At 64.8% G+C, this 461373-nt stretch carries 359 protein-coding genes, 4 tRNA genes, 1 other RNA gene, 2 pseudogenes and 1 riboswitch (2 of these 367 running past the window's edge); of the genes and pseudogenes, 146 read left to right on the top strand and 220 right to left on the bottom strand.

Annotated features, from left to right (window positions below):
• From Spa11_RS05630 to Spa11_RS05575, 12 genes are all read right to left on the bottom strand, one after another.
• Window positions 1-286: the beginning of a S1C family serine protease gene (locus Spa11_RS05630; RefSeq protein ID WP_145109145.1), read on the bottom strand. The gene continues 740 nt to the left of window position 1, outside the view; 286 of the gene's 1026 nt are visible here — the first part of the coding sequence; it begins with the start codon at window positions 284-286; the stop codon falls past the left edge of the window.
• On the bottom strand, window positions 283-1938 hold the full coding sequence (locus Spa11_RS05625) for a S1C family serine protease (RefSeq protein ID WP_145109142.1): 1656 nt from the start codon (window positions 1936-1938) through the stop codon (window positions 283-285). The genes Spa11_RS05630 and Spa11_RS05625 overlap by 4 nt, the downstream gene beginning before the upstream one ends.
• Entirely contained in the window at window positions 1935-3179 is a 1245-nt protein-coding gene (locus Spa11_RS05620; protein WP_145109139.1) for an NPCBM/NEW2 domain-containing protein, read from the bottom strand. The genes Spa11_RS05625 and Spa11_RS05620 overlap by 4 nt, the downstream gene beginning before the upstream one ends.
• A gap of 31 nt (window positions 3180-3210) precedes the next feature.
• The gene (locus Spa11_RS05615; protein WP_145109136.1) at window positions 3211-4302 is read right to left on the bottom strand and encodes a hypothetical protein; all 1092 of its coding nucleotides are present in this window, start codon (window positions 4300-4302) and stop codon (window positions 3211-3213) included.
• Between the two features lie 38 nt (window positions 4303-4340).
• A complete protein-coding gene (locus Spa11_RS22790) occupies window positions 4341-5957 on the bottom strand; it encodes a coiled-coil domain-containing protein (RefSeq protein ID WP_197529770.1) in 1617 nt (538 codons plus the stop codon).
• Between the two features lie 5 nt (window positions 5958-5962).
• A complete protein-coding gene (locus tag Spa11_RS05605; RefSeq protein ID WP_145109133.1) occupies window positions 5963-8143 on the bottom strand; it encodes a hypothetical protein in 2181 nt (726 codons plus the stop codon).
• Between the two features lie 18 nt (window positions 8144-8161).
• Complete coding sequence (locus tag Spa11_RS05600; RefSeq protein WP_145109130.1) at window positions 8162-10456, bottom strand: hypothetical protein; 2295 nt, start codon at window positions 10454-10456, stop codon at window positions 8162-8164.
• Window positions 10453-12630, bottom strand: coding sequence for a BatA domain-containing protein (locus Spa11_RS05595; RefSeq protein WP_197529769.1), 2178 nt, complete (start codon window positions 12628-12630; stop codon window positions 10453-10455). The genes Spa11_RS05600 and Spa11_RS05595 overlap by 4 nt, the downstream gene beginning before the upstream one ends.
• A 130-nt stretch (window positions 12631-12760) precedes the next feature.
• Window positions 12761-13726, bottom strand: coding sequence for a DUF58 domain-containing protein (locus Spa11_RS05590; protein ID WP_145109124.1), 966 nt, complete (start codon window positions 13724-13726; stop codon window positions 12761-12763).
• Window positions 13692-14738: an AAA family ATPase gene (locus Spa11_RS05585; protein ID WP_145109121.1), complete on the bottom strand. Its 1047-nt coding sequence runs from the start codon at window positions 14736-14738 to the stop codon at window positions 13692-13694. Before Spa11_RS05585 ends, Spa11_RS05590 begins: the two co-directional genes overlap by 35 nt.
• Window positions 14739-14909: 171 nt before the next feature.
• A complete protein-coding gene (locus Spa11_RS05580; RefSeq protein WP_145109118.1) occupies window positions 14910-15965 on the bottom strand; it encodes a hypothetical protein in 1056 nt (351 codons plus the stop codon).
• 90 nt (window positions 15966-16055) lie between these two features.
• Window positions 16056-20174 (bottom strand): PQQ-like beta-propeller repeat protein, encoded by a 4119-nt coding sequence (locus Spa11_RS05575; protein WP_197529768.1) that lies wholly within the window; start codon window positions 20172-20174, stop codon window positions 16056-16058.
• 295 nt (window positions 20175-20469) lie between these two features.
• Here Spa11_RS05575 and Spa11_RS05570 point away from each other — a divergent pair, with 295 nt between their 5' ends.
• The 4 genes from Spa11_RS05570 to Spa11_RS05555 all read left to right on the top strand — a co-directional run bounded on the left by Spa11_RS05570 (window position 20470) and on the right by Spa11_RS05555 (window position 23541).
• Window positions 20470-20793 carry an HU family DNA-binding protein gene (locus Spa11_RS05570; protein WP_145109112.1) on the top strand — a complete coding sequence of 108 codons (324 nt, stop codon included), beginning with the start codon at window positions 20470-20472 and terminating at the stop codon, window positions 20791-20793.
• Between the two features lie 210 nt (window positions 20794-21003).
• Complete coding sequence (locus tag Spa11_RS05565; protein WP_145109109.1) at window positions 21004-21465, top strand: tRNA (cytidine(34)-2'-O)-methyltransferase; 462 nt, start codon at window positions 21004-21006, stop codon at window positions 21463-21465.
• Window positions 21466-21616: 151 nt separating this feature from the next.
• Window positions 21617-22498: a UDP-N-acetylmuramate dehydrogenase gene (gene murB / locus Spa11_RS05560; protein WP_145109106.1), complete on the top strand. Its 882-nt coding sequence runs from the start codon at window positions 21617-21619 to the stop codon at window positions 22496-22498.
• Between the two features lie 80 nt (window positions 22499-22578).
• On the top strand, window positions 22579-23541 hold the full coding sequence (locus tag Spa11_RS05555; RefSeq protein WP_145109104.1) for a cell division protein FtsQ/DivIB: 963 nt from the start codon (window positions 22579-22581) through the stop codon (window positions 23539-23541).
• Between the two features lie 149 nt (window positions 23542-23690).
• On the opposite strand, the gene Spa11_RS05550 is transcribed toward Spa11_RS05555, so the two are convergent.
• Window positions 23691-24275: an isochorismatase family protein gene (locus Spa11_RS05550; RefSeq protein WP_145109101.1), complete on the bottom strand. Its 585-nt coding sequence runs from the start codon at window positions 24273-24275 to the stop codon at window positions 23691-23693.
• Between the two features lie 79 nt (window positions 24276-24354).
• On the opposite strand from Spa11_RS05550, the gene Spa11_RS05545 reads away from it, so the two are divergent.
• The 4 genes from Spa11_RS05545 (at window position 24355) to Spa11_RS05530 (ending at window position 27522) form a co-directional block, all read left to right on the top strand.
• Window positions 24355-24537 (top strand): hypothetical protein, encoded by a 183-nt coding sequence (locus Spa11_RS05545; protein WP_145109099.1) that lies wholly within the window; start codon window positions 24355-24357, stop codon window positions 24535-24537.
• A 131-nt stretch (window positions 24538-24668) separates the two neighbouring features.
• Window positions 24669-25220, top strand: coding sequence for an ATP-dependent protease subunit HslV (gene hslV, locus Spa11_RS05540; protein ID WP_145109096.1), 552 nt, complete (start codon window positions 24669-24671; stop codon window positions 25218-25220).
• 24 nt (window positions 25221-25244) lie between these two features.
• On the top strand, window positions 25245-26591 hold the full coding sequence (hslU, locus tag Spa11_RS05535; RefSeq protein ID WP_145109093.1) for an ATP-dependent protease ATPase subunit HslU: 1347 nt from the start codon (window positions 25245-25247) through the stop codon (window positions 26589-26591).
• Window positions 26592-26796: 205 nt separating this feature from the next.
• Complete coding sequence (locus Spa11_RS05530; protein WP_145109091.1) at window positions 26797-27522, top strand: hypothetical protein; 726 nt, start codon at window positions 26797-26799, stop codon at window positions 27520-27522.
• A 47-nt stretch (window positions 27523-27569) separates the two neighbouring features.
• On the opposite strand, the gene tsaE is transcribed toward Spa11_RS05530, so the two are convergent.
• The 4 genes from tsaE to Spa11_RS05510 form a co-directional block, all read right to left on the bottom strand.
• On the bottom strand, window positions 27570-28013 hold the full coding sequence (tsaE, locus tag Spa11_RS05525) for a tRNA (adenosine(37)-N6)-threonylcarbamoyltransferase complex ATPase subunit type 1 TsaE (RefSeq protein ID WP_145109088.1): 444 nt from the start codon (window positions 28011-28013) through the stop codon (window positions 27570-27572).
• Window positions 28010-28924 carry a thiamine-phosphate kinase gene (thiL, locus tag Spa11_RS05520; RefSeq protein WP_145109085.1) on the bottom strand — a complete coding sequence of 305 codons (915 nt, stop codon included), beginning with the start codon at window positions 28922-28924 and terminating at the stop codon, window positions 28010-28012. The genes tsaE and thiL overlap by 4 nt, the downstream gene beginning before the upstream one ends.
• Before the next feature lie 152 nt (window positions 28925-29076).
• Window positions 29077-30462 (bottom strand): trypsin-like peptidase domain-containing protein, encoded by a 1386-nt coding sequence (locus Spa11_RS05515; RefSeq protein WP_231933161.1) that lies wholly within the window; start codon window positions 30460-30462, stop codon window positions 29077-29079.
• A 227-nt stretch (window positions 30463-30689) separates the two neighbouring features.
• A complete protein-coding gene (locus tag Spa11_RS05510; RefSeq protein WP_231933154.1) occupies window positions 30690-31085 on the bottom strand; it encodes a hypothetical protein in 396 nt (131 codons plus the stop codon).
• Window positions 31086-31509: 424 nt separating this feature from the next.
• On the opposite strand from Spa11_RS05510, the gene Spa11_RS05505 reads away from it, so the two are divergent.
• Entirely contained in the window at window positions 31510-31857 is a 348-nt protein-coding gene (locus Spa11_RS05505; RefSeq protein WP_145109079.1) for a helix-turn-helix domain-containing protein, read from the top strand.
• Between the two features lie 13 nt (window positions 31858-31870).
• On the opposite strand, the gene Spa11_RS05500 is transcribed toward Spa11_RS05505, so the two are convergent.
• From Spa11_RS05500 to rho, 10 genes are all read right to left on the bottom strand, one after another.
• Window positions 31871-33121: an outer membrane protein assembly factor BamB family protein gene (locus Spa11_RS05500; protein ID WP_145109076.1), complete on the bottom strand. Its 1251-nt coding sequence runs from the start codon at window positions 33119-33121 to the stop codon at window positions 31871-31873.
• Window positions 33122-33284: 163 nt separating this feature from the next.
• Window positions 33285-33357: transfer RNA gene (locus tag Spa11_RS05495), tRNA-Lys, on the bottom strand.
• Window positions 33358-33439: 82 nt separating this feature from the next.
• On the bottom strand, window positions 33440-39181 hold the full coding sequence (locus Spa11_RS05490; RefSeq protein ID WP_197529767.1) for a protein kinase domain-containing protein: 5742 nt from the start codon (window positions 39179-39181) through the stop codon (window positions 33440-33442).
• 224 nt (window positions 39182-39405) lie between these two features.
• Window positions 39406-41517: a site-2 protease family protein gene (locus tag Spa11_RS05485; protein ID WP_145109070.1), complete on the bottom strand. Its 2112-nt coding sequence runs from the start codon at window positions 41515-41517 to the stop codon at window positions 39406-39408.
• 66 nt (window positions 41518-41583) lie between these two features.
• Window positions 41584-42525, bottom strand: a complete 942-nt coding sequence (locus Spa11_RS05480) for an efflux RND transporter periplasmic adaptor subunit (protein ID WP_197529766.1) — start codon at window positions 42523-42525, stop codon at window positions 41584-41586.
• A complete protein-coding gene (locus tag Spa11_RS05475; RefSeq protein ID WP_145109064.1) occupies window positions 42488-44341 on the bottom strand; it encodes an efflux RND transporter periplasmic adaptor subunit in 1854 nt (617 codons plus the stop codon). Before Spa11_RS05475 ends, Spa11_RS05480 begins: the two co-directional genes overlap by 38 nt.
• A 142-nt stretch (window positions 44342-44483) precedes the next feature.
• Entirely contained in the window at window positions 44484-51071 is a 6588-nt protein-coding gene (locus Spa11_RS05470) for a beta strand repeat-containing protein (RefSeq protein ID WP_145109061.1), read from the bottom strand.
• Window positions 51072-51317: 246 nt separating this feature from the next.
• Window positions 51318-55235 (bottom strand): hypothetical protein, encoded by a 3918-nt coding sequence (locus Spa11_RS05465; protein WP_145109057.1) that lies wholly within the window; start codon window positions 55233-55235, stop codon window positions 51318-51320.
• A 416-nt stretch (window positions 55236-55651) separates the two neighbouring features.
• Window positions 55652-55734 (bottom strand) — tRNA-Ser (locus Spa11_RS05460).
• Window positions 55735-55905: 171 nt separating this feature from the next.
• Window positions 55906-57210 carry a transcription termination factor Rho gene (gene rho / locus Spa11_RS05455; RefSeq protein WP_145116913.1) on the bottom strand — a complete coding sequence of 435 codons (1305 nt, stop codon included), beginning with the start codon at window positions 57208-57210 and terminating at the stop codon, window positions 55906-55908.
• Window positions 57211-58498: 1288 nt separating this feature from the next.
• Between rho and Spa11_RS05450 the strand changes: the two genes are divergently transcribed.
• Window positions 58499-59647 carry a thioredoxin domain-containing protein gene (locus Spa11_RS05450; RefSeq protein ID WP_145109054.1) on the top strand — a complete coding sequence of 383 codons (1149 nt, stop codon included), beginning with the start codon at window positions 58499-58501 and terminating at the stop codon, window positions 59645-59647.
• 75 nt (window positions 59648-59722) lie between these two features.
• Here Spa11_RS05450 and Spa11_RS05445 read toward each other — a convergent pair whose 3' ends face one another.
• Complete coding sequence (locus Spa11_RS05445; RefSeq protein ID WP_197529765.1) at window positions 59723-60397, bottom strand: tetratricopeptide repeat protein; 675 nt, start codon at window positions 60395-60397, stop codon at window positions 59723-59725.
• 239 nt (window positions 60398-60636) lie between these two features.
• On the opposite strand from Spa11_RS05445, the gene Spa11_RS05440 reads away from it, so the two are divergent.
• On the top strand, window positions 60637-61578 hold the full coding sequence (locus Spa11_RS05440) for a hypothetical protein (protein ID WP_145109048.1): 942 nt from the start codon (window positions 60637-60639) through the stop codon (window positions 61576-61578).
• Between the two features lie 71 nt (window positions 61579-61649).
• Here Spa11_RS05440 and Spa11_RS05435 read toward each other — a convergent pair whose 3' ends face one another.
• From Spa11_RS05435 to Spa11_RS05425, 3 genes are all read right to left on the bottom strand, one after another.
• Window positions 61650-62012 (bottom strand): response regulator, encoded by a 363-nt coding sequence (locus tag Spa11_RS05435; protein WP_145109045.1) that lies wholly within the window; start codon window positions 62010-62012, stop codon window positions 61650-61652.
• A gap of 158 nt (window positions 62013-62170) precedes the next feature.
• Window positions 62171-62473, bottom strand: a complete 303-nt coding sequence (locus Spa11_RS05430) for a polyhydroxyalkanoic acid system family protein (RefSeq protein ID WP_145109042.1) — start codon at window positions 62471-62473, stop codon at window positions 62171-62173.
• 52 nt (window positions 62474-62525) lie between these two features.
• Window positions 62526-63332: a (5-formylfuran-3-yl)methyl phosphate synthase gene (locus Spa11_RS05425; RefSeq protein WP_145109039.1), complete on the bottom strand. Its 807-nt coding sequence runs from the start codon at window positions 63330-63332 to the stop codon at window positions 62526-62528.
• Window positions 63333-63493: 161 nt separating this feature from the next.
• Between Spa11_RS05425 and Spa11_RS05420 the strand changes: the two genes are divergently transcribed.
• Entirely contained in the window at window positions 63494-65098 is a 1605-nt protein-coding gene (locus Spa11_RS05420; protein WP_197529764.1) for a sodium:proton antiporter, read from the top strand.
• 164 nt (window positions 65099-65262) lie between these two features.
• Entirely contained in the window at window positions 65263-66468 is a 1206-nt protein-coding gene (locus tag Spa11_RS05415) for a ribonuclease D (RefSeq protein ID WP_145109033.1), read from the top strand.
• A 48-nt stretch (window positions 66469-66516) separates the two neighbouring features.
• On the opposite strand, the gene rfbB is transcribed toward Spa11_RS05415, so the two are convergent.
• Window positions 66517-67602, bottom strand: a complete 1086-nt coding sequence (gene rfbB, locus Spa11_RS05410) for a dTDP-glucose 4,6-dehydratase (protein WP_145109030.1) — start codon at window positions 67600-67602, stop codon at window positions 66517-66519.
• 190 nt (window positions 67603-67792) lie between these two features.
• Here rfbB and Spa11_RS05405 point away from each other — a divergent pair.
• From Spa11_RS05405 to Spa11_RS05385, 5 genes are all read left to right on the top strand, one after another.
• Window positions 67793-67865, top strand: a tRNA-Gly gene (locus Spa11_RS05405).
• Between the two features lie 420 nt (window positions 67866-68285).
• A complete protein-coding gene (tig, locus tag Spa11_RS05400; protein ID WP_145109027.1) occupies window positions 68286-69773 on the top strand; it encodes a trigger factor in 1488 nt (495 codons plus the stop codon).
• A gap of 548 nt (window positions 69774-70321) precedes the next feature.
• The gene (locus Spa11_RS05395) at window positions 70322-70990 is read left to right on the top strand and encodes a ClpP family protease (protein ID WP_261342288.1); all 669 of its coding nucleotides are present in this window, start codon (window positions 70322-70324) and stop codon (window positions 70988-70990) included.
• A gap of 135 nt (window positions 70991-71125) precedes the next feature.
• Window positions 71126-71713, top strand: coding sequence for an ATP-dependent Clp protease proteolytic subunit (locus Spa11_RS05390; RefSeq protein ID WP_145109024.1), 588 nt, complete (start codon window positions 71126-71128; stop codon window positions 71711-71713).
• A gap of 225 nt (window positions 71714-71938) precedes the next feature.
• Window positions 71939-73144: a hypothetical protein gene (locus tag Spa11_RS05385; RefSeq protein ID WP_145109021.1), complete on the top strand. Its 1206-nt coding sequence runs from the start codon at window positions 71939-71941 to the stop codon at window positions 73142-73144.
• 69 nt (window positions 73145-73213) lie between these two features.
• On the opposite strand, the gene Spa11_RS22785 is transcribed toward Spa11_RS05385, so the two are convergent.
• From Spa11_RS22785 to gap, 5 genes are all read right to left on the bottom strand, one after another.
• A complete protein-coding gene (locus Spa11_RS22785) occupies window positions 73214-73993 on the bottom strand; it encodes a spondin domain-containing protein (protein WP_197529763.1) in 780 nt (259 codons plus the stop codon).
• A 239-nt stretch (window positions 73994-74232) separates the two neighbouring features.
• Window positions 74233-74547 (bottom strand): hypothetical protein, encoded by a 315-nt coding sequence (locus Spa11_RS22780; protein ID WP_197529762.1) that lies wholly within the window; start codon window positions 74545-74547, stop codon window positions 74233-74235.
• A complete protein-coding gene (locus Spa11_RS05375) occupies window positions 74547-75137 on the bottom strand; it encodes a sigma-70 family RNA polymerase sigma factor (protein ID WP_145109015.1) in 591 nt (196 codons plus the stop codon). Before Spa11_RS05375 ends, Spa11_RS22780 begins: the two co-directional genes overlap by 1 nt.
• Window positions 75138-75254: 117 nt before the next feature.
• Window positions 75255-75821 carry a hypothetical protein gene (locus Spa11_RS05370; RefSeq protein ID WP_145109012.1) on the bottom strand — a complete coding sequence of 189 codons (567 nt, stop codon included), beginning with the start codon at window positions 75819-75821 and terminating at the stop codon, window positions 75255-75257.
• 184 nt (window positions 75822-76005) lie between these two features.
• Window positions 76006-77025, bottom strand: a complete 1020-nt coding sequence (gap, locus tag Spa11_RS05365) for a type I glyceraldehyde-3-phosphate dehydrogenase (RefSeq protein ID WP_145109009.1) — start codon at window positions 77023-77025, stop codon at window positions 76006-76008.
• A gap of 306 nt (window positions 77026-77331) precedes the next feature.
• Here gap and Spa11_RS05360 point away from each other — a divergent pair, with 306 nt between their 5' ends.
• From Spa11_RS05360 to Spa11_RS05340, 6 genes are all read left to right on the top strand, one after another.
• Window positions 77332-78435 carry an NHL repeat-containing protein gene (locus tag Spa11_RS05360; RefSeq protein ID WP_145109006.1) on the top strand — a complete coding sequence of 368 codons (1104 nt, stop codon included), beginning with the start codon at window positions 77332-77334 and terminating at the stop codon, window positions 78433-78435.
• A gap of 389 nt (window positions 78436-78824) precedes the next feature.
• Window positions 78825-80348: an ATPase domain-containing protein gene (locus Spa11_RS05355; protein WP_145109003.1), complete on the top strand. Its 1524-nt coding sequence runs from the start codon at window positions 78825-78827 to the stop codon at window positions 80346-80348.
• On the top strand, window positions 80341-82323 hold the full coding sequence (locus Spa11_RS05350) for a hybrid sensor histidine kinase/response regulator (protein ID WP_145109000.1): 1983 nt from the start codon (window positions 80341-80343) through the stop codon (window positions 82321-82323). The genes Spa11_RS05355 and Spa11_RS05350 overlap by 8 nt, the downstream gene beginning before the upstream one ends.
• Window positions 82324-82913: 590 nt before the next feature.
• The gene (locus Spa11_RS05345; RefSeq protein ID WP_145108997.1) at window positions 82914-83897 is read left to right on the top strand and encodes a hypothetical protein; all 984 of its coding nucleotides are present in this window, start codon (window positions 82914-82916) and stop codon (window positions 83895-83897) included.
• 2 nt (window positions 83898-83899) lie between these two features.
• Window positions 83900-84058, top strand: a complete 159-nt coding sequence (locus Spa11_RS22775) for a hypothetical protein (RefSeq protein ID WP_197529761.1) — start codon at window positions 83900-83902, stop codon at window positions 84056-84058.
• A 28-nt stretch (window positions 84059-84086) separates the two neighbouring features.
• Entirely contained in the window at window positions 84087-84416 is a 330-nt protein-coding gene (locus Spa11_RS05340; protein ID WP_145108994.1) for a rhodanese-like domain-containing protein, read from the top strand.
• 174 nt (window positions 84417-84590) lie between these two features.
• Here Spa11_RS05340 and Spa11_RS05335 read toward each other — a convergent pair whose 3' ends face one another.
• The 4 genes from Spa11_RS05335 to Spa11_RS05320 form a co-directional block, all read right to left on the bottom strand.
• A complete protein-coding gene (locus Spa11_RS05335; RefSeq protein ID WP_145108991.1) occupies window positions 84591-85031 on the bottom strand; it encodes an ATP-binding protein in 441 nt (146 codons plus the stop codon).
• A gap of 70 nt (window positions 85032-85101) precedes the next feature.
• Window positions 85102-85455 carry an STAS domain-containing protein gene (locus tag Spa11_RS05330; RefSeq protein ID WP_145108988.1) on the bottom strand — a complete coding sequence of 118 codons (354 nt, stop codon included), beginning with the start codon at window positions 85453-85455 and terminating at the stop codon, window positions 85102-85104.
• A 128-nt stretch (window positions 85456-85583) separates the two neighbouring features.
• Window positions 85584-85880 carry a hypothetical protein gene (locus Spa11_RS05325; protein ID WP_145108985.1) on the bottom strand — a complete coding sequence of 99 codons (297 nt, stop codon included), beginning with the start codon at window positions 85878-85880 and terminating at the stop codon, window positions 85584-85586.
• Window positions 85881-86174: 294 nt separating this feature from the next.
• Complete coding sequence (locus Spa11_RS05320) at window positions 86175-93731, bottom strand: GEVED domain-containing protein (protein WP_145108982.1); 7557 nt, start codon at window positions 93729-93731, stop codon at window positions 86175-86177.
• 672 nt (window positions 93732-94403) lie between these two features.
• On the opposite strand from Spa11_RS05320, the gene Spa11_RS05315 reads away from it, so the two are divergent.
• The 5 genes from Spa11_RS05315 (at window position 94404) to Spa11_RS05295 (ending at window position 102214) form a co-directional block, all read left to right on the top strand.
• The gene (locus tag Spa11_RS05315) at window positions 94404-95807 is read left to right on the top strand and encodes a BBP7 family outer membrane beta-barrel protein (protein WP_197529760.1); all 1404 of its coding nucleotides are present in this window, start codon (window positions 94404-94406) and stop codon (window positions 95805-95807) included.
• 235 nt (window positions 95808-96042) lie between these two features.
• Window positions 96043-97389 carry a GTPase HflX gene (hflX, locus tag Spa11_RS05310; RefSeq protein WP_145108976.1) on the top strand — a complete coding sequence of 449 codons (1347 nt, stop codon included), beginning with the start codon at window positions 96043-96045 and terminating at the stop codon, window positions 97387-97389.
• Window positions 97386-98165 (top strand): SDR family NAD(P)-dependent oxidoreductase, encoded by a 780-nt coding sequence (locus Spa11_RS05305; protein WP_145108973.1) that lies wholly within the window; start codon window positions 97386-97388, stop codon window positions 98163-98165. The genes hflX and Spa11_RS05305 overlap by 4 nt, the downstream gene beginning before the upstream one ends.
• A 99-nt stretch (window positions 98166-98264) precedes the next feature.
• A complete protein-coding gene (locus tag Spa11_RS05300) occupies window positions 98265-98981 on the top strand; it encodes an RluA family pseudouridine synthase (RefSeq protein ID WP_197529759.1) in 717 nt (238 codons plus the stop codon).
• A gap of 1832 nt (window positions 98982-100813) precedes the next feature.
• Window positions 100814-102214 (top strand): pyridoxal phosphate-dependent decarboxylase family protein, encoded by a 1401-nt coding sequence (locus Spa11_RS05295; RefSeq protein ID WP_145108967.1) that lies wholly within the window; start codon window positions 100814-100816, stop codon window positions 102212-102214.
• A gap of 115 nt (window positions 102215-102329) precedes the next feature.
• Here the strand turns inward: Spa11_RS05295 and Spa11_RS05290 are convergent, their stop codons facing one another.
• From Spa11_RS05290 to trxA, 3 genes are all read right to left on the bottom strand, one after another.
• Entirely contained in the window at window positions 102330-102941 is a 612-nt protein-coding gene (locus Spa11_RS05290) for a hypothetical protein (protein WP_145108964.1), read from the bottom strand.
• 329 nt (window positions 102942-103270) lie between these two features.
• Window positions 103271-104728 carry a coiled-coil domain-containing protein gene (locus tag Spa11_RS05285; protein ID WP_145108961.1) on the bottom strand — a complete coding sequence of 486 codons (1458 nt, stop codon included), beginning with the start codon at window positions 104726-104728 and terminating at the stop codon, window positions 103271-103273.
• Between the two features lie 337 nt (window positions 104729-105065).
• Window positions 105066-105389, bottom strand: a complete 324-nt coding sequence (trxA, locus tag Spa11_RS05280; protein ID WP_145108958.1) for a thioredoxin — start codon at window positions 105387-105389, stop codon at window positions 105066-105068.
• A gap of 300 nt (window positions 105390-105689) precedes the next feature.
• On the opposite strand from trxA, the gene Spa11_RS05275 reads away from it, so the two are divergent.
• Both Spa11_RS05275 and Spa11_RS05270 read left to right on the top strand, forming a co-directional pair.
• Window positions 105690-106268, top strand: a complete 579-nt coding sequence (locus Spa11_RS05275) for a thioredoxin family protein (RefSeq protein ID WP_145108955.1) — start codon at window positions 105690-105692, stop codon at window positions 106266-106268.
• Window positions 106269-106416: 148 nt separating this feature from the next.
• Entirely contained in the window at window positions 106417-106773 is a 357-nt protein-coding gene (locus tag Spa11_RS05270) for a DMT family protein (protein ID WP_145108953.1), read from the top strand.
• Between the two features lie 128 nt (window positions 106774-106901).
• Here the strand turns inward: Spa11_RS05270 and Spa11_RS05265 are convergent, their stop codons facing one another.
• Window positions 106902-107144, bottom strand: coding sequence for a hypothetical protein (locus Spa11_RS05265; RefSeq protein ID WP_145108950.1), 243 nt, complete (start codon window positions 107142-107144; stop codon window positions 106902-106904).
• 152 nt (window positions 107145-107296) lie between these two features.
• Window positions 107297-107947 carry a PDZ domain-containing protein gene (locus tag Spa11_RS05260; RefSeq protein ID WP_145108947.1) on the bottom strand — a complete coding sequence of 217 codons (651 nt, stop codon included), beginning with the start codon at window positions 107945-107947 and terminating at the stop codon, window positions 107297-107299.
• 315 nt (window positions 107948-108262) lie between these two features.
• On the opposite strand from Spa11_RS05260, the gene Spa11_RS05255 reads away from it, so the two are divergent.
• On the top strand, window positions 108263-109000 hold the full coding sequence (locus Spa11_RS05255; protein ID WP_197529758.1) for a DUF2817 domain-containing protein: 738 nt from the start codon (window positions 108263-108265) through the stop codon (window positions 108998-109000).
• A gap of 157 nt (window positions 109001-109157) precedes the next feature.
• On the opposite strand, the gene Spa11_RS05250 is transcribed toward Spa11_RS05255, so the two are convergent.
• Window positions 109158-109991, bottom strand: a complete 834-nt coding sequence (locus tag Spa11_RS05250) for a class I SAM-dependent methyltransferase (RefSeq protein ID WP_145108941.1) — start codon at window positions 109989-109991, stop codon at window positions 109158-109160.
• 205 nt (window positions 109992-110196) lie between these two features.
• Window positions 110197-110754, bottom strand: coding sequence for a cupin domain-containing protein (locus Spa11_RS05245; RefSeq protein ID WP_145108938.1), 558 nt, complete (start codon window positions 110752-110754; stop codon window positions 110197-110199).
• A 23-nt stretch (window positions 110755-110777) separates the two neighbouring features.
• Here Spa11_RS05245 and Spa11_RS05240 point away from each other — a divergent pair, with 23 nt between their 5' ends.
• The gene (locus Spa11_RS05240; RefSeq protein ID WP_145108935.1) at window positions 110778-111575 is read left to right on the top strand and encodes a TrmH family RNA methyltransferase; all 798 of its coding nucleotides are present in this window, start codon (window positions 110778-110780) and stop codon (window positions 111573-111575) included.
• A 175-nt stretch (window positions 111576-111750) separates the two neighbouring features.
• On the opposite strand, the gene phnD is transcribed toward Spa11_RS05240, so the two are convergent.
• The 3 genes from phnD to Spa11_RS05225 all read right to left on the bottom strand — a co-directional run bounded on the left by phnD (window position 111751) and on the right by Spa11_RS05225 (window position 114520).
• Window positions 111751-112803, bottom strand: a complete 1053-nt coding sequence (gene phnD, locus Spa11_RS05235; RefSeq protein ID WP_145108932.1) for a phosphate/phosphite/phosphonate ABC transporter substrate-binding protein — start codon at window positions 112801-112803, stop codon at window positions 111751-111753.
• Window positions 112804-113036: 233 nt separating this feature from the next.
• Window positions 113037-113897 carry a bifunctional methylenetetrahydrofolate dehydrogenase/methenyltetrahydrofolate cyclohydrolase FolD gene (gene folD, locus Spa11_RS05230; RefSeq protein ID WP_145108930.1) on the bottom strand — a complete coding sequence of 287 codons (861 nt, stop codon included), beginning with the start codon at window positions 113895-113897 and terminating at the stop codon, window positions 113037-113039.
• A 119-nt stretch (window positions 113898-114016) separates the two neighbouring features.
• Window positions 114017-114520 (bottom strand): phosphatidylglycerophosphatase A family protein, encoded by a 504-nt coding sequence (locus Spa11_RS05225; protein WP_197529757.1) that lies wholly within the window; start codon window positions 114518-114520, stop codon window positions 114017-114019.
• 214 nt (window positions 114521-114734) lie between these two features.
• On the opposite strand from Spa11_RS05225, the gene Spa11_RS05220 reads away from it, so the two are divergent.
• Entirely contained in the window at window positions 114735-116519 is a 1785-nt protein-coding gene (locus tag Spa11_RS05220; protein ID WP_145108925.1) for an NADPH-dependent assimilatory sulfite reductase hemoprotein subunit, read from the top strand.
• A gap of 323 nt (window positions 116520-116842) precedes the next feature.
• Here Spa11_RS05220 and Spa11_RS05215 read toward each other — a convergent pair whose 3' ends face one another.
• Window positions 116843-117796, bottom strand: a complete 954-nt coding sequence (locus Spa11_RS05215) for an Lpg1974 family pore-forming outer membrane protein (protein ID WP_145108922.1) — start codon at window positions 117794-117796, stop codon at window positions 116843-116845.
• 727 nt (window positions 117797-118523) lie between these two features.
• Entirely contained in the window at window positions 118524-119987 is a 1464-nt protein-coding gene (locus Spa11_RS05210; protein WP_197529756.1) for an RNA-directed DNA polymerase, read from the bottom strand.
• Window positions 119988-120133: 146 nt separating this feature from the next.
• On the opposite strand from Spa11_RS05210, the gene Spa11_RS05205 reads away from it, so the two are divergent.
• A complete protein-coding gene (locus tag Spa11_RS05205) occupies window positions 120134-120709 on the top strand; it encodes an REP-associated tyrosine transposase (RefSeq protein WP_145108916.1) in 576 nt (191 codons plus the stop codon).
• Between the two features lie 56 nt (window positions 120710-120765).
• Window positions 120766-121485: a peptidoglycan recognition protein family protein gene (locus Spa11_RS05200; RefSeq protein WP_145108913.1), complete on the top strand. Its 720-nt coding sequence runs from the start codon at window positions 120766-120768 to the stop codon at window positions 121483-121485.
• A gap of 170 nt (window positions 121486-121655) precedes the next feature.
• Here the strand turns inward: Spa11_RS05200 and Spa11_RS05195 are convergent, their stop codons facing one another.
• Window positions 121656-122408, bottom strand: a complete 753-nt coding sequence (locus tag Spa11_RS05195) for a hypothetical protein (RefSeq protein ID WP_145108911.1) — start codon at window positions 122406-122408, stop codon at window positions 121656-121658.
• Between the two features lie 319 nt (window positions 122409-122727).
• Between Spa11_RS05195 and lysS the strand changes: the two genes are divergently transcribed.
• From lysS to Spa11_RS05160, 7 genes are all read left to right on the top strand, one after another.
• On the top strand, window positions 122728-124353 hold the full coding sequence (lysS, locus tag Spa11_RS05190) for a lysine--tRNA ligase (protein ID WP_145108908.1): 1626 nt from the start codon (window positions 122728-122730) through the stop codon (window positions 124351-124353).
• 96 nt (window positions 124354-124449) lie between these two features.
• The gene (locus Spa11_RS05185) at window positions 124450-125391 is read left to right on the top strand and encodes a hypothetical protein (RefSeq protein WP_145108905.1); all 942 of its coding nucleotides are present in this window, start codon (window positions 124450-124452) and stop codon (window positions 125389-125391) included.
• A gap of 15 nt (window positions 125392-125406) precedes the next feature.
• The gene (locus Spa11_RS05180) at window positions 125407-125832 is read left to right on the top strand and encodes a DoxX family protein (RefSeq protein ID WP_145108902.1); all 426 of its coding nucleotides are present in this window, start codon (window positions 125407-125409) and stop codon (window positions 125830-125832) included.
• Between the two features lie 165 nt (window positions 125833-125997).
• Entirely contained in the window at window positions 125998-127617 is a 1620-nt protein-coding gene (locus Spa11_RS05175; RefSeq protein ID WP_145108899.1) for an ABC transporter permease, read from the top strand.
• Window positions 127618-127731: 114 nt separating this feature from the next.
• Window positions 127732-128445 carry an ABC transporter ATP-binding protein gene (locus Spa11_RS05170; RefSeq protein WP_231933152.1) on the top strand — a complete coding sequence of 238 codons (714 nt, stop codon included), beginning with the start codon at window positions 127732-127734 and terminating at the stop codon, window positions 128443-128445.
• A gap of 236 nt (window positions 128446-128681) precedes the next feature.
• Entirely contained in the window at window positions 128682-129539 is an 858-nt protein-coding gene (gene ilvE / locus Spa11_RS05165) for a branched-chain-amino-acid transaminase (RefSeq protein WP_145108896.1), read from the top strand.
• 75 nt (window positions 129540-129614) lie between these two features.
• On the top strand, window positions 129615-130766 hold the full coding sequence (locus Spa11_RS05160; RefSeq protein ID WP_145108893.1) for a DmpA family aminopeptidase: 1152 nt from the start codon (window positions 129615-129617) through the stop codon (window positions 130764-130766).
• Window positions 130767-131089: 323 nt separating this feature from the next.
• Here Spa11_RS05160 and Spa11_RS05155 read toward each other — a convergent pair whose 3' ends face one another.
• Together Spa11_RS05155 and Spa11_RS05150 are read right to left on the bottom strand one after the other, a co-directional pair.
• Window positions 131090-131887 (bottom strand): hypothetical protein, encoded by a 798-nt coding sequence (locus Spa11_RS05155; RefSeq protein ID WP_145108890.1) that lies wholly within the window; start codon window positions 131885-131887, stop codon window positions 131090-131092.
• Window positions 131888-132007: 120 nt separating this feature from the next.
• Window positions 132008-132925 (bottom strand): PilZ domain-containing protein, encoded by a 918-nt coding sequence (locus Spa11_RS05150; RefSeq protein WP_145108888.1) that lies wholly within the window; start codon window positions 132923-132925, stop codon window positions 132008-132010.
• Between the two features lie 227 nt (window positions 132926-133152).
• Here Spa11_RS05150 and rnpB point away from each other — a divergent pair.
• An RNA gene (gene rnpB / locus Spa11_RS05145) (RNase P RNA component class A) lies at window positions 133153-133635 on the top strand.
• A gap of 198 nt (window positions 133636-133833) precedes the next feature.
• Here rnpB and Spa11_RS05140 read toward each other — a convergent pair.
• Both Spa11_RS05140 and Spa11_RS05135 read right to left on the bottom strand, forming a co-directional pair.
• Entirely contained in the window at window positions 133834-134499 is a 666-nt protein-coding gene (locus tag Spa11_RS05140) for a hypothetical protein (RefSeq protein WP_145108885.1), read from the bottom strand.
• Between the two features lie 322 nt (window positions 134500-134821).
• Window positions 134822-135745 carry a sugar phosphate isomerase/epimerase family protein gene (locus tag Spa11_RS05135; RefSeq protein WP_145108882.1) on the bottom strand — a complete coding sequence of 308 codons (924 nt, stop codon included), beginning with the start codon at window positions 135743-135745 and terminating at the stop codon, window positions 134822-134824.
• Window positions 135746-136021: 276 nt separating this feature from the next.
• On the opposite strand from Spa11_RS05135, the gene icd reads away from it, so the two are divergent.
• Together icd and Spa11_RS05125 are read left to right on the top strand one after the other, a co-directional pair.
• Window positions 136022-137257, top strand: a complete 1236-nt coding sequence (gene icd, locus Spa11_RS05130) for an NADP-dependent isocitrate dehydrogenase (RefSeq protein ID WP_145108878.1) — start codon at window positions 136022-136024, stop codon at window positions 137255-137257.
• Window positions 137258-137492: 235 nt separating this feature from the next.
• Window positions 137493-138587, top strand: a complete 1095-nt coding sequence (locus Spa11_RS05125; RefSeq protein WP_145108875.1) for a hypothetical protein — start codon at window positions 137493-137495, stop codon at window positions 138585-138587.
• A gap of 670 nt (window positions 138588-139257) precedes the next feature.
• Here Spa11_RS05125 and Spa11_RS05120 read toward each other — a convergent pair.
• On the bottom strand, window positions 139258-140376 hold the full coding sequence (locus tag Spa11_RS05120) for an alpha/beta hydrolase-fold protein (RefSeq protein WP_145108872.1): 1119 nt from the start codon (window positions 140374-140376) through the stop codon (window positions 139258-139260).
• A gap of 347 nt (window positions 140377-140723) precedes the next feature.
• Between Spa11_RS05120 and Spa11_RS05115 the strand changes: the two genes are divergently transcribed.
• Window positions 140724-141047 carry a cupin domain-containing protein gene (locus tag Spa11_RS05115; RefSeq protein WP_145108869.1) on the top strand — a complete coding sequence of 108 codons (324 nt, stop codon included), beginning with the start codon at window positions 140724-140726 and terminating at the stop codon, window positions 141045-141047.
• Window positions 141048-141057: 10 nt separating this feature from the next.
• Here Spa11_RS05115 and Spa11_RS05110 read toward each other — a convergent pair whose 3' ends face one another.
• Window positions 141058-141885, bottom strand: a complete 828-nt coding sequence (locus Spa11_RS05110) for an SdiA-regulated/phytase-like domain-containing protein (protein WP_145108866.1) — start codon at window positions 141883-141885, stop codon at window positions 141058-141060.
• A gap of 727 nt (window positions 141886-142612) precedes the next feature.
• Here Spa11_RS05110 and Spa11_RS05105 point away from each other — a divergent pair.
• Entirely contained in the window at window positions 142613-143077 is a 465-nt protein-coding gene (locus Spa11_RS05105; protein ID WP_145108864.1) for a hypothetical protein, read from the top strand.
• 111 nt (window positions 143078-143188) lie between these two features.
• On the opposite strand, the gene Spa11_RS05100 is transcribed toward Spa11_RS05105, so the two are convergent.
• Together Spa11_RS05100 and Spa11_RS05095 are read right to left on the bottom strand one after the other, a co-directional pair.
• On the bottom strand, window positions 143189-143647 hold the full coding sequence (locus Spa11_RS05100) for a hypothetical protein (RefSeq protein ID WP_145108861.1): 459 nt from the start codon (window positions 143645-143647) through the stop codon (window positions 143189-143191).
• A 97-nt stretch (window positions 143648-143744) separates the two neighbouring features.
• On the bottom strand, window positions 143745-144644 hold the full coding sequence (locus tag Spa11_RS05095; protein WP_145108858.1) for a hypothetical protein: 900 nt from the start codon (window positions 144642-144644) through the stop codon (window positions 143745-143747).
• Window positions 144645-144947: 303 nt separating this feature from the next.
• On the opposite strand from Spa11_RS05095, the gene Spa11_RS05090 reads away from it, so the two are divergent.
• The gene (locus Spa11_RS05090) at window positions 144948-145772 is read left to right on the top strand and encodes an alpha/beta fold hydrolase (RefSeq protein ID WP_145108855.1); all 825 of its coding nucleotides are present in this window, start codon (window positions 144948-144950) and stop codon (window positions 145770-145772) included.
• A 22-nt stretch (window positions 145773-145794) separates the two neighbouring features.
• On the opposite strand, the gene Spa11_RS05085 is transcribed toward Spa11_RS05090, so the two are convergent.
• On the bottom strand, window positions 145795-146736 hold the full coding sequence (locus Spa11_RS05085) for a hypothetical protein (RefSeq protein WP_145108852.1): 942 nt from the start codon (window positions 146734-146736) through the stop codon (window positions 145795-145797).
• A 378-nt stretch (window positions 146737-147114) separates the two neighbouring features.
• Here Spa11_RS05085 and Spa11_RS05080 point away from each other — a divergent pair, with 378 nt between their 5' ends.
• A complete protein-coding gene (locus Spa11_RS05080; protein ID WP_145108849.1) occupies window positions 147115-148215 on the top strand; it encodes a serine hydrolase domain-containing protein in 1101 nt (366 codons plus the stop codon).
• Window positions 148216-148388: 173 nt separating this feature from the next.
• On the opposite strand, the gene Spa11_RS05075 is transcribed toward Spa11_RS05080, so the two are convergent.
• A complete protein-coding gene (locus Spa11_RS05075) occupies window positions 148389-149414 on the bottom strand; it encodes a dockerin type I domain-containing protein (RefSeq protein WP_145108846.1) in 1026 nt (341 codons plus the stop codon).
• Between the two features lie 115 nt (window positions 149415-149529).
• Here Spa11_RS05075 and Spa11_RS05070 point away from each other — a divergent pair, with 115 nt between their 5' ends.
• Entirely contained in the window at window positions 149530-149808 is a 279-nt protein-coding gene (locus Spa11_RS05070) for a hypothetical protein (protein WP_145108843.1), read from the top strand.
• 345 nt (window positions 149809-150153) lie between these two features.
• On the opposite strand, the gene Spa11_RS05065 is transcribed toward Spa11_RS05070, so the two are convergent.
• Window positions 150154-150861 (bottom strand): YoaK family protein, encoded by a 708-nt coding sequence (locus Spa11_RS05065; RefSeq protein WP_145108840.1) that lies wholly within the window; start codon window positions 150859-150861, stop codon window positions 150154-150156.
• Window positions 150862-151526: 665 nt separating this feature from the next.
• Here Spa11_RS05065 and Spa11_RS05060 point away from each other — a divergent pair.
• Window positions 151527-152996, top strand: a complete 1470-nt coding sequence (locus Spa11_RS05060) for a DUF4886 domain-containing protein (RefSeq protein WP_197529754.1) — start codon at window positions 151527-151529, stop codon at window positions 152994-152996.
• A 222-nt stretch (window positions 152997-153218) separates the two neighbouring features.
• Window positions 153219-154049, top strand: a complete 831-nt coding sequence (locus tag Spa11_RS05055) for a transglutaminase-like domain-containing protein (protein WP_145108834.1) — start codon at window positions 153219-153221, stop codon at window positions 154047-154049.
• On the opposite strand, the gene Spa11_RS05050 is transcribed toward Spa11_RS05055, so the two are convergent.
• The 10 genes and pseudogenes from Spa11_RS05050 to Spa11_RS05005 form a co-directional block, all read right to left on the bottom strand.
• Window positions 154046-155290 (bottom strand): peptide-N-glycosidase F-related protein, encoded by a 1245-nt coding sequence (locus tag Spa11_RS05050; RefSeq protein WP_145108831.1) that lies wholly within the window; start codon window positions 155288-155290, stop codon window positions 154046-154048. The genes Spa11_RS05055 and Spa11_RS05050 overlap by 4 nt on opposite strands.
• Before the next feature lie 254 nt (window positions 155291-155544).
• Complete coding sequence (locus Spa11_RS05045) at window positions 155545-156240, bottom strand: DUF421 domain-containing protein (protein ID WP_145108828.1); 696 nt, start codon at window positions 156238-156240, stop codon at window positions 155545-155547.
• Between the two features lie 36 nt (window positions 156241-156276).
• Window positions 156277-157155, bottom strand: coding sequence for a hypothetical protein (locus Spa11_RS05040; RefSeq protein ID WP_145108825.1), 879 nt, complete (start codon window positions 157153-157155; stop codon window positions 156277-156279).
• Between the two features lie 101 nt (window positions 157156-157256).
• Window positions 157257-159143 carry a PAS domain-containing hybrid sensor histidine kinase/response regulator gene (locus Spa11_RS05035; RefSeq protein ID WP_145108822.1) on the bottom strand — a complete coding sequence of 629 codons (1887 nt, stop codon included), beginning with the start codon at window positions 159141-159143 and terminating at the stop codon, window positions 157257-157259.
• Between the two features lie 261 nt (window positions 159144-159404).
• The gene (locus tag Spa11_RS05030) at window positions 159405-159923 is read right to left on the bottom strand and encodes a CBS domain-containing protein (protein WP_145108819.1); all 519 of its coding nucleotides are present in this window, start codon (window positions 159921-159923) and stop codon (window positions 159405-159407) included.
• An 81-nt stretch (window positions 159924-160004) separates the two neighbouring features.
• On the bottom strand, window positions 160005-161030 hold the full coding sequence (locus Spa11_RS05025) for a 2-oxoacid:ferredoxin oxidoreductase subunit beta (RefSeq protein WP_145108816.1): 1026 nt from the start codon (window positions 161028-161030) through the stop codon (window positions 160005-160007).
• Window positions 161031-161099: 69 nt separating this feature from the next.
• Window positions 161100-161330: pseudogene (locus tag Spa11_RS23690) on the bottom strand (four helix bundle protein); the annotation flags it as partial.
• Between the two features lie 209 nt (window positions 161331-161539).
• Window positions 161540-163399 (bottom strand): 2-oxoacid:acceptor oxidoreductase subunit alpha, encoded by a 1860-nt coding sequence (locus tag Spa11_RS05015; RefSeq protein WP_145108813.1) that lies wholly within the window; start codon window positions 163397-163399, stop codon window positions 161540-161542.
• 60 nt (window positions 163400-163459) lie between these two features.
• Window positions 163460-163930: a CBS domain-containing protein gene (locus Spa11_RS05010; RefSeq protein ID WP_145108810.1), complete on the bottom strand. Its 471-nt coding sequence runs from the start codon at window positions 163928-163930 to the stop codon at window positions 163460-163462.
• A gap of 443 nt (window positions 163931-164373) precedes the next feature.
• On the bottom strand, window positions 164374-165255 hold the full coding sequence (locus tag Spa11_RS05005; RefSeq protein ID WP_231933150.1) for a hypothetical protein: 882 nt from the start codon (window positions 165253-165255) through the stop codon (window positions 164374-164376).
• Between the two features lie 168 nt (window positions 165256-165423).
• Here Spa11_RS05005 and ribA point away from each other — a divergent pair, with 168 nt between their 5' ends.
• Entirely contained in the window at window positions 165424-166638 is a 1215-nt protein-coding gene (gene ribA / locus Spa11_RS05000; RefSeq protein WP_145108807.1) for a GTP cyclohydrolase II, read from the top strand.
• A 73-nt stretch (window positions 166639-166711) separates the two neighbouring features.
• On the top strand, window positions 166712-167176 hold the full coding sequence (locus Spa11_RS04995; RefSeq protein WP_145108804.1) for a hypothetical protein: 465 nt from the start codon (window positions 166712-166714) through the stop codon (window positions 167174-167176).
• A gap of 47 nt (window positions 167177-167223) precedes the next feature.
• Here the strand turns inward: Spa11_RS04995 and Spa11_RS04990 are convergent, their stop codons facing one another.
• The 4 genes from Spa11_RS04990 to Spa11_RS04980 all read right to left on the bottom strand — a co-directional run bounded on the left by Spa11_RS04990 (window position 167224) and on the right by Spa11_RS04980 (window position 170954).
• Window positions 167224-168216 carry a hypothetical protein gene (locus tag Spa11_RS04990; protein ID WP_145108801.1) on the bottom strand — a complete coding sequence of 331 codons (993 nt, stop codon included), beginning with the start codon at window positions 168214-168216 and terminating at the stop codon, window positions 167224-167226.
• Between the two features lie 182 nt (window positions 168217-168398).
• Window positions 168399-169478 carry a hypothetical protein gene (locus tag Spa11_RS04985; protein WP_145108798.1) on the bottom strand — a complete coding sequence of 360 codons (1080 nt, stop codon included), beginning with the start codon at window positions 169476-169478 and terminating at the stop codon, window positions 168399-168401.
• Between the two features lie 83 nt (window positions 169479-169561).
• Entirely contained in the window at window positions 169562-169759 is a 198-nt protein-coding gene (locus Spa11_RS23195; RefSeq protein ID WP_231933148.1) for a hypothetical protein, read from the bottom strand.
• A gap of 121 nt (window positions 169760-169880) precedes the next feature.
• The gene (locus Spa11_RS04980) at window positions 169881-170954 is read right to left on the bottom strand and encodes a DUF1570 domain-containing protein (protein ID WP_145108795.1); all 1074 of its coding nucleotides are present in this window, start codon (window positions 170952-170954) and stop codon (window positions 169881-169883) included.
• A gap of 193 nt (window positions 170955-171147) precedes the next feature.
• Between Spa11_RS04980 and Spa11_RS04975 the strand changes: the two genes are divergently transcribed.
• Window positions 171148-172503, top strand: coding sequence for a hypothetical protein (locus Spa11_RS04975; protein WP_145108792.1), 1356 nt, complete (start codon window positions 171148-171150; stop codon window positions 172501-172503).
• Between the two features lie 125 nt (window positions 172504-172628).
• Here Spa11_RS04975 and Spa11_RS04970 read toward each other — a convergent pair whose 3' ends face one another.
• Window positions 172629-173228, bottom strand: a complete 600-nt coding sequence (locus Spa11_RS04970) for a hypothetical protein (protein WP_145108789.1) — start codon at window positions 173226-173228, stop codon at window positions 172629-172631.
• A gap of 264 nt (window positions 173229-173492) precedes the next feature.
• Here Spa11_RS04970 and Spa11_RS04965 point away from each other — a divergent pair, with 264 nt between their 5' ends.
• The 9 genes from Spa11_RS04965 to Spa11_RS04925 all read left to right on the top strand — a co-directional run bounded on the left by Spa11_RS04965 (window position 173493) and on the right by Spa11_RS04925 (window position 185758).
• The gene (locus tag Spa11_RS04965) at window positions 173493-174080 is read left to right on the top strand and encodes a hypothetical protein (RefSeq protein ID WP_145108786.1); all 588 of its coding nucleotides are present in this window, start codon (window positions 173493-173495) and stop codon (window positions 174078-174080) included.
• A 77-nt stretch (window positions 174081-174157) separates the two neighbouring features.
• A complete protein-coding gene (locus Spa11_RS04960; protein WP_231933146.1) occupies window positions 174158-175867 on the top strand; it encodes a flotillin family protein in 1710 nt (569 codons plus the stop codon).
• 563 nt (window positions 175868-176430) lie between these two features.
• Window positions 176431-177672, top strand: a complete 1242-nt coding sequence (locus tag Spa11_RS23190) for a type II secretion system protein GspG (protein WP_145108783.1) — start codon at window positions 176431-176433, stop codon at window positions 177670-177672.
• 439 nt (window positions 177673-178111) lie between these two features.
• Window positions 178112-179896 carry a SulP family inorganic anion transporter gene (locus tag Spa11_RS04950; RefSeq protein WP_145108780.1) on the top strand — a complete coding sequence of 595 codons (1785 nt, stop codon included), beginning with the start codon at window positions 178112-178114 and terminating at the stop codon, window positions 179894-179896.
• 193 nt (window positions 179897-180089) lie between these two features.
• Entirely contained in the window at window positions 180090-181544 is a 1455-nt protein-coding gene (locus tag Spa11_RS04945) for a sulfatase family protein (protein ID WP_231933141.1), read from the top strand.
• 260 nt (window positions 181545-181804) lie between these two features.
• A complete protein-coding gene (locus tag Spa11_RS04940; RefSeq protein WP_197529751.1) occupies window positions 181805-182728 on the top strand; it encodes a DUF4394 domain-containing protein in 924 nt (307 codons plus the stop codon).
• 189 nt (window positions 182729-182917) lie between these two features.
• Window positions 182918-183877 (top strand): 4-hydroxy-tetrahydrodipicolinate synthase, encoded by a 960-nt coding sequence (gene dapA, locus Spa11_RS04935; protein WP_145108770.1) that lies wholly within the window; start codon window positions 182918-182920, stop codon window positions 183875-183877.
• A 125-nt stretch (window positions 183878-184002) separates the two neighbouring features.
• Window positions 184003-184797, top strand: coding sequence for a 2,3,4,5-tetrahydropyridine-2,6-dicarboxylate N-succinyltransferase (locus Spa11_RS04930; protein WP_145108767.1), 795 nt, complete (start codon window positions 184003-184005; stop codon window positions 184795-184797).
• A gap of 151 nt (window positions 184798-184948) precedes the next feature.
• On the top strand, window positions 184949-185758 hold the full coding sequence (locus Spa11_RS04925; RefSeq protein WP_145108764.1) for a dihydrodipicolinate reductase C-terminal domain-containing protein: 810 nt from the start codon (window positions 184949-184951) through the stop codon (window positions 185756-185758).
• Between the two features lie 63 nt (window positions 185759-185821).
• On the opposite strand, the gene Spa11_RS04920 is transcribed toward Spa11_RS04925, so the two are convergent.
• The 4 genes from Spa11_RS04920 to Spa11_RS04905 form a co-directional block, all read right to left on the bottom strand.
• Window positions 185822-186502, bottom strand: coding sequence for a golvesin C-terminal-like domain-containing protein (locus tag Spa11_RS04920; RefSeq protein WP_145108761.1), 681 nt, complete (start codon window positions 186500-186502; stop codon window positions 185822-185824).
• Between the two features lie 615 nt (window positions 186503-187117).
• Window positions 187118-190279 carry an efflux RND transporter permease subunit gene (locus Spa11_RS04915; protein ID WP_145108758.1) on the bottom strand — a complete coding sequence of 1054 codons (3162 nt, stop codon included), beginning with the start codon at window positions 190277-190279 and terminating at the stop codon, window positions 187118-187120.
• Window positions 190276-191685, bottom strand: coding sequence for an efflux RND transporter periplasmic adaptor subunit (locus Spa11_RS04910; RefSeq protein WP_197529750.1), 1410 nt, complete (start codon window positions 191683-191685; stop codon window positions 190276-190278). The genes Spa11_RS04915 and Spa11_RS04910 overlap by 4 nt, the downstream gene beginning before the upstream one ends.
• A 267-nt stretch (window positions 191686-191952) precedes the next feature.
• Window positions 191953-192492, bottom strand: a complete 540-nt coding sequence (locus tag Spa11_RS04905) for a hypothetical protein (RefSeq protein ID WP_145108752.1) — start codon at window positions 192490-192492, stop codon at window positions 191953-191955.
• Window positions 192493-192697: 205 nt separating this feature from the next.
• Here Spa11_RS04905 and Spa11_RS04900 point away from each other — a divergent pair, with 205 nt between their 5' ends.
• The 4 genes from Spa11_RS04900 (at window position 192698) to Spa11_RS04885 (ending at window position 197747) form a co-directional block, all read left to right on the top strand.
• A complete protein-coding gene (locus tag Spa11_RS04900) occupies window positions 192698-193774 on the top strand; it encodes a lipid-binding SYLF domain-containing protein (protein ID WP_145108749.1) in 1077 nt (358 codons plus the stop codon).
• An 849-nt stretch (window positions 193775-194623) separates the two neighbouring features.
• Complete coding sequence (locus Spa11_RS04895) at window positions 194624-195400, top strand: PEP-CTERM sorting domain-containing protein (protein WP_197529749.1); 777 nt, start codon at window positions 194624-194626, stop codon at window positions 195398-195400.
• A 96-nt stretch (window positions 195401-195496) separates the two neighbouring features.
• The gene (locus Spa11_RS04890) at window positions 195497-196810 is read left to right on the top strand and encodes a hypothetical protein (RefSeq protein WP_145108743.1); all 1314 of its coding nucleotides are present in this window, start codon (window positions 195497-195499) and stop codon (window positions 196808-196810) included.
• Window positions 196803-197747: a DUF1559 domain-containing protein gene (locus tag Spa11_RS04885; RefSeq protein ID WP_145108740.1), complete on the top strand. Its 945-nt coding sequence runs from the start codon at window positions 196803-196805 to the stop codon at window positions 197745-197747. The genes Spa11_RS04890 and Spa11_RS04885 overlap by 8 nt, the downstream gene beginning before the upstream one ends.
• Before the next feature lie 291 nt (window positions 197748-198038).
• Here the strand turns inward: Spa11_RS04885 and Spa11_RS04880 are convergent, their stop codons facing one another.
• Window positions 198039-198392, bottom strand: a complete 354-nt coding sequence (locus Spa11_RS04880) for a winged helix-turn-helix transcriptional regulator (protein WP_145108737.1) — start codon at window positions 198390-198392, stop codon at window positions 198039-198041.
• A gap of 122 nt (window positions 198393-198514) precedes the next feature.
• On the opposite strand from Spa11_RS04880, the gene Spa11_RS04875 reads away from it, so the two are divergent.
• From Spa11_RS04875 to Spa11_RS04860, 4 genes are all read left to right on the top strand, one after another.
• Complete coding sequence (locus Spa11_RS04875) at window positions 198515-199297, top strand: SDR family oxidoreductase (RefSeq protein ID WP_145108734.1); 783 nt, start codon at window positions 198515-198517, stop codon at window positions 199295-199297.
• A gap of 74 nt (window positions 199298-199371) precedes the next feature.
• Entirely contained in the window at window positions 199372-199848 is a 477-nt protein-coding gene (locus Spa11_RS04870; protein WP_197529748.1) for an NIPSNAP family protein, read from the top strand.
• A gap of 164 nt (window positions 199849-200012) precedes the next feature.
• On the top strand, window positions 200013-200519 hold the full coding sequence (locus tag Spa11_RS04865) for a hypothetical protein (protein ID WP_145108729.1): 507 nt from the start codon (window positions 200013-200015) through the stop codon (window positions 200517-200519).
• 22 nt (window positions 200520-200541) lie between these two features.
• Window positions 200542-201651 (top strand): potassium channel family protein, encoded by a 1110-nt coding sequence (locus Spa11_RS04860; protein ID WP_145108726.1) that lies wholly within the window; start codon window positions 200542-200544, stop codon window positions 201649-201651.
• Window positions 201652-201692: 41 nt separating this feature from the next.
• Here Spa11_RS04860 and Spa11_RS04855 read toward each other — a convergent pair whose 3' ends face one another.
• Window positions 201693-202052, bottom strand: a complete 360-nt coding sequence (locus Spa11_RS04855) for a hypothetical protein (protein WP_145108723.1) — start codon at window positions 202050-202052, stop codon at window positions 201693-201695.
• A gap of 288 nt (window positions 202053-202340) precedes the next feature.
• On the bottom strand, window positions 202341-202910 hold the full coding sequence (locus tag Spa11_RS04850; RefSeq protein WP_197529747.1) for a hypothetical protein: 570 nt from the start codon (window positions 202908-202910) through the stop codon (window positions 202341-202343).
• 748 nt (window positions 202911-203658) lie between these two features.
• Here Spa11_RS04850 and Spa11_RS04845 point away from each other — a divergent pair.
• The 4 genes and pseudogenes from Spa11_RS04845 (at window position 203659) to Spa11_RS22755 (ending at window position 207826) form a co-directional block, all read left to right on the top strand.
• Window positions 203659-204831 carry a PEP-CTERM sorting domain-containing protein gene (locus tag Spa11_RS04845; RefSeq protein ID WP_145108717.1) on the top strand — a complete coding sequence of 391 codons (1173 nt, stop codon included), beginning with the start codon at window positions 203659-203661 and terminating at the stop codon, window positions 204829-204831.
• Window positions 204832-204926: 95 nt separating this feature from the next.
• The gene (locus tag Spa11_RS04840) at window positions 204927-205565 is read left to right on the top strand and encodes a hypothetical protein (protein WP_145108715.1); all 639 of its coding nucleotides are present in this window, start codon (window positions 204927-204929) and stop codon (window positions 205563-205565) included.
• Between the two features lie 530 nt (window positions 205566-206095).
• Window positions 206096-206713: pseudogene (locus Spa11_RS23565) on the top strand (hypothetical protein); the annotation flags it as partial.
• Between the two features lie 6 nt (window positions 206714-206719).
• Window positions 206720-207826, top strand: coding sequence for a diadenylate cyclase (locus Spa11_RS22755; RefSeq protein WP_197529746.1), 1107 nt, complete (start codon window positions 206720-206722; stop codon window positions 207824-207826).
• 26 nt (window positions 207827-207852) lie between these two features.
• On the opposite strand, the gene recJ is transcribed toward Spa11_RS22755, so the two are convergent.
• From recJ to Spa11_RS04805, 6 genes are all read right to left on the bottom strand, one after another.
• A complete protein-coding gene (recJ, locus tag Spa11_RS04830; protein WP_145108709.1) occupies window positions 207853-209607 on the bottom strand; it encodes a single-stranded-DNA-specific exonuclease RecJ in 1755 nt (584 codons plus the stop codon).
• A 141-nt stretch (window positions 209608-209748) separates the two neighbouring features.
• Window positions 209749-209919, bottom strand: a complete 171-nt coding sequence (gene rpmG / locus Spa11_RS04825; RefSeq protein WP_145108707.1) for a 50S ribosomal protein L33 — start codon at window positions 209917-209919, stop codon at window positions 209749-209751.
• Window positions 209920-210410: 491 nt separating this feature from the next.
• Window positions 210411-210602, bottom strand: a complete 192-nt coding sequence (locus tag Spa11_RS04820) for a hypothetical protein (RefSeq protein ID WP_145108704.1) — start codon at window positions 210600-210602, stop codon at window positions 210411-210413.
• Between the two features lie 53 nt (window positions 210603-210655).
• Window positions 210656-210763: riboswitch (cyclic di-GMP riboswitch) on the bottom strand.
• A 222-nt stretch (window positions 210764-210985) separates the two neighbouring features.
• Window positions 210986-211777 carry an enoyl-CoA hydratase/isomerase family protein gene (locus Spa11_RS04815; protein WP_145108702.1) on the bottom strand — a complete coding sequence of 264 codons (792 nt, stop codon included), beginning with the start codon at window positions 211775-211777 and terminating at the stop codon, window positions 210986-210988.
• A 135-nt stretch (window positions 211778-211912) separates the two neighbouring features.
• Complete coding sequence (locus Spa11_RS04810) at window positions 211913-212815, bottom strand: acyclic terpene utilization AtuA family protein (RefSeq protein WP_145108700.1); 903 nt, start codon at window positions 212813-212815, stop codon at window positions 211913-211915.
• Window positions 212812-213018 (bottom strand): hypothetical protein, encoded by a 207-nt coding sequence (locus Spa11_RS04805; RefSeq protein ID WP_145108697.1) that lies wholly within the window; start codon window positions 213016-213018, stop codon window positions 212812-212814. Before Spa11_RS04805 ends, Spa11_RS04810 begins: the two co-directional genes overlap by 4 nt.
• A gap of 158 nt (window positions 213019-213176) precedes the next feature.
• Here Spa11_RS04805 and Spa11_RS04800 point away from each other — a divergent pair, with 158 nt between their 5' ends.
• Window positions 213177-214628 carry an RNA polymerase sigma factor RpoD/SigA gene (locus Spa11_RS04800; protein ID WP_391503312.1) on the top strand — a complete coding sequence of 484 codons (1452 nt, stop codon included), beginning with the start codon at window positions 213177-213179 and terminating at the stop codon, window positions 214626-214628.
• Between the two features lie 247 nt (window positions 214629-214875).
• On the top strand, window positions 214876-215805 hold the full coding sequence (locus Spa11_RS22750) for a hypothetical protein (RefSeq protein ID WP_197529745.1): 930 nt from the start codon (window positions 214876-214878) through the stop codon (window positions 215803-215805).
• Between the two features lie 142 nt (window positions 215806-215947).
• Here Spa11_RS22750 and Spa11_RS04780 read toward each other — a convergent pair whose 3' ends face one another.
• Together Spa11_RS04780 and Spa11_RS04775 are read right to left on the bottom strand one after the other, a co-directional pair.
• Window positions 215948-219580: an AAA family ATPase gene (locus Spa11_RS04780; protein ID WP_145108685.1), complete on the bottom strand. Its 3633-nt coding sequence runs from the start codon at window positions 219578-219580 to the stop codon at window positions 215948-215950.
• 76 nt (window positions 219581-219656) lie between these two features.
• Entirely contained in the window at window positions 219657-220880 is a 1224-nt protein-coding gene (locus tag Spa11_RS04775; protein WP_145108682.1) for a metallophosphoesterase family protein, read from the bottom strand.
• 230 nt (window positions 220881-221110) lie between these two features.
• Between Spa11_RS04775 and Spa11_RS04770 the strand changes: the two genes are divergently transcribed.
• The gene (locus Spa11_RS04770) at window positions 221111-222085 is read left to right on the top strand and encodes a FliM/FliN family flagellar motor C-terminal domain-containing protein (protein WP_145108679.1); all 975 of its coding nucleotides are present in this window, start codon (window positions 221111-221113) and stop codon (window positions 222083-222085) included.
• Window positions 222086-222498: 413 nt separating this feature from the next.
• Here the strand turns inward: Spa11_RS04770 and Spa11_RS04765 are convergent, their stop codons facing one another.
• Window positions 222499-222798, bottom strand: coding sequence for a hypothetical protein (locus Spa11_RS04765; protein WP_145108676.1), 300 nt, complete (start codon window positions 222796-222798; stop codon window positions 222499-222501).
• On the opposite strand from Spa11_RS04765, the gene Spa11_RS04760 reads away from it, so the two are divergent.
• The 4 genes from Spa11_RS04760 (at window position 222788) to Spa11_RS04745 (ending at window position 228957) form a co-directional block, all read left to right on the top strand.
• Window positions 222788-223378, top strand: a complete 591-nt coding sequence (locus Spa11_RS04760) for a hypothetical protein (protein WP_145108673.1) — start codon at window positions 222788-222790, stop codon at window positions 223376-223378. The genes Spa11_RS04765 and Spa11_RS04760 overlap by 11 nt on opposite strands.
• 712 nt (window positions 223379-224090) lie before the next feature.
• On the top strand, window positions 224091-226469 hold the full coding sequence (locus Spa11_RS04755; RefSeq protein WP_197529744.1) for an outer membrane protein assembly factor BamB family protein: 2379 nt from the start codon (window positions 224091-224093) through the stop codon (window positions 226467-226469).
• 177 nt (window positions 226470-226646) lie between these two features.
• Window positions 226647-228359, top strand: a complete 1713-nt coding sequence (locus tag Spa11_RS04750; RefSeq protein WP_145108667.1) for a PQQ-binding-like beta-propeller repeat protein — start codon at window positions 226647-226649, stop codon at window positions 228357-228359.
• Window positions 228360-228582: 223 nt separating this feature from the next.
• Entirely contained in the window at window positions 228583-228957 is a 375-nt protein-coding gene (locus Spa11_RS04745) for a response regulator (protein ID WP_145108664.1), read from the top strand.
• A 212-nt stretch (window positions 228958-229169) separates the two neighbouring features.
• Here Spa11_RS04745 and Spa11_RS04740 read toward each other — a convergent pair whose 3' ends face one another.
• From Spa11_RS04740 to Spa11_RS04720, 5 genes are all read right to left on the bottom strand, one after another.
• The gene (locus tag Spa11_RS04740; protein ID WP_145108661.1) at window positions 229170-232316 is read right to left on the bottom strand and encodes an efflux RND transporter permease subunit; all 3147 of its coding nucleotides are present in this window, start codon (window positions 232314-232316) and stop codon (window positions 229170-229172) included.
• A 156-nt stretch (window positions 232317-232472) separates the two neighbouring features.
• The gene (locus Spa11_RS04735) at window positions 232473-233864 is read right to left on the bottom strand and encodes an efflux RND transporter periplasmic adaptor subunit (RefSeq protein WP_145108658.1); all 1392 of its coding nucleotides are present in this window, start codon (window positions 233862-233864) and stop codon (window positions 232473-232475) included.
• 75 nt (window positions 233865-233939) lie between these two features.
• Window positions 233940-234707: a TetR/AcrR family transcriptional regulator gene (locus Spa11_RS04730; RefSeq protein ID WP_145108655.1), complete on the bottom strand. Its 768-nt coding sequence runs from the start codon at window positions 234705-234707 to the stop codon at window positions 233940-233942.
• 159 nt (window positions 234708-234866) lie between these two features.
• Window positions 234867-235172 carry a hypothetical protein gene (locus Spa11_RS04725; RefSeq protein WP_145108652.1) on the bottom strand — a complete coding sequence of 102 codons (306 nt, stop codon included), beginning with the start codon at window positions 235170-235172 and terminating at the stop codon, window positions 234867-234869.
• A 133-nt stretch (window positions 235173-235305) separates the two neighbouring features.
• A complete protein-coding gene (locus Spa11_RS04720; protein WP_145108649.1) occupies window positions 235306-235680 on the bottom strand; it encodes a hypothetical protein in 375 nt (124 codons plus the stop codon).
• Between the two features lie 618 nt (window positions 235681-236298).
• Between Spa11_RS04720 and Spa11_RS04715 the strand changes: the two genes are divergently transcribed.
• The 3 genes from Spa11_RS04715 (at window position 236299) to Spa11_RS04705 (ending at window position 238417) form a co-directional block, all read left to right on the top strand.
• Entirely contained in the window at window positions 236299-237243 is a 945-nt protein-coding gene (locus Spa11_RS04715) for an alpha/beta fold hydrolase (protein WP_145108646.1), read from the top strand.
• Window positions 237244-237246: 3 nt separating this feature from the next.
• Complete coding sequence (locus Spa11_RS04710; protein WP_145108643.1) at window positions 237247-237771, top strand: 6-pyruvoyl trahydropterin synthase family protein; 525 nt, start codon at window positions 237247-237249, stop codon at window positions 237769-237771.
• Window positions 237772-237940: 169 nt separating this feature from the next.
• Window positions 237941-238417: a chemotaxis protein CheX gene (locus Spa11_RS04705; protein ID WP_145108641.1), complete on the top strand. Its 477-nt coding sequence runs from the start codon at window positions 237941-237943 to the stop codon at window positions 238415-238417.
• A gap of 124 nt (window positions 238418-238541) precedes the next feature.
• On the opposite strand, the gene Spa11_RS04700 is transcribed toward Spa11_RS04705, so the two are convergent.
• Entirely contained in the window at window positions 238542-239444 is a 903-nt protein-coding gene (locus Spa11_RS04700; protein ID WP_145108638.1) for an aminotransferase class IV, read from the bottom strand.
• A 131-nt stretch (window positions 239445-239575) separates the two neighbouring features.
• Window positions 239576-240322: a sulfotransferase-like domain-containing protein gene (locus tag Spa11_RS04695; protein ID WP_197529743.1), complete on the bottom strand. Its 747-nt coding sequence runs from the start codon at window positions 240320-240322 to the stop codon at window positions 239576-239578.
• Window positions 240323-240438: 116 nt separating this feature from the next.
• Here Spa11_RS04695 and Spa11_RS04690 point away from each other — a divergent pair, with 116 nt between their 5' ends.
• Window positions 240439-241005, top strand: coding sequence for an AAA family ATPase (locus Spa11_RS04690; RefSeq protein WP_391503311.1), 567 nt, complete (start codon window positions 240439-240441; stop codon window positions 241003-241005).
• A gap of 2 nt (window positions 241006-241007) precedes the next feature.
• Here the strand turns inward: Spa11_RS04690 and Spa11_RS04685 are convergent, their stop codons facing one another.
• From Spa11_RS04685 to ispE, 8 genes are all read right to left on the bottom strand, one after another.
• A complete protein-coding gene (locus Spa11_RS04685) occupies window positions 241008-241430 on the bottom strand; it encodes a secondary thiamine-phosphate synthase enzyme YjbQ (RefSeq protein ID WP_145108635.1) in 423 nt (140 codons plus the stop codon).
• 149 nt (window positions 241431-241579) lie between these two features.
• Window positions 241580-244837, bottom strand: coding sequence for a hypothetical protein (locus tag Spa11_RS04680; RefSeq protein ID WP_145108632.1), 3258 nt, complete (start codon window positions 244835-244837; stop codon window positions 241580-241582).
• Between the two features lie 252 nt (window positions 244838-245089).
• Window positions 245090-247048, bottom strand: coding sequence for a redoxin domain-containing protein (locus Spa11_RS04675; protein WP_145108629.1), 1959 nt, complete (start codon window positions 247046-247048; stop codon window positions 245090-245092).
• Window positions 247049-247407: 359 nt separating this feature from the next.
• On the bottom strand, window positions 247408-248730 hold the full coding sequence (locus tag Spa11_RS04670) for an ATP-dependent 6-phosphofructokinase (RefSeq protein ID WP_145108626.1): 1323 nt from the start codon (window positions 248728-248730) through the stop codon (window positions 247408-247410).
• 399 nt (window positions 248731-249129) lie between these two features.
• On the bottom strand, window positions 249130-249417 hold the full coding sequence (locus Spa11_RS04665) for a carbon storage regulator (RefSeq protein ID WP_145108624.1): 288 nt from the start codon (window positions 249415-249417) through the stop codon (window positions 249130-249132).
• A 60-nt stretch (window positions 249418-249477) separates the two neighbouring features.
• Complete coding sequence (locus tag Spa11_RS04660) at window positions 249478-249804, bottom strand: hypothetical protein (RefSeq protein ID WP_145108621.1); 327 nt, start codon at window positions 249802-249804, stop codon at window positions 249478-249480.
• A gap of 353 nt (window positions 249805-250157) precedes the next feature.
• On the bottom strand, window positions 250158-250802 hold the full coding sequence (locus tag Spa11_RS04655) for a SpoVG family protein (RefSeq protein ID WP_145108618.1): 645 nt from the start codon (window positions 250800-250802) through the stop codon (window positions 250158-250160).
• Window positions 250803-250938: 136 nt separating this feature from the next.
• Window positions 250939-251859, bottom strand: coding sequence for a 4-(cytidine 5'-diphospho)-2-C-methyl-D-erythritol kinase (gene ispE / locus Spa11_RS04650; protein WP_145108615.1), 921 nt, complete (start codon window positions 251857-251859; stop codon window positions 250939-250941).
• Between the two features lie 392 nt (window positions 251860-252251).
• Here ispE and Spa11_RS04645 point away from each other — a divergent pair, with 392 nt between their 5' ends.
• Window positions 252252-253262: a DUF368 domain-containing protein gene (locus Spa11_RS04645; RefSeq protein WP_145108612.1), complete on the top strand. Its 1011-nt coding sequence runs from the start codon at window positions 252252-252254 to the stop codon at window positions 253260-253262.
• Between the two features lie 95 nt (window positions 253263-253357).
• Here Spa11_RS04645 and tmk read toward each other — a convergent pair whose 3' ends face one another.
• The 9 genes from tmk to Spa11_RS04600 form a co-directional block, all read right to left on the bottom strand.
• Window positions 253358-253963: a dTMP kinase gene (gene tmk, locus Spa11_RS04640; RefSeq protein ID WP_145108609.1), complete on the bottom strand. Its 606-nt coding sequence runs from the start codon at window positions 253961-253963 to the stop codon at window positions 253358-253360.
• 155 nt (window positions 253964-254118) lie between these two features.
• Window positions 254119-255093, bottom strand: a complete 975-nt coding sequence (locus Spa11_RS04635) for a helix-turn-helix transcriptional regulator (RefSeq protein ID WP_145108607.1) — start codon at window positions 255091-255093, stop codon at window positions 254119-254121.
• Window positions 255020-257458, bottom strand: coding sequence for a TolC family protein (locus tag Spa11_RS04630; protein ID WP_197529741.1), 2439 nt, complete (start codon window positions 257456-257458; stop codon window positions 255020-255022). Before Spa11_RS04630 ends, Spa11_RS04635 begins: the two co-directional genes overlap by 74 nt.
• Before the next feature lie 420 nt (window positions 257459-257878).
• Window positions 257879-258463, bottom strand: a complete 585-nt coding sequence (locus Spa11_RS04625) for a methyltransferase family protein (protein WP_197529740.1) — start codon at window positions 258461-258463, stop codon at window positions 257879-257881.
• Window positions 258464-258612: 149 nt separating this feature from the next.
• Complete coding sequence (locus tag Spa11_RS04620) at window positions 258613-259452, bottom strand: MBL fold metallo-hydrolase (RefSeq protein ID WP_145108598.1); 840 nt, start codon at window positions 259450-259452, stop codon at window positions 258613-258615.
• 168 nt (window positions 259453-259620) lie between these two features.
• Window positions 259621-260391 (bottom strand): segregation and condensation protein A, encoded by a 771-nt coding sequence (locus tag Spa11_RS04615; protein WP_145108595.1) that lies wholly within the window; start codon window positions 260389-260391, stop codon window positions 259621-259623.
• Window positions 260392-260963: 572 nt separating this feature from the next.
• Complete coding sequence (locus Spa11_RS04610) at window positions 260964-261353, bottom strand: hypothetical protein (RefSeq protein ID WP_145108592.1); 390 nt, start codon at window positions 261351-261353, stop codon at window positions 260964-260966.
• 326 nt (window positions 261354-261679) lie between these two features.
• A complete protein-coding gene (locus tag Spa11_RS04605) occupies window positions 261680-262297 on the bottom strand; it encodes a hypothetical protein (protein ID WP_145108589.1) in 618 nt (205 codons plus the stop codon).
• A gap of 204 nt (window positions 262298-262501) precedes the next feature.
• Window positions 262502-263992 carry a hypothetical protein gene (locus Spa11_RS04600; RefSeq protein WP_145108586.1) on the bottom strand — a complete coding sequence of 497 codons (1491 nt, stop codon included), beginning with the start codon at window positions 263990-263992 and terminating at the stop codon, window positions 262502-262504.
• Between the two features lie 208 nt (window positions 263993-264200).
• Between Spa11_RS04600 and Spa11_RS04595 the strand changes: the two genes are divergently transcribed.
• On the top strand, window positions 264201-264707 hold the full coding sequence (locus Spa11_RS04595; protein WP_145108583.1) for a DUF6960 family protein: 507 nt from the start codon (window positions 264201-264203) through the stop codon (window positions 264705-264707).
• A 101-nt stretch (window positions 264708-264808) separates the two neighbouring features.
• Here the strand turns inward: Spa11_RS04595 and Spa11_RS04590 are convergent, their stop codons facing one another.
• Window positions 264809-266218, bottom strand: coding sequence for a sigma-54-dependent transcriptional regulator (locus tag Spa11_RS04590; RefSeq protein WP_145108580.1), 1410 nt, complete (start codon window positions 266216-266218; stop codon window positions 264809-264811).
• A 274-nt stretch (window positions 266219-266492) separates the two neighbouring features.
• On the opposite strand from Spa11_RS04590, the gene Spa11_RS04585 reads away from it, so the two are divergent.
• Together Spa11_RS04585 and Spa11_RS04580 are read left to right on the top strand one after the other, a co-directional pair.
• On the top strand, window positions 266493-268133 hold the full coding sequence (locus tag Spa11_RS04585) for a sulfatase family protein (protein WP_197529738.1): 1641 nt from the start codon (window positions 266493-266495) through the stop codon (window positions 268131-268133).
• Window positions 268134-268416: 283 nt separating this feature from the next.
• Window positions 268417-269409, top strand: coding sequence for a PEP-CTERM sorting domain-containing protein (locus tag Spa11_RS04580; RefSeq protein WP_145108574.1), 993 nt, complete (start codon window positions 268417-268419; stop codon window positions 269407-269409).
• A gap of 96 nt (window positions 269410-269505) precedes the next feature.
• Here Spa11_RS04580 and xerC read toward each other — a convergent pair whose 3' ends face one another.
• From xerC to Spa11_RS04555, 5 genes are all read right to left on the bottom strand, one after another.
• Window positions 269506-270405 (bottom strand): tyrosine recombinase XerC, encoded by a 900-nt coding sequence (gene xerC, locus Spa11_RS04575; protein WP_145108570.1) that lies wholly within the window; start codon window positions 270403-270405, stop codon window positions 269506-269508.
• Between the two features lie 91 nt (window positions 270406-270496).
• Entirely contained in the window at window positions 270497-270742 is a 246-nt protein-coding gene (locus tag Spa11_RS04570) for a hypothetical protein (RefSeq protein ID WP_145108567.1), read from the bottom strand.
• 168 nt (window positions 270743-270910) lie between these two features.
• Window positions 270911-272074: a hypothetical protein gene (locus tag Spa11_RS04565; RefSeq protein WP_145108564.1), complete on the bottom strand. Its 1164-nt coding sequence runs from the start codon at window positions 272072-272074 to the stop codon at window positions 270911-270913.
• Between the two features lie 505 nt (window positions 272075-272579).
• Entirely contained in the window at window positions 272580-273956 is a 1377-nt protein-coding gene (locus Spa11_RS04560) for an arylsulfatase (RefSeq protein WP_145108561.1), read from the bottom strand.
• A 181-nt stretch (window positions 273957-274137) separates the two neighbouring features.
• A complete protein-coding gene (locus tag Spa11_RS04555) occupies window positions 274138-275892 on the bottom strand; it encodes a S1 RNA-binding domain-containing protein (protein WP_145108558.1) in 1755 nt (584 codons plus the stop codon).
• Between the two features lie 406 nt (window positions 275893-276298).
• Between Spa11_RS04555 and nadA the strand changes: the two genes are divergently transcribed.
• Complete coding sequence (gene nadA, locus Spa11_RS04550) at window positions 276299-277462, top strand: quinolinate synthase NadA (RefSeq protein ID WP_145108555.1); 1164 nt, start codon at window positions 276299-276301, stop codon at window positions 277460-277462.
• Window positions 277463-277489: 27 nt separating this feature from the next.
• On the top strand, window positions 277490-277927 hold the full coding sequence (locus Spa11_RS04545; RefSeq protein ID WP_145108552.1) for an aspartyl protease family protein: 438 nt from the start codon (window positions 277490-277492) through the stop codon (window positions 277925-277927).
• Between the two features lie 123 nt (window positions 277928-278050).
• On the opposite strand, the gene Spa11_RS04540 is transcribed toward Spa11_RS04545, so the two are convergent.
• From Spa11_RS04540 to ffh, 8 genes are all read right to left on the bottom strand, one after another.
• Window positions 278051-278377, bottom strand: a complete 327-nt coding sequence (locus Spa11_RS04540; RefSeq protein WP_145108548.1) for a four-helix bundle copper-binding protein — start codon at window positions 278375-278377, stop codon at window positions 278051-278053.
• A 601-nt stretch (window positions 278378-278978) separates the two neighbouring features.
• Window positions 278979-279464, bottom strand: coding sequence for a hypothetical protein (locus tag Spa11_RS04535; protein WP_145108545.1), 486 nt, complete (start codon window positions 279462-279464; stop codon window positions 278979-278981).
• Window positions 279465-280237: 773 nt separating this feature from the next.
• Window positions 280238-280630 carry a YraN family protein gene (locus tag Spa11_RS04530; RefSeq protein WP_145108542.1) on the bottom strand — a complete coding sequence of 131 codons (393 nt, stop codon included), beginning with the start codon at window positions 280628-280630 and terminating at the stop codon, window positions 280238-280240.
• A gap of 233 nt (window positions 280631-280863) precedes the next feature.
• Window positions 280864-281244 (bottom strand): 50S ribosomal protein L19, encoded by a 381-nt coding sequence (rplS, locus tag Spa11_RS04525; protein ID WP_145108539.1) that lies wholly within the window; start codon window positions 281242-281244, stop codon window positions 280864-280866.
• A 390-nt stretch (window positions 281245-281634) separates the two neighbouring features.
• The gene (gene trmD / locus Spa11_RS04520) at window positions 281635-282339 is read right to left on the bottom strand and encodes a tRNA (guanosine(37)-N1)-methyltransferase TrmD (protein WP_145108536.1); all 705 of its coding nucleotides are present in this window, start codon (window positions 282337-282339) and stop codon (window positions 281635-281637) included.
• A gap of 58 nt (window positions 282340-282397) precedes the next feature.
• The gene (gene rpsP / locus Spa11_RS04515) at window positions 282398-282820 is read right to left on the bottom strand and encodes a 30S ribosomal protein S16 (RefSeq protein WP_231933139.1); all 423 of its coding nucleotides are present in this window, start codon (window positions 282818-282820) and stop codon (window positions 282398-282400) included.
• 262 nt (window positions 282821-283082) lie between these two features.
• Window positions 283083-285191: an autotransporter-associated beta strand repeat-containing protein gene (locus tag Spa11_RS04510; RefSeq protein ID WP_145108533.1), complete on the bottom strand. Its 2109-nt coding sequence runs from the start codon at window positions 285189-285191 to the stop codon at window positions 283083-283085.
• A 234-nt stretch (window positions 285192-285425) separates the two neighbouring features.
• Complete coding sequence (ffh, locus tag Spa11_RS04505; RefSeq protein WP_145108530.1) at window positions 285426-286904, bottom strand: signal recognition particle protein; 1479 nt, start codon at window positions 286902-286904, stop codon at window positions 285426-285428.
• 203 nt (window positions 286905-287107) lie between these two features.
• Here ffh and Spa11_RS04500 point away from each other — a divergent pair, with 203 nt between their 5' ends.
• The 3 genes from Spa11_RS04500 (at window position 287108) to Spa11_RS04490 (ending at window position 290587) form a co-directional block, all read left to right on the top strand.
• Window positions 287108-287764, top strand: coding sequence for a basic secretory protein-like protein (locus tag Spa11_RS04500; protein WP_145108527.1), 657 nt, complete (start codon window positions 287108-287110; stop codon window positions 287762-287764).
• 121 nt (window positions 287765-287885) lie between these two features.
• A complete protein-coding gene (locus Spa11_RS04495) occupies window positions 287886-288485 on the top strand; it encodes a DUF4405 domain-containing protein (protein ID WP_197529737.1) in 600 nt (199 codons plus the stop codon).
• Window positions 288486-288760: 275 nt separating this feature from the next.
• Window positions 288761-290587 carry a glycoside hydrolase family 2 protein gene (locus Spa11_RS04490; RefSeq protein WP_145108521.1) on the top strand — a complete coding sequence of 609 codons (1827 nt, stop codon included), beginning with the start codon at window positions 288761-288763 and terminating at the stop codon, window positions 290585-290587.
• Between the two features lie 154 nt (window positions 290588-290741).
• On the opposite strand, the gene Spa11_RS04485 is transcribed toward Spa11_RS04490, so the two are convergent.
• The 3 genes from Spa11_RS04485 to rsfS all read right to left on the bottom strand — a co-directional run bounded on the left by Spa11_RS04485 (window position 290742) and on the right by rsfS (window position 294248).
• On the bottom strand, window positions 290742-291389 hold the full coding sequence (locus Spa11_RS04485; protein ID WP_145108518.1) for a hypothetical protein: 648 nt from the start codon (window positions 291387-291389) through the stop codon (window positions 290742-290744).
• Between the two features lie 152 nt (window positions 291390-291541).
• Window positions 291542-293509 (bottom strand): arginine--tRNA ligase, encoded by a 1968-nt coding sequence (argS, locus tag Spa11_RS04480; RefSeq protein WP_145108515.1) that lies wholly within the window; start codon window positions 293507-293509, stop codon window positions 291542-291544.
• A gap of 292 nt (window positions 293510-293801) precedes the next feature.
• On the bottom strand, window positions 293802-294248 hold the full coding sequence (gene rsfS, locus Spa11_RS04475; protein ID WP_145108512.1) for a ribosome silencing factor: 447 nt from the start codon (window positions 294246-294248) through the stop codon (window positions 293802-293804).
• Between the two features lie 270 nt (window positions 294249-294518).
• On the opposite strand from rsfS, the gene bcp reads away from it, so the two are divergent.
• The 3 genes from bcp to Spa11_RS04460 all read left to right on the top strand — a co-directional run bounded on the left by bcp (window position 294519) and on the right by Spa11_RS04460 (window position 296563).
• Window positions 294519-295016 carry a thioredoxin-dependent thiol peroxidase gene (bcp, locus tag Spa11_RS04470; RefSeq protein ID WP_145108509.1) on the top strand — a complete coding sequence of 166 codons (498 nt, stop codon included), beginning with the start codon at window positions 294519-294521 and terminating at the stop codon, window positions 295014-295016.
• 397 nt (window positions 295017-295413) lie between these two features.
• A complete protein-coding gene (locus tag Spa11_RS04465) occupies window positions 295414-295860 on the top strand; it encodes a hypothetical protein (protein WP_145108506.1) in 447 nt (148 codons plus the stop codon).
• A 364-nt stretch (window positions 295861-296224) separates the two neighbouring features.
• Window positions 296225-296563, top strand: coding sequence for a hypothetical protein (locus Spa11_RS04460; protein ID WP_145108503.1), 339 nt, complete (start codon window positions 296225-296227; stop codon window positions 296561-296563).
• Between the two features lie 45 nt (window positions 296564-296608).
• On the opposite strand, the gene Spa11_RS04455 is transcribed toward Spa11_RS04460, so the two are convergent.
• Together Spa11_RS04455 and Spa11_RS04450 are read right to left on the bottom strand one after the other, a co-directional pair.
• Complete coding sequence (locus tag Spa11_RS04455) at window positions 296609-298477, bottom strand: hypothetical protein (RefSeq protein WP_145108500.1); 1869 nt, start codon at window positions 298475-298477, stop codon at window positions 296609-296611.
• Window positions 298478-298590: 113 nt separating this feature from the next.
• Complete coding sequence (locus Spa11_RS04450; protein WP_145108497.1) at window positions 298591-300273, bottom strand: hypothetical protein; 1683 nt, start codon at window positions 300271-300273, stop codon at window positions 298591-298593.
• A gap of 311 nt (window positions 300274-300584) precedes the next feature.
• Between Spa11_RS04450 and Spa11_RS22740 the strand changes: the two genes are divergently transcribed.
• Complete coding sequence (locus Spa11_RS22740; RefSeq protein WP_197529736.1) at window positions 300585-300749, top strand: hypothetical protein; 165 nt, start codon at window positions 300585-300587, stop codon at window positions 300747-300749.
• Window positions 300750-300804: 55 nt separating this feature from the next.
• Window positions 300805-301380, top strand: a complete 576-nt coding sequence (locus Spa11_RS04445; protein ID WP_145108494.1) for a type 1 glutamine amidotransferase domain-containing protein — start codon at window positions 300805-300807, stop codon at window positions 301378-301380.
• Between the two features lie 151 nt (window positions 301381-301531).
• On the opposite strand, the gene Spa11_RS04440 is transcribed toward Spa11_RS04445, so the two are convergent.
• The 4 genes from Spa11_RS04440 to Spa11_RS04425 form a co-directional block, all read right to left on the bottom strand.
• On the bottom strand, window positions 301532-302626 hold the full coding sequence (locus Spa11_RS04440; RefSeq protein WP_197529735.1) for a redoxin domain-containing protein: 1095 nt from the start codon (window positions 302624-302626) through the stop codon (window positions 301532-301534).
• A 380-nt stretch (window positions 302627-303006) separates the two neighbouring features.
• The gene (locus Spa11_RS04435; protein WP_145108488.1) at window positions 303007-303942 is read right to left on the bottom strand and encodes a hypothetical protein; all 936 of its coding nucleotides are present in this window, start codon (window positions 303940-303942) and stop codon (window positions 303007-303009) included.
• Between the two features lie 6 nt (window positions 303943-303948).
• Window positions 303949-304737: a 3-methyl-2-oxobutanoate hydroxymethyltransferase gene (panB, locus tag Spa11_RS04430; protein ID WP_145108485.1), complete on the bottom strand. Its 789-nt coding sequence runs from the start codon at window positions 304735-304737 to the stop codon at window positions 303949-303951.
• Window positions 304738-304861: 124 nt separating this feature from the next.
• Window positions 304862-305683: a class I SAM-dependent methyltransferase gene (locus Spa11_RS04425; RefSeq protein WP_145108482.1), complete on the bottom strand. Its 822-nt coding sequence runs from the start codon at window positions 305681-305683 to the stop codon at window positions 304862-304864.
• Window positions 305684-305902: 219 nt separating this feature from the next.
• Here Spa11_RS04425 and Spa11_RS04420 point away from each other — a divergent pair, with 219 nt between their 5' ends.
• Complete coding sequence (locus tag Spa11_RS04420; RefSeq protein ID WP_145108479.1) at window positions 305903-306352, top strand: hypothetical protein; 450 nt, start codon at window positions 305903-305905, stop codon at window positions 306350-306352.
• A 119-nt stretch (window positions 306353-306471) separates the two neighbouring features.
• Here Spa11_RS04420 and mutS read toward each other — a convergent pair whose 3' ends face one another.
• The 3 genes from mutS to Spa11_RS04405 all read right to left on the bottom strand — a co-directional run bounded on the left by mutS (window position 306472) and on the right by Spa11_RS04405 (window position 311159).
• The gene (gene mutS, locus Spa11_RS04415; protein ID WP_231933137.1) at window positions 306472-309156 is read right to left on the bottom strand and encodes a DNA mismatch repair protein MutS; all 2685 of its coding nucleotides are present in this window, start codon (window positions 309154-309156) and stop codon (window positions 306472-306474) included.
• 170 nt (window positions 309157-309326) lie between these two features.
• Entirely contained in the window at window positions 309327-310331 is a 1005-nt protein-coding gene (gene fliG, locus Spa11_RS04410) for a flagellar motor switch protein FliG (RefSeq protein WP_231933136.1), read from the bottom strand.
• A 231-nt stretch (window positions 310332-310562) separates the two neighbouring features.
• Window positions 310563-311159, bottom strand: coding sequence for a hypothetical protein (locus Spa11_RS04405; protein WP_145108476.1), 597 nt, complete (start codon window positions 311157-311159; stop codon window positions 310563-310565).
• Window positions 311160-311355: 196 nt separating this feature from the next.
• Between Spa11_RS04405 and Spa11_RS04400 the strand changes: the two genes are divergently transcribed.
• On the top strand, window positions 311356-312228 hold the full coding sequence (locus Spa11_RS04400) for a hypothetical protein (RefSeq protein WP_145108474.1): 873 nt from the start codon (window positions 311356-311358) through the stop codon (window positions 312226-312228).
• Window positions 312229-312365: 137 nt separating this feature from the next.
• On the top strand, window positions 312366-312779 hold the full coding sequence (locus tag Spa11_RS04395; RefSeq protein WP_145108471.1) for a DoxX family protein: 414 nt from the start codon (window positions 312366-312368) through the stop codon (window positions 312777-312779).
• Between the two features lie 123 nt (window positions 312780-312902).
• Here the strand turns inward: Spa11_RS04395 and Spa11_RS04390 are convergent, their stop codons facing one another.
• From Spa11_RS04390 to Spa11_RS04380, 3 genes are all read right to left on the bottom strand, one after another.
• Complete coding sequence (locus Spa11_RS04390) at window positions 312903-313736, bottom strand: FkbM family methyltransferase (protein ID WP_197529734.1); 834 nt, start codon at window positions 313734-313736, stop codon at window positions 312903-312905.
• Between the two features lie 134 nt (window positions 313737-313870).
• A complete protein-coding gene (locus tag Spa11_RS04385) occupies window positions 313871-314161 on the bottom strand; it encodes a hypothetical protein (RefSeq protein ID WP_197529733.1) in 291 nt (96 codons plus the stop codon).
• A 240-nt stretch (window positions 314162-314401) separates the two neighbouring features.
• On the bottom strand, window positions 314402-314632 hold the full coding sequence (locus Spa11_RS04380) for a hypothetical protein (RefSeq protein ID WP_145108463.1): 231 nt from the start codon (window positions 314630-314632) through the stop codon (window positions 314402-314404).
• Window positions 314633-315160: 528 nt separating this feature from the next.
• Between Spa11_RS04380 and Spa11_RS04375 the strand changes: the two genes are divergently transcribed.
• From Spa11_RS04375 to Spa11_RS04350, 5 genes are all read left to right on the top strand, one after another.
• A complete protein-coding gene (locus tag Spa11_RS04375) occupies window positions 315161-315478 on the top strand; it encodes a co-chaperone GroES (RefSeq protein ID WP_145108460.1) in 318 nt (105 codons plus the stop codon).
• Window positions 315479-315567: 89 nt separating this feature from the next.
• On the top strand, window positions 315568-317187 hold the full coding sequence (gene groL, locus Spa11_RS04370) for a chaperonin GroEL (RefSeq protein ID WP_145108457.1): 1620 nt from the start codon (window positions 315568-315570) through the stop codon (window positions 317185-317187).
• Window positions 317188-317340: 153 nt separating this feature from the next.
• Window positions 317341-318180, top strand: coding sequence for a nucleoside 2-deoxyribosyltransferase (locus tag Spa11_RS04365; protein ID WP_145108454.1), 840 nt, complete (start codon window positions 317341-317343; stop codon window positions 318178-318180).
• 741 nt (window positions 318181-318921) lie between these two features.
• Window positions 318922-319794 (top strand): hypothetical protein, encoded by an 873-nt coding sequence (locus Spa11_RS04355; protein ID WP_145108450.1) that lies wholly within the window; start codon window positions 318922-318924, stop codon window positions 319792-319794.
• Between the two features lie 238 nt (window positions 319795-320032).
• On the top strand, window positions 320033-321463 hold the full coding sequence (locus Spa11_RS04350) for a sulfatase family protein (RefSeq protein ID WP_231933134.1): 1431 nt from the start codon (window positions 320033-320035) through the stop codon (window positions 321461-321463).
• Between the two features lie 136 nt (window positions 321464-321599).
• Here the strand turns inward: Spa11_RS04350 and Spa11_RS04345 are convergent, their stop codons facing one another.
• The 3 genes from Spa11_RS04345 to Spa11_RS04335 form a co-directional block, all read right to left on the bottom strand.
• Window positions 321600-322169 (bottom strand): hypothetical protein, encoded by a 570-nt coding sequence (locus Spa11_RS04345; RefSeq protein WP_145108444.1) that lies wholly within the window; start codon window positions 322167-322169, stop codon window positions 321600-321602.
• Window positions 322170-322253: 84 nt separating this feature from the next.
• On the bottom strand, window positions 322254-323315 hold the full coding sequence (locus Spa11_RS04340) for an alpha/beta hydrolase (protein ID WP_145108442.1): 1062 nt from the start codon (window positions 323313-323315) through the stop codon (window positions 322254-322256).
• Window positions 323316-323455: 140 nt separating this feature from the next.
• Window positions 323456-324289 carry a bestrophin family protein gene (locus Spa11_RS04335; RefSeq protein WP_197529732.1) on the bottom strand — a complete coding sequence of 278 codons (834 nt, stop codon included), beginning with the start codon at window positions 324287-324289 and terminating at the stop codon, window positions 323456-323458.
• A 236-nt stretch (window positions 324290-324525) separates the two neighbouring features.
• Here Spa11_RS04335 and Spa11_RS04330 point away from each other — a divergent pair, with 236 nt between their 5' ends.
• Entirely contained in the window at window positions 324526-325272 is a 747-nt protein-coding gene (locus Spa11_RS04330; protein WP_145108436.1) for a flagellin, read from the top strand.
• A gap of 116 nt (window positions 325273-325388) precedes the next feature.
• Here the strand turns inward: Spa11_RS04330 and Spa11_RS04325 are convergent, their stop codons facing one another.
• Complete coding sequence (locus Spa11_RS04325) at window positions 325389-327290, bottom strand: pectinesterase family protein (protein ID WP_197529731.1); 1902 nt, start codon at window positions 327288-327290, stop codon at window positions 325389-325391.
• Window positions 327291-327508: 218 nt separating this feature from the next.
• Window positions 327509-328081, bottom strand: coding sequence for a DUF5698 domain-containing protein (locus Spa11_RS04320; protein ID WP_145108430.1), 573 nt, complete (start codon window positions 328079-328081; stop codon window positions 327509-327511).
• 836 nt (window positions 328082-328917) lie between these two features.
• Between Spa11_RS04320 and Spa11_RS04315 the strand changes: the two genes are divergently transcribed.
• On the top strand, window positions 328918-329622 hold the full coding sequence (locus Spa11_RS04315; RefSeq protein ID WP_145108427.1) for a hypothetical protein: 705 nt from the start codon (window positions 328918-328920) through the stop codon (window positions 329620-329622).
• Between the two features lie 197 nt (window positions 329623-329819).
• Here Spa11_RS04315 and Spa11_RS04310 read toward each other — a convergent pair whose 3' ends face one another.
• Entirely contained in the window at window positions 329820-331097 is a 1278-nt protein-coding gene (locus Spa11_RS04310; protein WP_145108424.1) for a dicarboxylate/amino acid:cation symporter, read from the bottom strand.
• Between the two features lie 213 nt (window positions 331098-331310).
• Here Spa11_RS04310 and Spa11_RS04305 point away from each other — a divergent pair, with 213 nt between their 5' ends.
• The gene (locus tag Spa11_RS04305; protein ID WP_145108421.1) at window positions 331311-332897 is read left to right on the top strand and encodes a glycoside hydrolase family protein; all 1587 of its coding nucleotides are present in this window, start codon (window positions 331311-331313) and stop codon (window positions 332895-332897) included.
• 360 nt (window positions 332898-333257) lie between these two features.
• Here the strand turns inward: Spa11_RS04305 and Spa11_RS04300 are convergent, their stop codons facing one another.
• The 19 genes from Spa11_RS04300 to Spa11_RS04210 all read right to left on the bottom strand — a co-directional run bounded on the left by Spa11_RS04300 (window position 333258) and on the right by Spa11_RS04210 (window position 358908).
• Window positions 333258-333764, bottom strand: coding sequence for a DUF4279 domain-containing protein (locus Spa11_RS04300; RefSeq protein ID WP_145108418.1), 507 nt, complete (start codon window positions 333762-333764; stop codon window positions 333258-333260).
• Window positions 333761-334627 carry a menaquinone biosynthesis family protein gene (locus tag Spa11_RS04295; protein ID WP_145108415.1) on the bottom strand — a complete coding sequence of 289 codons (867 nt, stop codon included), beginning with the start codon at window positions 334625-334627 and terminating at the stop codon, window positions 333761-333763. The genes Spa11_RS04300 and Spa11_RS04295 overlap by 4 nt, the downstream gene beginning before the upstream one ends.
• Before the next feature lie 164 nt (window positions 334628-334791).
• The gene (gene fliS, locus Spa11_RS04290) at window positions 334792-335292 is read right to left on the bottom strand and encodes a flagellar export chaperone FliS (RefSeq protein ID WP_145108412.1); all 501 of its coding nucleotides are present in this window, start codon (window positions 335290-335292) and stop codon (window positions 334792-334794) included.
• A gap of 34 nt (window positions 335293-335326) precedes the next feature.
• Entirely contained in the window at window positions 335327-338413 is a 3087-nt protein-coding gene (gene fliD, locus Spa11_RS04285; RefSeq protein ID WP_145108409.1) for a flagellar filament capping protein FliD, read from the bottom strand.
• A 555-nt stretch (window positions 338414-338968) separates the two neighbouring features.
• On the bottom strand, window positions 338969-342841 hold the full coding sequence (locus tag Spa11_RS04280) for a beta strand repeat-containing protein (protein ID WP_145108406.1): 3873 nt from the start codon (window positions 342839-342841) through the stop codon (window positions 338969-338971).
• A 698-nt stretch (window positions 342842-343539) separates the two neighbouring features.
• The gene (gene csrA, locus Spa11_RS04275) at window positions 343540-343770 is read right to left on the bottom strand and encodes a carbon storage regulator CsrA (protein ID WP_145108402.1); all 231 of its coding nucleotides are present in this window, start codon (window positions 343768-343770) and stop codon (window positions 343540-343542) included.
• A gap of 259 nt (window positions 343771-344029) precedes the next feature.
• A complete protein-coding gene (gene fliW / locus Spa11_RS04270; RefSeq protein WP_145108399.1) occupies window positions 344030-344482 on the bottom strand; it encodes a flagellar assembly protein FliW in 453 nt (150 codons plus the stop codon).
• Window positions 344483-344665: 183 nt separating this feature from the next.
• A complete protein-coding gene (locus Spa11_RS04265) occupies window positions 344666-348313 on the bottom strand; it encodes a flagellin N-terminal helical domain-containing protein (protein ID WP_145108396.1) in 3648 nt (1215 codons plus the stop codon).
• A 33-nt stretch (window positions 348314-348346) separates the two neighbouring features.
• The gene (flgK, locus tag Spa11_RS04260; protein WP_145108393.1) at window positions 348347-350059 is read right to left on the bottom strand and encodes a flagellar hook-associated protein FlgK; all 1713 of its coding nucleotides are present in this window, start codon (window positions 350057-350059) and stop codon (window positions 348347-348349) included.
• 76 nt (window positions 350060-350135) lie between these two features.
• Complete coding sequence (locus Spa11_RS04255) at window positions 350136-350672, bottom strand: flagellar protein FlgN (protein ID WP_197529729.1); 537 nt, start codon at window positions 350670-350672, stop codon at window positions 350136-350138.
• A 46-nt stretch (window positions 350673-350718) separates the two neighbouring features.
• Window positions 350719-351114: a rod-binding protein gene (locus tag Spa11_RS04250; protein WP_145108387.1), complete on the bottom strand. Its 396-nt coding sequence runs from the start codon at window positions 351112-351114 to the stop codon at window positions 350719-350721.
• Window positions 351115-351144: 30 nt separating this feature from the next.
• Window positions 351145-352242, bottom strand: a complete 1098-nt coding sequence (locus Spa11_RS04245; protein WP_145108383.1) for a flagellar basal body P-ring protein FlgI — start codon at window positions 352240-352242, stop codon at window positions 351145-351147.
• Window positions 352243-352296: 54 nt separating this feature from the next.
• A complete protein-coding gene (locus Spa11_RS04240; protein ID WP_145108380.1) occupies window positions 352297-352968 on the bottom strand; it encodes a flagellar basal body L-ring protein FlgH in 672 nt (223 codons plus the stop codon).
• Window positions 352965-354104 (bottom strand): flagellar basal body P-ring formation chaperone FlgA, encoded by a 1140-nt coding sequence (flgA, locus tag Spa11_RS04235; protein ID WP_145108377.1) that lies wholly within the window; start codon window positions 354102-354104, stop codon window positions 352965-352967. The genes Spa11_RS04240 and flgA overlap by 4 nt, the downstream gene beginning before the upstream one ends.
• A 34-nt stretch (window positions 354105-354138) precedes the next feature.
• The gene (flgG, locus tag Spa11_RS04230; protein WP_145108374.1) at window positions 354139-354942 is read right to left on the bottom strand and encodes a flagellar basal-body rod protein FlgG; all 804 of its coding nucleotides are present in this window, start codon (window positions 354940-354942) and stop codon (window positions 354139-354141) included.
• A 113-nt stretch (window positions 354943-355055) separates the two neighbouring features.
• Window positions 355056-355814, bottom strand: coding sequence for a flagellar hook-basal body protein (locus Spa11_RS04225; RefSeq protein ID WP_145108371.1), 759 nt, complete (start codon window positions 355812-355814; stop codon window positions 355056-355058).
• A 207-nt stretch (window positions 355815-356021) separates the two neighbouring features.
• Window positions 356022-356975 carry a hydroxymethylbilane synthase gene (gene hemC, locus Spa11_RS04220; protein WP_145108368.1) on the bottom strand — a complete coding sequence of 318 codons (954 nt, stop codon included), beginning with the start codon at window positions 356973-356975 and terminating at the stop codon, window positions 356022-356024.
• A complete protein-coding gene (locus tag Spa11_RS04215) occupies window positions 356968-358002 on the bottom strand; it encodes a DUF502 domain-containing protein (RefSeq protein ID WP_145108365.1) in 1035 nt (344 codons plus the stop codon). The genes hemC and Spa11_RS04215 overlap by 8 nt, the downstream gene beginning before the upstream one ends.
• Window positions 358003-358161: 159 nt before the next feature.
• Window positions 358162-358908 carry a phosphoribosyltransferase family protein gene (locus Spa11_RS04210; RefSeq protein WP_145108362.1) on the bottom strand — a complete coding sequence of 249 codons (747 nt, stop codon included), beginning with the start codon at window positions 358906-358908 and terminating at the stop codon, window positions 358162-358164.
• 352 nt (window positions 358909-359260) lie between these two features.
• Here Spa11_RS04210 and Spa11_RS04205 point away from each other — a divergent pair, with 352 nt between their 5' ends.
• The gene (locus Spa11_RS04205) at window positions 359261-360397 is read left to right on the top strand and encodes an LptF/LptG family permease (RefSeq protein WP_145108359.1); all 1137 of its coding nucleotides are present in this window, start codon (window positions 359261-359263) and stop codon (window positions 360395-360397) included.
• Window positions 360398-360648: 251 nt separating this feature from the next.
• Here Spa11_RS04205 and Spa11_RS04200 read toward each other — a convergent pair whose 3' ends face one another.
• Window positions 360649-361062, bottom strand: a complete 414-nt coding sequence (locus tag Spa11_RS04200; RefSeq protein WP_145108356.1) for a GlcG/HbpS family heme-binding protein — start codon at window positions 361060-361062, stop codon at window positions 360649-360651.
• 219 nt (window positions 361063-361281) lie between these two features.
• Between Spa11_RS04200 and Spa11_RS04195 the strand changes: the two genes are divergently transcribed.
• Entirely contained in the window at window positions 361282-362529 is a 1248-nt protein-coding gene (locus Spa11_RS04195) for a Y-family DNA polymerase (protein ID WP_145108353.1), read from the top strand.
• 97 nt (window positions 362530-362626) lie between these two features.
• On the opposite strand, the gene Spa11_RS04190 is transcribed toward Spa11_RS04195, so the two are convergent.
• Window positions 362627-363838, bottom strand: a complete 1212-nt coding sequence (locus tag Spa11_RS04190) for a tetratricopeptide repeat protein (protein WP_145108349.1) — start codon at window positions 363836-363838, stop codon at window positions 362627-362629.
• Window positions 363839-363859: 21 nt separating this feature from the next.
• On the bottom strand, window positions 363860-365368 hold the full coding sequence (locus Spa11_RS04185; RefSeq protein WP_145108346.1) for a class II fumarate hydratase: 1509 nt from the start codon (window positions 365366-365368) through the stop codon (window positions 363860-363862).
• 170 nt (window positions 365369-365538) lie between these two features.
• Between Spa11_RS04185 and trpC the strand changes: the two genes are divergently transcribed.
• Both trpC and Spa11_RS04175 read left to right on the top strand, forming a co-directional pair.
• Complete coding sequence (gene trpC, locus Spa11_RS04180; protein ID WP_145108344.1) at window positions 365539-366354, top strand: indole-3-glycerol phosphate synthase TrpC; 816 nt, start codon at window positions 365539-365541, stop codon at window positions 366352-366354.
• 129 nt (window positions 366355-366483) lie between these two features.
• Window positions 366484-367155, top strand: a complete 672-nt coding sequence (locus Spa11_RS04175) for an MOSC domain-containing protein (protein WP_145108341.1) — start codon at window positions 366484-366486, stop codon at window positions 367153-367155.
• On the opposite strand, the gene Spa11_RS04170 is transcribed toward Spa11_RS04175, so the two are convergent.
• The 5 genes from Spa11_RS04170 to glgX form a co-directional block, all read right to left on the bottom strand.
• Window positions 367147-367731 (bottom strand): hypothetical protein, encoded by a 585-nt coding sequence (locus Spa11_RS04170; protein WP_145108338.1) that lies wholly within the window; start codon window positions 367729-367731, stop codon window positions 367147-367149. The two genes, Spa11_RS04175 and Spa11_RS04170, sit on opposite strands and share 9 nt — an antisense overlap.
• Entirely contained in the window at window positions 367724-368284 is a 561-nt protein-coding gene (locus tag Spa11_RS04165; protein ID WP_145108335.1) for a hypothetical protein, read from the bottom strand. The genes Spa11_RS04170 and Spa11_RS04165 overlap by 8 nt, the downstream gene beginning before the upstream one ends.
• A gap of 48 nt (window positions 368285-368332) precedes the next feature.
• Window positions 368333-368905, bottom strand: a complete 573-nt coding sequence (locus Spa11_RS04160; RefSeq protein ID WP_145108332.1) for a tetratricopeptide repeat protein — start codon at window positions 368903-368905, stop codon at window positions 368333-368335.
• A gap of 8 nt (window positions 368906-368913) precedes the next feature.
• Window positions 368914-370164 (bottom strand): precorrin-6y C5,15-methyltransferase (decarboxylating) subunit CbiE, encoded by a 1251-nt coding sequence (gene cbiE, locus Spa11_RS04155; protein WP_145108329.1) that lies wholly within the window; start codon window positions 370162-370164, stop codon window positions 368914-368916.
• 353 nt (window positions 370165-370517) lie between these two features.
• A complete protein-coding gene (glgX, locus tag Spa11_RS04150; RefSeq protein WP_391503323.1) occupies window positions 370518-372590 on the bottom strand; it encodes a glycogen debranching protein GlgX in 2073 nt (690 codons plus the stop codon).
• A 447-nt stretch (window positions 372591-373037) separates the two neighbouring features.
• Here glgX and purM point away from each other — a divergent pair, with 447 nt between their 5' ends.
• Together purM and Spa11_RS04140 are read left to right on the top strand one after the other, a co-directional pair.
• Window positions 373038-374072, top strand: coding sequence for a phosphoribosylformylglycinamidine cyclo-ligase (gene purM, locus Spa11_RS04145; RefSeq protein WP_145108323.1), 1035 nt, complete (start codon window positions 373038-373040; stop codon window positions 374070-374072).
• 209 nt (window positions 374073-374281) lie between these two features.
• A complete protein-coding gene (locus Spa11_RS04140; RefSeq protein WP_145108320.1) occupies window positions 374282-374770 on the top strand; it encodes an ATP-dependent metallopeptidase FtsH/Yme1/Tma family protein in 489 nt (162 codons plus the stop codon).
• A 4-nt stretch (window positions 374771-374774) separates the two neighbouring features.
• On the opposite strand, the gene Spa11_RS04135 is transcribed toward Spa11_RS04140, so the two are convergent.
• From Spa11_RS04135 to Spa11_RS04125, 3 genes are all read right to left on the bottom strand, one after another.
• Window positions 374775-375377, bottom strand: coding sequence for a Uma2 family endonuclease (locus Spa11_RS04135; protein ID WP_197529727.1), 603 nt, complete (start codon window positions 375375-375377; stop codon window positions 374775-374777).
• 149 nt (window positions 375378-375526) lie between these two features.
• Window positions 375527-377512: a protein-disulfide reductase DsbD family protein gene (locus tag Spa11_RS04130; RefSeq protein WP_197529726.1), complete on the bottom strand. Its 1986-nt coding sequence runs from the start codon at window positions 377510-377512 to the stop codon at window positions 375527-375529.
• 203 nt (window positions 377513-377715) lie between these two features.
• A complete protein-coding gene (locus Spa11_RS04125; RefSeq protein ID WP_145108311.1) occupies window positions 377716-378741 on the bottom strand; it encodes an aminoglycoside phosphotransferase family protein in 1026 nt (341 codons plus the stop codon).
• A 142-nt stretch (window positions 378742-378883) separates the two neighbouring features.
• Between Spa11_RS04125 and Spa11_RS04120 the strand changes: the two genes are divergently transcribed.
• The 3 genes from Spa11_RS04120 to Spa11_RS04110 are packed head-to-tail and all read left to right on the top strand — an operon-like array spanning window position 378884 to window position 382535.
• Complete coding sequence (locus tag Spa11_RS04120; RefSeq protein ID WP_145108308.1) at window positions 378884-381769, top strand: zinc-dependent metalloprotease; 2886 nt, start codon at window positions 378884-378886, stop codon at window positions 381767-381769.
• Between the two features lie 44 nt (window positions 381770-381813).
• Complete coding sequence (locus Spa11_RS04115) at window positions 381814-382161, top strand: P-II family nitrogen regulator (RefSeq protein WP_145108305.1); 348 nt, start codon at window positions 381814-381816, stop codon at window positions 382159-382161.
• Window positions 382162-382163: 2 nt separating this feature from the next.
• Window positions 382164-382535, top strand: coding sequence for a hypothetical protein (locus tag Spa11_RS04110; protein ID WP_145108302.1), 372 nt, complete (start codon window positions 382164-382166; stop codon window positions 382533-382535).
• On the opposite strand, the gene Spa11_RS04105 is transcribed toward Spa11_RS04110, so the two are convergent.
• The 8 genes from Spa11_RS04105 to groL (Spa11_RS04070) form a co-directional block, all read right to left on the bottom strand.
• On the bottom strand, window positions 382532-383470 hold the full coding sequence (locus tag Spa11_RS04105) for a hypothetical protein (RefSeq protein WP_145108299.1): 939 nt from the start codon (window positions 383468-383470) through the stop codon (window positions 382532-382534). The genes Spa11_RS04110 and Spa11_RS04105 overlap by 4 nt on opposite strands.
• Window positions 383471-383528: 58 nt before the next feature.
• Window positions 383529-383687, bottom strand: a complete 159-nt coding sequence (locus Spa11_RS04100) for a DNA gyrase inhibitor YacG (protein ID WP_145108296.1) — start codon at window positions 383685-383687, stop codon at window positions 383529-383531.
• A gap of 86 nt (window positions 383688-383773) precedes the next feature.
• Entirely contained in the window at window positions 383774-384106 is a 333-nt protein-coding gene (locus tag Spa11_RS04095) for an FmdB family zinc ribbon protein (protein WP_145108293.1), read from the bottom strand.
• A gap of 280 nt (window positions 384107-384386) precedes the next feature.
• Window positions 384387-384983 (bottom strand): nucleotide exchange factor GrpE, encoded by a 597-nt coding sequence (locus tag Spa11_RS04090; RefSeq protein WP_145108290.1) that lies wholly within the window; start codon window positions 384981-384983, stop codon window positions 384387-384389.
• A 15-nt stretch (window positions 384984-384998) separates the two neighbouring features.
• Complete coding sequence (dnaJ, locus tag Spa11_RS04085) at window positions 384999-386162, bottom strand: molecular chaperone DnaJ (protein WP_145108287.1); 1164 nt, start codon at window positions 386160-386162, stop codon at window positions 384999-385001.
• 208 nt (window positions 386163-386370) lie between these two features.
• Window positions 386371-387990: a chaperonin GroEL gene (groL, locus tag Spa11_RS04080; protein WP_145108284.1), complete on the bottom strand. Its 1620-nt coding sequence runs from the start codon at window positions 387988-387990 to the stop codon at window positions 386371-386373.
• A gap of 141 nt (window positions 387991-388131) precedes the next feature.
• Window positions 388132-388434 carry a co-chaperone GroES gene (groES, locus tag Spa11_RS04075; protein ID WP_145108280.1) on the bottom strand — a complete coding sequence of 101 codons (303 nt, stop codon included), beginning with the start codon at window positions 388432-388434 and terminating at the stop codon, window positions 388132-388134.
• Window positions 388435-388570: 136 nt separating this feature from the next.
• Window positions 388571-390265, bottom strand: coding sequence for a chaperonin GroEL (gene groL / locus Spa11_RS04070; RefSeq protein WP_197529725.1), 1695 nt, complete (start codon window positions 390263-390265; stop codon window positions 388571-388573).
• A 564-nt stretch (window positions 390266-390829) separates the two neighbouring features.
• Between groL (Spa11_RS04070) and Spa11_RS04065 the strand changes: the two genes are divergently transcribed.
• A complete protein-coding gene (locus Spa11_RS04065; protein ID WP_197529724.1) occupies window positions 390830-393178 on the top strand; it encodes a tetratricopeptide repeat protein in 2349 nt (782 codons plus the stop codon).
• 290 nt (window positions 393179-393468) lie between these two features.
• On the opposite strand, the gene Spa11_RS04060 is transcribed toward Spa11_RS04065, so the two are convergent.
• Together Spa11_RS04060 and Spa11_RS04055 are read right to left on the bottom strand one after the other, a co-directional pair.
• Window positions 393469-394485 carry an acyl-CoA desaturase gene (locus tag Spa11_RS04060; RefSeq protein ID WP_145108274.1) on the bottom strand — a complete coding sequence of 339 codons (1017 nt, stop codon included), beginning with the start codon at window positions 394483-394485 and terminating at the stop codon, window positions 393469-393471.
• Window positions 394486-394759: 274 nt separating this feature from the next.
• Window positions 394760-397657: a hypothetical protein gene (locus Spa11_RS04055; protein WP_197529723.1), complete on the bottom strand. Its 2898-nt coding sequence runs from the start codon at window positions 397655-397657 to the stop codon at window positions 394760-394762.
• A gap of 288 nt (window positions 397658-397945) precedes the next feature.
• Between Spa11_RS04055 and Spa11_RS04050 the strand changes: the two genes are divergently transcribed.
• From Spa11_RS04050 to Spa11_RS04025, 6 genes are all read left to right on the top strand, one after another.
• Window positions 397946-399631 carry a CTP synthase gene (locus Spa11_RS04050; protein ID WP_145108268.1) on the top strand — a complete coding sequence of 562 codons (1686 nt, stop codon included), beginning with the start codon at window positions 397946-397948 and terminating at the stop codon, window positions 399629-399631.
• A 24-nt stretch (window positions 399632-399655) separates the two neighbouring features.
• Complete coding sequence (locus Spa11_RS04045) at window positions 399656-400069, top strand: DUF1844 domain-containing protein (RefSeq protein ID WP_145108265.1); 414 nt, start codon at window positions 399656-399658, stop codon at window positions 400067-400069.
• A gap of 193 nt (window positions 400070-400262) precedes the next feature.
• Window positions 400263-400769, top strand: a complete 507-nt coding sequence (locus Spa11_RS04040; RefSeq protein WP_197529722.1) for an RNA polymerase sigma factor — start codon at window positions 400263-400265, stop codon at window positions 400767-400769.
• Complete coding sequence (locus Spa11_RS04035; protein WP_145108259.1) at window positions 400709-401314, top strand: hypothetical protein; 606 nt, start codon at window positions 400709-400711, stop codon at window positions 401312-401314. Before Spa11_RS04040 ends, Spa11_RS04035 begins: the two co-directional genes overlap by 61 nt.
• A 20-nt stretch (window positions 401315-401334) precedes the next feature.
• Window positions 401335-402894, top strand: a complete 1560-nt coding sequence (locus tag Spa11_RS04030) for a hypothetical protein (RefSeq protein ID WP_145108256.1) — start codon at window positions 401335-401337, stop codon at window positions 402892-402894.
• Window positions 402895-403006: 112 nt separating this feature from the next.
• Entirely contained in the window at window positions 403007-404599 is a 1593-nt protein-coding gene (locus tag Spa11_RS04025; protein ID WP_197529721.1) for a DUF1559 family PulG-like putative transporter, read from the top strand.
• Between the two features lie 338 nt (window positions 404600-404937).
• On the opposite strand, the gene Spa11_RS04015 is transcribed toward Spa11_RS04025, so the two are convergent.
• The 3 genes from Spa11_RS04015 to Spa11_RS04005 form a co-directional block, all read right to left on the bottom strand.
• Complete coding sequence (locus Spa11_RS04015; RefSeq protein WP_145108250.1) at window positions 404938-405420, bottom strand: division/cell wall cluster transcriptional repressor MraZ; 483 nt, start codon at window positions 405418-405420, stop codon at window positions 404938-404940.
• A 295-nt stretch (window positions 405421-405715) separates the two neighbouring features.
• On the bottom strand, window positions 405716-406144 hold the full coding sequence (locus tag Spa11_RS04010) for a hypothetical protein (RefSeq protein WP_145108247.1): 429 nt from the start codon (window positions 406142-406144) through the stop codon (window positions 405716-405718).
• 74 nt (window positions 406145-406218) lie between these two features.
• Window positions 406219-408519, bottom strand: a complete 2301-nt coding sequence (locus Spa11_RS04005) for a COG1361 family protein (RefSeq protein WP_145108244.1) — start codon at window positions 408517-408519, stop codon at window positions 406219-406221.
• Window positions 408520-408895: 376 nt separating this feature from the next.
• On the opposite strand from Spa11_RS04005, the gene Spa11_RS04000 reads away from it, so the two are divergent.
• The 3 genes from Spa11_RS04000 to Spa11_RS22735 all read left to right on the top strand — a co-directional run bounded on the left by Spa11_RS04000 (window position 408896) and on the right by Spa11_RS22735 (window position 414348).
• On the top strand, window positions 408896-410491 hold the full coding sequence (locus Spa11_RS04000; protein WP_145108241.1) for a DUF1598 domain-containing protein: 1596 nt from the start codon (window positions 408896-408898) through the stop codon (window positions 410489-410491).
• Window positions 410492-410664: 173 nt separating this feature from the next.
• Window positions 410665-412221, top strand: coding sequence for a FecR family protein (locus tag Spa11_RS03995; RefSeq protein ID WP_145108238.1), 1557 nt, complete (start codon window positions 410665-410667; stop codon window positions 412219-412221).
• Between the two features lie 315 nt (window positions 412222-412536).
• Window positions 412537-414348: a family 43 glycosylhydrolase gene (locus Spa11_RS22735; protein ID WP_197529719.1), complete on the top strand. Its 1812-nt coding sequence runs from the start codon at window positions 412537-412539 to the stop codon at window positions 414346-414348.
• Window positions 414349-414377: 29 nt separating this feature from the next.
• Here the strand turns inward: Spa11_RS22735 and Spa11_RS03985 are convergent, their stop codons facing one another.
• From Spa11_RS03985 to Spa11_RS03970, 4 genes are all read right to left on the bottom strand, one after another.
• Window positions 414378-415961, bottom strand: a complete 1584-nt coding sequence (locus tag Spa11_RS03985) for an alkaline phosphatase D family protein (RefSeq protein ID WP_145108235.1) — start codon at window positions 415959-415961, stop codon at window positions 414378-414380.
• 213 nt (window positions 415962-416174) lie between these two features.
• The gene (locus tag Spa11_RS03980; RefSeq protein ID WP_145108232.1) at window positions 416175-417542 is read right to left on the bottom strand and encodes a glycerate kinase type-2 family protein; all 1368 of its coding nucleotides are present in this window, start codon (window positions 417540-417542) and stop codon (window positions 416175-416177) included.
• Between the two features lie 9 nt (window positions 417543-417551).
• Entirely contained in the window at window positions 417552-418058 is a 507-nt protein-coding gene (rpiB, locus tag Spa11_RS03975) for a ribose 5-phosphate isomerase B (protein WP_145108229.1), read from the bottom strand.
• Between the two features lie 110 nt (window positions 418059-418168).
• The gene (locus tag Spa11_RS03970; protein WP_145108226.1) at window positions 418169-419314 is read right to left on the bottom strand and encodes an L-threonylcarbamoyladenylate synthase; all 1146 of its coding nucleotides are present in this window, start codon (window positions 419312-419314) and stop codon (window positions 418169-418171) included.
• A 385-nt stretch (window positions 419315-419699) separates the two neighbouring features.
• Here Spa11_RS03970 and Spa11_RS03965 point away from each other — a divergent pair, with 385 nt between their 5' ends.
• The 8 genes from Spa11_RS03965 to Spa11_RS03930 all read left to right on the top strand — a co-directional run bounded on the left by Spa11_RS03965 (window position 419700) and on the right by Spa11_RS03930 (window position 428221).
• Window positions 419700-420716 (top strand): AAA family ATPase, encoded by a 1017-nt coding sequence (locus tag Spa11_RS03965; RefSeq protein WP_145108224.1) that lies wholly within the window; start codon window positions 419700-419702, stop codon window positions 420714-420716.
• Window positions 420717-421128: 412 nt separating this feature from the next.
• Window positions 421129-421887 carry a DUF695 domain-containing protein gene (locus Spa11_RS03960; RefSeq protein WP_145108222.1) on the top strand — a complete coding sequence of 253 codons (759 nt, stop codon included), beginning with the start codon at window positions 421129-421131 and terminating at the stop codon, window positions 421885-421887.
• A 128-nt stretch (window positions 421888-422015) separates the two neighbouring features.
• Window positions 422016-422894 (top strand): DUF58 domain-containing protein, encoded by an 879-nt coding sequence (locus Spa11_RS03955; protein ID WP_145108220.1) that lies wholly within the window; start codon window positions 422016-422018, stop codon window positions 422892-422894.
• A 226-nt stretch (window positions 422895-423120) separates the two neighbouring features.
• Window positions 423121-425259 (top strand): vWA domain-containing protein, encoded by a 2139-nt coding sequence (locus Spa11_RS03950; RefSeq protein WP_145108218.1) that lies wholly within the window; start codon window positions 423121-423123, stop codon window positions 425257-425259.
• Between the two features lie 360 nt (window positions 425260-425619).
• Complete coding sequence (locus Spa11_RS03945; RefSeq protein WP_145108216.1) at window positions 425620-426975, top strand: Gfo/Idh/MocA family protein; 1356 nt, start codon at window positions 425620-425622, stop codon at window positions 426973-426975.
• Window positions 426976-427158: 183 nt separating this feature from the next.
• Window positions 427159-427240, top strand: a tRNA-Leu gene (locus tag Spa11_RS03940).
• A gap of 66 nt (window positions 427241-427306) precedes the next feature.
• A complete protein-coding gene (locus Spa11_RS03935; protein WP_145108214.1) occupies window positions 427307-427711 on the top strand; it encodes a hypothetical protein in 405 nt (134 codons plus the stop codon).
• A gap of 120 nt (window positions 427712-427831) precedes the next feature.
• Window positions 427832-428221 (top strand): hypothetical protein, encoded by a 390-nt coding sequence (locus Spa11_RS03930; protein WP_145108212.1) that lies wholly within the window; start codon window positions 427832-427834, stop codon window positions 428219-428221.
• Window positions 428222-428396: 175 nt separating this feature from the next.
• Here the strand turns inward: Spa11_RS03930 and Spa11_RS03925 are convergent, their stop codons facing one another.
• The 4 genes from Spa11_RS03925 to Spa11_RS03910 all read right to left on the bottom strand — a co-directional run bounded on the left by Spa11_RS03925 (window position 428397) and on the right by Spa11_RS03910 (window position 431447).
• A complete protein-coding gene (locus Spa11_RS03925) occupies window positions 428397-429203 on the bottom strand; it encodes a creatininase family protein (RefSeq protein ID WP_197529718.1) in 807 nt (268 codons plus the stop codon).
• A 63-nt stretch (window positions 429204-429266) separates the two neighbouring features.
• Window positions 429267-429629, bottom strand: coding sequence for an SPW repeat domain-containing protein (locus tag Spa11_RS03920; protein ID WP_145108208.1), 363 nt, complete (start codon window positions 429627-429629; stop codon window positions 429267-429269).
• Window positions 429630-429633: 4 nt separating this feature from the next.
• Window positions 429634-430305, bottom strand: coding sequence for a vitamin K epoxide reductase family protein (locus tag Spa11_RS03915; protein WP_145108206.1), 672 nt, complete (start codon window positions 430303-430305; stop codon window positions 429634-429636).
• Window positions 430302-431447: an NAD-dependent epimerase/dehydratase family protein gene (locus Spa11_RS03910; RefSeq protein WP_145108204.1), complete on the bottom strand. Its 1146-nt coding sequence runs from the start codon at window positions 431445-431447 to the stop codon at window positions 430302-430304. Before Spa11_RS03910 ends, Spa11_RS03915 begins: the two co-directional genes overlap by 4 nt.
• Window positions 431448-431588: 141 nt before the next feature.
• Between Spa11_RS03910 and Spa11_RS03905 the strand changes: the two genes are divergently transcribed.
• Entirely contained in the window at window positions 431589-433829 is a 2241-nt protein-coding gene (locus Spa11_RS03905) for a penicillin acylase family protein (RefSeq protein WP_145108202.1), read from the top strand.
• Window positions 433830-433856: 27 nt separating this feature from the next.
• Here Spa11_RS03905 and Spa11_RS03900 read toward each other — a convergent pair whose 3' ends face one another.
• From Spa11_RS03900 to katG, 3 genes are all read right to left on the bottom strand, one after another.
• Window positions 433857-434441: a hypothetical protein gene (locus Spa11_RS03900; protein WP_145108200.1), complete on the bottom strand. Its 585-nt coding sequence runs from the start codon at window positions 434439-434441 to the stop codon at window positions 433857-433859.
• Window positions 434431-438450, bottom strand: coding sequence for a chemotaxis protein CheB (locus tag Spa11_RS03895; RefSeq protein ID WP_145108198.1), 4020 nt, complete (start codon window positions 438448-438450; stop codon window positions 434431-434433). The genes Spa11_RS03900 and Spa11_RS03895 overlap by 11 nt, the downstream gene beginning before the upstream one ends.
• A gap of 412 nt (window positions 438451-438862) precedes the next feature.
• The gene (gene katG, locus Spa11_RS03890; RefSeq protein WP_391503304.1) at window positions 438863-441184 is read right to left on the bottom strand and encodes a catalase/peroxidase HPI; all 2322 of its coding nucleotides are present in this window, start codon (window positions 441182-441184) and stop codon (window positions 438863-438865) included.
• A gap of 179 nt (window positions 441185-441363) precedes the next feature.
• Here katG and Spa11_RS03885 point away from each other — a divergent pair, with 179 nt between their 5' ends.
• From Spa11_RS03885 to Spa11_RS03875, 3 genes are all read left to right on the top strand, one after another.
• Window positions 441364-442275 (top strand): LysR family transcriptional regulator, encoded by a 912-nt coding sequence (locus Spa11_RS03885; RefSeq protein ID WP_145108194.1) that lies wholly within the window; start codon window positions 441364-441366, stop codon window positions 442273-442275.
• Window positions 442276-442381: 106 nt separating this feature from the next.
• Complete coding sequence (locus tag Spa11_RS03880) at window positions 442382-443926, top strand: DUF5722 domain-containing protein (protein ID WP_145108192.1); 1545 nt, start codon at window positions 442382-442384, stop codon at window positions 443924-443926.
• A 280-nt stretch (window positions 443927-444206) separates the two neighbouring features.
• Window positions 444207-446474 (top strand): methyltransferase domain-containing protein, encoded by a 2268-nt coding sequence (locus tag Spa11_RS03875; RefSeq protein ID WP_145108188.1) that lies wholly within the window; start codon window positions 444207-444209, stop codon window positions 446472-446474.
• Between the two features lie 39 nt (window positions 446475-446513).
• On the opposite strand, the gene Spa11_RS03870 is transcribed toward Spa11_RS03875, so the two are convergent.
• From Spa11_RS03870 to Spa11_RS03850, 5 genes are all read right to left on the bottom strand, one after another.
• Complete coding sequence (locus Spa11_RS03870; RefSeq protein WP_145108180.1) at window positions 446514-446957, bottom strand: carboxypeptidase-like regulatory domain-containing protein; 444 nt, start codon at window positions 446955-446957, stop codon at window positions 446514-446516.
• Between the two features lie 31 nt (window positions 446958-446988).
• Window positions 446989-448044, bottom strand: coding sequence for a DUF1559 domain-containing protein (locus Spa11_RS03865; protein WP_145108176.1), 1056 nt, complete (start codon window positions 448042-448044; stop codon window positions 446989-446991).
• 63 nt (window positions 448045-448107) lie between these two features.
• Complete coding sequence (locus tag Spa11_RS03860; RefSeq protein ID WP_145108173.1) at window positions 448108-449199, bottom strand: zinc-dependent alcohol dehydrogenase family protein; 1092 nt, start codon at window positions 449197-449199, stop codon at window positions 448108-448110.
• A 94-nt stretch (window positions 449200-449293) separates the two neighbouring features.
• Entirely contained in the window at window positions 449294-449710 is a 417-nt protein-coding gene (locus Spa11_RS03855; RefSeq protein ID WP_145108167.1) for a bifunctional nuclease family protein, read from the bottom strand.
• Between the two features lie 247 nt (window positions 449711-449957).
• Window positions 449958-451397 carry an SLC13 family permease gene (locus Spa11_RS03850; RefSeq protein WP_145108160.1) on the bottom strand — a complete coding sequence of 480 codons (1440 nt, stop codon included), beginning with the start codon at window positions 451395-451397 and terminating at the stop codon, window positions 449958-449960.
• Window positions 451398-451584: 187 nt separating this feature from the next.
• Between Spa11_RS03850 and Spa11_RS03845 the strand changes: the two genes are divergently transcribed.
• Window positions 451585-452859 carry a PQQ-binding-like beta-propeller repeat protein gene (locus Spa11_RS03845; RefSeq protein ID WP_145108156.1) on the top strand — a complete coding sequence of 425 codons (1275 nt, stop codon included), beginning with the start codon at window positions 451585-451587 and terminating at the stop codon, window positions 452857-452859.
• A 91-nt stretch (window positions 452860-452950) separates the two neighbouring features.
• Here the strand turns inward: Spa11_RS03845 and Spa11_RS03840 are convergent, their stop codons facing one another.
• From Spa11_RS03840 to Spa11_RS03830, 3 genes are all read right to left on the bottom strand, one after another.
• Complete coding sequence (locus Spa11_RS03840) at window positions 452951-454285, bottom strand: hemolysin family protein (RefSeq protein WP_197529717.1); 1335 nt, start codon at window positions 454283-454285, stop codon at window positions 452951-452953.
• Between the two features lie 138 nt (window positions 454286-454423).
• Window positions 454424-456799 carry an arylsulfatase gene (locus Spa11_RS03835; RefSeq protein WP_197529716.1) on the bottom strand — a complete coding sequence of 792 codons (2376 nt, stop codon included), beginning with the start codon at window positions 456797-456799 and terminating at the stop codon, window positions 454424-454426.
• Window positions 456800-456904: 105 nt separating this feature from the next.
• Window positions 456905-458266 carry an alpha-L-fucosidase gene (locus tag Spa11_RS03830; RefSeq protein WP_145108148.1) on the bottom strand — a complete coding sequence of 454 codons (1362 nt, stop codon included), beginning with the start codon at window positions 458264-458266 and terminating at the stop codon, window positions 456905-456907.
• A 133-nt stretch (window positions 458267-458399) separates the two neighbouring features.
• On the opposite strand from Spa11_RS03830, the gene Spa11_RS03825 reads away from it, so the two are divergent.
• Window positions 458400-459173 carry a magnesium transporter CorA family protein gene (locus Spa11_RS03825; RefSeq protein ID WP_145108140.1) on the top strand — a complete coding sequence of 258 codons (774 nt, stop codon included), beginning with the start codon at window positions 458400-458402 and terminating at the stop codon, window positions 459171-459173.
• A 74-nt stretch (window positions 459174-459247) separates the two neighbouring features.
• Here the strand turns inward: Spa11_RS03825 and Spa11_RS03820 are convergent, their stop codons facing one another.
• The 3 genes from Spa11_RS03820 to Spa11_RS03810 all read right to left on the bottom strand — a co-directional run.
• A complete protein-coding gene (locus Spa11_RS03820) occupies window positions 459248-459448 on the bottom strand; it encodes a hypothetical protein (protein ID WP_145108135.1) in 201 nt (66 codons plus the stop codon).
• Window positions 459445-460998 carry a dockerin type I domain-containing protein gene (locus Spa11_RS03815; protein ID WP_145108127.1) on the bottom strand — a complete coding sequence of 518 codons (1554 nt, stop codon included), beginning with the start codon at window positions 460996-460998 and terminating at the stop codon, window positions 459445-459447. The genes Spa11_RS03820 and Spa11_RS03815 overlap by 4 nt, the downstream gene beginning before the upstream one ends.
• A 94-nt stretch (window positions 460999-461092) precedes the next feature.
• Window positions 461093-461373, bottom strand: the 3' portion of a protein-coding gene (locus Spa11_RS03810; protein WP_145108119.1) for a putative ATP-dependent zinc protease. Its footprint extends 253 nt past the window's final position; only the last 281 of its 534 coding nucleotides appear in the window; its start codon lies beyond the right edge, outside the window; it ends in the stop codon at window positions 461093-461095.

Raw genomic sequence — 461373 nt, 5'->3', positions numbered from 1 at the left:
TCGCCGCGTCGCGGCCGACGAGACGCCCCTCGTAGCGTTCACCATAGGCGTCCACGATCGACACCGTGACGCCATCCAGCGCCGCGCTATCGACCGTCACCACCAGCGCGGGCTCGCCTTCGACGTAGAATCCCGACTGATACCCTTCCAGGCCAGCGATCTGGCCGGCGCCGTACAGCTTCGCGACCGCGAGCTGCGCCGCCGCGACAGGATCGACTTGACGCTCGGCGGCGACAAGCGGCGAAGCGATTGACAAGAGAACGATAGCGATCTGCATTCCGTTCATTGGCGTTCCTCGTCGCTGGTCGCAGAGCCGACAAGCTCGGCGATCGTCCGATCGCCATAACGGATGCTCAGCTCCCTAGGCAATGCAATCGCGTCGCTATCGCCCGCGCCGAACTCGATGCGGACGGCGTCTTCGGCGGCGTCGCGCGAGGCTTCGATCCCCAAGGCCGCGCCGCTGGTCGCGTCGAAGTAGACCTCGACCCGCAGGCCGCGGTGGTTCGCTACGAGGACGTCGTGAGCCCCCTCGCCGGCCCGCCAGGGCAATCGACCGAAGGCTTCAACTTCGTCGAGCACGCCGGCTTCGCCCGCCACAAGTCGACTCCAAACCCACAGCGCGCCGAGCATCGCCGGCGCTTCGGGCGGCGCCGCTTGTGAAGCGAGCTCACGGGTCGCGTCGCAGCGGTACTCGCCCGACTTCGATAGCCAGGCGGCGCCACTCGTCGAAACTTCGAGTGTGACGACTTCGTCTTTGTCACTCTCGTAGGCCCTGCGACGAACGGGTGCCGCGTCCCCGCTGTCGCACAGCGCGAGCAAGCGATCCGTCTCCCGCTGCGTCGCGGCGAAGTTCGAGTAACCAGGCTTCGCTTCGTACAAACCTTTCGGTAGGTCGACCGGCGCCGCGGGCGATTCGGGTTGGTCGCCCTCAACGACTTGCTCGAGTTCACCCGGCGAATGCAGCGCCCCGAGACGCACCGAGCGGCGATCGAGGCGACCGTCTCGCCGGTAAACCAACTCCGCACGCCAACCCGCCGGCAACACGCCGATCGCGTTCAAGAACGCGTTGGCGGTCGGCGTGTCGCGGCCATCGAGCGAGACGAGCTCGTCGCCCGGACGCAAGCCCCGGCGGTAGGCGTCGCTGGAACGTTCGATCGCCCGCACGATCGCCTGCGGCCCGCTCCGCGTGACGACCGTGGCGCCGAGCGTGGCGTGATCGACGATGCGGCCCGTCTTCAGGTGCGACACGAACCGCATCACTTGGTTGATCGAGACCGCGTAACCAACGCCCACATTGACGCGGCCGCGTTTCTCGAACGAGCCACGACCATTGATGCCGATGAGCCGCCCCGCGCCGTCGAACAGCGGGCCGCCCGAGTTACCCGGGTTGATCGCGGCGTCGGTCTGTAGGCAGTCGGCGTACTCGAGGATCGAACCGGCGGGGAACTGGTAGCGATGAACGCCCGAGATCACGCCCACGGTGATCGTCGGCGTAAAGTCCTCGGCGACGAGGAACGGGTTGCCAGCCACGATCGCCGTGTCCGCTACCCGCACGAGGTCGCTGTCGCCGATCTCCGCCGCGGGGAACGGACCGTCGCCAAGCAGCTGCACCAGTGCGATGTCGCCGGTTGGATCGAGCCCGAGCAGCACCGCTTCGTGTAGTGAGCCGTCGCTCATGCCGACGAGCATCTGCGCGCCGCAGGGGGCGGTGACGTGGAAGTTCGTGACCACGAGGCCGTCGCCCGAGATCACGACCCCGGAGCCGCCGTTCGTGCCGGTTGATTCGAAGATCGCCACGGTCGAGCGGCTGAGCTTCTCGATCACGGCGATGCGGGCTTCTTCGGCGGCGATGACCTCGGGCGCTAGCACGAGCGGAGCCTGCGCCAAAGCGGCGCCGGCGAGCGACAGCAACAGGGCGATGGCGAGGCCGTGGCTCATCGGATCACCCTCAGGTCACAGAAGTTGACGAAGTCGCCCGCATCGAGGTTGTCGCCATAATCGACTTGGAGGGTCAGCGTCTTCGCCGTGACGAGCGGCTGGTCGATGACCGCCGGCGCCGACCCACCATCGACGGCGCCGGACCACAGCGTCTTGCCATCGGCGACGATCCGCACCTCGGCCGACCCCGCGAGCGCCGCGTCAGGGTCGAGCCCGACAACGCCCCGCAACCGCTGCGCGCTACTCGGCAGTTCCAAGCGTAGCTCACCGCGACTCCGCAGGGCGACGCCGCGGCCGAACTGCCGCTCTACCGATAGCTCCGGCCAAGCGCCCGGCGCCCGGCGATCGGGGTAACGCAGCGCCAGCGGGCCGCCGAGCAGCGATCGATTGAACGTGTAGCCTTTTGTCGGCGCGGCTTCTTCTTGGAAGTACGCGACGTATTCGTCGCCGAGCACCTTCAATTCATCGACCGAGACGACGCGTCCGCCCGACAGGTCGATCGAGGCGACCGCCTCAATGGGCGCCGATCCATGCGGCAGACGTAGCATCCCGTCGCGATAGGCGACCTCTTCGGCGGCGATCAGCCCGCCATCGGTCAGCGTCACAACCACCGGCCGCTCACGCTCTTGCCTATCGTTGGCGCGATAGAAGCGGATGGCGCCGATCCGCGACCAAGCGGCGTGGACCGGTTCGGCGCCGTCGTCGGCCTCCAGCGCGAAGCGGACCCCTTCGCGACTCAACTCGATAACCACGCCCTCTACCGGGGCGTAGCCCCCGTCGCGACGCTTGACGACAAGCACGTCGCTCGCGCCGCCGCCGTTGGCAAGTTCTAGCGCGTCGCTGCCGCCGAGACGCCACGATGCGATGCTCGCCACCGGCGCATCGATTCGCGCTTCGCCCCTCAAGGAAAACCGTACGGTCTCGCCATCGAACTCAACGCCGATGTAAGCGAACCCCGAACCGTCAACGAGTTCCACTTTGCCAACGGCGGCTTCACTCGAGGGCGATTGCGGCGACTCCTCGAAGACAACCTTGAGCACGTCGCGGCTGGCGAGCTGCGAGCCGCCGTTCTCCGCTAGGCGGACGCCGCGCGAGTCGAGCGACTCGAGCCGGCCCACCACCTCGTCGCCGGTTGTTTCGATCGTCACCAGCGGGGCCGCCGACGCCGGTCCCATCACCGCAGCGATCGCGCAGACCGAGAGCCAAACGAGCGCGGCGCGGCGGCGGGTCGGCGTCGGCATGGAGCGGAGACGGGGCGAGAGGGAAGGCGGGTCAGGGCTGATCGGCGGTGGGGGCGTCCGCCTCTTCCGTGGCGTCGGCTTCGGACGCCAGCGTGCGGAAGTAGTCCTCGATCAGCCCGCGATAGTGCGGCGGGAAGTCGCGCGTGATCGCTTGAGTGAGTCGTTCGCGTTCGGCCGGCGGTAACGAGCCCCAGGCGTCGCCCGCCACGAGGCGTTTGCGGTCCACCTCGCCGGGGCCCTTCAGCTCGCTGGGCAGGCTCTCCTCGGCCGCTTCGCCCGGTTCGGCGCCGCTGCCGCCCTGCGACGCGGCCGCCATCTGTTGCTGCTGTTTGCGTTGCTCTTCGAGTTTCTTGATCAACTCATCGAGCTCGTCGAGGATCTGCTGTTGACGCTCTTGGGTCGTCTCGCCCGGCTCTTCGAGCGCCAGACGCCGCTGCACGTCTTTCATGCGGCGGGCGACGGTCGGCAGCGGTTCTTGTTTCCCTTTCATTTCGCGCCCGAGCGCCGCCACGACCCAGTCGCGCGCCGGCCCCAGCGAATCGAGTTCGTCGCCCGGCAACCGCTTAAGCGACTCGGCCGCTTGTTCGTCGTCGATCGTCATCCGGCCAGCGACGGCCCTCAGGTAATCGAGCAGCGCGGGCGAGTAGACCTCGTCGGCATCGAGGCCCTCGGTCCAAGCGAGGCACGCGTCGTAACGTTCGGCGCCGGCGAGTTGGTCAGCGATCGCTAGGAGGAGCGACGGTGCGGCGTCGCCCAGCGACTTCTTCAGCCACTCCGGCGGCGTGTCGTCGGGCTCCGATACGATCGACGCCAGTTGCCCGTCGGCGATCGCGACGATCCGCACCAACTCAACGCTGAGCCGCGACGGCTGCGGCGTCTCACCGATCGCCTCGGCCCACTGCTGTGCGAGCGCTGGCCCGCCCGGCTGACGCTCAAGCCATCCGCTGACCGCCTCGACCGCCGTGGCGTACGGCGGCGTCTCTTGCCACGGCGTGGCCGACTGATCGAGGTCCGCCGCGTTCGCGCCGGCATGGACGAGCAGGGCAGCGGCCAGCGGGAGTCCCGCGAGGATGCCCCAGCGTGGGCGGTGGGTGACTGCGTCCTGCTTGACGGGCGTTTCCATACCTTCCACTATCGCCCGATGACGCAAACGCCGCAACGTCACGGCGCCCCGCCGGCGACGGCTTCGGCGGCGGCGGCCAGCTTCCGCTGATCGTCCGCCAGCCCGGCCAGCCGCTCCGACACTTCGTCCGCCGGGGCCTCTCCCGACTCCCTAGCGGCCCGCCAGACCTCCGTCTGCCGCATCAGGCGGGCCTGGAGCGATCGGATCATCCGCAGCTCGGCTAGCTTCGAGACGAGGCCCTGGTCGCCCCCCTGGGGGCTCTGGGGGGCGCCCTGAGGGGGCTGCTGCTGTTTCTTCTCCAGGTCGTCGAGCGATTCGTCCACCGCGGCGATCATCTCCGCTAGGGCGTCGACGACCATCTGCTCGATCGCTAGCGTCGTGCTATCGACCTGAGCCTCCCGCAGCCGCTCCTCCGCCGAGCGGATGTCGTCGAGGGCTTGGGTGAGGGCGTCGTCGAAGACCCGCGACGTGCCGTCCGCCCGCACCACCCGCAAGGCCTGGTCCGCCAGGGCGCCGACTTCCCCCTGCCGGCCGGCCAGCTTCGCCGCTGCCAGCTGCCCGGCCCGGGAGGTCGCTTCGGCGGGATCGTCGCCAATCGCCTGGAGGCGGCTCTCGGTGTCTCCAACCAGCCCCGTCTGGGCCTCGTGCATGCGGCGGAACCGCTCGGCGAGCGACGCTAGCTTCCGCTGCTGCTCTTCTTCGCGGAGTTGCTTGAGCCGCTCCTCGGCCTCACGCTGGGCCGCTTCGAGCTCGCGCTGGGCCTCAAGCTGCTCCTCGGTAGCCGATTGGTCCTGCTTGCCGAGCTTCTGCTGCGCGCCGCGCATCGCCTCCCCGGCCGACTCGATCCGGCCGGCGATCGAAGGGCTCTCCTCGCCCGCCTCGCCCTTGCCGTTCTCGGGCTCAGCTTCTCCGGGCTCACCTTCTCCGGGTTGGCCTTCTCCGGGTTGGCCCTCCTTCGGCTTGCCATCGGAGTCGCCGCTCTTCCCCACTGATTCCTTGCCGCGGCCGCTGAGGCGGTCGGTCTCTTCGGCCGGCTCCCGCAATCGCTCGATACGGTCGGCGAGTTCCTCCTGGCGCTCTTCGAGCTCCGCGATCTCACCGCGCTCGGTTCGGCTGCGGATCGCGCGCTGCTCACGGAGCGACGCCCTGATCTCGCGCCGCAGCATCTCTAGCCGCTTCCGTTCCTCTTCGAGTCGCGCCGCGTTCGGGTCGGCCATCACCAGCCGGAGCAGCTCTTCGAGTTGCGTCGCCAGTTCGGTCTGATCACGTCTCGCCGAGGCGTAGCGCTCCTGCTCTAGCAGCACGACCACCTTGTCGAACCGCTCGCCGATCCCTAGCGACCGCGCCTCGCCAATCGCGGTGCGGATCTGGTCGGCCCGCGCGGCGTCGGTCTCCTCGACCGCGTCGGCGATCCGCAGCGCAAGGGTCTCGAGCCGGTCGTAAGCAATCCCCACCTGCCGTTGATCCGTCGCCACCTCCGCCGCGCCGCTAATTGCTAAAGAGACGAAGAGAACTACGAAGGCGCCGAGGGCACGAAGAAAAGGCCCACGTATCGCACGAATCGACACGAATGGATCGATGGAACTCGTGTCGATTTGTGCGATACGCGGGCTCCGCATTTCTTCTGTTGTGTCCTTCGTGCCTTCGTGGGTCATGTTTCTCAATCAAACAGCGACCGCGCGCTGTCGCTCTCTTGACGGGCCGTCTTCTCGTTGACGCGTTGTTGCTCGCGGATCAGGCCGCGGAGCATCGACACTACCTCATTGTACGTCTGCTGCGTGTCGAGGCTCGACAGCACCCGCTCGAGTTCTCCCTTCGCCGTCTGAACACCGGCAAGGGCCGCGGCGAGCGAGTCGGCGTCGGGCGAGGAACGGATCGCGTCGGCGGCGGCCCTCAGGTGCCGATCCTCGATCGCCCGCAGCGGCTGCACGACGCGGCGTTGGAGCCGATCGATCAGGTCGGGCTGCTCCAGGCGGTTGTTCACCACTTGCCGACGGAGGCCATCGGCGCGCGTCGCGGCGTCGGCGATCCCGTCCGACACCTTGCGGACGTCCAGCAGCCGCTCCGCCGACCAGCGGCGCAGGTCGCTAGCCTCTTCGGCGACGGCTTCCTCGGGTTCAGCCCGTCGCCGGCTTTCCAGATCGACCTCGTACTCGAGCCGTTCGACGTCGGTCCGCAGCGCTTCGAGCGACGCCCGCAGGTCGCGCTGCGCGTCGCTGAGCCGGGCGAGCAACTCGGCCGGAGTGACGACCTCGATCTCGATCGAACGGCTCTCCGACCGCGGCCGCTCCGCCAGGTCGTAGCGATCGGTAGCCGTCGCGACGAGCCCGACACGGTCGCCCGGCTGGAGGACCAGTCGCTGAGCCGGGTCGGCCGAGCGGAGCGACAGCAGGTCGGCCTCGCCGCGGACCGTTCTCGGCAACACGGTTGGCGGCTCGACCGGCACGGCGGTCGTCGCCTCATCGCGCCGCAGCTCGAGCCGCACGTCCGCGACGCCGTGGTCGTCTTCCAGCCGCACCCGCACCGGGAGCCGGGCGTCGCGCGTGACGGCGCGGCCGACGCCGTCGAGCGTGAGGATCACCGAGGGCGACGAGTCCTTGGCGACCTCGATCGGCAACTCAATCGGCTCCGACACCAGCCCGTCCGCGGCCGTCGCGACGATCGACACCGCGAGCGACTGGCCGAGCGGCGGCGTCGCGATCGAGACCCGTTCGCCGTCGTCGTCTAGTTGAGCCGTCAGCTCCTGCGGCGTTTGGTTGTCAGCGCCGCGGCAGGTCGCTTGAACGGAGGCGAGCCTTTTCGACGCGCCGGCGTTGATCGTCGCCACGCCCCCTTCGGGGAGCGGCCGCAGGGTAGTCGCTTGGCTCGAAGTGGGCGGCGCGTCGAGATACGCGGGCGGTTCCAAACGCACCGTGAGGTTAGTGAGTTGCGGACGGTCCGCCGCGACGAGGCGCACCCGGAGGCGTCCGTCGCCGCCGCGGATCGTCAGCGCCACATCGCTATCGACGCGCTCGACGCGGCGCCGATATCGCTGCTGGATCGTGCGGTCCCGCACCGGGGCGCCGACGCGCGTCAGTGTCGTGAGCGTCTGCCGCCCGCCCCGCCGACCGCCGCGGGCCCACAGCGTCTCGGGGGGAGCGTCGGCGCCATCGACTTTGGCGATCACCTCAAACTCCGCCGGCTCGCCGCGGGCGACGACCTTTGTCCATTCCCCCGTCGGCTTGTCGTGCGAGAACCCCTCCGCGATGAGCTCGACCCGTCGTGGCCACGTCGCCTCGGACAACGCGACCCGCTGCACGAAGCTCGTCGCCATATCGGGACGCGCTACGGCGATTAGCAGCGCGATCACTGCGCCGGCGATCGCAAACCAAGTCACCGCCGACGAAGCCGGCGGGCTCACCAGCGCCACGTCACCCAACGTTCGGGCGGCCGCGTCGGCGTCTTGGATCGTCGACTCGCACAGCACCGAGTGGTGGCGCTCGTGGCGCCGCACGTCGAGCGCCGTTGCGATCAGGTCGGCCTCGCGCGGGTGCTTGCGATGCAGCAGCGTGACCACTTCGCGATCGGTGATCAAACGCGTCAGCCTCGGCGCGGCGACAGCGACCAGCCAACCCAGACCTAGCGCGAGCAGCGTCATCTCGACCGCCAGGCGGACGTTCGCCGAGGGCTCCATCCAGCGGTCGGCGATCAGAAACAGCCACCCCAACAGCACGAGCGCAGCCAGCACCAGCCAGCCGATGCGACCGGAGATGGCGCCGTGCAGCTCGTTGCGCAGCCGCACCAACAGCGCGTCAACGGCGGCGCCGGGGGGGCGTTCGGGGATAGGCGGTTCGTTAGTCAAAGCAATCCGGCTCGTGTCTCAGGCGAGGCGCCACGCGCGCCGCAGCAACCACTCTAACAGCAACGCGCCCGCCATCACGCCGAGCGACCACCGGCTCAAACGCTCGGCGAACCCTTCGTCGGGCGGGCCGAGGTCGATCGTCGTCTCCGCCAGCGACGGCGTCGCTTCGATGATCTCGGCGAGCGCCGCGCTCGCCTGCGGGTCCGCCAGATCGACGTAGCGCCCGCCGCTCTGCTCGGCGAGGTCGCGCAGCAGCGCAACGTTCTGCACCCGGGTCTCGTTCTCCAACGCCGGCAACGACGCCTCGGCGGTCGCGGTCAGCCGCTCGCCGCCGGCGACCTCGAGCGTCGCCGTCCAGCGGCCGGTGTCGCTCGCCTTGACGGTCGCGGCGTAAACGCCCGGCTGGCCTTCCACGGGCACAAGTGTGACCTCGCTCGGCGCCCCCGCGGCGCCGGCGACGCGCGCCGTCGGCGTGATCGCGACGGACGGGTCGCGGGCGACGTAACGCAGCGTCATCAACTCTCCCAAGTCGTAGCGGCGACGATCGAACAGCAAGCTCCCCTCCGCGGCGGCGCCCAGCAGCCGCCCCTGCGTGAGGCTCCGCAGCCAGCCGACGTACAGCTCGGTGAACAACTCGGGCGCCACGGTCCGCAGCCGCCACGTCTCGGGCGAGGCGAGGTAATCGACGCGGCCGGCGCCGTAGAGCTGCTCAACCAACAGCGGCGATTGCGTCGCCCCTTCGCCGAGCGTCGCCAACACCGCGGCGCCGGGCTTGGGCTCGGCCGGCAAGGTCGTCGCGTAAAAGCCATCGAGCGTGCGCCAGACGCTGGTCGTCCGGTCGCCGGCGAGGCGGAGATTGAGCCAGTCGAGCGACTCGCCCGCGGTCGAAAGCACCACGGGCCGCGCGTCCCGAACCGCGGCGGCGGTTGAACCCATCGCCAGGGGATCATCGCGGAGCGTCACGGGAAGCAGCGTCCTTAGCGGCGCCTCGAGCCCGGCGCGCACCGCGCCCGGGGTCGAGACGTTGCCGGCGACAAACGCCAGGCCGCCGCCCCGGCTCGAGACCCATTCGGCGAGCGCCGCGGTCGTTGACGCGTCCACTTGGCGCCAGTCGAAGTCGATCGCCACCAGCACGTCGTAAGCCTCCCACTCGTCCGCCGTTGCGGGGAGCGACGTGAGCACCTTGCCGGCATCCTGCGTCACGGCGCCGGCGGCCGATTGCAACAGCACGTCGCAGGCGAACTGCTCGTCGCGGTGGAGCTGATCGCGTAAGAAGTGGTAGTCCCGCGCCGGGCCGCCCGCGGCGAGCAGCACGCGCGTCGGCTCGTCGACGAACTCAATCCGCGTCGAGAGCACGTTGTCCGACTCGTCGGCGTCGCGGCCAGCAGGCTGGAGCGTGGCGACGAGCTCGTACGCGCCGGGTGACGGTCCTTCGAGGTCGGCGCTCGCGCCGGTGAGTCCGCCGCCCTCGGGGCTTGGCGTCTCGATGCGTTCCTCACTCGCTGCCGCGCCCGCGGCGCCTTGCGCGTCGATTGGCCGGAGCACGAGCGAGACGCGGTGCGCTTCGCTACCCAGCGACGCGGCGCCGTTGGCGGCGACCGTCACGCTTACCCGGAAGTTGTCGCCCGTCGCGGCCCGTGTCGGCGCGGCGAGGTCGCGTAGGCTGACGGTCGGCGGCTCGCGCAGCGGACCAACGCCCAGGGCATAGATCGGCACGCCGCGCGACTTGGCCGCGTCGGCGGCGTCGAGCGGATCGGGACCCGCGTTCCAACCGCCGTCGCTGGCGATCACTAGCGCCGCCAGCGGCGTCGCCGCGTGGTCCGCCAGCACCCGCTCGACCGCCGAGCCGAGCCGCGTGGCGCCGGCGGCTTCGGACGTTTCTTCCACAGCGTCAACGTACTCGAGCGCCACGTCGAAACCCGCGCGTCGCACGAGGTGACTCGCGGCGAGCCCCGCCGCCAACTCCTCGACGCCCGGCGTGGCAGCTGCTGCGCGTGTCGCCGCGGCACCCGTCTCGTCGGTTGCGGGCAGCTCCATGCTCGCGCTGCGATCGACCAGCACGACGACCCGCGACGGGACTTCTTGTTCGCTCAGCGGCCGGCGTTCGACCCCTGCAATCACGAGGCCGACCGCCGCGATGGCGAGGAGTCGCAGCCCGAGCAGCGTCACCCAACCCCGCGGGGCCATCCGCCGTTCACGCCAACCGCACACCGCCGCCAGCGCGACGGCGCCGATCAAGAGCGCGGCCAGCGCCACCGTCCATCCCGACGATTCGGACAGCGCGCTGTAGCCGGCGGCGTCGTAGACGGTCATATCGCCCCCTTTGGCGCGGCGCCGGTGGAAGCCGATCCAACGTAGCTATTGCGGTACGCCAGCAGCCGCTCGCCGGCGAGCGTCGCCAGCAGCACCGCGGCGGCGAAGTAGAGCGGCGTGCGGCTGGCGGGAGTCGGCGCGTCGCGGAACATCTCGCCCGCCCGACCGACCCGCGCGACGCTCCCCCAGCGGTCACTCAGCACGGCAAGCGACGGCGATCGCAGGTCGCTCTCGTCGGGATGGACCCGCGCCGCGAAGGGCCGCTCTTCGACGCCCCCCAGCACCCGGCGATAGGCGCCAGGTCGCGAAGGCGTCAGCGGCGCGGCCTGCCCGAGCGGCGTCGCCTCAACGAGGTCGCCGCCCGCCACCCAACTCACCAGCGACGATCGCGGCGGGGCCTCGCCCTTCGCCGTCACGATCGCTTCCGCCAGCGGCCGCAGCCGCTCTTGCGAGAGCCAGCCGACCACGTCGTTCGCCATCACCGGGAAGATCGGCAGCGTCGCCAGGTTGCTCCAAGGTTCGCTGCCGCCCGACCCGGTCGCCGTGGTCGTCAGCAAAGCAACAACGCGCCCGGCTCCGAAACGGTTCTCCAGCAGCAGCGGCTCGCCGTCGACTCGTTTCAGTAAGACTTCGTATCCCGACTCGGCGCTCGTCGCGACGTTGCGCACGGTCGGTGACTCATCGCTCGTCGCCAATCGCCGCTGCGCCACGAGGCGGACGAGCGGCAGGAAACCGTTCTGCTTGCCGGCGAGCACGCGCACCGCGGGATGGTCGGCGGCTTCGAGCGCCGGCTGCCCCGGCGCGACGACGGGCCCCGAGATCGCCGGCCCCAGCCGCCAGGGCGTCAACGCGTTCTCGCCCGCCAGCACGCCGGCGACGCGTTGGTTGAACCACGCCGCGTCCGTCCGTGGCCCGATCACCATCCACACGCCGCCGCCATCGGCGACGTAGTCGCGCAACCGCTGCGTTTGCAGTTCGCTGAGCCGCTCGGCATCCAGCAGCACCACCGCGGCGGCGTCGGCGAGACGCTCCTCGCTGAGGCCTTCAACGCGGCGTGGCGCCCAGCCGCTCCGCGTCGAGCCGACCGGCCGCAGCGCCGCCGCGAACACGCGCGACTCAACGCCCGACTCGCTGTCGTCCACCAGCAGCACCGGCTGCGACGCGGGCACTTCGACGAAGAGCCAGCCCTCGTCGTCCGCCGGCAGCGCGTCGGTCGGCAACGTCGCATCAACCGTGTGCAGGCCGACGCCCTGGAACGTGACGGGCGACTCGACGGTGCGGCGTTCGCCAGCGGTGAAGGGCCCCACCTGCACGGCGGTCAGTGGCTGACCGTTGCGACGCAGCGTCAACGCGACCGCGGGCGCCGGCACGTCGCTGTGGTTCACCACCTCCACCACCAGCCGCGTTTCGACGCCCGCCGCGAGCGGCCCCGGCGCGAGGGTCACCGACTCGACCGCCAAGTTCGCGCCACCGGCGTCGTTGCAAGCCGCCAGGACCACGCCGTCCGCCATCTCGCCGAGCCGGTCCACCAGAGGCGCCCAGTCGCCATCGGCGGCGTGCGAGCGCTCGGCGAAATCGGAAAAGACGTACGCGTACGTGCGATCGCCCGACGGCGCCGCTTCGCAGAGACGGGCGACATCTTCCATTCCGGCGGTCGGCAAAGCCTGTGCATGCGTCGGCCGCCACGCCGCCGGGTCGCTCGCGGCGTCGGCGCCAACGACCTTGGCGACGTCACCGCCGACAAACGTATCGACGTAGCGAACGACCATCAGCTCATCGCCGCTCTGCCGGGCCGCGTCGGCGAGCCGATCGATCGCGGCGATCGCTTCGTCCCACGCCGCGCCCCCCGGGCCACGCCGCTGCATGCTGCACGTGTCGTCGAGCAGCACGACGTGTCGGGCCCGATCGGCGCCGAAGAACCCCCGCAGCAGGTCGAGCGTCTTGGGGCTCGCCGCCAACACGCCAACGAGGGCAATGGCGGCGACGCGCGCGGCGAGCAACAGCCACTCGCTGAGCTGCACCCACGTGCGGTTCTTGCGATCGCTCTGCAGCAAGAAGTCCATCGCCGCCCACTCCACCCGCCGCCGGCGCCGCCGGTTCAGCAAGTGAATGACGATCGGCAGGCACGCCAACAGCGCGCCCGCGATAGCCAGCGATGGATAGGTAAACGTCACGCGATGGTTTGTTCGTTTGCTTTTCTTATCCCCCTCCTCCTTCAGGAGGAGGGGTTAGGGGAGGAGGCGAAGTTGGTACCCGCTTCACCCCCTCCCCTAGCCCCTCCCCCGTGCCGGGGGAGGGGAATTTTTATCGTCTCCGCGGCCCGCGCATCCGGCTCGACAGTAGCGCCACCAGCACCGCGTCGAGCGGTTGGCTGGTGCGGATCAGCCGGTAGTCGGCGCCGTGCCGCGCGCAGGCGGTCTCGGCCGTGTCGAGGTGGCGTTGCAGCGCTTCAAGGTACTCCTTGCGCAGCGCCCGCGGGTTGGCGTCGAGTTCGACTCCGCCCTCCAACGCGACGAAGCGCGTGGCGCCGTCGAGCGGGAAGTCGACCTCGTCGTCCGACAGCAGCTGCATGACGACCACGTCGATCCCTTTCGACCGCAGCAGCCCGAGCCCCGCGTCGAGGCCCTCGAGCGGGCAGAGCAGGTCCGACAACAGCACGACGACGCCGCGCCGCGGGATCGTGTCCGCTGTTGATCGCAAGAGCCCCGACAGGTCGGTCTTCGATCCTTCGCCGGGCTTTTCGAGCGACGCGGTAAGCAAGTCCGAGATCGCCGCCACTTGGATGCGGCCCATGCGGTGCGGCGTCTCTTCGATCACGTCGCCGGCGAACGCGCGGCACGCCACCGCGTCGTGCTGCGCGGTGAGCAAGTAAGCGAGCACGCACGCCGCGGTGGCGGCGTACTCGTGCTTGCTCATCGCGTCATGCGAACCCTTGAACGCCATACTCGCCGACGTGTCCACCAGCAGCGTCGCGCGGAGGTTGGTCTCTTCCTCGTACTGCTTGACGAACAGCCGGTCCTGCCGGCCCCACGCCTTCCAATCGACGTGCCGCAGGTCGTCGCCGGCCGTGTACTGGCGGTGCTCACGGAACTCGAGCGAACGCCCCAAGAAAGGGCTGCTGTGCCGGCCGTTGAGGAAGCCGTCCACGACCCGCGCCGCGCGGACCTCAAGCCGGCCGAGGCGTTTGATCACCTCGGGGAGCGAGTGCTGCTGGGACGACGCTCGCGCGCCGCCGTTAGCCGGCGAGGACGCCGCGGAACCGGGGGTCATCCCTGAGGCTCTCGTCACGGGTTGGCGTGGCGGTCAAGAGGCCGTCGATCACGTCGTCGGCGGTGAGCCCCTCGCTCTCGGTCTGGAAATTGAGCAGCAGCCGGTGCCGCAGCACGGGCTTGGCGAGCGCCTGCAGGTCGTCCATCGCCACGCACGGCCGGCCCGCCATCAGCGCCCGCGCCTTCGCGCCGAGGATCAAGAACTGCACGGCCCGTGGCCCGGCGCCCCACGCTAGCCGGCTGGCGACGTCGGCAGCGGCGTCGGGCTCGCCGACGCGCGAGCCGCGCACCAGCGCGACCGCGTAACGCACTAGGTCGTCGCCGATCGGGGCCGTGCGCACCAGCTTCTGCAGCGCGACAATCTCTTCGACGCCGGAGACCGCCTCGATCTCGGCCGACTCGCCGGCGGTGGTGCGGCGGGCGACCTCCATCTCTTCCTCGAAGGTCGGGTAGCGGACCATCGCCTTGAACATGAAGCGGTCTTGCTGCGCCTCGGGAAGGGGGTAGGTTCCCTCTTGCTCGATCGGGTTTTGCGTCGCGAGCACGAAGAAGGGGTGCCCGATCTCACGCCGAATGCGGCCCACCGTGACATGCCGCTCCTGCATCGCCTCGAGCAGAGCGGACTGCGTCTTCGGCGGCGTGCGGTTGATCTCGTCGGCGAGGATCACGTGCGAGAAGATCGGCCCCGCGATGAACCGCAGGTCGCGGCGCCCCGTGGCGCGGTCCTCTTCGATAATCTCGGTGCCGATGATGTCGGCCGGCATCAGGTCGGGCGTGAACTGGATGCGGCTGTAAGTGAGGCCGAGCGTCTTCGACAGCGAGCTCACCAGCAACGTCTTCGCCAACCCCGGCGCGCCTTCCAGCAAACAATGCCCGCGGCAGAAGACCGAGATCAACAACAGGTCGATCACTTCCTCTTGCCCCACGATCACCTTGGCGAGCTGCTCGCGGATCTTGTCCGCGGTCTGACGGAGCCGCTCCGAGTCGGCGAGCGATGGATCGTCGTGGGTCATTCGTATCTCAGATCGAAAAACGATTGGTTTCTGTGATCTTAGGGAGCCGGAACGCGTTAGCGCCCGCAGTGAGCCCGGGTGCTCGTTTGCCATCCGTGTCCCCGCTGCGACTCCGGGCGCTGACGCGTTCCGGCTCCTTGTCTCTTCGATGGTTTCAACTCAACAACTACCTCACCGCTGGTAAATCGGCAAACACGCTTCATCCAGCTGCAGCATGATCAAGTTGAGCGCGGTGGTGTACACCGGTCCGATGTAACCCTGGTTCCAGCGGTAGCCGGGGCCGAGAGGCGTCTCGACGGGCGTCGCGTCGGCGATCAGCTTGGCGTACGTGCCGCGGCGGTACTCGTCCCACGTTTCGCCCCCTTCACGGTACTGCACCTGCGAGTAGTAGAAATTGGCGTAGTGCCAGTGTCCCTGCGCGCCGGCGTCGTCGCCCACCAGGCGCTGACGGCAGTACTCCTTCATCCGCGGCACGAAGCCGTCGTCGTAGCTCCCCGCCTCGTACAAGCAGGCGATCGCCGCGGCCGTGATCGCGGGGCGGCCGTTGCCGCCTTTCGTGCTGTACTGCACTCCGCCATCAGCCATCGTGCAGCCGTGGATGTAACCGACCGCGCTGTCGATGATCTTTTTCGGCACCGGGATGCCCGCGTTCCGACAGCCACGCAGCCCCTGCACCTGGGTGACGGTCGTCGAGCCCTCGTCGAAGCCGTTGCCGTCCTTCGCCGAGACGTAGCCCCAACCACCGGCGGCGGTCTGCGCTTGCCCCGTGAACTGCACGGCGGCGGTCAGCACCCGCACCAGCTCTTCGCGGCGGCGGGCGTCCTCTTCCTCGCCGAGCACCTGCGACAAGAACAACATCCCAAAGCCGTGGCCGTAGGTGTAACGGTCGTCACGGAGCGGGTCGCCGATTAGGCCGTTGGGCTGGGCCTGGGCGAGCAGGTAATCGACCGCGCGGCGTAGCTCGGGGGCGTAGCGGCCGCCGCTGGGGGTCGAGCCCTCCGAGAGCATCGCGATGCCCGCGAGGGCCGTCATCGCCGCCGGATAACGCCCGCCGGCGTCCCACGAGCCCAGCCGGCTCTGCGTCGAAGCGAGCCAGCGCAGCCCGCCGTCGGTGACGCGGTCCGTGTCGGCGGCATCCGCCGGCCCGGCCACCACGGCGCTCATCCAAACGACCAGCGCAGCGGCGAGGCCAGCGAGCGTAAAACGGCGGACGGATGGCTTCCCCATAGTACCTCTCATTTTAACCGATCCAGTGGCCAAAACCTCGCACAATCAGCCACGACGCCGGATTCGGCATTCGCCTTTCCGCCCCGTGCCTCAATCGTCGTCCCCTTCCCAGAACGAGTTGAACAGCCGCTCGACACCGCGGCCGATGTCGTCGGGTCCGTTGAGCCGCGACGCTTCGGGATCCTCGACGCTAGCGACCATCCGCGGCCGCGGCGGCGCCGGCAGGTCGGTGGTCTCGAGCGTCACCCACGCGCGCCCGGCGCGCACCAGCAGGCTTTCGCGCTCGCCGCGTTCGTAGACCGCCCAGAGGGCGCTGTCGCCCTCCTGCTCGTCGCCGACGGGGATCACGTGGTTGCGGAAGACCGTGGCGCCCGTCGTCAGGTCGAGCAGCGTCAGCGCGATCTGGGCTTCCGAAGGCTCGCTGCCCGCTTCCGCAGCGCGTTTGCGGGCCAGCAACACCAGCGGCGCGTCGCTCGCGGCCGTTTCGACGAGGGCCATCCCGTCAACGATCACCGGCCCGCCCCACGGGGACTCGCCGGTCCGTGGGTCGAGGCAGTGCAGCTCACCCGTCAGCAACGGGTCGTCGCCCACCGGCAGCGCGCCCCGCACCCGGTCCACTACCGGGTTCGAGCGATCGACCTCCACAAGCAGCCACCCGCCGCGCTCGTGCAGGCGCACCGAGCGGACCAAGGAGGACTCTTCGCTCACTAGTTTCGTTTGCCAACGCTGCTTCGCCGTGGCGATATCGACGACGGTCAGTTGACGGTCCTCGTCGAAGAAGACCGCGGCGCCATCATGGAGCAAGAAGCGAGTCTTCAGGTCGACGGCCATCTCCCATACCGCGTCCGTCGATTCGTCCGACGCAACTGGAACGATACGCAGTCGCCGCTTCCCCGCCGCGCGCTCTTCAACTAGCAGCTTGTCGCCGGCAACGCCGCGCCAACGTTGCGGCGTGGGGGGACGCCACACGCCCCGTTGCTGGCCACTCCAGGCCGATAGCCGGACGCCCTCGCGCTCGTTGCCGACAACAAACACTTCGTCGCCGACCGTGAGCGCCCGCAACGATCCGCCGAGCGACGCCGCGTCTCGCCGCCACACGAGCTCGCCGGTCGCCAAGTTGCGGCAGCGGAGGCTCGACCCCGCTACCGAGATCACCCCCCACGGCCCGATCGCAACGGGCGCCTCGGACTGATCGAAAGCGCCGATCGCGGCGGGCCAGTCGGAGGGGCTTTGGTTGACCGTCTCCCAGACGATTCCGCGATCGACGTGGCACGTGAAGTATCCCGAATCGATCTTCAGGGCAAGCCAATCGCCCGACTCACTGTCGCGCCACGACCGGCCACCCGGCGCGCCGACGGCGCCGATCGTGTCGGGGCCCGGTGACCAGGGCTCGCCGGGGATGGCTTCGGCGAACACACGCTCACCGCGTCCGCTGGTCGCCACCAACCGCCAATCGCCGCCACGCGACTCGTAGAGCCATCTCAAATCGCCTCGCCGCTCGCCGACAAAGGAGACCGACCTCGTCCTCGAACTGCGGTCCTGACGCATCCGCATGCCGCCGCGGCCACGGGTTGTCGTCACGGGTTCGGCCTCGATAGCCGCCGCCACTTGGAACTTCGTCCATGGTGAGTTGGTGACCGGCTGCGTGTCAGACGGGGGCGCAGTGACCGATGGCGCCGTCCCACTCGTGCCCGCCAGCCGCGCCACCATTTCCGACGAAGCACCGGCCTGGGCTGCGCTGTTGGCGGCCAGACGCGACGCCACGACGTGCAGGCCGGTCTCGGGTTGCAAGAGCACCCGCCCCGCACGGCCCGCGGCAATCCCCTCGGCCTCGGCGAACGCCGCATGCGAATCGCCCCGCGCGAGCGCCGCGTTCATTCGCAGCGTCGCCGCGTAAGCCGCCGCACGGCGGCCCGCGACGAGTTGTGATAACTCCTCGCCGGCGGCTTCCGCCGCCGCCGCATCGTCCGCTGCGGTGCGCACCAGGGCGACGGCGTACAGCTCGGCGAGCCGGCGGTCGTCCGGTCGCGACCGCACCGCGTCGCGTAAGTCGTCCAGCGTGGGGAGTGCTGCCTCACCGCTCGCCAGGTCGTCAACAACGCGCTGTTCTAGCGCCGACATCGACGCCGGTTGCGGGAAGCTTTCCAGCGTCGTCACCGACCGCGAAAGGATCGCCTCGCCGTGATAGAGCAGGTTGCCAAGTCGCGGCGCCTCGACGAGCGGGTTGAGGTCGAGGTTCTCGACACGCCACTCGGGCTTCGATTCGACGTTACCGATGTCGAGGGTCGCCAATCCGCCCGAACTCAGTGGCAGCACGAGCGAGCCGCCTACCATCAGCGGCTCGCCGGCGGGCGCCTCGTCGTTCGGCAAGTTCACTCGCCAGAGTCGTTCGCCGTCAGCGACTCGCCACGCCGACACCCGGCTCGACTCCACCGCGAGCGCCGCGCCATCGATGACGCCGCCCAAGAGCACGGCGTCGGGCGTCTCTTGGCGCCAGACGAGCTCGCCGGTCGCGGAATCGAAGGCCTGCAGCGACGGCAAGGCGGGCGAAGCGACCAGCAATCGGCCCTCGTGCTCCACCATTCGGCAGTGGCGCCAACCGGCGGCGCCGTCCGCCCACGTCTCGGGGTCGCGGAACGCCCCCCAGCCCATCTGCTGTGTGGGACGGGCGTCCTCTTCGTCGATCGCCAAGTAACGGACCCACTCCAGCCGTCGCCGCAGCGGGTCCACCGCTGCCACCGCGCCGCGGCCCGTTGGGCAGTAGACCAATTCGTCACCCAATGTCGGCGACACGGCGATCGCTGTCGCCTGCGCCGCCGGCGGCCGTTGGCATTGCACCAGCGGCTGGCTCCAGAGCACCGCGCCCGTCTCGGCGTCGGCCTCGATGAGCCGCACCACCTGTTCCGACTCGGCTAGGACGTACAACCGCCCATCGACGATCGCCGGCGCGCCGAGGAACCGCGTCCCCGGGGCGACGCCATTCGCATCGGCGCCGTCGATACGCCAGCGGAGCTTCCCCGACGAGGCGATCTCGTAGGCCGCCAAACAGTTTGCCGGCAGCGGCGGGTCGTCGCCCGAGAACAGTGTGTCGCCGAACCTGCGCCGCAACAGCGCGTTGCGGTCGAACTCGGACGACGAACTCGGAGTGACAGCGAACACCAGCCGTGTGTCGGTCGAGACGCCGCGCGCCGTCTCGACGTTCCGCCACGCCAGCGGATCGATCGGGTAGAGGACCTCCCACAACCGGCGGCCGGTCTGCGCCGAGAACGCCACGAGCCGATCCTTCGCATCGGTGACGATGACGCCACCGACGGCGACGGTCTCATGCCGAGCGCCAAGCAGGTCGCCCTCGGATTCGTCGTCGAGGTCTTCCTCGTCGCCAACCAACGCGCGCCAGTTTCGCCACGGCGCCGGCGGCTCGCCCGGCGCAGTAGCGAGTCGCTTCGCATCACCGCCCGCCGAAAGCCACGCCTGCGGCGCGCTGCGGGCGGCGATCGCCGCCGCTTCGCCAGCGGTGGCGTCGATCCACTCGGCGGCGCGCTCGTCGGCTGGCTGTTCGATGGCGCCACGCTCGCCGAGACGCAAGCGGCTCACCGTCTCCGCGGCAGCGAGTTGCTGGGCTTTCTCTCGATCGCCTTCTAGTCGTGAGAGCAACGCCGCCCGCCGCAACGCCACCGCCGCGCTGGCGTATGAGCCCGCGTCGGTCTCGGCTCGTGCGAGGGCTTCGAGCGACGCGACGCCGAACAGCTCCGGCGGATAGCCTGCAACAATCCGGCGCCAGTCATGCGTCGAAGTCGCCCCCTCTGCCGCGCGGCGGTACTCCCCTTGGAGAACCGACCGCAGCACCGCGAGGTCGCTCGGCCCCGCCCGCATCACGGCGCCGAGCAGCCGGCGTTTGAGGCTCTCGCCGTCGCTGCCGAGATGGTCGGTCTCGTCCGCCAGTTGCTCGGCCACAAGCGGCGCCGCTTCGCCAAAACGGCCGCTCTTGAGCAGCTCTTCGGTCAGTTCGACACGCCGCTCTTTCTCCCGATCGACCGGGGGCTGGAGACCGAAATAAAGGCGGCTGAAGGCCGCCGGATCGGTCTCGGCAGGGGTTTCCGCCCCTTCGGCGACAAAAATCCCGGAAAAAACCGCGTACGCCGCGAGGCCGGCGCAGAAAGCCCTTGCAGAGCAGGGAAAACGCGACGCGAAGCGTTTCTTGGAGACCATACAAGCTCGCTTTAAGGTCTTTTCCATTCAGCACTTACAGCATAGCAAGCTTTGCCGAAAACGGCTGCCGCTTTTGTCCGCGGGCGCCCTTCGCAAGGTGGGGTCGGCAAAGGGCGATCATCGCGAACGAGCGGTATTTCCCGGAGATAACGCGTTTTTCCGGCTTGTAGACGCACGAGTTGGATCGTTTTAATCACGCCGGTCGAGCCGCAGGCCCGACCTAGCTATCACCCATCAGTGTCCCGCTAGGCTTTCGCCAAGTGGGCTAATCGTTACGACCGGAGGATACCCCCTTATGGCGAAAGCCGCCCCCAAAGCGCCCACCAAGACCGAAATCTACGCCGGCATCGCCGAGGCCACAGGCCTGACGAAGAAGCAAGTCGGCGAGGTTTTCGACGCGCTCGACGCTCAGATCCAGAAGGCCCTCACCGGCCGTGGCGCCCCGAAGATGTTCTCCCTCCCCGGCCTTGCCAAGATCACTCTGCAGCACAAGCCGGCCACCAAGGAGCGTGAAGGCATCAACCCGTTCACCGGCGAGCCCACGACCATCAAGGCCAAGCCGGCCCGCACGGTCGTTAAGGTCCGTCCGCTGAAGAAGCTGAAGGACATGGTCGCCTGAGTTCGGTAATACCGACTCACGCCAAACCAGACAGGCGAAATGGCGGGCCGGAAAACGGCCCGCCATTTTTCTTTGAATGAAGGAAGGGGCTGAGGGGCTAAAGAATTATGGGGCTAAGGGAAGGACGGGGGAACGCTTGCGCGTCCCCTCAGCCCCTAGCTCCTTAGCCCCTCAGCCCCTTCCTTCATTGATCATTGGTCATTCGCAGCCATGCCTCCTCTCCACATCGTTCTCTACCAACCCGAGATCCCCTACAACACAGGGAGCGTGGGTCGCACATGCGTGGCGCTCGGCGCGAAGCTGTGGCTCGTGCGGCCGCTGGGGTTTCAGATTGATGATCGTCAACTCCGCCGTGCGGGGCTCGATTACTGGCGGCGCCTCGATTGGGAAGTCGTTGACGACTGGGACGACCTCACCCGCAAGCTTCCCTCCGAGCGGCTCTGGTACTTCACCAAACGCGGCGACAGCGGCTTTTACGAAGCGCAGTTCGAACGCGGCGACGCACTGGTGTTCGGCAGCGAATCGGCGGGCCTACCGCCGAGTCTGCTCGAAGGCGCCGAAGGCCGCCGGCTGCGGATCCCGACGAGCGAGAACGTGCGGAGCCTCAACCTTTCGGTGAGCGTAGCGCTGGCGGGGTTCGAGGCGTTCCGACAGATGGGGGCTCTGCCGTGAGTTCTGAACGTGTAAGCGTCCGGAGTGAGCGTCAGCGATAGCGTCACGGAGAACGCCCGCCTTCCGCTCCAGAAGCAATTCGCCTTGAATACACGCAGCGCCGGCCCCGTGCCGCGTCACCGCAACGACCTCCCCCCAACGACAGAGTCCCATGGCCGCCCTCAACGCCGGTCTCGAATCGATCTTCACCCCCGCGGCGCCGCTAGCGGACCGCACCTGGCTGCGCGTCGGCGGCCCAGCGGAGTGGCTCGTGCGACCCACGAGCGTCGAAGAGCTGCAAACCGTTGTCGGCCGCTGTCGCGACGCCTCGGCCCCGGCGCGCGTGCTCGGCGGTGGCTCGAACGTCCTAGTGCGGGATGAGGGCGTCAAAGGCGTCGTCCTGCAACTCGACCACGAGGCCTTCGGCGGCGTCCGCATCGACGGCACGAAGGCGATCGTCGGCGGCGGGGCGTCGCTCGCCTCGGCGATTAACGAGACCGTGCGCGGGGGATTAGCCGGACTAGACACCTTGGTCGGCATCCCCGGCACGATCGGCGCCGCACTGCACCACAACGCCGGCGGCCGCGGCGGCGACATCGGCCAGTGGGTCGTCGAGGCGACCGTCCTCACCCGCAGCGGTCAGACCATCACCCGTCGCCAAGAGGACATGGTCTTTGGCTACCGTGAAAGCAGCCTCGACGAGTTGGCGATCGTCGAAGCAGTGTTCGAGCTCGACTCCTCCGACCCGTCGGAGCTCACCAAGCGGATGCAAAAGCAGTGGATCGTCAGCAAGGCGGCCCAACCGATGAGCCACGAACGCCGCGGGCAGATCTTCCTCAACCCCCGCGGCATGAGCGCCGGCATGTTGATCGATCAAGCGGGCCTCAAGGGCGCGTCGGTCGGCGGCGCCACCGTTAGTGACAAGCACGCCAACTTCTTCGTTGCTAGCGACGGCGCTACGGCGGCCGACCTGCTCAAGCTAGCGGACCTTGTTCGATCGCGGGTCGATGAGCGGATGGGGATCGAGCTAGAGCTGGCGATCGAGATTTGGTAACGGACAGCGTCGCGATGCGCGCTATTGCAAGGCGCCTCGTGCTAGCTTGCCGTGAACCGCGTCCCACGGAGGGGACCGCCGTGCCTGATCCGAACTCTGCGCCATCGCGTCCAACCCCATCTCGTCCGGCTGCCGACCCGCTCTGGAAACTCCAGGGCCGCCGCGGCTTGCTCGTTTCGTTCGCGGTTCTCGCCATCTTCGGACTCGCCGCTCGTGGCGTGTGGGAGGTCTCCCGCTCGCAGGTCGCCCACAGCCCGCAATACGTGCTGACGCCCTCCAGCGTAACGATCACACCGCCGCCCGCCTGGGTCGGTAGCGAAGTCACCTCCGAGGTCTTCCGCGTCAAAGGGCTCGAAGGCCTGTTCTCGGTGCTCGATGGCCCCGACAGCCTCGACAAGCCGCTCGCCGCCGCCTACGCGTCGCACCCCTGGGTCCGCAGCGTCGGCGCGATCATCAAGACGCCGCCCAACCGCGTCGCGATTACGCTCGAGTACCGCCGACCGCTGGCGGCGGTGTCGGTGGGCGGCGACCTCGTCCCGGTCGACATCGACGGCGCCATCTTGCCGACGCGCGACCTGTCGGCCGACTCGCTACGCTACCTACCGCGGATCGAGCTCGTGGACCCCGTCGTCCAGCCCCCCGCCGTCGGCGATTTGTGGCGTGAGCCGCGGCTTGCCGGGGCGTTGTCGCTGGTGCAGGCATTCGGGCCCGCTTGGAACGAATTGAATCTGTTCCTCGTACGGATCGACCGCTCCCCCGACGTCCGTGCCGGTCAGCGATTCTGGAGCTACAGCGTTGTCTCCACGGGCAACACCGTCGTCGTCTGGGGCGCGGCGCCCGGCTTCGCGCCGCCCGACGAAGCCTCTTTCGAACGCAAGCTCGGAAGCCTCCGCCGCGCGGTCGCCCAGCACGGCCCGCTCGACTCCGTCGCCAAGAGCCCCGCTCTGATCGACGTCCGCGAAGGAGGAACGGCCTACCCGCGCGTCGTAATGAAAGAAGGCAACCGCATCGCCGCGAAGGACGACGAAGCCGAAGTGAAGTAATTCAACTGTAGGAGGCGTCTCCGACGCCGATAACGCGTTCCAAGCCGCACAACATGGCTGCGCGTTAAATGCTTCCCTCCGGCTCGCCGGTCTCTTGCCGCTGCGAACCTTCCATTGATGGTGCGCGTAATCGGCGTCGGAGACGCCTCCTACAGATCTGGTTGCTTCTCCTTCGTCAGCGCACTGATCGTCCGAAACGCCGGGTCGGTCGAAGTCTCGCACCATTCGCACAGTACGGCCTCCGTTGTAGCGAGCGTCACGCCCGACGCGTCGAGCCGCCGTAGCGCTGTTTTGTGATCCACCGTGAACCGCGAGCCAACCGCATCCACCACCACCTTTGGCTCGAACCCCGCCGACAACAGATCGAGCGCCGTCTGGGCGATGCAGACGTGGGTCTCGAATCCGACGAGCACGACATGGCGGACGCCCGCGTCCTGCCACGCTTGAACGAGTTGCTCGCACGCGGCGCAGCTGAACGCCGCCTTCGGGTGGGGCGTCGGCAGACGCTCGGCGAGCACCGGCGCCGTCGGCCCCAGCTTTGCCGGGACGTGCTCCGTCACGGCCGTCCGCACCTCAAGCGCCTTCGCGCCATCGATCAGCCGCCGGGCGTTCCAGACCACCCGTGAGCCCTCGGGCTGCACCGGGAGCAGCCGCTCCTGGATGTCCACCACCAAGAGGGCCGATTCGGCGCGATCCATCAACAGGGGACTGCGTGCCAATCGCTCAGTAGACATCGTCTCGCTTCCTTCACCGTCGAACTACAATTGAGAGCATTCCATCTTATCGCTCCTCCCGCGTCGCGTCGTCCCAGCCGTGTCCAAAGACAAAACTCTCTGCGACTGGTCGAAGAAAGACTTCCGTGAGAAGTGGGACGAGCTACGCGCCCTGGTCGAGTGCCCCCGCTACGCCTGCACCAAATGCGGCCGCGCGGCGGCGAAGAAGTCCGTGCTGTGCAAGCCGAAGACGCTTGACGCACCGGAAGATTCCGACAAGTGAAACGCCGGCAAGCCGGGAGCATTAGCGACCGGAGTTGAAGCGGATACGCGGGTTCCCTCCGGTCGCTGACGCTCCCGGCTCGCCATTTGCGCCCCTGGGCAATCCGCCGCTAGCCGCGGACAATTGGGCACATGGCTCACCCCCGCATCCGATCGACCACCATCCTCACCGTCCGCAAGGACGGCGTCGTCGCTATGGGCGGCGACGGCCAAGTCAGCCTTGGCGACACCGTCATGAAATCCGACGCCAAGAAGGTGCGGCTCCTGGGCGACGGCCGGGTGATGACCGGCTTCGCTGGTTCGGCGGCGGACGCCTTCGCGTTGTTGGAGCGGTTCGAGGCGAAGCTCAAGGACCACCCGCAAAACATGCCCCGCGCCGCCACCGAGTTGGCGAAGGACTGGCGGATGGACCGCGCGCTGCGGCGGCTGGAGGCGCTGATCGCCGTCGCCGACGCCAAGGACACGCTGCTCATTTCCGGCAACGGCGATGTTATCCAACCCTCCGACGGCATCCTCGGCATCGGCTCGGGCGGCAACTACGCCACCGCCGCGGCGCGGGCGCTGGCGAGACACTCGTCGCTGTCGGCGGAAGAGATCGTTCGGGCGGCGTTGGGGATTGCGGCGGACATTTGTGTGTACAGCAACCAAAACATTGTTGTGGAAACGATTGGCGCGAAGAATTAGCCAAACTCAACCTGAAGCCTGCCCGTGCGTGAGCTGACCCCGAAAAAAATCGTCGCCGAACTCGACCGCTACATTGTCGGCCAAGCCGACGCCAAGCGCGCCGTGGCGATCGCGATCCGCAACCGTTGGCGCCGCCGGCAGCTCACCGACGAGCTGCGTAAAGAGGTGTCGCCCAAGAACATCCTCATGATCGGCCCAACGGGCGTCGGCAAGACCGAGATCGCCCGCCGGCTGGCGACGCTCACCGGCGCGCCGTTCATCAAGATCGAGGCCACCAAGTACACCGAGGTCGGATACTACGGCCGCGACGTCGAGAGCATGGTCCGCGAACTCGTCGAGAACGCGATCGGCCTCGTGCGTGAGAAGATGCGGGCAAGCGTCGAAGAAGAGGCCAAGCGCCGCACCGACGAGCGACTGCTCGACAAGCTCGCCCCGACGCCGAACTCGTTCGACGCGGGCGCCGGGGTCGATGACTCCGCCGAGCGGCACGAGCGCACGCGCGAAAAAATGCGCGCGATGCTCGTCGCCGGCGAACTGGAGGACAAGACCGTCGAGATCGCCATCGAAAAGAAAGCGGCCGCGATGATGATCCCCGGCATGGGCGGCCCCGGCGGCGGCGATATGGACATGGACGTGCAGGGGATGATCGAGAAGATGCTCCCCAAGCAGGTCTCCCGACGCCGCATGTCGGTCGCCGACGCCCGCGGCGTGCTCTTCGAGCAAGAGTGTGAACGGCTCATCGACAGCGAGAAGGTCAACGCCGAGGCGGTTGAGCTCGCCGAAGAGTCGGGCGTCATCTTCCTCGATGAGATCGACAAGGTTGTCGCCACCGAAGGGGGCAAGGGCGCCGACGTATCTCGACAAGGCGTGCAGCGCGACCTGCTGCCGATCGTCGAAGGGACGACCGTCCAGACGCGTTACGGCTACGTCCGCACCGATCACATCCTCTTCATCGCCGCCGGCGCGTTCCACAAGACACGGCCCAGTGACCTGATGCCCGAGTTGCAAGGCCGGTTCCCGATCCGCGTCGAGCTCGACGATCTCACGAAAGAGGACTTTGTCAGGATCCTCACCGAGCCCCGCGGTTCGCTCACCAAACAGTACGCGGCGCTAATGGAGACCGAAGGCGTTAAAATCGATTTCACCGCCGACGCGATCGACGCCCTCGCCGAGTACGCGTTCTCCGTGAACCAATCGACGCAAAACATCGGCGCCCGCCGGCTCTACACGATCATGGAGCGGATGCTCGAGGAACTGTCGTTCGAGGCCGCCGACATGAATGGCGCCTCGGTGCCGGTCAACGCCGCGTACGTCCGGCAGCGACTAGAGGAAGTGACCCAAGACGAGGACCTCAGCCGTTACATCCTGTAGTCGTAGCCTCCTTGCAAGTTCTGATTATGAGGGTGGCGCCGACTTGGCGACGCGGGGCCTACCGCCAGAGGGGGCGAATCGCGAGACTTCGTTGAGCAAACCCGGCTCGCTTGGTCACAATAGCCGGGCGGCCCGTCACAAGAGTCGGGCGGACCGCAGAGCAAAATACTCATCCGAATACCGACGCGACCCACGAGTGCATGCCGTGAGCCTGCCCCTCCGAGCCGAGAATAACCCGAAGTTCTACAGCCGCTTCAAGTGGCTGGGGCTCGGCGCGATCGCCTTCATGCTCTACTGCCTTTACGACGGGTACATCAATTACCCGGCGCAGATGGAGCGTGGCCACGCTTTGATGGCGATTGCCGAGGACGTGCTTCCGGGCGAAAAAATTCAAGAGATTAATCAAGCCGGGCATGGGCCGCACGACGCCTATCTGCTCATCAAGAAGCAGATGCCCGACTATCCCGAGCTGAAAGAGGCTTGGGAATCGAAGGTGGCCGCCGAAGGTTGGCCAAAGATCCCGCCGAAGAAGCTCCGCACCGAGGGCGACATCCTCGGCCAGTATGTGATGGCGGTCATCGCCTTAGCCGGCGGCGTCTGGTTCCTCACAACGGTGCTCCGCACCACCGGCCGCTGGTTCGAGCTCAACGAGAACGGCATCACCACACGCTGGGGTGAGTCCTTCTCGCTCGACCAAGTGACGGCGATCGACAAGAAACAGTGGCGTGACAAGGGCATCGCCCGCGTCCGCTACCAGACGCCCAGCGGCCGGCAAAAGACCTTCGTCGTAGACAACTACAAGTACCACAAGAAGACGACCGACGCGATCATGCGTCAGATCGAACTCGGCGCCGGCCACGACAAGATCGTCAACGGCAAGCCCGAGCCGGAGTTGAACGCGACGACGGAGGAGCCGGTAGCCGACGCCTGAAACTGATCCCCCTCCCTTTCAGGGAGGGGGATAAGACTCGCGGTAGATTAAATCGTGAGGCCGTCGATCGTGACGCGCCGCCCGGTCCCCTCCAGCACTTCGATCTGCACCGTCACCGTCCCCGGCGGTAGGCAGTCGGCGAAGCGGTCGCCCCATTCGACGAACGTCAGTCCCGCGCCCGCGGCGCCAAGTCCGGCGAAGTACTCCTCGACGCCCAACTCGATGAACTCGTCCTCGTCTTTGAGGCGGTAGGCGTCGAAGTGATAGATCGGCGTCCGGCCCGTGCGGTACTCGTTGACCAGCACGAACGTCGGGCTCGTGACGTCTTCACGCACGCCCAGTTCCGCCGCGACGGCCTGCACCAGCCGCGTCTTCCCGGCGCCGAGCTGCCCAATCAAGGCGATCACCGCCGGCGGCTGCAAGGTGTTGGCGAGCTTGGCGCCGAGGGCCGCCATCTCGGTTTCGTCGGCAATTTCAATGATCTGCGTCATTGGTGCTGATAGCCCTTCGCATCGAGTGGCGTCGCTGTTCCGTCGGCGTAACGAAGCGAGACGCCGGAACCGGCCATAGTCTCACCGATGCGGGTCAGCCCGCAAGCGACCGGCATCTCAGCGAGCAGCCGCTTGGCGTCGTCCGGTGCGGCGGCGATAAGGAGTTCAAAATCCTCACCGTCGGACAACGCATGATCGAGCGCCGCCTCGCCCGTCATCTTCGCCGCATTCGAGATCGGAATGGCATCGGCATCGACGAGGGCAGCCACGCCGCTTGCCTCGCACAGCCTTGTGAGGTCGAGCGACAATCCGTCGCTAAGGTCCATCAGCGCGCGAAGTGGCGCCGCAGCGTGCAGTGTCAGCGCCTCGTGCACACGGGGTGTGAAGTCGAACTGCTTCGCTGACAGGCTGCCGCCCAAGTCGCCGGTCACGAGCAGCACGTCGCCCGGTCGCGCGCCGTCGCGCCGAACCACCCCGCGCTCGGTTGGCTCACCGAATGCCGTCACGTTGATGACAAGCGGGCCGCTATGCACGTTCGTGTCGCCGCCGATGATGGGGCATCCGAACTCTTTGGCGAGCGGCGCCATCCCTTCGACGAGCCGCATGGCGAGCTGCTGCGTCGTTACTCCCCCGACCCCGCCGCGCGGTAGCGCGAGACTCACAAGGCAACCCACGGGCCGCGCCGCCATCGCCGCCAAGTCGCTGAGATTCACGCCGAGCGACTTGCGGCCGATACGCTCGATGGCGTGCTGCGAGGTGTCGAAGTGGACGCCGTCGATCAATAGGTCGGCGGTCGCCACGAGTTGCGACCCGCCGAGAGCGACAACCGCCGCGTCGTCACCGACGCCGATCTGCCCCTCGCTAAGGGCGGGCAGTCGTTCGTGCAACCAGCGGACGAATTCAAGTTCCATGCCCCAATCGTAGGGTCCGCTGTGCGGACCGCAGAGGGGGGACAAAGCCCACGATCTCGGGATCGGTACCAGGTTCACTCATCGCGACCACGATTCGCCTTGGCGAAAAATCGTTCGTGCCGCCGAATCAAACGTACGGTCCACAGCGGACCCTACCGGCGCGTCGCATCGACCTTCATCGCTCCGTACAGCGTCTCCTCGCCGCGGAGGATGTAGAACTTCACCTCGCCGAGCGTCGGCAGCGCTTCGTTGCTGACGATGTAGCGGATGTCTTCGTCCGAAGCGGTCTCCCACTTGTGCATCCCGACGAGGATGTCGCCCGCACGGATCCCCTTGGCGGCGGCGGGACCGTCACCGCGGACATCGACCACCCGCATGCCGCCGCGGTAGCGACTGCCGCGGGACTCGAAGGTCGCCTTCGGTTCCACGTCGAGCTTCATGCCCAGGACCTGCCACGCCGGGTCGGCAGTCGCCGCAGCCGGCGCCGTGGTCGAGGCGAGGCTGGCCGCCACGTCACGGGCCGGCGAAGAACCGCGGCGAGCAACGGTGAGCTGCACGTTCATCGGCTGGCCGCCCCGACGCACTTCCATCGCCACCCGCTCTCCCACTCCGCGCCCGAGCACGGCGCGTTCGACGTCGAGCGCGCGAGCCACGTTAACATCGCCGAGGCGTGTGATCACGTCGCCGGGACGCAGGCCGACCTGCGCGGCGGGGCTGCCGGGAACAACACGCCGCACGATGGTGCTCGCGCCATCACGGGTCGTGCCGACCTCGATGCCGTGCCACTTATTCTCAAGCTTCTCGACGCTCATCAAGTCCGCCGCGACTTGCAGCGCCTGATCGACCGGGATCGCGAAGCCGATCCCCTGGGCGCCGGCGCGGACGGCCACGTTGAGGCCGATCATCTTGCCTTCGATCGACAGCAGCGGGCCGCCCGAGTTGCCCGGGTTGATGCTCGCGTCGGTCTGGATCAGATCGTCGTAGGCCTGCGTGTCGCTGACCTGCACGTCGCGGCCCAGGGCGGAGATGATCCCCCGCGTCACCGTGTGCTCGTAGCCATAGGCGTTGCCGACGGCGATGACGGGCTCGCCGGTCATCAGGTCCATCGACGTGCCGACGACGATCGTTGGCAGTGAACGCCCGACGTTGACCTTGATCACCGCCAGGTCCGTGCGCTTGTCGTGGGCGATGACGCGGGCGACGTCGGCCGTGCCGTCGTCGAGCGTGACGCGGATCTGGCGGACGCCGTCCACAACGTGGAAATTCGTGAGGATGTAACCTCGCTCGTCAACGACGACGCCCGTGCCCATGCCGTTGACCTGGCGCGTCGCGCCGGCAGGTCCCTTCTCGTCGGGGACCGTTTTCTGGCCCTGGATGTTGACGACCGCCGGCCGCACCGCTTGCACGGCGCGGACGATTGGCGTCATCCGCAGCGGCGAAATCTCGGCGCCGGCAGGGGCAACTGCCAGCAGTGTCGCGACGGCCAGGGGGACAGCCCTACACAGCAAACGGCGACGGAAGTGCTCGACGATGGGCATAAGGTGCAGGGCGGGCGGGAGCTGAGCGGGCGGCCGGGTACGCTGCCGCATGCCGCGCGGCGCCCCCTACAACCGGCCGATCCATACGGTCGGCACGATCGTCGATCGGCCCTCCGCACATCCGTCTCCAGCCGCAGATTCGGCCCCCCTCACAAACACCCTAGATTGACACGCATCCGACAGCGGCTTTTGCGTTCGGCCCAAATCGCCCTTAAGTGCCGCCCCAGCTACGGGCCGCCCTGCGGGGCGAAGACCGGCCGCACCGGGGCCGGGAAGAACCGACCGGGCGGCGGCGCGTCGAGCGGCACCGCCGGCGGCAGGTCGCCGTGGGGCGCCCTGGCGTGCGGCTGGTAGCCCGCTTGGTTCCAATCGTCGTCCCAGCACTCAGGACCCGTCTGGCAGGCCGTAGGAGCCCCGCCTGAGCCTCCGCCACAACAAGTGCAGCCTCCACGCTGGGCGTCCGCAGGGACCACAGGAGGGCCTGCTAGAGGCCATTCCCGGTGGAGGTAGTCCACCACGTCCCGCGTCACCGACGGCTCAGCGTGCTGGCACGGAGGGGCCACGCACCCGCTCGCAAGCAGGGCCGCCGCCGCCACGGTCATTGTGCCGCTTCGCCGCATCATGGACGCCACGCCAGGACAAGACGCCGCCGGACGCTCCGACGGCTCCCAGGTGGTATCGACCAGATCGGCCGTCACCTTCGGCAAAATCGGCAGGGTTTGCGCAGCTTACCAAGGCGGTGTTGTGATATAATGCTACACTCAATCCAAGAGATCATGCACAGAGCAATGCATGCCGTATTACTTCTTCCACTGGACCTCAGAAGCCATAGAGCATGTTGGCGAGCACGACGTTAGCCCAGCAGAGTTTGAGGCAATCGTCATGCAACCCGAGAGTCGTGGCGTTAGCCGATCGACCGGGAGACATATTGCGTTTGGATACACGCCTGAAGGTAGGTTCCTTGCCTGTGTGTTCGAACAAGACAAAGAGGATGTCTTTCCCATCACTGCGTATGATGTTCAAGAGTAACCATCATCGGGCATTCCAATGACTAAGCGCGTAGCCATTCGAAAAACTCCGACGCCCGAGCAGGAGGCTCATATCGCCGCAGCGATTGCAGAAGAGAAGCTGTTTGCTGAGGAAACCAAAGCGCAATGCCGTGAGGTTCTAGCAGAGTTGCGTGCGATGCGTTCAACCGTAGACACGCTGCGAGCTGAGCGTGAGCGACAAGGACTAAGCCTTGCCGAGGTTGAGTCGCGCACGGGCATGACGCGTTCGGCAATCAGCAAGTTAGAGAATCACCACGTTAAGAACCCGACCCTCTTGACGCTCCTCCGTTACGCGTCCGCGTTGGGAATGCAATTTCAAGTTAACGTTACCAAAGCCGATCGGTGACAACCGCGGCGGCTCAATCCCCGATCGCCGCCAGATACTCCTGCCGCTTGCCGCCCTCCGTCTTCGCGTAGCGGTGATAGAGACGCCCCGCCGACGGCGTCGTTGTCGCAAACGCCGAATCGCCGAGTTGGTTCTGCGCGACGCGGACGAATCGCTCGGGGTTCGCCTCGTAGACGTGCGTCGTTCCCGATTCGTTCGTGGCGTAGATCGTCTTGCCGACCAGCAGCGGCGACGCGCTGAACTTGCCGCCCAACCGCTCGCGCCACATCTCCTTGCCATCGCTGCCGCGCCAGCAGAAGGCGATACCGCGGTCCGCGGTCGCGTAGACGTAGCCGTCCACCACCAGCAGCGATTGCTCGTAGTTGCGGATTTTGTTCCGCCACACGACCTCATGGTCGCCGTCGAGCTTCACCGCCAGCGTGAACGCATCGGGAAAGCCGCCGCTGGCGAACGCGAGGCCTAGCTTCTCGTCCCAAACCATCGTGCCGCACGTCGCCTCGGTGGACTCGTCTTCGAGCGACCACAGCACCTTGCCGCTCACCGGCTCGTATGAGACGAGTCTTTTGGCGCCGCTCATCAGCAGTTGCGACTTCCCACCAACGGGCGTGACCGATGGCGACGACCACGACAGGTTTTCCGATCGAGGCGCCGTCCAGAACCGCTTGCCGGTCTTCGGGTCCAGACCGTAGATGCCACTATCCGGGCCGTCGTACTCCGACGCCACGACCAGCGTTCCGTCCACTAGTCTTGGCGAGGACCCAAAGCCGAACTGATACGCTTTTGGATCGAATCCGCCGACGCGTTCTTGCCACAACCTCTCGCCTTGGAGGTCGTAGGCCGTGACGACCGCCGCGTCATCATTGTAGAACAAGGCGAAGACGCGCTCGCCATCCGACGCCACCGTCGAGGTAGCGTGCGAATTGCTAGGGTGAATCTGTGCGGGGAGTCCCCCCTCGTGCGTGAGGACCTCGCGCAGCAGTTCGCCCGATTCTTTGCCGTAGATAAGCAGGCTCTGCGTCTGCGCGTCGGCGTCGGCCGTGATCAGATAAATCCGATCGCCCACGATCGTCGGCGACGAGTGCCCGTGCCCGGGGACCGGCGTCTTCCACGCCAAGCCGGCTTCCTCCGACCACTCGGTCGGCGCCGTCGCGCCCTCGGCGGCATGGTTGTCACCCGTCGGCCCGCGCCATTGCAACCAGTCCTGAGCCTGAGCGGCCGAAGCCGCCGCGAGAAGGACCATCGGCGCCAAAAAGTACCGCATCATCGTCGCTCCGGGGGGTGGAAATCCGCAGGAGCGTTGTACGCCGCCAAGCCATTCCCGGCCAGCGTCAGCCCCGCCAATCCCCCGGCGGGCCCTCAGAACAGCGTGCTGACTCACCAACCACCAAATTGGCGCCGGCACGCGGGGTCCAGCAACAAGAGGCAAGTGAACCTGGCGGGGCTCGAACCCACGACCCACGGATTAAAAGTCCGTTGCTCTACCAACTGAGCTACAGGTTCCAACCGATCGAAGGACAGCAGTTTAGGCGAAGGGTTCGCCGCCGTCACCCGGGGGCGGGCGGAAAGTGTGCGGCCGGACCGACTAGATCCGCCGCACGATCACCCGGCCCGACGCGTCGCCGCTCACCACCGACACGCCCTCGGGCGTAGGCTGCGCGTCGATCCGCACGACGCGGTCGTTGTGGCCGACGAACGTCAGCAGCGTGCGCGACGACACCACGGGTCCGCCCTTGTCGTCGAGTTCCAGCAGCACGACGCGGCCGCTCTGGACGCCTACCAATAGTCGGTCGCCGTCGGGCGTGTACGCGGCCGAGGTGACGTCGGTCACGTCGAGAGACGCTAGCCGCCAGCCGCCATCGCGTTCGGTCGCGACCCAAGCGTCGCCCGTCGCCGTCACGACGACAAAGGCGGCGCCGTCCGGTCGAGCGGCGATCGCTGCCGGAGCGGCGGGCAAGCCGAGGTCCTGCGCTGAATCCCCATCGACAGACGCCACGACGACCCGGTCGGGCAGCCCGATCATCGCCACGCCCGCCGCCGTGGCGAGGGCGCGGCACTCGCCCCGCAGGCCGCTAGCGACTTCGGCGACGATGCGTTGGGCGTCCGCCTCCCAGCGATCGACCCTCGTCAGGCCGTTCGCCTGTTGCGTCGCCACCAGCCAGTCACCCCCGTCGCCAATCTGGCACGCCGCGGCGAGCCGGCCCGGCAACCCCATCGCGCGTTGGTCGCTCAGCTCACCGCTGGCGTTCCAGGTGTCGAGCAGACCGCCCGCCGTCATCGCGGCAAGCGAACTGTCGGCCGAGTCGGCAACGATCGCCACCGGCGCCGACCGGGATTCAACGCGCGTCGCCACGTCGTGACGCCCGCCCGTGATCGGCCGCCACTCGACGACGCCCCCGCCCCATGCTAGCCAGCCATCGTCTTTCACAGCGACTCTCGACAACCGTTGCGACGACTCGGCTCTCGCTGTTGGCGTCCAGCCGCCCGCCTCATCGCGTCGCTGAGATTCAAGGACCACCTCGGCGCCGTCGCGCTTAGCGACGACAACGTCGCCCGTGGCATGATCGATCGAGGCGTCGAGCGCGTCGGGCAGCTCGCCGATCACGTGCAGGTCGTCACCCAGCAAAAACGGCGTCACCAGGCCGTTGGCGTGCCGCTGCAGCGCGAGCAACCGCCCCCTCGGAGCGGTAGACAGCCTCACGACCGGGGCGACGTTGGACTTCGTCTCGTCGCGCAGACGCGTCGTCACCGCGTCGCCGCCCGCGACGGGCCATGCCGCGATCATGCCGTTGTTGTCGCCCGAGTACAGCCGTTGCGACGCGACGTCATACGCCAGCGAGCGGATCGGGCGCCAGTGCGGCCGCAGCGAGGAGCGGACCAGCTCGACACGGCCCGCCGACTCGCTCCACAAGAATACCTGCCCATCACGCAAACCGACGGCGACCGTCGCGTCGTGCGGAGCGCCCAGTGGCAACGGTTCAATCGCTGACACCCGCGCCCGCTCCGTCCACAACGGCGTCACGTCGGGCGTGTCGAGATCGTAGGCCAACGCCACCGCCTGCTTGTCGCTGGCGTCGAGCAGACGGCCCGAGCAGGCCGCCAAAAGCACACGCCGTTCCGTGTCGCACGCCACAACGAGGCGCTCGCCGAGGTCGATTGAGCGGCGGAGCAAGCCGTCTTCCCCGCCCCAAACACAAGCTCGGTTGGCGGTGACCCGTCGTGGGTTGCCTTCCGCGTCGATGGCGAGGCGTTCTTCCGACGCGACGGTGAGGATGACCGGGTCGTCCCCACCCAACCGCCACGCCTGCATGCCACGATTGTCGGCGTGCCCCGCGAACAGCGTCGTCCGTTCATCGGGCTTGGTGACGTCGGCCCACTGGTGGACGAACCCCGCGGCGTCGGCGACGGCGAGCCGCTCGGCGTCGGCGTCGAACGACACGGCCGCCACCGCCGCGTTGTCGGGCGCCTCGAGGGCCAACTGCTCGAGCGGCGCCGCGATCTCCCAACGCAAGACGCGGCCCTTCTCGTCGGCGCTATAGGCGAAGCCCTCGGGCCCAACGGCAAGCGACGTGATCGGCGCGTTGTGGTACCGCCGCTCGACTTTGAACCCCGTTTCCCGCGACGCGCTCGGTGACCCTTGCACCAGCAGCGTGTCGCCGCCCGCGGAGAGCACCAACTTGCCCCCGTCCGCGTACGTGACCTGGCTCACTGCCGACGTGTGCAGCGCACGGAGCCGCGTCGGCCGGGCGTCGAGATAGTCCGAGCCGTCGATGCGTGGCGCTGGGTCGGGCCGTCGCAGTGCGGTCATTGCGTCGATGACGCCGGCCTCTTGTGGCGGCCACCAACCGGCGATCTCGTAGACCGTGCCGTCCGAGCAACCAAAGACCAGCCGGCCGTCGGCGTCGTCGGCCATCGCCGCCGCGGTGACATAGGCGTTGCTCGACTCGGACGCCTCGTGCGAGTACGTCTCGCGCTCGTCGAGCGTCTGGCCGTCGCGCGAACGGTACAACACGACGCGGCCCTTCTCATCAGCGGCAAACCGCTGCGTGCCATCCGGCGAAAAGCCGACCGCCGTGATCGCGCCGTCGTTGAAGACCGGGTCTTCAACGACGCGCGTCAATTCGCCATCGACGAACGACCAGCGGCTTACCACTGAATCCCTATCGCCGACGAGCAACTCCGCCTTGGTCGGGTGGAACGCCACGCTCGTCGCTTGGCCGATGTCCGCAGCCTCTATCACCTGCTTCGCGGTGAGGTCGACCAGACGCAGCCCTTCGCCAACGAGCGCCACGTACCGCCCTTGTGGATCGACCACAACGGCAGCCGCAGCGCCGGGAACGGCGAAACGGTCCGCGGGCTCTTTCGCGCCGTCGCGATAGACCGCGAGTTCGACGCCGCCTTGCGGGCGGTTAGCCGCCGTGACGAACACGGCGCCGTCGGCCGAAGCCGCCGCGAACGTCTCCTTCTTTTCGGCGCCGGCCGCGACCAGCTCCTCGGCTTCCGATCGCCAATCAACGGTCCGCTTCAACGAGACCCACTCGACGTCCTGCGTCCGCTCGGGCGGGATCGCGTCCTCGGCCTTCTGCATCTCCAGCCACGCGGCGTAGGCGCCGTCGTCGGCGAGCGTCGCGCGAATTTTGCCGAGGGCGGCGTAGTAGCTCTGCTCGGCGGCCTCCCGCTGGGCGACAACCGCCTCGTCCTTCGCAAGCTTGGCGTCGTCCTTGGCGACCGCCGCCTCTTCCAAAGCCGCCTGGGCGTCTTGCTTAGCGATCAACGCCTCCCCTTTCGCCGCCTCGGCTTCGTCAATCGCCGTTGCCGCTTCCCCTTTCGCGATGATCGCCTCGCTCTTCGCGGTCTCGGCCTCTCGCTTTGCCGTACTGGCGACGAGCTCCGCCGCCTTAGCCTCTTCGACTGTTTTCGCCAGCAGGTCGGTCTGCGTCGTCAGCTGGTTGGCGAGGCTAATCGCGTCCTGCTTCAAGACGATGCTGTAGCCGATAAACCCCAACGCCACCATCAGCGACGCCGCCGTCGCGTACTGCAATGTCTTGAACCAAGCGAGCCGCGACCGCCGAGATTCCTGGTCCTTGAGAACTTGCCCACGGAGCTCGGCGTCCGCTTCGTTCTCCTCGTCCAGGTGCGACAGCGCCAGGTCGTAGTCGCCGTTCTGGTACGCCGCCTCGGCGAAGTTCCGCAGCGTCCGCTTCAGCCGCCGGCGGGCCTTGTTGTTCTCATTCCATAGCTCCAGCGCGTTCTGGTAACCGTGCTGGGCGCGCGAGTAGCAAGCGTAGACCTCGGTCGCACTCGCGCCGGGGGACTCGAGCAGCGTCTCCGCCGCGCGCAGCTCTTGCGACGCCCGCTTCGCGATCTTGATGCTCTGCGCGTGCGCCTGATAGGACTTGATCGCGTCGATGAACTCGAGCGCCGACGCATGCCGGTTCTCGGGGTCGGTCGCCATCGCCTTGTACGCGATATCGAGCAGCTCGCTCGAACGCTTCACCTTGACGATCTCGTTCTTCGCCGCCGCGCGGAGGCACTCGAACGTCGTCTTGCCGCGGTGCGGCGCCCGACCCGTCACGATCTTGAAGAGCAGCGCGCCCAGCAGGTAAACGTCGCAGTACTTGCCGGCGGGGATCCGGCGCCGCGACGACTCCACCCGCTTGCCGACGACGCGGCCCTTGGCGTAATCGAGGTACTCCAGCGCCGTCTCGGGAGGCATGTAGATCGGCGTGCCCGCGGGCTGGATCTCGGCGCCCTCTTCGAGCCGCGCCGCCAGCCCCCAGTCCATCACCAGCACCTCGCCGAACGCCCCGAGGCGCACGTTGCCCGGCTTGAGGTCGCGGTGGATCACGTTCTTGGAGTGCGCGAACGCGATCGCCTGCGCGACCTGGATCAGGATCGACAGGTTCTCTTCTTCGCTGAGCGACTTGACCGAGTCCTCCCAGTCCTGCCCCTCGACGAACTTCATCGCGTAGAACGGCAGGCCGTCCGACGCCAGGCCCAGGTCGTGAACCGGCGCGATGTTCGGGTGCTCGAGCTGGCCGGTGATCACCGCTTCGCTGATGAACTTGTTGCAGTCCGAGACGCTGGCGCCGAGCTCCGACTTGATCTGCTTGATCGCGACGAGCCGGTTCAGCGACTGCTGCCGCGCCTTGTAGACGACGCCCATGCCGCCCTTGCCCGCCTCGCCCTCGATGGCGTAGTCGATCACCAGCGGGTCTGTCGCGCTGGTGTCGGCGAGCTCGAACGCCCGCAGCCGCACCGACTCGTCGCCAACGATCTGCGACTCGCCCGGTTTGAGCATCCGCGTGCCCTGGCCACGCTCTAGCGGGCCGCGCGGGATCGTGCCGCCGCTCGACAGCCCGGTGATGTCGAGCGGCTCGGGCGTCGGAACGCGGTCGCTGCGACGCTCGGAGTCGAACGCCAGCGTCGCGGAGTCGCGGTCCGACTGCGAACCCTCGGCGTGCGTGCTGGGCGACTCGGTGCGGTCGCCCTGAGCCGAATCCCGCGCCGCCCCCTCACGCCCTGAACCCTCATCAGAGCCCGCATCGCTCGACTTGCCGAGGCTCGAGTCCGAAACGCCCTTATCACTGTCGGCGGCAATCGTGGCGTCGTTAGGTTGCTGACGCTGCTGGGGCTTGCCCCCGATCATCGGCGGAACGCCAAGGATCTGCGTCGGCTCTGGTTCGCTATCCGAGTCACTCGGCGGAACGATCTGCCGTGGCGCCAAGTTCGGCTTGCCGTCGAACGCCATCGTCATGTCGGCGCCCGCCAGGCCGCCATCGACATCGGACTCTTCCGACTCGATGCGTGCGAAGCGCCCGAAGTCGACTGTCGCGTCGAGGCTCTCGCCCGGGCTGCGGCCGTCCATATCGAAAGCGTCGCTCTCGTCGTCGTCACCACCGAGCAGGATCAGGTCCTCGGAGTCCTCCTCGTTGCGTTGACGCTCCCCGAAGGCCATCGTCACGTCGTTGTCGTTGTCGGCATTGTCCTCATCGAGGCTGTCGAACTCGTCGTGCGAGGGCTCGCCGTCCGCCGCCTGCATCGTCGCGTCCGTATCGTCCCGCGACGACGGCGGCTCGATCGATATCGACTCGCTGTCCGCGAAACCCGAAGCGGCAAAGCTTGAACCGCCCGCGCCCGAGCCAACCCCCGAGCCCTCTCCCGAGTCGGGCCGCATTGTCGAATCCGCCGGCGCGCCGCCCAAGCTCGACAGCCCCCCCAACTCCAGCGAGTCGGCGAGCGGCCCGCCACACGCAGGGCAGAACAAGTCGCCGGTCCCCTTGAGCGTCTCCGACGTGATCTCGGCGCTACAGTGCGGACACTTCATGATCGTGGAGTCCTCGGGCGAGGTCTGCCGAGTGGAAACGGATCGGAACTCTTGGGTGCGGAAGCCGTGTCGTTCCCCTCCCACTTCGGGAGGGGGGCGAAGCGTCTTGCTTCGCTCGGCTTGACACCAGCGCAGCGTCATCCAGGCCCCTCATTTTAATCGAATCCGCGGCAAACCCCTCACGGGAATAGCCACTATTCCAGCCCATTTAGCGAGCTGCGGGGCTAACCGAACCGCACCAGCCGGCGGAGCCAGCGGTACGCCCACCCACCGAGCGTCTCCCGACCGGTCACCACCCGCGCCTGGCCGATCGCCCCGGCTTGGAGCTCCGGCGGCGAGGCGTCCAGCAGCCCGACGCTGACCCGATACACGGCGCCCTTCTGCAGCGGCGACCGCAGCGATTTCTCCAGCAGCCGCTCCTGGTCTCCGATCGCCTCGTCGGCCGCGGCGAGCGCGACCCCTTCGACTCGGCCCGCCAGCACCGCCGCCGGCGCCCGGTCGAGGGCGATTCGTACCGGGTCCCCCACCCGCACGAGGCCGCTATCGTCCTCGCTTAGGAGCAGCACAACACGCAAGCCGTCCCCCGCGACGCGACAGACCGTTTCGCCCGAGTCGAGCCAGCACCCGCCGTTCGGCGGATCAAGCGGCGCGCCGCTCCAAGTCGGCAGGTCGCCCGTCTTGGTTTCGCTGGCGTTGTCGGCGGCGAGCTTGACCGGTGGATCAACACGGCCGGCGATCGGCGCCCGCAGGCGGCGGCGTTCGGTCAGCTCGTCGTGCGAACGCAGCTGTCGGCGGACCTCGGCGAGCGTCGGCTCCAGCCGAGCGATCTCCGCCAGCAGCTTGGCGTCGCGTTGCGAACGTGTCTGCAGGCCAGCGATCTCGACAGCGGTCTCCGCTTCGCGCTGCAGCAGTTCGAGTCGCCGGAGGTCGGCGCTGGTGTCTTCGATCTCGGCAATCAGTTGGCCCGCCTCGACCACTTCGCCGTAACGCACCTGCGGCCGCAACACCCCAGGGCTCCGCGCGACGACATCCGCGAACACGGCGTTCTCAACACGGCACGTGCTGTAGAGCGTCTGATCGATCGGCCACGACGCAACGCCGTAGAACACCAGCGCCGTCAGCGCGGCAACAACGCCAAAGCGCACGAAGCCGCCCGGCGAGCGCCCGCCAGCCGTCCGCGGCACGAGTCCGCCAAACCAGCGCACGCCAACCAACGCCAAACCACCCATCGACAACGCCACGAGCAAGTCCCCCACGGCGCGAAAGCCCGCCGCCGAGAGGGCGTGGTGCAGCCCCCACAGGATCAACGCCAAGATGAACCAGCCGTAAACGATCGACGCCATCCCATATGCCGCCAACGCTCCGGGCGAAGCGTCGAGCGGTTCGGGCTCGCTACGATCGCCGCGCACCCAGCGCCGCAGCGGACCCCACAACGCCTCACGGCTCTGGGCGTGCAGGTTGGCGACGCCCCAGGCGTCGGCGAGCAGGTAGTAGCCGTCATAACGCATCAGCGGGTTGAGGTTCACGAGCAGCGTCGAGACCGACGCGACCACCACCACGTACAGGCTCAGCGCCCGCAGCGGCCCCGGCGCGAGCACTAGCCACGCGGCGCCGGCCGCGACGGCGAGCATCAACTCGAAGTACACGCCGCCGAGCGCGACGGTCGCGCGTCGCCAGCGGCTACTCAGCGACCAGGCGTCGGACACGTCGCAATACAGGCACGGCAAGAACGCCAGCAGCAGCACGCCCACTTCGTGGCACTCGGCGCCCATCCGCCGGCAAGCAATCGCGTGCCCCAGTTCGTGCCACGCCTTCACCACAACCACGGCCAGCACCGCCATCAGGGCGTGCATCGGGCTGAACAGATCGAGCATCCGCCGCAGTTCAATCGTCAGTTCCTCGGCCCTGCCAAGCAACCCCATACCGACGACCAGCGTCGCCACCAGCAGCGTCACGGCGAACGCCCTGCCGAACAGCAGCGACCCAAGCGGCCGCAGCACGCCGAGCAGCGGCGTCGGATCAACACCCGGCAAGCGGATCGCCAGCGGGCTCATCAGCGTCGCGTACCAAGGCGCTTTGCCCGATGGCTTGCGCGGCTCGGTCGCGGCGTCCGACAACAACAGCGAGCAGTCGTAGAGCGACGCGCAGAAGCCGAGCACCTGCTCGCCCGTCGCGCGCTCGTTGGGGAACTGCCGCTGGAACCGCCGCGTCAGCTCGGCCACCGTCATCGGGTCGCGCAGCGTGCGGAGCAAGAAGCCTTCACGGTCGCCGAGCCGGAAGTACTCCAGCGACAAGGGGTCTTTGACCACCGTCGCGTCGCCGCTGGCGCTGAGCATCAAATCGCGCCGGGCTCGCAGACGGCCTCGCGTCAACCAACTGGCTTGGCTCACGGCACGCTCACTTCAGTTCGCGAAGTAAGCCGCCGGCTGCACGGGCGCGTCGCCCGCGGCGGCGTCGAGGATCATCACCCGCGCCGTCAGGCCCGGCCGCAGCCGCATCGCGCTGTTATCGACTTCGGCCCAGAACCGCACCTTGGCGTCCACGGGCTCAGCCTCGGGGCTCACGAACACGACGCGGCCTTCGGCTTTGATCGTCTCGCCGCTGGGCAGCAGGGCCTCGACAACGACGGGACGGTTCACCAACCCGGCGAGCGCGTCGTCGATGCCCACAAAGCCCTCGACGCGCAACTGATCCACCCGCACCAGCCGCGCGATCGGCTCGCCCGCATCGACCCACTCACCCGCCTCGCAGAACAGCTCGGCGACAACGCCGCCGATCGGCGAGGTGACCCGCATTTTCTCGACCTGGTGCTGCGCAAGCCGCAGGTCGGCCTCGATACGGCCCAGCTTCGCGGCCAGCAGATCGCGTTCGAAATTAGCGAACTCGATCTCGAGCTCCGACTTCTCCATCGTCAACCGCAACCGCTCGACCTCTTTGGTCGAGACCGTGTTGGGCAGCTCGGCGTTGATCGACGTGGCCCGCTTCAGCTCGGCCTCGGCGACTTTGTTCTCTTTCGCGGCGAGGCGGACGCGGACGTCGCTCTCCGACTCGCTCCGCGCGATCGCCAGGTCTTGCTCGATCACTTCGGCCGACAGCTGCTGCTCGCGCGCGTCGACCTCGCCGATCGTCGCGCCTTGTTCGAGCCGCATCCCCTCATGCACGACGAGCTCGCGCAGCACGCCGGCCTCGGGCGCTGGAACTTTGACTGTCTCGCTCACCGTCAGGATCGACGACGCGACCTCGATCGTCTCGGCGAGCGTTACCGCGGGACACCACGCCAGCAGCATCGCCCCGAGCAGGAGCAACTCAGAACCAGCGGCGGCGGATCGCGTCGATCGCTTCATGCAGCCAGACATAGGCGAGGGAGTGGGTGCCGCAATCGATCTTAGCCGAGACCCCCAGCCCACTGCGAGGATTCGCCACGGCTGCGTCGGCGGGGTCCGCTACGACCCGCACAACCGGACTCCCCTCCTCGTCGGTCTGGGTGGCGTCGGCAATCGCCGTCACCACGGCCGTGTGCGTCTGGGCGGGGTCCGAACGGACCACGTACTCGACCCGCAGCGGCTCGCCCGTCGCTTGGGCCCGCAGCAGTGGCCCGACGCGGTGGTCGGGCGCCTCTAGCTCTAGCCGCCAGTGGCCGTCCGCCGCCACCTCCAGCAGCCGCTGCCCCCGCCGCACCGGCCGGTCGGCGAGGTAATCCTCCGGTCGCCAGCTGACGACATCACCTTTGATCGGGCTGGTGACGAGGAGCTTCGCCGCCTCCGCCTCGAGCAGCTCCCGCTGCTTCTGCTGATGGCTGAGCCGCTCGCGCAACGCCGCCGCGCGGCTGGCGATCGTCGTCGCGTCCTCCCGGTCCTCGCCGCGGCCGGGGAGTGACGCGCGGAGCTTCTCGGTCTCCAGGGAAGCGATCTCCGATTGCGTCGCCGCGATCGCCTCGGCGACCTCTTCCTGCTTCAGTTGCAGGTCGGGCGATTCGAGCCGCACCAGCGGCTGCCCCCGGCTCACTTGGTCGGCTTGCTTGACGAGTACCTCACGAACGACGCCATCGAGCGGCGCGAAGACACGCGCCTGGTCCACCGGCTCGAAGCGCCCATCCACTTGCAGCCACAACGTCGCCGGCGTCACTAGCGCGAACACAACCGCCGCCAACAACAGCCCGACAACCGCCAGCGCTGTCGCTGTGCGGCTCAGCGGCGCCCAGCCCCAACCACCCGAGCGGTCTCGCATCGCCGCGACGCCCATGTGCCGTGCGAGCGCCGCCAGCATCGCGTCGCCTTCATTATCGACCGCCCCGTCGAACCATTCGGCGAGCATCGCCAGCCGCGGCGCGTCGTCCTGTGAATCCCCGTCGGCGGGGGCGACGCACGGCAGCACCCGCAACGCGCGGACGCCCGAGGCCTCGCAGTAGCGATCGACTTCGTCGGCGATCGGAGGCGACAACGGTCGGCCGTCCTCGCTGGGGTAGCGAAGCGGCTCGCCGCCACGCAGCGCCGCGTTGGCGATCCGCTCGATCGCGCGGGCCGCGTCGCTGCGTCGACTCACCTGTGCGACGCCGCTCACCGTGACGATCCGCCACCCGCCCGCGGTCGGCGTCAGCACCGACAACCGGTCGCATCCGGCCGCCAAACGCCCCTGCTCCGCCGCCTCGTGCGCGATCGGCCGGAGGCCCCGCTTCGAGTGGAGCCGCACCAGCAGCTTCTCGATCCGCGCCAACCGCGTCTGGGCTCTCTGCACACGGCCCGACTCGCAACGCAACTCGTAACGTCCCGCGATCTCCGCGACCGCGGCGGCCAGCTCGATGCTGCGCTCGGGCGTCGCCGCGCTGTCGCCCAGCCGGAAGGCGATCACGCCCACCGGGCCGCTCGCCGATTCGACAGGCACAGCGACCACCGGCTCGCCGTCGAGCCCCGGCACGACGCGCGGCATGCCGTCGAGGCGGACCCGCTGAACCCTGTCGGCTTCGACCAGCGGGCCCGTCAGGTTCCAACGCTGCGGCCGATGATCCACGGCGCCCGCGGACGCGACATACTCGGCCGCGTCGGCGCCAATCGCCATCGACGCAGCGGGCAGTAACTGGCGGTAGAACGCCGCAGCATCGTCAGTCGCCGCCGTCGTGGCGAGGCGGTCGAGGTCGTCCAAGAATGCGTCGACATCCGTCATCGACTGTTTGCCTTCAATGCGTGCCCTGAGGGGCAGTCAATTGTGGGAGGGGTCTCCAGACCCCGATGACGCGCACCATGCCGTTTCGGAATGGAGACCGCAATCGGGGTCTGGAGACCCCTCCTACAGTTTGACCCCGGCCCTACTCACCGCCCCGGCGGCGCCGTTGCCGCTTCACACGGGTGAACGCCACACCGTCAGCGTCTAGTGTAAACGGTCCAGCGTCATTAAGGCGACGCCGCCAGACGCCGACCGCCGCCATCGCCGCCAGCGCCGTGTGGCGTGCGTCCACCGGGGCCGACTCCAGCTCCAAGAGCCCCAGCGGCGCCCCCTGCGGAGCGACCACAGCCGGCGTCTCAACCGGCCCGTTCACCGCGGGCGTCGCAGGACGAGCTTCTTCGGCGGGTAAGTCGGCTTCCTCGGCAGGCCCTTCGGCAGCAGGTCCGTCAGTTGTAGGAACAGCGGAGGGCTTCGTCGCCATTCCGTCGTCGGCTTCCGCATCGTCCCCCTTTACCCATTCCTCCAACAGCTGCTCGCTGCGTAGCGTCACCACCTTGATGACGTACCGGCCCTCCGAGTACGGGCCCTCGTCGATCTTGTCGCGGATCTCGCGCAGGAAGTCGCCCTCGGCGTCCTCGTGAATCCGCGGCCATTTCTCGCCGGGGATATCGACGACCCACTCCCCCTGTTCATCGACACGGCCGTACCACACTTCCTCGGTGGTTGAAACCGAAACGGCGCGGCCCTCGTCGAGCGTCGTCTGCTGCGTCACTTGCGTCGGCTCGGAACGCGGCAACGTCACGCTCACCGGCTCGTATTGCTGCGGCAGGTCGGGCTCGGAGATGATGAAGTAACCCGGCGGCGGCAGCGTGATGATCCGCGGCGCGATCGAGAAGCTCACGCTGTTGAGGTTCCGCGCGCCCCCTTGGTCGAAGAGGTTGATCGCCGCGTCGTTGAACACCCGCACCGTCGTCGGCAGTCGGTTCTGCGCCGGGTTGTTCGGGACGAACGCCTCGTCGTAGTTCTGTGTGATCGTCGCCACGCGGCTGGCGCCAGCGAGCGTCTGGTACTGGTAGCCCGTGACGGAGGGGTCGGCGACGTTCGCCTCGATCGTCTCGACGGGCGTCTGCACGACATCCGCATAGGGCCGCGATCCAGGCACGTCCGTCGAGCCCACCGTGTTGGTCGGCAGGTTCGGGCCGGGCGCGAGACGGACGTTGGCGTTGCTGTACTGGCGGATGTCGGCCGTGTCGGCCCACTCGACTTCCACGAGCAGGTTGTCCTCGCCGCGCGACCCCAGGGCCATCGTGATCCGTTGCTCGAAGTTCTGGTCCGCGCGCACCAGGCCACTCGTCGCGGCGTTTCCTTCTTCGGTCGAAGGGTCGAGGATCGCCCGCGGCCCGAAGCCATTCGGGTCATCGGAGTTGACGTTCGTGACGGTCCCCGTCCGGCTCACGAGCCGCGTTGTCCGCAGGCCCGTGGCGAGGTTGTCGGGGTCCTCGGTGTCGATCCGCAGCGTGCCGGCCGCGATCGCCGTGAAGACGCCGCCCGCCATCTGCACCGCGATGCCGTCGAGTTCGTCGCCCCCTTCGCGGTTGCGGTTGGTGAAGAACAGATCGCCGCCAGCCGTCGTTGCGAGGAACGCATTGCCGCCGTCCTCGACCGCCACGCCGCGGGCCTCGGCCGCATCAACGTCGCGCCGCGCGTCGGTGTTCGGATCGTGAACGTCGCCGACGTTGGCGTCACCGCTGACGACGACGATCATCGTGTAGAGGTCATCGATCGTGCGGGTCTGCCCGCCGTCCTCGAGCAAGTGATCGACGACGTAATCACCATTCGGCAGGCGGACCGCTTCGGAGAGCCGCGCGTTCTCACCGCCCGTCAGCAGCACGTCCTCAAAGCCCTCGTCGCCAGAGCGCGCGGGCATATCAGGCCGCACGCCCGTCAGCGGGTCGTCCGCCTCGACGATCACCGGCGCGAAGGCCGGGCTCGTTGGCGACGGGATATCAGAGCCGGCGAACTTACCGCCCACTGTGCCGCCGCCCACCAGCGGCTGGCTCAACGCCACTGAGCCGCCCGACTTGATCTGCAAGTTCGGGTCCGTGCCCGTGCTGGTCAGCTCGACCAAGCGCAGCAGCACCGCGCCGTTGTCCGACGCGACCGAGATCTTGTCCGCCGCGAGCGCCTTCGGCGCCGCGGTCGTCACCTGTGTAACGTGCCCCGTCGCGGCGAGGTAGAACGTGCCGGCGAACTGCGAGTAGTTGTCGAGGTTCGACAGCGGCGCGTCGCCCGTGCGGACGTTGACGCCCGAGTCGGCGTGGATCGAGACGTTCTCCGCCTGCACCGCCAGGTACTGCGCGTCGCTGAACAGCTGGGGGTTGTTCCCATCGCCATCGGCCATGCTGAACGCCGCCGCGCCCGCGCCGAGCGTCACGTCGTTCTCGCCGTTGAGGCCGGCCTTCAGCTTGGCGGTCTGCGTCACCTCGACCGAGGTCGCCGCGACGATTTCGCCCGTCGTGACGCTGTCCGTATCCGTGATGAAGCCCGCCGACAACAGCTCGAGGTCCTGCGCCGTGCTCAAGCCGCCGAGCACGGTGTCGTTGTCTTCCGCCAATCGGACCATGCCCCCCTGCGCGCTAAAGCCGAGCGTGCCGGCCGTAAACAACGCGGCCGCCGGGGCGCCGGTCGCGGGGACGACGCCAACGTCGATCCCCTTCGGGCTTCCTGCGGGGACTTGGTTCACGATAAAGTTGGCGTGCCCACCGACCACCAACTCGTTCGCGGCATCGCCGTCGGCAAGCACAATCGCCGCCGGGCCCGCAACGCTGGCGATCGTGCTGACGGTGAACTTCGCGTCGCCAGCAATCAGGACTTTGGCGTCCGCCGCGTCGGTGATCGCGCCGGCGGAGTTAAGGTCGAGTGAGGCCGCCACACTGCGGTTCATCGATGCGTCGGGACGGATCAGGCCGACCGCCAAACCGCCCCAGTCGGCGAGGTGCGTCGCGCTGTCCTCGGCGATGCGAACGGCGCCCCCCGCATTGAAACGCAACGAACCGGCGACGAACTCCGCCAATCCGATGCCCCCCCCGACATCAACGCCAAACGCAGCATCGACCACGAAGGTCGCGACCCCGCCGACGCGGAGCGCGTTGCTGACGCCTCCGTCGGCGAGTTGGATCAATGGGCTTCCAATCGAGGGACCTATCGCTCGGAAACCGGCGTCGCCCGAGACTTCGACGACCGCGTTAGACTCGTCGGCAATCCAGTACGAGACGAGGTCAAGTGTGCCGGCCCGATTCGAGACCACAGAGCTCGGGAAAAGCGGTGATTCGGCGCCGGTCGCCCAACTACCGATCATCGTGCCGTAGTTTTCGGAGTAGGTCGCCCCACCAAGATTGATAGCCGTGTCTTCCACAAGCCGCACCGCGCCTTCGGGCGCCCAGAAGCGGACGCTCCCCGCGATGAACTCTGCATTCGCCATACCGCCGGTAGGCGTGACGCCGACATCGATCCGTTGCCCCGAAGCCGCCGTCGAAACCAGCGTCAACAGGCCATCGACCATCAGCTTGTTGTCGGCCCCGCCATCGGCGAGCGTGATCGACTCGGCGGCGACGAACGTGGCCGTTGCACCACTATAGCCGTAAACGCGTTCCGAACCGTTCCATCCCGTAGCGAAGACGACGGCGCCGTCGGCGTCGGTGATGCCGCCGGCGCTTGATAGTTCGATAACCCGCGCCTCGGTCACCGTCCGCGGCCTGACGATGAGCGGCGACACCGGAGTCGTCCTCCAATCTACCAAGTGCGTGCCGTCGTCCTCGGCGATCTGGACGACGCCGTTCGGCGCGGAGAAACGGAGGCCGCCGGCTTGGAAGACGGCGGCAGAGGGGGCGCCATCCTCCGTCGCACCAACTCGCAGAGCGCCAAAATAGTTGCCGGTGACAAACGTCGCCACGCCGCCGACCGTCAGAGAATTGGAGCCGCCTGGGTTGTCGGCATCGGCCAACACGATGCTCTGGCTAGCGACAAAGGTCGCATCACCTGTCACATTGACCACGGCGTTGGCTTCGTCCGCTATGACGACGGCAGAGAGCTCAAGGTTCTCAGCGACGCTCGCTGTCGGCGTCGGAATTGGGATCGACGGCGCAATCGAATCCGCCGCCCAATCGGCGAGCAGCATGTTGCCGTGCAGAGCGTTGATGCTACCGGCCTGGGCGATCCGAACGTCCCCACCGACCGACACGAAGCGAATCGACCCCGCATGGAAGAACGCCGCGGCGGGCGCACCTGTGCCGCCAACCCCGACCGAGATGCCGTCACCATCGGTAGAGATGAAAGTCGCGACGCCTGAGACAGTTATTCGATTCTCAAACGTGTCGCTATCCGCCAGAACGATCTGGTCCTTTGCAACAAAAGTCGCATCGCCCGCCACGCGCACCGCGGCATTGGGCTCGTCGACGATCGTTCCAAAAGAGAACAGTTCAAGGTTTCCCGCGACGCTGATCGTCGGCGTTGGCAGAGGGATCGACGGAGCGATCGTGTCTGACGCCCAGCCAGCGAGAACCGTGCTGCTGTCCTCCGCGATCCGCACATCACCGCCCACCGACACGAAGCGGATCGACCCGGCTTCGAACCAGGCAACGGCCGCCGAACCAGCCGCGCCTACCCCGACCGAGATGTCGTCGCCATCGGTCGAAATGAAAGTGGCGACGCCTGAGACCCTCAGTCGATTGTAAAACGTGTCAAACGGATCAAAAAGATCGCTGTCGGCAAGAACAATCTCATCCTTGGCGACAAAGGTCGCGCTGCCGACATTGATAGAGGAGTCTGCCTCATCCGTAATCGAACCCGCCGAGGTGAGCTCGAGCGCAAGGGCGCTGGGAGCGCTAGGGATCGGGTAGAATAGGTAGGGGAAACCCGTCGGCCCCGGCGTCGTCGACCAGCCCACCAACACCGTGCTGCTGTCCTCGGCGATACGGACGGCCCCGCGTTCCGAGCTAAATCGCAGCGTGCCCGCATTGAACGTCGCCGCCGCCGCGGCGCCCGCCGAAGTCACGCCGACGTCGATGCCCGCCGCATCGGGATTCTGAACGAAAGTCGCGAGGCCATCGACCGACAAGGTATTCGCCGCGCCGCCATCGGCCAGCACCATCGTCGTGTCAGAGTAGAACGCCGCGTCGCCGCTGATCCGCACCACCGCGTCCGCATCGTCGCTGATCATCCCCAGCCTTGATTGCAGCTCGAGCGTGTGAGCGACACTGGCGTCAACCCAATCACCCGCTCCCCACCCTGCGAGCACCGCGTCGCTGTCCTCGGCGATGCGCACGGTCGCATCGGGCGCGTAGAAACGCAGCGACCCGGCGTTGAAGCCTCCCGCGAATCGGCCGTTCGAACCAACACCGACATCGATTCCCTTCGGACCACGAAATCCTTCAACCGGCGTCGTCGGCTGTTCAACGATGAATGTGGCGACGCCGCCGATCGTTCGGCGGGTGATGCCGCCTGCCGATGGACTGCTAAGAATGATCGCCTGCACGAGCGGACCATCGGCGATCATCGCCGTCTCGGTGACGACGAACGACGCGTCACCCTGCACTGTTATCGGCTCGAAGACAGCGGTAGTGATCTGCCCACCCGATTCGATCTGCAGCGTATACGCCTCGATACTGCCCAGCACCGTCGTCGGCCCACTGTCGCCCGCGGTCGCGTCCTCGTGGATGATCACGTTCGCGCCGTACGCGTTGACCGAGCCGAACTCCGCCACGCCCCCGACGCCGACGTAGATGTCGTGCGTCCCCTCGGGCTCCGCCGCGTCGAACGTCGCCACGCCGCCAATCACCAGCCGGTCGCCCGTCTCGTTCGCCAGCTCGATCCCCCCCTGCCCCGTCTGGCCGAGCGTGTCGCGCCACGCCGTGTAGTCGGCCGCGTCCACGCGCCCATCGCCGTTGGCGTCGCCGTGGTACTTCGTGGCGCCGCTCGTCATGCCATAGTTCTTCGCCCAGTGCTCGGTGCGGTCCACGTCATCAACAATGCCGTCGCCGTTGAAGTCGCCAGCGGGGCTCGCGGCGCGCGAGGTGAAGGTCGCGTTGCCGCTGATGAGGATCTCGCTGCCGGACACGTCGGTGATCGAGCCGCCGATCGAGACGATGTTCAGGTCGCCCGACACGTTGAGGCTCGACAGCACCGTGCCGCTCGGCGCGACGATCAGTTGGAACCCGTCCGTCGGCGCCGTCACCAGCGCGAAGGGCTGCTCTTGACCGACCGAGGTCACGCCGTCGAGCGTCACCGGCCCCGACAGGCCGGAGAAGTCTGCGTCGCCCAGCCGCACGTCCAACTGATGGCCGAGGCTACCCTCGATCGTCAGGCCGTCCTCGAGTCCTTCGAGCAACGCACGATCGATCGATAGCGTGTCGCCATCGATCGTCACTCCCTCGGGGAGCTGGTTGGGCTCGTGCTGCTCCCAACCATTGCCGCTAGTGAACAGGTAGTCGTCCCCGTCCTGCTGGACCGCCAGGGTGTCGCCCCCGGCGTCGTCGAACCCGCTGAGCACCAACCCCGTCGCGGTCAGCGAGAAGTCGGCGCTGAGCACCCGCCGCCGCTCCAACCGCATCACCCGTAATGGCCGCGGGCCCATTGGCCGACGGGGCGGTGCGGCGAACAACCCCTCAACGGCGTCTTGCCAATCCTCGTGGGCGCGCGAGAGCAGCCGCCGGACGACTCGAAATGGATGCATAGGGGCGCCTAAGTGCTGGGCCTAACTCGACGGCGCCGCCCCTGACGACACCGGCGCCCTCCCGATCAAGGCGGAGGAGCCGCCGGTGCAGACCGCTAGCGGCCGCCGCGCGGAGTTTGCGGATACCGTCGTGATAGTCACGACCGCCCGACCTGTCAAACTAAACGCTTGCCAGCAATAGATTTATGGCGTTTTCGGCGGGCGAAGACACCCTATCTCGCCGCGCCCGCTTTTTAGCCGCGCCCGTCAGGAAGCGGATCGGCTAAACCCTTTTTGACGGCATCCACCAATGATCGCCGCCAAGACCGCCAACCCAACGCCTCCCGGCTCCGGCACGGCCTGCGCCAGCGCCGCTTCGATCGAAGCCCCGTAGTGGGCCATCCACACGGCATGGTCTTCGTCATCGACGACCCCGTCCCCATTCCCATCCGCCCCGGCGTAAGCCGCCACGTTCGACCCAACGGCGTCCCGCCAAACGGTGTAGTCCGCCGCATCGACGAGCCCGTCGCCGTTGTAGTCGCCGATGAGCGCGACCGACGCGACGGTAAGGGCGATGTCGTTCCCCGTCCCGGCGGCGTAGTCGAGCGCGAACGAGTAACGCAGCGATTCGTAATCCGCCACCAAGGCGTCATCGTTGGCGAATGTGCCGCTAATCGCGTTGGAGTTCCTACTGTCAACAATCAAGAACGAGTCGCCAACCGTCGCGGCGTAGCCGAGCACGAGATTCAGTTGTGACTCGGCGCCAAGCGTCACGCCGTTGTTGACGACGAGTTGGTCAAAGCCCACGCCCGCGGCGCCGCTGCCGCCGAGCAGCTCGATCTCTAGGGCGCCGTCCGCCAGGTCGTAGAAGCCGTTGATAGTTGTGACACCGGCCGAGTTGCCTGGCGCAAGAACGCCGCCGTTCTGCGTGAGCCCGGCGCCAACTTGGTAAGTTCCGACGCCTTCGAGTCGGCCGCCGTTGAAGTTGAAGGCAGCGGCGGCGACAGAGCCTGATCGAATCCTCCCCCTATGCAACCGAAGCGCGCCACCTTTATCGAGAGTAACCGTAGCCGGTCCACCTGATTGGGCAATCGTGAGGTCGCGAGCTATGGCGGGCGCCCCAACGACAACTTCGCCTCCGCTGGAAATTAACATCGATCCAGCTCCAAAACGTCCGACATGGATTTCGTTCGCAACTCTCAGTTGCGAGCCGGCACCTGTGACGACGACAGCGCCGTTCGATCCAGTCCATTGGCCAATGATAGCGACCGAGCTTGCGACGACTCCCCCATCTTGAATCGTAAGTGCTCCGCTTCCGTACCGACCCACGCTCAGATCGGCGCTATTAATCCACGACGAGCCTTGGCCTGCCACAGTCGCTTCGCCCTGTGAGCCCTTTTCATCCCCAAGTAGTCCCGCTGAACTACTGACGCGAGCCCCGTTCTCGATGCTGAGCGACCCACTCCCGTATCGCCCGACCCGAAGATTGCCTTCGACTCCCCATGCGGAACCGACATCGCTAACTGTAGCCGTTCCTTGCGAATCAGTGTGATAACCCAAAATTCCTTCCGTAGAAGACATCACAACCCCGTTGGCGATGGCAAAGGACCCGACGCCCCGGTAACCGGCGCCGAGAACGGCGTTGGATTGCTCGGTCATGTCGAGGTGAATCGTAATGTCTTGCCCCGGCCGATTGCTGAGATGGATCTGCTGTTGCAGCGATGACGGCGAGTCAAATGTGAGGGCAACGTCAGAAAGGATCTTCTGCGTGTAGATCGTTCCAACACCGTCGAGTTGATCACTACCTGCGACGAGACCCGTGGTTGAGAGCACACCATTGTCGAAGAGGATACGACCAACTGCGCTCGTCTCCGATCCCACGACAGTATCTTTTCCTACCTCTAACGTGCCGTGATCGGCGATTCGGAGCGTCCCAGCCCCACCGACTCCCACAGTCAAGCCATCAATATTGCGCCAGATTGACCCGACGCCAGTTACCGTAGCTTCGCTTACAGCAAGGCTGTGGTTCGCGATGAACGCTGTCGTGGTTGTCAGTGAAGCGCCTGCTTCAATGGTGAGCGTCGCCTTACCGATAGCCCCGACGTACAGATTGCCTGGCGCATTCCACGCCGACCCCGACCCTGAAATGAGGACGCTGCTAACGGAGCCACTACTGCTCGCAATTGTGCCTCCTGCACTATTCACGACGGCGCCTCTTAGGACGTTCAGAGTGCCTTTGCCTCTTTCGCCTATCTTGAGAAAGCCATCGCTGTTCCAGACGGAGCCCGCGTCTGCGACCGTTACAGAAAACGAACCGTCCTGCCAAGTAGCTATATTAGCTGCACCGGTGGTCACCGCCGCCCCGTCTTCGATCGTCAGCCAGCCAGCGAAACCATTGAGTGAGCCGTTGCATGTCCAAGACGATCCTGCCCCCGCAACCGACACTGAACCTCTAACACGGGCCGAAGCGTTGCTTGCCGTAGCACCCTCCGTAATGCTGAGGTAGCCGGCACCATTGTTCCCTAAATAGAGCGTCGCAGAATTGCTCCATACAGTGGTCGGACCGCTTACATTCACCGTCCCACTGGAAAAGTCGTATCCAACATACAGCTCGCTATACGCATCGCTCACCGTAGCGCCATCTGAAATATTGAGTATACCTTCACCCCGATATCCGACGATTAGAACGCCCTCGGTAATGTTCCATCTCGAGTTCGCTCCACTAACGCTAACGGTCCCCTTGGAGTAATAGTCGTTCGCGACGCAACCACGTTCATTGATGACCACGCCGCCGTCCTGAATGTTAAGTGTGCCAGTTCCACCACGTCCAATGTAAATGCTGTTGGTCATCTGCCAATTGGAGCCGCTGCCGGCAACGGTCACGATCCCGCTTGATCCGCTGCTACGTCCGATGTCCGTCGTGCGACTACGCAGGGTGGCGCCGTCAAGGACATTCAGCGCACCCTGGCCTGCACTCCCAACAGTAATGCCCATCTGGATATCCCAGGTGGTCCCAGCGCCGCTCAGCGTGGCGACGCCGTTTGCATCCGCCAAATGCCCCAAAGAGACATCACGGCTCATCGCCGAGGCCCCATTCTCGATCGACAAGGAGCCCTCACCACCATAACCGATATAGGATGGACCGCCTTCCCAGCGTGAACCGGCTCCTGACACCGTCAAAGTTCCTGTCGATCCCAAGTACCTTCCTAAATAAACAGTCTCATCGCTCTGCACCAATCCACCGTCACTGATGTCGAGTATCCCAACGCCTTCGAGCCCGACTTGTAAGAACCCAGAGCGCCATGTAGTGCTCGGACCTGAGACGGTGGCAGTCCCATTCGATCCAAAGCGTGACCCGAGGGTGCCAGAATACGACTGAACAGACCTACCGTCAGCGATGGTTAAGCTTCCTATGCCATTGTACCCGGCGCCGAGCGCCCCATAGTCTTCGTCGGTCATATCCAGATGGAGCGTGACGTGCTGACCGGCACGGCTATCGAAGAGATACTGCTGTTGAAGGCCTAATTGTGCATCAAAGATAAGGTCGAAGTCCGGGACAAGCCCTCTGGTGTAAATCTCACCAATCCCTTCAAGCTGCTCACTTCCTCCACTGAAGCTAGTCGTCCGAAGGACACCATTATTAAAGACAATAGTTCCGAGAGCTGCAAAGGTTCCACCGGTGATTTCGACAATACCGCCATCTTCAATCGTAAGCATCCCGTGCGCCGAGTCTCCCACGACCAAGCTATACCCTAGAAGCCTCGAATCTGTACCGGAAACAACTACTGCTCCACTACTTCCCTCACGAGCGGCAATCGAGATCTGGCCCGATTCGACCCTGCCGCCATTCTGAATGCTCAGTGCTCCATTGCCGTGAAAGCCTATGTACAGCGGTCCAGTGTTCCAGATTGAGCCGGCGCCATCGACGGTCGCTGATCCGACAACTTCCGATGAGCCGACTCCTCCAATGTAGGACCATTGCGAGCTAACACTGGCTCCTGAATCGAAGACGACACCACCGTCTTCGGTTCGGCCGATATAGACATTCGTCGACGAAGTCCAAGTCGCCGGGTCCGACGGATCAACCTGCCCCGTCGTCGTCACCGCCGCCAACGAGACGCTCCCCGCAAGCCACGCGCTGGCCAGGGCAAAGCAGACCGCTAGGAACAGGTTTCGTCGTCTCATCACGTCGTTACGCCCGCCGAAAAGTAGTTTCCAACCGCCTCAATTCGATCGCCGCCATCGTACCCGCGATTTCGTCAGCGGCGGCAAATCGATTCTGTTCTCTGTCCCAAAATCTCAGCGCTGAACGCCGAAGCGTAGAGGTTTCGCCCCCATCCAGCACGTTCTCTGGCGAGCCCACGGCGCGAGTCGTGGGAGGGAAGCGGGCACCAGACTCCCTCCCACGACTCGCGTCGTAGGCTCACAGCGGCCGAGGGTGCAGGCGCTCGCTCAATCCCCAACTCGTGAGCGTGTATTTTAAAGGATCGCGCGGCCATTTCCGAATACAAAACGCCACGTAAAATCACGCCCCAAACGACCCCCCAGAACGAACCAAGGGCGGCCCCTCTCGGGACCGCCCTTGCGTCGTTTCAATTCAGCGGAGGGCACGGGACTCGAACCCGCAACCGGTTGCCCGGCACCTGAATTCCAATCAGGCCGCTAGCCAATTCGCCTACCCTCCGGTTTCTGAACGGTCTCAGTCTGGCTACGCCAGAACTTCGCCACGCCTTGTGCAAGCTGCCGCTTGCGGTCTCCGCCTAGACCCCGCCACGCCTTGTGCGAGTTCACGCTCGCATACCCATCATAAGCGTGGCGACATCTCGGCGTCAGCCGAGTGGAGACCGCCAAAAAGTTAGTCCATCGCTCGCGCCGCTTGGATCATATCGATGAACTCGGCGTTGCTCTTGAGCTTTGCCAGTTTCGTCGTCAATTGTTCCATCGCGTCGATCGGGTGCATGCTGCTTAGCGTGCGGCGGAGCATCGTCGCGGCGTGCAGCATCTCGGGCGTGAGCAGCTTCTCTTCGCGACGCGTGCCGGATTGCTCCAGGTCGATCGCCGGCCAGATGCGGCGGTCGGACAAGCGGCGGTCGAGCACCACCTCCATGTTGCCGGTGCCCTTGAACTCCTGGAAGATCAGGTCGTCCATCCGGCTGCCGGTGTCGATCAGTGCGGTGCCGACAACGGTGAGCGAGCCCCCCTCTTCGAACGCGCGGGCGGTTGCGAAGAGCTTCTTGGGGATGTCCATCGCCTTGATGTCGACGCCGCCCGACATCGTGCGGCCCGTGTTGCCGACCCACTTATTGAACGCCCGCGCTAGGCGCGTGATCGAGTCCATGAGCAGGAACACGTCCTTGCCCATCTCGGTGAGGCGCTTGCAGCGCTCGATGGTGAGCTGAGCGAGGCGGACGTGCGATTCGACGTCGCAGTCGAGGCTGCTCGCGAGCACCTCGCCATTCACGCTACGCCGCATGTCGGTGACTTCTTCGGGCCGCTCGTCGATGAGCAACACGATGAGATTCACGTACGGGTAGTTCTCGGCGATCGCGTTGGAGATGTGCTGCGTGAGCACCGTCTTGCCCGTCCGCGGCGGTGCGACCAACAGCGCACGCTGGCCCTTTCCGAGCGGGCAGAGGAGGTCCATCACCCGCGTCGTCAGCGGCTCGGGGCCCGTCTCGAGACGGTACCACTCTTGCGGAGTGATCGCGGTGAGGCTGTCGAACGGCTTGATCGCTAGGTACTTGTCGGGCTCGAGGCCTTCGACATCGAGCAGCTCGCGCATCCGCGGGCCCTGGTCGCGCCTCTGCTGCTGCACCATGCCGCTAAGCATGATGCCTTCGCGGAGGCCGTACTTCTCGATAATCGTCCCGGGAACGAAGGGGTCCGTCCGCTCGCGGACGAAGTTCGTCGAGGGGTCGCGGAGGAAACCGTACCCGTTGGGATGCATCTCGAGGACGCCCGACGCGGGAACCAGGTCGGCGGAGACGTCGAAGTCGCCTTCCTTGTCGCCCTGCTGATCGTAACCGCCAGGCCCGCGACGCCGCTGGTTGTTGCGGTTGCGGAAGTTGCCGCGACCGCCCTGGCCGCCGCCTTGATTGTTGTTTTGGTTATTGCGTCCGCGGAACCTTCCGCCAGAACGCTGCTGCTTCTTACCGGCCATCGCCATAGGGGGAAAACGCTTCGTGAAGTGCGCCCGTCGCGCGATCCGGCCCCCCAGGGGCCTCCGTCGTCGGACAGGGCGTCGGTGAATTCGACGTAACTACTTACTAAATGCTGTGCAGTGTGGGGGAGATCGCGGCCGAACGCGGCCCGCGTGTCAGAAAGAGGTTTCTTGTTAAAGACTGAGGGACGAATTCTTTTTTCGCCGACAGGAGGCATCTCAACCGCGCTCTACTAGCGCCGCCGAGTGTCTTGTGATCAGCGTCGTCCCAGCGGCTTCCTGTGCTGGCGATCGTGGGCGGCTCCGAAAGAGGCGTTCCCGCGATGCTTCAGGGGGTGGAGGAATAGTCCAACCAAATAGGAGTGAGCATCATGCCCGCTCCTGCTACGCAACGGATGGCCTGAGGGATCGGCTCTCCGCAAGTTATTGCCCGCCGCGTCCCGAGGAACCACGCCGAACAAGACATCGAAGAAAACCAACCGGACCCGTCGAGCCGACCTACGCTTGGCCAACGTCTGCCACGCCGTGACGGCCGCCTTATTGGCGGCAACCATTGCGATGCTGCTTTGTTAGCCGAATGCCTCGGTTGCGACAAGCGTCTGCCAATCGTCAGCTACCAGTCGCCAGCCAAATGTCGCCACCTAAAGGGCCTGGAGTCCAGGCCGATCCGTCGAAGGAATCCAACAGCAGGGCAAAGCACGACACCCACCGGCGTTGGAGCGAAGCCTACGCCTCGCAGCCGGGGCGAAAGGCCCTCGACGGGCAGCAACGCACGAGTCGGCTAGGCCCACAAATCCAGTTTTCGACGCTTTGAACTCACAAAAGGCCCACGGTGGGCCCCTAGCGGGCAGAGCAAAGACGCACGAAAGCGTGGAGCGGAGCGACTCGCCAGCGGCACTGCCAAACTGCCGTGGACCTGTCACAACGGGGGCTTCGTCCTAGCGAACCTTCTAAGCAAACGGGCTCAGGAACGCTAGCTTCCGGCAGCCGAATACGATGGCGGAGCGGAAGCACTCGGGACGTGCTACTAGCGGGAGTATTCCCCGCGATTTCGGGCGTGTCAAGCGCACTCACCACCGGTTTTTCCAGAAGCCCCCCTAAACCGCTGCCCCGTCGTGATAGCTGGATCATTCGGAAAATCCGGAAAATCCCTTAGGAAACGCACAGATGGCGTCGCCTCTTGGGCCGATGAACAGACCAGGCGCGGATCGGCTCAGGCCGGCCAATTTGGCGTCCGCCGCCAAGCGCCCAACCTCAATCAAGCTTGCCCGACGAAGGGTTATACGCCATGCGTGCTAGGGGAACTCGTTCATCGCTCGTCCTGTGGCTGCTCGCCGTCTGCGTGTCGCCGGTCCTGGCGCAATCGGAGGGGATGGCTTGGCGCACCGACTTCCAAGCCGCCCGCGCCGAAGCGCAAAAGACGGGCAAGCTATTGCTCGTTCACTTCTGGACCGAGAGTTGCGGACCTTGCAAGCTGCTCGAAACGCGGGTCTTCGCGCAGCCGCAAGTCGCCATAGCGGTTGCGAATGAGTACGTCCCCGTCAAGGTGAACGCGAACGAGTCGCCCGAGATTGCTCAGGCCTATGGCGTGACGCGAGTCCCCACGGACGTGGTCGTCACCGCCCAAGGCCAGCTCGTCCACTCCTTCGTCAGCCCCTCGACTCCGATGGAGTATGTCGGCGTGACGTCGCAAGTGGCCCGCGCCTACCGCACCCAAGCCGGCAGCGCGTACGCAGCAGCGGCCGCCGCGGCTCCAGCCCCTGGTTCGACGTACGCTAGTAACAACGCGTCGACGCCAACGGCGCCGGCGCAGCCGCAAGGCGCTCCGTCGGCGGACAACCTGTACGCAGCGAGCAACCCTTACGCCGCCCAGCCGCAAGCGATGGCGCCTGCCGAAGCGACCGCTCAGCAACAGGCCGCTCCGCAGCAGCAGTTGAACCCCGCGGCGATGGCGGCTCAGGCGCCGCCGCAACCGCCGATTCAGCCGCAGACGCCGACCCAATCGCCGCAATCGCAACAGCAGCCGGTAGTCGCCAGCGCGACGCCGCAGTTGCCGCCGGGGAGCCCCGCGTTGGGCTTCGAGGGTTTCTGCCCTGTGACGATGAAGAACGAGTGGCGTTGGGCGAAGGGCGACATCCGCTGGGGCGCTATCCACCACGGCCGTACCTACTTGTTCGCCAGCCAAGAGGCGCAGAAGGCGTTCCTTGCCAACCCCGACGCGTTCAGCCCGGTCCTCTCGGGCAGCGACCCCGTCGCGGCTGTGGACAAGCAACAGAGCGTCCCCGGCGTGCGTGAGTTCGCCGTCGAATACGAGGGCCGCTTCTACCTCTTCGCGAATGAGCAATCGCTCGAGAAGTTCTGGAGCAATCCGACGGCTTACGCCCAGGGCGCCCAGCGCGTCGCCGCGATGCCCGCCAGCAGCTCGTTCATCCGCTGAGCTCGATGAACCACCCGACGAATTATCGACGGGCGCCGTCGGCGCTAGCCGCGGGTAGCGCCACGGACGACATCGCTACTCCGCATCGCTCTCGTCGCGTATCGATCGCTGGAGCTTGATCACCTGGGCGCGGACGTCTTCCAAGCCCGGGTTGAGACGGAGCGCTCGGCGGAACGAGTCGAGCGCCGCCACGGGGTTGTCCTGGAACAAGTACGACTGCCCGATGCCCGTCGCCGCGGCAAAGTGGTACGGATTGATCTCCAACGCCTGATGGCAGTTGCGGATCGCGGCCTCGTACTGGGCGAGATTGTAATGCGCAGCGCCGCGTTGGCGCCACGCCTCGGCGATCCACGGCGACTCGTGGATCAACTCGGTCGCCATCTGGATGGCGTCGTCGTAACGCTTGGTCTGATTGAGCCGGATCACACAACGCAGCGTGAGCCGCTGCTCGCGACTCCCGACGCGGACCCAGAGGTCCTGGATCGCGTTCTCGGCGATCGTGCGGACGCCGCGGTCACGGTCGGTCAGCGCCCGGCCGACAACGGCGTTCGAGTTGTAGTCGCCCATGAAGCCCAGCGCGAGCACCGCCGCGCGGCGCCCCGAGCGGTCGGACATCTGGGCGAGACGCTCGAGCGTCGGGCACGTGTAGTGCCTCGCGACGTCGCGGATAAAGGTCGCCGAGTCTTGATCGCTCAGGTACCGCGCGTAAGCGGCGACGATCAGCGGCGGTTGAAGTGATCGATCTTCCACGGTCGGGGTCTTCCAAAACGCCCCCGAGCGTTCCAGTGCTCGAAAGCCGTTGTTAGGTTGTTCCGGCCACGTTCCGTGCCACTGCATCACAGCAAAGAGCCGCAGCGGCAAGCCGAATCGCGCCGCGTTACGCCCGGTGGCGTGACGTGGCCCGTTGTCCCGAGTTTAATCAGGACGGCGAACGGCTCAATCAAAAAGCCGACGCGGCGATAAAGGCGCCCGACTCGATGAGATTTTGCTTGACAACGTCCCGAGCGAGACGCTACGCCGCCGCCTTTTTCTGCGCGGCGGTGGCGGGCATTGCTTGCGGACAAGACGCGTCGGAAAAACTGCTCCTCGATTTGGCGGCGCCTATTTCAGCGCAATGGCGCAACGCACCGGGTCGGCAAGCCCTTGAGCGGCTCGCCGCCGAAACCGAAGTAGCGATCTGGATCGACCGTCGTGTTGACGTTCGCAAAGAACTCACACTCGACGCGTCAAGCACAACGATGGCGGCCTTGATCGACTACGCAGCCTCATCACTCGACTTGGGCGCCGCGGCGATCGGTGAGGTTGTCTACGTAGGTCCCAAAGACGCCGCAGCGGCGTTACCGACACTGGCGGCACAGTGGCGTCGTGGCGCGTCGTCGGCGTTGCGGAAACGAGCGCCGCTCAGATGGCCCCGGCTAAGCGAGCCGCGTAAGCTCGCCGAAGCAATCGCCTCGTCAACCGGCTATCGCATCGAGAACCCCGCTGCGATCCCGCACGACCTCTGGCCCGCGGGCGAAACGCCGCCACTAGCAGTCGGCGATCAGTTGACGCTGCTGTGCCTGGGTTTCGATTTGAAGTGGACCGTCGCCGACAAGGCGAAGAAGACGATTCGATTTGAATCGATCGCCAATTTGCCGACGGGAGAATCCGTGACACTCAGCGCGCTTATCGGCTCAACGCCGGCGCCTCTAGGTGAAAAGCGATACACCCTCCGAATCGTTGAGCAACCAATCGGCCTCGTCCTGCAGCAGTTGGCTAAGCAAATCGGTCGTGAATTAGATGCGCCAGTTGAGATCAGCACCCTCGATCAGCGCGTTAGCTTCGTGGTCCAGAAGGCAACGCTCGAAGAGTTGTTCGAAGCGGCGGGTAAAGCCGCCAAGCTCGATGTCAGCGTGACCAGTTCGGCCATTGTTGTCCGCCCGCTGCCATGATGAAAAGAAACGGGCCGCCCCCGCGATCGCGGTGACGGCCCGTGATGAAAATGTGGTGTTCGCGAGGCGGCTCAGCAGCCGTGCTTCTCGAGCTTCTCACGGAGCGTGTCGGCCGTGAACGGCTTGACCAAGTAGTCCGAGACACCCGCTTGGATCGCTTCCAGCACGCGCGACTTCTCGGCCTCGGTCGTCACCATAATGATGGTGACGTCGGTGTCTTGCTTGCGGATCTCCTGGATCACTTCTAGGCCGTTCTTACGCGGCATGTTCCAGTCGGTGAGGACGAGGTCGAACTGACCCGGCTGGAAGAGGTTGATCGCCTCTTCACCGTCCGAGGCCTCGATCGCGGAAGGGATGCCAACGGCACTGAGCGAGCGGAGGATGATCTTCCGCATCGTGCTTGAATCGTCGGCGACTAGAACACGGGCGCTCATCGTAGTTGGCTCCTCGGGAATCATCATCGCGGCGCGTCCGGCCGCAACGAACGTGGCTCGTCGAGGGCTGATTCCACCCCGACGGCACGCAGAAACCTAGGTCGCCCCGATGAGGCGTCAAAGCTGCCTGTGACTAAAAGTTCCGAATGCGCAGCGGCTTACCGCAACAACCGTTGAAGCTGACCTTCGATCGCTGAGGCGATCTGTCCTTTGAACATCGCCGCTGCAAACGGCACGTCCCCGTCAACCCGCACAGCCGAGTCCTCGACCGTCATCGTGCCGGTGATTTTGAGCCCGAGTGTCTTGAACCCAAAGTGCATCTGGTTCTCTTCCCAACGCTGCTCGACATCCTTGATCTTGTCGGCGTTCTGCTCCTGCACCTTGGCGGAGAAGAACTGCAGCTTCTCTATCGCCGCTTCTCGGCCGAGGGGGTTGGGCACAGAGACATTGAACTTCGGCATCAGAATCCCGCGTGGCTTGAGGACAGGTAGAACCGACAGCGAATGTTCGCCGTCAACCGCCGCGACGGCAAGCGCTAAGACGCTTCGCCAGCGCCCGCACACGGCCCGTATCGATGGCGCCCGACCTGCCGCCTAGACACGCGGCGCCGCGTACGCCGACGAGCGTCGGGTCATAGGACGCGGCCTCCTCGATCCGGTCGATGGTGAGGGACCCTGCCAGGACGACGAACAGCCCCTGCGAAACCGCCTCGGCAACGAGCGATCTCAACCGGTCTGATTCGAGCAGGTCGAGCGCGCAGACGCCCCCCTTAGACCAAGTGTCCACCACAAACCCGCGGCAACCAATTTTCTCGGCTTGCGTGAGGACTTCCTCGGGAGTCGGCGCACCGGCGGATCGCCAATCGGCGTACGCCACCAGAGCGCCCGCCGTGAACTTGGGCAGACGCGACGCCCACCGTTCCGAAGGTTCTCGCCATGGCCCCTTCGCGCCGCCGGCCATGCCGAGTTTGCCGATTGCAATTCCGCTGGGGAGTTGCTCGACGGGAAACCGATCGGAGATATCGCCCATCGCCGCCGTCACCAAGGCGGCGTCCCCAACGGCCCGGACTACCGCCGCAATCGATTCGATTGAGGCGCTGCCGAGCGGCCCCGCAGTCGGCTCTTTGACGTCGATCACGTTTGCGCCCCCGGTTAGGGCGGCCTCCGCTTCCTCGGCGTCGCGAACGCTCACCAGCAATCCTGGCCCGGCGCCGCCAAGGCGTTCGGTTGGGTCGATCCTGCGGATGGCGCCGGTTGCATTCATTGGTCGATTCACGAGTTTGCCGATGGCCGCAGCGGCGTCACGCAGGCTGAGGGGCACGTTCTAGGTTTCTCTGTCGTGGAACGACAACAGCTATTCACTCGCCGGCGCTTTGCGTCAAGAATCCGGACTCCCACCAAATGAGTTCCCACTCGCCCGCCTCGCCCAGCCCAAGACCGTTGATCGGGGCCATGTTAGCCGACCGTCCGGAGAAAGGCGCCATGAGCTCGCATTCGCACGCTCCGCCGAGTTCGCGCCCCGTGATCGGCGCCATCCTCGCAATCGCGTTGGCCTACGCCGGCGCGCTGGTGCTGGGACTGCCCCAGCGTGGCACCGAGCTGGTGACGGCCTCGCTTGCCGCCCACCACGCCGATGGCCACGCCGACAGCCACGGAGCTGGGCACGACGCGGGCCATGCCGGTGACGCCCCTCCCGCCACGCCATTAGTCACCACGCCGACCACGCCTCCGGTCTGGACGGTGACGCCCTTCGTGCTGCTGCTACTAGGGATCGCGGTCTTCCCACTCATCCCGGCGACGGCGCATTGGTGGGAATCGAACTTGAGCCGTTTCCAAGTCGCCGCCGGCCTCGGGCTGCTGACGCTGCTGTACTACGGCCTACTGCACAACGCGCCGCTTGAGAGCCACTGGCCAGCGCACAGCGTCGTCATGCCATCGGAAAGTGGGTTCGACGCAGGGTTCGTCCGCACCGTCATGCAGAATGCGATCCTCGGCGAGTTCGTCCCCTTCATCATCCTGTTATTCAGCCTCTACACGATCAGCGGCGGCATCCGCATCACCGGTGACTTGCAAGCCAACCCGCTCACCAACGGCGGCTTCATGTTAGTTGGCGGCTTGATGGCGAGCTTCATCGGCACCACCGGCGCCGCGATGGTGTTAATCCGACCGCTGCTAGAGACCAACCAAGAACGCAAGAATGTCGTCCATACGGTCGTCTTCTTCATCTTCATCGTCTGCAACTGCGGCGGCTGTCTGTTGCCGATCGGCGACCCTCCGCTGTTCTTGGGCTACCTGCGCGGCGTTGATTTCTTCTGGACGCTGAATCTCTGGCAGCCATGGGTGCTGACGAACTTCCTCTTGATACTCGCCTACCTGTTGCTCGATGAGTTCTACTTCTACCCCCGTGAGACCGAGGCGGACATCAGCCGCGACCTGCGGAACATCCGCTCGCTGCGTTTCCAGGGGGTCTCGCTGAACGGCCCGCTGCTGCTGGGCGTTGTGGCCGCGGTCGCGCTCCTCGACCCCACCAAGACCATTCCCGGCACTGACTGGCACCCGTGGATCTACCTACGAGAGGTCATCCTGCTTGGGCTGGTTGGACTTTCGGTCGCGCTCGGGAGCGCGACCGTCCGTGAGAAGAATCGGTTCAACTATCACGCCATCCTCGAAGTAGCGGCGCTTTTCTCGGGCATCTTCCTCTGCATGCAACCGGCCCTGCAGATCCTCAGCGAACAAGGACCGTCGCTCGGCATCACGTCACCGATGGCGTTCTTCTGGGTCACTGGCGGCCTCTCGAGCGTGCTGGACAACGCGCCGACCTATGTCGTGTTCTTCGAGACGGCCAAGACGCTCCCCGCCGACGGCGCGAACGTCATCGCCGGCATCGCCGAGCCGCGGCTGGTGGCGATCAGCCTCGGCGCTGTGTTCATGGGAGCGTTGACTTACATCGGCAACGGCCCGAACTTCATGGTCCGGGCGATCGCCGAGTCCGCCGGAGTGCGGATGCCGAGCTTCTTCGGCTACATGCTCTACAGCTGCACCCTGCTGCTGCCGATCCTGGCGTTCACCGCTTGGTGCACCTTCTAGGCGTCCGCTAGGTCCGCTTATAACGATTCCAACGCCGGCCGGCGGGGTTCGACCCCGCCGGCCGACGCCGTTTCAGAAAGCGACCTGTCGCGCCGCTGCGGGGCGGTGTAGGCTTTGTCGCTTAGCTAGCTTCTACGACTTCCGACGAACGAACCGCGACCGCTGTGTCCCACGAGACAATCCTTTCCGCCGCCGCCCTCGCGGACCTCTGCGACCGGCTCAGGGGCTCGACACGGATCGGTTTTGACACCGAGTTTGTTTCAGAAGACACCTTCCGACCCGAATTGTGCCTCGTGCAAGTGGTGGCCGAAGGCGGCCCCGCGGGCCCGATATTGGCGGTCATTGACCCCCAGCCGATCGGCGACCTGACGGAGTTCTGGAAGCTCTTGGCGGACGGCCCGCACGTCACGATCGCCCATGCGGCGCGCGAAGAAATCAACTTCTGCGTTCACGCGATCGACCGTCCGCCGGCTAACCTGTTCGACACGCAGCTCGCCGCCGCGTTCTGCAGCCCCGAGTACCCGGCCGCTTACAGCTCGGTTGTTCAGCGAATCCTCAACAAGCGTCCCAACAAGGGCGAGCAACGCACCGACTGGCGCCGCCGGCCGCTGACCGACGCCCAAATCGATTACGCCCTGGAGGACGTGCGGTACCTGTTCGCCTTGCACGACAAGATCCTCGGCAAGATCGACAAGCTCGGCCGCCGTTCTTGGCTCGACGCCGAGACGGAGGGCTTCGTCACCGAAGTCATGGACGCCCGCAACCGCCAGCGATGGCGCAAGGTGTCGGGCTCGGGCGGCCTGCCGGTCCGCTGCTTGGCGATCGTCCGCGAGTTGTGGCTCTGGCGTCAGGCCGAGGCCGAACGCCGCGACCTGCCGCCCAAGCGCATCCTCCGCGATGACCTGATCGTCGAGCTGGCGAAGAAGAAGACCGACCGCGAAGACAAGATCCGCGCCGTCCGCGGCATGCTCCACGGGCAACTCAAGCGGGCGATCCCCGACATCGCCGCCGCCATCCACCGCGGCCTCGAGGCCCCGACCGACGGCCTCCTGGGTTCACGCCGCAAGCCGCCACCGCCGCAGCTCAACCTGCTGGGGCAGTTCCTCGCACCGGCGATCAACAGCCTCTGCAACCGGTCGGAGATCGCGACGGCCCTGGCCTGCACGGCGACCGACATCCGCGAGCTGATCAGCTTCCGCCTCGGCTTCGGCACCGAAGACGATGAGCCGCCGGCGCTCGCCGAAGGCTGGCGTGCCGAGCTGATCGGCAACCTGATTGACGATTTGCTGTCGGGCAAGAAGTCGATCCGCATCGGCGACCCGCGTAGCGAACAGCCGCTAGAGTTCGACGCGATCGAACCTGCGAGTTAACGCCGCTAAGCCGCAAGCGGCTGGTCCCCAACGAACGCCGCTTACGGCTTAGCGGCCCCCTTCCGCCACTGCCACCCATGCGGAATTCTCCGCGTACCACCGCACGGTCTGACGAATACCGTCAGTCAGTTCGATAGTCGGCCCCCAACCAAGCTCCTCCCGCGCCCGCGACGAATCGAGCGCATACCGTCGGTCATGCCCCGGTCGGTCGCTGACGTTCGTGATCAATTGGCGACGCTCGGCGCCATCGCTCTGGAGCTCACCCACCGCATCGGCGATCGCCTCGACGATCCGCCGGTTGGGCCACTCGTCGGTATCACTCGGACTCGCCGCTGCGCTGAGGTGGTACGTCTCGCCAACTTCGCCACGCTCGGCGATCGCCTCGAAGCCCGCGGCGCAGTCCTCGACGTGCAACCAGTCACGCACTTGCAAGCCGTCGCCGTAGAGCGGGATCGGCTCGCCGCGCAGCGCCCGCAGCGTCGCCAGCGGGATCAGCTTCTCCGGGAACTGCCGCGGGCCGTAGTTGTTCGTGGGGCAGGCGATGACCGACGCCAAGCCGTACGTCCGGCCGAACGACCGCACCAGATGGTCCGCCGCCGCTTTGCTGGCGGAATAGGGCGAACTCGGGTTGTAGGGCGTACTGGCGCCAGCGAAATCGCCCGCGTTGATCGGGCCGTAGACCTCATCCGTCGAGGTGTGAACCAACAGCAGACGCTCGGCGGCAGAAGCGTCGATCCGTGTTTGCTCGTCGCGGTAGTCGAGCCACGCCCGCAGCACCGAGGCGGTCCCTTCGACGTTGGTCCGCACGAACGTCGCCGGTTCGGCGATCGACCGATCGACGTGCGACTCCGCCGCGAGGTGCACCAGCACGTCGGGCCGGAAACGGCGGATCGCGTCGCTGAGCCGTGCCGTGTCGAGCACGTCGCCGTGGACGAACCCGTAGCGCGGGTTCGCCTCCAATTCGGCGACCGATTCGCGGAGCCCCGCGTAGGTGAGGGCGTCGTAGTTCAGGACCCGTGTCACGGGCCGCGTCAGCAACCGCCGTAGGACGGCGCTGCCGATGAACCCCGCCCCGCCGGTGACAAGCACCCGCTCGAGCGGCCGCGGCGACGGTGGGAGGGCGACAGGCGTCACGCCTCTATCCTAAACCGTGGCGGACTTGGCGAGCGGAACGAGCCGCCCCGATAGCTCCTCAACTCGGGTCAGATTAGGGCGGTTATACGGGCATTTCCCTCGGTTTGGGCCTCGCCGCGAACCCCGCTTGATCGGTTTCGGTCTGACGCTATACTTCGTGATTCAGTGACGGCCCGAGGGCCTTCGCTATGCGGCTGTAGCTCAGTTGGTAGAGCATCACGTTGCCAACGTGATTGTCGTCGGTTCGAGTCCGATCAGCCGCTCTGCGTTTCAGGGTTGTTTAGCTTGGCTCCGCCAGGACATCACTGCCCTGTAAGTCTTTCCGGTCTTGGCTTGCTATCGCCAAGACCTCGCCACGCAGGCCCTCTGTCCTGCTTAGTTGGCTTTCTGATTTGTGACGTAGGTGAGCCGGTAGCGTCTGCGACCGGAGTGCCCCTGGCGCCCGGTAACCAACGCCCGCCCACCATCGCCGTAGCCTCTCCCAACCCCAACAACCGCCCCTGCCCCACCCCCGGGCGCTGTCGCTGACGGCTCGCCTTGGAGACGCCCCTTCTCTAACCTCGGCCCTCCGCGGTATCTTACCGGGCTTCGGTCACGGCTAGCGTGGCTGAACGATCCACTGGGACCCTCGTTGGCGGCAGCCGCGAGTCCCCCCTGCAACTCAACGACCCGACGCGAGAGCCATGGCGGCAGAAGAACTGGAAGACGACAACACGACAGCCGTTGTTGAGGGTGAGGGCGCCGAGGGTGAAGAGCCCCAGAAGCTGTCGCTCGACGTCAACATCGCCAAGCCCAGCGCTTGCGAGCGGCGGATCACCGTCACGGTTTCGCGCGAAGACATTGACCGCTACATGGACAATGCCTTCAGCGAACTGATGCCCAGCGCCAGCGTGCCGGGCTTCCGGGTCGGCCGCGCGCCGCGGAAGATCGTGGTCCAGAAGTTCAAGGACCAGATCGCCGACCAGGTGAAGGGCTCGCTCCTGATGGACAGCCTCGGTCAGGTCGCCGAGGACGAGAAGTTCGCCGCGATCAGCGAGCCGGACCTCGACCTCGAAGCCGTCGAGATCCCCGACGAAGGCCCGCTGACGTTCGAGTTCAGCATCGAGGTCCGCCCCGAGTTCGACCTCCCCAAGTGGAAGGGTCTCAAGCTCAAGCAGCCCGTCCACAAGTTCGGCCCCGAGGACATCGATAGCCAGATCGAGCAGATGCTCGCCAAGTACGGACAGCTCGTCCCCAAGGACGGCGCCGCCGAGGAAGGCGACTATCTGGTGATCACGCTCCGTGGCCTCGCTGACGGCAAGGAAATCTCCAAGGACGAAGAACGCGTCGTCCGTCTCCGCAAGACGCTCAGCTTCGTCGATGGCCGCGTCGAAGACTTCCTCGCCCTGGCCAAGGGGGCGAAGGAAGGCGACAAGCTCACCGCCGAGGTGAAGCTCTCCGGCAGCGCCCCCAACGAAGAGCTGCGCGGCAAGCCGGTCACGCTCGAGATCGAGGTGCTCGAAGTCAAGCAGCTCCGCCTCCCGGAACTCGACGAGGATTTCCTCGCCGAAATCGGCGGCTTCAAGACCGAGGGCGACTTCCGCGACGCGGTCCAGAAGGACCTCGAGCGTCAGCTCGAGTACGAGCAACAGAAGGCCGCCCGCGCCCAGATCAGCGAAATGCTGACCGAGTCGGCCGACTGGGACCTCCCGCCGGGCCTGCTCAAGCGTCAGAGCGTCCGCGAGTTGGAGCGTGCCGTCATGGAGCTGCGTCGCAGCGGCTTCAGCGAAGGCGAGATCCGCGCCCGTGAGAACGAGCTGCGTCAGAACAGCACCGCCGGCACCGCCGCGGCCCTCAAGGAGCACTTCATCCTCGAGCGGATCGCCGAAGAGGAGAACCTTGACGTCGATCAAGGCGACTTCGACCGCGAGATCTTCCTGATCTCGATGCAGTCGGGCGAGTCGCCCCGCCGCGTCCGGGCGCAGCTCGAGAAGCGGGGGTTGATGGACGTGCTCCGCAACCAGATTATCGAGCGGAAGGTGATGGAGCTCGTGAAGTCCGAGGCCAAGTTCGAGGACCAAGAGTTCACGCCCTCCAAGCCGACGGTCGAGGGCGTCTCGTTCGCTGTCGGCGGGTCGGATGGCGACATCCCCGCAGTGGTTGAGGACGAGGAAGACGATTCAGAGGGCTGATATTTAGCGAATGACCAATGACCAAGCCCCAATGACCAATGGGGGTTTGAGAATGGCGTTACACGGGAGAAATAGCTTTCGACGATTCGTCTGATCCCCTTGAAGTTCGCATATCGGAATTGCTTTGGAGCTGGGCTTCAGGGTCTGATAGTGAGCGACAGCAGATTACTCGCGATCAAGGCAAACTCGCCGGGATCATTGAGTTTTATCTCTGCGGGGTGCTTCGGAAGGTCGGTTACACGCATTCGCGAAACATCTGGTGCGACGGCGTCTGCGATCTGTCTGTGGAAAGCATCTCCGATGGTTCCTTCCGAATAGAAGCCGCAGCCTACTGCCCCAGCGAACTGGCTCCGGTAGAACTAGAGTTTTACTACACTCGATCGAATCAAGACCAAGCTGACCGAGTCGTTGTGCGATACGGCGACTCGCGACCTCCAGGCAAGACCCCGCGTCCCATACTGCGTCGGCGTATCCGACCTACGAGCAATGAGGATTGGTTAGTTGCAGTCGAGCTAACCAACACCTCATCCGAATAAAAGGAGTTACTCATGAGCGATCACCGCTCTTACATGGATGGGCCGTTCGCGGCGGCTGCCCGTCCCTTTGATTCAAGTCCGGTCGATCCGCGGGCCGCGCGTGACTACCAGCGTCAGCGTCAGATGACGCTCGGCGACTTGCTGCTCGAGAACCGTGTGATCTTCCTCCAGGGGGCGATCTACGACGGCAACGCCAACGAGTTGGTGATGAAGCTGCTGTACTTGCAGAGCGAGAACCGCCGCAAGGACATCCACTTCTACATCAACTCACCGGGCGGCAGCGTCACCTCGACGCTCGCCATCTATGACACCATGCAGATGATCACCTGCCCGGTGGCCACCTACTGCGTGGGCCTCGCCGCGTCGGGCGGCAGCGTGCTGCTCGCCGGCGGTGAGAAGGGCAAGCGCTACGCCCTCAAGCACTCCAAGGTCATGATCCACCAGCCGCACGGCGGCGTTGGCGGCCAAGTCTCGGACATCGAGATCCAGGCCAACGAGATCATCAAGACCCGCCACACGCTCAACGAGATCCTCGCCAGCCACACCGGCAAGACGACCGACGAGATCCTCAAGGCGTGCGACCGCGACCACTACTTGACCGCCGAAGAAGCTAAGACCTTCGGCTTGGTCGACGACATCCTTACGAAGCCGCCCGGCAGCGAAGACGACGACAACGAGTGAGAATGACGAAATCCGAATGACGAATGACGAACGATAGCCCGTTCTCTTCGTCATTCGTGCTTCGACATTCGTCATTAAGACGCGGTCAATAGCGTCGTTAGTAATAAGACTCACCCCGCTCGAACGGATTCCCCCATGCCCCTCATTCCTTACGTCATCGAGAAGAGCGGCCGCGAAGAGCGGGCGATGGATATCTACAGTCGGCTGCTGGTCGACCGGATCATCATCCTCGGCTCGGGCATCAACGACGAGGTGGCGAACAACGTCGTCGCCCAGATGTTGTTCTTGCAGTCGGACGACCCCAAGAGCGACATCCACCTCTACATCAACTCGCCCGGCGGCAGCGTCACGGCCGGCATGGCGATCTACGACACAATGCAGTTCGTCACCTGCGACGTGGCGACCTACTGCCTCGGTCAGTGCGCCAGCATGGGCGCCGTGCTATTGGCCGCTGGCGCCGCTGGCAAGCGGCACGCCCTGCCCAATAGCCGCGTGATGATCCACCAGCCGCTCGCCGGCATGGAAGGCACCGCCGAGGACATCCTCATCCACGCAACCGAGTACAAGAAGACCAAGGACAAGCTCAACGCGATCCTCGCCAAGCACACCGGCCAGACGCTCGAGCAGCTCCAGAAAGACACCGACCGAGACAACTTCATGTCCGCCAGCGAGGCGCTGGAGTATCACCTGGTCGATAAGATGATCGAGAGCATGCACGCGTAAGGGCGTGCGTGAGGGCGATCGCAAAGCGATCAATGGCGAGCCGGCGACGTTAGTCGTCGGTGGGAAGCAAGTACCAACTTCCCACCGACGACTAACGTCGCCGGCTCGCCGCTTTTTGGTGGTGCGTTCTTCGTGGCGTCACCCGCGGCTAGCGCCGACGGCTCACGGGGCGCGGGCGCCCGCCGGCGTTGACGTAGATCGTCGCGTCTTCTAATTACCGCCCGCATGGAAACCCTGCGGGCAATCTCTGCGCGGACCGCTGCTAGCAGGCTTATCGTCTGCCTGCTGCCCGCTGCCTGCTGCCTGCTCCTTTCCGGTTGCCAGAATGGCCGCCGCATGCAGGCCGACCTGTACCAGCGCGAGCTGCGGCTGCAAGAGGACGAGATCTACCGCCTCGAGGACTACATCGAGGAGTACCAGGGGATCATCGCCGGCTACCGTTGTGAGATCGACGACCTGAAGCGCGAGCTGGCCGCCGCCCCTTCGAAGCGTGCGACCAGCTCAACGACGACTCGCTCGGACAGCGTTCAGCTCTCGCCCCGAGAAGACGACGAAACATCGCTGCTGACGACGCCCGAGCCAACCGACTTTGACTCGCCGGATGCGGAGCCTCTGCCACCTGGCGACGAGGCGCCGGTGTTTCAACCGGGCGGCGCCAGCGACGCGGCGCCGCCGGGCGAGTCGCTCGACGAGGCCCCGCCGTTCGAGGGCGCCAGTCGGAGCCGCGACCGCGTCTCGCAAGTGGCCGAGACGCCGCGCGAGCCCGCGCTGCTGCAACCGATCTCGGCGACGCTCCCGACCAAGCGGCTCAACAGCGAGGTCCCTCCGAACCCCTACCCCAATGCCGTCGCCAGAAAGGCGCCCGCGGTCGAACCCGAGCCCGAGGTCGTCGGCGACCCGACGATCCAAGTCGCCGCCGAAGCGACCGGCGACGCCTCGCCAACGATCTCGGTGGTTGTCGAGTCACAAGAAGCCGACGCGTTGCGGCGTTTCGATGGCGCCGTGTCGGTGATGCTTACCGACCCGGCCGATGCCGGCCTTTCGAAACGCGTCGCGCGTTGGGATTTCACCCCGGCCGAGGTCCGCGAAGCGATCGGAAGCGATACGTCCAACCTGCGGCTCACGATCGCCCTGCCCGCCGCGACGCCGACCGATCGGCCGCTACGGCTGTGGGTGCGGATGGTGGATCGCAGCGGCCAGCGCAAGCTACAAGCCACCAGCGTGCGGTTCCTCGCCGAGCCGTTGCGGTTGATCGAGAATGAGTCGCTCGCCGACGCCGGTTCGATGCACCGCTTGCCAGCGACCGAGGACGGCCGGTCGGGTGACGCGGTAGTCCGGTCCGAGAACAACGGCTGGCGGACGCCCGATCGCAACGCCGCAGAACGCCACATGGATGCGGCCGTGACGCCCGCTTCTTACGAGGCTTGGTGAAACGAAGAAGGCCGTGGCGCGATGCACGCCACGGCCTCTTTCAGGATTCCCCGATCACTCTTCTGGCGGTTACCGCCTCAGGCACGCAGTGAGCGCTAGAAGCGCCGCGAGGGCCGCGGTCGACGGTTCTGGCACCACCTCGAAGGCGAAGGAGATAATCGGCGTGTCGGCGTTGAATGATGACGCGTAGACATAGCCAGGTCCTGTGGTCTGGCCTTGATAGAAATCAAAGCCGTTGGCGAAGTCGGCGGCGGTGACGACGCCGCCTTCATCGGCGCCGTCGGCGGCGGACTGACCCGCAATGAAGGCCGAGCCAAATAGGCCGTTCACTTCGCTACCGGCGTCCCAGAGGCGGTCGGCGGTCAGCGTAAAGCCTCCAGCGATGAACGCGCCGCCCGCGTCGAAGAGTTGGATCGCGGTCGGGCTGTCATTGCCGATGAATGTGTCGTTGCTGGGAACGAACATCGAGAGATAACTGAAGTAGCGGTTGGCCATGGGATCCAGCCCCGAGAGCACCACCGATTGGCTCGCGCCGGGCAAGAGCGGACCGAAGCCGCCACCGGCGTTCTGCGTCGGCGCAGCGATGGCCGTGGGCTGCTGGGCGAGTATCTCCGTAATGAGCGTCGCGCCGGTAGCGCCGAGCTCCGCGACATCCTCGACGCCGGGGCTAGCCGCCGATCCGCTGTTGAACTGATCGACGGCGCCGCTGTGCGCCGAAGTGATGATCGGTGAGAACGCGCTGCTAGTAGGACCCAGCAGATTCGTTACCGTTACGCGGACATCGACGGCCATGGCTTGCGTCGAAAGCGATAAGAGAGAAAGGATCGCAAAGGTTGAGTATCGATTCATCGTAGGACTCTCGTTCGGTAGAGATTCGTTACACATCGAGCGGCGTCCTGCAGGTACGCAACCCTTACGGCGACCTCCCCACCCTCGGCGCGCATCGAGGTTGATTCGTGAGTCGTAGCGGTCGTCGGTCGCCGGCGTCAGAGGCCGGCGCTGGGAAGTTGGTCGCTTGGCGACGGCGACGGCTACAAAGATTCCTCCAAGAATCTCCGAAGCCCGCAGCCCGCAGCCTCCGGCCGCGATCAAGCCTGCTCCGAATCCCGAGCGGCGGCCAGCGATTGGCGGATGCGTTCCGCGGCTTCGGGGCTGAGTGGTGGCGCGGTGGTCTCGTTGACTTCCGCTACGCGGACCTTGTCGGGCGCTGAAGTCAGCAGGCGCCGCAACCAACGCATCTGTTTGGCCTCGCGCCGACATGGACCGCACGACAACCTGTGGAGGCGAGCTGCCCACCAGCGGTCGCGCCCTACCGGGCCGTCCCATTCGTCTGACTCGGTCTGCGAGGCGTCGTCACAACGCGCGAAGAGCAGCAGCCGCCAGCCCCGCAGCGGAGATCGCATCAGAGTCTCTTCGCCTCGTCGCCGCCAAACCAGCGCATCTCAAGACAACGACGCAGCAGTTGCCTCGCGCGGTGCAGGCGGACTGAGAGGTTCTTCCGGCTGATCCCCTCCGAGCCGCAGATGTCTTCGGGGCTCTCATCCGCGAAGGTACGAAGTCGGAACGCCCTAGCAAGATGGTCGGGGAGATCACCGGTGCAACTGTGAACGACACTCCAGAACTCCACCTGTTCGACCTCAGGCTGGGGAGGAACGGCTGTCTTGCCGGACGCCGCGGCGCTTCGGTTTAGCGTCGAGCGGCGACCCTGTTTGCGGAAGTAGTCCGCGATCCGTCGCTTTAGAATCGCCACCAGCCAGGTCGGCGGCGTGCAATCACCGGAGTAGCGGGCCCGACTTTGCCAGGCGGCTAAGAGCGTCTCTTGGACGAGATCCTCCGCCGCGTCGGCGTCGCCGACACGCAGCATCGCGAAGCGAAAAAGCATGTCGCCATAACGATCGACCCAAGTCTCGGGGTCGCCCAGCTGGCCGACAATAGTCGACTCGTCCGCCTTCAGTGGTTTGTCGCGGTCGCAGAGAGGCTCGGCGGGAGGCATAGCGGCACCGGGCTGACCTGAGGGAGGATATCCCTCAAGCTAATCTTGAACGTGCGTACAAACCGTTAGCCGACACACACCCCGGCATTCGCGGCGCCGTGCACGGCCCACGAGGCGTCAATCGACGGGGGGCAACGGTGAAGGCTCCTGGCGAGGCTCTTCGACGGAGGCTTCTTCTTCGATGGTCGCCGGTTGGACCCCTTTGCCGATCTGGTACGCCGCCAAGCACCCGATCACGAGACAAGCCACATCGGCGGGGACGTAGGGCTCGCGTTCCGTCGCACGGAACGGCGCGCCTAGCGCGATGCCGTCCGACATCCGGGACCGGTCGTCGATAGCGACATCGGACCCCTCGGCTGCCGGGTCACCCGCGGGGGCGTCGGCGTCGGCGTCGCGGCTAGCAACGGCAGTCGGGATTGCCGCCTTCGCATCGACTTGGGCCCGGAACCACTGGGTCTGGAGGAACGGCCCAAGGATCGCCGCGGCGGCGGTCGCCATCGCGGCGAGCGCGCCCTTGGCGTAGATGGGCCCGCCCTGCCCTGTGACGGCCCGCATCAGCACGCCCGCCAAGACGCCGGCTACCAAGGCTCCAAGATAGGCGAAGTTGTTGAAGGCGAGCCCGATCGCCGCTACGACGGCTGTTCCGGCGATCAAACCTAAAAGCGCACCGACGGCCATACGCATCGCAGGTCTCGAAGTTAGAGAAGAGGGCGCCCCGAATGACGCTGTTTGAGCCGTGTGGCTCTCTACCGTTGTAATCTCGCAACGCGCACGGCGTTAGACGAAAACGAACGACCGTCGCAAAAAAACCGGGGCCGCGACGCGTTTGCGTCACGGCCCCGGCGTCAGATTCTTAAAGAGCGTTCGCTTACAGCTTGCCGATCTTCGAGATCAGGTCGACGGTGCGGCAGCTGTATCCCCACTCGTTGTCGTACCAGCTGACGACCTTGATCAGGCTGTCGCCGATCGACGTGGTCCACGGGCCGACGAAGATCGAGCTGTGGGGGTCGCCGATGATGTCGGTCGAGACAATCGGGTCCTCGGTGTAGGCGAGGATGCCCTTGAGCGGCCCCTCGGCCGCTGCCTTGATGGCGGCGTTCACCTCGGCGGGGCTCGCCTTCTTGGCGAGATTGACCGTCAGATCGACTACCGAGCCGGTGACCACCGGGACCCGCAGGGCGTACCCGGTGAGCTTGCCTTGCAGCTCGGGGATCACCAAGCCGACGGCCTTCGCGGCGCCGGTGCTGGTGGGGATGATGTTCATCGCTGCGGCGCGGGCCCGATAGGGGTCAGCGTGCGGCAGGTCCTGAACGTTCTGGTCGTTGGTGTAGGCGTGGATCGTCGTCATCAAGCCGTCCTTGATGCCGAAGGTCTCGTGCAACACCTTGGCGACCGGCGCCAGGCAGTTGGTCGTGCAGCTCGCGTTGGAGATGCACTTGAGGTCGGCGGTAAGCTTGTCGTCGTTGACGCCCAGGACGCACGTCAGGTCGGCGCCGTCCTTCGCGGGGGCTGAGAGGACGACACGCTTGGCGCCGGCTTCGAGGTGGCTGTCGTAGCCCGGCTTGCCATTAGCGGCGCGGCCGGAGAAGACGCCGGTCGACTCGACGACCACGTCCACGCCCAGCTCGCCCCAGGGGGCTTCGGCCGGGTTGCGGATCGCCAGCGCCTTGATCTTCTTGCCGTTGACGATGAGGTGCTCGTCGTCGTGCGACACGGTGCCGGGGAAGCGGCGGTGCGTGCTGTCGTACTTCAGCAGCGTCGCCAGCATGCCGTTGTCGGTCAGGTCATTGATGGCGACGACCTCGAACTCGTCCGGACGGGCGGCAAGGCCGCGGAAGGTCAAACGGCCGATGCGTCCGAAACCGTTGATGGCGACTTTAATGGCCACGGTCTTGTCTCTCCTGGCAATACGTCTTCTAGTGGGACCGGTCGCCCGCCCCGCGCCCCTGCTGAGGGGCTGGGCAGCAACCGGCTCAAGGCTTCCAACAAGCCTTGTTAAACCGGTAGGGCAGGCCTCGCCTGCCTGAGTCACGTTGGACTTGAACTCTGGCAGGCGAGGCCTGCCCTACAAACCACAAGCTGAGCCGGTAGTTATAGTGCTGCCGAGCAAGGCTCACAACCACCGCCCTCGAGGCCCCGCAGGAGGCCCTCAGAGGCCCTCTGGCGGCGTCCTTCCCTTGTCCGACCCAAACTCATGTCACGCCCAAACATCGCTCTAGCGGCCCTCCTAGCAGCCCCAATGGCCCTCTACGCCCACCCCGGCCACGACCACCGCGATCACTTGGTCGCCGCCGAGAAAAACCCCTCTACGGAGGGGGCTTCCGAGACGCCCGATGAGAACGCCGTCACCGGCTCCGGCGATCTGCGGTTCCGCTACCGGTCCGACCTCAGCGAACTCCCGGAGGAGATCGCCAAGGGGATCAAGAAAGCCCACGGCGGTTTCGCCAAGACGCCTGACGGGGACATCTATTTCGGCCTCGAAGGGACCGGCCTCGTCCGCCTTTCAGCCGACCTGAAGACGAAGACTCTCGTCTCCGACTCGGACGACATGAAGGGCGGCGCACTTCACAACACAACCTACGTCAAGAAGGACGGCGACCTGCTGATCCTCCCCGACCCGGCTCGCGGCCGCGTCTATGCCGTGACGCTTGAGGGCAAGACGGTCGCGACCATCGGCCGTCCCGCGGTGAACGACTACTACAAGAACGCCGACAACGCCTACCGTCCCACCGACGCCGACCTGGCGACCGATAACGTCCTCTACATCTGCGACGGCTACTCGCCCGGCAAGTACGTCCTCACCGCGGACCTCGAGGGAGAGAAGTTCTTCGACCGCTACTACGGCGGCCCCGTCGAGGGCAATGGCCGACAAGAGGGCAAGTACTCGACGAACCACGGCGTCACGTTCGACCCCAACGACGCCACGCTGCTGATCGCCGACCGCGAACGCCAGTGGATTCAGCGGATGACGCTCACGGGCGATTTCGTCGAGGGCTTCGACACGGCCGGCGGCGACGTCTGCGACATCGACTTCGTCGATTGGAACGGCGAGCGTCTGATGGTCGCTGGCTGCCTCAAGAGCGGCGCCCCCAGTCAGCCTGGCGCCGAGCCGGGATTCGTCGCGATCCTCCGCGACGGCAAGGTGGTCTCGACGCTCAAGCCAAAGGTAGATCTGGGCATCGAGGAGTTCCAGCACATCCACAACGCCGCTGGAGTGGTAGTGGACGGCAAGCTCTACGTCCTCTGCTACGGCTGGAACCCGGGGTGCTTCGCGGTGCTAGAGCATATCGTCGAGTGAGCCCCCCTCCTGAGCCGTCGGCGCTAGCCGCGGCCAGCGCCTCGAACGACCCACCACTCCAAGTGACCGGGAGCGGGAACGCGTCAGCGCCCGGAGTGCGGGAGGTGCACACTCGCTTGGCGTGCGTCCGCTTCGCTCCGACGACTTGCGTCGTCGGCTCGCCAACGCGTCACTCCCGTGACGGTCGGGCCGTGGCGGGCTGCTGTCACGGCCACTGCCACCGGCTGGTTGCGCAACGACCAAGCGAGTTTTTTAAGAACCAACTTCTTCTGCCGTCGTCCTTTATTACGCCTTCGGCACGTCTCTAGCTAAGCATTCTAGGAGTAGAATCAGCAACCCTCGGCCCGAGGGCGGCATCTGCCGCTTCCTTCAATGTAAGGCGCCGCGCGATGGTAAAGCCCACCGTTGACATCAGCTCTGGAAACGAGACGCTCGACGCGATTCTCGGCGGGGGGCTCACCGCCAACCGTATCTACTTGCTCGATGGCCACCCGGGCGCCGGTAAGACAACCCTCGGCTTGCAGTTTCTATTGGAGGGCGTCCGGCTCGGGGAGAAAGGCCTCTACGTTTCGCTCTCCGAGACGAAGGACGAGCTCTACGGCATCGCGGAGTCGCACGGCTGGGACCTCAGCGAGATCGATATCTACGAACTGGTCGACACCACGAACTCTCTCGACGCGGAATCGCAGTACACCATCTTCCAACCCTCGGAAGTGGAACTCGGCGAGACGACGCGGCGCATGCTCGAGCGTGTCGAAGCGCAGAACCCACGGCGCGTGGTGATCGATTCCCTCTCCGAGTTGCGGCTGCTGGCCCAAAACCCGTTGCGCTACCGGCGACAGATTCTGGCGCTGAAGCAGTTCTTTGTCGGCCGCGACTGCACGGCCATCTTCCTCGACGACAAGACCTCGAGCGACAACGACCTGCAGCTGCAAAGCCTCGCCCACGGCGTCGTGAGCCTCGACCGCAACCCGTCGGAGTTCGGCGACGAACGGCGGCGGCTGCGGATCGTCAAGTTCCGCGGCAGGCATTTCGTCAGCGGCTGGCACGACTTCGACATCGAGCGGGGCGGCGTCCAGATCTATCCGCGCATCGAGGCCGCTTACCATGAGCTTTCGTGGGCGAAGAAGTCGCGCGTACTCAGTGGGAACGAGTCGCTCGACGCCCTGCTGGGCGAGGGCGTCGCGCCGGGGACAAGCACCCTGATGCTCGGCCCGGCAGGCGTCGGTAAATCCTCGTGTTCGACGCTCTTCGCCGTTACCGCTTGCAAGCGCGGCGAGCGGGCCGTCATCTTCGTCTTCGACGAGAGTAAGGAGACGCTGCGGATGCGGTCCGCGGGACTCGGCATGGACTTGGAAGAGTTCGAGAAGTCCGGGCTGCTCGAGATCCACTCGGTGAATCCCGGCGACGTCTCGCCCGGTCGATTCGCCTACCTGGTCCGCCAAGCCGTCCAGCCCCGCGAAGACGGCGCGCGGGTGTCGGTGGTCGTCATCGACAGCCTGAACGGGTACCTCAGCGCGATGCCCGAGGAGCGCTTCTTGCAGATTCAGATGCACGAGTTGCTCCACTACTTGGGCAGTTGCGGCATCTCGACGTTCCTCATTGTCGCGCAACACGGCATGCTCGGCGCCTCGATGAAGACGCCGGTTGACGCCAGTTATCTCGCCGACACGGTGATCCTCTTCCGCTACTTCGAGGCGGCGGGTGAAATCCGCCAAGCGATCTCGGTCGTCAAGAAGCGCGACGGCACGCACGAGCGTTCGATACGTGAACTCCATATGGGGGATGGCAAGATACGCGTCGGTGAACCGCTCCGCGCCTTCCATGGCGTTCTGGCCGGCACGCCAACGTACAAAGGAGACATAAACGAACTCATCGACCGAGGCAGCGCCACTCGGGGCAGCAATGTCTAACCTGAAGCCCGCCATCGGGTCCCAACGCGTCCTGCTCCTTCTCCCCACGGCGAAGGACGCCGAGATCACCGTCCGTCTGTTTGACGAGAACGGCTTCGAATCGCACATCTGCCACAACCTCGATGAGTTGTGTGAAGAGGTCCATCTCGGCGCCGGAGCCGTCGTCATCGCCGAAGAACGGTTGCTCGACGACGCCGACGGGCTCGTTGAACGGATGCTGCGGGAGCAGGCGGCGTGGTCCGATTTGCCAGTGATCATCCTCACGCTCCCGAGCGAGATCAATCTGCGCGCGCTGGATGGGTGGCATCAGTCGGCCAACGTCACGCTGGTGAGACGCCCGCTGCAGATCGCATTGTTCCTCAGCGTCATCCGCTCGCGGCTCAGCGACCGCCTCCGGCAGTACACGGTGCGCGACCTTGTCGAGACGCTCGACAAGCGGGGGCGGGAGTTTCGGCAGCTCGCCGACTCGATGCCGCAAATGGTGTTCGCCGCCGACCGCCGCGGGAGGTTGGAATATCTAAATCACCGGGCTAGCGCTTACCTCGGCGTTAGCTTGGAAGAGGCCCGGCGCCTCCAGTGGACCGAAGCCATCCATCCCGATGACGCCGATGACGCCCAAGCAAAATGGCGGCGATCGATCGACGGCGGCGTCACGTTTCAATGCGAGGTCCGTGTGCGCGACGTCCGCACGAATCGGTACCGCTGGCACTTGGCCCGTGCGTTACCGATCTATGACGAGACCGGCGTGATCGCTCGCTGGTTCGGGACGGGCACCGATATCCACCAACAGAAGCTCACCGAGCAGAAACTCAGCGCGGCGCTAGAGCGCGCCGCCGCAGCCGGCGCCGCCAAGAGCGAGTTCGTGGCCAACATGAGCCACGAGATCCGCACGCCGATGACGTCGATCCTGGGCTACGCCGAGCTGCTCGAAGAGAAAGAACAGGACCCCGAGAAGCTCCAGTTCCTCTCGATCATCCGCCAGAACGGCGCGTTCCTGCTGGAGATCATCAACGACATCCTCGACCTCTCGAAGATCGAAGCGGGCAAGCTCGAAATCACCCCCGAGCGTTTTGAGCTCGCCACCTTCGTGCACGAGATTCACTCCCTGATGCAGGTCCGCGCCGCGGAGAGCGGCGTCCGCTTCGGCGTCGAGTTCGAGGGCCCCGTGCCGGAAACGCTCCGCAGCGACCCCAAGCGGCTCCGGCAGGTGCTGGTGAATCTCGTCGGCAATGCTCTGAAGTTCACGAAGGACGGCGCCGTTCGATTGGTCGTGAGCCACCGCGGCAACCAAGTCGTCTTCGACGTGATCGACACCGGCATCGGCATGACCGAGGAACAGGTCGCCCAACTCTTCCAGCCGTTCCACCAGGCCGACGCGTCGGTCACGCGGCGCTTCGGGGGCACGGGCCTTGGCCTCGCCATCAGCCATCGCTTGGCCTTGATGCTCGGCGGCGAGATCTCTGTCGTCAGCGAGGCGGGCGCTGGCAGCACCTTCACGCTCAAGCTCGACGCCGGCCCTTCGCCGATGCGGTCGGCTATCCCGGGACCGACCGATAACGGCGACCAGCCGTCGGTGCGTCTGAAGAAGGCTTGCCGGTTGCTCGTCGTCGACGACCGCCGCGACATCCGCTTCCTGGCGGGTCGCATCCTCTCCGGCGCCGGCGCCGAGGTCGAGTACGCCGAGAACGGCTACGAGGCCGTCCAGCTGGTCGAGAGCCAACTGGCGACGCAAACGCAGCCCGACCTGGTGCTGCTCGACATGCAGATGCCGACGATGGATGGCTACCAAGCCGCGGCCGAACTTCGCTCGATGGGCTACAAGAAGCCGATCATCGCCCTCACTGCCGACGCCATGCAAGGTGACATGGACCGCTGCCTGAGCAGCGGCTGCAACGCCTATCTGAGCAAGCCGATCGAGACAGAGAAGATGCTGCGGATGATCAACGAGCACCTGTCGCCCAACGGCAACGCTTGATGAGCCGTGGGCGCTAGCCGCGGGTGGCGTCAAAGGAAAGCGTCCCGCTAGCAAACGTCTGAGCCGCGGGCGGTAGCCCTCGGAGCCGCAGGACCAATAGCGTAGCAACATCCCCTCCGCGACAACTTCGACGGCTATCATCCACGGCTCAGACGCAAGGGACTGGGTGCTTCTTCGTGCGCCTCGAACCCTCCTCTCTCGGGTTAGTCGAAAGCGCCAGTTGGTGCTAGTGAATCGGCAGCGGGCACTCGGCGGCCGTTCTGGTTGGTTGGCGCCCCAGCTGGGCAACGTGTCGCCACCTCGCGTCGCAACCTTGTCTCGTGAATTTATTCATCTCACTTTCACAAGGTCGCGCATCCCCTACTTGTGCAGGAAGAAACGCGCACGAGGGGGCAAAGATGGACAACCAATTGCTTGACGAAACGCCTGCGCGGGCGCGGGCTTTGCACGAGGCGAGTCTCGTCTTGCGGGAGAGTAGCGGCACAAGCCGTGGCGGATGTTCTCTCCCCCTCTTGATCGAGCGAGTCCTTCGCCGATTGTTAACGAACCCCGAAATGGAGTTTAGAATGCTGACACGAATTGCACTAACTATGGCAGCCGGTTTGATCCTGCCAGCCGCTGTCGGGGCCGGCCCTCTTAATCCGAAAGTCGTATCGGCCGACGCGAAGTGGGTCGCTCACGTCGATTTCGCCGCCCTGAATGACACGAAGGCCGTGCGCGAGGTCCGCGACATTTGGCCCAAGAAGACCGAGAAGGCCCGCGAATGGATGCAGGAAAACTACGGCATTGATACGCGGGAGGACTTCGAGAGCGCCACGGCCTACGGCAGCAGTTACGGCAAAGACGACTGCGTCGTCGTCCTGAAGTCCAACTACAGCGAGGACAAAGTTCATTCGCGGATCGAATCCCAGGAAGACGTCAAAACGACCGAGTGGCGCGGCCACAAGATCTACACGTGTCAGGCGTCCAAGATGAAGTCGAAGCACCATAAGGCGGATTCGAACGACGAGAAGAAGGACGCTTCGTCCAGCAATCACAAATCCGACAGCAAGTGGGCGGATAAGTCCGACCGTGTCGCTTGGGTGCTGGTCGACGATGAGACGATCGTCTATTCCAAATCGGTGCGGAGCCTCAAAGACGCCGTCGAAACGCTCGAAGGCCATGCCGAATCGCTCGAAGGTAAAGAGTCGGAACTGACCGCCGACATCCCCGACAACGCTGTCGTGTACGCCGCAGCGGTTGAACTCGATTCGATCTCGCACGAAGGGGCCATGTTCCCGCTGCTCCGGCAGCACAAGCGGGCCTGCTACGCCCTCGGCGAGAAGGATGGCGAGCTGTTCGATGAATTGAAGCTCGTCGCCCGCAACGAGAAGGTCGCCGAGAAAATGGAGAAGGTCGTCGAAGGTTACGCGGCCGCGATGAAAGTGATGTTCATCGACTCCGAGCCGATGAGCAAGATGCTTGAGAACGTGGAGATCGAACAGGACAACGCGACCGTCAAGACGTGCTGGAACGGCGATGTCGATCGCTTCGCCGAGGCGTTGAAGGACTGCAAGAAGAATATGAAGCGTTGAAGGTGAACCTTACCTTGACGAATCATGCGGCGCCGTCGGATTGTCCGACGGCGCCGCTTCTCTTGATGGCGTTGCGTCGTTCCGCCGACGGCTACGGAATGTCGTTTGCACAATTGCTAGCGATATCCGCGTTGGCGTTCCTCGCTGACCAAATGGACTAAGACCGGACTCTAACGGTAGGAGAAGAAGATGCAGTCGATCTCAGCACTGAAACTCGCCGAAATGAAGCAGACCAACCAGGACTTCTTGCTGGTGAATACACTTCCCAGCAAGCATTTCGACTCGACCAAGATCGAAGGGGCGGTGAACATCCCCCAGGACCAGAGTGACTTCGCCCAACGTGTCGAAGAGGAGGCCAGCGGCAAATCGCAGCAGGTCGTTGTCTACTGCGCAAGCTCGTCGTGCGACTCCTCGGAGAAGGCTGCCAAGAAGCTCGAAGACGCCGGCTTCACGCAAGTCATTGACTTTACTGACGGCGCTAAGGGGTGGCAGGAGCTACAAACGATGAGCAAGCGCTGATGCGACGCCCTGCGGCCTCCGATCGGCGTGTGCGGCGGTGACCAATGCAACGCACAACTCGCTACAACCATGCGATGACGGACGCGACGGTCGCGGTTGTCACGATGGGATAGCGAGGTCGAACGCTAAGTTGGTGAGTTTTCCTTAGCGTCACCCGCGGCTAGCGCCGACGGCTCATTCGTCGTCGATCGGCGGGCGGTAGCCGCGGCGGGTGGCGACGGTGATACGGTTGCCGCGATCGTTGAACTCGACCTTCTCCATGTAGGCGTCGATCAACGCCATGCCGCGGCCGCCGAAGCACTCGAGGTTCTCGTCGGCCGTGCAATCGGCGACGTCGTCGGGGCAGAAGCCCTCGCCCTCGTCTTCGACGCTGAGCCAGAAGCGGTCGCCACTAAGCTTGCAGGCGGCGTGGACCTGCTTCGACTCGTCGTTGTGGTTGCCGTGGCGGATGGCGTTGGTGAGCGTCTCTTCGAGCGTCATCTGCACGCCGAACGAGTCGCGGCCCGTCCACCCGAGGGCCTCGGCTTGGGCGAGCACCTCTTCGAGAAACGGCAGGTGCGCGCCGAGCTTGCTCGGGATCGTCATCTCGCCGGTCCAGTCCCACTGTGCGGTCACAGAGCCGCCTCACGCTGGTGTGGGAGGGCGGCGATCGTTCCGGAGATCGCCGCGACCTCTGGAGTAGGGATCAGAGCACCGCCAGGGCGTCGGCCTCGTCGTCCTTGATCGTGAACAGCTTCGTCAGCTTGGTGATCGCGAAGACCTCGTAGATCTCCGGACGGATGTTGGTGAGGATCAGCTTCACCTTCTTGGCCCGCACCTTCTTCTCGAAGCTGATCAGCTTGCCCAGGGCTGCGCTGGAGAGGAACTCGACGGCGCCGAAGTTCAGGACGATCTTCTGGCGGTCTTCCTTCTCCACCAGATTGGCCAGCTCTTGGCCAAGTTCCTGGATCGACAGGTCGTCGATAATCTTCGAGTCGTTGAAGGTCACGACGGTGACGTCGCCGGACTGGGCGAGGGCGATCCGTTGGGGCGTGCTCATTCGGGGGGTGCTCGGTTCGGCCCGCGGGCCAGGGGGAATCGTCGCTATGAACGCTGGGCGTCTGGCCGATGCTACCGCCCGGCCGCCGAGTGTCAACCTCCGCCGGGCGCCGACGCCGCCGGGCGGCGTCACCCGCCCCCGGGCTTCGACATCGTCATGCTGTGGAAGAACAGCACGGCGCCGACCGACAGCAGGCACCAGCCGAGCCAGTCCGGTGGGGACAGGACCTTCGCGGGGAGGTTCGCCGGCAGCTGGGGCGTCTCGCCCGCCATGGCGCCGACGGGGTCGGCCGAGGCCATTGCCCGCTGCGCGAGGAACCGGGTGGTCTCGCCGCTGAGGACGTACGAGCTGACCATCCTCAGCTGCATGCCCAAGAGCATGAGGAAGATGGCGATGAAGAAAAACTGGTTGCGGTTGAGCTCCATTGCGGGCGTTCCTTCGGCGACAACCCTCAGTCGGGGTACGGCCTTCTCGGCGGGCCAATGGCAGCGGCGACTTCACCGCCTCTCTAGCAGGTGATCGGCCATCGCGCGGCGCGGTCCGCAGCACTCTGCCGGAGACGCTGGGTTTGTGGGTGGCGCCGTTTGTGACGGGGGCAGGCGGGCCCACCTGCGGCCGGCCTCTAGGCAACAGGCCTGCGTCAAAAGCCGACGGCCCCTGCCGCGTGGTGCGGAGGGGCCGTCGGGTTCGTTATCAAATTCTAACGATCGAGACGTTGCTCAGAAGGCGAACGCCGTGGCGAAAGCTTCCTCGAACTCCTCGGCCTCTTCCTGCTCGGCCTCTTCGAACGAGTACTCGGTCGGAGTCGCCTCGTCGTCGGCGGCCGACCCGAGTGCCCATTGCAGCAGGGCGGCGTCGATGGCGTCGCCATCATCGGCCGCCTCCTCCTCGACCGCCAGAGACTCGTCGAGGATCGACGTGACCTGCGGGCTGGCGAGGAACATCGGGGCGAAGGCGTCGGCGTCGAACATTGCCGGCGCGAGGACGTCTTCGACGATGGGCATCGTCACTAGGGCCGGCGCGCCGCTCTGGGAGTTGCCGAGGTAGACGTACTCATCGGGATCGGCCGGGGGCGCCACGATCAGGGCGGGCGACGCCTGACCCACGCCATCGAAGGCGTCACGCCAGACTGAGTAATCGGCCGCGTTGACGACGCCGTCGCCATTCCCGTCGGCGCCGAGGTTGGACGTCGAGCCGTAGGTCGAACGCCATGTGTCCCGGTCGGCGAGCGACACGACCCCGTCACCGTTGTAGTCGCCATCCTGGAAGCCGATGGTATCACCAAGGACCCGCGACAGGCGGTAATCCTCCACCTCACCGGTGCTCGCCAAGCCGGTGTAGCCGGTGATTCCCTGGCCCCAGCGGAAGCGGGCCGCGTAGCTGGTCGCGGTCGGGTCGATCTCGATCTCGGTGGGAACGCCGTCCACCATGGTGGTGGAGACCACCAAGCGAGTCGTCGATCCCGACGTCAGTGCCTGGCCCAGGACGGGCGTGATCCGCTCGCCGATGTCGTCCCAGTCGCCGTCGTTGTTGAAGTCGATCCAGGCGTGCAGGCGGTCGTTGGCGCTGCCCGTAGCGGTGACGTCGATGAGCACGTCGGAGCCGGCGACGATGTCGCTCGCCATCACCACGCCGTCTTCGTCGTCCGGCGAGAAGAGGGTGTCGTCCGCCTGGGCGTTGAACGACTCGAGTGAGCCCGGGTCAGCGTCCGGACCGATCGCGCCGAGGCGAGAGCCAGCGACGATCGTGTGACGGGCGCCGTTGTCGGAGAGTCGCGTCGGGTAGTTCAGTTCGCCCTCGACGATCAGGTCGCCGTAATCGAACGTAAAGGTCGGAACCGCGTCGTGCACGCCGAAGTTACCGACGGTCGCGAACTCGCCGCTAATCACGGTGACGTTCCGACCGACGCCGCCTGCCGGCGAAGTCTGCGAAACGAACTGTTGCGAGCCCAGGTTGATACGAACCTGATACTGCCCGACGGAAGTCAGCGGCACCGTGTAGGCGCCCTGCGCGTCGGTGGTCGTGGTCTGGACGATCGTCTCGAACGAGCCGTTGTTGTCGGCGTCGCGGAGCACTTCCACGACGACGTTGGCCAAGCCGCCCTCGTTGCCGTCGCGGACGCCATCGTTGTCGAGGTCGTCGAAGACCATGCCCGACAGGCCCTGCGGCGCGCCGACGAGGAAGTTCGACGTCACCGGGGTGCTCGGTGCGATCGTTTGGTTGAAGATGCCTCCAATCGGCACCAGCGGGCCAAGCCCGGTCGGAACGGTCGAGGTGTCTAGACGGAGCGTGACGTTGACCGAGGAGGTGCTGTTAATCTCCAGCCGGTAGCCGCCGCTGGCGTTGGTGATCGCCCGAGGCTCGTCGGCGTCGAGGACGCCGTCGAGGTCACGGTCGAAGAAGACCCGCACGCCGGGAACCGCCGCGTCGCTCGACTCGAAGACGCCATCGCCGTCGAGGTCATTCCGGACAGCGCCCGAGATCACAATCGGGGCGGTGGCTGCGAACAGGTAGTCCTCAACCTCGCCCGAGTTGGCGACGCCGGAGTAACCCAATCCGGCCGAACCCCAGCGGAATCGAGCCGCATAGAAGGTCGCCGAGGTATCGACGTCCGCCGGCGTTTGCACCGTGAACCGGCGGAACTGCGGGTTCAGCGGGTCGAGCACCTGCATATCTTCAACGTTGTTGAAGATCTTCTCGCCCGCGTCGTCCCAATCGCCGTCGTTGTTGAAGTCGAACCATGCGTTGAGGACGCCGCCGGCGCCGAACGCCATGATGTCGAACTGGATCGTGCTGTTCGGCAGGACCGTAGCGGTGACCAGCCGGACGCCGTCTTCATCATCGACACCGTTGAAGTCGTCGCCCAGGCCGTCGATGGCCGGGTTGCGGACCGCGCTCTGGAAGCCGTCGCTATCGACGTCGTTGGCCATGCCGAGGCGGACGCCCGGGATCACGACGTGGCGGGCGCCGTTGTCGGAGAGCAGCGTTGGGTAGTTACTGTTGCCGTCAACGTAGAGGTCGCCGAAGTCAAAGATCCGGCCGTCGTAGACGCCGAACTGACTCGACAGGGTCGATTGCTGACCGGCGACCAACGTGACGGCGATGCCGGCGCCACTTGCCGGCGCCGTCTGGATTAGCTGCGACGACGGCAGCGCGAGGCGAATCATGTAGTCGCCGGTGGCGCTGGTCTCGATTAGGAACGTGCCGTCGGGACGCACGGTCGCGGAGGGCTCGCTCGGGTCGTAGGCGCCGTTGCCGTTCAGGTCGACGTAGGCCGAGATGAAGACGTCTTGGCCATCGACCTGTACTGAGTCGGTGAAGGCGCCCTCGCCGGCGTCGCGGACGCCGTTCTGGTTGGCGTCTTCGAAGACCGAGCCGACCGCGATGGCGGGCTCGCCGATTCCCAAGCGGAGCGTAAAGTCGACATCGACCGCTTGCCCTGGCGCGACGTTAAGCGACTGGAACCCGCTGACCGGATCCTGGGCCACGAGGCCGGCGGGGATGGTCGAGTCGACGATGCCTATCGACACCGATTCGGGCGAAAGCAGACCCGAAATGACGAACGAATAATTGCCGGTCGCGTCGGTGACGGCGGAGAGCTCTTCGGGGTCGAAGGTCCCGTTCTCGTTGGCGTCGTAGAAGACCGTGACGCCGGCGGCGGACTCGTCGATGCCGGGCTGCTGCGTGCCGTCGCCATTGCGGTCACGGAAGACCGTTCCCGAGACAGGCACGTTGGTCAATGCCGGGTCGATCTCGAGCAGGAAGTTGACGTTGGTGACCTTGGAGGTCTCGCCGAAATTCCGGTTCTCCGAAGAGAACATCTGCACCGTGTAGGTGTTGCTCGAGCCAAAGGCAACGGTGCTTCCGTGGGAAGACGCGTCGGGCGTGTTGAAGTAGCCCTCGCCGCCGTTGGTGATGATCCGTTCGGTGTCTTCACCGCCAATCGAAATGTCGTAGTCGTACGTGATGCCGCCGTACGTGACGAACCAAGTGTCGTAGACCGCTTGCCAGACATTGAGGGCGAACTGGAACTCCTCGGGGGTGTCAAAGTCCGCCTCGAGAGGCTTCACCGGCGGGGCCGGCGTAGCATCGACGTCGAAGTAGTAGTTACCGTCGGCGCCGGTGTAGAAGTTTTGCACCTCGCCAGTCGCCTCCCGCGAGCTGACAACGTTGCCGTCGAGATCGAACGTAGTGACGTACTGGGTCGCCTGGACCAGCACGCCCGCGGCGAAGTTCTCCTGGCCGTAGTCGAAGTTGCGGTAGACCAGCGGGTTAGCCAGGTCGGTGTTGGGAACCTCGCCGTAGAAGCCTAGAGCGGTGGCGTTACGGATCGCTGCGGAGTCGCCCGTGAAGTAATCGACGGACGACTCGTTGATCGCCCCTAGGACGAAGAGGTCCGGGTCTCCTTCCGTCAATCGGAAGAAGTTCTGCAGCGGCTCGAACAACTCGTTTAGCACGGTGTCGTCGGTCGTGCGGCTACCGAGGTATGTATTCTTGTTGATGACGGGGTAGTACAGCTCTTCACCCGTGTCAGGCGCGACAGTCTTATAGATCCCGTCGAGGCTGAAGCGACCGTCTTCCGGTGCGTTCGGATTCGTGTAGGTAACCGAATCGTTCGGGTCGTCGAGGATGAAGGTCTGGGTACGAGTCTGGAGATTGCCCGCGCCGTCGATGTACTCAACTTCGAAGACGCCGAACTCGATGTAGCGGTTGAAGTTGAAGTTCTCGTCGTTGTTGGTCCCTTGAATCCCTTGCTTGTTGTCGTCGACGCCGACCTTACCCTGGATGCGGTTTCCGGTGGCCTTGGTGCCGTGGACGACGATCTCGAGGTTTCCGCCGAGCGTGACCTCGCCGAAGCCGTGATTCTCGAGGATGAGCGTCCAACCGTCGGTAGGTGACACGCCACCGTTCGGCGGGGCCTCGATGGACTGGGCCTGCGAGCTGAAGAGCTCACCCCAGTGACGGTTGGTGGTCCAAGTCCAGCCGACGCCGTTGCCGATCGCGTCCGGGCTATCGACGCCGGCGATCTGGTTGGGAACCGAGTCGTTGATGAAGTCGCCGGCGGCGTTAAGGTCGGTCCCTCCCTCGAATCCCTTGAGCGCTTCTTCCGCAGGCGTGAAGCGGCCCTGCTGACCCTGCGGGTCTTGCGGAGCGAGCGCCGGACCGGCGGGGGGACGGAACGCGTTGAGCTCGGTCACCGTGCCGTCAGGGGCGCGGAGCGCCATTCGAAGGTGATCGACGTCGCCCACCGCGATGTTGGTCGTGAGTTCAAGCCACTCGACCGATACGTAATCCTCGAAAAGCGACGGATCAAAGTTGAAGGGAATCTCTGTGACGCCGCGGTTGCTGTTGATCGGGTCGTCGAGATTGAAGAAGGGCGCCTCGGTGATGACTTCACCGACGACGTTGTCATCAGCGTCGGTGATCTCCTCGGTTCCGATCGTCCGGAAGAACTCTTGATAATACCCGGCGTTAATATTCGCAGTCGGAGCGATGCCGCCGGTTACCGTCTGGATGACGGCGCCGTTGGGCAGAGTGATGTTGACGGCGGGTTGGACGCGAAGGGTCCCTGTGCCCCGGAGGATACCGGTCGTGATGGTGACCGATTCGTCCGCATAGAGGTCGTAGGTGTCCCAAGCCTTCGCCATCTCGACGGCGAGACCGGCATCGAGGACGCCGTGTCCGTACGAGAGGTCTTCTAGGTTGTAGCCGTAACCCTGACTGACCGTGTAACCAGCCCCATTCTCGAACTGCAGCTGGGTAATCAATCCTGGGCTGACGATCGGATTCACCAGACCGCCGAGGCCGGCGCGGGCGCCGTCGCCGATAAGGCCCGGCTGGAAAAGTACGATCGGATTGGGCGCCTGCGTGTTCGAGCCGACGATCTGCACCTCCGACGGCGCCAGATTCAGCCCGTTGAGCGGATTGAAGGCCGGGGCGAATTGAAGAATCCGGAAGCCGAATTCTTCATCTACGGCGAGCCGATTCTCATCGTCCAGAGCCTGGGCCTGGGGCCGGAACAAGTTGCCGTTCGGGTCGTAGAGCAGGCCGATCACCACCTGTTCGTACGCGGGAAGCTGCGGATCTTCTTCTTCACCCTCTTCCGGCTCCGGCGGCTCTGGTGGGAGCACAAAGCGCTCGGTCTTGATAACAATGGGACGGACCGCGACGTCTTCCAGCGCCAGGATGGGCCTCGTGTCAGGCGGTTCGGTCGGGGGCGCGTCGGTCGGCAATCCCGTAGCGGGGTCGATCCGGATCGCAAACCGGACATTGTCAGGATCACCAGGAATCGCTTCGAAGGCGTTCAGTTCGACAAAGGTTTGCTCTGTAACGCCTTCAGCGGAGCCATCCGGTTCAATAGGTACCAGAACCCTCAGTCCGAGAAGCTGCTGAGGGTCTGTGATGTCGATTGGGTCGCCGTTCTCATCGACCGGGTATAGATTTGAGGTCGGACCTTCGGGATCGGCCGGGTCAACGTTGAGAACGACTTCGTACGCTTCTCCGGTCGTCGGGTTGACGATCGCGAGCCCGAGCAGATCGCCATCGTTGTCCGCGAAGCGCGGGATAGTGTAACCGAATTCATCGAGCAGCGGCTCGCCGTTCGGGCCGAAGAAAACGGCCGGCTCGCCGGTGATTTCGTCGATAGCCGGGAGGGGGGCGTATACAAACGGCACGCCAAGATCGATCGATGCGTTCTCATTGCCTGGCAGGAAGAACCCCCGTTCGAGGACGTAGTCCTGAGTCAGTGGGTTGTACTCGCTGTTGGGGAGAATGGCGGCTTCGATGTCCTCTTCGCCGTCACCGTCGGTGTCGAGGGCATATTGCGCGTACTGGGGAAGCTCGACCTCGAAGTCGCCTAAGAAACCCTGCATCTGATTGACGATCCAGCTCTCGTTGAACTGATCGTTCTGCCGGGCCGACATCATCAAGATCTGCTGAACGTCTCGGTAAGAGAGGTTCGGGTTCGCCTCGAGCATCAGCCCCACAACCGCCGCCACCTGAGCCGCAGCCGCCTCGGTGCCGCTAGCGCCCGACGTGTAGTTGGTGTTGCTGAAGTAGTCGCCGTCGTACTCGAAGTTAAACAGCGGGCCGACGTTCGCGCCCCCCTCGCCGGTGATGTCGGTCGTGACGATGCCCGAATTGAGATTCGGGTTGGTCGAGATGTCCTGGCGGAAATTGCCCGACGGCGCCACCAGCAGCACGTTCGAGCCACCCTCGCTGTACCAGCTGATAACGCCGGTTTGAGGGTTCTCGTACTGGCCGTTGTAGTCAACCGCGCCAACAGCGATCGTGTAGATGCTATTGGCGAGCCGGTCGTACTGGCTGCTGGCGACATCGCCCTGGACCTCGAAGGGGGGGGTCGCGTTGATACGTCCGCCATCGTTGCCAGCCGGAACGACGTGGATGCTACCCAGCGCCTGGATCTCGTCCGGCGTCATCTGGCCGTCACCGTTGGTGTCGATCCAGGTCGCTCGTCCATTCCGAGCCGTATCGATGATCGCTTCGAGGATCGAGATCTCCGTCCCGGTCAACTCCGAAAGTTCGGTCGGCAGGTCAAGAGCGACCCGCGGCGAGTTAGGATTAATGTTCCAACGACCGGTGTGCAGAAACACGTCGGTAACGAGCGACGGGTCTTGCGTAAAGCCGTCGATGTTCCCGTCTCCGTTCAAATCGACGCCGACCAGGGCGCCACCGAGGAGCGAGTCGGGGATGCCGTCGCCGTTGCCATCCTGGATGAACCCAGACTGGAAGCGGAAGGCGGCGTTGATCGCGTCAATCGTCGCCTGGTCCTCGGCGCCCAATCCGGCCACCAGACGGATCGGGAACAGGTCGGCGCCGTGCGCAATGCCGACGATACCGGTCTCGTTGTCCTGCGCGGCGATGATGCCTGCCAAAGCAGTGCCGAGGAAGTCCGAAATATCGTTGAACGCGGGTGACCCGTCGCCGTCCAGCAGGTCGAGATTGGTGGTCAGACCCGAAAGCACGTAGGCCGCTGCGAGGTCCTCGTGACTCAGGTCGAAGCCGCCATCGATGACCGCGATCTGAACGCCGGCGCCGGTGACGCCTTGGGCCCAGGCCTTCAAGACATTGATATCCTCACCGGCGACCGCAACCGTCTGCTGGAACGTCGGCGATGTCGGATCGAACTCAGTCAGCTGACCATTGGCGAACAAGTACCACTGGTTAGCGAAGTACTCATTCGTCCCCGGCGTCGCCGTCATCATCTCGCGGCCTTCGAGCCTTTCCAGGTCGCGGCGACGCGGGGCCTTCCGCACGGCGCTCGAGCGGCTGGCGAAAAGGCGGGAGAATGCGTTGCTGCCAGACCGGCGAGTGGGGCGGTTCTTGCGCACTTCGAGCTTTCCTGCTAATTCAATGGGGGCGAAACCTGCGAGCGATCGCAGAGGCGCGTAGCGACTACTCAATGAAGTCGCTTCGCCTGCCGTGGTGTCGATTATTCCGGTAGGAGTGACTCTTCCGAGACGCGCCGGCGGACGCCTGTGGTGGCGTCAAGCGCGCGGATTGTCTCAATCTCTAAGGGTCGAGGCGGCCGGCATGCTGTCACGCGGAAAACCCAAAATCAGCGCAGACCGCCTCTCTTGACAGTGACCCTCAGGCTAATCACCGGCTTCGGGAGCGTCAAACTCTTGACGCAGAAAGACTTTAGATGCCCCAGAAGGGGGTCCGGAAAGGCGGCCCGGGGCGTCTGGAGAAACTTTGCCGCCTATGCCGAATCGACTGGTTCGTCCGTCGGCGCCGTTCCGATAGACAATCACGAACGAACCGCCTGTGCGGCTTCAGCAGGGATTTGCCGGGGGACCCGCCAGCGCGGGAAGAAGGCAGTTCCCGGGGGCTGAGGGACGGCGGGACTCGCAAAAACATCCGCAGCGTCTGCCGCTGCGACACCGTTTCGGGGGGGAGCGATGAGGACACTTCGTGCGGCCGCTACGATGGCGGCCTTTGGCCTGGCGACCGTGGCGACGGCCCAAGGGCCGCTGGCCCAGCCCGGGTTCGTGGCGGGAGGCCCCGGGGCCCTCGCCGGGGCGGGGCACGCGTCGTTTGGCGCCCCAGTCGCCAGCCCGGACGCATTCGTGGACGCTCACGGCGCCCCGCTGGTCATGCCGGCTCAGTACGCCGCACCGGTCGTCGGCGCCGGCTACTGTGGCGGGGGTGGCGGCTACGGCGGCGACTGCTACGGTGGCGGGGCCGGCTGCTATGGCGGTGGTGGTGGCGGCGGAGGCTACGGCGGCGACGCCCCCTGGGGCGGCTACATGAATACCGAGCAGTGCGGACCGCACTTCTTCGATTTCTCCGCCGAGTACCTCCATTACACCCGCGACAAGTCGTCCTTCCGGGAGTCGACAGTCTACTCGACCAACGGCTTCGCCAACGACGACAACACGATCATCACCACGCCTTTCAATGATCAGTTCGTCGCGTTGCGGGGCAGCGATGTCGGCAGCGACGACGGCAACGGCTATCGGCTGACCGGTCGATTCGACGTCGGCGCCCTGAGCCTGGTCGAGTTCACCTACAGCGGCATGTACTGGGACGACGACGCCGTCGCCAACCAGCAGGGCGCCACTCAGCTCTTCTCGGTCTTCAGCCTCTACGGCGCCGGCACCAACGGCAACTGGGATCAGAACGGCACCGCCGGCGCCCCAACGGGCGCCGACTTTGCGGCGACCGACAACGCCATGCAGCACCGCCTCCAGTACGAGAGCGAACTGCACAGCACCGAGGCGTCGTTCCGCCGTTACTGGGTAGGCTTCAACCCGCGGGTCAGCGGCACGCTGCTGATCGGTTTCCGCTACACCAACCTGCAAGAGGCGATGGCTTTCTCGTCCTTCGCCGACGCCGGGTCCCCGGTCACCCGAGAGTCGATCACCATCGGCGCCGACGCCGACAACGACCTCGCCGGCGTCCAAGTGGGTGGCGACGTGTGGATCACCGTGTTCCAGGGCTTCCGCATCGGCAACGAGACGAAGGTCGGCCTCTACAACAACGACTACAAGGTCCGCAACTCGGTTGCGGCCTCGGACGCCAGCCTGAACAACGTCCAGACGCAGCTGTCTGGCGACCAGGCCTCGTTCTTGGGCGAGGTGAAGTTCATGGCGGTCGCCGACCTGACGCCGAGCTGGTCGCTCAAAGCGGGCTACGAGTTGCTGTTCATCAGTGACTTGGCCCTGGCCGGCGACAGCCTCGCCACGGCCCAACCGTACGGTGACATCAACAACATCAGCCAAGGCTTGGCGACCGCCCTGCCGGCGGGCGTGGGCCCGGCGGCCGGCGCCACCGCCGACGGCGAGGCGTTCTTCCACGGCTTCACGCTCGGAGCCGAGTACGTCTGGTGACGCGAACCCCAGTCGGGCATGCGAACCCAAGCCGTCACAATCCGGTCTAACGTCACGCCGCTCTGGGGGTCCGCCCCCAGAGCGGCGTTTTTTCGTCATTTTTGCCCGACCTAGAGTTTTTCAATCCGCGTAGGCAATTCAGCGGGCCCGTTTATACTAGTGGTGAGCCGGTGACCGCTCCTTTGCTGCTGTCTCAGTGCTGTCACCTTCACACCATGGAGCCTTCCGCCACTTAATGGATATCGATCGCAAAGAGAGCGTCGACAGTGAGTCGGCGATCCTCGTTGGCGTCCAACTCGCCGACACCCCCCCTCTCTCCGAAGAACCTCTTGAAGAGCTTGCCGGCCTCGTCGAGTCCGCCGGCGCCGACGTTGTCGGCCGCTTGTTCCAACGCCGTGGCGCCCCCGCGCCGGCGACCTACCTCGGCAAAGGCAAGCTCGACCAGCTCAAGCAGCTCGTCGAAGCCACCGAGGCCGACGTCATCGTCTTCGATAACGACCTCTCGCCCGCTCAGGTCCGAAACCTCGAAGAAGCCACCGGCGCCAAGGTGCTCGACCGCACCGAGCTGATCCTCGACATCTTCAGCACCCGCGCGCAGACGCATGAGGCCCGCCTCGCGGTGGAGCTCGCGCAGCTCGAGTACTCGCTGCCCCGGCTCAAGCGGATGTGGACTCACTTGTCGCGCCTGAAGATGGGCGTCGGCATGCGTGGCCCGGGTGAGAAGCAGCTCGAGACCGACCGCCGCCTCGTCGAGAAGCGGATCAGCGACCTCAAGCGTGACCTCGACAAGGTGCTCCATCGCAAGGAGCGCGAAGTCGCCGCGCGTGGCGATCACATGACGGTCTCGCTCGTCGGCTACACCAACGCCGGCAAGAGCACGCTGCTGAACCGCCTCACCGACGCGTCGGTCTACGCCAAGGACCAGCTGTTCGCCACGCTCGACACCCGCACACGCCAATGGCGCCTGCCGGGCTGGGGACCGGTGCTGCTCAGCGACACGGTCGGTTTCATCCGCGAACTGCCCCACCGCTTGATCGCGAGCTTCAAGGCGACGCTCGAAGAGGCCCGCCAAGCCGACCTCCTGCTCCACGTCGCCGACGCCAGCAGCCCCTCGGCCGAGGACCAGATCCGCGCCGTCTACCTGGTGCTCAAGGAACTCGGCATCGAGGAGAAGGACACGCTGCTGGTGCTCAACAAGGCCGACCAGGCCGACGAGGCGCACCTCACGTATCTCGAGAGCCACTACCCCGGCGCGATCCGCATCAGCGCTTTCACCGGCGAGGGCCTCGACCAACTGGCGATGGCCGTCAGCGACGCGCTGAGCCGTGAGTTCGTCGAGGCCGATGTCGTCACGTCCGTGGGCAACGGCCGGTTGCTGGCCTATCTCGCCAAGCACGGCGAGATCCTCAGCCGCACGTTCACCGACGATAGCGTGACGATCCACTGCCGCGTCCCGCGGAAGTACATGGGTCGCGTCTCGCCCGACGAGGCCGAGATCCGTCCGCGTAGCGGTTCGCCCGCCGTGGTCAATCTCACGAACGTGGGCGCGACCGACGGCGCCGCGATGGGCGACGTCGCTTGAGTAAGCTCCAAGGCCAGCGCGCCATCGTCACCGGCGCCTCGGGCGGCGTCGGCCGCGCGCTCGCGGTGCGGCTCGCCAAGGCCGGCGTGAGCAGCGTACTCGTCGCGCGCCGCGAAGAACCGCTCTTTGAATCGGTCCGCCTCGTCGAAGCGGCCGGTGGTCGGGCGATCCCTATCGTCGGCGACGTCACGTCGGTCGAGACGCGCGCCCGCGCCCTCGACGCCGCGCGCGACCAGCTCGGTGGCCTCGACATCGTCATCAACAACGCCGGCGTCGGCGCGCACGGGCGCTTCCACGAGTCGAACCCCGAGAGCCTGCGGGCGATCTTCGAGCTCAACGTCTTCGCCGCCGCCGACCTGACGCGCGAAGCGATCCCGCTTCTTCGACAAAGCCCGGCGGCGTGCGTCGCCAACGTCGGCTCGGTCCTCGCCTGGCGCGGCGTGCCGCAAACGGCCGAGTACTGCGCGAGCAAGTTCGCCCTCCGCGGCCTCAGCGAGTCGATCCGCCCCGAGCTACGCAAGCTCGGCGTCCACGTCCTCCACGCGTCGCCCTCCACGATCGCCACCGACTTCCGCGACAACCTCGTCGAACGCCGCAATGAACTCGCCTGGAGCGGCCGCCGCGGCGTCGCGCCTGAAAAAGTCGCCGACCGCATCGTCCAAGGCATCGAGCGCCGCCAGAACGAAGTCGCAATCCTCTGGGAAGACTGGTGGATCGTGAGAGGCGCGAGGTTCGTGCCGTGGCTGTTTGATTGGGCGCTGAGACGCCACGGCTGAGGAGGAGATGATAGAGGACAGATGATAGAGAGGGTGGGCGGTCGCTATGCGACCGAAGGCACTTCTATCATCTATCCTCTGCCATCTATCATCTCCCGGATGCTTTCCATCCTCTACCACGACGGCCCCGTCCTCGTCCTCAACAAGCCGCCGGGCCTGCTCACCCAGGCGCCCGTGGGGATCGACTCGCTTGAGATTTGGGTCCGCAACTTCTACCGCGAGCGCGAGCAGATCGAGGGCAACTTTTATGTCGGCATCATCCATCGGCTCGACCGCCCCGTGACGGGCGCCATCGCCTTCGGTCGCAACCTCCGCGCGACGCAGCGCCTCGCCAAGCAGTTCCAAGAGCGTACCGTTGGCAAGACGTACTGGGCCGTCGTTGAAGGCAACGTCATCGACGACGAAGGCACCTGGCGCGATCATCTGCACAAGCGTCACGGCATGGCCCAGGCGATCGTCGTCCCCGAAGACGACCCCCGCGGCAAGCACGCCGTGCTGCACTATCGAGTGAGAGGGCGCGTCAGCGGCGGCCGTGGTGATAAGACGTGGCTAGAGATCACGCTCGAAACAGGCCGCACCCACCAGATCCGTGTCCAAGCCGCCAGCCGCGGCCACGCCGTCCTCGGCGATGCGCAATACGGCGCCACGGCTCCCTTCGGTATTCAACACGAAGACGAACGCGACCGCCAAATCGCCCTCCACGCCCGCAGCCTCTCGTTCCGCCACCCGATGCGCGAAGAGTCGGTAGAAGTCACCGCGCCGCTCAACGAAGCGTGGCAAGCGCCGGAGCTGCTGGACCTCGCCATCGACGCATAACGGCGAGCCCCCGATGCCCCTTTCAATAGCAAACAGGTCGGGGGTGTGAAGCGGGTACCAGCCCAACACCCCCGATTAACATCGGGGGCTCGCCATCCAACGCACTGCAGCGCAAAAAAGCGTGCCTGGGGTCGAAGGCGCTAGACGAAGCCCCAACGTGTACCGACTAGACGCTGTGCTGGTGATTCGCTGAGGGCTTCGCTACGCGGCGACCTCGGCCACCCTCTCTGTAGGTCAGGCTGTGCCTGACGTGGTAACCTCTTCGAGTTGGCGAGGCGTCAGGCACAGCCTGACCTACGAGACGACACCCCAATCGAGGGGTTCGGACCGCCCCGAACCGGTTCGGCCAGGCGACGCGCGCCAGAGGCCCAGGAAGGCCCCTAGCGTCCACGCTAGGGAGCTGTTGGCGGGAGAGCGTGGGTGAACACACGGACACGTCCGAGTGGCCGGAAGGGCCCTCTGTGGCTCACTAAACGGGTGTTCACGTTTTCCCCGCGAAATCGAGGGGTAGCGCCACCCTCCCCCTCCGCTGATGTGGCTGGGGTCGCCGGCGCTAGCCGGAGCCCCCAGCGGCCGAGCAAGGGACGCCGCCTTGGTGATTCGCTGAGGGCTTCGCTGAGGGCTTCGCTACGCTGCGGAGCGACCACCCCTTCTGTAGGTCAGGCTGTGCCTGACGTGGTTACCTCATCGAGTTGGAGAGGCGTCAGGCACAGCCTGACCTACGGGACTCATCCCCATTGGGTGTGAGCAGTCACCCGTCACTTCTCAAGCGTCACACTCCCACCTGTCAAGCGGCCTAAACACAAGTCCGCCACGTACTTTTGCCTCTGAGAAGACATCCTTTACTCGTTCACTCGCCAAGAGCAGTGCGCTTCCCCCTGGGACAAAGAAGTCACTTCCGTCCCATGAGGTTTCCTTGAAGTATAGTCCTCGCAACATCGGGACATACCTTCCCGGTAGAATTTCCTTATCAAACTTTTCTGATCGGCTGTCATCAGGTGGACCACAACGTCCAGCACCCTGAAGAAGGTAATAAGGAGGAAGCAACTCGCCAAACTTGCCGGTCACTTTGACAGGGACTGCGCTCCATCCAGTCAAGCCTGCGTTATCCAGAAGCTCAATTAGCCGCTCAGCATAGAGCGCAAAAAGATTACCGCACCCCGTCCAAATCACATCTTCCGCTTTGCTCGCCCCCATGTACCATCGCCCTTAAAGGGGTTTCCGCGGTTGCGACTCTGCTCTAAGGATTTGATAAGCACTCTCGCCTCGATCGAGATTCACATGAACTCGAAACCCATTCTCAGTGCCACCTTCTACTAAGCCGTATAGATGCGAAAACCCCGGGAACTGCTTAGAATTTGATCTTGAACCAATAGACATCTGCAAGAAATCTCGCTTTGTAAAGAATCTGATCTACCGCAGGCTCCGTCCCGGCACGATCGTGTTTGTCAAAAAATGCTTGCCACATTTTATTATATTGACATGCACTCGTGCCGTGATCATTTTTTCCCACCACGCGGGTGGCCCCGACAGTCGTGAGCGAACCGCTCACCACCTAGCTTGATCCACCCAAACGATTGTCGGGGTGCGCAGCACAAGAGGTGTTGCGGCGTCGATTGTCTCTTGTTGCTTCGCAACCCCGACAATCGTTCGGCTATTGACTGCCAGGAAGCGGCGTCGCCCGCTCACGACTGTCGGGCCCACCCTCGCGGCGCCTTTGACCCGCCCCGCTCCCACGACTAACGTCGTGGGCTCGCCTTTTTTTGAGCGAGTCCCCCTTCCGTCCGTGGTGAATCGGCGTGCCCAGCGATCTGTCTCCTGTCCGTAACGCAATGACCCGCGACTTCGCGGACGCGCGCCTTTTCGCCGACGCGCAGCGTTACGCGCTCGAATACCTTGCTGCCAGCGGCGAACGGAGTGTTTTCCCAACGCCCGAAGCGATCGCCGCTCTCAGCGCCTTCGATGAAACTCTGCCGGATGGGACGGGCGACGCTCACGACGTCCTCGCCATGCTGCACCGCATTGGTTCGCCGGCGACGGTGAACCAGATCGGCGGGCGCTACTTCGGCTTCGTCAACGGCAGCGTCGTGCCGGTCGCGCTGGCGGCGAAGCAGATGGCTTCGGCATGGGACCAGAACGCCGCGACTTACGCGTCTTCGCCGCTCTGCTCGCGGCTCGAAGGGGTCGTGGAGGGCTGGCTGCGGGAGTTGTTTGGGTTGCCTGCCGAGACCGTTGCGGGCTTCGTCAGCGGCTCGTCGATCGCCACGTTCAGCGGGCTCGCGGCGGCGCGGTACCGCTTACTCGAACGGCTCGGCTGGGACGTCAACGAGCGGGGCCTGCGCGAGTCCCCTCCGCTACGGATCGTCACCGGCGATCAAGCGCACGCGTCGGTCGCCAAGGCGATCAACCTGCTCGGCTTCGGCCAGGCGTGCGTCGAGCGTGTCCCCACCGACGACCAGGGCCGTCTGCGAATCGATCGGCTGCCATCGCTCGACGACCGCACGATCCTGATCTTGCAAGCGGGCAACGTCTGCACCGGTTCGTTCGACCCGATCGCCGCGGCGGTCGCCCGCGCGCGAGAGGCGTCGGCGTGGACGCACGTCGATGGCGCCTTCGGGCTGTGGGCCGCGGCGTCGCCACGGCTCGCCGATTTAACGAAGGGCATCGAGCACGCCCACTCGCTCTCCGCCGACGCCCACAAGACGCTCAACACGCCGTACGACAACGGCGTCGTGCTGTGCCGCGACCGTGAGGCGCTGGCCGAAGCGATGAAGTTCGCCGGCGCCTATTTGCCCACCAACGAGCATCGCAACGGCATGGCGTACACCCCCGAGATGAGCCGCCGCTCGCGCGTCGTCGAGCTGTGGGCGACGATGCGTTACCTCGGTCGCCAAGGCATGGACGACCTCGTCGGGGGTTTGCATGAGCGGGCCGTGCAGTTTGGCGAAGAGCTCACCGCCGCAGGCTTCCGCGTCCTCAACGACGTGGTGTTCAACCAAGTCCTCGTCGCCTGCGATGACGACTCAACAACGACGGCCACGCTCGCCGCCGTGCAATCCTCCGGCGTCTGCTGGTGCGGCGGGACGACCTGGGAAGGCCGCCCCGCGATCCGCATCAGCGTGTCGTCGTGGGTGACGACCGCGGAGGACGTGACGCGCTGCGTCGCGGCTTTCAAAGCCGCCCGCGCTTTATCCCCCTCCCCTAACCCCTCCCTAAAAGAGGGAGGGGGATAAAAACAAAATTGTAGGAGGCGTCTCCAGACGCCGTTTACGGTATCCATTCCGAAACGGGATGGTGCACGTAATCGGCGTCTGGAGACGCCTCCCACAGACGATTCGATATTGGCGATTAGGTGCGGACCTCAGCCGCGCGCTCTTCAACTCGCTCAACGCGGCGGCCCTTCGTCGCCTGCAGCTCGATCCGCTGGCCCCACAGATAGAAGATCAACCCGAGCACCACGCCGACGCCTGCCGACGACAGGACCGAGAACGAGCTCTGCGTGAACGTCGAGTTCTGCGTCGCCGCTTGCGTTGTGAGCACGAGGCCCACGAGGCTGACGATGAGGCCGACCGCGTCCGAAAGGATTTCGCTGAGGCTAAAGCCTCCTCGCGTGAGCACCACGAGCTTGCCGAGCGTCAGTTGCAGCGCGAAGCTGACGACGCCGACCGTCATGATGCAGAACGCGACCCAGTGGAACGCGGGGAACGAGAAGGCCTCGGCCAGCTGGTAGATCGGCGCGAGGACGCCGCCGGCGATCTCTTGCGCCTGGGCGTTCTGGTCGATCGCGGCGGCCGCCGCCGTGGCGGTGTCCTGAGCGCTCTGTAGCGTCTGCTGCGCCTTGCCGTTGAGGTCGCCCGCGTCTCCGCCGGTAGTAGCCGCCTCCTGCGCCCAAGCCGGCGTGAGCATCACAAGGCTCGCCAAGCCCAACATCACAGACTGCCGAAGACTGGCCGACATCATCTTAAAACTCCTGCTTGAGAGACCCGCTGAAAAGCGAAACCATGCAGGCACTTCGCCAGAGGCGCGGTCATCTTGGCAACAATTCACGCAACAAATCGCAACAAAATGCGGAACTACAGCGGAAAGTCTCGCGCAGAGACGCGGAGACGCAGAGTAAGAAAGATGGTGAGGGCAATGTCTCACGCAAAGGCGCGAAGACGCAAAGGTTTTTAACTCTTCTTCTTTGCGTCTTCGCGCCTTTGCGTGAGGCTTACATCGGCACCTCCGCGTCTCTGCGTCTCTGCGTCTCTGCGTGAGACTCGACGGCAAGATGACGAAAGCAAGAACGCCTAGGCCGCGCGGTGGATTTTGAGCTCCGGCCCGCGGATCTCCGCTAGTAGGTTGCGGACCTGGTCGCGGTACTCTTGGCGCTCGGCGGCCCAGCGGGCTTCGAGCTTCTCGAACTCGCGCTGCTGGCGGTCGAGTTCATGCTCGCGGCCTTCGAGCCGGTCGGCGGCGTCGCCGAACTCTTCGTGGCGGCGGTTGGCCCACTCGGTGAGCGCCAGCCGCTGTTGCTCCAGCCGCTTGAACTCGGCGTCGAGCTGCTTGGCAGCGTCGCGAAGGGCGCCCCGCTCATTGGCGATGTGCTCAAGCGTGTGGCCGTAGTGGTCGGCGAGCTGCGCGCGGACGCGGGCGATCGAGCGGGTGAGCGTCGCCGGCGCGAGGACGCCCGTCAGCTGCGCCCAGGTTTCTTCCGTAGCGAGCCGCATCTCGAGCACTTCACGTTGCGTGTTCTCGAGCTCGGTCTGCAAACGGCGGAGCGACTCGGCGCGGCGGTCGAGCTCGACCTCGCGGCGTTCGACGCGTTCGGCCGAGGCCTTCGCCTCGACGCGCCAGGCGTCGCGGTCGGCGCCGATCGCGGTGCGGTCGCGGTCGCTGCGGAGGCGGATCTCGGCCTCGCGCTTCTCGACGTCGGCTAATCGCCGGGCGAGCGCCGCGCGCTCGTCGGCGAGCAGGCGTTCGGCGATCGCCAGGTTGGCGTCGCGCTCGGCGGCGGCGGCGAGTTGCTCTTCGAGCTCGGCGACGCGGCGTTCGGTGGCGTCGAGCCGCTCGAAACGCTTGACCGCGGTTTCGATCTCTTTGTGCCGAAGGGCGAGGCGGTGCTCACGTTCATTGAGCGATTGCTCGGCCTCTTTGCGGGCCTCTTCGAGCTGGCTCAGCTCGGCGCGGCGTAACTCAAGCTCGGCGGCGTTCCGCTGGTTCTCACGATCCTTGTCGGCCAACTGCGTGGCGATGGCGTCGAACTCCTTCGAGCGGCCGTCGATCTCCTTGCGCTGCCGGTCGAGGCTGTCCAGCTTCTCGGCGAAGCCGGCTTTCGCGCGGGCGAGCGAAGACACCTCGTGGTCGAGGTTCGCTTCGCGGGTGTCGAGTTCCTTCTCGCGCGCCTCGAGTTGGGCGAGCAGCTTCGGGTCGGCGGTCGGTCGTTGGAGCGTCGCCTCGCGGGCTTCGAGCGCGGCGCGATCGGCTTCGAGGTCATTGCGGGCGGCGGCGACCCGGGCTTCGAAATCGGCCTCTTGGGCGTCGAGCTGCGCGGCGCGGGCCTGCAGCTCGCGGCTGCGCGACTGGAGCCACTGGGCGAGCTGCCCGGCGTGCCCCTCGGCCGCCGGGGCCGAGGCGAGCGACGGCGCGGCCGTCGTCAGCGCCGGCGCGGCTTCGAGCCGGACCACCGACTCCGAGAGCGGCGCCCGGCTCGCGGCGGGGCGCCCGGTGTGGGCCGAGTCGATGCGGGCGTGCTTGGGATCGCTCATCGCGGGCGTCTTCGGTAGCTGGTAATGCTAGCTGGCAAAGGCCGTACAACCGGTACAGTCTTCCATCGTTCGTATCGGCCCGCGACGAGGGGGACTTGAGGCCTCGCGCAGAGACGCGGAGAGCAAGCGAATGTCCAATGACCAAGCCCCAATGACCAATGCGGAGATCAGCGGTCAGGGACCAGCTCCAGATGCAAGTCGTCCTGATTACTGACTTCTGACCCCTGATTACCTCATTGGTCATTGGGGCTTGGTCATTGGTCATTCCAAAAAAAACGAAGGCGACGGACCAATTGTCCGTCGCCCTCGGCGTTGTTTCAGTTGTCAGATGCCCGCTTCAGTCCTTGGCGGAGTTGATCGCTTCTTGCAGGCGGTTCTTGGCTTGGATGCCGACGAAGCGGTCGACCACCTCGCCGCCCTTGAAGACCATCAGCGTGGGGATGCTGCTGACGCCGTACGTCTGGGCGGCGCCGGGAGCGTCGTCGACGTTGAGCTTCGCGACCTTCGCGCTGCCCGAGTTCTCGCCAGCAAGCTCTTCGATCAGCGGGGCGATCTGGCGGCACGGGCCGCACCACGGGGCCCAGAAGTCGAGCAGCACCGGGACTTCGCTCATCAGGACTTCTTGTTCGAAGTTGCCGTCGGTGATTTCAAGAACGCCCATGGGGACCTCTGCTGGGGGTTGAGCGAAGGCGTCCCTTGCTTGGAACAACCATCTCTCGGCTTGCGATATTGGATTGTAAGTCAGCGGCCACCGTGGGCCGCGGGGGTTTCGACCTAAACGTCTGCGCCGCGTGATTTTAGGGCGATCTGCCCAGGTGTCAACGCTGCGCCCGAAGGCCGCGGGGTGGGAGCGTTGCCCGAGCGGCCCGGCCGCGGTCTACTCGGGAGAGGCGTCGCGCCCGAGCCGTAGCAGGGACGAACGCGGCGAACGCATGCCCCTTAAGACGCAGGAGACCTCACGATGGTTCGTACGCCCAGCACGATGCTCCCCCTCGGCACGCCGGCCCCGGACTTCGCGTTGCCGGACGTGGACGGCAAAACCGTCAAGCCCGGCGACTTCTCCGATTCGAAGGGCCTGTTGGTGGTGTTCATGTGCAACCACTGCCCCTTCGTGATTCACCTGGCCGAGGCCCTCGCCGCCTTCGGGGTGGAGTACCAGGAGAAAGGCTTGGCGATGGTCGGGATCAGTTCCAACGACGTGGACAACTACCCGGCCGACTCGCCTGACAAGATGGCCCTCGAGGCCGAGGCTCGGGGCTACACGTTCCCTTACCTCTACGACGCGACGCAGGACGTGGCGAAGGCGTACCGCGCGGCATGCACGCCCGACTTCTTCTTGTTCGACGCGGACCACAAGCTGGTCTACCGCGGGCAGTTCGACAGCAGCCGTCCTGACAGCGGCGTGGCGCCCACGGGCGAAGACCTCCGCGCCGCGTGCGACGCGGTGCTCGCCGGCGAGAAGCCCAGCGACAAGCAGCTGCCCTCGATCGGCTGCAACATCAAATGGAAGCCGGGGGCGGAGCCGGATTATTTTAACTGATGCGACTAGCGACTTGCATGTGAATGGATTCCTGTGAGAGGGGTCTGCAGACCCCCGATGACGGCATCCATTCCGAATACGGCATGGGGCGCGTCATCGGGGGTCTGGAGACCCCTCCCACAGAATCTGCGATTCCATTCGACCAGATATGCCCGCGATCCCGACGACGATCTTGCTGCTGACGCTGTCGAACGTCTTCATGACCTTCGCTTGGTACGCTCACCTCAAGGACCTCAGCGGCAAGCCTTGGGTTGTTGCGGCGATTGCGAGTTGGGCGATTGCATTCTTCGAGTACCTGCTGCAGGTGCCGGCGAACCGCATCGGCTACACCAGGCTCGACCTGGGGCAACTCAAACTGCTGCAAGAGGTGATCGCGCTGTCGGTGTTCGTGCCGTTCGCCGTCTTCTACATGAAGGCGTCGCTGCGGTGGGACCACCTATGGGCCGCGTTGTGCATCGTCGGGGCGGTCTACTTTGTGTTCCGCACGCCGGCGACAGCGGGTTGACGTTCAAAGGCGAGCCGTAAGCGTCAGCGCCCGGAGTTGCGTCACGGTGGATTCTCTCGGCAGCTCAACTCCGGGCGCCTACGCTTACGGCTCGCCCTCTCTTACGCGCCGCTGACCGAAACTCAAGCTCAGCGCTCGCAGCTGGCGAGCGTGACGCGATTCGCATCGCTCTGTTGACGGACGATGCGGTAGATGACCCGAGACTTCGGGATCGGCACGGGACGGCTCCTCGGCGCCACAACGGGCTCCGAAATCGAAACGGCGGCGTCCTGACGCGGGGCCATTTCACCGCCGCCCGCCAGCGTTGCGACGAGGACCAGTGTGGCTAGGCAACCGACGAGGGCGACGATGCTTAGGATGCGACCGGTCATGGTTGTGACTCCGTCAGAGGGATGGCGGCGTTGGGAAAGTCCGTCCCATCGCCGCTAAGGGTTACAACGACGGGCGTGGAGTTGGCGCGCGCCTCGGATTAAAAAAAAGACCGCCCCAGGGGTCCTGGGGCGGTCGGCTCGATGGCTCGGGCTCAGAAGGAATGGGCCGGGGCCGTCACGCTGCTGGCGACCGGGGCCGCGACGGTCGGGGCGGGAGACCCCGACGAGATCGGCCGAACGCTGACGGCGACAACCCGCCCGCTACGGACGTTCACCACCGTCAGTTGCACCAGCTGCGCCGGTGGGGCGACGAATGTCTGCGCCGTCGTCGGCGAGGCGCCGCCGAAGCCAACGGCCGATTGCAAGAGCTGGACGCCGTGCTCGTTGCTGTAAGCGTTCTGCAAATCGACGCCGCCGGCCCGCAGCAGCACATCGCCGGTTTCCAAGCCCGCCTGAGCCGCCGGGCTGCCCGGTGTGACGCTGGCTACTTGCAAGCCTCGGCCATAAGCCGTGTTGGCGATTTGGAGGCTCATGCCGAAGTAGTAGGCCCGCGGCCCGGCGATCGGCTGGTAACCGGGATTGCCGATCACGGTCGGCGCCGGCTTGTAGCTGGGATAAGAGATTGGCTGGGTGTAGGTCGGAGCGGGTTGCTCCCAGCCTGGGCCGGGCTGGGGGTAAGGGTGCGGCTGCGGATAGGGGTGGGGCTGGGGAGCTGGTTTCCATCCGCAGTGGCCTCCGGCCAGGGCGACCTGGGGGGCGATGACAATGGCGAGGGCGGCGGTCAGCACGGCGAGGCGGGACATCGAAGGCTCCAAGGCAGGAGTGAGAGCGGGAGGGAACCGAACGGATTCGCCAGGCCTTCTGGTCCGGCGTGGCTGCTCCCCTCTCCAAGCTCATCGCATGCCAGCAACGCGTCTGACGAGTGCTAAGCCAAACGATCACAAATACTTAGAGCAAATACCAAGTCCAGCGACTGATTCGGAACTGCGCACACAGGAAATCAAAACGACTTCCAGCACCACCAGTAAGATGTCTAAATGAATCCGGTGTCTTCTGCGCGAATCTGGTAATGGGATGCGGGCGACGATCGGAGTAGCGTGGTTTCTATGAGCAACACCATGAAGCGTCGCCAGACCGCGGTCTCTCTCCTGGTCTGCGTTGCGTCCGCCCTGACGGCGCCCTCACGGAGCGAAGAGGTCACCCTCGGCCAGAGCGTTGAGGGGCGGCCGCTCACAGCACGTGTCCACGGGCCCGAGGATGCCCCAGAAACGCTTCTAATCGTCGCCAGCATCCATGGGACCGAACCCGCCGGCACGCCCCTTGTGGAGCGTCTGGAGGCCTGGATGAAGGGGCACCCAAAAGAGTGGGGTGGCAAGCGGATCGTCATCGTCCCCGTGGCGAACCCCGACGGCTACGCCAAGCGGGAGCGGTTCAACGTCCACGGCGTTGACCTCAACCGCAACTTCCCCGCCGACAACCGGACCGAGCACACCACGCACGGCGACGCGCCGCTGTCGGAGCCCGAGTCGCGGGCGTTGATGCGGGCCCTGCGGACCTACAACCCGTCGCGGGTGGTGAGCCTGCACCAGCCGATCGACTGCATCGACTACGACGGCCCCGGCGAGGCGCTCGCCCAGGCGATGTCCGACGCCATCGACGGCCGGCTGCCCGTGAAGAAACTCGGCGGCCGCCCCGGCTCGATGGGCTCGTATGTAGGCGAGACGCTCGGCAAGCCGATCATCACCGTCGAGTTCCCGAGATACGCCGAGAAGCGTTCGACTGACGAGCTGTGGGACGACTACGGCGCGGCGCTCGTGGCCTTCATCCGCGGCGTGCCTGACAATCAACAGGATTGAGCGAACGCGATTGTAGGAGGGGTCTCCAGACCCCGATTACGGTATCTATTCCGAATACGGCATGGTGCCCGTCATCGGCGTCTGGAGACGCCTCCCACAACTGGGCCTCCCACAATTGGGCCTCCCACAATTGGGCCTCCAACTGGGCTTCACGGACTCAAGCAGCGGGGCGCAGCACCACGTACATGTTGTCGCCCAAGAGCGGGGCGCTGCGGTGATCGACCTTGTAGCCCGCTTCTTCGGCCAAGAGGCGGAGCGTTTGCGGCGTGAAGTAGTTGACGTGGTCGGGGAAGCGGAAGCCGCACCAACGCTTGCCGCGGAGGCGACGGTTGAGCGACGCGTAGTTGGGCACCTTGATGATCGCGGCGCCGCTTGTTGAAAGCTTTGGCCGTAACGCGACGAGCAGCTCCAGCGGCTTGGTGTCGTGTTCGAGGAAGCTGATCAGCGTCGCCACGTCGATCGAGCGATCGTCAACTTTGTCGAGCCCTTCCAGCGCCGGGGCGGCGATGACTTCGCCCGACCACGGTGAAAAGCGCTCGGTGGCAGCCTTCGCCAATTGGGTCGAGAGCTCGAGCCCGATCGGTTTGACCGTCCGGCCCGAGGCGGTGAAGCGTTCGCAGCAGTCCGCCGCGATCAAGCCGCTCCCGCAACCGACGTCGAGCAGACGCAGTGGCGTCTCTCTCGAACGCTTGGCGACGGCCCGCGCTGCGAGTTGGTAGGCCTGATTGCGGCGCGGCGAGATCACACGGCGGACCCGCTTTACCGCGTCCGAGAGGCGCGAGAAGATTGGCTCCTCGGTCTGCCGTCGCTCACGCTCGGCGACGATCGTCTTCTCCCAGGGGAAGTCGTCGCGCAGTTCGTCGTAGGCCGGCGGGTTCTCCATGTAGATGAAGTCCGTCTCCAGGCAACGCACCAAGCGGAAGCCGTGACGCTCGTAGGGCGTCGGTTCGGTTTCGGTCGGGCGACCGAGGAGGGGGCAGATGGCTGACATCGCAGGGTCCCTGACGAAGCGTGGAGCGGTTGGGCCGGCAAATTAGGGAACCCCTCCCGGGGCGGGAATGCCAGTTGGGTTGAGCAACCCCTCCGCGACGGGAGATCGGAACGCGCTGCGGAACCGGGGGCTAAGGCCCCGCGGCTGATGAGCCGCTGCTAGCAACAATCGGCCGGCACGCCTTAGCGTCCGGTTCTCCGGCGTCTCAGCCGCGTGGCGCGAGGCGCTCGACCTCCGCAGCGTGCTCGGGAAAACGAGCTGCTAGCTCCGCTACCTCGGCGGGCGTCGCGACGTGAAAGTCGGCGAAGTCGAAACCCGGCGCCACCAGGCAGCTCAGCAGGGCCCAGCCGGGCCCGGCGCCGTCTTCCAAGCGGCATCCCTGCCAGACGCCCCCCGGCACGACCGCTTGTGGACGCTGGCCGGCGGCGAAATCGACTCCCAGCGTGATCGGCTCGGCAGGCCCCTTCGGCGGCAGCCGCAGCATCCGCACTGGCGCCCCGCCGTGCCAGAGGAAGACCTCGTCGCTCGGCAGGATGTGCCAGGCGGAGGGCGACGCGGGCGTCACCAGGAAGTAAATTGCGGTGAGGGCGTTGCGCTCGCCGTCGTACTCGGACCCCATCGACCCGGCGGGCAACCGTCGCGGCGACCGGAAGGTCTCACGGTAGAAGCCCCCTTCCTCGGGCAGGGGCTCGAGGCCCAACAGCTCGATCAGCTCGTTCGCCGTCAGTCGGCCGCGGTCGTTGTTCACGTCGTCATTCGCCATCGCCCTGCTCTCCTTTCAATCGCATGTCGCTGCGGATTACCAGCCGTCACAACCCGCGATTGAAGCAGGCCGCGCAGCTCCGGGACAGCCGCCACCGCCGCGCGACGGGCCGGCTGCTGGTGGATGGCGCGCGGGAAACGCTGCGCGCCCTCACCGCCGGCGTCACACCGATCGAAGCGTTTGTCGATGAAGCCTCGATCGGTGAACGCACCGCCGTGGCATTGGCGGAACTCGAACGACGCGGCGTCACGGTCTTTCCCGTGGCGAGCGACGCGTTCGCCAAACTCGCCTACGGCGACCGCGCCGACGGCGTGGTGCTCGTCGCCGAGCACCCGGTGCGCGGACTCGCCGATCTAACGTTGCCGCCCGCGCCACTGATCGCGGTGATCGAAGCGGTCGAGAAGCCCGGCAACCTCGGCGCGATCCTCCGCACCGCCGACGGCGCGGGCGTGGACGCCGTGATCGTCGCCGACCCGCGCGTCGATCTCTTCAATCCGAATGCAATTCGTTCGAGCGTCGGCGCCGTCTTCCGCAAAGAGATCGCCATCGCCACGGCCGCCGAGGCGCGGCAGTGGCTTCAAGACCGACGCTTAACCCTCTTCGCCACACGGCCCGAAGCGACAATCACTTATAGCGACGCCGATTTCACCCAGGGCTGCGCGATCGTCCTGGGCAGCGAAGCCGACGGCCTGTCGCCCGAGTGGGACGCGATCGCCACGGGCGTGTCGCTGCCGATGCTCGGCGTCGCGGACAGCCTCAACGTGTCAGCCGCGGCAGCGGTGCTGCTGTACGAAGCGCGGCGACAACGCGGCACGCGATGAAACCAATACTCCTTACTGCTCTACTCGCTCCTGAGAGCCAAGTAGAGATCACCACGACGGACACGAAGAGCACGACGGCCTATCTTCGGGACCAACGATGCCACGCAAACAGCTCGTCGTGCTCTTCGTGTCCGTCGTGGTGAAATATCTGTTCTACAAGAGGTAGAAATGCCACCTACGACTTCGGCTTCACCGCGGAATTGATCCGGCGGATGTTCGCCCAGTCGTTCTTGTAGTTCACCGGCACGAAGCGTGACGCGCCCGAGGGGCCGTACTTGCCGGCGACGCTGGTGCCTTCCCAGTTGAACTCGAGCAGCGCCCTGGTGATCTGCTCGCGCAACTCGGGCGACAGGTTGTGGGCGTAACCGATCGCTGCGGGCGGGAACCGCTCGGACTCGTAGATCACTTTGAAGTCGGCGTCGGAGACCTCGCCGTCGTCGATCATCTTGGCCAACAGGTCGCTCGCCACCGGGACGGCGTCGTGCTCGCCGGCGATGAGCTCCTTGACGGACGTATCGTGGCTGAACGTGAAGCCCCACTTGTAGTCGCGCTCGGGGAGCAGGTTCTCGTCGTTCATCAGGTAATCGACCGCCGCCTTGCAGCCGGAGTTCGAATCCGGCGTCGTGAAGGCGATCTCTTTGCCCTTGAGGTCCTTCGGCTCGGCCACGCCGTCCTTGCTGCGGGCGAGCAGCTTCATCGTGTAGCCGAACGAACCGTCTTCGCGGCCGAGCGTGCAGATCGGGTGGAAGCCGGCGACCTCGACGGCCATCGGCACCGAGCCCGTGTTAAGTCCGACGATGTGCAACTCGCCCGACGCGAGCGCGGCGATCTGCTCGTTGGTGGACTTGTAGTGCTTGTACTCGACCGGCAGCCCCGTCGCTTCGCCGAGGGCTTTCACGAGGTCGTCCCACGTCGCCGCTTCGGCTTCCGATTCTTCCGCGGGTCCGACGTACGAGAAGACCAGCTTCTCCGGCTTCACGGTGGCGTCGTCTTCGGGGAAGTCGGTCAGCAGGTCGCCGTCGGCGTCCTTGAAGGCGACGGGTTGGGTCGCCTTGATCGACTCCGGCTTGAACTTAAGCAGCTTCTCGAGCATGTCCGCTTCGAACTGCGCCTGCGCCGTCTTCTCGTAGCTGGGCAGCATGTACTGCACGGCCAGCGCCACCGCGATCACTGGCACGAGGACCATCAGCAAACGCGAAACTGAGAACGCATCGGTCGGCTGGGACATCGTGGGGCTCGGACTAGTGCGGGCGGAGAGAGGTGGAGCGGCAGCAGGTGTAGGATATCACCCCCCCCGGGGCGTGCAACTTTGCCGCAAGACCAGTAGTGGTTTGTTGAGGAGGGGCTAAGGGGCTGAGGAACTGAGGGGCTGAGGAAAAGGACGGAGGAACGCTTGCGCGTTCCCTCAGCCCCTTAGCTCCTCAGCCCCTCCTCAACAAACTGACCCACTACCACAAGACCTTACGAGGCCTCGGCGGCCGTCAGGGTGTTGTGCAACAGCATCGCCACGGTCATCGGGCCAACGCCCCCCGGCACGGGCGTGATCCAGCCGGCGACCTCCGCGGCGGGAGCGTAGTCCACGTCGCCGACAAGGCCGCCCCCCTCCGAGTCAGGCAAACGGTTGATGCCCACGTCGATCACCGCGGCGCCGGGCTTGATCCAGTCGCCGCCGACCATCCGAGGCCGTCCAACCGCCGCCACGACGATGTCCGCGGTCCGGCAGACCGCCGCCAGGTCGGGAGTCCGGCTGTGGGCAAGCGTCACGGTGCAGTCCCAGCCCTTCTGGGCCAAGAGAATCGCCATCGGCTTGCCGACGATGTCGCTGCGGCCGATCACGACGGCGTGCTTGCCGGCCGTCTCGACGCCGCTACGGCGGAGCAGTTGCAGCACCCCGTGCGGCGTGCACGGCAAGAACCGCGGCTGCCCCTGCACCATCAGGCCGACGTTCTCGGGGTGGAAGGCGTCGACGTCTTTGGCGGGGCTGATCGCGCGCAACACACGATCGGCGTTGATCTGCGGCGGCAGCGGCAGCTGCACGAGGATGCCGTGGACCGCGTCATCGGAGTTCAACTCGGCGACCACGGCGAGCAGCTCCGCCTCGGTCGTCTCGGCCGACAGCCGCAGCAACCGGCTGGCGATGCCCGCCTTGCCGCAGGCGTTCTCTTTGTTGCGGACGTAGACCTGGCTCGCCGGATCGGCGCCAACGAGCACCGCCGCCAAACATGGCGTCGCGCCGCCGGCGGCGATGTGCTTCGCCACGGCGTCGGCGACCTCGGCGCGGATGTCCAGGGCGATTTGTTTGCCGTCGATGATCTGAGCCATGGAACTTTGTCGTCTGATATTCGTATCGAAGTGACTGGCGAGCCGGCGACGCGAGTCGTCGGAGTTTTCACCGCTTCCCACCGACGACTAACGTCGCCGGCTCGCCTTTGTTTCTTTCTTCAACCGGCCCCCAACCACGTCCATAGCAGCAGATAGCAGGCGCCCGCATAGACCGACGCGGCGATGTCGTCGGCCATCACGCCCCAGCCCGCCGGCAGGCGTTCTAGCTGGTTGCAGGGCCATGGCTTCGTGATATCGAACGCCCGGTGCAGCGCGAACCCGGCCGCCCACCACCAGCCGGTCGCCTCCGGCGCGAACGCCAGCACCACCGGGACGGTCGTATACTCGTCGTAGGTGATCGGCTGCGGGTCCTTCTCGCTCGCCACGATCCCGAGAGCGACCAACTGCCGCGCCGCCCGAGTGCACAGCGGCCCGCCGATCACCAGCAGCAGCACGAGAATCCCCCACTGCAGCGGGCGCCCCGGCGCCTGCGAAACGGCCCACCACAACGGCAGCCCCCACAACGACCCCACCGTCCCCGGCGACAGCGGCATCGTCGCCGTCAGCCCAAACCCTGTTGCAATCCAGGCGGTAAAAGCGTTGGCGGGCGTCGGGCGAGGCATGGGGGGCAATGTAGCGGGAAACGGCCGCGAATGCCGGGGCCCCTTGCTGACGCGAAAGTGGGAAGTGGGAAAAGCCCAAGCTTGCCAGTCCTTCCAACTTCCCACTTCCGACATCCAACTTCCGCCCCCCTATCCCGTGTAGTCCCCGCCACGCCGCTCCGATATGCTTGGGGATTCCCCCCCTGCCGTCAGAGTCACCGCAAACCGCCTAGAGATGAGCGACAGCACTTCCACCGCCGCATCCGCTACCCCCTCGGCTGAAGAGGCCGAAGTCAAGCTCTCCGCCAATGAGGGCCTGAAGGAGGGCAGCGAGTACCTGCGCGGCTCGATCCGGGAAGAACTGGCCAACGACGCCCCCAACTTCACCGGCGACGCCACCCAGCTGCTCAAGCACCACGGCACCTACGAGCAGGACGACCGTGACCGCCGCAAGGAGGCCAAGGCCGAGGGCGTGCCGGGCGGCAAGTACTTCTCGATGATGGTCCGCACCGTCATCCCCGGCGGCAAGATCAGCAGCGAGCAGATGCTCGCGCAGCTCGACCTCTGCGAGGACGTCGCCGAAGGCAACCTGCGGCTCACCACCCGCCAGACCATCCAGGTCCACGGCGTCCCCAAGAAGAACCTGCACCACTACATCCACAAGGTCAACGAGATCGGCCTCACGACGATCGCGGCCTGCGGCGACGTGTGCCGCAACATGATGTGCTCGCCCGTGCCGCTGAAGAACGCGGTCTACGACGGCATGCAGGACCTCACCGACCGGCTGCTGCACCACTTCAAGCCGCGCAGCGGCGCCTACGCCGAGATGTGGGTCATCGACAACGAGTCGGGCGAGAAGACCAGCGTCGCCGGCGGGCCGCCGACAAAGGTCGGTCACAACGCCGAGGGCCTCGAGCCGATCTACGGCAAGACTTACCTGCCGCGCAAGTTCAAGATGGGCGTCGGCCTTCCCGAGGACAACAACGCCGACGTCTATACGCAAGACATCGGCTTCCTGGCGATTACCGAAGGCCAAGGTTCTGATCGCCGCATCGTCGGCTACAACATCGTGGTCGGCGGCGGCATGGGCCGCACGCCCAGCGCCGCGAAGACCTTCCCCGCCGTCGGCCAGCCGCTGTGCTACGCGCCGATCGGTGAAGAGATCGCCGTCGCCGAGGCCGTTGTGAAAGTCCAGCGTGACTTCGGCGACCGCAGCGACCGCAAGACCGCGCGGCTCAAGTACCTCGTCGCCAACTGGGGCATCGCCCGCTTCAAAGAGAAGGTCGAGGAGTACGTCGGCCGCGACCTGGCGCCGCCGAAGCTCGTCGTCGTCAGCGGACAGAACGACGGCATGGGCTGGCACGAACAGGGCGACGGCCTCTGGTACTACGGCCTCAACATCGAGAACGGCCGCGTCAAGGACGAGGGCGATTACCGCCTTAAGTCCGCGCTCCGCGAAATCTGCACGACGATGGCCCCGCCGCTGCGGATCACCGGCCACCAGAGCCTGATCTTCTGCGACATCCCCGACGGCGATCAGGCGAAGCTCGAGTCGATCCTCAAGTCGCACGGCGTGCCGCTCAGCGACTCGTTCTCCAACGCCCGCCGCTGGAGCATGGCCTGCGTCGCGTTGCCGACCTGTGGACTCGCCGTCACCGAGAGCGAGCGCATCCTGCCGAGCCTCATGACGCAGATCGAAGCCGAGCTCGCCAAGCACGGCCTCCAGGACGAGACCTTCACCACCCGCATGACCGGCTGCCCCAACGGCTGCGCCCGGCCTTACAACGCGGAGATCGGTCTGGTGGGCCGCGCGAAGGAGAAGTACACGATGTTCCTCGGCGGCGCCCTCCGCGGCGATCGGCTCAACTGGATCTACAAAGACATGGTCCACGCCGACGACGTCGCGCCCGAACTCGGCAAGGTCTTCGGCTACTTCAAAGCCAACCGCACCGCAGGCGAAACCCTCGGCGACTTCTGCGACCGCGTCGGCAAAGAAGCCGTGCTGGCGGCGTGCGAGTAGCGTCGGCTTGTCCTCCGATCCCCGATCCCCGAGTCGCAGGCGAGGCCTATAGCGTACTTTATTTCGCCGTAGCGTCTCGCGCAGAGACGCGGAGACGCCGAGGGGAGGCAGCGAAGACTCACGCCAAGGCGCCAAGCCGCAAAGAACGTGCTGCTGTTTGATCGTTTGTGGCTGCGCTCATTTCTCAACGACTTTGTCTTTGCGCCTTCGCGCCTTGGCGTGAGTCTTGAAAGCATCCAACTCTGCGTCTCTGCGCGAGACTTCCCACGTTGCTCCGTGGATCAGAGCGAGGCTAGAAACGCTACGGCTAAGTGAAGCACGCTCTAGTACTCGTAGCCCGCCTGCAGGGTGAAGCCGCTGAAGCCAACATCGCTCCCACCTACAAAACTGGAAGCGAAGTTGTCTGGCGCGGTCGTGAAAGGGCTAAAGGCCGAGCTGAAGTTGTACCAATTCTGCCATTCGTAACCCGCCCGCAATGAGACGCGACCGGAGTACTTGAACTGGTAGGCGTACTGGTACCCGAGGGCCAATTCGAGCATGCCAACGCTGCTGTCCCGCAAAACCCCTTCGGAGGCGCCGTTGCGTACGTACTTGTCGTCTTGAATGATCGCGCCGCGTGTCCGTGCGAAGAGAGAGCTAGAGCGACTGATTTCGCGGACAGCTTCCACGGCGGCCACGCCACCAAACCCATGCAGACGGTTTAGCCGTATGTCGGATGGAATGGGATCGTCCATTCGCTCTTCGAAGTGGGCGTATCGCAAACCGGCGCTGCATTCCAGGGCCCAGTCGTTGTTGATTTTAAATCGATCGTACACCTCAAAGTCGATCGTGTAGGTGTCGACCGAATGTTGCACGCCGGTTTCGGGGAAAATCGGCTTGCCGGATTCGTCGAACTCGAAATAGCGGACCCGGGCGCCGAGACCTGAGGCGGTCTGGTAGCCGAGTGTCAACCGAGGCACGGCCGAGTAGTTGTACTCGATGTCGTCGGTAGTCGCCGGTGGCACGTTGCTGAACGCGCCGGCGCGGACACCGTCGGTTCGGAAGAACTTGAAGAAGAGAAGCTCGGCCTCGAAGGCCACCGCGTCGCTACGGCGGCACGCGTCTCCGTAGACGCCACAGGCCTGCTCGAACGAGGCTCCGTCGATCACTTCGAGCGCAGCGCCTACCTCGGGCGCCGCGACGGCGATATCTCCACTCGTATCGACCGCCAGAGTTTCGGCCGAAGCCGTTCCGGTAAGCGCAGCCAGCAGGAGCGCTCTCCAATAGCGACGACGCATGTGAATCACCTCCGTGTAAAGGAAACCGCCACGGCCACCTTCGCCGCCTTGGACACCTCAGTGTCTCTCCCTCCTGGAGGCGCACTCGTCGTTGAGGGCCATCGGCATTGGCCGACAGCCTGTCCGCATGTTTTGGCGCCCGTAATACTTAAGGCGAATGTTCGTCGTGTCCGCTAAATCCGGCGGAATCGTATCGACCGTTTCCAACGACCATTCACACGCCGGACTCAGCCGGCCTGTCCGCCTGCCGGGGGCGAGCGACCTCACGGGTAGTCCGAGGCCACCCGCCGGAGCCATCCGTGAAGTAGCGGAACGGCTGCACGGCGAACCCGACGCGAAAGTCGAACTCGTCGTAACCAGCGACCTCCCCCTTCGCCGGGGCTTAGCCACCCCCCATTCGGGCCCCATGCCCTGAGGCTCCTAGGAAGCCGTTTACGGCGTTCGGCGCGGCGGGTGAGGTTGAGTCGCCTCCCCCTCTACGAAGCCCCGTACGGGGCCTCCAGGGGGCTCTAAACGCCTGTTCAGGCCGCCTGCCCTGGGGCGACGTCCAGTCGCTACTCCAGATGGGGCGGGCTGGGGTCGTAGGCGCTAGCCGGAGCCCCCAGCAGAAGTGGAGTGGACGCAGCGGAAGGGACAGCGTGCTAGTGATTCGCTGGGGGCTCCGGCTAAGGCCTGCGACCCCAGCCACCCTTTCATTTACCACCGGCGGCTGACGTAACCCTGACAATTAGTAATCAAAGAAGACGTCAACTTCTTCTGGCTTAATCTCAACGGCTAGTTGATTTATCACTGAGGCATCTACGATGCTCTCGTTATCAATAACCGATTTCAATCTTCTAGCTGTGATCCAGCTGCTATCCCACGGATTTGCCTCCTCAGCATTTGCAGCCTTGCACAGTCGCTCTGAGCTACCAAGGTCGATCTGTAACGGAATGGCCATTCTCTGCAACCAAATGTCGAGATAGCCGGTATTAGGGACGGTTCGGAATCGATTGGCGACCCTTTCCAGCAAATGAGCTGCCCTATCCATGGGAAGTCGGCAAATAAGGCGACTGACTACGGCAGCAGCAAGCGAGTAAATCTTTGGATTGTTGACGGCAATGTCGGTTGCTATTGCAACCATAGGGTGGATATCGGCTTCACGAAGAGTCGCTTTTGAGAGCATATCGTGCATCTCTGTCATCCCGCGCGTTAAACTTCCCGAATTTGGGTGTTCAAGCGCAAAGTGATGCAATAATAACAGTTGCTTTTGCATCGAGTGGGGGCCGCTTGGTTGAGACAGCCAAGCAATCTTATCTCTTTTGACCGAATCGCGGACAACTGCTCGTGATATGGCAGTCTTTGACGCATTAAGGGACCAACCTAGCTTGGCAAGGACTTCAACTATATATCGAAGGACGCTTTCTAGTGTTTTAGAGTCATGAGCAAATATCCGGTAGTCGTCACGATAGCGAAGTATGTGCACACTGTTACTTAGGGAGCGAATTCGCCGCGAGATTATTGAGTCAGCGTAGCCCAACACGATTTCCGCGACAAAATCCATGAGCGTAGATCCTTGGGGTATACCATTTGTCTGGCCACGTCGCATATCTTGAATAGCAGCATCGATCTTATTGCCAAGCAGTGCATTTCCCCCGGAGCTGGCATGATTGCGTTTTGCCACAGATCGGCCGTTCACGGCCCATGCAATCGAATGGGTATAAATTGAGCCGTAGCAGTTCGAGATGTCCGCGTGCGCCATAACATCAAATTCCAACGATAGCTCTAATGACCTTTGCTCTATCCCCTGCCACCAGGTGAATATCTGTGACGCCTTGTCTTTTCCACTGGAGCTGCTTTCTCTCGGTATGCTCCAACACTCCATACGTGAATCGCTCTGAAACCTTGCGAACCGCCGCTTAAGCGATTGCCAAGCCGCAGGTTCGGTTATCAGTTGGACTAGGTGTGCATATAGAACAGGGTGAATGATTTCAAATGGGCGCCATGCAAATCGTCCGTCTTTGTTGCTCAGCAGTAAATGGCTAGTGTCGCGGTTGCGAACATCCTTTGCCGCCCAAGGCCGTTGCGACAAAGTGCCCAGTTCTGCGTCAACACTAGATAGTATTGAGTCACAGTTGAAGTACGGCGGCAGGTCAAAGTTGCAATAGCTGCTATGCTTGAGGAAGAAGGCTTTCGCCTCAGCGTCCGACATACCTAGAACAGTTTTTGACATACCAATACAATGCGTAGTTGAATGCGACGTAGCCTACGAGTTCAGCAGTATTGTCTGCGGGCGATCGCTTGCAAACACCAGCAAAGTAGGTCAGGCTGTGCCTGACGCCCCACCGTCCTAGTCCGATGCCCAACTACCGTCGAGCCAAGGTGCATGGTGGCACTTACTTTTTCACCGTGGTCACTCACGGCCGCGCTCCCTTGTTGGCGAGTAACGACGCGATCGAAACCCTTGGCGACTGCTTTCGAGAATGCCAAGAGCGATCGCCCTTCGCTGTCGATGCGATTGTCGTTCTCCCCAATCACCTACATGCCATTTGGTCGCTGCCGTCTGATGACGCTGACTACTCATCGCGTTGGGCTTGGATCAAGAAAGAGTTTACGAAACGGCGACTCGCCGCCGGCGCCCAAGAACGGAGCATCTCGTTGGCCCGCCATAATGAACGGCGGCGTGGCGTGTGGCAGCCGCGGTTCTGGGAGCATGTGATCGAAGATACGGACGACTTCGATCGCCACTTCGACTACCTCCACTTCAATCCGGTGAAGCACGGGCTTGTCGCTTGCCCGCACGAGTGGCAGGCTTCTTCTTTCCACCGCTGGGTTCGGAAGGGCGTTTATGATCGCGAGTGGGCTTGCGGTGGTTATGATGGGGTGGCTCGGCGGCTTGCTGGGATGTCGGAGACGACTGGCGAAGTTGATTGAGTTGGTGGGGCGTCAGGCACAGCCTGACCTACGAAATGCATCCCTGAGTTATTGCCGTGAAACGACTCCTGCTTGCCGCCTTTGCCGTCCTCCTTACCCTCCCCGCCCTCGCTGCGGAGCGTGTCGCCGTGCCGCGGCCGGCGAACTTTGTTACGGCTGAGGAGTGGGGGTCGAAGCCCGATCCGTTGCCCGACTCGCGGCGGCATACGCCGCGGTTTGTGACGTTGCATCACGCCGGCGTTACCTGGACCACCGACCGCGACCCCGTGACGTTCATCCGCAACATGCAGGCGTGGGGGAAGCGGCGGCCGGAGATCGAGCAGCCGCCGCGCGACACCTTCTGGGCCGACCTGCCCTACCACTTCTTGATCGCGCCCGACGGCCGCATCTTCGAGGGCCGGCCGCTCGAGTACGAGCCCGAGTCGAACACCAAGTACGACCTCGCCGGCCACCTCGGCGTCGAGATGATGGGCAACTTCGAAGAGCAGCGGCCGAGCCCCGCGCAGGTCGAGTCGGCCGTGCGGTTGGCAGCGTGGCTGGTGTCGAAGTACGACCTACCGCTGGAGGCGATCAGCACGCACGCCAAGGTCGCGAAGAACCAGACGACGTGCCCGGGCCGCGACTTCAACCGCTACTGCCAGGGCGACCCGTGGCCGTTCCGCACGTGGGTCGAACAAGTGCTGCACGGCGAGGAGCCGGCGATTGAGTTGGGCGAGCCGCTGGAGGGCGGGCCGACGGTGTTGATTACGGAGACGTTGCCCGTCGCGAAACCGTAACGCGGTGGGGATAATTTTGTGGAAGAGGTCTCCGAAGATGTGGGAGGGGTCTCCAGACCCCGATTACGCGCCCCATGCCGTTTCGTGATGGTGAGCGTAATCGGCGTCTGGAGACGCCTCCCACAGGGCCATGGATGGCCCACATAGGGTCATGAATGCCGCGGAGGCGATTACGGTTGTGGCGTCGTTGTCTCGCCGCGTAATAACAACTCGCCCGGCCTGACATCGACGCCGGTCAAGCGTAGCGCCTTGTCGCGGCCCGCTTCCAGTCGGTCGAGATCGACGATGACGGCCGCTTTGGCGTCGGACTGTGAGAGGCGGATGGGGCTCATGTTCGGCAGCGGCGATTGGCGGAGCAGGCCCATCACCAAGTCGAGCGAGAGCGACAGCCGGCCGATCTTCGCCGACTCGATCTCCAGTGCGAGTTCGTCCGTCTCGGTGACCAGCGGCCGCAGCGCCACGGTGATCACGCCCTCGACGCCGGTCGCCTCGCTGCGGGCGGCGAAGACGGCGAGGCCCTCTTCGAGGATCACCCGCGGCGCCACCAGGCCCGCTTGTTGGAAGCCGGGGAAGTCGCGTTCCAAGCGGAGGGCCAGCCAGGCGTTGATCTGGTCGGCCGTGACGCGGGTCTTCCACTCGGGGAGGGCTTGCGTGTCGCTGACGAGCGTGGAGAGCTGGCTCTCGAACTCGCGGCGCTGGGTTTCGGCCCGCAGCGGATCGATGGCGACAACCGCCTCGTACTCCGGCACCGCGGCGGTCGCCGACTTGTAGAGCCCAAAGGCGACCCCTGCGGCGACCGACGCCATGATCCCCAGCGAGGCCAGGACGATCAGCGCCAGCCGCCGAAAGCGGGTCGCCGTCCGCGCGCCGCGTTCGTGGGCGGCGGCATCGGATGGAGAGGCGGAGTTGGCGGGCTCGGTCATGGGCGGCGAATCGTAGGGTTACCCGTCAACTTGGTCAAAGGAAGGGGGCCACAAAAAGGCACAAAGAGCACAAAGTAGCGCCGTCCACTAAAGAGACAAGCGGCGTGAAATCAACGAGGGATTCGCGATGGATCTTGTCATTCGTGGGCTCAGCACCCTCTTACTTTGTGCCTTTTGTGCCTCTTTGTGGCTAGCCTTCTGCCAGCGGAGGCGTTGACCACTCCAGGGGGCGGGCGAGACAATCTGGCCCTTTGACCCAGACCGTTGACGTTCTGCCGGCGTCGCCGGTTCTGCTAGCACGACCTTTATTCTAGACACGATGTCCGAATCGCAAGTTAACCAGGGTCAATCGGCTGACCTGACCGACCCCGTTGCCGCCCGCCGTCAGAAGCTCGAGGCGCTCGCCGCGATGGGGATCGACCCCTGGGGCCAGCGGATCGACGACCACACGCCCATCGCCGAGGTCCGCGCCCAGGCCGGCGCCGTGAAGTACCGCTGGGCGAATGGCAAGGAGCTCGACCTGCCGGAGTTCGTCGAGGGTTTTGACTTCCGTGCTTGGAAGACGGCGCAGGACGCCGAACACGGTAGCGGCGAGAAGGGCGAGATCGTTGGCCCCACGTTCCGCGTCGCCGGCCGCGTCGTGTTGTTCCGCACGGCGGGGAAGCTCGTCTTCGTCACGCTGCGCGACCAGACGGGCGACCTGCAGCTAATGATCGGCAAGGCCCAGGTCGGCGAGTCGTGGGACCTGATCGACAAGATCGACCTCGGCGACATCATCGCTTGCGACGGCACGCTGGTCCGCACCAACACGGGCGAGCTGTCGATCGCCGCGACCGGCCTGACGTTCCTCACCAAGAGCCTGCTGCCGCCGCCCGACAAGCACCACGGCCTCACCGACCCCGAGGCGAAGCAGCGGATGCGGTACGTCGATATGGCGTACAACGACGGCGTGATGCCGCGGTTCCTCGCGCGCAGCTTGATCGTGCGGAGCATCCGCACTTCATTAGCGGAACGTCGCTTCGTCGAGGCCGAGGGCCCGACGCTGCACGCCATCGCCGGCGGCGCCGCGGCCCGGCCGTTTACGACCCACCACAACGCGCTCGACATCGACCTCTTCCTGCGCATCGCGCTCGAGCTGCACCTCAAGCGGCTGATGGTCGGCGGCATCGAGCGCGTTTATGAGATGGGCCGTGTGTATCGCAACGAGGGGATCTCGCCGCGGCACAACCCCGAGTTCACGATGATCGAGCTGTACCAGGCGTACGGCGACTACAACTCGATGATGGACCTCACCGAGGCCCTGATTATCGAGGCGATCGATCGTCTGCGCGAGGCGGGTTACGCGCCGGAGGGATATGTCTTGCCGTGGGGCGACGACACCATCGACTTCACGCCGCCGTTCAAGCGCCGCACGTACGACGACCTGTTCCGTGAGTACGCCGGCTGCGACCCCAACGACGAAGCAGCCGTCGCCGCGAAGGCGAAATCGATGGGCTTTGCCGTCGTCGATGAGCAAGGCGCGCCGCGGCACGCCGACGTCATCAAGAGCGAAGTCTTTGAGGAGACCGTCGAAGAGGCGCTCGTCGGGCCGATCTTCGTCACCGACTACCCGGCGAGCCTCTGCCCGCTCACCAAGCGGAAGACGGGCGCCCCGAATGTCGCCGAGCGGTTCGAGCTGTTCATCAAAGGGATGGAGCTGGCGAACGCCTACACCGAGCTGAACGATCCCGACCTGCAAGAAGAGCTGTTCAAGAGCCAGCTCGCCGGCCTCGACGAGGCCGAGTCGATGGCGAAGATGGACGACGACTTCGTGCGGGCGTTGCGTTACGGCATGCCCCCCGCGGGCGGCCTGGGCATCGGCATCGACCGCCTGGTGATGCTGCTCACCAACAGCAAGACGATTCGTGATGTGATCCTGTTCCCGCTGCTGAGGCCGGAGCGGTGAGGGCCGGGCTGATCGCTCGACGTCCAGCTTTAGACTCGGCGAGATCGTTCGGATAGAATCTGCCTCAGCAATCCGATGCCGACGGAGGATTTTACGATGCGCAGCTTTTCACTCGGCGTGTGGTTCATAGCCATGACGGGGTTGTTCGCCGCGCCGGCCGCAGCAGTCGTTATCGATGACTTTGACGAGGGGCCCTATTCGCTGACGTTAGCAAACCGGGTCTACGGCAACGACCAAACCCAATCGGGCCTCCATCCGGCAAGCACGATCGGCGGAACGCGATCGTTGCTTAATCCATGGGCCTTCTACCCCGGAGAGGTCACGCCACCGATGCCGACTCAACTCGGCGTCGATGCAGAACTCGGCGCTTTTTACGCCCTAACCTACCCAGGCTCGTACAACTACTTTTCCCTCGAATGGGGCTCCGATAATTCGCCGCTGAACGCTGATTTGGCGGCCGATGGCGCAGACCGCTTTCGGGTTCGGTTATCGGATGAAATAGCGACACGAGATCAAACTCTTTATCTAACTCTCCAGGTTGAATCGGTTGTCGATAACGTCAGCCGATTCGCGCAACGTTCTATCGGCGTTCAACGTTTTCTGACCATACCGGCGGGAGGGGTCTTCGAGATGCCGTTCGACGCGTTTACACAGACGCCCGGATTTTTTGAGAACGTCCAGAGTGTCAAACTTGCGGCGTCGCGTTATCAGGGGAACTTCTCAATCGATGTCATCGAGACCGCAGCGGCGCCATCGGCAGGCGACTTGAATCGCGACGGGCTCGTCGATGAGGACGACCTCGCGTACCTGCACGACAGTTATCATGGCATTCGAACGTCGGGGAATGTTGTCGGCGGCTTTACCTATCACACCGCGGACGCAAATACCGATGGCTACATCGACGCCGCCGACTACACCTTCTGGCGAGACGCCTTCGACGCGCAACCGTCTACTCTGGCGACGCCCGAACCCTCGGCGGTCGCACTGGCAGCGATCGGCGCCGGGCTCTTAACAGGTCTACGGCCAAGCCGAAGCTAATCAAGGACGATTCAAATGAAGAACTACGACGACCTCGGCAAGCTGATCCTCCGCGTCACGGTGGGTGGGCTGATGCTGTTTCACGGCGTCGCCAAGCTGCAAACGGGCATCGGCGGCATCTCTGGCATGCTGGCCGCGAAGGGGCTGCCGACCTTCTTGGCTTACGGCGTCTACGTCGGTGAAATCGTCGCGCCCTTGCTGCTGATCGCCGGCCTGTTCACTCGCCCCGCGGCATTGGTGTTCGTCTTCAACATGATCGTGGCGGTCGCGCTCGCGCACCCGGGCGACCTCTTCAAGATCGGCGAACACGGCGGCTGGGCGCTCGAACTGCAAGGGTTCTACATCCTCACAGCGCTAGTCGTGGCGCTGATTGGCCCTGGCGCGTGGTCGCTTGATGCGAAGCGTCAGAAGAAGGCATGGTGGCAATTCTGGTCGAAGTAGCTAGCGGCGATAGCATTCGCATCTCGGTCTAGCGTCCACTCTTCTCGGTCTAGCGTCATAGCGGCGGGTGCTGGTACGGTCCGCGGCTCGCCCCCCACCGCGTCGGCACGACGCGACTCGCGGGGCGTTACAGCCCCCTGCCGACCGCCCACCGCCCACTCCCTCATGTACAAGCTCGTCCTCTGCCTCCGCTACCTGCGGACGCGCTGGATCGCCCTGGCTTCGATCATCAGCGTCACGCTCGGCGTGGCCACCATGATCGTCGTTAATAGTGTCATGGCGGGCTTCACGCACGAGATGCGCGACCGCATCCACGGCATCCTCTCCGACGTGGTGTTCGAGGCCCGCAGCCTCGACGGCGCTCCAGACGCCGAGAAGCATATGGAGCTGATCCGCGCGCAGGCCGGCGACCTCATCGACGGCATGAGCCCCACGGCTCAGGTCCCTGCGATGCTCGGCTTCACTGTCAGCGGGCAACGCGTCAACCGCCAGGTAATGCTCATCGGCATCGACCCTGAGAGCTACGGCAAGATCAGCGACTTCGGGCGCTACCTCCAGCACCCGGCCAACCGCGGCCAGCTAAACTTTGACCTCCGCGAAGGGGGTTACGACACCGCCGACCCCCAAGCCGAAGACCCCGCGAAAGCCGCGCCGCGGCCGATGATGGAAACGGCGGGCTGGGAGCACCGGCGACGCAAGGCGTTTTGGACGCAGCGTGAAGCGGAGCTCGCTGCACGAGTTGCGAAGTCGGAAGTGGGAAGTGATCAGAAGTTGGAAGTGGGAAGTGGGAAGTCGGAAGCTACCGAGGCAACCGCGACATCAACGGAATCCGCAATCCCCAATCCCCAATCCGCCGTTTCCGCAGACCCCTTTGCTCAAGCCGAGGCAACAAGCGGCGACGCCGGCAAGACCTTCGACCCCTCGACCGAACAACACCCGGGCCTCGTTCTCGGCATGGCGCTCGGAAGCTTCCGCGACGCCACCGGCGAGGATCGCTTCTTGGTGCTGCCAGGCGATGACGTTGAAGTTACCTACCCGATGTCTACGACGCCCCCTAAGCCGGGGAATGCGTTCTTCACCGTGGTCGATTTCTACGAATCGAAGATGAGCGAGTACGACTCATCGTTCGTGTTCGTCCCGCTCGAAGTGCTGCAAGACAAGCGTGGCATGATCGACCCATCGACGGGCGTCGCCAACTTCAACTCGATCCAGATCCGCTGCAAACCGGGCGTCGATCCGAACGTGGTCCGCGACCGCTTGCAAGAAGTCTTCGATCCACGGGCGTATGTTGTGAGCACCTGGATGGACAAGCAGGGCGCGTTGCTCGCTGCTGTGCAGATGGAGACCGCCGTGCTTAATGTGCTGCTGTTTATGATCATTGCCGTGGCGGGCTTCGGCATCCTGGCGATCTTCTACATGATTGTCGTCGAGAAGACCCGCGACATCGGCATTCTCAAGAGCCTCGGCGCCAGCGCCAGCGGCGTCATGGGAATCTTCCTCGGCTACGGCCTGACGCTTGGCATCGTTGGCGCCGGCGCAGGGATGATCGGCGGCCTTGTCTTCGTGGCTTACATCAATGAGATCGCCGACGTCCTCGCCTGGGTTACCGGCACGCCCGTGTTCGACCCTGCCGTCTACTACTTCGCCAAGATTCCCACGATCGTCCACCCGCAAACCGTGGCCTGGATCGTCGCCGGCGCGATGGCTATCGCGGTGCTCGCCAGCGTGCTGCCCGCGCGACGCGCCGCGGCGCTGCATCCGGTTGAGGCGTTGCGGTGGGAATGATGTGAAAGGGGAAAGTCGAAAGGGGAATGCGGAAAGAACTAAGCCGTAACGAATCGAGATAGAGCTGTGATTGATCATTCCGCATTCCGCATTCCGAATTCCCCTTTAGCGCCCGTGGTCCTCTCCGCGCGCGGCGTCACCAAGACTTACCGCAAGGGCGCCGTTGCGGTGCCCGTGTTGCGGGGGGCGGACATCGAGGTGCGCGAGGGTGAGATGCTCGCTATCGTCGGGCAGTCGGGGAGCGGGAAGAGCACGCTGCTGCATGTGCTCGGGACGCTGGATCGGCCCGACGCGGGCGAGGTGGTTTATCAAGGCGAGCGGATCGACGCGCTCAGCCGCAAACGGCGAGATGCGTTCCGCAACACCGAGCTGGGGATGATTTTTCAGTCGTATCACCTTCTGCCAGAACTCTCGGCGCTAGAGAACGTGCTAGCGCCAGCGCTGATCCGATACGACATGTTTGATTACTTCGCCAAGCGGCGCCAACTGCGCGAGCGCGCCGCGGCGCTGCTTGAGCGCGTTGGTCTCGGCCATCGCCTCACCCACAAGCCGCGCGAGCTGTCGGGTGGCGAGATGCAGCGGACCGCGATCGCCCGGGCGTTGATGAACGAGCCCAGCTTACTGCTGGCGGACGAGCCTACCGGCAACCTCGACCCCACCAGCGGCGAGGGGGTCCTCGAACTTCTCCGTGGCCTGAACCAAACCGACGGCTTGACGGTCGTTATGGTCACCCACGACCGCAGCATCGCCGCCCTGGCGGACCGGACCGTCACCCTGGTGGAAGGCCGCGTCGCCGACGAAGAGGCGGGCCTACGCGTCCAGGGCTAAGCCAGCGTCTCGATGGACGGCGAGCCGGAACCCGCTCGCGCCTGGGGTTGCGCCAGATACTCGATTTGGCGAGCGTTTCCCCGCTTCCGCTCCGGGCGCTGACTCGTTCCGGCTCACTTTCTATCGCTTTGGGATCGCTCCGCCCCCCGTAGCCCCCGCTGTGCCCGCCCTAACCGGCTGGTTAGAATGCCGGGCTTCCCTCAAGCCTCCCGACCCAAGCCTCACCCCCTCTTCACATGTCCCGCATCGTTTGGATCAACGGCGAACTGGTTCCCGCTGAGCAGGCGACCGTCAGCGTCTTCGACCACGGCCTGCTGTACGGCGACGGCGTCTTTGAGGGGATGCGGATTTACAGCAACAAAGTGTTCCGGCTTAAGGAACACCTCGAACGACTCTACGAATCGGCCAAGGCGATCTGCCTGAACATTCCGATGCCATTCGAGGCGCTCGTGGACGCCACGAACCTGACCGTTAAAGAGAACGGTCTCGAGGACGGATACATCCGCCTCTTGGTCACGCGTGGTAGCGGCACGCTGGGTCTCGACCCCAATCGTTGCGGCAACCCTCAGGTGATCATCATCGTCGATAAGATCATGCTCTACCCGACCGAGCTCTACGAGAACGGTCTGGAGATCATCACGTCGAGCGTGATTCGCAATCACCCAGCCGCGCTGAGCCCCCGGATCAAGTCGCTCAACTATCTCAACAATATCCTCGCCAAGCTCGAAGGCCTGCAGGCCGGCTGCGTCGAGGCGCTGATGCTCAACCACAAGGGCGAGGTCGCCGAGTGTACCGGCGACAACATCTTCGTGGTGAAGAAGAGCGAGCTGTACACGCCACCGCTCGACGCCGGCATCCTGGCGGGCATCACCCGCGAAGTCGTCCTAGAGATCGCCGACGAAGACGGCATCCCCACCTGGGAAGCCTCGCTCACCAAGCACGACGTCTACGTCGCCGACGAGGTCTTCCTCACCGGTAGCGCCGCCGAAGTGATCCCCGTCGTGAAGGTCGACAGCCGCAAAATCGGCGACGGCCGACCAGGTCCCATCACGAAGCGGCTGAACGAACTCTTCAAGGCTGCTGTGCGCAAATGAGGCCCTGCGCAAAAGAATGAGTGCGGCTGGCTATGCTAGGGAGACTTCGATGACTCTCCAGCCCGCGAGCCTTGGATGTTCCGCCATTACGCCGCTGCCTTTCTTGCCGCTTGTTTCGTAGCGACCACCGTACAGTCCGAACCCGCGCGGCCGCGGTTGCGTGATTTGGGCGTCGAGGTCGGCGTCTTCGCGCCGGGCCCGCTCAACGCAATCACCGATGTCGCGGGCGTACGGGTCGGGCACGACACGCTCATTGAAGGCGACCGGCTTCGCACGGGCGCCACGGCGATCGTGCCGCACGAAGGCGATCTGTTCCAAGAGAAGGTCCCGGCGGCGGTGGTTGTCGGCAATGGCTTCGGCAAGCTCGTTGGCTCGACGCAGGTCAACGAACTGGGCCAGCTCGAAACGCCGATCCTGCTGACCAACACGCTCAACGTCTGGGAAGCCGCCGCGACGCTCGCCGAGGAAGCGCTCGCGGCGCCGGGCAATGAAGCGGTGCGTTCGGTGAACCCCGTCGTCGGTGAGACGAACGACGGTTACCTTAACGACATCCGCAGCCGGGCGTTGAAGCCTGAACACTTCCGCGCCGCATTGTCAGGCGCCGAGTCTGGGCCTGTCGAAGAGGGCTCGGTCGGCGCCGGGACCGGCACCCGTACGATGGGCTACAAGGGTGGCATAGGCACGTCCTCACGCAAGTTGCCCCATTCATTGGGAGGAGGCTACACGGTCGGCGTGCTCACGCAGACGAACTTCAGCGGCCTGCTGACGGTCGCCGGGGCGCCGGTGTGGCGTGACTTTGGACCCAAGCCGTACCCGGAGCACGACCTGTCGTCGAAGGACGGCTCGTGCATGATCGTCGTCGCTACCGACGCGCCGATCGACGCCCGCCAGCTCAAGCGGCTCGCACTCCGCGCGCTCGTCGGCATGGGCCGCACCGGCGCCGACTTCTCGAACGGCAGCGGCGACTACGTGATTGCGTTCTCGACGAGTGAACTCGTGCGAATCCAAGCTGATCAATCGGAACAAACCATTCCGCGGCTGAGCGAAGCGAGCTTGACGCCGCTGTTCGACGCCGTCGCCGAGGCGACCGAAGAGGCGATCCTCAACGCGATCCTCCGCGCAACGACGGTGCAGGGTCGCGACGGGAACGTCAGCGAAGCGATCCCGATAGAGCGGCTCAAGGATTCGCTGCGACGCTACGGCGCCATCTCGAGCGACGACGAGTAGCCAATCTCCGAATCTAGCCTTCTCCATTCTGCCGTTGAGTCTCGCGCAGAGACGCGAAGGCGCAGAGGGGAGGCAATTAAGACTCACGCAAAGCCGCCAAGGCGCACAGAAAAAGTCTTTTCGGAATAGGCTCGGCTGCAATCGATCGCGCAGGAGCGCGTCCTTTGCGGCTTAGCGCCTTTGCGTGAGACTTACAGACATCCAGATCTGCGTCTCCGCGTCTCTGCGCGAGACCTCCCGACTTTTTTTCTCCGTACCCTTGCGGCTTTGTGCGCGTCATCGGGGTCAGGAGACCCCTCCCACAGATTTAGTCGCTTCGCGTACTAGTGGCTCGCCTTGTCGACGGCCTCGGCCATCCGCTGATTCGCGAACTTGCTGAACTCTGTGTTCTCGACCTCAACGTACTCGGCGACCCAGCGGTTGGCCTCTTCGATGCGGTTGCGATCTTCGCGCGAGAGGATCCAAGTGACGAGGTGCTCGGCGCGTAGCTCGGGCTCGCCTTCGATCGGGCCCTCGTAGAGCTCGACCTCGATCGGCACCACGTCGTGGTTGGCGAGCGACTCGTTGACCCGCATCCGCGGCCCTGGAGGCAAGCCCGCTTCGAGCAGCGTGTGCAACTGGGCGTAGGCGTCGAGGAACGCCCGCAACTCCTTCATCGCCTCGCGGCTGGCGACGGGCATCGTCACCAAGCGGTAAGACATCTGCTTGCTCGTCATCCGCAATTCGCCGGTGTCGGCGTCGAACGCCTCGTCGAACGCCGGGTCGCCGGTGAAGCGGAGGAACGGGTCTTTGTGAACCGCGGCCCAACGCCGAAGCTTGGTCGTCACCACCGCGACGCGATCGCCACCAATCTCGGAGCGGTACTGCCGCTGCGAGTCGAGAAGGACGAACCGCCCCGGCTTGTCTGCCGCGCCGGGCCGGAAGATCGTGACGCGATGGGCTTCGTCCCGGAAGTCGTACGCGGCGCCGCCGGTAAACAGCGTAACGCTCTGGCTTGCCGGCTCCTCCTCGCCCTTGGCGTAAACGCGCGTCTCGATGCGGAAGTCGGCGGCGAAGCATGTCGTCGCCACGCCGTCGGAAAACAGCCCGACGGACAATAGCAGAGCTAGCAAATAGCGCATGGCGGGCGCCTAGGTTCGAGGACGGTTCTTCAAGCGCCGGGACCTTAGCAAGGTCCCCTGCGGCGGTGAAGATCATCGCGACCAAACTGTCACGCTAGCAGTGACAATTAGCCTTCTCTCTTAGAGGAATCGCACGCCGATTTCATAGAAGCGCCCGATTGTCTCGCAGCGCACTACCTCGGCCTCGACCGTCACCGTCCTCTCGGCCACCGTGGCGCAGCGCCACTGCATCGCGTGCCAATGGCCCGACACGGGCCTCGTGTGCGCGAGCCGGGCCCCTGTGAGTGATAGGTCTCCGACGACCACCGCGAAGGGATCGCCACACGCCTTGCCGAATTCGTCGAGCGGGATCGCCGACGCCGTGAGGCAGACGCTTTCCCTCGCGCTGCGACGCCGATTGGCGCCGCCCTCTTCGCCGCCGCTACGTTCTTGACGGGCGCGCGCGGCGCCGTTGGCGATCGCCTCGCGGAAGCTGCTCGGCATCCCCAAGGAATCGAAGGGGTCGCCGATCCTCCGCAGCACCGCTGCCGATCGCTCGATTAGGCTCTGCTCAATCGTCTCGAGCAACTTGCCGAGTGGGACGTCGCGTTGGCGGAGGATTGCTTCTTGCCTCCAGGACTCGATCTCAAGCAGCGACGACGCTTTGACGCCAATCGACTCCGCATCAATCGGATCGGTGACGATCTCGTCCACGCCGTAGGCTAAGAGCGACTTGACCATCTCGCCGGCGCCGGCGCTGACGATCGCCATGATCTTGGCGCGGCGGCGGTACGCGAAGGCGTCGCCGGCAACCGACACTTGCTCGGCCCTGGCGTCCCGCAAGTCGATCAGGATCAGGTCGTAACAACCCCCTTGGAGTCGTGCCCGTGCTCCGGTGGGCCGGCAGACGGAGTCACAGCGGAACCCCAGACGCTCCATCCCGCGGCAGATCAGCTTGCCCTGCAAGCTATCGCTGGCGTAGACCAACGCGCGATAGGTAGCGGCCTCATCCGACGGAGGTTGTGACGCTTCGACACCGACTGTCGATGACGGGGGCATTCGGTTGACCGTTCAACGCGATAGGTGGTGACCGCAGTACAAACTAGGACATCCGCATTGGCATGCCCGCCAACCTGCCTCATACCGCAACATGGACTGCGCCCAGCCGGGTGGCGCCGGCGGCATGACCGGCAGGACCGCTCCAACGGGCAGCGATCCTTGGGGGGATTCTTCCTATAGGAGTAAGTCCCCCTCCTCGACTTCTTGGTAGACTTACGCGTCTCCCCCAAGAGGACCGGGCGACCGCCGGCTCTGGACTCCGTTAACTCGGCAGGCCAAAGCGGGAGGAAAGTCCGGGCGTCACAGGACAGGGTGGTGGGTAACGCCCACCGGCCGCAAGGCCAGGGAAAGTGCAACAGAGAGTAGACCGCCGATGGGGGGGAAGCGGTTAGCGGTTAGCAGTTAGTCGTTAGCTGTCGGCATCGCCGACGATCCTTTAGCTAACCACTATCGACTAATCGCTAACCGCTTCTCCCCACAGGCAAGGGTGAAACGGTGCGGTAAGAGCGCACCAGCGGGCGGGGTGACTCGCTCGGCTTGGTAAACCCCACCCGACGCAAGGCCAAACAGGGAGGATGAGCTTGTCCGGCTCGCTACCACTCCCGGGTGGGCCGCTCGAGGCGGCGGGCAACCGCCGTCCTAGATGAATGGTCGCCGCCAATGTCGCAAGACATTGGAGACAAGACCCGGCTTACAGGTCCTCTTGGGGGGGCTTTTTTATTAAGTGGGCAGTCGGCAGTGCGCAGTAAGGTGACCCTCTCCCCCGAGAACGCCTACCTCCTTCTTGCCCACTGCCGACCGCCCATTGCCAACTAACGAAAAACCGCCCCGGCTATTCCTAACCGGGGCGGCGTACGTCAGTCGAATTGGTGGCCCGGCCGGGGCGCCAAGTCTCAGTAGCCCGACCCTCAGAAGCCCGACTTGAAGGGGCTGTCGCTGGGGACCGTGCTGCCATTGCTTCCGCTGTTGGCCACGGGGTTGGTCGGAGCGCCGGTCAGCGACGGGGTCGTCGTGTTGCGACGCTTCGGCAAAGCGGTCTGATCGGCAGGGATCATGTCCTGCTCGATCATCTGCAGCAGCTTCGAGATGCAGAGCTTGTTCATGCTGGTACGCAGGTCGTGAGCCTCCGTCCGCAGGTACTCGTGCATGCTCTTCGGGAGACGGACCGTGATCACACGGGTCGGCTCGCTCTCGCTGTCGGCGGTCGCTTTGTTCTCACGGAGCTTCACCAGCAGCTTCTGGATCTGGGCGAACTCTTCCGAACGCTCGAAAGCGGTCAGGTCGTCGAAGTTCGGGAACGTCCGACGGACAACGCCGTCGATGCCCATCACTTCGCGGAAGAAGGTCACCCAATCGGGCGACTGCTGGCACAGGCGCTCGGCGACCTGCAGCAGCTGCTGGTACTGGGGGTTGGTTTCGGTGGACTGGGTTTCAGCGGACTGGCCATTCGTGGCGGCAGGGGACTCGGTCAGCACGGCGTGCGTCTCCATCCGGTTCGTGCGGGGCGGCGGCGGGGCCAACTCCAGCCCCGTCTCGCAAGCATTCTCCGACGCCAGCAAACGCCACGCTGGCATCCCCTACGGCGCCAGCACTTGCAGCGAATCGGCCTAGCTGCCTATTTCCCAACAGGCCGTGCTCAACAACCGCGCACGACTTTCGTGCACAAAGCTTAGGCACGGCCCTTTGTCCCGCCCTGTGGGGTGTCCAGTCGGAAACCTCGGAAAGTCTTTAGCGAAAAACCCCGCTTCGGGAGCGAAATCCGTCCTTTCGTAGCAAGAAGGGCTGGCGGCGCAGAAAAAACTCCGGGCGCTGACGCTGACGGCTCGCCACAGTTGGTCGGCGAGCCGTCAGCCTCAGCGCCCGGAGCGGATGTCCGAACGGTCGTTGCTAGCAACCCTAGGCCGCGTCGCGGATCTTCTCCAAGAGGGCCTTCGTCCGCTTGATCCCCTCGTACTCGCCGACCGCGCTCCCCTCGTACTCGATCCCCACCCAGCCGCTGTAGCCGTGGTTCAGGACGATCTTCATGACGCGGTAGTAGTCGGTCTCGATGGCGTCGCCGTCTTCGTTGAAGTCGTAGCTCTTCGCCGACACCGCCTTGGCGAACGGCATCAGCTCTTCCATCCCCTGGTAGCGGTCGTACCACACGGCCTCGGGGGTCCCGCGGCCGGAGATGCAGAAGTTGCCGAAGTCCGGCAGCGTCCCGACGTTCGGCCGGCCCACCCGCTTCATGACCCCCGCCAGCCAGGCGCCGTTGCTCGACAGGCCGCCGTGGTTCTCCACCAGGACGTTCAGGCCGTACTGGTCGGCGATCTCGCCCAGCCGCCCCAGCCCGTCCGCCGCCAGGGCTAGCTGCTCGGCGTAGCTCCCGCTCGATTGGGCGTTCACCCGGATGGCGTGGCAGCCGAGCTCCTTGGCCGCTTCGAGCCACTTCTTGTGGTTGTCGATCGCCTGGGTCCGCTTGGCGTCGTCCGCGTCGCCCAGGGCGCCCTCGGAATCGACCATGATCAGGACGCTCTCGACCCCCGCGTCGGCGGCCGCCTGCTTCACCTTGCCGACGTACTCCGACCCGGCCTGCTTGTCCTCCCACAGCTGGCTGACGTACTCGATCCCGTTGATACCGAACTCCTCCTTCGAGACCCGGGCGAAATCGAGGTTCTTCAGCTCTCCGCCGCGGATCGCCTTGTGCAGCGACCACTCGGCCAGCGAAATCCGGTACGGCACGACCTTCTTCTCCCCAGCAAACGCCCAGCGGGGCACGGTAGCCATCGCAGCGGCAGTAGCGGCGGCGGTCTGAAGAAACTGACGACGGGCAAGCGACATGGGAGAGGCCTCGGGGGTGTTCGTTCCGGGAAGAGGGGGCGTGGGACTATCTTGGCCCGTCGGGGCCGCGGTTTCAATGAATGACCCGAGGGGAATGACGAAGCACGAATGACGAACCTGTCGGAGGGGTCGGGCCGGCGCCGGCAGGTTCGTCATTCGTCATTCGGATTTCGTCATTCCCTTTATCTGGGGCCGTTGACCCCCCGCGCCGGCCTACCGAGAATCGCACCCTTACCGATCAATTCACCCCACCGCCGCCCTCCCCGGAGCCCCCACATGTCCGCCGCCCCGATCACGATGACCGCCGGCAAGCTCAACGTGCCCGACGAGCCCATCGTGCCCTTCATCGAGGGTGACGGCACCGGCCCCGATATCTGGCGCGCCAGCCAGCTCGTCTTCGACGCGGCGGTCGAGAAGGCCTATGGCGGCAAGAAGAAGATCGCCTGGAAGGAGGTCCTCGCCGGCCAGAAGTCGTTCGACAAGACCGGCTCGTGGCTGCCGGACGAGACCCTCGACGCCTTCCGCACCTATCTGGTCGGCATCAAGGGCCCGCTGACCACGCCCGTCGGCGGCGGCATCCGCTCGATCAACGTCGCCCTGCGGCAGATCCTCGACCTCTACACCTGCCTGCGTCCCGTCCAGTACTTCACCGGCGTCCCGTCGCCCGTGAAGCAGCCGGAGCTGACCGACATGGTCATCTTCCGCGAAAACACCGAGGACATTTACGCCGGCATCGAGTTCGAGCACGGCACGGACGATTGCAACAAGTTCAAGAAGCTCTTCTCCGAGGCCTTCCCCGAGCGCTGGAAGAAGGTCCGCTTCCCCGAAACGGTCGGCCTGGGCGTCAAGCCCGTCAGCCAGGAAGGGACGCACCGCCTGGTGAAGGCCGCGATCCAGTACGCGATCGACAACGACCGCGACTCGGTGACCCTTGTTCACAAGGGGAACATCATGAAGTTCACCGAGGGCGCCTTCTGCAACTGGGGTTATGAAACGGCCGTCAAGGAGTTCGGCGCCAAGCCGCTCGACGGCGGCCCGTGGCACGTGTTCAAGTCGCCCAACGGTGGCAAGGACATTGTCATCAAGGACGTCATCGCCGACGCGATGCTCCAGCAGATCCTCACCCGCCCGGCCGAGTACAGCGTGATCGCCACGCTGAACCTCAACGGCGACTATATCTCCGACGCCCTGGCGGCCTGTGTCGGCGGCATCGGCATCGCCCCCGGCGGCAACATCAACTACGACACCGGCCACGCCATCTTCGAGGCCACCCACGGCACGGCGCCCAAGTACGCCGACCAGGACAAGGTGAACCCGGGCAGCGTGATCCTGTCGGGCGAAATGATGTTCCGCCACCTCGGCTGGACCGAAGCGGCCGACCTGATCGTGAAGGGCCTCAACGGCGCGATCGCCGCGAAGACGGTGACCTACGACTTCGAACGCCTGATGGACGGCGCAACACTGGTGAAGTGCAGCGAGTTCGGCAAGGCAATTGTGAAGCACATGGGCTGACGCTAGAGGCTAGATGGCAGAGGCGAGAGGCTAGGGAAAGCTTCTGCCGCCGAGCCGCGATCGTCAGAGAGCGACCGAAAACGACGACTCCGTGATTGGGCCTTTTAGGCCCAATCACGGAGTTTTGCGATCTGACGTAGCGTTCTAGCCCAGGCTACAACGCGGAAGCTGCCTGCAGCTGCATTCGATTCGTCCGGACCCCTGCTGCTGCAACGCTTTAGCAATAACTATCCCCGTGACAAAAATACTCAAAGTGCTCACTGACATAGATTCAGAGACCGTACAAAGCAGCTTCAGTTACGAAGCATGGGAGGGATCGCATTGGGTGTTCTGCATGCTATGCGCGCTAGTGCTTATTTCGGCTGGAATGGCACTGATCTGGATCGGCGGAGCGGCTTTATATTCAATTACGACCAGGAGCACTGCAGCAGGCATCAAGGACAGTAAAGTCACGTTGGCTGACACATCTATCCACTCTCAGACCGCCGCGATACCCGCCGTCCCTACCCCCGCTCTCAGCAACGATCATTTAGCGACGCAGCAGTCTGAGCCCATAAGAATGATCGGCGGTTCGCTATTCCCTAGAGGACACAACGTTGTTCGACCAGGAGATCGTTTGAGCTTGGCTCATGAACACTACCAGCTCTCATGGAGTGGTGAACGCAACCGTAGCTTTTACGCGGATGTTGCCAACAAAAATGTAGAACCCTTCGGTGACATACTAATTTACCATTATCATGAGAACGGAGAAAAGGATTCGGTACAAGCTATAGAATTTCGTGGAGGAACCCTATCCCCGCCGTCGCTTCGCCAAACGGTTTCGGATCATTTGGAAGAGTTGCTGCCTGCAAAGGATCTGATCTTCAATGACCCTCGTTTAGCCATGTGGGATACAGGAGAATTCATTGCACTAGTGCGACCTGATAGTTACGCCATAATTTCCAGGGAATCTCCACTGCCAATCGATTTATCCGACATCCTGCGAAGCCCTGAAGATCGGAGTTTAGTACATCGACTAAATGGGAGAAGAGTGCTTTGTTCGGCGCCCCTCCATAACATGAAGGGCGATTTTACGACGACATCGATAGATAGCGTATCCGATAAGACCACGGGCAATGATATAGGAAATGCATATCTCCTAGCTACGACAGCTATCCTAAACAATGAGATTGAAGTCGTACTCGAAGAATACATCCCATTACACGGACTTGACACCATCCAACTTGAAGGCGTTCTGCACGTACTAGACCAAGACGGCGACTCAAGGATACAGCTGCTAGAAGCAAAGGCTATTCTTCCGCCATCAACTGGCATCGCGATTCAAAAATAAATTAGATGTACTGTCAGAGTCTGCGGCGGGTGGCACTGACGTGCTTTTGATTGGGTGGCCGGGTGCCATGCTCACACCCGATAGGGGATGAGCATGGGAATTGGAGTGGACCGTCGACCTTGGTTCGCATGCCCCTCCGCTTTGCATGTGGGCATGGCGCCCGCCAAGTGCCTGTGGCGATCGAAAGGGTGGCTGGAGTCGCAGGCCTTTGCCGGAGCCCTCAGCGAATCACCGACGCGGCGCCCGTTTGAGAGCCCCGGAGGGGCGGCAGCGCGTAGCCAGGGGCGCGAGCCCCTGGAACACGCACGCAAGCACTCACGAAGCCCCGGAGGGGCGACAGCGGGCATCGACGCCGGGCCTGCTGTCGCCCCTCCGGGGCTTCGTGTGTTTGGATTCGCGACTGTCCCAGGGGCTTGCGCCCCTGGCTACGCGCTGCCGCCCCTCCGGGGCTTTGTCGCTGGGCGGGCGCACCTTCGAGCCCTCAGGTGGGCCTTCGATTTCCCGGGGAAAACTTGAACGCCCGCTAAGGCGTCCGTGAGGGGCGCGCCTAAGCGTCCAGGCGTGTCCAACTCTACCCCAAGGGACCCCTCGCCCGACGCGACAGGCGGCGTCCTAGGGCCCTTCCTGAGCGTGTGACGGGAGGCCCCGGGGGCTGACTGAGAGGGCCGCCTCAATCGCGGAACAGCAGCGGGGCGAGCTCATACAAACTCCGCCGCCAGCTCTGGAACTCGTGGCCCGTGTCGGGCGACACGTACGCTGTGCTCGGCACGCCCGCCGCCACTAGCGCCTCGTGGTTGGCGTTGATCCGGTCCGGGTACTCGCGGCCGCCGCAACTGGTGAAGACCAACTTGACGCGGTCGCGGAAGCCTTCGGTCTTCTCGACGTCTTCGGGCGTGATCACCCCGCCGCTAAAGAGGCCGATGTGCGAGAACTTGTCGAGGTTGCGGAGCGTGACCAGACGGGTCTCCATGCCGCCCATCGACAGCCCCGCCATCGCCCGGTGTGGCTGGTCGGAGAGCGTGCGGAAGTGCTCGTCGATGTAGGGGACGAGCTCATCGACAAGCACCTTCTCGAACGCGTCGATCTTGAACTCGCGCAGCTGGCCCCAGCGGACCTCGTTGGTCATGCCGTAGGTCATCACCACGAGGAACGGGCGCGCCCTGCCCGCGGCGATCAGGTTGTCGAGGATCAGGTGCGCGCGGCCTTGGTTGGTCCAGGCGGTCTCGTCCTCGCCCCAGCCGTGCTGCAGGTAGAGCACGGGGTAACGCTCGTCGGAGTCGGCGTCGTAACCCGGCGGCGTGTAGACGAACGCGCGGCGGACCGAATCGGTGCTCGGCGACGGGAACAGCACCTGCTGAACGCGGCCGTGCGGCGTTGGCTTGAGGGCGTAGAAGTCCTCGTCATGCGCGGGGATTTCGATGCCGCTCTCCCAGCGGACCGAGCCGTAGAAGTTCAGCGCGCCGGGGTCGTTGAACGTCCCGCCATCGACGATGGCGTGGTAGTAGTGGAAGCCCTCGTCCTCCGGCCTGGCGGTGGTCCCCACCCAGGCGCCGTCGTCCCCTTTCTCGAGCACCGTCCCCTCGCGACCGCCGAGCGTGACGCGGACGCTCTGGGCCTCGGGCGCCTCGATCCGGAAGCGGGCATAGCCCTGCGAGTTGACCTGGGGATACTCCCGGCCCGGCTGGTTCAGCGATGAGGGCTTGAAATCTTCGGCGATCGACGCTCCGTCCTCGGCGAGGAGGGGCGAAGCGACCGCCACGAGGGCGACGGCGAACAAAACAAGTTTCATGGCGATTGAATAAGTCGAGAGGAGAGAGAAGACGAGCAGGCGATAGCGTACACGATTCGCCCGATGTGAAGGATAAGCCCTTGTGAAGGGAAGAAGATTAACCACAAAGGAACGAAGGAACGACGGCCGTTCGTAGGGGGTGGCAGCCTTACTCTTCGCAGTAACCATCCGAGTGGTTGGCGCCTTTTCCTTTGTTACCTTCGTTCCTTTGTGGTGAAAATCCTTTGTAGGCGGCAGGCAGATTGCCACGGCATCCGCGCTTGCTGGGCCGCGAGAAAGCCTACAATCGGGGTCGTGACGCTAACGACCTCCTCAGCCGGCGCCTCCTCAACACCAAGGCATTCACGATGGCCATTCCGCACGCCGCTCCCGGTCAGACAATCGACGTCCGCCCCTTGGGGCCGGCCCTGGCGGGGACGAAGACCTCGGCCCTGCTGAAGACCGACTCGCTCGAAGTGATCCGGCTGGTGGTCCCGGCCGGCAAAAAGATCCCGTCGCACAAGGTGGCCGGCGAGATCACGGTGCAGTGCCTCGAAGGCCGCGTCGCGTTCACAGCGCTGGGCGAGACGCACGAGCTCCAGGCCGGCCAGATGCTCTACCTCCCCGGCGGCGCCGACCACGCCCTCGAAGGCCTCGAAGACGCCTCGGTGCTGGTGACCATCCTCAGCTGACCCCGCCGTGCTAATGTCGAAACGTTGCAAGACTCACCAACGTCAGCAGCGCCAGGGCGACGGAAGAGGGCTCGGGAATCAGTGCGTAGGTGTATAGATCGCCCCCTTGGCTCGTCAGTCGGAGAGTCTTGGAAGGAGCGTCGTAGTGAATCCCCAACCCGTTATCACGGACGCCAGGAAGGGAACTTGGAAAGGCGTCGGTGAGGAGCTGCCCCCGCAGGGTCCCGTCCATTGAAAACTCAAAAAGGTCGTCGCTATTCGTAAACACGAAGAGCCCATTCGTGTCGGGATCAACCGCGACACTCTGCAATTCGTCGTTCGTTGGAAGCAGGCTCCTGGCGTCGAACGAGAAGAGCAACTCACCCGAGAAGGACCACTTCTCGACGCTCCCCTCAAACCGGGTTAACCAAAGGGTTGAGTCGCGATCGTCGATGTCCATCCCCTCGGTCGCCGGCGCCCCCGTGCGGATCCGACCCGTGACGGCGCCATCGGGATTGACGAAGCGAACGATTCCCGTGTCCTGATCGAGGACGACCAATTGATTGAGAGCGGAGCTGTAAGCGAGCCCGCGGAGGTCGCCCACTCCAGAGATCGACGTCTCGCCGAGAAATCCAAAACTCGCATCGTAGGTAGACCACGCGCCCGTCAGCGTTTGGGCGACGTGCCAAGTGGAGCCGTCGAAATCGAGATCGTGGCTGCCAGTGTTGAGAAGAGTCTCGTCGACTTTGAGAAGGTAGCGCCCGTTGACACTCAAGGCATAAGCGTTGCACTGGAGTATCGAGAGCAACGCGAAGACGGACGCAACCGCCAATGCGGAGAGCGAGCGTGGCGAGTGCATTAGCAACTCCGGCGGAGGATTAAAAACACAAAGGTGGCTCGCAGCACTGGCAGACCCGCATGTTAATTCAAAAGGCCGAACACTTTTTGTAGAATCTTTCGAACGACATAAGTCAGAGGCCGTGCGCCACAGCTGGCTCGCCCAGCAGTGGCACACCTTTCTTCCGTCGGGTCTCTAGTGTTGAAGTGGCCCCGGCGACGGGCCGTCGTATCCTTCGTGCCCGTCGTGGTTCCTCCTCCCGACGTGAGCAAGAGGCCTGACCCCCAAAGTAGGGGCGCCTCGTTTGCCTCTGCATTTATCGGGGAAAACGTGAACACCCGCACAGAGGCCCATAGAGGGCCCATTTGGGCGACCTAGCGTGTCCATGTGTCCACCCCACGGCTTCTCGCCAACATGGCCGTAACGTGGACGCTAGGGCCCTTCCTGGGCCTCTGGCGCGCGGGGTGTGGCGGGGCCGGTTCAAGCCGGCTCAAAACCCCTCCTTCGGGGGGGTAGGTTGATCGGGCCGCTTCGTTGCCAGGGCTCGGTTTCTCCGCGGGCTACATCGATCGAGTCACCGACGAGGGCGCCTATGCCCTGTCGAGGGCTATCGGCGTCTTCCTGGGCGCTATGTTGATGGTGCTTTACTTGATCCGTGTAACGAATTAAGAAGGCGATTGAAACCGACAACCTGGAATTAAATCCCTCCAGCGTTGATACATTCTCACCACACGCCCCTTACCGCCGCATGATCCTCAAGGCCCTCCGCATCATCGGCGCGGTCCTTGCCGCGATTGTCGTCGCCATGGTGCTGTTGATTGCGGTGGAGCTCTTCAGCGCGATCGTGCATCCCTTCCCGCCCGACTTTGCGGGAACCGAAGCCGCCATGTGCGAGCATGTGGCCCGCTACCCACAATGGGTCCTTGCGGCGATTGTGCCGATGTGGGCGGCTACGGCGTGGGTGAGCACGTGGCTGGCGGGGTGGCTTGGCGGCCGCGGACCGGCGATGGGTGTCGCCGTCCTACTGATGGCGGCCGTGCTCTGCAATCTGTCGATGCTCCCCTACCCGCTCTGGTTTAAGACCGTGCAGCCGATCGCGATCGTGATCGCCCTGGTGTATGCGTACCGCCTTTCAACGCCCCGCTCGTTGAATGCAACACAACAAGCGGCAACCATTGAAGGTGGCATCAAAGACAGCGAAAGAACGGACTAACCGCCGTAGGAATCGAAGACAGGAGCCATCGATAGCGCGTTTTCTATCGCGCCCAACTCTGTTACCGGCCTGCTGGTCTACCTCCGCGTCCCAGCGGTTGCTTCGAGTCCATCAGACGCCTGCCGGCTGCCGCGGCGTGGGGCTTTGGTGCGGTTTGATGGCCGGGGTGGGGATCGCCATCGAGTCGCCGCGGAGCTCGAGCAGGGCTTGGCGTTCTTGGTCGATCTCGTACATCGTGCGGAACCCCAAGCGGCGCAGCACCGGCAGCGGCGGGCACCAGCCCTGCACGGCGTGCTGGAGCAGGAAGCCCGTCACCGCCAGCGGCAGGAAGGCCCAGCGGCGGTCCTTGGTGACGGCTAGCAGGCTGCCGGTGAACGCCAGCGTGGCGGCGTTGGCTTCGAGCGTCCGCTCGATGTCCCACTCGTGGTCCAATTCCGCCAAGCGCTGATCGATCTCCGCGGCCGATGCGTGCCGTAAGTCACGGACGCGCTGCTCGGCCTGCTGGCGGATTGATCGGTTGACGCTCTGACAGGTGTGCTCCGGCACACGCTCGCTGCTCGACGGGATCATGATTGCCTCGGTTGGTGTCGCGGTTGGGTGACAAACCCTCCGCCACACCGAGATGCAAACCCCGCGCCGCAGCGCTCCATCGAATCCGTCAACCCAATCAATCGGCGAAGAGGCCGGTGGCGTACCAGATGCCGTTGCCGCCGCGTTGGATGTCGTACGCGTAGGCGCGGTGGGGGCGGCTGACGCCGCGCCAGTGGCCCGACGAGTGGCGCCAGGCGTCGACGCAATCGACGACCGAGTCCATCAACGTCTGGCCGGGCCAGCTCTCAGCGCAAACCTCGGTGACGCTGCTGCCGGCGGCGCCGCTGAGGCGTTGGAAGCGGCGGCCGAAGTTCTGGTGGCCCTGCTGGCGTACCCGGGCCTGGTAGGCGGCCTGCTCGTTGGCGCCCGACGCTAGCGCGTTATGAAAGCGCCCGCCGGTGCTCTGTGGCGCCTCGGGGTGCATCCGGACGGCCCACACAAGCGACCGCTGCGTGAGCGTCCCGGCGGGCAGGTCGAGCGCCGTCGCCAAGCCCCGCGGGCTCCAGTGGTAGTACTTGCCGCCGGCGAACGGCAACGCCGTCACCGCATGGCCGTAGTAGGGCGCGTCCTCGTTTGCGAGGTCGACGATCGCGAACCCCGCCCCGCCGCGCAGCTCGCTGAGCGCGGCGAAGTCGGCGAGCCGGCGTGGCTTGCCATCAACGTCGATCGTCGTGTCGACGTCGGCGCGGAGCAGCGTCATCTCGCCGAGCTTCTCGCGCGCCGGCGCGTTGGATTGCAGGTAGGTTTCAACCGACTCTTGCGTCGCGGTTGTGCTCGGCGACGTGAGATACACAACAAGCATCTGGTCGTGCTCGTCTGCTTCCCGATAGGCCGTGTAATAGTCGGTGTGCCATGTGAGGCCGGCGGCTTCGACCGTCGAGCTTTCAGCCGGGCTTTCAACCGGGGCCGTTTCTTCTGCGCGACTTTGAGTTGCAACAAGCAGCAAGACACACAGCGACACGTAGCGAGCAAACATCCAATCAGCCTCCGCAGGTGGGGGACTCGGCGCATCAGCGTTGCGGCGCGGGACCGCGGGCCGAGTCGTACATTAGGTAGGGCCGCCCGCAAGGAGGGGCGGTGGGGTGTTCCGGGAAGCGTCCCACCCTAGCCCGCCGGCCGCGGCGATGGGACCCGCCGACAGAGCTAGAAACCCGCGCATTTGCGCGGAACGTGAATTGCACCACCGAATCGGGCGACTCTCGCCCAGCGCTAGACGCGGGAATACGATTGCCCGCGGCTGGCCGCAACGGCGCCCATTCAATTCACAGGAGCTTCAGCGATGGCCTTCCTCACCACCCGCGACGACGTGAGCCTTTACTACAAGGACTGGGGGAGCGGCACACCGGTCGTGTTCAGCCACGGCTGGCCGCTGACGGCGGACGCTTGGGAAGCGCAGATGTTCTTCCTGGCGTCGAACGGTTGCCGCTGCGTGGCTCACGACCGCCGTGGGCACGGCCGCTCGAGCCAGCCGTGGCACGGCAACGACATGGATGCGTACGCCGACGACTTGGCCGAGCTGCTCAAGGCGCTCGACCTCCGCGACGTGGTGCTCGTGGGCCATTCGACGGGCGGCGGCGAGGTCGCGCGTTACATCGGCCGGCACGGCACGGAGCGCGTCGCCAAGGCGGTGCTCGTCGGCGCGGTTCCGCCGCTCATGGTGAAGACCGACGCCAACCCCGGCGGACTGCCGATGAGCGTCTTCGACGGATTCCGTGAGCAGTACTTGGCGGACCGCGCGCAGTTCTTCCTCGACGTGGCGAGTGGGCCGTTCTATGGCTTCAACCGTCCCGGCGCCAAGGTGTCGGAGGGGCTGATCCGTTCGTGGTGGACGCAGGGCATGATGTCCGGCCACAAGAACGCGTACGACTGCATCGCGGCGTTCTCGGAGACCGACTTCACCGAGGACCTCAAGAAGTTCGACGTGCCCACGCTGATCGTCCACGGCGACGACGACCAGATCGTGCCGATCGACAATTCGGCGCTGTTGTCGGCCAAGCTTGTGAAGGACGCGACGCTCAAGGTCTATCCGGGCGGGACGCACGCCCTCGCCGACACGAGCAAGGACGAGCTGAACGAAGACTTGCTTGCGTTCATCCGTTCGTAACGCGGTGTTTCATGGCTACGGCTCATCCACGCGATCGCCGCGGGCTGCCGCCTGCAGCTACGGCGAACGTTAGCGCGACCAGCGCCAACGTTGTTGGCTCGGGGACGCGGGTGATGATGAAGTACTGGTTGCCCGCGAAGTTGTTGAGATCGATCTGACCGACCGTGCCATTGAAGCCGCCGGCTCCATCGCCGCCAATGTTGATCTGTGGCGCCGGCAGCGTGCCGAGGAACTGGTTCGACAGGTAGTCGTGGTTCGAGCCGTTGATCATCGCCGTGATCTTGATGTCGGCCGGATTGGGGTTGCCCAACGCTGAGAGCGGGATGCCCAACTCGATGCCGGTCGTGACCGCTACAGCCGCCATGAGGTCGGCCGCGTCACTCCCACCCATCACGCCGGCGGTGTTGCTGTTGTCGAACGCCACGCCGATCCCCGCGCCGGGCAACGCGTTGGCGTTCGCGCCCGTAAGCGACGCGCCGAACGCCGGGCCCGAGGTCTCGAACGCCCCCGCGTCGCCGCCGACAACCGTGTAGTCAATGTCGAACCGGTCGCCGCCGCTGTTGCCATTCCGCAAGATCAGCAGGTAGTCGGCCGCGAAGCCCGAATCGAACGTGAAGCCGGCGTACTTGCCGGCCCAGCCATCGTTGCTCGGGTTGTTGCCGCCGAAGTCGGTGTTGTTCGTAATGACGTTCTCACCACCGGGGACCGCGTCGATAAAGATATTGAGCTTATTGAAGTTGTTCTCGAGATTGCCGGTGAGCATTAGGTAGAGCACGCCGCTGTCGATGTAACCCCAGGCCGCGTCGAGTTCCGAACCGCCGCCCGGGTTGCCGTCGCCGAATTGCGTCTGGACCCCTTGCACCGACAGCAGGGGATAGCTGCCGTCACGCACGCCGTCGAGGATCGGCGCCGCGGAGGCTTGAGCCGCCAATATTGCAACGAGGGAAAGAAGAAGAAGTCTCATCGGGGATTCTCCGGGAAGGGCAGCGGGGACGTTTCAAGAAACTCGCGCCAACATCGGCAAGCCAACACCACCAGTCCGTGGCGCCGCGCCACGTTCTCTTCCCGATTAGGGCCATCCCGATACAGGGGTTTTTCAGACGAGGTCCGGGCCGCGGCTGAGCGGGGCCCGAGCCGCATTGTAGTCGCCGCAGGAGTCGAAAGGAGTCTGGATCGGGGCAGAATGTCTCCGCCCCTCGGGGTGCATCCGCGAATCGTCGTCCCGCCCGACAGGCCGCCGCGCCCTTTGCGCGAAAATAGAACGGAATCGCGGGAGTCTTCCGGGTTGCTCCCGACGCGGCAGTCGGTCTGATAGGGCTTTCCTCCCGTGGTGAAACGCCCCATGAAACAACCGATAACTTGCGGCCTGACAGCCCTCCTGCTCGCCTTGCCCTGCCTGCCGATGAACGCCGCCGCGCCGGTCCCGCCCGAATGCATCGAAGCCCTGTTGCCCCCGCATGTCGGGGCGGCCGTTCTTGCCGTCGACAACGGCGAGGTGGTCTTCGAACACTGTTGGGGCGTACGGCGATTGGGAAGCGAAGAGCCCGTCACGCCAACCACGACCTTCCGCATGGCGTCGATCTCCAAGCAAGTCACCGCCACCGCGGTGCTGACGCTCGTCGATCGCGGCGCACTAGCGCTCGATGACCCGCTCGCCAAGTTCTTTGCCGACGCGCCCGCTTACTGGAACGAGATCACGCTGCACCACTTGCTAACGCACACGTCGGGCCTGCCCGGCTACGAGGGCCTTGTGCCGCAGGGGACGACACTGCAGATCTCCGATTACAACGTCCTGGCGATGCTCCTCGAGACCGACGAGCCCAAGTTCTCGCCGGGGTCGGAGTGGGAGTACTCGAATTCGGCCTACGTGATGCTAGCGCTCGTCGTCGAGCAAGTCGCCAAGACGCCTTACCATGAGTACCTCCGCGCCGAGGTGCTCCAGCCGCTGGGCATGACGGGCTCGATCAACTTCCTCCGCGGCGTGAACGCCCCGCCCGAGCGCGCCTTCGGCCACGCCATGAAGCGGGGCGGCGTCTGGGAAGTCGCCGACCAGAGCGTCACCAGCGCGACGCGCGGAGACGGCTCGGTCTACTCGTCGTTGCGTGATCTGCGGCTTTGGTCAGAAACACTCGGCAATGGCAAGGGCGTGCTCAGCGACACGACCGCCGCCGCGATGGCGTCACCGCAGTTCAAGACCACGCGCGACACGGCAACGAATGATGGGACCAGTCACTACGGCTACGGCCTCTTCATCGACGCCCACCGCGGCCAGCGCCGTCTCTGGCACAGCGGCTCGACCCGCGGCTTCTCGCTGATGCTCCATCGCTTCCCCGAACGCAAGGCGACGGTGGTGATCCTGCTGAACGCCTCACCGCGGGGGGAAGAGATGAAAGCGGAGTATACGGATGCGGTGGTGGATCGGTTGTTGTTTGGGGAGGAGTGACGCTAAGAGAAAGGGATGCCTCCTCCGCCCCGACTGACCTATAGGACAACTCGACAAGAAGAACGAACAGGAGAACGGTGGCGAAGCGGTCACCCTGCTTGCAGTCGATAGCGACGCTACGTCCAGTCAGCGATCGTTGGCCCGTCGCTCTGAGCACCGACGTCTAAGCGCGTTCAACGCGACTTACGCCGCCCTCGACGGATCGAAAGCACCAGGGCCGGCAACACCGACCAAAGCGTAGCAGGTTCGGGCGCCGGCAAGGATCTTCTGCTGGCGTACGCATCACGCCACACGGTGTAGTCAGCCGCATCAATCACGCCATCGGCGTTGCCGTCGGCGACATGGCCCGGGATGAGGCCTGTCTCGCTTCCCATTCCGTAAGAGGTATGAAGCACGGCTAGGTCAGCTGAATCGATAACCCCATTCCCGTCGTAGTCTCCATCCAGAGCGGGCAGGTACTCAAATTGGAACGACTCGAAGACGATTCCCCCGCCGAGTCCAATGTTTGCGAAACTGACGCTAACCCCGTCCACATCGGCCGAACTGAGATCGAAGGACGGCGCAGGTCGGTCGCTCTGAGCCTTACTGAATGGAAGGACGACCGAATAGACTCCGGCTTCAATCGCAAGAGTCTTCCGGAGCGATATAAATTGCTGCTGGTAGCGGTTGGGGAGGTACGAGGGGACGGTATTCCTTACAAACGAAACATACACCTCGGGGACTCGTACGGGCGGTTCGTACCAGGCGTTCGGTTCGCCCGGGTCGAACTCCAGCAACTCAACCCGTACCGCGTTGTAGCCAGAGAGATCGAGGTCCAGCGAGTTCCCGTCGATGTCGCCATAGACATTCCCATACCGAAATGCCGGCCCTTCGCAGAAGAGCGATTCGGGAGTTCCTCCCGCCAGAAATGTCCCACCCTCTGGGTCGTGCACGATCGGCATCGGACCCACGCTGCCACCAAACCCAAAGCACGCGCGGAAGTCGATGCTGCGGGCGCCTCCCAGTACGTTCTCAGGCGTCAGGCCGACTTCGGTTTGGTGGAGACTGTCCCCGTAGCCTGGAGCCGGCAATTGCACATTCAAGCCGGCGCCCGAGGCGAAGTCGTCGATAACCAATGCCTCCACACCTTGCACTGGAGAAACGACGGTCGACAAGACCGAGAAGAGAAGCCACGCTCGTGTCATGACGCGGAATTTCATGTCTAGAGTATAGTTATCCGGTCTCGCCGGGACGATAGTGTAAAGTTGTCGGTCGGTGAGCGACATTGTTCAAGGCTTCGCGACCCCCCCCAACGAGTCAGCTTAACGCCCTCGTATGTCGATGACTCCATTCGACGCCGGCTGCTTGACGGTCGTAATGCTGGGGGGCGTATTCGCCTTCGCCACAGGTTTGAGCATCGCGTTGCAAGGCAAGGCGCCTCAGCGACTGCAGCACGCTAGTGTTGAGGATCCAACCGGTGTGGCGTGGATCTTGGTTCTGCCAATTGCATTCCTGGAAGAGTTTCCGAAAGCGAGCCTCTTCATGCGTCGCCTTTTCCTGGGCGGTCTGTTGGCGGCGGCAGTAGCGGGAATTGCTTCGTTGGTGGCTGCGTGAGATAAGCCTGATGGTTCAAGGCGCAGCGAAGCCCTATAGCGGATTTTATTTTGTCGTAGCGTCTCGCGCGGAGACGCAGAGGGCAGGCAGCGAAGACTCACGCCAAGCCGCCAAGACGCAAAGACAAAGTGGTTGAGAAATGAGCGTAGCCGCAAACGATCGCACAGCAACGCGTTCTTTGCGGCTTAGCGCCTTTGCGTGAGTCTTGAAGGCATCCAACTCTGCGTCTCTGCGCGAGGCTTCCCCACGTTGCTCCGTGGATCAGAGCGAGGCTAGAAACGCTACGGCCAAGTGAAGCACGCTCTAGCGAGTTGGCCGCGGGTGCTTAGTGGAATGAGGCGTACCTCACTCCTCGATCGCATCCATCGCCTGGCTCGATCGGCCTCGCTCCCGTGGGAGCAGCACTCCGTGCTTCCAGATCGACCACCCGATACCCGCGATCAGGTAGGCCGCCCCGGCGATCGCGACGGTGTCCCATCCCGATTTCTGCGACACCACGGCGCACGCGCCACCCAGGCAGAAAGAGAGGATGATCAGTAGCGGCACCGCGATCTTCCACGTGGGGATCCCGTGTCCGCGGGCCTTCATGCCGAGGTTGACGCCGAAGTCGGTGAACATCCCGGTCAGGTGGGTCGTTCGCAGCACAATCCCGCGGTAATGGTTCGCCATCGCGTTTTGCAGCCCGCACCCGAAGCCCGCAAGCCCGATGCTCACCAGCGGCGATCGGGTCACCAAGCAGGCGGCCGCTAAGAAGAGGGCGCCGATGCCCGTGACCGTCCGGCCGTACGGACGCGACAGGTCGAGCGTCGGGTGGTGGATCAAGAACCCGGCCGTCACGGCGCCGCAAAAGAAGAACCCCGCCGCTGCCGCGACGCGATAGGCCTCCGCCAGCGTCTCGGGCGACCAACTCGCGATGTCGATCGTCAGTTTGGCGATATCGCCGGTGAGGTGACTGACCGAGGTCCCCGTGTGCAGGACGAATCCCGTGTTGGCGAAGGAGGCCCCGAAAGCCAGCGCGCAGCCCCCCGCGATAACAACTCGATTGGAATGCATGGCGTAAAGGATCAATCGGTAAACGGAGCCGCGCTGACGGCGAGAGCGCTTAGTGTACCGGAGGTGGAGGCGGACGCCCCTGTGATGTCAGCCCGGTTCCTCAACACCCGCACGGAGGCCCCTAGGGGGCCGCTGGACGCGTCCGTTGGGGGATCGACGACTAACCCACCTCGACGCGTCCAGCGTCCTCCTACGGGCCTTCTGAGGGGCCTGCTGACCCTGCCCCGATGGCCGGCCGGCTGGCCAGAACCGCCGGCAGAGGACGCGTCAACCTCAGCCCCGTCACCCGATCTCACTTTCGCGCAGCGGAAAGCTGGTTTAATACTTGAACTACGACTTTTTTCAAAAAAGTTCGGGTTTATCTTGGGGCCGCTCTAAGCCGATTTCTGGCAGGCTAGCGGGCGGTCGCCGCAACGACTCGGTTCGGTCGGTAACCTCGGTTTCTCAGCAGTTTTTGGGCGATTGGGCGCGCGGGTCTGGCCATACGATGACGGTAAGGCGCCGCCGAGGGAACGCTCGTGTCGCCCCCTCCCGCAGGCCCGCGGTCGCCTCCGCACCGCTCGACGCGCTCTGCGGCGTGGTTAGACTGCGGCCAACTCATCACCGGCCCGCCTCTGTCTCGTGGGCCTCCATCCGAATCGGACTGCTTGCTAATGGAGTCACCCGTGTCTGTATCCCTACGTAGCTGCGCGCGCTCACTGCTCGCCTTGCTCTTCACCGCTGCCACCTCGGTCGTCGCCGTCGCGGACGACCCACTCAACCTGCTGTTCGTCGGCAATAGCTTCACCGCGGGCGGCCCGATCGCCCACCTCGTCCGCGACCTCGCCACCGACGCCGGGTGGGCGACCCCCAACGTCCAGTACGTCGCGCCCGGCGGGCAGTCGCTCGGCTTCCACCTCACCAATCCCGATACGCTCAACGCCATCGATGCGGGGAACTGGGACTTCGTCGTCCTGCAAGAGTTCTCAACCGGACCGACCGACAACGCGGGCGACCCGGCCGCTTTCAAGAGCAACGCCACGGCGCTGTACGACCGCGTCAAACTCGGCAGCCCCGACGCCCAGGTCGTGCTCTACGAGACTTGGGCCCGCGAGGCGAGCCACTCGCTTTACCCGGGGACGTTCGCCAACCCGGCGGAGATGCAAGCGCAGCTGCGGACCCACTACAACGACGCGGCCGACAACTACATCCCCGCCAACGCGACCGCGGCCGTAACGACCGATGTCTCGGTGGCGCCCGTCGGCGACGCTTGGGAGAACTACCTCAACTCGGGCGGCACGATCCGCTTGCACGCCAACGACGACTACCACGCCGGCCCGAATGGCCAGTACCTGTCCTCGTCCGTCCTTTACTCGACGATCTATGGGCGTTCCGTCGCGGGCCGTGGCGGCCTGCTGGCGAGTCCTGCCGACGCCGCGGTGCTCCAGACCTTCGCTGACGCCACGACCGGCATGACGATCCCCGGCGGGCCCGACGGCGTCGAGCTTGGGCCGCTTACGGCCGGCGAATCGCTCTTCATCGACTTCGGCGGCGACACGCGCACCACGCCGGGCAACTGGAACAACTTCACCGCGTTCCTGACCGGCAGCAGCCTTGTCAACGTGATCGATGACTCCGGCGCGACAACGACCATCGACGTCACGCTTACGGACGGCTTCTCGGGCGTCAACTCAGCGGGCAACGCGACCAACACGCTGGGCTACCCCACCACTGCCACAAGCGACAGCTTCTACACGGGCTCGTTCGACGGCCACACCGCTGCGCTGGAGAATCGCGCCCAGGTGACGTTATCCGGTCTCGACCCAGCGCTCGACTATGACTTGGCGTTGTTCAGTTCGCGGACGGGGACCGACGGCGGCATCGGCCGGCTGTCGCGATACACCGTCGATGGCCAGGTGATCGAGTCCGACGTGTCGGACAACACCAGCAACGAGTTGGTGTTCAGCGGCGTTTCCCCTGCGCTGGACGGCACGCTGACGCTCGACGTGGAGGTTAGCCCCAACGGGACGGGCCGGTTCGCGTATCTCGGTCAGCTCAAGCTAACGGCCCTGGCGATCCCCGAGCCTTCCTCGGCGCTGCTGCTAGGCGTCGGCGGGCTGGCCTGGGTCGGCAGCCGGCAACGCCGCGCCTGCTAAACCCTGTTGCGACAGCCGCTCGCTCACAAGGCAGGCGGCTGTCGCACCTTTTGAGGGGCAAGTGGCTCACGTCAACGGACAGCAAGGCCGAACCGAATTGCCTTCCGACGCCTAGCGGCGCTCCTGCCGGGTGAAACCTGCTAGGATGACGCGCAGCCCTCGCCGATTGGCGTCTCTGGGGCGAGCCGTTCCCTCCTTGGCGGAGAGTAGCAGACCTCAGGTATGATGATCCGCGCGGGCTATGAAGTGGCCTTTGAGTTCACGAACCCGACTACGGTGCTGTTGATGCCGTATGTGCATCCGTCGCGAGCCCCGTCGATCCGGCGCTTTGAAGGGCTAAACTCGACGCCGGCTGGCCCCATCCACTCTTACATCGACGCTTACGGCAACCTTTGTGGGCGGACCAGCGTCCCCGCGGGATACGTCTCGTTCCGCACCGACGCCTACCTCGTCGATGACGGTCGCCTCGATGTCCAGGCGTGGGACGCGTTGCAACACCAAGTGTGCGACCTGCCAGACGAAACGCTGCACTTCTTGCTCGCCAGCCGTTACTGCGAAGTGGACAGCGAGCTCCGCGACATCGCTTGGTCGCTGTTCGGGCATCTGCCGGCCGGTTGGCCCCTGGTGCAGGCGGTCTCTGACTGGGTTCATAACCATATCCGCTTCGACTATCAGCAGGCCCGCGCGAACCGGACCGCGGTTGAGGTCTATCACGAGCAAGTCGGCGTCTGCCGCGACTACACGCACTTGGCGATCACCTTCTGCCGATCGCTGAACATCCCCGCGAGGTACTGCACTGGCTACCTGGGCGAGATCGGCGTCCCCAAGAAGCCCGACCCGATGGACTTCAGCGCATGGATGGAGGTCTATCTCGGCGGGCAGTGGCGCACACTCGACCCCCGCAACAACGAGCCCCGTATCGGCCGCATCCTCATGGCCCGCGGCCGCGACGCCGCCGACGTCGCGTTGACGACAACGTTCGGGATCAACCAACTCCGGTCCTTTGAAGTTTGGACCGACGAAGTCGTTGAGAGCGACGCGCGACCGACCTAGCGCCGCCTGTATCCAAGAGCAGCGAGCGCCAGCAGAGTGATCGTCGCCGGCTCGGGGACGGCCGTGCTGAACGGGCCCGATCCCCGACCGTAGTTCGTCGCCCAGATGCCCCGGTCGATGAGGTTGACGCGGCCGTCATTGTTGGCGTCGGCGGCGAGCGCCAGGCCCGTGCGGTTGTACTGGTCACGCCACACCGTGTAATCGGCGGCGTCCACGGCGCCGTCGCGATTGAAGTCACCGGTCAGTTCGGGCGGATCGACCAACGTCCCCGACAGGTAGCCCGACACACGCCAGTAGCTGTTGATGTCGACGTCCTCGATCACCAGCCGCACCTGGTGGCGGTTGGCGGCCGTGAGGTACTCCGTGACGTCGAGGACATACGGGTGGACCTCGTCGCCGGGGACCCAGCCGGATCGAGGAAAGTCGCTCGACCATTGATCGATCGGATACGGGTCATTGGTGTCGCCATCACCATTGCCGTCCCATCGGCCCGAGGTGGGATTCACGCTGCGGAAGTTGCGGCCGTCGGTCCGCCAGGGGATGCCGGTCCAGACGAGCTGGTTATCGACGTAGAGCGAATGCCGCCGTTGGTTGAACTCGTCGCTGTTGCTGGTCTGCGTGTGATGGTGACCCGACGCGAAGTAAGTGAGCTTCACGTCCTTGAGGTTGTTCGGCGTGATGACGGTGTAGTTTCTGGTGAGGTCGCCGGAATCATGCCAGCCGAGGCCGGATTCGTTGGGGATTGCCGGCAGTGCCCAGTCGGGGTTCGCCTTTGGTTGAACGCCCTGCTGCACATTGAGAGACGCGTTGAGCCGCCAGGCGTCGATGACCCACGTGTCGATGTGGGCCTCGACCGTGACGGTTTTGCCGCTGAGCATCGCGGCTAGGTTCGACACGTCCTGGCTGTGGGTCGTCGTCCCGTTAAAGCCGGTGACGAACTTGCCGAGCTGCACCTGCTTGCTGTCGGGCAAGATCAGATGGATGCTGCCGGCGCGGTCCCACGGGTCCTGGTCGCCGAGGAGGCCCCAATTGAAGGTCAGCTTGTCGTTGGCGCCGAACTCCGGGAACGTGACCGTACTCCGGATCTCCCGGCTCTGACCGTCGCCGAAGCCGATGCGCGAGTTGGAGAAGATGCTGTAGTCCTGCGCCGCAACCGGCGACGACAGCACGGCCAAGGCAAGCAGCACCAGCGTCCGCCGCCAACGCGCCTTCGGCTGCGCAGAGAAGATCGAATCGTTCACGTCCCGCCTCGAGATGTGGCCCAGCGGTCGCCCCGCGGCCTGTTCGCCGGGATGCTCCGATGGGCCTGTGCCTGCTCTTGTTCCCCGTCTGCCTCAGAAGGGGGCCGCTACGAACGCGGCGATAAGCGGCAACGAAACGCGACCGCGCACGATGCCTCCGGGATATATGCGTCGAAGCCCCCTGATTTTAACAAGAAAACGGCTAGAAAGGCCGGAAAACACTGCCTCCTATCGGATACCGCCCTGCGGACCGATCACGGGGCAAGTACCTCGGTCCATTCGGCTTCACCGCAGTTCTCACAGACGCCTGACGACGACCTAGCCGCGCCGCAGGTAGCGCAGCACTGCGGATCGTCGCCGCGCGGCCCGGCGGGGGTCTCGTGGCCCACGTCGCCGCCATTGGAGCCATCGGGAAGGATTGGCAATCCCGGCCGGGGCTGCTCATAGCGGAGCACGCTGAGTTTGCCGGATGGCTCGAGATACGCAAACTCGACCTCGCCGAGCTGCCGCACGCCCTCGGCGCGGAGCGCCTCGCACAGCTCGTCGTGCGACAACTGCTCGCGGTGCAGGTTGGCCATGTGGATCACGCCGCCGCGGACGAGCAGCCGCGGTGTGCTTTCGATCACGCGCTCGACTGTCTTGTTCCGCTCGGTCATCCACGACAAGCCGCGCTGCATGCCCACGACAATTGCGATCACAAGCATCGTGTGCACCAGCGGCACGTCGTCGTAGAACATCGGGTCGCCGACCGCCGAGCCGAGCGCGACGATGATCGCAAACTCGAACGGCGTCAGGCTCCCCATGCCGCGCTTGCCCATCCACCGCAGCAGGACCAGCGTGTAAGCGAAGATCACGAACGTCCGCAGCGCCACCTCGAAGAGGAACCACGGCGGCTTGTCGCCGAAGCAGATGCGGACGAGGTCGAACGTGTAGGGCTCGAGGGGCGTCATCGGACCGGCCGCGTGGCGTGATGGAGAGGCTCCATCCTACCGCAACTCGCTGGGCAATACCGGGCCCATCACTGGCGCGGGCGGCGGTTCGGCGGCCTCGATCTGGCTGGCCTGGTAGCGGCCGACGACATGGCCCACCGCCACCCCGCTGAGCGACGCCAGAGCGTTGGCCTGTGGGATGAAGGCGACGGCCTGCCCGCCTAGCTCGAGGCCCAGCTGCGGCGCCAGGACCCGGCGGGCCTCGGCCTGCTCGTCGACCGTCCCGTTTTTATCGACATACTCGAAGACAGCCTGCTTCGCACGGGCCTCGTGGACGATCCCCACCAGCGGAAGCATCTGGATTGCCGAGTAGAAACCTGGGTGAGACAGGTTGCGAATCTCGTCGGCGTGGGCCGCCTGCTCGAGCGCGAGCGCGGGCACGTCCGAGTAGACGTGCACCGTGTCGGTGTACGGGTTGTACCAGTCGCGTCCGAACAGGCGACCCGGCAGGACCGAGTACCCCAGCGTGTAAGCGGCGCCGACCGTCGCCCTCCAGCCGAGACCGACGCGGTCGTTCTTGACCAGCCGCTTCCACTCGCCGATCGGGTCGTACTGGTTGACGCGCACCATGACGCCCTCGACCTTCTTGTCCGACAGGAACGCGCGGGTCTTATCGACCGTGGCGGCCGAAACATCGTGGTTGTCGGCGCGCGAGTCGAGCAGCAGCAGCTTGCTGGGCACGCCGATGATCCAGCCGACGCCGTCGAGCATCCTATTGGGCTCGCCGCGCTCGATATCAATCATGCCCTCCAGCGAGGCGCCCAGTGGCGCGCTGAACTGAATGTCGCCCGTCGTCTCCGACGTAATCTCCGGCGCCTCTTGCGCGTCCGCGGCCGAGACGAGGGCGAGTAACGCGACGAGTCCGAGGGCGATCATGGTTCTCTCCGTCATGGGTGGGCGGAGAGTAGCGGCATGGTCGCTGTCGAGCCAACGGTAATCCCGCACAGCCGTGTTGCGCAAGCCACCGAAGGGCGCCGCTAGCTACGCAGGCGCTGCTGCGTGCTGACGATGATCCGTTCGAGGTCCGCGACGCTGGCGGGCTTCACGAGGTGCTCGTCGAACCCGGCTTCGAGGGCCCGGCGGCGGTCGTCGGGTTGGCCATAGCCAGTCAGCGCAACGAGATAAACGCCGGGGCAGGACGGGACCTCGCGGATCTGCTCGGCGAGGCGATAGCCATCCAGCCCCGGGAGACCGATGTCCAGTATCGCCAAGTGGGGGCAATCTTGGAGCACCCTGGCGAGAGCCGAGACACCGTCGTGGGCGACGTCAATCTCATGGTCGCCAAGCTTTGCCAGGAGTTTGCTAAGCATCCAGGTGGCGCCGACGTTGTCGTCAACAACGAGGACCTTCAAGGCCTGTTCGACCTCCGCGTCGCATTCGGAGAGGGGCGCCACGGAGGCTGCCTCCTTCGTCTCAACCATCGGCAGCCCAACAGTGAACGTGGCGCCCGCTCCGAGGCCCTCGCTCGTAACCGTCACACGTCCACCATGCAGTTCGACTAGTTGTTGCACCACCGTCAGCCCGATGCCGAGCCCACCCTGAGAGCGGTCGATCGATCGCGTCGCCTGCGTGAAGAGCTCAAACACCCTCGGCAACAATTCGGCCTCGATACCGACGCCGTTATCTTGCACCCGGATTGACGCCATTCCAGATGAAGCAGCGAGCGAAAGCTCGATGCTCGCCCCATGGTCGGAGTACTTTGAAGCATTGTTCAGCAGATTACCCACCACCTGCGACAACCGAACCGCGTCGCCGTCACACCAGACCGGCTCATTGGGCAGAGACACCCGCAGATCTTGTCCACGGGCGACGAGGGTGTGCCGGACCGTTTCAACCGCCCGTGACAACAATTGCTTCAAGTCGATGTGAGTACGCCGGAGTTCCACCTTCCCGCGCATGATCCGCGAGACATCCATCAGGTCGTCAACCAGCCGCACCATCTGCTCGACTTGGTGCTGGATGACCTCGAGGTCTTCCGTTTCGGCGCGACCGTCGCGGGCGATCAGGTCGAGGCCATGCCGGATCGGCGCGAGCGGGTTTCGCAACTCGTGAGCGAGCATGGCGAGAAACTCGTTCTTGCGATCGTCGGCGTCGCGTAGAGCCTGCTCCGCTTCGCGCTGCGCGGTCACGTCGGTGTTGGTGCCGAACCAGCGGAGGATCGCTCCGGACTCGTCACGGATGGGCTGAGCCCGCGACAAAAACCAGCGGTACTCCCCCTCCTTGCTGCGGAGCGGAAAGGTGTCTTCCCAAACTTCTCCGGTCGCGATCGCGCGTTGGAACTTGTCAACGACCCGATCGACGTGATCGGGATGGTGCACCAGCTTCCACCCCCACCCCGCCATGGTCTCGAAGTTTGTCCCGGTGTAGTCGTACCAGCGGCGGTTGTACCAGAAGAGCCCGCCGCCAGGCTCCGCCATCCACGCGAGCTGTGAGATGTTGTCGGCTAGCGTACGGAAACGCTCCTCGCTCTCGCTGACCGCCAGCTCGGCGCGACGGCGTTCGGTGATGTCGCGGATGATGTTCGAGGCGCCGACGACTTTGCCCGTGTCGTCGTAGAGCGGCGAGATCGTCAGCGACACGTCGATCGGCGTCCCGTCGATGTTCTGTCGCCGTGTCTCGTAGTGCTTGATTTGCTCGCCGCGCTGCAGCCGGGCGATGATGAGTCGCTCTTCCGCGATCAGGTCGGGCGGGATGATCCGCGACACGTTCGAGCCGATCATCGCCTCGGCCGAAACGCCGAAAAGCTCCGCCGCGGCGGGGTTCCAACTCTGGATCACCCCGTCGAGCGACTTGGTCAGGATCGCGTCGCTGGAAGACTCGATGATCGTCTGCGCGAGCCGGTGATCGATCGCGTTATCGGGCATACCGGTTCGCAGCCGCGCTGCGGAAGGCGTCGAAGCATTCCTGGTACGGCTCTCCTCCCTGCGAAAAGCCTAGGACCGCAATTGTAATCCAAACGGCGGTCTGGATAGGGGGACCCCGAGGCAAACGGGGAAACCCGCGGCGTGGGTGATCGATCTTCGATCAATGCCTCGGCGGCGCGCTCCGGGAGCGAACGGCTCCCTTTGACCCACCTAAAGAGCAAGGCAGGTTCAAGCCGCTGACCACTGTCCGCGCAGCGGACCCTACGCCGGCTGGTTGTGCTCGGTCAGGTACCGCAGGATGTCGCGGATGCTTATGACGCTCACCGCGCGGTCGCCGTCCATCACCGGCAGGTGGCGGTAGCCGCCGAGGTCCATCTTGTGCATCGCGTACGCAACCTTCGCGTCCGCCGCGACGACGGCCGGGTTGGGCGTCATGTACTTCACGAGCGGCTTGTCATGCAGGTCGACGCCTTGCGGGCCGAGCCGCATCAACGCGTCGCGCTCGCTGAAGATCCCCGCCAGCGCCCCGTCGACGACGATCAGCACGCAGCCGACGCCGCCCTCGACCATTGCCCGCAGGGCTTGGCCAACCGTCGCGTCGGGCCCCAGCTCGATCGGCTTGTGCGACGGCAGGTCACGCACCAAGTCGCGCAGCAGCTTCGCCTCGACGCTGCTCGCCGGCAGACGGATGAACTGGTCCGTCAACGGCTGCTCACAAACGTCGCACTGATCGATCCCTTCGATCAGGTCGTCGGCGCCGCAGTAGGGGCAAACAAGCATGAGGAAGACCTGAGGCTTGAGGGGTTAGGCTTGAGGGAGATGATTCGGAGCCCTGAACGTTCAGGACTCACGCCTCAGGCCTCACCCGACGGTCCACGTCTCGCCCGAGCCGTAGAGCCGGTCGAGGTCGCCTTCGCCTTGCTCCTTGGTCGCCAGCGTGATTTGGTCGTTAACCAGCTCGTCGTAGCGCGGGGCGTCGACGCTGCGGAACACGCCGATCGGCTCGGGGAAGCCGTCCTCGTAACGCATGCGGCTGAGCAAGTAGGCGAGGCTCGGCTCGGCCGCCTTCTCGTCGTGGAACAAGAGGTCGTCCTCGGTGATCCCCTTGCCGAGTTGAACCACTTCGGGCTCCAGGCCGTTGAGACGGATGCCCTTATCGCGGTCCTTGCCGAAGATCAGCGGCTTGCCGTGCTCAAGCTCGAGCGTCGTGTCGGCCTTGGTGTCGCGGTCCTTAGCGTAGTCCCAGGCGCCGTCGTTGAAGACGTTGCAGTTTTGGTAGACCTCAATGAACGAGGTGCCCGAGTGCGCCGCGGCGCGTTTGAGGGTGGCGCCCAGGTGCTTGATGTTGGTGTCGATCGACCGCGCGACGAACGTCGCCTCGGCGCCGATCGCGATCGACAACGGGTGGAGCGGGTTGTCGATCACGCCCATTGGCGTGCTCTTGGTGCGCTGGCCCAGCCGCGACGTGGGCGAGTACTGGCCCTTGGTGAGGCCGTAGATACGGTTGTTGAACAGGACGATGTTGAGGTCCATGTTCCGCCGGATGCAGTGCATCAGGTGGTTACCGCCGATCGACAGGCCGTCGCCGTCGCCGGTGATGACCCACACCATCAGGTCGGGGCGCACCGTCTTCAGGCCCGAAGCCACGGCGGGCGCCCGCCCGTGGATCGTGTGCAGGCCGTACGTGTTCATGTAGTACGGGAACCGGCTGGAGCAGCCGATGCCGGAGATGAACACGATCTTCTCGCGCGGGACGCCCAGCGTGGGCATCACCTTCTTCATCTGCGCGAGGATCGAATAGTCACCGCAACCAGGACACCAACGGACGTCCTGATCGCTGGCGAAATCTTTGTCGGTGAGGACGGGGAGGGATAGTTCGACGGACATGGCGGGGGAGATGATAGATGGCAGATGATAGATGGCAGATGATCGATATCAGCTGCGGCTATCGAATGCTCAAGGTTGCTCTAACGTTCTTCTTAGTGACTTTTTTAGGCCGCGAAGCATGCGGCCTTCTTCTTCGATTAAGCGTAGCAGAGTGTGGGCGTCGTCTTGCGTGAGGTATTGGAGTCGAATAGCAAGCCGTAAGAAGGTCTCTGTTTCACACAACGAACCGACAGCGATGGAAAGATGTCTTAGGTAATCTCTGGCGGAATCACGGCCATTCCCGTCGGCAATGTTAGCGGGAACCGACGCTGCCTAACGTCGAACTTAGCTTGTGAGTCCGTAGGTTTCTTCTCGTGGAAACGACTTCGACAACTGATAAACGTGCTCAGTGATGTCCATCCCAAGCTGCCAGACTTTCAAATCGCGATGGCTCTGAACCTTGTCACGCATCGCACCGTCACTCCAGCTGGCGCTTCGTTCCTAACATTTATCATCTGCCATCTAGCCTCTCAGCCAGCTATCTCCCCAATCCGTGTCACCAACTCCGCTACCGTGAACGGCCGGCCTTGGATCTTGTTGAAGCCGATGGCGTCGACCAGGTACTCGTCACGCAGCAGCGTGCGGAGCTGGCCCGAGTTGAGCTCGGGGACGAGCACCTTCTTGTAACGCGACATCAGTTCGCCAAGGTTCTTCGGGAACGGGTTGAGGTAGCGGATGTGGGCGTGGGCCACGCTCTTGCCCTGCTTGCGGGCCAGCCGTGTCGCCGAGGTGCACGAGCCGTAGGTGCCGCCCCAGCTGACGACGAGGAGGTCGCCCGAGTCGGGGCCATCGACGGTCTGGTCGGGGATGTCCTCGGCGATGTTCGCGACCTTAGCGGCCCGGGTGTCCACCATGTGCTGGTGGTTCGCCGGGTCGTAGCTGACGTTGCCCGTGCGGTCCTGTTTCTCCAGGCCGCCGAGGCGGTGCTCCAGGCCTGGCGTGCCGGGGATCGCCCACGGCCGCGCCAAGCGCTCGTCGCGGGTGTACGGCAGGTAGTTCTCCGAGCCGTCGGTCGCCTCGGGGTGGCCGACGGGGATCTTTGCCAGGTCGGCGAAGCTGGGGATCCGCCACGGCTCCGAGCCGTTGGCGATGTAGCCGTCGGTGAGCAGCATGACCGGCGTCATGTAGCGGACCGCCAAGCGCCACGCCTCTTGGGCGACGTCGAAGCAATCCCCCGGCGAGCGGGCGGCGATCACCGGCATCGGGCACTCGCCGTTTCGGCCGTACATCGCTTGGTAGAGGTCCGATTGCTCGGTCTTGGTGGGGAGGCCCGTCGAGGGGCCGCCACGCTGAACGTTGATGATGACCATCGGCAGCTCCATGATCACCGCCAGGCCGAACGCCTCGCCCTTCAGGGCGATGCCCGGGCCGCTCGACGCCGTGATCGCCATCGCACCGCCGAACGCGGCGCCGATCGTTGCGGTCATCGCGGCGATCTCGTCCTCGGCTTGGAACGTGACGATGTCGTAGTTCTTGTGCTTGCAGAGCTCGTGGAGGATGTCGCTCGCCGGCGTGATCGGGTACGCGCCGAGGAACAGCCGCTTCTCCGACAGCTTCGCGGCGGTCATCAGGCCCCACGACAGGGCTGTATTGCCCATGATGCTACGGTACTTGCCGGGCTTTAGTTCCGCCTTAGGGACGTGGAACTGCGTGTCAAAGGCCTCGACCGTCTCGCCGTAGTTGTAGCCCGCCATCAACGCGGCGCGGTTGGCGCCGGCGATTTCGGGCTTCTTGCCGAACTTCGCCTCGATGAACCGCAGCGTCGGCTCCAGCGGGCGGCCGTAGACCCAGAAGATCAGGCCCATGGCGAAGAAGTTGCGGCAGCGGTCGGCTTCCTTGACGCCCATCCCGAACTCCTTGACGGCGTCGCGGGTGAGCTTGGTCATATCGACCTTGTAGACCTTGTACTTCTGCTCCAGCTGGTGGAGGGCGACTTCCTCGATCGGGTTCCCTTCGAGGCCGGCCAGCTCGAGGCCCTTCTTGTCGAAGGCGCTCTCGTTGACGATCAGGATGCCGCCGTCGCGGAGGTCGCCGATGTTGGTGACGAACGCCGCGGGATTCATCGCCACCAGCGCGTCGACGACGTCGCCGGGGGTATAGATCTCGCTGCTGGAGAAGTGGACCTGGAAGCCCGAGACGCCCGCCTTGGTGCCGCGGGGGGCGCGGATCTCGGCCGGAAAGTCCGGGAAGGTCGCCACGTCGTTGCCCACCAGGGCCGACGTGGTGGTGAACTGCGTTCCAGCGAGCTGCATGCCGTCGCCCGAGTCGCCGCAGAAGCGGACGGTGGCTTCGATGAGTTCTTCGACGGGCTTCTCAGCAACGGTAGACATGATTGGTGATCAACAGAAACAAGGTGAAGTCGGCCCGTTGAGGCGAACCGTCGAGGCGTGCTACGCGCCTTCGCGTTCCGCGGTCGCCCGCGATGACTTCGGAGAAAGGTTGTAAATCGTGTTCGGGAAGTGCTCGACGAGGTACCGCATGACGCCCCGCACATCGACCATGCCGGTGGCTTCGGTCGGATGGATCGAGCTGACGATCGGCAGGTGCCGGTAGCCGCCCTCCGCCATGCGAGCGATCGCCTCGCCGAGAGTGTCGCTGTCGGTGACCGTAGCGGGGTCGCCGGACATCACCGTGCCAATCGGCTGCGACAAGTCGGCTTTGTCGGCCAACAGCCGCAGCACGTCGCGCTCGGTGAAGACGCCCACGAGTCGGTCGCTCTCGCACACCAGGATGGCGGCGACCTTCTGGTTCTGCATGAGCACGATCGCATCGGCGACCGTCATGGCAGGTTCAACCGCTACCGGACCTTCGGGGTAAACCGACCGGATGGTCTCGGATTGCAGACTCAGCTTGAAGTCCACGGTGGGGAAGCGGCAGAAGCGTCTGGCGACAGGCAGCAGGCCTGGCGTCGGCGACAGTGGGTCAAAAAAGGGGGGGAGCGTTTCCGGTGGCGAATCTTAGCGGGACCGTACCGGATTCGGGGCAACACGAGCCTCCGAAGGCCCTCTCCCCAAGCTTCCAAAGTCGGTCGCGGCGACACGGCCCAATCGCAATTGCGATGGCCCGCTTGCGCCGGCTGTAACGTCTAAAGATACCAGCCTAGGCGACGCTGGAGAACCGCAGTAAATGCAGAAAAGGATCGTATTCACGCAGGAAACGCTGTCCCGTCGTGAGATTGCTCACGCCAATGCTGGGGGGACGACCCTCCGGGCTCGGCTTCCTGACGGGCGCGGCTCCAACGAGCCGAACCACTTCCAATCCTTTTTTGAGCCGCGCCCGTCAGGGAGCCGAGCCCGAAACATAGCTACGGCGCCGCGGGCGGCTTCTCGTAGAACTTGGAGAGGTCGAATCCGCCCCGCTGCTCTTCCTCCAAGAGCTTGATCCGCTTCTCCATCTGCTCCAGCCGCCGGGCCATCGCCGGGATGGGGTTCTCCTCTTCAGTTGCCCGATGGGTCCGCGGCGGCTCGGGATACCCTAGCTGGCGGTGTAGTGAGTTGAACAGGTAAGCCGGGTCCTTCTTGCGGTTCGCCAAAGCGATCCGGCCTTCCTGGTCCCCGAACAGCGGGCTGGCGCTGGCCCCGCCCCGCTTCGCGGCGTGTTCGCTCTGGACGTAAATCAGGTCGGCGATGTCGATAATCCCTACCTGGTGACGGATTCCTAAGATCCATGTTTTCCACTCGGCTGGATACGACGGGTCGCCCGCCACCGCGGTTAGTCCTTTGTCGTAGCCCAGCCGATTACGGCAGAGGACCTCGAACTGGTAGAGGAACAGCCCCTGAATGGTTGGCGCCCGCTTCGAGCCCACGAATGTCCCGGATCGGTACAGGGCCTCCCGGGAGAGAATGTCGAGCCCAACCCGCAGGTCGAAACGGCCCCGCTCGTTCTCCCCCTCGCCGACGATATAGGCCTGCAAGGGCGTGAAGTAGTGGCCCAGCTTGGCCATCGCCGTCGCCATCACGCCCGCGTGCCGCAATTCTGAAAGCAGAAAGTCGATCGCCATCGGCAGCTTGGTCGTGGCGAGCACCTCCTCCCGCGCCGAGGCGAGGACCTCTTGCGCGGGGGCGTTCTCGGCAAGCCGTTCGGCCAGCATCCCAAAGAAGTGGGCCTGCTCGATGTACTCCTCGATCCCTAGAGGAGCAACGGGGCCCAAGGGCGCGACGGGACTGACGACTAACGATTCAGCCATTTACTGGAAGACCTTAGCCGAGGGCGGCAGCCCGCGGCCCCACGCACGCTCCGCCGCGGGCTGCCGCCGGCGGCTGGGGTCAGAAGGCCCCCGACGCCTATACTACGTCATTGCGCTGGTTTCCTTTAGCCGTCCGTTACGACCGCCTCTCCTTACCCGTCCGTTCCCGTGCCGCACCGTTTCTCCAGTATTGAACAAGCCGTCGAAGCGATCACCGCCGGACGGGTCGTCATCGTCGTGGACGCCGAGGACCGCGAAAACGAGGGGGACTTCATCGCCGCCGGCGAGAAGGCGACCGCCGAAACGGTCAACTTCATGATCACCCACGGCCGCGGCCAGCTCTGCACGCCGATCCTTCCCGACGTTGCTCAGCGGCTGCGGCTGCCGCTGATGGTGGACGACGAGCTCAACACGGCGCCGCTTCGCACCAACTACACCGTCTCGGTCGATCATTGCACGGCGAAGACCGGCATCACCGCCGAGGAGCGGGCCACCGTCGTCCGCGCCCTGTGCGATGACCACGCCAAGCCCACCGACTTCGTCCGGCCCGGGCACATGTTCCCGCTCATCGCCAAAGAGGGCGGCGTCCTCCGCCGCGCGGGTCACACCGAAGCAGCCGTCGATCTAGCACGGATGGCGGGTCTCAAGCCGGCTGGCTTGTTGTGCGAGATCCTCAACGACTCCGGCGACCGCGCCGGCCGCGATGAGATGCACGCCCTCGCCGAACGGTTCGACCTGCCGATCATTACGATCGAGGACCTCATCGCCTACCGCCGCGTGCGTGAGAAGCTGGTTGAGCGCACCGCCGAGGCCGCGCTCCCCACGAAGCACGGCGTCGCCAAGATCATCGTCTACGGCGTCAAGTACGAAGCGATGGAGCCCGTCGCGATCGTCTTCGGCGACACGGCAGGCGCCGAGGCCCCGCTCGTCCGTCTGCACAGCAGTTGCTTCACGGGCGACGTGCTCGGCTCGCTGCGCTGCGACTGCGGCGACCAATTGCAGATGGCCCTCGCGCAGATCGGCGCCGATGGCGTCGGCGCGGTGGTCTACCTGCCGCAAGAAGGCCGCGGCATTGGCCTAGCGGCGAAGATCAAGGCCTACGCACTGCAAGACGAGGGGCTCGACACGGTCGAAGCGAACCTCGCCCTCGGCTTCAAGGTCGACTCGCGCGACTACGGCGTCGGCATCCAGATCCTCAAGGACCTCGGCATGTCGAAGATCCGCCTGCTCACGAACAACCCCAAGAAGCTCGACGCCGTCGTCTACGGCGGCTTTGACCTGGAGGTCGTGGACCAAGTCCCGCTCGCCGCCCCGGTAAACGAAACCAACGCGTCGTACCTCGCCACAAAGCGCGACAAGATGGGTCACACGCTTCCGCAGTGACGTGAATGCGGATTGCGGAATTCGGATTGCGGAATGACAGCGAGTCGCATCGTGTCAATGCGGAGGAATGTCGATGCTTGAATTACACGCCAACGTTTACGCGATTCCTGAAGGATCAATCAATGGGCCCGAAGTCGCTCTCCGTGGGTTGAATCTACCAACACTCCGCAGCACATCCGGCGGACCGCCCGCGTTCCTAGTAACGCTGCCCGTCAGCTTCGAACAGATGCAGGCCTCGCTGCTCGAACTGGAGCGCAGTGATTGCGAGCCCGACGGCTACTTCCTCATCACCGGCCACGAAGAGGGCGTCTTCTGGCGCCTCAACGGCCACATGCACGAGTACGACGGCCAGATGCACCGCGTCGAGCTCCACGGCGAATGCCCCACCGCGACGCTCGACAGCGTGTTACGCACGATGGGCTGGCCCGCTGTCGAGCTCGTCTTCGAGCTCGTGAAAGAGGGGGTCACACTGCGTGAAGCAGCGTTTCGCACGTGGGCTGACACAACCCGCATCGAAGCGACGCGACTCGCTCAATGAATAAGTGTTGTCATCGCATCGTGTCGATACGGAGACACAATTGTCACTCACCACTGATACCCCACCCGCAAACTCAATCCATCCAAGTAAACCTTCGACATCAGGTTCGAGTCCCACCACTGTGATTCGTACATGATACGCCCAACGAGATCGCCGCCCCAGCATTGACGGCGCATCTCGAGGCCAAATCCCGCTTCAAGGATCGACAGCGTGCCGTCGGCGACCTGCTGACCGGCGGCGTTTTCGACGTTGCCTCCCATGATCGAACCACGGCCAAAGCCGACGGCTGCGAACTGCGTCTTTGGCGAACGCCAGAACGGACGGTGGAGCGTCGCCGCGAGCCCCAGGCCACCGGCGTTGAGTTGCATCTCCGGGTCGATGCCAAACTGATAATTGAGCATCCCGGCGCGCGGGCCGACGCCGAGCACGATGCTGCTGTCGCCGATCCACACCCGCTGCGTGAGATCGAAGTCGAACTGAAAAGTCGTCAGGTTGGCGAGGCCTAGCTGGTTAGGACTGGTCGCCGTCTCGACGTACTCCAGGTCATTGAAATCAACGCCGCCGACGCGTAGTTCCATACCTCCTCCGTGGGAGCTCTCATGGCCGACGGTCAGCCGCACTCCTGCTGCAGCGTCGGTGTCACCATCGTGGTAGAAGGTCCGCGTTCCGCCCGCCCAATAGGGCTCGTAGATCAGCAGATCGACTGCCGCTGACCAGCCGGTGAACTGAGATTGTCGACACGCCACGCATGGCGTGTCGCAGTGCCCCTCGGTCGGACAGCCGTAGCCGATCGGGACCACCAGCCCGTTGGCGAAGAGTTGTTGCTCGGCAGCGACCGGATCATCTTCGGGCGCTGCGAAGACCGCTGCAGGATGCGCAGGCTGCATAGCGCCGGGGGGCACAATCAACATACCGTCTTCGGTGAGCGTTGCCCCCGGTTCGAACGGGCGCCCCTGATCGAAGGGTTGGGCGCCGCTGGCCATCGTCGCGAGGCAAGCAGCGACAATGGCCAGTAAGCCAGCGCGAGGGGCAATAATCATCGGCGAAAATTCTGCTAGCGACAAACGGCCCCCCGACCGGAACGCGTCGTAGCAAATTGGCAGTCCGCGCGGCGATAGAAGAAGTCTGTTGCTAGCAGTGTTCGCCGCTCGGTCTCCCAAAAAATACACGAGTCGCGGCGCCTACACGTCCAAGCGGCGCCGCGACCCGTGGGGAGAGTATTTCACTTCATCGCCGCCGCGGGACGCGTGGCGACGCTGTCGTCTTCGGCCGCTTCGGATTGGGCCTTGGCCAAAGCCTCGGACCGCCGTTGTCCAAGCTCCTTCAGCACCATCCGCAGCTCGGCGCCCGCGAGGCTCTTGACGGTAGCTTGCTCGATCATCGGTTCAATCACCGTCGCCAGACGCTTGAGCGACGGGCTGAGCAGCGTCAGGTCGGCGACGAGTCGCTGGGCCCGCTCGAAGACAACTCGCGCCTGCTGCAAGTCGTCTTGGAGGCCGACGATCAGGTCGAACGTATCGAAGGCGGCTGGCAAGTCGTCGGTCTTGGCGATGACCACGTCTTTGAGCCGGATCAGCTCGTCGAGCCGGGTCTGCGACGCGGCGACCGCCAGCAGCGGCGAGTTCAATCGCGACTCCATTCGCAACAGCCCCTCGAGCGCCGCGTTCGCCGAAGCGACGCCGGCCGTCCGAGAAGCGATCGTCTGCTGCATATCGACGAGCTTGTCCACACTCCGCAGCGACGCTTCGGTGAGCCCTTGCGCCTCGCCGAGCCGCGACGAGAGCCGTTCGACCTCGGTTACCGCCGGCGCGAGGCGGCCCGCGCGGTCGATCGCATTCTGCAGGTCGTCCGCCACTGGCTGGAGCATCACGAGCGTCTGGTTCGTGGCGTCGAGCAGGCGGGCCTGCTCACGGGCGCGATCCGAAATCACTTCGAGCCGGTCGAGCTTGGCGATCGCATGCTCGGCGTCGGCGAGGCCGCGCGTCATCTTGCGGTCGAGCATTGCGAAACGCTCCAGCGACCGCTCTGCCGCTGTGATTAGCGACTCTTGCTGCGTCAGCTCGGCCAAGAGCCCCGTCGCCTGCCGCGCGACGGGCCCCTTCGACTTCAGCTCGGCGATCGTCGCCTCGAGCCGCGCGACCTGTCGCTGCATGCGGTCGAGGTCGGCCGACATCGGCTTCACGACGGCGGCTTGCAGAAACAAGAGCGGCGTCGCCAGCGCCACCGCCAGAGGCGCCCATAGGGCCGCGTAGCTGAGAGGTCGACTAGCGACTGACGTATCGTTAACGATAGAAGCGGCCACGGTTGATCTCCGTATCGGGGGCCTCGCGGTGAGGTCTTGGTCGGCCGCCACCGACCGGCAAAGGTTCCGTGCCTTGCCTGACGCTAGCTATCGGCGGACTTCTCCCAGTCCTCCAAGTCGAAGAGCACGCTTTCACCGCTTTCACTGCCGTCGCCGCCCCCAGCGGGCCCCACGACAGCAACGACCGTCACCAGCCGGACGACAAGAACCCGCAGGGCGGGGGGAGCGCGGATTGCGGATTCGGAATGAGCCGTCGGCGCTAGCCGCGGGTGGCGCCACAAACCGCACACCCACTCGTGTTGATCTGAGCCGTGGGCGGTAGCCCTCAGTGGAAGTCGGGTGCCAACTCCACCGAGGGCTAGCGCCCGCGGCTCAGACGCCAACTGCTGGTTCGCCGAACCTTCAGCGCAAACCCTTCATGAAACTCATGAAGTGCGAGTCGAGCAGTTCGAGGTCCTCGCCGAAGACGCGGCGGAAGTCGGCGACGCGATCGGCGGCGGCGTACTTGGAGAACAGGGGCCGGTCAGCGGTGAGCGTCAGGTAATCGGCGTACTGCTGCGGGCGGGTCTCGCTGAGGAAGAACGTCAACGCCCAGGCTTCGGCGTAAGCGTGGATCGGCATCCGCTCGAACGCTTGGTCCGAAGCGATGTAGGTCTCGAGATTCCCTAGCGGCAGGTTCGGGACGACGCTGTTCGTGAAGTCGTACAGCCGGCCGTAGTTGACTCGGCTGTCGCCCCGGTCGTAGCTGCGGGCGTCGTGGACGCCGCGGGCCTCGAACATCATGGCGAGCCCCTCGCTGACCCACCGCGGGCCCGAAGCGAAGCGGGTGTGGACGCCCACGTTGTAGGCGGTCTGGTGCGTCGCCTCGTGGATAACGGTCGAAGCCGTCTCGTCCCAGCGATCGTCGCCGCCGGCCGAGCTCTGGTCGTAGAGATAGACGCGGTTGGTGCGGGGCTCGTAGTGCCCCAGCGCCCCGCTCGGCGCGCCGGACGACGATTTTGACACGTAGCGCTCGTACTCGCTGCGATTGCCGAACACGATCGCCACCAGTGGGTAGGGCGGCTCCTCGGGCTGGAAGCCGCGCACGCGGAAGTAGCGGACAAACGAACGGTAAAGGTCTTCGAAACGGTTGGCCCATTCGGCGTGCTCGCCGCGTGGGTGGGCGACGAGGTAATGGCCCGTCGAGGTGTAGTCGAACCGGCTGCCGAACTCTCCGTAGAGCCGCTGCCGCATCTCTTCGCTCGTGTAGCCTTGAAAGGCGGGCGCCGTGCGGCGGGCCTGCTTTGCATGGCTGGGGGCGAACTCGTGCAGCTGGCCGTCGCGGGACAGGAGGACCATCGTGGCGTCGGTCCAAGTGAGCGGCCGGCCCTCCAGCAGCGTGCCGCCCACGGTCGCCTGGAACATGAAGTCCGCCGCCGACGCCAGGCCGGCGGCCGACAACGCCGTGAGCAGAGCAAGAGTGATGAGCGGACGCATCGGGAGGTCGATCAAGCGGGGCGGCGTCGGCGAGCCGCCCGCAGCGGCCCCCTATCGGCAAACCTACGCCGCCACGGCCACGCCAGCCGGGGAGGCCGGCCAAGACCCCGCGGGCCTTCCGTGCTTAGAATCGTCAAAACCGCCGCCACCCTTCCGCCGCTACTCGCCGCTGCCGTGCCGGAGACGACGACCCATGCGACTCTTCTTGATCGGCCTCGCTCTCGCCCCGTTCGCATTGCTCCTGGCCGCGCCCGCCTTCGCCGACGAGTTCGACGACGACGTGCTTGTGCAACTCGAAGAGTTGGGCTCAGCCAATGCCGTCGACCGCCGAGCGGCCGAGGCGGCGCTGGTCGAGCTCGCAGGCGAAGCCCCGGACAACGCCGAACGCGTCCTCGCCCAGCTGCCCGCGGCGAATGCCTCGATCCCCGCCGAAGTCCTAGCGGCGATCGAGCGCGTGCGGATCCGTATCCAACGCGACGTCGCCCGCCGCGCGACGGCGGCGTCGACCGTGACGATCGAAGCCATCCAGCAGCCAATCGGCGAGGTCCTAGAAGAGTTCACTCGCCAGACCGGCGCCAAGTTCCATGACCAGCGCGAAGCTTTCGGCAACAATGCCCCGCCGATCCTGGTGACGCTTTCGCTCACGGAAGAGCCCTTCTGGCAAGCGATCGACAAGCTGCTCGACGAGGCGGATCTCTCCGTTTATCCCTACGGCGAAGAGGGGGAGGTGACGCTCGTCCCGCGCGAGGAGGGCACCCGCCTACGCAGCCGCGGCGCCGTCTACGCGGGGCCGTTCCGTTTCGAGCCCCTCAGCCTCGCAGCGACGCGCGGCTTACGCGATGATTCGGCTTCGCGGCTCGATCTGGTGATCGAGGCGGCATGGGAGCCGCGGCTGCGGCCGATCGCGATCGTGCAGGCGCTGCGTGACGTGACCGTCACCGGTTCGGACGGCAAGCCGCTATTGCCGCGGATGCCCGACCAGACGATCGCGATGGAAGCCAGCCCCGGCGAGCAGGCACTGACGCTGACGCTTTCGATGCAGCTCCCCGGGCGCGACGTCAGGCGGATCGAGAGCGTCGCCGGCCAACTCACCGCGATGATCCCCGCCACGCGCCGCGAGTTCCGCTTCGAAAAAATCGGCGCCGCAAAGTTTCCCATCGTTCAGACCTTCGGCGGCGCCGCGGTAACGGTCACACGTTTCCGGAAGGCGAATGACATCTGGGAGCTGCACATGCGGTTACGGCTCGACAATGCGGGCGACTCGCTCGCCTCGCACCGCGGCTGGGTCTTTCAGAACCCGTCGTACCTTCTCGACGCCGAAGGCAAACGCTACGACCAAGTCGGCTTCGAAACCACGATGCAGAGCCAGAACGAAGTGGGTTTGGCGTACCTGTTCGACCTCGGCGACGGCGAGTTATTCGATGACGAGCCCGCCGACGACAAAGAGCCGAAATTGAATCCTGAAGTACTCACCTGGGTCTATGAAACACCGACGGGCGTTTACACCGCGCCGATCTCGTGGAAGCTCGGGCCGCTGGAGCTGCCGTAGCAGAGGAACTACGACGAGCGAACCATCCCTTTGCTTCTGAGCCGTGGGCGGAAGCCCTCGGTGGGGAGTAGGTACCCGACGCCCACCGAGGGCTACCGCCCACGGCTCAGACGTCTTGGTGGTAGTTACCCCAACTCCACAATCGGCAGCCCTCCCGCGCGCAGGTCGTCGAGCATCGCCGCCACCTGCGCCGGGTCACTAGGGTCGAACTTGCGGACCGTCGCGGCAACTTGGTCCGCCATGGCTCGTCGGCCTTGTTTTTCGAGGCACCAGGCTAAGCCGCGAGCGGCTTCGTGCCAGGCGGCGTTCGACGGTTCGGCGCCGAGGAGCGGGCCGGGGCAGCTGGCCGCCGTCAGCGCCTTCTCACCGAGTTGGAACGCGTACCCGAAGTGCCCCCGCGCGAGCTCGATGTCGGCGGGCTTTGTCTCGTCGGTCTCGAGCGCGATCTGGCCGAGCAGCACGTGGGCTTCGAGCAGTTCGGGGCAGGTCGACAGCAGGAAACGCAACTCGTCGGTGGCGATCTCGAGCTCGCCGTGCTCGAGCATCTCGTGGACCTCGGCGATGTCGTCCGACATCTCTTCAGCGCTCGGCGGCGGGACGAGGGCCCAACCGCGGTCGCCGTCAAGCTTCCGTAGTTTTAGCGCCGAGCCGCCTCCGCCGCCGCCCTTGGAGCGGTAGCCGGACTTCTTGCCGCGGTACGGTTTGGAGGGGCGGCGCTTGGCCATCGGGGCTCGGTAGATGGTTGCTCTGATCGGGTCGCACGGGTCGCAGCGGACAGAGCGTACCGGCCAGCGGGCCGCGGCGGGAGCGGCGCCGGGGGTGGAAGAGCTAAGTTTCTTTGACGGGGGACCCCAGAAGGGGGACAATCCGCGCCGCTGCGGGCTTTTCCGGAGCCAATCGCGGCAAGATCGCTCCTCCTCCGACGAAACACTGCCGACAACCGCCCGGCGTGGCGCGGACCCGTTAGTCTCCCCGGCGAGGCCCGTCCGATGAACCTCGAAAGCCTGTTCCTCTACTTCGCGATCGGCGGAGGCGTCGTGCTGCTGTGGCAGCTCGTGATGATGATCTTTGGGGGCGACGATGGCGGCTTCGACGACGCGCCGGGAATCGATCCGGGGGGCGACGACGCCGGCGTCTCGGACGCGTCGGGCTTCTGGTTCTTCGAGATGATTTCGCTACGGACGCTCGCCGCCGCGGCGACGTTCTTCGGCCTCGTCGGCGGCGCGGCGAACGCGACCGGCGCTTCGGCGGGCGTATCGCTCGCGCTGGCGGGCCTCGCTGGTTACGGCGCCATGTACGCCGTTTACTGGGCCTTCAAGCAAATCTTCCGCTTCGAAACGCAAGGCAACGAAGACGTTTACAACGCGATCGGCCAGACGGCCGAGGTGTATATCCCGATTGCCGAGTCCAACCGCCGAGCGGGAAAGGTCCAGCTCACGATGCAGGGCCGCACGGTTGAATACCAAGCACTGACGGACTCCGACCACCCGCTCGCCACGGGCTCCAAGGTGTTGGTGATGGACGTGGTTTCCAACGACACCGTCAAAGTCGCGCCGCTACGGATCAACGCGCCATAGGAAACTCCAATCGCGCCCGAAGACAATCTTAAATTAATCAACCGCAAAGAATTGCCCACAAGTTAAGGAACAACCCCATGGCGCTCGCTAACCTCTCGCTCACGATGCCCCCGATTGCGGCGATGAATTTTCCGCCTGGCGTTTGGGCCCTTGGAATCATCCTGGCGGGCGTAGCTATACTGGTAGCGCTCTTCGCCTTCATCAAAGCGACGTTGAAGCGCTGCAGCTCGAACCAGGTGCTCGTCAAGTACGGCATGTTCGTCGGCGGCGGGAAGACCGCCAAGACGATCCACGGCGGCGCTACCTATGTGATCCCCTTCGTGCAGGGCTTCCGCTACCTGAGCCTCGAGCCGATCCAGATCGAGATCCCGCTCCGCGGCGCGCTGTCGGGCGAGAACATCCGCGTCAACGTGCCGAGCGTCTTCACCGTCGCCATCGGCACCCAGCCGGAGGTGATGAGCAACGCCTCGATCCGCCTGTTAGACCTGGGCACGAACGAGATCCGCAAACAGGCCGAAGAAATCATCTTCGGTCAATTGCGGCAAGTGATCGCGTCGATGCGGATCGAGGACATCAACCGCGACCGTGACACCTTCCTTCAGCACATTCAAAACTCGGTCGAGCCCGAGCTGAAGAAGATTGGCCTCGTGCTGATCAACGTCAACATCACCGACATCACCGACGAGTCGGGCTACATCGACGCCATCGGTCAGAAGGCCGCCAGCGAAGCGATCCAGCAGGCGCGTGGCGACGTCGCCGACGAGTTGCGGAAGGGTGAGATCCGCGTCGCCGACGCCGAGCGTGAGAAGGCCGTGAAGGTCGCCGACGCCACGAAGCTGCGCGAGATCGGCACCCGTGAGGCCGAGCGCGAGCAGGCGGTGCGTCTCGCCGAGTTGCTCAAAGAGCAGACCGTCGGTGAGAAGGCCGCCGAACGTGACCGGGCGATCGAGGTCGCCATGATGCTCAAGGAGCAGACGGTCGGCGAGCAGACGGCCGAATTCGAGCGCGAAGTCCAAGTTAAAGAAGCCGAGCGGCAGAAGCGTATCGCCATGGCCGAAGCGGACGCCACCGCAGTCGATGGTGAGAATATCGCCGCCGCAAGGGTCGCCAAGTCGCAAGCCGAGTTGCTCGTCCAAAGGGCCGAGGCCTACCACCGCGGTGAAGCAGCGAAGCGTGAAGCGGAAGCCTCGGTTATCGAGGTGCAGAACCGCGCGATGGCCAAGGCCGCTCTCGCGGAGGCCGAACGCGTCGAGGCCGAGAAGCGCGCCGAGTACGAAGCGGTCGCCAAGGCCGAGAAGGCGCGGCTTATCGTCCAGGCCGAAGCCGAGGCCGAGCGGATCAAGCTCGAAGCCAACGCCAACGCCGCGGCGGTCTACGCGAAGCTCGAAGCGGAGGCCCGCGGCCAGTACGAGATCCTCGCCAAGAAGGGCGAGGGCCTCAAGCAGATCGTCGCCGCGTGCGGCGGCGCCCGCGAAGCGTTCCAGCTGATGATGCTCGAGCACCTCGACACGCTGGCCGAGACCTCCGCCAAGGCGATCTCGAACATCAAGTTCGACAAGGTCGTCGTCTGGGAGAACGGCTCCGGCAAAGACGGCCGCTCGAACACGGCCGACTTCCTGCAAGGCATGACGGGGACGCTCCCCCCGATGATGCAGGTGCTCCGCGACGTCGGCGGCATCGAGGTGCCCGAAAGCCTCGCGCGTTTCATGGGCGGCGACAGCAAAGAGAAAGAGCCGGTCGCCCCAACGCCGAAGGCCGAAGCCAACGGCGCCACGAGCGAGAACTAGCCACAAAATCGACGGCGAGGCTCGCGACGTTAGTCGTCGGTGGGAAGCGGGTCTTAGCTTCCCACCCACGATTAACATCGTGGGCTCGCCGCTATCGATCCGCCCCGCTTCGCAGCGTGAACACAACGTTCACGCTGCGGGCGGTTGTGGTTAGAATGCGGCGATGGAGACCGACAGCAACAGTGCCGGCGTCCACCGAAACCTAACCGGTTGGTGGTGGACGACTCTTGCCATCATCACCTGGCTCACAGCCTGCAACTCGGGAACCGCGAACGAACCTCCGAAGCCAATCGAAGTCTCGGTAGAGACCACGTTTATCACCGAACCGATCGCGTCCGATGGCTTGCCCGATTACGCCGGAGCTGTCCTCAATCGCTTGGGCCGTGACGTTAAACCCGAAGACAACGGCGCCGTCATTCTTTGGCGTGCCGTTGGCGTCGATCTGCTGAACTTCCAAGAGAAGGCTTTGCTCTTCACCGAACTAAGGTGCGACTTACCACGGGGCCGCGACTCCCTCAAGCCTCTGCCCACACTTAGATCGTTGGGCCACGGTGCACTCAGTGATGCTCGGGCGGGACAAGTCTTTGGTTCCCGGCCTTGGAGAGGAAGCGATTTTCCCGGAACTCTCGGAATGGCTGGAGGCCAACCAAGCAGGCTTAAACCTACTCCGATCCGTTGTGAAGTGCGATCGCTACTACAACCCCTCACCAAGCTTACTCAGCAAGCCGCCTCATCCACTGCTGAATACCAACCTCTGTGGCGTTCTTGCGATGCGGCGCGCCGTCATGTGTTTAACTGTTGAGGCCGCATGTCACGAGACTGTTGTAGGAACCGCTAACGCCAATGTAGAGAGCATCCGCAAATTAGCAGAATTCTCGCTCGATGACTTTTCCGCTATTTCGACGCTTGAGGGATTCCGATACCTGCAAGCTGCAGATCGGCTAGAGCTACTAACGTTTCAGGATGCTACCGATGGTAAAGATGCTTCCAAAGTGGTGGCAATGCTACAAGCTAGAGCTGACCGCCCTGTCATGTGGGCGCCGCAATTCACTCTCGACGAAACTCTCTTGATGCTAGACACAGTCGTACGAGAGTTTTCTGAGCGACCGACGCCGGGTAAGCTTCGACCTGAAGGAGACATGCATCGCCGTGGAGACGTGCATGAACTGTGGTTGGAAGGCTTCTTCGACGCAAACCAAACACTGAGAGTAACTGTAAGCTACTGGAATAGGCTCAAAGAAATTGCATCCATTCCGGATTCGGTTGCGCGAAGAGTGGCATATTCAAATTTCGTAGAAGATCTCAGAAGAATCGATCATGCAGCTTTGAAAGCGAAGTCATTGCAAGAAGGTCACGCACCAGCGATCGCTAACGGAGAAGTCGTAGGCGCGATTTTTGTAGCGAATCTTTTCCCGGACGCGGGAGCTGTCTTTGACGCTGCCGATTCGACTATCGCGAGGCAACGCCTCACCCTCCTCGCCGCTGCCCTCAAGCTCCATCAACTCCGCCACGGCGAGTACCCCGACGCGCTCGACGCCCTCGCGCCCGATCCACTCGCCGAGATCCCGCTCGACCCGTTCACCAACGAGCCGTTTGTCTACGAGCGGCGCGACGAGGGTTTTGCGATCTGGAGCCTCGGCCGCAACGGCGTCGATGACGGCGGCAGCGATCAATCGGGCGAGTTCGTCGATGGCGAGTACGCGCCGATCGATTGGACCGGCGAGCGCCCCAAGCCCAACGGGCCCGATGATGTTGTGGTGCGGCTTCCGGCGCCGACGCTGGAGTTGCCGGGCGCTGGTAGGTAAGTGGGGTGGGTAATTGCTCGTGGCGCGGTCCGAGGGCTACCGCCCACGGCTCAGACGCCTCGTGGGGTTTCGAGCGCCGTTGGGTCTGAGCCTCGGGCGCTAGCCCGGGGAGTGAATCGGGGCGCCGCTCGCCTCATCCCCTACGATTTCGCCCCCTTTTCTCGCCGCCGCTCTAGCCGTGACGGCGACGTTAGGCTAGGGTTGTCGCATCGAAACGAAGAAAGCTGTCCCGCCAAAGCCTCCCTCCCTGCCTCGAATGCCCGCACGACTTCCTTAACGAAGCCGCTTTCTCTTGGCGTTCCCCCCCTCTCGGCCCTCCCGGCCGATGACCCTGTCCGCGCGCAGCGTCTCGTCGCTCGACGGACCCCCTCCCCTTCGGCGTGCTAGCCCAATCAAGGCGGCCGGTGCGCTCCCGCCCCGCAAGAAGTACGGAATCACGATGCTCAATCTGTTTGCCCTCCGCGAACGCAACATCAAGAACGATGTCCTCTCCGGCGTCACGGTCGCCCTGGCGCTGGTGCCCGAAGCGGTCGCCTTCGCGTTCCTGGCCGGGGTGTCGCCGGTCGTCGGCCTTTACTCGGCGTTCTTCCTCGGCCTGCTGACGGCGGTGTTCGGCGGCCGGCCCGGCATGATCTCCGGCGCCACCGGCGCGATGGCCGTCGTCATCGTGACGCTCGTCGCGAAGTACGGCGTCGAGTACCTGTTCCCCACGGTGATGCTCTGCGGCCTGATGCAGGTGCTGGTGGGCATGGGTCGGCTGGGGATGCTCATCCGCATGGTGCCGCACTCGGTGGTGCTCGGCTTTGTGAACGGCCTCGCGATCGTGATCTTCATGGCGCAGCTCGGCAGTTTTCAGACAATCGACGACGCGGGCCGACTCACTTACATGCAGGGGCCGGCACTGGCGATCATGGGCGGCCTCGTGCTGCTGACGATGGCGATCATCTGGCTGTTGCCCAAGCTCACCCGCGCGGTCCCGTCGTCGCTGGTGGCGATCGTGACGGTGACGTTGATCGCGTCGGTCTGTAACCAGACGCTCGACAAGGGGCTGGCGGCCGAGAACCAATCGAAGGTCGTGCTGACCGTCGGCGACATGCTCTATACCAAAGCGAAAGCCCAGGCCGCCGCCACGGCGATCGGCGCGCCGGCCGATGGCCACGGCGCCGTCGCGACCGAACTCGACGACGCCTCGATCGCCGCGGCGCAGGAGTCCATGGCGGCGATCGACCCCGCTTCGGTGAGCCTCGCGGCCGGCCTGCCACTGCCGTTCTTTATGGAGTCGGTGCTGCCGCCGCTGACGCTCACGACGCTATGGATCATCCTGCCGTACGCGGTGGTTCTGGCGGCGGTGGGTTTGATCGAATCGCTGATGACGCTGACGCTCGTCGATGAGATCACCGAGACCCGCGGCAGCGGCAACCAAGAGTGCGTCGGGCAGGGCGTCGCCAACCTCGTCTGCGGCTTCTTTGGCGGCATGGGTGGTTGCGCGATGATCGGCCAGTCGCTGATCAATGTGAACTCCGGCGGCCGCGGCCGGCTGTCGGGCATCGTCGCCGCGGTGTGTCTGTTGGCGTTCGTGCTGTTCCTCGCGCCGTGGATCGAGCTGATCCCGATGGCCGCGTTGGTGGGCGTCATGTTCATGGTCGTCATCGGCACGTTCGAGTGGGCCAGCCTGAAGATGATGCGCAAGGTGCCCGTGAGCGATTACCTCGTGATGCTGCTCGTCGCCGGCTACACGGCCGTCATGCACGACCTGGCGACGGCGGTGGTGCTCGGCGTGATCGCTTCGGCGCTGGTGTTCGCCTGGCAGCACGCCAAGCACATCGGCGTCGACATCAAGCACAACGAGTTCGGCAGCAAGATCTATCAGCTCCACGGTCCGCTCTTCTTCGCGTCGGCGACCTCGTTCAAGGAGCTATTCGACCCGGCGAGCGATCCCGACGATGTGGTGATCGACTTCTACTACACCCGGGTCTACGACCAGTCGGGCCTGGAGGCGATCAGCGCGCTAGCGGATAAGTACCAGCAGCACGGCAAACGCCTGCACCTGACGCACCTTAGCGCCGAGTGCCGTAAGTTGCTGAAGCGCGCTGGCGACCTCGTCGAGGTCAATGTGTCCGAGGACCCGCAGTACCACGTGACGACCGAGCGGATCAGCCCACTGCTGACGATCACGGGGCAGGCGCCAGCGGACGAGGAGCCGAACTACGCGTTGAACGCATAGGGCTATGCCCACCGAGGGCTTGCGCCCACGGCTCAGACGCGGCGAGATGGCGACGTGCTGTTTCGTCTGAGCCCCGGGTGCTAACCCGGGGTGGCAATCGATCTCCGCTACCGTAATGCTAATCCTTAGCGCGAGGGTTCTTGTCCATCGACACGGAACGCCGCCACCTTTTCTTCTTCTTCGAGATTCGATCGTGACGACGCTAATCCGAACGGCCTGCCTTGTGCTGGCTGCCGCGTTGTTGCCTGCCGTGACCGCTCAAGCGACGTCGGCTCGGGCCACGCCCAATGTCGTGGTGATCTTCATCGACGACATGGGTTACGCGGATATCGGGCCGTTTGGCTGCGAGTCGTACCCGACGCCGCATCTCGACCGCATGGCCGCCGAGGGGCGGGTCTTTACCGACTTCCATGCCGCGACGGCCGTCTGTAGCGCGTCGCGCGCGGCGCTGATGACAGGGTGCTACCCAAGCCGCGTAAGCATCCAAGGCGCGCTGTCGCCCGGCGCCCGGCACGGGCTGCACCCCCACGAGACAACGATCGCCGAGGTCTGTAAGTCGCGGGGCTACGCCACCGCGTGCTTCGGCAAGTGGCACCTCGGCCACCTGCCAGAGTTCTTGCCGACCCGCCAGGGCTTCGATGAGTATTTTGGCCTGCCGTACTCCAACGACATGTGGCCCTACCCGCCGGGGCGGGAGGACCTCGAGCACGGCAGGCGGGGCAACTACCCACCGCTGCCGCTCTATAAGGGCGAGCGGATCGTCAATGTGAATCTCACGCCCGCCGATCAAGCCCTGCTGACGACGCAGTACACCGAGCGCGCCGTCGACTTCATCGACCGCCACGCCGGCAAGCAGCCGTTCTTCTTGTACGTGCCGCACACGATGGTGCACGTGCCGCTCTACGTGTCAGAGAAGTTCGCCGGCAAGAGCGGCGCCGGCCTCTACGGCGACGTGGTGATGGAGCTCGATTGGTCGGTCGGCGAAATCCTCGCCGCGCTCGAGCGCGGCGGCGTCGGCGACGACACGCTGGTGGTGTTCACTTCTGACAACGGCCCGTGGATCAACTTCGGCGAGCACGCCGGCTCGGCCGGTCCGCTGCGCGAAGGCAAGGGGACCATGTGGGAGGGCGGCTACCGCGAGCCCTGCGTGATGCGCTGGCCGGCGCGTATCCCCGCGGGGACGCGGTGCGACGAGTTCGCCACGACGATGGACCTCTTGCCGACGATCGCCGGCATGATCGGCGCCGAGCTGCCCGAGCGCAAGATCGACGGCAAGGACATCCTCCCCGTGATGACCGGCGACGCGCCGTCGCCACACGAGGTCTTCTACTGCTACTACGACCGCCAGCTGCGCGCGGTGCGTGACGCACGCTGGAAGCTCGTGTTGCCGCACCAGTACCGGACCCTCGCCGGCCGTTCCGGCGGCAAGGACGGCTTCCCGGTCGAGTACGAGCAGTCCCGCGCGGGACTCGAGTTGTACGACCTCAAGAACGACGTCGGCGAGACGACCAATGTCGCCGCCGAACACCCGGAAATCGTCGCGCGCCTACAAGGACACGCCGAACAGGCGCGGAGGGAGTTGGGCGACGAACTGACGAAGCGCAAAGGGAGCAACGTGCGACCGTCGGGCCGCGCAGCACGGTCGTAGTTCGAGGGGTCCCCTCCGATCAACTAGGGGGAAGAGCGACCACCCCATGATGGCAGTCGAGAGACGATTTCTTGCTTGTTGCGCAAGCAAGCAGGTCGCCCGCGAGTCAATCGCCGGTGTGGTTTAGGGGTTTCGCGCCGAGTTTTCGCGTTTCTGTTGCCGAAGCCAATCTGCCACTTCGTGAAGCCCGTACGGTGTGAGGGTCGGCAATCCTGCACGGCTCCGTCTCTCCCCTCCCGACACTCTGAATGGAACAGCTCATGACTCGGTTTTTCTTTGGTGGCGTCCGCCTCGCTTTGTGTTTGATGGCCACCCATTTCGTTGCCTCTTCTGCCCAGGCGGAAACCCTCTACGGGATTTCGAGTTTTGTCTCGGGACAAGACAATCAGCTCTACACGATCGACAGCGACTCTCGCTCGGTAACCTCGAATGTCGTGATCCAGCGGCCCGCCGGTATCGATCCGTTGGAGCCGTTCTCGTTGCGTAGCATCGACGTCCGTCCTTCAACGGGCGAGTTGTACGGCATCGGCTTCAACGACAACCAGCTCTACACGATCAATACGACCAGCGGCGCCCTGACGCCGATCGGTGCGCCGTTGCCAGTCTCCGGAGCCATCGACTTTAACCCGACCGTGGACTTGGTTCGGCTCATCGGCCGAGGAAGCAACACCAACTACCGAATCAGCCCGGTCGACGGCTCGGTGGTCAGCCTCGATGGTTTGCCCACCTTCGACGCGGGCGACGCCAACTTTGGCGACACCCCCGACATCCGCACGATCGGTTACACCAACAGCGTCGCCGGGGCGACCAGCACCACGCTCTACGATTTGGATGTTGTCAACGACATCCTGGCGACCCAAACCCCCGCCAACATGGGCAATCTCCAGACCGTGGGACCGCTTGGCGTCAACCTCGCCAGTGGGTTCCTCGGTAGTGGGTTTGCCGGATTCGACATCAGCGGGGCGACCGGAACCGCCTACCTGACGAGCGCCAACCCGAACCAGGCGACGAGTCTGTACATGGTTGACTTGGGAACGGGCGCTGCATCGCTGCAGGGAACGGTCTCGGGGCTCATCGGCCAAGGCGTGATTGCCGATATCGCGGTCGCAGCGGTACCGGAGCCGACCTCGGCGTTGCTCGCCGCAGGCGGTCTGGCCCTGCTTGGAGTCCGTAAGCGCCGCTGAACTATCGCTCGGGTGTGACAGCTCTCCGGTGTCCGAAGCCCCCGCCGTGCCCTGCACGGCGGGGGCTTTTTCGTGCGGGACTATTGGCGACCCCGTAGGCCGATTCCAGCCGCCGTGTTAAACTGCTCGGCTTCGCGCAGGTGGCTCGTCGTCGTGCGCAGCAACGCTCCCGCTCCCCCGCTTCCCGCCATGATCACGCCCGACCAGCTCCGCGGCGCCCACGTCGCCCTTCTCACCCCGATGAAGCCGGTCGGCTCGCTGATGGGGATCGACTTCCACCGCGTCTACAAGCTGATCGACTCGGTCCTCGAAGCGGGCGTTAGCGGCGTCCTCTTCGCCGGCACCACGGGGCAGTCCGCCATGCTCAGCCACGACGAGCAGGTCGACCTCTGCACCCGCGGCATCGAGTACGCCCGCGCGAAGGCGGCCCAGCAGGGACGCAGCGTCACGTGCCTCGCCAGCGCGGGCTCGAACTCGACCGACGAGGCCCTGCACCTCAGCGAGCGGATCACCAAGGCGATCCACCCCGACGCGCTGCTGCACGTCACGGGCTATTACAACAACCCGCCGCAAGAAGGCCTGCGGGCGCACTTCGAGGCGGTCGGCGACCTGGCCGAACGGCTCGACACCTCGATCATCCTCTACAACATCCCCGGGCGCACCGGCAGCCGTATCGAGGCCGAGACGATGATCCGCCTCGCCGAGCACCCGGCGATCGCCGCGGTGAAGGACGCGACGGGCGACCTGGCGATGCTCGAGAAGGTCCGCGCGGCGACCGACCCCGAGACCTTCTCGCTGATGTCGGGTGAAGACCACTTGGTGGTCGAGGTGATGCGTCGCGGCGGCGTCGGCGTGATCAGCGCGTCGGCCAACCGCTGGCCGCGCGAGTTCCAACGCATCACCGAGCTGGCGGCCGCCGGCGAATGGGACGCGGCGGAAGAATTGCAGAAGGCGCTGCAGCCGTGCATCGACGCGGTCTTCTGCGTGAAGAACCCGATCCCGCTGCACCACATGCTCCGCGCCGGCCTGCGGATGCCGCTGGTGACGGTCGATCAGCTCGACGCCCCGAACCGCGAAAAGGCCCTGGCGACGATCAAGGCGGCCGAAGCGATCGCCGAGTTCCCGCACCTCGAAGCGGCCGCTGTCTGAATTTACGAATTGGACGCGGATGCACGGGGATATAAAGGATTAACGCGGATACGCCCGTAACTTAAATCCTTTCCGATCTCTTCAATCCGCGTCAATCCGCGTCCCATTCTTTTTTTGATTGATAGATGGACATCCAAACGTTAGCTGCGCGCGTCGACGAAATTTGGGCCGGTGAGGAAGCGGCTGACGCGCGCGAGCTCGTGAAGCAAGCGCTGGACCTCTTGAACTCGGGCGCGATCCGTGTCGCCGAGAGGGTTGGCGGTGAGTGGACGGTCAACGAGTGGGTCAAGAAGGCGGTGCTGTTGCACTTCCGTTACTCGGACAACCGCGAGATGACCGCCGGGCCGATCGAGTGGTTCGACAAGGTCGCGCTAAAGACCAATTGGCGTGAGGCGAAGGTCCGCAGCGTGCCGACGGCGATCGCCCGCTACGGGTCATTCATCGAAGAGGGCGCGGTGCTGATGCCGTGCTACATCAACATCGGCGCGCGGGTCGGCGCGGGGACGATGATCGACACGTGGAGCACCGTCGGCAGCTGCGCGCAGGTGGGAAAGAACTGCCACATCTCGGGCGGCGTCGGCATCGGCGGCGTGCTCGAGCCGCTCCAAGCGAGCCCCGTCATCATCGAGGACGACGTCTTCTTCGGCGCCCGCGGCGAAGCGGCCGAGGGCGTCATCATCGAAGAGGGCGCGGTCCTAGCGATGGGCTGCTACGTCGCCGGCTCGACGAAGATCTACAGCGTCCCCGAAGGCCGCGAGTTGCCGCCGGGCCGCATCCCCGCGCGGAGCGTCTGCGTCCCCGGCGCCCTGGCGTCGCGCGACGGCTCGCACCAGACGTACGCGATCATCATCAAGAAGTACCGCGACGAACGCACCGACGCGCGCACGGCGCTAACGTCGATCCTCCGCGAAGGCATCTAGCCGAAGCAAATGACCAATGACCAAGCCCCAATGACTAATGAAGTAGCGAAACACATTGGTCATTGCGGCTTGGTCATTGGTCATTAGTTTTCTCAGTGCGTCCTCCGTGTCCTCAGTGCCTCCGTGGTAAACCAAAGAGAAGCAAAGCCCGATGGCGACTCCGATCTTCATGGCTGGCCTTCCCGGCAAGATGGCGGCGGAGACCGCGGCGCTAGTCGCAGCTTCGGACGACTTCGAGCTCTTCGATATTGGCCTGTCGAGTCCCGTTCATGAGGGCAAGACGATTGCGATCGGCGATCGGAAGATCGGCCTCGTGGCGAGTGATTCGCTCGCCGCTGTCGCGTTGCCGGCGGACACGCTGGCGGTCGATTACACGACTCCCGACGCGGCTCTTGATAATGTCCGCTGGTATGTCGAGAACGACGTGCCGTTTGTGATGGGCACCACGAGCTTCGATCTTGATGAAGCGAAGCGCCTCGTGGCGGCGTCGGGCGTGTCGGCGGTGATCGCCCCGAACATGGCGGTTCCGATTGTGCTGATGCAGGCCGCCGCGCGGTGGCTGGCGGCGGAGTTCCCCGGCGCGCTCGCCGGCGCGGAACTCAAGGTCGTCGAGAGCCATCAGGCGAACAAGCGTGACACCAGCGGCACGGCGAAGGCGCTCGTGGCGTCGGCCAATGGCCTCGGTGTGCCGTTCCCCGTCGACGACATCGAGAAGGTCCGTGACCCCGCACGACAACAGAGCGAGGTCGGCGTGCCCGCCGAGCACCTCGCCGGCCACGCCTTCCACCGCTACGAACTGTCCGCCGCCGCGGGCACCGTCCAGCTCGTGCTCGAACACAACGTCCTCGGCCGTCGCGTCTATGCGGAAGGGACCCTCGCGGCGCTAAGGTTCTTGCAGCAGAGGCTCGCCGCGGGCTCGCGTGGCGAGGTGTTGACGATGGAGGACGTGCTGCGGGGTTGAAGCAAAAAAGCGGCGCCGGTCGTTGGGGACCGGCGCCGCTCCATTAGAAAAAAGATAGCGCTCTCAGTGAGTGCGCCCGCGAAGGCCAAGCAGCCCGATTGCAGCCCCGAACGTTAGAGCGACCGAGGTGGGCTCGGGCACTCGCTCGAACATTGCCGCGGAGGCACGCATCGAGACAAACGTGTTCGATCCAGCAGTCTGTGCGAGCGTGTAGACGACACCAGCGGATAGGTTGGCCTCACCGAGCAGGATCCACTCGCCGCCGGTGTTATTCTGGTCGAGGGACACCGAAAACAGATCCCCGCCAACCTCCGAGAGCGTGAACGTGGTGTCGCCACCGGAAACGTTTGTCGTCTCTGGCCAAGTTGCGTAGACACGGTATGCCCCGGACACGCCGCCTGTTAGGCCGAAAGCGAAATCGCCATCATCGTTGAGCGCCGTGCCCGTTGCGAGGGCAAGGTTATCGGCGTCGACGCCGGGTGCGTACCGATAGAGGTAGGTGTCGGGGTCATTCACTCCGTCGCCACCGAAGATGCTATCGCCCCCCGTCAGGCCAACGGTCGGCGATGCGATGCTCGAGCTGGCAGTTGTTGTGTCGCCACCGAAACTGAAATTTGGGCTGGGAGTGAATGGGCCATCATCCGCCCCATCGGTGTCGATCTCGATGAGAAAAGCAGCATTCGCCACGTTTGGCCCCGCCATAATGGCGAGGCAAAGGGAGACGGCGATCGGTGTCCACTTCATGAGTCACTCCTCAAGTGTATGGCTTAGAGATAAGGCGACGCCCGCTTCATGATCCTTTCTGAGACTAGCCAACCTTCGGGAGAGGATCAACAAAAGTTGATCCACGCCTGTGAGATGCTATCCGTCGCAATGAATTCGCTGCCGACACGACGGACCTGGTTGGACCTACCAAGTTCAGCCTTACGGCTCTTCACCGAAAGCCTCTTTCTCAAAGGGGTAATCGAGGGACGCCGCCCTCCGGCGAGCCACCCCTACGCCGAGGCGCCAAATGTAAGACGGCCCTATCAGCGGGCCCCAGCGTTCGAACTGGCGGACGTGAAATTGCTTGTGCGCGTGCGCAATTGCGAGAGCCGGTTCGAAATGGCCAATGACCGACTGCCGATAAGGTGGCGGCACAGCACACGCCTAGCTGCGAGTAAGGCGATTCGTCTTCGAAGCCGCCAGAACGTCCCGTACGTGAGGGATCGCCAGGGTCATCTCTACGAGCGGAAGAAGGTGGTCGAGGTCAAGACTCTCTTGGGAGTCGTGTCTGCCACTACCGACAGGGAGCATGAGAGCCGACGACTCACGTCGCCGGCTCACCGTTGTTCGAATCCGCAGAGTTACCTGCCGCTTCTACGCCGTGCGTTCCGCCTTCTTGCGTCCAAAAACGCCGCGGAGCAGGACGTAGAACACGGGCGTCAAGAACAGGCCCATGATCGTCACGCCGAGCATGCCGCTGAACACGGCGGTGCCCAGCGCGCGGCGCATCTCAAAGCCGGCGCCGGTGGCGATCAACAGGGGGATCACGCCGAGGACGAAGGAGAACGCCGTCATCAGGATTGCCCGCAGCCGCAGGCGGCAGGCTTCGACGGCGGCCTCGAAGCGCGTCTTGCCCTGGTCCTCGAGCGCCTTGGCGAACTCGACGATCAGGATCGCGTTCTTGCACGCCAGGGCGATCAGCACCACGAAACCAATCTGCGTGAGGATGTTGTTGTCCATGCCGCGGAACCAGACGCCGCCGATCGCGAACAGCAGACAGAGCGGAACGATCAGGATAATCGCCAGCGGTAGTACCCAGCTCTCGTACTGGGCCGCGAGCGTGAGGAACACGAACACCACACACAGCGGGAAGATCAAGAGCGCCGTGTTGCCGGCCGCCTTCTCTTGGTACGCCAGATCGGTCCACTCGTAATCGAAGCCTTGCGGCAGCGTCGTCGCGGCGATGCGCTCGAACGCGGCGATCGACTGCCCCGTGCTCGTGCCGGGGAGCGTCACACCGTTTACGTCGGCCGAGGGGAAGAGGTTGTAACGGACGATGCGGTCGGGTCCGATGCGTTCTTTCATCGTGAGGATCGTCCCCAGCGGCACGATCGCGCCCGACGCGCTGCGGGTCCGCAGGCGGAGCACGTCGCTGAGCTCGTCGCGGTACTCAGCGTCGGCCTGGGCCGTGACGCGGTAGGTGCGGCCCAGGTAGTTGAAGTCGTTGACGTACAACGAACCCAAGTACACCTGCAGCGTGTCGAAGACGTTCTGCATCGGCACGTCGAGCTGTTGGGCGCGGGTGCGGTCGATGTCGGCGTACAGCTGGGGCGTGTCGGCGCGGTAAAACGAGAAGGCGGCCGCGATGCCCGTCGCGGGGCCGGCCTCTTGCATCGCGGCGCCGACGAACGCGTTGGTCGTATCGCCGAGGGCTTGGTACCCGGCGCCGCCGCGGTCCTGGACGTACAGCTTGACGCCGCCTGCGTTGCCGATGCCACGCACCGGCGGCGGGGCGAGCACACGGATGTCGGCCTCTTGGATCTGGCTCAGCTTGGCCTGGAGTTCCTGCTGCAGGACGTTGATCTCGCGGCCACGCTCGGCGCGCGTGCCGGCGTCTTCGAGCGCGGTGAAACACGCGGCGACGTTGGTGGCGTTCGTCCGCGTTGCGCCGGAGAAGCCCGCAAACGCCACGGCGTTGTTGATGCCGTCGATATCCAAGGCGATCTCGCTGACGCGGCGCACAATTTCGTCCGTGCGGGTAAGCGACGCGCTGTCGGGGAGCTGGATCGTGACGATCAGGTAGCCCTGGTCTTGCTCGGGGATGAAGCCCGTCGGCACCAGATCGAAGCTGTACCGTGTCGCCACCAGGAGGCCGCCGTAAATAATCAGCATGACGAGGCCCATGCGGACAAACCGCCTCACGGTCCCCGCATAGAGGTTGCTGCCGAAGTCGAAGACGCGATTGAACGGCCGGAAGAACCAGCCGAACAAGAGGTCCATGCCGCGGGTGAAGAGGCCGGGCTTGGCGTCGGACGGTTGCAAGAGCAACGCGCACATGGCCGGCGTCAGCGTCAGCGAGACGAAGGCGCTGATGACGGTCGCCACGGCGATCGTCACGGCGAACTGCCGATAGAACTGTCCGCTGATGCCCGCCATGAAGGCCGTCGGCACGAAGACCGCCACGAGCACCAGCGCCGACGCGATGAGCGCTGAGCCGACCTCGGTCATCGCGGTGCGCGTCGCCTCGCGCGGGCTCATCCCTTCGTGGATCAACCGCTCGACGTTCTCAACCACGACGATGGCGTCGTCCACGACGATGCCGATCGCCAGCACGAGGCCGAACAACGACAGACTGTTAAGGCTAAAGCCCAGGCCGCTCATGATCGCGAAGGTGCCGATCAGCGAAATCGGGATCGCCACCACGGGGATGAGGGTCGCCTGCCAACGCTGCAAGAAGATGAACACCGTCAGCACCACGAGGATGGTCGCTTCGATCAGCGTACGGAACACCTCCTCGATCGACTCCTCGACGAACCGCGTCGGGTTGTAGGCGATGCGGTACTCCAGACCGTCGGGGAAGTTTTTCGACAGCTCCTTCACGGTCTTCTCGACCTCGTGGGCCGTGTCGACGCCGTTCGTGCCCGGGCGGGCGAACACCAGCAGGGCCACGGCGTTGTTGCCGTCGAGGTAGCTGTTGACCGAGTAGTCCTGAGCGCCCAATTCAATCCGCGCCACGTCCGACAGCCGCGTCAGGCGTCCCTCGGCGCCGCGCTTGATGACGATTTGGGCGAACTCCTCCGCGGTGCGCAAGCGACCCTGACTCGAGATCGTTAGCTGAAAATCGGTCGGCTCGGGGAGCGGCGTCTGGCCGATCTTGCCGGCGGCGACCTGGACGTTCTGCTCGCGCAACGCCGCGACCACGTCGCCCGCCGTCAGGTCGAGCGACGCCAAGTGCTCGGGGTCGAGCCACACCCGCATCGAGTACTCCGAGCCGCCGAAGACGCGCAGCTCGCCGACGCCGTTGATGCGCGACAATGCGTCGCGGATCTGCAAGTAGGCGTAGTTCGAGATGTAGACCTGGTCGCGCGAGCGGTCCGGCGAGATCAGGTGGACCACCATCAGCATCTCGGGCGAGCTCTTCTGCGTCACCACGCCGCCGCGGCGCACCTCTTCCGGCAGACGCGGCAGCGCGCGGTCCACCCGGTTCTGTACGAGCACCTGGGCCTGGTCGACATCGGTGCCGAGCTCGAACGTGATCGTCAGCGACATCGTGCCGTCGGGAGTCGATTGCGACTCCATGTAGAGCATCCGCTCAACGCCGTTGACCTCTTGCTCGATCGGCGTGGCGACGGTCTCGGCGACGGTCTCCGCCGTGGCGCCCGGGTAGGTCGTCGTGACGACAACCGTCGGCAGCGCGATCTCCGGGTATTGCGACACCGGGAGCGTGTAGTAGCTGATCGCGCCCACGAGGACGATCGCGACCGACAGCACCGTCGCGAAGATCGGCCTGTCGATAAAGAAGTGAGCGAACTTCATCGTGCCTTCGCCCCCTTCTGAGCGCGTGTCAGCGCCGCGTCGGGGGTGGTGTTGATCGGAGTCATCGCCGGCCGCAGCCACTCCTCGGGCGCCACGGGCTCGTAGGTGTCGGGCAGGCCGAGGTCGTCGCCCGCGACAATCTCCTCGACGGTCACTTTCACTTCGGCGCCGGGACGGCAACGCTGCAGGCCTTTGACGACCACGCTCTCCGACCCGTCGAGGCCGCCGGTGATAACGCGCAGGTCTTTCGAGATCGCGCCGGTCGTGACGGGGCGGCGCTCGAGCTTGTCGCCTTCGCCGACGATGTAGACGAACTTCGCCGCTTGGTCGGTCGCGACCGCCGAATCGGGGATCAACACCCGCGGGCCGGGCTCGCTGCCGGGGATCTGCAAGCGAACGAACACGCCGGGCACGAGCTCTTCATCGGTGTTGGCGAAGATAGCCCGCGCCCGCATCGAGCCCGTAGCCCGATCGACGCGATTATCGACGAAGTCGATGTAGCCCTTGTGCGGATAACCCTCCTCATCGATCAGCGCCATGTAGGCGGGCGTCTTCACGTCGCGCGAGCTCTTGCGCTGGGTGGTCTGGTCCAGGCGGATGTACTTGAGCAATGCCTGCTCGTTGCAATCGAAGTAGACGTGGATCGGGTCCATCGAGACGATCGTCGTCAGCGGCATCGCGCCGAGTCCGCCCGTTACGAGGTTTCCCTTGGTGATCATCCGTCGGCTCACCCGCCCGCGGATCGGCGCGGTGATGCGGCAGTAGCCGAGGTCGAGCTCCGCTGCGGTGAGGGCCGCTTCGGCCGTGGCGATCGAGGCGACCGCGGCGTTGACGGCGGCCTTAGCGGATTCGATCGCCGCGTCGGCGGCGGCGGCGTCGGCCTCGGCCTGACGCGCCGCGGCGACGTACTCGTCGTAGGCGTCTTCGCTGATCGCGCCGCGCGGGACGAGCGGCTTCGCCCGGTTGAGCTGCGTTTGTGCGAGTTCCAGTCGGGCCGAGACTTGCTGGCGGCCGGCTTCGGCCTCACGGACCTGGGCTTCGGCTTGGCGGTGGCGAGAGTGGGCCTCTTCGAGCAAGGCCTTTGCCTGATCGACCGCCGCCTGGTACGGCCGCTGGTCGATGACGAACAGCAGCTGCCCCTCGTCAACGAACTGGCCCTCTTCGAAGTGATACGACTCGAGGTAGCCGCTCACCCGGGCGCGGACCTCAACCTCGTCCACGGGCGCCAGACGGCCCGTGTAGGGGTCCCAGTCGAGTGTCGAGAGAACCAGCGGCTTGGCGACGGTAACCTCGACGGGGGCGTTGGCGTTCGCTTGCGGGCCCCCGGGGGGCTTGGAACCGCACCCAACGGCCAGCACAGCCGCCGCGACCGCCAGCGGCCCGGCCAAACGGATCGGAAGAGTCACTACGTCTCTCAACCAGGGAGGAAGAAATCAGACGGCGAGGCGCAGGTCGCGCCGTTGGTGGGAAGCCGCCAGGAGCCGTTACCTGCTACAAACCGGGGACTTTTGATGGTTTGCAAAAAGTGACGATGCGTCACATTCTACCTGCCGATCGTCGGCTGACCACCTCTGGGGATGACAGCGCCCAGAGAAACTAGGTGATCTAAAAAAAGGTTGCGGCCGGCCGCGATGGGACTTGCGAAGTCCGCTTAGTGAATGCGAAGAAGCCGTTTAACCCTCGAGCCAATTCGCTACGGCATCCCGTAGCTTCTCGATCCGCTGGACATTGCCGTTCTGTGTCTCGTCGAGCGTGATCGCGCGGCGGGGGCGGCTGACGAGCAAGCGGAGTTTGACAACGGTCGCGTCGAAACGGGCGCCGTCCCCCACTTCCGGGCGGGCCTCCTCGGTCGCGGTCATCTCGAGGCGGGCGATGTTCTCGAGGCGGAAGCGGCACGGCCTGCCCGCGTCGATGATCGGCGAGCGGACGCTGTAGACGCCCTGGCCGGTGGCCCGGTCGAGCACCAGCGATAGACGGCCAACGGCGAGCGTCACGGCGCCGGCCCAGAACAGCAGCTGCCCAATCCCCAAGCCCAGGGCGAGCGGCATATGGCCCCAGGCGAGGCCCTTTGACGCGTCATAGAGGGCGAAGGCGAAGTAACCAATCGCTGCGGTGAGCGCCAAACCAATCGCTGTCAACGCCATCACGGCCAGCCGCCCGCCGGGCGTGCCGCGAAGGACAAGACGCTCGGCGGTGCTTTCGACAAGATTCATACGAGGGGGCGTGAGACTGGCGACGTGTTTTCTTATTCGCTTCGCAGCCGGTGATCTTGGTAGGGCCCTCGCAAGTACGGCGCGGCTTCTATAACGCTATCACGCCATCCGCTATCCAGTCCGCGCTGATCTTGCCCAGTTGCGGCGTCGGGGTCTAGCTTGAAGGCATCCGATCCTACACCTTGCCTCCCTTCTCTCGATTCCAATGTTCACTCCCTTGCCCCGCCTTGTCGCCGTCCTCGCAGCGGCGGTCTTTTGCACGACGCCGTTGGCCCTTGGCCAAGTCGCCGCTCCGCCCGTGACAGCGGCGCCGGTGGTCGTGTCGCAGGAGCAGCGACTGGTGAACGACGCCTCCACCGTCTTCGACGAGATGCTCGCTATCCCCGCCGAGGGGATCCCGCGGTCGATGCTCGCCGGCGCCGAAGCGGTGGCCATCATCCCGCGCGTCGTGAAGGGCGGCTTCATCGTCGGCGCGCGGTTCGGCCGAGGGGTCGTCGTCGCGCGCGACGCGCAGGGCGTCTGGCACACGCCGATGTTCCTCACGATCACCGGCGGCAACATCGGCTGGCAAGCGGGCGTCCAGGCGACAGACCTCGTGCTCGTTTACCGTTCGCGCCGCAGCGTCGATTCGCTGATGAGTGGCAAGCTCACCATCGGCGCCGATGTCGCCGCCGCGGCCGGGCCCGTTGGCCGGCAGGCGTCGGCAAGCACCGACGCCACGTTGACCGCCGAGGTCTATTCGTACTCGCGCAGCCGCGGCTTGTTCGCCGGCGTCGCGCTCGACGGGTCGGTGCTGAAGATCGACCACGCCGCGACCGACGCCTACTACCGCCCCGCGGGCGGCGCGCCGGTGGTCCCGGTCGAAGCCCAGCAGCTCACCGCCAAGATCGTCGCCTCGACAACGCCACCAGTGGGGACGGCGGCCGCGCCAGAGCCATCAGCCGCTGCGAGCGCCTTCGCGCCGCCCACTTCTCCGCAAGAAGAGGAGGCGATCCGCGACCAACTCGCCGACTTCGCGCCGCGACTCTACCGGCTACTTGATCCGGCGTGGCAATCTTACCTGTCGCTTCCTGCGTCGATCTTCCAAGAGTCGGGCCACCCCAGCCCCGAAGAGATCGCCGCCGCCGCCGCGCGATTTCAAGCGGTCGCGACCGACCCGCGCTACACCAACCTCGCGGCACTCCCCGAGTTCCAAACAACGCGCGGCCTCGTGCTGCACTACGCGCAGCTGTTGCAAGACACACCGCGGACCTTGAAGCTCCCACCGCCGCCGGAGCAGTAGCAGCGAACGACAAACCTATGTTACACGTCTGAACCGTTGGCGCTACGTTGGCACTAGTGTTCCGAGTTGAAAGTTCGTTCGAAAATTGGGCGGCTTAGAATGAAGCATGGATCACAGATTTCACCACGACGGGCACAAAGAATACGACGGCCTGCTCGCCGAGGCGTTGTTGAATCAAGAGGCAATCCGTCGTGCTCTTCGTGCCCGTCGTGGTTCCCCTACTTAGCATCCGAATAACGGCAAGCACTCAAATGGGAAAGAACTCTTGACTTAGCACGCTAGCCCTCGGAGTGAAACAGGTACCCGGAGCCCACCGAGGGCTCGCGCCCACGGCTAAGACTTCTACTGACGAAGTAACTACAACGTCGACTCGGACAGTTTTGATTTTTCGGCTGAGCCCTCTTGCTCTCAATCGGCAAGCTGTTAATCTCTTCGTTGAGACGCAATCGCAATTAGCCACTGGCTAGTGCACTGGTTGTTGTCTCTCTCGCAAGCAGCCCGCCACGAGGCCTCTGCCTCTTAGCCAGCCCCTTGTTCAGGCCGCCTCACTGAGTGGGCGCGCCGGGTTTCTCGGCAGGGTTGTGTATCGATCCCTCGTTGGTAGCCCGCGCACGCCTCCACGCGCGCGTGGAATTGTCTTTCTAGGCGACCTCGGACCGCACCACTTGTTCGCTGAACGATGCGCGACGCATCGCCAGGATCGAGGACTGCGCGTTCTTCACTCGCAGCGCATCGCCATCGGTTTGGCCAAGCCGAAGGTCCGCGCTGGCCGTGGGCTCTTGCCCGTTCCTTCACGCGCCGTGGCGGCATTGTTGTGGCCGCGGCATGGTATCACCCATTGAGAGTCTGATGAAAGTTACACGTTGGATTTACACGGCGCTCGTTGCGGCCGCGGCTCTATCCCCGTCGGTTTCACTGGCGGCCTTTGTCAGCCCGAACTTGCCCGGCAACGCCGACTACGACGGCTGGGACGACCTCACCGCCGCGGCCAACCCCGGCTACAACGGCTTTCCGGGGACGGGCGCTTGGCCGGCGCCGATCGGCTCGAACGCGGCCGGCTCGGGCGACGCGTTCCTGGAGAAGGTCGCCAACGGCACAGGTGGCGGCCCCTACCCGGCGGGCGGCAGCATGTACTACGGCGGCTTCAGCGGCGACATCAACAACGACGGCGGCACGCTCGCCGTCGGCGATGCGACGCCGGTCGCCGGTCTGGCGAACATCGTCTTCCAGATCGAGATGGGCGAGGCGTGGACCTACGCCTTCAAGGACAACGTCCTGCCGACGCTGAATTACAACGGCGGCGCGCAAGCCCTCGCCGCCACCACCAGCGGCGTCATCGAGAAGCTCTTCAACGGCACGGTCGCGATGCCGACCGGCGAAGAAGACGTTTTCATCAACACGTACCTGTTGCAATGGGACGTGTCGTCGCTGGGGCCGATCACCGACTTCGAGGTGACCTTCACCGGCGTGCAGCACGGCCAGCTTTACGGCTTGCAGCTCGATCAGAGCGACGCCTACCAGGTCGTTGACGCCGACTTCATCACCGCGGTCCCCGAGCCGAGCACGCTCGTCTTTGGAGTTATCGGCGCGGCCTTGCTGGCCACCGGCCGCCGGCGCCGCGGCTGATCGTTCTTGACCGCTCTTAACCGGAAAGGAGGGCGGGCCGGTCCGCGGAGGGGTGGCGACCGGCTCGCCCCTTACTTGCTCCCAATCAACCAAACGATGAACAACCACACCAACCCACATCGCTACGCCGTGCTGCGGCTCGCACTCACCATCACAGCGCTCGCGTCCGCCTTAGCCGACGCCGTCGCCTCGACGCCAGCGCCGATCGTCTACGCCACGGACGATCCTGAGATCGAGATGTTCTTCTACCCGGCGAGCACCGCGAACGGGCTCGGCTCGGTCCGCGACCGCGGGGCGACGTTCTCCTGGTTCTCGCCGCAACCGGGCTTTCCCGACATCACCGGCAGCGGCGTCGATCCGGGCCGTCGCGGCTCGTTCATCGTGGCGGGCGACACGTCGGCGACGATCCCTACGGGGCTCGACCCCAGCCGCTACCAGATCGAGTCCGTCACGGTGACGCTGACGATGCTCGGCAGCATCGGTGAGACGCCAGGCGGCCCCTACGACGGCACGCCCGACAACACGTTCGACGTCCTCAGCGGCGCCGACGCCGACCCCGGTCGGCCGGTCGAGATGTGGGGCGTCGACTTCGGCGGCGACTACGAGACCTTTGGTTTCGACGGCGAGACCGACCCCAAGTACTTCAACTCAGGCGATCGCCGTTGGCCCGTCTCGGGTGGGTTCGTGAACGGCCCCTACGAGGTTTATCCCACCGACCCAATAGGCGCCGACGTCTCGAACAACATGTTCGAGGGCGGCTACAGCGCCACGGCGCCGAACAACGAGAACGCGATCTTCAATCCCACGCCGTTCGCCGTCGGCAAGGTCTACGATGACGTCGGCGTCGAGTACGCGCCGGGCGCGCACGTCACGCAAGGGGACCTGTTCGAGTTCGATGTCGATCTCGCGCTGCCCGGCGTCGCCGAGTACGTGCAGTCGTCGCTGAGGGAGGGCGGCATTGGCTTCTTCTTCTCGTCACTGCACGAGCCCAACGGCCATGACGGCGATGTCTACTACCCCGACTTCTATCTCGACAACGTCAGCAGCGGCCCCAACCCCAACGGCGATGGCCCGACGATCGAAGTCGTCGTCACGATCCTCGACGAATCGCTTGTCGTCGGCGACTTCAACCACGACGGCGCCGTCGATGAGCTGGACTACAACGAGTGGAGCGCTGCCTATGGTTCCGCCGTGACGGCCGGAAGCGGCGCCGACGGCAACGGCGACGGCTTCATCGACGCGGCCGACTACACCGTCTGGCGTGAGGCGTTCTCGCTGGCGGCCGCGATCGCGGTCCCCGAGCCCGGTGGCTCGGCGATGGCGGGCATACTTGCCGTGACGGCGGCGTTCTTCGGCTGGATGCGCTGGCACGTCGGCCCGCTGCTGCCGGACGAGGGCGCCGATGACTGACGCCAATCGACGGCCACGACCCCTAGCGGGTTTCACATTGATCGAACTACTGGTGGTGATCGCGATCGTCGGAACCCTGGTCGCGATGCTGCTGCCTGCCGTGCAGTCGGCGCGCGAGGCGGGGCGGCGCACGCAGTGTGCGAACCACCTCAAGCAGATTGGCCTGGCGGTCCACAACTTCGCCAACACGCTACAGACGCTGCCGCCGCCCAAAGCGCTCGGCCACGAAGACGGCGCGGGCCTCGTGTCCAACGGCGCCGCCGATCAGTACCGGCAGCTCGGCAGCACGTTCTTACTGCTGCTCCCGTATCTCGAAGAGCAATCGCTCTACGACACGGGCGACCCCACCAAGGATACGATCGACCCGGTCAACCTGCCGATCACCAGGGCCGAGTTGCCGGCTTACTTGTGCCCGTCGATGGCGTTGCCGCGGAGCGTGCCGATGCCCGATTGCGGCGAGCGGCTCGGCCCGGGCAGCTACCTGATCACGTCGCGCGTCAACTACGGGCAGTACTCGAGGCTCGACGGCGCGTTCCGCAACCCGCCTTCACGGAGGGGGAAGCGTTACTCGTGCAACTGGAGCCAGATCACCGACGGCGCAACCCACACCACGTTCGCCGGCGAGACCGACTACGGATTTAGGAGTTACCTCTGGGACGCCGGCTGCGACGCCGACGGGTCGTCCAAGTGGGGCGACCACGCCTGGGCGGAGGGCTATTGGTTCTACGCCTGGGGTCACACCAACCGTGACAACTCCTACAACTTCAACGACGACCGCGCGGAGTGGCAATCGAACTACACCGCCACGTTCCGCAGCGACCACCCCGGCGGGGTGCAGTTCGTGTTCCTCGACGGCTCGGTCCGGTTCCTCGAAGACACGATCGAACCCAAAGCCCTCGCCGCGATAATCACCCGAGCCGGCGCCGAACTTCCTTAAGCCAACCACCGGTACCCGTCTGAGCCGTGGATTGTAGTGTCCCGAGTAATAAGTTCTTTTCCGTTTAGAGTGCTTGCGGCTATTCGAATGCGGAAGTTGTGGGAACCACGACGGTCACGAAGAGCACGGCGGATTGCCTCTTGATTCAACGACGCCTCGGCGAGCAGGCCGTCGTGTTCTTTGTGCCCGTCGTGGTGAAATCTCTGATCCAGTCTCATCCAACAAACCGCCCCAATCTGGTAAAGAACTTCTAACTCGGGACACTAGCGCCCTCAGCTCAGAAGTACTCCGTCACTTTTTCTTACTCTTGCCGTACCAACGTTCGGCGATGCGGTCGAGTTCGACCATGACACCGTCCAATTCAAGGACCTTCTCGGTAATCGAGTAAGTCACTTGCGGCGGGACGGTCGGCTCGTAGTGCCGCAGCAGCCAGCCTTCGGCCTCGAGCCGGCGGAGGCGTTCGGTCAGGGTCTTGGTCGAGATCTTGCCGAGGCGTCGCTTGAGTTCTCCAAAGCGTTTGGGCCCCTCCATGTGGAGGCGGTGCAGCAGCAAGAGCGTCCACGGGCTGGCCACGATCGACATCAGCCGCTGGAGGGGCTCGTGATCGTTGTCGTCGTTATCGACGAGCGGTTTGCGTTTCGCCATCTCGCTAGCCTCCACTGGTTTCTCTCGGTAAAGCAACTGACTTTCAGGAACCTACTTTACCAGGAAAAGCGAGGCGCCTAAAGTTCCGGAGTCGCCCCATTCCCACACCTGGAGACCCGGTCTTGAGTCACTACCTACAGCTGGCCGGCCGCCGCGCGGTCGTCACCGCGGGGAGCAAAGGCGTCGGCCGCGCGGTTGTTGAGACGCTGCATCAGGCCGGCGCCCAGGTTGTGACTTGTTCGCGGACGGCTCCCGAGCGGCTCCCCGACGGCATCCATTTCGTCGAAGCGGACCTTGGCGCCCCCGAGGGTTGCCACAAGTTGGCGGCGGCCGCGACCGACCTGCTGGGCGGCGTGGACATTTTGGTCAGCGTGCTCGGCGGCTCGAACGCCCCGGCGGGCGGCTTCGCCGCGCTCGACGACGAGCAGTGGCGGCGTGAGCTGGACCTCAACCTGATGCCGGCCGTGCGGCTCGACCGCGCGTTGTTGCCGGGCATGATCGAGCGCGGGTCGGGCGTTGTCATCCACGTGACGTCGATCCAGCGATTGCTTCCCCTGCCGGAGTCAACCACCGCGTACGCGGCCGCGAAGGCGGCCCTATCCACTTACAGCAAGAGCTTGTCGAAAGAAGTCTCTCCCAAAGGCGTGCGTGTGGTCCGCGTCTCGCCCGGCTGGGTCGAGACCGAGGCCTCGGTCGCTCTCGCCGAACGCGTCGCCGAAGGCGCGGGCGTCGATTACGAGGGGGGGAAGCAAATCATCATGCAGTCGCTCGGTGGAATCCCGTTAGGCCGCCCCGCCAAGCCGACCGAGGTAGCCTACCTCATCGCCTTTCTCTCCTCGCCACTCGCCGGATCGATCACCGGCGCGGAGTACGTGATTGACGGCGGGACCACCCCCACCGCGTAATGAAATCGGCGGTCGCCGAAAGACGATGCGTGTTCTTACTGAAAACGAACCCTCACCTCTCCAAGGACGACACGATGCTCTTTTCGATCTCACGCCTAGTAACACAACGCGCCTTGCTTCTGGCGATGCTCGCCGCCCCGGCGGCAGCGTTCGCTCAAGAGCCGCAGGAATCAGCCCCGGCGGCCGCCATCGCCGGCCCCTCCGACACGACGCCCGAGACTTCCCCGAGAGTTTTCGAGCTGCGTGTCTACACGGCAGCCCCCGGCAAGATGGAATCGCTCAATCGACGTTTTCGCGATCACACGCTCAAATTCTTCGAGAAGCACGGGATCACGAGCATCGGCTATTGGACCTCTGAGGCGGAACCCAATCGCCTCTACTACCTGGTCGCCTACCCCGATCGCGCGAGCCGCGAACAGCGGCTCGTAAAGGGGGTCGCCAAGGACCGCGACTTCTTGCAAGTCGTCGCTGATTCAGAGAAAGACGGCAAGCTCACGGTGGAGATCGAATCGGTGATCCTGAACCCGACCGATTACTCCCCGATGAAGTAGCTTCGGCGCGAGACCTCGGTGGGAAGAGGGTATCCGCTGCCCACCGAGGGCTGCCGCCCACGGCTCAGGCGTAGCGGATTGGTCGGCGTTGTTGGGGCCGCATGCGCCGGTTGGTGACCTATGCTTTCCCGACGGTTCCTCTCCTCGTGAGATCGGGGTTCGCTATGCTGCGCCGGCCGGTGTTCCTTATTGTTTGCCTCTCGGTAGCGTTCTTTGGGGCCGTCGCGGCGGGGGTTGGCTACTACCTCGCCGAAAAATCGCAACGGCTTGCCGAGCAGGGCGTCGCCACGGTTGGCGTCGTGACGAGGCTCTCCTCGCATCAATCGGGGTCGGGCACGTCGCGGTCGATGGTCTACCGTGTTTTTCTCCAAGTCGATGATCCCGCCGGGCCGCTCACCCTGTCGGACGACCTCGTCGGTGAGGATTGGCGCCGGCTGGCCGAGGGTGACCCGCTCGGCGTCGTCTATGTCCCCGGAATTGATGGCGACTGCCAAGTCGGCGACATGGCTGCCCTGGCCGCGACTCTTGAGCGGGCGCGCCTCGCGACGTTGCTCGGCGGCGTGGTCACGGGCGTCAGCCTCGCCGCGGCCGTCTGGGTCGCCGCTACCCGCCACGGCCGCTCGGCCCTCGCCGTCGCCCGGGCTTGGGAGCAATCCGGCTGCCCCGCCTGACCTGGTTCGATTACACTGACCCGTGTCCAGGCGGACGCACTACTTCGGCGCCCCCGGTCCGGCCTTGCACACGCCGCTCAACCGCCTCCTGACGACGATCGCCATCTTTGCGGCGACTTGTGTGCTCGTTGGCGTCGTCTACGCGTCCCACGGCTGGGAGCCGGCCGACGCGGTTTACATGGTCGTCATCACGGCCTTCGGTGTCGGTTACGGCGAGGTCCGGCCGATCGACACGCTCACGCTCCGCGCCGCGACGATGCTGCTGATCATCGTCTCTTACGGCTGCGTCATCTCTATCGCGGGAGGGTTTGTTCAAATGGTGATGGAAGGAGAGATCGTCCGCGTCCTCAACCGCCGACGCATGACCCGCGGCATCGACGAGCTCCGCGGGCACACCATCCTCTGCGGCTACGGCCGCGCGGGGCGGATCTTGGCGAGTGAGCTCAAGGCGGCGGGCTCGGCGTTTGTCGTCGTCGATCAGAACGTCGAGAAGCTCAACGAGGCCGAGGCCGCCGGTATGCTGATTCTCGAAGGGAACGCCATCGACGAAGAAGTCCTGCTCCGCGCCGGCGTCGAGCGTGCCCGGGTGCTGGCGACGGTGCTGCCGGACGACGCCGCCAACGTCTTCATCACGCTCACCGCCCGGGAGCTCAACGCCGACGTCGAGATCATCGCCCGCGCCGAGCATCCTTCGACCGAGAAGAAGCTCTTGCGGAGCGGCGCCGACCGCGTCGTGTTGCCGGCCGTCATCGGCGGGCAACGCATGGCGCAGCTGATCACGCGCCCCGGCGCCGAGCAGATGCTCGCCGACATCGAGGGCCATGCCGACCTGCAGCACGAGCTCGACGCCATCGGCCTCAAGCTCGACGAGCTACGCGTCACGGCCGGCTCGCCGCTCGACGGCCACCGCATCGAAGACATCGTCCTCAAAGGGAACCGCAGCTTCCTGATCGTCGCGGTCCGCCGCGCCACGGGCAAGGTGCTGGTCGACCCGCCTTGCGACTGCCCCCTGTCGGGCGGCGACGCGGTGATCGTGCTGGGCCACATCGGCGAGCTGCCGCAGCTCGAGAAGCGTTACTCGGCCCCCAAAGAGATGCTCTACCGCGGCGTCAAAATGCAGGTCGCCGACTAGCGCGGCAGAGCAGGGACGAAGACCCTCGGCCTCGCCACCGGTCATGTCCCATCGATCGGATAGCCGGCGGCGGCGCAGGCTTCGATAACGGCGCGGCAACGGAACGTCTTGAAGACGAGCCGCTGGTGGAACGCGCCGCAATCGTGTTCGATACAGACGCCGCCGGGGGCGATCCAGCCGACCAGCGGCGCCCGCCACAGCCGCACGGCCCGCACCGCATCGCGGGGGAGGGCCTTCTCACGACGGTAGCGGAAGACGAGCCGGCCGGGCGTGACCGTCAGGCGGTAGAGGGGCGTGTTGTACGCCCCCTCGCAGAGCTGCCCCACGAAACTGGGGGCGTCGGGGTTGCGACCGTCAGGGCTGAAAGCGGCGGCGGCGGTAGGGGAGTCGGACTCGGGCATAGGGGGATTCTAACCCACCGAAAACGGCGCCCTGCCCCGCCCGAACGAGCCCCCGCCATGCGGCCCGCGCAACAGGCCCAGGAAGGGCCCTAGCGTCCACGCTACGGCGATGTTGACGCGAACCCGTGGGTGAACACCCAGACACGCCCGATCGCCCAGAAGGGGCCTCTATGGCCCTCTACGCGGGTGTTTGCGTATTGCCCGAGAAATGCCGGGCGAAACGCCGCCGCTCGGTGCAAGAAAGAGTCGAGCCAGTCGTGGCGCCCAACTAGGGGCAAAGCGCCCCGCTTATTCCTCGCCGTCTTCACGCGCGGGCCGACGCATGCCAAGCATGCCCACGCTACCGAGCACGGACCAGACCGCCAAAGCACCTGCCTCGGGAACGGCGGAGATGCTGACGTTGTCGAGTTCGATGCGGGTTCCGACGCTAGGGTTAGTTTCATCTAGCTGGAAACTAATAAAGCCGTTACCTGGACCGCTCTGTAGGCCGGGAAGCAACAACGTGATGTTGTAGGCGATTGTCGAATTGAAAGTTGCGGCCGAACTAAACTCCGTCAGAAGCGTTTGGACACTCCCTCCCAAGTAATCGAACGACACCGAAAAAGTGTCGGGCAGTGTCGGAGGATTCACCTGCCACTCGTAATCGAACGAAATCTTGACCGCGGTCGTGCCGGCCGGGATGTCAAAGAACTGGGATAGAATGGCGGTTCCTGGCGTTCCAGGTTGACCAATGCGAGCCGTCCCTGCGACCGGAACAACATCGGTGCCCGTCGCGTTGACTTGCCAGCCAGTGAGATCGGTGTCGAACGTGCCGTTGGTCACAAGCGAGGCCCGCGCTTCGACAGCGACAAGAGCCACTGTCGCGACGCTAAGCAGCGATAGCTTTGTGATCATTCAAAATTCTCTTCGTGCAGCAGGAGCCGAATTGGGTAATCCAGGATTTGGCAACGCGCCAACGATCCAAGTCGAGTCATCTATAAAGCCGAGTCATCCAGACCTCAAGGTCGCCACCGAGAAGCCGGATGGCACCCTTGCCCAACTTGAGAACTTAGCCACACCTCGAAGGGGATCAAGAACTATTCGCGGAAAAACCGCTTTTTTAGGAAGAACTGCCACTTACGTCTGGGACCCCGCAGGACATCGCGGAGGCCTCTGCGTCCTGTGCACGTGAAGTGAGAGTCCGCAAGAGCAGTTCACCGCCGACTCTTCTCTACGATGCACGGACCGGCGTTCAGTAGCCTTGGGATGGGGGATCTTCTCTTCGCTTCGAGTAGGGCCCTAGCGTCCACGCTACCGCGATGTTGACGCGACCCCGCGGGTGAACACCCGGACACGCCCGATCGCCCAGAAGGGGCCTCTATGGCCCTCTACGCGGGTGTTTGCGTATTGCCCGAGAAATGCCGGGCGAAACGCCGCCGCCCCAATGCCATGCCCCCGGGGGGTCTGGTGGGCTCCAGGGGCGCGCAGGCCCGAAGTCGCTTCCCACGATCGGCTCGGCTAGATTGAGACGCTGCGGGCGCGACAATCGCGACGCCCGCCGCCAACGCCGCTTGCCTTCTGACGCTACCTCTCCGCGACACCCTGATCCCCGCTTCGAGAAACGCTAATGCGACACCTGCTACCGGCCCTCACTTGGTTGCTCCTCATCGCAAGCGCTAGCCCCGCGGCCATCGTTCAGTACGCGGCGCCGGGGGGGAGCTTCGACGCCACCACCATCGCGGCCAACGCTGCCGCCAGCCCGCTCAACACAACCGGCTCAGCAGCCGGTTTGCAGGCCGGTGCGGTGCTCCCCGACACGGTGTTCTTGCAACAGTCCATCACGTCTCCCGACGCCGCTTCGGCGGTGCTGAACGATCAGTACTTCCAGTTCAGCGTGACCCCCGACCCGGGTTACAAGTTCAACTTTACGGGCCTCACGTTCGACGCCGCCCGCGGTGGCGCGAGCACGCCCCGGGGCTGGGTCCTCCGTTCGAGCCTCGACGGATTCGGCGCCGACATCGACACGGAGGTGGTTCCCACCGCCACGCCGAACCTCACGAACTATTCCGTAGCGCTTGCCGGGGCGATATTCAGCGATGTGCTCGCCGAGACCACCTTCCGGCTCTACAGCTTCGCGCCCTCGCCGAGCGTGGGCATGTTCTATGACAACCTCACGCTCAACGGCTCGGTGCTCCCCGCCAACGCGCTGGTGAAGTACAGCGCGCCGGGCGGCTCGTTCGCTCCGACCGAAGTCAGCGGCAACCTCACCGCTTCCGACCTCAACGCCAACGACTCGGGCGCTGGCTTGCAGCCCGGCGCGGTGTTCCCCGACACGGTGTTCCTGCAGCAGAACATCACGTCGCCCGATCCGGCATCTGCGGTGCTCAACAATCAGTACTTCGAGTTCAGCGTGGCCGCCGAAGCCGGTTTCACGATGGACCTGACGAGCCTCACGTTCGACGTCGCCCGCGGTGGCGCGAGCGCGCCCCGCGGCTGGGTTCTCCGCTCGAGCGTCGACGGTTACGCCACCGACATCGCCACGGAAGTCGTCGCCACGACGCAGCCGAACCTCTCCAGCTTCAACGTCGATCTGTTAACCGCGTCCTACCAAGACCTCACCGACGCAACCTTCCGGGTGTATGGCTACGGCCCCTCGACGAGCATCGGGTTGTTCTTCGACAACCTCGTCCTCAACGGCAGCGTCCAAGCCATTCCCGAACCCACGACATTAGCCGCCCTGGGCGCCGGCCTCCCGCTGCTGCTCCTCCGCCGGAGCCGTGCACCCGCGGGCCTCTCTTGAGCTGGCGGCCGATCCCGATACGGTTAGGTCTCATCGACACGGCCCGAGCGGTGCGTTCCCTGCCGGCCTCTCCACTCACTTGGCGCTGGCGACCTATGATCCCGATCTATGAACAAGTCGAGGGTGACGAAATCGGGCATCGGGTCAACTCGTTCCTCCGCCGCTTCGACGAGCTTTGCGCCCCCGCAACCGAAACAGAGTCGATCGAAGCGGGACCTATCGAAGCGGGCGACACTAACGAAGGGCGGGCCGTCGCCTTTGCGTTCTTCTTTTATGACTCCATGAACCGGGGCCTGCGCCAGATCATGGGCGACGAAGGCGTCGTCGATCGGCTCGAACGCCTGGCCGCCGGGGCCCTGCATCTCTTTTACCTGCACGCCAGCAAACCCAAGTCGATCCAGCGCTTCAACACCGAGTTCCTGACCGCTCTCGGCGCCGAAGCAGCGGTGCAGCTCCCCTGCGTCGTCTTCTTCCGCTACCAACAAACGGCATATCACGGGCAGCAGGCGGAAGACCAACCGGCAATCCGTGACGTCGCGATCGCCCAAATCGACAACGCCAACCTTGCGCACGGCTTCAAAGAACTCTACGGGGCGATCACCCACTACAAGGCGCACGAACCGAATCCAGCGCCCGAGTTGTATCGCCACCTGAAGTGGATCGAACCCACCGGCCCGGCCGACTCGCTGGAAATGGTGCGTGCCGGATTGCGCCGGACGCTGGATCAGCTGTGAGCAGGACGGGCGGCGAACGGGCGCCCGAAAAAGCCAACGCCAGCAACAAGAGCCCCGGAGGGGCGGCAGCGCGTAGCCAGGGGCGCAAGCCCCTGGAGAGTCGCGATCAAATACACAAAGCCCCGGAGGGGCGACGGCGCCGTCGCCAAAAAGCCTGCTGTCGCCCCTCCGGGGCTCGTACGTAATTGCAGCCGCATTCCAGGGGCTCGCGCCCCTGGCTACGCGCTTTCGCCCCTCCGGGGCTTTCTCCATTAGGGAGCGATCCTTTCCAATGCCGCATGGTTGGGGCCGCAGCGCAGCGAAGGCCCCAGCGAAGCGGAGAAAAGCTCGACTTCCTGAGCAGCGATAGGCGGCGTCCCCTCGCCAAACGCTGGGGGTTACGACGATCACCCTCGTCCCCAGCCACCCGCCGACGACGACATTCGTGGACAATCAAACGGACTATCGATCAAATCAAAGAATCGTCTGGCCGCATCGCCGTATACTCAGACTGAGAGAGATAAATAGTGCCTTACGTGCTTGAGTACTTTATGTGGCCGTATCAAGAGCATTTTCAAGTCTCAGTCGCAATAGAATTGCGCAGCCTCATCCACTCACTCGACCCCAGTATTGAATGCCGGGCATTCTTAGTCGGATTTCTGGCTGACGACCGTCCAAACAGGCATCCAATATGTGTTGCTCCAGACGATTGTGTCGTTCGTCCTGAGCAACTCGCGCCCATCCCAGAGCTGGCTCGAAGACTTGGGAAGTACGACCCATCGATCCACGGAGTGCACAGTTTAGAAAAGGCTCAAGAGGGTCTGGTTCGCAGCATTGAAGCTGATGGCTGGCGATCCGCGATCATATCAACCTTGGAATCGTTACCTGAGAACACATGGGCAACCTATGCGTCATGGCCAGTAATGATCGACGGCTATCAAGTATTCACGATTGCGCAAATCGACAAGGCGCGTCTAAAGCAATATTATTCACTTACCAACGACCGCGCCCCTCACGACGACGACCAACCATTCAAGGTGATGCGGTCTCTCCTAGAATCTTGCCTGCAATCTTTCTTAAGTCGATGCCTGCATGCACTAGAACGCCCAAACCCGGGAGATGGTTTTGGGATAACAGGCAACATAGATGACATCATCAGGGAAGGCGGGCGGCAGATGATGGATGTTACCACAATCGCTGGTGGTGCATTCGACGCATATCGCACTCAGTATGAGATCCACAATCGCATATCTTCCTTGCTATATGAAGGATCTGAGGGCCTTGGTTCGATCATCTATTCGAACCCTTCGCATCCGCACATTAAAATTGACATCGAGTTCTGCAACTCTATACCACTATCCAACCATACTGCAGTCCGCAAGTCGCTTGAGCTTACGAGCAATACCACTTCTTTGCTGTGCGACGGTCACGAAGTGTACGGAATAGGGAGGTTAGACGGCGACTACGACGAAGGGATGGAGAACGCATTCTTGGTCCGCTACATGCGAAGATTCTGCTGGCAGCTTGAACACGCTAGCAAGACTCTAATGTACGTTGAGCATGGAAATCCATTACTGAGAAAGACAGACTTTCCTAGCGATTTACTCCGGGATCATCTTTCTAGAGTATTCGGCAGCTTACCAGCCCAACATATCAATCACCTTGTTTCGGTATCGAAGGCGTTAGACGAGCAGCGGCATGGTGCATTGCTCATAATCGCTGAGGACGCGAGTTCGGAAGCGGAGAGGCTGGAGCAACAAGGCTACCCAGTCACTCCATTCCCCTTAACAGAAGAGCTCCTACGCACGACAAGCAAAGTTGATGGAGCACTCATTATTGGCACGGACGCACTCTGTTATGCTATCGGAACCATTCTAGATGGCATGGCCCACAGAAGCTGCACGGCATCACGTGGAGCGCGGTACAACTCGGCCATTAGATACGTCCATGGGAAAGCGGGCAGGTTAGCAATTGTAAAGTCTGAAGATGGGATGGTTGACATACTCCCAAAACTGCCGCCTCGTATAAAGAGAGCGGACCTAGACGATCGAATCGCTAAGCTTAGGCAGTTTACCACGTCCGTTGAATACGTCGATCGGAAAGATTTTTATCACGTTATGAACTGGCTTGACGGTCATAGAAATTACTTATCTCCTGACCTTTGCTCCGAAGTAAACGACTTGTGGCCAAAGGCTGAGGCAAAACTCGAGAAGCAGGAGTGGCTAAGGGGATTCGGTAGATTTAACGCCGACCCAGATTACAGCGAAGAGCGTCTTAAGTAGAGCTACGCTGAAAGCTGAACGCTCGCTCACCGCGGCGTCGCTTTCCAATCCGCCAGGTGCATCTCCACCGACCGATAACCCCGGAACGTATTGATCACCGGCCGGAACGCGATCTCGATCGGGCCGTCGAGCCTCAACAGCTCTTCTTCGCGGTCGCCGGCGCCGAACGCCACCGCGCGCAGTTTGACGCCCGCTTGTTCGAGATCGACCGACAAGTGACGCCCCGCGCCGCCCATGCGGCGCGGTGGGCCGGCGAGGCGGACGCCGGTGGCGCACAGCGTCGGCCGCAGGTTGCCGTGGCCGAAGGGGGCGAGGCGTTCGATCTGCGTGACGATCTGGTGCGTCAGCGACGACAGGGGCGCCTCGGCGTCGATCGCTAGTTCGAGCAGCGCGCCGTTGTCGCCGAGGCGTTCGGCGGCGTGCGCGCAGAAGGCTTCGCGGAAGGCGTCGAGGTGCGGTTCGTCGACACGCAGGCCGGCGGCTGCGGCGTGGCCGCCGTGGCTGATGAGGTGGGCGCCGGCGGCTTCGAAGGCGGCGGCCAAATCAAAACCCGGCACGCTGCGGCCCGAGCCGATCGCCGGCTTCGCGCCGAGCTTGTCGAGCGACGCCACCACCACCGGCTTGCCGTACTGCTCGGCGAGCTTGCCGGCGACGATGCCGATGACGCCCGGGTGCCAGTCGCGGTCGGCGAGCACCAGGGCTGGGTCCGAGTCGGGGCAGAAGCGGTCCTTCGCCTGCTTGCGCGCGGCGAGCAGCACCGAGCGTTCGACCGTCTTGCGCGTCTCGTTCAGCTCATCGACGTACTTGGCGAGCTCCGCCGCACGGGCCGGGTCGTCGGTCGTCAGCAGCTCGACGCCCAGCTCCGCCTGCCCGAGCCGGCCCGCCGCGTTGAGCCGCGGGGCGATTGAGAAGCCGAGGTCTTCGCCGTCCAGTTCGGGCTTCTTAGTCAGCTGCGCGACTTCTTCGAGCGCCCGGAAGCCGGCGACCGGCGAGTGCCGCAAGGCGGCGAGCCCGTGCCGGACGAGGATGCGGTTCTCATCGATCAGCGGCACGACGTCGGCGACGGTGCCGATCGCGGCGAGGCCGGTGGTTTGCAGCAGGAACCGCCGCATGGGCTCGCTGACACGTTTGGCGTCGCTGGCGCGTTGACACAGCGCCCAGGCGAGCTTGAACGCCACCGCGGCGCCGCAGAGACCGAAGAACGGGTAACGGCCCCCGTCCTCGGTGGGCAGCTGCGGATGGACGATCGCCGCCGCGTCGGGCAGCCGGTCGGCCATCAAGTGATGGTCGGTGATGACGAGGCGCAGGCCGAGCTCGCGCGCGGTGGCCGCTTCGGTGAGGCTGGCGACGCCGCAGTCGACCGTGACGACGGTGCGGACCCCCTCGTGGGCCAGCGTGCGGAGCGCCTCGCAGTTGAGGCCGTAGCCCTCTTCGATGCGGTGCGGCACATAGAACCGAGCCTGGGCGCCGAGCAGGCGCAAGCACCGCAGCAGGATCGCGGCGGAGGTCATGCCGTCCGCGTCGTAGTCGCCGTAGACGACGATCTTCTCGCCGTCGCGCATCGCGCGGCCGATCTCGTCGGCGGCGCGGTTGACTCCCGGCAGCAGCTCCGGGTCACGCAGGCCGGTGAGCTTGGGCTCCAAGAACTCCCGCGCCTCGGCGGGATCGAAGATGCCGCGGGCGGCGAGCAGCTGAGCGACAACCGGCGGCAGCCCGGCGGAGCGCTGCAGCTCGGCAATCCGGGCCGGGTCGTGCGTCGCGATTCGCCAAAGGCGTGGCATGCCGTCCCTGCAAAGTGGGAAGTGGGAAGTTGGAAGTTGGATATGAACCAGCGAACCGGCTCCCACTTCCTACTTCCCACTTCCGACTTCGAGCCGTTGAACGGGTCCGCCCTCCAGACCCGTAGCGCGCCCCGTGGGCGCTTACTTCTTCTTCTCAACGTGCAGCGTGTGGCGGCGCAGCTTGGGGCAGAAGCGCTTGAGCTTCAGCTTCTCCCCGCCGGGCTTGCGGCGGATGGTGTAGTTGTACATGCCGGTCTCCTCGCAGACGAGGAACACGGTCTCGACCTTCTTCTTACGCTTGCCGCTGGCCATCGCCGCACTCGCAGGGATTTTTTGAGGGGATGCTTCGGGGAGCGGCGCCGCCCTGCTGGTGCAGGAGAGGCCACCGCGTCACAGCCCAGCCGGGCCGCTCCGGACAGGGGCGCCTTCCGAGAAGGCGTCGTCCGGGGCCACAGCCGAGTCCCGTAGGTTATCGCCCCCGGGCCGGGCGGAAAAGGTCCGATTCGCCGAAGAAGGGCCCGGCGAGAGTTTATTGGCCGTCCTAAGGCCAAATCAGACCGCAGAATTGGAGTAGCGAGGGAGAGGACCCGCCGGGCGTCCGGCTTTTTGGGGGACACCTTAGCCCGACGGGCCTCTCCCGTTGCTGCTAGCCGGCCGGGGCTGCGTGCTGGCAGCGGCCGCCATTTGGGAACGTCTGGGAACGTCTGAGCCGGGGGCGCGAGCCCTCGGTGGGAAGCGGGTACCCGGCGCTCACCGAGGGCTCGCGCCCCCGGCTCAGACGCAACGATCAATCGCAGGGCGGTCTAGTCCCGTGGCGACGATTTGGTCGCGGGGGCGGGCGCCGTGGAGATCGCGGGGCCGCTCGATGGCGCCGGGACGGCCTGCGACTCGCGCGGGCGCCGGGTGTTGGTCAGGGCCAGCAGCCGGGCGTCGGACGCGATGGCGTACGGCCGGGACCAAGGCGAGAAGACCGAGGTCGGTGCGAGAGTGTGCATCGGATCGTTCCCGTGGCGAGGAGGCCCGGGAAACCGCGCGACGACTGCGAGCGTACGGCGGCCTGGCGATCTACGATGCGCGTCGCCCCATCGAGAAGGGCGGACGATCGAGACCCATGGCTTTGCGTCCCCGTCTCACGACGGGTTTGCCTTTTTCGACACGCCAGCGATCGGCCGAGAAGTTTCCGGCGGAGCTGGCGGCCGATCCCGCATTGGGGTGCGGGGGGCGCCTGTGGTAGTAGAAGAGACGTGGTGAAGGGTGAGGAGAGCGCGGGCCCGATGACCCGGCACTCAAGGAATAGGTCGCGATTCGGGGGGTGGCAAACCGCTGGCGGGAAATTGTTGGGAATTCTTTTGGGGCGGCCGTGGTTGGAACTCCCAACTCACGGCCACTCCGGCTCACGCCCTTCGCGCTCCGCCGCGATCCCTTCCTTCGCGCTGTCGGTGGTCCGCGACGTGGCGCTGGCCGCCGCGCCGTTGGTGAGCAGCGTGCCGAGCTGTTCGCCGACGATTTCATAAAGCAGCCGCTTGGTGAGCTGCACGGCCTGCGGCGCCGCCGCGGCGCACTCATTGCCAAGCTCGAACGCCCGGGCCCACAAGAGGTCGGGCGGCACGAGCTCGTGATAGAGGCCGATGCGATGGGCTTCGGCGGCGGCGATCGTCGTGGCGGTCACTAGCAGCCGCGCAGCGACGCCCGCCCCCGCGCGGTGCGCAAGCAGCGGCCCGGCCACGCCAGCGACCGAGCCGCGGCGGGGCTCGGGGAAGCCGAACGTCGCCTGGCCCGAAGCGACCACCGCGTCGCAGCCGAGCACCAGCCCCGCGCCGCCGGCAGCGGCGGGGCCATTCACCGCGGCGATCAACGGCTTGGGCAACTCGAGCATCGCCACGAGCAGGTCGCGGTACTCCTCGGCCTCTTCGCCGTAGCGAGCGAGGTCGGCAATGAGGTCGCCACTATCGCCGAGCTCGGCGGGGTCGCGACCGGTGCAGAACGTCTCCCCAGCGCCGGTGAGGATCACCGCGCGGACGCGTTTTTCCAGATGCAGGTCGCTGAGCGCCTGGCGCAGCTCGGACATCATGGCCCGCGTTAGGGCGTTGCCGTAGTCGGGCCGGTTGAGCAGCACCGTGGCGACGGGGCCATCGATGCGAAGCTCCACGGCGTCGCTGGGCATGATCATGGGGGAGGGACGAGGGGTTAGGGGCGGGGGACGAGGGGAGCGAAGGGCGGGCGTTGCCTCGATTTTACGCCACCTGCGAGTTTACGCTCTGTGCGAGCCCCGTGGCGTCAGCCCGGGGAGGGTAGCGCGAACCGGCTAACCTTCCAGCCATTCCGCTGCGGGGCGGAGGTCGTAACCGAACTCAAGCAACTCGGCGGGAATAGCGAACCGGCTTTCTTCGAACTTCCAAACGACCTGATCGTACAGCGGATGTCGCAACGTGCCCGCAGGCGCGGCAAGTGTGATACGTCTTGCGATCTCGAAGAGCGACCAATCATCTTCGGCTGACACAATCGTCAGCAGTCGCGCATCGGTTGTTTGCTCAAGCGTGCATCTAGCTCGAACGTCTTCTGGTAATCGATTTTCGAACCAATCGGCGTTCACCTCCAAAGGAAGCACAACCCTTAGTTCTACGCCAGTGCTGAACTTCAGCAGAACGTCCCCCGTCGGCTGCTCCGCGACCGGCAACCCCATTTCAGCAGCGGCAAGGGCGGCAGATACCGCATCGGGCGTGACAAATCTCGCGATGACCACTCTAGCGCCTGCGACGAATGCTTTAGCGACGACAGCGGGACCGGCAGGCGCCCATGCAGTGTGTGGCCATTCGTCTTCATGCAAAGGCAGCCCGCTAGAAGCGTTGCGAAATTCGCAGCCCGCCACCATCAATTCTTCGAGGCGGTCCCAAAGGTTTTCGCCGTGGACGGTGGCGATCATCGGTCCTCCGCCCTCGGGATGAACGGAAAACTTCTCCGCCAGCGCCGCAGCAGGAAGGTGAGGGGGAAGCTCGCCGCAAGCAATCACTAACCGCAACCGTTCCTGAAGGTAAAGCCTCGGACCGAACGCAACGCCAACCTGCCGGATTTTGTAGAGGGCGACATCCTGCGAATCCTCCCGGAGGTCGAGATAGGCCGCGTCCACCGACTCGTCGGTCGGATCGAGGACACCCCCTGCGGACGCCCCAGCGGCAAGCAGTGCGGCGTCGGCTAGCGGGGTGGTCATCGGGCGTACAGCGGGTGGCGGGTGTTGACGGTTTGCAACATCGGGGGCCGTTTTCGCCGCTTTTCCGCGACGTCGGCGTCTTCGGCGACTCCCAAACCAAACTGTAGCGGCATGCGTAAGTCCTTGGTAGCAAGGAGGTTGTTGAAGCGTTGCGGCTCGCCGCCGCGGGCCTTGGCCTGCCGCGTGCTTCTTCGGGGCGTCACAGCACTGGCCCGTCCGACGGACAGGCCCCCTCGTCAACGCCTCTTCACCGCGAGTGTTTGCCGTGCCCCGCACCCAGCGTCCTCAACGGAAGTCGGCCAAAGCCGCCCCCCCCAAGTCCCTCGCCAAGCCCCTCGCCAAACGCCCTATGGATGACGACGTGAAACGTAACGGCTCAACCATCGCCTCGGGCAGCGAGCACGAGGACGATCCGGGCGAGTCGCACGTCGATGATCCGGTGCGGATGTACCTGATGCAGATGGGCGAGATCCCGATGCTCAATCGGGACGAAGAGGTCTCGTCGGCCAAGTCGATCGAGAAGACCCGCACGTCGTTCCGTCGCACCCTGCTGTGCAACGACTTCATCCTCCGCGGCGCGATCGACCTCTTGGAGAAGGTCCACCGCAAAGAGCTGCGTCTCGACCGGACGATCGAGATCTCGGTCACCAACACGGTCGAGAAGAAGCGGGTCATGCAGCGGCTCGCCCCGAACTTGGCGACCGTCAACGCCCTGATGGAGAAGAACCCGGGCGACTTCCTCGTGGCGGTCGATTCGCGTCGTCCGCAGAAAGAGCGTGTCGCCGCTTGGCGCCGGCTCATCATCCGTCGCAACAAGATCATCCGCCTGGTCGAGGAGCTCAATCTGCGTCTCCAGCGGCTGCTGCCGCTGATGGACCAGCTGCACGAGATCGGCCACCGCATGGCGACCATCAAGCAGCAACTGGCCGAGCCGGAGAAGCTGCTCGACGAGACCCACGCCGAAGAGCTGCGGCATGAGCTACGCTACCTGATGCGGGTGACCCAGGAGAGCCCGCAGACGCTGGCCCACCTGGTCGCCCGCACCAAGGAGCGCCGCGAGCGCTACGACGCGGCGAAGCGTCGCCTGTCGGCCGCCAATCTGCGGCTAGTGGTGTCGATCGCCAAGCGTTACCGCAACCGTGGCCTGTCGTTCCTCGACCTGATCCAGGAAGGCAACACGGGCCTGATGCGGGCGGTCGACAAGTTCGAGCACGCCCGCGGCTACAAGTTCAGCACCTACGCGACGTGGTGGATCCGCCAAGCGATCACCCGAGCGATCGCCGACCAGAGCCGCACCATTCGGCTTCCGGTTCACATGATTGATACGATGAGCAAGGTCCGCTCGGCGACCGCGCAGTTCGTGCAGCTCCACGGCCGCGAGCCGTCGGCCGAGGAGATCGCCGACATGCTCAAGATGACCCTCGACGACGCCGCCTGCATCCTCAAGATGACCCGCCAGCCGTTGTCGCTCGACCAGCCGGTCGGTGACGCCGAGGACAACTACTTCGGCGAGTTCCTCGAAGAGCACCGCGACGACGACCCGCTTTACGACGCCAATCAAGAGATGCTCAAGGAGCGGCTCGACGACGTGATGAGCGAGCTGACCTACCGCGAACGGGAGATCATCAAGCTGCGTTACGGCCTCACGGACGGCTACAGCTATACCCTGGAAGAGGTGGGCAAGATCTTCTCGGTGACCCGCGAACGGGTCCGCCAGATCGAGTCGAAGGCCGTCCGCAAGCTCCAGCAGCCGTACCGCAGCCGCTCGCTAGCGAGCTTCCTCGACGGGGTCGAGATCCCGGTGGAGATGTGAATTTCGCAGGAAACGAGCCGCTCCGAGGCGCCTCAGCCGTGGGCGGTAGCCCTCGGTGCGAAGCGGGCGCTAGGGTTCCACCGGGGCTTCCGCCCGCGGCTGAGACCCGAAGGAATTGGTGCTCCTCGCCTTTTTCCCGCGTTGCTTGGAACCAGCCACCTCGGTGGTTAACCTAGAGAAGCCGGAGAAGGTGCGCCCCGGGGGCCACCACTCCCTAATTGCGAATCCCTGCTAACGGAACCGATCGATGAGCCTTCGCGCCTGCTTGTACCTCCTGATGGCCGCCAGCGTGCTGGCCGTGTCGGCTTGGACCAACGCTGCGGAGCCCGCGGTAACGGTCGCTGACGATGCCGCGGTCGAAACGCCCGCCGAAACCCAGGCCGATGAGCCCGAGGCCGGCGAAGCACCCGCCGATGCATCGAGCGAGCCGATCGGCCTGTTCGACGCGATGGAGAAAGACCTCGTTGAGGTGACGTTCGTCGCAAAGAACGACGAGCAAGGCCGTGTGATTGTCGCGAACAAGACCGACCAGCCGGTCAACTTCCGCATGCCGAACGCCTTCGTTGGCGTGCCGGTTCTCGCTCAGTTCGGTGGCGGCGCTGGCGGCGGCGGGCTGGGCGGCGGTGGTGGTGGAACCCAAGCGGTTGGCGGCGGCGGTGGCGGCTTGGGCGGCGGTGGCATGGGTGGCGGCGGCATGGGCGGCGGCGCCTTCAGCGTCGCGCCCGAGAAGGCCGCTAAGATCAACGTCCCGCTGGTCTGCCTCGAGCATGGCAAGCGCATCCCCTCATCGAAGAAGCCCTACAAGATCGTCCCGGCAGAAGACGAACTGTCCTCGAAGCCCGAGGTCATCGAACTGCTCACCGCACTGGGTCGCGGCCAGCTGAACCGTGACGCCGCCCAAGCGGCCGTCTGGCACTCCACCGACGACATGAGCTGGCAAGAACTTGCCGCCAAGCTCGACGGCACCGAGCGCAGCACGGTCCGCAACGCGTACTTCACCGCCGCCGAGATCCAAGCGGCGATCGCCTACCACAGCGAAGCGGTCCGCCTCGCCGCGGTGAAGGCCGCCGAGCGCGCCGACTCCGAAGGCGACGACAGCGAGAAGAGCATGTCGGACGAGGCGATGAGCGACCGCCGTTCGTACGACGAAGCGGGTGAAGTCGTCAGCGAGGGCTGAGAGCGAAGGCGAGCCCACGACTTCAGGGCGAGCCCACGATGTTAATCGTGGGTGGAACCCGGCCAGAGCTCAAGATCGAATGCGCTTCACACCGACGACTAACGTCGCCGGCTCGCCGTCGCAATAACTGCGACGCCCAGTCTCAAGTCTCGGCCCACGCTTCCCGCGCTTCGTCGAGCCACGACGAGCTCATTGGCGTTTCGGGGTCGATGTCGTACCCACTGGACGACGGTGGGCCGTAGGTGAAATAGCCGTTGTCGCTCGGGCGTTCGTCGGCTTCGTAGACCGCGCGGTACGGCGCTTCGTTGTGGGCATCGGCGTACTCACGCCGTTCGCCGTACGCCACCGCTGCGGCGGGCGCGCCGTACTCGACGCCGCCGTTCTCGGCATAGGTGTAGGCCCGTTCGGGAAGGATCGCGATAGCGGGCGCCGCGTACGCCGGCTGCGGTTCCTCGTCCTCTTCGACCTCTTCGTCGACCGGCTCGACGACTTGCTCCACGAAGCGCCGCGTCTCGACGACCGGCGCCAGCGGCAGGTACTCGGCGTCGACGAACGACGGTTGCTCGACGTCTTCCTGGACGGCGGGTTCTTCGATCTCTATGGCCTCTTCAACCTCGGACTCGTCGAAAACTTCTTCGACGACCGGCTCGGCGACAACGACCGCCTCGATCTCTTCCTCGACTTCTTCTTCGTAACGGCTCGGCAGACGGCGCACGTCGGCGCCGAGGTCGTTGAACATCCGCCGCACGTGTTCGTGGCAGGTGAACAGCAGCACTTGGTGGCCGTCCTTCGCAAAGTCGCTGAGCACACTCGCCGCGATGCGGGCTCGGGTGTCGTCGAAGTTCACGAGCACGTCGTCGAGGATCATCGGCAGCGACACGCCGCGGCGGGCGAAGGTCGCCACCAGCGCCATCCGCACGCCGAGGAACAGCTGCTCGCGCGTGCCGCGGCTGAGGCTCTCGACCGGCAGCGACTCGCCGTCGGCCGTATCGACCATCAGCACGTCGTCCGCCAGCGGCGTCCAGACGCGCGGGTAACGGCCGCGGGTGAGCTGCTCCAGGTAGCGTGACGCCTCTTGCAAGGTCTCGGGCTGGCGGTGCTGCTCGTAGTCGGTGCGGATCAGGTCGAGCATCGCGCCGATCGCCGCCCGCTCGCGCCAGCGCTGCTTGGCGGCGTCGATCTGGGCCTCGACGAGGTCGAGCTCGACCTGCTTGTCGGCGAGCGACGTGTCCTCGACCATCGCCTGCCGCTCCTTGGTGAGCGTCGCCTTGCGAACGGCCAATTCACGGAGCTGCTTCTCGAGCGCGTCGTGTTCGGCGGTCAGCTCGGCCCAGGCGCCGTCGAGCCGCAGGACGCCTTCGCGGTTCATCAGTTCGACGAAGTCGGCCTCGGTCCCGTAGGCGCCGATCGCCGCGGCGATCTCGCGCGTCAGCCTGCCGCGGGTCTCGTCGAGCTTGGCGGCCGTCTCGATGTCGGCGACCAGTTGGCGGAAAGCCTGCTCGTCCTCGACGCGGGCCATCGTGAACAGCGCGTGCAGGTCCGACTCGACGCGCTCGGCCAGCGCGGCGTGCTTCCGTTCTTTCTCACGCAGCTCCTTCGAGCGCTCGCGGAGCTTCTTGCGGTGGTCGATGCGGGTCTGTTGCAAACGGCGTTCGCTCAGCAGGTGGTCGAGCTGGTCCGGCAGCTCGGCGTCTTCGAGGACGAGGTTCGCTTCTTCGGCCAGTGCGACGATCCGCTTGCCGAGCTTCTCGTGCTCACGCTCGCAACGCTCGATCTCTTCTTGCTTGACCTCGGCCTTACTGCGGAGCTCGAACAACGCGCGGTACTGGCCGGCGAGTTTCTCGATCTCGCTGGCGGTCGTCTCGTCGGGGAGGCCCACCGTCTTGAGCGCGACGCGCCACTCCTTCTCGGCCTTGGCGAGGTCTTCCTTCGCCGAGCGATAGAACTCCTCAGCGCTGGCGGTCCGCTGATTCGCCTTGCGGCGCTCGGCCTCGACCGGCAGCATCCGCTCGAGCTCTTCGAGGTGCTTCTCGGCGTGCTGCAAGCGGACGACGACCGAGCCCTCCTTGAGCGGCAGGTCCTCGTCGAGCACGTCCTGCTCGGTGAGCGTGGCCTGGACTTCGCGCTTCGCCGCGTCGAGCTGTTGGCGACACGTGTCGAGCTGCGTCGCCTGGGCGTCTTCGAGCAGGTAACGCACGAACCAACAGCCGCCCGCCGCGAGCAGCGCGGGCAATCCCGCCTTGGCGATCCAGCTCGTGTCGGCCGGCGCGACCCAACCCCAGAAGACCACCACGACCGCCGCTGCGAACGCCGCGGTCAGTAGCAGAAACAACTCGATCGGCAGCACCTGGCGCTCGATGAGCCGGGCCTCTTGGTCTTCGAGGTCGGCGACGGTGCGCCGCGATTGTTCGACCTTCTGCTCGGCCTTGAGGCGGCGGCGTAGGGTCGCCACCAGTTCGCCGGCGTCTTCGATGTTGCTCGGCAGGCCGAGCTTCTCACTCGACGTGAGCGCGCCCTCGAGCTGCGCGTCGTAGTTGCGTTCGTGGCCACGGAGCGCGTCGAGCTCCTTCTTGGCGTCGGCGACCAGCTTCTCGGCGTCGCGGACTGACTCAATGATCGGCTTCAAAGTCTCGAGCGTGTCGTCATCAAGCTCCGGCGCAGCTTCGGGCGATGGCTTGTGCCGCCAGAGCTTGGCGAGGCGCGCCGTCTCCGATTCGACGCGGGCGTCGAGGCGTTCGACCTCTTCGCCCAACTCTGCGCCCTGGCGTTCGAGCGCGTCGAGCCAGTCGGTCTGTTCCGCTAGCGCGTCGAGCCGGCAGCAACTGCGCATCAGCGCCTCGTTGACGCCCAGCTCCTTCATCTCTTTGTGCAGCTCGCGTCGCTGGCCGCGGAGCGTGTGCCGCTGGCGGGCGTGGTCCTGGGCCTTCTCGTTGAGCTCGTCGAGCTTCACCAGCGGCTTATCGCCGAGGTCCGGCAGTCCGTCGTACTGGCGGCGCTGCTCGATGACGCGCTCGCGCTCGGTCCACAGCGGCTTGAGGCCCAGCGCGATCTCGATGCGGCGGGCCTTCTTCTCGGTCTCTTTTAGTTCGGCTTGGAGTTGCTTGGATTGCGACTCGACCTCGTCGATCTCAACCGCCAGCTTGCTCCACCGCCGCGAGTCGATCGCCAGCTGCTCGATCTCGACCTGCAGCTTGTCGCGTTTCCCGAGCAGGTCGCCGATCACCGACGATTCACCCGCCGGCGCGATCAGTTGCTTGCGGCTGGTGCGCAAGCCCTGGATCACGTCGTACAGCGAGACGCGGTCGAGGCCCGACGTGAGCCGATAGATCCACCGCGCCGCCTCGGCGCCCTCGAGCGCGCCGAGCTCGTTGATCTCGTCGAGGCCGATCGCGAAGACGTTGCAGTACGTCCGCTCGTCGACCGACTCCAGCGCGTCGCGTAGCAGGCGGTCGCCCTGGGCTTCGCCGTCGGGGAGGTTGATGGTCACGCGGCCGCGGTCGTCGTCGCCGCGCTCGACGTAGCGCACGACATCGAACGGACCGTCGTCGGTGATTAGCCCCAGCGAACCGCCGGGACGCCCGCCGTTGCGCGGCGGCAGGTAACGCTCGCGGCGTTCCTTGGTGACGCCATACAGCATGGCCCGCAGGAAGTGCATCAGCGTGGTCTTGCCCGCCTCGTTCGGCCCGTACAGGACCGTGATCGAAGGGGACAACTCACGCAGCCGCAGTTCGTTCCAAACGCCAAAGCCGTCGACGTGGAGTTCGGTGAGTTTCATGACAGGGGTGAGGCTTGAGGCGTGAGGCTGGAGGGTTGCGCTGCGAGACCTTTCCTCGGGTCTCACCACTCAAGCCTCAGGCCTCTTCTGTCATCAACGCCACGCCGAGCTTGGCGGCGTCGTTGAACAGATCGACCCGTTGGGTCGCGGTTTGTGTTTGGCCCATCGACGCCAGCGACGGGTCGGGGAGCGGCTTGGGGAGCATCTCGCTGAGGTCGAGCACGAAGGCCTCGTTGCTGCGCATCACGTCCACCTGACGCAGCAGGTCACCGAGGATCGTCTCTTGGTCGAGTTGTTCGTGCGGCGGCTCGTAGCGAGAACGGCACGTCACCGCGTACGTCCAGCAGAGCGGCTTCTCGCGCCCTGCGTGCTTCTGCAAGTCGGCGAGCAACTCGCCGCACAAGCCATCGGCGCGGAGCTGCGCGACGATCGGGCCAACGCCCTCGAGCCGCCAGGCGACGAGTTGGTGGACGCCCTGCGCGCGGCCGCGGAGCTTGTCGAGGCGTTCTCTTAGGCGAGCCTTCAACTGATCGCCGGTGACGCCGGCGGTGAACTCGACCGTCTCGTCGTTCCAACGCACCACGTCGGCAGCGACGAAGCGCGTCTTGGCTTTGCCCGACTCGTCGACTTGCACCACGGTGCAGCCCGAGGGGCCTTGGTCCGCGGGGCAGCGTCCCTGCGGCGAGCCCGCGTAGTGCGCGACGCCGGGCTCGTGATCCACCGTCGCGCGACGCGAACGCCCGCCGAGCGCCATGTAGTCGACTCGGTCGCCCTCTTTGCCCGGCGCGTCGCTCGTGCCATAGGCGACGCCCACCGTGAAGCGCCCGTGCGCGTCGCGGCGGAAGCCGCTGGCGTCGACCTCACGGTCGGCCGGCTTGCTGACGCCTTGGACGACGGCGATGACTGAATTGCCACGCTTGAGTTCGTGCGACTCGACGCGCCCTATCGGGAAGACCGTGACGTTGTCCGGCAGGCGCTCGGTGCGGGGCCAGGCGTCGGGCGGGTCGAGTTCGCCGCCGGACCAGAAAACGCGCGTCCCGCGCTTCTCGAGCCGGGCGAACTGATTGAGCAAGAACGACACGACACGCGGCGACGCGCGGCGGGCGTCGAGCACGTCGCCGGCGAGCACCAGCGCGTCCGCTTCTTCGGCGAGCGTCGTCTCGAAGACGCGCTCGGCCGCTTCGAGCGGGGCGTCGCGCAGCAGCGCGCGTAGTTCTGGCGGGGCGTCCGTCAATCCGTAGAGCGGACGGTCCAAGCGCAAGTCGCTCGCATGAACGAGCCGCACCGGCTGCGTAGCCATCGAACGCCTCCCTGCGTGGCAAGATGATGGTAGGGGTCTGGCGGCCCGGCCCGCCGGGTCCGCCCAGTCGCCAAAATCTACCCAAAATCCGGCGGCCCACCAACTTCAGATGCGCGCAACGCTCGCTGAAGCCGAGATTTCTGCGACGACGCCTAGCTTGGCAAAGTTTGCCGGTTACGTCGCCGATAACGACAAGGAGACTATCCGCCTCCCTTAGCTAGCGTTGCGCCGTGGCCTTCCTGACGCCCGAACTCGCCGCCCAAGTCGTCACCGCAACGACGACCAACGCCGAAGAAGCCTCCGGCGCTCTGAGCCGCGCTTTCGACGGCGAGTTCGTCGTCAAGGCGGGGGAGCCGGCGCCGTTTGATCCGTCGACGGCGGGGCTCAGCGGCGGCGGCTTGGTCTTCGCTTTCAAGTTCGGTGACGAGCAGATGCTAGCGGTGCTGCCGGCTGGCACAGGGGGCGCCCCGCATCGGATGGTCCCCGAGTGGACCAAGGCGCCCGATCCCACGGGGGAGAGCAAGCTCAGCACGCTCGGCCAAGAGCTGAGCATGCTGTTCCTGCCCGACTCGCTGATGGCGGACGCGTTCGAGGGGCGCTGGGTCGATGACCTGGCGGCCGCCGTAAGGCACGCCGAGCCCGCCGCCGACGCGACGGCCGCACCAATCGAGATCGCCCAGGGCGAGTCGCTCGCCGCGCTGACGCTCGTGTGGCCGGTCGCCAACGCCGACGCTGCGTTTGCCGCGGCAGCGGCCGAGCCAGCGTTGGAGACGGCTGCTCCTGAGGGTCCGGCCGCTGCAGACGCCCCGGCGGCGCCGGCAGCCTCGGCAAGTCAGCCGCTTGGTATCGCCGCCACGCCCGAAGAGGACAAGTCGCAGTCGAAAGTGCTGCGTTGGAAGAAGCCAGCGCCGCGTGATTTACGGGACCTGCCGCCGAACGTGCTGTCGGCGTTGCGGGTTATGGTGCCGGTGTCGGTCCATCTGGCGGGAAAGAAGATCAAGCTAGCGGAAGTCATCGACCTGGGGCCGGGCTCGATCATTACCTTCGACAAGGCGTGCGACGCGCCGCTTGAGGTATCGATCGGCGGCCGTCCCGTCGCAACCGGCGAAGCGGTCAAGGTCGGCGAGCGCTTCGGCGTCCGTGTGCAGAAGATGATCCTCCCCGAGGAGCACTTCCGCACGATGCTACCAGCGAAGAAGGCGTGACACACGCCGGTGTTGGCGCTCCGTAGCGACGACGCCGCCGCGGTTGATCGGAGCCGTGGGCGACAGCCCGCGGAGGAATCCGGGCGCCCATCTCACTCCCAGGGCTGCGCCCCCCCGGCTCAGTCGGGTACCGATTGTGTGTTTGGCGCCGAGAACCTGGACGTGCGTTCAGAGGCTCGTAGAGGGGTCGTAGAGGCCTTTCGAGGGGTCGCTAAAGGTTTACCAAGGCCCCCCTCTTCGACGCCGTAGATGGTCCGTTAGGGCCCTTCTCGAAGGCGCCACCCCAATGGGGGAGGTTCCGTACTTTGGGGACGACCCACCAAAAAAAGAACCGGCCCGCACGAGTCGCCCCGTGCGGGCCGGTGTCATTCGCAGCCAAGTTGCCTCAGCTTTAACTTCGTCGAGCGAGGTGCTCAGCGAGCGAAGCTGACGCGGACGACGTCACGCTGACGGCCGATCGCGGCGTTGGGGTCCGCCATCGGAGCCGGCGGCATCGGAGCGGCGTCGTCAGCAGCGGCCGGGGCCGGAGCCGGGGCCGAGGCCGGAGCCGAGTAAGCCGGAGCACCGCCACATCCACAGGCCGGGGCGCCGCAAGCGGGCTCGGCACAGCAGCTGGGGTCAGCACAGCAGCTCGGATCGGCACAGCACGACGGCTCACAGCTGTCGCAGCAACCACGGTGGCACTTCAGGCCGCCGAAGAGCTTGTCGAGCAAGCAAGGCTTCTTGCAGCAAGGCGAGCAGCAGTCCGCAGCACAGCAGCTGGGGTCAGCGGCACAGCACGACGGCTCGCAGCAACCGTTGCCACAGCAATCCGAAGCACAGCAGCTCGGATCGGCACAGCACGACGGCTCACAGCTGTCGCAGCAACCACGGTGGCACTTCAGGCCGCCGAAGAGCTTGTCGAGCAAGCAAGGCTTCTTGCAGCAAGGCGAGCAGCAGTCCGCAGCACAGCAGCTGGGGTCAGCGGCACAGCACGACGGCTCGCAGCAACCGTTGCCACAGCAATCCGAAGCACAGCAGCTCGGATCGGCACAGCACGACGGCTCACAGCTGTCGCAGCAACCACGGTGGCACTTCAGGCCGCCGAAGAGCTTGTCGAGCAAGCAAGGCTTCTTGCAGCACGAATCACAGCACGTCGCATCGCCGCAGCAATCCGAAGCACAGCAGCTCGGATCGGCACAGCACGACGGCTCGTCACAGCAACCACTGTCACAGCAGCAGCTCGGATCGCAGGCGTCCGAGCAACACGCGGAACCGCATCCGCATCCGAGCTTGTCCAGCAGGCCACCGTAGCTTTGGCCAACAAACGACATGCTCAGAAGCAGGGCTCCTAGCAACTGAAACTTCATTGAGGACTCTCCTAACTCTTCTGCGGGATCCAACCCAGCGAGGGCTAGTCGGTCACCCGGCCGACTTCCGGCAACGCGCGACGCCGCTCCTCAGCGGCAGACTCTTCGCGTGCTGCCCGACAATGCGGGCCGGCTGCGTCAGCCGAGGGAACGGCACATATAAGTGCCGGGAGTCCGTCGGGGCCGACTCGACCGTGTGAGGTGGGATCCAGCGGGGGGGGTGCGTCGCCGCCAGTCGAGCCACTCCTTGACTCGAATCAGTTGGGCCAGCGATGCGACGCATGCGAGGCCTTGATCGCGGGAGACCAAGGCGTTGCAGCCGTACCTATCGGCGGCCTTGGAAAGCCCCCTTGAGATGCCGCAAGCGTTTCCCAGCAAATGGTTTACATCAACTGTTGCGGGGTATTTTCCGTTGGCGGAAGGGGTTCCGTGTATACCGGTTGTGAGGGCGATGCATCTCACCGTATCGGTAAGGTCAGCCAAGCCCGGCGCATGGCCCGGGTACTTGGTCCCTGGTATTCTTCGTAGACCGGGCGGCTTCGCCGCCTATGCTAACTCATTCACTAGACACGGGTTGAGGCGCCGCGACCGGGGCGCCCGGATCCTCCCGCCAGGATGGCATGCCCGCACGCCTTGCCGATCCCGCAAAGATTGACATGCCCACTTGCTCAGTACCTCGCTTAGCCACGACCCGTTGGCGAAGTGTCCGCTCGATTCTCGCAATTGCGCTGGCAATCACCGGGTTCGCCTTAACCGCTACCGCTGCCGACTGGCCAAACTGGCGAGGCCCGACCTATGACGGCGTCTCGACGGAGACCGGCCTGGTCGAAAAGTGGAACCCCGAGGGGGGAGAAGGGAGCAACCTCCTCTGGAAGCGCGACGACCTCGGCTCACGATCGACGCCGATCGTGATGAACGGCAAGCTCTACGTGCTCACCCGCGATCAGCCAGGGACGGAGAACGAAGGCGAGAAAGTCGTCTGCGTTGACGCCAGCAGCGGTAAGACGATCTGGGAGCACCGGTTCAACGTCTATCTATCCGACGTGCCCGACACGCGCGTCGCTTGGTCGAGCGTCGTGGGCGACCCCGAGACCGGCCGCGTCTACGCCCAAGGCGTGTGCGGCTACTTCTGTTGCCTCGATGGCGACTCGGGCAAGCTCGTCTGGGAGCACAGCCTCCACGAAGAACTGGGCCTGCTCTCGACCTACGGCGGGCGGACCAACTTCCCGATCATCCACGAGGACACCGTCATCCTCAACGCGGTGGTGATTGGTTGGGGCGACACGCCCAAGTGGGGCCTGATGGCCAAACCGGCCCACCGCTTTATGGGCTTCGACAAGGCGACCGGCGAGTTGCGTTGGCTGAGCGGCACGACGCTCATCCCCGACGACACGACCTATAGCTCCCCTGCTTTGGCGACGCTCGCTGGGCATCGGGCGATGGTCTTCGGCTCGGGCGACGGCATGGTCTGGGCCATGCAGGCCGGCACCGGCAAGCCCCTCTGGAAGTTCCCGCTCTCACGCCGCGGCATGAACCTGTCGCCGGTCGTCGGCCCCGACGGCCGCGTCTACACCGGCCACAGCGAAGAGAACATGGTCGGCAACACCATGGGCGCTGTGGTGGCGCTCGACGGCACGATGGTCGGCGCCGAAGAGCCCAACGACCTCAGCGGCAAAGAGCTTTGGATCAAGTACCAAGAGATGGTCGGCAAGAGCTCTCCGGTGCTCGTTGACGGCCGTCTCTATGCCGTTTCCGACACAGCCAAGATGCACGTCTACAACGCCGCCACCGGCGAGATCCTCAACCGCCGGCCCGCACGTCTCGGCCGTGTGATGCGCGGCAGCCTGCTCTACGCCGACGGCCGCATCTATGCGTGCAGCGAAGGCGGGGAGTGGTCCGTTTGGAAGCCCACCGAGGAAGGCGTCGAGAAAGTTGATAGCGTCTCGCTTCACGGCGAACAGGTCGACGCCTCGCCGATCGTCGCGGGTGGTCGCATCTACCTGACCACCGGCGCGGCCATGTACTGCATCGGCAACGAAGAGTCTGTCAAAGCCAACAGCGACCATAAGGCCGCGACGCCCGAGCCCCCGCCGCTGACCGATAAACGCGTCGCGCAAGTGCAAATCGTCCCGTGGGACGTGCTCCTCGCCCCAGGTGAAGAGCAGAAGTACAAGGTGCGGCTCTACAACGCTAAAGGCCAGTTCCTCCGCGAAGCGGCGCCCAACAAGGTGTCGTTCGGTGTCTCTGGACCCGGCAACATCTCGAAGGAAGGCGTCTACAAAGCGCCCGCCACCGAAAAATCCGATACGGCCCTGGTCCTCTGCGAGATCGAAGGCATCTCGGCCGAGGGCCGCGTGCGGGTGATCCCGCCGCTGCCGTGGAGCTACGACTTCGAGGACGGCGCCGAGGACGTGCCGCTCACCTGGGTGGGCGGCCGGGTGCGATATGTGCTCCGCAAGTCGGACGACGGCAACCATTACATCGCCAAGCCCACCGAGCTCCCCACCCGCCCCGGCGCGCCGACGACGAAGCTCGGTACGCGGAGCCAGATGTGGATGGGTTCGCCCAAACTGTCGAACTACACGGTCCAAGCCGACGTTCAACTACAAGAAGGGGTCAGCGGCGAGTCCACCGGCGGCGGCCGCGTCCCCGAAGGCCCCCCCGCCGCCGCCTCGGCGGTGAAGCTCCCGTCCGTGGGGCTGATCAACAGCGGCTATACGTTCTCGCTGTTCGGCCCCAACCAGGAAGCGAGGATCTACAGCTGGGGCGTGGACAACAAACGCACCAAAGCCGCCGAGGCGATGGAGCTGACGTCGGGTGTCTGGTACAGCATGAAGCTCAAAGTCACGCCCAACGCCGAGAAGAAGGTCGCCATCGTCCAGGCCAAGGTCTGGCCTCGCGACTCCGCCGAACCGGCCGAGTGGACCCTCGAGTTCGAGGACGAGGCCCCGCAGCTGCAGGGCAGCCCCGGCCTCTTCGGCGACGCCAAAGAAGCCGAGTTCTTCGTCGACAATTTAACGGTGACGCCGAACTAACAGTCGACTCAAGCCGCAATTAGTTAACCACAGAGCCACAGAGGGAGGTTTGTAGGAGGCGTCTCCAGACGCCGATACGGTGTCCATTCCGAATCGGCTTGGTGCGCGTAATCGGCGTCTGGAGACGCCTCCTACAAGACGACATCGTCTGTGGTTAAGTCTCATAAGAGAAGAGCTATGAAGTCGTTGAACTTGCTGTGCGTGTTTTCGCTTGTCGGCGCTAGTACGCTTTCATTCGCCGCCGACTCGGTTCCTGCTCCAACGAAGGAGTGGAACCAGTGGGGCGGCAGCAGCGTCCGCAACAACGTCCCGGTGGGGACCGATATCCCCACCGAGTGGAACGTCGGTGAGTTCGACTTCAAGACCGGCGAGTGGGACTCGGAGACCGCCGAAAACGTGAAGTGGGTCGCCAGGCTCGGCTCGCAGACCTACGGCAACTGCGTCATCGCCGACGGTAAGGCCTTCGTCGGCACCAACAACTCCGGCGGCTGGCTCGAGCGCTACCCGTCGAACGTCGATCTCGGCTGCCTCCTTTGCTTCGACATCGAGGACGGCAAGTTCCTCTGGCAGCACTCGTCCGAGAAGCTCAAGACGGGCCGCGTCCACGACTGGCCGCTGCAAGGCATCTGCACCGCGCCGCTAGTCGAGGGCAAGAAGTTGTGGTTCGTCACCAGCCGCGGCGAGGTCCGCTGCCTCGATACCGAAGGCTTCCATGATGGTGAGAACGACGGCCCCATCACCGACGAGCAGCACACCGCCGAGAACGAAGCCGACGTCGTCTGGGTCTTCGACATGATGCGCGAGCTGGGCGTCTCGCAGCACAACATGTGCTCGTGCAGCCTCACCGCGGTCGGCGACATCCTGCTAGTGGTCACCGGCAATGGCGTCGACGAGTCGCACCTCAACCTGCCCTCGCCCAACGCGCCGAGCTTCATCGCCATCGATAAGAACTCGGGCAAGCTGCTCTGGTCGGATGACTCGCCCGGCGACGCCATCCTCCACGGCCAGTGGTCAAGCCCCGCGTACGCCGAGATCGAGATGCCCGACGGCACGATGCAGCCGCAGGCGATCTTCGCGGGCGGCGACGGCTGGCTCTACGGCTTCGATCCCAAGGGGGACGGCGAGGGCGGTTCGAAGCTCCTCTGGAAGTTCGACGCCAACCCTAAGGAGTCGTTCTACGTCGTCAACTCCAGCGCCACCCGCAACCACCTGATCGCCACGCCCGTTGTCTACAAGAACCGCGTCTACATCGGCGTCGGCGAGGACCCCGAGCACGGCGAAGGCGTCGGCCACCTGTGGTGCATCGACCCGACCGGTTCGGGCGACGTCTCCCCCGAGTTGGCGTTCAACTCCGAGGACCCCGACGAGCCCATCGCCCCCAAGCGGCTCCAGGCCGTCGTCCCCGAAGAGGGCGACTTCGCCCGGCCCAACCCCAACTCGAAGGTCATCTGGCACTACAGCGAGCTCGACGACAACGGCGACGGCGAGATCGACCCGTTCCTCGAGACGATGCACCGCACGATCGGCTCGGTCGCCATCAAGGACGACGTCTTGTACGTCGCCGACTTCAGCGGCATCTTCCACTGCCTCGACGCGATGGCGACCGGCGAGCCGAAGGTCCACTGGAGCTACGACATGTACGCCGCGGCCTGGGGCTCGCCGCTGATCGTTGACGACAAGGTCTACATCGGCGACGAGGACGGCGACATCGCCATCTTCAATCACTCGGCCGACCCCAACGAGGCGATGGTCGAAGACGGCGGCGAGATGATGCCCGCCCACGGCGAGATCAACATGGGCAACAGCGTCTACTCCACGCCCGTCGTCGCCGACAATGTGCTGTACATCAGCAACCGCACGCACTTGTTTGCGATCGAGAAGAAAGAATAACCACGGAGGCACGGAGGAAAGCGCAGAGGGCCCTCTCCGCGAGTCGGAAGTGAATTTTGTGGGAGGGGTCTCCAGACCCCGATTACGCGCACCATGCCGTGTTCGGCCAATCGAACGAAATCGTCGGGAGGCGCCTCCTACATCGCATTGGATTGTTTCCCTCGGCGTCTTCTCTGCGCCCTCGGTGGCTCTGTGGTGAACCCTTTAAGTCTGTGGTGAACTTATGAAGAAGGTACTCAGCGTCGGTCAGTGCGGACCCGATCACTCCGGGATTGTCGCGTTCCTCAAGCGGAACTTCGGCGAGGTGGCGATCGATACGGCCAAGCTCCCCGGCGACACGATGACGAAGCTGCGCACGAGCGGCTACGACCTAGTGCTGGTGAACCGCAAGCTCGACGAGGACTACTCGGACGGCCTGGAGATCATCAAGGCGATCAAGGCCGACCCGGCCCTGCAAGAGACGCCGGTAATGCTCGTCACCAACTACGCCGACCACCAAAACACGGCCGTCGCCGCCGGCGCGCTTCGCGGCTTCGGCAAGCTCGAGTTCAACCAGCCCGAGACGGTCGAACGCGTCCGCGCGGTGCTGGGCGAGTAGTCTCGCGCAGAGACGCGGAGGGGTCAACGGATTAAGTCTCGCGCAAAGGCGCTAAGACGCGAAGGCTTCGAAGAATAGCCCCACGCCGCTTCCGAAGCAATCGCGACCATCGCCCTTCTTATGATTCTTCCTTCTTTGCGACTTCGCGCCTTTGCGTGAGGCATAGGAGTTTCCCCTTAGTTACTCTGCGTCTCCGCGTCTCTGCGCGAGTCCTACCCTGCCGACAACAGCGCCGTCTGCTCGGCTTCGATCTCGATCGCGTCCGCGTCGGGGACCGCCTGGCAGCGTGGGCACATCAGCAGCGTGTAGGCCGAGGGGGCGAAGATCAGCGCCAGCAGGGTCGCTCCGCCGACGCCGCCGGCGATCGTGATCGCCATCGGGGGCCAGAAGCCGCCGCCGCCGAGGATCAGCGGCAGGAAGCCGGCGATCGTGGTGAAGGTCGTCGCCAGGACATGGCGGCTCGATCGCGCCACGACGTCGACGATTGCGTCCACGTCGCCGGTCCGCGCCCGCGCGTCCTCCCGCAGCGCGGCGAGCACGACGATCGTGTCGTTGATGCCGACGCCGATGAGCCCCATCGTGCCGATGATCGCGGTGAAGCCAAACGGATAACCAGCGATCGACAACGACCCGAGGGCGAGTCCCACCGACAGCGCCGCGACGGCGCCGATGATCACCGCCATGCGGAAGCTGCTGAACGACAGCACGAGCGTCGCCGCCATCAGCACCATCAGCACCGCGACGTTCGACATCAGGTTGCCGACGGCGTCGTTGCGTTTGGCGCCCTCGCCGCCCCACTCGAGCCGATAGCCCTGCGGCAACTCGAAGTCGGACTCCGCCAGCCGCCGTTCGAACCGCGCCTGCACCTCCGCGGGGAGCAGGCCGGCGGCGATGTAGGCCTTCACCTCGTTGATCCGTTCGGAATTGAAATGCGGTATCGCCGACCGCTCCGACTCCAGACGCAGCGACGCCAACGCCGAAAGCGGCGTGCGGACCGCATCGCCCGTCGCACTGCGACCCACGAGGTCCGCGGCCGCGACACGACCCGTCTCGCTGCGATCGGCGCCGGCGACGCGCACCCGCACGGGCAGGCTCTCCGTCCCTTCGAGCACCAGGCCGCCGACGGCGCCTTCGAGCGTCGCGTCGAGCTGTCGCGCGACCGATTGGTTATCGAGCCCCGCCAGCCGCGCCGACGCCTCGTCGACCTCGACGGCCAGCTTCGGCAGCGACTCCGAGAGGTCGGACTGCGTCAACACAATACCCGGCGTCTCGCTCATCACGCGCCGCACCTGCCGCCCCAGAGCCTCGAGCTCGTCGAGGTCGGGCCCAAACAGCCGCGCCTCGATCGGCGCGTCGAACGGCGGGCCCTGTTCGAGTTGCTTGGCGAGGAAGCGACCGGCGGGGAGCTTAGCGTTCAACTCCTGCTGCACCTCACGCACCAGCGCGAAGTAGTCCTCGCTCGAATCGATCTGCACAATCGCCTGTGCGTACTGCGGCACGGCGGCGCGGTTGGCGAGCATGTTGTAGTAGAACGTCGGCGCGCTCTCGCCGAGGAACCAATCGACCGACTCCACCCGCGGGTGGGCGAGCAACACTTCCCGGGCCTCGATGGCGAGGCGACGCGTGGCGTCGATCGACGCGCCGGCCGGCAAGTCGAGCTGCACTTGGAATTGATCACGCTCGGCGGGCGGAAAGAACTGCTCGGTCAACGAACGCGCCAAGACAAACCCGACGATCGGCGGCGCCATCGCCAGTCCGATCCCCAGCGCGGGCCGGCGATACAAGAACTCGAGCACGACGCGGTATCCGCTCGTGAGCCGGTCCGATCGCAAACCGGTCGCCCACCACGGCAGCCGCTCCCGCTCGGCCTGCGGCGCGAAGATCGCCGCCACCGCGGGCGTCACCGTCAGAGCCAGCACGAACGACGAGGTCACAGCGAGCATCACGCTGATCGCTATCGCGCCGACGAACTCGCCCGCCGGGCCGGGCATTAGCGCGATCGGGGCAAACGACAAACACGTCGTCAGCGTCGAGCCAAACAGGGGCCCCGCCAAGTGGCGGACCGCGTCAGAGACCGCGCCGCCGGGGGACTCGCCTTGGTGGATGCGGACGGCGACCTCGTCGACGACGACGATGGCGTTATCGATTAGCAGCCCCAGCGCAATGATCAGCCCCGTCACCGACATCTGGTGGATCGGGATCTCCAGCCACCGCATCCCGGCAAGCACCATCAACGCCGCCAACGGCAGCGCCGAACCAACCACCAGCGCGTTCCGCCAGCCCATCATCAGCCACACCACAACCATCACCGCCGCGGCGCCCGCCACGAGGTTCCCCATCAGCGTCGCGAGCCGCGACTTCACGTAGCCACTCTGTTCGAAGACCCGCTTCAAACCAACGGCCGGCGGCAGCTCTTGCTCGAACGCCCGGATCGACTCGTCGGCGGCGACGAACCAGTGGTCGATCCGCTGGTCGCTGCGGACCAGCACGCCGATCGTCACCGCCGGTTTGCCATCGACCAGCGCCGCGCGGCGTGGCGGGTTCGCGATCCCTTTCCTCACGTCGGCCACGGCGCCGAGCGTGATGACGCGTCCGGCGTCGTCGCCGTCGCTGGCGCCATAGCGGATCGGCGTCGCGGCGATGCGTTGGACGGTGTCGAGTTCCGACGCGACCTCGATCACCAGTGAGCCACCGGCGGCGCGCACCTGCCCGGCGGCGACCTTCGCGTCGCTCGCCGCCAGCTGCCGCGCCACGTCGTCGGCCGAGAGGCCGAGCATCGCCAGCCGGGCGGCGTCAATCTCGACGGTGATCTCTTCGTCGGGATCGCCGAACGTATCGACCTCGCGCGTCCCCGGCACGGCAAGCATCCGCCGCTCAAGCTCCTCGGCCAGCCGCCGCAGCACGGCGTAATTCACGTCGGTCGGCGCGTCCCACCGCAGCGCGAGGATCGACGCATAAGCCGTCACTTCGAGCAGATCGAATCGCGGCTTGGACGCTTCGGGAGGGAGCTGCGCCTCGGCGTCGTCGATCTTGTTGCGGACCCGCGACCAGACCTCGTCGGCCTGGTACACGTCGTCGCGCAGCTCGATGATCGTCGTCGCCACACCCGCCCGCGCGGTGGTGCGGACCTCCTTGATCTCGGGGACCTCGCGCAGCTCTTCCTCGATCGGCTCGACCACCAGCGCCTCGACGCGCTCGGGCGTTGCGCCGGGGAGCAGCGTGTTGACGATCGCCGCCCGTTGCGTCAGCACCGGGTCCTCCAACCGCGGCAACACCATCAGCGACGACAAGCCAGCGACGATCACTAGCGTGATCGACAGCACGAGTAGCCGGCGGTTGTCGTAGAGGAGGCGAGACATGGGGAGTGGCTGGTAGGGGATAGACCGATAGTCCGTTAGGAGCAGTTTGTTCCCCCTCGCTTTCAGGGAGGCCCTTCCTTGGGTACGCGGGGGAGGGTGAGACGTCTCAAGCTGCAAGACTCATTGAGTACCGCTGCGAAATGCCTTCCTCGGTACTCAATGCGGCAAGGCGATCGACGCCGCAGAACCTCCCCCCGCGTACCCAAGGAAGGGCCTCCCTGAAAGGGAGGGGGACTTTTCGCTCGCACTGCTTTGCTCAACCGAACGCTTAGCCGACTTCACTCCATTCATTTCCGCCGCAACGCGTTGCCCCGCGACGACACGATGCGCCCCTTCGACGATCACCGCTTCACCGGGTTGTAGCGCGCCGCGGACGAACGAGCGATCGCCCGCGTTCTCGATCACCTCGACCGCGCGTTGCGCCGCTTTACCGTCCTCCACTACGAGCACCGACCAGAGACCGCGGCGGTCGGGGCTCAGCGCTTGGGTGGGAACCCAGTAGCCGCTCATCGCCACCGGCTCGGCGACGCCCAGCCGCACGACTTCGCCCGCGACAAGTCCTCCTGACGTCGGGCCCGCTGCGTCATCAATCCGCAACACGACGTTCTGCGTCCGTGTCTGCGCGTCGAGCTCGGGACGGACCGATTGCACAACGGCGGCGTAGTCGCGGCCATCGATGCGGAGGCTCGTGTTGTCGCCGACTGCAAAACTCCTCGCCGAAGCGGGCGGCACGCCGACCCAAGCCTCCAGCGCGCCGGTTTCGATCAGTTCAACCACCGGCGCCCCAGCGGCGATGACGGTCCCTTCGTCGATTTTTCGCCGGGCGATGCAGCCGTCGTACGGCGCTAGCAACACCGAGTCGTCGAGTTCATGCAGGATGTCGGCCAGGCTCGCCTCGAGCGCCGCGACCTGCGCCTCTTGCGCGTCGACGCGTTCTCGCCGCGTGCCGGCCTCGAGCTCGTCGAGGTTCTTCTGCGCGACCTCGGTGCGCGCTGCGGCGGCGCGGTAGTCGTACATCGCCAGTTCGTACTCTTCGCGGCTCACCGCGCTGCTGGCGACCAGTTGCTCGCGACGCTTCATCGTCTTCTCCGCCACGTCGCGTTGCGCGGCGAGGTTCTCGACCTCGGCGCGAGCGGCGGCGATCGTCTGCGGCCGCGGCCCTGCCTTGAGCTCACTCAGCACTGCGCTCGCCTGGGCGAGGTCGGCCTCGGCCTTCGCCCGCCGGGCGTCGAGCCGCCGCGTGTCGAGCCGCGCCAGGAGTTGGCCTTTGGCGACAGCGTCCCCTTCATCGACGACAAGCTCAACGACCTTGCCGGCGCGCTCGAACGACAACGTGCTCCGCCGCTTGGCGACGAGCGTGCCGGTGTAGACGCGCTCGCGGAGGTACGAGTCCACCAGTTCCGCCCTCATGGCGCCTACCGGCGTCACCGATGGCGACGGCGACTCGCTCGCCGCGGCCCGATCGTTCCGTGTCGCCAAGGTCGCGGCGCCGGCCGCAATGACCACCACAAGAACGCCAATACCCGTCGCTATCCAACGATTGGTCATTTTATGACGATGCGTCAACTGATAGGCCGACAAAAAGCCGCAGGAGTTGTCCGAGCGGCCTACGGCGCGGGCTAGTTAGGTCGCGAATTGGTCGTGCCGGAACATCTCGGCTTTGACGCGGTCCATGTGGGCCGAGTAATCGTAGTCGCTCGACAACGGCCGCCAGCCGTAGCCGTCGAGCATCCGGTGCTGGTTGGTGCGGAGCGAGCGGATCGGGTTGTCGATGCCGATCTCGCCCAGCGTGTCGCTGCTATGGGTGATGATCTGAGAGCCAAGGTAAATCGACCAGAGGCCGAAGACAATTTCCTCGGGCCGTACCCCCTCGGGGAGGGAGAGGTCTCCGGTGGCGACACCGTGATGGACTACCTCGACGACGGTCGACATGCAGAGCTTCTCGCAGCTCTGCATCAGCTCGCGGCGCTCGGGCGAGGTCTTCTCCCAGATCGACGCGGCGCGGACGATCTGCTCCACCTTGAAGTGGTAGGGGAAATGCTCGACGAAGGCCTCGGCAGCGGCGCCGAGGGTCGCGAGCCGCACCCGGTCGGGCGCTTGGATCGCCGCCGCCACCTTGAACATCCGCTGGCGGGTGTCGAGGGCGTCGTTCACCAAGGCCAGCAGGATCTCTTCCTTATTACGGAAGTGCTGGTAGATCGTCCCCTTGGAGTACTCGATCTGGGCCGCGATGCGGTCCATGTTGAGTCCCAGGTAGCCCCCTTCGAGGATCTGATCGCGGGCGACCGCCAGGATCTGGGCCTCGCGGAGCCGGATCTCACGCTGCTTGCGCGACTCGCCCGGGCGGGGCGCGTCGTCGAGCTGGGTCGGCGTTGGAAAGGGGATGGTCATCGTTTTTTGACTCTGCGTCAAGTTTATGACGCTTCGTCAAACGAGTCCAGGCCGAAAGCGCAAGATGCAGCAATGTGCCGGCGGGGAAAATGTCCAAAGACCAAGCCCCAATGACCAATTGAGAGCTACCGCTCCGCGGCATTGGTCTTTCGTTCCGGTTCAGGCGTCCTTGATGATCTCTTTGACCGGCTGCACAAAGTGGGGGCTCTTGCCCTTGGCGGTCAGCTCTTCGGCCTTCTTCTCGGCCTCTTTCTTCTGGCTGTAGTCGTAGAGGGCGACCCGCTTGAGCGACTGGTTGAAGACGCCCCAGAAGGCCTTTAGACGCACCTCGGCCGCAGCCTTGGAGCGGGTGGTCTTCTTCTTGGCCGTCTTCGCCACTTTCTTCTTGGGAGCGGCGGCTTCCATCGCCTCGGCGGCTTCGGCTTCGGCGCGGAGATTCTGACGGCTGACGACTTTACGAGCCATGAACGGCCTCTGACGGACGGACCGGGAAGGGACTACCTGAGAGCGTCACACGACGCCGAGCCAAGTAGCTTAACACGCCAGCCGCCGCCCTCCTACCGGGGGCGTCCGCGCGCCCATATTCGGCGGGTATGGCTCAGGTTGTCCCGGAATCGGGGTCGGCCTCGATCTTGATACGCATCTTGGCGGCGACCCGATCCAGACCGGCTTGGAAGTAGATGATCGGCCGCTTGCTCTGATCCCCCGATGGGGCGTGGCTGCGGGCCCAGAAGAACATCCGGTTGACGATCTTCTCTGGGAGTTCACCGCGGTTGACCGTATCGATGACGGCGTCGATGTACGCCAGCTCCGCGGGCCGGCGGGCACGGAGGCCCAGCGTGAGCCTCTCACGCAGCGTAGGCTCGCGTTTATCGAACGTCTGGGCAAATGCCTGGGGTATCCCTAGGATCGCGACAGAGGCCGCCAGGAGGCCTCTGACGACGGCCCTGCGGCTGGCTGATGGTTTCGACATCGCGTGGCCTCCAAGAGGCGTGACAGGAGCGGTAGTCTGCTGCCGCGTTTAGCAGATCGCCGGGCCGAGGCCAACGCCGAACTTCGCCCCCGGTCGGTCCCTGCCCATCGGGCCGCCAGACGGCCGTTTTGGGTCCCAACACGCCCTTCCGCGGGCTATGCTTAGGCTGTAGGCTCCGTCCCCTGGATGTGTCGCCGAACGGGGTGAACAAAAGGCCCAATTCGACGTAACGACAGGCGGCGTCCTTTCCGATACCTACCTGCGAACAACCTACGGCGCCTGCGGCGACAACGCCCAACACGACGCTGATTTACCGCTCAAGCTTTCGACCAACATTCCGCCGGGAGGACCTAAAAAATCGATTGGCCCGAGCCGATCCATGGCAGCGCGCAGCGCTGTCCGGTACGCGCCTGTCTTCGAGTGACTCCACTCCGACGCAATCGGTCGAAAGTTTGTTCTAAGGAAGCCGTGGCGGGATTACCCGCCGCGGCTTTCTTTTTTGGCGAAGGGCTGAGATCGGGAAACTTACGGAAGGGCCCTGTTGGGGATGGTGGGGGATGGGGGGATGGTGGAAGCTTAGGGGCGACGCCGTCTCACTACGCAACCGACCACCTGCCGATGCCCGCTAGCTCCAAGACCAACGACGCCAAGTGGCGGAGTGAATACCCGTTCTCTTCTCACTGGATGAATCTACCCGACGGTCAGCTGCACTACGTTGACGAGGGGCCGCGCAGTGGCGAAACGCTGCTCTTTGTCCACGGCAACCCGACGTGGTCGTTCCATTGGCGGCGTTTGATCACGGCGCTGAGCCCGACGCGCCGCTGCGTGGCGATCGACCATCTGGGCTGCGGTCTCAGCGATAAGCCTCACGTCGGCTACCGACTCGCCGATCGCATCCGGCACTTGGGTCGGCTCGTTGACGAACTCGACCTGCGTCAGGTCACGCTTGTCGCACAGGACTGGGGCGGCGCGATTGGCCTAGGCGCGATGCTCGACCGGCAGGAGCGGCTCGATCGGGTGCTGCTTTACAACACCGGCGCGTGGCCGCCCGACTCGATCCCTGCGCGGATCAACGTTTGCAAGACGCCGCTCTTGGGCAAGCTCGCGCTGCAAGGGGGCAACCTGTTCTCGCTCACGGCGCTGCGGATGACGATGGCGCGGCGGAAGCTCGACGCAATCGCCGAGGCCGGTTACCTCGCGCCGTACAACAACTGGGCCAACCGCCGCGCAGTGTACGAGTTCGTCGCCGACATCCCACGGACGCCCGACCACCCAACGTGGCGGACGCTGAAGTCCATCGACGAGCGGCTGCCGCAACTCGCAAGGCTGCCGATCCGGCTGGTGTGGGGGATGCAAGACTGGTGCTTCACGCCGGCGTGCCTCGAACGGTTTCAGCGCTACTGGCCAGAGGCCGAGGCGTTTCGGCTAGAGGACGTGGGGCATTGGGTGCCGGAGGACGCGCCTGAAGAGGCGTTGCGGCTGTTGGCGGAGTTTGTTGGCGGCGCGACCGCGGTCGGGGACGCCGCGGCTCATTCGACGCACGTTGTGCGCGAAGGGGTTTGAGCGATGTCCGATAGCCGAGAGCCGACACCCTCGTACGCCATCCGCCTCGACAAGGCCGAGTTCACCTTCTGCGCGGCGCACTTCATCACTTATGCCGGCGATGTTTGCGAACCGCTGCATGGTCACAACTACCGCGTCGCCGTCGAGGCCGAGGGGCCGCTCGACGAGAACTCGTACGTGCTCGACTTCATCGCGACGCGCGACTCGCTCGCAGCGATTACGCGCGGGCTCGACCACCGGATGCTGCTGCCGACCGAGCACCCGCTGATCCGCGTCGAAGAGACCACCGGACCGCTCGGCGGCGCCGAAATGGTCGTCACGTTCCGTGACCGCCGCTGGGTCTTTCCGCATTCCGACTGCGTGCTGCTGCCGCTTGCGAACACGACGGCCGAACTGCTCGCCCGCTGGATCGGCGAGCAATTGCTCGCAGCCCTCGCCCAACGCGGCGAACCAACACCGGCGCGGCTGGTTATTGAGGTCGATGAGTGCGACGGGCAGGTCGGCTTTTGCCGGTTGGAAGGGTTGTAGCGGCGATTGCGTGTAGGGCGGCCGTGAGCCGGGCGGATACCCGCCAAATCCGAACATCTCTACGCGGTTGGGCGATGCGCTGGGCCCGACGACCTACGTTTGCCCTGAGAGGCGAGAGGTCTTTGCGCCTCTCGGAATCCCCTGGCCACCTCGATCAAGGCGCGTCACGATGCGAGTCGAACACATCAACCCGTTCCTCAAGGCGGTCACCAACACGTTCGCCACAATGCTGGCGGCGGACTGCCATCGCGGCGACCTGACGCTCGGCGACCCCAAGCAACGGATGTTCCCGATCAGCGGCCTCATCGGCCTCTCGGGCAAGGCCCACGGCATGGTCGTGATCAACCTCTCGACCGAGGTGGCGCTGAAGGCCGCGTCGGCGATGCTGATGGAAGAGATGACCGAGATCAACGACGACGTCGTCGACGCCGTTGGCGAGTTGGCGAACGTCATCGCCGGCCAGGCAAAGACCGACCTCGAGCAGTTCGACCTCTCGGTGAGTCTGCCGAACGTGATCATCGGCGAAGGCCACGAAATCCGCTTCCCCTCCTCGACGCCGCCGCTCGTGGTGCCGTTCAAGACCGACTTCGGCCCGATGCGGCTAGAAGTAGGCTTCGAGCCCGCGCCGGAACTAGCTAGCGTCTAATCCGCCCCAAGTCAGTTAACCACAGAGCCACGAAGAATACAGAGGAAGGCACAGAGGGGTTTCTCTATGCGTCGCTCTGTGTCCTCCGTGGCTCTGTGGTTAATTTTTCTCTGGCGACGGCATCTCAATCGACGACGCGCGTGCCTTCGGTCGCGGTCAGCGCGGCGAACAAATCATTGAGCTTCGCCGTCATCGGCCGCTGCGATTCGGCGCCGATCGTGCGGCCGTCGATCTCCACGACTGGCGCGATCTCTCCCATTGTGCCCGTGCAAAAGCACTCCTCGGCGCGATACGCCTCGGGAAGTGAAACGTCACGCACCTCGTGCTGAATGTCGTTGGCTTTACAAAGGTCGAGCACGGTCTGACGGGTGATCCCCTCGGGACACGCAACGGTCCGCGGCGTCGTAACGACGCCGTCGATGACAAGGAACAGGTGCGTTGCGTTCGTCTCGGCGATGAAGCCGCGCCCATCAAGCATCACCGCGTCGTCAGCGCCCGCGCGCGTGGCCTCGATCTTGGCGAGGATCGAGTTGAGCAGGTTGTTGTGGTGGATCTTCGGATCAAGCACGTCCGGCGACGCGCGGCGGTAGGAAGTCGTCGCCAGCCGCAGCCCCGTCTTGTCGTAGACGGGCCGCTTGAACTCCGCCAGGACGATCAACGTCGGGCCCGACTGGTTAAGCCGCGGGTCCATGCCGCTGGTGATCTTCACGCCGCGCGTCAGCGTCAAACGGAGGTGCACACCGTCACGCATCCCGTTGGCGGCGAGCGTCTGGCGGATCGCGTCGGTGATCGCTTCTTCGGTCGGGATCTCAGCAAACGCCAACGCCATCGCCGAGTGCCGTAGCCGCCGCAGGTGCTCGGTCAACTTGAAGATGCGCCCGTCGTAGAGCCGCAGCCCCTCCCACACCGCGTCGCCCCCCTGCACGACCGAGTCGAACGGGCTGACACCGGCCTCGTCCCGATGCGAGAGCTTGCCGTTGATCCAAATCTTGAGGTCGCGGTTACGCTCGTCGAACTTCTGCAGCATGACGCTTGGATTGATAAAGGTTTCACCGCAACGGGCACGAAGGACACGACGGCCTGATGCCGGTGCGTCGTTATCGCGCGAGGCCGGTCGTCGTGCTCGTCGTGTCCGTCGTGGTGCTCATTTTCAGGAACTCACTTCAAGCGATGTTGCGCCAGCTCTTCGTACAGTGGCAGGCATGCTTCTAGCACCGGGCGCAAGTTGTCCGGCACGTCGTCGAACTCTTCCCGCGGCGGGCCGAAGCCGGTGGTCTGCTCGACCTTCTTGTACCAGAAGGGCGCCCATGCGCCGTCGGTCTCCCGGAGGCCCGGCGGCCAGCTCAGCATCGCGTCGTCGTACGCCACCCCGATGCGCTCACACAGTTGCTTCAGCACGCCCGGCGGGTCGCGAAGCACGTCGCACGAGTCGATCACCGCGGGCGTGCGGCCGGTGCGTTGCCGTTCCCGGCGGAACAACTCGACCTGCTGGGGCAAGCCGATGTCCTCGGGCCGCGGGTCGGGGAAGAACTCGGTCATCGAAACCAGCACCGCCGCCGGCCGGCGGATCAAGAAACAGTTCGTGAGCCCATCCACCCAGTCGCGCTCGACCTGCGGCAACAGGTGATGCGCCATGTGCTTCTGATACCACACCCGCTTGCCGCCGGGCACAGGCCCCGTCAGCCAATCGGCCACGCGCCGCCAATCGGCGTCGTGAGCGGCGAGCGTCTCGTCGTAGCCCGGGTGCCGTCGATCGGCTGTCTCCCGCAAGTAGTGGGCATACAACGGCTCGTCGGTGACAAACGCGTCGGAACGCGCCCCCCAAGACCGCATCAAAGTCGTCGATAGATTCCGCGGCCCCGACCACATCGCGATACGGACGCCGGTAGGTTGACTTGCCTTCATGGGGGAAGTCTCGTCACCACGAGCCTACGGCACAAGCCCGCCAGCTTAACTCCTAGTTCGCACTCCCCCAGACCCAAAAGGCCTGAGCCGTTACACTCGATAACATAACATCGGTTGTGGATAGCAGCGTGCATAGCGAGTCTATAATAGACCTCTTGGGTAGCCGTATCGCCGTCGTCGGAGCGCCTGGCGCGGGAAAGAGCACCTTAGCGCAGCGGCTCGCGGAGAGACTCGACGCGAAACACATTGATCTCGACGCTCTCCACTTCTTACCGGGATGGAGACTACGGCCCGAGGAAGACGTGCGAACCGATGTCGGCCAAGCGGTCGCGGCTGAGCGTTGGGTCGCCTGCGGCAACTGGCGCAACGTCCGTGACTTGGTTTGGGGCCGCGCCACGTCCATCGTCTGGCTCGATTACTCGCTAGCCGTTTGCTTCAGGCGATTGCTGAAACGAACGGTGCGGCGTTGCTGGTGCGGCGAAGAGTTTCACAACGGCAATCGCGAAGACTTCGCCACTCAGTTCTTCTCAAGAGACTCCCTGCTACTCTACCTCTTGCGTGAGCACCGCCGCCGGCGAGAAGACATCGGCTCGGCTATCGACGATCCGGCGTGGCGAAGCCTTACGGTTCGGCGATTGAAGAGGCCGTGTGAGCTGAAGCTAGTGTTGTCGCAAAGCAAGTGATACTACTCGCCGATGATCTTCACCAGCACCCGCTTCTTGCGGCGGCCGTCGAACTCGCCGTAGAAAACCTGCTCCCAGGGGCCAAAGTCGAGCTTGCCTTCGGTGATTGCGACAACCACCTCGCGTCCCATGATCTGTCGCTTGTGATGAGCGTCGGCGTTGTCCTCCCCCGTGCGGTTGTGGTGGTACCGCTGCGGCGACGCGTCGAACGGAGCCAGTTCTTCTAGCCACTTCTTGTAGTCGCGGTGCAGACCCGGCTCGTCGTCGTTGATGAAGACCGAGGCCGTGATGTGCATCGCGTTCACAAGCACCAACCCCTCCTGCACACCGCTCTCACGGACGCAGGACTCGACCTCGGGCGTGATGTTCTGAAACGCCATTCGCTCTGGCAGGTTGAACCAGAGCTCTTTGCGATAGGACTTCAAGGCTTGCCTCGCGACTCGACTCGGTTGATATCAGCGATCGCAACGAGAAAAATAGTTTCTCACGGCGAGCTGAGCCCGTCTACCGCGCAACGCCATCGTCGCACGCACCACCTGCTGAGTCCGATGACTTCGACACGACCGCGGCGCCGTTAGAGCGCTGAGCCGAGACCACTGCCAAGAGCACGATCGAGAGCGGCAGCGGCGAGCGCCTCGTCAAGCGGCGTGGCGTCGGATTCCGAACTCAGCCAGTCACCCGAATACCAGAAGGCTTCGTCGGCCTCCGACAATCCGTTCCCTGCTTGTTGATTGGGCAAAAGCAAAAGAGCTTCAGTGCGCGAAGTCGAACCAGCAGAAACCTTAGCACCTGGCGTGAACACCTTCGGGTGGTTCGTCGACGCGGACGATGTGGAGAACAGCGCGAACTTCGGCGCCGCCGTAGGGCTTAGAGTCTCCGATCGCTCAACCGTCGGCGCGACGACGCCTTCTTTAGCGACGACGCCATCGCTAGCCGCAAGGGCGGGTTCTCCGAAGTAATCCTCGCGTAACGAGTCGAACGTCGCATAGGTCGCGCCGTAATTGTCGATCCAGTACTGCAGGTCGGCGCGTTCGATGAACCCGTTGCCGTCCGCGTCGGCGCCGGTCCCCGGGACGACTTGCAGCGCCGTCAAGTCACGCCACACGGTGTAGTCCGCAGCGTTGACGACCCCATCGCTATTCAGGTCGGCGGCAAGGCCCGATCCCGTCTGGCCGTACTGCGCCACCCAAATCAAGCGATCATCTTCGTTGATCAGGCCATCGGAGTTGATGTCGCCAAGCCGCCCGGGCGTCGCGTCGTAGAGGGTGTCTCGCCAGACGGTATAGTCAGCGGCGTCGACGACGCCGTCACGGTTGAAGTCACCGGGCGAGGCGAACGACTCGAAGATCGCCTTGTCGTAGAGACCCGACGCCATCCATTCCAGCCGTTGGGACGGGTCCCACGCCGAATCATCGAACGTGACGAGGATCGGATCGATTGCCGCGATGACATCGCCCGTCCGATCAGCCCACTGGAAATTGTCGAGGTCCAATTCCCCAACGGCGGCGACCTGCCGAGAGACGGCGGTGTCGCCAGAGATGACGAAGTTGACGCTGAGCTCCTCGTCGTACGAGAGAACCAGCTCAAACCAGTCCCCACGCTGTAAGTGCTCCCTCGTGGCTGAGGAAAGGAGCATGCTCGATTGCAGGACGCCATCCTGATACATATCGACATAAACGCGAACGCCGTATCGAAATTGCTGTAGGGTGACCTCAATGGCGTCGCCGTCTTCTCCCACGAGCGACGCGATCGGCATCCGCTGCTCGCTGCTCAGCGGCGCGATGTGTGGCCAGTGCGCTACGATGCCCACCGACCACGCTTCGCCGAGGTCCGGTAGCGCCATCGACTCCAGTTCATCCGAACCTGAGGCTTGCGGCGCAAGCGGATAGGTCGGGGCGACGCCTTCGCCAAAGTAAGGAGCTGCAACAAGGAACCTAGCGCCAGGCGTCCGGTAGTACGTCCTGAGTTCGGCGGCGAATCTCCCTTCCAACTCGTCATCGATCCCGGTCGAAACGCCCGTCGATATCCATTGGGTGTTGCTGTTGACCTCGAAGTACTTCAAATCGCTGAACGCCGAAACGCCCGCTGACGAATCAACGCCGCCCTGGTTGGCGCCGAAGCTTGCGGCCTGCGATCCCAGGTTGGCGACCCACATCTCCACGACATGCGGGTCGGCGGTGTGCGAGGTCTCGCCCGGCGGCTGCAACCAGAGGCTGCCGAGCTCATGGTTGGTTCCGTTGACGACGACTTCATAGACGGGCGCCGAGGACTCGAATGGCGGCGCTGGCGCCTGCAACTCAAGTGCTTCGAGGGTGTCTTGATAGCGCCAAGCGCCCTCCGAGTAAACGACCCGTCGTACCGAATTAGAAGCGTGCGGATCGCGGCGCCACTCCGGATCGAGAGCGATCTCGTTGACGCCCCCCGGCGCGATCTGCAAGGGTCGCAACTCCGTCGAGGTAGGCGTATCAGCCAACCAGAACTTGCTATCGGAGAACGCAAGGAGCCGATCGCCGTACAGCCAAATCGAAGCCTTCTTGTTGTTCGGGGGGCGATTGAAGTCGATCCATTGCTCGCCATCGGGCGAATAGTAGTAGTTGTTATCGTCTACCGCGCCCGCAACGTATCCCACGCCCTGCACCCATTGGAGATGCAGGACTGGAATCCCCCCATAGACACCACCCGGAGTGCCGATCTCCGGCTGATAGATTTTCGCGTCGATGGTCAGCCGGTCGGTGAGTTCGGACATGGCGCCAAACGACAGCACATGATCGGGAGTCTCGTCACCAGACGTCAGGTGCTCTCCGGGGACCGGTGATGGCGCCGCCGCGACTGGCTGAGGCGCCAACTTGTAACTCACGCCTGAAGCGTCATAGCCACCGTAGACCGTCGCCGATTCAATCGGCGCCGTCTCATAGTTCTCTAAGTCGAACTTGTGGAACATCGTCCTGGCCCGGTAACCGACGTCCCCCCAATGTGAGATCAACCCGCCGGTAGTCACCGCCGCCGTGTGAGCGTGCAACCCGCCACTGTCCTCGGGGATCCACTCGCTGTAGACGAGTCGATTGGGGCTGATGACCCAATGGTCCGACCCTTCCGGTCGATCGGCGCGGAACAGCCCGATCTGCCCTCCCTTGGGGTTTCCTGATTTGAAGAAGTAATCGGCCCACGGGAACCAAGCCGCGGTTGAGTCCTCGATCCCATCCACCGGGAATGGATTCATGAACGACCAGGGCTGCAACCGGTCCATCCCTACTGATTCCTCGATGACGGGGACACCGTACCCCCCACCCGCTACCGGGATCCGTTCGAACGTCGCACCGTAATCCTGCGTGGCGAAGAAATCGACTCCGACTTTCTGGTAGACGCCATCCACCAGTACCGATCGAGACGTAGCGATCACCACCAAACCATGATGGATGATCGCCGCACGAGGAGAGAACCGCTCGCCGGCGATCGTTCCCCGCATCAGGTCGCCGCTCCAATACTGCACGACGTTGGCGACCTCTAAATCATCGCCGCGAAAGAAATACAGGCGGTTGTAGGTCTGCTCGTGATAGAGCAGCATCGGTGTCTGTCCGTCGTGGTCCCATCCTGCGCCGATGACGGACCGCAAGCCCGTATCGAGCAGTTCGACCGGCGCTTCGGTCCACTGCACCGGGGGCGCGTAGTCGATCGACTCACCAAATCGGCGCTCATCGACGCCGACCGCCTGCCCCTGACCATTGATGGTCGCGATGTCGCGAGAGAACTCGGTCGGCAGCGTCGAAATCACGGCCCCGTCGTAGAGCGTGAACATCGCGTCGCCGACCGCCGTGTCCGGCGCGGCGAACATGCAGCGGGTCTCCAGCGTCTCGATACGCCCCCTTCGGCGCAGACGTGGAGCGGGGCCTGAACGCATATGATACCAAAACCTAGGAGAAAAACGCCGCGCCGGGCGATCGGCGTAGCCGGGCCGACCCGCCGCCGAGCAGTTCGCTCGGGAGCCTCCAAGCTATTTCTCCCCCGAAAGCCCGTCAAATGACCCGCTAGCCGATCCTGAAGAAAGCGTCAGAATCCGCAGAACCGGGGTCCAATCGCCCCTGGCTTACCCAAGCGCGTCGCGCAGGGCCACCTCGAAGACCTCCTTCCCGGACAGCCCCCCGTCCCCGTTCAGGTCGTAACGGTCAAACGCAAAGCCCGCGGGCAGCTCCTCACGCGTCAGCTTGCCGTCGCCATCGCCTTGGTTTTTATCGTGTTTCTCGAACAGCCGTTGCGTGAACGCCAGGGTCTCCATCCGGACCCCCTCTCGGCCGCCCTCGATGTGGTCCTCGGGTCGGAGGCTGCCAACCGGCGCCGCGACCTCGAAGAACCCGATCATCATCTCCTCGAACGACTGATCGCCCCAACGCACCGTCGCGGTCGGGTCGGGGTTCGCCGGGTTCCCCGCCGAGTTGTCGAACGTCGCCTCGCAGTCGATCCGGTACCCCTCAGGAATCGCGATCGGCTCAGCAAACTCGTACGACGTCTGCCAATTGAAGTCGTAACGCGGCACGTTGAGCAGCACGCTCTCGGCGCCTTCGGGTTGCGAGCTTGTTACGAGGAACGACTTGCCGCGGAAGTGCATGTGCGGCGACACGCTGATTAACTGGGCGTTCGCCGGGAAACGGTCGCGCGACGCGCTGACGTGATAGTCCGGGTCGCCCGGTGGGATCTCGAACCGGTGGTTCGCGGCTTCGAGCGTTACGACCTCTTCTTTCACCGTATTCGGATCAGCGAAGACGAGCCCCATCCGCGTGCGGTCCTCGGCTTCGACGCCCGTCGGCGTGTAGTGCATCTGGAAGATGAATTTCGATCCCGCCGGCACGCGCCGCGCGCGGCCTTCGGCGAGGACCATCGAGCTCTGCCCCGGCACGTACGCGCCCATCCAACCGAGCCCTTCATTTGCTTCACTAGCGGGAGGGCTCACGAACACGATGACGTGGTGAACCACCGACGCCTCACCCGGTACGATGTCGGCGGCCTGCACCCACTTGTCTTCGGTGAAGCCCGGATCGACGACGAAGTACTGGTAGTCGATCACCCCCTGCGCGGCGACGCGGAACGGCTCGTCCCGCATCGCGACGACCATGTCGGGCTCGCGTGGCAGCCGCCAGCCTGCGACGAACGCCCGCGGCTCGGGGAGCTTGGCGAGGTCGCCCGCCGGGGCGCCGGCCTTGGCCCAATCGTAGAACGTCTGCTTCTCGGCGTCGCTCAGCCGTCGGGCGTTGGCGAACTCGCCGTGCTCCGGGTCCGCGTGCCACGGCGGCATCCGCTGGTCGCGGACCACTTCGGCGATCATGTCGGCCCAGCCGGCAACCTCGTCGTAATCCCGCAGTGCGAACGGCGCAATCTCGCCCGCGCGGTGGCACTCGACGCAGTGCTTCTCGAGCAACGGCGCCACGTGCTCGCTGTAAGTCACGTTGGCGTCGGCGTCCGCTTCGCGCGGCAAGCCGATCACGCAGCCCACGGCCCGCGTCTCGGGCGTCGCGACCTCTTCGCCGGCAAGCACCGCGTCAATCGCTTCGCGAACGAAGCTGCGCGTCGGCGCCTTCCGCACCACACCCACGTCGTACTGGTCGTCGATCCGCCCTTGATACCGCACGACGCGTTGGCGATCGAGCACAAACGCCTCCGGAGTCCGCGTCGCGCCGAAGCTCTTGACGGCTTCCGCTTGGTTGTCCTTCAGCAACGGGAACTCGATCCCATGCTTGCGTCCGTAGGCGGCTAGCTCCGTCAGCGAGTCCTGGCGATTGGCGTTGATCCCGATCACCGCCACATTGCGGTCCGCATAGGCCTTCGCCAGGCTTACCAGCCGCGGCCCGTAAAGCTTCGCCAGCGGGCACTCGACCCCCAAGAAGACAACGACCACTGCGTCGGCGTCCCGGTAGTCCGAGAGCGAGCGCTGCGCGCCGTACGAATCGGTCAACGTAAAATCCCCGACGACGATGCCCACCGCGGCGTCGGCGATCGCCGTGGCGCCTAGGACGCAAGCGATGACAGCGGCAGGGATGCGAGAGATCACCATAGGTCTCGGAAGCTCAAGTCAAAAACACGAAGACACACCAACGTCAGCTAGACGATCGCCGATCGCGATAGGTTTCAGAAATCGCAACCATGGAACGAATCCATCGAGCAGTGAGCCGGAAGACCCGTATTTTATCGCATTAGGTGGCCAAAACCGAGCACAAACCACCAACCGCCAAGGTATTAATCACCGCCAAAAAAGCTCCTAAAGGAAAACCCAATGACCAAACCACAATGACCAATGAAATGCTGCCGCACGATCATTCCTTCCGACCCCCCCGTCTCTAACCCTTTCTTCATTGGTCATTGGGGCTTGGTCATTGCGCATTGCGATTCTCCGCGCCTCCGCGGTCCGCCCAACTACCACCGCATCTGCCCCGTGATCGATTGCACGGCGCTCCACAGCTCGCTTTCTGGCGCCATGTGGCGGGGCTTGCCGACCGACGCCGCCAACGGGACGTGCACGATGCGGCCGTTCCAGTAGCCGACGAAGAGGTCGGTCTTTCCCGCCATCGCCGCGTGCGCCGCCTGGCGCGCGAAGCGCTCGGTGAGCAGGCTGTCGGTCGCGTTCGCTTGAACGCTGCGTATGTAGTAGCTGGGATCGAAGTACTTCATGCCCACCGGCTTACCGATGCCGTCGAAGTAGCTGGAGATACGCTCCTTGAGCAGCAGGCCGATATCCCCTAGCCGGCGATTACCCGAGGCGTCGACCGCTGTCGGGTCGAGCCCATCCATGAGTCCCTGACCAGCGCCCTCGGCGACAACGATCACCGCGTGGCCGCGTGCCTCGAGCCGGCGTTCGAGCTTGGCGAGAAAGCCACGCGGCCCTTCGAGTTCGAAGGGATGCTCGGGCACCAAGCAGAAGTTGACCTCGCCGCTAGCGACGGTCGCTCCCGCGGCGATGAAGCCCGCGTTGCGGCCCATCAACTTCACGAGGCCCACGCCGCGCGGAACGCTCTTCGCCTCGACGTGCGCGCGGTCGATGACGCGTTCGGCCTCGGTCACCGCCGACACGAAGCCAAACGTCTGGAAGCAGTAGAGGATGTCGTTGTCGATCGTCTTGGGGATGCCGACAATAGCGAGATCGACGCCGCGGCGGGCGGCCTCCTTGGCGATCGCATGAGCGCCGCGCTGAGTGCCGTCACCGCCGACAGGGAAGAACAAGTTGACGCCCAACTGCACGAGCGTCTCGACCATCACGGCTGGGTCTTGATGCCCGCGGGACGTGCCAAGCATCGTGCCGCCCTGGTGGTGGATCGCCTCGACCCAGTCGGCGGTCAGCTCCATCGGCGGCTGCGGCGCCTCGGGCGTCAGGCCCAGGTAACCGTTGCGGACGCCATAGACGGTCGGCACGCCGTACCCGTCACGCAGCGCGAAATAGAGGTGGCGAATAACGTTGTTCAGACCCGGGCAGAGCCCGCCACAAGTGACAACGGCGGCCTTCGACTTGCGCGGATCGAAATAAACGTGCTCGCGCGGCCCCGCCTTCTCAAACATCAAAGGCGCAGCTGCCAGCGGCTTGGCATCCGTCGCCGCTGACCCCAGCGCCGAGGGCTCCGCGCCCTCGACGCTGTCAACTTCAAGAAGCACGCGGGCGTTGTCCGGCGTGAACAAGCGGTGCTCAACGGGCGACGGGACGCGGCGCTCACCGAGCGTCGTCACACGCAAATCGTCTTGCGTCATCGGTAACCATCACAGGGATCGAGGGGGCGTCGCGACACGCTGCCAGCGCTGCGTCCCTGTGATTGTCACTCGTAATCGTCGCCGCGTCTGCCCGGCTAAATCCCACCCGGCTTCGGTCCGACAATCGGCCCAATACCAGCTTCGCCCGGAGGGGGTGTAGCGAAGCGGATCGATCGTGCCGTCGTCGGCGCCCTGTGGGGCTCGCGAGTGGTTCGGCGCCCGCGCGATTGGCACGCTGCTAAGTCGCCCGAAACTCTCCTGTCCTCGCGAGCCGCCATCTCCTGCGCGTCTCGATTTCGCATTCCGTAGGGGTAGCTCCGTAGGGCAGGCCTCGCCTGCCGCAGCGCTTTTGACGGCGCCAGGCAGGCGTGGCCTGCCCTACGGCAACAGCCGCTCGACTTAAGCCGACTGCTTGAGCCCGGCGCTGATCCCAACGGTGGCCGGCGCCGCCTCGGCGGCTACCCGGCCGGCGCAGGCCCCGGTACACCGCTCTTCGGCCTTTCCTTCACAACGGGGAGCGGCGCCCGGCGCCACGTCCCACGCCTCGAGTTCGTCACGAAGCACCAGCACGTCGCTGGGGGCCTCGATGCCGACGCGGACCTTATCGCCCGCGATTTTTACGACTGTAACAACGATCGAGTCACCGACTCGGATCCGTTGGGCTTCTTTCCGTGAAAGCACGAGCATGAACGTCCTGTACCTCCGTGCAAAAGACAATCCGCCAAAGGGGAAGTGTCTCTATGTATACTAATCGGGATGGGGGCAGTCAATCATTTTTTCGGCGCCCTCGGCGCCGACAGCGGGTCGGGTTGTCAGGAACCGTTCCCCCCGGGAGTCGTAGCACCACAGGGTGTTCGTGGCAGCGTCCCAGACGGCTGTGAGCAGCACTTCGCGGGGGCCTCGTAACGCGAAATGCAGTCCGCAAACCTCGTCGCCTCGTCGGATCGGAGCCATGTGCAGCTGAGCCGCATCGCAGCGGAGCCGCCCCTTGGCGGAGAGCGTCGCCCGAGCAAATTCGGCGACCTCAGCGGCGTTAAAATCGACCGACGACGCCTCGATGGCGCACGCTTCCACTATCACCTCCATGCGGTTGGTCTGAGTTGCTTCGCAGCCCAGTTGCTTAGCAGCGCAGTTGCTTAGCAGAACACGCGCACCCAGGGCATCCAGGCCCAATCAAGTGCGAGCAGCGGCGGAGGGCGTCGTCGCGTCAGCCGCGAAACTTGCCGCCAGCAGAGAAGTCTATCGGGCCGCGAAGGGGCGGGCCTTAAGCAGTCTGGGCAAAATAGATAGCCTGGCGACACTAGTAGGAGTTTGGCGCCACCTGACGTATGAGACCGCTTACGCTTGTGAGGCTTGAGGATTGGTTGGCAAACCAAGCACGGCCCGCGGCGCATCCCTCAGGCCTCACAAGCGCAGCGGTCTCAGCCCTAGAAGATCCCTGCCCCGAAGCCGCCCGTGCCGTTGCCGCGACGCTCGGTGGGCTCGTCGAGGTAGGCGTTGCTGCGGGTGTCTCCCGGCGCAATGTGCGGCCGGCCCACTCCCGTACGGGCCGGATCGCCCTGTGGCGGGTGGTGTGGCTTGTTCGACGCCGCGGTGCGGTGGCTCTCGTCGAAGCGGCGGATCGGGGCCTCCGTCTCGTCCGCGTCGACGAAGTCACCGGCGTCGTACTCGTCGTAACGCGAGACGTAGTCGGGCGACTTGGCCCGCTCGACCTCTTGGTGGTACTCCTCGACGACGTGGTTCTGGATCATCTCCCGACAGGAGGAGTTGATCGGGTGCGCGATGTCGGCGTAGAGCTTGGTGCGGCCGTCGGCGTCTTTAATGACCCGGCTCTCATTGAGCCGCCCGCCACACTGGTTGCAGTAGTGCGCGCGGAGGTGGTTCTTCATGCCGCACTTGCCGCAGTGAGCGGTGAGCTTGCGGCTGGGCATGGCGACGAACAAGCCGCTTGTGCCCTCGATGATCTTAAGATCGCGGACGACAAAGCAGTCGTCGAAGGTGATCGAGCAGAACGCGCGGAGGCGTTCGCCCGGTTCATCCATCAACTTGATGCGTACCTCGGTGATGTGCACAGCCGTCGCTCCTGGTTTGCTGCCCCAGCGCTAACTATTTCGCTGCCGGCCGCACGATCTTGCTGCCCCCGCGGGTGGGGAGCCGGACAAGTGTTGCCGGAGTTACATGTGTTGTTCGTGTCGCCTGCGGTAAATGTCAGCCAATTGTGGTGGCAAGGGTTTGCCCAACACACAGCGCCCGCAATCTCTCCGCAGCCCGACGCGCCTGCCCCATCGTCGGAAACAGCCCGAAGTAAGCCGAACCGCTCCCCGAAAGCTGATGAGCCGCACAACCGCACCGATCGAAGGCCGACCGGACCCTGTCGAGCCACGGCGCGAGCCGCACCGCAGCGTGCTGCAGACCGTTGGTCATCCAGGCCGCCATCCGGCGCCAGTCTCCAACGGCAAGGGCCGCGGCGACGCTCTGCGTCCGGTCGGGGTCGTCGGCGGGCGCGTAGTCGGCTGGCTGGCATGCCTGGTAAACCGCCGCGGTCGCTAGGCCGACGTCGGGCTTCACCACGACGACGGGCATGCCCGCTGAGAACGGCGTGGGTTGAATCCGCTCACCCCGTCCGGTCGCCAACGCGGCGCGCCACGAGCGATCTCCGATCGCACCGACAAAAAACGGGACATCGCTTCCGAGCCGCGAGCCTATCTCTATTTTACGTTCCTGCGACCAATCGAGTTCCCACACCCGGGCCGCGGCCAGCAGGGCGGCTGCCGCGTCGCTCGACCCCCCGCCGAGGCCGGCTTGATTGGGAATCCGCTTCACCAGCCGCACGTCGGCGCCGCGATCGACGCCCGCCTCGTCTCTAAGCAACTCTAGCGCACGCACCACGAGGTTGCGGCCGTCGGTCGGCACGCCGGCAGTGTGGCGGGGGTGGCCGAGGACTTCCAGGCGGATCGGTTCGCCCTGGCCGGTCGCTGTTATCTCGAGAGTATCGCGGAGGCCAATCGTTGCCATCAGCGTCCGCAGCTGGTGGAAGCCGTCGCTCCCCCTGCCCAGGACCTCCAGGCAGAGATTCAGCTTCGCCGGCGCGTCGAGGCGGCAGGTGAGGCCATGGGGCGATGGTCGCATCGGACGTCTCCAGCTAGACAAGAGAAACGTCGTCCCCTCTCCGAAGGGGATGGCGGCAAAACACGCAGCAGCAGCTCGATCTCCTCAATCGTTCTGAAAATGCCAGCGGACGGCGATTTCGTGCAAAAACCCAACCCCGCTGTCGCCCTTTGGACCCGATTGGCCCCGACGCTGTCAACGGAGTTTGTCAAGCGTTCTGCTGGACTGTACGAATCTCTGCTGCTGGCGTCAATTCACACCAGGCAGTCCGGGTAATCCGGTTAAACCCAACGACCCGCAGCCGGATTCGCAGTGACACACGGTTGTCAGACCCGCCCCCGAGACGCAGTGTACGCTATCCACAGAGCTGTTCCCGGCCATCCCGACCTCCCCCCGCCCCTATCTGACGCGCTGTGTCCCACCCCCATCCGGAGCCCCCTCGCTCCAATTCCCCCGGCACGCTCCTCCGCACGGTCGGCGTCGGCGTCGCCATGGGCTCAGCCGACATCATCCCGGGCGTTTCTGGCGGCACCGTGGCCCTGATCCTGGGCGTCTACGAGCGGTTGCTGAGCGCCCTGTCGCGTTTCGACAGTCAGTTTGTCCGATACGTCCTCAGCGGAAAGCTAAGCGAAGCCTGGCGTCATATCGACGCCTGGTTCCTCTTCGCGTTGGCGGCTGGCGTAGGCACAGGCGTGAAGGGCCTCGCTGGTGTGATGACGTACCTGCTCACCGAGCAAGCGACCTACACCTACTCAGCGTTTTTCGGCCTGATACTGGCGTCGGGCTGGCTCGTCGCGCGACTGGCGAAACCGGACACTCCGGTTGCCGGCGCCCGCTGCGTCGCGATTGGGCTGATGGCAATGATCTTCGCCGTCTGGCTCATGAGCCAGGGCCAAATGACGCCCTTCTCGGGTTTGCCTTACACCTTCGCCTGCGGCGTGATCGCGATCTGCGCGATGATCCTGCCGGGCATCAGCGGCGCCTACCTCCTGTTGATCCTCGGCAAGTACGAAGAGATGTCCGGCATCTTGCACCGCGCGCCGTCGCTATCCGGCTATGAATGGGCGTCGCTCGGCGTCTTCCTGACGGGTTGTCTCGTCGGCATCCTCTCGATGAGCCGTGTGCTGAAGTGGCTGCTCGCGCGGTACTGGTCCTCGACGATGTCGGCGCTAGCGGGTTTCATGATCGGCTCGCTATACCGCGTCTGGCCGTTCCAAAGGGACACGACTCCTGACGTGGGAGAATTCAAGCTCAAGCTCTTCCAGCCGATGTTGCCCGACTCGTTCGACAGTACAGCGATGTCGTGCCTGGCGATCGGCGTGTTCTGCTTTGCCGCGGTCTTCGTGATCGACTGGCTGGGACGGCGCGTTAGCGAAACCACCCCAGAAGAGGTGGCCGAGACGCTCGAAGACGAAGTGAACTGAACCCCACGATAGAAGGCGAGCCGGCGACGTAAGTCGTCGGTGGGAAGCGGGTACTCGGGTTCCACCGACGACTTACGTCGCCGGCTCGCCTTCTATCAAAGGTCCAGAGCCACTGCGCTGCGGATCGACTCGTGGATCGCTTCGATCGACTGTGTTGCGTCGATCACCGAGACGCATTGCGGGTCGAGCTCCGCTTCGGCGAGGAAGCCCGCGCGCAACCGCCGGCGGTACTCGGCGCCGCGGCTCTCCATGCGGTCGGGCTCGCGGCCACGGCGCTGGTCGGCGGCTTCGGGATCGAGATCGAGGAGGAAAACGCGGTCGGGCATGACGCCATCGGTCGCCACGGCGCCAACCATGGCGACGGCTTCGCGCGGCAAGCCGCCGGCGTGAGCTTGATAGACCAGATTCGCCATCAGGAAACGGTCCGACACCACCACCGCGCCGCCCGCCAGCGCGGGACGGATCACGTCCTCCATCAACTGCGCCCGCGCGGCCATGTACATCAGCATCTCGGCCCGCGGGCCGATGGGGCGGTCCTCGCCGCTGTGCAGCAGCAGCTCACGGAGCGTTTCGCCCAGCGGCGTGCTCCCCGGGTCGCGGCACGTCACGACGCGATGGCCCTCGCCCTCAAGCCACTCCACCAGCAGCCGCATCTGCGTGCTCTTGCCGACGCCGTCGATGCCGTCCAGGGAGAGGAACATGGGGGCGTTATAAGGCGCGAAGCGGCGGGACGCGATAGGTCACGCACCTCCCGTTTGTGGGAGGCGTCTCCAGACGCCGATCACGGTGTCTATCCCGAAACGGCGTGGTGCGCGTCATCGGGGTCTGGAGACCCCTCCCACATGAGCTTGGCGCCTCACACCACCCCATACCGCTCCGCCGCCGCGCGGTGCCGCCGCGCCACCTCGCGCCGCAGGCGTTCGGGCTTCAGCACCTCGACCTGATCGCCGTAGCCCAGCACCCACCAGACGATCTCACGTATCCCCGACACGGTGACGTGGTAGTCGAGCGAACCGTCGTCGCGGAACTCGCAGCGCTGTGTCGGGTGCCAGAGCACCTCGGCCACATTTCGACTGACGACCGCCGAGAAACGCAGGTGCACTTCGCTGTCGGGGCCGTCGTCGGGGATCAGCCGCCAGGCGTTCCGCAGGTGCTTCTTGACGCTGAAGGACGGGGGCCGCTTGAACGACGCGCCCGTCGGCTCGACGGCTTTGACACGGCCGATGTTGAACGTCCGGACCTCGTCGTGACGTGACGAGCGACCGATCACATACCAGCTGCGTTCTTGGAACAGCAAGTGATACGGGTCGAGGTCGGTCTCGATCTCACGGAACTCGGTCCGACAGTCGTACCGTATACGGACGGCTTGCTGGTCCACACTCGCCCGCAACAGGGCGCGGTAGACATCCCCTTTGTCCGCCAGCGGGTTTACCGGCGGCGGGCGGAGGTCGATCGCTTCGGCGACCTCACTGAGTCTCTCCCGCATCGAGGACGGCAAGCTCGCCTCGATTTTCTCAGCCGCGCCGATGGCGGCGGCGAACAGCGTATCGCGCTCCAGCTCCCCCACGCGCCCCGCCAGCAAGACGACCGACAACGCCTCTTCGAGCGTCAAGTTGGTCGGCGGCAAAAAGTGAGCTGCGTCGATCCGGTAGCGCTGCGCGTCGGCGTCGTACTCGATCGGGACCCCCGCTTCGCGGAGCGACTCGATATCGCGGAACACCGTGCGTCTGCTGACGCCGCACGCCTCGGCGAGGCCGTCAGCGTCCCCCCCCTGCCCCGACTGGAGCCTCTGCAGGAGGTCGATGAGTCGTGTAATGCGCTTGACGTTCATTCTTCTCGGTCACGGCGCCGTACGCATGGACAACGCCCGACGATGTTCCTTCGGACCGGCCTTCGGCCTGGGCCGAAGCCATCTGAACGTTGCTGCGTGGCGTGGCGATCGGTTGGGGTCGGTGGTTTTCAGTCGTCGGATTGATTTCGTATCCCGTCGCCATGCCGGCGACGACCGCCTGACCGCCTGGAGCCGAGAACAACGAGCCGCCCGCCTGGGGCGCCGATGTCTCCATCACCGCCCCCATCGAGTCCATCGGCTCGGCAGGGACCGGTTCGAGAGGCTCTCCGTCTTGCGGGGACGCCATCTCGGGGGCCATCTGCTCGTACGGCACGCCGTCGATGATCACGCCGTCGCCGTACACGCCGCTCGCCGAATCGGTCTGCTGAGCGTGCGGGCCGCGGCTCATCACGTTCGGGCGTGTGTAACCATAATCAAGGTACAGGCTCGCGTCACGTTGACGGGCCCGACGCATCGCGTCGAAGTACGCCTTGCCGGGCCACGGGCCCTCGGCCAAGTAGACGCCGTTGTAGTCGAGCAGCGAGCCCTTGCGGTAATGGACGTCCGTAATCGCCAGGTTGTAATCGACCAGGCTCCGGTAGTAGGCCGTCTCCGCGTCGCTGCGACGCCGCTGGGCGTCGAGCAACAGGTCGAGCGTTACCCGGTTTGCCTTATACGAAGTTTCAACCGCTTCGACTTCGCGTTGCGCAGCGGCGCGGCGGTTGAAGTTCGTTTCCGTGAGGCTGTAATTCAGGTCGAGGTCACGAACCGCGTCGCCCAATTGGTGCGAAACCTCTAGCTCCAAGTCCTGGAGCAGGGCCCGCTCACGAGCGAGCAGCAACTGGTGGTGCCGGACGGTGGACATCTGCTGGCGGAAGCCGATTGGGAGGCTGAACCGCAGGCCCATCTCCCACTCCTGGAAATTGCCGTCGGTCAGGACGTTGAACGCTCCGACGCCCGGTGAGAACGGCGTCGCTGCGCCCTGGTCGTCGCCGAACAGATCGTCGCCACCACCGTTCCAACGGTAGGTGCCAAAGGCGTCCAAACGCGGGAGCAGGTGGTTACGGGCGGCGATCAGCTCGAGCTCACGCTGCTTGATCGACCACTTCTGCTTGCGGACCTCGACGCGGCGGGTCAGACCCTCGCTGTGGACCGCGGTCCAGTCGAACGCCACTTGGGCGGTCGTCGGCTCGTCAGCCGGGCGGATGAGGCGGCCGTCGGTGTGGCTGAGGCCCATGATGTAACGCATCCGGTTCTCGGCCGTGTAAAGCGAGGAGAGCCCCTGCTCGACTTGAGCCTTGAACTGGAAGTACTGGGCGCGGGCCTGAGCCTCGCGGTCGGCCGAGCCGCCCCGGGCGCCCTGGCGGGCCAAGGCGGCGACCGTCTTCCAAGTCTGCAGCGCGCTGTCGCGGCCGATCTTGCGGGCCTCGAGGTCGCGGTACGTGAAGTAGAGGTTCCAGTAAGCCTGCTCGACGTCCCGCATCAGGTTGCGGGCCGCGCCCTCGAAGTCAGCAAGCGACTGGTCGGTGCGGATCCGGGCGAGCATCACACCATCGAACGGGTTCACGCCATTCTGAGCGTACTGCTCGAACGCGAACGGGCCCGCGATGCGGTTGTACTGAGCGCCGGCGCCTTGCAACAACGGCTGGCTGACGAAGGTCTCGAAGTTGGTGCCCCACTGCGAGAAGGCGGGGGCGTTCTGCAGAATGAGGTTGTTGTTGGCGTCGTAGGTCGTGTTGTTGCGGAACGCGAACTGAGTACCAGCGGCGGACGTCTTACTAACGCCCACGTTGAAGTTCGCCGCGTCCTGCTGGAACGCCCGCGACTGGAACGCCGACGCGAAGCCGCCGACGTTCACCGGGCGGTCGTTCTTCTGCCACGAGATCGCCGAGTCGAGCTGCGCGTCGAAGGCCGAGAGCGCGGCCTCGGTCCCCGTGCCGTTGAACTGCGAACCGGACGCGGTTCCCGTCGCGGATTCAACGAGAGCCGGATCGTAGGTCGTCGCGACCGAGACGCTGTTGATCAAGTTGCGCGAGATGGTCTCGGGCGCTTGCTCCTGAACCACCGCGCCGAGCTGGCGCATCACCTGGCTGTTGGTGAGCGTGATCCGCGTCGCTTCTTCAAGCGACAGATCCCAGACCTCGTAGTTCTCCGAGTGTCGCACCGTGAGGGGCGCCATTGCCGACGTGACCTCGTCGAGCGAGGGCTCTTCCACGTCCGGGTACTCGATCTGAGTCGCTACGTCCACGTAGTGGCTCAGGTCGCCGTCCTCCATGAAGTAGAACGGCTGCGTCGGAGCGCAACCGGTCAGCGCCGTGATACCGGCGAGGAGGACGCAGAAGAAGTGGCGGGCTTGCCGATCCATGGCGGGCTCTTCGTGGATTGGTTCGTCACACGCCGTCGCCGACGCTGCTGGCCTTCCGAGGCCCGCAACGTCAACGCACTCAACCGACGCGTGCTTGGTCCCGTTCACTCGCTGCGAGCGATCCGGGCTTTCCCCCCAAAACACGATCTCAGGCTCAAGGCGTTTCCGCTGGCGCCGCGCCCCCAAAACGCGACCGCCCACCCCGAGCCGGAGCATTCAGCAGAACTGACATCGTCCGCACAACCGTTACGGCTTAACAAAAACGGGGATGTTCTCGCGCCGGCTCTGCTAGCGACGCCTTCGTTCTCGCGCAGAGACGCGGAGTCGCAGAGAGGTTTAAAGCGAGCCGGCCACGCAAGTGGTCGGAGGACTCACGCAAAAGGCGCAAGCCGCCAAGAAGCGAAACTGACACTAGGCCAGTCACCAAACATAGGGGATCAGGCGAGCGGTGCGTCGCTGGTACTCCGTGAACTCCTCACCGAACCACGCCGCTAGCGACTTCTCCTCAATACAGATCCGCCACCAAAGAGCTGGCGCCCCGATACCGAGTCCAATACCCAGGGCGCCCAGACTGCCGAAACCGAGCGGCATGCCCACGTAAAGCAGGAGCGTCGCCAGGTAGATCGGGTGGCGCATCCACGCAAAGAGCCCCGTCGTGACCAAGCGGTGCCCTTGAGTGGTCTGAACGTAGCCGCTGAAGTGACGTCTCATCGCATAACGAGTCGCCAGCCGCAGCCCGAAGCCAACCAGCGTCAACGCCACGCCGACCCACCGAAGCCACCTCCACTCGACTCCAAGCGTCGTCCATTGAAGCACGCCCGCGTCGAGCCACCCGAAACCGAAGCAGCCGTACAACGCGACCAGCAGCGGCGTCAGCGCCGCTAGCTGCCGGTCCGGCGCGTCGGGCTGCCGGACGCCGAGTAGCTGCACCCCTCCCTCAGCGATCGCCCAGAGAGCGAAGGACCACGCCGTAACCGCCGCCGGCGTTAGCGGGAGGATGTTCACGTGATACCTCGGTCCGTGCCGAGGCCGATGGTTACGAATGACCAATGACCGCGCCCCAATGACCAATGGCAGGAAGGGCTAGGGACATACTCGTGCGGCAGCACTGCATTGGTCATTGGGAGCTTGGTCATTGGGGCTTCATTCCTCCGCTACAACCACAGATGCAAGCGATCGCCCAGCATGTCGGGTAGCTTTTCCTTCACCATCTTCTCCGCTTGCCGCGCGTGATACCGCGTGCTCAGGTGCGCCGCGATCACCAGCTCGTTCTCGAACAGCGCGGCGCGCTCGACCCAGTCGTCCAAGTGCATGTGCCCGTGCTTGTGGATTTTTTCTTTGCGGTGCTCGGGCGAGACGAACGTCATCTCGGCAATCAGAATCTTCGCCTTGTACATGTCGGGCGAGTCGTCGAGGCCCTTGGGCGACGTGTCGCCGAGGTAGCCGACGATCGGCGTGCGGACCTCGGCGCTGACTTCGATACCGGACAGGCGGATGTCGCGGATCTGGGTCCCTTCGAGGCCCTCGTACTCTGGCTTGAGCTTCTTGCGGCGGTCCCAAACGATGTAGCCCACCGACGGCACCGTGTGGACCGTGGGCGTCACCGTGACAATCAGCTCGCGCGACAGCTGGATCTCTTCGCCGGGCGTGACGCCGATCAGCTCGCACGGCAGCCGGCCGCGGTCAAGCCGTTGCATCGCGGCTAGCAAGGATTTGACGTTCTCAAGGATCTCGGCCGGGACGTAGATGACGGGCGGGTCCATCTTCATCATCCGCCGCCGCGCCACGTACACCGGCAGCGCCGCGATGTGGTCGAGGTGTCCGTGCGAGACGAACCATGTCTCGGTCCCCATGAAGCTCCAGGGCTGCAAGCCGAGGTCGAAGCCGAGGCTCAACTCCGGCAGCCGCCAGTAGCTCTGGACCGCGGCGCGGCTGTAGCCCTCGATGGTGAGGTCGCCGTGCTTGAGCGTTTTGACGGGGGCGTTGTTGGGCAAAGCTGGGGAGTGTGGCGAGATGGGGGAGCGTGTCGTGGCGCGCCGTGGGCTGCCGCCTACGGCTGCGACCCGACGGATGGCTGACCGTCTTCGTGGGTTCTTTGCGGGGGGCGGAAGACCACGGAGAATCCGCGATTATCGCCCCAATCCCCGCCGCGAGAAACCCGCCTAAGACATCAAAGACACGTCCAGCGGCGCCGGCCCCGCTTCCAGCGTGATGGCGCCGTAGCGCTCCGGCTGATGGGCAAGGGCGTGGCGGTAGCGGATCAGCTCCAGCATCGCCAGGAAGACACCCACGAGAGTCGATTTATGGACCGGTCCCTCGGGGAAGAGGTCCTCGAACGGCACCGTCCCGTCGGCCGCCCGCAGCAAAGCGTCGATCCGCACCATGTGCTTGTGGATCGGCGTCTCGTCGTAGTAGATCGTCTCAGGGAGCTTGGCCGGCGCGAGACGGTCGCGCATCACCCGAGCAAAGGCGCTGACGAGGTCCCAGAGCTCGACCCCTTCGATCGGCTGCTCGGCGGGGTCCACCTCCGTCCGCGGCGGGGCGACCGTGCGGGTGTAGCGCCTCGACCAGTCGAGCCGCAGCGTTTCGAGCTTCGCGGCCGCGTCGCGGTACTCCTTGAACTCTAGCAGCCGCTGCACGAGGTCGCCGGGGGACTCGATCGCTTCGTCGTCGAGCGGCTGCCCCTCGGCCGCCTCCTCCGCGGAGGGAAGAACGCTCCGCGACTTGATCTCCAAGAGCAGGCTGGCGACATCGAGAAAGTCGCCTACCGCATTGGGGTCGAGCCGCTCGATCACCGCTACGTAATCGAGGTACTGCTGCGTCACCACTGCCAACGGCAACTCGGCGACCGGCAGCTCTTCCTTCTTAACGAGATAGAGCAGCAGGTCGAGCGGCCCGTGATAGGCGTCGAGATGGACCTCGAAAGCTTGCATCGCCGGCGCCGGGATGGGGCGGAAGGAACCGGCAGAGCCTAGCGGCGTTGGTGCCAAAGCCACAAGACGCCATCGCTAAAAAGGCGAGCCGGGAGCGTCACAGGATTATGCAAGGGCTAGCAGTGAGAAGTGGGCTCGGTAGTTCAATCGAGGAAGCGTTAGCGCCCTTGATCCCCCTCCACCGCCTTCGGGTGAGGCCGCTTATTCCGGTAAACGGGGGGAGGGGGTGCGCCCGGTACTCGCTTCAGCACCCTCCCCCCGTTTACCAGAGAAAGCGGCCTCCCTCTGAAGAAGCAGGGGGACACAACGCGCTAACGCTTCTTCTACTGCCCAACCTTGTACTGCTAGCCGTTGCATAATCCTGGTCAGCGACCGGAGGGCGTCGGATACACACTCAATTTCCGTGCTCCCGCTTCACTCCGGTCGCTCACACTCCCGGCTCACCTAACCACTGACCCGTGCGCAAAAAAAGAACCCGCCATCCTCGCTGAGGATGGCGGGTTCTTCGTGATGCAATCTCAGAGTTGTCGCGTCAGCTGAATTGCTGAATCGACGTTCCTGCTAAGCAGGACTCAGCCGCAGCAAGGAGCCGGAGCGGCACAGCAATGCTTGGCGGCGTGCTTGGCCTTCATGCGAGCGAAGAAGCCGCAGCGCTTGGGCTTGCAGCAGGGGTCGCACGGGTCGCAGCAGGTCGGGGCCGGCTCGCAGCAAGGAGCGGGCTCACAAGCCGGGGCGCAAGGGGCCGGCTCTTCGCAGACCGGGGCGGGCTCGCAAACGGGAGCGGGCTCGCAGCAAGGGGCGGGCTCTTCGCAGCAGACCGGAGCGGCCTCGCAGCAGGTCGGCTCACAAGCCGAGGCACAGCCGCGGTTCTTGTGGCAGCCACCGAACAGACCGGCCTCAGCCTGGACGCCAGCCGACAGGACGACGGCCATAGCAACAGCGAAAGCGAAAACGTTCTTCATCTCTGGTTTCTCCCAGCATCGGGTCTTGCCGCCTGGCGCCGGTCCCGGGGGGACACTGCAACAGCGCCGCTGACGACCGCCGTCGGCGTCACGCAATCCGATGCGTGAACCCCTCGGGCATGTAAGGGTCACCGCCGCCAACGCGGCGGGGCGCCAGACCGACTGGGGTGTCTACGGCGACATTGCCGATTACAACAACCTTGCGGTCCGGGGCGCTGAAGTTAGCAAGACCGGGGGGGCTGTAAAGGGGCCGATCCGGGAAAGTCGATAAAATCGACCCCCGGTGCGGCGGGTTGTCGCAGGAAACCGCGGAAAAACGCGGGTCTCTAACGGATTTCGCCCGTAGACGGCGCGTTCGCGGTCCGCGGGACCTCTGCCTTAGCGGGGTCCGCCCCTTCGACAAATTGGGGGCTTGACGCGGCTTGGAGGTCTTCCTCGAAGCTGACCACGGTGGCCGAGCCGTCGCCGGTGTCGCAGGCCAGACCGCAGACGCGCCAGCCGCTCTCTTCGAGCTTCAGCAGGCAACACAACTCCTGCGACGCGGAGGCGCCACGCTCGGTGACGAGGCACTGCGCAGCGGCCTCGGCTTCACTCAGCAGACGCACCTCACCGACGACGAGTTGCTCGACGTCCATCCCCATCGGTGTGAGCGCGCTGGGGTCCGCCTGACAACGCTCGGTCGCCTTCGCGGTAAGCAGTGTCATGGCGCTACCCGTGTCGCCCGCCAGGATCGCCCGCATAAAAGTCTCGGCCGATGAACCGATCGCCTTCGCGACCGCCGGGTCCAGCGGCGGCGCCTGCTGGACGACTCCGGTCGCCGGCTGGAAGGTTCCGGCGGGCTGCGCCTTCTTCGTCATCGCCGGTTGCCCGGGCTCGGACTGTGAACAGCCCGAAGCGACTACCAAACCCAACACCGACAGACTCACCAGGCAAACGCAGCGCACGGCACAGGCCTCCTAGCCACGACGTGAAATACTTCGCCGCGGGACAAGCGGCCGGCGCGGAGAGTGGCATAGCGCTAGATTACGGTCAACGCCGGTTGCAAAGGGCGGTCAGCCATCAGCCATCAGCGGTCAGCTTTCTTGAGAATCGACTCCGTCGATATCTTGCAGCTGAATGCTGATAGCTGAACGCCGATCGCAACAGCGTCAGCTCGCCGCCAGCCCCCGATCCACCGACGCCTGCTCACGGGCATAGACCGCTAGCACCGCCTCGAACGTCTGCGGTTCGATCTTCCACGCCGGATCGCTGTCGGGGTGCTGATTGCAGTGCGTCGAGATCAGCCGGAATAAGAACTTGAACAGGTGCCTCGGCGTCCGCAGTGAGCGAAGAGCCTCGCTGAGTCGCGAGTCGCTCACCGCAGGGTCGATCAAATCGCGCAGCATCGGCGGCGGGTCCTGCTCGGTGCAAGCGGCGAGTCGGGCGTTCGCCAAGTCCGACAGGGCTTCTGCCGTCCAGTCGAGCGACGGGATGACGTTCTGCTTGTCGAGCCGGGCCCGCTGGTGGAAATCTCGGTCTTCGCGGTTCAGATAATCGAGCACCTCGGCCGGAAGCAGCAGCTTGAACCCAAGGCCCGGCTGGCGGAGGAACTTGTTGTCGAGCATCGACCAGACGAAGTCGCGCATCGCCTCGACACGACCGCCTAACAGGTGCGGCTCGTCAACGCGGTCCACCAGCACCATGACGCCGCCGTAGCCGAGCGAGCGGAGCACGCCCTGGAGCTTGCCGAGCAGCTCATATCGGTCGTCAGTGCGCCGCTTATCAGGCAGGGGTTGGTTCTCGAGGTCCTCAGTGCGGACCCGCATCAAGAGTCCGGCGAGGGTCCCGCGGTCGCGTCGCAAGACACGAACGTTGCTGGCGACTTTCCACGCACGACGGTGACGGCTGAACCACTTTACCACCCAAGGCGCCCAGCCGGCGGCGATCGCCACGTACGTCCACGGCCAGGCCAGCCAGGACTTGATGTGATACCAGTCCCAGTAGTGGAACAGCACGATAGCGCCAAGGATCGCGGCGGTGATGGCGACGCCAATCCAGAACCAGCCCGACGCCAGCCAAGTGGGATAACCCACCACGCTCGCCAGTCGCTTCCAACGCTGGCTCTGGGGCTCGGCGGTCGAGTCGTCGTAGCACGCTGCCAGCAGCATGAGGTCGCGGCGCTGCGCCGCGTCGAGGTTCTTGAGGCTGCGGCGGTCGAGGCGAGTCTTGTCGAGCAGTCGATCCACGAGGTCCGTGATGGCGATCGACAACACGCCGTCCATGTGGTCCCACAGTTTCCACTCTTCGAGCACACGATGCGCGTCGCGACCCTTGCGAGCGGGCAAACGATCGGCGAAGCGATCGAGCAGCGGGTTGAAGTCGTCGTACTCGATGACCCAGACGCGGTCCTCGGGCTTCGCCGTCTCGTTGTGCTTGCCGACGGCTTGGACAATCTGCAACCGCATCGCCGTCTTGCCGGCGCCCTTCTCTCCAAAGACCAGCGAGGTCGCCGGGTCGTTGGGGCTGCCGTAGACCTTGTCCCAAGCCGGGTGGCGCACTTCGCGGCAACGCGACTTGAAGACCTGGTCGGTCTGCGCGTCTTCCTCCGCAAACGGGTTGCGGGTGACGCCGTAGTGGTTGAAGAAGTCGTCGGTACGCATAGCCGTAAGCGGGAGTCGGTGCGGGACGCGATGCTATTTCGCAACAAAGGGTACGTCACAGAGAGCGCCAAGGGACGGCCCCCACCTCGAAACGCCTCAGCCGCGGGCGGCAGCCCACGGAGAACCCTGCGCAGGGGCTCCGTGGGCTGCCGCCCGCGGCTGAGCTCCAAATCGATGGAAAGCCCGCCATTTGCGGTATAATCGAAGCATGTCGCACGAGCTGCCCCCCCTGCCGCCAATCAAGACCGACCCCAAGTACGGCTACTTCCCCTGGTGGCCGCAGGACGGGGACGACTGGGTGCATCCCGAGGACGTGGCGACGGCCCGGTCGATGATCCCCAGCCCCCGCATCTGGCGCCGCGACGGCGAGCGTGGGGACTATGTCGTCCTCTACTACGGCGACTTGTCGATCCGGGTGAAACCCTCCCTGTGGCGTGAGGCGCCTTACGAGGGGATCGATCTCGGCGACTGGGTCGAGGTCCGCGCCCGCGGCATGACTAATGAGCCGCACGTCGGCCAGGTACGCGACATTCACTGGGACGAGCACGCGGGCGTCGTCCGCTACTGGCTCCGCCTCGCCGATGGCACGCCGCTAGAGCGGAGCTACGAAGCCCACGACTTCAAGCCGATGGAGCCGCCCGTCATCCGCGAAGAAATCCGTCGCGAACCGCCGTCGGATGATGGGTCGGTTCCCGACCTCGATCCACCAATCTAACCGCATGGGTGAGCGGCATGGCGCTAGCCACCGGTGAACCACCCGACGACAACCCATCACACCATCGGCGGCTAGCGCCGTGCCGCTCACACGGGGCGTCACTAACTCCCCACCGGCGCCCGGTCCTCGAGCCCCAGCCGCTTCATCTTCTTATAAAGCGTCGTGCGGTTGATGCCGAGTTGGTCGGCGGTTTCGTTGCGGTTCCATTGGTTCAGCTCGAGCACCTCGAGGATGATCGCCCGCTCGGGGCCTTCGAGGGCTTCCTTGAGCGTCTGGCCCGCGTAGCTCGTCGAGCCGCCCAACGCGACGCCCGGCAGACGCATCTCCGGAGGCAGGTCGTGCAGCGTGATCGCAGCGCCGCGGCTTAGCAGCACGCAGCGCTCGACGACGTTCTGCAACTCGCGGACGTTGCCCGGCCAGTTGTAGCGCTGCATCGCGGCGATGGCGTCGTCGCTGAACCCCGTGACGTTCGGGCGGTTGGCGTCCTCGCGGACCTCTTCGAGGAACTTCTGGGCGAGCAGCGGGATGTCGCTTGAACGCCCCCGCAACGGCGGCAGTTCGAGATTGATAACATTGATGCGGTAGTAGAGGTCCTGGCGGAACGTGCCGTCGGCGACGTTCTTCGCCAAGTCTTCGTTGGTGGCGAGCACCACCCGCACGTCAACGCGGTGCGTCTCGCTGCCGCCGACGGCCTCGAAGGCCAGTTCTTGTAGCACGCGTAACAGCTTGACCTGCATCGCCGGCGTGGCGGTGCCGATCTCGTCGAGGAAGATCGTTCCGCCATCCGCCTGGAGGAATTTGCCAACTTTGTTGCTCACCGCGCCGGTGAACGCGCCGGCGACGTGGCCGAACAGCTCGCTCTCTAGCAGGTTCTCCGGCAGCGCGCCGCAGGCCACTTCAACGAACGGCCCGGTCCTGCGGTCGCTGCGGGTATGGATCGCGCGGGCGATGAGGCTCTTACCGGTGCCGCTCTCGCCGGTGACGAGCACCGTAGCGCGGGTGTCGGCGACGCTCTCGATCACGTCGAACACACGCATCATCCGCATGTCGGCGCCGATGATGTGGCCCATGCCGTGTTTGCGGTCGAGCTTCTGCCGCAGCTCGGTGTTCTCGGCGAGCACCTTGCGCTGCCCGAGGGCGCGCTCGATCGCCATCAGCAGCTCGTCGTCGATGAGCGGCTTGGTGAGATAGTCGAAGGCGCCGGCGCGGATCGCATCGATCGCTGAGTCGGCCGTGCCGTATCCCGTCAGCAAGATGACCTGCATGCCGGGGCGACGGCGCAGCGCTTGCTCAAGCACGTCGAAGCCGTCGCCATCCTGCAAGCGAATGTCGCACAACAACAGGTCGTAGCCCTTCGCCGTGAAGCGCTCGATCGCCTCGGCTTGACCGGTCGCGGTTTCAACGGCGTAACCCTGGTCACGCAGCCAATCGGCCATCGACTCCAGCACCTGCCGGTCATCATCGACCAAGAGGAGTGAAGCGATATCGGGCGTGTTGCGGCCGGCGGACATGGACGTGGCGCCTGAGGTTTTGGCACGGGAGTTGGTGTCGCCAAAAACCTACGTCACAGCCGGGGTGAGTCAAAAAGACACGACGCCCGAATCGATCGTTTCGATTGTGCGGCGGAACGATCCCTCTCCCATCTGTTATCATGAGCGCCTAGGCAACCCGATCCCTCGTCCTCGATAGATTTTGTAGAGCGAATCGATGTTTAGGATGGCTGTAGCGATCTTGACGAATGCGTCTGTTACCCCACGAGGGCGCTTAACTCGCGGCATACACAAGTTGATCTCACGTTCGCCGATTCGTCCCGGCGGTATCGCTCGGCTGCTAGCGCTGGCGGCTTTGCTTGTCGGCGCCGCCGTCGAGGCGGCGCGGCCGCGGCCGAATATTGTCCTTTGCTTCGCCGACGACCTGGGACGCCATGGCAGCGTCTATGCCGATCCCGAGCGGCCGTCGGCAAACGATGTGGTCCACACGCCGAACCTCGACCGCATCGCCAGAGAAGGCGTGCTGTTCGATTGCGCGCTGGTGAGCGCGCCAAGCTGCACGCCGTCGCGTGCGTCGCTCCTCTCCGGGCGGCACTTCTTCCGCAACGGCAGCCACTCGCAGCTCCATCACCCCTGGGCGCCGGGCTTCGATGATCCCTGGGACAACGTCCGTGGTTTCCCACTCACCTTAGCGGACAACGGCTATCACATCGGTTGGACGTACAAGTTACACGTCTATGCCGATCGCATGGGTGGCGCCGACCGCAACTACCAGTCCGCGGGAAGGAGATTCAACTCTTACTCGCAGGTCGTCTCCAAGTCCGTCGACCCACTGGAGGCGAAAGGCGAGCTGCTCGACGAGGTGCGCCAGAACTTCACCTCGTTCCTAGCGGATCGTGATGAGGATCAGCCGTACTTCTATTGGTTCAATCCCACGAACACGCACCGGCCTTGGACGCGGGGTTCAGGCAAGCGGCTATGGGGGATCGATCCCGATTCCTTGGCCGGCAAGCTGCCCGCCTTTTTGCCCGATAATGAGACGGTTCGCGAGGACTTCGCCGACTACCTCGGCGAAGCGCAGGCCTTCGACGCCGCCGTCGGCGTGCTGATCAAAGAACTCGCGCAGCGCGGCGAACTCGACAACACGATCTTCATTGTCAGCGGCGATCACGGCGCGCCGGGATTCCCGCGCGGCAAGTGCAACGTCTACGACTTCGGCTCGCAGGCGCCGCTGGCGATCCGCTGGCCGGGGCGTCTCGCGGCCGGCAATCGTATCGAGGCGCCCGTGAGCCTGATCGACCTCGCCCCAACGCTGCTCGATGCGGTCGGCATCAACGCCGTCGAAGCGATGGACGGCGAGAGCTTGCTCCCCGTGATCCGCGCCGACGAGCCCGAAGACGAAGCGACGCTGCGCGGCTGGGCGATCATTGGCCGCGAGAACCACGTGCGTGACGCTCGACCCGCGGGCCTCCCCTACCCCATCCGCGCGATCCGCACCCGCGACTGGCTCTACATCCACAACTTTGCACCGGACCGCTGGCCAGTCGCCGAGCCGCCACTCGCCGCGCCGCTGGTGAAAGGCATGCGACGGCAAGGCGGCAGATGGGTCCGCCCCACTGACATGGACGGCAGCCCGACCTTCACGTGGTTCATCGGTAATGAGAACGCGGCCGACATCGCCGACGCGTGGCGGCTGGGTTTTGCGCGTCGGCCTACCGAGGAGCTGTACGCGGTCACCGAAGACCCCGACCAGATGCACAACCTGGCGGACGACCCGGCGCATCGCGAAACCCTCGAAGCGCTCCGAGACCAACTCTTCGACGAGCTGCGGCGCGGGGAGGACCCACGAGTCGTCGGCGAAGGGGAGGCTTTCGACGAACCGCCCTACGCGCCGGACGACCCCGACCTCGGACGCGTCGCGAAACCGACGACTTGAGCGCAGGCTGCCACGTCGAATCGACGAATCTACGCCAGGGTTGACCCCGCGCCGGCATCTACCTCGACTCGACTGGCTATAGACCCACGTAACTTGGGGTTCACTGATCAGAAGTTGTACAAGCGGCGCCAATAGACTCTTTCTATCCGCCGGAAGTCGTCCAATCTTGACGGCTCCCTCTTACAAACAGCGGGGGAGGAATTAAGATGCGCGCGCCACGCTACGCGTGACGCCGCACCGGCGTTCAAGTCGGCGGCAGGCCCTCTTCTCTGGTGATCAGCTAATGAAAGCAACCCTCTTGCGCGCCCATGTGTGGGGCGCGCTCTCCCTGGCGGCATCTCTTGGGGTCGTCACACCGACTCTAGCGCGGCTCGGCAGCTTCGTCCCCGCCGACGGTTACGACGTACAATCTGGCGATATCCGCGGCGACGTTTCCTACTACAACTCTGGCGCCTATGGAGCCAACGCTGGCGGCGGCGCTGGCCCGACCACGATAGTGGCCGACTCTGGCTTGTGGAAAGTGATAGGCCCTGCCGGCGGTTACTTCGCCAATTCTGTCGACCGGGCGGCTTTCGTAGCGCAGGGTATTCCCTATTCGGCGGGCTTCGCCAACGCTATTGGCGCGTATGCGGTCGGCGGACACTTCGGCGGACGCACTGACAACTTCAACTTGGCGTTGCGGAACGACACGCCACTTGGCACCGGACCCATGGTGCACGAGTACTCGCTGGACCAATACGACATGGGCGTGACGCCGGCGAGCGTCACGTCGGGCCCGCTGTCGATGGGCTTCTACTTCTGCCCGAACCCCGGCGACACCTTCAACCCGGGCCCCGATGGCTCTGCGGGGGACAAGTTCACGCTGTCGCTCGTTGATAGCGTCGGCAACATCGGCCTGCAGTGGGGCTACTTGCGTGACAACTCGGTCGTGTGGCGCGTCAGCCCCAGCAACCTTTGGACTGCGACATCTTTCATCGCGGACCAGACCAATTGGGACGGGCTCAAGATCGATCTCGACCTGACTAGCGACACGTTTGGCATCGATTACTACGACGTCTCGACGAACACGTGGTCGAATCTCGTTCCGGCTGGCACCGCGATGGGGCAGGCGATGGGCGATTTCACGACGCTGCGTTGGCAGCTCGAGGATGGACTCAACGCGGGTCCCTTACTGGGCAAGAACTTCTTTGACGACTTCAGCTTCTCGGCAGTTCCCGAGCCGTCGACGGCGCTCTTGGCGGCGTTGGCTCTTGTTGCCGTGCGACTCCGGCGTTGAAACGCCGCGTCTGACCCAACACTAGCGCCTGCAACTCAAGCAAAGTAAGCAAGGGTTGTCGGCGCTAGCTTGGGCCTTTGTTGCCCGCCAACCGACTCACCCCGCCCGCGGGTGAGCCTTCTCGTACGCCTCGCGCAGCTTCGTGTTGCTGACGTGCGTGTACACCTGCGTCGTGACGAGGCTTGAATGACCTAGCAACTCTTGCACGCTGCGGATGTCGGCGCCGCGGTCGAGCAGGTGCGTCGCGAAGCTGTGCCGCAGCGTGTGCGGCGAGGTCTTCGGGTCGAGGCCCGCGACCACCAAGTGCTTCTCGAGCATCCGCGCGACACTGCGTGTCGTCAGCCGGCGACCGAACTTGTTCGTGAAGACGGGCGCCTCGTCTCCCTTCGCTTCGTTGGGCGCGAGCTTGCGATCGGCGCGCCACGCCTGAAGCGCTCGACTCGCGAACGAGCCGAGGGGCGAGAGGCGTTCCTTGCGTCCTTTGCCGCGGACGTGCAGCAGACCCTGCGCGATGTCGACGTCGCCGTCGTTGAGCCCCACGAGCTCGCTGACGCGGAGGCCCGCCGAATAGAGCGTCTCGAGGATCGCCCGGTCGCGACGGCCGGCGGCGGTGTTCGCGGGCGGCGTCGCTAACAGCCGCGAGATCTCGTCGCCGGTGAGGAAGTGCGGGAGCTTCCGCGACTTCCTGGGGTTCTGCAGCGCGTCAGCGGGGCTCGTCTGAATCCAGCCCTCGGCGCGGGCGAACTTGAAGAACGACCGCACCGACGACATCCGCCGCGCGATCGAGCTCTTCGCGTAACCCGCTTCGCCGAGGGCGGCGACATAGCCCCGCAGGTCGCTGACGGTGATGCCGTCCGGGTCGGGCGTGCGGCCTGCTTCGTCCTCGAGGTACTCCGCCAGGGCCGAGAGGTCCTCGCGGTACGCCTTCACCGTGTGCTCGGACGCGCCGCGCTCACGCTCGAGGCGTCGCAGGAACTGTCCGAGATGACGACGCATGTGACTTCACTACGAGCCCCCGATGTTAATCGGGGGAGTTGAATCACGCCTCGACCCTCCCCCGATTGACATCGGGGGCTCGCCTATAACCTCAAAGCTCGCCTTTCGGCAACGCCGCGCGGCGTGCAATGCGGTCGTTGATAGCAGTGTGCTTCTTCGCTTCGTTGCGGATCCGTCGGCTGAGGACCGCGGCGTCGTACCACGTGAAGCTCAGCTCGGGGTTCGACGCTTGCCGGCCCAAGGCGCGGAGCGCCTCGGCCTGCTGCGAATCGCTGTAGAGGAACAGGTAACGTTCCTTGCCCTTCACGAGGGCCAGTACATTGACGTCATCATTCACGGCGGGTCGCCTCCGTGCGGCGCGTGCGGGGGGAGCAGCGGGGGGGTGGGAGACAGCGAGAGGGTTTGCGACTCGGCGGTCAGGGCCCACATCCGTTGGGCCGCCGCTCAATGCCGCTGTCGTTGCGAGCCTGAAATCGCAACGACAACTCTCACTGCCGTTGGGGGTCTATCGGCCGTCGGACCAACGACGCACCACTCGCGTTTCATCACCGCCGCCGCGCGCCGAGAGCATTTCCACCAAGTGTTGGTGGCAGCAGAAGCGGATGAAGTCCTCGCTGCGCGTGAGATAGGACTGCCAGCCCCCGAAGCGCGCGTCGTCCCTGAAATCGACATAACTGGCAAGCGCGGTAGTAAACTCGGGGTCGTTGCCCCGGAAGACCCGCGTGTGCGTCATAACCGGACCGGGGTTCGCGGTGGCGACAGGCCGCACGGGCGACGGCCCCGGCGGCGTGAAACCGCGCGCGTCGGGCCAATCCGGTGGCGTCATGACGAACGAATCACTCGCAACGGAGGCGCCGCTCGCAGCGCCTGACGCGGTTGCGCCGCCCGCTGGCGCCTCGTAGGCAGCGTTCTGCAGCGGCTGACCTGCGCCGGCGTCAACGCCTCCTTCGCCACGAGGAACCGGCAGTGGTTCGGCTTCTTCGATCTCGACCTCCGAGGCGTCGTCTTCATCGAACGGGTCCATCGGTGGGATCGTGTTCGGATCGACCGGCTTGATAACCGGCGCCGACGGCGCTCCATCGGTTGCTGGCGCTACCGTCGGTGATTGCGTGTCGAGCTGCGCCCGCGCCAGCGCCATCTCCGCCTCGAACACGAGTCGATCGGGGATGAACTCTTCTTGCGCCGTGCCCCACGGCAGGCCGTAGCCCGCGGGGATCTCGTGGAAGCCGGCGTTGGCGGCGTACCACTCGACACGCACGCCGCATCGCGGCGGGTAGTAAGGCGAGTAGTCGGTCACCGTGCCGATCACGACCGCATCGACGCCGAGCTTCTGTGCGAGCCAACGCGCCTGGTTCACCGCGTTCTCGGGCGGGTCGAACGTGACGTTCTGCTGGCGCATCGCCGCTTCGACCGCCGCGACCGGGACGACCTCGAAGCCGGGGATGCCCTGCAGCTCGGCGTAATAGGCTTCGGCGAATTGCCGGCCGTCGACCGTCGGCTCGGTGCTCTGATTGAAGAACGGCACCACCGCCACGCGGCTGAGCTGCGGGAACGGGTTGTGGACAACCGGCTGGTGCGAGATTTCAGGCAGCACCAGCGAGCACCCGCTCGCTAAGAAGACGAGCGGCGCGAAGGCCAGCAGCAGGAGATTTTGGGGGCCGCGGTTCATGCGTCCGTGCGTCGCAACGCCAGCAGGCCCCCCTGCTAGCACCAGGCGCATGTGCGCCTACCTCGTGGGCATCGTCACAACCGGCGCCGTCGCTTTAATCGGAATCGCCGGAATGTCTCACACAGAGACCCGGAGGAAACGGCGAGCCGGCCACGCAAGTGGTTGGAGGAATCACGCAAAGCCGCCAAGGCGCGAAGGAGCAACTGGCGAGCCGGGAGCGTCAGCGACCGGAGTGACGCGGGTACACGGGTCCAACTCCGGTCACCGATGAGCGGCGAGATTTCCATTGACCAGCTACAAAGAACCGGACGCTAAGGCGTGCCGGCTGATCTTGCCAGCTAGCACTCAGTAGCCGCGGGGCCTTAGCCCCCGGTTCGAATAGCGATGGCTTGGTGCAACATGACGTAAACGACTTCGATCGCGTTGTGCAAAAATCATCGTGAGCGGCCCGAGGATGCCGGGTACCAACTTCCCTCCGGTCGCTCACGCTCCCGGCTCGCCTTTGCTATCGCTTCGCTGTTCCGAATCCGTAACTTGGCGCTGGCCTGTGGGCTTCGGCCATCAACTGCACCAGCTCCGCCAGTATCGCTGGCTCTGACTCGGCGAGATTCGTTGTCTCACCGGGGTCATTGTCGAGGTTGTAGAGCTCGGGCGCGGCGTGTGGGTTCTTGTTGGCGCCGAGCCGGACGGCTTTCCACGGGCCGCGGCGGACGGCTTGCTTGCCGCCCTGTTCGTGGAACTCCCAGTAAAGGTATGCGTGCTGCTGTTGCTCGCCAGCGCCGGTGAGCGTGGGCGCCAGCGAGACGCCGTCGAGACCGCCGGGCGTTGTATCGCCAGCGAGCTCGCAGAACGTCGGCAGCCAGTCCCAGCCGGCTGAGAGGATGTCGCTTTCGACGCCAGCAGCGACATGCCCTGGCCAAGAGACAATCGTCGGCGCGCGGACGCCCCCTTCGTAGAGGTCGCGCTTGTGGCCGCGCAGCGGGCCGTTGGAGTCAAAGAACTCCGGGTCGTGCCCGCCTTCGCGGTGCGGACCGTTATCGCTGGTGAAGACCACGATCGTGTTGTCGTCGATGCCCAGCTCTCCCAGCAGATCGACGAGCCGACCGACGTCGCCATCGAGCCGTCGGACCATAGCGGGGAACGAGGCGATCGGGTTCACCACTTCGGCGCCGGCGTACTTTCCGACGTTGTTCTCGAACTGTGCGAACTCTTGGCGGAACGGCGCGCGGTCTTCCTCGGGCGCCTCCATCGCCGCGTGCGGCAGCGTCACCGGCAGGAAGCAGAAGAAGGGGCCGTCTTGGTGATCGCGGATGAAATCGAGAGCGCGATCGAAGATCAGGTCGTGCGTGTAGACATCGGATTCGATGTCGATGCGCCGGTCGCCGTCCCATAGGTAGTCGGTGTAGTAGCGGTGGGCGTGGCGCTGGCAGTTGTAGCCGAAGAACTCGTCGAAGCCGCTGCGGAGCGGGTCGCTCTCGGAGCCGGGATAGCCGAGGCCCCACTTACCGAACGCGCCGGTGGCGTAGCCCGCCCGCTTCAGCAGGTCGGCCATCGTCACGGCATCGCCGGGCATCGGCTCTTGGCCCTCGGGCTGACGCTCGCGGTTCCCACGCACGGCGCAGTGTCCCGTGTGCAGCCCCGTCATCAGCGCGCAACGCGACGGCGCGCACACGGTGCTCCCCGCGTAGTGCTGCGTCAACTTCATGCCACGCGCGGCGAGCTCGTCGAGCCGCGGCGTCGTGAACCGCTGCTGGCCAAAACAGCTGAGGTCGCCATAACCGAGGTCGTCCGCCAAGACGAACACGATGTTCGGCAGGCGGTCAGCAGCGACGTTGATGGAGGCGAAGGAGCAGAACAGCAGCGCGAGAGCGAGAAGTCGCATTCGAACGTGACGTTAGAGAAGAGGCGAGCCGGGAGCGTCAGCGACCGGAGCGAAGCGGGTACCTGGCGTCCTCCGGTCGCTGACGCTCCCGGCTCGCCGGAAAACACCGACGACTCACGTCGTGGGCTCGCCGTCGCCTGTTGGCTCTCCGCGTCTCCGCGTCTCCGCGCGAATCCTCAGCTCACCACTTGAGGCCGAACTGTTCGCCGCCCGTGGGCGTGCCGATGCCGCCCTTGAGGTTCTTGAACTTCTTGCGTTCGGGCTTGGGGGCTTCGGGCTCGTTGGCTTCCGCATCGCGGGCCGCGGACTCGGGCTTCGCAGGGGCGGCCATCAGGGCCTTCACTGAGAGGGCGATGCGTTGCTTGCCGCGATCGACCGACAGGACCTTCGCCTCGACCTCTTGGCCCTCTTTGAGCACGTCGGTAACGCGGTGGACGCGTTTGTAGTCGAGCTCCGAGACGTGGATCATCCCCTCGACGCCGGCCTTGAGCCGCACAAAGGCGCCGAAGTCCATCGTCTTGGTGACCTTGCCCTTCACCGTCGAGCCAACCGGGAACTCCGCCTCGGCCGAGTCCCAGGGGTTGGCGGCCGTCTCGCGGTAGGACAACGCGATCTTGCCGGTCTCGGGGTCGATCTTCTCGACCTTCACCTTGACGGCTTGGCCCTCGCTGAGGACCTCGCGCGGGTGGCCGATACGGTCCCACGACAGCTTCGAGACGTGGATCAGTCCATCGACGCCGCCGAGATCGACGAACGCGCCGAAGTCGCGCAGCGAGCGGACGACGCCGTCGCGCAGCTGCCCCGGCGCCAGCTCCGCTAGCAGCTTGTCCTTCTGCTCGGCCCGCTCGCGCTCCATCACGGCGCGATGGCTGAGGATCACGTTCTTGCGGGCGCGGTTGGCCTCGGTGATGACGGCGGTGAGGCGCTGGCCGACATACTCTTCGATGTTCTCGACGCGGTAGATCGAGATCTGTCCGGTCGGCATAAAGCCGCGGATGCCGGCGACCTTGCACTCGAGGCCGCCCTTGTTCTTGCCGGTGATCGTCACCTCGACGATCTTGCCCGCCTCGACCTCGTCCCAGTTGCCGATGTCTTGTGGAGCGCTCGGCAGGGATAGCTCGTACGTCCCTTCGTCGGAGTCGTAGCTGATGACGAGGACTTCGATCTCGTCCCCTTCGATCGGCAGATGCGAAACGTCGGTGGCTTCCGCCTCGGCCGTTTCCGGCTTGCCTTCGCTCGCTTGGAGCGCCGCGTCCGACGCCGGCGCGGTGGCGGCAGCGGCGGCTTGCGAGGGCTTCGCCTCGAATTGCTTCAGCGGCACGGCGCCTTGCAGGTGTTGGCCCAGTTCGACGAACACCGTGTCGCCCGTGATGCGGGTGATCTTCGCCTTGTGCTTGGAGCCCTCGGGGAGCTCTTGCGGCGCGGCGGCGGTCTCGGAGTCGAGGACCTGATCGACCGACGTCCCCTCCATCAGCGAGGCCAGCTCGGCTTCTTCTTCGGCCGTCGGAGCGGAGCGGACGTTCGGCGGCGGGTAGTGCTTGCCCGACGACTTGGGCTGAGGCTCGCCTTCCGTCACCCGGTTCACCGGATTGGGACGCAGGTCGGCGGCGGGCGCCTCGGCGTCGGCCTCGGTGCGCTGCGTGCCGACACGGAGTCGCTCGCTGGGCCGCTCGCCCGTCGCCACGTCGCCCTTCACTACGTCGCCCGTTGAGACGTCGCCGGTCGTTGGACTCTCGGCTTGTTCGGGAACGGCTTGGGCCGTGTCGCCGCTCGTGGCGGCGATCTCTTCCACTTGCGCCGTTGCAACGTCGGGACCGACGGGCGGCGTCTCGGCGACTGCCGGTGGCGTCTCGCGGGCAGGGGCGACATCCGTGACGGGGTCCTGGCTTTGCGTCGCTTCTTGCGACGACGGCGCCACGCTGGTCTCGTTGTTCATCCCGCTCGCAGCCTCGAACAGTTCGGACGCGTCGTCGAAGACGCGCCCCGCTAGTAAACCGAGCGACCGCCCGATCGCGGCCCTCTATAGCCCGGGAGTGTACCCGGGGCCGATAGGCGCATGCAACTTGCCGCTAGCGGAGTTCCGGCATTTAATCGGGACGCCTTTCGCCTAGTCTGTGTGGCTTACGCTAGGTGTCAGGGGTCAGGGGTCAGGGATCCGTCGCCAGGAGGATTGGCGGCGAGCCGGGAGCGTCAGCGACCGGAGTGCTGCGGGTTCCAACCACAGGTCGCTGACGCTCCCGGCTCGCCTGCCCTCCGAATTAACTGACGACTGACCCCTGGCTACTGGACCTGCCTACAATCGGGTCTCGGATATCCGACTCTCTCGCTCCCCTGCTCTCTCCATGACCACCGCCGTAACCGCTGTTCAGCCCCCGCTCGACGGCGTTAAGCCTTACAAATCGCTCTCGAACGACGAGCTGCACGCCCGCATCCAGGCGGTGCGGGACGAGTTGGGGCCGCGGCTGCTGATCCTCGGGCACCACTACCAGCAGGACGAGGTGATCGACCTGGCCGACCTGCGGGGGGACAGCTACCAGCTCAGCCAGATGGCCGCCGACAGCTCCGACTGCCGGATGATCGCCTTCTGCGGCGTCCACTTCATGGCCGAAACGGCCGACATCCTCGCCAACCGGCCCGAGAAGCTCGCCGAGCGTGGCGGCCGTCGCGTCACCGTCACCCTCCCCGACCTGGCGGCGGGCTGTTCGATGGCCGACATGGCCGCGATCGACCAGATCGAGGACGCCTGGGACCAGCTCTCCGAGGTCATCGACACCACGCGGCTGATCCCCGTCACCTACATCAACTCGGCCGCGAGCCTCAAAGCCTTCGTCGGCCGCCACGGCGGCATCGTCTGCACGAGCTCGAATGCGAAGGCCGCCATCGAGTGGGCCTTCAACAAGTCCAACGGCGGCAAGGGGGGGGATCGCGTCATGTTCTTCCCCGACCAGCACCTCGGCCGCAACACGGCGCGTGGTATGGGCGTCAGTAATGCCGTCATGCCGGTCTGGAACCCGCACGAGCCCGAACTCGGCGGCAACACCGAAGAGGCGATCACCGCGTCGAAGGTGATCCTCTGGCGCGGCCACTGCAGCGTCCACCAGATGTTCAAGCCCGAGCACGTCGAGCTGTTCCGCAAGAACCACCCGGGCATCAAGATCCTCGTCCACCCCGAGTGCCCGCAGGACGTGTTCGACCTCGCCGACGAGTACGGCAGCACCGGCGCGATCATCAAGGCGGTCCGCGAAGCGGCGCCGGGATCGAAGTGGGCGATCGGCACCGAGCTGCACCTGGTGAACCGCCTCAAGCAAGAACACCCCGAGCAAGAGATCCACTTCCTCTCGCCGGTAGTCTGCATGTGCGCGACGATGTACCGCATCGACCTGGCGCACCTCTGCTGGACCTTAGAAAACTTCGCCGCCGGCACCCCGATCAACACGATCGAAGTCGATGAAGAGACCGCGAAGTGGAGTCTGATCGCGCTCGAGCGTATGCTGGAAGTAAAGTAACCCCCCACCCACGACGGAGCGATCGCCATGTCTGAGACCGCCGAGATGGGGCGCGTCCTTGTCACCGCGAAGATTGAAAACCTCTCCGACCTGCACATGGTCGAGGCCGGGCAACTTTCTCCCGACCAAGTCCGCACGGTGGTGATCGACGACGCGCTGGTGGATACGGGAGCAACTCGACTGGCGATACCGGCTAACCTCGTTGCGCAGTTGGGTCTCACCGAGCATCGAAGCGCCACGACAATGACTGCCGCAGGAAAGAGCGTTGTCCGCCTGTTCAGCGCCGTACGACTAACGATCAATGGACGTGATTGCCCGATCGACGTGACCGAATTGCCGGAAGGCTGCCCCGTGCTGATCGGTCAGGTTCCGCTTGAGTTGATGGATTGGGTGATCGACATGCGAAACCAAAAACTCATCGGCAACCCCGCGCACGGCGGGCAGTGGATGCAAGAGATGTATTGAGTCGTGGCGAGCCGGCCACGTTAGTGGTCGGTGTTGCGGCTCTTCCGATATCAACATCCGATCGACAAGAACGAAATCGAGCGAGCGCCCAACGACGCCCGCTCGATCGTCGTCCAACCTGCCTCAAGCGGCAACAGCCTGGCACGTGTCCGCGCAGTGGCGGCAGCTCTTGGCGCATTGTTGGCAATGCTTGTGCTTGTGAGCGCTGCACTGCTCGGCGCAGTACTGGCACACCTCCGAGCAAAGCTGACAGAGCGCCGCGGCGTGCTCGCCGCCGATCGCCATCACTTCGACGCACGCCCGACAGATCGCGGCGCATTCGAGACAGCACTTGGGGCAATCGTTCGTCGTCTCCTCGCCGATCATCTCCGCCGCACACGCCAAACAATCGGCGAGGCAGTCGTTACAGGCGTTGATGCATTCTTTGTAGTTCGCGGTCGCGGTCGCCATCGGGTCCTCCTTGGGGTGAAGTTGAGGGGGTTCCGTGTGAACCAACGCCAACGGCGGCAACGTCCATGCCAAGCCGCCGCCGACCCGAACTCACGGCAACGGAAAGCATAAGAAGGGCGGCAGGCTGGTGATCGCGAAGCCGGAACTGCCAAATCCCGCAAAAACCCCACCAAAGAGGGGCCCCCGCGACCTCCAACCTCCTGTCGCCAGACCGAGGTCACAGGACCCTTCTAGAACGCTCCAGGATGCACGAGGCAGCGTCCAAATCCCTCCCAGCGCCCAAAGGTCCACCTCGCGCCAATAACGCGCCAAATGGCCTCCTAGCGGCTCTAGCGACGAGGCCCCCTTTTCCCGGTTTTTGCCGTACTTTCCCGTTGCTCTTGGCCACAGGACTCGACGGGGTCCTGGGCGGTTCGACTGGGTTTCGGAAAGGAGATCGGTGGGTTGGTAAGAGAGCGACGGAGCTACCGCTGGTTCGAGAGCATCGGCAGCAGCGAAGACCGCCGCCCTTAATGGTGTGGCCGGGGTCGCAGCGTAGCGGAGCCCCCGGAGCCTCATGACCCCGGCCACCCGCCGCTTCCGAATTTGGATGACACTGTCATCAATCTGATGAGTTGGCCCAAATCTGGATTGCGAGCGCGACGGAAAGCAAAGGCCCGGCAAAAAGCATTGCAATACTAAACAGATCGGCAGGCGTTGTTGACTGTCCGTAGAGCTTCACCCCGCCCTCCTCAGGCAGGAAGTCAGCGAACAAGAGTACATACGCTGACGCTGAAATCGTCACCATCGACGAAGCAATGACGCATCCAGAGAAAACCCAACCTTGCCACAGATAAACAGTACTTCGAGTGTTACGCCAACCCGATCTCGACAAATTGAACGCGGTAAACACAACTGCATTGGCCAAGTAGCTACACGCAAAATACAACAGTGCAACCAAGTAACTAACTGCTTGGGCATCCTCTCGGGGGAAGATCGCCCCGAAAACGAGCGCGCCTGTCGATAGCAAAGTAGCAAACGCCACCGCTATCGTACCCACTGCCTTGTAAGGCCGCTCGTTTACACGTCTGCTATACCAAGCGGTCATACAACTACTGAGGCAATGCTACTCTAACAGCTTCCAACACATCTACCGCCTTTTCATCACCTGCATCAACCTCGACTATCCTACCCCCAGCCTGCCGTGCGAAAAGTCGAGACTCGACAGAGACAGCAATGCTGTCCGTTTCCAAGTTCGCTGCTCGCACTACGTGTTGATAGAACTTGTCACCGTCGTTCTCTCTAATCACGATTTGTAAAGAGTTGGGTTCGACTACAGGAACCGACTCTACAGAACCTATCACCTCAAGTCGTGACATAATAGCCCGGCGCAGTGAGTCTGCGTTTACTCCCGCCGTAACAGACTGGATTTTCTTCGCGTCAAACACATCAGCCGCACGTCCAACTCGAACTGCGCTAACAGTAGATTGGGTATTTCTATAGGGAGCAAATGGCTGGCCATCCACTGTCGCTAGATCATTTGCATAGGCTTGCTTGCTCCCGAAGCGCCCAGCATCAACGTAAACCGGGACTGGCACCGGTACACGAACGGGTACGTAAACGGTGGGTGGCGACACTATTTTAGGCTGCATCAGCCGGCACCCCGCAAACTGAATTAACAGTATGCTGGCTAGAAATATGCCGAGTCGCATAGGGCCCTCCTTGCTGGCCTACGATTTCCTCCCAAGCAAATACGCGCCGCAAGGATTGCTTACTGTCTGGCGTCCGCGGGATTAGCCGTTCAAAGAAAGTCGGAGTTCTGCGTCATTACGTCCGAATGGAACGTCTAGAGCGATTATTCAGATGCTTCGATACCGGCGTTCAAAACGCCCCTTCGATATGCACCACCTTCACCGGCCGCTTCGCTTCCACCGGCCAGACGATCCCCACCACGTCGAAGCGTAGCGGGTGGTCTTCCAGGTCGTGTGTGCGGAGGAACGACCACGCGGCGCGGGTGAGGCGACGCTGCTTCTCTGGCGTGACGGCTTCGGCGGGGGCGCCGGCGTGTTCGTTGCGGCGTGTTTTGACTTCGACGAAGACCAGCCGCCGTTCGGGCGTCCGCTCGTCGATTGTCACGAGGTCGAACTCGCCAAAGCGGTTGCGTTCGCCGGCGAGCAGCACGCGGTGGCCCTTACGCCGCAAGAGGCGGGCGGCGAAGCGCTCGCCGCGCTGACCGAGAGGTATCGGGCGTTGAAGAGATTGGAACCAACTCATGGTTCCACAGTTGAACCACAAAGGAACGAAGGAACAAAGGAAAACTTCGTTCCTTCGTTCCTTGGTGGTTCGCTTCGTTGGGAGCGGGTACCCGGGGCGCCCCCCTCCCCCCGTTTCCCAAAGAAAAAGGCCTCCCCACAAGAGAGGAGGGGGAAAAAGAAAAAAACGATCAGCTTTCAGCCCGAGGGCCAAAAGCTGATCGCTGAATGCTGACCGCTAAGCCGCGAGCGGCTTTAGCCCTTGGCGCCCTTGGCGATGTCGCGGCGGCGTTCGCGGAGGCGGGTCGCCTTGCCGACGCGGTCGCGCAGGTAGTAGAGCTTCGCGCGGCGGACGACGGCCGAGCGGGTCACTTCGACCTTGGCGATCTTCGGCGAGTGGATCGGGAACTTGCGCTCGACGCCCTCGTTGTTGACGATCCGACGGACCGTGAACATCTCCTTGACGCCGGCGCCGCTGCGGGCGATCACCACGCCGGAGAAGACCTGGATGCGTTCCTTGTTGCCTTCCAGGATCCGGGTGTGCACATCGACGGTGTCGCCGACTTCAAACTGCGGCACGTCCGCGGACTTGAGGGAGGTCTTTTCGACGATGTCGAGGAGCGGGTGGGCGGACATGGCTTTGCTTGGTGGATAGGGTAGTTTTTTTACTTAAGCGAAGTTGCGGCGATTCGTGGCTAACTTTCGCGAAATGTCGAAGTGTCGTGATTCATGTTCGCTCGCGGTGGTGAATCTGCCGCGGTGTTGCTTAAATCGCTTATTGCAGTGTTCGCATTCGTGATAAGACCAAGCGTCAGGAGCACGTTCTCCATCGACCTCAATGGTGGCCCTTACGAAGTTCACCATCTTCAGCCGCTTTTGACCACATGCAGGACAGATGCCTCGTCGAATCCTGAGCCAGTAGCCCACGGCTAGATAGAGAAACACCGGGACGGCGACGACTGAAATACAGATGAGCACTCCTAGCATAGGTTTGCTCATGCTATCTCAACCTTCTCTTACTCGGATCTAGCCGCAGCTACTCTCTCCTCGTCTCTTGTTCGTTCTAGCTTTCGCATCCCGTTCGCGCCAGGCGGCGATCTCGGGGTGGTTTCCGCTCAGCAGCACCTCGGGAACCTCGAGGCCGCGGTACTCACGGGGTCGCGTGTACTGGGCGTATTCGAGGGTCCGGCCGGCGCGGCTGAACGAGTCTTCTTGGCTGCTGGTTTCGTCGCCGAGGACGCCCGGCACCAGCCGGACGACCGCGTCGATGATCGTCATCGAGGCGACCTCGCCCCCGTTGAGGACGTAATCGCCGATCGACACCTCTTCGGGCTGCAACAGGTCCACGACGCGTTGGTCGAAGCCCTCGTAGCGGCCGCACAGCATCACGATTCGCTTGGAAGTCGCCAGGTCTTCGACAAACGGCTGGTCGAGCCGGCGGCCTTGAGGGGTCATCAGCAAGAGGCGACCCGGTCCGCATTGAGAACCTGGTGCGCCATCGATCGCTTGGACCGCCTCGACCGCCTCGACCACGGGGCCGGGCATCAGCAGCATGCCGGGGCCGCCGCCGAAGGGTTTGTCGTCAACTTGTCGGTGCTTCCCCGTGGCCCAGTCCCGCACGTTGTGCAGGTGGACCGATGTCAGGCCGCGGTCGATCGCCAGCTTGAGCAGGCTTTGCGTCAAGTACCCGGAGAAGATCTCCGGGAAGAGCGTCAGCACGTCGAAACGCATGGCGCTGTCCGTTCGCTAAGCCTCAAGCGGCTGCGGAGGCCGCGACTTCAATAGTAGCTCACTCAGCGGCGGCGGGTTCGGCGGGCGCCTCTTCGGCGGCCGGGGCCTCGGCGCTCGCCTCTTCCGCGGCGGGCTCGTCGGCCTTGGGCTTGGAGGCCGGCTCGCCCGCGTCGGGGATCGTGTAAGGCATCGAAAGCTTCTCCACGGCCGCCCTCTGGGCGTCGACGTGGGTGCCGTTGGTGCCGTACTTCTTGAGTAGGATGGCGACCTTCTCCGACGGCAGCGCGCCGACGCTCAGCCAGTGATCGACGCGCTCGTTCTTGAGCACGACGCGGGCGTCGGCGTCGGGGACCATTGGGTCGTAGGTGCCGAGCTCTTCGAGAACGCGACCGTCACGGGGAGCCCGCTTGTCGGTGGCGCAGATACGGAAGAAGTGCCGGTGGGCGCGGCCCATCTTCTTCATGCGGATAACGACTGCCACGTTCGCTTTTCTCCTGCGGGGCCACGGGCGGGGGGAGCGTGGTTCGCTCGCTGCCCTGCGGTGCCATTACTGGGGCCAAGGGGTGTTCTGGGAATCCGCAAGTATGGCGATCCCGGGGGGGATCGCACAACCCCTGTTGAGCTTGAAGCTAGCGGGGGTTTTCCCGGGGCCAAAGTATCGGGCGAGTCGGGAGCGTCGGCGACCGGAGGAACCCTGGTACCCGCCGCCCTCCGGTCGCTGACGCTCCCGGCTCGCCTACAGCTCAGATCGTGCACTCAACTGCGCGGGGCCGGTGAGCGACGCAGACGGCCGCCAGGGCCGCCAGGGCCGCGGCGGCGGGCTCGGGGATGGCGGAGGCGGGCACAGCAGCCGTCGCCCCGTAGTTGGCCGCCCAGCGGTCGTACTGGGCCGAGCCGACGACGCCCCCCTCGAGGACGCCATCCACGTCGTTCGGCAGCATGCCGACGGGTTGGCCGAAGTTATCCCGCCAGACCGTGTAGTCGGCGGCGTCGACCGAGCCGTCGTCGTTGAAGTCGCCCGGCAGCACGGCGGACTCGAAGTCCGAGAGCCGCAGCTCGCCGGCCGCGGTATCGACCGTGACGACGTACGACCCAAGGCCGTCAACCGTCGCCAGACGGGCGCCGCTGGCGATGTTCGAGAACGACCCCGAGAGCGCTCCGGCAGTGAGCACCGTCAGCTCCGCCAACGGATCGGCGGGAAACGCGGCCAGCGCCAGGGACAACTGCCCATCGAGTGACACGTCGCCGGCAACGCTGAGCAGATCGTGCGAGGAAGAACCGATCTCGATCTCCAGGCGACCGCCCCTCTGCAAGCTGAGTGAAGCCGCCGATAGTGAGCCGATACCCCCGAGCCCCGGCGCAATGACGCCCAAGTTCTGAGCGGTGACGGCGCCGACCGAGCCGGTCCCGCCTAACTCGGCGAGCGAGACGGTGACCGCTCCGGCGCTGCCGCTCACCAGCAGCGTCCCGCTGGTGACCACATAGGGTCCCGTCGAAGTGTTATTGCGTGACAGCGTCGTGACTCCCGGGCCGGTGTGGCGGAACGTCAGCGATCCAGCGACGAGCGTGTCGAAGTCAAGCGAGCCGGAGTGGTTGACCTCGAGCGTCGCCGAGCCGTTTACCACGTCTCCGTTAAGGCCAACCGCGTCGCCACCGGCGCCGATCTGTAGCACGCCATCGATGACGCGCGTGGCGCCGCTGTAAGCGGCGACGGCGGGGTTGGTGAAGATCGTGCGACCCGCGCCGCGTTTAGCGACTGACGCTCCGGTCAGCTGCGGCGCGGTGAGCGAGTCGTCAATCACGCCGTTGACGACCGTTCGGCCGACGCCGTCGAACGTCCATTCGCGGACATCGGTCGTGCTAGAGGCGTAGATCGGACCGTTGAACGTGAGGGTTGTGCTCGCGCTCATCTGGTTGATGACACTGCGACCGTTGGACTGGAACACCGTGCCGTCGAGCACGATGGCGTTGGACCCCGAGAAGACCACGTCGCGGGCGATCTGAATCTCGTTGGCGAGGTTTCGTGTCCCCTTGCCGTCGGCGCTGCGGATCACCTTTAGTTCGTTGCCGCCGCTGATGACGATCCGGCCCAGGCCCAGTGACGTGTCGGTGTGGATGGTGTGCGTCGAGCCCACGTTGGGGTCGTTGTCGCCGAGTTGGGTGACGCCGGTGTTGGTGTTCGGAGCGACGTGGTCGAAGTCGCCACGGGCGAAGATGACGCGTCCTCCCGGGGCGGCGCCGTCGGAGATCGAGCCGTTGAGCACCACCTGCGAGACGCCGCCGTTGACGAAGCGGAGGTCGCCCGGCGCGCCAGGCGTGTCGGAGAGGAGCACCGGGCCGTTGATGCTGAGGGTGCGGTCGGTGTTGTTGGTGACGGTGCGTTGGAAGGCGTCGGGGCTGCCGTTGATAAGGTCACCGTCGAGCACGAGCGAAGAGGTGGCGTTGGTGAGCTCGAGTGAACCGTCGAGCAACAGATCGACCGTCAAGCGATTGCTGCTAAAGACGCCGCCGGCGGGCTCGATCCGATTGGCCGTGAGCGTTGCGCCACCCGAGCCCGCGATGACGGTTTCGCCGACGCTGCTAGAGCCCATCCGTAACACGTCGAGGGCGACGCTCGTCGCGCCAAGGTCCATCGTGTTGGCCGTGGCCCAGGACCCCGTGATGGTGGCGCTGTCGCGCGTGCCGGGCTGGGGCGCCTCGCCGGGCCACGCGCTGAACGAGCCGCTGCCGCCGGACCAGTTGGAAGGATTCGTCCACGCCGGCGCGCCGGCGGGCCCGACGAAAATGAAGGTCTCCTGGGCGTCGGCGGCTAGCGGGCAGAGCAGCAACGTGGCAAGCGCGACGGTGCGCATCGGGGGACTCTCCGGGAGATGAGACGCAAGACAAGCACGACGTCATCGTTAGGTGATGACGCTGGTCTCTGCACCCTATCAACCGCTCGCTTAGAGCGGGGTGATGGTGTCGCAAAACGGGGGCGTTTAGCGACTCACACGACGGGCGTCGTGAGCACTCCCATGACCGCGATGGACTTGCTCAGCTGGTCGCACGACCTACGTCGTGGGCCAGCCGAGAGCCGCCGCGCGACGCTATTTCTTTCGCTGCTTCTTGAGCTGCTTGAGCCGTTTCTGGCGTTCCTTCTGAGCCAGGGCTTTGTCCTTGGTGGACAGACGCTTACCGGTCGATTGCTTCTTCTTGCCCATCATGCCCCCGCCGCCGCCCGCCATCTGGGCTTGGACCTCGCGCATCATCTTCATCCGGTCGCCGACGCCCTTGCCGGCCATCATCGTCATGATCGGGGCGATCGTGTCGAACTGCTTCACGAGGTCGTTCACCGCCGAGGGCTCGACCCCGGCGCCGGCGGCGATGCGGCGGCGGCGGCTCTGGTCGATCACCTTCGGCTTGCGGCGCTCGGCCATGGTCATCGAGTGGATGATGCCTTGCAGCCGGCGGAGGTCCCCTTCGGCGTCTAGGTCGTCGAGCTGGCCGAGCATCGAGCCCATGCCGGGGATCATCCCCAGGACCTTCTTCAGCGGACCCAGCCGCTTGATCTGCTGCATCTGCTTCAAGAAATCGTCGAGCGTGAACTCGCCCTTGGCGAGCTGCTCTTCGAGCCGCTTGGCCTCGTCCTCGTCGAACTCCTGCTGCGCCTTCTCGACGAGCGACATGATGTCGCCCTGGCCGAGGATGCGGCCCGCCATCCGCTCCGGGTGGAACGGTTCGAGGTTCTCGAGGTGCTCGCCCGTTCCCATGAACTTCAGCGGGACGCCCGTGACCTCTTTGACGCTGATCGCCGCGCCGCCACGGGCGTCGCCGTCGAGCTTCGTCATGATGACGCCGTCGAGCTCAAGCGCTTCGTTGAACGCTTTGGCGCTGTTGACGGCGTCTTGGCCCGTCATGCCGTCCACGACTAGGTAAACCTGATCGGGGTGGCAACGCTGGTCGATCTGCCGCAGCTGCTGCATCAACTCGTCGTCGATGTGCAGCCGGCCCGCCGTGTCGAGGATCACCACGTCCGCCTCGAGCTTCTTGGCGCGCTCGACGGCGTTGGCGGTGACTTTGACCGGGTCCTGCGTCGTGCGGTCGCTGTAAACCGGGATATCGAGCTGCTCGCCGAGGACGTGCAGCTGGTCGATCGCCGCGGGACGCTGGAGGTCGGCGGCCACCAGGAGGGGCCGCCGGCCGTTCTCCTTGAGCATCTTGCCAAGCTTGCCGCAGGTCGTGGTCTTGCCCGAGCCCTGCAGGCCGCACATCATCAGGACCGTGACCTCGCCCTTCCCCTTCAGGTGGAGCGAGTGGTCCACCGGGCCCATCAGGTTCACTAGTTCCTGATAGATGATGCCCATCACCTGTTCGTTGGGCCGCAGCGACGACAGGACCTTTTCGCCGAGCGATTGCTCGCTGACCCGCTTCATGAAGGCGCCGACTACGTCGTAGCTGACGTCGGCCTCCAGCAGGGCCTTCTCGACGAGCTTCAGCCCCTCCCGCATGTTCGACTCGGTCAGCTTCCCCTGACCGCGGAGCGTCTTGAACGCGGCGCCGAGGTTTTCTTGGAGGGCGTCGAACATGTGTCCTGGGAAGGGTTTGTGGCGATCGGAGCAGGTCGTAACAACGGATCGGGCGAACCCGATAGTCTACGGCCCGCGCCGCTGGGGGGGCAACCAGTGGGCATTTCACCCCGAGAAGCGAGAAGAAGTGGGTTAACCCTTCGGCTTCCCGCGGTATTTAGGGAAGCAAGTTCTCACTCGCTCCCCGCAACTCCCGAGCCTCCATGCGCCTCCACGCCCCATCTGTGATCGCCGCGGCAGCAATAAACCTCCTCGCCGTCGGCGCCTCGATTTCGATTGCCGCCGACTTCGAGATCACCGTCAACGCCGCCGAGACGCCGCACCTCAAGGAGTGGGCCGAGGAGTCGAAAGAACTGCTGCTGAAGTGGAAGCCGCGGCTGGTGAACCTGCTGTCGTCGCCGGGGTTCGAGGCGCCCACCTCGGCGGAGATCGTCATGCGGAAGACCGACGAAGGCGTCGCCGGCACCGCCAACGGCAAGATCTACGTCTCGTCGCACTGGATCGAGAAGCACCCCGAGGACATCGGCCTGATGGTCCACGAGTTGGTCCACGTGATCCAGGATTACCCGAACGGGGCCGAGTTCTGGATTTGCGAGGGGATTGCCGACTACATCCGCTGGGCCATTTATGAAGGGAAGGAGCAGGACTGGTTCCAGCGGCCCAAGGAAGAAGGCGGCTACAAGCAGGGCTACCGCGTGGCCGGCGGCTTCCTGCTGTGGATCGAGTCGAACGACGGCCCGGGAATCGTCAACAAGCTCAACCGCGCTCTCCGCGAAGGTGAGTACAAGCCCGAGCTATTCGAGGAAGCGACCGGCAAGACTCTCGACGAGCTGTGGGACGCCTACACGGCCGAGGGCTGATCCGGATCGGGCTTGAGCCGCGTCCGTTTGCCACATGGACGCCGACCTACGGCGCGAGAGGATAGGGGCTGACGGGCCGCATGCCGTCGGCTCGTCCTACCTCGCCCGGGAGGCTCGAGCCATGAAGCGCACGAACGTCAACGCGGTGGTCGATGCCCTTGCAGCCGTCGAAGCGATGGTGCTGCTCTCGACGGGGCTGCTGATCTGGTGGCGTTTGCCGCCCGGCACAGGCCATTCAACAACCGTATGGTCACTCGACCGTCATCAATGGGGCGACCTCCACGCCTGGGTCGCGATGGCGATGGTCGTGACCCTCCTTGTGCATCTCGCGCTGCACTGGAAGTGGATCGTCTGCGTCCTCTCCGGGCAGGACACGGCGACAAAGCGACGCCGTCAGTTGGCCGGACTCGTCACGCTTGGCGCCGTGTTGTTCGCCGCAGCGTCGCCGTTCATCGCGCCCATCGAGGTCCGGCAGCAGGCGGCCCGGGGACACGGGCCGCAGGCCGAGTCGGCGCTATCCGTTGATCACGAAGCGGGGCGCCTTTCACTCAATGGGCGGATGACCGTCGGCGAGGCGGCCGGGGTTCTCGGCAAGAGTTTTGTCGATTTAGAGGCTCAGATCGGCCTGCCTGGCGGGGTGAGTGAGGAGGAGCGGCTCGGCCCCCTCGCCCGGGAGTTGGGAATCTCGATGGCGGAGCTGCGCGAGCGGCTAGCCCAGTAGGGCCCCTTGAAGGTCAACTACCCCCCCCGACGCGGGGAGCGGGGTTAAACTGCTGGATCGGGTCGGCTCCCGTTTCGGCGGCGTCGAGGACCGCAATCCGTTACGAGCCATGACCTTCCGCGCTCTAATCCCGAATTGCGTAACGGATCTGGAGTTTTTTCTGAAAAAATCCGCTCCGATTCGGGATTAAGTTAGAGGCCCCGCGCTGCCATCTAAAGTTACAACTCTGCCGGCTCTCGAGCCGCTTCTCTGCTAACTCTCCTTCGATCGACCGCATGTTTAAGCAAGCTCTCGCTGTTGCTCTGTGTCTCTTCCCCGCCGCCGCTTCGCTGGCCGATGAGCCGCGGCGTGAACCGATGACGACCACCTGGGGCGACAAGGTCACTGCCGACAACGTCTGGCAGGAGTACCCCCGCCCGCAACTCGAGCGGAGCGACTGGACCAACCTCAACGGCAAGTGGTCCTACGCCGTCACGCCGAGCGAGTCGGTCACCACGCCAGAAGAGTGGGACGGCGAGATCCTGGTGCCGTTCTGCCTTGAGTCGCACCTCGGTGGCGTGAAGCGTGAGCTGCAGAGCGACGAGGCCCTGTGGTACCGCCGGACGTTCGACGCCAAGAAGACCGGGGGCAAGCGCACGCTGCTCAACTTCGAAGCCGTCGACTACGCCTGCCAGGTGTGGGTTAACGGCAAGTCGGTCGGCACGCACCGCGGCGGCAACACGCCGTTCTGGTTCGACGTGACCGATGCTTTGAAGTACGGCGAGAACGAATTGACGGTCCGCGTCATTGACGCCACCGAGGACTGGCAGCTCCGCGGCAAGCAAGTCCGCCGTCCCAACGGCATCTGGTACACACGCGTCTCGGGCATCTGGCAGACGGTATGGCTCGAAGAAGTCGACGAGGCTTGGATCGCCGACCTCGACATGACGACCGACGCCGACGAGGGCACGATCAAGATCAAGGCCGATGTCGAAGGCGACGACGACTACAAGTTCACCGCGCGCGTGCTGGAGGACGGGAAGGAAGTCGTTGCGAACACGGCAAGCGGCGACGAAGTCACGCTGACCGTCCCCGACGCCAAGCTCTGGTCGCCGAAGAGCCCGCACCTCTACGAACTTGAGTTGACGCTCACGACGCCCGATGGCGACGTCATCGACAAGGTGAAGTCCTACGCCGGTATTCGCTCGGTAGGCACGACCAAGGACAAGGACGGCCACCTCGTCCTCACGCTCAACGGCGAGCCGATCTTCCACTGGGGCCCGCTCGACCAGGGCTGGTGGCCGGACGGCTTGCTGACGCCCCCTTCGGACGAGGCGATGCTCTCCGACGTGGAGTACCTCCGCGACGCGGGTTTCAACATGATCCGCAAGCACATCAAGGTCGAGCCGCGCCGCTACTACTACCACTGCGACCGCCTCGGCATGATGCTCTGGCAGGACCAAGTGAGCGGCGGCCCGAGCCCCAAGTGGACGCGCCTCGCGCCGGACCCCGAGGACGCCAACTGGCCGGACGCGCGCCACGATCAGTGGATGCTTGAGCTCGAGCGCATGATCGACGAGCTCGACAGCCACCCGTCGATCGTCGTCTGGGTGCCGTTCAACGAAGCCTGGGGCCAGCACCGCACCGTCGAGGTCGGCGAGTGGCTCGTGAAGCGCGACCCGTCGCGGATCGTCAACGTCGCCAGCGGCGGCAACTTCTGGCCCGCCGGTCACATCGTTGACCACCACGCCTACCCGCACCCCGACTTCCCGTTTAACCGCGGCAAAGAGGGTCGCTTCGATGGCTTTGTGAAGGTCGTCGGCGAGTTCGGCGGCCACGGCTTCCCCGTCGAGGGTCACCTCTGGCGCCCGGGCAGCCACAACTGGGGCTACGGCGGTCTGCCTAAGGACGAGGCCGAGTACCTCGACCGTTACCGCGAGTCGCTCCGCAAGCTAGGCGAACTCCGCAGCAAGGGCATCGCCGCGGGCGTTTACACGCAAACGACCGACGTCGAAGGCGAGATCAACGGCCTGCTGACGTACGACCGCCGCGTCACCAAGATCCCGGCGAAGGAACTGGCGGAGATCGCCGAAGGGTCGCTCTTCAGCAAAGAGAAAGAATGAGCCGTCGGCGCTAGCCGCGGGTAGCACGATGATACGGCTTGCGTTGCAAACGCTCACACCGCAAGAACCGGGGGCTAAGGCCCCGCGGCTGATGGGTTAACCGCCATCATCAGCCGGCACGGCTTAGCGTCCGGTTCTTCGCGGCACGTCGCGCTCACGCCGCCGCGCGAACATCGCTGAGCAGCAGCTCCAACCGCCGCTTGCTCTTCCCCCAATCGATCCACTGCCCCTCAATCAGGGTGGCGGCGTCGATCCGAGCGCCGCGAGCGTCACGACGCACCGCAACAATCATCTTCCCGCCGAGCGCCCACACGTCCGATGGCAGCGTCGCGGTGATGGTGCAACCATCGTCGTGCTGCTCGACGCCAAGCACCTCCTGCCCGCGCCGCGCCAGCGAGCACAGCACCCGCACGATCGCCTCGCCCACGGGAGTGGCGACCGTATCGCTACGCTCCTTCCCGGTCTTCACGCCCCACGAGGCATAAAGCGGCTGGACAACGCCAGCCAGCTTCTCCATCGGCACGCCGGGCGTCAGGTTCTCCGCCAGCGAAAGAATCTGCTCCCCGCTGAGCCCCTTCTTGGCCTGAGCCGCTGCCTGCGCAACGCGCTGCTTCACCTCCGGGACGCTAGCAATCACTTCGTAGCTGATGGCGCTCCGCCAATCGACATCGAGGAACTCGACTTCGGCGACTTCCGCCCCAAACCGGAGCGAATGCCCACAGCCAGAGCAGAAGTTGCCCTGCGCGCGGCGCCCGCAGTGCGAGCAGAAGTGGATGGCGTCGCTAGCGTCTTGGCGTTCCATGCCGAAACCTCGATTTGAGAGGGCGTCCCATAATCGATATCGGCAACCGGAGCCTTCGGCCGTGCGTGCCGGTCCCAAGAATGGAAACGCAATGGGCGTGAAGAGCACCAGAGACGTCTAACCGCCGACGACACTCGCTGCGAGCCGGTCGATTACATCCGTTCGACGACGCGGATCCCCAGCAGCGCGAGCCCCGTCTCCAGTGTCCGCGCCACAAGGTCGCACAGCAGCAGCCGGCTCTTCTTGGTCGCTTCGTCCTCGGCCTTCAGCACGGGGCATTGCTCGAAGAACTCCGCGAAGCGGCCGGCGACGTCGAACAGGTAGCCCGTCAGGTAGTGGGGGCGGTACTCGGCAGCGACGCGTTCGAGGGCTTCGCTGAACCGTAGCAACTCGATGCCCAACGCGCGCTCGGCGGGTTCGGTCAGTCTTAGCTCCGCGTCGGAAGACCGGAGGGCGGTAGGATCGATGCCGCTCTTACCAAAGATGCTCTTCACACGCGCGACGCTGTACTGCATGTACGCGGCCGTGTTGCCGGTCATCGCGAGCATCTTGTCGTAGCTGAAGACGTAGTCGCTGGTGCGGTTGTGGGCGAGGTCGGCGTACTTGATGGCGCCGATGCCGATCCGCTCGGCGACCTCAGCACGCTCAGCGTCGGTCTCGAGGATGCTGCTCTTGTCGGCAATCGCGCGGGCGCACTCGACGGCCTCATCAAGGAGGCCCATCAACCCGACGGCCGAGCCGCTGCGCGTCTTGTAGGGCCTGCCGTCTTCGCCGAGCACGGTGCCGAACGACACGTGCGTCAGCTCTTGGTCGTAGCCCCACAGCCTGGCGGCGGCGACGAGTTGCTCGAAGTGGAGCGACTGACGGTGATCAACGACGTACAGCACCGCGTCGGGCGCCCACTCCTTGGCGCGATACTCGATCGTCGCCAGGTCGGTCGTCGCGTAAAGGAAGGCGCCATCCTTCTTCTGCACGATTAAGGGCGCCTCGTAGCCCTCAAGGAAGACGCACTGCGCGCCGTCCGACTCGCGGGCGAGACCCTTCGCTTTGAGATCATCGACAACAGGCGCCAAGCGGTCGTGATAAAAGCTCTCGCCGAGCGTGTGGTCGAACGACACGCCGAGGCGGTCGTAAGTCAGTTGCAACTCGGCGAGACACGCCGGCAGGAACCTCTCCCAGAGACCGACGTTCTCCGCGTCACCGGAGTGCAGCTTCGCCGTCTCCGCCAGCGCCGACGCACCGATCGCCGGGTGCTCGCTGCTGAGCTTCGAGAGAACCGGGTCGGCCTCGAACGCGGCGACCTTCGCCTCGGTGGCTTCGATCTCTTTCCGCAGCTCGACAACGGCGCCTTCCGCCTGACGCAGCTTCTTGGCGATCGCCTTGTCCTCCTTGGCGTCGCCGCTCGGTCCTGCGGCCTTGAGGTCCTCGACCCGCTCTTCGGCCGCTGCGAGCTTCTCAGCCAGCGTCGGCAACGTCTCGGCGACCGTGGCTTGGTAGTCGCCGATCTGATTCACAAGCTTGTAGAGCCGGCCCAGCTCCGCGACGGGCGCCGCTGCGAGCGCGACCTCGTCGCGGAAGTTTTTGTAGCCGTAGATGATCATGCCAAACTGGGTGCCCCAGTCGCCGATGTGGTTGTCGGTGATCACCTCGTTGCCCAGGTAACGCAGGACGTTCGTCAGCGCGTCGCCGATGACGGTCGAGCGGATGTGCCCGACGTGCATCGGCTTAGCGACGTTGGGGCTCGAGTAGTCGATGACGTACTTGCGCGGCGTCGCCGTGGGCGCAACGCCGAGGTGCTCGTCGGTCAACGCGGCGGTTAGCTGTTTGGTCAGCCACGCGTCCTGGAGTCGCAGGTTGATAAACCCCGGGCCGGCGATCTCGGGCGGCTCGCACATCGCGGCGAAGCCGTCTTGCTCGCTCAGCCGCTGGACGATCTGGGCAGCCACGTCGCGCGGCGCCTTGCCGAGCTGCTTCCCCAGGGGCATCGCGCAGTTGGCTTGGTAGTCGCCGAACTTTGGGTCCTGGCTCGGGAGGACCATCTCGGACAGCTTGGCAGGGTCTTCGGCGAGGCCAGAGAGAGCGGCAGTAAATCGGCGGCGGAGCTCAGCGAGGGCGTTCATGCCAAGAGAATGGCTGGGGGGCTGCTGGGCTGCAAGGCGGGCAGGTCTCGCGCAGAGACGCGGAGACGCAGAGGGGTGTGCGGGTGGACTCACGCAAAGGCGCAAAGGAGCGAAGCTGATGTCGCTCCTACAAGGAATGTGGGAGGGGTCTCCAGACCCCGATTACGGTGTCCACACCGCAACGGCATGGTGCGCGTAATCGGCGTCTGGAGACGCCTCCTACAATTTGCCTTACTATGCGCGAGACATAACGGCCCAGGACTCTGCGTCTGGAGCGTCTCTGCGCGACACCTTAAGCCTCTGGCGCGGGATCCGACGGCAGCGGGACTTTGACTGCGTCGGTCCACAGGTCCTCCAGCGCGTAGAAATCGCGCGTTTCGGCGTCGAACAGGTGCACGACGATCGAGCCGTAGTCCAGCAGGATCCAGCGGCTCTCGGCGTAGCCTTCGATCCCCATCCGGGGTTCGCCAAGGTCGTCCTCGAGGCAGTGATCGATCTCTTCGCTGATCGCGTGCAGCTGCCGACGGTTGGTGCCGGTGGCGATGACGAAGTAGTCGAAGACCGGCGTGACTTCGCGCAGGTCGAGGACCGTGATGTTCTCACCGCGGTTGTCGGCGGCGATCCGCGCGGCGGCCAGCGCCAGCTGGAGGCTGGTGGCCTCTCCCCGCTTGATGGCGGAGGCGTCGGTCGCGGTTTCGGTCTCGTGGGTGATCGCAGGCTCCAGAAGGCTAGCAGGCATGGGTGACGATTCTCCTCGTCGGTAGTTGATTGTAATCGACCCTTCGCCAAGGGGCGACGCCCTGGCGCCGGGCCTTTTGACCCCGGAGTTGCCCTCCGGAGCGCATGATCGGACCGAGGCAGGCGGTAGGTCGACAGCGGATTGGCCCCGGGTGGCCCTCTAGCCCTGATTTCCTACACTCTTCGCGCAGGGCTCGGCGGTTCTTCACGGGACGGCCGCGGCTCGCCGCGATTTCCCGTTCCGTTGAGCCCTCAAAGCCCCGCCCGAGACATGGCAACCGAAGACGCCCCCACCTGGATCGAAGCCGGCGCCAAAGCGCCCGCCTTCACCCTGACAGCCGACGACGGCCAGAAGGTTCGGCTCTCCGACCTCAAAGGCCGGCCAGTGGTGCTTTATTTTTACCCCGCGGACGACACCCCTGGCTGCACCAAGGAGGCCTGCGCGTTCCGCGACGCCCAGGCGAAGCTCGCGGGGAGCGAGGCGGTGGTCCTCGGCGTCAGCCCCGACGATGTCGCCAGCCACGAGAAGTTCCGCGACAAGTACTCGCTCAACTTCCCGCTCCTTGCCGACCCCGACCACAAGGTGGCCGACAAGTACGGCGCCTGGCGTGAGAAAAACATGTACGGCAAGAAGTCGATGGGCATCCAGCGGAGCACATTCCTGATCGACGCCGATGGCAAAGTAGCGAAGGTGTGGAAGCGCGTCAGCGTCGACGGCCACGACGAGCAAGTGCTCAATGCGCTAGCGGAGCTGAAGGCCAACTCCTGAGAAAACTTTCGGCGGAACAGGTTTTTGGCGTCACAAAGGTTGCTCCAGAGGTTCACGACGCCTCGTGAACAGCTCGTCGCGACCTTCGTGCCCGTCGTGGTGAGATGCCTTGTATTGCAGCTAGCAACCGGCTGAGACTGCGCGAAACCATGCACGGTTGGCTGCGTCTCGATGGGTTCCACCCGATGGCGGGGGCATCCGCCCTTTTTTTCGGTAAACCCCCGGGTGAAATGCACTAGCGAGCCGGCGCCGCGACGAAATAATCTTTAGGAACCGACTCGATCTGCACCTCGTCTGAAATCTTCCTGCTTGTCACCCGCGGCCGGCTGGCGGAACGGCTGCCGCGACGCTTTCGCCCCAGGCGAAGGGCTTGTCGCCTGCTCTTCGGAGATGCGCGATGGAATGCGATCACGTCTTTGTCGTCCTGACGGCGGGCCCCTTCCCAGCGGGCCGTCCGAGCGACGCCGCCGTCAATCGCCACCTGATGGCCTGCGCGGAGTGCCGCCGCATCGCCGAGGCGCTACGGCCGTACGACGAGCAGACGCACGAGGCGCTGACCGCACGGGAGCGAGCGGCTTTGCCACGCTACCGGGGCGTGAGTCGGCCGGTGACGACCATGGCGGCCGTGTCGCCCAACGGCGTGGCGATGGCGGGAAACCCCGGCCGCCCCGCGGCTAGCGACTGGCGGCGGCAGTTCTCCGTTGGAGGCGTCGAGTCACAAGTCGCATCGTTCCTCCTGGCGCCGCGCCCACGGACGGCCACCATGGCCGAAGCCCTTTCGATGCTCGCGACCCTCGCCATCGCAGCAGCGGCCTTCTGGTGCCTGGGGATGCTGGCTCTCTGAGCGGGGCTCAAAATCCGGACGCCTCGGTCTGCCGGACGGCGCCATACATCAGCCGCGGAGCCGCCGCCTTGGGCTTTAGCGATACAATCGGCGATCCCCGCACGGGGTCCGGTTAGTCCGGCGGCGCCGGCAAGAGAAATCTCAACTTCCGGCCGCTAGCCCCGCTAGTTGCGAATCCGCGACGTACTTTTCAGATGGCGGACGCCTCGGCCCGCTCCTCGTCTAAGCCCACTCTGCATTGGCTCCGCGGCTGAACCGTCGGCGCCGAATTCCGGTCTCGGAGGGTCCCGATCCCATGGGTGACTGCGCGCCTCAAATTGACGCTCCCCCCGAAGCTTTCAGGCAACAGGCGGAATGCGAACTCTTGGGAACCTGCGCCCACGAGAGGCGGGGCGCCGATCGTCGTGAGTTCAGTTACCGCTTGGCGTTGACGCCGATCAACGAGGCGACGGGCAAACCGGCAGCGGACGCAGAACCCACTTACGTTGTCGGCCGCGATGTAAGCGCGCGGGGCATCGGGCTGGAGCACACCGAGGCCCTCCCCTACCGCCGCGTGCGGATGCGGGCGGCCGACCCGCGTCTCGAAGAAATCGGGCTAGGCGGGCTACAGATCGATGTGACGCTCCGCTGGTGTCGTTTCGTCGGCCCCGGGCGATACGAGAGCGGCGGACGAGTGACGCGCAGCAACTTGCCGCTTGGATAGCTGTGGACGGCGCCGCCCGTTAAATAACCTACAGGAGACCTCTCATCATTCCGCTCGCCACCCCACCACAACCCAGCCATCGTGGATCTCGATCCCCTCCATGTGAAGGTTCTCCACCGGGCCTTCGCGCTTCGTGAGATCGATCGGATCGATGTCCACGGTCTGCGGGATACGATTGCCCTTGTTGATGGCGTCCGAGAGGTTGGTGCGTAGCCCGACCTCGGAGCTCGAGAGCTGCCCGCCCGACGCGGGGTCGAAACGCGTCGGCAGGACGTCCACGTCCCCCTGGCGGACGAGCTGCCAACGGCCCTCGACCTGTTGCGGTTCGAAGACCGCCACGAGGTCCCAGTTGTCATAGCTCTTGTCTTCGACGCGGATCTGCTCGGTGTGGATGATCGCTTTGATCCTCCCCTCGTGCAGTTCGACCGAGATCGGCCGGTCGGCCCGCAGCCGCATCGACCAAGCCTGGAACTCCTCGCCCTCGGCGGGCTGGTCGGCCTTCAGTTCGAGCCACGAGGGCGTGACGATGTTGATCCGCGTCGGCTCCTCAACCGATTCGCGCCGCAACGTCGCGCCGCCGAGGTAGGAATCCAGGAGGTTGTTGATCGCGGTCTGGTGCAGCCGCGCGCTGATCGGCGCGGGCAGCGGCGCCGGCGGCTCGCCCCAGGCGGCCAATTGGCTCTCGCCGGCCATCACGGCGTCGAGCGTCAGCGAGTGCGATGTCGTGTGGTAAACGATGCTCCGTGGCGTGGCCCGGCGCTGGCGGAGTTGGCGGGTGACGCGGGCGTCGTAGTCGCCGCGGGCCTCCGTGATGCGCAGGCCGAGCTCTTCGTTGAGCCGGTTCCTGACACGGACCTCGGCGTGGTCTGAAGCGATCGCATCGGCGCGGGCCTTCTGCTCTGCAACACGCTGGCGGGCGATCCGCTCGATCAATCGGCTGCCGAGCCCGCCGCCGATCTTCGAGACGCCTTGCGTCCTGGTGCGGGTCGTCGCGTTGGCGCTCGCCGGCGAGAGGTCGAAACGCTCGTCGCTGAGCGTCACGAGCTTCGACGCCGCAAACGTTGTGGTCCCCACGCTGCGGATCTGCACCGGGCCGTTGACGCCCACCGTGTTGGAGCGGGTCGAACCCGTCAGAGTGAACAACAGTCGCGCGCGGCCGTCAGATGGAAGCGTCGAGACACTCACCACGCCGTTCGTCAGACCCGTGCCGCGGATGCTGGTGCCGAGGATGCAATCGGTGAGCGGTCCGCAATCGTTGATCGCGCGGCCGGCGAGTTTGTTGAGCGTCGGCGTGTCGACCTCGACGTAGGCGTTCGGCGCGCCGAACTCGCCCCGCACCTGCGCCGCGAGCGAATCGTCCCTATCGAGCGAATCGAGCCCGGCGAGCAGCGCCAGCCGGCGTTCGACCTCGTGGCTGCCGCGGGCCGACTTCAGCGCCGCCTCGTCGGCGAGCCGTTCGGCGACGCCATCGACGGTCGCCTCGAAGGACTGCTTCTGCCGCTCGGCCGGCGCCGGGGCGAACGACGCCACGACGATGTAGTCCTCCAGTGCATCGGCGACCGCCTGGAGCTCCGGCCGGTCGAGACCGTCCGCGCCCGAGCCGAGCCGGCGGAGCGTCTCCCGCGCGGCGGCCAGGTCTGGCTCGGCGTCGGGGGCGAGTTGCTTCTGCACGCCCTCCCACGCCAGGAACGACAGCCAGCGGCGGCCGAACTCCGATTCGGGGTTCACCAGTCGCTCGACGGCGTAGACCTGCTCCGCGAGCCGGCCACGCGACGCGGCCAAGTCCTCGGCCGTGAGCGGCTGGAACGAAGACTTGGCCGCGTCGGCGAGCGACCGATAGTCTTGAGCGAGCGAAACCGTGGCGGGGGCGATAACGACGCTTAGGGCGAGCGTCAGATTGCGGATCAGGAACATCAGGAAGGCCTGGGGGATTAACGCTAGCGGGCCGGCCCCTGCTGGGCAGCCATCTGGGCAATCTAGGCTGGCAAGGGGCGTGCCGTCCAGGAAGCTAGCAAACCGAAACGAGCTCAAAGCTTGTCCCGCAGGCCGCGGAAGTACTCCTCGGCGTGCTCGCGGCGTGACTTCGGGAGCCGCTCGCTGGTGAGTGGGTCGGCCGGCTGAGCGTCGGAAGCGTTGAGCGGCGTCTTGATCGACTCGACGACGTCCCCCTTCACCGTCGGGCCATCGACGAGGCCACCGAACGTGCTCGAGCCGCGGCCCACGTCTTGGCGGACCTGGGTGTCGCGGTAGGAGACGTTGTCTTTCTCGGTGTTGCGCGAGCCATCGCCGCGTCCCCGGCCCATTCCGCGGCCATTCGCGCCGGGCTGGTTCTGGCCTTGGCCCTCCTGCCCCATCCCGGGCTGATTGCCCGCCATTTGGCCGGCTTGGTCGCCGGGCTTGTCGCCCGCTTCCATTCCCATCGCTTCTTTGGCGCCCATGATGTCGGCCATCGCAGCGTCGAGCATCCGCATCTCCTGATCCTCGCGCGCCATCTGGTCCATCTGCTGGGCCATCTGCTGCATCGCGTTGGCAGCCTGCTGCGGATCGCCCGCTTCCATCGCCTCTTTCGCCTGCTGCATCTGCTGCGCTAGCTGCTGCAAGCGTTCCATCTGCGGCTGCTTCATGCCGAGCTGGTCGAGCTTCTGCTGGAGCTTGCCGGCCTGGTTGAGGTCGCCCTGTCGCTGGGCCTCGGCGAGCTGCCGCTCAAGGTCCTGCTTCTGCTGTTGGTGCTGTTGAGTCGCCTCGCCCAGTTGCTGCTGCATCTTGCCGAGCTGCGCGGCGAGTTGGTCCTTTTTCTCCTGCGGGAGGTCCCCGCCTGCGAGCTGCTCGCGGACCTTGGCGATCTCGTCCATCGCTTTCTGCCAATCGCCCTGCTTCATGGCGTCGGCGGCCTTGTCGGCGGGGCCCTTACCAATGTCTTTCATGCGGTTGAGCTGGTTGCGCAGCTCGTCGCCCCCACCGAGCTTGTCGCGTCGCTCGGCGAGTTCTCGTGACAGGTCGTTGAGCTTGACGGCCGCCTTGGCGGGGTCCTTGGCTTCTTTCTTCGCCAGCTCGGCCGTCCCCTCTTCGACCTTCTTGAGCAGCGCCGAGGCGTCGGCGAGCCCCTTCTCCTCGGCCTCCTGGCGGCGCTTCGCCAGCTGCTTGCGGGCCTCCTCGGCGGCCTTCTTCGCCTCGTCGGCCGCGACCTGCTCGGTTGGCGACGGCTCGACGGTCGCCTGCGCTGTGCGGTTCCCGACCAGCGTCGCGATCAGCAGCGCGGCCAGCGCCGGGGCGAGCGGCCGCCAAACGCCCCGGTCGAGCCCCAGCTTGAACCGCTCGGCGACCTCGACCTTCGCGATCGCCCGCCGGGCGTCGCGCAGCAGCGCGGCGCCAGCGGGCGTGGCCAAGTCCTCTTCGCTGAGCGTCAGGCTGCTGGCGATCCGCTCGCGGAGGTTGTAACGCTGGTCGATCTCGACCGCCGCCTCGACCCGCGTCTTGCGACGCAAGGCTGTCCAGACGCTCGCCGCCACAACGCCCGCCAGCACCGCTCCGGCAAGCCAGAGCGTGGCCCAACTCGCGGGCAGGTTCGGCAGTACGACCACCTTGGGCGCCAGAATCGCCACGAAAGCGACACCGAACGCGATCGTCAGGCAGAGCGCGAGACGCCCCGCCCATTGCCGGAGCACCAACCGCTGCCGGGCCGCGTCAACGCTTTGCTCGATCTCGTCCACCCACCCCACCTCCTAAACCGAACCGACTCCCCACAATGCGAGCATTATAAGCGATCGCTCGAACCGGCAGAAATCGTTTTAGCCACTACTTTGCTCAATCTGAGTATTGATTGGCCCACGGCCTCAATGGTCGCGTTGCGCCCAGACTGTCAGCGGAAGCAGCGGCGTCACCCCAGCTGGCGCACGGCCAGTCGTCGTCTCGTCGTAGGCATGGCGATTGCACCAGCAGTGTTGCAAGCGATGCCGCCCGGCTGCCGCGTCTAGCGAACGCGGACCCACGGCGGCGTTCACCCCTCGTCAGGAGTGCGACCATGTCCAAGCCCCTCGTTGGCGACGCTTACCAGTGCAGCCATTGCAAGATGCAGATCGAAATCAAAACGCCCTGCCACTGCGAAACCGGTGAGCCGACCTTCACCTGCTGTGGTCAGCCGATGGAGAAGCTGAAGCCCGCGACGGTCAACGTCGAGCACGGTTAACCACGAGCGGGCGATCAATAAACAAACGACAACACCAACAACCGAGCGATAACAAATGAACAAGTACGACGCCGATCAACTCAAAGGGAAGAAGGTCGCGGTGCTCGCCACCGACGGCTTCGAGCAGGACGAGCTTACCCAACCCCGCGACGCCGTCATCGACTCGGGCGGTGAAGCCTTCGTCGTCTCGCTCGAGATGGGCGAGATCCAAGGCAAGCATCACGATCAACTCGGCGACAAGATCCCCGTCGATCGCATCGTTAGCGAATCGAGCGCCGACGAGTTCGACGCCTTGATCTTGCCCGGCGGTCTCAAGAACCCCGACACCCTGCGCCAAGACGCCGACGCCGTGCGTTTCGTCACCGAGTTCTTCAAGCAGCACAAGCCGGTCGCCGCGATCTGCCACGGGCCGTGGCTGCTCGTCGAGGCCGACGTGGTCGAAGGCCGCAAGGTGACTTCCTACCCAAGCGTCAGGACTGACCTCATCAACGCCGGCGCGAACTGGGTCGATGAAGAGTGCGTCTGCGACGAGGGCCTCGTCACCAGCCGCACGCCCGCCGACCTCAACGCCTTCTGCGCGAAGCTCGTCGATGAGATCGCCGAGGGCAAGCACGCCGGGCAGACGGCGTGAGTCGATGCAACTTGGATTAACAACCGAAGCGGGCGGGAACGATGTCGTTCCCGCCCGCTTCGTTATTGGATGGCCCCATAAAAGAGGTCCCATGCGCCGTGTCGGTGTCTCGTCACATCCCCCCTCGCTTTCAGGGAGGGGGACAAGCGCGCTACGACTTCTCTTCAGGCCCCGCTTCCGCCAGCGCCACCTCGACCATCTCTTCGATCGACTTGTCCCCCGTCGCGCCTTGCCAGTTCAGCTCGCCCATCCACCACGAGCGGATGTAACCGTTCTTGTCGACGACATACACGGTCGGCCACATCGTGTTGCCCCACGCCGCCCAGTTCTTGCTCTCCAGGTCCACGAGGATCGGGAACTCGAGTCCACGTTCGGCGGCCGCCGCCTTCACCAGCTTGGGGTCGCGTTCGCTCGAAGTCTCCGGCGTTTGGATGCCAATCAGCACCACGCCCTTCTCCGCCAGTTCGTCGTGCCAACGCTTGTAGATGTCGAAGTTCGCATGGCAGTTGTGGCACTGGAACGCGTAGAAGTGGACCAGCACCACCTTTCCACGGAACGACTTGAGCGTCAGCGGCTTCGAGTTGATCCAGTCGTCTACGCGCACGAACTCCGGCGCAAGCGGATAAATACGCGTGAGCTTCGACGTGTCGAATGGTTCGCCGAGCAGCTTCCACATCGCCTCGTGTTGCTGAGGCGTCAGCGCCTCAGCGAGCGCCGCTTGTTCCGCCGCGACGGTTTCCTTGAGACGTGTCTGTATTTCCTCGGTCGGCGATCCGCTTTGCTGTGCCTGCCGCAACTCTTCCTGGACCGCTTCGGTGGCTTGGGCCCGCGTCAGAAAGCCGTTGATTTGCTCGGGCGATAACTCAAGTCGCTTGCCCATCGCTTCGCGGAGCATCGCGCGCACGCCCTGCGCCTGGCACTCGAGTTGATGGAGCCGGCGCGCTTGCTGCTTGGAAAGGTTCGCGACGACCCATTGTCGGACCTGCTCCTCGAGGCCGGCGACCGTCGTCCGCATCTCGTCGGGCGACAAGTTCCGCGACGGCAGCCAAACCGCGTCCAACTTCGTGAGCAGTTTTTCAAGCGCCGCTTGCTTGCCGGGCGTGAGCTTGAGCTCGGCCTGCACCTCGGGCGTATGCACCAGCTGCAACAGCCGTTGCGGCAGGAGCTTCTCGGTGTCGGCTACTTGAGCAAAGGCGAACGCCGGCGCTAGGGCCGAGAACAGCAGAGCGCAGAGTTGAGCCCGCATGGCATTATCCCGAGGTAGACACAGAGGATTCGGCACAGGAAGCGTTCGATTATTGCCAAACTCGCCACGCCGCCAAGCAATCGGCGCCGCAGCACGAGGATAATCGCCGACTAGGTGCGACCGCTTACCGTCGCCGAAGCCGTAGTCGACCGACCCTGGCGGAGGGATCGCCACCCCGCTGCGGTGTGGGAGGTACGCAAACGGCGCCCGTAGCTTTGACGCAACGCCGGCGGGGACTATCGCTAGAAGGAGCCGCGCGAGCGACGCGCCCGATGCGCCGAGCCCCGCCATTCGTCCGTCGTCGTCACTGTCCCCCAGATCGAGACGACGCCGGCAAGTGGTTGGGGCGTCTTGATGACTTGCGAAGTCTCAAAGCAGACCTACCGTCTCGATGTTAAGAATTCTTCCAGTCGATCTACTGTGTTGAAAACATGGGAAGGAGTCAGCTCTAGTATTGCGGCTACTATCCACTCCGTGATACGGATCAACATAACTGCGTGCTCGCGTGCTCGCTCCGTATCTGGCAATCTGCCGAAATGGACGAGTCGGTTTCTGACTGAGGCCAGTTCATTTACTCGCCTCTTTTCCGAATCCGTTAACGAAGAACGCAACGCATAACGCACGAGCAAAAACGCTACCTTTTCTGAAGCGCTGCACTTCCTAATCGCATCCGAACTCATCCAAGAACGGTTGTCCAACGCAAAAAGCATTTCTAGAAGTGTCCAGCATTGGACAAAAGCCGAATTGATCGTGCGTTGCTGGAAGGCCCAATATGCAGAAATGAGCGGATAGCCACAGTCGTATCGATCTCTCCAGTCTTGCCTTCGAATCACCTTCATAGCAGTTCCAACTGCTTTTTCGAGGCTGACATCTCCGCACCATTTATGCCCCGGCTGCGGCGACTCTGCCGTCTCGTACTTTGCTGAACAACGAATGGTCCCACCCCAAGGCCATTCCCTGGAGTCTTGGAGGATTACATGGTCAGGATTCTCAACGATGGCTTTGTCAGCTGCAAAGACACAGCGTGATGAGAACAGAGACAACAGGACGCAAATGTCATCGATCGAATCGATAACTTGGTCCCACGGCAACGCGGATGGCATTTTGTCACCGACTAGCGTCGCCGTCGCTGTTATCGCATGCGTTCCTGTATTCCTAGTCACACGATGTTCGTCGGTCGTGATATCCACCAAGTGCTGCAAAGACTTTAGCCGATCGACGTATTCTGGCACTTTCTGGATGGAATAAGACTCGACTACCATCGTGTCACGATGGCTTGGGAAATCGAGGTTGAATATGCACAATTGCTCAGTCATTCAGAATCACTTAAACGCCTCGCCCGGCCCCGGAAACTCCCCCCCGCGCACGTCCTTCGCAAACGCCGCGGTCGCTTCCTTGATCGTCTCGCCGACTTTCGCGTAGCTCCGCACGAAACGTGGGACGTAACCCGTCGTCATGCCGAGCACGTCGTGGATCACGAGGACTTGGCCGTCGCAGTCGGGGCCGGCGCCGATGCCAATGGTGGGGATCGGGACCGCGGCGGTGATCGACTTGGCGATCTCGCTCGGCACGCACTCGATCACCATGCCGTACGCGCCGGCTTCGCTGGCGGCGCGGGCGTCGGCGAGCAGGCGTTGTTCGTCTCGCTGCACCTTGTAGCCGCCTAATTGGTGGACGCTCTGCGGACGCAGGCCGACGTGGGCCATCACGGGGATGCCCGCCGTCACCAGGGCGTGGATCGTGTCGGCCTGGGCCTCCCCCCCTTCGAGCTTGACGCTCTGGCAGCCCGTCTCCTTGAGGATCCGCGCGGCCGCGTCGATCGCGGCGCCCGTGTCGTAGTGGTTGATCGGGAACGGCAGGTCGACCACCGTCAGCGCCTTGGTGACCGCGCGGCCGACCATCTCGGCGTGGTAGATCATCTGATCGAGCGTGACGCCCAGCGTGCTGCCGCGTCCCTGCACGACCATGCCGAGGCTGTCGCCGATGAGAATGGCGTCGACGCCAGCCTCATCGATGAGCTGCGCCGTCGTGTAGTCGTACGCGGTAAGAACGACCAGCTTCTCGGCGGCGCCCTTCCGGGCGGTGAACTGCGGGGCGGTGATCTGAGTCATGGGGCCTATTGTCAGCTCGGCTCTTAGTGAAATCAAAGGGGAAACAAAAGACTTGAACCACAAAGGAACGAAGGAACAAAGAAGGACTTCGCATCAAGCCTTTGTTCCTTCGTTCCTTTGTGGTTCATTCCTTCTGACAAACAATGATCCACCCGTTCGTCCGTAGCGATGGGAACAACCAAGGCCGTGGGAGCGCGTGGCGTCGGGCGACGTCGAGAGAGAGCCAGCGCAGCACCTTGAGGTTCGCTTCGCAGAGGTCTCGCCGCAACTCGCGCTCGCGGAAGACGTGCAGGAAGAAGTTGGGAACGCCGCGGTACGGATAAGTCTTGTCGCCCGTTTCGTAGCCGCCCTTCCCGACGGCGCCCTTCGCCAAACTACGCAGCGCCCACCAGGGGCCGCCGGGGTCGCGCAAGTTGAACCAGAAGTTGTGGACGTGCAGCACGAGCTTGCCGTCCGGCTTCAGGATACGCCGCATGTGCCGCAGCGCGGTGAGGCGGTGCTCGCGGCCGCGGATCATGCCCAGGGTGCTGAACAGGCACATGGCGTGGTCGGCCGATTCATCGGCGACGAGGTCCGGAGTCATCTCGACGAGGTTCGCGCAGACACACTCGACCGGCAGCGATTCGGCATCGGCCTTCGCGCGCACCACGTCGAGCATCGCGTCGGAGAGGTCGATCGCCAGGCCCCGCCAGCCACGACGCACGAGCGGCAGCAGCGCCCGGCCGCTGCCGCAACCGAGGTCGGCGATTACTCCACTGCTAGAAACTCCCCCAACTAACGTTGGGGGCTCGCCAAAGGTCTCTGCGAGTACGCTCTCTTCGAACGCAAAGAGGGGGTTATCGGCGTGGTAGGCGTCGTAGTCATCGGCGATCGACCGCAGCTGCGTGTAGTCCCACGCGCCACGCGGCACGCCGGGGGGGAGTCGCCAATCGGGAAGCCGCTGCATAAGGCCCAGTAGCGTAACGGCGGCGAGCCGGGGACGTTAGTCCTCGGAGGGTTGTGGTGAATAGTCTGGTAAGCGAACCCCGCTGCACTCCGGGGGCTGACGCCACCCGGCTCGCCGTCTTCGGCAAGCTAGGCCGGTTGTAGGGCCGCGTTGACCCGGAGAGACCGGCGGCGTCCAATAGGAGGTGTTCGGTATCCCGTACTGCGATCGAGGTTTCAGATGCTGAAGGCCGCCCTCCTGCTGCTTGCGATCCCCGCCGTCATCCTCTCGGCGGATCACAAGGCCATGACCCAAGTGGCCGTGGGGGACGCCTTCCCCTCTCTCGAAGGCGTCGCCGACAACCAAGGCGCCAAAGCGACCGTCATCGGAGTCCCCGGCGGGCCGGAGTGGATGAACGAGATGTTCACCGGCGATATCAAGGACGACTTCGCGCCAAAGTACGCTGACGCGGGCGTCAAGTTCGTGACGCTCGCCGGCCCACGGCTGGGCGACAAAGTCGCGTCGCTCTCGATCGACCCGACGAAGCTCAACAACACCCTCGGCGAAGGCCGCGGCCCCCGCGTCTACGTCCTCGACGCAGACGGCAAGGTGGCGTGGTTCGACATCGAGTACTCGCTATCGACCCACCGCGAGTTGCACGCGGCGCTCGATGAGCTGACCGGCAAGTGAGAAGAATTGGCCGCGGATTTAAAGGGATCGAAATGGGTTATCGCGGATCCTTTTCTTAGAAGAGATCCGCGTTCATCCTTTGTAATCCGCGTCATCCGCGTCCCATTCTTAGAAGTGGCTTAGCGCTCAGCGAGCAGACGTTGCCGCCACGTGCGAAGGCGCTCGAAAGCGTCCATCGGCGCCAACCGATCGATATCGAGCGCGCGGATCTCATCGAGTAGCGGATGATCCGCGGTTTCGAACAGCGTCATCTGGATGCCAACGGCGCTGCGCGAACTGTCGGCTATCGGCTGTCGGCTGTCGGCTTTTTGAGCTTCGAGCTCTTCTAGGATGGCGGCAGCGCGTTCGTTGACGCTGCGTGGGACGCCGGCGAGTTGGGCGACGTGGATGCCGTAGCTCTTGTCCGCCGGGCCTTCGACGATCTGGTGCAGGAAGACCACGCGGCCGTCGTGCTCGCGGACCGCGACGCTGAGGTTCCCCACGCCCGGCAGGCGGCCGGCGAGCTGCGTCAGCTCGTGGTAGTGCGTGGCGAACAGCGTCCGGCAACCGACCACGTCGTGCAGGTGCTCGACGATCGCCCAAGCGATCGACAGGCCATCGTAAGTGCTCGTGCCGCGACCGATCTCGTCGAGGATCACCAGCGACCGCGGCGTCGCTGTGTTGAGGATGCGCGCGGTCTCGGTCATCTCGACCATGAAGGTACTCTGCCCGCGCGACACATCGTCGCTGGCGCCAACGCGCGCAAACAACCGATCCGCCACACCGATGGTCGCCTTCGTCGCCGGCACAAAGCTACCGATCTGCGCAAGCAGCGTGATCAACGCCGTCTGCCGGATGTAGGTGCTCTTGCCGGCCATGTTGGGGCCGGTAAGGAGCAAGAGGGACGAGGGGCTAGGGACGGGGGACGAGGGCTGCCGTTCTTCCCCCGTCCCTCGTCCCTCGTCCCTCGTCCCCGCGCAGCGCACCCCGTTCGGCACGAATGTTCCCTCCGGCTCGGTCAGGTCCAGCACCGGGTGGCGGCCGGCTACGATCTCGAGCACCGGCCTATCGACGACTTCGGGGCGGCAGTAACCGCGCGAACGGGCGAGCTCGGCGAGGCTCGCTAACGCGTCGATCTCGGCGAGCGCCTCGGCGGTGGCGAGCAGGCGCTTGCCCGCGTCGGCGGTCGCTTCGCGCAGTTGTGAGAAGAGGTCGTACTCGAGCGTGAACGCGCGGTCCTCGGCGGTGAGGACCTTTTCTTCGTACTCCTTCAGCTCGGACGTGATGTAGCGCTCGGCGTTCTTGAGCGTCTGTTTGCGGATGAACTCCGCGGGGACCTTGCCTTGGTGGGCGTGCGTGACTTCGAGGTAGTAGCCGAAGACCTTGTTGAAGCCGACCTTGATCGACGGGATGTCGGACTCGGCGGCGATCTTCGCCTGATAAGCCGCCATCCATTGCTTGCCGCCCGCCATCAGCTCGCGGCACTCGTCGAGGTCGGCCGAGTAGCCTTCGCGGATGAAGCCCCCCTCGCGCGGCGAGAGCGGGCAGTCGTCCACCAGCGCCGCCGTCAGTTGCTCACGCAGATCGCCGCAGAGGTCGATGCGTTCTTCGAGCCGTTGCAATCGCTCGCTCTTGCGACCGGCGAGCTTTGCTTTGAGGCGTGGCAACGCGCCGAGCGTGCGGCCGACGCTCGCCAAGTCGCGCGGACTCGCTCTGCCAGTCGTTGCGCGGGCGACGAGACGGTGCAAGTCGTACACGCCGCGTAGCTCTTCGCGGAGCGTTGACGTGAGCGATGCGTTCTCCACCAGTTCGGCGACGGCGCTCTGTCGGTGCGTGATCGCATCAACGCTCGTCAACGGTCGCCGTAGCCAGTCGGCCAACAACCGCGCGCCGGCGCCGGTCACGGTGCGGTCGATCACGCCGAGGAGCGCGCCGTCGCGCCGGCCGTCGCGCAGCGTGTGCGTCACCTCGAGGCTGCGCCATGTGGCGGCGTCGATCTGCAGCGACGAGTCGGCTTGGAACGGCTTCAAGCGATCGACGTGGGCGAGCGACGCCTTTTGCGTCTCGTACAGGTACCCAAGGATCGCCCCCGCTGCCGACAGCGCCAACGCGTCGGCGTGCGACGACGAATCGAATCCAAAGCCTTCGAGTGACTGGGTCCCAAAGTGTTTGCGGAGCGACTCCATCGCCATCTGCACGCCGAAGGACCACGTCGGCCGGCGCGTGATGGCGGCGCGGTCGGACGCCTCGGGCGGCAACAGGGCGTCGCTACCCTCGGCGACGAGACACTCGGCCGGTTCGAGGCGCGACAGTTCGTCGGCGAGGCGGCGTTCGTCGATCGCAGTGGCGGTGAACTCGCCCGTCGAGACTTCGATCCACGCCAAGCCGACAAGCGGCCGGTGATTGCCCTTCGGCGCTTGGCCGTCGAACGCGACGGCGGCGAGGTAATTGCTCGCCTGCGGATCGAGGAGCTGGTCATCAATGACGGTGCCGGCGGAGACGATCCGCGTCACTTCACGACGGACGATCCCTTTTGCCTCGGCAGGGCTCTCCATCTGATCGCACACCGCCGCCCGCCGGCCGCAACGCAGAATCTTCGCCAGATAGGCGTCGAGCTGGTGGTGCGGGAACCCCGCCATCGGCACGGCCTTCGCGCCCTTGTCTTTGTCGCGCGTCGTGACGGTGATGCCCAGCAGCCGCGCCGCTTCCTTCGCGTCCTCGTAGAACAGCTCGTAAAAGTCCCCCATGCGGAACAAGAGCAACGCGTCCCCCGAGACCGCCTTGGCCTCGTGGTACTGCTGCATCATGGGGGAGAGTTGCGACATTGAGGTGTGCGACTTGAGGACTCGGCTGGTGAAGCGAAAAGCTTGGCGCACCAGCCCTCAAGTCTCAAGCCTACTCGCGCAGCGAGCAGGCCTCGCTGCACTCGCGGCGCTGGCGCTGAGGACTCCCCAAGAAGCCCTCGTCCCCCGCCCCTAACCCCTCGTCCCTCCCGCTACTGCACCAACTGCTCTTCTTCGCCCGACGCGTTGAGCTCAATCACGCCAGAGTCTTCGAGGCCGCGGACGATGTCGACAATCTTCTGCTGTACCTCTTCGACCGCGGAGACCTTCACCGCGCCGAGGAACTCCATCTCTTCGCGGAGCATGTCGCCGGCGCGTTGAGAGATGTTGCTGAGGATCTTGTCCTTCAGCTCGGGACTCGCGCCCTTCAGCGCCAGCGCCCACTGCGAGGTCTCGACCGACTTGAGGACCTGCTGGATGTCCTTCTGGCCGAGCTTGCCGATGTCGTCGAAGACGAACATCAGGTGGCGGATCTCTTCCACTAGGTCGGGATCGTCGGTCGCGATGCCGTCGAGCAGCGAACGCTCGGTCGCGCGGTCGATAACGTTGAGCATCGCGGCCACCGCCTCGACGCCGCCGGCGACCTGGAAGCTCTGGCTCATAACGCTCGACATGCGGCGTTCGAGCCCCGACTCAACTTCGCGGACGATCTCGGGATTGGTCTGCCCCATCGTTGCCATCCGGCGTACGACAGCGAGCTGGCGGTCCGGAGGCAAGCCGCCGAGGATCGCCGCACTGAACGACGCCGGCAGGTGCGCCAGGATCAGGGCGATCGTTTGAGGATGCTCATCGACGAGGTAGGTCGCGATGTTCTGTGTATCGACGTTCCGCAAGAAGCCGAACGGCAGCGCTTCGATCGACTGGCGGAGCTTGTCGATGGTGTCGGTGGCTTCATGGCCGAGCGCGCCTTTGACGAGCTTCTTGGCGAACTCGAGGCCGCCGCCGTCGCCATTGACGGGGTTGGTTTCGGCAAACTCACGGATCGCCTCTTCTTGCTCCTCGACGCTGACGCGTTCGAGCCGGGCGATCTCGATCGACACCTGCTCGATCTCGCGCGGTGAGAAGCGCTTCATCACCTCCGACGCCTGCTCCTCGGGCAGGCTCATCAGCACGACGGCGGCCTTGTGCAGGCCGGTGGGGGTGGTGATTGCAGGCACTTGGCAGACCTCGACAAGTCGCGGCGAAAACTCCGGCGCTTCGTCGAGATTGATCGACTAAAACGCCCGCGGCGCCTGAGAGAATCTGCCGGTTAGGCAAAAGGAACCGCTGCTAGCACGGCGATGGTGGTTCCAAGAGGATTCACCACAAAGGAACGAAGGAACAAAGAGATTTTGCTGAAGGCAATCGTGCGCTCTGCTTCCGTCGTTCCTTTGTTCCTTTGTGGTTAACTACTTTGAATCAGATTCACTGCCGGCTTCGGCGGCCCAGCGCGCGGTGACGTTTTGGGTGTGGCGGACTTGGCAGCGGATGCGGGCCGTGACCACGGTGCTGGGGCGGTGCGTGGGGGGCGTCAGCACGGACTCGTCGCCCCAGTAGCGGCACGCCAGGTCCCAGCGCTCTTCGTCCGCGACCCAGCGCCAGCGGAGGCCGTCGTCGTCGCGGTAGGTGCGGCCGTCGCAGAGCACCGCAGCGATCTTGTCGATGGCGACGGCGACCGCCGCCGGGTCGGCGACAACTTCACCGCCGCTGAGGACCAGTTGCTCGGCGGCTGCACTAGCAGCGGCGACAACTTCCGGCGTTGGCGGCTCTCCGACCCGCAGCTGCGTGTAGTCGCGGCAGCAGTCGTAGACCGCCTCGTGGCAAGAGACGCGGATGCCGTACCAGGCGTCGCCGCGCAGGACGTGGAGGTAGCGCGACTCGCTGTGCGGAGACAGTTCGAGGACGCATTCGAGCCCCGCCGCCGCGGCGGCCGCCTGGCCAGCTTGGGCGACGAGGAGCGTCGCTTCGTCGGGGCCCGCAGGGCTCGGTGTTTCAGGAGCGTTCACCCTCCAAGAATACCCGGCCCACAGCGAAGTCCAACGGGCGGGCCGGCTTCGTCTGCCAATCGTCGGCGCCGCGGGTTAGAATGCGGTCTGCCGCGACGCGGCTCCTAGGACCTCACTTTCGGCGGAGAGCAATACCTTGCGACGCATTGGCCTCGTGTCTGGACTTCTCGCATTAGCCCTTTGGTCGAGTGTCGCCGTGGCGCAAGACCCGGTCGACGAGGTGCTTGACGTTCCAACGTCAGAGTCGCAAGAAGCAACCTCCGAAGCCGAGGAACCCGCTGCGGAGACCGAAGAGCCCATGGTGGACGGGGAGGCGGCGACGCCCGAAGAGCCCGTAGAAGACGCCGCCGAAGCCGAAACAGAGATGGCGGAAGAACCCGCGGCGATCGAGCCCGAAGAGCCGGCCCCGCTCGATGAGAGCGAACCCGCGGTTGAGGAAGCCGTCGAAGAACTCGAAGACGAAGCCGCGGATGGCGCGGAGGTCGCCGAAGACGAGGCGATGGAAGACGAGGCGATGGAAGAAGCCGAGGCCGAGGAGCCCGAAGCCGCCGCGACCGATTGGGGCGGGATCATCGAGCGCGCCCCGGCGTTCTTCGCCAAGACGCACCACGCCGTGGTCCACCTGCCGATTGCGCTGTGGGTGTTCGGCGCGTTGTTCGTCGTGATCGGCGTCGTGATTCCGTCGTGGCGGACGCAGATCCCGCTGGCGTGCCTTGTCGGCGGCGCGCTGACGTCGGTGGCGGCGGTCGCCAGCGGCTGGTGGTACGCCGAGTTCGACTACGGCGCGCCGTGGGCGTGGGGCGATGGCTTCGGCGACTGGTCCGAGCACCTCGTGCGGCACCGCTGGTACGGCTTCGGCCTCGCCGCCGCGTCGATCGTGCTGTCGATCATCGCCCTAATCAGCCAAGCGCGGCAGAGCAAGGGACTCGGCGCGTTCTGGCGGTTGGGGCTGATCGGCCTAGCACTGGCCGTCGCCTGGGAAGGCCACCTCGGCGGCGAGATGATCCACGGCGAAGGCTTCATGGAAGAGGCGTTCCAAGAGTGGGTCAGCCCCGCCGCAGAAGAGTGATCTCACAGCTCACGAGTGAACCACAAAGGAACTAAGGAACCAAGGCTGTATCTCCGAAGGCTTCCTTTGTTCACTTCGTTCCTTTGTGGTTCTTATTCTTTTGCGGTTCAGTCCAGTCAAACCATCGCGGCACTGCCATGACCCAACCTTCCAAAGCCTCCTTCATCGCCGGTTGGGTGTTGAGTGTGTTACTCACCGTGTTTCTCTGCGGTCTGAGCGCGTCGGGTAAGTTCATGGACTTCCCTAACAAGGCCGAGATCATGGGAAAGTTCGGCTATCCCGACGACGTGATGAAGTGGATCGGCATGGTCGAGATCGCGGTAACCATCCTGTTCCTCATCCCGCAAACGGCGTTCATCGGCGCCATCTTGCTCACCGCCTACCTCGGCGGCGCGACCGCGACGCACGTGCGTATCGAAGACCCCTTCTACATGCCGATCATCATGGGCGTCGTCGTGTGGATCGCGCTGGGGCTGCGCAAGCCCGATGTCTTCCAGCTCGCCTTCGGCTACGACAAGTGCGTCGCCGATCCGCAAGCGAAAGACGTTTGAGGAAAAATTGCACCACGACGGACACGACGAGCACGACGAACGTTCTCAGGGACAATATCAGTCCGACAAACAAGCCGTCGTGTTCTTCGTGTCCGTCGTGGTGAATCCCTTAAACACAATAGATTAGGCAGCCAGCGCGACGCCCTTCTTCGGCGCGGCGAGGATGTCGCAGTGGTCGACGGCGCAGAGGTCATCTTCGCTGACTTTCCGACCGCGGAAGCCGCCGTCATCGGACACGAGGTGAACGTCGTAGCCCATCGCGACGAGGAAGGCGTGTAGGTCGCGGCGTCGCTCGGAGGGTGAGTGCTTGAAGACCTCGCAGTGGAGGTACGGACGTTTCTTGCGGATGAGGTCGGCGATCGATTCGAGCACTTCCAGGTCGTGACCCTCGGTGTCGGTCTTCACAAACCGCAAGCGGTCGATCCGGTCGGCAAAGTCGCGGTGCAAGAGTTCGTTGAGATTGAGCCCCTGCACTTCGAGCGTCAGCATCCGCCGACGGCGTAGCCACGACTGGTCGGCGGCGTCGCCGCCGTTGCAGAATCCGGGGTCGCCATAGCTGAAAGTGAACGCGCCGTCCTCGGGCGTTGCGGCAGCCATTACGGGGACGATGTTGGCGATCTTGCGATTGAGGTCGGCGTTCGCCTGCAGCGTCGGGAAGACGTAGCGGTTGGGCTCCATTGCGAGCACACACCCCTCAACGCCGGCGGCGATACCCAGCGGCAGGCTGGTGTCGCCGCTGTGTGCGCCGACATCGATACAGAAGTCGCCTGGGCGCACGAACTGTCGGTGCTCGGCGATGAGAGCCGCAGTCACCTCACAGCGATAAGCTTTCGGGTGCAGCCACTGCGCGTAGGAAACGACGCCATCAGGACCAAGGTCCGCGGTGCGGACGTCGTAGCCGTACGTACGCGGGCTCGGTTTCAGTCCGAAGAGGTAAACGAACTCGCGTAACTTCACGGCAGGCGCCTCGCAGCGGGGTCGGGCTTTACGGTGCAAGAGAGGAAGAACCCTACTCTTTCTGCCGTGTTTGGCCCTAGACCGATTCGAGACGCCCGCCCATTGAAGCTAGGCAATCTGGTGAGCGCCGGGAGTTACCAGCCAATCGAGACGCCGACCCCTGGCGCGCCGATCACGACACCACCGCGGCCGCCGTAGTAGCCACCGTAGCGACCGCCGTAATATCCACGACTGTAGCCACGATAGCCGGAGCGATAAGCGCGCGGCCTGTAGTAGGCGCGGCCGCGGGCGTAAGGGGTGTAGTAGCCACGGACGGGACCGCGATAGAAGCCGCGTCGGGCTTGGGCGTCGCCGGCGGTGATGAACAGCATGGCGACAGCGCCGAGGGCGGTGGCGGCGAGGGACAATCCACGTTTGCGGAGCATGTTGCTTCTCCTCTCGATAGCTAGCAGGGATTAGGACGGCCGGCCACTTTCTTCGGTCGGCCAGTTAGCTGTGCGGAGCCGATGCTTGTGCGCACTTGTACGGAGGCAGCGGGACGAATTAGTCGTCGAATCACCACCGACCCTTACCAATGCACGCCGCGTGCCAAACGGGCCGGGCCGCCCCGGTTATCCCCGGGACGGCCCGTGCTAGCCATCGTTATCGAAACGGGCTGATTAACTTCACCAGCCGACAAAGACACCAACCCCCGGAGCGGCGACGCGGACCCGACCAGCGCCGACGCGGACGCCGACAAACGGTGTGTTGACCACCACCGGTCGGCGCCCATACACGGCCGGCGCCCTGCGAATCACGGGACGATAGCGACGGGCTTCAGCCGACTCCGGCAGGGCAAAACCGATCGCTAGGAGAGCCAGGAGGGCGGCTCCAGGGCGTTTGTTAGTCGAGATCATTTGGGAGCCTTGTGGGGTCGTTGCAGGCGGTTAGAGAGCGGTAGCTGGCCTTCCCGTGCCGCGTTGGCACACAGCCGGAAGGTTAGCTTGCATCGATCGTGTACGCGAACAGGAGGTGGTCGATACGCGACCACCCCGACGGCCGGCGTAGCGAATCGCACCCCCTCGTCCACGACAACCCCCTCCGAGGGGTGGTGTCTTGCGAGTCCGCATTACGGGGCTCGCGACGGGGCCGCCAAACTGGCAGGCGATTCTCAACTCTCAGGAGGAGAACGCTGGCATTTGGCCAGAATGACAGGCCGATCTCGGAGCACGAGACTATACCTATCGCCGTAAGATGCCTGCTAGAAAGCACTTACAAGCTTCCACAGGCATTGGCGCCCGACTTGCTTTCTAGCGTTCCGACTGCGTCACCGTTGCGCCGTGATGCGGGCTGTCGAGGCTGTCTTTACCGGGTTGGCGATACGTCTCCACCCGATCGTTCATCCATAAGTCACATCTTCCACCCTAGTCGTGAGGAGTTCGCCGATGGCGACCGCTGCCAAAAAGAAGTCAAAGGTCAAGCTCGAGCCGATGGGCGACAAGGTCGTCGTCGAGCGCGTCGAATCGTCCGACAAGACCGCCGGCGGCATCTTTCTGCCCGACTCGTCGAAGGAAAAGCCCAACCGCGGCAAGATCGTCGCCGTCGGTCCCGGCAAGCTGCTCGATGACGGCAAGCGCGGCCCCCTGCAGGTGAAGGTCGGCGACGAGGTCCTCTTCACGACCTACGCCCCCGAAACCATCGAGATCGACGACGAGGAGTTCCTCCTCATGAGCGAGAGCGACATCCTCGCCGTGGTTGAGTGAGCTCTTTGAGTGATCTCCCCATTTAGCCCCCGTCAATGACGGGGGGCTAAATGCGTCCCCAATACCAACCCGCACACAGGAGTTATCCCATGGCGAAAATGATCGCCTTCGATCAAGAAGCCCGCGACGCGATGCGTCGTGGCGTGCAGAAGCTGGCCCGCGCCGTGAAGGTCACCCTCGGCCCCAAGGGTCGCAACGTCATCCTCCAGAAGTCGTTCGGCTCGCCGACCGTCACCAAGGACGGCGTCTCGGTCGCCAAGGAGATCGAGCTGGAAGACACCTACGAGAACATGGGCGCGCAGATGGTGAAGGAGGTCGCGGCCAAGACCTCCGACATCGCCGGCGACGGCACCACCACCGCCACCGTGCTCGCCGAGGCGATCTTCAACGAGGGCCTCAAGGCCGTCGTCGCCGGCGTCAACCCGGTGCAGATGAAGCAGGGCATCGAGCGGGCGGTTGAGGACATCACCGCCGAACTCAAGAAGATGTCGATCAAGGTCAAGTCGACCCAAGAGATGGCCCAGGTCGGCACCGTCGCTTCGAACGGCGACACCGAGATCGGCGAGATGCTCTCCAAGGCGATGGAGAAGGTCGGCAAGGACGGCGTCATCACCGTCGACGAAGGCAAGTCGCTCGCCACCGAAGTCGAGTGGGTCGAGGGCATGCAGTTCGACCGCGGCTACCTCTCGCCGTACTTCGTCACCGACCAGCAGCTGATGGAGTGCGTCCTCGAGGACTGCTACATCCTGGTCCACGAGAAGAAGATCTCGAGCATCAAGGACCTGATCCCAGTCCTCGAGGCCGTCGTCAACTCGGGCAAGCCGCTCTTGATCGTTGCCGAGGACATCGAGGGCGAGGCGCTCGCGACCCTCGTCATCAACAAACTGCGTGGCACGTTCAACGTCGCCGCGGTGAAGGCCCCGGGCTTCGGCGATCGTCGCAAGGCGATGCTCGAAGACATCGCGATCCTCACCGGCGGCCAGGCGATCTTCGAAGACCTCGGCATCAAGCTCGACTCGATCGGCCTCGCCGAGCTGGGTCGCGCCAAGAAGGTCATCATCTCGAAGGACAACACGACCGTCATCGAGGGCGCCGGCAAGTCGAGCGACATCAAGGGCCGCATCGATCAGATCCGCCGCGAGATCGAGAACACCACCAGCGACTACGACCGTGAGAAGCTCGAAGAGCGGCTCGCGAAGCTGTCGGGCGGCGTGGCGAAGGTCAACGTTGGCGCCGCGACCGAGAGCGAGATGAAGGAGAAGAAGGCCCGCGTCGAAGACGCCCTGCACGCGACGCGTGCGGCCGTCGAAGAGGGCATCCTCCCCGGCGGCGGCGTCGCCCTGGTCCGCTGCTCGGCCAAGGTCAAGCCGACCGGTCTGTCGCATGACCAAGAGGTCGGCTACCAGATCGTCGTCCGCGCTTCGCAGGCGCCTCTCAAGGCGATCGCCACGAACGCCGGCAAGGACGGCGGAGTGGTCTGCGAGAAGGTCGCCGACATGAAGGGTGGCGAAGGCTACAACGCCGCGACCGACAAGTACGAGGACCTCGTGAAGACGGGCGTCATCGACCCGGTAAAGGTGACCCGCACAGCGCTACAAAACGCCGCGAGCGTCGCCACGTTGTTGCTCACGTCCGACGCGCTGATCGCCGAGGCCCCCAAGAAGGGCAAGGGCGGCGCGGCGGCTCCGGGCATGGACGACATGTATTGAGACCGGGCCTGACGGACTCGACAGGGGTCAGGGGTCAGGAGTCAGGCGTCAGGGATCAGCAAACGACGAAGCCGCCGGCGAAAGCCGGCGGCTTTTTTTGTATCCTTCGCTTAGCTTACCCCTGCCTCGCCCTATCACTGGAATAAAGCCATCTTGGATACCACAAGCACAGGTCCAAAGCCCTTTTGCTTTGTGCTGATGCCGTTTAGTTCCGACTTCGATGATGTCTATCATATCGGCATCAAAGAGTCTTGCGAGAAGGCCGGGGCATACTGCGAGCGAGTAGACGAGCAGATATTTCACGAGCGTATCCTTGATCGCATCTACAATCAGATCGCAAAAGCAGACATGATCATTGCCGACATGTCCGGACGAAATGCAAATGTCTTTTACGAGGTAGGGTACGCACATGCCCTCAACAAACCAACCATACTTCTGACAAAAGATGCGGCGGACATCCCCTTTGATCTCAAGCACTTCCCACACATCGTCTATGGAGAACAGCTGACCGTTCTCCGGCAGAACCTTGCGACAAAAATCGCTTGGTTTATTGAGAACCCACTCGCTACAAATCCGAAGCAAACTGTTGAGATCGAGCTTTACCAAGACGGTGTAGATGTATCTTCTGGCAAAGCATCGTGCTCCCCGAAGCCTGGATACTACCCATGGCCCGAGCTAACACTTGCCAATCGATCGTTTCGCACATTCGAGCCTGGTGAACTACGACTAGCAGTAGTCACCCGCTCCGGCGAGTTCCCATATTGCGAATTGCCCACGGGGCAGATGCAGAATATGGATACGTGCCGCATGCCAGATGGTGGCTATTTCCATATGCTGCCCGTATTCGACACCCTCTTCCCTCAAGCCTTTACTTCTTGCGAGTTTGGACTTCGATATAGCAATGACCAGAGCAAAGGTTCAACGTCTATCACACTTCGTGTATTCACTAATTTCGGAACCCGTGACTACGACCTAGCTATTCAGCTTTCGTAGGGTCGCGTTTAAGGGACTTACGTCGATTGCGACTTGGACAAGACTTCGTACGCCCCGCCCCGCCCGTCTAGTGGCCTTGGACACCGCCCTCTCGGAGCGGAGTCAGGAATTCGACTCCCCTACGGGGTACTTCACCCGTCTCCGGAAACTGGGGATTGGTGTAATCGGCAATACAATCGATTCTGAAACCGTTAGTCGGGGTTCAAGTACCTAATCCCCAGCCCGGCACATTCGCATTCCGGCGCTTTCGCCCAGTCGGTGTTACCGCAATGGTCAAATCCTGTCGCCTTCACTCGCAATCCCGCTCAGCGCAGCAGTCAGTTAGCCCCGGCAGGGGCGGCAGCGCGTAGCCAGGGGCGCGAGCCCCTGGGAACCCTCGTCCATCGGACAGAGCCCCGGAGGGGCGACAGCAACTCGACTCGCCACGTTGCTGTCGCCCCTCCGGGGCTTCTCACTTTTAGCGCTCGTTCCCAGGGGCTTGCGCCCCTGGCTACGCGCTTTCGCCCCTCCGGGGCTTTGGTCTCTGCGCGGATAACTCGCTCTCGCCCGCGCAATCGCTACGACCGCGACAACCGCTACATCTTCACACACAACTTCGATTGGGCCCCCTCCTTTTCGTTGTCAGAGGGGGCTGCCCGATTAGCGTGGAGATTGTTGTTTGGGGCGACCGCCTACCCTCGACGGGGCGTCCTTCCTCTGGCGGTTGCCGATCCTTTCTCCCTCAGCTGTGAGTTGCACCTAATGAAGCTTTCTGTCTCGCGTTTTCTCGCCGGTGTTGCGGCGGCGTTGGGTTACGTCGTCCTTGCTGCTGGCGCTTCGGCGGCGACGGTTGTCGTCAACGGCTTCGAATCCCCGGTAGCCATGCCGGTCGCCGGCGCGTGGTACGCCGCCGACATCCGTGATGGCGGGACCGCCTCGGTGGTCGATCTCACCGGCATGGGCGGCGACCTCGAGTCGAACCAGCCCCTCCCCAATGGCGCCGCGATGCTGACCACCGGCATGGCGAACAACGACAAGGCCGAGGTCGCGACCTACGCCGACTACGGCGACGCGACAACCGTGCTCAACACGGCGCTCTTCGGCTTCGACTACTACAAGCAAACCGTCGCCGGCGGCAACGCGTTCGCGGCCCCTTCGTTCAAGATCGGCATCCTGGCGCAGGGCGGCACGGGTGACAACTACGGCCAACTGGTCTTCGAGCCGAACTGGAACCAGCCCGGCGGCGGTTCGCAGGCCCCCCCCGCCGACGCTTGGCAGTCGGTGAGCATCGACGCGAACACGGGCGCCGGCGCCGACCCCTCGGGCGGTTGGTTCTGGACGGGCGGCTTTGAGCTGCCGAACGGCGCTGGCGGCCCGCCGATCCGTTCGCTCGCCGAATGGGCGACCGCCTTCGCCACGGCCGACCCGACGGACTTCGCCAACGCCCGTGTCGTGAGCCTCGCGATGGGCGTCGGCACCTACAACCAGGGCCAGATCGGCTACTTCGACAACGTCAGCATCGACATCCCCGGCGGACTTGCAACGACGTTCGACTTCCAGGCGATCCCCGAGCCGACGAGCGCCGTGCTCGCCGCCGCCGGTTGCCTGCTGACCGGGATGCGGCGTCGCAAGTAAGCGAAGGCCGTTCGGTTAGCTAACCCCAAACTTCGGAAGCCGCCGGCAATGCGCCGGCGGCTTCTATTATTTGATGGGATGGCGAGGCGCCGCGCGTGGTGAGAGATCTCGCTGAGGCAGGCGGGTTTTGACTCAGATTTAGCCAGCGCCTGTGGTTTAATGGGTGAATCCTTCGCTTCTCTCCACCCTCACTCGAACCGTCTCCTTCGAAGCTATGCTTTTCCGCTTGCACCCCGCCATGGACATAACGCTCCGGTCGCTGGCGGTAGTTTTCTTGATCGCCGTCGCCTCCGTCGCGGCCTCTGCCGCGGAGCCCGCGCGGCCGCCGATCGTGGTGTTCCTTTCGGACGACCACACGCTGCTCGATTCGTCGGTCTACGGATCGACGGAGATCAGCACACCGAACATGGAGCGGCTGGCGGCGGCGGGGATGACGTTCGATCGGGCGTTCGTCGCGTCGCCCGCTTGTGCGCCGAGCCGCGCGGCGTTGCTCACGGGGCTGATGCCCGCACGGAATGGCGCCGAGCCGAACCACTCGCGGCCGCGGAAGGACATCAAGCGGCTGCCGGCTTACTTCCAGCAGCTGGGCTACGAGGTCGTTTCGTTCGGCAAGGTCGCTCACTACAACCAGGTGCTCGAGTACGGCTTCGATGTCGCCGAGTTCTTTAACTACCACGAAGACAAGTGCGTCGCCGAGGCAGTGAAGTGGCTCGAGGCCCGCGACAGCGACAAGCCGCTCTGCCTGTTTGTCGGCACGAACTGGCCGCACGTGCCGTGGCCGAAGGAATCCGAGTTCAAGCCGCAAGACACGCAGGTCCCCGACTGGCACGTCGAAACGCCGAAGACCCGCCAGGCCCGTGCGAAGTACCTGCAAGCCGTCCGCCGGATGGACAACGACCTCGGCACGGTCTACGACACGGCGTTGGCGAAGCTGGGCGACGACACGCTGTTCGTCCACACCAGCGACCACGGCGCGCAGTGGCCGTTCGGCAAGTGGACGCTCTACGACGACGGCATCCGCACGCCGCTGATCGTGTCGTGGAAGGGACGCATCGCCGAGGGCGTACGGACGGACGCGATGGTCTCGTGGGTCGATATCCTGCCAACGCTGATCGAAGCGGCCGGCGGCGAGGCGCCCGGAGACGAGACAGCGCAACGGCTCGACGGCGAGTCGTTCCTCCCCGTGCTGAAGGGCGAGACCGATACCCATCGCGACATGATCTTCACCACGCACAGCGGCGACGGCAACTTCAATGTCTACCCGTCGCGCAGCGTGCGCGACGAGCGTTACAAGCTGATCTTCAATCTCCACCCCGAGTTCCGCTTCCAATCGCACGTGACGCTCGTCGAAAAGGACGGCGGCTACTGGCGCAGCTGGGTCAACAAGGCCGAGCGCGGCGACGAGGACGCGGCCGAGAAGGTCCGCCGTTATCAGGAGCGTCCGGCCGTCGAGTTCTACGACGTGGAGAAGGACCCGCACGAACGGACCAACCTCGCCGACGATGCCGAACACGCCGACCGTGTCGCGGCGATGCAAGCCAAGCTCGAAGCGTGGATGGAGAGCCAGGGCGATCAGCGTAGGGTCTACGGCAAGCCCAACCTGCTTTCCGAACCCGCTGGACAGCCCAATCTACCCAAGCGTAAAGCGGCCAACCGGCCAGCTGCTTAAGCTTTGTAGGAGGCGCCTCCGACGCCGATTTTGCGCACCATGCCGTTTCGGAATGGATGCCGTAATCGGCGTCGGAGACGCCTCCTACAAAGAAGCTCTAATCGCGGCCGGCGACGCGCTTTAGTTCGACAACCCACTAGGGGGTCTCTCGCAAGTACGCCTCGACGTGCTTGCGGCGGCTGAAGTAGTACCAGGCGTTGACGCCCTGGGCCGCGACGCTCAGCGCGATGACCAAGCCATAGAACATCACAACGCGCGGGCGTAGAAACGCCTCGAACTCTTCGCCCGAGCCCAGCAGCTCGCGTAATTCGGGGTTCGCTTGGATCTCCGCAGCGATCGCGCTGCCGCCAAACAAGGTCGTGAGGATCTGCCACACGCAGTAGCCGCTCACCAGCGCGAGCAGACCTAGTTGATTCCAACCCAGCAGCGCGGGCGCCAGCGGGTCGAACTGCAGCAAGCGGCTGCGGCCGCGCAACTCGTTCCAAGCGAGGGCGCCCAATCCGGCCGCGATCACCAGGCCAACGAGGCTGCCGATCGCGAAGGGCGCCGACAAGACGGCCAGGATCGCCATCGACCAGCCGTTGAAGGCGGCGACCGTGGCGGCGCGGCGGATCTTCTTAGCGCGACGCCCGGCTTCCTCGAGCTCGTGACGCTGCGCAGGCGTCAGCGCGGCGACGGGCTCGGCGGCGCTGTTGGCAATGGCCATCGGTGCTCCAGGGGCGATTGTTCCGACAATTGCCACAAGTCTAGGCCACGCAGTCGTCTTGCGGCGCCATCAAAACCGGCGCCCTCAATGCAATTGGCCGTCAATCCGCCTGGTTGCCGAAGTCATGAGGGCGGCTATCGCCATCAAAACTCCCGCCGAGGGTTCCGGAACGGTTTGCAACTGGGCGGAGAGGAAGTCGATCGCAGCGAGCGTGTAAGGTTGGAAGAGCGGTCCGCCGTGACCTTCTCCGACAACCCGATGGAACTCGTGCTCGACTCCGGCAATTCTCAACGCCTGGTCGAGCCGTACGCTCTGCAGGATTGGAACGCTGCTGTCCTGGTCGCCATGGGCGATAAAGATCGGCGCGTCGTCGGCGGTGACGTGCTCGATGGGATTCATCAAACGCACTAGCGAAGCCTTCTCGGGGAAGGGCGTGGCAGGGTTGAACAGGTTGTCGCGGAGGACGCCGATGCCTTCGCCCGGCCCGTCGAATCCAATCAAACGCGACTCTGGCGAATTGGGGGCGTCGTGGTCGATTCCGCTTCCCGGCGGCGTGCGAACATCCGCGTTCATCTGCAACAGGTCCGTCGGGCCGAAGTAGTTTACCGCCGCTTGAATGACGCTGGAGTGATCAAGGTTGCCACCGATATCCCCCTCGGCATCGGCGACGCCGCCGCTCGTCGCCAAGAGGGCCGTCAGGTGACCGCCGGCGGAGCTCCCCCACGCGGCGAAGGCGTCGGGGTCGAGGTTGTATTCTTCGGCGTTAGCGCGCAAGTATCGCACTGCCCCCTTCACGTCGTGAATCTGCGCCGGCGCGATCGCCTCGCCGCTCAGTCGGTATTCGACCGACGCCACCGCAAAGCCGCGGTCGAGCAACTGCTTCAAACCGATCGGCGGAGCGTTGTAGCTTCCCCCCATCCACGCGCCGCCGTGGATCCACACGACGAGAGGCGTTGGGTCGCTCGCTTGCGGGAGCCACAGGTCAATATGCAGCGCCCGCCTGCCACCGTCATCCGGCTCGATGGCGCCATACACAACGTCGTTATGGGTTGGCGCTAGCGGTTGTGATGAAGAGAGTGTCGCAGAAACAACGAGGTTCACGAAAACCAGTGAAGCAGCAAAGAGCGTCGAAAAGCGGCAATCCATAAGAGTTGGTCCTCGATTGGCTAGAACCGGTGATGCCTCGGCCCATCAGCATAACCCCAGCCACGGCTCGCGGCGCCGCCGGTTCGCCGGATTCTAAACAGGCAGCCGCGCGCACGCGTCTGCGTCGGCAGCGATCCCGGCTATTGCTTGTCGCTGAGAACCTCTCCCGCCGTGCGGTGGATCGTCGCGCAGAGGCCGTCGAGGTCGAGGTCGTCTTCGTCGTGGCCGAAGGGCTCTTCGACGTGCTCGGCGACGACTTCTAACCCGATCATGAAGTACGCGATCACCACGACCATCGGCGCCGCCCACCATTCGAGAGTCACGGCCATCTCCCACGGCAAGATCAACAGGAACAACACGATACACTGCCGCGCGAACCGGCGGTACGAACGCGTCATGCGGGTGCCGAGGATCCGTTCGCAGGCGCCGCAGATCTCGAGGAGCTTCGTCGCTTCGGCGTCGAGGACCCGCAGGTCCATGCCGTCGATGTGGCCTTCGCGGCGCCACGCGGTGAATCGCTCGTAGAGCCGCTTGACGATAGCGCTGGGCTTGTGGGCGAAGTCCTTGAACTCGTCAGGCACGTCATCGGATTCCACACTGCGGAGCCGATCACGCAAGGCGTAGGGGAAGACGAGGACGAGCTGACCGGCCGCTTCGATCTCCTCTCTCGGCGCCGTCGCGGGGATCGTGACGATCTTCACCGCCAAGTTGCGCGACGCATTCACGAGGCCGCCCCAGAGGATGCGAGCCTCCCACCAGCGGGCGTACGCGGCGTTGGTGCGGAAGACCAAGAGCAGACCCAGCACGAGCGACAGGGTCGTGTGGAAGTTCGGAGTTCGGCCGCTGAACCGCGGAGCGATGAGCAGCTCGAGCCAAACACAGACGGCCGCGTAAACGCCCGCCAACGCCGCCAGCACGGCGATGTGCCGAAGGGTGCGGCTGAACAAGATGCGTTGTATTTTCTGTCGGACCATTGGCGGGGCGGCGGGGCTTCTCAAGAGAGGATTCATGAAGCTACGGGCTGTCGCGTTTCGATGGAATAGCCCAACCGTCCGACGGCGCCGTCGCTATAGCTACTCCAGCCGTCGCGACTACACCGCGCCGACGGCGCCATTTGGACCGGCCAGTCGCCGACGCACGTCGGTCGGGCGATTGGCCGACGTATCCTTCCGATGCGGCGTGTTCCTTCCCTTGGTCCGGCGGTGCGCGGATGCTCTCGGTCTCGCCTAGCGCCGGTCTCTCGACTTCGCTGATGCATCAGCGGCGGCGGAACATGAACCAGATGTCGGTGTCGCTCGAGCGTCTATCGACCGGCAAGCGGATCAACCACGCCAAAGACGACCCGGCCGGGCTGATCGCGGCGGAGCAACTCCGCGGCGAGATCACCGACAAGAAGGCGTTGCTCAAAGTCAGTCAGTACGAGCAGTTCGCGTTCTGGGAACGCGAATCACGGCTGTCACTCGTGCAGCGCGGCCTCAACGACCTCGGCGGCGCCGTCATCGAGTCGGCCGGGACCTTGGCCAACGAGTTGCAGAGGCAAGCGCTGCAACAATCCGCGGAGGCGACGATTAACTCCTTCAATCGCTTGGCGCCCGGCGTGGCGCTGGGCGGGCTTTACGAGCTTGCCAATGGGGGCGCCGCTAATCTCGTCGATGGCGATTCACTGCTCGCGCAGCAGATCATCGACGACGCCAACCGCAGCACGCTGATAGGTCGGGCCACGGTGGCGGCGGACGCGCGCTACAGCGACTACGAGCAGCGGCTGCTCGAGGATCAGATCGTTATCGCGACCGAGACGCTGAGCATGGTCGAGGACGCCGACTTCGCCGCAGAGGCGTCCAGCCTCCTGCAGGGCCAAGTGCTGGCCCAAGCGTCGAACGCAGCGCTGCAATACGCGCAGCAGTCGCACGCTGAGGCGATCAGCGAGTTGCTCGACCGGATTGATCTGAAGCGGTAGCAAAGTTGTAGGAGGGGTCTCTAGACCCCGATTACGGTCTCGATTCTGATTCGGCGTGGTGCGCGTCATCGGGGTCGGGAGACCCCTCCCACCTTCGCGTTCAGCGACTACGGACCTTAGAGTTTGTCCACCAGGACATAGCTCTTCAGCGTCGAGCCTTGCTCAACGAGGTCATTGAGCACCATCGCAGCTAATCTGCGTGCGCCGCTGGGGCTGAAGTGCGTGGTGTCGCCGGCGGTTTGTAGCGAGTCGCTCGACGATTGGCCGAGGCCGTCGAACAGGCGGAGCGTCAACGCGCTGAGGTCCACCAGCGCGACGCCCTCTTCGGCAGCGACAGCGCGGGTGGCTTCCGCGTAGGGCTCGTTCCCGGGGTCGGCGACCGATCGGCCGTTGCCGTCGAACTGGCGTCGCTGCGGCGGCGTGAGGAGGATCGGCGTTGCGCCCGCTTGCTTGGCTTCGGCGATGTAGCGGCGGAGGTTGTCGCGGAACTCGCCGGCGGGGTCGGTCTCACGGCCGGGGCCCTTGCCGAGGTTGTCGTTGTGCCCGAACTGGATGAAGACCACGTCGGGCTCCTTGCCCTCGGCTGCGAGTTGCTTTAGCGCGCCGTCCCAGAGGCCCTCGTTGCGGAAGCTCTTCGAGCTGCGGCCGTTCTTGGCGGCGTTAACGACGGTGACGCGATCGTCCACCAATCCACGCAGCCCCCAGGCCCAGCCTTGCAGCGGGCTGTTGGCGGCGTAGTCCGCGACCGTCGAATCGCCAATCGCCAACCACGTCACCGCGCGTCGCGCCGTCGCCTTCGGCAGCGCTGTCGATCGCAAATATCGCGTCTCCAACGTCGCTAGCGCGCCGTAAGCCGATTCCGGTGTCGTGGGCTCGAGTTGCTCGGGCGTCGAATCGGCGGCGCCACCGGTAAATGCCAATCGCCGCGTGCCGTCCCCTTCCGCATACGCAGCAACGCTGCCATCGGCACGAACGACCTTCAGCGACTTCGCGCCGGCGACGGGTTCGCTCATCTGGAGGTAGACGCGATCATCCTCCGTTTGCACCTCGACGACGGTCGGCGCCGCCGTGCTTTCGGGGTCCCACTTGCCGTCGAATGTCCAGGCAGGCGTGATCTCGTCGGGCGTTGGCGCGCTGGCGGCCTCGTCGAGGTTGTCGGCGTGCCACGCGTAGTCGCCGCCGTCGCGGTGGCAGTCGTGGAAGTACTTGCGCTCGTAGAGGGCGTGCTCCGCTTGCGGGACGGTCGAGAGGTCCTTCACGACGCCGATCGGCTTGTCCGCCATCCGCTCGGAGAATTGGCAGCCCAGCAGGTAGAACTGCGAAGGGTAATGGTTGCGGCCGAGCCAGAAGTTCTCAACGCCGTCGAACTTGCAGTCGCGGAGCACGAACTTCATCCGCTCGGGGTCCATGTGCCCGTCGTGCCAGATGGCGGCCGTATCGCGGACCTCGTAGAACGTCGAGTCGCGGACGAAGCACCAGCCACGGGGACAGAGGAAATCAACCTCGCCGCGGAAGTGGCAGCGTGTGTGGTAGTACATGCCGTGGGCCGTGTTCCACAGCGACACCGTGTCGCCGACGCCGTTGAACGTGCAGTCGGCGAGGATCGTCCGCTGGGGTTGGCCATAAACGGCGAAGGCATGGACACCGGGACCGGATGTGTTCTCCACGGTGAGGTTTTCGATGACGCCATCCTCGCCGAACAGGTTCAGCACTCCGGGCCCGATGCGGTCATAGCGCCGGTCGTACTCGGGCCGCGGGAAGTTCTTGCGGATGATAACGCCTTCGCGGCTCTCGCCGCGCAACGTGACGCGGTTCTGATCGATGCGGATGCGCTCGTCGTAGACGCCGTTGGGAACGAGGACGACGACGCGCTGGAGGTTGTCCGCGGGGATGGTGTCGATCGCTTCTTGGATCGATCCGGTAACCGTGACGGTGCGGATCGCGTCGGAGGCGATGGCGTTGACATATGCCAACAAGAGAACTGGAACGACAGCGAAAACAGCTAAGCGATGAGGCATGATGGCGCCACGTGAACTGTGGGAGGCGTCTCCAGACGCCGATTGCGGATCGCCAGCTGTATTCGGTGTGGGGCGCGTCATCGGGGTCTGGAGACCCGTCCCACAAGGAGGCGTAGGCGACGAAAAGGACCTTACTGTTTTATAGCTCGACGCGCTCGACGCCTACGACCATTTGCAATCAACGCGCCCCAACGTGCAAAGGTCGCCGCGGATCGGCTTCACTTCTTCTTCATCACCGCGCGCCAACCAGTGGGGGCGGGCGTCGGTTGGGAGAGCACCCAGTTGGAGTCGCGGAGCGGGTCCACGGCGTAATAGAGGTCGGGGTCTACCTCTCGTGCTACGGTGATCAGCCGACGCACCTGTCGTCGCCGCGCGGCGACGTACAGCAGCGTGACGGCGTGCTGCTCGTCGCTCCCCTCGAAGGTGAGCACCCGGGGGCAGTGTTTGCGGAGGGCGTCGGCGAGGTCGTCGCCGGCGTCGTGCGAGACGATCCGTAGGATGACGCTCCCCATCGCCAACCGACGCTCAAGTGCGATGCCGACGCCGTTGCCGCAGGCAAAGCCGCCGGCGTACGCCAGCAGCAGCCAGGGGTTGCCCGACGCCTTCTGGAAGACTTCCGAAACGGTCGTGATCCAGATCAGCACTTCGACAAAGCCGAGCGCCACCGACATCGTGATCCGCCCCTGCACGACGGCGAGCGTCCGGCACGTGCCCATCGACACGTCGGCGATCCGGAACAGGAAGATGAGGAGCGCGAGACCCCAGACAGGGAGCGAATCAAGAAACGGCATCGATACAACCAGACGGCGGATCAGGGGCAACCACCATCATCCCCGACATCCCCAACCGGCGTCACCCCCGGAAACGCGACGCCGGAGTCAGCGCCCCCTCGGTACCCGTCAGAGCCGTGGGCGATGCCCTCGGAGCGGACTACGAGTCCGCTGCTCTCCGAGGGCTACCCAGGATTATGCAAGCGCTAGCAGCGTGAGGTCGGATCGGTGGCCAAATCCAAGAAGCGTTAGCGCCTTGTGTCCCCCTCCACCGCCTTCGGGGGAGGCCGCTTTATCGAGGAAACGGGGGGAGGGGGTGGAACCCTGGTACCCGCTTCAGCACCCTCCCCCCGTTTACGAGAGAAAGAGGCCTCCCTCTGAAGAAGGAGGGGGACACAACGCGCTAACGCTTCTTCTACTGCCCAACTTTGAACTGCTAGCCCTTGCATAATCCTGTACCGCCCACGGCTCAGGCATTCCGCAGGGGGCGGCCGGGCCAGTGGCGTGGACATGCGTCCAGAAGCCGCTGAGACGCCGTCTGCGAGGCTTTTGCGCTCGTCTTGGACATCGGGCCCACCTCCGTGCGACAACGCCGTAGATTGCGTCCTGGGGGCTCCTGCGATGGCGGCGCCGGAACCGTTAGTTTTCAGCGGCAGAAGCCCCAACGCGCCTTCCGTGCGCAATCGCAGCATGGGAAGACGGAATCACGGAACTCAACTAGTTGACCACGGGGACAGCCGGCAACTAGGGTTCAATTGGGTCGGCCCCGCGCCACCCGCCTACTCATCGGCAAGCGGCCCGATCGCGGCTGCTAGCAGCGCCTCCGGGCGTGTCAGTCACCTGTGGAGATGCGTCTAATGATTCTCACACACGCTCGGCTCCTCTTCTCTCTGATCTTGGCGTTGGGCCTCTTGGCCCTGCCGGCCTCGGCGGCTGTCACCTACACCTTCGACACCGATACTGGGGGCGGCGCCTACACGACTTGCTGCGGCGGCAACGGCGTCTCGGCCGCCCACGACGGCGTCGGCGCCGTCACTCTCACCGCCGGCGGTGGCTGGTCGGGACAAGTCGCCGAATGGACCCTCTGGGACAACTCGGCTAGCGACATGCCGTCGGACGCCTCGGTGATGGCGGAGATCAATTCGATCTTGAACAACGGCGGCAGCGTCTCATTCGACGTCACCGTCAACGCCGATGACCAAGTGCTCGCCGCCACGCCGGGTTGGTTCGAGGTGGTCTTCACGTCGAACTCCGACGGCGGCGGCTTCCACACCGAAACCAGCAGCGTCACGTTGCCAACCACCCCCGGCGCCTCGGCGACCACGACCGTCACGTTCCCGATCGTCGCGGGCGCGGGGACCAGCAACGACGGCGTCGCCGAGTGGACGCTCGCCGACACTTACCGCACCTTCTTCATCGGCCTCAACAACGACGCCGCGGGCGTAACGACCGCCGTGGTGCACGTCGATAACATCACGTTCGCCTCGGCGATTCCCGAGCCGGGCTGCCTGATGCTCGCCGCCGGCGGTGCGCTGTCGCTGTTAGTCACACGGCGCCGTTAGTCGAACGGCGATGATCCATCGCTGTGGGAGGGGTCTCCAGACCCCGATTACGCGCACCATGCAGTGTTCAGCCAAGTAACCGTAATCGGCGTCGGAGACGCCTCCTTGCAGCGATAGATGGACCAGGAGAGCAGAAGAACCGGACGCTAAGGCGTGCCGGCTGATCTTGGTGGCTAGCACGCATTAGCCGCGGGGCCTTAGCCCCCGGTTCTGTTGCCCTCATCCGCTTGTATCGAAGTCGCTTGTATCGTCGGCGGCGTGGGTCCGTCGAGCAGGCAGGCGACGTTCACGTCGCCAAGCACGTTGATCGTGGTCCGACAGCGGTCGAGGAACCAGTCCACGGTGAGCAGCAGGGCGATGTAGCTGACCGGCAGGCCCACGGCGCTGAAGACGAGCGTCATCGTCACGAGGCCCGCCTCGGGGATGCCCGCGGCGCCAACCGAGGCGATGATCGACGTCAACACGACGATCAGCTGTTGCGAGAGCGTCAGGTCCTGGCCGATCAGCTGCGCGACGAACAGCGCCGCCATCGCTTCGTAGAGGGCGGTGCCATCGTTGTTGAAGTTGGCGCCGACCAGCGCGCCCATGCTGGCGGACTCTTCGCGGAGGCCGACGTTGTCCTTGAGGCAGGCGTAAGTGACCGGCATCGTCGCGGTCGAGCTGTCGGTGCTGAACGCCATCACCAGCGCGTCGCGCACGCCGCGGAGCACGTCCAGCGGGCGGGCCCAGCTAAAAAGCTTGATCCTGGTGAAGTACCAGACCGACTGGATCAGCAGCGCCAAGCATACGGCCAGCACAAAGGCGCCCATCGCTGCGAACGGAGCGAAGCCCTCGACGCCGATCACCTTGGCGACGATCGCCCAGACGCCGAGCGGAACGAGTTGGATGATCCAGTGCAGCATCTTGAGCAGCACGGCGTAAGCGACCTCGACGAAGTCACGGACGTTCGCCAGCGGCCGGTCCTTCTCCGAACGCAGCGCAATGCCGAACGCCACGGCGATGATGATCACGCCGATAATGTTCTGCTTGTCGCCGAGCGGGCCGAGGATCGACTTGGGGACGTTCTGCACGAGCAGGTCGACCGGGTCGGGCCCTTCGTGCCCCGCGCCGGCGCCAGCTTCCGCCGGCGGGTCGAGCTTCGACCACTCGCCCGGCCGCATCACGTTGGCGACGGTGAGGCCGACGACGATCGCGACCGTCGTGTTGAGGATTAGCAGCCAGAAGAGCCGAGCCGCGAGTCGGCCGCGGACCTCCGTCGTCATCAGGACGTGCGTCACCGCCACCAAGATCAGCGGCGGGGCCAGGGCGCCGAGCAATTGGAGGATCACCTTGCTAGGGATCTCGAGCACTTCGGCCCGGTTGCCGAGGACGAGCCCCGTCATCACGCCAACCACCATGGCGAGGAGGATCCGCCAATAGAGCGGGATCGCGTTCCAACGGCCCAAGAGGCCGGCGGGCTTCGTGGCGTTGCTCATGGGGGCCTCTTCGTTGGAATCGGGAGGATCTTGGTGAGTTTATCGCCGAATTCTCATGCGCCGGTCATCCCCGGTCCTTCGCCAGCCAACCCCAGTCCTTCGTCAGGAAACCCCGACTCTTCATCAGGAAACCCAGTGGCGATCGATTCAACACGCCACGCGGCCTAAAATGCGAGACCCTCTGACAACCGTATCCTTTCTCAGCAACGCCGCGTGTACACCGAATCCGAAGGAAGCCGCAAAGCGATCGGCGACGTCGATGTCCTCTACCACGACGGCCTCTACCACCTGTTCCACCTGGTGCTGCCGAATCACGACTTCATCGCCCATGCGGTGAGCACGGACGCGATCCACTGGCGGCGGGTGAACAACGCGCTGTTCATTGGCGACCCCGGCTCGTGGGACGATCTGATGCTGTGGACGATGGCGGTGTCGCCCGACCCGCATCGACCCGGGCAATGGCGGATGTTCTACACCGGCCTGTCACGCCGCGAGCAAGGACGCCTCCAGCGGATCGGCATGGCGGTCAGCGAGGACCTCTTCCATTGGCGCAAGACCTCGGTGAACTGGACGGATCACCGCGGTCCAAACGATCCCGAACGGGTCCGCCAAGCGCGCGAGGTTGCGGGTCGACAGGTCTCGGGCGATCGTCAGGCGCCCCTCGATGCGTCGAGCGACATGCCGCTGGAGGCCGCCGCCGAGTTCTACGAGGCGTCGCTCGACGAGGGGCGCGAGTGGGTCAGCTTCCGCGATCCCTACTACTACCGCGAAGGGGGCCGGGGATGGCTGATCATGGCGGCTCGCACCAAGGAGGGCCCGGTGGTCCGCCGTGGTTGCGTCGGCGTCTTTGAAGAAATAGAGCCCGACCGCTTCGAGCCGCGTCCCCCGCTGCATCATCCCGGTCTGTACGACGACATCGAGGTGCCCAACCTGATCCGGTTCAACGATGAGTACTACCTGATCGGGAGCCTTCGCGAAGACGCCAAGATCCGTTACTGGCACACCGACCGCATCGGTTCCCCGTGGCGGAGCTATTACGACAACGTGCTGCTCGCCCAAGGCAACTACGCGGCCCGGCTCTGCCAAGACTCGCAGAGCTGGTTGATCTGGAACTTCTACTCACTCGACGCGCACGACCGGACCACGCGCAACGTGATGCCGCCCCCCAAGCGGATGGTCCGCACGGCCGATGGGATGCTCCGCGCCAAGTCGTTTGAGGGCTTCGACCGCTTCCTCGACGAGTCGATCGACACCCGTTGCGTTTGGCCGCTCCGCGAAGGGCCCAGCAAGAAGACCTGCTCGGTTGACGACGGCCGGATCACGCTCGGCTGCGAGGCGGGGTTCGAGGCGTTCGTCTTCGACGGCCCCATCGCCTCGGCCCGGTTCCGTGCGAAGATCGAACTCCAAGGTCTGGGCAAGTGCGGGCTGGTTTTCCACGTCGATCGCGAAACCCACGACGGCTACTACCTGTCGCTCGACCTCTTAAAAGGCCTCGCCCAGCTCCGCGCCTGGCGGACCGGCCCGCCCGGCAGCGGCGAGCACATGATGCAGTTCCGCAGCCTCCAAGGGGGCAACTGGCGCAGCGAGACCCCCGGCCAGGCCGAGGTGCAATTGATCACCTTTGGCGACTACCTGGAGTTCTCGGTCGACGGCCGCGTGATCCTCTCGCTCGCCGACACGACCTTCAAAGAGGGCCTCATGGGCGTCTACCTCGAGTCAGCCCGGATGCACCTCAGCGACGTCGAGCTCCGCCGGATGAAGCCCCCGGGGCAATCGTCGTCACACCTAGTGGAGGGCTGAAGCCGGAAGGGGGAGCGGCATGGCGCTAGCCACCGGTGAACTGCCAGGTGACAAACCCCTACCAGCACCGGCGGCTAGCGCCGTTCCGCTCACGGGGCTCATCGCTTATAGCCCCGCCCCTGTTTGTAGTTGGTAGGGTGCGATGCAGCGTAGCGGAATCGCACCTCTCCGCCTCGCCTTACTCAACGCAGTGAGCCTTCCGCTGCAAACCGGGGAGGTGCGATTCCATCGCACCCTACGTGCTGTCGTGAGCTGAAGACGTTGCTTACGAATTGGCTTGATATGAACGACTGTCGCACGTCGCATAGCGACAGGAGGCGATCGTCGCCGTATCACCTCCTGTGCTGCGCACCCCGACAGTCACGGCCTACTTTGCTGCGTCACATCCTCAACTAGCTGGGTGACGCTCTCGTTGCCGTAGTAATCAAGCCGCAGCGCAATTCCCAATTGGCCAAGCTCAGCAAGTAATGTGGCGGGGAACTCATCGTCGCAGAGTCGGTTCGAGAAGATTCCAACAAACAAGCTAATCCGGGCTCCTTCCATGGAGAGCTTCGCAAACGGATCCGAGTTTGCCTTAAGCCGCGAAACTAGTGCTTGGACTGATTCGGATAGCGACGCGTCTGGGACTGTTGGCATCGGCGCCGACCAATAGTGGCTCGGCCACACACCTTCTCGCACTTCACCCCTCCGATTGACACGACGCTCACCGCGGCTGTGTGACGACCTGGGTTCGATGCCCACCAGGCTCGTCACTGCCTCTGGAGGAAAGCTGCCACCCTCCACATGTAGCGAGAAACAGTACTCATAGTCATTCAATCCTCGAACGCAGCGTGAGCGCCCCGGTTGGCTTGGCGGATGAGCGCTCATCGCCCCACGAACTCCGGCGTCACCAGCTTCGGCAGCACGCCCGCCTTGTAACCGCGTTCCAGGAACAACCGCACCGACTCGCGGCCTTTGTCGCCGAAGTCGCGGGTCCAGTCGTTGACGTACATGCCGACGAACTTGTCCGCCTTCGCGTTGTCGAGGTCGCGGCCATACTGCAAGGCGTAGTCGAGCGCGGGTTGGCGGTGATCGAGGCCGTAGTTGATCGACTGGGCGAGCAGCTTCTCGACTTCGATGATCGTCTCGTGGCCGAGGTTCTTGCGGATCGCGTTCGCGCCGAGCGGCAGCGGCAGGCCGCCGGTCTCCGCGCCCCACCAGACGCCGAGGTCGACGATCAGCTGCAGGTTCTGATCGCCGTAGGTGAGCTGGCCTTCATGGATCAAGAGGCCCGCGTCGAGGGGCTGGCCCTCGTACTCGCCGGCGACGACGGCGGGGATGATCTGGTCGAACGGCACGAGGACGTGCTCGAAGTCCTGCCCCAAGAAGAGCCGCAAGGCGAGCGTCGCGCTGGTAAGCTTGCCGGGGATGGCGATCCGCTTCCCCTTCAGCTGCTCAACCGAATACTTTTCCTTGGCGACGACCATCGGGCCGTAACCGTCCCCCATGCTCGCGCCACAGTTGCACAGCAGGTACTGGTCCTGCAAGTACGCGTAGGCGTGGATGCTAACGGCGGTCAGCTCGAGCTCGCCCGAGAACGCCCGCTGGTTTAGCGTCTCGATGTCCACCAGCTCGTGCGTGAACTGGTAATCGCCGGTGGGAAGGAGGTCCTTCGCCAGGGCGTAGAACATGAAGGCGTCGTCGGGGTCGGGAGAGTGGCCGACCCGGATGAGCTGCTTGGTAGCTGGCATAGAGGCTAGAGGTTGGATGCTAGAGGCCAAAAAACTGAAACTAGTCGCTGTCGCGTCACCGGGGACGCCACGGAGTGAAAACCGTAGACCGCTGCGGAAATTCACCCCAGCGATCGACTTCCCACTAGTTTCTAGCCTCTAGCCTCTCGCCTCTAGCCCCTCCCCTAGGCCTCAAACGACAGCCCGCCGACCGGGATATCCGCCATGGCGTTGCCGCCCAGGTGGGGCTTCGGCGAGGGGGTTTTCTTGACGGCGGCGGCGGGGGCCTCGGTCTTCGCTTCGGCCGTCGTGTCCGCGGCGAGCTTGTCGACCGCTTGGCGCCAGGTCTCGCGCTGGAACTCCAGCACCCGCAGGGCCTCGGCCATCATCTGCTTGTCGCCATTGACGTAGACGCTCATCAGCCGCATGTAGACGAACGTGTAGAGGCTGGCGAGCTTCTCGTTGAGGTCGTCCTCGCTGTGGCGGACGCCGGCGAGCAGTTCCTCGACGATGTCCATCGTCCGCATCAACGGCGTGTGGTACGCCAGCTCCTCGCCGCGGAGCACGCCCTTCTCCGCCTCACGGGCGAAGCGCAGGGCGCCGTCGAGCAGCATCATGTGCAGCTGGGCGGAGTTGGCGGTCTGGACGCGGGCTTCCAGGTACTCGCGGTTCTTGTCGGTCGTCATGACGCGGCGGGTCGGGGGCTAGGAGGCGTAGCGATTAGCTATTGCGGTAAGACTGGATAGAGATCGGCTGGATGCCGCTAACGGTGTCGAGATTGGCCTGCATCATCGCGATGACTTCTTCGAGTTTATAGAACTCGGTGAGCATGCGCTCGCGTTGACGGGTGAGCGTCTCGTCGAACCGCGTGATACGGTCGTTGTTGGCGTCGATGGTGTTCGTGAGCGAGATCGACCGCGCCGAGAGCAGTGAGTTCTCGTCGCCGGCGAGCCGGTCGGTCGCTTCCTTGAACTTGGCGGCGACGCCGTTCTTGTCGTCGCGGAACATCCGCTCCACCGCGCCGCGGTCCGAGGCGAGGGCCTCGTCAAACTTCGCTTGGTTGAGTGAGAGCTTCCCTTTGTCATCGAGGCTGACGCCGATCGATTCGAGCGACGTGAAGTTCGAACCGGTCGTGAACCTCCCCGAGACGATCCGCGACAGTTCCGAGTCGACCCGGACGGCCTCGTTGCTGCCGAACAGGATGCCTGTGGTCAACGAGTCGGGGTCGAAGTCGGTGACCGCGGCGAGGGCGTCACGGATCGAATTGTACGACGTGATGAAGTCTTGGACCGCGTTCCTGAGCGGCGTGTCGTTCTGCGCGACGTCGAGGCGCACCGGCTCGCCGGTCGCTTGTTTGACGTTGATGTTGAGGCCGGAGACGACGTTGTTGAACGCCCCGTCTTTGCTGGTCACGGTCACGCCGCCACCGCCGCCCTGGCCGAAGCTGGCGACCGCGTCCGCGGCCCGGCTCGACTCGGTGAACCCCATATTGGAGCCGGAGCTGGTGACGACGATCTCGTTGGCCGCGCCCGTCTTCGCCGAGGCGATCGAGAGTCGATACCCAACGCCGTCGAACACGACCGACGCGTTGAAGCCGCCGCCGAAGTCGTTGATCTTCTTGGCGAGCAGCTGGATGGGCGTCCCGTCCTCGAAGAGGCCGACGCCGTTGATGGACTGCTTGCCGGACGCCGTCGTGCTGACGGCGCGGGTCAGCCGCAGGTCTTCCGCCGACGACCCGGTGATGTCGTTGAACGCCAGCGTCCCGCTGCCGTCCGCCGTGTCGTTGACTTGGATGCCGGTGCCGGCCGTGTTGATCTCCGCCGAGACGCCCACGCCGGCGCCGTTGATCGCGTCGATGACGTCTTGGACGGTAACGGCCGCCGACAGGTCGATCGTCGCCGAGGCGCCGCTCGTATCGGTGATCTGCATGATCCCGCGCTGGACGCCTGACCCGTTGTTGACCGAGGTCAGCAGTGTCTCGCCGGCCGACGACTCGATCGACTCCAGGTCGATGCTGAGGCGGCCGGTGCCGTCGATCGTCTGGCGGCCTTGGCTGTCGGTCGTTGAAGAGTCGCCCAACAGACGCAGCTGACTGGCGGTCGTGCCGCTACCGAAATCGACGACGCTGAGCTTCTCCGTTCCGCCGGCGTCGTCGGTGAGGAGGATGCCGTCGCCGGCCTCGTTGAGGCTCGCGGTGACCTCGACCGCCGAAGCGTTGATACGGTCGATCACGTCGCCAAGCGTCGGGTTATCGACGCCGTTGAAGCGGAGGTCGACCGTCGAGGTCTTTCCATCCGAATCGGTGATGCGGACCTGTCCACGGGAGATGCCCTGCCCGCCGCGGAGCGTGCTGAGCTGGGTCTGGCGGCCGACGGATTGGCGGTTGAGCGTGCCGGTGTCGAACGACCCGGTCGCCTGCTCGCCGAGCAGGCCAAGGTCGGCGGCCGTTGTGGTGTCGCCTGCCTCGGCGATCACGAGCGCGCCCGAGCCCCCGCTTGTGTCGGTGAGCAGGATGCCCGTGCCGTTGTCGTTGACGCGCGCCGCGACGCCGATCGCCTCGCCGGCCGTGTTGAGCGCCGCGATGACGTCGTTGAGCGTCTCGGCCGCGGAGAGATCGACTTCGACCGACGGGTCGCCGGCGCGGTTGGTGATCGAGATCGATCCCGCGTCGACGCCTTGCCCGCCGTTGAGGCCGTCGAGCAGGACGCTCTGCAGGCCCGAGACGAGCCGCTTGCCGGTGACGACGCCATCGACCGCCGCTGAGTCGATGCCGAGGTCGTCGGCCGACGAACCCTCGACGAGGAACGTCTCGTCCCCTTCGGTGTGGTCCGTGACAACGATCCGATTGCCGTCGCCGGCGATGCTGATCGAGACCTTCCCGGCAAGGTCTTCATGATCGTTGACCGCCGAGATGATGTCGCCAAGCGACGCCGCGCTGGACAGATTGATGCTGGCGATCGTGCCGTCGGCGAGCGAGATCTTGAGGTCCGCGATGTCTTCGGACTCATTGACCGCGATGCCGAGGCCGTCGTTGAGCGATGCGAGCTTCGTCGAGTTCGAGAGGCCGAAGATGTCGCCGCCCGTCAGCTTGCTATCGACCGTCGTCGCGCCGGCGCCGAGCAGGCCGAGGCTCGCCGCGGTCGTGCCGGCGCCGACCTCACGGACGCGGAGCGTCCCGGTCTCGCCGGTGTTGTCGGTGAGGACAAGCCGGTCCCCTTCGACCGACGCGGTGACATCGACGCCGTCGCTGGTGTTGATTGCGTAGAGGACTTCGTCGATCGAGGTCGCCGCGCGGAGGTCGATCGTCGCGGTTTCGCCGGCGCGATCGGTGATCTTGATCGACCCCGCCTGGAAACCGGTCCCGCCGTTGATTTGGGTGAGGGCGACCCCCTTGTTGACGCGTCCGCCGAACTGCAGCTCGAGTTCGCCCGTCCCCAGCGCCGAACCGAGCCCGCCGAGGCTGCCGCTAACGATCTGGTGCGCCGACGCCGCCCGCAGGGGCGTCAACTGGTACGAGCCAACCGCGGGCGTCGCGCCGGCGGCGACGCTGACGCTGACGGCGTTGGCGTTGCTGGAGGTCGCTGTGCGGGTGCCGTAGATGCTCTGGCGATCGAGCGCCGTCGTATCGAACTGCAAGCTGAGGACCAGCGACGACAACTGGTCGAGTGCGGACTGCTGCGACTTCAGGCTATCGGTGCGGCTCTGCAGCGTCGCCCGCGGCCGGGCGGCGACCTGCATGAGCTGATTCACGGTATCCTCGATCGGGATACCGGAAATCAATCCGACGCTGGAGGAAATCGCTGACATGCGTAGGGGGCTGGCGGAAGGGATTGCGCCCGCGGCGCCAGAAAGGGTAGGTCACCCCCGGGGCGCAGCCTCTCTCCAACGGTATCGGTCAGGCAGACTCTTCCGCTTGAGTCAGGCGGGGGTTAGCCGGTCGATTGCGGCCGTCACCGATGAGGTTCGCGGAGCGACGGGCCAGCCGCCGCCAGCCGATGCCATGAACATGCGTCCATATCCACATAAAGGGCCCTTGCGGGCCCTCGTAGCGGTGGCCTCAGGGTTTACCCAGGCCCCCGCGTCCGACCCCTGAAACGGGCTCTCAGCGGCTCTCTGAGCACGCTTCGCTAAACCGTGGCGTCTGAGCCGTGGTCGAGGTGGAAGTCGGGTACCCGGAGTCCACCGAGGGCTACCGCCCACGGCTCAGACGGTCGCGGATGGGGGCCGGCGCCCGCGGCTAGCGCCGACGGCTCATGAGGGGGGTGGCCCAACAAAAAAAGCCGGCCCGACCCACGGGGGGGTCGGACCGGCTCGTTGTTACTCTGCTACTGCGTTTCCCTCTTAGTAAGAGGCCGCTGACGTTTAGCCGAGGAGCGACAGAACGTTCTGCGGGTTCTGGTTGGCGATGCCCAACACCCGGGTGCCCGACTGCACGAGGATCTGCGAACGGGTGAGGTTCGCGGTCTCTTCGGCGAAGTCGGCGTCGCGGATCGAGCTCTCGGCCTCGGTCAGGTTCGCCAGCGTGTCGTTGAGGGCGTTCTTGTTCGTCTCCAGCGACGTCCGCTGGAAGGCGCCCAGACGACCACGGAGCGAGGTCACCTGGTTGATCGACTCTTCGACGATCGCGGCGGCCTTGGTCGGGTCGGTCGCAAGGTCGGCCGACTCGCCCTGACCGAGCTGGTACAGCAGGCCGCTCACGCCACCGAGGGCGGACGTGTTGACGCTGCCGATGCCCAGACGGACCTGCTGGTTCGTCACGACATCCGGACCGAGCTGGAAGTTGGCGCCGCCACCGGTGATGGTGAACGACGACGTCCCTTCAAAGCCCGCCTCGACCGTGGTCGAAAGTTCGAGTGTCGAGGTGTTGATCGACAGCTTGTTGCCGTTGCCATTGGCCGCGACGCCGTTGACCGTGGCCTCGATGTCGGTGCCCGTCTCAAGGGTCTTGACGTTGCCCAAGCCGGTCTTGAACGTGCCGTCCGCGTCCTCGCTGATAACGTCGAGGCCGACAACCCCCTTCGAGCCGTAGGTGGTCGAAGTGAGGATTAGCGTCGACTCGCCGGTCAGATCGTCCGTCGTATACGAGGCCTCGACGCCGGTCGAGTCCTGGGTCAGGTTGATCTGCTCCACGATCGAGTCGATCGTCGTACCGGCCTTGAGGTTCAGCACCTCGGCGCCGGTGCCGCCGGTCAACTCGAGGACCGCGTCGGCCAGAATGCCGCCCGTCTGCGTGGCGCCGTTGTTGGCCTGGGCGAGCTGCGGGCTGGTCGAGGAGCCCCCGTTGTAGACGCCGGTGCCGGCGGAATCATCGCTCAACGCGGCCGTGAAGCCATCGAGCTGCGAGTTCAGCGTGCTGACGATCGTCGAGAGGTTGACGTCCGAGTCGTCGTCCACGGCGATCGTGATCGTCGTGCCGTCGTCGGTGACCGAGACCGCCCCGGCGCCGAGGTCCTGGCTGTCGTCGAAGACGATCGTCCGGTTAGCGGCTTCGCCGTTCTCGTCGGCCGTGATTGTGATCACGTCGTCGCCTTCGGGCGTGCCGCCGGTCAGCTGGACGTTGGTCGTGATCAGCTCGCTCGGGTCGGAGACCGAACCGCTGCCGGTGAACGTCGCGGTAACGCCGTCGATGCCGGCGGTGATGTCCGAGGCAATCGTGCTCAGCGCCACGGGGGCCTGATCATCGATCGTCACGACGTAGCCGTTGGTGGCGTCGCCGGTGATGTTGGTCGAACCGCTGAGCACCGTCCCGAACTGGAAGGTGACATCGGCGGCCGCGCCACCATCAACACCGCTCAGCGAGATCGTCTGGTTTGACGTCGTGCCGTCGTCCGAACCGGCGACGTTGATCACTCCCGAAGGAGCGGCGCCGGCCGGGGCGGTCGAGGGGTTGAAGATGTCGCCCGCGCCGCCGCTGAACGTGACGCTGTCCAGTTCTCCGATCGCTGCGGCTAGGTCGTTGGCGAGGTTCGACAGGTTCGTCGTGCCGTCATTGGCGAGAGTCACGACGTAACCCTGGCTGGCGCTGCCCGACAACCCGAACACCGTCGAGTCTCCGCCATCGAAGTCCGTGATCGAACCCGTAGCAGCGGTCTGGAAGGTGATGTCGAAATCGTTTCCAGCGCCGGCGACCGTGTTGAACGTGAAGCTCTCGGTCCGCGTGGTGGCGTCAACGCCGCCCGCTAGCGCGATCGTGCCGGCGGCCGAATCGTCGGCCGCTTGGAGCACTGCCGCGGTATTGGCCGCACCGGCAGCGGCGGTGAAGTCCGAGCCGGCATTGATCGCCGAGACCAAGTCCGCAACCGTGGCGGTCCCTTCGGCCTGCGTCAGGCTGACGGTCAGGACGTTCGTCCCGGCGTCGTAAGCCGATCCCGCTGTCGCCGCGCCGAACGAATAGGCGATGGTCGCAGCGGAGTTGCCCTCGATGCCAGCGGCAGCGCCGCTGGCCGAGGCGGTGAGCTCGATCGTGCTATCCGGAGTCAGGCTCAGGTCGAAGTTGGCGTTGAGGTCGTCGTCCGGAACCGTGCCGGCCGGGTCGAACGTCGCCGAGCCGTCGGCGCCGCCGAGGTCGGCCTGGAAGTCCGAGCCGGCGTTGATGGCGTCAACGAGCTCTTGCAACGTCACGTTGCGGTCGGCGCCGCCGACGTTCACCGTCAGGGCGTTGCCGGCGACCGAGGTGCCGAGCGGGCCGCCGAAGGCGATGGTCAGCGAATCGATCGCGCTGGCGTCGGTGCCGTCGATCAGAGCCGTCAGGTTGATCGACTCGTTCTGGCCGGTAACGGTCGGGGCGCCGGCGACGGTGGCGCCAGTGAACGTGCCGTTGACGGCGCCGAGGTCGAACTCGGCCGCGAGCTCACCTGCGGTCAACCCCGCTGCATCGACGCTGAAGTCGGTGCCCGCATTGATCGCTGTGACGATGTCGCCAACCGTCGCCGGGGCGCTGGTCAAGTCCGCCGCGGTCGTGATGGTCAAGACACCGGTGCCAGTGTTGAAGCTGGTGCCGTTTACGCCGTTCGAGACGATCTCGATAGCCGAGATCTCCGCATTGCCAGTTCCAGCGCCGGCATCGCCGTCGTTCAGCGCCTGGAGCGTCAACTCAAGCCCGCCGCCTTCGAGCGCGAACGTCGCGGCGTCGCCTTCGGATGCCGTGAACGTGTTGGCGCCGTCGGCCGAGGCCGCGGTGAAGTCGGTGCCCGCATTGATCGCCGTGACCACGTCGGCGATTGTCGCCGCGCTAGCGAGCGCCTGCACATTGACCGTCAAGACACCCGACCCAGCGTCGTACGACGACGTGTCGGCGCCCTGGCCGTAATTGATTTGCAGGACCGCTGCGTCGTTGCCGTCAGCGCCATCGGCGTTACCGCCGTCGGCTGCCACGAGGTCAATCGTGTTGCCGCCGATCGACAGCTCTCCCGTCGCCTTGCTGTTCAGTTCGAACACGGCGTTGGCTTCGGTCTCGATGCTCAGCGTGCCCGTGACCTGGGTCTCGAGAACAGCGGTGCCGGTGGCCGAGGTGCTGGCGACATCCTGGACGGTGAAGTTGCCCGAGCCAGTGCCGGCGACATCGGCGCTGCCCGCGAGTTCGAAGTCAACCTCGGCGGTGCCGGGGGCGCTGCTGGTGAAGCTGAGCGAGCCGTTGGCCTTGGCGCCTTCGACGCCGGCGGTGATGCCACCGATCTCGACCGACGCCTTCGTCGCGGCGCGGGTCACGTTGATGTCAACGTTGACTTCGCCGGCGGCGCCGAGGTTGGCTTGGTTGATTTGCAGAGCCGACAGCTTGCTGAAGTCCGTGCCGGCCGAGGTCTGGAAGTCGAGCGAGCCGTCGAGCAGGCGGCGGCCCTGGAACGTCGTCGTCTGGGCGATCCGGTTGAGCGCCTTCAGCGACGAGTCGATCTGCAGCTGGTTCGCCGCGATCTGGTCGTCCGACAGGGCGCCCGAGTTGGCCGACTCGGTCACCAGGCCGCGGATGTCATTCAGCAGCGAGCTGACCTGGCCGAGGGCCGAGTCCGCCGTGGCGATGACCTGGTTGGCGCGGTCGGTGTTGGTGATCGCCTTCTTGATGGAGGTGATGTCGCTGCGGAGATTCTCGCTCGCGATCAAACCGGCCGGGTCGTCCTTGCCGGTGTTGATACGCAGACCGGTCGACAACCGCGTCAGCGATTGCGACAGGCTGGCGTTCGCACGGTTCAGGTTATTCCGACCGATGAGCGAACCGACGTTCGTGTTAATGCGTGTCATCTAACTTAACCCCTTAGTGTTTTTATCAGCGGGTTTGGGTTGGCGCGTGTCTGCTCCGCTCGTGGGGCGGAGTCTCGCGCCGGGTCGGGACGGGAACCCCATGGCTCCGATCGCCGTCGCGGTGTGGCGTCCTTGGTGCGGACTCTCGTGACGGCCGGTCGTGAGCCTCAGGGGTCGTGCGTCCACGCCCCCAACACACACACTCTTGCCTAGCGAGCGATCCTCTTTGTGTTTCCATGACCACGTTGCCCGTTGCCGGACCACAGGCCTACGCGAACGTATCGTCCGCTATCGGGGCGCGCCTGAGCGGGAAGCACACTTTCCCGAGGCTGCGGGACGCCGCCCTCCGCTACGAGCGGCACAACCGTCAACACCCGCCCGCTTTGCCCAAATTTCAAGGTAAAAACCGCAAGCGGATTGCTTGATCCCGAAGCGCGCGTAGGGGTTGGAATCGGCGTCCAACCGTGGAGTCATGGTCCCTACCGCAGCGCGGACAACGGCGAAGAGACGCCGGCCTGGAATCCCGAACTCAACCCGAAAGACTGCCAGCCAAGCCTGCTGACAAATGTCCAAAAACTAAAACCACAGAGCCACTGAGAACACGGAGCGACGCACAGAGAAATCGATCCTCTGTGCCTTCCTCAGTGCCCTCGGTGGCTCTGTGGTTAACTTGCGGACAGCAGGCAGAAAGCCACTGCTCAAGAGCCGGCGTTTTCGCCGCCCGCTTGGCGGGCTTGCTCGGTGCTGATCTCACTGGCGCGGCGGTTTTCGCGCTGGATCGCCTCGTACACCTCGCGGCGGTGCACCGGGATCTCGACCGGCGCGTCGATGCCCAGCCGCACCTTGTCGCCACGGACATCAACGACCGTGATCACGACGTTGTCGCCGATGATGATGCTCTCGTCGCGTTGGCGTGACAGTACCAACATGGGCTTGACCCTGGTTGAGGCGAGCGCGCTCGGCGACGCGGGCTGGTGGGGCGAGAACGGCGACCACGCGGCGCCGTAACTATCCAGATAGGGCTGCTACCTGGCTTCGGTAATTGCTATCGGCCTGCCGCTAGCGGATCGTTCAGAGACCGCCTGGGAGAGCCGGTTAATTCGTTTACCCCGCTGGCGACGGGGCTCATTGAGCGAGTCGCGCCGGCACAACCGGCACAGCCCGCTCCCCTCAGTCCGATCGACCCCGTTAGGCCGATCGACGCAGTTGCGCCGGTCCGCCGAGCCAGTGCTGGACGGGATGGTCGTCCTTGGCGACGACCTGACGGCCGCGGCGCGTCTCGAGGCAGACCAGGATCGGCGCCTTGAGGTTCAGCGAGAGGGCCGCTCCTTGGCCTTCGACGCCGTGGCTGCTCACCGCCACGACCACCTGCGGAGTGACGCCCTCGGGCGCCTCCAGCGGCGAGAGGTCGCGGGCCGACAGCCGCACCTTGTAGTCCGGCACGTAGCGGCGGGGGCTGACGACCGCCAACGCCAGGTCGGCGCGCTCGGTCGATTGCAACCAGCCGAGGCCGGGGTTCTCGCCGTCAGCGAGCACTACCCACTTCGTCCAAGGCTCCAGACCGATCAGGCCGAGCGGGAACTCCAGCACGTCGGATGGTTGGACCTCAACCGCGCCGAATCGCGTTGTGTTGATCTGCATGGTCGCCCTCCTTGGCGCACGGGGCCCCTCACGTTGAGCGGCTTGGTTCTACCCTGGTAGGATCGGCCAACGGAGTTGCAGCAGTTAAGCCAAATCCACCGATTGGGGCACTACGGAGGGGCCAGGGGCGGGGGGCTAGGGACGAGGGAGTCATGCCCGAGCCGCGACCCCAGCCTCTAGCCTCTAAATAAAATCAAGGATTGTCATGTTGAGCAGCGTGCCGGCCGTCTGGAGCGACGCCTGCAAGGCGTACTGCTTCAGCATGTACTCGGAGATGACTTCCGCCATGTCGGCGTCGATCTCGTTGGAGAGCGCTGTCTCGAGCGTTACCGACTCGTCTTCGAGCCGTTGCTCGACGGAGTCGAGCGTCCTCGACCTGACGCCGACCTCGGCCCGGGCGAAAGAGACCCTGTCGAGGTCTTCATCGAGCTGATTGGTCGCACGGCCCAGCGCTTCGGAGTTGCTCGCCTCGAGCGCCTCCCGCATCCGCAGCAAGGTGGTGAAAACGCTCTGGACTTCGAGCGGCTTGCGGTCGGTGGAGGCGATCGTGGTCGCTTCGACCATGACGGTGGTTTCGCCTTCGGCGAGGAACCCCAGCCGCTCGGCGACGTTGCCGGTGAGCGTGATCGAGTCGTTGTCGCGGCCTCCGGCTGTCGGCGCAGCGATGTTCAGCTCGGTCGGCGAGACGTCAGCGACGGTGACGGTCGCCGTCCCACTCGACGAAACCGTGAACGGAACGGCGGTGACGCCGCTTAGCGCGGCCTCGATGCTGGCGGCGATCGCGTCGGACGTCGTGTCGGCGCCCTGCAGGTCGACGGTGATCGTGTTCGAGTCGGGGTCGAACGTCGTCGAAAGCGGGCCCGAACCGGCGCCGTCCGTCGAGTCCATAAAGACGACGTCGAACGGCACGCTGCTGGCGTCGTCGATTGTCGCCGTTTCGATCGTGACCGTATCGCCCAGCAGCGGGAAGTCCTTCGAGACGGAGCTTGTCAGCTCCGCCGGCGAGACATCGGCAAGCGTTACCGCCGCCGTGCCGCTCGACGCGACGGTGTAGGGAACCGCCGTGACGCCGCTTAGCGCGTTCTCGATACTGGTTGCGATCGCGTCGGTCGTCGTGTCCTGACCCTGCAGGTCGACGGTAATCGTGTTCGTGCCGGAGTCGAACGTCGTCGAGAGCGGGCCCGTTCCGGCGCCGGCGGTCGAGTCACTGATGACGATGCTGAACGGCACCGTGTCTTCGTCACCGGCCGCCGCCGTGGCTACCGTAAGCGTATCGGCCAGCAGCGCGTAGTCTTTCGAGACGGTGCTCGGCGTCGGCGTCGGTGAGACGTCGGCAAGAGTCACCGCCGTCGAACCGCTCGACGTGACATTGAAGGGGACTTCTGTCACGCCGCTCAGCGCGGCCTCGATGCTGGCGGCGATCGCGTCGGTCGTCGTGTCGACGCCTTGCAAGTCCACGGTGATGGTGTTCGTGTCGGCGTCGAACGTCGTTTCGAGCGGCCCCGTGCCCGCTCCGGCGGTCGAATCGCGGACGACGACGCTGAAGGGGAGGTTCCCTTCGGACCCCGGTGTGGCCGCCGCGATGGTGATCGTGTCGCCGAGAAGGTTGAAGTCGCTCGACGCGGTGGTCGCCAAGTGGCTCGCATCGGCGCCGCCGATCGTCGCGGCGGGTTGCTGGGCGACCGGCGCCGTGATCGGGTCCGTTCCGCTCGACTCGACGGTGAAGCCCGGCAGCTGGGCTTGAATCGCTGCGGCGATGTCAGCTGTCGTTGCCGTTGTGACAGCAGCGAGATCGACCACGATGGCGTCGTCGGTGACCGTCGCGGTGATCGGTCCGGGGACCCCGCTATCCACGATCTCAACCGTGAAGGGGCGGTTTCCGCCCGGGCCCGTCGCGTTAGCCGTGATGCTGACCGTGTCCGGAGTTGTTCCCAACGAGAACGAACCTGTCGCCGCCGCGGCGGGTTGGTCGGGGTCGGTGACCGTGAGCACCAGCCCGTTGCCCGTTTCCGCCAGCGACCCGACGACGGCGCCCCCCGTGGCGTCCGAGATCCGCTGGATCAGGTCGCCAACCGTCGTCAGGCCGAGAGGATCGATGTCGTAGACATTCGTGACGCCGTCCTCCGTCACCGTGATCTGGAACTTGTTCTGCGCGAGCGTCTCTGCGTCGTTGTCGCCGGGGATAATGACGCCAACCCCGTGATTGAAGTCCGCCAGCCGCGCGTCCTCGGTGTAGGTGCGGATGCCGAGCTGTGTGGCGGTCGTTCCACCGTTCTCGCCGATCGAGAAGTCCGCGCCGCTGCGGCGAGTGCGGACGTCGATGCCGTCCCGCGCCGAATTGATCGTCGCCGCTAGCCCGTACTGCGGATTGTTGAGCACGTTCAACAAGTCTTCGACGGTCTCCACCGACGAGGTGTCGATCGTGTAGGTGTCTGCCCCATTGGTGACAAGCAGGCCGGAGTCGAGGTCGAGCTGTCCATCCACGCCGCCCGCGATCGCGACGCCAAGGTCGGCGCCCGCCAGGACCGTCCCGCCGCCACGCGATGTGGGCGTCGTTTGGTCACGATAGTCCAACTCCGCCGTAAACGGCGGGTCCGGCATCGAGTTGATGGCGTTCCTAACGCCCACTGCCGTTGTGACGCCCGGCGATACGTGCACCGTTAGGGTGTTTGTCATGGCGTCGTAATCGGCCGTCTCTAGTCCGGCTGAGCCATCGTTGGCGTAGTTGACCGTGACGCCGTTGTACTCGGAGCCGTTGCGGTTGGCGGTCAACACGATGTCGTTGTCGACGCCGCCGGACACGATCCTGCCCCGCGCTTTCGAGCCGAAGAGGTCGTTGAGGTCGGTCGCGGAGCTGATCGTGGGGTCGAGATCGGAACCCGCAACGCTCGCCTGCGGGGCGCCGGTTTGGAGGATGCCTAGTTCCTTGGCGGTCTTTCCGACGCCCACCTCGTTGATCGTGATTCCGCCTCCGGTCACGTCGATACGGAGCCCGTCGCCGTCAACCGCCACGACGATGTCCGATCCTTCCGGCGCGCCGGCCTCGACGAGCCGCGCGACGTCGTCGATTGTTTCGGCCTGCGAGAGGTCGATGATCGAACTCGTCGCCGACGACGTGCCAAGCGTCGGCACGAAGCGTATCTCGATCGATCCGCCGGGCGTCACGCCGACGCCGCTATTCAACTGATCGAGTCGCGTCTCCCGGGTGAGGGCCGCATTGAGGTCCGAATTGCCGCGGATGTCGTCAGAGAGTCCTCCGAAGACGTCGTTGCCCGAAGTGCCCGTGTTGAACAGTTGCCCGATGTCGATGAACGTTTGAGGGCTCGACTCGTCGCCAAGATACTCGACGTAACCCTCAGAGGTCTCGCGGTAGGCGATGCTTGATCGTTCCGCCCCACCGAGCAAGTAATTGGTCGACAGGGTCGAATTGCCGACACGGACCAGCTGGTCCATCAGCTCATTGATCTGATCGATGACGGCTTGCCGGTCCTCGTCGGATGACAGGCTGTCGAGGGCTCCAAGGGCGGAGGCCTTCAGTTCGTTGAGGCCCTGGTTGACCTCGTTGAGCGCCGAGTCCGTCGTCGCCAACGCCGTTCGCGCGCCCTGGAGGTTCGTCAGCGACTGGTCCTTCCGCTCGATGGTCCGCTGCAGCGCCATCGCCCGCTGGGCCGAGGCCGCGTCGTCGCTCGGCAGGAAGATACGATAGCCGGTGCTGAGTTGGTTCTGCAGCCGGAACAGCTCGAGTTGATCGTTCTGGACCTGGGACGTGAGCCGACCGCGCGTCATCGCGTCGGTCACACGGGTCGTCGAGATGGGCTGAATCGAGGCCACGATCGCACTATTACCTGGAGAGTTACGTGGCGTTTAGAGATTAACGAGGGTGTCGAGCATTTCTTGGATCGTCGAGATCACCCGGGCGGTCGCCTGGTAGATCCGCTGGAGCGAGATCATCTCGATCGCCTCTTCGTCAATGTTGACTCCGCTAACCGCCTGGAATTCGTTGGCGAGCGTCGCCTCGAACACGCCGAGTCCGTCGGCCACCGAACCGGCGACGGTCGAGTTCTGCGCGAGTTCGTTCACAACTTGGTCGTAGCGCTCGGTGATCGAGGCGCCGTCCAGCGAGTCGAGCGGCTTATCGATCAGGCTCGCCAGGGCCGTCGCGTTGCGTGTGGTGCCGCCCGGGCCGTCGAGGCTGAGCGCCAGCTTGTCGGCGTTCCGGATGCCACTGAGCTCTTGATTGACCGACATGTCAATCGAGCCCGACCCTGTAAAGAACGTGTTCAGGCCGATCGAGGCGAGAAACCCACTGGTGTCTTTGGCGAAGGTGAAGCTGACCTCGTCGCTCTGCCCCTCGATGATGAGGCGGCCCTCTGAATTCACCGAGGCGTTGAGGCCCTCGACCGCGTTGATCTGGGCCGCGATGTTCGCGAGCGTCGATTTCAATTCGCTGCCGTCTTCACGCAGGTTGATCCGAATCGTGGAGTTCGCGACCGGTGCGTCGCCGTTCTCCACTGCAATCTCGAACGACCCGTGCTTCGGAGCGAACGCCAAGCCCGCCGCGTCGAGCGCAAGGGAAGCGTCATCGACGTTCTCCACGCTGGTGAGCGTCTTGAATCCCTCGAGTCCCTGCCCCTGTGAGTAAGCGAGGTTGAACTCGTGGATCATCGTCGCGGCGAAGTCGTTGAGGCTCTCACGAAACCCGTCAACGATCACGTCACGGGCGGCCGAGAGACCCTGGATCCGACCGCTGCGGATATCGAGTTCTTTTCCCGTATCGACGAAGATCAGCTGCGACTGAGCCTCTTCCGCGACGCCCGAGGTCTCAAGCGCTACGTCGCGACGCTGGCCTTCGAAGACAAGAAACTCGCCGCCGACAGCGATGCTCAGGCCGCCGCTCGGCTGTTCGACAACGGTCGCCGAGACGAGTTCGGTCAGCTTGTTGACGGCCTGTTGTCGCGTTGAACGGAGCGCGCCGGCGTCGCTCTTGCCGGCTGAACCGCCTTCGACCTGCGTAATTTGGACGTTGAGTTTGGCGATCTGCTCGGTCAGTTGATTGATCTGACCAACCGACTGCGTGATCTGCGTGTCGTAGCTGTCGCGGAGGTCTTTCGCGCGGTTCTCGATGCGGCGGATTTCGTCGGCGAGTTGCGAGCCCTCTAGCACCGCCAGGTTGCGGACGCTCATCGCGTCGCCGGCCGTCGGGTTGACGGTGTCCTCGATGCTGCCGAAGAACTCGGTCAGCGCCGTGCTGAGGTCGGAGTCGGAAAGCTCGCCAAGGAGCTGTTCGAGCCCCTTGTACGCGTTGTTCTGGATGTCGGCGCTGACGCGGTCGCTCGAAGCGTTGCGTAACTGGTCGGCAAGAAAGTTGTCGGTGACCTGGGTGATGCTATCAACCATCACCCCCAGGCCGATATTCAGACTCCCCAGCCGCTGGATCGGGGCGGGGGTGAAGTTGGCCTTCTCGCGAATAAATCCGGGGGTGTTCGCGTTAGCGATGTTGTTGCTCACCACTTGCAGGCCAATCTGCATGGCCTGAAGCGTGTTGCTCGACGTCTGTAACGTACCGAACAGGGACATAGTCGCGTATCAGCAGGTCCTTATGGCGCTTGGGGGGTTCGTGTTGAAGTTCGCGGCGGTTGCTAGCGGCGCCGGCTCAGGCGGCGCGGTCCATCAGCACCCCACCGGCCCGAGATTGACCGTTCTTCTCGTAGGTCGGCGCTTTTTGACCACCGGTAGCGACTATCTCTATCAATTGTGACAGATGTAGGAGCGTCCTCTGGACCAACACCCAGTTGGCGAGGCTTTGATGCTGAAGAAGTCGCGCCCGTGCCTGCGCCTCGCGGACCTTAGGCCGTAACGACTTGCGTGCTGCGTCGGGCATCGCGTCGGCGAGCGAACGCAGGTCGCTCTTCGGCAACCCGCGCTCGGCGGCCGCGGCGAGCAAGCCCTGCCGGCGTTGATGGCACTCCATGAGCCGCGCGGCGAGGCTCTCCTCCTCGGGTTGGATCGAGGCGAGCCCTTCGCGGTCGCCGCTCACCAGCAGGTCGCGCTTACGACTCAGCACGTCCAGCAGCGCGGTTTGCGTCTCGCTCAGGTCCGAGAGCAACTGCCCGAGCGGGCCCTCCCAACCGTCCGCCGTCGCCGGCAGGTTGGCAGGGTCAAAAGGCGGCGTATCTGGAGTGAGCGTCATCGCTAGGTCTGTCGCTGGTTGCTTGTTAGTTTCCAACATGCTCGTCTCACCGCCTCCTCAGGGCGCCCAGGTCCGCGAGGCCCGACGACGGCTTTTCCACCGCGAGCAGCTTTGCCTCGTCCGGGAACTGTTGGGCGAACATGCCCTCGGCGAACGGATTGTTCTCCGAACTTGCCAGGTCCTGGGCCCGTTGCATGTCGAGCCGGGACTGGAACTGGTCTTCCGCCATCCCGCCGTGGAAGTAGGCGGGCTTGCCGACGCTCTGCCGCATCGCCTTAAACATCTCGCCATAGAACGACTCGCCGACGAATTGCGAGAACGCCTTCTTCAAGTCGCGCGCCTTCTCGACGTCGGTCTCGCCGCCGTTGGCATTGGCGAGCTGTGACGGCAGGTTTGCCGGCTTCGAGGCGCTTAACGCACCGAGTGAAACGGACTGGATCATTGGCGAATCTCCGCAGCGATCAGCGGGGTATCAAAGGATGACGAGCTTCGCGTGCAGCAGGCCGAGGTCGTTGATGCCTCGGATGATCTCGATCACGTCGTTGGCCGGCACCCGCAGGTTCGCCAGCGCCGCGACGAGCTTCTCGAGCTTCGGACGAGACGTATCGCCGGGAGTGACCGCCAGGAAGCTGTTCGCCGCCTGTGCTTCGACGACGAGGTTGCGATGCGTGTAGACGACGTCGCCAATCTCGACATTGCCACTGATAACGATGCTGCCTGTCCGGGTGTTGCAGACGACCCGCGCCTCGGGCGCCGCGTCGTAAAGATCAGCGTTGAGCAACTCTGAGACGAAGGCGACCGGGTCGGTCGCGAATTTCGTCGGGACCTTGACGCGGATGTTCGCCGCGTCGATCGGGCGAACGAACCGCTCACGGACCTCTTCGTACTCGATCGGTTCGTCGAGGAAGTCTTCCATGTAGAGGTTGCCAACCTTGTCCGCCACCGACTCCGCGACGCTGAAGCTCGCGTGGTGCGGGTCGAGGACGACCGTCACCCAGCCGTCTTCCGAGACGAATGGGGTGTGGTGGTCGCGGACCATCTGGCAGCCGTGGTGAATCGTCGCGACAGTCGGCGTCGTCGGGTCGTTCACCTGCAAGAGGCCTTCGCAGAGAGCGAAGACCGACGGGTCTTGCGTATTCGGCCCTTGCAAAGCAGCGGTGATCAGCTGGCCGCCGACGAGGCTCTTGCCGTTCAGCGCCGCGACAGTGCAGTCCAGACGCTCGCCGCTGCGGACGCCCGTGGCGGGGATCGTCGCGGTCACCGTCACCAGCGAGACATTCTTGATGTTCCGCAACGCCTGCTGAGCCTCCTGGTCGAAGCGTCCGGTGGACGTAACGGGGTTCCCCATCAACTCGAGCGCACGGCTCAGGGCGCGCATCGTTGCCGGGTCGTTGGCTTCACCGGTGCCGTTGAGACCGACCACTAAGCCGATGCCACGCAACACGTTCTCTTCTTGCCCTTTCAGGCGGGCGATGTTAGCGAGCTTCGTCTTGCCCTGCGCGTAGGCGTCGCCCGAGGGAGCGACGATCGCAAGAGCCGTGACAAGGGCGATGGCGAAATAGTGATTCATATCAAAGACCCAAGACGACTTGGCAGCTAACAAGGACAGCCATCGCAACACCGCTCAGAAAGGCTTGTATTTGCCGTACCAACGGCCGAGCCAGCCGCGGGCGTATCCGTCGTGGATCATGCCCTTCTCGTACTTGTGAATCCGCTTGTTGGCGATCGACGAATCCCGCACGACACGGTCAGGACCGATCGCCTCGCGCGGGACGGTGCCGGAGATGTAGACCATCCACACCTCTTCGTTGATGCGGATCTCCGACGTCCCATCGATCACCAGGTTCCCGTTCGGCTGGATGTCGACAACCGTGGCGGCCATCGTGAACGTCACGGCCTCGGACTGGTCCATGTCGTTCTGCGTCCGCATCTGGCTATTGAGCGTGCCGGAAATCGTCGGGGAGCCGTCGTTCTGCGGGGCGGGCTTGATGCTCTTGCCGTCGAACCGCAACCAGTTCGTCAACGCCGCGCTGTACGATCCGGTGCGGCGGGTCTGGCTGTTACCGTCGGTCTCAGTGACTGCCCGGTAGTCAACCAGCACCTGGATGATGCTCTGCACCTCCAACGGGCGGGTCATCGCCTCTGGCGGGAGCGTCTGATAGATGAACGAACTGTTGGTGAGGTTGGGCGTTGCGGCATTGGTGGGCGCCGCCGTGAAGGCGAGGCTCCCTTCCTGCGACCGGGCGACTCCCGAGCAGCAAGCGACGATGGACAGCGTCATTAAGAAGCGATTCATTGCAGACCTCCTAGCTGGACAGGTCCGCCAGCGAGCACCGACAGCCGACGCGGCCCGACGACACGCGCCGCGAACCGCTCGTCGCCGTCGATCGTCTTGACGACGATCAGGTCGCCCGTGCGGCCGTCCTGGGTGGCGTTCATGTGCATCGTGACCATAACGCCGCCGCCGCCACTGACGACTTTGACGACGTCGTTCTTGCGGACCATCAACGGCGGAGCCGTGTTAAGATCGGAGTAGACTTCACCGACGCGGATCGGTCGCGTGGTCTCTTTGCTGATCGCCTCTTCGAGTGACGCGAAGCCAACGGCGCCGCTCCTACCAATCTCCTCGAGCGGCGTCGGCTCGAGCCGCACCGCCGAGGCCGTCACTAATGCGCCGCGCGAGAGAGGCGTCGTCGCCACCGCCCGCATCGGTTGTTCGACCAGATCGGCGAGAATGAGATACGGCTCATCGGCCAGCCCCTCGGCTGGCCAGACCTTGCACTGCAAGGGCCCGGCCTGCGGACCACTGGTGGAAGCGATCGCTGCCGTCAGCGGCTGACCGATCTTCTCGAGCAGTTCGTTCACCGTCGTCGAAGTCACCTCGACGCTCCGCACCGCTAGTCGCGGCTCGCCCGCTTGACGGCGGCCATCCAGCGTCTGCTGAATCGCCGCCTTGATCGCGTCTTCAACGGTCTTCGATTGGCGGGGGCTCGCCTGACGGATCACATCGGTCGCCGTCATGGGAACAGCGGCGCCCGTGCGAACACGGAAAGCCATCGAGCTGTCGCCAAGAGGCGCCGGCGCCGCGCTCGTTGCTGCGTCGCCGAAAGCCGGGGCAGACTTGCCAAGGGGTGTCGTCACTTGGATGCGGTAGGCGCCGCGGAACTCGTGACGGCCGGGATCAACTCCCTGGGCCTTCAGCAAGTCACGCACCGCGCCGGCGGACAGGTGCTGCGAGGTTCCCGGGGCGGGGCTCGGCATCAGAGGCGCCTCGGCGAGCACCTCGGCGCCCACGCCACGAATCGTCGCGACGTCGCCCAACCTCACTAGCACGCCCGGTACGGCCGCCGCCTCTTCGCGAAGCGTAATGTCCGCCGCCGTCGCGGTGAGCGACGCGGCGAAGGTGATCAGGATGACGAGGGCGAAACGCATGACGTTGTAACGGGGTAGCTAACCTAAAGCGGTACTAACGACGCAGATTGGAGATAAGCTGCATGATCTCGTCACCGGCGCGGATCATCTGCGAGTTGAGTTCGAAACTCCGCTGCGTGTTGATCAGGTCGATCAGCTCGGTCGTGGGTTCGACGTTGGACGCTTCCAAGAAGCCCTGCTGCAAAGTGCCGACGCCCTGCTGGCCCGGCGTTTGATTGCTGTTGGCGTTGCCAGAGGCCGGCGTCGGGGCGAACAGGTTGTCGCCCATCTTCAACAGGCCATCGGGATTGACGAAGGTGGCGAGCGTGATCGTTCCGGCTTGGGCGTACTGCTCAACACCGGCCTCGGAGTAACGAACTTCGCCAGTAGGGTCGATCACGACCGAAGTCGCTTCCTGCGGGATCGTCACCGGCGGGTTGAGCAGGTAGCCCAGCGTCGCGGAGCCAAGGACGAGTTGGCCGTTGGCGTTAACGTTGAGGTTGCCAGCGCGGGTGTAGAGGGTCTGTCCATTAGGGCCCGTGACCTCGAAGAACCCGTTGCCCTCAATGGCGATGTCGAGCTGGTTGCCCGTGTTCTGCATCGCCCCTTGGTTGAAGTCGGCTTGGGTGCTCGAGACACGGACGCCGAGACCCACATCGACTCCTGTCGCCGTGATATTGCCGTCGGTGTCTTGCGAACCGGGGAGGCGGTACTGCCGATAAAGCAGGTCTTCGAAGTTGGCGCGGTCCCGCTTGAAGGCGGTCGTGTTGTTGTTCGCCAGATTATTGGCGATCACGTCCAGCTTCGTCTCCATCGCCTGCATGCCGGTGGCGGCGGTGTAGAGAGATTGGAAGGACATTGTGGTGGAGGGGTTAGGGGCTAGGGACGGGGGACGAGGGAGTTTGGCGGGGACGTTTGAGCGTGGGGTTGAATCCCTCGTCCCCCGTCCCTAACCCCTCGTCCCTGTCGGCGTTAGCCGACGAGCAATCGCCCAATCAGGCTGCCCGTCGCGGTGTCTTGGTGGCGGATCATCTGCGTGTTCGCTTCGAACGCGCGGTTGGTCTCGATCAGTTGCAGCATCTGCTGCGTAGAGTTGGCGCCGGACATCTCGAGGAAACCTTGAGCAACCTCACGCTGCCCCGCGGGGACGGGGAACACTTCCTCGCGTGACTTGAAAAGGTTGCCGCCGATCTTGTCGAGGTGGTCGGTCGAAGCGGGCTTGACGAGCGCCATGGGAATCAACTCGCCTTCCTGCTCGACGTAACCATCGGCGGTGATGGCGTACTGCTGAGTCGGATCGAGCAGGATCGGCCCGCCGCCCGCGGACAGGACCGGACGGCCCGAGTCGGCCATCACCAGGCGATTCAGCTGGTCGACGCGGAACGTCCCCGCGCGGGTCAACAGCGGCTGCTCGCCCTCGTCGGGCTGAACGGCGAAGAAACCCTCGCCGAGGATCGCCACATCGCCGTCATTGCCGGTGCGCTGGAGCTTGCCCGGGGCAAACGACGTGCGGGTTTCGATCGTCTTAACGCCGCCGCCGATGTCGGCGAGGCCCTTCATGCCGGGGCGGGCGTCGCCATTCTGAATGGCTTCGGCGTAGCGGGCCTGGAAGATCGCCACGTCCGGCTTGAAGCCGACCGTGTTGACGTTGGCCATGTTGTTCGAGACGACCTCGAGCCGTTGCGATTGGGCGCGGGCCCCTTCGGCGGAGAGGTACATGCCGTACGACATGATGATTGGCTTGTGCTAGCAGGATTGCCCCCCTGCTGGCGAGCAACCCTTAAGCACATGCGGCGCCAATGGGCCGTGCCGCTTGAATCCCGGTGTTTAAGCCGATCGCTCTTCGGCACGAACGGCCGATCGGCGGAATCTGCCGGAAGAAGAGCGGCAGTTGGCGCCGCTAAGCCGCGAGCGGCGGGATAACGTGCCGCTGGCGGCTTAGCGGTCGCGTAGCAGCGCCGCCGCCCCGCGCGCTAACAACTCATCAGCCACCGTCACGCCAAGCGTCGTAGCATCCGCTAGCGTGCTGACGGAGAACGACGACTCCGCGTCGAGCCGCTCCACTCCGTCCTCGCTCAACACGACGACCGAAAGCCGCAACTCGCTAGCATCCCAGCGCCCCCAGGCGCCTAGGGCGGCAAGGCAGCCCCCTTCAAGCCGCGCCAGCGCCGCGCGCTCTGCGGCGATGGCGGCGTGCGTCCCGAAGTCGTCGAGAGGCCGTAGCGCCGCTAGCGTTTGTTCATCGTCCGAGCGGCACTCGATCCCCAGCGCCCCTTGCCCCGGCGCCGGAAGCAGCTCGCTCGGCGGGATGCGTCCGGCAAGGCGGTCGTTCCAGCCGAGCCGCGTCAGGCCCGCTTCCGCTAGCAGGATGGCGTCGTGCTCGCTGTCGTCGAGCTTCCGCAAGCGCGTGTCGAGGTTGCCACGGAGGTCGCCGATCACCAGGTCGGGCCGGCGGTTGAGCAACTGCGCGCGGCGGCGGAAGCTACCGGTGCCAACGCGTGCGCCTTGCGGCAATTCATCGATCGTCGTCGCCAGGTGCGACACGAGCACATCGCCAATCGGCGCGCGCTGGGGAACCGCCCCCACCTTGAGTCCATCGACGGGCGTCGTCGGCAGGTCCTTGAGGCTGTGGACCGCGAGGTCGATCGAACCATCGAGCAACGCGCGTTGCAACTCCTTCGTGAAGGCGCCCTGCCCGCCAACGCCGCTTCCTTCAACAATCGCGCTGATCGGCCCCGACTGCTGAACGTCGCCGCGGGTACGGACCTCGATAATCTCTACCGGCTGACCGAGCGCCCGCAATCGATCCGCGACCCAATCCGCCTGCCACCGCGCGAGTTGGCTGCCGCGGGTTCCCAGGCGCAACGGTCGACAGCTGCTCGGCTCAATCATCTTCGTCCTTGTGGAGATCGGCTTCGACGGGCCCCGAGCCAACCGCGCCGTGCGGGTGAGCCATCCCCTTCAGCGGCGGGTTGCCCATCGCTAAACCGTACGCGGACGTGTCCGGCGGCGCGCCATCGACTCCGCGGCGATCGTTGATTGCTCGCGTGATCTGATGCGGCGGTACGACGACGCCACAACTGAAGATGAACTGCAGGGCTTGGTCCATCGTCAGGTTCATGTCGATCGTCTCGCTCTTCTTCACCGTGATGGTGAAGCCCGTGAAGGGCATCGGCGAGGTCGGGATCAACACGCTCATCACCGGCTCGTTCGCGGCTGCCTCAATGTCGAGCATGCTCTCACCGGTTGCAAACGCGATCGACCAAATCCCCTGTCGCGGGTACTCCACAGCGACGATCCTCGAGATGTCGAGGTCCGGCTCGGTGAACGCGAAGTCGGTCACCTGCTTGACCGAGGTGTAGACATTACTCACTAGCGGGACGCGGGTGATCAGCGACTCGAACTGGTGGTGGAAGAACCTTCCGATCCCCGCAGCCAGGAACTTGCCGACCGCGTACAGCAGGAGCAAGAAGACCAGCAGAAAGATTGGCACCACGATCCACGGCACCAACCACACGTCATTCACGTAGCGACGCACCCAGTCGCGCGCCGTGGCGGGCACGGCTTCGCTCTTGCGGAGCCGCTTTTCGACTTCCGTGTAGACCCGATCTGAAATGTAAAGCTCATCGGGCGCGCGGTGGAATACCTTCCCCTTCGCATCCACGGCGGTCTCGCCGGGATTCGCTTCACCAAATTCCTCGGGACGCCGGATGTCCGAGACGTACTCGACCAGCACGTAGCGAGTCGCGTCCTCCAAGGGCGTCAGCACGTAGCGCGAAACGGTGCCGCCCACCCAAATGAAGATCACCACCGTCAGCAGCGGCGGCAGCACGACGCCCAGACCGCGCAGCACGGCGCGGCGGAAGGGGTCGAGCGACCGGCTGGGCGGCTCGGGGGTGACGGTCGGCGGGGTCGCCATTGCGGCTATCGCGGTGGGAGGGGGCGAGCAGCGGGTTGGGGCAGCCGGCGCAACCGGACAAGGTTGCCCAGACTCCCGAAGCTAGCATTCTTCGGAATCGACCGGCGCCAGCAAGCCGCCCCAGGCTGGACCTCCAATTAGGGCCCATTCGGCGGTAACTCACCAGTGCCCCAACCGTTTTGCCGCGACAACCGCCACCACCCGCACGGCGCCGGCCCTTTTGAGGGCCTGGGACGCCGCGTGGCACGTCGATCCCGTGGTCAGTACATCATCCACCAAGAGGACGGTTCGTCCCTCCAGAATGGCTCGACGCGTCCTTACGAAGGCGCCACGGACATTGGCCCGCCGATCGCTGGGGGCGACCTCGGTCTGCCGCCGCGTCGGCCGCGTCCGCTGCAGGGCGGTCTCGAAAGGCAGACCCGCTGCGTCCGCCAACGCCTTCGCTAGCGTCGCCACGCCATCGGTGCGTCGGACCAGCCGCCGCCGCCAATGCTGCGGCGTCGACGTGACCATCGCCGCCGGGTAGCCCCGCAACTGCTCGCCATGCTGCCGAGCCAGGGCCCGCCCCAGCGCCGCCATCGCCGCCTCACCCGCCCGACCCTTGCCAGTCAGCACCAGCCGCCGCAGCAAGCCGTCGTAAGGCCCCAGAGCAACCGCCCCATCGAATGCCCAGCGTTCCTGCCGGCACGCCGGACAGTCCACCACGCTCGGCGCGGTCCCCACCAGCGGCGCCGCGCAACGGCCACAGACCGGCTCATCGAACACCCCGAGTTCCGCCTCGCAATCGGGGCAGAATCCCTCCACCTCGCGCAAGCCACTGCTGGCGCCGCGGCCGCATGCGACGCAAGTCGGCGGAAACGCTACATCGAGCAGCTGCGCAGCGGCGGTGCGGATCGAGGCGAGCATCCCGCTAGCGTAATCAGAACCCACCGACACGTCTGAGCCGGGGACGGCAGCCCTCAGTGGACCCCGGGTACCCCCTCCACACCGAGGGCTGCCCAGGATTATGCAAGGGCTAGCAGTTACCACGTTCAGATAAGGACTTAAGCGTCGTCGGACTGCTATCGCAGCAGTGCATCATCGACGTAAGTCCTTTGTTAAACGTCCATTTGCTAGCAGTTGCATAATCCTGTACCGCCCACGGCTCAGATCAACCTATCGGGCCGACGCTACTCGTGTTGACCGCTTTCCGTCGCCGCCTCAGACTCCCGAACAATTCGGTCCCCGCCCCGCCCGTTGCTAGCAACCACGTTTTCCCGTGCGCAAGATCGACTTCTACCTGCTCCGGCAGTTTGTCCAGGTCTTTGTGATCTGCTTTGTGAGCCTCGCCGGGCTCTACACGGTGATCGACGCCTTTGGCCGACTCGATGACTTCTCGCAGGGCGGCGCCTCATTAGGCGACGCCGCGCTGGCGGCGGGACGCTACTACGCCCTGCAATCGCTCGGCTTCTTCAACAAGACCAGCGGCATCCTCACGCTGATCGCGGCGATGTTCACGGTCACCTGGATCCAGCGCCACAACGAGATGACGGCCCTCCTCGCCGCTGGAGTGCCAAGGCTCAAGGTGCTGCTGCCCGTCATCATCGCGTCGGTCTCAATCGCCTTCGGCGCCGCGGGGCTGCGTGAGTTCGTGCTGCCGTCGATCCGTCACGAGTTGTCACTCGACTCGAAGGACCTGAACGGTGAGCGCGGCGTCGAACTGAAACCCCGTTACGACAACGTCACCGACATCCTCCTCGGTGGCGAGACGGCCAATCTCTCGAAGCGCACCATCGAAAACGTCAACTTCACGCTCCCGCCGCGGCTCTCGGGCCCGTACGGCAAGCAGATCCTTGCCAAGAACGCGGCCTACCTCCAAGCCGAGGGCGATCGGCCCGGCGGTTACTTGCTGACGGACGTGACGCGCCCCGCGCAGATCGACACGCAGTCAATGCTCGCCGACGACAAGGGGGCGATCGTCGTCACGCGGCGCGACGCCCCGTGGCTCCAGCCGGGTCAGGCCTTCGTCGTCAGCGGCGTGTCGTTCGACTTGCTTGCTCAGGGATCGCAGTGGCGAGACCTCGCCTCGACGAGCGAACTCGTGCGGGAGCTGGCGAACCCCAGCACCGACCTCGGCCCCGACGTGCGTGTGGCCGTCCACAGCCGCTTGGCGCAGCCCTTCCTCGATGTGACGCTGCTACTGATCGGCCTACCGCTGGTGGTGTCGCGAGGCTCGGGTAACCCTTTCGTGGCGATCGGCCTCTGCGTCGCGGTGGTGACGGCGTTCTTCGTGCTGACGCTCGGTGGCCAGGCCCTCGGCGGCGGCGGCTGGCTCAAACCCGCCCTCGGCGCTTGGCTCCCGCTGATCGCGTTCGTGCCGGTCGCGGCGTACCAGTTCGATTCGCTTCGTCAGTAGCGTCCGCTGCGTGGACCGTTCGTTGAATCTTACAGCCCGCGCAGTTTGCAAAAGACACGAACGCCTCAGCCGTAGGCGGCAGCCAGCGGCGGAAGCGGGCGCCCACTCCCCACCGAGGGCTAGCGCCCATGGCTTAGAACCAACGATTCGTCACATCGCGCGGACGTTCACTCCGGGCACGCGTCCAACAAAAGACGCCGCGACGCTCGTGGCGTCGCGGCGTGCTGTCGTTCAGGCCTATCTGCTAGGTCTCACTTGACCGCCGCGGCGCCGGCTTCGGCCACGGTGTGGTCGTTCTCGACGGTGCTCCCCGAGACGCCGATCGCGCCGATCACCTCGCCCGAACCGTTCTTGATCGGCACGCCGCCGGGGAACGTGATCAGGCCGCCATTGGAGTGTTCGATGTTGTAGAGCGAGCCGCCTGGCTGCGAGAGCCCGCCGATCGCGCCGGTGGGCATGTCGAAGTAGCGGGCCGTGCGGGCCTTCTTCTGCGAGATGTCGATCGAGCCCAGCCAGGCGCCGTCCTCGTGAGCGAACGCGACGAGGTTCGCCCCGGCGTCCACCACGGCGACGTTCATCAGCGTGCCAATCTCTTGCGACTTCTTCAGCGCAGCCTCAACAGCGGCCTGGGCCTGCTTGAGCGTAATTCCAACGGCGGACGGCATCGTTTGTCTTCCTTATTTATTCCGGGAGAGGGAACCACAGATGAACACGGATCCACACAGATTAGAAAGGGTCGGCCGTAGGACGGCCGCAAATCCCTCTTATCTGTGTTGATCTGTGTCCATCTGTGGCTCTTTTTCTTGTCTTGATTGAAGAGTTGATTGACTGGGGCCGCCGCGGTCGATAGTGTACGCTTGTCACCCCACCGCGAGGCCGCCGTCATGCCACAGGTCGATTGGCTTTTTCTCGACATGAACGCGTTCTTCGCGTCATGCGAACAGCAACTCCACCCCGAGCTGCGCGGCCGCCCCGTGGCGGTCGTGCCGGCAATGACGGACACGACCTGTTGTATCGCCGCCAGCTACGAGGCCCGGCGGTACGGCGTGAAAACGGGCACGAACGTCGGCCAGGCCCGCCGCCAGTGCCCGGGGCTTGTGCTCGTTCATGGCAACCACGAGGACTATATCCGCCTCCACCACCAGATCCTCGCCGCGATCGAGACAGTGCTGCCGATCGAGAAGGTCCACTCGATCGACGAGGTCGCCTGCAAGCTGTCCCCGCCCGACCGCGAGGTGAGACGCGCCATCGAAGTTGGCGAGGGGGCGAAGCGGGCCATCTACGAGCAGGTCGGCGAGCACCTCCGCTGCTCAGTAGGACTTGCACCGAACAAGATGCTCGCCAAGCTCGCCAGCGACCTCAAGAAGCCCAATGGCTTAACCGTCATCACCCGTGAAGAGTTGCCCCGCCGGCTCTACTCGCTGGAGCTCCAAGCCTTTGCCGGCATCGGTCGCAACATGGAGCGCCGCCTCGCCGAACGCGGCGTTCGGACGACTCGGCAGCTATGCGCGCTGTCTCGCAACGACATGATCGAAATCTGGGGCAGTTGTGTCGGCGCTGCTTGGTGGCATGCGTTGCGCGGCGACGACGTTGTCGAGCAGCCCACGCACCGCCGCACCGTCGGCCATTCGCACGTGCTGCCACCCGAACTTCGCACCGACGAGGGCGCCCGTGGGGTCCTCGTGCGGCTGTTGCACAAGGCGGCGGCGCGGCTGCGTAAGATGGGCTACGTCGCCCGGCGGATCGAGTTCGGCGTCCGCTACGTTGGGCACGGCGGCGTGCGCGGCGGCAAGTGGCAGGCGCGTTCAACGCTCGCCCAATGCGGCGATACGCCGACGATGCTCAAGGCGCTCGATACGGCATGGCGGATGCGTGGCCCCGACGACCGCGCGGCGACGCCACTCAAGGTGTCGCTGACACTCTGGAAGCTCGAGCCCGCCGCGACGACCACGCTGCCGCTCTTCGTCGAAGACCGTCAGGCGTCGCAAGCCGCCCGCACCATGGACGCCGTGAACGCCGTCTTCGGCACGGGCTCGATGTACTTCGCATCGATGCACGAGACCCGTAACGCGGCGCCGCTGCGGATCGCGTTTACGAACATCCCCGAGATCGAGAACGCGCGAGAGTATTGAATCCCGAAATTGGCGACCCGGCGACGTTAGTCGTCGGTGGGAAGTGGTTGCGCGGGTTCCACCGACGACTAACGTCGCCGGCTCGCCTTGGACTGCGCTAGCGCTTTAGCATCGCTGGCCCACCAGCCACGTACGCTTTGCCGCGTTCGTAAAGTCGCAGTCGCTGCTGTGCTTCGGCGGCCGAGGTGGGGTCGGCAAGGACGACGGCGCGTTGTTGGAGACGCACCGCTTCAGCGAACTCGCCCGCCGATGCGTGGGCAGCGGCGCTGGCGTCGAGCGTTAAGAAGTCCTCGCTGCCGAGCAATCGCCTGGCGCGCCAAGCGGCCTCGATCGCGGTTTGCGGTGAACGAAGGGATGGCTGCGGGCACGTCGCCAACATCCATGCGAGCGAGCGGTAGGCTTCGACGCTCTCCGGATCGGCGTCGAGCGCGCCGCGGTAGTCGCTGATCGCCTGCTCGTAGTAGCCGGCTTCGGCGTAGACGTGGCCCCGGGCGGTCCGGGCCGGGGAGAGTTTTGGGTCCAGCCGCAATGCTTCGTCGAAGTCGGCGGCCGCTTCGCGCAGCCGGCCGAGCGAGTGGAACGCGACGCCGCGCGTCGTCAGCACGGCGGGTCGGTCGGGGGCGTCGTCCACAAGCTTGGCGAGCGACGCGTCGCAGTCGGCGACGGCGAGACCCGGATTGCCCAACGCCAGACGGAGCGAGGCGCGGTTCTGCAACCCGACTACCGAACGGGGGTCGATCGCCAGCAACTGGTCGAGCGTCTCAAGCGCAACCGCCTGGTCACCGGCCTCGGCGAGAGCGACGGCCAGGTCGCCGAGCGCGGCGGTGTTCTTGGGGTTGGCGGCGACCGCTGCGCGCAGGTCCTCAAGGGCCTTTTTGGCGTCGCCACGTTGCATCACCAACCGGCCGCGGGCATGCCGGGCCCAGCTCGCGACGCGCTCGGCCTGCTGACGGAGCGCCGGGGCGTCGAGCGACGCCAGGGTCTCGTCACAACGCTTGAGTAGGCGTGTCAGCGCATGGTGCGACTCAGCGGTTGAGGCGGCGTGTTCCAGCTGCCGAACCTGTCGGACCGAATCCGTCTCCTGACCGATCGAAGCGAGGCGTGGCGGCGGCGTCAGCAGCTTCGGCTCGTGGTCGAACGGCCGTGGCGCGGGCGCATACGCGGCTTGCTCGACCGCCTCGGTTTCGCTGGTTGGTTCGATCCAAGATGGCAGGCGGATCGCCTCGTCAGCGTAGCCGATGGCGCAAAGCGCCATCGCCAGCGTGATCGCTGCGAAGGTCTCGATCCGTCGGTTGCGGCACGCTTCCATGCGTCGCCATCCCTCAAGGGACTAACCCGCCTCGGGGCGGGTCATGCTTTCGTAATCCATCAACTCAGCCAGCCGCTCTGGGGCCATCAGGCCCAGTTCGCCGACGAGCTGCTTGATCGTCTTGTTCTCTTTGTGGGCCTGCTTAGCGAGCGCCGCGCACTTCTCATAACCGATCTCCGGCGCGAGCGCCGTGATCGTCATCAGCGACGCGTCGAGCAGTTCGGCGCACCGCGGCTCGTTCACTTCGAGGTCCACCAGCAGCTTGTCCACGAACACATTGCTGACGTTCGTGAGCAGTGAGGCCGACTCGAGGAAGGCCTCGATCATCACGGGCATGGCGACGTTGAGCTCAAAGATCGAGCCGATTCCGCCCATGCCCGCCATCGTCACTGTCGCGTCGTTGCCGATCACACGGCAGGCGACCTGCATCATGCTCTCGCAGATCACCGGGTTCACCTTGCCCGGCATGATCGAGCTGCCCGGCTGGATCGCCGGCAGGATCAGCTCGCCGATGCCGCTCCGCGGTCCGCTACCGAGCCAGCGGATGTCGTTGGCGATCTTTGAGAGCGAGACCGCGATGGTCTTCAAACAGGCGTGGGCTTCGACGAAGTCGTCCTTCGCCGCTTGGGCCTCGGCGTGGTCGGCTGCTTCGAGAAAGCCGCCGTCATCGACATAGCTCTCGTCGAAATCGTCTTCGTCGTACTCCTCGCCGAAGTTGTCGTCCGCCTCGGGCAAGCCGAGCTCCAACCGCTCGGTCAGCGCCGCGGCGACGCGGCCGGCGAACTCGGGGTGTGTGTTGATGCCGGTGCCGACCGCCGTGCCGCCGATCGGCAAGTTCGAACGCACCACCATGTGGGCGGTGGCCGCTTGCTCGAACGCGCCGGCGACTTGCGACGCGTAGCCGCTGAAGACTTGGCCGACGCGGATCGGAGTGGCGTCCATCAAGTGCGTGCGGCCGATCTTGACGATGCCGTCCCACTCTTCTGCCTTCTGGGCGAGCTCGTCTTCGAGCCGGTCGAGCGCCTCGAGCAACGGGCCGATGGCCATCGTCGCCGCGATGCACATCGCCGTGGGGAAGGTGTCGTTGGACGACTGCCCCATGTTGACGTGGTCATTGGGGTGAACGCCGCCGTCGGCCTTCGTCGTCAGACCGAGGCCGAGCTTTTCGTTCGCCAGCGAGGCGATCACCTCGTTGGCGTTCATGTTCGTGCTTGTGCCGCTGCCGGTCTGGTAGATATCGACCGGGAAGTGCTGGTCGTGCTTCCCCTGGGCGACCTCGGCGGCCGCGGCGACGATCGCGTCGGCAAGGCGCGTGTCGAGCTTGCCTAGTTCCTTGTTAGCCTGGGCGCAGGCGGCCTTGAGGTGGCCGAAGGCGTGGATCACCGCCGGGGCGAGCGGCCGGTTGGCGATGGGGAAGTTCTCCACGGCCCGCGCGGTCGAGGCCCCGTAAAGGGCGTCGGCGGGGACCTGCATCTCGCCCATCGTGTCGCGCTCGGTGCGCGTGGCGGCGTTCGTCTTCGTAGAGCTCATGGCGTTGGAATCGAGGAATCGGACGCTAGCGAGACACGTCCGGGAGGCGGATGATAGGGGGATACTTCCTAAGGCGGAATGCCGATCGGGCCATAGGGTCCGCTGTGCGGACCGCCACAATTGAGCCGGCCCCAACGTTATGGTCCGCTACAAGCGGACCCTACTGAACTATGACGACGGTACTGGACAAAATCGTCGCCGTGAAGCGACAGGAGGTCGCACAGGCCCGCGCCGAGCGGCCTTTGGGCGAATTGCGGGCCGCTTTGGTGGATGCGCCGCCGGTGCGGGATTATTTGGCGCCGCTAAGCCGCGAGCGGCCTGATCCTTCGCAAGCGGGCGGGGGAGGGCCGATCAAGCTGATCGCCGAGGTGAAGAAGGCTAGCCCCTCGGCGGGGCTGATCCGGGCTGATTTCGACGCCGTGGAAATCGCCCAGACATACGCCGCTTGCGGGGCTAGCTGCCTCAGCGTGCTGACCGACGAGCCGCACTTCCAGGGTTCGCTCGACTACCTCAAGGCGGTCCGAGCGGCCGTGGACCTCCCCGTGCTGCGGAAGGACTTCCTGATCGACGAGCACCAAGTGGTCGAGGCCCGCGTCGCCGGCGCCGACGCCGTGCTGCTGATCGCCGAGTGCCTGACCCCTGCCGAGCTGATCGACCTCCACGCCCTGGCGACCGACCTGGGCCTGACCGTCCTGGTGGAACTCTACGAACCAGCGAACCTACCGGCAGTGCTCGCTTGCAACCCGAAGCTGGTGGGCGTCAACAACCGCGACCTCCGCACGATGACGGTCGACCGGGAGCACTGCATCCGCCTCCGCCAACAAGTCCCGCCCGAGGTGGTCTTCGTCGGCGAGAGCGGCGTCAAAACCCACGCCGACGCCCAACGCCTCCGCGCCGCGGGCATCGACGCGATGCTCGTCGGCGAATCTTTGATGCGCCAAGCCGATCTTCCCTTGGCGGTGAAGTCGCTCTTAGGAAAGGATTAACGAGGCACAGAGGAAGATTTTTGTAGGAGGCGTCTCCAGACGCCGATTACGCGCACCATGCCAAAATCGGCCAAGAGACCGTAATCGGCGTCTGGAGACGCCTCCTACAATTTCAGGTGGTGAAACGGAATGCCAAGCCTACTCTCCATCCAAGTCGGTCAGCCGCAAACGCTCGACCCCGTCACGGGCGACACGAGCCAGAAGCCATGGACGACTTCGTTCTTCAAGCAGCCGATCAGTGGGCTGGTGCGCGTTGGCAAGCTTGGGCTCGAAGGGGACGCCGTTGCTGATACGCAGGTCCACGGCGGCGCCGACAAGGCGGTGTGTGTTTACTCGGCCGACCGCTGGCCTTACTGGCGCGACAAGTTAAGGCCCTTTTTAGAGGGCGACGGCGAAGAGTTCGGGACCGCGGCGTTCGGCGAGAACTTTTCTGTCGAAGGCCTCGACGAAGAGAGCGTCTGCATCGGCGACCGCTGGCGGATTGGCGACGCCGAGTTCGAGGTCAGCCAGCCAAGACAGCCGTGTTGGAAGCTCGCCCGCCGCTGGCGGCTCACGAAGCTCACCCTCTGGACACAAGAGACCGGCTACACCGGCTGGTACGTCCGCGTCACACGCGAAGGTACCGTCACCGCGGGCGATGAGATCGAGCTGGTTGAACGGCCGCTGCCGAACTGGACGATTGATCGCGCCAACAGTGTGATGTACGAGCTGCGAGACGACCGCGAGGCGAACGCCGAACTCGCCGCGTTGGGACCGCTTTCCGAGAGCTGGAAGCGGCAACTCTTGAAGCGGCTAGGGTAGCTGCTGATTGATGTGCCGCTTGATCAGGTCCATGACACCGCGGACATCTGGCACGCAATAGAAGACATAATAGGCTTCGTCGTTCAGCGTCGCGGAATTTTCAAGCAGGTGCAGAGTTCCGGATCGGTCATGCCAAGTCCAACGCTGAACGTCGTAGATTTCACCCAGGGGCAGCGACCACTTCGTGCGAAATAGCGGCCGGGCAACAAAGCAAGCGGCTCGCCGACTAGTCACGACATACACAGTGCGTCGTGCCATTCGATAGCCCCAGAGCGGAGCTAACATCCCGGCAAAACTTACACCGAAGAATGTCACGAAGACTGAAAGACCTTCGCGGAAGTCTTGCTCACTATAGAAAGAAGCGACGAGTGCGGCGATTGAGACGATACACCAGATGACGCCGAATGCAGCGCATCCCGCCATCCGCCATGCGTAGGCCTTTTCATTCGGTTGATCGAGCCACAGGACTTGCTCTTCCCTATCAAGCTGACTCTTTACGATCGACCGAAGGGCATCAGGCAAGTCACTCATCGTCTTGCCGAGAATCTTGGGCGAATTGACGTCCGGATCACTCACTGTCGGCGAGCTTCTCCAAGAGGTCTTCTACCTGCTTGACATTCGCCACGCCGATAAAGCCGATCTGGTTGATGCGTGGCCCATGATTGCGGTTGCCATACGAAGCGATCTCTTTTGCAAAGATGAGATCGCCGGCGCCATCAGCGTATTGACGGCGTTCAATCGAGCCGAGCTGCTCGGGTCGGAACGAGCGGATGCTCATGCCGTTCCACTCTTGCTTGAAGACAATCGCGCGCCCGTCGGTGAGGGCATAGACGGACTTCCGCGCCCAACGCCGGCCCCAATAAGGAGCCGTCAGCATCCCCGACCCAACCAACACGAAGGGCAAGCCGAAGAGAGCAAACAGGCCGCCGCCCATCGACGCCGCCATGGTGATCCAGAACACCGAGAAGGCAGTGAACGGAATGCCAAAGAGCTGGATCGGCCAGTAGCCGCGCGTGAACGCCTTAGGATCGGGCTGAGCCAGCCAAACGAGCCGCTCATCTCGGTCAAGCTCGTTATCAACAAGCCTCCGCAGTTCGGGAGATAATGTGTAGGCGTCGGCATCGATCATTCGGTCCCTCAACTCCCTACCAGACAGTCGATCGGAACCCCGAGCATGTTAATAGCAGCCAAGAACATCGTCGAGCGCCGCCTTAGCTTCTGCGTAGTCCGGGTCGAGGAGTAAAGCCGCGCGGAAACACTCGGCTGCGTCCGCAAATCGATCTCTTGATCGCAAAACACTACCGAGATTCCAGTAAGCTTCGGAGATATCGCCTTCGTCACAGGTTAGTGCCGTGCGGTGGGCTTCTTCTGCTTCGTGCAGCCGGCCTTGCTTAGCCAGAACAGCACCTAGATAGATGGGATAGCCGGCATTGTTCGGCGCTGCGTCGATCGCTTTGCGATACCAAGATGCCGCTTGCTCGTAGTCGCCGGCTGCTCGGAACAAATGGCCCAACCCCGCCAGGGCAAGCCGCTTTCCATCGTCCGACATATGCTCCAGAGCCTTGGCGTAGGCTTGCTCAGCTTCTTCATAGCGAGCGAGATCCGACAGCGCCTCGGCAACGAGCATCCAGGCGGCGGCAAACTCTGGATTGTCTCTTACAAATGCTCGGCCTGCTCGGACCGTCTGCGCTGGCATATCCCGAGCGGCGAGATCAACCAATGCATCCCAGCGTTCACGAAGACCTGACATTCGAGACTCTACCCTTTCACCACCGCCAGCAAGAAGCTCGGCTTCAACGCCTCAAAGCTCAGCCGTTCGAGCTGATCCGCGCCGCGGGCGATGTTGACCATCCAGACGCCGATGTTTGGTTCGCAGCCGGCGGCGCGGGACGCGGCGGTAAGCGACTCACGGGCTTGGGCGATGTGGTCGATGCTGATCAGGTTCACCACCAAGCGGCCGCCGGGACGCAGCCGGGCGAACGCCTCTTCGGCGAGACGCGTCACCTCGCGGCCGGCGCCGGCGACGAACACGCAGTCGGGGTCGGGGAGCTTGGCGAACGCCTCGGGGGCTTTGCCTAGCACCGGGATCACGTTCGCCACGTCGAAGCGGTCGCAGTTCTCTTGGATCAGGCCGTGGTCCTCGGCGTCCATCTCGATGGCGTAGACGGCGCCGTCGCGGGCCAGCTGCGCGGCCTCGACGCTCACCGACCCCGAGCCGGCGCCGACGTCCCAAACGATGCTCGCCGCGGCGATATCCATCTGCGCGAGCGCCAGTGCGCGCACCTCGGACGGCGTCAGCAGTCCCTGCTTCGGCTTGGCTTGCAGGAACGCGTCGTCGGGGTTGCCGAAGAGGCGACGGCCCACCGCGTCGCGTGGCCGGTCGGGCGCGTCGGCGCGGCGGATGAGGATCATCACGTTGAGCGATCGATAGTCGCCCGCCGCGATGTCGTCCAGCTCGGCGCGCGTCACCCGCTCGTCGCGTGCGCCGAGGTTCTCGCAAACGTATGCGGTGAAGTAATCGATCTTCCGCTCAAGCAGCGCCTTTGCCACGTGGGCGGGGCCGACGGTGGGGTTGGTGAACAGGCCGACCTTCTGTGCGGTGCGAATCTTCTCGACGACCGTCGCCAGCGGGTGGATCGCCAGGTCGGTGAGGTAGGCCTCGTCCCAACTCTCCATGACGCGAGCAAACGCCAGCTGCATGCTGCTGACGTGCGGCAGCACCTCGAAGCGGTCCTTGCCAAACCGTTCGATGAGGAACCGCGCCAGGCCGTAGAACATCGGATCGCCGAACACGACGAGCGCCGCCGGCTTGTCGCCGACCGCCTCGACCTGCGCTGCGACCTGATCGACGTCGCCCGAGAGGACGACGCGTTGGCCTTTGACCGACTCGCCGAGCAGCGACAGGGCGCGCTCGTCGCCGAGCAGGACCTGGGCGGCGGCGATACGGTCACGGACCGCGGCCGACGCGGCGTTGAGGCCGTCGTCGCCGATACCGATGATGGAGAGCATGGCGGCAGGGATCGGGGGTCAGGAGTCAGGGATCAGGGTTGTTTGGTAGCCTTTTCCCTTGCCCCCTAACGTATTCGGTTGGCGCGCCTTGCTCTAGAGTCTGCTCTGATGACGTCGGCATAGCGTAGGGTGGGTTGGAACCCACCGCTAACCGGTACCCGCTTCCCGGTGGGTCACGACCCACCCTACAACCTGCTCGCGCCGAAGGCGCATCTGTGGGAGGGGTCTCCAGACCCCGATTACGGTGTCTTGGCCTATTTCGGCATGGTGCGCGTAATCGGGGTCTGGAGACCCCTCCCACATCAATCCGCCTCCCACATAGGGCGTCGCAATTCAGAGCGAATACTCTCTGCTTACGCCTCGATGTAGCACTTCAACGAGTGGTGATCGAGAACCACCGGCGCCGACGTGTCGAGCTGCGGGCCGACCGTCTCGGCGAATGCGTCGTTCGGGCTCTCGGCGGCCGTGTCGATCGCCAAGCGCCAGTTGAGACCGAGCACCGTCTTCGGCACACGGAACTCCTGGGGCTGGCCGCCCGAGTGCATGAAGACCAGCACATGGCGGGCCTGCTCGTTCTTCAGGCCGGTCGGGCTGAGCACACACGACAGGCTGTGGAACGTCTGGTGCCAGTCGATCGGCGCGCCGCCGACGCCGTACCACGCCACGTCCGGCAGATCGCCGGGCTTGTGCGGGGCGCCGGTAAGGAAGTCGGCCCGACGCAGCACCGGTTGGTGCAGCCGCAGCGCAATCAGCTGCTGGGTAAACCGCAGCATGTCGGCGTTGCGGTCCACCAGCCGCCAGTCGAACCAACTGATCGCGTTGTCTTGGCAGTAGGCGTTGTTGTTGCCGCGCTGCGTGCGGAGCACCTCGTCGCCGGAGACGATCATCGGCACGCCTTGGCTGAGCATCAGCGTGGCGATGAAGTTCTTCGCCTGCCTGCGGCGGAGCTTGCGGATCGGTAGACGCCGTGTCGGGCCTTCGACGCCGTAGTTGGCGGCGTAGTTGTTGTTGTCGCCGTCGCGGTTGTCCTCGCCGTTGGCAAGATTGTGCTTCCGCTCGTACGAGACGAGGTCGTTGAGCGTGTAGCCGTCGTGCGAGGTAACGAAGTTGATGCTGTGGTACGGCTGGCGGCCCGACGCCTGATAGAGGTCGCTCGAACCGGCCAAACGCGTCGCCATCGGCCCCGTCATGCCCAGGTCGCCACGCCAATAGCGGCGGACGTTATCGCGGTACGCGCCGTTCCACTCGGCCCAGCGGGAGCTAGCAAACGAACCGACCTGGTACGCTCCGGCCGCGTCCCACGCCTCGGCGATGATCTTCGTGTCCGAGAGCATCGGGTCCTCGGCGATGTACTCCACCAGCGGCGGGTTCGGCACGATGTCGCCGTTGCGGTTGCGGCTGAGGATGCTCGCCAAGTCAAAGCGGAAGCCGTCGACGTGGTAGTTGTAGACCCAGTGGCGGAGACAATTGAAAATCATCTCGCGCACGATCGGGTGGTTGCTGTTCACCGTGTTGCCGCACCCGGAGTAGTTCTTGTACGAACCGTCCGCGGTGAGCATGTAGTAAACGCTGTTCTCCAAGCCCTTGAAGCTGAAGGTCGGGCCGTGGTCGTTCCCTTCGGACGTGTGGTTGAACACCACGTCGAGGATCACCTCGATGCCCGCGGCGTGGAGCTCGCGCACCATCTGCTTGAACTCGCGCACCTGCCCGCCGGGCTCGGAGCCGTGTTGGTAGCCGCGGTGCGGGGCGAAGAACGCCATGGGGTCGTAGCCCCAGTAGTTCTTGCGGTGGCCCTTGCTGCCGTCGGATTCCTCGGTCGGATACTCGTGGACCGGCATCAGCTCGACCGCCGTTACTCCGAGCGACTTGAGGTAGGGGATCTTGTCGATCACGCCGAGGTACGTCCCCGAACGGTCGGAAGCCGATGTCGGGCTCTGCGTGAACCCGCGGACGTGCATCTCGTAGATCACTGACTCAGCGAGCGGCCGACGCAGGTGGCGGTCGCCGCCCCAGTCGAAGTGGTCGTCGATCACGACGCACTTCGGCGGCCGGACGATGCCGTCATGCGATGGGAGGAACTTCCCCGCCAGCGCCTTCGCGAACGGATCGATCAGCCGGGCGTGCGGGTCGAAGCGGTGCCCGCGCTCGGGCTGGAACGGGCCGTCGGCCTGAAAATGGTAGAGCTGCCCCGACTTGAGCCCGGGGACAAAGACGCTCCAGAGGTCGCCCCAGCGGTCGGTGTCGGGGTTCAGCTCGATGAGCCGCGATGGGTCCGGGTCGCCGACCTCCTTGTACAACAGCACGCGCATCGCCGTGGCGCTGCGGCTATAGACGACGAATTGAACGCCGTCCTCGCGCAGAATCGCCCCGTACGGAAGCGGGTAGCTGAATTGCATCGGGGGGAGAGTCTTGTGCGGCTTGGCCATCACGAGGCCCGATTGCCGGGCGAGGTAGGAGGTGGCGCCGTTTGCGATCATTCAGTCTCTTGGGGTCGTTCAAAGGACCGGTGCTCCGCCCTCCCTGGCCCAGAACGCCCCCCAGCAAGCGTACAGCTTGCGCGAACGGGGGACGTAACGCTAGCATCGGCGTCTGGGACGACCCGCCCCAAGCCTACCACGACCGGCCCGCGCCCCTTCGCTCGCCGTCACGACCCGCAGCGGATTGCCGCTAGGAAGCCAAGGGGATAGGGGGATGTTGGCGATAAGGGGGGGATCGCAAGCGGCCGACAATGCCGGACAATCTGGCGACCAGCACCGCCGCTGTGAGCCGTTTCTGAAAAATTCGTTGCGACCCCTAAGCCTATCATCTGCGATCCCCCCTATCGCCAACATCTCCCTCATCTCCTTCCCAACCAAAAGCAGCACCTCAAAGAGATGGCCCTCTCCTACAAGGACGCCGGCGTCGATCTGGACGTCTACGAAGAGTCGATGTCGCGGCTGCCGCGGCTGATGCGGCGGACGCACACGCCGCGCGTGATGCCGCTGGAAGGGGGCTTCGCGGGGCTGTTCCGGCTCGACTTCGCCGGCAAGCTGTTCGCCCGGCAGTACCGCGACCCGGTGCTGGTCTCGTGCACGGACGGCGTCGGCACGAAGCTCAAGGTCGCCCAGATGGTCGGCCGCCACGACACGGTCGGCATCGACCTCGTGGCGATGTGCGTCAACGACGCCCTCTGCTGCGGCGCCGAGCCGCTGTTCTTCCTCGACTACGTCGCGATGGGCAAAGACGACCCCGAGCGGCTCGAGCAGATCGTCAGCGGCATCTCGGACGGCTGCGTCGAGAGCGACTCGGCTCTGATCGGCGGTGAGACCGCGATCATGCCCGACATCTACGGCGTCGAAGACTACGACCTCGCCGGCTTCTCGGTCGGCGTGGTCGAGCGTGAACGGCTCATCGACGGCTCGAAGATCACGCCCGGCGACGTGGTGATCGGCGTCGCCTCGAGCGGCCTGCACTCCAACGGCTATAGCTTGGTGCGCAAAATCGTCTTCGACGCCGCCAAGCTCTCCGCGTCCGACACGGTCGCCGAGTGCGACGGCGCCACGGTCGCCGACCTGCTGCTAACGCCGACGCGCATCTACACGGTCCCGATCCGCCGTGTCCTCGGGCACTACCGTAAGAAACAAGTCATCCACGGCATCGCCCACATCACCGGCGGCGGCTTGCGCGAGAACCTCGAACGCATCCTCCCCGCGGGAACGCAGCTCGTCATCGACAAGGACAGCTGGCCCGTCCCGCCCGTGTTCACCTGGCTACAAAAGCTCGGCGACGTGGCCGACGACGAAATGGCCCGCGTCTTCAACTGCGGCGTCGGCCTGGCGCTGGTGGTGAGCGAGCATTTCGCAGAAAGCATCGCGGCGCAGCTCAGCGACCTCGGGCTTGAGAATTGGCCGATAGGTTGCATTCAGTAAGGTTCGCGCAGAGACGCGGAGTTGGAAAGGAAGGTTTGGTTATAGGACTCACGCAAAGGCGCGAAGGCGCTAAGAAAAGAAACAGAGAGTAAAGATAAGGTAGAGAACAACGCCTGTAGCTGGGCGCCGCTAAACTGCGAAACCTTTGCGTCTTTGCGCCTTTGCGTGAGTCTTCCCAAGCAGCCCTCTGCGTCTCGGCGCGACACCTGATGGACGACGACCTGGAGTTGACCGCCTATCACGAAGCCGGCCACGCTTTCGTTGCGGCGTACGCCGGTGGAAAGGTGCAGCGCGTCACGATTGAGCCCGATTGGGATGATGGGCCGCAGCGGTATGGCGATACGCAGGTCGCTTGGTCGCGGCGGCGGTTCACGCCGCGGGAGTTGGCGGAGAAGTTGGTGCTCGTGGCGCTCGCCGGTCCGGTCGCGGAGATGATCTACCGCGGCGAGCCATTGCACCCGGCGCTGGTGGCCGAGTGGCGACACGACTGGGGGCAGGCGTGGGATGAAGCCGCAGAAGTCGTCCCCGACGAGATGCGCCGCACACAATGGCTCGAAGCCCGTGTGGTGGGTTTACACGGCCTCTTGTCCGACGACACGCACTGGGACGCCCTCGCCGGCGTCGCCGATCACCTGCTCGCGCACGAAACGCTCGACGAAGCGATGTTTGCAGAGGTGATTGCGACGTGGTTGGGTTAGTGATTCAGACGCCGAAGATGTCACCGACGCGGACACTCATATCCGAAAACGCCAATGGCGTCACTGTTTCGTTGATTCCGAACGTACGGATGCTTTGGTAGCCGGACGGTGACGGTTCGCGGTGAACGATGAGACTCTTGGCGGGGATGTTCGCAATCCAATACTCGGGAATGCCGGCTTGCGAATAGGCCGCCGCCTTCCTTGTCTGGTCTTGCTTCAACGATGACTTGGCAACTTCAACGATGAGGTCGATTTCGTCAGCATGCGGATAACGCAGTTGCTGCTCTGCCTCGCCCTGACGCACTAGGACGAAGTCGGGGTCGAACACATTAACAGAGTTGATGGGAATCGTACCCTGCACGAACAGGAAGTGCGTATCCCATACCGACCGGAACAGCCGGTTTAGGAACACAACTTCCCAAGTGTGCTCTTCTCCCGCTGGCGCCATCGGCGTGATTACTCCGTCGATGAGTTCGACCTTGTCTTCCGTGGTTAGAATCCCCGCTCGGATCATCTCGATGTACTGATCCGCCGTGAACCGCTTCACGGGGAAGGTCGGCACGATCGGTTCGAGCGGCGTTGATAGGGCGGAGTCCATTTCGGCCATCTTACACGCCTCGTGGGGGCCAAAGCCAATACTTCGGGATCTCTTCGCTCGATCGGCGAGCCCACGACTCGCGCCGTGGGAGTGCGCTCGATCACGCTTCACTCCCACGATTCGCGTCGTGGGCTCTCCACCATTCATACTGAAAAGCGTCAGCGCATCGTTGCCGTGGTGGCTTCACCGATCTCGATCTCGGGCATCACCGTCGCCGCGCCGTTGGCCTCGACGGCGCCCGCTTCGGCGAGGGCTTCGAGCAACTCGTCTTCGCTGATCAGGTCGCGGAGCACGATCGGTTCGGGCTTGCCGGGGGCGTAGATCGCCAGGAGCGGGATGCTGCGGCTGCCGAGCGACTCGATCGCCGCTTTGATCTCGTCGTTCTTATCGGTCCAGTCCGCCAGCAGCGGCGTCACGCCGTTGGCTTCGACCACTTCTTTGACACGGTCGGTGTTGATGGCCCGCTTAAGGTTGAGCTTGCACGTTAGACACCAGTCGGCGGTGAAGTCGACCAGTACCGGCTTGCCACGCGTCTGCGCTGAGGCGAGCGCCGTCTCGGTGTAGGGCTTCCACGGCAAACCATGCTCGCTGGGACCGAGCAGGCCAAACGCCAGCCAGCCGATGACCGCCGCCGAACCAACGCCGCCCACCCACGCCGTCATCCGTTTGCCCGTTGTCGCCGTTATTGGCGTGACGCCGATCCACCAGCACGCAAAGCCGATCGCCACCAGCATCGTCAGCACCGGCAGGTAGTAGTCCGTCGCCACGGTCGAGATGAGGTAAACGACCGTCGCCATCAGCACAAAGCCCATTAATTGTTTGAAGGTCTCCATCCACGCGCCGGGCTTCGGCAGAGTCTTCACGAGGCTCGGGAATACACCGATGAGCAGGTACGGCGAAGCCATCCCAAAGCCGATCGCGCCGAAGATCAGAAAGGTCACCCAAGCGGGCTGAGTCAGCGTGAAGCCGATCGCCGATCCGAGGAACGGCCCGCTACAGGGCGTCGCCAGGATCGTTGTAAAGACACCTTTGTAGAACGCGCCGGCGTAGCCCTCTTTCTGCTGCAGTTGATTGGCGCCACGCCCCCCGGCGAACCCCGGCAGGGGGATCTCCCACACGCCGAGGAAGCTCAGCCCCATGACGAACACCAGGGCGATCATCGCCACCTTGAACTCGGTGATCGTGTAGAGCTCGCCCCACCCGTAGCCGGCGAACGCCGCCAGCGCCGCCAGCAGCATGAACACGCTCAAGAGACCGGCCGTGTAGGCGAGGTTCATCGCCAGGACTTTGCCGCGCTGATGGCCCGCTTGTTCGGCGAACGACAGCACCTTCAATCCGATCACCGGCAGCACGCACGGCATCAGGTTGAGGATCAAGCCGCCGAGGAACGCGGCGCCGAGGATCGGCACGAGGCCGCTCAGTGTCACGGGCGCTGGGGGCGCCGGTTCCGCAGTTCCGGTAAGGGGTGAATCCCCCGGCGTGAGCGGCTGCGTTGGTTGCGGGCCTTCGGCCGAGGCATAGGGGATCTCGCCCGGCTCGACGAGTTCCGCCGTGAACGCAGCGTCCTCGACGTTGTGGCAGGCCACCTCGGTGCACGCCTGCATGTCGGCCGAGCCGGTGACCGAGAGCGTCGCCGGATCGACGCCCGCGGGCAGTTCGATCGGCGCCCGCCAAGTGACCTGGCCAAAGTGCTCCTCGATTGGCAGGTCGATCCAGACCTCCGTGTCGATGTGCGTCTTCGGCGCGGGGTCGGGGACCCAGTCGCCGGCGAGCTCGGCGCCGCTCGACTCATCGAGAGTGAGGGTCGTCCGCTGCGGGCCGCCATCGGGTTGAGTGATCGAGTAGATGTGGTAGCCGCTCTTGATGTTGGCGGTCACCTCGACCATCGCGGGCTTGCCGTCGGCCGCGGGGGCGAACCGCGCCGACAGCTTCACGAGGTTGCTGGTGTCTTCCGCGTCGCCCAGCGGCCCGTCGCCGAGCAGCCCGCCGAAGCCACCGGCGTCCGGGTTGAACTTGAACTGCGCCGCCGCCGGGCCCGCTGTGAGCGTGAGAGCTGCGAGGAGGAACAACACGGGACGGGCGAAACGCATCAACCAGATCTCCAAAACCGTCGGCGAGCCGGCGACGTGAGTCGTCGGAGCCATGCTATCGAGAAAAACAGGGGGGGTACCCGCTTCCCACCGACGACTCACGTCGCCGGCTCGCCTTTTTCTTCTGCCACCCACCATTCTAGCGGGCGGCGGAATATTCCCGGCAATGCCTTCGCAACGCAATGCCGCTAGCGAGGGTTCATTATGGGCTGCAACGCGACGCCGCGGGGGTGTCGCAGCTCACGCTGATCGCTCGCCTACGCTAGCAGCCTGGCGGCGATCGCCCGAAGCCGCTGGCGGACCAGCTCCGCGTCGAAGGATTCCGCCTGCTTTTCCCCCAGCCACCGCAGCCAATTCGCCGCCGAGAGCACCGCCCCGGCGAGGTCGAGGGCCGCCACGGCCGCCCGATCCATCGGCCGTTCGGCGGCGGTTTCGTAGAAGCCGACGACCTCGTCGCGGCGAGCCGCATCCCCCAGCGATAGCTCCCCCGCCAGACGAGCCACGTCTGCTAGCACCGTGTCCCGGCGCATCGCGCCGAAGTCGATCAGCCCCGTGAGCTTGCCCTCGGACATCAAGAAGTGCTCGGGCCGGGCGTCCCCGTGGATGGGCTGGAGGTCCCATTCCCGGAGGGCGAAAGGCGCCAACTGCTTTGCCGCGCGGTTGGCGTCGGCGGTGAGTCGAACGGCCAACTCCCCCAGTTCGGGCCACGCCGTCAGCGTGCTGAGGTCAAAAAGCGGCGGCGTGGATTGCAGCGTCAGGACTCGTGACAGCCGTTCTTCGAGCGTTCGTCCGCTGGTCGGCTGGGCCTCGGTCACCATGAGGCTCTGGTGGGCCCTAGCGAGCCCGCTCACGGCTTCTCGAACCGCGGTCGACTCGTAGGCCGATTCGGAGAGCGGCTCGCCAGGGAGCCACGCAGTGGCCTCCCAGAGGCATTCGTGAGCGTCGTGAAAAGGGGGGCCGATCGGCGCGGCGATGAATGCTAATCCGGAACTCTTCGCGAAACGCAGCGTACTAGATATCCAGGCGAGACGCGCTAGATCGGCGCCTTTGCCCCAGCAGCGGAATGCAAAGCCCTGCTTGCCATCCGTCACGCGCCAAACCGACGCCCCGCTCAAGCCTCCCGACGCCGGCGTCCATTCCCAGGACCTCCCGGCAGCGATCCCCCCGATTGATTCGCGCCCCAACAATCGGTCTTCGATCGAACGACGGATCGCCTCGGTTGGGAGCATTGCGCCGTAGAGGTCCTCGTAAGCCGCAAGATAGTGGCTAATCTGATTAAGCAAACCGGGCAGAATAAGCTATAATTAAGGGCTATCGCTCGGAGTCTCGGTTCCAATTATTCCGTCATCACCGATCTTAACGCCCGCGGCCTTCGCCGTGGAACTTCGGTCGGCCCTCAGCCTTTCCCACGTCGGAACGCTACCTATGTCGTTTTGCCGTTCGACCAGCCGCTTTGGCCGCTCCTTGATTTCAACCGGGCTTGTCGCGACCGGAACCGCTCTCGCTCTGGCGTTGTGCGCTACTCCGTCGCTGGCCGAAGAGGCCAAGGGCGAGGAAGACACCAACAAGGCCAAGGCCGCAGACACGGTCTCCGCCGAGCCCTCCTCGTCGGGCGACGCCAAGAAGTCCGAGTCGAGCGACTCCTCCAAGCCGAAGTACCCGCCCGCGTCGAAGGTCCTCTCCGACACGAAGAAGATCGACGGCGTGCTGACGCTGCATCGCTCGGACAGCAAACTCTTCGCCGAGCTGAAGCCCGCGGACCTGGACAAGGACTTCATCGTCCTGATCACGATCGCCAAGGGCATCGGCCAGTCGCCGCTCTTAGGCGGCTACAGCTGGAACTTCGACGACAACTGGGTGTGGCAGTTCCGCAAGCAGGGGGACAACATCCAGGTCGTCCGCCGCAACGTCCGCTTCAAGGCCGACGCCGGCTCGCCGACCGCCGAGGCCGTCAAGCTCGCCTACACCGATAGCATCCTGTTCAGCCTGCCGATCGCTGCGAAGGGGTCGAGCGGGTCGTACATCGTCGATCTGTCGGGCGTCTTCTTCACCGACCTGCCGCAGATCAGCCAAGTGCTCCCGGGCTTCTCGTTCAGCTCGCAGCGGAGCAGCTGGTCGGAGGTGCGTGGCTACGACAAGAACGTCGAGATCCAGGTCGCCGCGACCTACTCCTCGAGCGGCTACATGTCGCTCGACACGGTCCCCGACTCGCGCGCCGCGACCATCAACATCCACTACTCGATCAGCAAGCTCCCCTCGACCGACTACAAGCCACGCGAAGCGGACGACCGGATCGGCTACTTCCTCGCGGCGGTGAAGGACTTCTCCAAGGAAGACCCCGACGACCGTTTCGTGCGTTACATCACGCGCTGGAACCTGCAGAAGGTTGATCCCTCGGCCGACATCTCGACGCCGAAGAAGCCGATCAAATTCTGGCTCGAGAAGACGATCCCCTACGCCTACCGCAAGCCGATCCGCGACGGCATCGAGGAATGGAACAAGGCCTTCGAGAAGGCCGGCTTCTACAACGCCATCGAGGTCGAGCAGCAGCAGACCAGCGCCGACTGGGACCCGGGCGACATCAACTACAACACGTTCCGCTGGATCACCAGCGGCGCGGGCTTCGCGATGGGCCCGTCACGCGTCAATCCGCTGACGGGCGAGATCCTCGACGCCGACATCATCCTCGACGCCGACTTCCTCCAGTTCTGGAAGCAAGAGTACGAGTACTTCACGCCGCAGGGCATCGAACTGCTCACCGGCGGCCCGATCCAGATGGAGACCTACTACGCCCAGCAAGAGGCGCTGCCCGCGCGGATGCGGTCGCACGCCCACGACGGGCGTTGCAGCTGCAACCTGCTCGCCGGCGCTTCGCGTCAGCTCGCTTTCGCCGCGACCGTCGCCGCCACGCGCAAGCGTAGCAAGGACGACCTCGAGAAGCTTATCAACCAGGGCCTCAAAGAGGTCACGATGCATGAGGTCGGTCACACGCTTGGCCTGAGGCACAACTTCAAGGCGAGCACGCTCCACTCTCTCGAAGACGCCCGCGACACCGAGAAGACCCGCAAGGAAGGCCTCGTGGCGTCGGTGATGGACTACGTCCCGACGTTCATCGTCCCCGAGAAGTACACGCAGGGCGACTACTACACGACCACCATCGGCCCCTACGACTACTGGGCCATCGAGTACGGCTACAAGCCGCTGAAGGACGAGAAGAAGGAGCTGGCAGCTATCGCCTCTCGCAGCGGCGAGCGTGGCCTCGCGTTCAGCACCGACGAGGATACCCGCGGCATCGACCCCGACCCGCACAGCCGGCGTTTCGACTTCGGCGACGACCTGGTGGCCCACGCCGAGATGCAGTCCGAGCTCGTGGCCGAGGCCATGCCGCGCATCATCGACGACATGGTCGAAGACGGCAAGGGCTATCAGAAGGCCCGCCAGGCGTTCGGCGTGTTGCTCGGCACCCAGATGAGCTCGGTCTTCAATGCGGCCCGCTACGTGGGCGGCGTCTACGTCAGCCGTTCGCACAAGGGCGACAAGGACGCCCCCGAGCCGTTCTCGCTCGTCGAGGCCGAGCGGCAGCGCGAGGCGCTCGACCTCGTGGCCGAGAAGATGTTCAGCGACGAGCCGTTCGACATCCCGCCGTCGATCTACAACAAGCTGATCCCGTCGCGCTGGTCGCACTGGGGCGCCGCCAACGCGTCGCGGATCGATTACCCGATCCACGCCACGATCCGCCTGATGCAGGACCGCACGCTCGACCAGCTGATGGGCCCGCTGACGCTCACCCGCCTGCACGACAACGAGTTGAAAGTCGACGGCGAGGTCGAGATGCTCACGGTCGATGACGTGCTCTCGACGCTCAGTGACTCGATCTTCGCCGAGCTGAAGGACCTGAAGGAAGACACGGAGTACACCAATCGCAAGCCGCTGATCAGCAGCCTCCGCCGCAATTTGCAGCGGACCTACCTCGAACGGCTGGCGAAGCTGGCGCTCGACCGCACCTCGGCGCCGGACGACTGCCAGACCCTCGCCTACGCCGAGCTGTCGGACCTCAAGGAGGAGATCGACACGCTGCTGGAGGACGACCCGGAGCTCGACCGCTACAGCGAGGCGCACCTCCGCGAGGCGTCGGACCGTATCCGCAAGACGCTCGAGACCGACCGCGTCTTCGACACGGGCGGCGGGTCGGCGTTCATGAGCCTGTTGCTGCTGGGCAAAGAGCCCAGTCAGCAGGAGGCCGCCGCGGCCGCCCTCCGCTCGGGGGCGCCGCTGTCCGAGGCCGAGGCCGCCGGGTACGCTGCTCCGTAGCGGGGAAGGCGGTTCCCCGATCGGTTGTTGCGGCAAGTCCAGGCATGAAACTCATACTCGCGGTGATCCAGCCGACGAAGCTGGAAGCGGTCCACGAAGCGCTCCAAGCGATCGGCGTCACACGCATGACGGTCGCCGACGCGATGGGCTTCGCCCGCCAACGCGGCCACGCCGAAACGTACCGCGGCCACGAGTACGAGACGCACCTCCTCCGCAAGGTCGAGGTGCAAATCGCCGTCAACGACGACTTCGTCGAGCCGACAATCCGCTGCCTGGAAGAGCACGCCCGCACCAGCAAGGATGGCCACATCGGCGACGGCAAGGTGATGGTGCTGCCACTCGATAACGCCTACCAGATCAGCGATGGGCTGACGGGGCCAGGGGCGGTTTGAGCATGACAGCGTTACTCGTCACCACCGACCTCATGGCGACCTCCACCGCCCACGGCGCCGCGTCGCAAGCGGGCGTGGAGCTCAAGACGGTCTCGCCGAACGCCGCGTTAGAAGCCGCCGGCGAAGCCACGCGCTTCGTCGCTCTCGACCTAACGGCCAAGGTCGCCGACCTCGCCGCCTGGGCCGCGTCGATCCGCACAGCGGCGCCGAACGCGACGCTACTGGCCTACGGCCCCCACGTCCACGAGGCCCGCCTCGAAGCAGCGCGTGAAAGCGGCTTCGACCTCGTCGTCAGCCGCGGCCAGTTCCACCAGAAGATGGCGGACCTCCTGCGGACCTACGCTGCGCCTTCTGGCCCCTCATCAGCCAACTAGCCGATCTCGTCGAGCGGCTGACCGTCGACTTGTCGTCGCATGACGAGATAGGTGGCGACGCCTGCGCAGTAGAAATAAGCGGGAAAGAAGCCTAACAGCACGCAATGCAAGGCTAACGGGGCGCCATCGGTAAACGCGTTCGTCATTTCAATGCTAGTCGTCAGTAGCCAGTGGATGACGATGCTGGAAACAACCAGTCCAATCCAGCCGAGGAAAACGCAGGTGGCGAGCGATCCTGGTTTTTGAAAGACGTAAGCGACTGTTCGACTGAGAGCGTCAAAGGGGTCGGCGTCGTCAACGACAACCGATGCGACCAATAGCGGCGCCCCGTACACGACAACGCCGAGCAGCATTGCGAGAGGCAGCCCTCCGACAACGCCACCAATGCTCGCCATACCGTTCGCCAACGTCGATGAGAAGACGGCATGCACCAGCAAGCCGCAAACTCCAAGAAAAACCGCGCAGCAGGCGGCTGGGATTGCCAACAGTGCGATGGCGCCGAGCACTCGAGGCCCATACCGAAGAGCGCGACGCAACGACGTTAGGAAGCCGATTCTTGGGCTATTGCTTAGCCTTTGGGCCGCATGCTGAGCGATGACGACGCCAAGCATCATCCACGCCAGGCGTCGGAACGTAGGCCAGACAACTCGGCGATACCAAGAAATCTCGGCGACGCCGTCCGAAATTTGAGTAGCGTTGGTGGCCCATACATCGGCGTTGTAGCGGACCAAGTCGGCGGGGTTAAGAAGCCGATCCAAATTGAGCGGCTGAGTTTCCCAATCGAGCACCGCATACCCGATCACGCCCACTAGCAACGGCCACCCGATCGTCGCGCCAACTGCCCGTAGCACCAACAACCACGGCGCTACTGCCAGCCAGTCCACCTCGCGGATCACGTCGCGTTGGGGCGTGGGCGGTACTTCGTTGTTCGTCATGGTGCGGCCGGGTGATATCGCAGAGGGACGGCGCCCCCATGAGGCGACCCAGTGGCGATCAGTTCGCCTCGTACTTGTCCGGGTCGTCGTCCGCCGGGAAAGAATACCCTTCTTCGAGCCACCGCCCCAGGTCGATCAGCTTGCAGCGCTCGCTACAGAACGGCATCGCCGGCGAATCGGCGGGATCGAACTCGGCGTTACAGAGGGGGCAGCGCATGGTAGGGTCCGCTGTGCGGACCGCTCTAGTCGATAGGGTGTGGCGTTGATGGTTCAGGCTGCGAACGACGGTCCGCACAGCGGACCCTACTTTTTTGGCTTCGAATCGGGCTTCTTCGTTTCCTTCTTCGGCTCGCTCTTCCCTTCCGACTTGCTCTCGCTCTTGCTCTCCGACTTCGACTCACTCTTCGGCTCGCCCGACTTCTTGTCCTTCTCGGCCGCCTTCTTGTACGAGTCGCTGCGGTAGTCGGTCTCGTAGAAGCCCGAGCCCTTGAACACCACGGCTGCGCCCGTGCCGAACAGCCGCCGCAGCTTCGACTTGCCGCACTCGGGGCACTTCTTCTTCACCGGCTCCGAAATGGACTGGAACAACTCAAACTCGTGGTCGCACGCGTCACAGACGTAGTCGTACGTGGGCATCTTTGGTGGTTCGTTCGGGAAAGGGGATAGGGGGATGTTGGTGATAGGGGGGATCGCAAGCGGACGATGAAGATAGGTCTCTGGTTCTGGCCGCCTACACGTTCAGTGTTTTGCGTTCGGTCTCTTGGCGATAAATCGCAGGTCGCTTCGCGACCACTTCTTTAATTCTTCTCATCATGTATCAGCTACTTGGCTCGAAAGGGTCAGAGGCGTCTCAAACCCACCACCCATTTGCGATCCCCCCTCTATCACCAACATCCCCCTCATCTCCTTCAACCGATTAAGCAGCGGGCCCCGAAGACACCACCACCTGCGCCGCGCGGACAACGCGGTCGTGGAGTTTGTAGCCGGGTTGGGCGGTGAGCAGGATCGTGCCTGCCGGGTGGTCCGGCGATGGCTGCTGGAGGATCGCCTCGTGCATCGACGGGTCGAACTCCGTGCCTGGCGCCGTGTCGATCAGCTGGCAGCCGTGCTGGGCGAGGGCCCCCGCGATCTGGTCGCGGACCATGCGGAAGCCGTCCGCCAGCGTGCTCGTCGGGTCGCTAGATTGGCCGGCCTTCTCCGCGGCTTCCAACGCGCGGTCGATGTTGTCGAGCGCCGGCAGCAGGTCGCGGGCGACGCCCAGCGACCCGTACTTGCGGGTCTCTTCCGACTCACGCCGTGCGCGGCCTAGCACGTTCTGCAGCTCGGCCTGCAAGCGCAGGTTGCGGTCTTCGAGCGCCTTCACCTGCTCCTCGAGCGATGGCGGCGCGTCGCCGCCCGACTCGAGCTCGCTGACGAACTCGACGGTCTCGGCCTCGATGTCGTCCACTGCGGCTTGTTCGGCGGCGAGGGCGTCGTCAACGTCGTGGAATTCGTCTTGGGGGTCATCAGCCATGGCAGGGCTCCGTCGTTACTTGTCGCTCGATTTGGCGCCGGCGGGGGCGGTCTTGTCGCCCTCCTCTTCGCCGACGAAATAGTCTTTCAGCTGTTTGAAGAAGCTCTTGCGCTGCGGCGCGACGTTCTTGTGCTCGAGGCCCGCCAGTTCACGCAGCAGCCGCTCTTCGTCCGGCGCGAGCTTCTTGGGCACCTCGATCATCACTTGGACGAGCAGGTCGCCCAGGCCGTGTCGGCGTGGGTCGGGCATGCCGCGGCCATCGAGTTTGAAGACGTCGCCCGACTGCGTGCCCGGCGGCAGCGTCACCGTGTCGCGCCCGTCGAGCGTCGGCACTTCGAGCTCGCACCCCAGCGCCGCTTGCGTGTAGCTGATCGGCACGCGCACCACGAGGTGCTGCCCCTCGCGCTCGAAGAGCGGGTGGCTGAGCACGCTGATGAAGCAGTAGCAATCGCCCGCCGGGCCCCCGTCGGGGCTCGGCTCGCCATGACCCGTGATCCGCACGCGCGTGCCGTCGTCGACGCCCGCCGGGATGCGGACCTCGGTCTGCACGCTCTTGAGTCGTTGGCCCGTGCCGCGGCACGGGCGGCAGGGCTTGCTGACGGTGCTGCCGGCGCCGTGGCACGCCGGGCACGTCGTCTGCATGCGGATAATGCCCGCCGACTGCACGACGCGGCCGTGGCCGGCGCAATAGCCGCACGTCTGCCGCTCGCTCCCCGGCGCCGCGCCCGAACCGTCGCAGTCATCACAGGGCTCGTGGCGTTGGAACTCGACGGTCTTGGTGACCCCCTCGGCCGCTTCGTGCAGCGTGAGCGTCACGTCGCAGCGGACGTCACGGCCCTGCCGGACGCGCGTCCTGCCGCGGCCGCCGCCGAACATATCGCCGAAGATGTCGCCGAACGCCGAGAAGATGTCCTCGACGTCGTTGAACCCGTGCCGCCCACCCGCGGCGCCGTTCACGCCCGCATGACCGAAGCGGTCGTAGCGCGAGCGCTTCTCGGCGTCGTTGAGGACCTCGAACGCCTCGGCGCATTCTTTGAAGCGCGCGATGGCCTCCTCGTCACCAGGGTTCTTGTCGGGGTGGTACTTGATCGCCAACTTGCGATAAGCCGTGGCGATCGTCGTCCCGTCCGCATCGCGGGAGACGCCGAGCACTTCGTAGTAGTCTCGCTGCGTAGCCATTCAAAGCTGGTGGTTTGGAACCACAGATGGACACAGATGAACACGGATAAAAAAAGCCGACCTGTGGGAGGCGTCTCCAGACGCCTCCCACAAAACATCAACGTTTATCCGTGTTCATCTGTGGTTCCCCATCTTCCTGTCTAGCGAACCGGGCCACGCGCCCTTGCGGCGGTGGCCCGGCGTTACGGTCGTTACGAGCGTCACGGGGTCAGCGGATGCTGCCCATCACGCCGCGCTTGGCGTCGTCGTGCGAGTCGTAGTTGGTGACCAGGGCTTCGGTCGTCAGCAGGAGGCCGGCGATCGAGGCGGCGTTGGTGATGGCCGTCTTCACAACCTTGGCCGGGTCGATAATGCCCGCCTTGAACATGTCGACGTACTCGCCGGCATTGGCGTCGTAGCCGATGTTCTTGCCCTTCTGAGCGACCTCGTCGGCGATCACGCTGCCGTGCAGGCCGCCGTTGGCGGCGATCTGCTTTAGCGGGGCGTCGAGGACGCCCAGCACGATGTTGACGCCGATCTTCTCGTCACCCTTGGCGGACGAACGAGCGGCCTCAACGGCCTCTTTGCAGCGGAGTAGCGCGACGCCGCCGCCGGGGAGGATGCCCTCTTCGACAGCCGCACGCGTCGCGTGCAACGCGTCTTCGACTCGGGCCTTCTTCTGCTTCATGTCGGCTTCACTCGAGGCGCCGACCGAGATGATCGCGACGCCGCCGGTGAGCTTCGCAAGGCGCTCTTGGAGCTTCTCCTTGTCGTACTCGCTGGTCGAGGTCTCGATCGTCTTACGGATCTGGTCGATCCGCTTCTTGACGTCGTCGCTCTTGCCGGCGCCCTGGACGATGGTGGTCGCTTCCTTGTTGGCGCTGACCTTCTTCGCGCGACCGAGATGCTCGAGCGTGACGCTCTCGAGCTTGATGCCGAGATCTTCGCTGATCAGCGTACCGCCGGTCAGGGTGGCGATGTCGCCAAGCATCGCCTTGCGGCGGTCGCCGAAGCCCGGCGCCTTCACGGCACAGACGTTGAGCACGCCGCGGAGCTTGTTCACCACCAGGGCCGCCAGGGCTTCGCCCTCGACGTCCTCAGAGATGATCATCAGCGGCTTGCCCTTCTGGCTGACGGCCTCGAGGACCGGCAGCAGGTCACGCAGCGACGTGATCTTCTTCTCGTGGATCAGGATGTAGGCGTCCTCAAGAACGGCCTCCATCGCGCCTTGGTCGGTGATGAAGTAGGGCGACTGGTAGCCCTTGTCGAACTGCATGCCCTCGACGAACTCAAGCGTCGTCTCGGTGGTCTTGCCTTCTTCGACGGTGATGACGCCGTCCTTGCCGACCTTCTCCATCGCGTCGGCCAGCAGGTCGCCGATCACACGGTCGTTGTTCGCACTGATCGAACCGACCTGGGCGATCTCTTCTTTGCTGCTGACGGCCTTGGCGACCGAGTCGAGTTGCTCACAGACGGCCTGGGCCGCCTTCTCGATGCCGCGACGCACGGCCGTCGGGTTGCTGCCGGCGACGATGTTGCGGGCGCCTTCCTTGAGGATGGCGCGGGCGAGGACCGTCGCGGTCGTGGTGCCGTCGCCAGCGAACTTGCTGGTCTTGTCGGCGACCTCGTGGACGAGCTTCGCGCCCATGTTCTCGAAGGGGTCTTCGAGTTCGATCTCTTTGGAGACCGTGACGCCGTCCTTGGTGACCGTGGGGCCGCCGAAGGATTTGTTAATGATCACGTTGCGGCCGGTGGGGCCCATCGTCACCGCCACCGCGTCCGCGAGCTTATCGACGCCGGCGATCATCTTCGCCCGCGCGGCGTCGTCGAACATGAGTTGTTTGGCCATTTTGGCTCCTATCTGGTTTCAGCCGGGGACGACTGGTGAGCGTGTTAGTGGACAGGGACGAGGGGTTAGGGACGGGGGGACAAGGGTTTACGGAGACGAGTTCCCTCATCCCCCATCCCTAACCCCTCGCCCCTACCGCCGTCAGGCGGTGACCTTCGCCAGGATGTCCGACTCGCGGAGGATCTTGTACTCATCGCCATCGACCTCGACCTCCGAGCCGCCGTACTTGCCGAAGATCACCTCGTCGCCGACCTTCACCGACAGTTCGCCACGCGCGCCGCTGTCGAGCAGCTTGCCGACGCCCACGGCGACGACCTTGCCACGCTGCGGCTTCTCGCGCGCCGAGTCCGGCAGCACGATGCCGCCAGAGGTGACCTCTTCGGCTTCCAAGAGCGAAACAACAACACGGTCGTCGAGCGGACGAAGCTTGATGCCTTTGGCCATGAATGGGTTCCTTTGTAACGGTGTATGTGTCGCTTCGGTGAAGCGAGTTGGTTATTCAAGCGGTTGGACGTTAGCTGTTAGCGATTTGCCACATGTCGGTCGAGTGAACGACTAACTGCGAATTGCTAACGGCTTCTTACATCATCCCGGGCATGCCCATGCCGCCCATACCGGGCATTCCGCCGCCCATTCCGCCCATGCCACCCATACCGTGGTCGTGGTCGTGGCCGCCGGCGGCATCGTCCTCGTCCTTCGGGGCGTCGGTGATGAGCGACTCGGTGGTCAGCAGCAGGGCCGCGACGCTCGCGGCGTTTTGCAGGGCCGTGCGGACCACTTTCGCGGGGTCGATCACGCCCGCGGCGACGAGGTCGACGTACTCGTCCTTATCGGCGTTGTAGCCCTCGGTCTTACCCTTGAGCTGGCGGACGCGGTTCACGACCACGGCGCCATCGACGCCCGCGTTCTCGGCGATGCAAGAGAGCGGGTACGACAGCACGTTCTTGATGATCGTGGCGCCGAGCTTCTCGTCGCCGGCGAGGTCGAGCTTGTCGACGGCCTTCTCGGCACGGAGCAGAGCGACGCCGCCGCCGGGGACATAACCCTCTTCCAGAGCGGCGTGCGTTGCGGCGCGGGCGTCGTCGAAGAGGTCCTTGCGTTCCTTCATCTCCGACTCGGTCGAGGCGCCCACCTTAATCTGGGCGACGCCGCCGGCGATCTTCGCGAGCCGCTCCTGGAGCTTCTCACGGTCGTAATCGGAGTCGGTGTTCTCGATTTCGGCCCGGATCTGGTCGGCACGGCCCTTGATGGCGTCCTTGCCGCCGGCGCCGCCGACGATCGTCGTGTTGTTACTCGAGACGATGACCTTCTTCGCCCGGCCGAGGTCCGACAACTGAACGCCGTCGAGCTTGATGCCGAGGTCTTTGAAAATCGCCGAGCCGCCGGTGAGCGTGGCGATGTCGCCAAGCATTGCCTTGCGACGGTCGCCGTAACCGGGCGCCTTCACGGCACAGACTTGCACGATGCCGCGGAGCTTGTTCACCACGAGCGTGGCGAGCGCTTCGCCCTCGATGTCCTCGGCGATGATCAGCAGCGGCTTGCTGCTCTTGCTGACCGCCTCAAGGATCGGCACCAGCAGCTTGGCGCTGGAGATCTTGTCCTCGAAGACCAGCACGTGGCAGCCTTCGAGGACCGCTTCCATGTCGTCTTCGTCGGTGACGAAGTGGGGCGACAGGTAGCCGCGGTCGAACTGCATACCCTCGACGACCTCGACGGTCGTCTCCGAGCCGCGGCCCTCTTCGACGGTGATGACGCCGTCCTTGCCGACCTTGCTGAACGCGTCAGCGAGGACCGAGCCAATCGACGGGTCGTTGTTGCCGGCGATCGTGGCGATGTGCTGGAGCTGCTTCTTGTCCTTGACCTCGATCGGGTCGGCCGCCTTAAGGATCGCGGCGCTAACTACCTCGACGGCCTTGTTAATCCCGCGCGACAGGGCCATCGGGTCGGCGCCAGCGGCGAGCATCTTCAGCCCTTCGCGGAAAATCCCCTCGGCAAGGACCGTCGCGGTTGTCGTGCCGTCGCCGGCGACGTCGTTGGTCTTGCTGGCGGCTTCCTTGACGAGCTGGGCGCCTAGATTCTCGTAGGGACAGTCGAGGTCGATGTCCTCGGCGACGGTGACGCCGTCCTTGGTGACCTTGGGGGAACCCCAGCCCTTGTCGAGCACCGCATTGCGGCCGCGGGGGCCGAGGGTGCTCTTCACGGCGCGGGCGAGCTTCTCGACACCGGCGGCCAGGGGGCGGCGGGCGTCTTCATCAAAAACCATCTGCTTTGCCACGGCGGGGATCCTCCGACAGGAAAGTGGCTCGTTGGAAGCGTGTGCGTCAGCGATATGCGGCGCCCCGCAGGCATGCGGAGCGATGGACTCGTGAACGTCGGAGTCGCCACCCGTCAGAAATGGCAGGCGCAGCGTCTCCGCACCACCTATAGGCAACCACCGTGCCAGCGTCACAATGTGGCCGAAAAGCCCTTAAAACAAGGCGTTTACTCCGAACAAACCGCAGGCAGTCCAGCGCAAACTGCCAATTTGGCGCCGCCGGGTGAATCTCAAAGTTCAGTCATCGATGAGTCGGGGCGTCGCCACCCCCCGGCCCGAAGCGGGTATCCGGCGAGCCGCGGTCGAGACGGCCCGGTTCAGGCATAGCTTCGCTTGAGGGGGAAAACCCGGACTCTCCGCCAACCCCTGGCAATCTGGGCCGACTTTTCCGGAAATTCCGATTCTCCGCCCTCTTTTGCTGCGGGTCGCCCCGCGACGCCGCCGATGACTACGGCATTGCCAGGCCCTGCGCAAGGGCTGGGTCCCTTTTTGCTGCTGCTACTCCGACGTGAGGAACGTCTCGCCATGACCAGGCGCCAACCGCTGCTGATTGCCGGCTGTCTTCTCGGTTCGATGGGCGTGGGGGCTTCGGCCACCCAGGCTCAGTCCGGCGTCGTCTACGCGGGCGACATGCAGTCGATCGACCGGGCGATGCTCGACGCCGCGGACCTGCCGTTGCCGTCGATGGCGTCGGGGCCGACGCTGACGCCCCGGACCGCCCCGCAAGGCGGCGCCGTCCAGGCCGCCGCGAGCGCGCCGGCGACGGGCCACGTCACCCCGGCCGGATTCAACGGCGGCGTCCGCCCCAGCGCGGTTGATCAGTCCGAGCCATCCAGGGGGGGACTCTTCGGCAAGCTGAAGCCTCTCTGGCCGTTCGGCAACCAAGAAGAGAAGCCGCCCCAGGTCGATCACTTCGCCCAAGCGACGCAAGACGCCCGGATCCAAACCGTCGGCGCCGCCACCAAGTCGTTCAATCGCAACGAAGGCGTCCAGCGCATCCCTTCCTACGTCGCCTCGCAATCAAATAACCAGCAAACCACTCGCCACGCGGCCGCGCCTCAGCAGCGGCTTCAACCGACTCCGTCGCAGGCCAAGCGCGCCGACGGCCTCGCCCTCCGTCAGGACGCCGGGCCTAAGAAGGGCTTCCTCTCCGGCCTGTGGGGCGGCGGCTCTAGCGAGCCGACTCAGCAGCGTCCGAAGCCGCAACCGCTGTTCGGCGGGACTCAGACCGCGAGCCGTCCGAGCATGCCGGCGCCAACACGCATGGCGATGAACGGCAACAGCCAGCCAAAGGTCAACAGCGCCGGACCGACGCCGTCGCCGAGCTATCTCTCCAGCAACGCGCCTTCGCACGCCACAACGTCGAGCGCACGTACTCCGCAGGTGCCGAAGCCTTCAGCAAAGCCGTCGTCCATGCCGCAAGGCGTGGTGATGGTCAGCGACGAGCCCGCGCCCGTCGTCAAGCGTTCGCCGATTGCCAGCGTCTCGCAGCCAAAGCCGACCGCCGCCAACCTGTCGGTAGGTTCGTCGGAGGTGAAGACCCTCGAGAACCACTTCGCGACTACCAAGCCGGCGCCGATCAAGCGAGAGCCGACCAACGGGGCACCCGCCGACAGCGCGAGCTTCGCCGCCGACGACACGCCGCAAGTCGACATGCCGAAGGTCGTTAGCGCACCGGCCGAAGAGCCCCGCGCGATCGAGCCGACGCCGCCGAACCCGACCGCCGCGCAAGGCCCGGTCGTTGTGTCGCTGCCGCCGCGTCCGATGCCGGCGCCCTCGGATGAGACGGTTCGTGAACTATTGCCCGCGGCCCAAGCGCCCGCGGCGTACGCCAACACCGCCACGAGCCGCCCGGCGGTCGTCGCCGCCGAGCCGACGACTGAGGTCGCTACCGAACGCGCCAAGTCGCTGCTCACCGAGGCGCACCAACTCGCCGCCTCCGCCGAGACGCCCGACGAGTTCTCCGCCGTCATCAAGCGTTGCAGCTACGTGCTGGCGATCGACAATTCCCAAGAGGCCATCGGCTACGCCAATCAGCTCGCCGGCTGGGCCCTCGCCAAGCGTGGCGAGGCGTTCGAGAACGAAGGCCGCATGAACGAGGCCGAGGCCGACTACCTCGACGCCCTCCGCAGCGACTCCGAGTGTTGGCGAGCCGAGCACGCCCTGGGCGTGATCGCCGCTCGCAATGGCGACGCCGAGGAGGCCGGTCGCCGCTTCAACCGCACGCTGCTGCTGAACCCGGAGTTCGCCAAGGCCTACTCGAACCGCGCCGCCCTCGCCGTGCAGCGTGGCGACTTCGAGGCCGCCCTCAGCGACTATCAGCAAGCGATTGAGATCGATCCTGATTTCGAGCCCGCCCACACCGGCCGCGGCCGCGTCTGCCACATGCTGGGCCGTCTCAACGAAGGCCTCCAACACCTCGACGCCGCCGAGCTGCTCGCTCCCAACGACGCCATGATCGCCACCGGTCGCGGCGACCTGCTCGTGGACCTCGGCCGCTACGGCCAAGCGAAGCAAGCATACGAGCGGGCCATCTCGCTCGACTCGCAGAGCCCCGCCGCGTATCGCAACCTCGCCTGGATGCAGGCGACGTGCCCCGTGGCCGAGTTCCGTGACGGCGCCGCCGCGGTCGCCAACGCCCAACGAGCCGAAGAGCTCGCCGGTGGCGCCGACGACCTGACGCTCGACACCAAGGCCGCCGCTCTCGCCGCCGCGGGCCGCTTTGACGAGGCCGCCCAGGTCCAGCAACAAGCGATCGCCGCCGCTCCTGAGACCGACGCCGCCGCCTACCGCGAACGCCTCGCCATGTACCAGCAAGGCGCGTCGTTCACCAGCCAACCCGTCGCCGTGCGACAGGCAACGTATCTGAAGTAGTAGGCAGTCGGCGGTGGGCAGTCGGCAGGAATTACTTTCTGCCCCGAGCCCACTGCGCGCTGCCCACTCAACCGCTGAGGCGCCGCCCGCCGAGACCGAGCGGGCGGGCATAGAAGGGGGGGAAGCGAAGGCCCGGCCGCCGCAAGGCAGCCGGGCCTTTCGTTATTGGTAGAGCGGCACTTGTTGCCAACGGTGGGAGGGGTCTCCAGACCCCGATAACGTGCACCACACGTATTCGGCTGGCATGCCGTAATCGGCGTCTGGAGACGCCTACCACAGCACCTGCGGTGCTAAGCACTAGCGGTGGAGCCAGCCCGACGATGCTCGCGCGGCCGCACTACATCCCAAGCGAGCCCCACCCGCTCCAGCCCCAAGATCCATACGTACATCAGGTCGATCTCCCACCAGCGGTGCCAGTTCGAGGCGCTGGCGGGCTCGGCGTGGTGGTTGTTGTGCCAACCCTCGCCGCTGCTGAGCACCGCGACCAGCCAGTTGTTGCGGCTGTTCTCTTTCGTCGCATAGTTGCGGTACCCAAAGAGGTGCGTCAACGAGTTCACCGACCAAGTGATGTGCCAGACCACCACGGTCCGCAATAGCACGCCCCACACCAAGAGGCTCGCGCCGAGCCGCGTCGCTTCGGCCACCTCGCCGCCCGTCGTCGCGTAGCCCAGGCCGAAGCCCACCAGCGCGTAGACCAGCGCATGGGCGACGTAAATCACAAACGGCAACACGCCGCGCTGCAGCCTCAGGTAGAACGGCGTCCGAAGCACGTCGCGCGCGTAACGCTCGAACACCGGCAGGCTGCGCACCGCGGGGTTATCGACGAGCAACCAACCGAGGTGCCCCCAGAATGCGCCGGCGAGCGGGCTGTGCGGGTCCTCCTGTTCATCGGAGTCGCGATGGTGCAGCCGATGCGCCGCCACCCAAGTCCCCGGCGCGTCTTCCAGGCAACAGACCGCCACAACGACAAAGCACTTCTCTAGCCATGCCGGCACGACGAAGCTGCGGTGCGTTAGCAGCCGGTGGTAACATAGGTTGATCCCGACGCCGCCGTAGAAATAGACGCCCACCACGAACGCGATCACGCCCCACCAGCTAAACATCGTGGGGATCAGCGCCGTCAGCGCGAGCAGGTGGATCACCACAATCGGCGCCGCGTAACGCCAGTAGATCGTCCGCGACGCGCCCTGCGGGTACGGCAATCGATCACCGCGCGGAAGGCCCTTCTCCTCGTTGACGCCGGCAGCCCGCTCCTTGGCTCGGACGCGGCGTGACCGCCGCGTTGGCGTGACCTGAGTTCCGTCCATCCCTTCCTTCCGTGTCGCCTTGACGGGCGGCAGCCTCCGAAAAGCCGCGGCAAACGCCCCGGTCCGACCGCCCCGAATCGCTCAACCATAGGGGCGCGTCACCCCGTCAGCAAGCAAATAGCCTGCACGGGCTCCACTTCTTCCGCCGCCCTGGGATTCTCTGCGGCCTAAGGCGAGTTGACCGAGCCGCTCACCGAGGCCGAGGGAGCGAGTCTCTCCCCTGCTCGCCAAACGACCAAGCTATCGCCGCCCTCGCGGGCGCGGGCCTTCGCCGTTAACGGCGTGGACGCCGAAGCCCCGCTCCCATCACGGCGACGCCAACCAGCACTGCGGCGACCGGCTCGGGCGTTGACAGCGCTGCTTCAACGTCCCTGGACGCGCCGTAGTTCGCCGCCCATACGGCGTAGTCCTGCTGGGTAACCGCGCCGGGGGTCGTATCGCCCGGCAGCGTCACGTCTTGGCCGAAGTTGTCTCGCCACACGGTGTAGTCGGCGGCGTCAACGAGGCCGTCGCCGTTGTAGTCGCCATCGAGGCCGGGAAGCTCTCCGACGGTGAGCAGCGTGTAGCCGGCTAGCTCACCCGTCGATTGGTACGCCAGCGTGTAATCGACGTCACGCTGGGCCGAGGCGAGGTCCTCGTAGCTATCGCCGTCCCAGTAGCTCAAGCTCCCCACTGTGCCAGCGAGGAACTGCGAAAGCGACGACTCTCGGAAGCCCGTAAGCGCAAGCTGACCGCCATCGCGCAGTGCGAACAGCGAGTTGGACCCCGGCGGGTACGGGTTGAAGAGATAGAGATAGTTATTCACAACGACCCGCCCCCCGCGCTCAACGAGCACGTCTGGGACGCCGTCGCTCTGTTGCGGCTGGGCGTTCACTCGCAGGCTATTGGCGTCGAGGACCGAGCCGACGCCCGTGATGGTGAGCTGCCCCTCGCCGTAGTAGTCCGAGATGCGGGCTTCATTCACGTCAACACGGCCACCATCTTCGATCCGGAGTTCGGGCGTGGGCACGCCCTGCGACGGCGAACCGCCGGCGACCGTCAAATAACTCCCCACGTTCCACTCGGACCCCTCGCCGCTCACCACCGCGGATGGCGCTGCGCCCGTGCCACCCGACCCACAACACGGACCGATCTCGGCTCTGAAACTCGAGAAGACGTTGGCGCCGTCCTCGATGATCAATGAACCGCCGCGGTCGATAAAGACGTCCGTCGTACTCAGCGAGGCGCGCTCGACGTGGATCACGCCAGTCGATCCAAGGCGGCCTCCGATCCGGGTGGTTTGGCTTTGGACATGCGCCATTGATTTGATCGAAAGCTCACCGTTGCCGGCGGCTCCGACATCCAGAGAACCGTACATCAGCCACGCCGAGCCTCGCCCCGTCAACGTCGCGACGCCCGACGAGCCCTGGTGGTAGCCAAGGTGGCCGGACCTCGAATAGATGACGCGACCGTCGGAGATCGACAGCGACGCCTGGCCCCGATAACCAGCCCCCATCGCGCCACGGGCGTTCGCGCTGCCGACAGGCGCCTGGAGCTCGATGGTGATGTCTTTCCCTTGCTCGTCCACGAGTTGGAACTGCTGCGACAGACCGTGCGTGGCGTCGAAGGTGATGTCGAAGTCGGTCACGAGCCCGCCCGTCCGGATCACGCCGACTCCCTGCATAGCGCTCGGCGTTGCAAGAAGCCCACCAACGTCGACTTCGCCGTCGTCGAGCGTCAAGCCGCCGCCCCCTCCGCCGACCACCGTCAAATCGCCAGTCACCAGGACCTTGCTCTCGGCGCCCACCGACAGCGAGTTGCCCGCAAGCGACCCAAAGCCGATCGATCCCGCCGCAACGACGCCCCCCCCTTCAACCGAGAGGTTGCCCACGCCATAGCGACCAAGCGTCATTCGATTGGTGACATTCCAGCGGCTACCAACTCCCGAGACGACAACGGTTCCAACGGCCCCGTCGTGATACCCGACTTCACCAAGTTCAGAAGAAACCACCTGTCCGCCCGCGATCGAGAGCGTCGAGGCGCCCCGATACCCAGCGCCCAGCGCGCCGCCGGCGGTCTCCAAGTCGAGATTCACCGTCACGTTTTGCTCAGGCGACTCGTTGAACACCCACTGCTGATTGCGATCGGCGGCGGTCGCAATCGTGACGTCGAAGTCAGCGACAAGGCCATTGGTGTTGATGACGCCCGTCCCTTGCAAGTCCGAAGGGGCGGCGAGCAGCCCCCGCGTTGCGATGACGCCGCCATCGAGTTGCACCTCGCCGCTGCCGGAAAACCCCCGTCCGACATAGAGGTTGGTGGCGTTCACCGTCGCCGCCGAGCCGACCCGCAAGGTTCCCTCACGGTTGTCGCCGACCGCAAGGATGACGACCGTCATCGCGGCCCCATCCTCGACCACCAACGAACTCGCCACGTCGCCCGAGCCGATGTAAACGCCATTGGTCGCAATCAATTGCGATCCCGGCCCGGTGATCGTTGCTTGACCCGCGCCGTTGGAACTGCGGCCGAGGTAGACATCTTCGCTGAAAACCCACCCACCCTCTTCGACTTGCAACGCTCCCGATCCGCTATAGCCGACGTAGAGGTAGCCTTCGACCTCCAACCGCGAATCGTCCCCGCTGACGGTCACCCCACCCGTCGAGCCGGACCCGTCGGCGATCGCAAGGCGATCCGCGTAAACCCGGGCGCTGTCGAGCACCGACAGTTCCCCATCGCCGCGGTCGCCCACGTCGAGCGAATACTCAAGCGTCCAGGTCGAGCCCGCGCCGGTGATGGTCGCCGTCCCCTGCCCCGTCGGGCTATAGCCCAGGTACGCGGAGTAGGCAGTGACGTCGGCGTTGTCCGCAACGGTCAGCGAACCCGTGCCGCTATAGCCTAGATACACCCAACTGTCGCTCGTCCAGGTCGAGCCCGCGCCGGTCACCGTCACCTCGCCAACGGCGGGAGCCTCGTATCCAACGTACGTGTCGTCGTTCGCCACATCGCTGCCGCCGTCGATCGTCAGCGACCCGCTCAGGTCCTCGCCCACATAGATGTCGGTGGTCGTCCCCAGGTCCCACGGGTCCGCGACGCCGTCATACGCGGGGCGGTAGTCCCCGGTCGCCGTGATCGCCGCGCTGCCAGGAGCGGCCCCCGCCAAGCAGAGGAGCGTCGCAACGGTCCATTGTCGAATCAAGGGAAACAATGTCGTTCAATCCGGCGAGGAAGGCGTCGAAAGGAAGCGTCGATTATAGCCGATCAAGTGGCTAAAACCTCGGACATTCTCGCTGCAAACGCCTCTGGCGAAGGGTTCCGATTGGCGCGACGACATTCTTCACGAGGTTCCGAGTCTGCGCATTTCCGGGCCTCCGAATCGACGCTGCTAGCTGCTAGACTCGGGCTTTCCCGCCCCGCCACGGCCAGCCCCGCCCGAGGATTGGCCTGCCCAAGGATTGCCCTTTCCCACGGAATGGAGCCCCCCAGAATGGCCAAGCACATTTTTGTTACCGGCGGTGTCGTCAGCTCGCTCGGCAAGGGGCTCACTTCCGCGTCGGTCGGCATGCTGCTCGAGAAGCGGGGCCTCTCGGTCCGCATGCAGAAGCTCGACCCTTATCTCAACGTCGACCCGGGGACCATGTCCCCCTACCAGCACGGCGAGGTCTACGTCCTCGACGACGGTTCCGAGACCGACCTCGACCTCGGCCATTACGAGCGTTTCACCAGCGGCCCGCTGACGCGCGACTCGAACTACACCACCGGGCAGATCTACCTGTCAGTGATCGAGAAGGAACGCCGCGGCGAGTTCCTCGGCAAGACGGTGCAGGTGATCCCGCACGTCACCGGCGAGATCCAGCAGTGCATCGCCCGTCTTGCCGAGACGAAGGACTCCAGCGGCCGCAAGCCGGATGTCGTCATCACCGAGATCGGCGGCACCGTCGGCGACATCGAGAGCCTGCCGTTCATGGAGGCGATCCGCCAGTTCGCGCTTACCGCGGGCAAGGGCAACTGCCTGTTCATGCACCTGACGCTGGTGCCGTATCTCAAGGCGGCCCGCGAACTGAAGACCAAGCCTACGCAACACTCCGTCGGCCTGTTGCGGCAGATCGGCATCCAGCCGGACATCCTCGTCTGTCGCTGCGAACAGCCGATCGGCCGCGACGACCGTGAGAAGATCGCGCTGTTCTGCAACGTGCCGGTCGACGCCGTCATCGAAGAACGCGACAAGGACTTCAGCATCTACGAAGTGCCGCTGTCGCTGGTGGAGAACCGGCTCGACGCGCAGATCTGCGAGCGTCTCGGCCTCGATACGCCCGAGCCGAACCTCGACGACTGGCACGACCTGCTCAACCGCCTGCGTCGCCCCGACCACGAGATCTCGATCGCCGTGGTGGGCAAGTACGCCGAGCACCGCGACGCCTACAAGAGCATCTACGAGTCGATCGACCACGCCGGCATCCACCACAAGGCGCAGATCCGCATCGGCCGCATCCGCAGCGAAGACGTCGAAGCCGAAGGGCCCGAGCGCCTGCTGTCGGGCTACGACGGCGTGCTCGTTCCGGGCGGCTTTGGCGAGCGCGGCATCGAGGGCAAGGTCCAGGCGATCCGCTGGGCGCGTGAACGCGGCGTCCCGTTCTTCGGCATCTGTCTCGGCATGCAGTGCGCCGTCGTCGAGTACGGCCGCGACGTCATCGGCCTCGAGAACGCCCACAGCACCGAGTTCGACAAGGACACGCCGCACCCGGTGATTTGCCTGCTCGACGAGCAACGCGACGTCACCGACAAGGGAGGCACCATGCGACTCGGCGCGCAGCCCGCGGTGCTCGCCGAGGGTTCGCTGATCGCTTCGTGCTATGGCAAGGAAGAGGTCAGCGAACGCCACCGCCACCGCTACGAGTTCAACAACCAGTACCGCCAGCAGTACGAAGCCAACGGCATGCGTTTCGGCGGCACTAGCCCCGATGGCAAGCTCGTCGAAGCCGTCGAGATCCCCGGCCACCCGTGGTTCCTGGCGGTGCAGTACCACCCCGAGTTCAAGAGCAAGCCGATCGCGGCACAGCCGCTGTTCGCCGGCTTCGTCGGCGCCGCCGTCGCGCACCGCAAGCGCCGCAACGAACGCGCCGCCCAACCGGCCGATTCGCACCAGCCCAACGAAACCCAACACGTCGGTTAAAGCATCGAGAAGACGAGGGAAACGATGAGCGACGAGAAGAAGATCTTCATCGACGAAGACTGGAAGTCCCAAGTCGAAAAAGAGAAGCAAGCCGCAGCGCACGGAACTGGCGAGCCTCCGACGTCAGTCGGTGGAGTTGAATCACAAACTCCCCCAACCAACGTTGAGGGCTCGCCAGACCCCGACGACCCACCGATGCCCCCCGCGTCGATCGGCATGCTGATGTCGTCGCTCGCCACCGAAGCGTTGCTCTCGCTGGGCCAGTTCCCGCACCCCGTGACGGGCGAAACCAAGCTCCGCCGCAACCAGGCGCAGTACCTCATCGACACGCTGGCGATGTTGCAGGAAAAGACCGCCGGCAACCTCACGTCGGACGAGGCCATTGCGCTCGACGATATCTTGCATCAGCTGCGAATGGCGTTTGTCGCGGTGAAGTGACGCCGCGTGTTCGGCCCTCAATGCGCAATTAGCCCCCGGTCAATGACCGGGGGCTAAATGATGGAGCCGACTTTTTTTCCGGGACAATCCCCGCCGGCCGGTGTCTCTTATCTGAGCGACCGACCCGTCATGTTCTCGTCCCGGAGCTTCCCGAGTGCCGCAACGCGCCCCTTTAAAGGTGGAGCGGGCTGATGTGCTCGGTAGGCTCCTCGCCGAAAACGGGCCGGCCCTTGCGCTGTACGCCGCCAACTGGACGGCCGCGGCCGAGGACTGCGTGCAGGAGGCCCTCGTGGAGCTCGCCGGCCTGCCGCGGTTGCCCGACAGCCCCGTGGCGTGGCTCTACGCCCGGGTGCGACAACGGGCGCTCAACGCATCCCGCGCCGCGCGTCGCCGTACGGGGCACGAGTCGGCCGCTTGGCGTGATCGGCTCATCGCGACGACAAGTGATCCCGCCGAAGCGCTCGACCTTGTGTCGGCGCTCGCCGAACTGTCGCCCGACGACCGCGAGCTCGTGACGCTCCGTTTCTACAGCGACCTGACGTACGACGAGATCGCCGCGGCGGTGGGCTCGTCGAAGAGCGCCGTCCACCGCCGCACCGAGAACGCCCTTTCGCAACTCCGCACCCGTTTGGAGGCGCCATGCGACCCGAAACTGATCCAATCAACGACAAACTCACAGAACTCTACCGCACGGCGCTAACGCCGGCGCCGCTCGAGCTCGACGCGCCCGCACTCTGGTTCGAAGCGGGCCGCGCTGCGGCGCGCGCCGAGCGTAGCGCCCGTGGTTGGCAAGCGTACTCGCTGGTTTCGACGGCCGCGGCGGCGGTGCTCGCAATTGTGGTCGTGCAGCAGCGCGAAGCGTTGCCGATTGCCGACTCGGCGCCGCCGGCGCCAACGATCGTGATGACGGAACCGGTCGTCGCCCCTGAGCCAGAGCCGATCGCCGAACCATTCCGCACGCCGAGCGCGCCGACGCCGCCGGCTTGGGCCCTGTGGTTCGTCGCCGCGACGCCCGACCCCGACTCTTACTTGGGCCGCCGCGACCTCGTGCTCCGCGAAGGGATCGACGCCCTCCCCGAGCCGCCGCGAGTCGAGGGCGTTTACAACGCGTCGCTGCCCATCGAGCCGCCCCCCACCGCCGCGCGACTCCTGCGGATGTACCTCCCCGCCGAGAAGTCCGCGACCACGAAGACCAACGACCCCCAAGCCGACCAATCGTCCTCCCACTCGGAGAAGCTGGCATGAACAATCCCGGAGATCAGGCTGTGCCTGACGCCACCCCGATGGATAGCGCGTTGCGACGGCGCCGTCAGGCACAGCCTGACCTACGAGCGCTCCTCGCCGCGCTCATCGCGGCTACGTTCTCAGCAACCGCCTCGGCCGGGGTACGTCACATCGAGGACGAGAAGAACACCGGCCACGTCGTGATCCAGATGGAGGTCACCCCCGCCGACGAACCATCGCCGGTGTTTGAGCACCGCTTGACCTACGGGCTGCATGAACGCCTGCCGGGAAATCGTCCGCAGTGGTACGCCCGGGCCTACCCTGAAGAAACCCATGCGTGGTCCACATGGAATAAGCTCATCGGCAACGACGATTTCGAGCCTTACTACACGGCTGGAATCCCAGTCAATGAAGTCGCGTGGAATAAGCTTGATGAGGCAGGACGTAGTCTGTCGCGATCCTTAGTCGACGACCACATCGTCCCCGGCGCCATGCGTCGCGATTGCGATTGGGGGATTCGTTCGGAGCAGTTCAGGGGTACCGAGTTCTTTGAATTCCTACTACCGGAGATGCAGTCGTCGCGATCGCTTGCTCGGATGCTAAATCTTCAAATGCGGCTCGCCATCCACGAGCGACGTTACGAAGACGCGGTCAAGTATCTGCGCACGGAGTACCAGCTCGGCGCTGATGTCTCGCAGGAGCCGCTCATTGTTTGCGGGCTCGTTGGCATCGCGATCACCGGCATCGCCAACTCGGGCGTCGCCGACCTCATCGCTGCGCCGGAGTCGCCCAATCTCTACTGGGCTTTGTCAGCAATCCCGAATCCTCCCGTGTCGTTACGTGACGCCATCTGGAACGAATCCGCAAACTTTGCGAGGTTCTTCCCTCTGCTAGAAGAGACTGACGGCGTTGAGCGATCGCCCGAAGAGTGGAACGCCCATTGGAAAAAGCACACGCCGGCTTTGATTCAAGAGGCCGCATTCTTGTCCGGCAATCAAAAGTCGCATGACATGCAATTGGCTTTGGTGAATCGTGCTCTACCTCTACTGACCGGCGTCGTCGGCTATACCCACGCCAAAACGCGACTCGTCGATTGGGGCATGACTCCGCCGGAAGTCGAAGCCATGCCGGTCGGCAAAGTCCTCTCACTCTACTCCAACCGCATCATGCAAATGAGGGCGGACCGATATCTTAAGGCCTACCTAGCTCCGTACTCGGCGTCAAAACCGCTGGACAAGGAAGCCCAGGACTATCACGACGCTAACGTGCTCTTCTCTGACGGTCCTGACCGAGAAGTGCTCCCCTTTGGAATCGGGATGCTCTTTACCGTCCGAACCGTCCGTTCCTCGGAGGTACGAGCCGCGCGCGACCTCGCCGCATTGCGGGTCATCGAAGCCCTGCGGATGCACGCCGCTCGCAACGACAGCCGCTGGCCCGACACACTCGACGACGTGACGTGCGTCCCCGTGCCGCTGAACCCCGCGACCGACAAGCCGTTCCTCTACCACCGCGACGGCAAGACCGCGGTGCTTGAGCTGCCCGCGTCGGAGGGTTTCCCCGGGTACTCGCGGCGCTACGAGATCACGATCGCGAAACCTTAAAGGCGAGCCCCCGATGTTAATCGGGGGTGGAACCCGCAGAGAGATTGAAAGTCTTGCTCGCTTCCCACCGACGACTAACGTCGCCGGCTCGCCGTCACAACGGAGGTTCATCATGCGCCACTTCCTGCGCTGCTTCGCTCTGCTCTTCATCACCGCTGCTACTCACGCCGCGACGCCGTTCGATAACTATCTCGAAGACGGCACGTTCCTCGTCGCGTCGCTCGATCTCGATGAAATGACCTCGACCGAATCGGCGCAGTGGCTGATCGCAACGATCGAAGCCGCGGCGCCGGCGCTCCGTTCGGGCGACGCCACGATGCCGGCCATGATCACGCGGCAAGCGATCAGCCAACTGCGAGAGCTGCGCGACTTCGGCGTCAAGGAGATCGGCCTCGTCGTCGCGATCGAAGACCTGACGATGAACCATGGCCCGTTGCTCGTCACCAAACTTCCCGACGAAGCGGCGGCGATGAAGGTGCGCGACTGGTTACAGCCGCGATTGCAGATGACGCCGGGATTTGAGGCGCGGCTGTCCGGCTCGACGCTGCTGGTCGCCACGACCGCGACACTAGATCGCTACGCAAAGCTAACGCCCGCCGCGCGTCCCGACCTAGCCGACGCACACTCGTCGGCCAACGCCGCCCTCAGCGCTGTCCTCTCTCCCGGCGCCGACGCGCGGCGGGTGCTGCGTGAGCTGTGGCCGATGCTTCCGCCCCCATACGACAAACTGACGGGCCCGCTCGTCGCCGACGACGTACGTAGCGTCACGGCGACCGTCCAACTCGGCGCGGCGCCGATCGCTTCGCTGACAATCACTTCGCCCAATCCTTCCGCCCGTGAGTCAATTGCGCAAGCTATCTCAGCGGGGCTGCAAACCGGCGTTGTTTGGGTAGAGACGAACCAGCCACCCTACGCCGCCGGTGCGAAGGAAACCGCCGAGTTGTTGGCGCCTCGCGTGGACGACGCCGCGGTGACGATGCGAATCGACTCTGCCGACGCCGCTGTGAGGCAATTCGCAACCAACGTCCTCGCTCCGGCAATAGTTGTGGCGCAGGAACGCGCCAAGCGATCGTCCAAGATGAACGACATGAAGCAGATCATTCTGGCGATGCACAATTACCATGATGTTCGCGGCTCTCTTCCTACGAACGTGGTAGACAAGGATGGTAAACCGCTGCTGTCGTGGCGGGTGTTGCTCCTCCCCTTCTTGGAGCAGGAAACCTTCTTAAAGGAACTACACCTCGACGAATCGTGGGACAGTCCGCACAACCTGGAAGTCGCCAAACGATCGGCGCCCCAAGTCTACTGCCGAGATAATCGCGAAGGGCTGACAAGCTTTCTGCGGCCCGTCTATGCAGGCTCGGACCTTGCTGCGGCGCGAGGAGACATTGAGCCAATCGAGAAGCCAACGTCTGGACGCATGTGCTTCCTGCAGCCGAGCGAGACGTTCCGTGACATCACCGACGGCTTGTCGAAAACGATCATGGTCGCCGAAGTGGCGCCGGAGCACGCGGTCTTTTGGACCAAGCCCGATGATTGGGAGGTCGATCTCGAGGACCCGCTAGCGAAGCTCCGCACGGACAAGCGTGAGGGATTCGTCACCGGGTACTATGATGGATCCGCGCGATTTGAGCCCTTCGATATCGACCCAGGGCTGCTTAAGAAGTTGATCACCAAGAACGGTGGTGAAGCGATCTCGCGGTGATTGGCCCTGTCGCGCGCTCGATCCCCAATACGCAATTAGCCCCCGGTCATTGACCGGGGGCTAAATGAAGGGTGGAGTTGAATGCATGTGGGGTCAAAATCCTCAATCTCAAAAACGCCACGCCCGACGGGGCGGTAACGGTGGGCATCCGATGCCCCTCGTCGATCCGTCGTGACTTGCACCCCAACCGCTGACGGGCGGCCGTGGATTTACGCGGGTTCGCCCCGTTCGGGCGTGGCGGAGATAGCTGGGAAAGGCCGTTCGACCGGTAGGTGGGTAGGCTGGTAGGAAGGACAGCGCTTGCGGCTGGGTGGGGCGGGGGGCCAGCCGCTGGCGGCTTAGCGGGCGAGTTCTTCAAACAGCTCTCGGAAGCCGGGCATCTCGCGGCCGATCCATTCGGCCCACGCCTCGGGACGCCACAGCTCGACGCACACCGCGGCGCCGACGACCGAGACGTTACCTCCGGGTTCGACGCCCAACAGTTCGCGGAATCCTTCTGGGATGACGATCCGGCCGCGGCCGGCGATGGGGATGGTTCGTTGTCGGGTGGAGAGCAACCTGCCGAGCCGCTGCACGTCGCCGAGGCGGCCGTCGAGCCGGCCCGTGGCGAGCTTCGAGCTAACGATCGACTCAGCCTGCCGCTGCTTCTCTTCCCAAGCGTCGCGTCGCCACAGGCTGAGGCAGCCCGGGCGTTCTTTAGCAATCAGGCACTCTGCCCCCTGACCAGCAACGGGGCCGCCACCAACCGCCTCCGCCAGCTCTGCCGGCAGCGTCAGTCGGTAGCGTTCGTCGAGCGCACGGATCGCTTCGCCAGTTAGCACGGCCGGGACTGGTTAGGGCAGCTATCGGAGACAGCGGCCCACCCTGGCCGATTGCTGGCCGCTTTCGTGGGTTTCAAACCCAATCTGGCGACCGACGGGCCGAGTATACGGGCCCCGCCGCCCTTTGCAACTACTTTTCGAGTGAGTTCGCGATGCGATTAGCCGCAGCGGTCTTTGCTGTGGGAGGGGTTCTCCAGACCCCGATTACGGCATCCATTCCGAGTACGGCGTGGTGCGCGTCATCGGCGTCTGGAGACCCCTCCCACAGGAAGGCCTAGAAGGCCGCTAGGAGCCGCTAGGAGCCAATCGGAAGCCACATCAACCGCCACCCCACCACTTGGTCCCCCTCGAGCAAGATCGCCCCACAGAGGCCGCCACGCAGCTCCACAGCGACCCGCCCCTCAGCCGCCTCGCGCCAAACCACTACCCCGCCCGCGACGCGCGTCACGCTCCCCCGGGCGCCGCTGAGCGGGCCCTCGTACTCCAGGTAAGCCGCGCGATGATCATCAAGGGCACTCGCCACAACTTCCGGGGACGCCCCATCCGCCGCGCCCGGCCATCCCGCAGGTAACTCGCTCAGCGACCAAGTCGCCAACCGCCGCTCGTCCGCAACCGCCGCGCGCTCGAGCATCAAGTCCCAATGCGACCCACCGCGATAACCCGGAGGGCACTCGTGCCGCAACAAGACCCAGCGGAGCGTCGCCGGCGCCATCGAACCATCCATCCTTAGCGCCTCCGCGCCTTTTCGTGAACCTTCGCTGATTGTCTCACGCAAAGGCGCGGAGACGCTAAGAAATCCTACCGTGGGCTGATCGAGATGGACTCGGTCGCCGTCGCCGTGGCGCCGTCGGCGCCGCTGCGCATTTCTAGCCACACCGTTGTGAGGCCCTGCTGCACGGGCGTGTAGGGGACGGCGATGCGGAAGGTCTCGCCGGCCGCGAGCGAGCCAACGGCGGGGAACTCGATGGTGTTCTGGTTCTGTTGGGCGCCGGCGGGGACGGTGGGCTGGATCCGGTTGGTTTCGAACACGAGCCGGTACTGCACGTTGCCAAGGTCGGCGCCGGAGCGGTTGGTGATCGTCAAGTTGAGCGTCGCCGGTTGGCCGACCTTGGCGGGGTTCGCCGTCGAGCTGAGGACGCCTTCCAGGTCGCCACGCGGCGCCGCCGGCTCGGGGGTCGTCTCGGGCGTCGTCGCGGGACGGGCCGGGCGGATTTCGATGCCGTCGGTTTTCTGCCCAAGGTCGACGCCCGCCTGCGAAACCCAGGTGGTGACCTTCGCCAAATCGGTCGCCGATTCGCAATCGAATTGAACCTCGAATTGCATGCTGCCTCCCGCGGGGATCGTCTCTCCCTCCCAGCGCACGCCGCCAGGCGCTGGGGAGGAGCCGCTGGTTGCTTGAACGGCGTCAAGCTGTCGGTCGGCAACGACTTCGATTGTCAGGTCCTCCACCGGCGCGGAGCCGTCGTTGTAGACCGTCACGAGGTAGCTGAGTTGCTGCCCCACCTCGCCCACCGCATCGAGAGCGCTCTGAATGCGGACCTGAGGCCGAGCGGCCGGCGCCTCGCTCTCGACGGTAACGCACTGCCGGTCGGCGGCCGAAGCCATGCCGTCGGCCGTCACTTGGACACGGTAGCACTGCTCACCGACCTCGACGGCGGAGAAGTCGAGATCGACGGTGCGCGATTCGCCCGGCGCGAGGGTCGGCAAGTCGCTGCGTTCCAGGCGGTAGCGCCCCATCGTGTCTTGCGGGCTCGAAAGGCCGCGGTCGAACTCCACCGATAGCCGCATGTTCTGCGTCGGTTGGTCACCTGTATTGAGCAGCTCAATGGTCGCCGGGATCGGATCGCCGACTCGTACGGCGCCGGTCGAAGCCCGACGCAACACCAGCTCGATGCGCGGGCCGATCTGTGGCGTCGTCTCGCCGAGCGTGTCGCCGCCGCCTGTCGGTGGCGGCTCGAACGGCGCCGGCGGGTTGGGCGATCCGCCTCCCGTGATTGGGGGCGAAGTGATGCCGCCGCTGACCGGCGGGCCGATCGGCTGGACGGCCGTGGGCGTCCAGCTGACCACCGTCTCGCCGCCGCCAAGCTCCAACCGCGGCGCGGCCATCGGCGCACTCTTCGCGGGGCGGATCACGGTGACCTTCACTTGTGCCGTGCCGGGTTGATCGTCGGTCGGCGAGATTTGCACTTGGGCGCGGCCGTTGCTGTCGGTCGTTACCTCCGAGAGCTGGCCCGACTCGTAGCCAAGCCGCGCCGTGTCGCCTCGGGTGACTTCGTACCGAACGAGCCAGCCCTCGAGCGGCGCGCCGTCGGTCTTGCGGGTGACGGTCGTCGTGAGCGTGCCGACCTGGCCGGGCTGTAGCACCGTTGGTGGCGGCAGCTGCCACTGGGCGTCGACCCAGTAGATCGCGGCCGTGTTGCGGCGGGCTTCCCAGTTGCCGGTCTCCGGCGCCGTCGCGGTGACGTAGCTGACGCCCTCGCTCGCGCTCGAGACGGTGACCCACGCCTCGCCGGTGCGGACCTGCACGTCGTCCGTAGTGTCGTCGGTGCCGCGACGTAGGCAGACGTTGAACGGCGTCGTGTAGCCGACGACGTAGGAGTTATCGACCTTGTTGGGCCGCTCCCACGGGAGCCGCATAAAGTCCATTTCGCCCCGTTCGCCGACGGTGACGAATTGCCCGGCGCCCTCCTGACCTAGCATCCATTCAATGCGGCGGTTGGTGCGGAGGTAGCCGTCCTTATAACAAACGCCCGCCTTCAGGATCACTTCACTGCCGACAGGCGCGAGGACGCGGCTCGGCGTGATGGTGAGCTGCTCTTCGACGGGCGACTGAGCGGTTACAGCGACCGGCCCGGCGGGGGCGCCGGGCATCGGCGGCAGCGTCGGGGGCGGAACGGCGCCGGCGAAAACCGGCGGGACCGTGACGTTGCCGGTCGTCGCCAGCGAGGGACTAACGGTCGAGGCTTGGCGTTCGGGCCAGACCAAGAGCCGCCTCCCGGAGGGGTCGATCCGCGGCAAACTCGCGCAGCCGCCGGTGAGCAGGGCCGCCACAAGGGCGACCCGCCACGCTTTCGGCGATCGGCGGGAGAGCTGGAACACGGAAGTCCGGGGGGATTGGGCCGTGGTCCCCACTCCGGCGGTGGCGCGCAGGCGCAGTGGCGGACGGAGGACCGCGAAACCCTAGCCCACGCTGGCCTGACAGGTTGGCAAACGGCAACGTCTGCGTTGACTTTTTGCCATCCGTCCGGCCAGTCTGGAGCGGCTGTGGCGGTCGTAGCGTCTGCGGGCCAGCGAGGGCGGCGGATTCGCCACAAACCCCTGTGGTTTCTTGCTTTGCCCAATTTGCCCGATTACCCTGAAAGGTCGATCCCTTAGGCCCCTACCGGCGCCCACGCAATCGGTGCGCTGGCGGTCGTCGAACCCTATTTAGAATCTTGCCGCCACGCCGGCGGCGATCGCGCTCGAGGACGCTTTCATGCGCATGACCCTGCCCCACTCGACTGACACGCTCGGCCTTGGCACGCTCGGCCTTGGCACGCTCGCCAAAGCCAAGCTCAGCCGCGGATTCGTCTCGGCACTACTCGTCGCCCTCCTGATGTGCGCCCCGTCGTGCCTCGCCCAGATGGGCGGCGGTATGGGTGGCGGCATGGGCGGGGGAGGTATGGGCGGCGGCATGGGCGGCGGTGGCATGGGTGGCGGCATGGGCGGCGGTGGTATGGGCGGCGGCATGGGCGGCGGCATGGGCGGCGGTGGTGGCGGCGGCCTTGGCGGCGGTGGAGGTGGCGGCGGTGGCCTCGGCTCGGGCGTCATCGTCGACGCCAACGGTGTGCTCCATCGCGCCAGCGTTTCCGACCCCGGCGGCCAACTCGCCCGGCAGCGCGTCGCCGAAGCGATGAACCGTCTGCAGGGCGACCTCGCCAAGCCGAGCCAGCTCCGCAAGGTCTCGCTCACCAAGCTCGAAGCCGAACTCGCCAAGCAGATCGCCGCGGGCCAGCAGCCTAGCGACGACATCCAAAAGCTCGCCGGCCTGACCCGGATCGACTTTGTCTTCTGCTACCCCGAGACGAATGAGATCATCATCGCCGGCCCCGCCGAGCCGTGGGCCATCACGCCTGCCGGCCGTCCGCAGGGCGTCAAGACCGGCGCGCCGATCCTCGAACTGCGTGACCTCGTCACCGCGATGCGCGCGTTCGGTCCGGAAACGGCTTCGAACAATTCGCCGCTGATCTACTGCTCGATCGACCCGACCGAGGAAGGCCTCGCCCGGATGCAGCAGTTTTTGGCCCGCGTCGGTTCGCCCAACCCGAACGTGATCGCCGGGCAGCTCCAGCAAGCGCTCGGCCACCAAGAGATCACCGTCGGCGGCGTCCCCGCCAACACGCACTTCGCCCAGGTGCTGGTCGAGGCCGACTACCGCATGAAGCTGATCGGCATCGGCCTGGAGAAGGCCGACGCACCGATCAACAGCTACGTCAGCCGCGTGAACCCGGCCTTCGTCAGCAAGAACGCATTGCAGCGTTGGTACTTCGTCCCCGACTACCAACGCATCAAGGCGACCGATGACGGCCTGGCGATGGAGATGGTCGGCGAAGGCGTCCGTCTCGTCGGCGAAGACGAAGTCGTCTCGAAGGACGGCGGCCGTCGCCAGCTCGGCACCAACAACCGCGCGAGCAACCTGTTCGTGAAGGAGTTCACCGAGAACTACGCGAAGCTCGCGAAGGCGAACCCCGTCTACGCCCAGCTCCGCAACTGCATCGACATGGCGGTCGCCGCCGCGTTTATGAAGCAGCACGACCTGTTTACGAAGGCCGGCTGGTCGATGGGCGTGCTCGCCGACGAGTCAAAGTACGCGGTCGAGACCGAGAACGCCCCGCAGAAGGTCGCCTCGGCAGTGAACGCCCTCTGGAAGGGCCGGACCCTGATGACCCCGATCGGCGGCGGCGTCATGATCCGCCCCACCGAAGCCCTCGCCGCGGCCAACGTCAAGCTCGACGAAGACGGCAAGCTGGCGATCGAACGCAACACGGTGGTCGAAGCCGCAAAGACGAGCGACAACTGGTGGTGGGACTGAGAGGGTCTCCGCCAGCTCGCTACACTGACTCTCTCAGGGCCTTGTCGCATTCCTTGCGACAAGGCCCTGTTCTTTTGTCGAACATCTCTTCCCCTGCAATACTCACGGGAAATCGCCGCGAACTGTGGGACGCCGGCGCCGGCGCTCTTATCGCACCCATTAGGAACGCTCCGATGCTTCGCACGCTTATCTGGATGACCATTGCGGTGTCAGCGGCAACCTCGTCGGCCGATGAACTGCCACAGATCCAAGACACGCCGAAGACCATCGATCCCGCACGAATCCTGTCGGAACTTTTAACGAAGCCCGTTAGTGGCGACTTTACGGAGTCGTCGTTACGAGAGCTGGTCGAGTGGCTCCGCGATAGGAACGGGCTCTCCGTCCTCGTTCACGAGCGGGCCCTCAATGACGCTGGCGTCTCGCTGGCCGAGCCCCTCAGCGACCGGATCGACAATCAGCCGCTGTACTTACTGCTGAACCGCTTGCAGCAGATCGAAGTTGCTTGGTACATGGAGAAGGGAATGCTCCACCTGACTTCCGAGGAAGAAGTTCTCACCCGCATCGTCACGCAGGCCTACAACGTCAGCGATCTGATCGACTCCGGAATCGACGTAGATTCATTGATTGATACGATCGTCTCGACGATCGCGGCGGACACATGGGCCGAAAACGGCGGCGGCGAGGGCGAGATCCGGGCGATCGGCGACGTGCTGTTCGTCAGCCAAAACGACCGTGTGCTGAGCCAAGTCGCCGCGTTGCTTGAGGCCCTGCGTAGCCACGGCCGCCAGACGATGGTGGGCGAGCCATCGCTGCACGAGAAAATCCGTGAGCAACTCAGCAAATCGGTGAGTATCGACTTCAACGACACGCCGTTGCTGGACGCCGTTGCCGAGCTCGCCGCCAAGTCGGAGATCGACATCCGTTTGGACCGTCCGGCGCTCGCCGACATCCGACTGCGCGACCGCGAGCCCGTCACGCTAACCCTGAGTGACCGCCCGGTAGGCACTGTCCTCCAGGCGATGCTACGTGAACTCGAACTCGATTGGGTGATCGACAGCGGCGTGCTCCAGGTGACGAGCATGGAGCGAGAAGAAGCACAACTCAAGGTCGCTGTCTACGACGTTCGTGATCTCTGCCGTGACAGGAACGAGGCCGAAGCTCTCATCGAAGCGATCACTGCGCAGACGGACTCCGCCAGTTGGGCCGAGAACGGCGGCGGCGAAGCCGATATCCGTAGCGCTTCCCCCGGAACGCTCGTCGTTTCGCAGCGCGAGCAGACTCACGTCGAGTTGCTCGCTCTGCTTGAGGCCTACCGCGAAGCTCTGCGGTCGTCTAAGCCTCGCGTAGCGCCCGATGATGGCGACGAACTGACAACGGTTTATTACCGAACCTACACCGGCGTCGCGTCCGACCTCGTCAAGCTCATACCAGAGATGGTGGCGCCGGACACCTGGGGTGGTGAGGGCGACGCCGAGACTTGGATTGTGATGGCGACCTCCGAGCCTCGGATTATACAGACGAACGAAAAGGCCGTTTCGCACGAAGTGAAACAGTCCACTCTGATTGTCCGGAACAAGCGGCGCGTACAAGGTGAGATCGCCAAGTTCATTCGCCGCGTCGAGTCCGGCGACCAATACAACACGATGGAGACCCCTAAGAGTGGCGGACTCGGCGGCGGTGGTGGCGGTTTCGGTGGTGGATTCTTCTCCGTTCCCTTCACGGTCGAGTGAATCTCATCCGCGGGTCGTCTCAACGGTCAATCGCCGAGGATTGAGATGGGCTGATACGTCAACCTAGCGGCCCGCTTGCGACAGTGGCGGGCCCCCCTTTTCACTATCAACCAACTCTTCCGCACTCAGCGAGCCGGGAAGCGTCAGCTCCCGGAGTTGCAGCGCGGACCCGCTCCCCTCCGGGAGCTGACGCTACACGGCTCGCAGGTGGCTTTGATCGGTCCGAGGAACGAACCTCACTCTGTCGGAAATCTAAATTTGGCGTGTTAGAATGTGCTCTCGCTGCTCCTCGAATGCCACTTTCTCCGCCTTGCTATGATTCGCCACCGGTTGCTTGTCGTCCTTGCTCTCGCTGCAACTTGTCAAGTCGTTTCGGCCGCTGAGTCGGCGTCGGGCGACGCCTGGCTCTTCACCTCGTTCCGCGGCAACGGCGATGGCCTGCACCTCGCTTACAGCGACGATGCCCGCACGTGGGTGACGATCCCAGGCCCGATCGTTACGCCGACCGTTGGTTCGAAGTTGATGCGCGACCCGCACATTACGCGCGGGCCGGACGACGTGTTCCACATGGTTTGGACCTCGGGTTGGGGCGATAAGGGGATCGGATACGCCAGCTCGCGCGACCTGGTGACATGGTCGGAGCAGCGTTACCTGCCGGTGATGGAGGACCTCGCCGACACCCGGACCTGCTGGGCGCCGGAGGTTTATTACGACGGGGCGAACGAGCAGTTTCTCATCGTCTGGTCGTCCGATGTCCCCTCGGCGTCGCCGACGCCGAACCCCAAGGGTGGTTACCACCGCGCCTACTACGTGACGACGAAGGACTTCCAGTCGTTCTCGCCCCGGCGGATGTTGTTCGATCCGGGCTTCAACAACATCGACACGACCATCGTCCGGTCGGGCGACAAATACTACCTCGTCTGCAAAGAGACCGACGACCAACCGAAAGAGGTCTGGGGCCGCATCGTCGCGGCGGTCGCGGATCAGATGGCGGGGCCCTACCGGCTGCTCGCCAAGCCGCTGGTGGAGAACCAACGGGTCGAAGGTCCGGCCATCGCGTCGCTCGGCGACAAGACGATCCTGTACGCCGACTTCTACGCGGAGGGTCGCTACCTCGCGCTAGAGACCGACGACTGGACCGAGTGGCGTGACGTCTCTGACAAGTGCTCGGTCGTTCCCGGTCAGCGTCATGGAAGTCTCTTGCGAGTGACGCGCGACGAACTCAAGCGTCTCGCCCCCGACGCCGGCCGCGCAGCGCCCGCCGCGGTGCTGCCGGGCGTCAACGCCGACCCGCACCTCGCGGTCTTCGGCGATCGCGCTTACCTCTACCCGACCACCGACGGGACCGAGGGTTGGCGTTCGACTTCGTTCCATGCGTGGTCGTCGGCGAACCTCCGTGACTGGCGCGACGAGGGCGTGATCCTCGACCTGCCGCGCGACCTCGAGTGGGCCGACATCCACGCCTGGGCGCCGGCGATCGCGACGCGCAACGGCAAGTACTATTACTACTACAGCGCGAACAAGAACATCGGCGTCGCCGTCGCGGACAAGCCTGCCGGGCCATTCACCGATCCGCTCGGCAAGCCGCTCGTCGCTTCACGTGACTACCGCGGCATGCAGTGCATCGATCCGATGGTCTTCGTCGATGAAGACGGCGCGGCGTATCTCTACTGGGGCCAAGGCCGCTGCAAGGCCGTGCGGCTGGGCGACGACATGATCTCGTTCGACGCCTCGAACGTGCGCGACATCACGCCGCCGGGTTACAACGAGGGCCCCTTCGTCCACCGCCGCGGCGACAAGTACTACCTGACGTGGTCCGAGTACGACACGCGCGACCCGCGCTACTCGGTCGCTTACGGCGTGGCGGATTCACCGCTGGGGCCGTACGAAAAGCCCGCGAAGAACCCGATCCTCAAAGGGCGCGGCGTCATTCAAGGCGCCGGCCATCACTCGATCGCCAAGCTCCCTGGCGACGACAACTGGGTGATCGCCTACCACCGCTTCAAGATCCCCGGCGGCGACGGCTACAACCGCGAGACGTGCCTCTCGCCCCTACGGCACAGCGAAGACGGCGCGATCCTGCCGGTCGATGTTTATGAACCCGTTGAAGCGATCGACCTGCCGTAACCCGATCAATACTGACGGTGTGCGTGCTGCTACGACCGCTGCGCTCCGGGCTGGCCCGATTCCACGACGAAGGTCGCCAGCTCGTCGACGCGGCTGTCGGACTTCGTCACGTCGTCGACGGTGTAGTAGCGGCTTGTCCAGTTGTCGTGCGTCAGCTCGCAGGCGACGTAGCCGCGTTGGCGGTCGTGGAACTTGACGTTGGGATTCTTGGCTTGCAGCTTGCTGAGGTCGGTCTTCTTCGGACCGTTGCCGCCGCTAGAGATCGACGTGCCGACGAACTCGGTCGCCACGATCGGAGACTTCTCGTCGAGGTCGTTCGCGTGCAGGTCGTTCACCCAGTTGGAGTGGATGTCGCCGGTGAGCACCACGGGGTTGGCGACCCGTCGTTCGGCGAGGAACGACATCAAACGGTTGCGTTCACCGAGGTAGCCCGACCACTGGTCCATCGAGTAGCCCTCGTCGTTGCCCGCTCGATCGACGGCGCCCATCATCACCTGCTGGGCGAGGATGTTCCAACGCGACGACGATGTCAGCAGCGACGCCTCGAGCCACTCGAGCTGCTCGGCGCCGAGCATCGATTGGTTGGCCGCGAGGCACGTCGCGTCGATAGCGTGCTTGCCGTCCCCTTGAGGCTGGTCGCAGCGGTACTGCCGAGTGTCGAGGACGAACATCTCCGCCAGGTCGCCGATCCGCACCTTGCGATAGAGCCGCAGGTTCGGCCCCTTGGGGAGCGAGCGCGGCCGCAGCGGCATCGCCTCGTAGTAAGCCTGGTAGGCGTTCGCGCGGCGGACGAGGAAGTCGACCGGATCGACTTCGAGCTTTTCGGAGACCGACGCCGCGTAGTTGTTGTCGAACTCGTGGTCGTCCCACGTCACCATCCACGGGCACTGCGCGTGCATCGCTTGTAAGAGCGCGTCGCTGCGGTAGAGCGCGTGGCGGCGGCGGTAGTCATCGAGCGACTCAATCTCATTGCCGACGTGCTCACGCACGCCGCCCTTCTTCGCCTTCCCCTCGTAGATGTAGTCGCCGAGGTGCACGACCATATCGAGGTCCTGCTCGGCCATGTGCCGATAGGCGGCGTAGTGCCCGGACTCGTAGTGTTGGCACGACGCGAACGCGAAGCGAAAGCCATCCGGGCTGGCGAACTTCTTCGGCGTGGTGCGTGTGCGGCCAACGGGGCTCTCGGCGCCGCCGGCCGTGAAGCGGTAGTAGTACCAGCGGTCGGGCCGCAGCCCTTCGGCGACGGCGTGGACCGAGTGGCCGAGCTGCGGCGTCGCCATCTCACGGCCGCGGCTGACGACCTTCTTGAACTGCTCGTCCTCGGCGACCTCCCACTTCACCGCGATCGGCAGCGGGTCCATGCCGCCGCCGGCTTCGAGCGGACGTGGCGCCAGACGCGTCCAGAGGAGCACGCTGGTCGCGAGCGGGTCGCCCGACGCCACCCCGAGCGTGAAGGGGTACTCCGGCAGTTGACCGCCGCCTGTGATCCGGGCCGCCTTCGCCAACAACGGCTCCGCGGTGAGGCCGGCGACGTACGCCATGAACAGCCGCCGATCGACCCCCCCGACGCGGCGGGCTTCGTTGCGAAACTCGGTGGTGGTTGGTCGGTTCATCGGTGGAGTCCTCGGCGCACGTGAAAGGATTGCCTATCAAGCTCTCGGCGAGTGTAACCCGGCTGTATGAAGGCTCCGCGAAGTGAATAATTATCTGAGTTGGCTATGCCACCGAACGCGCGAGAATATCGATGCGAATCGGGTAGCTTCCGGTTGCGGCGTGGCGCGCCCACTCCACTCCGGGAGCTGACGCTTCCCGGCTCGCATGACAAGCTACGAGGGGCGCGACACGGTCACGACACGCAGGTCGCAGACGTTGGTGTTCGTGGGGCCCGTCTTGAGCAGCGCCTCGACGCCGTCGAACAGCGGGTAAGCGTCGTTGCGACGCATCGTGTCGGCGAGGTCGGCGCCGACGAGCTTCGCGGCGATGCGCTCGTCGACCATCGCGCCGGCGGCGTCGGTTGGGCCGTCTTCGCCATCGGCGCCGCCCGAGACGACGGCGATATCGCGGCAATCGCCGATCGCTTGTAGAGCGGCGAGAACGAGTTGTTGGTTGCGGCCACCTTTGCCGCGAATTTCGGGCGGGGCGAGCATCACGGTCGGTTCGCCGCCGGTGATCAAGCAGTCGGGCTCGTTGGGCGCCGTCGCGTCGCGCATGCGAAGCGCCATCTGCGCGAGGTGACGGCCCACCTCTTCGGCGGGCCCTTCCGATCGCCGCGCGCAGTCCATCGCATGGCTGTAGCCGAGCTTCTCCGCCTCGACGCCTGCGGCATCCACCGCCGTTGCGTTGTTGGCGAGGACAAGAGTAGTTGCTTCCGTCGTCGGTCGCGCGCGCTTTTCGTTGGCCGTCGATTGCAGTATGTGAACGACGTTTGCTAACTGTGGCTCGCCGCCAAGCCGCAAGCGGTCGAGGACAGCGAGCGCGTCGGCGGGGGTCGATTGCGGCTCGACCGTCGGGCCGCTCGCAATCAAGTCGAGCGGATCTCCGAGCACGTCGGAGATCACCAGCGTTACCAGCCGGCCCGCGCGGCACGCCCGCGCGAGGCCACCCCCTTTGAAGCGGCTGAGGTGTTGGCGGACGGTGTTCAACTCGTCGATTGTCGCGCCGGCTGCGGCGAGCAACTTGGCGACGGCGATCTTGTCGTCGAGAGTTAGCCCCTCCGCCGGTGCTGGCATCAACGCCGAGCCGCCGCCTGACAACAAGCAAATCACGACATCGTTCGGCGCCGCTTCGCTCACCAATCGCAGCATTTCGGCCGTCGCCGCGGCGCCTTCGGGGCGTGGTTCGTTGACGCCCGCGGGCCTGCCACCGATGAGTTTGATGGCTTGCGTCGCCGCGACGCAGTCCGCCGGCACGCTCAAGAGGCCGGCAACACGGCGCGCCTCAACCAGCGGCGCGATCGCCGCCTCAAAGCCGCGGGCCATGCCGGCGCCCGCTTTGCCACCGCCGACGACGATCAACCGCCCGACATCCGTGAGATCGATATCGAGGCCGTCGCCACTGGACGTCTCGATCGTCAGCAGCGTGTCCTCAAGCCGGATCGCATCGGCGAGCAACCGCTCCGGCGCGACGCCGGCGACGCCGGCTCGCCAGATGCGCACGGCGTCGTCCAGCAGGGACCGCTCACGACGCCCACTCATCGGCGCGACCTACTTCGCCGCTTGGCGTGAGGGCTCGGGCTCCGACTTCGTTTGCTGGATCGCGGCGTGGTCGCAGCAGGTCGATTCGATCGACTTAATCTTGTCGAGCCGGCGGGCGTGACGGCCCCCCTCGAACTCGGTGCCGACCCACACCTCGACCATCCTCTCAGCGACCCGCGCGCTGAGGAGGTCGGCCGAGAGGCAGAGGATGTTCAGGTCGTTGTGGCGCCGACTGATCTCGGCGGTGACCTCGTCGCTGCACGGCGCCGCGCGGACGCCGGGGTACTTGTTGGCGGCGATCGCCATGCCGATCCCCGTGCCACAAATCAGCACGCCGCGGTCGATCGCCCCGTCGCTCACCTTGCACGCCACAAGCGACGCGAAGTCGGGGTAGTCCACGCTCTCCGAACCGTCGGAGCCATCGTCGCTGACTTGGTGGCCGAGCGACTCGAGCTTGGCGATGATCGCCCGCTTGAGTTCTACGCCGCGATGATCGCTGGCGACGGAGATACGCATCTTGCTTGGTCCGGTTGGGCGGCGGGGTCGCCGGTAGGTTTAGGTGAAAAGGGCGTCAGGCGTCGCGACGACCCGATCCGATGGGGCGGGTCGCGGTTACTTGGCCGCGGTTACTTATTGGTCGAGGCACGCAGCTCGGTGAGGATCTGCTCGGCGTGGCGTTCCACCCCGGCGCGGATCTGCTCGGCACACCTCTCGTAGACCTCCAGCGGCCCGCCGATTGGGTCGCTGATGGCGCCGCCTGAAGCGTCCACCAGCTTGACACGACCAGCCGCCTCGGGCCAGAGGCTTAGGATCGATTCTACGTGGGAGGGGGTCATCGCGAACAGCCAATCCGCCTGGCGGACGAGGTGCTCGGTGAGCTGCTGGGCGGAGTGGGCGTCGCACGAAAGTCCTTGCTTACGAAGGACTTCCGCCGTTTCAGGGCTCGCCGGGCTGCCGGCGGCTGCGGCAATCCCCGCCGAGGCCACCATCACGCCGCTCTGCTCCAGTTCGTCCTCGGCGACGCCCAACTCGTCGGCCAGCCGGCGACGCATCAGGACCTCCGCCAGCGGGCTGCGGCAGGTGTTTCCGGTGCAGACGAAGATCACAAGCATTCGCGACAGCCTTTCGAGCGTAGGCCGGCCGACGACCCCTTCACGGAGGACCTCGAAGCCGGCTTCGGTTATCCGCACTACCGACGAGGGCTGACCATACCGCGCCGGGCCGTCATCGAGCACCAGGGACAGCTTGTCCCCCAGGGCCTCGACGCAATCCTTGGCGGTGGTGGCGTCGGGTTCGCCCGACTTGTTGGCGCTCGACAGGGCGATCGGCCCGGCCAGCATCCTGAGGATGTCCTGCACGAGCTGATTCGCCGGCGACCGCAGGCCCACCGAGCCATTGGGGCACACGTAGGGCAGGACGGCCTGAGGAAGCTGCCTGAGCAGCCCCTCCTGCCTGTTGGCCTCCACCACCAGGGTCACCGGCCCCGGCCAGCAGCGACGCGCCAGACGCCTCGCGACGGCGTTCCAGCCGGGGGCGTAGTCCTCGGCGTCCTCGACGCTCTTCACCGCCAGGGCGAACGGCGAGGCCATGTCGCGGCCCTTGGCGGCCGCTAGCCGGGCGACGGCGTCCGGGTGGGTCGCGCTGGCGGCGATGCCGTATACCGTCTCGGTCGGGATGGCCACCAGCTGCCCTTCGGCGAGGGCCTGGACAGCCCGATGCACCACGTCGCGGACGTCGTCCGCTCGGGCGACGTTGATGACGGTCGGCGGCATGGAGACAGGTCGTGAGGGGCCCGAGCGATCTAGCCCGGGCTAAAATCCATAAGTCCAGCCCTGGATTCTATTTGGTGCGAATTGCCCGGGCAACCAGTGCCTCTCCTCTACTTAGAATCGCCTAGACAAATCCGCTCGCTTGCCCCCCTCTGGGGCCAAGGCGAGAATCACCCTGTCACCCCACCCCCGCCAGCATAAAGGGGGGAACCACAAAGGAACGAAGGAACACAAAGCAAAGGACCTTAGGTGGTTAGTTGTAGGGTGGGTCATGACCCACCACGAACCCTAAATTTGCTCCGCTATTGGTGGGTCGCGACCCACCCTACGCCTGATACGTTGTTCCTTCGTTCCTTTGTGGTTAACAACTGCCATCCGTGAGAGAAGCATGTCGCTAGCTGACAACATCGAAGAGCGCGCCGCTCGCTTTGCCGATCGCTACAAGGCGGTTTACGCCGAGCTGGGCAAGGTCATCGTCGGGCATGGCGACATCCTGCACGGCGTGCTGACGTGTCTCTTCGCGGGGGGGCATACGCTGCTGGAGGGCGTGCCGGGGCTCGGCAAGACGCTGCTCGTGAAGACGCTCAGCGAGGTGCTCGAGCTCGACTTCAGCCGCATCCAGTTCACGCCCGACCTGATGCCCGCCGACATCCTCGGCACGAACCTCATCGTCGAAGACCCCGACGGTCGCCGGCGGTTCGAGTTCCAACGCGGGCCGATCTTCACGCAGATCTGCCTCGCCGACGAGATCAACCGCGCGACGCCCAAGACGCAGTCGGCCCTGCTCGAAGCGATGCAAGAGAAACGCGTCTCGACGGCCGGCACGACATTCGAACTCCAGCACCCCTTCTTCGTCCTGGCGACGCAGAACCCGATCGAACAAGAGGGGACCTACCCGCTCCCCGAGGCGCAGCTCGACCGCTTCTTCTTCAAACTCGTCGTCGGCTACTCGGGCCGCAAGGACCTCAACGAGATCCTCCACCGCACGACGACCGGCGCCGTGTTCACGCCCGCGAAGGTGATGGACGGAGAGGAGATCCGTGAGCACCAGCAGCTGGTGCGCGAAGTGATCCTCGCCCCGCACGTGCAGGACTACATCGCGAGGCTCGTGCTGGCGACGCACCCCGAAGGCGAGTTCGCCGCCCCCGCCACCAACCAGTCGCTACGCTGGGGCAGCAGCCCGCGCGGAGCGCAAACGATCGCCCTCGCCGCGAAGGTGCGGGCGCTGCTCGGCGGCCGCTTCAACGTCAGCTTCGACGACATCCGCCGCGTCTACCTGCCGGCGATGCGCCACCGGGTGATCCTCAACTTCGAAGCCGAAGCCGAGAACACCGACCCCGACACGATCCTCACCGCAATCCTCAAACACGTCCCCGAGAAGGCGGACGATTCGAAGGCGGCTTGATGGTGCGTTTAGGAAGGGGGATGGAGCTGTCGCTCCGGTGATTTTCTAGGCGAAAATGGCCACCGAGTTGGCTATAATGTTCATACGTGCACTTCGCCATACATAGGGCAGTCGGGGCTTACTCACTAGGGGCTGGAGGCGCCGCGAATGATCAAAGAAAGTCTGACGGATTGGCCAGAAGGCGGCGAGCCGGCGACGCGAGTCGTCGGAGGTGCGATAAGGAAAGGAGATAGGGGGATGTTGGTGATAGGGGGGATGGAGCTGCCGCTCCGGCGGTAAGCTGTAGGCCGTAACAGGCGTCAGCGCGGTTACGGCCCGGCAGTGACAAAGACGCAATCGTCGGAACTTCGCTTACTCTTGTTACGGCATACAAGCTACTCGAGACCTTCGATTATCCAAGGCAATAGATTGAATGTCTGACCACTGGGAAATCTACCTGTGCCAAGTCGAAGACAAACCCGCATCGATTCTGTTCGATGTTGGCATCCGCCAGCAGGCGCCTGTACCAGCTTTGGACTGGGTCGGGTGGCTACGACTTCACATGCGTGATCCGCGCCCAGATGGACTTTCCAGCAACTCCGAGTACGACAGACTTATCGAAATTGAAGAGTCGGTCAGCACCGCAGTTAACCAAGCACGCTGCTCTATTGCTTACGTAGGCCGTAACACCGGCAACGCGAAACGAGACTTCTTTTTCTACTCCGACAACCAGATCTGTTTAGAGTCCTTGCTCGCTCAAGCGATGGTTGGATACCCTGAATATCAATTTGAAGTTGGTGGCCGTGAAGATGCTGAGTGGGACATCTACCTCGGCTTCCTCTACCCAGACAGCCGGACATGGCAAGTCATCTCGGATCGCAAACTTACCGACAGACTCGCGCAAGACGGTGACAACGGAACGATCCCGCGCGATGTCTCTCATTGGGCTTATTTTAAGACCGTCGAATCGAGAACGAAGTTCATCGAACAATTCACGTCCGATGGCTTTTCAGTAGAGCAGCAATTCTCCAGTGATGAATCCGAATTACAGCACTGCGTCGTACTGACGCGAAATCATGCTGTCGATCCTGATAATATCCATACAATATCGTTGCGAATGCACGATACGGCGGCTGATTTAGGAGGGAGCTACGATGGATGGGAAACGCCGATCGTAAAGCAGACACCATAGCCGAGATGCTTTTGACACCGGAGCGGTAGCTCCATCCCCCCTATCACCAACATCCCCCCTATCACCAACATCCCCCTATCTCCTTTCCTGGATTCACCTCCGACGACTAACGTCGCCGGCTCGCCTCCATGCCGCTTACCCAAGACCTTCTGCCGCCCGATCTGGCCCGCCGGCTTCAGCGGCTTGAGCTCGTGACACGCAAGGTGTTTCGGGGGCGGATGAAGGGGGAGCGGCGGTCGGCCAAGAAAGGGCAGAGTGTTGAGTTTGCTGACTTTCGCAATTACGTCGCGGGCGATGATTTGCGGGCGCTCGACTGGAACCTTTACGCCCGGCTCGACAAGTTGATTGTGAAGCTCTTCCTTGAAGAGGAGGACCTGCACTTCTACACGCTGATTGACGCGTCGCCTTCGATGGCGTTCGGCGAGCCGACGAAGCTCGAGTACGCCAAGCGGCTCGCCGCGGCGCTGGGGTACATTGGGCTGACGCGGGCCGACCGGGTGCGCGTCGAGACGCTCGGCGGTGAGCGGAGCCCCGTGATGCGTGGGCGGCGGGGCGTGCCGCGGCTGCTCGAGTTCCTGGAGAAGATTGAGCCAACCGAGAACGTGTCGCTCGAAGAGGGCGTGCGGAAGTTCTGCCTGCGCAATAGCGGCAAAGGGGTCGTCGTGCTGATCACCGACCTGATGGACAAGCAGGGCTACGAAGCGGCGATGCGGTACCTCGTCGCCCAGCGCGTCGATACCTACGTGATCCAAGTGCTGAGCGGGGCCGAGATCGACCCCGACGTAGCGGGCGACCTCCGCCTCGTGGACTGCGAAGACGGCGACATGGCCGAGGTGACGATCAGCGCCCCGCTCATCGCCCGGTACAAAGAAACGCTCGCCACGTTCACCGCCGGCGCCCAAGACTACTGCAACCGTCGCGGCATGAACTACCTGCTGACAAGCACGGAGCGACCGGTGGAGGAGCTGATGACGACGTGGCTGCGGAAGCGTGGTCTTATTCGATGACGCGGTTTCATCACAGAGGCACGGAGAGCGCGGAGGACGCACAGAGGTACGTAAGATTTCTTGTGGGAGGGGTCTCCAGACCCCGATTACGGTGTCCTAACCGTATACGGCATGGAGCGCGTAATCGGGGTCTGGAGACCCCTCCCACAGTAGAATAGTTGGCTATGGCATTCAGGAAACTCTCTCAGTGCTTCCTCCGTGCCCTCCGTGCCTCTGTGGTTAACCCTTGAACGAGTTTTTTCGCAACACGCTCTCCCCCGCCCAGTGGGCCGTGCTTGGCGCGGTTCCGCTGGCGATCCTCGCGCTGTACTTCCTCAAGCTGAAGCGGGCGCCGCTGGAGGTGCCGAGCACTTATCTGTGGCGGAAGAGCATCGAGGACCTGCGCGTCAACAGCCTGTGGCAGCGGCTACGGCGGAGCCTGTTGCTGTTATTGCAGTTGCTCGTGGCTCTATTGGCGATCCTTGCGGTGCTGCGGCCCGGTTGGCAGGGGACGAAGCTCACCGGCGGCAAGCTCATCTTCCTGGTTGATAATTCGGCGAGCATGTCGACGAGCGACGGTGAGGGCGACGGCGAAGCCGGAAGCGAGGCGCGGCTTGTAGCCGCGCGGGAACACGTCGCGGGGCTGATCGATCAGATGGACAGCGACATGTCGGCGATGATCGTCTCGTTCGCCGGCGAGCCCGCGGTGGTGCAATCGTTCACCAACAACCGGCGATTGTTGCGTGAACGGTTGGCGACGATCGAACCGACGGTCGCTTCGACCGACCTCAAGGGCGCGTTGGAGTTGGCGAGCGGGTTAGCGTCGCCCGCTAAGTCGCAAGCGAACGGCGGGACCGAGGTTGACGCTGCCGAAGAAACGGCCGAGGCGGATCTGCGGCCTGAGGAGCCCGCGACGTTGTTCATCTTCAGCGACGGCCGGTTCGGCGACGTGAAGGACTTCGCGCTGGGGAACCTCGACCCGGTTTACGTGCCGATCGGCTCGGCCGAGACGCCCAACCTGGCGATCACGGCGCTCGAAACGCGTCGCAGCGAATCCGACGCCGGCAAACTCCAGGCGTTCGTCCAGGTCGCGAACTACTCCGGCGAAGCGGCCGAGGCCGTGGTCGAGCTGCGACGTGGCGGGCGGCTAGTCGATGCCCGGAAGCTGTCGATCGCGGCCGGTGACATCGCCGGCTCGACGTTCCCCGTTGGTGAGGCGGCGCTGAATGGGGGGAGCGGCTCCGGCGACGGCGTGCTCGAAGCCCGCTTATCGAGCGACGCCTTGGCGATCAGCAACGATCAACTCACAGTCGACGACGTCGCCTACGCCGCGATCAACGAGTCGCAAGCCAGCCGCGTGCTGCTGGTCACCAGCGGCAACGTCGCGGTGGAGCAAGCCCTCGTCACCGGCCGGGCGGGCCGCCTCGGCGATATCACCGTCGAACCCCCGTCGTTCCTCGAGTCCAACAGTTACGAAACCCGCGCTGCAGCAGGAACCTACGACCTCATCATCTACGACCGCTGCACCCCAAAAGCCCCACCGCGCTCCAGCACGGTCTACATCGGAGTCCTCCCCCCAGGCGAAGCCTGGCGCGCGTCCCCTAGCCCCCAGTCCCTAGCCACTGGTCCCTCTCTTGGCCCCTCTCTGTCCGTTCCCCAAATCATCGACTGGAACCGCAGCCACCCACTGCTGGCCAACGTCGAGCTCGGCAATTTCGATATCGTCGAGTCGCTGCTGCTGACGCCGCCCGCCGGCGCGACGGCGCTGGTGGAAGCGTCCGGGGGCCCGATCGTCGCGGTCGCCCCGCGCGATCGTTACGAGGACGTGGTGCTCGGATTTCCAATCCTGGTCGAGATCGACGGCGCGCTGCAACGCAACACCGACTGGATCAACCGACTCAGCTTTCCGACGTTCTGGCTCAACACGCTCGAGTACTTCGCCGCGCGGCAGGCGGTGGGCGACCGCTCGCTGCGTCCTGGAGAGGCGATCGAGCTGCCGCCGCTATCGCCGGCGACCGAGTCGATCGTCGTCACGTCGCCCTCGGGCAAAGCCGAGACGCTCCGCCGCCGCGGCGAGCAGCCATTCGTGTATCGGCTGACGGACGAGCTCGGGGTTTATCGCGTCACGGAGGGCAATCGCGAGACGCGGCGGTTCGCGGTCAACCTGTTCGATCCGGCCGAGAGCGACGTGCGAATCCGCACGGATGAGACTCCCGAGGACGCCGAAGAGGCGGCGGTGGCGTCGATCAAGATCGGCGACCTCGACATCGCCGCCGCCGCGGGGGCGACGCCGGCCCGACACGAATTGTGGCGTGCCTTACTGATCGCGGCGCTTTGTTTACTCGTCGTCGAGTGGTGGATTTATCACCGGCGCGTCTACCTGTGAGGCTGTAGTTTCTCCCCTACCTCGTAGGTAGGGTCCGGAGGGTCTGCGTTGTCCAGATAGATTGCCGCTCATTTAGCGTGACGATAAACCCTTTGTGGGAGGGGTCTCCAGATCCCGATTACGCGCACCATGCCGAATCGGTTTGGATACCGAAATCGGGGTCTGGAGACCCCTCCCACAGAACCACATCGGTACCCAAGCCCCACCTAGACTGACGCTCGAGACCCTCCCCTAACCCCTCCAAAGCGAGGGGGATAAGCGCTTCGATCGTTGATCGCCTGCGACCCACCGGCTACCCTAAAAGCCCCGAGCTGACTGCCGCTCGGGCGCCTCTCTTCGCCTCGATTGGAATCTGTCGCCATGCCGCAATCGTCCGCTGAAAAGTCCAGCCAACCGACCAGCCCCGGCCCCTCGCGCCGCCAGTTCCTCGGCGCCACCGCCGCGACAGCCGCTTCGGGGCTGGTGGTTCCTAGGGCGTTCGGCGCCGTGCATGAGGGGGGCTCCGACACCCTGCGGATCGGTCTGGTCGGTTGCGGCGGTCGCGGCAAGGGCGCCGTGCGTGACGCGTTGACGGCTGGTAAGGAAGTCGAGCTGGTGGCGATGGGCGACGCCTTCGCCGACAACACCGAGGCCGCTTACAACGAACTCTCGGGCGCCCTCGGCGATCGGATCAAGGTCTCGAAGGAACGCCGCTTCTCGGGCTTCGACGCCTACAAGTCGGTGATCGAGTCGGACTGCGACATGGTGATCCTCGCCACGCCGCCGGGCTTCCGTCCGCTGCACTTCGCCGCCGCGGTCGATGCCGGCAAACACGTCTTCATGGAGAAGCCCGTCGCGACCGACGCCCCCGGCATCCGGCAAGTGATGGAGTCGTCGAAGATCGCGAAGGAGAAGGGCCTCGGCGTCGGCGTCGGTCTGCAGCGCCGCCACGACGACCAGTACATCGCCACGATCGACAAGATCTGGAACGGCGCCCTCGGCGGCGGCCTCGGCGGCGACGTGCTGTACACCCGCGTCTACTGGAACTCCGGCGGCCTCTGGGTGCGCCCGAGGACGTCCGAGCAGACCGAGATGGAGTACCAGATGCGCAACTGGTACTACTTCAATTGGCTGTGCGGCGACCACATCGTTGAGCAACACATCCACAACATCGACGTCAGCAACTGGATCAAGCAGGGCCACCCGGTGATGGCCAACGCCATCGGCGGCCGCGAGGTCCGCAAAGGCAAGGACCACGGCCAGATCTTCGATCACCACGCCGTGGAGTTCACCTACGAAGATGGCACGACGATGATGAGTCAGTGCCGACACATCGACGGCGCTTGGTCACAGGTGTCCGAGTTCGCCCACGGCGCCGATGGCCACTGCAATGTCAGCGGCGGCCGGTTCTACGACCGCAACGGCAAAGTCGTTGATGTCGTCCGCAAGCGGGGCGAGAACGCCTACGTGCAGGAGCACATCGACCTGCAGAAGAGCATCCGCGAGGGCAAACCCCTCGCCGAGGGGGAGACCGGCGCCGAGGCCACGATGACCGCCATCCTCGGCCGGGTCGCCAGCTACAGCGGCAAGACCATCAAGTGGGACGACGCGATCAACTCGGACATCAGCCTGATGCCCGAGACCTACGCCTTCGACGCCAACCCGCCCGTCATGCCCGACGAGCAGGGACGGTACCCGGTCCCCGTGCCGGGTGTCTCGAACGGCTGGACGGCTTGAGCCGTGTCGGTCAGATTGCCGCTCGTAACGGGTGGGCCGGCTGGGAAAGGCCGAACCCACCGCATCGAGGGGCGGTCTGTAACCTCCGGCTGACGAGTGGCGTAGCGGCGTGGTAGATTTGCGCTCTCCGCGGGAGGGCCTACCGGCCACGTCGGTATGCCGACAACCTGTGGAAGAGCGACCGGGGACGTGGCGGAACTGGCAGACGCGCTGGATTTAGGTTCCAGTTCCTTCGGGAGTGCAGGTTCGATTCCTGTCGTCCCCACTACAACGCGAACACCCGGCGGCCCGACAAGAACGGGCCGCCGGGCCTAGCCACTCACCACCACCGATGCACTCGATCAAGCTCTCCTTCCTGACGGTGTTGGTGCTTGCCGTCGCCGCGCAGCAGCCCGCCATGGCTCATCCGGAGTACCAGCGGGAGTTCCAAAACGTCTATACAAAGAAGCCCGGCGTCGAGAAGGACTTCAAGAACTTGGTCCGCTCGGCCAAGTGCTATATCTGCCATCAAGGCAAAGAAGACCGCAAGAATTACAATTGCTACGGGAAGGCGTTGACGGCCCACTTGGTCGAGGCGGACAAGAAGAACAAGAAAAAGATCGCCAAAGCCTTGGAGACGGTCGCCGCTGAGCCGTCGAACGGCGAAGGCTCGCCGACCTTCGGCGATTTGATCGCCAAAGGCGAACTCCCTGGCGGCCCGCTTGAGGAATCGAAGAAAGAACCTGCCGGCGGTTGAACCATCGAACCGCCCCAATCAATCTGGCGTAGTTGTCAGCGGACCTGCTGCGCCGCCGACCGGATTGGCCATCGCAACCCGCTTCACCCCCTTCGCCGATCTCACCACCGGATAGTGAATATGCTTCGTCGTTTGCTCGCCCTGATGGTTGTCGCTGGTGTCATCGCCCCAGCCGTGGCGTTCCCGCCGTTCCAGAAGCAGTTCCTCGCTAAGTACGCCGACGGCACCGACGAGGCGTTCACCAAGCTCGCCAAGGGCGACGCGAAGTGCTTCGTCTGCCACCAAGGTAAGAGCAAGAAAAACCGCAACCCCTACGGCCAGGCCCTGGCGGAACTGATCGGCAAGAAAGACCAGAAGGACACCGACAAGATCGTCGCCGCCCTCGAAGAGGTCGCTAAGAAGCCGAGCAACCCGAAAGACTCCAAGTCCCCGACTTTCGGCGAGCTGATCGAAGAAGGCAAGCTCCCCGGCGGCGACCTCGACGCTGTGAAGGCTGAACCCGCGAAGTAACCGTCACTGCGAAACTCAAACAGCAAACGGCCCGGGTCATTCGATCGGGGCCGTTTTCATTGGCGAAGGAATTGAGCCACAAAAGGCACAAAGAACACAAAGGCTCAAACCTGGGACAGGCACTGCCCAGCCGAACAGCCCTTTGTGTCCTTTGTGCCTTTTTGTGGCTAAACTTCTAAGAACCCAGAACAGGCGAACCGTCGTAGGGCAGGTCCCCAGGTTTAGCCGACGACAGGCCGTGGATCAGGTCCGCCAGCGCCGCGACGACTGCGTCAAAGTAAGCCCGGCCTTTCTCGGCGGTCGCCTGCGATGGATCGCCGCTCCCCGTGTCGGGGTGGCACTTCGACCACGGCCGCGGCGTCCAGACGCCCGGCTGATCCAGGCCCGCGATTTGAAAAGGGACCTTCTCGCCGGAGCCGGCCTCTTCGATCTCGACCAGCTCGGGGTCGGTGTGTAGCAGCAAACTCGTCTCCGATTCGTCGGCGTGATCGCCCGGCAGTTCAAACGTCTTCGCGCGCACGTCGGGCGCCATCAGGAACGCGTCGGCGACAACGATTAGCGCGCTGGTCTCCGATTGCAGGTCTCGCACCAACGGCTTGAACTGGTTGCCGCCGTGGGTGTTGACGATCACTAACCGGTCGATCCCCTGCCGTTGGAGCGACCGTACGACGTCGCGCAACAACGCTAGCGCCGTGGTGGTGGTGACGCTCACCGTGCAAAACTGGTCGAGCTGCTGTTCGTCGTTGCCGTAGGGAATTACTGGGAGCACGATCGACGCTGCGCCGTGTCGATTGGCTTCGCCGGCGGCCGCCTCGGCGTAGCGCACCGCGAGCAGCACGTCGGTCCCGTAGGGGAGGTGCAGGTTGTGCGCTTCGGTCGCCCCCCACGGCAGTACCGCCACGCACGGCGGGCGTTCGGCGATGCGGCGGAAGTTCGTTTCGAGGAGGACGTGATCGCGGATCGGCATCGGTTCGGCTCGCATCAAGGGCGTCAGTGATGCGGCTATTCTATCTCGTTCCGAGCCAGCCCGTGTGGGTGTCATGTGTTAGCTCGACGCCCCTCCCTCTCGGAAGGCCCGCCACCCGACTGGCGGCTTGCTCCCTTCGGAAGGGCAGATGGCGAACATCGCGAGCAAGAGCCCAACGATCAGACGGTTCTGATCGCGCGGATCGACCTGCCCGCCTACGGCGAGATACCCGTCGATCACCAACCACGCCGCCACTGCTAAGATTGCCAGATGAGCGCCCCGTAACGGGCGATAACAGGCGGTCAGCGCCAGCAGGAGCACGACCAGCCCTGCGATCGGTTCGATCCCCCACTGCAACGTCTCGGCGGCGCCGCAATGAAACACCAGCGGGCTCATCACCAACCAACAGGCCAACATCACTTCAACTGATCGGGCCCACATTGCACTACTCCTGGCCTAATGTGACGGGCTTGAGACTGCCGGCGCCGGCAAGCGACCTTCCCGTGACGATCGCTTGAGCCGACTCTTCCGCCGCGTCCGACGGATAGCCCCAGAACGCCTTCCATACCTCGGCGCCGCTGCCCGTCCGGCGCCAATGTTCGCGCAAATATAGAAGTGACGCCCAGACCTCATCGTAAGCGAAGTAGACCAAGGTCAATGAGATGACGGCGGTTATCAGACACGGGAAGCACCATGCGCCAACGACCCATCCCTGCATGAAGATGAGCACTGAGCTAACGATCCCAAGCGGGATAACATCGATACCAAAGAGCACAACCATCCACGGCCGGTACTGCCACCGACGCGTCGAGCCGGCGAGCCCGAAGATCACATCGCCCAGGTACGCCAGCGCTCCGATCGCCGCGTCCGGCGCCCGGAACCAGTTGTGCATCTGACCAGCGACTTCCGAATCCAGCACATCAAGCGTCTGCTTGCCAAACACCGGGTCCCACACTCCCGGGATCAATCGCCACTGGTACAGCGACATGTAAGCAGCGATCGCGAATGCGACGCCCGCCAAGACACACACCGGGATACGCTGCGACCAAGCGGACGGGTTATGTCCGAAGTAGTGAACCGACGCCTGCATGTCTCGGCGGATCGTGGGGTCAATCATCCCTGCGCTCGGGGTTGGTCAGCCGCCACGTCCGCGACGGGACGGGCGGGGGGTGAGTGAATCTCATCCTTCAATGTCGGCGGCTCGCCCAAACCGTTTATTTCGTACCAACGGGCGGGGTCTTCCTTCAAGCGGCGGAGCATCTCGGGGAGGGTCTCGCTCAATCGCCTCTTCGGTGACCAGTCCAGCGACCGCTTCGCAAGGCTGCAATCGAGCGGGTAGTGATCGTCCGCCATCTCGATCATCCACGGCTTGATGAACTCGTCTTCTCCCAAAGCATTCTTGACCCACGAGCCGGCGCGCGCAACCATCTCGGGGATTCGCACGGTCGTCCACTCTCGGCCGTAGAGTTGCTTCCCGATGCAATCCTGCAGTTCGCCATAGCTGAGGAGTTCGTCTTCAGCGACGAGCAAGGCCGTGAAGCCTTCGAGCTGTGCTCGCTTCGCGATGGCACAAGCGATTGACGAAGCGACGTCGTCTAGATGAATGAACGGCTGGCCCCGTGAGAGATCGCCTGGGAAGAAGTGGCTTTCAAAGTCCCGTTCGTAGATCCGCTTGATCTGTTGCGCAATCGGGATCGAGTTGCAATCCTCATCGTAGGCCCCGGCGATTCGCAGCGACACCGCAGCGATCTCACCACGGTGCTCCCGGATAACCCGTTCGGCGTCGAGTTTGGACTCGGGATAGTCCCAGCTCGCTTCCGTCGGCGAGTTCTCGTCAATGCGGGCGCCTTCCTCCTCTGCCGGCTTCATGACCAACATGCTGCTGCTGAAAACAAACTGGCCGACCTCGAACCGCTGCAATTGATCGAGAAGCCGTCGCGTTCCTTCGACAGTCAACTCTTGGTACAGCGGGCTCGGCTCGCCAGCGAAGTCATAGTAGGCGGCGAGATGCACAACACTTGCGATCCTTCCCCCGGCGGTCTCTCGTAACTGGGACATCGCCGCGGCTACCGATTCATCACTCGTGAGGTCGCATTGCAGCCATTGAATCCAGGAGAGCTTCTCTTCGGGAATGGTGATGTCCAGACCGTAGAGGTCGTATTGGTCCGCCAGCGACCGAGCGAGCGCCGAACCGATGCGCCCGGTGCTGCCAGTGATGACCACCACGGGCTTTTCGGTGGGGGGATAGCTCTGCATCATCCAACTTACCCTTCTGAAAGTTCTGTCAGTTCGTTTCCAAATCCTGTTTCGCAAGGACCATGCCGGAAAGTCCACTGACGGCTAAAAACGCCCCTCCCCCCGCTGTGGTGGCGTCAAAAGTCTTCCCGTAAACTGCGTCGCATGGAGAAACTAGAGCTACGCACGGCGACGATTGCCTTCACCGCTCGCCGGGACGCCGCCGGCGTGCCGCACGCCGAGTGCGGCTCGTGGTTGGAGGCCGTCTACGCCCTCGGCTACCTGCACGCGCTCGACCGGCCGACGCAGATGCACTTTGCCCGCACCGTCGCCCTAGGTCGCGCCGCCGAACGGATCGCCAACCGGCCCGAGATGCTCGAGATGGACCAATTCCTGCGGCGGTCAGGAGTTCATCGACGCCTCGGCGAAGAGGTCGGCATGCTGCCGCCGCGAGTGCTCCTCCAGCTCGAGTGGTACTGCCGCGGCGTCAACGACGGGCTACGCGAGGTCGGCCGCACGCTGCCGATGTGGGCCGTCGGCTTCCAACCGGAGGCGTGGAACCCCGAGGCAGTCCTCGCTATCGGCAACCTCTTGTCGTTCGCAGGTCTCGCCGTCGGCGAACAGGAGGCGAAGCGGGTCATCCTCGAGTTGATCCAGCTCGGCACCTCCGACGAACGTCTACGCGAGCTGTTTCGCCCTTACCTCGACGGCGTCGATTTCGGCCCGCTGCGCGAATTGAACTTCGCCAAACAATTGTCCGACGACGCGTTGGAGCTCCTCGCCGACTTGCCGCGACTCGCTGGCAGCAACGCCTGGGCCGTGGCGCCGTCGCGCAGCGCTACCGGCGGCGCGCTGCTCGCTTCGGACCCGCACCTCGAAGTCAATCGCTTGCCGGCGATCTGGTACGAGGCCGTGCTGCGTTGGCGCAGCGACGACGGCCGACACGAGTACGCGATGGGCGCCACGCTCCCCGGCTGCCCGTTGATGGCGGTGGGACGCACATCGCGGCTCGCTTGGGGCGTCACCTACATGCACGCCAACACAAGCGACTACTTCATTGAAGACATCCGCACGAAGCCCGACGCCGACGACGCGTGGCAGTACCGCCGCGGCGAGGAATGGATCGACTACCGCCCCCGCCTCGAACGCATCGGCCGCCGCGGCGCCAAGCCGGTCGATCAACTCGTTTACGAGAACGAAGTCGGCGTCCTCACCGAACCCCCTACGGAACCGGGCAAGCACCTCTCGGTCGCTTGGATTGGCGGCCGACCCGGCGGCGGCAAGGCGATCGCCACGTGGCTTGATGTGATCGCCGCTCCAACGACCAGCGACGCGATGGACATTGTGCGGCAATCGCCCCACCCCTCGCTGGTGTGGGTCTTCGCCGACTCCGCCGGTCACATCGGCAAGCAGGCGAGCGGTTGGCTCCCGGTACGATCGCGCGCCTCGGGACTCGTGCCCGTCCCGGCCTGGGACGCGGCCAATCACTGGCTCGGCGCCGTTCCACCGGAGAAGCTGCCGCGCGAGTACGACCCGGCTCGTGGCTTCGTCGCGTCGGCCAACGAAGAACTCTACCTAGCCGACGGCACGCCACTGCACTCGCACGGCCTGCACGACTATCGCCGCCGCCGCGTCGATGAGCGACTCACCGAGTTGCCCCGTGCGACGATCACGGACATGCAGGCGCTGCAGTACGACGTGCTCAGCCTTCACGCCCGCGACATGCTCCCAGTGTTGCTGACGCACATCGACGACGAGCACGCGCTCAAGCAGCGGCTCCTCGAATGGGATTGCCGATTCGACGCCGAGAGCCGCGGCGCCGCGCTCTTCATGGCGTTCTACCGTCACGTGTTGCTCGAGGTCTTCGGCCACAACACGGGCATCGGCCTGCGGCGGATGATTTACTTGGCGACGCGCATCGGTTACTCGGCGATGGTCCTCACGGCGTGTGACCGGACGCTCCCCAAGGTCACCAGCAGTTGGTGGAGCCAGCGCGACAAACGCACGATGATCCGCCGCGCCGCCGACCGTGCGCTGGCCGAACCGCAGCAGCGTTGGCGGGACGTCAACGCGTTCCACTTTACCGACCGGTTCTTCGGAGGGTCACGGGGGCTGACAACCACCGGGCGATTGCTCGGGTTCGAATCGCCGGTGACGCCGATGCCCGGCTGCCACGCCACGCCGTTCCAGGGGCACCTCAAAGTCACCGCGACGCGCGAGAGCACCTTCGCGCCGAGCTACCACTTCGTCACCGACCTAACGTCCGACGAGGCGTGGACCAACCTCCCCGGAGGACCGAGCGAGAACCGCTTCAGCCGCTGGTACAAGACCGACGTGCCGCGTTGGACAACCGGCGAATACAAGCGACTAGTCGGCATGCCCCAAGCAGGCCCCGACGGCGCATGAGGGCGAACCGGAATGCGTCAGCGGGCACTACAACGCGGCCCGGTCCGCCATTGCTCGCAACTCTTTCCGGCAATGGGGACAGACGGTCCAGACGATCTGAATACGCCCCTGTCGATCGAGCACCGCGTCGTGTTGCACGGCGGTGACGGCGTCGGTCCAGTCGCCGTCGGAGAGTTCGAAGAGATTACAGATACTGCATCGCTTCAACACGCCGAAGCCCGCGTCGTACGCGTGCGCGCTGAGCGGCGCCTCGCGTGGCGTCACGGAGAGTGTTTCGCTAAGAAACCCGAGCAGTCCCTGGTTGAGCGGCTCGACGCGCATCCGCATCCGCCGCTGGAAACCGGGTGAATCACAGCGAAATCGGAAATCAACCGCTTCACCACTACGACGTACCTGCGCGAAGATCGCTTTGTAGAGTTCGACGAGCGTGGCCCCGCGGATGTAACGCCACAGCGATTCACCAACGACGGTTTCCGGCTTGAGGTGGTCGGAGCCTTCGTTCTCGTCCGCGAACGCCGCCCAGTCGTCGCCGACATCGACGATACAGTCGCTGGCGTCGATCGCGTAGGTGACGCGATGGATCGGGCGTAGCGCGTCCTTGTCAGCTACCATTCATCGACCTCGCAACGGTTCGAACAAACTGAGTCCTGTCGATCGGCTTGGCGACAAACCCATCGCAACCGGCTTCAAAACACTTCTGCCGATCGCTCGGCATCGCATTCGCTGTGAGCGCCAAGATCGGCCCGGCGTAGCCTTGATTGCGGAGCCCGCGGGCGACGGCGTAACCATCCATCGCCGGCATCTGGATGTCGGTGACGACGCAGTGGAAGTCGCCGCCAAAGTCGGCCACCGTCGCCAATGCCGTCGCGCCGTTGTCAACGGTTGTCACTTCGGCGCCGACCTCCGCCAGGATCTGCTCCGCGATAAAACGCATATCGCGGCGGTCGTCCACCACGAGCACCTTCTTGCCGTCCAACCGCGGTAGCGCCTCAAGCAAATCGGTCTTGGAGTCCACTTCATCGATTGGCAGCACCTCTGGCCAGGGGAGCCGCATCTGGAAGACCGAGCCCAGCCCGACCTGGCTGCGGACGCGGATGACGCCCCCCATCTGCTCGACGAGTTGCTTGCTGATCGTCAGCCCGAGGCCGGAGCCCTCGTAGGCCCGATTCGACGAGGCGTCGAGCTGGCAGAACGGTTCGAACAGCCGCTCTACGTCGGCGGGGGCGATGCCGCCGCCCGTGTCGGCGACGCTGATCACAAGTTCACGCCGCACGCAAGTCCTTCGTGCCGACAGGATCACACGCCCGCCGGCGCCGAACTTGATCGCGTTGGTGAGCAGGTTGATGAGGACCTGCTTGAGCCGACGCACGTCGGTCCGCAGGCCCGCGTCGAGATTGTCGCGCAGCCGTCCCTCGAAAGTCACGCGGTTCTGCGCCGCCCGCGGCCGCAGCGTGTTGTAGGCGCCTGATAAGAGTTCACGGATGTTCGTAACGTCACTGGCAAGCTCAACACGCCGCAGCTCGATCTGCGAGAGGTCGAGCAGGTCGTTGATCAGGCTCAGCAGGTGCTCGCCGTTGGTGCGGATGATGTCGATGCAATTGCGGTCGTCGGGCTCCTTGAGCTGGCGGTCGAGGATATCGGCGAAGCCAAGAATCGCCGCCATCGGGCTGCGGATCTCGTGGCTCATCTTGGCCAGGAAGTCGCTCTTCGCCTCGTTGGCGAGCTTCGCGGCTTCGACGGCCGCCTCGAGCTCTTGCTCGGCCTGCTTGATGGCCGAGACATCCGCCGCCGAGACATAGAACCCGGTCACCTCGCCGCTTACGTCACGCTCGGGTCGGTAATCGATGATCACCGAGGCGTGTTGTCCGTCACGCCCCACCACGGCCTCGAAGTGTTGCGGCTCGCCGGCAAGAGCCGCCTTGATATACGGCATACACTGCGTCAGCGTCTCGGCGTCGAGCACTTCCTGGACCGACATGCCAATCAAATCGCTCGACGGAATGCCGAGCATCTCCGTGTAAGCGCGGTTGGCGAACTCGTAACGCAGGTCTCGATTCACGAACGACACGAGCACGGGGACCGCGTCGATCGCGCGTTGCAGCCGTTGCTGCGTCTCGTCGACCTGGGTCCGCGTGTCGACCAAGGCCTGGATGTCCGTCAGCGTGAGCGTCACGCCCGCCATCTCGCCCGAGAGCTCGTACGGGAGCATCCGCAAGAAGTAGGGCGTGCCGCTTTTCGAGACGACCTCTCGCTCAAAAATCTCCCCCGTATGGAGCACTCCCTCCAGCTTTGCCATCAACTCATCGAACTTAAGGCTGTGCGAGAACGACGCCAACGGACGGCCGACGTCGTGCGGCTCGAGGTTGAAGACGCGGCCGATACTCGGCGTGAAACGCCGGATCGTCAGCGTGTTGTCGAGGAAGACCGTCCCGATGTCCGTGCTGGCGATCAGGTGGTTCATGTCCTCGTAGAGCTCACGCAGCTCCGCGTTCTTGTTCTGATACTCGACGTTGACCGTGTGCAGCTCTTCGTTAACGGAGTTCAACTCTTCGTTGGAGCTTTGCAACTCCTCGTTGCTAGAGACCAACTCCTCGTTGGTTGCTTGGAGCTCTTCGTTGCTGGATTCAAGCTGCTCGATCGTCGATTGCAGGCTCTCCTGGCTCGCGGCGAGGTCGTCCTCGAGCTCACGGACGCGCTTGGTGAGCTCGCCCCCTTCGGTCGTAAACGCTACCACCGCGGCGTCCTCACCGGCGCCGGCTGTTGGCGCCGCCTTGCCGTCGCCCGTCTCGGCGAAGGTGATCGCCACATAGCGGCTGTCGTTGTGACGGAGCGAGACGGACTTCAACGTGATCGCAACCGTCTTTTCTGCGCCATCGGAGAGCGTTAGACGAGCCACTGGCAAGCGGAGCGTCGATTCGCTGCCGGAGAGCACACGCCGCACGCCGATCGACAGCACGCCCTGTAACGGCTCGGGGCAGAGGTCGAGCAGGTCAGTGCTCATCCGCCGGCCGCGTAGCGCCAAATACTTCTCGGCGCCGCCGTACATCTCGACCACGTGGCGGTCGCTATCCACCAATAGCGTTGGTGGGAGTAGCTCGTCGAGGAGCGTGTCGTAGAGTTGCTTCTTCCCCTCGGCGCCCGTCGGTTGCGGCGCTGCAAACGGCTTCGCCGTGCGGATCCGGGGCGTCAATGCAAAGGGGAGCGCCACGTCGTTCGGCAGCTTGGCGTCGCGCACTTTGCGGTAGAAACGGTACCGGTCGTGGAGCGTCTGGAACTCGGCGCCCAGGTCGCCGACCGTCTCGCTCGGTCCAAGGAACAACACGCCGCGTTGCTTGAGACCGAAATGAAACAACGTCATCGCGCGATTCTGCGCGGCGTTGTCGAAGTAGATGAGCAGGTTGCGGCACGACACCATGTCGAGCGACGTGAACGGCGGGTCCTGCAGCAGGTTGTGCGGTGCGAACAGCACCAGCTGGCGGATGTGCTTGCGGACGCGGTACTCGCCGTTGTGCTCCTCGAAGTGCCGCGCCAGCCGCTCACCCGAGACGTTTTGCAGGGCGTCCTCGCCGTAACTCGCCAGGCTTCCACGCCGCAACGACTCGGAATGGATATCGCTGGCGAAGACCTTGATATCAACCGGGTGGGCGCTCTCCTTGTTCAGCTCGTGCAACACCATGGCGAGCGAGTAGGCCTCCTCGCCTGTCGCGCACCCCGGTATCCAGACCCGCAGCCCCGCTTCGGGGTCGGCGTTCGCCAACAGTTGCGACGCGATCTGTTGCTCGAAGTACTCGAAACACGCCGGGTCGCGAAAGAACTTCGTGACGCCGATCAGCATGTCTTGGTAAAGCTGATCGAGTTGGTCAGCGTCCGACTTGAGCAGGTCGTAGAAGTCACTGAGCGAAGTGACGTTGCAGATCGACATCCTCCGATCGATCCGGCGCGTGACGGTCGCCGGCTTGTACTGCGAGAAATCAACCTGCAGACGATCTCGCAACAAACGCAGGATCTTGGACACCTCGTCCTTCTCGGGCTCGTTCTGGCCGTCGATGCCGACGATCCGCTTCACGATGATCCGCGGCATGCTCTCGGGCGGAACGACGTGATCGACGCATCCCGTCGCCTGCGCGCTGCGGGGCATGCCGGAAAACTTGGCGGTCGATTCGGTCTCGCACAGAACGAGGCCCCGCGTATTGCGGACGGCCTGGATGCCGCGCGAACCGTCACTGCCCGTGCCGGAGAGGATCACGCCGATCGCCCGGTCGCCGTACTCATGGGCGATCGACGCGAATAGCCGATCGATCGTCATGTGTGGCACCTCGTCGGCGTCGTGATCGCTCAGACGCAAGCGACCGTCCTGGACGACAAGGTCCTGCTTCGGCGGGATCACGTAGACGTGGTCCGCCTCGATCGGCTGGCCGTCCTCGGCGATCGTCACCCGCATCGAGGTGTGCCGGCCGAGCAACTTGTCCATCATCGTCTCGTAGTTGGGCGAGAGATGCTGGACGACGATGAACGCGGCGCCGGTCAGGTGCTCGAGTCCGTCGAAGAATCGTTCGAGCGATTGCAGACCGCCCGCCGAGGCGCCGATGCCGACAACAAAAGGGCGATCACTTTCCGCCATCGAGAGATTCGTGCGTGTCGGCGCTTCGATCCGAAACGGCTCCTACCCTCCTGCGGGGCCGATGGACTTGATGCTGGGTCGTCGTTGTAAACCGCCAGCCGGTCGCGGGTCCGTTCGCTCCGAGCGAGGTCCCCACCACAACTTGTTGGCAGACATAAGTATACGACGGACCACGTCAACTAGAAGAGCTTTAGGCTGGTCAACTTAAAGCCAACGGCTGGTCGCTATTCGATCAACCCCCGAACACAATCCACACACTCTCAGCGTTCCTAAGTCAATCGAACCCCGACGAAGGCCCACGATCCCTATTCGTGACTATTCGCGGGCAGGGACCTTCGCGTCGCTAACAAAAAGAGCACGCCGCCGGGCAACCCGGCGGCGTGCTCTCGATTGACGATAGAAGTTAACACGCCTAGCGGCCGCCGGACGCCGCCAGCTTGGCGCCCTTTCTATAAGCCGGGTCGAGATCGAACCGGTCGAGGTTCATCACCTTCACCCACGCCGCGACGAAGTCCTTAACGAACTTCTCTTCGGCGTCGTCGCTGGCGTATACCTCGGCGATCGCGCGGAGCTGGGAGTTTGAGCCGAACACCAGGTCCACCCGCGAACCGGTCCACTTCACGTCGCCGTCGGCGTCCTTCCCTTCGAAGAAGTGGTCGCAGACTTCCGACTTCTCCCACGTGAGGCCCATATCGAGCAGGTTCACGAAGAAGTCATTGGTCAGCTTGCCGGGCTCGTCGGTGAAGACGCCGAGCTTCGAGCCGTTGTGGTTCGCGTCGAGCACCCGCAGGCCGCCGACGAGGGCCGTCATCTCCGGCGCCGTTAGGTTCAAGAGATCCGCGCGGTCCACCAGCATCTCCTCGGCCACCCGTGTGCAGCCGGGGCCTTGGTAGTTGCGGAACCCATCGGCCTTCGGCTCGAGGTACGAGAACGATTCGACGTCGGTCATCTCCTGCGTCGCGTCGGTGCGGCCCGGCGCGAACGGGACCTCGACGTCGTGGCCGGCGTCCTTCGCCGCCTTCTCCACCGCCGCCGTACCGGCAAGTACGATCAGGTCAGCTAGCGAGACCTGCTTGCCGTCCTGCGCCTCGTTGAACTCCTTCTGGATCGCTTCGAGCTTCGTCAACACCTTATCGAGCTGCTTCGGCTCGTTGGCGGCCCAACCCTTCTGCGGCTCCAAGCGGAGGCGAGCGCCGTTGGCGCCGCCACGCTTGTCGCTGCCGCGGAACGTCGAGGCCGACGACCACGCCGTCGCGACCAAGTCCGACACCGACAGCCCCGACTCGAGGACCTTCGCCTTGAGGCCGGCGATGTCGTCCTCGTCGATCGACTCGTAGTCCGCCTCGGGCACGGGGTCCTGCCACACTTGCGGCTCGGGGACCTCGGGACCGAGCAGAAGCACATACGGCCCCATGTCGCGGTGCGTCAGCTTGTACCACGCCTTCGCAAACGCCTTCTCGAACTCCTTGGGGTTCTCGTGGAAACGCTTGGAGATCACCGCGTAGTCCGGATCGATCTTCAGCGCGAGATCGGTCGTGAACATGATCGGCGCGTGCGACTTGGAATCGTCGTGCGCGTCGGGCACTGTCCCCTTCGCCGACTCTTCGACGGGCGTCCACTGGTGGGCGCCCGCGGGGCTCTTGGTGAGCTCCCACTCGTACTCGAAGAGGTGCGTGAAGTAATCGTGCGACCACTGGGCCGGCGTCGTCGTCCACGCGCCTTCGAGGCCGCTAGTGATCGTGTCGCCGGCGTTGCCCGTGCCAAACTTGTTCTTCCAGCCGAGGCCCTGCTGTTCGATGCCGGCGCCCTCGGGTTCGGCGCCGACATTCCCTTGTGGCGTCGCGGCGCCGTGCGCCTTGCCGAACGTGTGACCACCCGCGATCAGCGCGACGGTCTCTTCGTCGTTCATCGCCATCCGGCCGAACGTGTCGCGGATGTCCTTCGCCGCCGCCAGCGGGTCAGGCTTGCCGTTAGGGCCTTCGGGGTTCACGTAGATGAGGCCCATCTGCACCGCGGCGAGCGGGTTGTCGAGTTCGCGGTCGCCCTCGTACCGCTTGTCGCCGAGCCACTCGGTCTCAGGTCCCCAGTTGATGTCCTCCTGCGGCTCCCACACGTCGGCGCGGCCGCCGGCGAAGCCGAACGTCTCGAAGCCCATCGACTCCAGCGCACAGTTGCCGGTGAGCACCATCAGGTCGGCCCACGAGAGCTGCTTGCCATACTTCTGCTTGATCGGCCAGAGCAGGCGGCGGGCCTTGTCGAGGTTGGCGTTGTCGGGCCAGCTGTTGAGCGGCGCGAAACGCTGCGTGCCGTAGCCGGCGCCGCCACGGCCGTCCGTCACACGGTAAGTGCCGGCGCTGTGCCAAGCCATGCGGATGAAGAGCGGGCCGTAATGGCCGTAGTCGGCGGGCCACCAGTCCTGCGACGTGGTCATCAGCTCCTTGATGTCTTCCTTAACCGCCTTGAGGTCGAGCTTCTGAAACTCCTCGGCGTAGTCGAACCCCTCGCCCATCGGGTTCGACGCGGGCGAGTTTTGGTGCAGGATCGACAGGTCGAGTTGGTTGGGCCACCAGTCGCGGTTCTGCATGAACTGCGTCGGCTCGCTCGCGGCGCCCGCGCCCATGACGGGGCACTTGGCCATATCGGCGGTCGGCGCGTTGTCGCCCGCGGGCTTCGTTTCGAGCTTGCCGCCGTCTTCGGCGTGGGCCGTCACGCCGCAGCATCCGACTGCGACCATGGTCAGTAGCGTTCTCGCCGCCATTATCTGCCTCATTCCAGGAGGTGCATTGGGAGAAGGGCCGACGCCTAGCGTGGCCGCCCAGGCAGAGTATTGTAGGCTTTTTTCGCCATAAATCCAATGCATCGCTATCATAACTGCGATGCGTTTCCTGCATGCTTTTTTCTAGGCGAAGCGTTATGGACACCGAACAACTCCGCCAATTCCTCGCCGTCGCCCGGATGGCCAACATCACCCGCGCCGCCGACGCCCTAGGCATCTCGCAGCCGGCGCTGAGCCGCTCGATCCAGCGCCTCGAAGAGGAGTTCGGTCTGCCCTTGCTCGAGCGCAAGACACGCTCCGTCGAACTCACCGACGCCGGCGCGCTCGTCGAACGCCGCGCCGAGATGATCCTCGGCATCCTCGACGACACGAAGGCCCAGATCACCGATGACGGCCGCAGCGGTCGCCTCCGCCTCGGCGCGATCCCCACGATCGCCCCGTACTTCCTGCCCGACTTCCTGCGATCCTTCCGCGACAAGTTCCCCGCCGTCGAGATCGTTATCCAAGAAGACACCACCGACAACCTGTTGACCCGCTGCAAGCTCGGCGAGATCGACCTCGCGCTGCTCGCCTTGCCGATCGCGGCCAAATACGTCGATACCGAGGAGCTGTTCAAAGAAGAGCTGCTGCTCGCCACACCGCTCGACCACCCACTCGCCACCAAAAAGCGCGTGACGCTCGCCGACGTCGAGCCCTACCCCTTCGTGCTGCTCGGCGAAGCGCACTGCCTCACCAACAACATCGTCAGCTTCTGCCAACAGAAGTCGTTCCAGCCGGTGGCCGTCGAACAGACGAGCCAGCTGGCGACCGTGCAAGAACTGGTCTCACTGGGCCACGGCGTCTCGATGATCCCGGCCATGGCGTGGCGCTGCGACACGGCGCCGTCGCGAGTCTACCGCTCGTTCGACGGCGCCAAGCCACAGCGAACCATCGCAATGGCATGGAACCCCTACCGCTTCGAGAGCCGCTTGCTGGTGACGATGCGCGAGCAGCTACGTCAGCACTGCCGCCAGATCACCGAGTCCTCTCCCGTGAGCCGTCGGCGCTAGCCGCGGGTAGCGCAATCTTACGTGTCCCCAGCACCACCGGCGGCTAGCGCCGACGGCTCAATCCGATTGCTTCTAGTCGTCTAGGTACCGAATGACTTGTTTCCGCATGCCTCCATGGCTTTTAAGCTCGGTCCTCCTCCTCGCTCTCGCTTCACTCTGCCGCAGCGAAGCGACGATTGAGAAGGTGACCGTCGCTGCCAACCGCATCACGATCGTCTGCGATTGCGACGGAGAACCCGAGCTCTCGCTGCGCGAGCATCCGCTCTGGTCAGACGCCCCCATCGCCACGTGGCTTATTGACGGGCCGGCGAAGCGTCACACTTTTGAGTTGCAACGCCGCCCGACGGATGGAAGCAACGAACGCGACCGATTGCTTTCACGCTGGTCGGTCGGGCCGGCAGTCGAAGAAGCCCCTGCTTCGATGCGCTATGCCGACACGGTAACGACCGCCGTCGCAACGCCGCACCCGACGCTACGCAGCAAGAAAGGTCTGGGCGGCTTCGACGTTGGGCGTGGCTTCCTGAGCGACATCGAGGACCTCGGCGTCTCGACCGTCACGGTCAACGTCATGCTCGACTTTCTCCACAACCAAGCCGCCAAAGGGCGCGACGCCTTCACGCACGCCGGACAACAGTTCCACATCGATCGCGGCGCCATCGCCCGGCTCGACAAGACGCTCCAGTTCGCCGCGGATCACGAGCTGCTGGTCTTCGCCATCATCCTCCTGCCCAAACCCACTGGGGAAGATTCGCCGCGCGACGCGATGGCGCATCCCGACTACGAACCCGAGGGGATGTTCCCCATGCCCGACGTCACGTCGCAACGGGGCGTCACGGCATACTCGGCTGCGCTGGAGTTCCTCGCGCAGCGTTACCTCCAAAGCAGTGGCCCGCGTATCCATCACTGGATCCTCCACAACAAGGTTGATGCGGGGCTCGTCTGGACCAACGCCGGCAAAAAGTCACTCGACGAGTTCCTCGACCTCTACGCTAAGTCCCTGCGGATCGCTCACCTTACGGCCCGACAGTACGACGCCAACTCACGCGTCTTCGCCTCGGTGACGCACTCTTGGACGCGACCCGAGGAGCCCCGCTTCTACGCCGGGCGTGAGGTGCTCGAAGGTCTCATTGCTCGCAGCCAAGCGCACGGTGACTTCGACTGGGGGATCGCCTACCACCCCTACCCCCAGTCGCTCTTCGTCCCCGAGACGTGGCGTGATGAAGAGGCGATCGACTCGCCAGACTCGCCACTGGTCACCTTTAAGAACCTCGGCGTCCTCGTTGATTGGGCCCGCGACCCTGTCAACCGCTTCAAGGGCGAAGCCGTCCGCGATATCTACCTCACGGAGCAAGGCTTCCACTCCCGCGACTACAGCGACCGCGAACTCGAGCTGCAATCCGCGGCGCTCGCCTACGCCTGGCGGCGCCTTGCACAGCACCCCGAGATCAAGGCGATGCACTACCACAACTGGATCGACAACCGCCACGAGGGCGGCTTACGCATCGGCCTCCGCAAGTTCCCCGACGACGCGGACAACCCCGGCGGCGTGAAGCCCATCTGGAACCTCTACCGCGACTTGGGTGAGCCGAACGAAGAGGCCGCCATGCAATTCAGCAACAAGATCATCGAGTCGGGCGGCGACGGACGCTGAAGTCGAAGAACCAGACGCCAAGAGACGCCGGCTGATTACGTCCACCACCCTCACCAGCCGCGGGTGGCCACGCCCCCTTCGCCCACATCCACCGCTAGCAAGCTAGCGGTGGGCTGGATCGGGTTCTCTCCGTCACGAGAGATATCCGTATTTTCATCGATCTGGCCAGATATTGGCCATGCCACTGCAGTTGGAAATCGTTAGTTTCCGCATCTTCGCACACGCCCTTGTCACGCGCTCGTCGATATTTTCTTAGGGCAAGCCGTACCGGAGCCGGAACGTGGATTACCAGACGACTTACGACCAGTACTGGCGCCGGCCGGACCGTGTTGGAGAGCATTCCTTCTCACAGCAGGGGGTGGATCAGGTAGCGCAAGAAGTCCAGCGCTGCGTCGGGCTCGGTAAGGTCCTCGACGTCGGCTGCGGGCACGGGCATCTGGTTCGCAACCTCAACACTCGCGGCTGCGACGCTTGGGGAGTCGATGTCTCGAACGTCGCCGTCGACGCCGCCAACGAGACTTGCCCCGGCAGGTTTCGCGTTGGGGACATCCTCGCCCTGCCCTATGAGGACAACTCCTTCGATTGCGTCATCAGCACCGACTGCTTCGAGCACCTGCTCGAAAAGGACGTTCAGCCGGCGCTCGCCGAGCTGCATCGGGTGTCGCGGGGTTCGGTCTATTTGCGGATCGCGCTCACTGCCGACCGCGACAACAAGTGGCATCTGACCATTCAGAATCGCGAGTGGTGGGAAGCCCAGTGCTTCGCCGTCGGCTTCCGCAAGCACCCTCGGCACTTCCTGGCGAGCCCCTTCGGCTGCCTCGACGCCGAACTGCACCGCTGCACGATCGTCCTCTCGAAACTCCCCAGCGAGGCCAACGAGCGGTACACGATCGAGGCCCTGCAAGACGAACGGCAGTTGCACATGGACATGAGCCGCGAGCCGGGGCGCCGCTCCGACGCGCACATCGTCCGCTACTACGAGGCCGCGCGTTCGGTGCGGCCCGGCGACCGCGTGCTCGACGCCGCCTGTGGCCTCGGCTACGGCTCGACCGTCATCACGCAGAACTCGCGCTGCGCGTCGTACGTCGGCGTCGACAACAGCGACTACGCCGTTGACTACGCGCGGGCCAACTTCCCCAGCGGCGCCGACGATATCCGTTTCGAGAAGGGCTCGCTCCCCGAGTGCCTGGAGCAATACGACGACGCCTCCTTCGATTTCATCGCCAGCTTCGAAACGCTCGAGCACCTCCGTGACCCACGCCCGTTCTTGCAAGAATGCAAGCGTCTGTTAACGCCGGGCGGGCGATTGATGGTCAGCGTTCCCAACGACTGGGCCGACGAGACGGGCGTCGACCCCAATCCTCATCATTTCCACGTCTACGACTGGAGCAAGGTCCTCAAAGAGCTTCGCGACGAGGGCTATCGGATCGAACGCACCGTCTCCGAGACCGTCAGCCGCCGCAAAGAGAACGGAAGGTGGACGAACTACGGCTACGAGTGGACCGAGCACGACGTCGAGGCCGCTCGCGGCAAGCCCGGCGAATGGTGCATCGTACTGGCGATGAAGAGCCCCTTCGACGTGTCGGACAAGGCGTTCCACAACTCGGCGTTCAGCGAGGCGGCTTGCGAGTCGCCGACGAACGTCATGGCGTACGCCGAGCAGTACGAGAACCCCTGGCTCGTGCCGAGCCTCGTTACGCGTGGCTTGCGGACCGATCGCAAGCAGCTCCGCCGCGACATGGCCCAGCAAGTCCTCGACCGCCGAGTCCCCAACGCCGACGAGGCCGCCGCCCTGTGCGTCAAGGCGTACACGCTGCTCGGCGACGGCGCGGCGTGGCGCGACGTCGAAGACCTCCTGCAACGCTGTGAACCCCACACGCAATCACGCGACTGGGACAGCGCTAAGCCGATCGAGACCCGTTGGGCCGTTTCGCTGACTTACGTCGGCGCTCTACTGTCGCTCCAATGCGGCCAGCGCGATCGGGCCAAACAGCTCTTCGAAGCCTGCGCTTCTCTGCCCTTCCTGTGTTACGCCCCGATCCTCGCCACTAAGACCGTCAGCGCCGCGCTGCGACGCGCGAAGCTCGCGCTCGTCGATCACGACCACGAGGCGGCGCGGACGTGGTTCACACGCGGCGTCGAAGCCAGCCGGCTTGCCGCTACCCAAGACTGGGAAGCGATCTTCGGCGACCTCACACGACAACCCCTGCCGGTGTTCCGGGAGCTGGCCGAGGTAGTCGAACTCGGCGCCCAGTGCATGGCCGGCCTAACGCTCTTGCAAGGTGCCGCTCCGGGCCCGGTCTACTACGAACAGCTCGACGCGTCGAAGGCGGCCGACATCGAAGCCCTGCTCGCCTACCAGAAAGTTCAAAACGACGCGATCCAGTGGCATCAAGAACAGATGCGGAACCTGCAACACGCCGCCGAGTTCTGGCACGCCCGCGCCAATGACAAGACTAACCCCGTCGAGCGCGTACGGAAGCGCCTGTCGCGGAAGCTGAAGAAACTCCAGAACGCCTTACTGAGACGGCCGCAACTGCAGGGTTAATCCTCGTGATCAACTCCGCACGTATTGCTTAGCCATCGATTAGCGCGCCTCGACAACAATCTCGGCGTCCTGAGCGCCCGGCGGCGTCACCGTGTACGACACGCCGCTGGTGCTTGGCGAAGCGTGCTTCAACGCGACGACTTGCATGCGACCGTGACCGGCGTGCTCGTCACCCAGCATCTGTGTGTTGGCCGCAGCGTCCGGTGGCAACGCTTGAACGACCACAACGTGATAGTCGCCCGCCTGCGCGCCGTCGTCGTTCTTATAGGTCCCGAGCACGAAGTTCCCGTCGGCGTCGATACGTCCCCGGGGTGATGGACCCGACGCCTTCGGCACAAACTCGATCGTCGCATTACGCACCGGCTCGCCCGTCGTGAATCGGACGGTCCCGCTCACCGGGTAAAGGGGCGGGCGACCATCGCCGCAACCTATCGTGAACGCGAGCAGGGCGATCGGCAATGACTGGCTATAGCGATGTATCATTGCGTTGTGCAAGTTGCCGATCTGGCTGCGGTTAGAAGTACGGGGACTCGGTTAGGTCCAGTTCATACTCATCATTGCGACGACACATCGACCCGAGCGTTTGAGTGTCGATCTCATTAGCGACGACCCGCACCGAGCCGTCCGCCATGACGAACGGGCAGACGCCCTGATGCCAGCTGCCGAACCCGATAACCTCCCGGATCGTTTCGTCATTCGGCCCGCGCGCGATACCTATCGACGGCCCGCCGATGCGAGCGAACGCCGGCAGGTCACGACCGTTGTACAACGGTCCGTTCTCTGGCGGCTGCGCAAGTCGTCCCTGCGGGATATGCATCTCGCCTGCGAGAGCCGTGTGGCTCACGCCATCGACAAGGTCCTTCATCCGCACCTTGTCGAGCCACCCGCTCGGTAAGCCATCGCGGCACAGCGGTCTGCTCGAGATAATCACGCCCGTGCCGTTGCCACCGAGCCAGTACGAGTAGATGTCGCCGTAGGAGCCGCCCGTGAAGTCGCCGTGATTCGCGGCGTAGTCGCCGGTCACACCGCCGACGAGCTTCACCGTTTCGGTGAAGCTACAGCCGCAGGGGTAGGTGTACTCTTGCTCATACTCCCCCGTGTCAACAACCGCTTGGTCGATACTCCTTCGCGACGGGCATACGTAGATCGGCGGGGCATGGTCCCGAAGCCGAGCCTCGTGCGAATTAAAGGAACCGTAAAGGTTCCAATCCGCCGCAGCAGCGCCTTCTTCCACGTAGGGCAGTATCCGCGCCAGCCACGACGGCTGATTGGTCTCACAGGCGTTGCCGTCGTAATCGACGCGCGAGCGCAGTCGCGCCGGCGGAAAGGCGCGGGTCGCATCGTGCAGTTGCAACGTCGCCAAGCCGATGTTGCGAAGATGGCTCTGGCACTGCCCGAGTCGCGCCGCCTCACGCGCCGCTTGCACAGCGGGGATGAGCAGGCCTACCAACATCCCGATGATAGCGACCACTACCAACAGTTCCACCAGCGTGAACGCCCTGACCGCCCGGCTCCGCCTGCTCATCAATTCAATCATGGTCGATCGATAGGTGACTCGGTAGGCAATCATTTCGTGACACTAAGGTAGCATGCCTTTGCCAGTCCAGCCAATTGCGGCCACGAGACAGGCTCGCTAGTTCGGTAGCAGGAGCGTGTCGAAGCTGTCCGTGAGCGGAGGCGTCGCCTCTAGATCAACAATCGTCATCCCCGCCCCGCGATAGTCGCCCAGCGCCGCCAAGGCCGCGGGGGCTTCGGCGAGGGGGATTGTCCGGTCCACCAGCCGCAGCGGGTCGATCTTGCCCTTTGACACGAGGTCGAAGAGCGGCGCGTACAGATGGGCCTGTAGGCCGTGGCTGCCGACGATCTCGAGTTCCCAGCCGAGCACACGCCCCATCGCAACGCGGGGGTCGGCGTCATCCCCCACGAGCAACCCCACCTGCACATGGCGTCCGCGGCGGCGGAGGCACGCCAGCGAGTTGGCGAACGTCGCCCGGCTGCCGAGCGCATCAAGCGACGAGTCGGCGCCGCCATGCGTCAGATCGACAATCGCCGCCGCCACGTCGGGCGTTCTCGACGCATCGATCGTCGCCACCGCGCCGAACTCTTTGGCGAGCTCCAAGGGCTCGGGACGAATATCAACGGCGATTGGCCGAGCGCCGAGCGCCGCGGCCGTCATCACGGCCGACAAGCCAACGCCGCCGCACCCGTGCACCGCAACCCAGTCGCCCGGCTTCGGCGCCGCCTGGATCGCGACGGCACGGTACGCCGTCGCCAATCGGCAACCGAGGCTCGCCGCAACAATGCTCGTCATCCCCTCGGGCAGCGCCAGCAGGTTCTCGTCGGCGTAGCGCACCATCACGAGCTCGGCGTACGACCCCCAGCCGGAGAAACCGGGCTGAAACTGCTGCGGACAAACGTGCTGATCGCCCCGCGCGCAGGTATCGCACTTGCCGCAGCCGCCGACGAACGGCACGGTGACGCGCTCGCCGCCACGCCACTTGCGGACGTCCTTGCCGACCTCAACGACGACGCCCGCCAGCTCATGCCCCGGCACGTGCGGCAACGTGCGGATATCCGGATCATGCCCGCGCCACCCGTGCCAGTCGCTGCGACAAAGCCCGGTAGCCTCAACGCGTATCACCACGCCGTCATCCGCCGGCGCCGGATCAGCAACCGTCGCCAACTCGGGCATCGCCCCAAAAGCATGATAAAGAACGGCTTGCATCGTAGGCGTGTTGCCTGAGGGGTTAGGAACTGAGGAGCTGAGGGGCTGAGGGAAAGGCCTGGGTCCCCCGTCCCTTAGCCCCTAACCCCTTCCTTCACTCCCCCTGCTGCTCACGCATCACGTCATTCAAGACGTCTTCACTCACAAAGATCGGCAGCGGCGGGTCGCAGGTCATTGCTACGGCGATCGCGTCGCTCGGGCGGGCGTCGATCTCCAAGAGTTCGCCTTCTTGCCGCACGCGCAAACGCGCGTAGTAGACGTGGTCGCGTAGCTCGGTGATCACGACGTCCTGCAGATCACCGCCGAGCTCCTCGATCACCGCCACGAGCAGGTCGTGCGTCAACGGTCGCGTCGTCTCGACATGGCGGACGTGGCGGTCGATGCTGCTGGCCTCGAAGTAGCCGATCAAGATCGGGAAGGTCCGCGGCCCATCGACTTCCTTGAGGTAGACGACCTGCTGGTCGTTGATCTCCGAGATGATGATCCGCGACAGCTCCATAGCGACCGGCATGACGCAATTCCTTACGGCGACGGCGTGGGGACGGGGGCGACTCAATTCAAAGTATAGCCACGGAATGTCGTTCGTGCTTCCAGACGGGGAACGAGGAATGACCAGTGACCAAGTCCCCATGACAATGACGAGAGGGCGAGGGGCTGAGGGGCTGAGGGGCTGAGGGAAAGACAAAAGGCCGCTTGCGCGTCCCCTCGTCCCCCGTCCCTCAGCCCCTAACCCCTTCTTCATTGGACATCGGCATTCCCTATCTTTCCAGCAGCAGCGTCAGCCCCGTGATGACCACCGCGCCGACGAGGTTCAGCGCCAGCCCTTCGCGGGCCATGTCCCGGGTCTCGACGCCGGCGCCGTAGACCGCCGCGTTCGGGGGGGTCGCCACGGGAAGCATGAACGCGAAACTCGCGCTCACCGCTGCCGGGAACATCAGCAGCTTCGGCTCGATGCCTGTCGATTGTGACATCGCGGCCAAGAGCGGCATTAGCATCGCCGTCGTGGCCGTGTTGCTGGTGATCTCCGTGAGGAACGTCACCATCAGGCAAATGGCGGCCACCAGCAGCGGCGTCGGTAACGCCGCCAGGACGTTGAGCGACTCGCCAACGGCGCCGCTGAGCCCCGACGCCGTGAACGCCTTCGCTAGCACGAGCCCACCGCTGAAGAGTAGCAGCATGCCCCAGGGCAGCTTCGAAGCGGCCGCCCAGTCGAGCAGCTTCGGCGCCGGCTGATCTCCCTCGAGCGTAGGTTCGCCCGAGGGTATCAAGAACAGCGCGATCGCCGCCAACAGACCGACGCACGCATCGTTCGCGCCTTCGAGCCCCAACAAGCCGCTCCAGCCGCCCAGCGGCTCTTGCCTGGTGATCCACAGCACCGCGGTAACCGCAAAGACGGCAAGCGTCCGACGCTCCGCGGCTCGCCAGGGGCCGGGGTCGGGCAAGTCGTTCGCCAGCGGCCGCCCCTGCCCCCGCGACAGCCAGAACGCCGCGATTGGCATCATGACCGCAGCGATCGGCAGGCCGAACGACATCCACTGTGTGAAGGTGAGGTGATCTCCGGTGGTGTCGCTGTAAACCTGCATCGCGATCAGGTTCGGCGGCGAACCGATCGGCGTAGCGACGCCGCCGATGCTCGCGCCATACGCGATGCTCAGCAGCAACGCGTTGCGAACACGCCGGTCGGTGACGCCCTCCAACGCCGCGATCGCGATCGGCAGAAGCATCAACGTCGTCGCCGAGTTAGAAACCCCCATGCTGACGACCCCCGCGGCGAGCATGAAGCCCATCACCATCCGCCTGCCGCTGATGACGGGCGCCGGTGCGTCGGCTGTTGGTCGCGCCCACAACGCCTTTGGCCCCAGTGCGCAGAGCCGGATCATGCCGATCGCTAGGCGCCGGTGCGCGCCGCTACGCTCCATCGCCATCGAGAGGATGAAGCCGCCTAGGAACAGCAGCACCATCGGATCGCCGTACGCTTCGCCCACTTCCTTCGCCGAGAGGACGCCAACCGTCGGCAGCACCGCAATCGGCACGAGCGATGTCACGGGGATCGGGATCGGCTGAGACACCCACCAGACCGCGCACAACAGGGCAACCCCGGCGGTCCAAGCCGCCTCCGCCGGCAGGCCCTGCGACTTCACGAAAACGCCCATCGCCGCAGCGGCGAGCGGGCCGAACCAGAGAGTCCAGTTACGCATCAGGGTCTCAGACGAGGGAGGAGCCAATCCGCCGCTATCGTAGCCACATGCCCGCTGAGAATCACACACCCTCCCGACCGTAATCCGCCACACGTTGACGGCGTTCATCGGGCGCATTTGTTTGGCGGATCGCGACCGAGCCGCTACGCTCTTGAAGCCTCTTCACCTAATCGGGAGCGACGAACCGATGCAGAAGCTCATCCCACTGGCTTTGGCGACCCTCGCCGCGGCGATGGCTCACGCTCACGACTGGCCTCAGTTCCGCGGTCCCGCGGCCGACGGCGTCGCGGAAGGAGTCGGCGCGCCAGCCTCCTGGAGCGAGGCCGAGAACGTCGCTTGGCGGGTCGAGATTCCCGGTGAAGGATGGTCCTCCCCGATCGTTGTCGGCAATAAGGTGTTGCTCACCACCGCCGTCCCGGTCGAAGGGTCGCGGGCGTACCGCTTCGAGGTCCATTGCTACGCCCTCGACAGCGGCGATCTCGTCTGGTCGCAGGTCGCCCACGAAGGCGAGCCCCGCGAGCCCCGGCACCGCGACAACACCTTCGCCAGCGAGACCGCCGTCGCCGATGGCGAGCGAGTCTACGCCTATTTCGGCATGAACGTCGTCGCGTGTTACACGCTCGATGGCGAACCCGTCTGGCGGAAGGACCTCGGCGCGTACCCGATGGACAACGACTGGGGGACCTCCAGCGGCCCAGTCGTCACGGAGGGCAAGGTCTTCATTCAGATCGACAACGAAACGGATTCTCATCTCGTGGCTCTCAACACCAGCGATGGCGAGCAAGCGTGGCGCGTCGAGCGGGCCGACGAGGTCTCCAACTGGAGCACGCCCATCGTCTGGCAAAACTCGCAACGGACCGAGCTCGTCGTCGGCGGGCGCACGGTTCGGTCTTACGACCCGGGATCGGGCGACGTCCTGTGGTCCCTCAACGCCGGCGGCCGGAGCTGCTCCGGGAACACGGCGACGGGCGACGTGCTGTACGTTGGCAATGAGGACCGCAGCTCGAGAGGCGGCGCCCCCAGCGGCTTGTACGCCGTGAAGGCCGGCGCGTCGGGCGTGATCGATCCGACCGAGCCGAACGACAGTCTGTTGTGGGCCAACCAGCGCGGCGCGGCGGGCATCGCGTCGCCCCTGGTTTACGATGGCCTGATCTACGTCCCCGAACGCCGCGGCGGCATGATGCGCGTTCACGACGCGGCCACCGGGCAGCAGCTCACACGCAAACGCCTGGCGGGCTCCGGAGTTGTCTGGGCGTCGCCCCTGGCGGTCGATGGCCGCGTCCTCGTCATGGACGAGAGTGGCAAAACCATCGTCCTCAACCCCGGCCCCGATCTTGAAGTGATTGGCGTAAACCAACTCGAGGGCGGCCGCTTCTGGAGCACTCCCGCGGTAACCGACGGGACACTCCTCATCCGCAGCGCGTCACGTCTCTATTGCCTTCGTTCGACCGGGGCGATCTAGGAATGAGCCGTCGGCGCTAGCCGCGGGTGGTACGACCACACGCGCGCCAATGGCTACCCGCGGCTAGCGCCGACGGCTCACGGGTTGTCGCTCACGGGGCCGCCGGAGCTTCGGAATCGGGCGGTGGCGACAGCGTGATCAGCAACCGGTCGATGCGCGGCCCGTCCATATCGACGATCTCGATCGTCACATCCCCGCAGACAGCTTGATCGCCGACACTCGGCACGGATTCCAGGACCGCCATCACCAAGCCGCTAACGGTGTTGACGCTGCTGACCTCGGCCCCGAGAGAGGTCTTCTCGGGCAGTTGCTCAAGCAACTCGTGCAAGCCGATACGACCATCGACCAGCCAACTGTGGTCGTTGCGCTGGACGACAAGTTGCTCGTCGTCGTGCCGATGCTCGTCGTGGATCTCACCGACCAGCTCTTCGAGCACATCCTCAAACGTCACCATCCCACGCGTGCCGCCGAACTCGTCGAGCACGATGGCCAACTGGGTGCGCTCTGCTTGAAACGCTACGAGCAACCGCTCTAGCGTCAAACTCTCCGGGATGAAGAGCGGCTTGCGGAGGATCTTGCGGATCTCGATGCTGCGTTTGAGGTGCATCTGCTGGAGCACGTCCTTGTTGTAGACGAAGCCCAGGATGTTGTCCGTGCTACCCTCGTACACCGGCAGCCGCGAAAATCCCGACATCGCGACCACGCCGATGATTTCATCGACGGGCGTCTCGACATCCACCGCGTCGATATCGACGCGCGGCCGCATGATGTCGCGGACCCGCCGTGTGCGGAGCTGCAAAGCTTCGAGCAGGATGTCTTCCTCGGCCAGCCGGAGGACCCCCTGCTCACGGCCTGTCTCGACGAGGTGGGCGATGTCGTCCACCGTGACGAGCGCCTCGCCGCCGTCCTTGACGCGGAACACCCGCAGCACCGCGTTGGTGACGAATCCCAACACCGCGATGAATGGCGTCGCCACGTAGCTCAACAGCAGCATCGGCAACGAGACGAACTTTGCCAGCGTCTCGGAATAGGCGAGCGCGAGCCGCTTCGGCACAAGTTCGCCGAGCACCAGCGACCCGAACGCGATCGAACCGGTAATCGTAGCCAGCGCGATCACTTGGCTATACCGGGCGGTAAACGTGCCGGGGGTCAGCGAGAGCCAGTCGGAGAACTCCCGCACCAGGTTGGCGCCGCCATAGGCCGCTGCGAGAGTGCCGACGCCGGTAATTCCGATCTGCACCGCCGAGAGAAACCGGTTGGTGTCCCCCAAGAGCGACAGCGCCGCCTTGGCCCCTGTGCTCCCCTCCTCCGACGCCTGCTCCAGCCGATTCCGCTTCGCTGTGAGGATCGCCAGCTCCGCGCCTGAGAAGAACCCGTTAAGCAGGATCAGGCAAAAGATGATGAGGATCTCGACGTAAGCTTCCACGGGGGGGTCCTGAGGGGGGCGGCTGCTGGCATCGGAGGGGTCGCACCAACGCCACAGCAGGCTATCAGACATTGCTCCCGATCACCAACAAAACCCGGCAGATGCCCCGTGAAATGCCGGCGTAAGCAGCGGGTATCGCTACTTCAGCGCAACGCGAACGGAGCCGATCTCGCCGCTGAACGCGTAGGGACGCTGCTCGTAGTAGTCGAGGGACACCGTCGATCCAAGGTCCAAGCCCACATCGAACGACTCGCTGGCCGTAAAAGCAGCCGGCACTGTGCGCTTCAGCTCGGCCCGGGCGACCTCCTTTCCATCGACGAGCAACCGCACAGTCCCCCCGTTGCCAGGGCCGGCAATCGTCGTGTCGATGGTGATCGTGTGATCACCGGCTGAAACGGGATCGCTCTGAGCTATGTACTGCTCGATCACGAGCATGTTGTAGAGGTATTTGAGCCGGCCCTCCTCCATGTAGAGCGTCAGGCCGCCGCCGGCGCCCCCCAGCGCGTACAGGACGCCGCTCGCCTTCTCGGGAACGCTTAGATCGATCGTCACCACGTTGCTCTGCCGACCCAATCCGGGAGCGGTGAATTCCGGCATCCGACGTGTCTCTGCCGTGAACAACCACTCCTTGTAGGGAGTCGAGATCCGGTCCTCCGGATGCATCCGCAACCAGTTGCCGGCGCCGATCGGAAAAGCTTGGTTGTCGGCGGCGAGGGTAAGGAACTCCTTCTTCAACTCCGCTAGTTTCTCGGGCTCCTTGTCGGCGAGGTCGTTCGCCTGCGAGAAGTCTTCGCGGAGGTTATAAAGCTCCCACTCGTCGGTCGCCGAGTCCCACTGCGCGATCCGTGGCGCCGAGGCGGCAGTATTCCACGGGACGAGCGGCCCAAAGGCGCCGGCGAACCAGCCGTCCTTGTAGACGCCGCGGCTGCCATTGTTGTCGAAGAATTGCACCGCCTTCCGGGGCTCGGCGTCGGCCGAATCGAATGTGTAAGCGAGACTCGTGCCATCGAGCTTTATTTGCTCTTGGCCGTTGACGACCGCTGGCGGCGTGATGCCGAGCACTTCGTAAATGGTTGGCGCGATATCGATCACGTGATGGAACTGCGAACGCATCGCCTTGTCGGGCCGGATCCCCTTGGGCCACGAGACGACCATCGGATTGCGCGTGCCGCCGAAGTGTGCGGCCACGAGCTTCGTCGACTTGAACGGCGTCGAGCCCGCCCAGGCCCAACCGGCATGGTACATATTGTCGGTCTTATGGCTGCCTAACGCCGCGATCCCACCAACCCTTTCCAGAGCAGCGAGTTGCTGTTCGACGGTGTTCGGAATGTTGTTCTGCGCGAGCAACTCGCTTATCGACCCCTGCTGCCCTTCGGCGCTTGAGCCGTTATCGCCCCAAATGTAAAAGACCAGCGTGTTATCTCGCAGGCCGCGAGACTCAAGGCCGTCGATCAGCCGGCCGACCTGCGTATCGGTGTGCTCGGTGAATCCCGCGAAAATCTCCATGCCGCGGCGCTGAAACGCCCGCTGTGACTCGGGGATATCGGCCCACGCCTGCATCGTCTCGTCGCGCGGCGTGAGCTTTGTGCCCGGCGGGATCACGCCCTGCGCGAGTTGCCGCTTGTGGACCCGCTCGCGGTAGGCGTCCCACCCGTCGTCAAACTTACCTCGATACTTATCTGCCCACTTCGGGAAGACGTGATGCGGACCATGGACGGCGCCGCTCGCCCAATACATCAAGAACGGCTTGTCGGGCGCAAACGACTGCTTCTGGTCGATCCATCCCAGCGCTCGATTCACCAGGTCCTCGGTAAGGTGGTACTTCGTGTCGTCCGGCGGCTCGACCGTATTGTAGTTCTCCACCAGCCGCGGCTCCCATTGCGATGTCTCGCCGGCGAGGAAGCCGTAGAAGTGCTCGAACCCATAGCCATTCGGCCAGCGATCCTTGGGTCCAATTTCCGTGGTCTCGGTCGCGGGCGTGTTGTGCCACTTACCGAACGCGGCGGTGTGGTAACCGTACTGCTTGAGCACCTCGGCGACGGTGGCGGCGGTTTTGGGGATGACACCCGTGTAGCCGTCAAAAGCGACGGCGCGTTCGGCAATGGTGCCCGAGCCGACCCGCGTGTGATTGCGCCCCGTCAACAGCGCCGCACGGGTCGGCGAGCAAATCGAAGTGGTGTGGAAGCAGTTGTACCGCAGGCCTTCGTTGGCCAGCCGCGTGAGGGTCGGCGTCTGCACCTCACCGCCAAAAGTCTCAGCCACGCCAAACCCCGCATCATCAATCAGCACGATCAGGATGTTCGGCGCGTCGGCTGGCAACCGCTGAGGCGCCGCGGGCCACTTCATCGTCGAGTCCTGCAGCCGCGGCTTGGCGATGCTGTCCATCGACGCCGCCGCGAACGGCAGCACCGTGCCGTCGTCGTGGACGGCTTCAGGATCGGGACGCTGTGTCGGCGTCGCCCAACCCAACGACGCTCCGCACAAGATCGCGCACGCCGCCAACAGGGTTTTCATGATCGAATCCGAGGCCATGCCATGCTTGAGACCCAGAGCGGGCTATAGCTCCCGTATTTTAAGGCGCCGCGCGGCCAAATCGAAATCAATTCCAAGGCTGAACCATCAGTCACCTTCCGCGACAAGCACAAGGTCGATCGTCGCCGCGTCGGTCTTGGGCAATCGAACAAACAGATCATCCCCCGCGCCGATGCGGCTCGGGACCTCGATCCCTGTACTGAGGACCTTCAGCGACCGTGCGGCCAGCTTGCCGGCGCCAGAGAGGTGCGTCCAGCCGTCTGCGTCGGGCTCGGGCGCCTTCAGGACGTGGACGTACACAACGCCCGGCTTCTTTGTGGTGACGCCCCACTCCTGAGCCGCGACGGGGCCGCCGCGCGTGCCGTAGATCGTCTCGCCGTACTGCTCGAGCCACTCGCCCATGCCGCGCAGCCGCTCGGCCGAAACGTCGTCGATCGTGCCGTCGGGCTTGGGGCCGACGTTCAGCAACAGGTTGGCGTTCATCCCCGCGGAGCGGACCAAGTACGTTACTAGCTGCTCGACGCTCTTGTGGCCCTTATCGCCGGCGTTATAGCCCCAGGCGCCGTTAATCGTGTCACAGGTCTCCAGCGGCAGGTCCCCGATCACCGCGTCGGAGCTATGGCCGCCCTTGTTCTGACCGGGCAGGTCACGCTCGAACATCTGGAAATCCTCGCCCGCAAACGGCGCGATGTGGTGGTTGTTACCCACCAAAGCGGCCGGCTGCAAGCGATGGATCAGGGCGTACGTCTGCTCTAGCCGCCAATCGATGCGAGTGTCGCGAACGGATGCGTCGCGGGTGTCCTCGAAGCGTTTTGATTGCTGGTCCCACCAGCCGTCGAACCAAATGCCCGCCACGTCGCCGTAATCGCCGCCCAAGAGCTCGGTGAGCTGGGCGTCCATGTCGTCGAGGTACTCGTCAAAGTCTCCCGATTCGGGCCGGCCCGAGTTGCGGCCGGTCTGCCCCACCGGGAAGTACTCGGGGTGATGCCAGTCGAGGTGCGAGTGGTAAAAGAACAGCTTTAGATCGTGCCGCCGGCAGGCCTCGGCGAGCTGCTTCAGCACGTCCTTCTTGTAGGGTGTGCGGTCCACGATATCCCAGTCGCTTACCTTCGAGTCCCACATCGCAAATCCGTCGTGGTGTTTCGACGTGATCGTGATGTACTGGGCGCCCGCAGCCTTGAAGAGCCGGCACCATTCATCGGCGTCGAACTCGGTCGGGTTGAACTGCTCGGCCAGCGGCTCGTAGTCGGCGACGGTGATTTTCTCGTTGTTCATCACCCACTCACCGCGCCCCAGGACGCTGTAGACGCCCCAATGGATGAAGACGCCGAACTTGGCGTCCTGGAACCATTCGCGGGCGGCGAGATTCTCCGAGGTGGGCTCGTAGGACCGGGCCGCGCCACCGGTCAGTATCAAGAAGGCGATTGACAGAGAGGCGAGTCGTGTCATAGGTCGAGTCGAAGAGTTGGTGTGTCGAAGAGAAGTCCCAACAGTTTAATGGAAAACGGCCCCCGCTGGGCGGCGATCCCGGCACGAACTACCTTCGAGAACTCCTCCTCTCCCCTAGCCGAGCCGCCCTACCATGGCGAAACAGCCGACCAACGCTCAGCGCGGCCACGCCTGCCCCCTTTTGCCAGCGGGCTGGGAAGTCCCCGCCGAGTTCCGCGAGCGCCTCGGCGACGACGTCGGCCGTCAGCGTGTCATGGCGGCCGAGGGGCATTTGCTGTTGGTGCTGCACGCCCCGCCGAAATCGGGCGAGGATTACCGCGTCGGCCGTCTCTTCTGGCGTGACCGGGACGGACGCTGGAAGCCGCAAGGTCTCACACACAACGAGCACGCCATCGGCGAATTGCTGCGTGAGTACGAAAGCCGCGTCGATGAAATCGATACCCTCGAAGACGAAGCCAACGAGTCCTCCGACTATTTCGAGATCCTCACGGAAATCGGCCCGCTGATCCGCTCCGCGAACAACCTGCTCGGCGTTCTCGAAGAAGCCCGCACCCTCGCCAAAAAGGACCGAGCCTTGATTCTGCTCCGTGACAGGGCCTACGCCCTAACCCGGCGGCTCGACCTCATCCAGCACGAAGCCCAGACAACGATCAACTATCTGATCGCCCGACGGGCCGAAGAGCAGGCCGAAGCGGTCCGACACCAGACCGCTGCCGCCTACCGACTCAACATCCTGGCGGCGTTCTTTTTCCCCGTCGCGACAATTTCTGCGATCTTCGGGATGAACCTAAGCAACGGTCTCGAAGTGATCGACGCCAGGATTGGCCCCGCAACCATGGCCCTTTTGGTAGGCGGCGGCCTGGCGATGGGCGCCGTGCTCTCGTTTATCGTGACCCGCAAGTGGTAGGACGGTTGTGTCGATCCAGACGCCTAACCGCGGCCCCGCCGCCGCGGTCGGAACAGCCGCCTTCACCCTACGAGTTAACGCATCCGCTGCTCTTCTCGCAGATTGCCGTCGCTGTCATAGCGGACCGACGCCATGTAAACCGCGACGACCACAAGGATCGGCGGCAGGGCGTAATAGAGCCAGATGCCCGAGTAGTACGCCATCGCAATCGACGCCAGCATCACGAGGGCGAAGATCCACCACGTCTGACCGAGAAACTTGCGGATGCCTTTCATCGGGCAGGTATTGATCCAATGCGGCGGCAGGCGCCGGCGTAAGCCAAAACGAAAGTCGGCAGCAGCGCCGTGGCGGTGGGTTCCGGGACAGCGGTCCCTAGCCCTGCCGCCTGCATCGCGTCTCGCCAGACGGTGTAGTCGGCGGCGTTCACCACTCCGTCCGAGTTGGCGTCGGCCGCTGCGTTCGACGAGCCAAAATTCTGCCGCCATAAGTTGTAGTCCGATTGGTTGACGATCCCATTGCCATCGAAGTCACCCGCCAGTAGAGGCGTCTCGAGGTAAGCGAGAAAGCCGTCAGAATTCTGATCCGTTCCGAAGACGCCGTCTCCGTAAATCGTCCCTGCGATCCAGATCCGCTCACCTTTCCCATCCACCACGATCCTCGAAATCCTATCGCTGATCCCGAAGTCGAACTGCTTCTCCCAAAGCCGCACGCCGGTTGGCGAGTACTTTGCGACGTACACGTCGGACGAGACCGGCGTTCGGTTCCCCATATTCCGCACTCCACCGACGTAGATATTCCCCGCGTCGTCCACGTCCAGCCCGTAAAACTCGTCGCTCCCTGGCGTGACGAGCGTCCGTTCCCAGATCCGCGTCCCGGACTCGTCATACTTAGTGAGAAACGCGTCCGGCAATCCACCGGTGGCGTAGTTCTGCGAAATGAACGTGTAGCCGGCGATGTAAACCGAACCTTGCCCGTCGGTCTCGACGGCCCGCGCGCCTTGGGGTTGGCTCGCCGAGCCATACTGGCGAGACCATTCCACCTCCCCTGGGCTACTGAGCTTGATGAGCATCGCGTCGGTCGAGGTGTTGTCCGGGCCGGCAAACGCCCCGTACGTTAGTCCCGCGACGTAGTAAGCCCCCGCGCCGTAGGCCATGTCATTCACCACGTCCCAATCGCTGGTGCCGACCTGCTCCCCCCACCGGCTCGTGACTCCATTCGTGCCGGCGCTGAGTTCGGCAAGAAATGCGTCGTTGCCCCCCGCCGCCGCGCCGAACAGCGAGCTGTAGGTGTCGCCCGCCACGGCGATCCCCGTTGGCGACTCGACCAGAGCAGCTCCATTGTCGGTCTGAGGGCCCCCGAGTTGATAGGTCCAGCGATGGCTTCCCGTCGGACGGTAAGACCGGACGTACACCTCGGCGCCCGTCGGCGCCGACATCGTCATCCGATAAGAGGCGTCTCCCACCATCGCCACGTCGCCGTACGACGTCCACACGACGTCGGTGGCGGTCGTAAGCTCAAGTCGCTCACCAAACTGGCGACCCCACTGCAGTTCACCCCTACCATCGTAGACCGCGACAAACGCGTCATGGTACTCAGGCGTGGGGAGGAACAACCCTCCCTGGGTCACGCCGACGACAGCGATCCGGCCCTCACGGTTGACCGCTAGTCCGGTGACGCGGTCATCCTCGTCCTCCGTCGCGATCACCTTTGACCACACCAAATCCGGCGGAGACGGCGCCCCGCTGGTCAATGATGCTAACGTGAGCCAAAGGAAAATCACCCGCGGAAGAAGGCGTCCAAGATCGTCGCCAACGCGGTCGGTCATCGGAGCAACCCCAAAGAAAAAACGGCCGCGGACATTCGTCCACGGCCGCATTCTAGTCGGAAATCAGGCCTACGCCATTGAGCAGCGTCGTTCGCTAAAGCGGCCGGGGCCCCGCAGAAGCGACATCCACCAGGAAGTCGTCGCGGAGGAAGTCGCGACCCAGCAGAAGCCGGTACTTCATCGACGAACGGTCGTTGAGATTGACGATCGCCAACTTCTGGATGTCACCAAACTGCAATGGCAGACGCACTTGGTAGCGATGTTCGGCTCCGTTGGCGCTTCTCACCTCGGCGTAGTTCTCGATCTTCGTTTCGACCCAGGCGAGTTCGCCCGCACCATTGTCCAGCCGGACCCGAATTTTCTTATCGATATTCT

Origin of the sequence: Botrimarina mediterranea (assembly GCF_007753265.1) — a bacterium.
In the GTDB taxonomy this organism is placed as follows: domain Bacteria; phylum Planctomycetota; class Planctomycetia; order Pirellulales; family Lacipirellulaceae; genus Botrimarina; species Botrimarina mediterranea.
The sequence above is the reverse complement of the archived record's forward strand: the minus strand, read 5'-3'. Positions and strand labels throughout refer to the sequence as shown.

Coding starts and splice junctions, on each gene's coding strand:
- Spa11_RS04630 (WP_197529741.1), bottom strand. CDS start 257,458: ATGGATCGGCAAGCCCGCCACTTCTTCTGCGTCCTCCTCGCCGGTATC.
- Spa11_RS04715 (WP_145108646.1), top strand. CDS start 236,299: ATGCCCGCTAGCTCCAAGACCAACGACGCCAAGTGGCGGAGTGAATAC.
- Spa11_RS04615 (WP_145108595.1), bottom strand. CDS start 260,391: ATGCAAGCTTTCGAGGTCCATCTCGACGCCTATCACGGGCCGCTCGAC.
- lysS (WP_145108908.1), top strand. CDS start 122,728: ATGTCCGAATCGCAAGTTAACCAGGGTCAATCGGCTGACCTGACCGAC.
- Spa11_RS03865 (WP_145108176.1), bottom strand. CDS start 448,044: ATGATTGCCTACCGAGTCACCTATCGATCGACCATGATTGAATTGATG.
- Spa11_RS05355 (WP_145109003.1), top strand. CDS start 78,825: ATGGTAAAGCCCACCGTTGACATCAGCTCTGGAAACGAGACGCTCGAC.
- hslV (WP_145109096.1), top strand. CDS start 24,669: ATGGCTCACCCCCGCATCCGATCGACCACCATCCTCACCGTCCGCAAG.
- Spa11_RS04665 (WP_145108624.1), bottom strand. CDS start 249,417: ATGCTCGTGCTTTCACGGAAAGAAGCCCAACGGATCCGAGTCGGTGAC.
- cbiE (WP_145108329.1), bottom strand. CDS start 370,164: ATGCTCTCCATCATCGGTATCGGCGACGACGGCCTCAACGCCGCGTCG.
- tig (WP_145109027.1), top strand. CDS start 68,286: ATGGCGGCAGAAGAACTGGAAGACGACAACACGACAGCCGTTGTTGAG.
- Spa11_RS04320 (WP_145108430.1), bottom strand. CDS start 328,081: ATGCCGTTTCTTGATTCGCTCCCTGTCTGGGGTCTCGCGCTCCTCATC.
- Spa11_RS04980 (WP_145108795.1), bottom strand. CDS start 170,954: ATGCGTCCGCTCATCACTCTTGCTCTGCTCACGGCGTTGTCGGCCGCC.
- Spa11_RS04325 (WP_197529731.1), bottom strand. CDS start 327,290: ATGCCTCATCGCTTAGCTGTTTTCGCTGTCGTTCCAGTTCTCTTGTTG.
- Spa11_RS04960 (WP_231933146.1), top strand. CDS start 174,158: ATGGCGCTCGCTAACCTCTCGCTCACGATGCCCCCGATTGCGGCGATG.
- purM (WP_145108323.1), top strand. CDS start 373,038: ATGGCCCTCTCCTACAAGGACGCCGGCGTCGATCTGGACGTCTACGAA.
- Spa11_RS04705 (WP_145108641.1), top strand. CDS start 237,941: ATGCGAGTCGAACACATCAACCCGTTCCTCAAGGCGGTCACCAACACG.
- Spa11_RS04925 (WP_145108764.1), top strand. CDS start 184,949: ATGGCGACTCCGATCTTCATGGCTGGCCTTCCCGGCAAGATGGCGGCG.
- Spa11_RS04855 (WP_145108723.1), bottom strand. CDS start 202,052: ATGCCCGAGTCCGACTCCCCTACCGCCGCCGCCGCTTTCAGCCCTGAC.
- Spa11_RS05615 (WP_145109136.1), bottom strand. CDS start 4,302: ATGGAAACGCCCGTCAAGCAGGACGCAGTCACCCACCGCCCACGCTGG.
- Spa11_RS05315 (WP_197529760.1), top strand. CDS start 94,404: ATGGCGGCCTTTGGCCTGGCGACCGTGGCGACGGCCCAAGGGCCGCTG.
- Spa11_RS05240 (WP_145108935.1), top strand. CDS start 110,778: ATGTCGCTGCGGATTACCAGCCGTCACAACCCGCGATTGAAGCAGGCC.
- Spa11_RS05350 (WP_145109000.1), top strand. CDS start 80,341: ATGTCTAACCTGAAGCCCGCCATCGGGTCCCAACGCGTCCTGCTCCTT.
- Spa11_RS03900 (WP_145108200.1), bottom strand. CDS start 434,441: ATGGTAGCTGACAAGGACGCGCTACGCCCGATCCATCGCGTCACCTAC.
- Spa11_RS03915 (WP_145108206.1), bottom strand. CDS start 430,305: ATGATTGACCCCACGATCCGCCGAGACATGCAGGCGTCGGTTCACTAC.
- Spa11_RS03945 (WP_145108216.1), top strand. CDS start 425,620: ATGCCGCAATCGTCCGCTGAAAAGTCCAGCCAACCGACCAGCCCCGGC.
- Spa11_RS04720 (WP_145108649.1), bottom strand. CDS start 235,680: ATGTCGAAACCATCAGCCAGCCGCAGGGCCGTCGTCAGAGGCCTCCTG.
- Spa11_RS03960 (WP_145108222.1), top strand. CDS start 421,129: ATGTCTGACCACTGGGAAATCTACCTGTGCCAAGTCGAAGACAAACCC.
- Spa11_RS05250 (WP_145108941.1), bottom strand. CDS start 109,991: ATGTCAGCCATCTGCCCCCTCCTCGGTCGCCCGACCGAAACCGAACCG.
- Spa11_RS04045 (WP_145108265.1), top strand. CDS start 399,656: ATGAGCGACGAGAAGAAGATCTTCATCGACGAAGACTGGAAGTCCCAA.
- Spa11_RS05580 (WP_145109118.1), bottom strand. CDS start 15,965: ATGGGGAAGCCATCCGTCCGCCGTTTTACGCTCGCTGGCCTCGCCGCT.
- Spa11_RS05260 (WP_145108947.1), bottom strand. CDS start 107,947: ATGTCCCGCCTCGCCGTGCTGACCGCCGCCCTCGCCATTGTCATCGCC.
- Spa11_RS03980 (WP_145108232.1), bottom strand. CDS start 417,542: ATGAGTGGGCGTCGTGAGCGGTCCCTGCTGGACGACGCCGTGCGCATC.
- Spa11_RS23190 (WP_145108783.1), top strand. CDS start 176,431: ATGCTCGGGCGGGACAAGTCTTTGGTTCCCGGCCTTGGAGAGGAAGCG.
- Spa11_RS22750 (WP_197529745.1), top strand. CDS start 214,876: ATGAGCCTTCGCGCCTGCTTGTACCTCCTGATGGCCGCCAGCGTGCTG.
- Spa11_RS05290 (WP_145108964.1), bottom strand. CDS start 102,941: ATGATGTCGGCCAGTCTTCGGCAGTCTGTGATGTTGGGCTTGGCGAGC.
- Spa11_RS05565 (WP_145109109.1), top strand. CDS start 21,004: ATGCCTCCTCTCCACATCGTTCTCTACCAACCCGAGATCCCCTACAAC.
- Spa11_RS04990 (WP_145108801.1), bottom strand. CDS start 168,216: ATGATTATTGCCCCTCGCGCTGGCTTACTGGCCATTGTCGCTGCTTGC.
- Spa11_RS05275 (WP_145108955.1), top strand. CDS start 105,690: ATGGTTCGTACGCCCAGCACGATGCTCCCCCTCGGCACGCCGGCCCCG.
- Spa11_RS04710 (WP_145108643.1), top strand. CDS start 237,247: ATGTCCGATAGCCGAGAGCCGACACCCTCGTACGCCATCCGCCTCGAC.
- argS (WP_145108515.1), bottom strand. CDS start 293,509: ATGAACGCCCTCGCTGAGCTCCGCCGCCGATTTACTGCCGCTCTCTCT.
- Spa11_RS05140 (WP_145108885.1), bottom strand. CDS start 134,499: ATGCCAGCGTGGCGTTTGCTGGCGTCGGAGAATGCTTGCGAGACGGGG.
- Spa11_RS05510 (WP_231933154.1), bottom strand. CDS start 31,085: ATGATGCGGCGAAGCGGCACAATGACCGTGGCGGCGGCGGCCCTGCTT.
- Spa11_RS04395 (WP_145108471.1), top strand. CDS start 312,366: ATGACCCAACCTTCCAAAGCCTCCTTCATCGCCGGTTGGGTGTTGAGT.
- Spa11_RS05285 (WP_145108961.1), bottom strand. CDS start 104,728: ATGAGCGATCCCAAGCACGCCCGCATCGACTCGGCCCACACCGGGCGC.
- Spa11_RS05180 (WP_145108902.1), top strand. CDS start 125,407: ATGAAGAACTACGACGACCTCGGCAAGCTGATCCTCCGCGTCACGGTG.
- Spa11_RS04895 (WP_197529749.1), top strand. CDS start 194,624: ATGAAAGTTACACGTTGGATTTACACGGCGCTCGTTGCGGCCGCGGCT.
- flgK (WP_145108393.1), bottom strand. CDS start 350,059: ATGTCCCTGTTCGGTACGTTACAGACGTCGAGCAACACGCTTCAGGCC.
- Spa11_RS03910 (WP_145108204.1), bottom strand. CDS start 431,447: ATGATGCAGAGCTATCCCCCCACCGAAAAGCCCGTGGTGGTCATCACT.
- Spa11_RS03830 (WP_145108148.1), bottom strand. CDS start 458,266: ATGACACGACTCGCCTCTCTGTCAATCGCCTTCTTGATACTGACCGGT.
- Spa11_RS04335 (WP_197529732.1), bottom strand. CDS start 324,289: ATGGTCCGACAGAAAATACAACGCATCTTGTTCAGCCGCACCCTTCGG.
- Spa11_RS04815 (WP_145108702.1), bottom strand. CDS start 211,777: ATGATCATGCCCAGCGACGCCGTGGAGCTTCGCATCGATGGCCCCGTC.
- Spa11_RS04920 (WP_145108761.1), bottom strand. CDS start 186,502: ATGAAGTGGACACCGATCGCCGTCTCCCTTTGCCTCGCCATTATGGCG.
- Spa11_RS03860 (WP_145108173.1), bottom strand. CDS start 449,199: ATGCAAGCCGTTCTTTATCATGCTTTTGGGGCGATGCCCGAGTTGGCG.
- Spa11_RS05265 (WP_145108950.1), bottom strand. CDS start 107,144: ATGACCGGTCGCATCCTAAGCATCGTCGCCCTCGTCGGTTGCCTAGCC.
- Spa11_RS04115 (WP_145108305.1), top strand. CDS start 381,814: ATGAAACTCATACTCGCGGTGATCCAGCCGACGAAGCTGGAAGCGGTC.
- Spa11_RS04565 (WP_145108564.1), bottom strand. CDS start 272,074: ATGAACCGCGGCCCCCAAAATCTCCTGCTGCTGGCCTTCGCGCCGCTC.
- Spa11_RS05035 (WP_145108822.1), bottom strand. CDS start 159,143: ATGCCCGATAACGCGATCGATCACCGGCTCGCGCAGACGATCATCGAG.
- Spa11_RS03815 (WP_145108127.1), bottom strand. CDS start 460,998: ATGACCGACCGCGTTGGCGACGATCTTGGACGCCTTCTTCCGCGGGTG.
- folD (WP_145108930.1), bottom strand. CDS start 113,897: ATGGCTCAGATCATCGACGGCAAACAAATCGCCCTGGACATCCGCGCC.
- Spa11_RS04330 (WP_145108436.1), top strand. CDS start 324,526: ATGCTCTCGGTCTCGCCTAGCGCCGGTCTCTCGACTTCGCTGATGCAT.
- Spa11_RS05055 (WP_145108834.1), top strand. CDS start 153,219: ATGATGATCCGCGCGGGCTATGAAGTGGCCTTTGAGTTCACGAACCCG.
- rsfS (WP_145108512.1), bottom strand. CDS start 294,248: ATGCCTGCTAGCCTTCTGGAGCCTGCGATCACCCACGAGACCGAAACC.
- Spa11_RS04490 (WP_145108521.1), top strand. CDS start 288,761: ATGTTTAAGCAAGCTCTCGCTGTTGCTCTGTGTCTCTTCCCCGCCGCC.
- Spa11_RS04750 (WP_145108667.1), top strand. CDS start 226,647: ATGAAGTCGTTGAACTTGCTGTGCGTGTTTTCGCTTGTCGGCGCTAGT.
- Spa11_RS04880 (WP_145108737.1), bottom strand. CDS start 198,392: ATGGCGAAACGCAAACCGCTCGTCGATAACGACGACAACGATCACGAG.
- Spa11_RS05590 (WP_145109124.1), bottom strand. CDS start 13,726: ATGACCCCCGGTTCCGCGGCGTCCTCGCCGGCTAACGGCGGCGCGCGA.
- Spa11_RS05065 (WP_145108840.1), bottom strand. CDS start 150,861: ATGCATTCCAATCGAGTTGTTATCGCGGGGGGCTGCGCGCTGGCTTTC.
- Spa11_RS04845 (WP_145108717.1), top strand. CDS start 203,659: ATGCGACACCTGCTACCGGCCCTCACTTGGTTGCTCCTCATCGCAAGC.
- Spa11_RS04190 (WP_145108349.1), bottom strand. CDS start 363,838: ATGGAAGCGTGCCGCAACCGACGGATCGAGACCTTCGCAGCGATCACG.
- Spa11_RS04435 (WP_145108488.1), bottom strand. CDS start 303,942: ATGACTGAGCAATTGTGCATATTCAACCTCGATTTCCCAAGCCATCGT.
- Spa11_RS05150 (WP_145108888.1), bottom strand. CDS start 132,925: ATGCCCCCGTCATCGACAGTCGGTGTCGAAGCGTCACAACCTCCGTCG.
- Spa11_RS05385 (WP_145109021.1), top strand. CDS start 71,939: ATGGAAACCCTGCGGGCAATCTCTGCGCGGACCGCTGCTAGCAGGCTT.
- Spa11_RS05160 (WP_145108893.1), top strand. CDS start 129,615: ATGTTCCGCCATTACGCCGCTGCCTTTCTTGCCGCTTGTTTCGTAGCG.
- Spa11_RS05450 (WP_145109054.1), top strand. CDS start 58,499: ATGCGTGCTAGGGGAACTCGTTCATCGCTCGTCCTGTGGCTGCTCGCC.
- Spa11_RS04050 (WP_145108268.1), top strand. CDS start 397,946: ATGGCCAAGCACATTTTTGTTACCGGCGGTGTCGTCAGCTCGCTCGGC.
- Spa11_RS04315 (WP_145108427.1), top strand. CDS start 328,918: ATGATTCTCACACACGCTCGGCTCCTCTTCTCTCTGATCTTGGCGTTG.
- Spa11_RS04380 (WP_145108463.1), bottom strand. CDS start 314,632: ATGATCTCGACTAACAAACGCCCTGGAGCCGCCCTCCTGGCTCTCCTA.
- Spa11_RS05215 (WP_145108922.1), bottom strand. CDS start 117,796: ATGCGTCGTCGCTATTGGAGAGCGCTCCTGCTGGCTGCGCTTACCGGA.
- Spa11_RS05360 (WP_145109006.1), top strand. CDS start 77,332: ATGTCACGCCCAAACATCGCTCTAGCGGCCCTCCTAGCAGCCCCAATG.
- Spa11_RS05570 (WP_145109112.1), top strand. CDS start 20,470: ATGGCGAAAGCCGCCCCCAAAGCGCCCACCAAGACCGAAATCTACGCC.
- Spa11_RS05225 (WP_197529757.1), bottom strand. CDS start 114,520: ATGCCTCGCCCGACGCCCGCCAACGCTTTTACCGCCTGGATTGCAACA.
- Spa11_RS04940 (WP_197529751.1), top strand. CDS start 181,805: ATGACTCGGTTTTTCTTTGGTGGCGTCCGCCTCGCTTTGTGTTTGATG.
- Spa11_RS04105 (WP_145108299.1), bottom strand. CDS start 383,470: ATGACGAACAACGAAGTACCGCCCACGCCCCAACGCGACGTGATCCGC.
- Spa11_RS05480 (WP_197529766.1), bottom strand. CDS start 42,525: ATGAAGCGATCGACGCGATCCGCCGCCGCTGGTTCTGAGTTGCTCCTG.
- Spa11_RS04340 (WP_145108442.1), bottom strand. CDS start 323,315: ATGGATTGCCGCTTTTCGACGCTCTTTGCTGCTTCACTGGTTTTCGTG.
- fliS (WP_145108412.1), bottom strand. CDS start 335,292: ATGACGACCGACAAGAACCGCGAGTACCTGGAAGCCCGCGTCCAGACC.
- ispE (WP_145108615.1), bottom strand. CDS start 251,859: ATGCGACCATCGCCCCATGGCCTCACCTGCCGCCTCGACGCGCCGGCG.
- Spa11_RS05195 (WP_145108911.1), bottom strand. CDS start 122,408: ATGACCGAGCCCGCCAACTCCGCCTCTCCATCCGATGCCGCCGCCCAC.
- Spa11_RS03925 (WP_197529718.1), bottom strand. CDS start 429,203: ATGCGAGCCGAACCGATGCCGATCCGCGATCACGTCCTCCTCGAAACG.
- Spa11_RS05120 (WP_145108872.1), bottom strand. CDS start 140,376: ATGAAACTTGTTTTGTTCGCCGTCGCCCTCGTGGCGGTCGCTTCGCCC.
- Spa11_RS03895 (WP_145108198.1), bottom strand. CDS start 438,450: ATGGCGGAAAGTGATCGCCCTTTTGTTGTCGGCATCGGCGCCTCGGCG.
- Spa11_RS03870 (WP_145108180.1), bottom strand. CDS start 446,957: ATGATACATCGCTATAGCCAGTCATTGCCGATCGCCCTGCTCGCGTTC.
- trxA (WP_145108958.1), bottom strand. CDS start 105,389: ATGGGCGTTCTTGAAATCACCGACGGCAACTTCGAACAAGAAGTCCTG.
- thiL (WP_145109085.1), bottom strand. CDS start 28,924: ATGGAACTTGAATTCGTCCGCTGGTTGCACGAACGACTGCCCGCCCTT.
- Spa11_RS03825 (WP_145108140.1), top strand. CDS start 458,400: ATGGCGAAACAGCCGACCAACGCTCAGCGCGGCCACGCCTGCCCCCTT.
- Spa11_RS05155 (WP_145108890.1), bottom strand. CDS start 131,887: ATGCGCTATTTGCTAGCTCTGCTATTGTCCGTCGGGCTGTTTTCCGAC.
- Spa11_RS04730 (WP_145108655.1), bottom strand. CDS start 234,707: ATGACCATCCCCTTTCCAACGCCGACCCAGCTCGACGACGCGCCCCGC.
- Spa11_RS04775 (WP_145108682.1), bottom strand. CDS start 220,880: ATGGCTACGCAGCCGGTGCGGCTCGTTCATGCGAGCGACTTGCGCTTG.
- Spa11_RS04345 (WP_145108444.1), bottom strand. CDS start 322,169: ATGGCCATTGCCAACAGCGCCGCCGAGCCCGTCGCCGCGCTGACGCCT.
- Spa11_RS04195 (WP_145108353.1), top strand. CDS start 361,282: ATGCCACAGGTCGATTGGCTTTTTCTCGACATGAACGCGTTCTTCGCG.
- Spa11_RS04215 (WP_145108365.1), bottom strand. CDS start 358,002: ATGGCGACCCCGCCGACCGTCACCCCCGAGCCGCCCAGCCGGTCGCTC.
- Spa11_RS04165 (WP_145108335.1), bottom strand. CDS start 368,284: ATGATCGATGCCGACGCCTACACATTATCTCCCGAACTGCGGAGGCTT.
- Spa11_RS05340 (WP_145108994.1), top strand. CDS start 84,087: ATGCAGTCGATCTCAGCACTGAAACTCGCCGAAATGAAGCAGACCAAC.
- Spa11_RS22735 (WP_197529719.1), top strand. CDS start 412,537: ATGATTCGCCACCGGTTGCTTGTCGTCCTTGCTCTCGCTGCAACTTGT.
- katG (WP_391503304.1), bottom strand. CDS start 441,184: ATGGTCGCAGTCGGATGCTGCGGCGTGACGGCCCACGCCGAAGACGGC.
- Spa11_RS05325 (WP_145108985.1), bottom strand. CDS start 85,880: ATGGAGCTCAACCGCAACCAGTTTTTCTTCATCGCCATCTTCCTCATG.
- Spa11_RS05515 (WP_231933161.1), bottom strand. CDS start 30,462: ATGCCCATCGTCGAGCACTTCCGTCGCCGTTTGCTGTGTAGGGCTGTC.
- Spa11_RS04255 (WP_197529729.1), bottom strand. CDS start 350,672: ATGACGCTCACTCCAGATACGCCGCCTTTTGACCCTGCCAACCTGCCG.
- Spa11_RS05115 (WP_145108869.1), top strand. CDS start 140,724: ATGGCCATTCCGCACGCCGCTCCCGGTCAGACAATCGACGTCCGCCCC.
- Spa11_RS04135 (WP_197529727.1), bottom strand. CDS start 375,377: ATGGCCGAAATGGACTCCGCCCTATCAACGCCGCTCGAACCGATCGTG.
- Spa11_RS04240 (WP_145108380.1), bottom strand. CDS start 352,968: ATGAATCGCTTCTTAATGACGCTGTCCATCGTCGCTTGCTGCTCGGGA.
- Spa11_RS22790 (WP_197529770.1), bottom strand. CDS start 5,957: ATGACCCACGAAGGCACGAAGGACACAACAGAAGAAATGCGGAGCCCG.
- Spa11_RS05600 (WP_145109130.1), bottom strand. CDS start 10,456: ATGACCGTCTACGACGCCGCCGGCTACAGCGCGCTGTCCGAATCGTCG.
- Spa11_RS04485 (WP_145108518.1), bottom strand. CDS start 291,389: ATGGAACGCCAAGACGCTAGCGACGCCATCCACTTCTGCTCGCACTGC.
- Spa11_RS05505 (WP_145109079.1), top strand. CDS start 31,510: ATGACTAAGCGCGTAGCCATTCGAAAAACTCCGACGCCCGAGCAGGAG.
- Spa11_RS05395 (WP_261342288.1), top strand. CDS start 70,322: ATGAGCGATCACCGCTCTTACATGGATGGGCCGTTCGCGGCGGCTGCC.
- trpC (WP_145108344.1), top strand. CDS start 365,539: ATGACGACGGTACTGGACAAAATCGTCGCCGTGAAGCGACAGGAGGTC.
- Spa11_RS05070 (WP_145108843.1), top strand. CDS start 149,530: ATGTCGATGACTCCATTCGACGCCGGCTGCTTGACGGTCGTAATGCTG.
- Spa11_RS05300 (WP_197529759.1), top strand. CDS start 98,265: ATGCTTTCCATCCTCTACCACGACGGCCCCGTCCTCGTCCTCAACAAG.
- Spa11_RS05575 (WP_197529768.1), bottom strand. CDS start 20,174: ATGGTCTCCAAGAAACGCTTCGCGTCGCGTTTTCCCTGCTCTGCAAGG.
- Spa11_RS04755 (WP_197529744.1), top strand. CDS start 224,091: ATGCCCACTTGCTCAGTACCTCGCTTAGCCACGACCCGTTGGCGAAGT.
- Spa11_RS04090 (WP_145108290.1), bottom strand. CDS start 384,983: ATGGCTGATGACCCCCAAGACGAATTCCACGACGTTGACGACGCCCTC.
- Spa11_RS04540 (WP_145108548.1), bottom strand. CDS start 278,377: ATGGCGACCGCGACCGCGAACTACAAAGAATGCATCAACGCCTGTAAC.
- Spa11_RS05470 (WP_145109061.1), bottom strand. CDS start 51,071: ATGCATCCATTTCGAGTCGTCCGGCGGCTGCTCTCGCGCGCCCACGAG.
- Spa11_RS04675 (WP_145108629.1), bottom strand. CDS start 247,048: ATGGTGATCTCTCGCATCCCTGCCGCTGTCATCGCTTGCGTCCTAGGC.
- Spa11_RS05175 (WP_145108899.1), top strand. CDS start 125,998: ATGTACAAGCTCGTCCTCTGCCTCCGCTACCTGCGGACGCGCTGGATC.
- Spa11_RS04725 (WP_145108652.1), bottom strand. CDS start 235,172: ATGGCTCGTAAAGTCGTCAGCCGTCAGAATCTCCGCGCCGAAGCCGAA.
- Spa11_RS04225 (WP_145108371.1), bottom strand. CDS start 355,814: ATGTCGTACGGCATGTACCTCTCCGCCGAAGGGGCCCGCGCCCAATCG.
- Spa11_RS04295 (WP_145108415.1), bottom strand. CDS start 334,627: ATGCCAGCTACCAAGCAGCTCATCCGGGTCGGCCACTCTCCCGACCCC.
- Spa11_RS04310 (WP_145108424.1), bottom strand. CDS start 331,097: ATGAGCAACGCCACGAAGCCCGCCGGCCTCTTGGGCCGTTGGAACGCG.
- Spa11_RS05075 (WP_145108846.1), bottom strand. CDS start 149,414: ATGAAATTCCGCGTCATGACACGAGCGTGGCTTCTCTTCTCGGTCTTG.
- Spa11_RS04095 (WP_145108293.1), bottom strand. CDS start 384,106: ATGCCCACGTACGACTACGTCTGTGACGCGTGCGACCACGAGTTTGAG.
- trmD (WP_145108536.1), bottom strand. CDS start 282,339: ATGCGTTTCGACGTGCTGACGCTCTTCCCGGAGATCTTCTCCGGGTAC.
- Spa11_RS04175 (WP_145108341.1), top strand. CDS start 366,484: ATGCCAAGCCTACTCTCCATCCAAGTCGGTCAGCCGCAAACGCTCGAC.
- Spa11_RS04580 (WP_145108574.1), top strand. CDS start 268,417: ATGAAAGCAACCCTCTTGCGCGCCCATGTGTGGGGCGCGCTCTCCCTG.
- Spa11_RS04905 (WP_145108752.1), bottom strand. CDS start 192,492: ATGAATCTTGTCGAAAGCACCGCCGAGCGTCTTGTCCTTCGCGGCACG.
- Spa11_RS04885 (WP_145108740.1), top strand. CDS start 196,803: ATGACTGACGCCAATCGACGGCCACGACCCCTAGCGGGTTTCACATTG.
- Spa11_RS03935 (WP_145108214.1), top strand. CDS start 427,307: ATGCACTCGATCAAGCTCTCCTTCCTGACGGTGTTGGTGCTTGCCGTC.
- Spa11_RS04695 (WP_197529743.1), bottom strand. CDS start 240,322: ATGAAGGCAAGTCAACCTACCGGCGTCCGTATCGCGATGTGGTCGGGG.
- flgA (WP_145108377.1), bottom strand. CDS start 354,104: ATGCGTTTCGCCCTCGTCATCCTGATCACCTTCGCCGCGTCGCTCACC.
- Spa11_RS03820 (WP_145108135.1), bottom strand. CDS start 459,448: ATGAAAGGCATCCGCAAGTTTCTCGGTCAGACGTGGTGGATCTTCGCC.
- Spa11_RS04590 (WP_145108580.1), bottom strand. CDS start 266,218: ATGTCCGCCGGCCGCAACACGCCCGATATCGCTTCACTCCTCTTGGTC.
- Spa11_RS04680 (WP_145108632.1), bottom strand. CDS start 244,837: ATGTTCGCCGCGCCGGACACGGCGGTCGGCGACGCGATGTTCACGCTC.
- rho (WP_145116913.1), bottom strand. CDS start 57,210: ATGGCCGGTAAGAAGCAGCAGCGTTCTGGCGGAAGGTTCCGCGGACGC.
- Spa11_RS05095 (WP_145108858.1), bottom strand. CDS start 144,644: ATGTTTGCTCGCTACGTGTCGCTGTGTGTCTTGCTGCTTGTTGCAACT.
- xerC (WP_145108570.1), bottom strand. CDS start 270,405: ATGCGTCGTCATCTCGGACAGTTCCTGCGACGCCTCGAGCGTGAGCGC.
- Spa11_RS05105 (WP_145108864.1), top strand. CDS start 142,613: ATGATCCTCAAGGCCCTCCGCATCATCGGCGCGGTCCTTGCCGCGATT.
- Spa11_RS05430 (WP_145109042.1), bottom strand. CDS start 62,473: ATGCCGAAGTTCAATGTCTCTGTGCCCAACCCCCTCGGCCGAGAAGCG.
- Spa11_RS05270 (WP_145108953.1), top strand. CDS start 106,417: ATGCCCGCGATCCCGACGACGATCTTGCTGCTGACGCTGTCGAACGTC.
- Spa11_RS05420 (WP_197529764.1), top strand. CDS start 63,494: ATGAGCTCGCATTCGCACGCTCCGCCGAGTTCGCGCCCCGTGATCGGC.
- Spa11_RS04545 (WP_145108552.1), top strand. CDS start 277,490: ATGTCTGAGACCGCCGAGATGGGGCGCGTCCTTGTCACCGCGAAGATT.
- Spa11_RS03930 (WP_145108212.1), top strand. CDS start 427,832: ATGCTTCGTCGTTTGCTCGCCCTGATGGTTGTCGCTGGTGTCATCGCC.
- Spa11_RS05245 (WP_145108938.1), bottom strand. CDS start 110,754: ATGGCGAATGACGACGTGAACAACGACCGCGGCCGACTGACGGCGAAC.
- Spa11_RS05295 (WP_145108967.1), top strand. CDS start 100,814: ATGACCCGCGACTTCGCGGACGCGCGCCTTTTCGCCGACGCGCAGCGT.
- Spa11_RS04500 (WP_145108527.1), top strand. CDS start 287,108: ATGCGCCTCCACGCCCCATCTGTGATCGCCGCGGCAGCAATAAACCTC.
- Spa11_RS04465 (WP_145108506.1), top strand. CDS start 295,414: ATGGAATGCGATCACGTCTTTGTCGTCCTGACGGCGGGCCCCTTCCCA.
- Spa11_RS04780 (WP_145108685.1), bottom strand. CDS start 219,580: ATGAAACTCACCGAACTCCACGTCGACGGCTTTGGCGTTTGGAACGAA.
- Spa11_RS05045 (WP_145108828.1), bottom strand. CDS start 156,240: ATGACGCCCCTCGAGCCCTACACGTTCGACCTCGTCCGCATCTGCTTC.
- Spa11_RS04455 (WP_145108500.1), bottom strand. CDS start 298,477: ATGTTCCTGATCCGCAATCTGACGCTCGCCCTAAGCGTCGTTATCGCC.
- Spa11_RS05205 (WP_145108916.1), top strand. CDS start 120,134: ATGCCCAACTACCGTCGAGCCAAGGTGCATGGTGGCACTTACTTTTTC.
- Spa11_RS05620 (WP_145109139.1), bottom strand. CDS start 3,179: ATGCCGACGCCGACCCGCCGCCGCGCCGCGCTCGTTTGGCTCTCGGTC.
- groL (WP_145108284.1), bottom strand. CDS start 387,990: ATGGCCAAACAACTCATGTTCGACGACGCCGCGCGGGCGAAGATGATC.
- Spa11_RS04440 (WP_197529735.1), bottom strand. CDS start 302,626: ATGCGGGCTCAACTCTGCGCTCTGCTGTTCTCGGCCCTAGCGCCGGCG.
- csrA (WP_145108402.1), bottom strand. CDS start 343,770: ATGTTGGTACTGTCACGCCAACGCGACGAGAGCATCATCATCGGCGAC.
- ffh (WP_145108530.1), bottom strand. CDS start 286,904: ATGTTCGACGCCCTCCAAGAAAACCTCGGCGCCGCGTTCAAGACGCTC.
- Spa11_RS05485 (WP_145109070.1), bottom strand. CDS start 41,517: ATGCTCAGCGCCAGCGGCGACGCGACGGTGGTCAAAGACCCCTTGTCG.
- Spa11_RS22785 (WP_197529763.1), bottom strand. CDS start 73,993: ATGAATCGATACTCAACCTTTGCGATCCTTTCTCTCTTATCGCTTTCG.
- Spa11_RS04495 (WP_197529737.1), top strand. CDS start 287,886: ATGAAGCGCACGAACGTCAACGCGGTGGTCGATGCCCTTGCAGCCGTC.
- Spa11_RS05255 (WP_197529758.1), top strand. CDS start 108,263: ATGAAGCGTCGCCAGACCGCGGTCTCTCTCCTGGTCTGCGTTGCGTCC.
- Spa11_RS05435 (WP_145109045.1), bottom strand. CDS start 62,012: ATGAGCGCCCGTGTTCTAGTCGCCGACGATTCAAGCACGATGCGGAAG.
- Spa11_RS04160 (WP_145108332.1), bottom strand. CDS start 368,905: ATGTCAGGTCTTCGTGAACGCTGGGATGCATTGGTTGATCTCGCCGCT.
- Spa11_RS04810 (WP_145108700.1), bottom strand. CDS start 212,815: ATGACCACCCCGCTAGCCGACGCCGCACTGCTTGCCGCTGGGGCGTCC.
- murB (WP_145109106.1), top strand. CDS start 21,617: ATGGCCGCCCTCAACGCCGGTCTCGAATCGATCTTCACCCCCGCGGCG.
- Spa11_RS04735 (WP_145108658.1), bottom strand. CDS start 233,864: ATGACCAATCGTTGGATAGCGACGGGTATTGGCGTTCTTGTGGTGGTC.
- Spa11_RS05550 (WP_145109101.1), bottom strand. CDS start 24,275: ATGTCTACTGAGCGATTGGCACGCAGTCCCCTGTTGATGGATCGCGCC.
- Spa11_RS05390 (WP_145109024.1), top strand. CDS start 71,126: ATGCCCCTCATTCCTTACGTCATCGAGAAGAGCGGCCGCGAAGAGCGG.
- Spa11_RS04280 (WP_145108406.1), bottom strand. CDS start 342,841: ATGACACGCATTAACACGAACGTCGGTTCGCTCATCGGTCGGAATAAC.
- Spa11_RS05210 (WP_197529756.1), bottom strand. CDS start 119,987: ATGTCGGACGCTGAGGCGAAAGCCTTCTTCCTCAAGCATAGCAGCTAT.
- Spa11_RS04820 (WP_145108704.1), bottom strand. CDS start 210,602: ATGCACACTCTCGCACCGACCTCGGTCTTCTCGCCTTGGTCCCGGCCG.
- Spa11_RS05030 (WP_145108819.1), bottom strand. CDS start 159,923: ATGCTTGTTTGCCCCTACTGCGGCGCCGACGACCTGATCGAAGGGATC.
- Spa11_RS04000 (WP_145108241.1), top strand. CDS start 408,896: ATGCGCATGACCCTGCCCCACTCGACTGACACGCTCGGCCTTGGCACG.
- Spa11_RS04610 (WP_145108592.1), bottom strand. CDS start 261,353: ATGAAGAACGTTTTCGCTTTCGCTGTTGCTATGGCCGTCGTCCTGTCG.
- Spa11_RS03905 (WP_145108202.1), top strand. CDS start 431,589: ATGGAGAAACTAGAGCTACGCACGGCGACGATTGCCTTCACCGCTCGC.
- Spa11_RS04010 (WP_145108247.1), bottom strand. CDS start 406,144: ATGGATGGTTCGATGGCGCCGGCGACGCTCCGCTGGGTCTTGTTGCGG.
- Spa11_RS04130 (WP_197529726.1), bottom strand. CDS start 377,512: ATGGCTCCGACGACTCACGTCGCCGGCTCGCCGACGGTTTTGGAGATC.
- Spa11_RS05585 (WP_145109121.1), bottom strand. CDS start 14,738: ATGACCCACGACGATCCATCGCTCGCCGACTCGGAGCGGCTCCGTCAG.
- rpmG (WP_145108707.1), bottom strand. CDS start 209,919: ATGGCCAGCGGCAAGCGTAAGAAGAAGGTCGAGACCGTGTTCCTCGTC.
- Spa11_RS05220 (WP_145108925.1), top strand. CDS start 114,735: ATGAGCGACAGCACTTCCACCGCCGCATCCGCTACCCCCTCGGCTGAA.
- Spa11_RS04970 (WP_145108789.1), bottom strand. CDS start 173,228: ATGGCCAAGCGCCGCCCCTCCAAACCGTACCGCGGCAAGAAGTCCGGC.
- dapA (WP_145108770.1), top strand. CDS start 182,918: ATGATCACGCCCGACCAGCTCCGCGGCGCCCACGTCGCCCTTCTCACC.
- rpiB (WP_145108229.1), bottom strand. CDS start 418,058: ATGCGTATCTCCGTCGCCAGCGATCATCGCGGCGTAGAACTCAAGCGG.
- Spa11_RS04445 (WP_145108494.1), top strand. CDS start 300,805: ATGAACAAGTACGACGCCGATCAACTCAAAGGGAAGAAGGTCGCGGTG.
- Spa11_RS05040 (WP_145108825.1), bottom strand. CDS start 157,155: ATGATCGCCCTCGGACTCGTCGCGTTACTCGCCCTCGTCTCGGCCGCG.
- phnD (WP_145108932.1), bottom strand. CDS start 112,803: ATGTCCCAGCCGACCGATGCGTTCTCAGTTTCGCGTTTGCTGATGGTC.
- Spa11_RS04245 (WP_145108383.1), bottom strand. CDS start 352,242: ATGAATCACTATTTCGCCATCGCCCTTGTCACGGCTCTTGCGATCGTC.
- Spa11_RS05370 (WP_145109012.1), bottom strand. CDS start 75,821: ATGCGTATGGCCGTCGGTGCGCTTTTAGGTTTGATCGCCGGAACAGCC.
- Spa11_RS22780 (WP_197529762.1), bottom strand. CDS start 74,547: ATGCGATCTCCGCTGCGGGGCTGGCGGCTGCTGCTCTTCGCGCGTTGT.
- Spa11_RS04065 (WP_197529724.1), top strand. CDS start 390,830: ATGACCAGGCGCCAACCGCTGCTGATTGCCGGCTGTCTTCTCGGTTCG.
- Spa11_RS04120 (WP_145108308.1), top strand. CDS start 378,884: ATGTCGTTTTGCCGTTCGACCAGCCGCTTTGGCCGCTCCTTGATTTCA.
- Spa11_RS05185 (WP_145108905.1), top strand. CDS start 124,450: ATGCGCAGCTTTTCACTCGGCGTGTGGTTCATAGCCATGACGGGGTTG.
- Spa11_RS05490 (WP_197529767.1), bottom strand. CDS start 39,181: ATGAAGTGTCCGCACTGTAGCGCCGAGATCACGTCGGAGACGCTCAAG.
- Spa11_RS04350 (WP_231933134.1), top strand. CDS start 320,033: ATGGACATAACGCTCCGGTCGCTGGCGGTAGTTTTCTTGATCGCCGTC.
- Spa11_RS04965 (WP_145108786.1), top strand. CDS start 173,493: ATGAACCTCGAAAGCCTGTTCCTCTACTTCGCGATCGGCGGAGGCGTC.
- Spa11_RS03845 (WP_145108156.1), top strand. CDS start 451,585: ATGCAGAAGCTCATCCCACTGGCTTTGGCGACCCTCGCCGCGGCGATG.
- Spa11_RS05090 (WP_145108855.1), top strand. CDS start 144,948: ATGGCCTTCCTCACCACCCGCGACGACGTGAGCCTTTACTACAAGGAC.
- Spa11_RS04840 (WP_145108715.1), top strand. CDS start 204,927: ATGATCCCGATCTATGAACAAGTCGAGGGTGACGAAATCGGGCATCGG.
- Spa11_RS03970 (WP_145108226.1), bottom strand. CDS start 419,314: ATGCCGCCGACCGTCATCAACGTCGCCCGAGCGGACGACGTCCGCGAC.
- Spa11_RS04870 (WP_197529748.1), top strand. CDS start 199,372: ATGCTCTTTTCGATCTCACGCCTAGTAACACAACGCGCCTTGCTTCTG.
- Spa11_RS04900 (WP_145108749.1), top strand. CDS start 192,698: ATGTTCACTCCCTTGCCCCGCCTTGTCGCCGTCCTCGCAGCGGCGGTC.
- Spa11_RS04060 (WP_145108274.1), bottom strand. CDS start 394,485: ATGGACGGAACTCAGGTCACGCCAACGCGGCGGTCACGCCGCGTCCGA.
- Spa11_RS04250 (WP_145108387.1), bottom strand. CDS start 351,114: ATGATCCAGTCCGTTTCACTCGGTGCGTTAAGCGCCTCGAAGCCGGCA.
- Spa11_RS03955 (WP_145108220.1), top strand. CDS start 422,016: ATGCCGCTTACCCAAGACCTTCTGCCGCCCGATCTGGCCCGCCGGCTT.
- rplS (WP_145108539.1), bottom strand. CDS start 281,244: ATGTCCGCCCACCCGCTCCTCGACATCGTCGAAAAGACCTCCCTCAAG.
- Spa11_RS04025 (WP_197529721.1), top strand. CDS start 403,007: ATGCGCCACTTCCTGCGCTGCTTCGCTCTGCTCTTCATCACCGCTGCT.
- Spa11_RS22740 (WP_197529736.1), top strand. CDS start 300,585: ATGTCCAAGCCCCTCGTTGGCGACGCTTACCAGTGCAGCCATTGCAAG.
- Spa11_RS05375 (WP_145109015.1), bottom strand. CDS start 75,137: ATGCCTCCCGCCGAGCCTCTCTGCGACCGCGACAAACCACTGAAGGCG.
- fliD (WP_145108409.1), bottom strand. CDS start 338,413: ATGTCAGCGATTTCCTCCAGCGTCGGATTGATTTCCGGTATCCCGATC.
- Spa11_RS04535 (WP_145108545.1), bottom strand. CDS start 279,464: ATGACCGCTTGGTATAGCAGACGTGTAAACGAGCGGCCTTACAAGGCA.
- Spa11_RS04740 (WP_145108661.1), bottom strand. CDS start 232,316: ATGTCTCGCCTCCTCTACGACAACCGCCGGCTACTCGTGCTGTCGATC.
- Spa11_RS04950 (WP_145108780.1), top strand. CDS start 178,112: ATGCTCAATCTGTTTGCCCTCCGCGAACGCAACATCAAGAACGATGTC.
- Spa11_RS04915 (WP_145108758.1), bottom strand. CDS start 190,279: ATGAAGTTCGCTCACTTCTTTATCGACAGGCCGATCTTCGCGACGGTG.
- Spa11_RS05330 (WP_145108988.1), bottom strand. CDS start 85,455: ATGAGCACGCCCCAACGGATCGCCCTCGCCCAGTCCGGCGACGTCACC.
- bcp (WP_145108509.1), top strand. CDS start 294,519: ATGGCAACCGAAGACGCCCCCACCTGGATCGAAGCCGGCGCCAAAGCG.
- glgX (WP_391503323.1), bottom strand. CDS start 372,590: ATGGCCAAGCCGCACAAGACTCTCCCCCCGATGCAATTCAGCTACCCG.
- Spa11_RS05005 (WP_231933150.1), bottom strand. CDS start 165,255: ATGGCTGAATCGTTAGTCGTCAGTCCCGTCGCGCCCTTGGGCCCCGTT.
- Spa11_RS04600 (WP_145108586.1), bottom strand. CDS start 263,992: ATGCGTACCGACGACTTCTTCAACCACTACGGCGTCACCCGCAACCCG.
- dnaJ (WP_145108287.1), bottom strand. CDS start 386,162: ATGGCTACGCAGCGAGACTACTACGAAGTGCTCGGCGTCTCCCGCGAT.
- Spa11_RS03835 (WP_197529716.1), bottom strand. CDS start 456,799: ATGAAAACCCTGTTGGCGGCGTGCGCGATCTTGTGCGGAGCGTCGTTG.
- Spa11_RS22755 (WP_197529746.1), top strand. CDS start 206,720: ATGATGGATGTTACCACAATCGCTGGTGGTGCATTCGACGCATATCGC.
- Spa11_RS04200 (WP_145108356.1), bottom strand. CDS start 361,062: ATGCCGTCCGCCGTTGGAATTACGCTCAAGCAGGCCCAGGCCGCTGTT.
- Spa11_RS05080 (WP_145108849.1), top strand. CDS start 147,115: ATGAAACAACCGATAACTTGCGGCCTGACAGCCCTCCTGCTCGCCTTG.
- Spa11_RS04865 (WP_145108729.1), top strand. CDS start 200,013: ATGCTGCGCCGGCCGGTGTTCCTTATTGTTTGCCTCTCGGTAGCGTTC.
- Spa11_RS04530 (WP_145108542.1), bottom strand. CDS start 280,630: ATGAGTTGGTTCCAATCTCTTCAACGCCCGATACCTCTCGGTCAGCGC.
- Spa11_RS05015 (WP_145108813.1), bottom strand. CDS start 163,399: ATGTCTACCGTTGCTGAGAAGCCCGTCGAAGAACTCATCGAAGCCACC.
- hemC (WP_145108368.1), bottom strand. CDS start 356,975: ATGATTGAGCCGAGCAGCTGTCGACCGTTGCGCCTGGGAACCCGCGGC.
- Spa11_RS03995 (WP_145108238.1), top strand. CDS start 410,665: ATGCTTCGCACGCTTATCTGGATGACCATTGCGGTGTCAGCGGCAACC.
- Spa11_RS04185 (WP_145108346.1), bottom strand. CDS start 365,368: ATGAGCTCTACGAAGACGAACGCCGCCACGCGCACCGAGCGCGACACG.
- Spa11_RS04375 (WP_145108460.1), top strand. CDS start 315,161: ATGGCGACCGCTGCCAAAAAGAAGTCAAAGGTCAAGCTCGAGCCGATG.
- ilvE (WP_145108896.1), top strand. CDS start 128,682: ATGTCCCGCATCGTTTGGATCAACGGCGAACTGGTTCCCGCTGAGCAG.
- Spa11_RS03885 (WP_145108194.1), top strand. CDS start 441,364: ATGGACACCGAACAACTCCGCCAATTCCTCGCCGTCGCCCGGATGGCC.
- Spa11_RS04385 (WP_197529733.1), bottom strand. CDS start 314,161: ATGCTCCGCAAACGTGGATTGTCCCTCGCCGCCACCGCCCTCGGCGCT.
- Spa11_RS05500 (WP_145109076.1), bottom strand. CDS start 33,121: ATGATGCGGTACTTTTTGGCGCCGATGGTCCTTCTCGCGGCGGCTTCG.
- Spa11_RS05085 (WP_145108852.1), bottom strand. CDS start 146,736: ATGAGACTTCTTCTTCTTTCCCTCGTTGCAATATTGGCGGCTCAAGCC.
- Spa11_RS04420 (WP_145108479.1), top strand. CDS start 305,903: ATGCTGAAGGCCGCCCTCCTGCTGCTTGCGATCCCCGCCGTCATCCTC.
- icd (WP_145108878.1), top strand. CDS start 136,022: ATGTCCGCCGCCCCGATCACGATGACCGCCGGCAAGCTCAACGTGCCC.
- Spa11_RS04595 (WP_145108583.1), top strand. CDS start 264,201: ATGTCGCACGAGCTGCCCCCCCTGCCGCCAATCAAGACCGACCCCAAG.
- Spa11_RS03855 (WP_145108167.1), bottom strand. CDS start 449,710: ATGCCGGTCGCTATGGAGCTGTCGCGGATCATCATCTCGGAGATCAAC.
- Spa11_RS03850 (WP_145108160.1), bottom strand. CDS start 451,397: ATGCGTAACTGGACTCTCTGGTTCGGCCCGCTCGCCGCTGCGGCGATG.
- Spa11_RS03920 (WP_145108208.1), bottom strand. CDS start 429,629: ATGTGGGCCCGATCAGTTGAAGTGATGTTGGCCTGTTGGTTGGTGATG.
- tsaE (WP_145109088.1), bottom strand. CDS start 28,013: ATGACGCAGATCATTGAAATTGCCGACGAAACCGAGATGGCGGCCCTC.
- Spa11_RS04745 (WP_145108664.1), top strand. CDS start 228,583: ATGAAGAAGGTACTCAGCGTCGGTCAGTGCGGACCCGATCACTCCGGG.
- panB (WP_145108485.1), bottom strand. CDS start 304,737: ATGACTCAGATCACCGCCCCGCAGTTCACCGCCCGGAAGGGCGCCGCC.
- Spa11_RS04555 (WP_145108558.1), bottom strand. CDS start 275,892: ATGAACAACGAGACCAGCGTGGCGCCGTCGTCGCAAGAAGCGACGCAA.
- Spa11_RS04510 (WP_145108533.1), bottom strand. CDS start 285,191: ATGCGCACCGTCGCGCTTGCCACGTTGCTGCTCTGCCCGCTAGCCGCC.
- groES (WP_145108280.1), bottom strand. CDS start 388,434: ATGGCCAAAGGCATCAAGCTTCGTCCGCTCGACGACCGTGTTGTTGTT.
- flgG (WP_145108374.1), bottom strand. CDS start 354,942: ATGTCCTTCCAATCTCTCTACACCGCCGCCACCGGCATGCAGGCGATG.
- Spa11_RS04975 (WP_145108792.1), top strand. CDS start 171,148: ATGCGACTCTTCTTGATCGGCCTCGCTCTCGCCCCGTTCGCATTGCTC.
- Spa11_RS05135 (WP_145108882.1), bottom strand. CDS start 135,745: ATGTCGCTTGCCCGTCGTCAGTTTCTTCAGACCGCCGCCGCTACTGCC.
- Spa11_RS04110 (WP_145108302.1), top strand. CDS start 382,164: ATGACAGCGTTACTCGTCACCACCGACCTCATGGCGACCTCCACCGCC.
- Spa11_RS05100 (WP_145108861.1), bottom strand. CDS start 143,647: ATGATCCCGTCGAGCAGCGAGCGTGTGCCGGAGCACACCTGTCAGAGC.
- fliW (WP_145108399.1), bottom strand. CDS start 344,482: ATGCAGATCAACACAACGCGATTCGGCGCGGTTGAGGTCCAACCATCC.
- Spa11_RS05475 (WP_145109064.1), bottom strand. CDS start 44,341: ATGACGGATGTCGACGCATTCTTGGACGACCTCGACCGCCTCGCCACG.
- Spa11_RS05345 (WP_145108997.1), top strand. CDS start 82,914: ATGGCAGCCGGTTTGATCCTGCCAGCCGCTGTCGGGGCCGGCCCTCTT.
- hflX (WP_145108976.1), top strand. CDS start 96,043: ATGGATATCGATCGCAAAGAGAGCGTCGACAGTGAGTCGGCGATCCTC.
- Spa11_RS04300 (WP_145108418.1), bottom strand. CDS start 333,764: ATGAGCGCTCATCCGCCAAGCCAACCGGGGCGCTCACGCTGCGTTCGA.
- Spa11_RS03985 (WP_145108235.1), bottom strand. CDS start 415,961: ATGAACCGACCAACCACCACCGAGTTTCGCAACGAAGCCCGCCGCGTC.
- tmk (WP_145108609.1), bottom strand. CDS start 253,963: ATGTTCCTCTCCCTGGACGGCATCGACGGCGTCGGCAAGAGCACGCAG.
- Spa11_RS04035 (WP_145108259.1), top strand. CDS start 400,709: ATGCGACCCGAAACTGATCCAATCAACGACAAACTCACAGAACTCTAC.
- Spa11_RS05465 (WP_145109057.1), bottom strand. CDS start 55,235: ATGAGACGACGAAACCTGTTCCTAGCGGTCTGCTTTGCCCTGGCCAGC.
- Spa11_RS03880 (WP_145108192.1), top strand. CDS start 442,382: ATGCCTCCATGGCTTTTAAGCTCGGTCCTCCTCCTCGCTCTCGCTTCA.
- Spa11_RS05625 (WP_145109142.1), bottom strand. CDS start 1,938: ATGAGCCACGGCCTCGCCATCGCCCTGTTGCTGTCGCTCGCCGGCGCC.
- Spa11_RS04995 (WP_145108804.1), top strand. CDS start 166,712: ATGCTTGAATTACACGCCAACGTTTACGCGATTCCTGAAGGATCAATC.
- Spa11_RS04670 (WP_145108626.1), bottom strand. CDS start 248,730: ATGACGCAAGACGATTTGCGTGTGACGACGCTCGGTGAGCGCCGCGTC.
- Spa11_RS04425 (WP_145108482.1), bottom strand. CDS start 305,683: ATGCAGCGGCTTCCCGATTGGCGACTCCCCCCCGGCGTGCCGCGTGGC.
- Spa11_RS04930 (WP_145108767.1), top strand. CDS start 184,003: ATGGACATCCAAACGTTAGCTGCGCGCGTCGACGAAATTTGGGCCGGT.
- mutS (WP_231933137.1), bottom strand. CDS start 309,156: ATGTCGCAACTCTCCCCCATGATGCAGCAGTACCACGAGGCCAAGGCG.
- nadA (WP_145108555.1), top strand. CDS start 276,299: ATGACCACCGCCGTAACCGCTGTTCAGCCCCCGCTCGACGGCGTTAAG.
- Spa11_RS04700 (WP_145108638.1), bottom strand. CDS start 239,444: ATGCTGCAGAAGTTCGACGAGCGTAACCGCGACCTCAAGATTTGGATC.
- Spa11_RS04140 (WP_145108320.1), top strand. CDS start 374,282: ATGGACGACGACCTGGAGTTGACCGCCTATCACGAAGCCGGCCACGCT.
- Spa11_RS05110 (WP_145108866.1), bottom strand. CDS start 141,885: ATGCACTCGCCACGCTCGCTCTCCGCATTGGCGGTTGCGTCCGTCTTC.
- Spa11_RS05025 (WP_145108816.1), bottom strand. CDS start 161,030: ATGTCCGTCGAACTATCCCTCCCCGTCCTCACCGACAAAGATTTCGCC.
- Spa11_RS04560 (WP_145108561.1), bottom strand. CDS start 273,956: ATGCGACTTCTCGCTCTCGCGCTGCTGTTCTGCTCCTTCGCCTCCATC.
- Spa11_RS04100 (WP_145108296.1), bottom strand. CDS start 383,687: ATGCGCTGCCCCCTCTGTAACGCCGAGTTCGATCCCGCCGATTCGCCG.
- groL (WP_145108457.1), top strand. CDS start 315,568: ATGGCGAAAATGATCGCCTTCGATCAAGAAGCCCGCGACGCGATGCGT.
- Spa11_RS03965 (WP_145108224.1), top strand. CDS start 419,700: ATGTCGCTAGCTGACAACATCGAAGAGCGCGCCGCTCGCTTTGCCGAT.
- Spa11_RS04635 (WP_145108607.1), bottom strand. CDS start 255,093: ATGAACGTCAAGCGCATTACACGACTCATCGACCTCCTGCAGAGGCTC.
- Spa11_RS04355 (WP_145108450.1), top strand. CDS start 318,922: ATGAAGCTTTCTGTCTCGCGTTTTCTCGCCGGTGTTGCGGCGGCGTTG.
- recJ (WP_145108709.1), bottom strand. CDS start 209,607: ATGCCACGCCTTTGGCGAATCGCGACGCACGACCCGGCCCGGATTGCC.
- Spa11_RS04890 (WP_145108743.1), top strand. CDS start 195,497: ATGAACAACCACACCAACCCACATCGCTACGCCGTGCTGCGGCTCGCA.
- Spa11_RS04210 (WP_145108362.1), bottom strand. CDS start 358,908: ATGCTCGCCTCGATCCGCACCGCCGCTGCGCAGCTGCTCGATGTAGCG.